Source organism: Cryobacterium arcticum (genome assembly GCF_003185895.1).
GTDB classification, from domain to species: Bacteria; Actinomycetota; Actinomycetes; order Actinomycetales; family Microbacteriaceae; genus Cryobacterium; species Cryobacterium arcticum.
Genome location: NZ_QHLY01000005.1, coordinates 394873 through 843448, shown reverse-complemented (window position 1 = coordinate 843448; position 448576 = coordinate 394873). Strand labels below are relative to the sequence as shown.

General features: G+C 68.5%; 443 protein-coding genes, 4 tRNA genes, 1 pseudogene and 2 riboswitches (2 of these 450 running past the window's edge). Of the genes and pseudogenes, 227 read left to right on the top strand and 221 right to left on the bottom strand.

Translation table 11 applies throughout. The features are described 5' to 3' along the window. The 4 genes from CTB96_RS05630 to CTB96_RS05615 all read right to left on the bottom strand — a co-directional run. Nucleotides 1-1094, bottom strand: the 5' portion of a protein-coding gene (locus tag CTB96_RS05630; protein WP_110125873.1) for an amidohydrolase family protein. It extends 214 nt beyond the left edge of the window; 1094 of the gene's 1308 nt are visible here — the first part of the coding sequence; it begins with the start codon at nucleotides 1092-1094; its stop codon lies off the left edge, out of view. Further along, nucleotides 1094-1840 carry a nucleoside phosphorylase gene (locus CTB96_RS05625; RefSeq protein ID WP_110125872.1) on the bottom strand — a complete coding sequence of 249 codons (747 nt, stop codon included), beginning with the start codon at nucleotides 1838-1840 and terminating at the stop codon, nucleotides 1094-1096. The genes CTB96_RS05630 and CTB96_RS05625 overlap by 1 nt, the downstream gene beginning before the upstream one ends. A gap of 85 nt (nucleotides 1841-1925) precedes the next feature. After that, nucleotides 1926-2999 (bottom strand): alpha/beta hydrolase, encoded by a 1074-nt coding sequence (locus CTB96_RS05620; protein ID WP_248283230.1) that lies wholly within the window; start codon nucleotides 2997-2999, stop codon nucleotides 1926-1928. A 243-nt stretch (nucleotides 3000-3242) separates the two neighbouring features. Further along, complete coding sequence (locus CTB96_RS05615) at nucleotides 3243-3788, bottom strand: YbhB/YbcL family Raf kinase inhibitor-like protein (RefSeq protein WP_110125870.1); 546 nt, start codon at nucleotides 3786-3788, stop codon at nucleotides 3243-3245. Nucleotides 3789-3878: 90 nt separating this feature from the next. Here CTB96_RS05615 and trhO point away from each other — a divergent pair, with 90 nt between their 5' ends. From trhO to CTB96_RS05600, 3 genes are all read left to right on the top strand, one after another. Beyond that, nucleotides 3879-4778, top strand: a complete 900-nt coding sequence (gene trhO, locus CTB96_RS05610; RefSeq protein WP_110125869.1) for an oxygen-dependent tRNA uridine(34) hydroxylase TrhO — start codon at nucleotides 3879-3881, stop codon at nucleotides 4776-4778. Nucleotides 4779-4974: 196 nt separating this feature from the next. Next, nucleotides 4975-6171 (top strand): MFS transporter, encoded by a 1197-nt coding sequence (locus CTB96_RS05605; protein WP_110125868.1) that lies wholly within the window; start codon nucleotides 4975-4977, stop codon nucleotides 6169-6171. Between the two features lie 31 nt (nucleotides 6172-6202). Further along, a complete protein-coding gene (locus CTB96_RS05600; RefSeq protein ID WP_110125867.1) occupies nucleotides 6203-7027 on the top strand; it encodes an aldo/keto reductase in 825 nt (274 codons plus the stop codon). 9 nt (nucleotides 7028-7036) lie between these two features. On the opposite strand, the gene CTB96_RS05595 is transcribed toward CTB96_RS05600, so the two are convergent. Both CTB96_RS05595 and CTB96_RS05590 read right to left on the bottom strand, forming a co-directional pair. Beyond that, entirely contained in the window at nucleotides 7037-7537 is a 501-nt protein-coding gene (locus CTB96_RS05595; protein ID WP_110125866.1) for a hypothetical protein, read from the bottom strand. Further along, nucleotides 7534-8448 (bottom strand): LssY C-terminal domain-containing protein, encoded by a 915-nt coding sequence (locus tag CTB96_RS05590; RefSeq protein ID WP_110125865.1) that lies wholly within the window; start codon nucleotides 8446-8448, stop codon nucleotides 7534-7536. Before CTB96_RS05590 ends, CTB96_RS05595 begins: the two co-directional genes overlap by 4 nt. 67 nt (nucleotides 8449-8515) lie before the next feature. Here CTB96_RS05590 and CTB96_RS05585 point away from each other — a divergent pair, with 67 nt between their 5' ends. The 7 genes from CTB96_RS05585 to CTB96_RS05555 all read left to right on the top strand — a co-directional run bounded on the left by CTB96_RS05585 (nucleotide 8516) and on the right by CTB96_RS05555 (nucleotide 14389). Continuing rightward, nucleotides 8516-9742: a cysteine desulfurase-like protein gene (locus CTB96_RS05585; protein ID WP_110125864.1), complete on the top strand. Its 1227-nt coding sequence runs from the start codon at nucleotides 8516-8518 to the stop codon at nucleotides 9740-9742. Nucleotides 9743-9841: 99 nt separating this feature from the next. Continuing rightward, the gene (locus CTB96_RS05580; RefSeq protein WP_110125863.1) at nucleotides 9842-10744 is read left to right on the top strand and encodes an ATP-binding cassette domain-containing protein; all 903 of its coding nucleotides are present in this window, start codon (nucleotides 9842-9844) and stop codon (nucleotides 10742-10744) included. Continuing rightward, entirely contained in the window at nucleotides 10741-11577 is an 837-nt protein-coding gene (locus CTB96_RS05575; protein WP_110125862.1) for an ABC transporter permease, read from the top strand. Before CTB96_RS05580 ends, CTB96_RS05575 begins: the two co-directional genes overlap by 4 nt. A gap of 81 nt (nucleotides 11578-11658) precedes the next feature. Next, nucleotides 11659-12672 (top strand): MDR family oxidoreductase, encoded by a 1014-nt coding sequence (locus CTB96_RS05570; RefSeq protein WP_110125861.1) that lies wholly within the window; start codon nucleotides 11659-11661, stop codon nucleotides 12670-12672. A 39-nt stretch (nucleotides 12673-12711) separates the two neighbouring features. Further along, nucleotides 12712-13092 (top strand): DUF1304 domain-containing protein, encoded by a 381-nt coding sequence (locus CTB96_RS05565; protein ID WP_110125860.1) that lies wholly within the window; start codon nucleotides 12712-12714, stop codon nucleotides 13090-13092. Between the two features lie 37 nt (nucleotides 13093-13129). After that, nucleotides 13130-13696, top strand: coding sequence for a dienelactone hydrolase family protein (locus CTB96_RS05560; RefSeq protein ID WP_110125859.1), 567 nt, complete (start codon nucleotides 13130-13132; stop codon nucleotides 13694-13696). A 111-nt stretch (nucleotides 13697-13807) separates the two neighbouring features. Continuing rightward, a complete protein-coding gene (locus tag CTB96_RS05555; protein ID WP_181397150.1) occupies nucleotides 13808-14389 on the top strand; it encodes a helix-turn-helix domain-containing protein in 582 nt (193 codons plus the stop codon). A 29-nt stretch (nucleotides 14390-14418) separates the two neighbouring features. Here the strand turns inward: CTB96_RS05555 and CTB96_RS20465 are convergent, their stop codons facing one another. The 4 genes from CTB96_RS20465 to CTB96_RS05535 form a co-directional block, all read right to left on the bottom strand. After that, nucleotides 14419-15198 carry a hypothetical protein gene (locus CTB96_RS20465; RefSeq protein ID WP_181397149.1) on the bottom strand — a complete coding sequence of 260 codons (780 nt, stop codon included), beginning with the start codon at nucleotides 15196-15198 and terminating at the stop codon, nucleotides 14419-14421. A 254-nt stretch (nucleotides 15199-15452) separates the two neighbouring features. Beyond that, nucleotides 15453-16784 carry a glutamate-1-semialdehyde 2,1-aminomutase gene (hemL, locus tag CTB96_RS05545; RefSeq protein ID WP_110125857.1) on the bottom strand — a complete coding sequence of 444 codons (1332 nt, stop codon included), beginning with the start codon at nucleotides 16782-16784 and terminating at the stop codon, nucleotides 15453-15455. Beyond that, entirely contained in the window at nucleotides 16781-17764 is a 984-nt protein-coding gene (gene hemB, locus CTB96_RS05540; protein ID WP_427846464.1) for a porphobilinogen synthase, read from the bottom strand. The genes hemL and hemB overlap by 4 nt, the downstream gene beginning before the upstream one ends. 12 nt (nucleotides 17765-17776) lie before the next feature. After that, nucleotides 17777-19396, bottom strand: coding sequence for an MFS transporter (locus tag CTB96_RS05535; protein ID WP_181397148.1), 1620 nt, complete (start codon nucleotides 19394-19396; stop codon nucleotides 17777-17779). 70 nt (nucleotides 19397-19466) lie between these two features. On the opposite strand from CTB96_RS05535, the gene CTB96_RS05530 reads away from it, so the two are divergent. Continuing rightward, a complete protein-coding gene (locus tag CTB96_RS05530) occupies nucleotides 19467-19979 on the top strand; it encodes a MarR family winged helix-turn-helix transcriptional regulator (RefSeq protein WP_110125854.1) in 513 nt (170 codons plus the stop codon). A 4-nt stretch (nucleotides 19980-19983) separates the two neighbouring features. Here the strand turns inward: CTB96_RS05530 and CTB96_RS05525 are convergent, their stop codons facing one another. The 13 genes from CTB96_RS05525 to hemE form a co-directional block, all read right to left on the bottom strand. Then, complete coding sequence (locus CTB96_RS05525) at nucleotides 19984-20769, bottom strand: uroporphyrinogen-III synthase (RefSeq protein WP_110125853.1); 786 nt, start codon at nucleotides 20767-20769, stop codon at nucleotides 19984-19986. Then, the gene (gene hemC, locus CTB96_RS05520; RefSeq protein WP_110125852.1) at nucleotides 20766-21719 is read right to left on the bottom strand and encodes a hydroxymethylbilane synthase; all 954 of its coding nucleotides are present in this window, start codon (nucleotides 21717-21719) and stop codon (nucleotides 20766-20768) included. Before hemC ends, CTB96_RS05525 begins: the two co-directional genes overlap by 4 nt. After that, nucleotides 21716-22810, bottom strand: a complete 1095-nt coding sequence (locus tag CTB96_RS05515; RefSeq protein ID WP_110125851.1) for a ferrochelatase — start codon at nucleotides 22808-22810, stop codon at nucleotides 21716-21718. The genes hemC and CTB96_RS05515 overlap by 4 nt, the downstream gene beginning before the upstream one ends. Then, nucleotides 22810-23574, bottom strand: coding sequence for a hydrogen peroxide-dependent heme synthase (gene hemQ, locus CTB96_RS05510; protein ID WP_110125850.1), 765 nt, complete (start codon nucleotides 23572-23574; stop codon nucleotides 22810-22812). Before hemQ ends, CTB96_RS05515 begins: the two co-directional genes overlap by 1 nt. Before the next feature lie 90 nt (nucleotides 23575-23664). Next, nucleotides 23665-24927, bottom strand: a complete 1263-nt coding sequence (locus CTB96_RS05505; RefSeq protein ID WP_110125849.1) for a four-carbon acid sugar kinase family protein — start codon at nucleotides 24925-24927, stop codon at nucleotides 23665-23667. Between the two features lie 84 nt (nucleotides 24928-25011). Next, the gene (locus CTB96_RS05500) at nucleotides 25012-26355 is read right to left on the bottom strand and encodes an MFS transporter (RefSeq protein WP_110125848.1); all 1344 of its coding nucleotides are present in this window, start codon (nucleotides 26353-26355) and stop codon (nucleotides 25012-25014) included. Nucleotides 26356-26439: 84 nt separating this feature from the next. After that, the gene (locus CTB96_RS05495) at nucleotides 26440-27183 is read right to left on the bottom strand and encodes a FadR/GntR family transcriptional regulator (protein WP_110125847.1); all 744 of its coding nucleotides are present in this window, start codon (nucleotides 27181-27183) and stop codon (nucleotides 26440-26442) included. 86 nt (nucleotides 27184-27269) lie between these two features. Continuing rightward, on the bottom strand, nucleotides 27270-28640 hold the full coding sequence (locus CTB96_RS05490; RefSeq protein WP_110125846.1) for an NAD(P)H-dependent oxidoreductase: 1371 nt from the start codon (nucleotides 28638-28640) through the stop codon (nucleotides 27270-27272). Between the two features lie 228 nt (nucleotides 28641-28868). After that, a complete protein-coding gene (locus CTB96_RS05485) occupies nucleotides 28869-29165 on the bottom strand; it encodes a DUF3618 domain-containing protein (protein WP_110125845.1) in 297 nt (98 codons plus the stop codon). Beyond that, nucleotides 29155-29571, bottom strand: a complete 417-nt coding sequence (locus CTB96_RS05480; RefSeq protein ID WP_181397147.1) for a phage holin family protein — start codon at nucleotides 29569-29571, stop codon at nucleotides 29155-29157. The genes CTB96_RS05485 and CTB96_RS05480 overlap by 11 nt, the downstream gene beginning before the upstream one ends. 31 nt (nucleotides 29572-29602) lie before the next feature. Beyond that, the gene (locus tag CTB96_RS20460; RefSeq protein WP_181397146.1) at nucleotides 29603-30001 is read right to left on the bottom strand and encodes a hypothetical protein; all 399 of its coding nucleotides are present in this window, start codon (nucleotides 29999-30001) and stop codon (nucleotides 29603-29605) included. An 89-nt stretch (nucleotides 30002-30090) separates the two neighbouring features. Continuing rightward, a complete protein-coding gene (locus tag CTB96_RS05475; protein WP_248283229.1) occupies nucleotides 30091-31599 on the bottom strand; it encodes a protoporphyrinogen/coproporphyrinogen oxidase in 1509 nt (502 codons plus the stop codon). A 45-nt stretch (nucleotides 31600-31644) separates the two neighbouring features. After that, nucleotides 31645-32790, bottom strand: a complete 1146-nt coding sequence (gene hemE, locus CTB96_RS05470; RefSeq protein ID WP_110125842.1) for a uroporphyrinogen decarboxylase — start codon at nucleotides 32788-32790, stop codon at nucleotides 31645-31647. 73 nt (nucleotides 32791-32863) lie between these two features. Here hemE and CTB96_RS05465 point away from each other — a divergent pair, with 73 nt between their 5' ends. Further along, nucleotides 32864-34330, top strand: coding sequence for a glutamyl-tRNA reductase (locus CTB96_RS05465; protein WP_110125841.1), 1467 nt, complete (start codon nucleotides 32864-32866; stop codon nucleotides 34328-34330). 180 nt (nucleotides 34331-34510) lie between these two features. Here CTB96_RS05465 and CTB96_RS05460 read toward each other — a convergent pair whose 3' ends face one another. Next, the gene (locus tag CTB96_RS05460) at nucleotides 34511-35896 is read right to left on the bottom strand and encodes a glycine--tRNA ligase (RefSeq protein WP_110125840.1); all 1386 of its coding nucleotides are present in this window, start codon (nucleotides 35894-35896) and stop codon (nucleotides 34511-34513) included. Nucleotides 35897-36105: 209 nt separating this feature from the next. Between CTB96_RS05460 and CTB96_RS05455 the strand changes: the two genes are divergently transcribed. From CTB96_RS05455 to CTB96_RS05425, 7 genes are all read left to right on the top strand, one after another. Next, nucleotides 36106-37005, top strand: coding sequence for a polysaccharide deacetylase family protein (locus tag CTB96_RS05455; protein WP_219993215.1), 900 nt, complete (start codon nucleotides 36106-36108; stop codon nucleotides 37003-37005). Nucleotides 37006-37133: 128 nt separating this feature from the next. Next, entirely contained in the window at nucleotides 37134-39416 is a 2283-nt protein-coding gene (locus CTB96_RS05450) for a carbon starvation CstA family protein (protein WP_110125838.1), read from the top strand. A gap of 16 nt (nucleotides 39417-39432) precedes the next feature. Further along, on the top strand, nucleotides 39433-39642 hold the full coding sequence (locus tag CTB96_RS05445) for a YbdD/YjiX family protein (RefSeq protein ID WP_110125837.1): 210 nt from the start codon (nucleotides 39433-39435) through the stop codon (nucleotides 39640-39642). Between the two features lie 71 nt (nucleotides 39643-39713). Beyond that, a complete protein-coding gene (locus CTB96_RS05440) occupies nucleotides 39714-40559 on the top strand; it encodes a shikimate 5-dehydrogenase (RefSeq protein ID WP_110125836.1) in 846 nt (281 codons plus the stop codon). Then, on the top strand, nucleotides 40556-40981 hold the full coding sequence (locus tag CTB96_RS05435) for an NUDIX hydrolase (RefSeq protein ID WP_248283228.1): 426 nt from the start codon (nucleotides 40556-40558) through the stop codon (nucleotides 40979-40981). Before CTB96_RS05440 ends, CTB96_RS05435 begins: the two co-directional genes overlap by 4 nt. A 46-nt stretch (nucleotides 40982-41027) precedes the next feature. Further along, nucleotides 41028-41609, top strand: coding sequence for a DUF5655 domain-containing protein (locus tag CTB96_RS05430; RefSeq protein WP_110125835.1), 582 nt, complete (start codon nucleotides 41028-41030; stop codon nucleotides 41607-41609). Between the two features lie 115 nt (nucleotides 41610-41724). Beyond that, on the top strand, nucleotides 41725-42069 hold the full coding sequence (locus CTB96_RS05425) for a hypothetical protein (RefSeq protein ID WP_110125834.1): 345 nt from the start codon (nucleotides 41725-41727) through the stop codon (nucleotides 42067-42069). A 10-nt stretch (nucleotides 42070-42079) separates the two neighbouring features. On the opposite strand, the gene CTB96_RS21060 is transcribed toward CTB96_RS05425, so the two are convergent. The 7 genes from CTB96_RS21060 to CTB96_RS05390 all read right to left on the bottom strand — a co-directional run bounded on the left by CTB96_RS21060 (nucleotide 42080) and on the right by CTB96_RS05390 (nucleotide 49550). After that, the gene (locus CTB96_RS21060; protein WP_486601451.1) at nucleotides 42080-42373 is read right to left on the bottom strand and encodes a DUF7882 family protein; all 294 of its coding nucleotides are present in this window, start codon (nucleotides 42371-42373) and stop codon (nucleotides 42080-42082) included. A gap of 119 nt (nucleotides 42374-42492) precedes the next feature. Beyond that, nucleotides 42493-43422 (bottom strand): PfkB family carbohydrate kinase, encoded by a 930-nt coding sequence (locus CTB96_RS05415; RefSeq protein ID WP_219993214.1) that lies wholly within the window; start codon nucleotides 43420-43422, stop codon nucleotides 42493-42495. 7 nt (nucleotides 43423-43429) lie between these two features. Next, nucleotides 43430-44446, bottom strand: a complete 1017-nt coding sequence (locus CTB96_RS05410) for an ADP-ribosylglycohydrolase family protein (protein ID WP_248283227.1) — start codon at nucleotides 44444-44446, stop codon at nucleotides 43430-43432. After that, nucleotides 44443-45003 carry a cysteine hydrolase family protein gene (locus CTB96_RS05405; protein ID WP_110125832.1) on the bottom strand — a complete coding sequence of 187 codons (561 nt, stop codon included), beginning with the start codon at nucleotides 45001-45003 and terminating at the stop codon, nucleotides 44443-44445. The genes CTB96_RS05410 and CTB96_RS05405 overlap by 4 nt, the downstream gene beginning before the upstream one ends. Further along, a complete protein-coding gene (locus CTB96_RS05400; RefSeq protein ID WP_110125831.1) occupies nucleotides 45000-46493 on the bottom strand; it encodes a purine-cytosine permease family protein in 1494 nt (497 codons plus the stop codon). Before CTB96_RS05400 ends, CTB96_RS05405 begins: the two co-directional genes overlap by 4 nt. 102 nt (nucleotides 46494-46595) lie before the next feature. Further along, the gene (locus CTB96_RS05395) at nucleotides 46596-47504 is read right to left on the bottom strand and encodes a serine hydrolase (RefSeq protein ID WP_110125830.1); all 909 of its coding nucleotides are present in this window, start codon (nucleotides 47502-47504) and stop codon (nucleotides 46596-46598) included. A gap of 81 nt (nucleotides 47505-47585) precedes the next feature. After that, complete coding sequence (locus CTB96_RS05390; protein ID WP_110125829.1) at nucleotides 47586-49550, bottom strand: M13 family metallopeptidase; 1965 nt, start codon at nucleotides 49548-49550, stop codon at nucleotides 47586-47588. Between the two features lie 145 nt (nucleotides 49551-49695). On the opposite strand from CTB96_RS05390, the gene CTB96_RS05385 reads away from it, so the two are divergent. The 5 genes from CTB96_RS05385 (at nucleotide 49696) to CTB96_RS05365 (ending at nucleotide 54950) form a co-directional block, all read left to right on the top strand. Further along, nucleotides 49696-50625, top strand: a complete 930-nt coding sequence (locus CTB96_RS05385) for an NADP-dependent oxidoreductase (RefSeq protein ID WP_110125828.1) — start codon at nucleotides 49696-49698, stop codon at nucleotides 50623-50625. A 97-nt stretch (nucleotides 50626-50722) separates the two neighbouring features. After that, nucleotides 50723-52066, top strand: coding sequence for an MATE family efflux transporter (locus CTB96_RS05380; RefSeq protein ID WP_282433113.1), 1344 nt, complete (start codon nucleotides 50723-50725; stop codon nucleotides 52064-52066). A 16-nt stretch (nucleotides 52067-52082) separates the two neighbouring features. Continuing rightward, nucleotides 52083-53327 carry an MFS transporter gene (locus tag CTB96_RS05375; protein ID WP_110125826.1) on the top strand — a complete coding sequence of 415 codons (1245 nt, stop codon included), beginning with the start codon at nucleotides 52083-52085 and terminating at the stop codon, nucleotides 53325-53327. Between the two features lie 9 nt (nucleotides 53328-53336). Continuing rightward, nucleotides 53337-54032 carry an endonuclease NucS gene (nucS, locus tag CTB96_RS05370; protein WP_110125825.1) on the top strand — a complete coding sequence of 232 codons (696 nt, stop codon included), beginning with the start codon at nucleotides 53337-53339 and terminating at the stop codon, nucleotides 54030-54032. Nucleotides 54033-54281: 249 nt separating this feature from the next. After that, a complete protein-coding gene (locus CTB96_RS05365) occupies nucleotides 54282-54950 on the top strand; it encodes an HAD hydrolase-like protein (protein ID WP_248283225.1) in 669 nt (222 codons plus the stop codon). Nucleotides 54951-55062: 112 nt separating this feature from the next. Here CTB96_RS05365 and hxlA read toward each other — a convergent pair whose 3' ends face one another. Further along, the gene (hxlA, locus tag CTB96_RS05360) at nucleotides 55063-55686 is read right to left on the bottom strand and encodes a 3-hexulose-6-phosphate synthase (protein ID WP_110125824.1); all 624 of its coding nucleotides are present in this window, start codon (nucleotides 55684-55686) and stop codon (nucleotides 55063-55065) included. Between the two features lie 38 nt (nucleotides 55687-55724). After that, nucleotides 55725-56360, bottom strand: a complete 636-nt coding sequence (hxlB, locus tag CTB96_RS05355) for a 6-phospho-3-hexuloisomerase (protein ID WP_110125823.1) — start codon at nucleotides 56358-56360, stop codon at nucleotides 55725-55727. A 114-nt stretch (nucleotides 56361-56474) separates the two neighbouring features. Here hxlB and CTB96_RS20900 point away from each other — a divergent pair, with 114 nt between their 5' ends. Next, nucleotides 56475-57746, top strand: coding sequence for a LuxR C-terminal-related transcriptional regulator (locus CTB96_RS20900; RefSeq protein WP_110125822.1), 1272 nt, complete (start codon nucleotides 56475-56477; stop codon nucleotides 57744-57746). A 2-nt stretch (nucleotides 57747-57748) separates the two neighbouring features. Here the strand turns inward: CTB96_RS20900 and CTB96_RS05345 are convergent, their stop codons facing one another. Further along, nucleotides 57749-59470 carry a SulP family inorganic anion transporter gene (locus CTB96_RS05345; RefSeq protein WP_110125821.1) on the bottom strand — a complete coding sequence of 574 codons (1722 nt, stop codon included), beginning with the start codon at nucleotides 59468-59470 and terminating at the stop codon, nucleotides 57749-57751. Then, nucleotides 59467-59889, bottom strand: coding sequence for an ArsR/SmtB family transcription factor (locus CTB96_RS05340; RefSeq protein ID WP_110125820.1), 423 nt, complete (start codon nucleotides 59887-59889; stop codon nucleotides 59467-59469). Before CTB96_RS05340 ends, CTB96_RS05345 begins: the two co-directional genes overlap by 4 nt. 176 nt (nucleotides 59890-60065) lie before the next feature. Between CTB96_RS05340 and CTB96_RS05335 the strand changes: the two genes are divergently transcribed. Both CTB96_RS05335 and CTB96_RS05330 read left to right on the top strand, forming a co-directional pair. Then, the gene (locus CTB96_RS05335; RefSeq protein ID WP_181397145.1) at nucleotides 60066-61529 is read left to right on the top strand and encodes an MFS transporter; all 1464 of its coding nucleotides are present in this window, start codon (nucleotides 60066-60068) and stop codon (nucleotides 61527-61529) included. Between the two features lie 83 nt (nucleotides 61530-61612). After that, on the top strand, nucleotides 61613-62407 hold the full coding sequence (locus tag CTB96_RS05330; protein ID WP_110125818.1) for a GntR family transcriptional regulator: 795 nt from the start codon (nucleotides 61613-61615) through the stop codon (nucleotides 62405-62407). Between the two features lie 4 nt (nucleotides 62408-62411). On the opposite strand, the gene CTB96_RS20455 is transcribed toward CTB96_RS05330, so the two are convergent. After that, on the bottom strand, nucleotides 62412-62570 hold the full coding sequence (locus CTB96_RS20455) for a hypothetical protein (RefSeq protein WP_181397144.1): 159 nt from the start codon (nucleotides 62568-62570) through the stop codon (nucleotides 62412-62414). A gap of 322 nt (nucleotides 62571-62892) precedes the next feature. Between CTB96_RS20455 and CTB96_RS05325 the strand changes: the two genes are divergently transcribed. From CTB96_RS05325 to CTB96_RS05315, 3 genes are all read left to right on the top strand, one after another. Next, on the top strand, nucleotides 62893-63864 hold the full coding sequence (locus tag CTB96_RS05325) for an FKBP-type peptidyl-prolyl cis-trans isomerase (RefSeq protein WP_110125817.1): 972 nt from the start codon (nucleotides 62893-62895) through the stop codon (nucleotides 63862-63864). 129 nt (nucleotides 63865-63993) lie between these two features. Continuing rightward, a riboswitch (guanidine-III (ykkC-III) riboswitch) is annotated at nucleotides 63994-64058 on the top strand. Nucleotides 64059-64069: 11 nt separating this feature from the next. Further along, nucleotides 64070-64393 carry a DMT family transporter gene (locus CTB96_RS05320; RefSeq protein ID WP_110125816.1) on the top strand — a complete coding sequence of 108 codons (324 nt, stop codon included), beginning with the start codon at nucleotides 64070-64072 and terminating at the stop codon, nucleotides 64391-64393. 23 nt (nucleotides 64394-64416) lie between these two features. Further along, complete coding sequence (locus tag CTB96_RS05315; protein ID WP_110125815.1) at nucleotides 64417-64662, top strand: hypothetical protein; 246 nt, start codon at nucleotides 64417-64419, stop codon at nucleotides 64660-64662. A 19-nt stretch (nucleotides 64663-64681) separates the two neighbouring features. Here the strand turns inward: CTB96_RS05315 and CTB96_RS05310 are convergent, their stop codons facing one another. The 3 genes from CTB96_RS05310 to panD form a co-directional block, all read right to left on the bottom strand. Then, nucleotides 64682-66424: an HNH endonuclease signature motif containing protein gene (locus CTB96_RS05310; RefSeq protein WP_110125814.1), complete on the bottom strand. Its 1743-nt coding sequence runs from the start codon at nucleotides 66422-66424 to the stop codon at nucleotides 64682-64684. 282 nt (nucleotides 66425-66706) lie between these two features. Further along, nucleotides 66707-66994: a DUF1905 domain-containing protein gene (locus tag CTB96_RS05305; protein WP_110125813.1), complete on the bottom strand. Its 288-nt coding sequence runs from the start codon at nucleotides 66992-66994 to the stop codon at nucleotides 66707-66709. A gap of 43 nt (nucleotides 66995-67037) precedes the next feature. Continuing rightward, nucleotides 67038-67448, bottom strand: coding sequence for an aspartate 1-decarboxylase (gene panD / locus CTB96_RS05300; RefSeq protein WP_110125812.1), 411 nt, complete (start codon nucleotides 67446-67448; stop codon nucleotides 67038-67040). A gap of 109 nt (nucleotides 67449-67557) precedes the next feature. Here panD and CTB96_RS05295 point away from each other — a divergent pair, with 109 nt between their 5' ends. From CTB96_RS05295 to CTB96_RS05285, 3 genes are all read left to right on the top strand, one after another. Further along, nucleotides 67558-70116 carry an excinuclease ABC subunit UvrA gene (locus tag CTB96_RS05295; RefSeq protein ID WP_110125811.1) on the top strand — a complete coding sequence of 853 codons (2559 nt, stop codon included), beginning with the start codon at nucleotides 67558-67560 and terminating at the stop codon, nucleotides 70114-70116. Between the two features lie 82 nt (nucleotides 70117-70198). Beyond that, entirely contained in the window at nucleotides 70199-71428 is a 1230-nt protein-coding gene (locus CTB96_RS05290) for an aminotransferase class V-fold PLP-dependent enzyme (RefSeq protein WP_110125810.1), read from the top strand. Further along, a complete protein-coding gene (locus CTB96_RS05285; protein ID WP_110125809.1) occupies nucleotides 71429-72487 on the top strand; it encodes a DsbA family protein in 1059 nt (352 codons plus the stop codon). It begins immediately after the preceding gene. A 171-nt stretch (nucleotides 72488-72658) separates the two neighbouring features. Here the strand turns inward: CTB96_RS05285 and CTB96_RS05280 are convergent, their stop codons facing one another. After that, complete coding sequence (locus CTB96_RS05280; RefSeq protein WP_181397143.1) at nucleotides 72659-73405, bottom strand: FadR/GntR family transcriptional regulator; 747 nt, start codon at nucleotides 73403-73405, stop codon at nucleotides 72659-72661. 236 nt (nucleotides 73406-73641) lie between these two features. On the opposite strand from CTB96_RS05280, the gene CTB96_RS05275 reads away from it, so the two are divergent. Both CTB96_RS05275 and CTB96_RS05270 read left to right on the top strand, forming a co-directional pair. Further along, nucleotides 73642-75036 (top strand): GntP family permease, encoded by a 1395-nt coding sequence (locus CTB96_RS05275; RefSeq protein ID WP_110125807.1) that lies wholly within the window; start codon nucleotides 73642-73644, stop codon nucleotides 75034-75036. Further along, entirely contained in the window at nucleotides 75036-75614 is a 579-nt protein-coding gene (locus CTB96_RS05270) for a gluconokinase (RefSeq protein ID WP_110125806.1), read from the top strand. Before CTB96_RS05275 ends, CTB96_RS05270 begins: the two co-directional genes overlap by 1 nt. 125 nt (nucleotides 75615-75739) lie before the next feature. Here CTB96_RS05270 and CTB96_RS05265 read toward each other — a convergent pair whose 3' ends face one another. Together CTB96_RS05265 and CTB96_RS05260 are read right to left on the bottom strand one after the other, a co-directional pair. Further along, the gene (locus CTB96_RS05265) at nucleotides 75740-76369 is read right to left on the bottom strand and encodes a hypothetical protein (protein WP_110125805.1); all 630 of its coding nucleotides are present in this window, start codon (nucleotides 76367-76369) and stop codon (nucleotides 75740-75742) included. Nucleotides 76370-76685: 316 nt separating this feature from the next. Further along, nucleotides 76686-77201 (bottom strand): mycothiol transferase, encoded by a 516-nt coding sequence (locus CTB96_RS05260; protein ID WP_110125804.1) that lies wholly within the window; start codon nucleotides 77199-77201, stop codon nucleotides 76686-76688. A gap of 259 nt (nucleotides 77202-77460) precedes the next feature. On the opposite strand from CTB96_RS05260, the gene hutH reads away from it, so the two are divergent. The 5 genes from hutH to hutI are packed head-to-tail and all read left to right on the top strand — an operon-like array spanning nucleotide 77461 to nucleotide 84688. After that, nucleotides 77461-79107 (top strand): histidine ammonia-lyase, encoded by a 1647-nt coding sequence (hutH, locus tag CTB96_RS05255; RefSeq protein WP_110125803.1) that lies wholly within the window; start codon nucleotides 77461-77463, stop codon nucleotides 79105-79107. Nucleotides 79108-79148: 41 nt separating this feature from the next. After that, nucleotides 79149-80915 carry a urocanate hydratase gene (gene hutU / locus CTB96_RS05250; protein WP_110125802.1) on the top strand — a complete coding sequence of 589 codons (1767 nt, stop codon included), beginning with the start codon at nucleotides 79149-79151 and terminating at the stop codon, nucleotides 80913-80915. Next, nucleotides 80908-82116 (top strand): allantoate amidohydrolase, encoded by a 1209-nt coding sequence (locus CTB96_RS05245; RefSeq protein WP_110125958.1) that lies wholly within the window; start codon nucleotides 80908-80910, stop codon nucleotides 82114-82116. Before hutU ends, CTB96_RS05245 begins: the two co-directional genes overlap by 8 nt. After that, on the top strand, nucleotides 82113-83501 hold the full coding sequence (locus CTB96_RS05240) for a formimidoylglutamate deiminase (protein ID WP_248283224.1): 1389 nt from the start codon (nucleotides 82113-82115) through the stop codon (nucleotides 83499-83501). Before CTB96_RS05245 ends, CTB96_RS05240 begins: the two co-directional genes overlap by 4 nt. Then, a complete protein-coding gene (gene hutI / locus CTB96_RS05235) occupies nucleotides 83498-84688 on the top strand; it encodes an imidazolonepropionase (RefSeq protein WP_110125801.1) in 1191 nt (396 codons plus the stop codon). The genes CTB96_RS05240 and hutI overlap by 4 nt, the downstream gene beginning before the upstream one ends. A gap of 12 nt (nucleotides 84689-84700) precedes the next feature. Here the strand turns inward: hutI and CTB96_RS05230 are convergent, their stop codons facing one another. The 9 genes from CTB96_RS05230 to CTB96_RS05190 all read right to left on the bottom strand — a co-directional run bounded on the left by CTB96_RS05230 (nucleotide 84701) and on the right by CTB96_RS05190 (nucleotide 95532). Continuing rightward, complete coding sequence (locus CTB96_RS05230; RefSeq protein ID WP_110125800.1) at nucleotides 84701-86272, bottom strand: Mur ligase family protein; 1572 nt, start codon at nucleotides 86270-86272, stop codon at nucleotides 84701-84703. Between the two features lie 154 nt (nucleotides 86273-86426). Then, nucleotides 86427-87269: an ABC transporter permease gene (locus CTB96_RS05225; RefSeq protein ID WP_110125956.1), complete on the bottom strand. Its 843-nt coding sequence runs from the start codon at nucleotides 87267-87269 to the stop codon at nucleotides 86427-86429. Nucleotides 87270-87348: 79 nt separating this feature from the next. Further along, entirely contained in the window at nucleotides 87349-88407 is a 1059-nt protein-coding gene (locus CTB96_RS05220; protein WP_248283223.1) for an ABC transporter ATP-binding protein, read from the bottom strand. Beyond that, nucleotides 88404-89462 (bottom strand): LolA family protein, encoded by a 1059-nt coding sequence (locus tag CTB96_RS05215; RefSeq protein WP_181397142.1) that lies wholly within the window; start codon nucleotides 89460-89462, stop codon nucleotides 88404-88406. Before CTB96_RS05215 ends, CTB96_RS05220 begins: the two co-directional genes overlap by 4 nt. 94 nt (nucleotides 89463-89556) lie before the next feature. Further along, nucleotides 89557-90243: a histidine phosphatase family protein gene (locus CTB96_RS05210; RefSeq protein WP_110125799.1), complete on the bottom strand. Its 687-nt coding sequence runs from the start codon at nucleotides 90241-90243 to the stop codon at nucleotides 89557-89559. Between the two features lie 72 nt (nucleotides 90244-90315). Further along, nucleotides 90316-91146, bottom strand: coding sequence for a PRD domain-containing protein (locus tag CTB96_RS05205; RefSeq protein ID WP_110125798.1), 831 nt, complete (start codon nucleotides 91144-91146; stop codon nucleotides 90316-90318). 41 nt (nucleotides 91147-91187) lie between these two features. Then, nucleotides 91188-92639, bottom strand: a complete 1452-nt coding sequence (locus CTB96_RS05200) for a family 1 glycosylhydrolase (protein WP_110125797.1) — start codon at nucleotides 92637-92639, stop codon at nucleotides 91188-91190. Next, nucleotides 92626-94509, bottom strand: coding sequence for a beta-glucoside-specific PTS transporter subunit IIABC (locus CTB96_RS05195; protein ID WP_110125796.1), 1884 nt, complete (start codon nucleotides 94507-94509; stop codon nucleotides 92626-92628). Before CTB96_RS05195 ends, CTB96_RS05200 begins: the two co-directional genes overlap by 14 nt. 207 nt (nucleotides 94510-94716) lie before the next feature. After that, on the bottom strand, nucleotides 94717-95532 hold the full coding sequence (locus CTB96_RS05190) for an aminoglycoside phosphotransferase family protein (protein WP_110125795.1): 816 nt from the start codon (nucleotides 95530-95532) through the stop codon (nucleotides 94717-94719). Between the two features lie 529 nt (nucleotides 95533-96061). Between CTB96_RS05190 and CTB96_RS05185 the strand changes: the two genes are divergently transcribed. Further along, a complete protein-coding gene (locus tag CTB96_RS05185) occupies nucleotides 96062-96688 on the top strand; it encodes a CueP family metal-binding protein (protein WP_110125794.1) in 627 nt (208 codons plus the stop codon). A gap of 37 nt (nucleotides 96689-96725) precedes the next feature. Here CTB96_RS05185 and CTB96_RS05180 read toward each other — a convergent pair whose 3' ends face one another. Next, nucleotides 96726-97658: a LysR family transcriptional regulator gene (locus CTB96_RS05180; RefSeq protein WP_248283222.1), complete on the bottom strand. Its 933-nt coding sequence runs from the start codon at nucleotides 97656-97658 to the stop codon at nucleotides 96726-96728. Nucleotides 97659-97814: 156 nt separating this feature from the next. On the opposite strand from CTB96_RS05180, the gene CTB96_RS05175 reads away from it, so the two are divergent. The 5 genes from CTB96_RS05175 (at nucleotide 97815) to CTB96_RS05155 (ending at nucleotide 102602) form a co-directional block, all read left to right on the top strand. Then, on the top strand, nucleotides 97815-99203 hold the full coding sequence (locus tag CTB96_RS05175; RefSeq protein WP_110125792.1) for an MFS transporter: 1389 nt from the start codon (nucleotides 97815-97817) through the stop codon (nucleotides 99201-99203). Then, entirely contained in the window at nucleotides 99203-99949 is a 747-nt protein-coding gene (locus tag CTB96_RS05170; protein WP_181397141.1) for a 3-hydroxybutyrate dehydrogenase, read from the top strand. The genes CTB96_RS05175 and CTB96_RS05170 overlap by 1 nt, the downstream gene beginning before the upstream one ends. A gap of 72 nt (nucleotides 99950-100021) precedes the next feature. Next, nucleotides 100022-100762 (top strand): CoA transferase subunit A, encoded by a 741-nt coding sequence (locus CTB96_RS05165; RefSeq protein WP_110125791.1) that lies wholly within the window; start codon nucleotides 100022-100024, stop codon nucleotides 100760-100762. Then, the gene (locus tag CTB96_RS05160) at nucleotides 100759-101412 is read left to right on the top strand and encodes a CoA transferase subunit B (protein WP_110125790.1); all 654 of its coding nucleotides are present in this window, start codon (nucleotides 100759-100761) and stop codon (nucleotides 101410-101412) included. Before CTB96_RS05165 ends, CTB96_RS05160 begins: the two co-directional genes overlap by 4 nt. Next, entirely contained in the window at nucleotides 101409-102602 is a 1194-nt protein-coding gene (locus tag CTB96_RS05155) for an acetyl-CoA acetyltransferase (RefSeq protein ID WP_110125789.1), read from the top strand. Before CTB96_RS05160 ends, CTB96_RS05155 begins: the two co-directional genes overlap by 4 nt. Before the next feature lie 105 nt (nucleotides 102603-102707). Here CTB96_RS05155 and CTB96_RS05150 read toward each other — a convergent pair whose 3' ends face one another. From CTB96_RS05150 to pnuC, 12 genes are all read right to left on the bottom strand, one after another. After that, a complete protein-coding gene (locus tag CTB96_RS05150) occupies nucleotides 102708-103565 on the bottom strand; it encodes a Cof-type HAD-IIB family hydrolase (RefSeq protein ID WP_110125788.1) in 858 nt (285 codons plus the stop codon). A gap of 81 nt (nucleotides 103566-103646) precedes the next feature. Further along, the gene (locus tag CTB96_RS05145) at nucleotides 103647-105068 is read right to left on the bottom strand and encodes a glycoside hydrolase family 1 protein (protein ID WP_110125787.1); all 1422 of its coding nucleotides are present in this window, start codon (nucleotides 105066-105068) and stop codon (nucleotides 103647-103649) included. A 95-nt stretch (nucleotides 105069-105163) separates the two neighbouring features. Continuing rightward, the gene (locus tag CTB96_RS05140) at nucleotides 105164-107020 is read right to left on the bottom strand and encodes a beta-glucoside-specific PTS transporter subunit IIABC (protein ID WP_110125786.1); all 1857 of its coding nucleotides are present in this window, start codon (nucleotides 107018-107020) and stop codon (nucleotides 105164-105166) included. Nucleotides 107021-107220: 200 nt separating this feature from the next. Next, on the bottom strand, nucleotides 107221-108090 hold the full coding sequence (locus CTB96_RS05135) for a PRD domain-containing protein (protein WP_248283221.1): 870 nt from the start codon (nucleotides 108088-108090) through the stop codon (nucleotides 107221-107223). Nucleotides 108091-108254: 164 nt separating this feature from the next. Then, a complete protein-coding gene (locus CTB96_RS05130) occupies nucleotides 108255-108773 on the bottom strand; it encodes a DinB family protein (RefSeq protein ID WP_110125784.1) in 519 nt (172 codons plus the stop codon). A gap of 101 nt (nucleotides 108774-108874) precedes the next feature. Further along, on the bottom strand, nucleotides 108875-110272 hold the full coding sequence (locus CTB96_RS05125) for an AMP-binding protein (protein WP_110125783.1): 1398 nt from the start codon (nucleotides 110270-110272) through the stop codon (nucleotides 108875-108877). Beyond that, nucleotides 110265-111176: a hypothetical protein gene (locus tag CTB96_RS05120; protein WP_110125782.1), complete on the bottom strand. Its 912-nt coding sequence runs from the start codon at nucleotides 111174-111176 to the stop codon at nucleotides 110265-110267. The genes CTB96_RS05125 and CTB96_RS05120 overlap by 8 nt, the downstream gene beginning before the upstream one ends. Beyond that, a complete protein-coding gene (locus CTB96_RS05115; RefSeq protein WP_181397140.1) occupies nucleotides 111169-113169 on the bottom strand; it encodes a DUF58 domain-containing protein in 2001 nt (666 codons plus the stop codon). The genes CTB96_RS05120 and CTB96_RS05115 overlap by 8 nt, the downstream gene beginning before the upstream one ends. Next, nucleotides 113166-113939, bottom strand: coding sequence for a hypothetical protein (locus CTB96_RS05110; protein ID WP_110125781.1), 774 nt, complete (start codon nucleotides 113937-113939; stop codon nucleotides 113166-113168). The genes CTB96_RS05115 and CTB96_RS05110 overlap by 4 nt, the downstream gene beginning before the upstream one ends. After that, nucleotides 113936-115513: an AAA family ATPase gene (locus CTB96_RS05105; RefSeq protein WP_110125780.1), complete on the bottom strand. Its 1578-nt coding sequence runs from the start codon at nucleotides 115511-115513 to the stop codon at nucleotides 113936-113938. The genes CTB96_RS05110 and CTB96_RS05105 overlap by 4 nt, the downstream gene beginning before the upstream one ends. A 10-nt stretch (nucleotides 115514-115523) precedes the next feature. Next, nucleotides 115524-116597 (bottom strand): AAA family ATPase, encoded by a 1074-nt coding sequence (locus tag CTB96_RS05100; RefSeq protein ID WP_219993213.1) that lies wholly within the window; start codon nucleotides 116595-116597, stop codon nucleotides 115524-115526. Further along, a complete protein-coding gene (pnuC, locus tag CTB96_RS05095) occupies nucleotides 116590-117246 on the bottom strand; it encodes a nicotinamide riboside transporter PnuC (protein ID WP_110125779.1) in 657 nt (218 codons plus the stop codon). The genes CTB96_RS05100 and pnuC overlap by 8 nt, the downstream gene beginning before the upstream one ends. 180 nt (nucleotides 117247-117426) lie before the next feature. Here pnuC and CTB96_RS05090 point away from each other — a divergent pair, with 180 nt between their 5' ends. Next, a complete protein-coding gene (locus CTB96_RS05090) occupies nucleotides 117427-118920 on the top strand; it encodes an MDR family MFS transporter (protein ID WP_110125778.1) in 1494 nt (497 codons plus the stop codon). A gap of 28 nt (nucleotides 118921-118948) precedes the next feature. Here the strand turns inward: CTB96_RS05090 and CTB96_RS05085 are convergent, their stop codons facing one another. The 5 genes from CTB96_RS05085 to CTB96_RS05065 form a co-directional block, all read right to left on the bottom strand. Further along, on the bottom strand, nucleotides 118949-119764 hold the full coding sequence (locus tag CTB96_RS05085; protein ID WP_219993212.1) for an ABC transporter ATP-binding protein: 816 nt from the start codon (nucleotides 119762-119764) through the stop codon (nucleotides 118949-118951). Nucleotides 119765-119787: 23 nt separating this feature from the next. Further along, entirely contained in the window at nucleotides 119788-120885 is a 1098-nt protein-coding gene (locus tag CTB96_RS05080; RefSeq protein WP_248283220.1) for a FecCD family ABC transporter permease, read from the bottom strand. Continuing rightward, nucleotides 120882-121937, bottom strand: a complete 1056-nt coding sequence (locus CTB96_RS05075; protein WP_248283219.1) for a FecCD family ABC transporter permease — start codon at nucleotides 121935-121937, stop codon at nucleotides 120882-120884. Before CTB96_RS05075 ends, CTB96_RS05080 begins: the two co-directional genes overlap by 4 nt. 20 nt (nucleotides 121938-121957) lie before the next feature. Then, on the bottom strand, nucleotides 121958-122947 hold the full coding sequence (locus CTB96_RS05070) for an ABC transporter substrate-binding protein (RefSeq protein ID WP_110125776.1): 990 nt from the start codon (nucleotides 122945-122947) through the stop codon (nucleotides 121958-121960). Nucleotides 122948-123057: 110 nt separating this feature from the next. Then, the gene (locus CTB96_RS05065; RefSeq protein WP_110125775.1) at nucleotides 123058-123924 is read right to left on the bottom strand and encodes an AraC family transcriptional regulator; all 867 of its coding nucleotides are present in this window, start codon (nucleotides 123922-123924) and stop codon (nucleotides 123058-123060) included. A 333-nt stretch (nucleotides 123925-124257) separates the two neighbouring features. Here CTB96_RS05065 and CTB96_RS05060 point away from each other — a divergent pair, with 333 nt between their 5' ends. From CTB96_RS05060 to CTB96_RS05045, 4 genes are all read left to right on the top strand, one after another. After that, nucleotides 124258-125004 carry an HAD family hydrolase gene (locus CTB96_RS05060; RefSeq protein ID WP_248283218.1) on the top strand — a complete coding sequence of 249 codons (747 nt, stop codon included), beginning with the start codon at nucleotides 124258-124260 and terminating at the stop codon, nucleotides 125002-125004. Then, the gene (locus CTB96_RS05055) at nucleotides 125001-127517 is read left to right on the top strand and encodes a glycoside hydrolase family 65 protein (RefSeq protein ID WP_110125774.1); all 2517 of its coding nucleotides are present in this window, start codon (nucleotides 125001-125003) and stop codon (nucleotides 127515-127517) included. The genes CTB96_RS05060 and CTB96_RS05055 overlap by 4 nt, the downstream gene beginning before the upstream one ends. Nucleotides 127518-127663: 146 nt before the next feature. Next, the gene (locus tag CTB96_RS05050) at nucleotides 127664-128218 is read left to right on the top strand and encodes a DUF5655 domain-containing protein (protein ID WP_110125773.1); all 555 of its coding nucleotides are present in this window, start codon (nucleotides 127664-127666) and stop codon (nucleotides 128216-128218) included. Between the two features lie 199 nt (nucleotides 128219-128417). Beyond that, a complete protein-coding gene (locus CTB96_RS05045; protein ID WP_248283217.1) occupies nucleotides 128418-129572 on the top strand; it encodes an alcohol dehydrogenase catalytic domain-containing protein in 1155 nt (384 codons plus the stop codon). A 35-nt stretch (nucleotides 129573-129607) separates the two neighbouring features. Here the strand turns inward: CTB96_RS05045 and CTB96_RS05040 are convergent, their stop codons facing one another. Next, nucleotides 129608-130591 carry a 2-hydroxyacid dehydrogenase gene (locus CTB96_RS05040; protein WP_248283216.1) on the bottom strand — a complete coding sequence of 328 codons (984 nt, stop codon included), beginning with the start codon at nucleotides 130589-130591 and terminating at the stop codon, nucleotides 129608-129610. A 406-nt stretch (nucleotides 130592-130997) separates the two neighbouring features. On the opposite strand from CTB96_RS05040, the gene CTB96_RS05035 reads away from it, so the two are divergent. Genes CTB96_RS05035 through CTB96_RS05010 form a run of 6 tightly spaced genes read left to right on the top strand, consistent with a single transcriptional unit; the run spans nucleotide 130998 to nucleotide 137264 of the window. Continuing rightward, nucleotides 130998-132494 (top strand): ABC transporter substrate-binding protein, encoded by a 1497-nt coding sequence (locus CTB96_RS05035; protein ID WP_181397139.1) that lies wholly within the window; start codon nucleotides 130998-131000, stop codon nucleotides 132492-132494. A 36-nt stretch (nucleotides 132495-132530) separates the two neighbouring features. Continuing rightward, on the top strand, nucleotides 132531-133520 hold the full coding sequence (locus tag CTB96_RS05030; protein WP_110125771.1) for an ABC transporter permease: 990 nt from the start codon (nucleotides 132531-132533) through the stop codon (nucleotides 133518-133520). Next, on the top strand, nucleotides 133501-134511 hold the full coding sequence (locus CTB96_RS05025; RefSeq protein WP_110125770.1) for an ABC transporter permease: 1011 nt from the start codon (nucleotides 133501-133503) through the stop codon (nucleotides 134509-134511). Before CTB96_RS05030 ends, CTB96_RS05025 begins: the two co-directional genes overlap by 20 nt. Further along, on the top strand, nucleotides 134511-135536 hold the full coding sequence (locus tag CTB96_RS05020; protein WP_110125769.1) for an ABC transporter ATP-binding protein: 1026 nt from the start codon (nucleotides 134511-134513) through the stop codon (nucleotides 135534-135536). Before CTB96_RS05025 ends, CTB96_RS05020 begins: the two co-directional genes overlap by 1 nt. After that, nucleotides 135529-136548: an ABC transporter ATP-binding protein gene (locus CTB96_RS05015; RefSeq protein ID WP_110125768.1), complete on the top strand. Its 1020-nt coding sequence runs from the start codon at nucleotides 135529-135531 to the stop codon at nucleotides 136546-136548. The genes CTB96_RS05020 and CTB96_RS05015 overlap by 8 nt, the downstream gene beginning before the upstream one ends. After that, complete coding sequence (locus tag CTB96_RS05010) at nucleotides 136545-137264, top strand: sulfite exporter TauE/SafE family protein (protein WP_110125767.1); 720 nt, start codon at nucleotides 136545-136547, stop codon at nucleotides 137262-137264. The genes CTB96_RS05015 and CTB96_RS05010 overlap by 4 nt, the downstream gene beginning before the upstream one ends. Nucleotides 137265-137291: 27 nt before the next feature. On the opposite strand, the gene CTB96_RS05005 is transcribed toward CTB96_RS05010, so the two are convergent. Genes CTB96_RS05005 through CTB96_RS04990 form a run of 4 tightly spaced genes read right to left on the bottom strand, consistent with a single transcriptional unit; the run spans nucleotide 137292 to nucleotide 141417 of the window. Then, complete coding sequence (locus CTB96_RS05005) at nucleotides 137292-138287, bottom strand: 2-hydroxyacid dehydrogenase (protein WP_248283215.1); 996 nt, start codon at nucleotides 138285-138287, stop codon at nucleotides 137292-137294. Next, nucleotides 138284-139555: a glucarate dehydratase family protein gene (locus CTB96_RS05000; RefSeq protein ID WP_110125766.1), complete on the bottom strand. Its 1272-nt coding sequence runs from the start codon at nucleotides 139553-139555 to the stop codon at nucleotides 138284-138286. The genes CTB96_RS05005 and CTB96_RS05000 overlap by 4 nt, the downstream gene beginning before the upstream one ends. Before the next feature lie 38 nt (nucleotides 139556-139593). Then, a complete protein-coding gene (locus CTB96_RS04995; RefSeq protein WP_110125765.1) occupies nucleotides 139594-140394 on the bottom strand; it encodes an IclR family transcriptional regulator in 801 nt (266 codons plus the stop codon). A gap of 39 nt (nucleotides 140395-140433) precedes the next feature. After that, nucleotides 140434-141417 carry a 5-dehydro-4-deoxyglucarate dehydratase gene (locus tag CTB96_RS04990; RefSeq protein ID WP_110125764.1) on the bottom strand — a complete coding sequence of 328 codons (984 nt, stop codon included), beginning with the start codon at nucleotides 141415-141417 and terminating at the stop codon, nucleotides 140434-140436. Nucleotides 141418-141537: 120 nt separating this feature from the next. Between CTB96_RS04990 and CTB96_RS04985 the strand changes: the two genes are divergently transcribed. The 3 genes from CTB96_RS04985 (at nucleotide 141538) to CTB96_RS04975 (ending at nucleotide 145536) form a co-directional block, all read left to right on the top strand. Further along, nucleotides 141538-142446 carry a LysR family transcriptional regulator gene (locus CTB96_RS04985; RefSeq protein WP_110125763.1) on the top strand — a complete coding sequence of 303 codons (909 nt, stop codon included), beginning with the start codon at nucleotides 141538-141540 and terminating at the stop codon, nucleotides 142444-142446. 112 nt (nucleotides 142447-142558) lie between these two features. Then, nucleotides 142559-144205, top strand: coding sequence for an aldehyde dehydrogenase (NADP(+)) (locus CTB96_RS04980; RefSeq protein ID WP_110125762.1), 1647 nt, complete (start codon nucleotides 142559-142561; stop codon nucleotides 144203-144205). Further along, nucleotides 144202-145536, top strand: coding sequence for an enolase C-terminal domain-like protein (locus tag CTB96_RS04975; protein ID WP_110125761.1), 1335 nt, complete (start codon nucleotides 144202-144204; stop codon nucleotides 145534-145536). The genes CTB96_RS04980 and CTB96_RS04975 overlap by 4 nt, the downstream gene beginning before the upstream one ends. A gap of 41 nt (nucleotides 145537-145577) precedes the next feature. Here CTB96_RS04975 and mtnN read toward each other — a convergent pair whose 3' ends face one another. Further along, nucleotides 145578-146309 (bottom strand): 5'-methylthioadenosine/S-adenosylhomocysteine nucleosidase, encoded by a 732-nt coding sequence (gene mtnN / locus CTB96_RS04970; RefSeq protein WP_110125760.1) that lies wholly within the window; start codon nucleotides 146307-146309, stop codon nucleotides 145578-145580. Continuing rightward, nucleotides 146306-146758 carry an S-ribosylhomocysteine lyase gene (locus CTB96_RS04965; RefSeq protein ID WP_110125759.1) on the bottom strand — a complete coding sequence of 151 codons (453 nt, stop codon included), beginning with the start codon at nucleotides 146756-146758 and terminating at the stop codon, nucleotides 146306-146308. The genes mtnN and CTB96_RS04965 overlap by 4 nt, the downstream gene beginning before the upstream one ends. Before the next feature lie 155 nt (nucleotides 146759-146913). Between CTB96_RS04965 and CTB96_RS20450 the strand changes: the two genes are divergently transcribed. Then, complete coding sequence (locus tag CTB96_RS20450; RefSeq protein ID WP_181397138.1) at nucleotides 146914-147072, top strand: hypothetical protein; 159 nt, start codon at nucleotides 146914-146916, stop codon at nucleotides 147070-147072. Between the two features lie 26 nt (nucleotides 147073-147098). Here the strand turns inward: CTB96_RS20450 and CTB96_RS04960 are convergent, their stop codons facing one another. The 4 genes from CTB96_RS04960 to CTB96_RS04945 form a co-directional block, all read right to left on the bottom strand. After that, on the bottom strand, nucleotides 147099-148028 hold the full coding sequence (locus CTB96_RS04960) for an aldo/keto reductase (RefSeq protein WP_110125758.1): 930 nt from the start codon (nucleotides 148026-148028) through the stop codon (nucleotides 147099-147101). 127 nt (nucleotides 148029-148155) lie between these two features. Then, a complete protein-coding gene (gene pgl, locus CTB96_RS04955) occupies nucleotides 148156-148881 on the bottom strand; it encodes a 6-phosphogluconolactonase (RefSeq protein WP_181397137.1) in 726 nt (241 codons plus the stop codon). Between the two features lie 95 nt (nucleotides 148882-148976). Beyond that, complete coding sequence (pdxY, locus tag CTB96_RS04950) at nucleotides 148977-149828, bottom strand: pyridoxal kinase PdxY (protein WP_110125756.1); 852 nt, start codon at nucleotides 149826-149828, stop codon at nucleotides 148977-148979. 132 nt (nucleotides 149829-149960) lie between these two features. Continuing rightward, nucleotides 149961-150044, bottom strand: a tRNA-Leu gene (locus CTB96_RS04945). 217 nt (nucleotides 150045-150261) lie between these two features. Between CTB96_RS04945 and CTB96_RS04940 the strand changes: the two genes are divergently transcribed. The 7 genes from CTB96_RS04940 to pknB all read left to right on the top strand — a co-directional run bounded on the left by CTB96_RS04940 (nucleotide 150262) and on the right by pknB (nucleotide 159218). Beyond that, complete coding sequence (locus tag CTB96_RS04940; protein WP_110125755.1) at nucleotides 150262-151005, top strand: FHA domain-containing protein; 744 nt, start codon at nucleotides 150262-150264, stop codon at nucleotides 151003-151005. After that, nucleotides 151002-151601: an FHA domain-containing protein FhaB/FipA gene (locus tag CTB96_RS04935; protein ID WP_110125754.1), complete on the top strand. Its 600-nt coding sequence runs from the start codon at nucleotides 151002-151004 to the stop codon at nucleotides 151599-151601. The genes CTB96_RS04940 and CTB96_RS04935 overlap by 4 nt, the downstream gene beginning before the upstream one ends. A gap of 3 nt (nucleotides 151602-151604) precedes the next feature. Then, the gene (locus CTB96_RS04930; protein WP_110125753.1) at nucleotides 151605-152837 is read left to right on the top strand and encodes a PP2C family protein-serine/threonine phosphatase; all 1233 of its coding nucleotides are present in this window, start codon (nucleotides 151605-151607) and stop codon (nucleotides 152835-152837) included. Beyond that, on the top strand, nucleotides 152821-154221 hold the full coding sequence (locus CTB96_RS04925; protein ID WP_110125752.1) for an FtsW/RodA/SpoVE family cell cycle protein: 1401 nt from the start codon (nucleotides 152821-152823) through the stop codon (nucleotides 154219-154221). The genes CTB96_RS04930 and CTB96_RS04925 overlap by 17 nt, the downstream gene beginning before the upstream one ends. Then, the gene (locus CTB96_RS04920) at nucleotides 154222-155673 is read left to right on the top strand and encodes a peptidoglycan D,D-transpeptidase FtsI family protein (protein ID WP_110125751.1); all 1452 of its coding nucleotides are present in this window, start codon (nucleotides 154222-154224) and stop codon (nucleotides 155671-155673) included. Further along, nucleotides 155670-157430 carry a protein kinase domain-containing protein gene (locus tag CTB96_RS04915; protein WP_110125750.1) on the top strand — a complete coding sequence of 587 codons (1761 nt, stop codon included), beginning with the start codon at nucleotides 155670-155672 and terminating at the stop codon, nucleotides 157428-157430. Before CTB96_RS04920 ends, CTB96_RS04915 begins: the two co-directional genes overlap by 4 nt. Before the next feature lie 90 nt (nucleotides 157431-157520). Next, nucleotides 157521-159218, top strand: coding sequence for a Stk1 family PASTA domain-containing Ser/Thr kinase (gene pknB / locus CTB96_RS04910; RefSeq protein WP_110125749.1), 1698 nt, complete (start codon nucleotides 157521-157523; stop codon nucleotides 159216-159218). Between the two features lie 176 nt (nucleotides 159219-159394). Here the strand turns inward: pknB and CTB96_RS04905 are convergent, their stop codons facing one another. Genes CTB96_RS04905 through CTB96_RS04900 form a run of 3 tightly spaced genes read right to left on the bottom strand, consistent with a single transcriptional unit; the run spans nucleotide 159395 to nucleotide 161039 of the window. Further along, nucleotides 159395-160033, bottom strand: a complete 639-nt coding sequence (locus CTB96_RS04905) for an anthranilate synthase component II (protein WP_110125748.1) — start codon at nucleotides 160031-160033, stop codon at nucleotides 159395-159397. Beyond that, nucleotides 160030-160191: a hypothetical protein gene (locus CTB96_RS20445; protein WP_181397136.1), complete on the bottom strand. Its 162-nt coding sequence runs from the start codon at nucleotides 160189-160191 to the stop codon at nucleotides 160030-160032. Before CTB96_RS20445 ends, CTB96_RS04905 begins: the two co-directional genes overlap by 4 nt. A 50-nt stretch (nucleotides 160192-160241) precedes the next feature. Continuing rightward, complete coding sequence (locus CTB96_RS04900; protein ID WP_248283213.1) at nucleotides 160242-161039, bottom strand: class E sortase; 798 nt, start codon at nucleotides 161037-161039, stop codon at nucleotides 160242-160244. Between the two features lie 97 nt (nucleotides 161040-161136). Here CTB96_RS04900 and CTB96_RS04895 point away from each other — a divergent pair, with 97 nt between their 5' ends. Beyond that, nucleotides 161137-161379 (top strand): cell division protein CrgA, encoded by a 243-nt coding sequence (locus CTB96_RS04895; protein WP_110125747.1) that lies wholly within the window; start codon nucleotides 161137-161139, stop codon nucleotides 161377-161379. A 148-nt stretch (nucleotides 161380-161527) separates the two neighbouring features. Here CTB96_RS04895 and CTB96_RS04890 read toward each other — a convergent pair whose 3' ends face one another. After that, on the bottom strand, nucleotides 161528-162376 hold the full coding sequence (locus CTB96_RS04890) for a rhomboid family intramembrane serine protease (protein ID WP_110125746.1): 849 nt from the start codon (nucleotides 162374-162376) through the stop codon (nucleotides 161528-161530). An 11-nt stretch (nucleotides 162377-162387) separates the two neighbouring features. Beyond that, nucleotides 162388-162927 (bottom strand): peptidylprolyl isomerase, encoded by a 540-nt coding sequence (locus tag CTB96_RS04885; protein ID WP_110125745.1) that lies wholly within the window; start codon nucleotides 162925-162927, stop codon nucleotides 162388-162390. Between the two features lie 122 nt (nucleotides 162928-163049). Between CTB96_RS04885 and CTB96_RS04880 the strand changes: the two genes are divergently transcribed. Next, complete coding sequence (locus CTB96_RS04880) at nucleotides 163050-163586, top strand: hypothetical protein (protein WP_110125744.1); 537 nt, start codon at nucleotides 163050-163052, stop codon at nucleotides 163584-163586. A 280-nt stretch (nucleotides 163587-163866) separates the two neighbouring features. On the opposite strand, the gene CTB96_RS04875 is transcribed toward CTB96_RS04880, so the two are convergent. The 10 genes from CTB96_RS04875 to dnaA all read right to left on the bottom strand — a co-directional run bounded on the left by CTB96_RS04875 (nucleotide 163867) and on the right by dnaA (nucleotide 174816). After that, nucleotides 163867-163939: transfer RNA gene (locus tag CTB96_RS04875), tRNA-Ala, on the bottom strand. Between the two features lie 56 nt (nucleotides 163940-163995). Then, nucleotides 163996-164069 (bottom strand) — tRNA-Ile (locus CTB96_RS04870). Between the two features lie 84 nt (nucleotides 164070-164153). Continuing rightward, nucleotides 164154-164561, bottom strand: coding sequence for a DUF3566 domain-containing protein (locus CTB96_RS04865; protein ID WP_110125743.1), 408 nt, complete (start codon nucleotides 164559-164561; stop codon nucleotides 164154-164156). Beyond that, entirely contained in the window at nucleotides 164554-167082 is a 2529-nt protein-coding gene (gene gyrA, locus CTB96_RS04860) for a DNA gyrase subunit A (RefSeq protein WP_248283236.1), read from the bottom strand. The genes CTB96_RS04865 and gyrA overlap by 8 nt, the downstream gene beginning before the upstream one ends. A 43-nt stretch (nucleotides 167083-167125) precedes the next feature. After that, nucleotides 167126-169105: a DNA topoisomerase (ATP-hydrolyzing) subunit B gene (gyrB, locus tag CTB96_RS04855; RefSeq protein ID WP_110125742.1), complete on the bottom strand. Its 1980-nt coding sequence runs from the start codon at nucleotides 169103-169105 to the stop codon at nucleotides 167126-167128. A 121-nt stretch (nucleotides 169106-169226) separates the two neighbouring features. After that, entirely contained in the window at nucleotides 169227-169730 is a 504-nt protein-coding gene (locus tag CTB96_RS04850; protein WP_110125943.1) for a DciA family protein, read from the bottom strand. Then, nucleotides 169723-170943, bottom strand: a complete 1221-nt coding sequence (gene recF, locus CTB96_RS04845; protein WP_110125741.1) for a DNA replication/repair protein RecF — start codon at nucleotides 170941-170943, stop codon at nucleotides 169723-169725. Before recF ends, CTB96_RS04850 begins: the two co-directional genes overlap by 8 nt. A 6-nt stretch (nucleotides 170944-170949) precedes the next feature. Continuing rightward, nucleotides 170950-171837, bottom strand: coding sequence for a phosphogluconate dehydrogenase (NAD(+)-dependent, decarboxylating) (gene gnd / locus CTB96_RS04840; protein ID WP_110125740.1), 888 nt, complete (start codon nucleotides 171835-171837; stop codon nucleotides 170950-170952). 43 nt (nucleotides 171838-171880) lie between these two features. After that, a complete protein-coding gene (dnaN, locus tag CTB96_RS04835) occupies nucleotides 171881-173029 on the bottom strand; it encodes a DNA polymerase III subunit beta (RefSeq protein WP_104163736.1) in 1149 nt (382 codons plus the stop codon). A 365-nt stretch (nucleotides 173030-173394) separates the two neighbouring features. After that, nucleotides 173395-174816: a chromosomal replication initiator protein DnaA gene (gene dnaA / locus CTB96_RS04830; protein WP_110125739.1), complete on the bottom strand. Its 1422-nt coding sequence runs from the start codon at nucleotides 174814-174816 to the stop codon at nucleotides 173395-173397. A 394-nt stretch (nucleotides 174817-175210) separates the two neighbouring features. Here dnaA and rpmH point away from each other — a divergent pair, with 394 nt between their 5' ends. The 9 genes from rpmH (at nucleotide 175211) to CTB96_RS04785 (ending at nucleotide 180810) form a co-directional block, all read left to right on the top strand. Continuing rightward, nucleotides 175211-175348 carry a 50S ribosomal protein L34 gene (rpmH, locus tag CTB96_RS04825; RefSeq protein WP_010204566.1) on the top strand — a complete coding sequence of 46 codons (138 nt, stop codon included), beginning with the start codon at nucleotides 175211-175213 and terminating at the stop codon, nucleotides 175346-175348. An 8-nt stretch (nucleotides 175349-175356) separates the two neighbouring features. Continuing rightward, the gene (rnpA, locus tag CTB96_RS04820; protein WP_110125738.1) at nucleotides 175357-175698 is read left to right on the top strand and encodes a ribonuclease P protein component; all 342 of its coding nucleotides are present in this window, start codon (nucleotides 175357-175359) and stop codon (nucleotides 175696-175698) included. Next, complete coding sequence (gene yidD, locus CTB96_RS04815) at nucleotides 175695-176027, top strand: membrane protein insertion efficiency factor YidD (RefSeq protein ID WP_110125737.1); 333 nt, start codon at nucleotides 175695-175697, stop codon at nucleotides 176025-176027. The genes rnpA and yidD overlap by 4 nt, the downstream gene beginning before the upstream one ends. Next, nucleotides 176015-176989, top strand: a complete 975-nt coding sequence (yidC, locus tag CTB96_RS04810) for a membrane protein insertase YidC (RefSeq protein WP_110125736.1) — start codon at nucleotides 176015-176017, stop codon at nucleotides 176987-176989. Before yidD ends, yidC begins: the two co-directional genes overlap by 13 nt. Nucleotides 176990-177006: 17 nt before the next feature. Beyond that, nucleotides 177007-177519, top strand: coding sequence for a Jag family protein (locus tag CTB96_RS04805; RefSeq protein WP_248283212.1), 513 nt, complete (start codon nucleotides 177007-177009; stop codon nucleotides 177517-177519). A gap of 13 nt (nucleotides 177520-177532) precedes the next feature. Continuing rightward, the gene (gene rsmG / locus CTB96_RS04800) at nucleotides 177533-178162 is read left to right on the top strand and encodes a 16S rRNA (guanine(527)-N(7))-methyltransferase RsmG (protein ID WP_110125734.1); all 630 of its coding nucleotides are present in this window, start codon (nucleotides 177533-177535) and stop codon (nucleotides 178160-178162) included. A gap of 87 nt (nucleotides 178163-178249) precedes the next feature. Beyond that, entirely contained in the window at nucleotides 178250-179182 is a 933-nt protein-coding gene (locus CTB96_RS04795; RefSeq protein WP_110125733.1) for a ParA family protein, read from the top strand. After that, entirely contained in the window at nucleotides 179182-180225 is a 1044-nt protein-coding gene (locus CTB96_RS04790; RefSeq protein ID WP_110125732.1) for a ParB/RepB/Spo0J family partition protein, read from the top strand. The genes CTB96_RS04795 and CTB96_RS04790 overlap by 1 nt, the downstream gene beginning before the upstream one ends. A gap of 330 nt (nucleotides 180226-180555) precedes the next feature. After that, nucleotides 180556-180810 (top strand): hypothetical protein, encoded by a 255-nt coding sequence (locus tag CTB96_RS04785; RefSeq protein ID WP_110125731.1) that lies wholly within the window; start codon nucleotides 180556-180558, stop codon nucleotides 180808-180810. Between the two features lie 1111 nt (nucleotides 180811-181921). Here the strand turns inward: CTB96_RS04785 and CTB96_RS04780 are convergent. The 6 genes from CTB96_RS04780 to CTB96_RS04755 form a co-directional block, all read right to left on the bottom strand. Then, entirely contained in the window at nucleotides 181922-182881 is a 960-nt protein-coding gene (locus tag CTB96_RS04780; RefSeq protein ID WP_110125730.1) for a D-alanine--D-alanine ligase family protein, read from the bottom strand. A gap of 39 nt (nucleotides 182882-182920) precedes the next feature. Next, nucleotides 182921-184240, bottom strand: a complete 1320-nt coding sequence (locus CTB96_RS04775; protein ID WP_110125729.1) for an aminotransferase-like domain-containing protein — start codon at nucleotides 184238-184240, stop codon at nucleotides 182921-182923. A 133-nt stretch (nucleotides 184241-184373) separates the two neighbouring features. Then, nucleotides 184374-184697 (bottom strand): thioredoxin, encoded by a 324-nt coding sequence (gene trxA, locus CTB96_RS04770; RefSeq protein ID WP_066598673.1) that lies wholly within the window; start codon nucleotides 184695-184697, stop codon nucleotides 184374-184376. A 12-nt stretch (nucleotides 184698-184709) separates the two neighbouring features. Continuing rightward, nucleotides 184710-185684, bottom strand: a complete 975-nt coding sequence (gene trxB / locus CTB96_RS04765; RefSeq protein WP_110125728.1) for a thioredoxin-disulfide reductase — start codon at nucleotides 185682-185684, stop codon at nucleotides 184710-184712. A gap of 142 nt (nucleotides 185685-185826) precedes the next feature. Next, a complete protein-coding gene (gene murJ / locus CTB96_RS04760; protein WP_248283211.1) occupies nucleotides 185827-187428 on the bottom strand; it encodes a murein biosynthesis integral membrane protein MurJ in 1602 nt (533 codons plus the stop codon). 10 nt (nucleotides 187429-187438) lie between these two features. After that, complete coding sequence (locus CTB96_RS04755) at nucleotides 187439-189781, bottom strand: DUF6049 family protein (protein WP_110125726.1); 2343 nt, start codon at nucleotides 189779-189781, stop codon at nucleotides 187439-187441. 90 nt (nucleotides 189782-189871) lie between these two features. Here CTB96_RS04755 and CTB96_RS04750 point away from each other — a divergent pair, with 90 nt between their 5' ends. From CTB96_RS04750 to dnaB, 6 genes and pseudogenes are all read left to right on the top strand, one after another. Further along, nucleotides 189872-191302, top strand: coding sequence for a CCA tRNA nucleotidyltransferase (locus CTB96_RS04750; RefSeq protein WP_110125725.1), 1431 nt, complete (start codon nucleotides 189872-189874; stop codon nucleotides 191300-191302). 1620 nt (nucleotides 191303-192922) lie between these two features. Beyond that, nucleotides 192923-193285: pseudogene (rpsF, locus tag CTB96_RS04745) on the top strand (30S ribosomal protein S6); the annotation flags it as partial. Nucleotides 193286-193432: 147 nt separating this feature from the next. After that, nucleotides 193433-193939, top strand: coding sequence for a single-stranded DNA-binding protein (locus CTB96_RS04740; protein ID WP_110125723.1), 507 nt, complete (start codon nucleotides 193433-193435; stop codon nucleotides 193937-193939). Between the two features lie 54 nt (nucleotides 193940-193993). After that, the gene (gene rpsR, locus CTB96_RS04735) at nucleotides 193994-194257 is read left to right on the top strand and encodes a 30S ribosomal protein S18 (RefSeq protein ID WP_035835236.1); all 264 of its coding nucleotides are present in this window, start codon (nucleotides 193994-193996) and stop codon (nucleotides 194255-194257) included. An 11-nt stretch (nucleotides 194258-194268) separates the two neighbouring features. Then, nucleotides 194269-194718: a 50S ribosomal protein L9 gene (rplI, locus tag CTB96_RS04730; RefSeq protein WP_110125722.1), complete on the top strand. Its 450-nt coding sequence runs from the start codon at nucleotides 194269-194271 to the stop codon at nucleotides 194716-194718. 445 nt (nucleotides 194719-195163) lie between these two features. After that, nucleotides 195164-196549 (top strand): replicative DNA helicase, encoded by a 1386-nt coding sequence (gene dnaB / locus CTB96_RS04725; protein ID WP_110125721.1) that lies wholly within the window; start codon nucleotides 195164-195166, stop codon nucleotides 196547-196549. A gap of 31 nt (nucleotides 196550-196580) precedes the next feature. Here dnaB and hrpB read toward each other — a convergent pair whose 3' ends face one another. Then, the gene (gene hrpB, locus CTB96_RS04720) at nucleotides 196581-199139 is read right to left on the bottom strand and encodes an ATP-dependent helicase HrpB (RefSeq protein WP_110125720.1); all 2559 of its coding nucleotides are present in this window, start codon (nucleotides 199137-199139) and stop codon (nucleotides 196581-196583) included. Between the two features lie 278 nt (nucleotides 199140-199417). Between hrpB and CTB96_RS04715 the strand changes: the two genes are divergently transcribed. From CTB96_RS04715 to CTB96_RS04705, 3 genes are read left to right on the top strand one after another with little or no spacing between them, the layout of a single operon-like run. Then, entirely contained in the window at nucleotides 199418-200563 is a 1146-nt protein-coding gene (locus CTB96_RS04715) for a Re/Si-specific NAD(P)(+) transhydrogenase subunit alpha (RefSeq protein WP_110125942.1), read from the top strand. Further along, nucleotides 200563-200868, top strand: coding sequence for an NAD(P) transhydrogenase subunit alpha part 2 (locus CTB96_RS04710; protein ID WP_110125719.1), 306 nt, complete (start codon nucleotides 200563-200565; stop codon nucleotides 200866-200868). Before CTB96_RS04715 ends, CTB96_RS04710 begins: the two co-directional genes overlap by 1 nt. After that, on the top strand, nucleotides 200865-202238 hold the full coding sequence (locus tag CTB96_RS04705; protein ID WP_110125718.1) for an NAD(P)(+) transhydrogenase (Re/Si-specific) subunit beta: 1374 nt from the start codon (nucleotides 200865-200867) through the stop codon (nucleotides 202236-202238). Before CTB96_RS04710 ends, CTB96_RS04705 begins: the two co-directional genes overlap by 4 nt. Here CTB96_RS04705 and CTB96_RS04700 read toward each other — a convergent pair. After that, complete coding sequence (locus CTB96_RS04700) at nucleotides 202235-203023, bottom strand: HEAT repeat domain-containing protein (protein WP_219993211.1); 789 nt, start codon at nucleotides 203021-203023, stop codon at nucleotides 202235-202237. The genes CTB96_RS04705 and CTB96_RS04700 overlap by 4 nt on opposite strands. A gap of 155 nt (nucleotides 203024-203178) precedes the next feature. Between CTB96_RS04700 and CTB96_RS04695 the strand changes: the two genes are divergently transcribed. Then, nucleotides 203179-203778 carry a DUF308 domain-containing protein gene (locus CTB96_RS04695; protein WP_110125717.1) on the top strand — a complete coding sequence of 200 codons (600 nt, stop codon included), beginning with the start codon at nucleotides 203179-203181 and terminating at the stop codon, nucleotides 203776-203778. Next, nucleotides 203775-204074 (top strand): hypothetical protein, encoded by a 300-nt coding sequence (locus CTB96_RS04690; RefSeq protein WP_248283210.1) that lies wholly within the window; start codon nucleotides 203775-203777, stop codon nucleotides 204072-204074. Before CTB96_RS04695 ends, CTB96_RS04690 begins: the two co-directional genes overlap by 4 nt. 46 nt (nucleotides 204075-204120) lie before the next feature. Here CTB96_RS04690 and purB read toward each other — a convergent pair whose 3' ends face one another. Together purB and CTB96_RS04680 are read right to left on the bottom strand one after the other, a co-directional pair. Next, nucleotides 204121-205503: an adenylosuccinate lyase gene (gene purB, locus CTB96_RS04685; protein ID WP_110125716.1), complete on the bottom strand. Its 1383-nt coding sequence runs from the start codon at nucleotides 205501-205503 to the stop codon at nucleotides 204121-204123. Beyond that, nucleotides 205500-206027 (bottom strand): low molecular weight protein-tyrosine-phosphatase, encoded by a 528-nt coding sequence (locus tag CTB96_RS04680; RefSeq protein ID WP_110125715.1) that lies wholly within the window; start codon nucleotides 206025-206027, stop codon nucleotides 205500-205502. The genes purB and CTB96_RS04680 overlap by 4 nt, the downstream gene beginning before the upstream one ends. A 125-nt stretch (nucleotides 206028-206152) precedes the next feature. Between CTB96_RS04680 and CTB96_RS04675 the strand changes: the two genes are divergently transcribed. Together CTB96_RS04675 and CTB96_RS20310 are read left to right on the top strand one after the other, a co-directional pair. Continuing rightward, nucleotides 206153-206446, top strand: coding sequence for a hypothetical protein (locus tag CTB96_RS04675; protein WP_110125714.1), 294 nt, complete (start codon nucleotides 206153-206155; stop codon nucleotides 206444-206446). A gap of 41 nt (nucleotides 206447-206487) precedes the next feature. Next, complete coding sequence (locus tag CTB96_RS20310) at nucleotides 206488-208074, top strand: hypothetical protein (RefSeq protein WP_146215753.1); 1587 nt, start codon at nucleotides 206488-206490, stop codon at nucleotides 208072-208074. 24 nt (nucleotides 208075-208098) lie between these two features. On the opposite strand, the gene CTB96_RS04665 is transcribed toward CTB96_RS20310, so the two are convergent. Further along, nucleotides 208099-208494 carry a phage holin family protein gene (locus CTB96_RS04665; protein ID WP_110125713.1) on the bottom strand — a complete coding sequence of 132 codons (396 nt, stop codon included), beginning with the start codon at nucleotides 208492-208494 and terminating at the stop codon, nucleotides 208099-208101. Between the two features lie 114 nt (nucleotides 208495-208608). Between CTB96_RS04665 and CTB96_RS04660 the strand changes: the two genes are divergently transcribed. Genes CTB96_RS04660 through CTB96_RS04645 form a run of 4 tightly spaced genes read left to right on the top strand, consistent with a single transcriptional unit; the run spans nucleotide 208609 to nucleotide 213368 of the window. Then, the gene (locus tag CTB96_RS04660; RefSeq protein ID WP_110125712.1) at nucleotides 208609-209715 is read left to right on the top strand and encodes a histidinol-phosphate transaminase; all 1107 of its coding nucleotides are present in this window, start codon (nucleotides 208609-208611) and stop codon (nucleotides 209713-209715) included. A gap of 4 nt (nucleotides 209716-209719) precedes the next feature. Next, nucleotides 209720-210868, top strand: a complete 1149-nt coding sequence (locus tag CTB96_RS04655) for a thiamine pyrophosphate-dependent dehydrogenase E1 component subunit alpha (RefSeq protein ID WP_248283209.1) — start codon at nucleotides 209720-209722, stop codon at nucleotides 210866-210868. Then, nucleotides 210868-211875, top strand: a complete 1008-nt coding sequence (locus tag CTB96_RS04650) for an alpha-ketoacid dehydrogenase subunit beta (RefSeq protein ID WP_110125711.1) — start codon at nucleotides 210868-210870, stop codon at nucleotides 211873-211875. The genes CTB96_RS04655 and CTB96_RS04650 overlap by 1 nt, the downstream gene beginning before the upstream one ends. Before the next feature lie 26 nt (nucleotides 211876-211901). Next, the gene (locus CTB96_RS04645) at nucleotides 211902-213368 is read left to right on the top strand and encodes a dihydrolipoamide acetyltransferase family protein (RefSeq protein ID WP_110125710.1); all 1467 of its coding nucleotides are present in this window, start codon (nucleotides 211902-211904) and stop codon (nucleotides 213366-213368) included. Here the strand turns inward: CTB96_RS04645 and CTB96_RS04640 are convergent. Further along, nucleotides 213337-214122, bottom strand: a complete 786-nt coding sequence (locus CTB96_RS04640) for a CPBP family intramembrane glutamic endopeptidase (RefSeq protein ID WP_181397133.1) — start codon at nucleotides 214120-214122, stop codon at nucleotides 213337-213339. The two genes, CTB96_RS04645 and CTB96_RS04640, sit on opposite strands and share 32 nt — an antisense overlap. A 123-nt stretch (nucleotides 214123-214245) precedes the next feature. Between CTB96_RS04640 and CTB96_RS04635 the strand changes: the two genes are divergently transcribed. Beyond that, nucleotides 214246-214833, top strand: a complete 588-nt coding sequence (locus tag CTB96_RS04635) for a TetR/AcrR family transcriptional regulator (RefSeq protein WP_181397132.1) — start codon at nucleotides 214246-214248, stop codon at nucleotides 214831-214833. Nucleotides 214834-214959: 126 nt separating this feature from the next. Here CTB96_RS04635 and CTB96_RS04630 read toward each other — a convergent pair whose 3' ends face one another. Together CTB96_RS04630 and CTB96_RS04625 are read right to left on the bottom strand one after the other, a co-directional pair. Beyond that, on the bottom strand, nucleotides 214960-215745 hold the full coding sequence (locus CTB96_RS04630; protein ID WP_248283208.1) for a putative protein N(5)-glutamine methyltransferase: 786 nt from the start codon (nucleotides 215743-215745) through the stop codon (nucleotides 214960-214962). Between the two features lie 10 nt (nucleotides 215746-215755). Further along, on the bottom strand, nucleotides 215756-216385 hold the full coding sequence (locus CTB96_RS04625; RefSeq protein WP_248283207.1) for a GNAT family N-acetyltransferase: 630 nt from the start codon (nucleotides 216383-216385) through the stop codon (nucleotides 215756-215758). Nucleotides 216386-216515: 130 nt separating this feature from the next. Here CTB96_RS04625 and CTB96_RS04620 point away from each other — a divergent pair, with 130 nt between their 5' ends. The 11 genes from CTB96_RS04620 to CTB96_RS04570 all read left to right on the top strand — a co-directional run bounded on the left by CTB96_RS04620 (nucleotide 216516) and on the right by CTB96_RS04570 (nucleotide 224865). Beyond that, on the top strand, nucleotides 216516-217235 hold the full coding sequence (locus CTB96_RS04620) for an AAA family ATPase (RefSeq protein ID WP_110125706.1): 720 nt from the start codon (nucleotides 216516-216518) through the stop codon (nucleotides 217233-217235). Nucleotides 217236-217298: 63 nt separating this feature from the next. Then, nucleotides 217299-218324, top strand: a complete 1026-nt coding sequence (locus CTB96_RS04615; RefSeq protein ID WP_248283206.1) for a metal ABC transporter substrate-binding protein — start codon at nucleotides 217299-217301, stop codon at nucleotides 218322-218324. A 7-nt stretch (nucleotides 218325-218331) separates the two neighbouring features. Next, entirely contained in the window at nucleotides 218332-219123 is a 792-nt protein-coding gene (locus CTB96_RS04610) for a metal ABC transporter ATP-binding protein (protein ID WP_146215751.1), read from the top strand. Continuing rightward, nucleotides 219124-220032 carry a metal ABC transporter permease gene (locus CTB96_RS04605; protein ID WP_110125703.1) on the top strand — a complete coding sequence of 303 codons (909 nt, stop codon included), beginning with the start codon at nucleotides 219124-219126 and terminating at the stop codon, nucleotides 220030-220032. Continuing rightward, entirely contained in the window at nucleotides 220032-220868 is an 837-nt protein-coding gene (locus CTB96_RS04600) for a metal ABC transporter permease (RefSeq protein WP_110125702.1), read from the top strand. The genes CTB96_RS04605 and CTB96_RS04600 overlap by 1 nt, the downstream gene beginning before the upstream one ends. Continuing rightward, nucleotides 220862-221272, top strand: a complete 411-nt coding sequence (locus CTB96_RS04595) for a Fur family transcriptional regulator (RefSeq protein ID WP_110125937.1) — start codon at nucleotides 220862-220864, stop codon at nucleotides 221270-221272. Before CTB96_RS04600 ends, CTB96_RS04595 begins: the two co-directional genes overlap by 7 nt. Before the next feature lie 176 nt (nucleotides 221273-221448). Next, nucleotides 221449-221685 carry a 50S ribosomal protein L28 gene (gene rpmB / locus CTB96_RS04590; protein ID WP_066598603.1) on the top strand — a complete coding sequence of 79 codons (237 nt, stop codon included), beginning with the start codon at nucleotides 221449-221451 and terminating at the stop codon, nucleotides 221683-221685. Continuing rightward, nucleotides 221685-221852, top strand: a complete 168-nt coding sequence (gene rpmG / locus CTB96_RS04585) for a 50S ribosomal protein L33 (protein WP_066598602.1) — start codon at nucleotides 221685-221687, stop codon at nucleotides 221850-221852. Before rpmB ends, rpmG begins: the two co-directional genes overlap by 1 nt. A 2-nt stretch (nucleotides 221853-221854) precedes the next feature. Continuing rightward, nucleotides 221855-222160, top strand: coding sequence for a 30S ribosomal protein S14 (rpsN, locus tag CTB96_RS04580; protein WP_104164519.1), 306 nt, complete (start codon nucleotides 221855-221857; stop codon nucleotides 222158-222160). Nucleotides 222161-222471: 311 nt separating this feature from the next. Next, nucleotides 222472-222759, top strand: coding sequence for an HU family DNA-binding protein (locus CTB96_RS04575; RefSeq protein WP_066598601.1), 288 nt, complete (start codon nucleotides 222472-222474; stop codon nucleotides 222757-222759). Nucleotides 222760-222888: 129 nt separating this feature from the next. Further along, nucleotides 222889-224865: a bifunctional copper resistance protein CopD/cytochrome c oxidase assembly protein gene (locus tag CTB96_RS04570; protein WP_181397130.1), complete on the top strand. Its 1977-nt coding sequence runs from the start codon at nucleotides 222889-222891 to the stop codon at nucleotides 224863-224865. A 127-nt stretch (nucleotides 224866-224992) separates the two neighbouring features. Here CTB96_RS04570 and CTB96_RS04565 read toward each other — a convergent pair whose 3' ends face one another. Further along, nucleotides 224993-226057, bottom strand: a complete 1065-nt coding sequence (locus CTB96_RS04565) for a hypothetical protein (RefSeq protein ID WP_110125701.1) — start codon at nucleotides 226055-226057, stop codon at nucleotides 224993-224995. Between the two features lie 120 nt (nucleotides 226058-226177). On the opposite strand from CTB96_RS04565, the gene CTB96_RS04560 reads away from it, so the two are divergent. The 3 genes from CTB96_RS04560 to CTB96_RS04550 all read left to right on the top strand — a co-directional run bounded on the left by CTB96_RS04560 (nucleotide 226178) and on the right by CTB96_RS04550 (nucleotide 229941). Continuing rightward, nucleotides 226178-226969, top strand: coding sequence for a Gmad2 immunoglobulin-like domain-containing protein (locus tag CTB96_RS04560; protein ID WP_110125700.1), 792 nt, complete (start codon nucleotides 226178-226180; stop codon nucleotides 226967-226969). A gap of 145 nt (nucleotides 226970-227114) precedes the next feature. Then, nucleotides 227115-228407 (top strand): ATP-dependent DNA helicase, encoded by a 1293-nt coding sequence (locus CTB96_RS04555; RefSeq protein WP_110125935.1) that lies wholly within the window; start codon nucleotides 227115-227117, stop codon nucleotides 228405-228407. Between the two features lie 271 nt (nucleotides 228408-228678). After that, entirely contained in the window at nucleotides 228679-229941 is a 1263-nt protein-coding gene (locus CTB96_RS04550; protein ID WP_110125699.1) for a serine hydrolase domain-containing protein, read from the top strand. 11 nt (nucleotides 229942-229952) lie between these two features. On the opposite strand, the gene CTB96_RS04545 is transcribed toward CTB96_RS04550, so the two are convergent. The 3 genes from CTB96_RS04545 to CTB96_RS04535 are packed head-to-tail and all read right to left on the bottom strand — an operon-like array spanning nucleotide 229953 to nucleotide 231016. After that, complete coding sequence (locus CTB96_RS04545) at nucleotides 229953-230126, bottom strand: CsbD family protein (protein ID WP_110125698.1); 174 nt, start codon at nucleotides 230124-230126, stop codon at nucleotides 229953-229955. A gap of 60 nt (nucleotides 230127-230186) precedes the next feature. Further along, nucleotides 230187-230489, bottom strand: coding sequence for a hypothetical protein (locus CTB96_RS04540; RefSeq protein ID WP_110125697.1), 303 nt, complete (start codon nucleotides 230487-230489; stop codon nucleotides 230187-230189). A 50-nt stretch (nucleotides 230490-230539) separates the two neighbouring features. Further along, entirely contained in the window at nucleotides 230540-231016 is a 477-nt protein-coding gene (locus CTB96_RS04535) for an Asp23/Gls24 family envelope stress response protein (protein WP_110125696.1), read from the bottom strand. Nucleotides 231017-231221: 205 nt separating this feature from the next. Here CTB96_RS04535 and CTB96_RS04530 point away from each other — a divergent pair, with 205 nt between their 5' ends. Together CTB96_RS04530 and CTB96_RS04525 are read left to right on the top strand one after the other, a co-directional pair. Then, nucleotides 231222-231791, top strand: coding sequence for an RNA polymerase sigma factor (locus tag CTB96_RS04530; RefSeq protein ID WP_110125695.1), 570 nt, complete (start codon nucleotides 231222-231224; stop codon nucleotides 231789-231791). Beyond that, the gene (locus CTB96_RS04525; RefSeq protein WP_110125694.1) at nucleotides 231788-232375 is read left to right on the top strand and encodes an Asp23/Gls24 family envelope stress response protein; all 588 of its coding nucleotides are present in this window, start codon (nucleotides 231788-231790) and stop codon (nucleotides 232373-232375) included. Before CTB96_RS04530 ends, CTB96_RS04525 begins: the two co-directional genes overlap by 4 nt. A 15-nt stretch (nucleotides 232376-232390) precedes the next feature. On the opposite strand, the gene CTB96_RS04520 is transcribed toward CTB96_RS04525, so the two are convergent. Then, nucleotides 232391-233824: a GH1 family beta-glucosidase gene (locus tag CTB96_RS04520; protein ID WP_110125693.1), complete on the bottom strand. Its 1434-nt coding sequence runs from the start codon at nucleotides 233822-233824 to the stop codon at nucleotides 232391-232393. A gap of 142 nt (nucleotides 233825-233966) precedes the next feature. Here CTB96_RS04520 and CTB96_RS04515 point away from each other — a divergent pair, with 142 nt between their 5' ends. Then, complete coding sequence (locus CTB96_RS04515) at nucleotides 233967-235982, top strand: beta-galactosidase (RefSeq protein ID WP_110125692.1); 2016 nt, start codon at nucleotides 233967-233969, stop codon at nucleotides 235980-235982. A gap of 57 nt (nucleotides 235983-236039) precedes the next feature. Next, on the top strand, nucleotides 236040-236780 hold the full coding sequence (locus tag CTB96_RS04510) for a hypothetical protein (protein WP_110125691.1): 741 nt from the start codon (nucleotides 236040-236042) through the stop codon (nucleotides 236778-236780). Between the two features lie 13 nt (nucleotides 236781-236793). On the opposite strand, the gene CTB96_RS04505 is transcribed toward CTB96_RS04510, so the two are convergent. Continuing rightward, on the bottom strand, nucleotides 236794-237669 hold the full coding sequence (locus tag CTB96_RS04505) for a LacI family DNA-binding transcriptional regulator (protein WP_181397129.1): 876 nt from the start codon (nucleotides 237667-237669) through the stop codon (nucleotides 236794-236796). A 119-nt stretch (nucleotides 237670-237788) separates the two neighbouring features. Between CTB96_RS04505 and CTB96_RS04500 the strand changes: the two genes are divergently transcribed. The 3 genes from CTB96_RS04500 (at nucleotide 237789) to CTB96_RS04490 (ending at nucleotide 240633) form a co-directional block, all read left to right on the top strand. Beyond that, a complete protein-coding gene (locus tag CTB96_RS04500; protein ID WP_181397128.1) occupies nucleotides 237789-238994 on the top strand; it encodes an ROK family transcriptional regulator in 1206 nt (401 codons plus the stop codon). Nucleotides 238995-239171: 177 nt separating this feature from the next. Next, complete coding sequence (locus tag CTB96_RS04495) at nucleotides 239172-240182, top strand: arsenic resistance protein (protein WP_248283205.1); 1011 nt, start codon at nucleotides 239172-239174, stop codon at nucleotides 240180-240182. 94 nt (nucleotides 240183-240276) lie between these two features. Continuing rightward, nucleotides 240277-240633: a hypothetical protein gene (locus tag CTB96_RS04490; RefSeq protein WP_110125687.1), complete on the top strand. Its 357-nt coding sequence runs from the start codon at nucleotides 240277-240279 to the stop codon at nucleotides 240631-240633. A gap of 84 nt (nucleotides 240634-240717) precedes the next feature. On the opposite strand, the gene CTB96_RS04485 is transcribed toward CTB96_RS04490, so the two are convergent. Beyond that, entirely contained in the window at nucleotides 240718-241140 is a 423-nt protein-coding gene (locus CTB96_RS04485; RefSeq protein ID WP_110125686.1) for a four-helix bundle copper-binding protein, read from the bottom strand. Between the two features lie 159 nt (nucleotides 241141-241299). Here CTB96_RS04485 and CTB96_RS04480 point away from each other — a divergent pair, with 159 nt between their 5' ends. Then, nucleotides 241300-241872 carry a YdeI/OmpD-associated family protein gene (locus tag CTB96_RS04480; protein ID WP_110125685.1) on the top strand — a complete coding sequence of 191 codons (573 nt, stop codon included), beginning with the start codon at nucleotides 241300-241302 and terminating at the stop codon, nucleotides 241870-241872. Nucleotides 241873-241954: 82 nt separating this feature from the next. Here the strand turns inward: CTB96_RS04480 and CTB96_RS04475 are convergent, their stop codons facing one another. Together CTB96_RS04475 and CTB96_RS04470 are read right to left on the bottom strand one after the other, a co-directional pair. Continuing rightward, a complete protein-coding gene (locus CTB96_RS04475; RefSeq protein WP_110125684.1) occupies nucleotides 241955-242623 on the bottom strand; it encodes a response regulator transcription factor in 669 nt (222 codons plus the stop codon). After that, nucleotides 242620-243996: a sensor histidine kinase gene (locus CTB96_RS04470; RefSeq protein WP_110125683.1), complete on the bottom strand. Its 1377-nt coding sequence runs from the start codon at nucleotides 243994-243996 to the stop codon at nucleotides 242620-242622. The genes CTB96_RS04475 and CTB96_RS04470 overlap by 4 nt, the downstream gene beginning before the upstream one ends. Nucleotides 243997-244289: 293 nt before the next feature. Here CTB96_RS04470 and CTB96_RS04465 point away from each other — a divergent pair, with 293 nt between their 5' ends. The 3 genes from CTB96_RS04465 (at nucleotide 244290) to CTB96_RS04455 (ending at nucleotide 247336) form a co-directional block, all read left to right on the top strand. After that, nucleotides 244290-245030, top strand: coding sequence for an ABC transporter ATP-binding protein (locus tag CTB96_RS04465; protein WP_110125682.1), 741 nt, complete (start codon nucleotides 244290-244292; stop codon nucleotides 245028-245030). After that, nucleotides 245027-246328: an ABC transporter permease gene (locus CTB96_RS04460; RefSeq protein WP_110125681.1), complete on the top strand. Its 1302-nt coding sequence runs from the start codon at nucleotides 245027-245029 to the stop codon at nucleotides 246326-246328. The genes CTB96_RS04465 and CTB96_RS04460 overlap by 4 nt, the downstream gene beginning before the upstream one ends. A 99-nt stretch (nucleotides 246329-246427) precedes the next feature. Further along, the gene (locus CTB96_RS04455) at nucleotides 246428-247336 is read left to right on the top strand and encodes an aminoglycoside phosphotransferase family protein (RefSeq protein WP_110125680.1); all 909 of its coding nucleotides are present in this window, start codon (nucleotides 246428-246430) and stop codon (nucleotides 247334-247336) included. A 154-nt stretch (nucleotides 247337-247490) separates the two neighbouring features. On the opposite strand, the gene CTB96_RS04450 is transcribed toward CTB96_RS04455, so the two are convergent. Next, entirely contained in the window at nucleotides 247491-248615 is a 1125-nt protein-coding gene (locus tag CTB96_RS04450) for an NAD-dependent epimerase/dehydratase family protein (protein ID WP_110125679.1), read from the bottom strand. Nucleotides 248616-248866: 251 nt separating this feature from the next. Between CTB96_RS04450 and CTB96_RS04445 the strand changes: the two genes are divergently transcribed. Continuing rightward, nucleotides 248867-249217, top strand: coding sequence for a VOC family protein (locus CTB96_RS04445; protein WP_110125678.1), 351 nt, complete (start codon nucleotides 248867-248869; stop codon nucleotides 249215-249217). A 15-nt stretch (nucleotides 249218-249232) separates the two neighbouring features. Here CTB96_RS04445 and CTB96_RS04440 read toward each other — a convergent pair whose 3' ends face one another. From CTB96_RS04440 to CTB96_RS04405, 8 genes are all read right to left on the bottom strand, one after another. Next, entirely contained in the window at nucleotides 249233-250144 is a 912-nt protein-coding gene (locus CTB96_RS04440; protein ID WP_110125677.1) for a D-hexose-6-phosphate mutarotase, read from the bottom strand. Nucleotides 250145-250351: 207 nt separating this feature from the next. After that, a complete protein-coding gene (locus CTB96_RS04435; RefSeq protein ID WP_110125676.1) occupies nucleotides 250352-251068 on the bottom strand; it encodes an AroM family protein in 717 nt (238 codons plus the stop codon). After that, nucleotides 251065-252780, bottom strand: a complete 1716-nt coding sequence (locus CTB96_RS04430) for an ABC transporter ATP-binding protein (RefSeq protein ID WP_110125675.1) — start codon at nucleotides 252778-252780, stop codon at nucleotides 251065-251067. Before CTB96_RS04430 ends, CTB96_RS04435 begins: the two co-directional genes overlap by 4 nt. Before the next feature lie 9 nt (nucleotides 252781-252789). After that, nucleotides 252790-253740, bottom strand: a complete 951-nt coding sequence (locus CTB96_RS04425; protein ID WP_110125674.1) for a DUF1177 domain-containing protein — start codon at nucleotides 253738-253740, stop codon at nucleotides 252790-252792. A 43-nt stretch (nucleotides 253741-253783) separates the two neighbouring features. Beyond that, nucleotides 253784-255079 (bottom strand): M20 family metallopeptidase, encoded by a 1296-nt coding sequence (locus tag CTB96_RS04420; protein ID WP_110125673.1) that lies wholly within the window; start codon nucleotides 255077-255079, stop codon nucleotides 253784-253786. Nucleotides 255080-255155: 76 nt separating this feature from the next. Further along, nucleotides 255156-256727, bottom strand: coding sequence for an ABC transporter substrate-binding protein (locus CTB96_RS04415; protein WP_110125672.1), 1572 nt, complete (start codon nucleotides 256725-256727; stop codon nucleotides 255156-255158). A 46-nt stretch (nucleotides 256728-256773) separates the two neighbouring features. Further along, on the bottom strand, nucleotides 256774-257673 hold the full coding sequence (locus CTB96_RS04410) for an ABC transporter permease (protein WP_110125671.1): 900 nt from the start codon (nucleotides 257671-257673) through the stop codon (nucleotides 256774-256776). Further along, entirely contained in the window at nucleotides 257666-258673 is a 1008-nt protein-coding gene (locus CTB96_RS04405) for an ABC transporter permease (protein ID WP_110125670.1), read from the bottom strand. The genes CTB96_RS04410 and CTB96_RS04405 overlap by 8 nt, the downstream gene beginning before the upstream one ends. Before the next feature lie 165 nt (nucleotides 258674-258838). On the opposite strand from CTB96_RS04405, the gene CTB96_RS04400 reads away from it, so the two are divergent. Continuing rightward, a complete protein-coding gene (locus tag CTB96_RS04400) occupies nucleotides 258839-259675 on the top strand; it encodes an IclR family transcriptional regulator (RefSeq protein ID WP_110125669.1) in 837 nt (278 codons plus the stop codon). A gap of 45 nt (nucleotides 259676-259720) precedes the next feature. Next, nucleotides 259721-260485 carry a dipeptidase PepE gene (gene pepE / locus CTB96_RS04395; RefSeq protein WP_110125668.1) on the top strand — a complete coding sequence of 255 codons (765 nt, stop codon included), beginning with the start codon at nucleotides 259721-259723 and terminating at the stop codon, nucleotides 260483-260485. Between the two features lie 95 nt (nucleotides 260486-260580). Here the strand turns inward: pepE and CTB96_RS04390 are convergent, their stop codons facing one another. Together CTB96_RS04390 and CTB96_RS04385 are read right to left on the bottom strand one after the other, a co-directional pair. Further along, the gene (locus tag CTB96_RS04390; RefSeq protein WP_181397127.1) at nucleotides 260581-261828 is read right to left on the bottom strand and encodes a sensor domain-containing phosphodiesterase; all 1248 of its coding nucleotides are present in this window, start codon (nucleotides 261826-261828) and stop codon (nucleotides 260581-260583) included. Nucleotides 261829-262028: 200 nt separating this feature from the next. Continuing rightward, nucleotides 262029-262532, bottom strand: coding sequence for a MarR family winged helix-turn-helix transcriptional regulator (locus tag CTB96_RS04385; protein WP_181397126.1), 504 nt, complete (start codon nucleotides 262530-262532; stop codon nucleotides 262029-262031). A gap of 148 nt (nucleotides 262533-262680) precedes the next feature. Between CTB96_RS04385 and CTB96_RS04380 the strand changes: the two genes are divergently transcribed. Beyond that, nucleotides 262681-264150: an MFS transporter gene (locus tag CTB96_RS04380; RefSeq protein WP_110125665.1), complete on the top strand. Its 1470-nt coding sequence runs from the start codon at nucleotides 262681-262683 to the stop codon at nucleotides 264148-264150. 133 nt (nucleotides 264151-264283) lie between these two features. Here the strand turns inward: CTB96_RS04380 and CTB96_RS04375 are convergent, their stop codons facing one another. The 5 genes from CTB96_RS04375 to CTB96_RS04355 form a co-directional block, all read right to left on the bottom strand. Continuing rightward, nucleotides 264284-264979, bottom strand: a complete 696-nt coding sequence (locus CTB96_RS04375; RefSeq protein ID WP_110125664.1) for a response regulator — start codon at nucleotides 264977-264979, stop codon at nucleotides 264284-264286. Beyond that, nucleotides 264976-267528 carry a DUF4118 domain-containing protein gene (locus tag CTB96_RS04370; protein ID WP_110125663.1) on the bottom strand — a complete coding sequence of 851 codons (2553 nt, stop codon included), beginning with the start codon at nucleotides 267526-267528 and terminating at the stop codon, nucleotides 264976-264978. Before CTB96_RS04370 ends, CTB96_RS04375 begins: the two co-directional genes overlap by 4 nt. Nucleotides 267529-267903: 375 nt before the next feature. Further along, nucleotides 267904-268413 carry a septum formation family protein gene (locus CTB96_RS04365; protein WP_110125662.1) on the bottom strand — a complete coding sequence of 170 codons (510 nt, stop codon included), beginning with the start codon at nucleotides 268411-268413 and terminating at the stop codon, nucleotides 267904-267906. Nucleotides 268414-268631: 218 nt separating this feature from the next. Continuing rightward, entirely contained in the window at nucleotides 268632-269294 is a 663-nt protein-coding gene (locus CTB96_RS04360) for an HAD family hydrolase (RefSeq protein WP_110125661.1), read from the bottom strand. Further along, nucleotides 269291-270280, bottom strand: coding sequence for a TIGR03557 family F420-dependent LLM class oxidoreductase (locus CTB96_RS04355; RefSeq protein ID WP_110125660.1), 990 nt, complete (start codon nucleotides 270278-270280; stop codon nucleotides 269291-269293). The genes CTB96_RS04360 and CTB96_RS04355 overlap by 4 nt, the downstream gene beginning before the upstream one ends. Nucleotides 270281-270400: 120 nt before the next feature. Here CTB96_RS04355 and CTB96_RS04350 point away from each other — a divergent pair, with 120 nt between their 5' ends. Together CTB96_RS04350 and CTB96_RS04345 are read left to right on the top strand one after the other, a co-directional pair. Further along, nucleotides 270401-270748, top strand: coding sequence for a VOC family protein (locus tag CTB96_RS04350; protein ID WP_110125659.1), 348 nt, complete (start codon nucleotides 270401-270403; stop codon nucleotides 270746-270748). An 89-nt stretch (nucleotides 270749-270837) separates the two neighbouring features. Next, on the top strand, nucleotides 270838-271149 hold the full coding sequence (locus CTB96_RS04345) for a DUF7882 family protein (protein WP_110125658.1): 312 nt from the start codon (nucleotides 270838-270840) through the stop codon (nucleotides 271147-271149). Nucleotides 271150-271172: 23 nt separating this feature from the next. Here CTB96_RS04345 and CTB96_RS04340 read toward each other — a convergent pair whose 3' ends face one another. The 3 genes from CTB96_RS04340 to CTB96_RS04330 all read right to left on the bottom strand — a co-directional run bounded on the left by CTB96_RS04340 (nucleotide 271173) and on the right by CTB96_RS04330 (nucleotide 272876). Next, nucleotides 271173-271370, bottom strand: a complete 198-nt coding sequence (locus CTB96_RS04340; RefSeq protein WP_110125657.1) for an ANTAR domain-containing protein — start codon at nucleotides 271368-271370, stop codon at nucleotides 271173-271175. A 91-nt stretch (nucleotides 271371-271461) separates the two neighbouring features. Then, nucleotides 271462-272175 (bottom strand): GAF and ANTAR domain-containing protein, encoded by a 714-nt coding sequence (locus tag CTB96_RS04335; RefSeq protein ID WP_345788771.1) that lies wholly within the window; start codon nucleotides 272173-272175, stop codon nucleotides 271462-271464. Continuing rightward, nucleotides 272172-272876, bottom strand: a complete 705-nt coding sequence (locus tag CTB96_RS04330) for a GAF and ANTAR domain-containing protein (protein ID WP_181397125.1) — start codon at nucleotides 272874-272876, stop codon at nucleotides 272172-272174. The genes CTB96_RS04335 and CTB96_RS04330 overlap by 4 nt, the downstream gene beginning before the upstream one ends. 156 nt (nucleotides 272877-273032) lie before the next feature. On the opposite strand from CTB96_RS04330, the gene CTB96_RS04325 reads away from it, so the two are divergent. Further along, nucleotides 273033-273527, top strand: a complete 495-nt coding sequence (locus CTB96_RS04325; protein ID WP_110125655.1) for a Dps family protein — start codon at nucleotides 273033-273035, stop codon at nucleotides 273525-273527. A 175-nt stretch (nucleotides 273528-273702) separates the two neighbouring features. After that, a complete protein-coding gene (locus CTB96_RS04320) occupies nucleotides 273703-274158 on the top strand; it encodes an SRPBCC family protein (RefSeq protein ID WP_110125654.1) in 456 nt (151 codons plus the stop codon). Between the two features lie 12 nt (nucleotides 274159-274170). On the opposite strand, the gene CTB96_RS04315 is transcribed toward CTB96_RS04320, so the two are convergent. Both CTB96_RS04315 and kduI read right to left on the bottom strand, forming a co-directional pair. Continuing rightward, nucleotides 274171-274704 (bottom strand): NUDIX domain-containing protein, encoded by a 534-nt coding sequence (locus tag CTB96_RS04315; RefSeq protein ID WP_181397124.1) that lies wholly within the window; start codon nucleotides 274702-274704, stop codon nucleotides 274171-274173. Between the two features lie 31 nt (nucleotides 274705-274735). Further along, entirely contained in the window at nucleotides 274736-275566 is an 831-nt protein-coding gene (gene kduI, locus CTB96_RS04310) for a 5-dehydro-4-deoxy-D-glucuronate isomerase (RefSeq protein ID WP_110125653.1), read from the bottom strand. Nucleotides 275567-275994: 428 nt separating this feature from the next. Between kduI and CTB96_RS04305 the strand changes: the two genes are divergently transcribed. The 5 genes from CTB96_RS04305 (at nucleotide 275995) to CTB96_RS04285 (ending at nucleotide 280516) form a co-directional block, all read left to right on the top strand. After that, nucleotides 275995-277455, top strand: a complete 1461-nt coding sequence (locus CTB96_RS04305) for a glycoside-pentoside-hexuronide (GPH):cation symporter (RefSeq protein WP_110125652.1) — start codon at nucleotides 275995-275997, stop codon at nucleotides 277453-277455. Nucleotides 277456-277549: 94 nt separating this feature from the next. Continuing rightward, nucleotides 277550-278281 carry a fumarylacetoacetate hydrolase family protein gene (locus tag CTB96_RS04300; protein WP_110125651.1) on the top strand — a complete coding sequence of 244 codons (732 nt, stop codon included), beginning with the start codon at nucleotides 277550-277552 and terminating at the stop codon, nucleotides 278279-278281. A gap of 55 nt (nucleotides 278282-278336) precedes the next feature. Further along, nucleotides 278337-278570, top strand: a complete 234-nt coding sequence (locus tag CTB96_RS04295; protein ID WP_110125650.1) for a tautomerase family protein — start codon at nucleotides 278337-278339, stop codon at nucleotides 278568-278570. A 156-nt stretch (nucleotides 278571-278726) separates the two neighbouring features. After that, nucleotides 278727-279947: an LCP family protein gene (locus CTB96_RS04290; protein WP_248283204.1), complete on the top strand. Its 1221-nt coding sequence runs from the start codon at nucleotides 278727-278729 to the stop codon at nucleotides 279945-279947. A gap of 98 nt (nucleotides 279948-280045) precedes the next feature. Then, nucleotides 280046-280516: a hypothetical protein gene (locus CTB96_RS04285; protein WP_110125648.1), complete on the top strand. Its 471-nt coding sequence runs from the start codon at nucleotides 280046-280048 to the stop codon at nucleotides 280514-280516. Between the two features lie 19 nt (nucleotides 280517-280535). Here the strand turns inward: CTB96_RS04285 and CTB96_RS04280 are convergent, their stop codons facing one another. Both CTB96_RS04280 and CTB96_RS04275 read right to left on the bottom strand, forming a co-directional pair. After that, nucleotides 280536-280916 (bottom strand): DUF5655 domain-containing protein, encoded by a 381-nt coding sequence (locus tag CTB96_RS04280; RefSeq protein ID WP_110125647.1) that lies wholly within the window; start codon nucleotides 280914-280916, stop codon nucleotides 280536-280538. A gap of 82 nt (nucleotides 280917-280998) precedes the next feature. Beyond that, nucleotides 280999-281604: a cysteine hydrolase family protein gene (locus CTB96_RS04275; protein WP_110125646.1), complete on the bottom strand. Its 606-nt coding sequence runs from the start codon at nucleotides 281602-281604 to the stop codon at nucleotides 280999-281001. A gap of 140 nt (nucleotides 281605-281744) precedes the next feature. On the opposite strand from CTB96_RS04275, the gene CTB96_RS04270 reads away from it, so the two are divergent. The 5 genes from CTB96_RS04270 (at nucleotide 281745) to CTB96_RS04250 (ending at nucleotide 286447) form a co-directional block, all read left to right on the top strand. After that, on the top strand, nucleotides 281745-282185 hold the full coding sequence (locus tag CTB96_RS04270; protein WP_110125645.1) for a MarR family winged helix-turn-helix transcriptional regulator: 441 nt from the start codon (nucleotides 281745-281747) through the stop codon (nucleotides 282183-282185). Continuing rightward, nucleotides 282182-283165, top strand: coding sequence for a zinc-binding dehydrogenase (locus CTB96_RS04265; RefSeq protein ID WP_110125644.1), 984 nt, complete (start codon nucleotides 282182-282184; stop codon nucleotides 283163-283165). The genes CTB96_RS04270 and CTB96_RS04265 overlap by 4 nt, the downstream gene beginning before the upstream one ends. A gap of 148 nt (nucleotides 283166-283313) precedes the next feature. Beyond that, nucleotides 283314-284225, top strand: coding sequence for a VOC family protein (locus tag CTB96_RS04260; RefSeq protein WP_110125643.1), 912 nt, complete (start codon nucleotides 283314-283316; stop codon nucleotides 284223-284225). After that, nucleotides 284222-284899: an alpha/beta hydrolase gene (locus CTB96_RS04255; protein WP_181397123.1), complete on the top strand. Its 678-nt coding sequence runs from the start codon at nucleotides 284222-284224 to the stop codon at nucleotides 284897-284899. The genes CTB96_RS04260 and CTB96_RS04255 overlap by 4 nt, the downstream gene beginning before the upstream one ends. A 228-nt stretch (nucleotides 284900-285127) precedes the next feature. Continuing rightward, nucleotides 285128-286447, top strand: coding sequence for an MFS transporter (locus CTB96_RS04250; RefSeq protein ID WP_110125641.1), 1320 nt, complete (start codon nucleotides 285128-285130; stop codon nucleotides 286445-286447). Between the two features lie 112 nt (nucleotides 286448-286559). Here CTB96_RS04250 and CTB96_RS04245 read toward each other — a convergent pair whose 3' ends face one another. Continuing rightward, a complete protein-coding gene (locus tag CTB96_RS04245) occupies nucleotides 286560-287321 on the bottom strand; it encodes a DeoR/GlpR family DNA-binding transcription regulator (RefSeq protein ID WP_110125640.1) in 762 nt (253 codons plus the stop codon). Nucleotides 287322-287378: 57 nt separating this feature from the next. Between CTB96_RS04245 and CTB96_RS04240 the strand changes: the two genes are divergently transcribed. Beyond that, entirely contained in the window at nucleotides 287379-287762 is a 384-nt protein-coding gene (locus CTB96_RS04240) for a DUF4406 domain-containing protein (RefSeq protein ID WP_248283203.1), read from the top strand. After that, the gene (locus tag CTB96_RS04235; RefSeq protein WP_110125638.1) at nucleotides 287759-288421 is read left to right on the top strand and encodes an NUDIX domain-containing protein; all 663 of its coding nucleotides are present in this window, start codon (nucleotides 287759-287761) and stop codon (nucleotides 288419-288421) included. Before CTB96_RS04240 ends, CTB96_RS04235 begins: the two co-directional genes overlap by 4 nt. A 12-nt stretch (nucleotides 288422-288433) precedes the next feature. Here the strand turns inward: CTB96_RS04235 and CTB96_RS04230 are convergent, their stop codons facing one another. Then, nucleotides 288434-288919 (bottom strand): SRPBCC family protein, encoded by a 486-nt coding sequence (locus CTB96_RS04230; RefSeq protein ID WP_110125637.1) that lies wholly within the window; start codon nucleotides 288917-288919, stop codon nucleotides 288434-288436. Between the two features lie 43 nt (nucleotides 288920-288962). Next, nucleotides 288963-289451 (bottom strand): SRPBCC family protein, encoded by a 489-nt coding sequence (locus CTB96_RS04225; RefSeq protein ID WP_181397122.1) that lies wholly within the window; start codon nucleotides 289449-289451, stop codon nucleotides 288963-288965. 388 nt (nucleotides 289452-289839) lie between these two features. Here CTB96_RS04225 and CTB96_RS04220 point away from each other — a divergent pair, with 388 nt between their 5' ends. Then, nucleotides 289840-290751, top strand: coding sequence for a hypothetical protein (locus CTB96_RS04220; protein ID WP_110125635.1), 912 nt, complete (start codon nucleotides 289840-289842; stop codon nucleotides 290749-290751). Nucleotides 290752-290842: 91 nt separating this feature from the next. Here CTB96_RS04220 and CTB96_RS04215 read toward each other — a convergent pair whose 3' ends face one another. Further along, entirely contained in the window at nucleotides 290843-291658 is an 816-nt protein-coding gene (locus tag CTB96_RS04215) for an MBL fold metallo-hydrolase (RefSeq protein WP_110125634.1), read from the bottom strand. 152 nt (nucleotides 291659-291810) lie between these two features. Further along, a complete protein-coding gene (locus CTB96_RS04210; RefSeq protein ID WP_248283202.1) occupies nucleotides 291811-292368 on the bottom strand; it encodes a TetR/AcrR family transcriptional regulator in 558 nt (185 codons plus the stop codon). A 48-nt stretch (nucleotides 292369-292416) separates the two neighbouring features. Here CTB96_RS04210 and CTB96_RS04205 point away from each other — a divergent pair, with 48 nt between their 5' ends. Continuing rightward, nucleotides 292417-294111 (top strand): FAD-binding protein, encoded by a 1695-nt coding sequence (locus tag CTB96_RS04205; RefSeq protein ID WP_110125632.1) that lies wholly within the window; start codon nucleotides 292417-292419, stop codon nucleotides 294109-294111. Further along, nucleotides 294108-295187 carry an SDR family NAD(P)-dependent oxidoreductase gene (locus tag CTB96_RS04200; RefSeq protein WP_110125631.1) on the top strand — a complete coding sequence of 360 codons (1080 nt, stop codon included), beginning with the start codon at nucleotides 294108-294110 and terminating at the stop codon, nucleotides 295185-295187. Before CTB96_RS04205 ends, CTB96_RS04200 begins: the two co-directional genes overlap by 4 nt. Nucleotides 295188-295285: 98 nt before the next feature. Here CTB96_RS04200 and CTB96_RS04195 read toward each other — a convergent pair whose 3' ends face one another. Continuing rightward, a complete protein-coding gene (locus CTB96_RS04195; protein WP_110125630.1) occupies nucleotides 295286-296221 on the bottom strand; it encodes an SDR family NAD(P)-dependent oxidoreductase in 936 nt (311 codons plus the stop codon). A 164-nt stretch (nucleotides 296222-296385) separates the two neighbouring features. On the opposite strand from CTB96_RS04195, the gene CTB96_RS04190 reads away from it, so the two are divergent. Further along, on the top strand, nucleotides 296386-296991 hold the full coding sequence (locus CTB96_RS04190; protein ID WP_110125629.1) for a TetR/AcrR family transcriptional regulator: 606 nt from the start codon (nucleotides 296386-296388) through the stop codon (nucleotides 296989-296991). A gap of 19 nt (nucleotides 296992-297010) precedes the next feature. Here CTB96_RS04190 and CTB96_RS04185 read toward each other — a convergent pair whose 3' ends face one another. The 4 genes from CTB96_RS04185 to CTB96_RS04170 all read right to left on the bottom strand — a co-directional run bounded on the left by CTB96_RS04185 (nucleotide 297011) and on the right by CTB96_RS04170 (nucleotide 300578). Then, nucleotides 297011-298111: an acyltransferase family protein gene (locus CTB96_RS04185; protein ID WP_110125628.1), complete on the bottom strand. Its 1101-nt coding sequence runs from the start codon at nucleotides 298109-298111 to the stop codon at nucleotides 297011-297013. 166 nt (nucleotides 298112-298277) lie between these two features. Then, entirely contained in the window at nucleotides 298278-298682 is a 405-nt protein-coding gene (locus tag CTB96_RS04180) for a hypothetical protein (protein ID WP_110125627.1), read from the bottom strand. A 76-nt stretch (nucleotides 298683-298758) separates the two neighbouring features. Next, nucleotides 298759-299769: an LLM class flavin-dependent oxidoreductase gene (locus CTB96_RS04175; protein ID WP_110125626.1), complete on the bottom strand. Its 1011-nt coding sequence runs from the start codon at nucleotides 299767-299769 to the stop codon at nucleotides 298759-298761. Between the two features lie 8 nt (nucleotides 299770-299777). Continuing rightward, complete coding sequence (locus CTB96_RS04170; protein WP_110125625.1) at nucleotides 299778-300578, bottom strand: alpha/beta fold hydrolase; 801 nt, start codon at nucleotides 300576-300578, stop codon at nucleotides 299778-299780. 333 nt (nucleotides 300579-300911) lie between these two features. On the opposite strand from CTB96_RS04170, the gene CTB96_RS04165 reads away from it, so the two are divergent. Next, nucleotides 300912-301802: a hypothetical protein gene (locus CTB96_RS04165; RefSeq protein WP_110125624.1), complete on the top strand. Its 891-nt coding sequence runs from the start codon at nucleotides 300912-300914 to the stop codon at nucleotides 301800-301802. An 11-nt stretch (nucleotides 301803-301813) separates the two neighbouring features. Here CTB96_RS04165 and CTB96_RS04160 read toward each other — a convergent pair whose 3' ends face one another. Continuing rightward, complete coding sequence (locus CTB96_RS04160) at nucleotides 301814-302821, bottom strand: LacI family DNA-binding transcriptional regulator (protein ID WP_110125623.1); 1008 nt, start codon at nucleotides 302819-302821, stop codon at nucleotides 301814-301816. A gap of 292 nt (nucleotides 302822-303113) precedes the next feature. Between CTB96_RS04160 and CTB96_RS04155 the strand changes: the two genes are divergently transcribed. The 8 genes from CTB96_RS04155 to CTB96_RS04120 all read left to right on the top strand — a co-directional run bounded on the left by CTB96_RS04155 (nucleotide 303114) and on the right by CTB96_RS04120 (nucleotide 313139). Then, nucleotides 303114-304394, top strand: a complete 1281-nt coding sequence (locus CTB96_RS04155; protein WP_248283201.1) for an ABC transporter substrate-binding protein — start codon at nucleotides 303114-303116, stop codon at nucleotides 304392-304394. 90 nt (nucleotides 304395-304484) lie between these two features. Beyond that, the gene (locus tag CTB96_RS04150) at nucleotides 304485-305369 is read left to right on the top strand and encodes a carbohydrate ABC transporter permease (RefSeq protein ID WP_110125622.1); all 885 of its coding nucleotides are present in this window, start codon (nucleotides 304485-304487) and stop codon (nucleotides 305367-305369) included. 3 nt (nucleotides 305370-305372) lie between these two features. Continuing rightward, the gene (locus CTB96_RS04145) at nucleotides 305373-306284 is read left to right on the top strand and encodes a carbohydrate ABC transporter permease (RefSeq protein ID WP_110125621.1); all 912 of its coding nucleotides are present in this window, start codon (nucleotides 305373-305375) and stop codon (nucleotides 306282-306284) included. Between the two features lie 4 nt (nucleotides 306285-306288). Further along, nucleotides 306289-308949, top strand: a complete 2661-nt coding sequence (locus CTB96_RS04140) for a glycoside hydrolase family 78 protein (RefSeq protein ID WP_110125620.1) — start codon at nucleotides 306289-306291, stop codon at nucleotides 308947-308949. A gap of 80 nt (nucleotides 308950-309029) precedes the next feature. Continuing rightward, on the top strand, nucleotides 309030-310070 hold the full coding sequence (locus tag CTB96_RS04135; protein WP_110125619.1) for a family 43 glycosylhydrolase: 1041 nt from the start codon (nucleotides 309030-309032) through the stop codon (nucleotides 310068-310070). Nucleotides 310071-310096: 26 nt separating this feature from the next. Continuing rightward, a riboswitch (TPP riboswitch) is annotated at nucleotides 310097-310192 on the top strand. Further along, nucleotides 310187-310993, top strand: coding sequence for a hydroxyethylthiazole kinase (thiM, locus tag CTB96_RS04130; RefSeq protein WP_110125618.1), 807 nt, complete (start codon nucleotides 310187-310189; stop codon nucleotides 310991-310993). It overlaps the preceding riboswitch by 6 nt. Beyond that, nucleotides 310990-311643 (top strand): thiamine phosphate synthase, encoded by a 654-nt coding sequence (gene thiE, locus CTB96_RS04125; RefSeq protein WP_110125617.1) that lies wholly within the window; start codon nucleotides 310990-310992, stop codon nucleotides 311641-311643. Before thiM ends, thiE begins: the two co-directional genes overlap by 4 nt. Next, on the top strand, nucleotides 311640-313139 hold the full coding sequence (locus CTB96_RS04120) for a bifunctional hydroxymethylpyrimidine kinase/phosphomethylpyrimidine kinase (RefSeq protein WP_110125616.1): 1500 nt from the start codon (nucleotides 311640-311642) through the stop codon (nucleotides 313137-313139). Before thiE ends, CTB96_RS04120 begins: the two co-directional genes overlap by 4 nt. On the opposite strand, the gene CTB96_RS04115 is transcribed toward CTB96_RS04120, so the two are convergent. Next, entirely contained in the window at nucleotides 313140-313685 is a 546-nt protein-coding gene (locus tag CTB96_RS04115) for a DUF1697 domain-containing protein (protein WP_110125931.1), read from the bottom strand. It abuts the gene before it with no gap. 44 nt (nucleotides 313686-313729) lie between these two features. Beyond that, nucleotides 313730-313975, bottom strand: coding sequence for a hypothetical protein (locus CTB96_RS04110; RefSeq protein WP_248283200.1), 246 nt, complete (start codon nucleotides 313973-313975; stop codon nucleotides 313730-313732). A 146-nt stretch (nucleotides 313976-314121) separates the two neighbouring features. On the opposite strand from CTB96_RS04110, the gene CTB96_RS04105 reads away from it, so the two are divergent. The 4 genes from CTB96_RS04105 to CTB96_RS04090 all read left to right on the top strand — a co-directional run bounded on the left by CTB96_RS04105 (nucleotide 314122) and on the right by CTB96_RS04090 (nucleotide 317574). Continuing rightward, nucleotides 314122-314796 (top strand): TetR/AcrR family transcriptional regulator, encoded by a 675-nt coding sequence (locus tag CTB96_RS04105; RefSeq protein ID WP_110125615.1) that lies wholly within the window; start codon nucleotides 314122-314124, stop codon nucleotides 314794-314796. Then, on the top strand, nucleotides 314793-316004 hold the full coding sequence (locus CTB96_RS04100) for a DUF6544 family protein (RefSeq protein ID WP_110125614.1): 1212 nt from the start codon (nucleotides 314793-314795) through the stop codon (nucleotides 316002-316004). Before CTB96_RS04105 ends, CTB96_RS04100 begins: the two co-directional genes overlap by 4 nt. A 106-nt stretch (nucleotides 316005-316110) precedes the next feature. Further along, nucleotides 316111-316968 (top strand): endonuclease/exonuclease/phosphatase family protein, encoded by an 858-nt coding sequence (locus CTB96_RS04095; protein WP_110125613.1) that lies wholly within the window; start codon nucleotides 316111-316113, stop codon nucleotides 316966-316968. Nucleotides 316969-316977: 9 nt separating this feature from the next. Beyond that, entirely contained in the window at nucleotides 316978-317574 is a 597-nt protein-coding gene (locus CTB96_RS04090) for a DUF2238 domain-containing protein (protein ID WP_110125612.1), read from the top strand. 14 nt (nucleotides 317575-317588) lie between these two features. Here CTB96_RS04090 and CTB96_RS04085 read toward each other — a convergent pair whose 3' ends face one another. Next, the gene (locus CTB96_RS04085; protein ID WP_110125611.1) at nucleotides 317589-318497 is read right to left on the bottom strand and encodes an HAD family hydrolase; all 909 of its coding nucleotides are present in this window, start codon (nucleotides 318495-318497) and stop codon (nucleotides 317589-317591) included. Between the two features lie 237 nt (nucleotides 318498-318734). On the opposite strand from CTB96_RS04085, the gene CTB96_RS04080 reads away from it, so the two are divergent. From CTB96_RS04080 to CTB96_RS04060, 5 genes are all read left to right on the top strand, one after another. Beyond that, the gene (locus CTB96_RS04080) at nucleotides 318735-320228 is read left to right on the top strand and encodes a glycoside hydrolase family 32 protein (protein ID WP_110125610.1); all 1494 of its coding nucleotides are present in this window, start codon (nucleotides 318735-318737) and stop codon (nucleotides 320226-320228) included. A 41-nt stretch (nucleotides 320229-320269) separates the two neighbouring features. Next, nucleotides 320270-321625: an ABC transporter substrate-binding protein gene (locus CTB96_RS04075; RefSeq protein WP_110125609.1), complete on the top strand. Its 1356-nt coding sequence runs from the start codon at nucleotides 320270-320272 to the stop codon at nucleotides 321623-321625. A 61-nt stretch (nucleotides 321626-321686) separates the two neighbouring features. Then, nucleotides 321687-322568: a carbohydrate ABC transporter permease gene (locus CTB96_RS04070; protein WP_110125608.1), complete on the top strand. Its 882-nt coding sequence runs from the start codon at nucleotides 321687-321689 to the stop codon at nucleotides 322566-322568. Next, nucleotides 322565-323464, top strand: coding sequence for a carbohydrate ABC transporter permease (locus tag CTB96_RS04065; protein WP_110125607.1), 900 nt, complete (start codon nucleotides 322565-322567; stop codon nucleotides 323462-323464). Before CTB96_RS04070 ends, CTB96_RS04065 begins: the two co-directional genes overlap by 4 nt. A 29-nt stretch (nucleotides 323465-323493) precedes the next feature. Continuing rightward, nucleotides 323494-324543 (top strand): LacI family DNA-binding transcriptional regulator, encoded by a 1050-nt coding sequence (locus CTB96_RS04060; RefSeq protein WP_110125930.1) that lies wholly within the window; start codon nucleotides 323494-323496, stop codon nucleotides 324541-324543. A 94-nt stretch (nucleotides 324544-324637) separates the two neighbouring features. Here CTB96_RS04060 and CTB96_RS04055 read toward each other — a convergent pair whose 3' ends face one another. Then, entirely contained in the window at nucleotides 324638-326929 is a 2292-nt protein-coding gene (locus CTB96_RS04055) for an LLM class flavin-dependent oxidoreductase (RefSeq protein ID WP_110125606.1), read from the bottom strand. A gap of 167 nt (nucleotides 326930-327096) precedes the next feature. Continuing rightward, complete coding sequence (locus tag CTB96_RS04050) at nucleotides 327097-327801, bottom strand: NADPH-dependent F420 reductase (RefSeq protein WP_282433103.1); 705 nt, start codon at nucleotides 327799-327801, stop codon at nucleotides 327097-327099. Nucleotides 327802-327858: 57 nt separating this feature from the next. On the opposite strand from CTB96_RS04050, the gene CTB96_RS04045 reads away from it, so the two are divergent. Then, nucleotides 327859-328203: a winged helix-turn-helix transcriptional regulator gene (locus CTB96_RS04045; RefSeq protein ID WP_110125604.1), complete on the top strand. Its 345-nt coding sequence runs from the start codon at nucleotides 327859-327861 to the stop codon at nucleotides 328201-328203. Nucleotides 328204-328343: 140 nt separating this feature from the next. Here CTB96_RS04045 and CTB96_RS04040 read toward each other — a convergent pair whose 3' ends face one another. The 3 genes from CTB96_RS04040 to CTB96_RS04030 all read right to left on the bottom strand — a co-directional run bounded on the left by CTB96_RS04040 (nucleotide 328344) and on the right by CTB96_RS04030 (nucleotide 330178). Further along, a complete protein-coding gene (locus CTB96_RS04040) occupies nucleotides 328344-328748 on the bottom strand; it encodes a DoxX family protein (RefSeq protein WP_110125603.1) in 405 nt (134 codons plus the stop codon). A gap of 112 nt (nucleotides 328749-328860) precedes the next feature. Next, the gene (locus CTB96_RS04035; RefSeq protein ID WP_146215749.1) at nucleotides 328861-329619 is read right to left on the bottom strand and encodes a hypothetical protein; all 759 of its coding nucleotides are present in this window, start codon (nucleotides 329617-329619) and stop codon (nucleotides 328861-328863) included. Between the two features lie 100 nt (nucleotides 329620-329719). Continuing rightward, on the bottom strand, nucleotides 329720-330178 hold the full coding sequence (locus CTB96_RS04030; protein WP_110125601.1) for a MarR family winged helix-turn-helix transcriptional regulator: 459 nt from the start codon (nucleotides 330176-330178) through the stop codon (nucleotides 329720-329722). Between the two features lie 156 nt (nucleotides 330179-330334). On the opposite strand from CTB96_RS04030, the gene CTB96_RS04025 reads away from it, so the two are divergent. Then, a complete protein-coding gene (locus tag CTB96_RS04025) occupies nucleotides 330335-331150 on the top strand; it encodes a bacteriorhodopsin-like (RefSeq protein ID WP_181397121.1) in 816 nt (271 codons plus the stop codon). Between the two features lie 167 nt (nucleotides 331151-331317). On the opposite strand, the gene CTB96_RS04020 is transcribed toward CTB96_RS04025, so the two are convergent. The 9 genes from CTB96_RS04020 to CTB96_RS20305 form a co-directional block, all read right to left on the bottom strand. Next, nucleotides 331318-332106, bottom strand: a complete 789-nt coding sequence (locus CTB96_RS04020) for a carbonic anhydrase (RefSeq protein WP_110125600.1) — start codon at nucleotides 332104-332106, stop codon at nucleotides 331318-331320. A 410-nt stretch (nucleotides 332107-332516) separates the two neighbouring features. Then, a complete protein-coding gene (locus CTB96_RS04015; RefSeq protein WP_248283199.1) occupies nucleotides 332517-333455 on the bottom strand; it encodes a carbohydrate kinase family protein in 939 nt (312 codons plus the stop codon). Next, nucleotides 333452-334450 (bottom strand): glycoside hydrolase family protein, encoded by a 999-nt coding sequence (locus tag CTB96_RS04010; protein WP_110125599.1) that lies wholly within the window; start codon nucleotides 334448-334450, stop codon nucleotides 333452-333454. The genes CTB96_RS04015 and CTB96_RS04010 overlap by 4 nt, the downstream gene beginning before the upstream one ends. A gap of 8 nt (nucleotides 334451-334458) precedes the next feature. Further along, nucleotides 334459-335250 carry a carbohydrate ABC transporter permease gene (locus CTB96_RS04005; protein ID WP_427846463.1) on the bottom strand — a complete coding sequence of 264 codons (792 nt, stop codon included), beginning with the start codon at nucleotides 335248-335250 and terminating at the stop codon, nucleotides 334459-334461. Nucleotides 335251-335411: 161 nt separating this feature from the next. Further along, complete coding sequence (locus tag CTB96_RS04000; protein WP_110125597.1) at nucleotides 335412-336365, bottom strand: carbohydrate ABC transporter permease; 954 nt, start codon at nucleotides 336363-336365, stop codon at nucleotides 335412-335414. Between the two features lie 70 nt (nucleotides 336366-336435). Further along, nucleotides 336436-337731 carry a sugar ABC transporter substrate-binding protein gene (locus CTB96_RS03995; protein ID WP_345788770.1) on the bottom strand — a complete coding sequence of 432 codons (1296 nt, stop codon included), beginning with the start codon at nucleotides 337729-337731 and terminating at the stop codon, nucleotides 336436-336438. A 104-nt stretch (nucleotides 337732-337835) separates the two neighbouring features. Next, a complete protein-coding gene (locus CTB96_RS03990) occupies nucleotides 337836-338855 on the bottom strand; it encodes a LacI family DNA-binding transcriptional regulator (protein ID WP_110125595.1) in 1020 nt (339 codons plus the stop codon). A gap of 129 nt (nucleotides 338856-338984) precedes the next feature. Beyond that, nucleotides 338985-340127, bottom strand: a complete 1143-nt coding sequence (locus CTB96_RS03985) for a reverse transcriptase family protein (protein WP_146215748.1) — start codon at nucleotides 340125-340127, stop codon at nucleotides 338985-338987. Between the two features lie 185 nt (nucleotides 340128-340312). Continuing rightward, on the bottom strand, nucleotides 340313-341521 hold the full coding sequence (locus CTB96_RS20305; protein ID WP_146215747.1) for a phosphoribosyltransferase-like protein: 1209 nt from the start codon (nucleotides 341519-341521) through the stop codon (nucleotides 340313-340315). Between the two features lie 327 nt (nucleotides 341522-341848). Here CTB96_RS20305 and CTB96_RS03975 point away from each other — a divergent pair, with 327 nt between their 5' ends. Continuing rightward, nucleotides 341849-343984: an AAA family ATPase gene (locus CTB96_RS03975; RefSeq protein ID WP_110125592.1), complete on the top strand. Its 2136-nt coding sequence runs from the start codon at nucleotides 341849-341851 to the stop codon at nucleotides 343982-343984. A 150-nt stretch (nucleotides 343985-344134) separates the two neighbouring features. Here CTB96_RS03975 and CTB96_RS03970 read toward each other — a convergent pair whose 3' ends face one another. Beyond that, nucleotides 344135-345001, bottom strand: a complete 867-nt coding sequence (locus CTB96_RS03970) for an AraC family transcriptional regulator (protein WP_110125591.1) — start codon at nucleotides 344999-345001, stop codon at nucleotides 344135-344137. 90 nt (nucleotides 345002-345091) lie between these two features. Here CTB96_RS03970 and CTB96_RS03965 point away from each other — a divergent pair, with 90 nt between their 5' ends. From CTB96_RS03965 to CTB96_RS03940, 6 genes are all read left to right on the top strand, one after another. Further along, nucleotides 345092-348496, top strand: coding sequence for a DUF5107 domain-containing protein (locus tag CTB96_RS03965; protein ID WP_110125590.1), 3405 nt, complete (start codon nucleotides 345092-345094; stop codon nucleotides 348494-348496). Between the two features lie 35 nt (nucleotides 348497-348531). After that, nucleotides 348532-349575 (top strand): substrate-binding domain-containing protein, encoded by a 1044-nt coding sequence (locus CTB96_RS03960; RefSeq protein WP_219993208.1) that lies wholly within the window; start codon nucleotides 348532-348534, stop codon nucleotides 349573-349575. A gap of 137 nt (nucleotides 349576-349712) precedes the next feature. After that, entirely contained in the window at nucleotides 349713-351284 is a 1572-nt protein-coding gene (locus CTB96_RS03955) for a sugar ABC transporter ATP-binding protein (protein WP_110125589.1), read from the top strand. 26 nt (nucleotides 351285-351310) lie between these two features. Then, complete coding sequence (locus tag CTB96_RS03950) at nucleotides 351311-352348, top strand: ABC transporter permease (protein ID WP_219993207.1); 1038 nt, start codon at nucleotides 351311-351313, stop codon at nucleotides 352346-352348. Beyond that, a complete protein-coding gene (locus CTB96_RS03945) occupies nucleotides 352348-353166 on the top strand; it encodes an aldose epimerase family protein (protein ID WP_110125587.1) in 819 nt (272 codons plus the stop codon). Before CTB96_RS03950 ends, CTB96_RS03945 begins: the two co-directional genes overlap by 1 nt. A 12-nt stretch (nucleotides 353167-353178) precedes the next feature. Beyond that, nucleotides 353179-355503: a beta-galactosidase gene (locus tag CTB96_RS03940; RefSeq protein ID WP_110125586.1), complete on the top strand. Its 2325-nt coding sequence runs from the start codon at nucleotides 353179-353181 to the stop codon at nucleotides 355501-355503. Between the two features lie 27 nt (nucleotides 355504-355530). Here the strand turns inward: CTB96_RS03940 and CTB96_RS03935 are convergent, their stop codons facing one another. Then, the gene (locus tag CTB96_RS03935) at nucleotides 355531-356469 is read right to left on the bottom strand and encodes an aldo/keto reductase (protein ID WP_110125585.1); all 939 of its coding nucleotides are present in this window, start codon (nucleotides 356467-356469) and stop codon (nucleotides 355531-355533) included. A gap of 77 nt (nucleotides 356470-356546) precedes the next feature. Between CTB96_RS03935 and CTB96_RS03930 the strand changes: the two genes are divergently transcribed. Continuing rightward, the gene (locus CTB96_RS03930; RefSeq protein WP_110125584.1) at nucleotides 356547-357176 is read left to right on the top strand and encodes a TetR family transcriptional regulator; all 630 of its coding nucleotides are present in this window, start codon (nucleotides 356547-356549) and stop codon (nucleotides 357174-357176) included. 55 nt (nucleotides 357177-357231) lie between these two features. On the opposite strand, the gene CTB96_RS03925 is transcribed toward CTB96_RS03930, so the two are convergent. The 5 genes from CTB96_RS03925 to CTB96_RS03905 are packed head-to-tail and all read right to left on the bottom strand — an operon-like array spanning nucleotide 357232 to nucleotide 361955. Continuing rightward, a complete protein-coding gene (locus CTB96_RS03925; protein WP_110125583.1) occupies nucleotides 357232-358050 on the bottom strand; it encodes an ABC transporter permease in 819 nt (272 codons plus the stop codon). Beyond that, entirely contained in the window at nucleotides 358047-358817 is a 771-nt protein-coding gene (locus tag CTB96_RS03920) for an ABC transporter ATP-binding protein (RefSeq protein WP_219993206.1), read from the bottom strand. The genes CTB96_RS03925 and CTB96_RS03920 overlap by 4 nt, the downstream gene beginning before the upstream one ends. Then, nucleotides 358814-360196 carry an amidohydrolase family protein gene (locus CTB96_RS03915; RefSeq protein WP_146215746.1) on the bottom strand — a complete coding sequence of 461 codons (1383 nt, stop codon included), beginning with the start codon at nucleotides 360194-360196 and terminating at the stop codon, nucleotides 358814-358816. The genes CTB96_RS03920 and CTB96_RS03915 overlap by 4 nt, the downstream gene beginning before the upstream one ends. An 8-nt stretch (nucleotides 360197-360204) precedes the next feature. Further along, nucleotides 360205-361344, bottom strand: coding sequence for an ABC transporter substrate-binding protein (locus tag CTB96_RS03910; protein ID WP_110125581.1), 1140 nt, complete (start codon nucleotides 361342-361344; stop codon nucleotides 360205-360207). A gap of 29 nt (nucleotides 361345-361373) precedes the next feature. Next, complete coding sequence (locus CTB96_RS03905; RefSeq protein WP_110125580.1) at nucleotides 361374-361955, bottom strand: helix-turn-helix domain-containing protein; 582 nt, start codon at nucleotides 361953-361955, stop codon at nucleotides 361374-361376. A gap of 147 nt (nucleotides 361956-362102) precedes the next feature. Here CTB96_RS03905 and CTB96_RS03900 point away from each other — a divergent pair, with 147 nt between their 5' ends. Together CTB96_RS03900 and CTB96_RS03895 are read left to right on the top strand one after the other, a co-directional pair. Further along, nucleotides 362103-362636 carry an NUDIX domain-containing protein gene (locus tag CTB96_RS03900; RefSeq protein WP_110125579.1) on the top strand — a complete coding sequence of 178 codons (534 nt, stop codon included), beginning with the start codon at nucleotides 362103-362105 and terminating at the stop codon, nucleotides 362634-362636. A gap of 3 nt (nucleotides 362637-362639) precedes the next feature. Further along, nucleotides 362640-363752: a hypothetical protein gene (locus tag CTB96_RS03895; RefSeq protein ID WP_110125578.1), complete on the top strand. Its 1113-nt coding sequence runs from the start codon at nucleotides 362640-362642 to the stop codon at nucleotides 363750-363752. Here the strand turns inward: CTB96_RS03895 and CTB96_RS03890 are convergent. Then, the gene (locus tag CTB96_RS03890; RefSeq protein WP_110125577.1) at nucleotides 363735-364259 is read right to left on the bottom strand and encodes a MarR family winged helix-turn-helix transcriptional regulator; all 525 of its coding nucleotides are present in this window, start codon (nucleotides 364257-364259) and stop codon (nucleotides 363735-363737) included. The genes CTB96_RS03895 and CTB96_RS03890 overlap by 18 nt on opposite strands. A 103-nt stretch (nucleotides 364260-364362) precedes the next feature. On the opposite strand from CTB96_RS03890, the gene CTB96_RS03885 reads away from it, so the two are divergent. Further along, complete coding sequence (locus tag CTB96_RS03885) at nucleotides 364363-365154, top strand: SDR family NAD(P)-dependent oxidoreductase (RefSeq protein ID WP_110125925.1); 792 nt, start codon at nucleotides 364363-364365, stop codon at nucleotides 365152-365154. Between the two features lie 22 nt (nucleotides 365155-365176). Here CTB96_RS03885 and CTB96_RS03880 read toward each other — a convergent pair whose 3' ends face one another. Then, on the bottom strand, nucleotides 365177-366460 hold the full coding sequence (locus tag CTB96_RS03880; protein WP_427846462.1) for a GNAT family N-acetyltransferase: 1284 nt from the start codon (nucleotides 366458-366460) through the stop codon (nucleotides 365177-365179). A gap of 131 nt (nucleotides 366461-366591) precedes the next feature. Between CTB96_RS03880 and CTB96_RS03875 the strand changes: the two genes are divergently transcribed. Together CTB96_RS03875 and CTB96_RS03870 are read left to right on the top strand one after the other, a co-directional pair. Then, on the top strand, nucleotides 366592-367149 hold the full coding sequence (locus CTB96_RS03875; RefSeq protein ID WP_110125575.1) for a dihydrofolate reductase family protein: 558 nt from the start codon (nucleotides 366592-366594) through the stop codon (nucleotides 367147-367149). A 192-nt stretch (nucleotides 367150-367341) separates the two neighbouring features. Continuing rightward, nucleotides 367342-368037, top strand: coding sequence for a hypothetical protein (locus tag CTB96_RS03870; protein ID WP_110125574.1), 696 nt, complete (start codon nucleotides 367342-367344; stop codon nucleotides 368035-368037). On the opposite strand, the gene CTB96_RS03865 is transcribed toward CTB96_RS03870, so the two are convergent. Beyond that, nucleotides 367992-368852 carry a helix-turn-helix transcriptional regulator gene (locus CTB96_RS03865; protein ID WP_110125573.1) on the bottom strand — a complete coding sequence of 287 codons (861 nt, stop codon included), beginning with the start codon at nucleotides 368850-368852 and terminating at the stop codon, nucleotides 367992-367994. The two genes, CTB96_RS03870 and CTB96_RS03865, sit on opposite strands and share 46 nt — an antisense overlap. Before the next feature lie 251 nt (nucleotides 368853-369103). Between CTB96_RS03865 and CTB96_RS03860 the strand changes: the two genes are divergently transcribed. The 3 genes from CTB96_RS03860 (at nucleotide 369104) to CTB96_RS03850 (ending at nucleotide 374340) form a co-directional block, all read left to right on the top strand. Further along, nucleotides 369104-372052, top strand: a complete 2949-nt coding sequence (locus CTB96_RS03860; RefSeq protein ID WP_110125924.1) for an esterase-like activity of phytase family protein — start codon at nucleotides 369104-369106, stop codon at nucleotides 372050-372052. Nucleotides 372053-372167: 115 nt separating this feature from the next. Further along, nucleotides 372168-373091, top strand: coding sequence for an ABC transporter ATP-binding protein (locus tag CTB96_RS03855; RefSeq protein WP_248283198.1), 924 nt, complete (start codon nucleotides 372168-372170; stop codon nucleotides 373089-373091). A gap of 1 nt (nucleotide 373092) precedes the next feature. Next, a complete protein-coding gene (locus CTB96_RS03850; RefSeq protein WP_110125571.1) occupies nucleotides 373093-374340 on the top strand; it encodes an ABC transporter permease in 1248 nt (415 codons plus the stop codon). A gap of 13 nt (nucleotides 374341-374353) precedes the next feature. Here the strand turns inward: CTB96_RS03850 and CTB96_RS03845 are convergent, their stop codons facing one another. Continuing rightward, on the bottom strand, nucleotides 374354-375274 hold the full coding sequence (locus tag CTB96_RS03845; RefSeq protein ID WP_110125570.1) for a 5'-3' exonuclease: 921 nt from the start codon (nucleotides 375272-375274) through the stop codon (nucleotides 374354-374356). A 182-nt stretch (nucleotides 375275-375456) separates the two neighbouring features. Between CTB96_RS03845 and CTB96_RS03840 the strand changes: the two genes are divergently transcribed. The 3 genes from CTB96_RS03840 to CTB96_RS03830 all read left to right on the top strand — a co-directional run bounded on the left by CTB96_RS03840 (nucleotide 375457) and on the right by CTB96_RS03830 (nucleotide 377666). After that, nucleotides 375457-375879: a hypothetical protein gene (locus CTB96_RS03840; RefSeq protein WP_110125569.1), complete on the top strand. Its 423-nt coding sequence runs from the start codon at nucleotides 375457-375459 to the stop codon at nucleotides 375877-375879. 78 nt (nucleotides 375880-375957) lie between these two features. Then, the gene (locus tag CTB96_RS03835; RefSeq protein WP_110125568.1) at nucleotides 375958-376320 is read left to right on the top strand and encodes a PadR family transcriptional regulator; all 363 of its coding nucleotides are present in this window, start codon (nucleotides 375958-375960) and stop codon (nucleotides 376318-376320) included. Next, a complete protein-coding gene (locus CTB96_RS03830; RefSeq protein WP_110125923.1) occupies nucleotides 376320-377666 on the top strand; it encodes a permease prefix domain 1-containing protein in 1347 nt (448 codons plus the stop codon). Before CTB96_RS03835 ends, CTB96_RS03830 begins: the two co-directional genes overlap by 1 nt. A gap of 22 nt (nucleotides 377667-377688) precedes the next feature. Here CTB96_RS03830 and CTB96_RS03825 read toward each other — a convergent pair whose 3' ends face one another. The 3 genes from CTB96_RS03825 to CTB96_RS03815 form a co-directional block, all read right to left on the bottom strand. Beyond that, entirely contained in the window at nucleotides 377689-378444 is a 756-nt protein-coding gene (locus tag CTB96_RS03825) for a GAF and ANTAR domain-containing protein (RefSeq protein WP_110125567.1), read from the bottom strand. 6 nt (nucleotides 378445-378450) lie between these two features. Then, the gene (locus CTB96_RS03820; RefSeq protein WP_181397119.1) at nucleotides 378451-379050 is read right to left on the bottom strand and encodes an ANTAR domain-containing protein; all 600 of its coding nucleotides are present in this window, start codon (nucleotides 379048-379050) and stop codon (nucleotides 378451-378453) included. Nucleotides 379051-379266: 216 nt separating this feature from the next. Beyond that, entirely contained in the window at nucleotides 379267-380430 is a 1164-nt protein-coding gene (locus CTB96_RS03815) for a pyridoxal phosphate-dependent aminotransferase (RefSeq protein ID WP_110125565.1), read from the bottom strand. Nucleotides 380431-380536: 106 nt separating this feature from the next. Here CTB96_RS03815 and CTB96_RS03810 point away from each other — a divergent pair, with 106 nt between their 5' ends. The 3 genes from CTB96_RS03810 (at nucleotide 380537) to CTB96_RS03800 (ending at nucleotide 383363) form a co-directional block, all read left to right on the top strand. Beyond that, nucleotides 380537-381040 (top strand): DUF6328 family protein, encoded by a 504-nt coding sequence (locus tag CTB96_RS03810; protein ID WP_110125564.1) that lies wholly within the window; start codon nucleotides 380537-380539, stop codon nucleotides 381038-381040. A 137-nt stretch (nucleotides 381041-381177) separates the two neighbouring features. Further along, the gene (locus CTB96_RS03805) at nucleotides 381178-382347 is read left to right on the top strand and encodes an epoxide hydrolase family protein (protein WP_110125563.1); all 1170 of its coding nucleotides are present in this window, start codon (nucleotides 381178-381180) and stop codon (nucleotides 382345-382347) included. 191 nt (nucleotides 382348-382538) lie between these two features. Further along, on the top strand, nucleotides 382539-383363 hold the full coding sequence (locus CTB96_RS03800; protein ID WP_248283197.1) for a cation-transporting ATPase: 825 nt from the start codon (nucleotides 382539-382541) through the stop codon (nucleotides 383361-383363). Between the two features lie 22 nt (nucleotides 383364-383385). Here the strand turns inward: CTB96_RS03800 and CTB96_RS03795 are convergent, their stop codons facing one another. Next, complete coding sequence (locus CTB96_RS03795) at nucleotides 383386-383766, bottom strand: VOC family protein (protein ID WP_345788769.1); 381 nt, start codon at nucleotides 383764-383766, stop codon at nucleotides 383386-383388. 320 nt (nucleotides 383767-384086) lie between these two features. Here CTB96_RS03795 and CTB96_RS03790 point away from each other — a divergent pair, with 320 nt between their 5' ends. The 4 genes from CTB96_RS03790 to CTB96_RS03775 all read left to right on the top strand — a co-directional run bounded on the left by CTB96_RS03790 (nucleotide 384087) and on the right by CTB96_RS03775 (nucleotide 386884). After that, nucleotides 384087-384311, top strand: coding sequence for a hypothetical protein (locus CTB96_RS03790; protein WP_110125560.1), 225 nt, complete (start codon nucleotides 384087-384089; stop codon nucleotides 384309-384311). 108 nt (nucleotides 384312-384419) lie between these two features. After that, entirely contained in the window at nucleotides 384420-385106 is a 687-nt protein-coding gene (locus CTB96_RS03785; RefSeq protein ID WP_110125559.1) for a response regulator transcription factor, read from the top strand. After that, nucleotides 385103-386215 carry a sensor histidine kinase gene (locus tag CTB96_RS03780; protein ID WP_219993205.1) on the top strand — a complete coding sequence of 371 codons (1113 nt, stop codon included), beginning with the start codon at nucleotides 385103-385105 and terminating at the stop codon, nucleotides 386213-386215. The genes CTB96_RS03785 and CTB96_RS03780 overlap by 4 nt, the downstream gene beginning before the upstream one ends. A gap of 96 nt (nucleotides 386216-386311) precedes the next feature. Further along, nucleotides 386312-386884, top strand: a complete 573-nt coding sequence (locus tag CTB96_RS03775) for a M15 family metallopeptidase (RefSeq protein ID WP_110125558.1) — start codon at nucleotides 386312-386314, stop codon at nucleotides 386882-386884. Between the two features lie 34 nt (nucleotides 386885-386918). On the opposite strand, the gene CTB96_RS03770 is transcribed toward CTB96_RS03775, so the two are convergent. Then, nucleotides 386919-387530, bottom strand: a complete 612-nt coding sequence (locus CTB96_RS03770) for an NADPH-dependent F420 reductase (protein WP_110125557.1) — start codon at nucleotides 387528-387530, stop codon at nucleotides 386919-386921. Between the two features lie 194 nt (nucleotides 387531-387724). Between CTB96_RS03770 and CTB96_RS03765 the strand changes: the two genes are divergently transcribed. Next, nucleotides 387725-388384 (top strand): TetR/AcrR family transcriptional regulator, encoded by a 660-nt coding sequence (locus tag CTB96_RS03765; RefSeq protein ID WP_110125556.1) that lies wholly within the window; start codon nucleotides 387725-387727, stop codon nucleotides 388382-388384. Between the two features lie 93 nt (nucleotides 388385-388477). Here the strand turns inward: CTB96_RS03765 and CTB96_RS03760 are convergent, their stop codons facing one another. From CTB96_RS03760 to CTB96_RS03750, 3 genes are read right to left on the bottom strand one after another with little or no spacing between them, the layout of a single operon-like run. After that, nucleotides 388478-388738: a GlsB/YeaQ/YmgE family stress response membrane protein gene (locus CTB96_RS03760; protein ID WP_110125555.1), complete on the bottom strand. Its 261-nt coding sequence runs from the start codon at nucleotides 388736-388738 to the stop codon at nucleotides 388478-388480. Nucleotides 388739-388798: 60 nt separating this feature from the next. Next, entirely contained in the window at nucleotides 388799-388969 is a 171-nt protein-coding gene (locus CTB96_RS03755) for a CsbD family protein (protein WP_110125554.1), read from the bottom strand. Between the two features lie 43 nt (nucleotides 388970-389012). After that, nucleotides 389013-389339: a hypothetical protein gene (locus CTB96_RS03750; RefSeq protein WP_110125553.1), complete on the bottom strand. Its 327-nt coding sequence runs from the start codon at nucleotides 389337-389339 to the stop codon at nucleotides 389013-389015. Between the two features lie 155 nt (nucleotides 389340-389494). Here CTB96_RS03750 and CTB96_RS03745 point away from each other — a divergent pair, with 155 nt between their 5' ends. The 6 genes from CTB96_RS03745 to CTB96_RS03720 all read left to right on the top strand — a co-directional run bounded on the left by CTB96_RS03745 (nucleotide 389495) and on the right by CTB96_RS03720 (nucleotide 393513). Continuing rightward, nucleotides 389495-390022 (top strand): MarR family winged helix-turn-helix transcriptional regulator, encoded by a 528-nt coding sequence (locus CTB96_RS03745; protein ID WP_110125552.1) that lies wholly within the window; start codon nucleotides 389495-389497, stop codon nucleotides 390020-390022. Beyond that, entirely contained in the window at nucleotides 390019-390516 is a 498-nt protein-coding gene (locus tag CTB96_RS03740) for a MarR family winged helix-turn-helix transcriptional regulator (RefSeq protein WP_110125551.1), read from the top strand. The genes CTB96_RS03745 and CTB96_RS03740 overlap by 4 nt, the downstream gene beginning before the upstream one ends. Further along, a complete protein-coding gene (locus CTB96_RS03735) occupies nucleotides 390516-390896 on the top strand; it encodes a hypothetical protein (RefSeq protein ID WP_110125550.1) in 381 nt (126 codons plus the stop codon). The genes CTB96_RS03740 and CTB96_RS03735 overlap by 1 nt, the downstream gene beginning before the upstream one ends. A 91-nt stretch (nucleotides 390897-390987) precedes the next feature. Further along, complete coding sequence (locus tag CTB96_RS03730) at nucleotides 390988-391314, top strand: YbbN family protein (RefSeq protein ID WP_248283196.1); 327 nt, start codon at nucleotides 390988-390990, stop codon at nucleotides 391312-391314. 73 nt (nucleotides 391315-391387) lie between these two features. Further along, nucleotides 391388-392041: a GPP34 family phosphoprotein gene (locus CTB96_RS03725; protein WP_181397118.1), complete on the top strand. Its 654-nt coding sequence runs from the start codon at nucleotides 391388-391390 to the stop codon at nucleotides 392039-392041. Between the two features lie 104 nt (nucleotides 392042-392145). Beyond that, nucleotides 392146-393513, top strand: a complete 1368-nt coding sequence (locus CTB96_RS03720; RefSeq protein WP_110125548.1) for a glucose-6-phosphate dehydrogenase — start codon at nucleotides 392146-392148, stop codon at nucleotides 393511-393513. A gap of 44 nt (nucleotides 393514-393557) precedes the next feature. Here the strand turns inward: CTB96_RS03720 and CTB96_RS03715 are convergent. Next, a tRNA-Gly gene (locus CTB96_RS03715) sits at nucleotides 393558-393628 on the bottom strand. A gap of 183 nt (nucleotides 393629-393811) precedes the next feature. Between CTB96_RS03715 and CTB96_RS03710 the strand changes: the two genes are divergently transcribed. The 7 genes from CTB96_RS03710 to CTB96_RS03680 all read left to right on the top strand — a co-directional run bounded on the left by CTB96_RS03710 (nucleotide 393812) and on the right by CTB96_RS03680 (nucleotide 400954). Next, nucleotides 393812-394288, top strand: a complete 477-nt coding sequence (locus tag CTB96_RS03710; RefSeq protein ID WP_110125547.1) for a DUF1801 domain-containing protein — start codon at nucleotides 393812-393814, stop codon at nucleotides 394286-394288. A gap of 68 nt (nucleotides 394289-394356) precedes the next feature. Then, the gene (dcd, locus tag CTB96_RS03705; protein WP_110125546.1) at nucleotides 394357-394962 is read left to right on the top strand and encodes a dCTP deaminase; all 606 of its coding nucleotides are present in this window, start codon (nucleotides 394357-394359) and stop codon (nucleotides 394960-394962) included. Between the two features lie 122 nt (nucleotides 394963-395084). Next, the gene (locus CTB96_RS03700; protein WP_110125545.1) at nucleotides 395085-395606 is read left to right on the top strand and encodes a hypothetical protein; all 522 of its coding nucleotides are present in this window, start codon (nucleotides 395085-395087) and stop codon (nucleotides 395604-395606) included. 232 nt (nucleotides 395607-395838) lie between these two features. Beyond that, a complete protein-coding gene (gene nrdD / locus CTB96_RS03695) occupies nucleotides 395839-398103 on the top strand; it encodes an anaerobic ribonucleoside-triphosphate reductase (RefSeq protein WP_248283195.1) in 2265 nt (754 codons plus the stop codon). A gap of 5 nt (nucleotides 398104-398108) precedes the next feature. Next, complete coding sequence (gene nrdG / locus CTB96_RS03690; protein ID WP_110125544.1) at nucleotides 398109-398711, top strand: anaerobic ribonucleoside-triphosphate reductase activating protein; 603 nt, start codon at nucleotides 398109-398111, stop codon at nucleotides 398709-398711. Nucleotides 398712-398906: 195 nt separating this feature from the next. Next, nucleotides 398907-399740, top strand: a complete 834-nt coding sequence (locus tag CTB96_RS03685) for an ATP-grasp fold amidoligase family protein (RefSeq protein ID WP_248283194.1) — start codon at nucleotides 398907-398909, stop codon at nucleotides 399738-399740. A 26-nt stretch (nucleotides 399741-399766) separates the two neighbouring features. Continuing rightward, nucleotides 399767-400954 carry a glycosyltransferase family 4 protein gene (locus CTB96_RS03680; protein WP_146215744.1) on the top strand — a complete coding sequence of 396 codons (1188 nt, stop codon included), beginning with the start codon at nucleotides 399767-399769 and terminating at the stop codon, nucleotides 400952-400954. Between the two features lie 3 nt (nucleotides 400955-400957). Here CTB96_RS03680 and CTB96_RS03675 read toward each other — a convergent pair whose 3' ends face one another. Genes CTB96_RS03675 through CTB96_RS03660 form a run of 4 tightly spaced genes read right to left on the bottom strand, consistent with a single transcriptional unit; the run spans nucleotide 400958 to nucleotide 405073 of the window. Beyond that, nucleotides 400958-401788, bottom strand: a complete 831-nt coding sequence (locus tag CTB96_RS03675) for a glycosyltransferase family 2 protein (RefSeq protein ID WP_110125541.1) — start codon at nucleotides 401786-401788, stop codon at nucleotides 400958-400960. After that, a complete protein-coding gene (locus CTB96_RS03670) occupies nucleotides 401785-402834 on the bottom strand; it encodes a hypothetical protein (protein ID WP_110125540.1) in 1050 nt (349 codons plus the stop codon). Before CTB96_RS03670 ends, CTB96_RS03675 begins: the two co-directional genes overlap by 4 nt. Beyond that, entirely contained in the window at nucleotides 402831-403958 is a 1128-nt protein-coding gene (locus CTB96_RS03665) for a glycosyltransferase (RefSeq protein ID WP_110125539.1), read from the bottom strand. Before CTB96_RS03665 ends, CTB96_RS03670 begins: the two co-directional genes overlap by 4 nt. After that, nucleotides 403955-405073: a glycosyltransferase family protein gene (locus CTB96_RS03660; RefSeq protein WP_110125538.1), complete on the bottom strand. Its 1119-nt coding sequence runs from the start codon at nucleotides 405071-405073 to the stop codon at nucleotides 403955-403957. Before CTB96_RS03660 ends, CTB96_RS03665 begins: the two co-directional genes overlap by 4 nt. A 110-nt stretch (nucleotides 405074-405183) precedes the next feature. On the opposite strand from CTB96_RS03660, the gene CTB96_RS03655 reads away from it, so the two are divergent. Together CTB96_RS03655 and CTB96_RS03650 are read left to right on the top strand one after the other, a co-directional pair. Then, the gene (locus CTB96_RS03655; RefSeq protein WP_248283193.1) at nucleotides 405184-406257 is read left to right on the top strand and encodes a glycosyltransferase family protein; all 1074 of its coding nucleotides are present in this window, start codon (nucleotides 405184-405186) and stop codon (nucleotides 406255-406257) included. Next, nucleotides 406254-407540 (top strand): glycosyltransferase family 2 protein, encoded by a 1287-nt coding sequence (locus CTB96_RS03650; RefSeq protein ID WP_110125918.1) that lies wholly within the window; start codon nucleotides 406254-406256, stop codon nucleotides 407538-407540. The genes CTB96_RS03655 and CTB96_RS03650 overlap by 4 nt, the downstream gene beginning before the upstream one ends. 35 nt (nucleotides 407541-407575) lie before the next feature. Here CTB96_RS03650 and CTB96_RS03645 read toward each other — a convergent pair whose 3' ends face one another. Further along, nucleotides 407576-408517: an SDR family oxidoreductase gene (locus CTB96_RS03645; protein WP_110125537.1), complete on the bottom strand. Its 942-nt coding sequence runs from the start codon at nucleotides 408515-408517 to the stop codon at nucleotides 407576-407578. A gap of 162 nt (nucleotides 408518-408679) precedes the next feature. On the opposite strand from CTB96_RS03645, the gene CTB96_RS03640 reads away from it, so the two are divergent. Then, on the top strand, nucleotides 408680-409519 hold the full coding sequence (locus tag CTB96_RS03640) for a helix-turn-helix transcriptional regulator (RefSeq protein WP_110125536.1): 840 nt from the start codon (nucleotides 408680-408682) through the stop codon (nucleotides 409517-409519). Nucleotides 409520-409544: 25 nt separating this feature from the next. Here the strand turns inward: CTB96_RS03640 and CTB96_RS03635 are convergent, their stop codons facing one another. From CTB96_RS03635 to CTB96_RS03620, 4 genes are all read right to left on the bottom strand, one after another. Then, nucleotides 409545-410009, bottom strand: a complete 465-nt coding sequence (locus tag CTB96_RS03635) for a GNAT family N-acetyltransferase (RefSeq protein ID WP_110125535.1) — start codon at nucleotides 410007-410009, stop codon at nucleotides 409545-409547. Nucleotides 410010-410050: 41 nt separating this feature from the next. Next, nucleotides 410051-410599 carry a YheV family putative zinc ribbon protein gene (locus tag CTB96_RS03630; protein ID WP_110125534.1) on the bottom strand — a complete coding sequence of 183 codons (549 nt, stop codon included), beginning with the start codon at nucleotides 410597-410599 and terminating at the stop codon, nucleotides 410051-410053. Nucleotides 410600-410645: 46 nt separating this feature from the next. Beyond that, nucleotides 410646-411320: a hypothetical protein gene (locus CTB96_RS03625; RefSeq protein ID WP_110125533.1), complete on the bottom strand. Its 675-nt coding sequence runs from the start codon at nucleotides 411318-411320 to the stop codon at nucleotides 410646-410648. A gap of 66 nt (nucleotides 411321-411386) precedes the next feature. Further along, the gene (locus CTB96_RS03620) at nucleotides 411387-412055 is read right to left on the bottom strand and encodes a GntR family transcriptional regulator (RefSeq protein ID WP_248283192.1); all 669 of its coding nucleotides are present in this window, start codon (nucleotides 412053-412055) and stop codon (nucleotides 411387-411389) included. Nucleotides 412056-412355: 300 nt separating this feature from the next. On the opposite strand from CTB96_RS03620, the gene CTB96_RS03615 reads away from it, so the two are divergent. The 5 genes from CTB96_RS03615 (at nucleotide 412356) to CTB96_RS03595 (ending at nucleotide 418126) form a co-directional block, all read left to right on the top strand. Next, on the top strand, nucleotides 412356-413519 hold the full coding sequence (locus CTB96_RS03615) for an NRAMP family divalent metal transporter (protein WP_427846461.1): 1164 nt from the start codon (nucleotides 412356-412358) through the stop codon (nucleotides 413517-413519). Nucleotides 413520-413542: 23 nt separating this feature from the next. Further along, nucleotides 413543-414331 (top strand): LamB/YcsF family protein, encoded by a 789-nt coding sequence (locus CTB96_RS03610; protein ID WP_110125532.1) that lies wholly within the window; start codon nucleotides 413543-413545, stop codon nucleotides 414329-414331. Continuing rightward, nucleotides 414328-415983, top strand: a complete 1656-nt coding sequence (locus CTB96_RS03605) for a 5-oxoprolinase subunit B/C family protein (RefSeq protein ID WP_248283191.1) — start codon at nucleotides 414328-414330, stop codon at nucleotides 415981-415983. Before CTB96_RS03610 ends, CTB96_RS03605 begins: the two co-directional genes overlap by 4 nt. Next, nucleotides 415980-417710, top strand: coding sequence for an acetyl/propionyl/methylcrotonyl-CoA carboxylase subunit alpha (locus CTB96_RS03600; protein ID WP_110125530.1), 1731 nt, complete (start codon nucleotides 415980-415982; stop codon nucleotides 417708-417710). Before CTB96_RS03605 ends, CTB96_RS03600 begins: the two co-directional genes overlap by 4 nt. A 101-nt stretch (nucleotides 417711-417811) precedes the next feature. Further along, nucleotides 417812-418126, top strand: coding sequence for a hypothetical protein (locus tag CTB96_RS03595; protein WP_110125529.1), 315 nt, complete (start codon nucleotides 417812-417814; stop codon nucleotides 418124-418126). 7 nt (nucleotides 418127-418133) lie between these two features. Here CTB96_RS03595 and CTB96_RS03590 read toward each other — a convergent pair whose 3' ends face one another. Continuing rightward, nucleotides 418134-418583, bottom strand: a complete 450-nt coding sequence (locus CTB96_RS03590) for a VOC family protein (RefSeq protein WP_181397117.1) — start codon at nucleotides 418581-418583, stop codon at nucleotides 418134-418136. 112 nt (nucleotides 418584-418695) lie between these two features. Here CTB96_RS03590 and CTB96_RS03585 point away from each other — a divergent pair, with 112 nt between their 5' ends. Next, a complete protein-coding gene (locus CTB96_RS03585) occupies nucleotides 418696-419094 on the top strand; it encodes a VOC family protein (RefSeq protein ID WP_110125528.1) in 399 nt (132 codons plus the stop codon). Here the strand turns inward: CTB96_RS03585 and CTB96_RS03580 are convergent. From CTB96_RS03580 to CTB96_RS03555, 6 genes are all read right to left on the bottom strand, one after another. Next, nucleotides 419091-419423, bottom strand: coding sequence for a nuclear transport factor 2 family protein (locus CTB96_RS03580; protein WP_110125527.1), 333 nt, complete (start codon nucleotides 419421-419423; stop codon nucleotides 419091-419093). The genes CTB96_RS03585 and CTB96_RS03580 overlap by 4 nt on opposite strands. Before the next feature lie 33 nt (nucleotides 419424-419456). Beyond that, a complete protein-coding gene (locus CTB96_RS03575) occupies nucleotides 419457-420257 on the bottom strand; it encodes a MerR family transcriptional regulator (RefSeq protein WP_248283234.1) in 801 nt (266 codons plus the stop codon). 144 nt (nucleotides 420258-420401) lie between these two features. After that, complete coding sequence (locus CTB96_RS03570) at nucleotides 420402-420752, bottom strand: hypothetical protein (RefSeq protein ID WP_110125525.1); 351 nt, start codon at nucleotides 420750-420752, stop codon at nucleotides 420402-420404. 49 nt (nucleotides 420753-420801) lie between these two features. After that, nucleotides 420802-422244: a DHA2 family efflux MFS transporter permease subunit gene (locus CTB96_RS03565; protein WP_110125914.1), complete on the bottom strand. Its 1443-nt coding sequence runs from the start codon at nucleotides 422242-422244 to the stop codon at nucleotides 420802-420804. An 81-nt stretch (nucleotides 422245-422325) separates the two neighbouring features. Beyond that, entirely contained in the window at nucleotides 422326-422889 is a 564-nt protein-coding gene (locus tag CTB96_RS03560) for a TetR/AcrR family transcriptional regulator (RefSeq protein ID WP_110125524.1), read from the bottom strand. Between the two features lie 91 nt (nucleotides 422890-422980). Then, nucleotides 422981-423568: a TetR/AcrR family transcriptional regulator gene (locus CTB96_RS03555; RefSeq protein ID WP_110125523.1), complete on the bottom strand. Its 588-nt coding sequence runs from the start codon at nucleotides 423566-423568 to the stop codon at nucleotides 422981-422983. A 33-nt stretch (nucleotides 423569-423601) separates the two neighbouring features. Here CTB96_RS03555 and CTB96_RS03550 point away from each other — a divergent pair, with 33 nt between their 5' ends. After that, entirely contained in the window at nucleotides 423602-424546 is a 945-nt protein-coding gene (locus CTB96_RS03550; RefSeq protein WP_110125522.1) for a DMT family transporter, read from the top strand. A 12-nt stretch (nucleotides 424547-424558) separates the two neighbouring features. Here the strand turns inward: CTB96_RS03550 and CTB96_RS03545 are convergent, their stop codons facing one another. Further along, the gene (locus CTB96_RS03545) at nucleotides 424559-424939 is read right to left on the bottom strand and encodes a DUF2255 family protein (RefSeq protein WP_110125521.1); all 381 of its coding nucleotides are present in this window, start codon (nucleotides 424937-424939) and stop codon (nucleotides 424559-424561) included. A gap of 203 nt (nucleotides 424940-425142) precedes the next feature. Between CTB96_RS03545 and CTB96_RS03540 the strand changes: the two genes are divergently transcribed. Next, the gene (locus CTB96_RS03540) at nucleotides 425143-426261 is read left to right on the top strand and encodes a DNA alkylation repair protein (protein ID WP_110125520.1); all 1119 of its coding nucleotides are present in this window, start codon (nucleotides 425143-425145) and stop codon (nucleotides 426259-426261) included. Nucleotides 426262-426316: 55 nt separating this feature from the next. On the opposite strand, the gene CTB96_RS03535 is transcribed toward CTB96_RS03540, so the two are convergent. Beyond that, the gene (locus CTB96_RS03535) at nucleotides 426317-428323 is read right to left on the bottom strand and encodes an FAD-dependent oxidoreductase (RefSeq protein WP_219993204.1); all 2007 of its coding nucleotides are present in this window, start codon (nucleotides 428321-428323) and stop codon (nucleotides 426317-426319) included. Between the two features lie 188 nt (nucleotides 428324-428511). Here CTB96_RS03535 and CTB96_RS03530 point away from each other — a divergent pair, with 188 nt between their 5' ends. Then, nucleotides 428512-429774 carry an ROK family protein gene (locus CTB96_RS03530; RefSeq protein WP_110125519.1) on the top strand — a complete coding sequence of 421 codons (1263 nt, stop codon included), beginning with the start codon at nucleotides 428512-428514 and terminating at the stop codon, nucleotides 429772-429774. Nucleotides 429775-429787: 13 nt separating this feature from the next. Here the strand turns inward: CTB96_RS03530 and CTB96_RS03525 are convergent, their stop codons facing one another. The 4 genes from CTB96_RS03525 to CTB96_RS03510 all read right to left on the bottom strand — a co-directional run bounded on the left by CTB96_RS03525 (nucleotide 429788) and on the right by CTB96_RS03510 (nucleotide 432839). Further along, entirely contained in the window at nucleotides 429788-430636 is an 849-nt protein-coding gene (locus CTB96_RS03525) for an alpha/beta fold hydrolase (protein ID WP_110125518.1), read from the bottom strand. A gap of 90 nt (nucleotides 430637-430726) precedes the next feature. Further along, the gene (locus tag CTB96_RS03520; RefSeq protein ID WP_110125517.1) at nucleotides 430727-431527 is read right to left on the bottom strand and encodes an isocitrate lyase/PEP mutase family protein; all 801 of its coding nucleotides are present in this window, start codon (nucleotides 431525-431527) and stop codon (nucleotides 430727-430729) included. A 102-nt stretch (nucleotides 431528-431629) separates the two neighbouring features. After that, nucleotides 431630-432073 carry a hypothetical protein gene (locus tag CTB96_RS03515; RefSeq protein WP_110125516.1) on the bottom strand — a complete coding sequence of 148 codons (444 nt, stop codon included), beginning with the start codon at nucleotides 432071-432073 and terminating at the stop codon, nucleotides 431630-431632. 103 nt (nucleotides 432074-432176) lie between these two features. After that, the gene (locus tag CTB96_RS03510) at nucleotides 432177-432839 is read right to left on the bottom strand and encodes a DNA-3-methyladenine glycosylase (protein ID WP_110125515.1); all 663 of its coding nucleotides are present in this window, start codon (nucleotides 432837-432839) and stop codon (nucleotides 432177-432179) included. A gap of 154 nt (nucleotides 432840-432993) precedes the next feature. On the opposite strand from CTB96_RS03510, the gene CTB96_RS03505 reads away from it, so the two are divergent. The 3 genes from CTB96_RS03505 to CTB96_RS20440 all read left to right on the top strand — a co-directional run bounded on the left by CTB96_RS03505 (nucleotide 432994) and on the right by CTB96_RS20440 (nucleotide 434527). Next, on the top strand, nucleotides 432994-433260 hold the full coding sequence (locus CTB96_RS03505) for a hypothetical protein (RefSeq protein ID WP_110125514.1): 267 nt from the start codon (nucleotides 432994-432996) through the stop codon (nucleotides 433258-433260). A 151-nt stretch (nucleotides 433261-433411) separates the two neighbouring features. Then, nucleotides 433412-433984: a hypothetical protein gene (locus CTB96_RS03500; protein WP_110125513.1), complete on the top strand. Its 573-nt coding sequence runs from the start codon at nucleotides 433412-433414 to the stop codon at nucleotides 433982-433984. Between the two features lie 3 nt (nucleotides 433985-433987). Beyond that, nucleotides 433988-434527, top strand: coding sequence for a hypothetical protein (locus tag CTB96_RS20440; protein WP_181397115.1), 540 nt, complete (start codon nucleotides 433988-433990; stop codon nucleotides 434525-434527). A gap of 40 nt (nucleotides 434528-434567) precedes the next feature. On the opposite strand, the gene CTB96_RS03485 is transcribed toward CTB96_RS20440, so the two are convergent. The 6 genes from CTB96_RS03485 to CTB96_RS03460 all read right to left on the bottom strand — a co-directional run bounded on the left by CTB96_RS03485 (nucleotide 434568) and on the right by CTB96_RS03460 (nucleotide 440087). Then, on the bottom strand, nucleotides 434568-435896 hold the full coding sequence (locus tag CTB96_RS03485; protein WP_110125510.1) for an MFS transporter: 1329 nt from the start codon (nucleotides 435894-435896) through the stop codon (nucleotides 434568-434570). 74 nt (nucleotides 435897-435970) lie between these two features. Continuing rightward, complete coding sequence (locus tag CTB96_RS03480) at nucleotides 435971-436477, bottom strand: GNAT family N-acetyltransferase (protein ID WP_110125509.1); 507 nt, start codon at nucleotides 436475-436477, stop codon at nucleotides 435971-435973. Between the two features lie 314 nt (nucleotides 436478-436791). Next, nucleotides 436792-436983: a hypothetical protein gene (locus CTB96_RS03475; protein ID WP_110125508.1), complete on the bottom strand. Its 192-nt coding sequence runs from the start codon at nucleotides 436981-436983 to the stop codon at nucleotides 436792-436794. A 268-nt stretch (nucleotides 436984-437251) separates the two neighbouring features. Continuing rightward, nucleotides 437252-437743 carry a 2'-5' RNA ligase family protein gene (locus tag CTB96_RS03470; RefSeq protein ID WP_146215743.1) on the bottom strand — a complete coding sequence of 164 codons (492 nt, stop codon included), beginning with the start codon at nucleotides 437741-437743 and terminating at the stop codon, nucleotides 437252-437254. Between the two features lie 56 nt (nucleotides 437744-437799). Next, complete coding sequence (locus tag CTB96_RS03465; RefSeq protein WP_219993203.1) at nucleotides 437800-439350, bottom strand: sensor histidine kinase; 1551 nt, start codon at nucleotides 439348-439350, stop codon at nucleotides 437800-437802. Further along, nucleotides 439347-440087, bottom strand: a complete 741-nt coding sequence (locus CTB96_RS03460) for a response regulator transcription factor (protein ID WP_486601443.1) — start codon at nucleotides 440085-440087, stop codon at nucleotides 439347-439349. Before CTB96_RS03460 ends, CTB96_RS03465 begins: the two co-directional genes overlap by 4 nt. 149 nt (nucleotides 440088-440236) lie before the next feature. Between CTB96_RS03460 and CTB96_RS03455 the strand changes: the two genes are divergently transcribed. The 6 genes from CTB96_RS03455 to CTB96_RS03430 all read left to right on the top strand — a co-directional run bounded on the left by CTB96_RS03455 (nucleotide 440237) and on the right by CTB96_RS03430 (nucleotide 446142). After that, nucleotides 440237-440890: a GNAT family N-acetyltransferase gene (locus CTB96_RS03455; protein ID WP_248283190.1), complete on the top strand. Its 654-nt coding sequence runs from the start codon at nucleotides 440237-440239 to the stop codon at nucleotides 440888-440890. A 212-nt stretch (nucleotides 440891-441102) separates the two neighbouring features. After that, nucleotides 441103-442968, top strand: a complete 1866-nt coding sequence (dnaK, locus tag CTB96_RS03450) for a molecular chaperone DnaK (RefSeq protein ID WP_110125506.1) — start codon at nucleotides 441103-441105, stop codon at nucleotides 442966-442968. Further along, nucleotides 442968-443660: a nucleotide exchange factor GrpE gene (locus CTB96_RS03445; protein ID WP_110125505.1), complete on the top strand. Its 693-nt coding sequence runs from the start codon at nucleotides 442968-442970 to the stop codon at nucleotides 443658-443660. Before dnaK ends, CTB96_RS03445 begins: the two co-directional genes overlap by 1 nt. Further along, the gene (locus CTB96_RS03440; RefSeq protein ID WP_110125504.1) at nucleotides 443653-444657 is read left to right on the top strand and encodes a DnaJ C-terminal domain-containing protein; all 1005 of its coding nucleotides are present in this window, start codon (nucleotides 443653-443655) and stop codon (nucleotides 444655-444657) included. Before CTB96_RS03445 ends, CTB96_RS03440 begins: the two co-directional genes overlap by 8 nt. A 9-nt stretch (nucleotides 444658-444666) precedes the next feature. Next, nucleotides 444667-445080: a heat shock protein transcriptional repressor HspR gene (locus CTB96_RS03435; protein ID WP_110125503.1), complete on the top strand. Its 414-nt coding sequence runs from the start codon at nucleotides 444667-444669 to the stop codon at nucleotides 445078-445080. Nucleotides 445081-445206: 126 nt separating this feature from the next. Beyond that, nucleotides 445207-446142: a LysR family transcriptional regulator gene (locus CTB96_RS03430; RefSeq protein ID WP_110125502.1), complete on the top strand. Its 936-nt coding sequence runs from the start codon at nucleotides 445207-445209 to the stop codon at nucleotides 446140-446142. 4 nt (nucleotides 446143-446146) lie between these two features. Here CTB96_RS03430 and CTB96_RS03425 read toward each other — a convergent pair whose 3' ends face one another. The 4 genes from CTB96_RS03425 to CTB96_RS03410 all read right to left on the bottom strand — a co-directional run. Then, complete coding sequence (locus tag CTB96_RS03425) at nucleotides 446147-446449, bottom strand: putative quinol monooxygenase (protein ID WP_110125501.1); 303 nt, start codon at nucleotides 446447-446449, stop codon at nucleotides 446147-446149. A gap of 94 nt (nucleotides 446450-446543) precedes the next feature. Continuing rightward, nucleotides 446544-447404, bottom strand: a complete 861-nt coding sequence (locus tag CTB96_RS03420; protein ID WP_110125500.1) for an aldo/keto reductase — start codon at nucleotides 447402-447404, stop codon at nucleotides 446544-446546. Between the two features lie 23 nt (nucleotides 447405-447427). Further along, entirely contained in the window at nucleotides 447428-448435 is a 1008-nt protein-coding gene (locus CTB96_RS03415; RefSeq protein ID WP_219993219.1) for an NAD-dependent epimerase/dehydratase family protein, read from the bottom strand. After that, nucleotides 448429-448576, bottom strand: the final stretch of a protein-coding gene (locus CTB96_RS03410) for an aldo/keto reductase (protein WP_110125499.1). It continues 824 nt past the right edge of the window; 148 of the gene's 972 nt are visible here — the last part of the coding sequence; the start codon falls outside the window, past its right edge — the gene reads right to left on this strand; its stop codon occupies nucleotides 448429-448431. Before CTB96_RS03410 ends, CTB96_RS03415 begins: the two co-directional genes overlap by 7 nt.

The following is a 448576-nucleotide window of genomic DNA, read 5'->3' as shown; positions in this document are numbered from 1 at the left end:
TCGATTGTGCCCACATCGGTGAGGCCCAGGGCGCGGGCGCCATCGACGGTGCCGAGCCGCACCGCCCGTTCGGCGCTGACCATCGTGGGGTCGTTGGTGGTGCCCTTGTGCAACAGCGCCGCCATGCGGACTGCTGCGAACATGTCGAGCGCGCCGGCGGATGCGGCCCCGTCGGTGCCGAGACCCACGGCGGCGTTGGCGGCAAGCAGTTCGGGCAGCCGGGCGATGCCGCAGCCGAGCTTGAGATTGGAGACCGGGCAGTGTGCCACGGCGGCGCCGGTGGCTGCGATGCGGTCGATCTCGCCGTCGGTGAGGTGCACGGCATGGGCCAGCACGGTGCGGTCGGTGAGCAGCCCGGCCTGGTCGAGCACCGCGACCGGCCGGTCCCCGTTCACCCGGCCGGCCAGGTCGACCTCGCCGAGGCTCTCGGAGGCGTGGGTGTGCACCCGGGCGCCCACCTCGGCGGCCAGCGCGCGGATCTGCTCGAGCTGGTCGCGGTCGAGCAGGTAGGCGGAGTGCGGCATCACCCAGAGCTCATCGGTCGGGCTCTGCGCCCGGTTGTCGGCCAGGATGGCGCGGGCCTGGGTGAGCATGCCGGCGAAGTCCCGGCCCTCCGGGTCGAGGTTGCCCATGAAAGTGGGTCCGTTCAGCAGCCGGAAGCCCGCCTCGGCGGCGACGGCGCGGGAGGCTTGGGGGAACCAGTACATGTCGAGCGCTGTGGTGGTGCCGCCGGCGAGGCTCTCCGCGATGCCGGCGCGGGTTCCGATGGCGACGGCCTCTGCGCTCAGGGTGCGCATCTCGGCGGCGATCATGCGCTCGAGGAAGACCTCGAGGGTGACGTCGTCGGCGGCGCCGCGGAACAGGTTCATGGCCAGGTGGGTGTGCGTGTTCACCCAGCCCGGCGCGATCACGCAGCCCGGGTTGTCGAGCAGCTCCGCTGCCTCGTACCGGGCCCGCAGGTCGGCAGCCGGCCCGACCGCCACGATCAGCCCGGCCCGGATGGCCACGGCGCCGGCCTCGACGACGGTGCCGGCGTCGTCGACGGTGAGCACGGCATCCGCAGTGAGGATGAGGTCGACGGCTTCTTGTGCCATCAGGCGAGCTCGGGCAGGGCCACGAGGGCGTCGAGGGTGACGGCCATGCCGCGGGCGACGCCATCCGCCACCACTGTGCGATGCGGGTCGTAGCCGGTGGTATCGACGAGGTCGTCGGCGTTGGCGCCGTCGATCACCAGGCCGCCGCCGGCGCGCACGCCGCGGGTGGAGGCGAGGACGAGCAGGGCGGAGAGCTCCATCTCGATGGCGAGCACGCCGAGCTTGACGTAACCGGCCTGGTTGAGATCGATGATGCCGGGGTAGAACGCGGCGCGGGTCCAGACGATGCCGCGGTGGTGCGGCGCATCGTGGGCGAGCGCGGCCGCGGCGAGGGCGAGTACGACCTCGGGGCTGGCGGCGGCCGGGTAGCTCTCGGGCACGAGCTGGTGGGTGACGCCGTCGTCGCGCACGCAGGACTCGGCGATGATGAGATCACCGTCGCCGATGCCGCGCAGCAACGCTCCGGCGGTGCCGAGCCGGATGATGGTGTCGACGCCGGCATCCATCAACTCCTGGAAGAGGCAGATGGCACCGGGCGCACCCACGCCATGCGACGACACGATCACCTCGGTGCCGTTCCACTCCCCCACGAACGAGCGATACTCGCGCTGGTGGGCAACCTGGCGCACGTTGCCGAGCTGAGTGGAGATCTGTTCGGCTCGGAACGGATCGCCGACGACGAGCGCCCGAGTGGGCAAGCCCCGCTTGGGGAGCCCCGTCACCGGAAAGGTATCGACCTGGTTCATGAGCGCTCCTCTGGCTGGCGTGACCCGGAGGGGGCCTGGCACGTTTCCTGCCTTGTCTACCATGCGCAGGATGGGAGCGAGGTGACTACGCCAGGGCGGGCTCCCCGGGAACAGCCTGAGCGAGGGCCTGCTTGGCCTGAGCGGGCAGGGCAGCGACCTTGCGCACGAACGAACCGAGCCGGCGGTAGACCTCTTGCGATTCGGGGTGACGGGCATCCTGCTGCCAGGTGTGCCGAGTGTTCGTGCGGTGCCGGCCGTAGATCACGGTGTCGACGAGCACTGAACGGCGGCGGAGCGCCTCGATGAAGTTGAGGTTGGCGCGATAGAAGTAGTCCCGCTCCGAGGTGGTGATGAAGACCGGGGGGAAGCCCTTGTCGAGCCACTCGATCGGGGAGAGGAAGCGGGCGGCATCGCGCAGTGACGTGCCGCGCTCCCGCTCGGGCAGCAGCATCCTGAGGAAATTGAGGCTGAGCACGAAGTGCCGCTCGAACATCACCGAGAAGTCGGCGATGCTGCAGTGTTGCACGAGGCCGCGCAGATGGCCCGGCTCGATCTGCAGGTCGAGGTTGAAGTGCGCGGCAAGGTCAGCGTCGTTCGCCGCCGCGGTGAGCAGTGCGGCAATATGGCCGCCGGCCGAGTCGCCGCCGATCACGATGCGGGTGGGGTCTCCGCCGTATTCGACGATGTGGCGCTTGACCCAGGTGAGCACGGCGTTGGCGTCATGCAACATGTGGCCGATCTTGAACCGGGTGGCCATGCGGTAGTTGGCGTTGATGACGACCATGCCCTCGGTGGCCTGGCTGGCGGCGTACTTGGTGAGCGGGGCCTTGTCACCGGAGGTCCAGCCACCGCCGTGGAAGTAGATGTAGACCGGCAGCGGCTCGGCGGCTTCGACGGCGTCGTGCGGCACGAGCACGTCGAGCCGGTGGTCACGGATGCCGTCGCCGACGTAGTCGAGGTCGAAGTGGTAGTCGACCGTGTCGATGGGGTCGGCGTTGAACTTGTGCAGCTCGCCCGGGGCGATGCGCGTCATGATCGCCTTCCACAACCACACCGGCACCCTGGACAGTCCGGTCTCGCGATGAGTGAGGTGGGCATCCGCTGCGGGGCCTGCGGCCGGATCGAACGTGACGCTGGAGTGTGGAGGTGTCTGGAACATGGTGCCTTACTGCCGATGTGGCGCTGCCGGACGCGGCTAGGTTCTGCCGATCTGGCGTTGATAGCGCTTGCATCGTTTTACGGCCGCCAGACGACGATAAGCGTCGTACTTTGAGATGACCTGAGAATCACTCACGTATCTGCGCGCCGCAGTTGCGCGGGCTCGGCGCCGGTTCGCGGGTGGCGCGCCACCCGCGAACCGGCGCGCAGCCCGCGAACCTCGGAACTCGGCCGAGCGGGCTGGTCAGGCGGCAGCCTCGGCGCCTCCGGCCACTCCGGTGGCTTCGAGCACGCCACGGGCCAGGGTGTGGAAGTGCACGTTGAAGCCGAGCACAGCCGGGGTGGCCTCGAGGTCGAGGTCGAGGCTGGGGACATCCAGGGCATGCACGACAAACTGGTAGCGGTGGGTGCCCGTTCCGGGAGGCGGGCCGGCACCGATGAACGTGGGCTGGCGGGCCTCGTTGGGCATCACGGCCGAACCGGCCGGCAGCAGCGGTGAGTTCTCCACCCCGGCGCCGGTGGGCAGGCTGTCGACGTGCGCGGGAATGTTGAAGACGGCCCAGTGCCAGTATCCGGACCCCGTGGGGGCATCCGGGTCGTACACGGTGAGCGCAAAGCTCTGGGTCTCGGCCGGGAAGCCGCTCCAGGCCAGGTCGGGCGAGACGTTAGCGCCGCCTGCCCCGATGCCGTACTGGGCCGCAGCGAGCGGGCCACCATGGGTCATCACCGAGCTGGTCAGGCTGAACTGCGGCACCTCGCCGAAACGGGCGAAGGGATCAATTGATGTCATGCACACTCCGTAGAACTAGTGGCGGTCTGGTTGGCCCAGCCTACGTGGACCCACGCGGCCGATGATTTCGCCCCGACCTAAAATGGGGAGGTGGCCATTCCGAAGATCCTGCTGTACTACGTCTTCACCCCGCTGAGCGACCCCGAGGCCATTCGGCTCTGGCAGCGGGACCTCTGCGAATCACTCGACCTGCGCGGTCGCATCCTGATCTCGAAGGACGGCCTGAACGGCACCGTGGGCGGCGACCTGCCCGCCCTCAAGCGCTACGTGCGCAAGACCCGCCAGTACGCACCCTTCAAGGACATCGACTTCAAGTGGAGCGAAGGCACCGGCCTCGACGAGACGGGATCCAGCCTCGACTTTCCCCGCCTGGTGGTGAAGGTGCGCGACGAGATCGTCAGCTTCGGCGCCCCCGACTCCCTCAGTGTGGATGCCGACGGCGTGGTGGGCGGCGGCACCCGCCTCGCCCCGGCTGAACTGCACGCGCTTGTGGCCGAGCGCGGCGATGACGTGGTGTTCTTCGACGGCCGTAACGCCTTCGAGGCCGAGATCGGCCGGTTCCGCGGCGCGGTTGTGCCCGACGTGGCCAACACTCGCGAATTCGCGGCGGAGCTGGATAGCGGCAAATACGACCACCTCAAGAACCAGCCCGTGGTGACCTACTGCACCGGCGGCATCCGCTGTGAGGTGCTCTCGTCACTCATGAAGGACCGCGGCTTCGGCGAGGTCTACCAGCTCGAAGGCGGCATCGTTCGCTACGGCGAAGCGTACGGCGACGACGGCCTGTGGGACGGCTCGCTCTATGTCTTCGACCAGCGGATGTCGGTGGACTTCAGCGACCACGCCGCGGTGCTCGGCCGCTGCCAGGCCTGCGGCGCAGCCACCAGCCACATGCTCAATTGCCGCGACCTGTCGTGCCGCGAACAGCTGGTGGCCTGCGAGAACTGCGTGGCTCTGACCGCACCGGCCTGCGCGGCACACGCGGCCTAGGCCGACCACTCGATCGGCCCCAGTCACGGTCAGGCTGGGCCCCGCCTGACTGCGTCCGCAAGATAGTTGCTTGCGCACTTACCTAGCGTGTGCAATCATTTAGTACGCGCCGGCCTCGACAGGCTCGACCACCGATGCGCGTGGTCGCCGCGAACGCGCCAGCGCAGAACCTCCCCCGAATCGTGAAGGAATCAGCATGCCCATTGGATTGATCGCACTCGCCCTCGGCGGCTTCGGGATCGGCCTGACCGAGTTCGTCATCGCCGGTCTGCTGCCTGAGGTGGCGGCCGACTTCGCCGTGAACGAGGCGGCCGCCGGCTGGCTCATCTCCGGCTACGCCCTGAGCGTGGCGGTCGGCGCCATCCTGCTGACCGCAGCCGTGACCCGGCTGCCACGCAAACACGTGCTGGTGGGCCTGATGGTGCTCTTCATCGCCGGCAACCTGGTCTCGGCCCTCGCCCCGACCTACTCGCTCATGCTGACCGGCCGCATCATCGCCGCCCTCTGCCACGGTGCTTTCTTCGGCATCGGCTCGGTCGTGGCCGCCAGCCTGGTCGAACCGAGCAAGAAGTCCGGCGCGATCGCCATCATGTTCACCGGCCTCACCCTGGCCAACGTGCTCGGCGTGCCGTTCGGTACGTTCATCGGCCAGAGCTTCGGCTGGCGGGCCACCTTCTGGGCCATCACCGTGATCGGTGTCATCGCCCTGGTCGGCATCATGGCCCTCGTGCCCCGCGCCACAGAAGAGACCGCGCACGTGAGCAACCTGCGCGGAGAGCTGCGCGCCTTCCGCTCCGGCCAGGTCTGGCTTTCGCTGGTGGTCACCGTGCTCGGCTTCGGCGGCATGTTCGGCGCATTCACCTACATCGCCTTCACCCTCACCGAGGTGAGCGGCTTCAGCAGCGCGGCCGTGCCGTGGCTGCTCGTGGTCTTCGGCGCCGGTCTGTTCGCCGGCAACATCCTCGGCGGCAAGGCCGCGGACCGACGCCTCGACCCCACCCTGGTGGTGCTCCTGATCGGGCTCACCGTGGTGATGGTGTTCTTCGCCCTCACCGCCGCCAACCCCGTCGCCACCGTGATTGCCCTGGTTCTGATGGGCGGTTTCGGCTTCGGCACCGTGCCCGGTCTGCAGACCCGCATCATGCTCTTCGCCGACACCGCCCCCACGCTGGCCTCGAGCGCGAACATCGCCGCCTTCAACGTGGGTAACGCCCTCGGCGCCTGGATCGGCGGCATCACGATCAGCGTGGGCCTCGGTTACACCTCACCGCTCTGGGCCGGCGCGGCGATCACGGCGGCGGCAGCCGTCGTGATGATCATCGCCGCTACGCGCCGCAGCGCGCTCGCTCCGGCGAGCGCCGCCCCCGTCGCTGTAACCACCACGGTCTCCTGATCCCCTCACCGAAACGCACAAGGACATACTCATGAGCATTCCCACCATCACCCTGAACAACGGCGTCGAGATTCCCCAGCTCGGCTTCGGCGTCTTCCAGGTGCCCGACGACGAGACCACCGCGGCAGTCAGCGCTGCGCTGGCCGCCGGCTACCGCAGCATCGACACCGCCGCCATCTACGGCAACGAGGCGGGCGTGGGCCGCGCCCTGGCCGCATCCGGCATCCCCCGAGGCGACCTGTTCATCACCACCAAGCTGTGGAACAGCGACCAGGGCTTCCAGAGCACCCTCGCCGCCTACGAGGCCAGCCTGGCCGCGCTCGGTCTCGACTACGTCGACCTGTACCTGATCCACTGGCCCGCGCCGGCGAACGACAACTACGCGGAGTCCTGGCGGGCGATGGAAAAGCTGCTGGCCGACGGCCGCGTTCGTGCAATCGGGGTCTCCAACTTCGCCCCGGAGCACCTCGAGCACCTGGCCGAGACCGCGTCTGTCGTACCGGCCGTGAACCAGGTGGAGCTGCACCCGCGCCTCAACCAGGCCGAGGTGCGGGCCGCCAACGAAGCGCAGGGCATCGCGACCGAGGCCTGGAGCCCGCTGGCCCAGGGCGGACTGCTCGCCGACCCCGTGATCACGGATGTCGCCGGCCGCGTCGGCCGCACCCCCGCGCAGGTCATCCTGCGCTGGCACCTGCAGCAGGGCCGCATCGTGATCCCCAAGTCGGTGACACCCGGCCGCATCATCGAGAACCTGGCCGTGTTCGACTTCGACCTGAGCCCCGCCGACCTGTTGCTGATCGACGGCCTGAACACCGACTCCCGGATCGGGCCGGACCCGATGGTGTTCAACGGCTGAGCCGACCAGTCACCGCGCCGCCCGCTCCAGTCGGGCGGCGCGCACGGCCCTGGCGTAGTGCCGCGCGTTGGTGCTCGAGAGGGCCAGCAGGATCAGAATGTCGAGCGTCACGCTCACCAGCGAGGTGCGCAGGGTGATCTGGGCGCCGTTGAGGGAGTAGTCGGCGAATGAGATCAGGATGCTCGCCGACGCGAACGCCATCGCCACCACCCGGGCCCAGTTGCGGCCGGTGAAAACGAGTGCTGCCAGGCCCAGGTAGAGCACCAGGATGAACCCGTAGCTGCCGAGGAGCCAGCCCAGAATGGCCGCGGCGGCCTGCGGATCGACCGGGTCGAGCCGGGCGCCGTTGATCTCGATGGTGCCGACGAACTCTTGCCATCGGGTGAGCACGGTGACGATGACGAAGCCGCCCGACAACGCCCTGGCCACCATGAGCAGCGACCCGCCGACCACCGACGCGGGGCGTCTGGGCCGCGCGACGTCGGCTTCGCCCGAGCGAGCGCCGGTCATGACAGCCCGGTCACTTCGATCACCGAGCCAGGCTGGCCCGGAGCCTGGCCGACTTGCGCTCCCGCGACACCAGGCTGCCCGGGCAGCAGCATCGCGCGCAGGTCGATCACCGGCAGGTCACCATCCGTCTGGATGTTGTCGCCGCCGCCGTTACGGGAGTGGTAGCCGGTGGCGAAGTCGCGCAGGAGCACGATGCGGGTCTCCGGCACCGCCTGCCGGATGCTCGCCACGATGTGGTCGCGTTCGATATCGGTGTGCTCGTCGATCTTGTGGGTGACCTGCAGTGTGAACAGCGAGAGGCCGACGGCCCGGTCGAAGGTGCCGGCGGCCACCCAGTCCACCCGGTGGCCGCCGGGCAGCATCCAGCCGTCCGGGCAGCGCCAGAATCGCACGTGGTGGCGCTTGGCCGGGTTGTCGGCGACCTCCTGCTGGTAGGCGAAGTCCTGCACGCGGTCAAAGAGCAGCAGCGGGCTCACCGGCGCCTGCAGGTAGCTCCGCCGGCGTACCGTGCTGGACACGATTCGCAGGCTCGAGGCGACGGTCACGTCGTCGGCCCTGGTCCAGCCCGCCGCGGCGAGCGCCGCGTGCACCTGCGCCGCGCTGCCGTTCAGCGCCAGGTTCACCGGGTCGCCGAGCAGGCCATCGCTGGTGCGGGTGCGGCCGATGAAGTAGTTGGGCACATACAACCGGGTGAGAATGCGGTGCAGCCGCGGCAACACCAGATAGGCCAACAACGCCCAGAACAACACGGCGAACCAGAGCAACCCCCAGCCCAGCCCGAGGCTCTCGGTGGCCAGCAGCACCGCCAGCCACACCGATGAGAACCCGGCCAGCACGAAGAAGAACGAGTCCAGGGCGGCGCCGACCGAGACGCGCCGTCGGTCAGGCGGTGCCGCTGTCGTGTCTGGCATGCCGCCATGCTAGTTCGCTCGGCGCGTGGCTGGTGGGTGAGCCGGCGATGGATGCTTGGATAACAGGATGACCTACGACGTCGAGACCCTCCGCACCTCCTTTCCAGCCCTCGCCGCGGGCACGGTGCACTTCGACGGCCCCGGCGGAACGCAGACACCGCGCGTGGTGGGTGAGGCGATTGCCGCCACCCTCACCGGGCCGCTGTCGATCCGCGGCCGGCGCAGCGCCTCCGAACGGAACGCCGACGACGCCGTCACCGAGTTCCGGGCGGCGATGGCCGATCTGCTCGGCGCCGACTCGCTCGGCATCGTCTACGGCCGCAGCGCCACCCAGCTCACCTACGACTTCTCCAGGCACCTCTCGCGCGACTGGGTTCCCGGCGACGAGATCGTGGTGTCGCGCCTCGACCATGACGCCAACATCCGCCCGTGGCTGCAGGCCGCCGACCGGGCCGGGGCCACGGTGGTGTGGGTCGACTTCGATCCGGCCACCGGCGAACTGCCCGTGGCCGCGGTGGCCGCTGTGCTCACCGAGCGCACCCGGCTGGTGGCGGTCACGGCCGCGTCCAACCTGATCGGCACCCGGCCCGACATCGCCGGGATCGCCGCCGCGGTGCATGACGCGGGGGCAGCGCTCTTCGTAGACGGCGTGCACTACACCCCGCACGCCTTCGTGGACCTGACCGCGCTCGGCGCCGACTTCTTCGTCTGCTCTCCCTACAAGTTCTTCGGCCCGCACTGCGGCGTGCTCGCGGCCGACCCCGCGGTTCTGGCCGGCATCCACCCCGACAAGCTGCTGCCGTCGACGGATGTGGTGCCCGAACGCTTCGAACTCGGCACCCTGCCCTACGAAACCATGGCCGGAGTGACCGCGGCCGTGGACTTCCTCGCCGGGCTCGGCGACCTGGTCACCGGCGTGACCTCCCGGCCGAGCAGCAGCCGACGGGAACGCCTGCGGGCCTCGCACCGGCTGGTCGAGGCGCACGAAAACAGCCTGCGGGAACGGCTGGAGGCCGGCCTGGCCGACCTGCCCGGTGTCACGGTGTACTCCCGCGCTGCGCACCGCACCCCCACCGTTTTGGTGGGCTTCGCGGGCCGTGCGGCTGAGGCCGCCGCTGAGCGCCTGGCCGCCCGCGGCGTCCTCGCTCCAGCCGGGTCGTTCTATGCCCTGGAGGCCTCCAGACACCTCGGGCTGGGCGAGGCCGGCGGCTTGAGAATCGGCCTGGCGCCCTACAACACCGCCGCCGAGATCGACGCTCTGCTCGCCGTTCTCGGCGAATTCAGCCGTGACTAGCTTTTTTTCTGGCGCGGGATCCGCCGGCCCGGCAAAAAAACCCGGGCGGACCGGCCCGTTCTCCCAATAAGCTGTGCCCTAGCGACAGAGGGGACACGGATGCCAATCGGCGCTGTCATCGAATTCAGCAACATCACGAAGAGGTTCGGCCAGACCACGGCCGTCAACGACCTCTCGTTCACCGTCGAGCCCGGCCGGGTCACCGGTTTCCTCGGCCCCAACGGTGCCGGCAAGACCACCACCCTGCGGATGCTGCTGGGCCTGGTCACACCTACCTCGGGCACCGCCACCTTCGGCGGGCTGCGCTACCGCGACCTGCCCCGTCCGCTCGATACCGTCGGCGCCGCCCTCGAAGCCGCCAGCTTTCACCCCGGCCGCACCGCCAGCAACCACCTCGGCGTGTACACCCTGGCCGCCGGACTCCCCCGCACCCGCGTCGCCGAGGTGCTACAGCTGGTGGGCTTGGCCGAACACGCCGACCAGCGGGTCGGCGGCTACTCGCTGGGAATGCGCCAGCGCCTGGGCTTGGCGTACTCGCTGCTCGGCGATCCCGGTGTGCTCGTGCTCGACGAGCCGATCAACGGCCTGGACCCTGAGGGCATCAAGTGGATTCGCGGGTTCCTCAGCAGCATGGCCGCAGAGGGACGCACCGTTCTGGTGAGCTCGCACCTGCTCAGTGAGGTGCAGCAGAGCGTCGACGACGTCATCATCATCGCCAAGGGCGAACTCGTGCACTCCGGGCCGCTGTCGAGCCTGGACACCAACGTCGCGCCCCAGGTCATCGTGGACTCCCCGACCAGGGAAACACTGATCGCCGCGCTCACCGACGCCGGTCTTGCGTTCACCTCCGGCCGCACCGGCCTGATCGTGGCCGTGCCCGACCCTGGCCAGGTGGGCCACATCGCCTTCGCGGCGGGTGTGGAACTCAGCGTGCTGCACCGGCAGAAGGCCGGCCTCGAGGACTCCTTCCTCGCCCTCGTCGAAGGAGGCGACTCGCTATGAACCTGATCCTGCGCCCCGTGGCCGCCGAATTCGCCAAGATTCTCAGCACCCGCATGTGGTGGATCCTCGCCCTCGTGCTGTTCGGGTACATCGCCCTGCTCGCCGGCGGCCTGTCCGCCCTGTTCGGCGGTGTGGAGAGCGGCGCCATTAGCCCCGACTCCATGAACTCCGGCGGCGGCGCGGGCCTCTCCACCCTGGGCAGCCTGCCCCCGCTGATCTACAGCTTCGCGGCCTCCGTCGGCTACGTCTTCCCGGTCCTGCTCGGGGCGCTGGCCACCACTGGCGAGTTCCGGCACCAGACCCTCACCCCCACCTTCCTGGCCACCCCGCGCCGTGACCGGGTGCTCGGCGCCAAGACCATCGCGCTGTTCGTGGTGGGCGCGGTGCTCGGCCTGGTCGGCCTGGCCGCATCCGTCGGTGTGGGTGCTCTGGTCTTCAACGGCTTCGGCATCGACCCGCTGCTCGCCGACGGCGAGACCTGGGCACTGATCGGACGAACCGTGCTGGCAATGGCGCTCTGGGCCGTGATCGGCGTGGGCCTGGGCGTGCTCGTGCCCAGCCAGGTCGCCTCGATCGTGATCGTGCTCGCGTTCACCCAGTTCATCGAACCGTTGCTGCGCTTTGCGTCGACCTTCACCGAGGTCACAGCCGACATCGGCAAGTTCCTGCCGGGCGCGGCCTCCGACGCCCTGGTGGGCGCGAGCTTCTTCACCCTGGCGAGCCCCGGCGGATCCGTGCTGGAGCCGTGGCAGGGCGGCCTGGTGCTCCTGGCCTACGGCCTGCTGGCCACCGGGTTCGGCTACCTGATCAGTTGGAAACGCGACGTCACCTAGCTGGTGGCGTACGCATCCGCCGGGCAGAAAGGCCCGGCTCGCGGCCGGATTTCGGCCCGGAGCCGGGTCTAGGGTGAAGGCATGGCTGCTACCGAGTTCCGCGCAATCGTCGTCACCCGCACCGAAGACGAGGCGGGCAAACGCACCCAGTCCTCGGCGCTGACCCGCGTCGGCGATGAAGCGCTGATGGATGGCGACGTCACCGTCGCCGTGGAATTCTCCAGCATCAACTACAAAGACGGTCTCGCCCTGATGGGCAAGCCCGGCGTGGCCAGGGTCTGGCCGCTGATCGCCGGCATCGACCTCGTCGGAACCGTCGAGTCCAGCAGCGACCCGCGCTGGGCCGCCGGAGACCGCGTGATCCTGAACGGCGCCGGCATCGGCGAGAGCCACCACGGCGGCCTGGCCGAACGGGCCCGGGTCTCCGGCGCTTCCCTGGTGCGCCTGCCCGAGGGCGTGAGCGCCTCCCGCGCTGCCGCGATCGGCACCGCCGGCTTCACCGCGATGCTGGCCGTGCTCGCCCTCGAACGCGGCGGCGTCACGCCGGAGTCCGGCGACGTACTGGTGACCGGTGCGGCCGGCGGCGTCGGCTCCATCGCCGTCACCCTGCTGCACGCCCGCGGCTACCGGGTGGTCGCCTCCACCGGCCGCGCCGAGGAGCTCGGCGACTACCTGCGTGGCCTCGGCGCCGCGGAGCTGCTCGACCGGAGCACGATCTCGGAGGCGGGCAAGCCGCTGCAGACCCAGCGCTGGGCGGGCGCGATCGACTCCGTCGGCAGCCACACCCTCGCGAACATCCTCGCCCAGACCAACCAGGGCGGCGTGGTGGCCTCCTGCGGTCTCGCCCAGGGTGCCGACCTGCCCACCACGGTGATGCCGTTCATTCTGCGAGCCGTGACCCTGGCCGGCATCAACTCGGTGGAGGCACCGTTGGCGCTCCGCGAGGAGGCGTGGGGCCGCCTCGCCGATGATCTGGACTTCGACCTGCTCGACGGCCTCACCGAGGTCATCTCGCTCGAGGAGTCATTCGGCGCCGCCGAGCGCATCCTGGCCGGCCAGGTGCACGGGCGCACCGTCGTGGACGTACGCCGCTGACACCCTGACGCGCGAGGAACGTGCGGCTAGGCTTCAGGAATGGCCATTGTCGCATCCGTTTTCGTCGCCCTCGCGGCGCTCCTGCACGTCTACATCTTCCTGATGGAGAGCGCCTGGTGGACCCGGCCGAAGATCTGGCAGCGGTTCGGCCTGGCCAATCAGGCGGATGCCGAGACCACCAAGCCGCTGGCCTACAACCAGGGCTTCTACAACCTGTTTCTCGCCGTGGGCGCGATTCTCGGCCTGTTCCTCTACTTCGGCGGGCCCGAGCAGGCCGGTGCGGCACTCATCCTGTTCAGCACCGCGTCGATGTTCCTGGCCGCGATCGTTCTCACCACCACCGGACCCGGCCGCGTGAAGTCTGCACTCACGCAGGGTACGCTGCCGCTGATCGGCTTCATCCTGTTCCTGTTCGCCTAGGCACCGGCCATGGCGGGCTTTTGTCGAAAGGACCGTTGTGACCTCCGTTCTCCTCTTCCACCACGCCCAGGGCCTCACCGACGGGGTGCAGCTGTTCGCCCAGCGCCTGCGAGACGCCGGCCACGACGTCGTCGTTCCCGACCTCTACGAAGGCCGCACCTTCGACGACCTCGACGAGGGAGTGGCCAACGCCGAGTCGATCGGCTTCGAGACCATCATCGAGCGCGGGGTCGCCGCAGCGGATGCCCTGCCAGCGAACACCGTGTACGCCGGCTTCTCCCTGGGCACGCTGCCCGCGCAGAAACTTGCGCAGAGCCGGGCCGGCGCACTCGGGGCGTTGCTGTACCACGGCGGCATCCCGACGGCGTCGTTCGGGTCGGAGTGGCCGGAGCCGGTGCCGCTGCAGGTGCACATCACCGAGGGCGACGAGTGGGTGGAGCTGGATGAGGTGGAGCAGTTGGTCGGCGAGGCCGCCCACGCCGAACTCTTCATCTACCCGGGGTCGGCGCATCTGGTAGCCGACTCCACCCTGCCGTCGTATGACGAGGAGATCGCCGAGCTGATCATCGCCCGCACAATCCAGTTCCTCGACCGGCTGGCCTGACCCGCGCCACGAGCGTCGCTGGTCGAGCGTGTCGCCGGCCGAGCGTATCGCCGGTCGAGCTGGTCGAGACCTGGTGGCAAGTGCGCGTGCCGGTCTGGCACGATGGGGAGCATGACCGACGACGCGCCATCCGTACTGCAGACCGTGGGTGCCCGGCTGCGTGAGCTGCGCCTGCAGAGCGGACGCACCCAGGCGCAGCTGTCGGCGACCACCGGAATCTCGGAGAGCACTCTCTCCCGGCTGGAGTCCGGGCAGCGCAAGCCCACCCTCGAGCTGCTGCTCGCGCTGTCGGCCGCGCACGACGTGACCCTCGACGACCTCGTGCACACGCCGGAGCACGATGACCCGCGGCTGGACCAGCGGCCGTTTGTGCGGCACGGCCGCACCTTCGTGCCGCTCAGCCGCACCCCGGGTGGCCTGCAGGCCTACAAGGTGATCCTGCCCGGGCGCGGCCCCGACGACGTGTTGGAGAAGCGCACCCACGAGGGATTCGACTGGTTCTACGTACTCAGCGGCAAGCTGCGTCTGGCCCTGGGCGAGCACGACCTGCTCCTCGGGGTGGGCGAGGTGGCCGAGTTCGACACCAGGGTGCCGCACGCCTTCGGCAGTGCTGGGCCTGAGCCCACCGAGATTCTCAGCCTCTTCGGCCAGACCGGTGAACGCATCCATGTGCGCGCGAGCACGATCCGCTGAGAGCGTCCCGGGGCCGTGCCGCCGCGAGTCTAAGCCGTGGGCTCAGCGCCGTCGGCCGGCGTCACGGGAGCGGCCGGCGCCGGCTTCCTGGCCGGCTTCGCCGCGACCGGCTTCGGCGGGGTGGCCGGCTTATCTGCCCCGGCTGGATCGCCGGTCTGCGCCGGTTCCTTGGGCTTGACCGTGCGGGCGCGCCTGACCGGCTTGACCGGTTCGGTCGCAGCGGCAGCGACGTCTGCGGTGGCGTCGGACACCACCGGCGCCTTCGTCCTGGTGCGCTTGACCGGAGTGACCTTCGCGGCAGGCGCCTCGTTCACATCGCTCGATTCGGCGGCGGGCTCTGCCACGACAGCGGGCTTGACCGGCCTGGCGCGCTTGACCGGCTTCGCGGCCTTCTCGGCCTTGGCGGCCTTGGCCGTCGCCGCGGCTTCAGCCTCGGCCACAGCAGCTGCCTCCGTACCGGCGGCGTCGAGCTTGAGCGAAGCGATCAGATCCGGGGCGTGGTTGGTCGACAGCACGAGCCGGGCGAACTCGTCACCGACGAGGTCGATCACCACAGCCTGGCGCTTGCGCTTGATCGCGAGAAAGTCCTTGCCGCCGTGGAACTTCCACACGCCGACGGCCACGACGAGCGGCACCAGGGTGCCAGGGGCACGGATGCCGCGCACCCAGATCCACGGATCATCCGTGATCGTGACCGATCGGATGTTTTCCCGCTGCACCACCACGTTCTCCCGGCGAAGCGCCAGCGTCTTCTCCGCGGGCGTCAGGTGAATCTCCAGCCGATCGGGATGTACGCGCAAGGAAGCCATTCCCCCAGTCTGCCGGGTCCGGCTGGAAAACCCCCTGTCGCTTCCTCACAAAGACGTAACGCCGACGCCGTGGAGTGCCGCACCGCCGCCGCACCGCGAGGCACCCACGCACCACCTCCGCAGGCGGCCCAGCCTGCGCAATTGCTCCGAACTGTTGCCCGTGCGGACTGTTGCGCCCGGTGCACCGGACGCAGAAGTCCGCTTCGGCAACAGTTGGCGGCGCTGGGGCGGCGGCCAGTGTGGCCGCGGGTGGGCTAGGCGGCCGGGCGGGCCTCCGCTGCGGCCTTGGCCGCGGCCGGCAGGGCCTCGAGGATGCGGCCGATCGAGTCGCCGTCGTGCGCGGCCGACACGAACCAGGCCTCGAACACCGACGGCGGCAACGAGATTCCCTGGTCGAGCATCGCGTGGAAGAACGGTCCGTACCGGAACGTCTCCTGGCGCTGCACCTCGGCGTAGCTGCGCGGCGGCGTGATCGCGGCGTCCTGGCCGAAGACGAAGCTGAACAGGTTGCCGGCGTGCTGCACGCTGTGCGCGACGCCCTCGGCGAAGAGCGCGCTGGAGACGGCCTCCGAGAGCAGCTCGGCGGTCTCGTCCAGGCGCGCATACACGGCGGCATCGGCCGCGGTGAGGGTGGCGATGCCGGCGGCGACGGCCACCGGGTTGCCCGACAACGTTCCGGCCTGGTAGACCGGTCCGGCCGGGGCCAGGAAGTCCATCACGTCGGCCCGGCCGCCGAGGGCCGCGACCGGCAGTCCGCCACCGATGACCTTGCCGTAGGTGAACAGGTCGGGAGTGTAGTTCTCGCCGTCCTCGGCCTGCAGCGCCCAGAAGCCACCCGGGTTGACCCGGAAGCCGGTGAGGACCTCGTCGACGATGAGCAGCGCACCGAACTCGTGCGCGAGGTCGCAGAGGGCCGCGTTGAAGCCGGCATCCGGGGCGACGACGCCCATGTTGGCGGCGGCGGCTTCGGTGATGACCGCGGCGATCTGGCCGGGGTACGCCTCGAAGGCGGCGCGCACGGCGCCTAGGTCGTTGTACGGCAGCACCAGGGTCTGCGCGGCGGTGGCGGCAGTGACACCGGCCGATCCGGGCAGCGCGAGCGTGGCCAGGCCGCTTCCGGCCTCGGCCAGCAGGCCGTCGGAGTGGCCGTGGTAGTGCCCGGCGAACTTGATCAGCAGGTCACGCTGGGTGAACCCGCGTGCCAGCCGGATGGCGGTCATGGTGGCTTCGGTTCCGGTGGAGACCAACCGGAGCTTCTCGATCGCGCCCACGCGGCCCTTGATCAGCTCGGCCAGTTCGGTCTCGCCGGGAGTCGACGCGCCGAAGGACAGTCCGAGTGCGGCGGCGTCCTGCACGGCGGCGACCACGGCGGGGTGGGCGTGGCCGAGTATCGCGGGGCCCCAGGAGCTGACCAGGTCGACGTAGTCGCGGCCGTCGGAATCGGTGACGTATGCTCCGGCGGCCTTCACGAGGAACAGTGGGGTGCCGCCGACCGAGCGGAACGCGCGCACGGGCGAGTTGACGCCGCCGGGAATGGAGAGCTGGGCCCGGGCGAAGAGCTCGTCGTTGTGGGTGGTGGCGGTCATCGGGCATCCGTTTCGGTGAGCCAGGCGGCGAGTTCGACCGCCCAGTAGGTGAGAATCGCGTCGGCGCCGGCACGGCGGATGCTGAGCACCGACTCCTCGATGGCGCGGCGGCGGTCGATCCAGCCCTGCGCGGCAGCGGCCTCGATCATGGCGTATTCGCCGGAGACCTGGTAGGCCCAGACCGGAACCTCGCTCATCGCGGCGACCTCGGCGAGCACGTCGAGGTAGCTGCCGGCGGGCTTGACCATGACGACGTCGGCGCCCTCGTCGATGTCGATGCGGGCCTCGCGCACGCCCTCGCGGCGGTTGGCCGGGTCGAGCTGGTAGGTGCGGCGGTCGCCGACCAGGGTGGACTGCACGGCCTCGCGGAACGGGCCGTAATAGGCGGAGGCGTACTTGGCCGAGTACGCGAGCACGGCGGTGTCGGCGTAGCCGGCGGTGTCGAGGGTGGCGCGCACGGAGGCGACCTGGCCGTCCATCATGCCGGACAGGCCGAGCAGCGCCGAGCCGGCCTCGGCCTGGGCGAGTGCCATGTCGTTGTAGCGCAGCAGGGTGGCGTCATTGTCGACGGAGCCGTCGGCGGCGAGCACGCCGCAGTGGCCGTGGTCGGTGAATTCGTCGAGGCACAGGTCGGTCTGCACCACCAGCGCGTCGCCCACCTCGGCGACCACGGCGCGGGTGGCGGCGTTCAGGATGCCGTCCGGATCGGTGGCGCCGGTACCGGTGGCGTCCCGCACCGTGGGCACGCCGAAGAGCATCACCCCGCCGATGCCGGCCGCCGCAGCCTCGGCCACCGCGCGGCGGGCGCCGTCGAGGCTGTGCTGCACGACGCCGGGCATCGAGGAGATCGGGGTGGAGTCGTTTCCTTCACGTACGAACAGCGGCAGAACGAGTTCGGCGGGGTGGAGACGGGTTTCGCTGGCCAGGCGGCGGAGTGCGGGGGTGCTGCGCAGTCGTCGCGGGCGGATGACGGGGTTTATCACCCGACCAGCCTAGGCCTCCCGCCTGAGTGCGGGGGCGGTGGGCGCTTCGGCGGAGCCCGGGGCGGCGGGGCGGTCGTGTGGAGCGCGCGTGCCGGCTGGAGCGACCAGGAATGTGATGACGGCCGCGACGGCGAGAACGACGGCGCCCACGAACATCGACGCGCTCAAACCGACGGCGAAGGCCTCCCTGGCCGCGTCGACGAGGGCCTGCCCCTCGGGCCCGAGAGAGCCGGCCAGGCCGATCGCCGCACCGGCACCGGCGTCCACGACCTCGCGCACCGCATTGGGCACATCGGCCAGCACCGGGGCGATATCGGCACGGTAGAAGCTGACCAGGATGCTGGAGAGCACCGCGATGCCGAGCACACCGCCCACCTCACGGGTGATGTCGTTGACGGCGCTGGCGACAGAGCGGCGTTCAGCGGGCAGGCCGTCGATGATCAGTTCGGTTCCCGGTGCGATTCCCATGCCGAAGCCCACCCCGAAGATGAGGACTCCCCCGCCGAGCAGCCAGAGCGAGGGGTCCAGGCCCCCGATGAGTCCCCAGCCGATCAGGGTGAAGCCGAGAGCCATCAGGAGCAGGCCCAGAGCGCCGGGCACCCGGGCGCCGACTCTTTTCGTGAGCGCTGCGGCGGCCCCGATGCCGGCTCCCACGCCGACAGGAACCACGAGAAGGGCGAGCGCGGCACCGAGGGGGCTGTACTCGAGCACAATTTGCAGGTACTGCGGCGACAGGACGAAGAACCCGAGTGAGGCGAAGAACTGCACGGTGACGATCGCGGACCCGGCCGCCAACCCGCGATTGCGGAACAGCCGGACGTCCAGCGACGGCGCCGCCGCTCGCAGCTGGTGCACGACGAACCCGATGAAGCCGACCGCGCCCACCCCGAGGGCAACCAGGGTCACCGCGTCGAGCCACCCGCGCTGCGGACCCTCGACAACACCGAAGACCAGGCCGGCCAGGGCCAGCACCGACCACAGCGCGCCGACCGGGTCCAGCGACAGCGCCGGATTGCGGTTCTGGGCGACCAGGGCCAACACCGGCAGAATGATCATCAGGGCAACGGCACCGAAGAGGATCTGTACGCTGCCCCACCACCAGAACTCCAGGAGCGCCCCGGCCACGATTGTTCCGGCGACGGCGCCGGCTGAGCTCACCCCCGACCAGACGCCGATGGCGAAGGTGCGCCGTTCCGGCGGATACGCGTCGACGAGTGCCGACAACGTCACCGGGAATACCGCCGCCGCGCCGACCCCCGCCAGGGCGCGCAGGGCGATGAACCAGCCGGCGTCGGGCGAGAACGCCGAGGCGAGGTTCGCCGCCCCGAAGATGACCAGGCCGGCGACGAGGATGGTGCGGCGCCCGATGCGGTCCGCGGCGATGCCGGCGGTGAGCAGGAGCGCGGCGAAGGTCAGGGCGTAGGCATCGATGATCCAGGTCAATTCGGACTGGTCGGCTTCGAGGTCTGCGGCGATGTCGGGAAGGGCGATGGCCAGGGCCGAGTTTCCCGCAACTACGAGGGCCAATCCCGCGCAGAGCACGCTCAGCAGGCTGCGGAGTCGACCATCGGACAGGACCTGACCGTGCCGGCCGCCGGGCGCGGACGCTGAGTCGGAGGGATTCTGCATGTCAATTCTCCTATTCATTCGGTATCCGAGTCACTCCGCAACGGAGCTAATTGCGAACTAGAATAGCCCCATGAGCGAGCACAACGCCACCCCCGATCCGGAAGATATCGAGCGTGCTCGGATGTCGGCCGCCGACGTCTCCTGGTCGCTGCGCGCGGTCAATCGAGCGGCCGGCAATCTCGATCACGCCCTCGCCGCCAAGGTGGGCCTGCGCTCGCTCGACTACGAGGCCATGGGTCACATCATGGACAGCGAAACGAGCCCGCTCGGCCCCGCCGAACTCGGGGCGCGCCTGGGCATCAGCACCGGATCCGCCACCGAACTCGCCGACAGGTTGGAGAAGGCTGGGCACGTCACTCGCTCGCGCGACGACCTCGACCGGCGCCGGGTGCACCTGGTGCCGCAGGCGCACGCTGTCGCCCGCATCCTCGGTGAACTGGGTCCGCTCTTCGCCGCCCTCGACACCCTGGCTGAGCAGTTCACGGAGCAGGAGAACGCCGTGATCAGCCGCTATCTGCGGTCAGCGGCCGCCGAACTGGACGCCCATGCAGAGGCGCTGTCGGTCGGCCACCGGCCGAACTGACCTGCTAGAGGTCGCGGGGGGCGAGGCGCACAAGCGCCTCGATGAGGGACTCGGCGCTGGGGGCGTCGGCGACGACGTCGACGTGCAGACCGATGGCCGCCGCATCCTTGGCGGTGCGCGGGCCGATGCAGGCGATCAGCGTGGTGCGCGGGATGGGGCCGAGCTGGTCCTGCACCTGCTGCGCGACACTGCCGCTGGTGACGAGAACGGCGTGCACCCGACCGGCCTTCACGTCGGCGACGACGCGGTCGGCGACGGGCACACCCACCGTGCGGTAGGCGACGACCGACTCCACATCGTGGCCGATCCGGCGCAGGCCCTCGGTGAGCAGCGGCTTGGCGATCTCCGAGCGCAGGGTGAGCACCCGCAGCTGGATGGCGCCGTGCGTGGCCGCCTCCCACTCCGCGAGCAGGCCCTTGGCCGAGTTGTCCTCGGCCGGCACGATGTCCACGTGGTAACCGGCGGCAACGAGCGCCGCGGCCGTGGTCTCGCCGACCGCGGCGATGCGGGTGCCCGGCGCCACGACGGCCCGGTGCGACGACAGAACATCAACGGTGGTGGCGCTGGTCACGGTCATCCAGTCGAAGTCGCCGGCGGCGAGCTTGGCCAGCGCGGTTTCGAGGGCGGCGGCGTCGTCGGTGGGCGCGAAGTTGATCATCGGCGCCACGATCGGCATGGCACCGCGCGAGCGCAGGTTGGCAGCGACCTGGTCGCCCCAGGGCCCGCCGCGGGGCACGAGAACGCGCCAGCCGGCCAGGGGCTTCTCGGGGTTGAACCGCGGGGCGTTCACGAGGTCACCGTGAGCGGGGCGAATTCGGCGGCGCCGCCGGCGAGCAGCTCCCGGGCGGCGCGGTCGGCGACGTCGTGCGCGGCATCGAGCAGGTCGGCCGCGGAGTGCGATTCCGGGGTTGCCGCGTGCGAGGCGGTGATGCGGCGGGTGCCGTCGGGGCTGTAGACGGTGGCGGTAAGGAAGAGCAGACCGTCGTCGAGCACCGCGGTCGCCCCGATCGGGGCAGCGCAACCAGCCTCGAGCCGGGCGAGCACGTGGCGCTCGGCCGTGACCGTGGCCTGGGTGGTGGCGTGGTTGAGCACGGCCAGCGCCTTGGCGAGCAGGCGGTCCGGCTTCACGTCGCGCACCTCGATCGCGAGGGCGCCCTGCCCGGGCGCCGTGGGCCAGTCGGAGAGTTCGAGGAACTCGGTGGCCAGGTTCTCCAGCAGGCCGAGCCGGCTGAGTCCGGCGGCGGCGAGCACCACGGCGTGCAGCTTCTCGTCGGTGACGAGGGCGAGCCGGGTGTCGACGTTGCCGCGGATGTCGACGACGTCGAGGTCCGGGCGCTGCTCTCGCAGCTGTGCGGCGCGACGCGGCGAACCGGTGCCCACCTTGGCGCCCTCCGGCAGAGTGGCGAGGGTGAGTCCGTCACGGGCGACGAGCACGTCGCGCGCATCGGCGCGCTTGGGCGTGGCGCCGATGGTGAGGCCGGGGTAGACGTCGGTGGGCAGGTCCTTGAAGGAGTGCACCACCACGTCGCACTCGTCGTTCAGCAGGGATTCGCGCAGGGCGCTGGCGAACACGCCGGTGCCGCCGAGGCTGGAGAGGGACTCGCGTGAGACGTCACCGTGCGTGGTGATCGGCACGATCTCGATGTCGACGCCGGCAGCGGCTGCGATGCGGTTCGCCACCGCGGTGGTCTGGGCCAGGGCGAGGGCGCTCCCCCTGGTACCCACTCGGATGACGCTCACGGGGCGATACCAGCGACGGCCGGCTTGAAGCCGAGCCGCACGTTCTCGCAACAGCCCGGCCGGCAGATGTCATACCAGGGGCCGAGGTCGGTGAGGGCGGGCCGGTCGGCCGGCTCGGTGTCGGCCAGGCGTTCTTCGACCAGGTCGATCAGGCCGCTGACAAAGACCGGGTCAGCGCCGGGCGTGGGCACGCGCACCGAGAACAGGCCGTGCTCCTTGGCCGATTCGGTGGCCTCGTTGTCGAGGTCCCACATGACCTCCATGTGGTCGCTGACGAAGCCGAGCGGCACGATGACGACGGCGCGGATGCCACGGGCGGGCAGCAACGCGATGGCGTCGTTGATGTCGGGCTCGAGCCACGGCATGCTGGGCGGCCCGCTGCGGGACTGGTAGACCAGCTGCCACGGGGTGTCGAGGCCCTGCATGACCACATCGGCCACGGCCAGGTGCTGGGCGGCATAGGCGCCGCCCTCGCCGAAGCCGCGCTCGGCCGGGCCGCTCTTGGCGGCATCCGTCGACGGGATCGAGTGCGTCGAGAACAGCACCTCGACCTCGGTCGTGAGGTTGATGCCGGGGTTCGCGGCCTCGATCTCGGCCAGGCCGTTGCGCACACCCTCGATGAACGGGGTGACGAAGCCGGGGTGGTCGAAGAACTGGCGGATCTTGTCGATCTGCACGGTTCCGGTCAACCCGGTGGTCTCCAGCGCCTGGGCGAAGTCCTCGCGGTACTGGCGGCAGCCGGAGTACGAGCTGTAGGCGCTGGTTGCGATGGCGAGCAGGCGGTCCTGGCCGGCGGCGTGCGCTTCGGCGATGGTGTCGGGCAGGTACGGTGCCCAGTTGCGGTTGCCCCAGATCACCGGCAGATCGATGCCACGACGGTCGAGCTCGGCCTGCAGGGCGGCACGGAGAACCCGGTTCTGGTGGTTGATCGGGCTGATGCCGCCGAAGTGGCGGTAGTGCACCGCGACCTCTTCGAGGCGTTCTTCCGGGATGCCGCGGCCCCGGGTGACGTTGCGCAGGAACGGGATCACGTCGTCCTGGCCCTCTGGGCCGCCGAAACCGGCGAGCAGCAGGGCGTCGTATTTGGTCATTACTGCAGGACCTCCACGAGCTCCGCGGTGGTGATGCGGCGGCCGGTGTAGAACGGAACCTCTTCGCGCACGTGGCGGCGGGCTTCGGTGGCGCGCAGTTCGCGCATCAGGTCGACCAGCTCGGTGAGCTCGTCGGACTCGATCGGCAGCAGCCACTCGTAGTCGCCGAGGGCGAAGGAGGAGACGGTGTTGGCAATAGCGCCACGGAACGCGGCACCCTTGCGGCCGTGGTCGGCGAGCATCTTGCCGCGCTCGGCTTCGGGCAGCAGGTACCACTCGTAGCTGCGCACGAACGGGTACACGGTGAGCCAGGCCTTGGGCTCGATGCCGCGCAGGAAGCCGGGAACGTGGCTCTTGTTGAATTCGGCGTCGCGGTGCACACCCATCGCGTTCCAGGTGGGCAACAGGCTCTTGAGCAGGCGGCTGCGACGCAACTCGCGGTTGGCCCACTGCAGGCTCTGGGCTTCGTCGGCGTGCGTCCAGATCATCACGTCGGCGTCGGCGCGGAGGCCGGAGACGTCGTAGAACCCGCGGACCGTCACGCCTTCGGCCTCGACGAGGGCAATGATGCCGTCGAGTTCGTCGACGAAACGCGGAACGTCCCGGCCGTCGAGGTCGTCGGGGTTGGCCGGGTCCTTGCGCAGCACAGTGAAGAGGGTGAATCCGGAGGGCGAAGCCTCGGTGGGTTCAGCCTCTGACGAGGTGTGCGAATCGGGGGTGGGCGTGGTTGTGTCTACTGCCTCTCCGGCAGCCGGGTGAGTCATGTGTACTAGTCTCTACCGCTTTGCTCGGAGAGCCAAAAGTAGGCCGCGTGCGAGCGGCATTCCGCTCGCCGCGGCCGCCCTCTGTCATCGCTACGGCGCGACAGGACCCACTCCGAAGCCCAGGGCCTCGAGCACCCGCACGAGCGCGTCGGGCTCGCCGACGTTGCCGGGCACGACCACGTACAGGCGCTCGGCGCCGTCGGCGGCTACCAGGCGCCAGACCGAGACGCCGGGCAGCACCTGGCCGAGCACGGTGGCCCGGGTGGCGCCGAGGCCGATGCGTGCGACGTCGGCCGACGTGATTCCGCCCTTGGAGACCACCACCTCGGCCAGCGGCAGGAGACCGCGCACCGACGAGGTGAGCGCCTCCATGACCATGCGCCCGTGCTCGAGGGTGTTGTGGTCGGCCGAGCGGTCGCGTTCGGTGGTGATTGTGGCCACCCCAATGGCGGTGAGCGCCTGGGCGGCCACGGCTGCCGTCGTGATGCCCGCTCCGCGAGGGTCGTCGAGGGCGGACAGGGTGGGAATCACGATCGCGGGCCCGGCGACGGCCTCGAGAAGCGCCAGTTGCGCGGTGGCACCGGCTGTGTGGGACCCGCACACCACCAGCGTGGGAAAGGGTTCGGGAACGAGCGGCGTGGGCAGCAGTCCGTGGCTTTCGACGCCGGCCAGCGCGGCGGCCAACGGTGAGGCGCTGCGCACGACGATATTGGCGCCGCGGGCCCTGGCGGCTTCCACGCCGCGGGCGATCAGACGGATGTCGTCGTTGGTCACGGCATCCGGCAGCACGACGGAGCCGGCCGGGGCGTCGAGCAGGGCATCGGCAGTCCTGCCGGCGCGCACTCGGTCGAGGGAGACGGTGCTGGCGCTTCGGCCCGATTTCTGCCGTACGTAGTCGACGAGAACCGCGGTCTCAAACGGGAACACCGGATCTGCCGCGAATTCGGTGAGGTGCGCCGGCACCCGCTCCGAGCCCTGCCGCACGTAGTGCACGCCGTTTTCGGTGGTGCGGCCGCCGTCGGGGAACGCGGGAACGAAGAGCACCACTGACGCGTCGTCGGCGAAGACCAGCGTCTCGGTGAAGACATGACCACGCAGGGTGGAATCGCCGCGCAACACCACCTGAACGGGTTCGCCCAACCTCTCCGCGGTGGCCAGCGCGTCGGCCCGGATGGCCCGCATCAGCGCCACCGCTTCGTCTTCGGGGATGGCGCGCGAGTTCGTGAGAACGTAGACGCTGTCGGCGGCGGTGAGCGCTTGCTCGATCAGCTCGGCGCTGCTCTCGAGGAGCACGACAACATCGCTGGCCGATTGGGTGCCGGTGGGATCGTCGTCGAGGACGATGGTTTTCATGGGAGTTCCTCTGCTGGATTCGAACCGCGAGTACCGGGTGGGGCCGGGGCACCGGGGCGTTTCGCCCCGGCACCCCAGCGGTCATTAGCGGGGTTCGCCGGCGATGATGGCGTCGACGGCGGCGCGCTCCTTGCGCCCCCAGGTCTCCTTGGTCACCAGGGCGCCGACGAGGCCGATCAAGCCGCAGCCCATGTAGACCAGGGCGACGCCGCCGAAGCCGAGCGGTACGGCGATGGCCGCGGCGATCAGCGGGATGAAGCCGGAGATCGCGGCCGAGAACTGGTACCCGAGGGATGCGCCGGAGTTGCGGGTGGCGACGGGGAAGAGTTCGGAGAACCAGGCGCCCTGGGTGCCGGCCAGCATGTCGTGGATCACGGTTAGACCGAACACGTAGGCGAACACGATCAGCATGGCGCTGCCGGTGTTGACGAGGCCGAACAGGGGGAAGCCGAACGCGATCAACAACAGGGTGCCGACGATGTACACGGGCTTCCGGCCGATCTTGTCGCCCAGGCGCCCCCACAGGATGGTCGCGACCACGCCGAGCGCCGCGGCGATGACGAGACCGGTCAGGGCCACCGATCGCTCGGCAATGGGCTCGTCTCCGCTGGAGATGTAGGAGATCAGGTAGGTCACGATCACGTAGAACCCGCCGGACTCCGCCAGGCGCAGGGCGATGGCGCGGAGCACGTTGCGCCAGTCGCTCTTGAGCACCGAGAGCACCGGGTTCTTCTCGAGCTCGCCGGCGGCCTTGGCTTCTTCGAACTCCGGCGACTCGGTGACCTTGAGGCGGATGATGAGGCCGGCCACGATCAGCACGGCGCTGAGCAGGAACGGCAGGCGCCAGGCGAGTTCGTTGTCGAGTCCGACCGAGAACAGGAAGACCAGGTTGGCCAGCAGCAGGCCCAGCGGTACGCCGGCCTGCGGGATGGCCGTGTACAGACCGCGTTTCTTCCACGGTGCGTGTTCGAAGGTCATCAGAATCGCCCCACCCCACTCGGCGCCGAAAGCCAGGCCCTGGATGATGCGGATCAGAGTGAGCAGGATCGGAGCGAGCAGGCCCACCTGCGAGTAGGTGGGCAGCACGCCGATGAGCACTGTGGCGAAGCCCATGATGAGCAGGGCACCCACGAGCACGGGCTTCCGCCCGTACTTGTCGCCGAGGTGGCCGCCGATGATGCCGCCCAGGGGCCGCATGGCGAAGCCGATACCGAAGGTGAGGAAGCCCAGCAGCACCCCGACAACGGGGTCTTCGGAGTGGAAGAACGCATCGCCGAAGTAGAGTGCCGCCGCCGTGCCGTATGCCAGGAAGTCGTAGTTCTCGATGGTGGTGCCGACGGCACTGCCGACAGCGGTCTTGAGCTTGTCGGGCGAGCCTTCCCTGGCCCGGATCGAGGCCGGGATGGTTGTGCTGGTGGATGCGGTCATTCGAGATATCTCCTTTGATAGTCGGCGGGTGACCCCGCAGGGGTGGACACCGACGAAGGAGCCCCGGATCTCCCGGGGTCCGGGCTATCCGGGAGGGTAGGTCCCTCCGACGTTGCCAATCTTGTAAAAGTCGTGGATGTGTTCGCTCACCAGCCGGGATGCCGCTGGGGCGTCCCTCCGGATGATGGCGTCGAGGATGGTGCGGTGTTCGCGGCGCACGACCACGGCGGTCGCGCGCCAGTCGTCGAGCCGCTCGTAGGCTTCGATCATCTGGCGGTTGATCGCGGTGCGGAGCGAACCCATCAGGTGGGCGGTCAGGGTGTTCCCGGTGGCCTCGGCGATGCGCACATGGAACGCGGTGTCGAGCCGGTTGAACTCCTTGGCCTCGATGGACAGGTCGTCCATCTGGTCGAGGATGGCGGCCAGATCGCGGTGGTCGTCAGCCGATGACCTGGTTGCCGCCTCCGTGCACGACCAGGTTTCCAGGGCCGTGCGGGTGTCGAGCACGTCGGTCGAGTCGAAGTGTCCGAGCGCGAGTTGCAACTTGAGCAGGTTGACGAAGCCCGGACCGGGGGTGCCGACCAGGACAGCTCCCCCATCCGCTCCGCCGCCGCGGCGGATGTCGACCACGCCGAGGGCTTCGAGCACCCGAAGTGATTCCCGCAGGGACGGCCGGGATACCCCGAGGAGCACCGCCAGGTCCCGTTCGCTGGGCAGGTGGTCGCCGGCCTTCAGCCGGCCGTCGAGGATGCGTTCCTCGATCTGCGACATGACCTGCTCGTACGTGCGAAGCCGTTGGACGGGTTCCCACCCTTTTGCGTTCGTCACGATATCTGCACCCCTGGGCCGAAATGATGCCGAGGCCGGCTGCCTCCACACCGCTCATCCTAGGTTCCCAACGCATGGACTGACCGTCAGACCGCCGACAGCGCGGCGTTCTGTTCGGCCCGGAACTCGGTCTCCAGTTCGCGGCGGAACTGTACGGCGAGCTGGGTCTCGTCGAGTTCGACATCGTTCCACGACACCGTGGTGTCCGCGGGCACGTCGCGGATGAGCTTGGCGCCGTGGGCCAGGCCCAGTGGCAGGGCTTCCCGTTCGAGCGAGAGGTGGGCGGGGGCGAGCTTGCCGAAGACCGTGTAGCCGCCTTCGCCATCCAGGGTGTCGCCGGCACGCAGTGCCTTCTTGGTGGTGGTGACGACGTCGCCGCGGAAGCCGGTGGGTGACCCGGTGGCTTCGTTGCGCAGCACCGCGGCGGCGATCGAGACATTCAGTTCGAGGCCGATCATGTGGTACGGCCGGTAGAGCGACCCGTAGCGGCCGGTCTCGTCGGTGTGCACGCCGTACTCCTTGAAGCACTGGGCGGCGTAGTCGGTGGTGGCTTCGAAGGTGACGTAGACGCCCCAGCGCAGGTTGTCGGGCACCTCGGTGCCGTCGCGGTACATGCTCGAGGCGATCTCGACGGTGCCGCGTCGGGTGAGGCTGCCGCCGGGGAAGGTGTTCTCGCGGAAGACGCCGGGCAGGTCATCCTTGCTCGCCGAGGGGAAGAGCAGGCCCTCCTCCTGCGGAATGAGCCCGGTGCCGTTGGCGACGGCGGCCATTTCGATTGCGGACTTGGTGCCGTCGAGGAAGGAGTTGAACATCTTCGGGTTGTAGTCGCCGGAGGCGATCTGCTCCGGCGTGAAGCCGTAGTAGTCCCAGACGGTGTCGGGGGTGGAGTAGTTGTACTCGGGCAGGTACTTGGTGCCCTTGCCCGCGGCCACGACGTCGAAGCCCACCGTGCGGCACCAGTCGACGAGTTCGCAGATCAGCGCCGGCTGGTCGCCGTAGGCCATGGCGTAGATCACGCCCGCCGCCTGGGCGCGGCGCTGCAGGAGCGGCCCGACCATGCAGTCCGCCTCCACGTTGACCATGATGACGTGCTTGCCGTTGTCGATGGCCTTGACCGCGTGATACGTGCCTATGAGCGGGTTGCCGGTGATTTCGAGGATGACCTCGATCTCGCCGCGCTCGAGCAGGTCGTCGGCGCTGGCGGTGACGAAGGTTCCGCCGGTGCGAATGGCCTCGTCGAAGGAGCCGGCTGCGTACCGCTCGACCGGCCAGCCGGTGCGGGCGAGAGCATCCCTGGCCTTGGGCACGTTGATGTCGGCAACACCGACGACGTGGATGCCGGCCGAGCCGAGCGCCTGGGTGAGGAACATCGAGGCGAACTTGCCGGCGCCGATGACGCCGACCCGGATCGGTCCGGCGGTTTCGGTGCGCTTCTGCAGCAGCGAAAACAGATTCATTTGTCTACTCCCTTGTAGGTTTCTTGACGCCCATGACTGGGGTTGTGGCTGGAACTAAGTTGTGATGGATAGATGGTCTGACCATCTGCATGAGAGAGCTTCGCTTATCCCCGACGCGTCTGTCAAGCGCGAACTCAAAGTATTCGGCGCAACAAAAAGAGGGTGCCGGCCGAAGCCGGACACCCTCTTGAGGCGAGACCGGTAGGTCGCGCGACGCTTAATTGCCGGTCAGCGGCGGTCCAGGACCGTCTTGACACCCCACCAGACCACCGTGCCCACCGTGGCCGCGGCCGCGAAGGCGATACCGGCCAGCGCCGGCGGATTGTCCTCGCCCAACCGGTGCAGGCCGAGGGTGAACCGGCGGGTGTTGATCTTGACCTGCTTGGGCACATTGAGCTTGTACTCGATCGCGTCGAGGGTGCCGGCGAGTGCGGCGCGGGCGCGGTCGGCCTCCGCGCGCAGCTCTGCGGTGCTGTGGTGCTCCGGCTTGGCCTCAGGGGCGTTCCTGGTGTCGTCAGTGGTCATAGTCGCCAACTCCCTTGAATGCGTCCACGTCTTTCTGCAGGTTCGCGGTCACGCCGTCTGGGTCGTGCCGCGTGCCCTTCTTGACCCGGTTGAGCCCGATCAGGGCCAGGATCACCGCGACCAGCAGCAGGCCGACGGCGACGATGAGCGCAGACAGCCATAGCGGCAGCGCGAGGTCGATGGCGATGACGGCCACCGCAATGAAGACCAGCACCGCGAAGTAGGCGAACACCGCGGCGCCGATGAAGAGGCCCAGCCCGATGCCGACATTCTTGGCCTTGCCGGAGATGTCCGCCTTGAAGGCGTCGATCTCGGCCTTGATCAGGGCGGTGATCTGGCCCGGGAGTTCACTGAGGAGGGTGAACAGGGACTGCTTGCTCTTGGGGTTATACCCGCTGTTACTCACTGGCATCCTTCCTGGGCTGTTGTCGGTGAGATTACTGCGCGTTCGTGTCTGCCGCGGCGTCGGTGGCCGACTGGGCCGCGGTGGTCGCCGAGGCGGCCGCTGCCTTCGCCGACTTCGTCGCAGAAGCGGCCGCCTTGCTGGCGGCCGTCGCACTGCCGGCGTCGGCCTTGGCATGGGCGTCCTTGGACTTGTCAGCCTTGTTCTGCACCGCAGAAGCGACCTTCTTGCCCGCTTCGAACAGGGCTCCGGGAACGTCGCCGACGCGCTCGAGGGCGAAGTCCTTGACCTCGTTCACGCGCTTCTGCACGGGCGGTCGGTTCCACAGGTCTGACGCGGCGGACGCGATCTGGTCGTAGCGCTTACGGCCGGCTCGGGCGCCGAGCACGTAGCCGACGAGGCCACCCGTGATGAAAAGAAGCTTTCCCCGCATTGTGACTCCATTCCTTTACGTTCATGTATTGCCAGCGTAACCCCCCGAACCGACGAGGAACATGTGCGCGTGGCGAAGAACATTCCTGATCAGAGGTCTAGCACTGCCCGTCTGGCACGGATACCCGCCGCCAGGGCGTCGGGTATCACCGACGCCAATCCGGTGCCGGAAAGCCAACCACCGGTGGCGTCGAGGCCGGGCGTCTGCTCGATCGCCTCGCGAACCTGGCGGATTCGCTCCGGTGCGCCGATCGTGGCCGGTGAGAGGCCATCGCTCCACAGGGTGCGGGCGAATCCGCGCACCTGGTGCACGGCGAGGTCGACCCCGAGAATGGCGGCGGCGTCGTGCACGGCGAGGTCGGTCAATTCGGCGTCGCTGAGGTCGAGGGTGGGCACCGGCTGCCCGGCCCGGCCGTAGGAGAGCCGCACCACATGCTGGCCGGGCGGGGTGAGCGCGTCGACCCAGGCCCACTTGGCGGTGACATGGGTGAGCGCCTTGGCGGTAACCCCGGGCGTGCCGGCGGCCACGAGCACACCGGTGCCGCGCGGGTGGGCGTCGAGGGCGGGCGCGTCGATCACCAGGGTGGCGAGTTCCACTGCGGCCGGCACGGGCCAGTCGAGGGCTGCGAGGCCGGCGAAGTCGTCGCCGATCGGGGCGAGCAGAGCAAGGGCGGATGCCGCGGGCACGGCGAGGACGATGTGCCTGGCTTCGAGAGTGCGCGGTTCGGCCTCGGCCGGGGAAGCTGCGGCGAGGTCGGCATCCGGGGCGGGGGCGAGGTCGACCAGCCAGGTGCGGCTGCTGGTCACCGTTCCGTCGTCGGCGACGGTCTCGGTGTCGACCGGCCGGAAGCCGGTGACGGTGGTGCCCGGGCTGATCTCGACGTCGTAGAGCCGCAGATCGTCGACCAGGGCATCGACGAGGGTGTGCATGCCGCCGCGGAGTCCCCGCACCGCCGAACCGGCCGGCGCAGCGATGCGCATCGCGGTGACGGCACCGGAAAGCGAACCGGCGACGGTGAGGGCGCGGTTGAGGCCGGGAGCCACGACATCCACCTCGAGGTCGGCGGCCGCGGTGGCGTAGACGCCGCCGGCGACGGGGTTGACCAGGCGGTCGAGCACCTTCTTGCCCATCCGTTTCTCCACCAGCTCGCCCAGGCTGTGCTCGCGGCCGATCTTGAGCACCGGCATCAGCCGGTCGGCGTAGGCGCGCACCGCTCCAGACCAGCCGATGGCCCGGCGCACGTCTTCGGCCAGCGGGGAACCGGGGATACCGAGCACGCCGGCCTTGGGCAGCGGCACCGACACCGGCACGCCGCCGGGGCGGTTCGCCGGCAGGTGCAGCCAGGCGCCGGCCGGATTGGGTTCGAGGATCCGTTCGGTGAGGCCGAGGTTGGCCAGGAACGCCGCGACGGTATTACCACGCACCGCGAAGCTCTCCGCGCCGCTGTCGAGCGTCAGACCGGCAACCTCATGGCCGGCGACGGCCCCGCCGACGGCACTCGCCGCCTCCAGCACACCGACACTGAGCCCGAGGTGGGCGCATTCCCGGGCCGCCACCAGACCGGCGACACCTCCGCCGATAATCAAGACGTCCTTCATGACCATGCTTTCCGTCGGCGGCTTCTCTGCTGCCGGCACTGTGCGCTAGAGCGCGAGGGAGGGGGTGGAACTGGTTTCGTGCACGAACTCGACCAGCCGGGTGAGCACATCCGGGTCGGTCTCCGGCGGCACGCCATGGCCCAGGTTGAGCACGTGCGACGGCGCGGTGCGCCCACGCTCGAGCACGTCGAGAACGTGGGCCTCGAGCACCGGCCAAGGCGCATTCAGCAGGGCCGGGTCGATATTGCCCTGCACGGGCACGACGCCGCCGAGCCGCCGACTGGCCTCGTCGAGCGGCACCCGGTAGTCGACACCGACCACGTCGGCGCCGATGCCGTGCATGGCCTTGAGCAGTTCGCCGGTGCCGACGCCGAAGTGCACGACGGGTACGTTGCGGCGGATCGACTCGGGGTCCGCGGCCTCGTCGCCGACGGACTCAGCGTAGGTGAGGTCGCGCACGTGGGCGATCGCGGCGGCGGAGGCGGGGGCGACGAACCGGGTGTAGTCGTCGAGCGAAAGCGCGCCGGCCCAGGAGTCGAACAGCTGCGCGGCGCTCGCGCCGGCGAGCACCTGGGCGCGCAGGAACCGGCCGGTGACCTCGGCGGTCCAGGCCATCAACGCCGCCCAAGCATCCGGGTCGGAGTGCATGAGGGTGCGGGCGTGGATGTGGTCCTTGGACGGGCCACCCTCCACGATGTACGCGGCCAGGGTGAACGGTGCCCCGGCGAAACCGATCAGCGGGGTGGAGCCCAGCTCGGCGACGGTGAGCGCGACGGCCTCCCGGATGGGCGCCAGAGCGGTGTCGAGCACTGCCGGGTCGAGCGCGGTGAGGCGTTCAACATCCGCGGCGGTGCGCACCGCCTGGGCGAGCACCGGGCCCTTGCCGGCGACGATCTCGACCTCGACGCCCACGAGCTTGAGCGGCACCACGATGTCGCTGAACAGGATGCCAGCGTCGACGCCGTGCCTGCGGATCGGTTGCAGGGTGATCTCGCTGGCCATCGCCGGGTCCAGGCAGGCGTCGAGCATGCGGGTGCCGACCCGCAGTTCGCGGTACTCGGGCAGTGAGCGGCCGGCCTGGCGCATGAACCAGACCGGGGTCACGGCGGGACGGGTGCCCTGGTAGGCCCGCACGAGCCTGGAGTCGGAGGTGAGGCCGGAAGATAGTGGGTGCGCAGTCTCGAGATTCATCGTCTTCGATTGTCCTCTACATCCGCGCCACGCACGATTCGGGTAGCCACGCTGCACAACGTAGAATCAAGCAGTGTTGATTTGTCTGTCCGCGAACCACAAGAATTCCAGCTTCGACGTGCTGGAAAAACTCTCTGTGGGCGCTGATGCCGCAGCGGGCGGGATGCTCAACGGCCACGACGCGCTCAACGGCGCCATCGTCGTGGCCACGTGCAACCGCTTCGAGGCCTACCTCGACCTGGACGAACCGTTCGGGGTCTCCCCGCTTCCCGCCGTCTACGCGGCGATCGAAGCCGTGAGCGCGAGCACCGGCGTGAGCAGCGACCTGCTGCGCGACACCCTCGACCTGGTGCACGGCAACGGCGTGGCCGACCACCTCTTCGCCGTGACCAGCGGACTCGAATCCGTGGTTGTCGGCGAGGGCGAAATCGCCGGTCAGGTACGCCGCTCCCTCGAAGACGCCCGCGCCCAGGGCACCACCAGCCCCGAGCTGGAGCGCCTGTTCCAGCGGGCCTCACAGACCTCCCGCGGGGTGAAGAACCGCACCGGCATCGGCGCGGCCGGACGTTCGCTCGTGCGCCTCGCGCTCGAACTGGCCGAGAGCCGGGTCACCGACTGGGCGCACACCCGGGTGCTGCTCGTCGGCACCGGCCGCTACGCCGGCGCCTCCCTGGCCGCGCTCCGCGACCTGGGCGTGACCGATGTGCGGGTGTACTCGCCGTCGGGCCGCGCGGTGCGGTTCGCCTCCTCGCACCAGATCGAGGCGCTGCCCACGGATGCCGACGCCCTGGCTGCCGAGACCGCGCTGGCCGACCTCATCCTCACCTGCACCACCGCGGACCACCACGTGATCGATGGGGGCATCCTCACCGCCGGCCGCGCCCTGGTGGCCGCCCGGCACAGCAGTGCTGCCGACCCCGCCGACATCTCGGGCGACGCCGCCATGCGCGCCTGCCCGGTGGGCACCGAGCACCAGGCCGGCCGCCAGCTGGTGATCGACCTGGGCCTGCCGCGCAACGTGGACCCGGACGTGAGCGAGGTGGCCGGCGTCGAGCTGCTCGACCTCGAGACCATCCGCATCCACGCTCCGCTCGAAGAGCTCAACGCCACCAGCGAGGCCCGCCGGCTGGTCGACCGGGCCGCGCGCAAGTTCTCCGCCGTCGCCGAGGAACAGAGCCTGGCACCGGCCGTTGTGGCCCTGCGGTCCTACGTCTTCGACATCCTCGACGCCGAGATCGAACGGGCCAAGGCCCGCGGCGACAACAGCGAGCAGACCGAGTCCGCGCTGCGGCACCTCGCCGGCGTTCTGCTGCACACCCCGATGGTGCGCTCCCGCGAACTGGCCAGGGCCGGCGAGCAGGCCGCCTTCCTCGGCGGGCTCGACGCCCTGTTCGGCATCGACGTGGCCGGCCCGTCCGTCACAGCCGCTGGCACCGGAAACGCCGAAGCCGAGGCCCCGATCGACATCTCCCCCGCCGTTCTCCGGCCGCTGCCGCTGTCCGGCGACGCCGCATCCGGAACCGCGGGCGCCGCCTCCTAAGCCACTTCCCGTCTCCCGAGGGTGCTGCGCGTGTGCCGCGTGGTGGCCATTTTGCGGCGCGCGGGCGGCGCGCCGATTCGCGGGTGGCGCGCCGCACGCGAAACGGCGCCCGACCCGCGCTTCGCAAGAAGGCGGGTCGGGCGCCGGATGTCGACGGGCGGGTGAGCCCCTGAGGGGCGGTTACGCTCCGCGCAGGCGCACGGCCAGGTAGGCGTCGAGCTCGGCCAGGGGCACGCGCTCCTGCGCCATGGTGTCGCGGTCACGCACGGTCACGGCCTGGTCCTCGAGTGAGTCGAAGTCCACCGTGATGCAGTACGGGGTGCCGATCTCGTCCTGGCGACGGTAACGGCGGCCGATGGCACCGGCGTCGTCGAAGTCCACGTTCCAGGATTCGCGCAGGCGCGCGGCCAGCGAGCGGGCCATCGGCGAGAGGGCTTCGTTGCGCGAGAGCGGCAGCACGGCGGCCTTGATCGGGGCCAGTCGCGGGTCGAGCTTGAGCACGGTGCGCTTGTCGACGCCGCCCTTCGCGTTGGGCACTTCTTCCTCGTGGTACGCGTCGACGAGGAACGCCATCAGCGAGCGGGTGAGGCCGGCCGCGGGCTCGATCACGTAGGGGATCCAGCGCTCGTTCTTTGTCTGGTCGAAGTAGGAGAGGTCCTTACCGGAGGCCTCTGAGTGCGTCTTGAGGTCGAAGTCGGTGCGGTTGGCCACACCCTCGAGCTCGCCGAACTCGCTGCCGGAGAAGCCGAAGCGGTACTCGATGTCGACGGTGCGCTTGGAGTAGTGCGAGAGCTTCTCGGCGGCGTGTTCGTAGAGGCGCAGGTTCTCGGGGTTGATGCCGAGGCCCATGTACCAGCTCATCCGCTGGTCGATCCAGTACTGGTGCCATTCCTCGTCGGTGCCGGGCTCGACGAAGAATTCCATCTCCATCTGCTCGAACTCGCGGGTGCGGAAGATGAAGTTTCCGGGGGTGATCTCGTTGCGGAAGCTCTTGCCGATCTGGCCGATGCCGAACGGGGGCTTCATGCGCGCGGCCTGCAGCACGTTCGCGAAGTTCACGAAGATGCCCTGCGCGGTCTCGGGGCGCAGGTAGTGCATGCCGGCCTCGTCGTCGACCGGGCCGAGGAAGGTCTTGAGCAGGCCGGAGAACGCGCGCGGCTCGGTCCAGGTGTGCCGGTTGCCGCAGTTGGGGCAGGCGATGCCGTCGATGCCGCCTTCGGGCGGGCGGCCCTTCTTCTCCTCGAATTCCTCCACCAGGTGGTCTTCGCGGAAGCGCTTGTGGCAGCTGGTGCACTCCACCAGCGGGTCGGAGAAGACCTCGACGTGGCCGGAGGCCTCCCAGACCTTGCGCGGCAGGATGACGGAGGAGTCGAGGCCCACGACGTCGTCGCGGCTGGTGACCATGAAGCGCCACCACTGCTTCTTGATGTTCTCCTTCAGCTCCACACCGAGGGGCCCGTAGTCCCAGGCTGACCGGCTACCGCCGTAGATCTCACCGGCCTGGAAGACGAACCCGCGGTGGCGGGCGAGGGCGATGACGGAATCAAGACGGGAAAGTGCGGCCACGGTGGCTCCAATGGTCCAAAAGGATGGTCAAAACACCGGGCTTGAGCCCGGGTACGGATTCGTCCATTTTAGCGATGTGGGCACGGCCCCCGATTACGGGCGTTGCCTGTGCACCCTCAGCACCGCTATCTTCGACTCGTTCGACCCACGCGTCGCTCGTTGCACGCTATTCAGCAGCTCCAACGACCGGCTCCGGGGGGAGGACCGCCGTGCGGCAGGACCAGGCACCACCCGCGGCACGGGCCACCCCAGCGCACCCCCGGCCGCTGACGGCCCGCGCCGTCACCCGTCGTACCCTGCTCGCATCCGCCGGGCTCTCCCTCACCCTGGCCGGATGCGCCGCGATCGCGCCGCGCCGGCGCCTGGTCACCCCGGCACCGGCTCTGTCCGCCACCCCCACCCACCCGCCCCGGCCGTTGCCCGCGACGGCGGCGCCGCCCACTCCGTTCCGCCAGCCCAAGCCCGTGCTCACCCGGGTTCCCGTGCCGGCCGGCACCCTCTCCGAGCTGCCCGGCGACGGCGCCCTGCTCGCCTGGACGGTCGACGACGGGTCCAGTTCCGAGGTACTGGCCCGGTACATCCGCTTCGCCGCCGAAACGGGCACCCGGCTGACCCTGTTCGTCACCGGCTGCTACGACGCCTGGACCGACAATGCCGAGCGGCTGCGCCCGCTCGTGCAGTCCGGTCAGGTGCAGCTGGGCAACCACACCTGGTCGCATCCAGACCTCAGCACCCTCGCCGACGGGGACGTGACCGCCGAACTCAGCCGCAACCACGACTTCATCACCGACACCTTCGGAGTGGATGCCCGGCCGTATTTCCGGCCGCCGTTCGGAGTGCATGACGACAGGGTGGATGCCCTGGCCGCGGACCTCGGCTACTCGGTGCCGACCACCTGGTACGGCTCGCTGTCGGATTCGGGACTCATCACCGAGCCACAGGTGGTGGAGTTCGCGACGACGTGGTTCCTGCCGCAACACATCGTGATCGGGCACCTGAACTTCGAACCGGTCACCAACGTGTTCCCGCAGCTGACCGGCCTGCTGCATGCCCGGGGCCTGACCACGGTCACCCTCAACGATGTCTTCACCAGCGCCGCTCACCCCTGACGTTCCTGGGTCGAGACACGCCCACTGGGGACCAATGGCACCATTGCGGCCCGCGGCGGCTGTTACGGTTGGCGGGTAACCCGGCAATCTGCTGTGAGTTTCAGTGTGTATCTCAAAGGGGAGTACCAATGGGCGCGACGTCCAGCATTCCGCAAGGCGCAACCGACGAACCAGACCTCACCCAGGACCCGGCGCTGCCGCCGGTGGCTCTGGATCCCACCATCCACGAGGCCGAGGAGGCCCGGTGGACCCCGCTGAAGATCGGCATCTGGGTGGCCATCGCGCTGCTCGGTGGCCTCAGCTGGGTGATGTTGGCCGTGGTGCGCGGCGAGACCGTGAACGCGATCTGGTTCGTCTTCGCCGCGATCTGCACCTACCTCATCGGCTACCGGTTCTACTCGAACTACATCCAGAAGCACCTGCTGCGACCGGATGACCGCCGGGCCACGCCCGCCGAGTACAAGGCCGACGGCAAGGACTACGCCGCCACCGACCGCCGGGTGCTCTTCGGCCACCACTTCGCCGCCATCGCCGGCGCCGGCCCCCTGGTAGGCCCGGTGCTCGCCGCGCAGATGGGTTACCTGCCCGGCACGATCTGGATCATCGTGGGCGTCGTCTTCGCCGGCGCCGTGCAGGACTACCTGGTGCTGTTCTTCTCCATGCGCCGCGGCGGCCGTTCACTCGGCCAGATGGCCCGCGACGAGCTCGGCCGGGTCGGCGGTACCGCCGCCCTGATCGCCACGCTCACGATCATGGTCATCATCGTCGCCATCCTCGCCCTCGTCGTGGTGAACGCCCTCGCCGAAAGCGCCTGGGGTGTCTTCTCGGTCGGCATGACCATCCCGATCGCCCTGTTCATGGGCTGCTACCTGCGGTTCTTCCGCCCGGGCAAGGTCACCGAGATCTCGATCATCGGCTTCGTGCTGCTCATCGCCGCCATCGTGGGTGGTGGCGCCATCGCCGGCACCGAGTGGGGAGCGGCGATGTTCCACATCGACAAGCTGCCCCTGGCGATCGGCATCATTGTCTACGGCTTCGTCGCCGCAATCCTGCCGGTCTGGCTGCTGCTGGCCCCCCGGGACTACCTCTCCACCTTCATGAAGATCGGCACCATCGGCATGCTCGCCCTGGCGATCGTGATCGTGCGGCCCGAGATCTTCGTGCCGGCGGTCAGCGAATTCGCCACCAGCGGCACCGGACCCGTGGTGAGCGGCCAGCTCTTCCCGTTCCTCTTCGTCACCATCGCGTGCGGCGCCCTCTCCGGCTTCCACGCGCTGATCGCCTCTGGCACCACGCCCAAGCTGATTGAGAAGGAACGCCAGACCCGGTTCATCGGCTACGGCGGCATGCTGATGGAATCGTTCGTGGCGATCATGGCCCTCGTGGCTGCCCTGTCGATCGACCGCGGCATCTACTTCGCCATGAACTCCTCGCCCGCCCTCACCGGCGGCACCGTCGAGGGCGCGGTCACCTTCGTCAACAGCCTGGGCCTGACCGGCGTGAACCTCACCCCGGAGATGCTCACCCAGACCGCGAAGGACGTCGGCGAAGCCTCCATCGTCTCCCGCACCGGCGGCGCCCCCACCCTGTCGGTGGGCCTGGCGCACATCATGCAGCAGGTGGCCGGCGGCAGCGGCATGATGGCGTTCTGGTACCACTTCGCGATCATGTTCGAGGCGCTGTTCATCCTCACCGCAGTGGATGCCGGCACCCGCGTGGCCCGGTTCATGCTGCAGGACAGCCTGGGCAACTTCTTCCCGAAGTTCAAGGACACCTCCTGGCGCACCGGCGCCTGGCTTACCACCGGCGTCATGGTGGCGGCCTGGGGCGCGGTACTCGTGATGGGCGTCACTGACCCGCTCGGCGGCATCAACACGCTGTTCCCGCTGTTCGGCATCGCCAACCAGCTGCTCGCGGCTATCGCCCTGGCGGTGTGCATGGCCATCGTGGCCAAGCGCGGCATGTTCAAGTACCTCTGGATCGTCGCGGTACCCCTGGCCTTCGCGGCAGTGGTCACCATCACGGCATCGATCCTGAAGATCTTCTCGAGCGTGCCGTCAGTGGGCTACTTCGCCCAGAACGCCGCGTTCTCCAAGGCGCTGGCCGCCGGCGAGACGAGCTTCGGCACGGCCACCTCGGTCGAGGCGATGGAGGCCGTGGTTCGCAACACCATGGTGCAGGGCATCCTGTCGATCATCTTCGTCACGCTGGCCGTTATCGTGATCTTCACCGCCCTGCAGGCCACCTGGAACGCCTGGCGCACCCACTCGAACGCCACCAACGAAGACCTGGCCGTGCCGTCGCGCATCTTCGCCCCGTCGGGCCTGGTGGCCACGCCGGCCGAGAAGGCCACGCAGGCCGAGTGGGACAACCGGCCGGCCACCGGCACGCGCAAGGTGCGCGGGCACTGATGACGGAGACCTGCTGATGGGCGTGGTCACCGCGGTGCGCTCGGCGGCCGCCGGGCTGGCCTGGTACGTCAAGGGAGTGCTGGGCGAGGATGCTTACGACAAGTACCGCGCGCACCACGAGTCGGTGCACGGCGCCGACACCGCGGTGCCGTGCATGACCGCGCGAGAATTCTGGCGCGACCAGACCGACCGGCAGGACGTGAACCCGCAGGGCCGCTGCTGCTGAGCGGAATCGCCTCCTGACGACCTACGGCCCGCCCGGGTGACGCATCCGGGCGGGCCGTAGCATGGGAGGCGATGACTGACACAACGAGCCCCCAGCCGACCAAGCCCACCCTGAACAAGGACACCCGGCTCTGCATATCGCTGGCCGCGCGCCCGAGCAACTTCGGCACCCGGTTCCACAACTACCTCTACGAGCAGTTCGGTCTGGACTTCGTCTACAAGGCGTTCACCACTACCAACCTGCCCGGCGCGATGGCCGGAGTGCGAGCGCTCGGCATCCGCGGCTGCTCGGTCTCGATGCCGTTCAAGGAAGACGTGATCGCCCTCGTCGACGAACTCGACGCCTCGGCCACGGCCATCCAATCGGTGAACACCATCGTGAACGACGACGGCTACCTGCGCGCCTACAACACCGACTACATCGCCGCCGCCGACCTGGTGAAGAGCAACCGGCTCGACCCGGCCACCCCGTTCCTGCTGCGCGGCTCCGGCGGTATGGCCAAGGCCGTCGCCGCGGCGCTCCGCGATTCCGGCTTCGCCGACGGCACCATCGTGGCCCGCAACGAGCGGAGCGGCCGCGCCCTGGCCGACGAGCTCGGTTACCGCTGGTTGGCCGAGCCCGGCGACGCGACCGCGCCGTTGCTCGTGAACGTGACCCCGATCGGCATGGCCGGCGCCGCCCAGTCGTCCGAGTCGGCGTTCAGCACCGCGGCGATCGCGGCCTCCGACACCGTCTTCGACGTCGTGGCGTTGCCGGCGGAAACCCCGCTCATCCTGGCCGCGCGGGCCGCCGGCAAGACCGTGATCACCGGTGCGGAGGTCATCGCCCTGCAGGCCGCGGAGCAGTTCGAGCGGTACACCGGCGTTCGGCCAACGGCCGAACAGGTGCAGGCCGCGTCGGCCTTCGCCCGCGCGTGACCGAGCGGCCCGCGACCGGAGCGCTGCCCGACATCCTGGTGGCCGCGATCGCGCTGATCCGCGACCGCCGGGTGCTCATGGTCACCGCCCGCGGCCGCGACGTCTGGTTCATGCCCGGCGGCAAGATAGACGCCGGCGAGACCGAGGCGGATGCCGCCGTGCGCGAAGCGTGGGAAGAAGTGGCCGTGCGGCTGGACCCGGCCACCCTGGTGCCCCTGTTCACGGTGCTGATCCAGGCGCACGGCGAACCAGCGGGTCGGCTCGTGCGGATGAGCGTGTTCGGTGCGGAAACCCCGGATGAGCCCGCGGCGAGCGCCGAGGTGAGCGCCGTGCACTGGGCGACATCGGCCGACGAAAGCCGCTGCCCTCCCGCCGGGGTAGAGGTGCTGCGGCGCCTGCACGCCGCCGACCTGATCGACTGATCCGCCGCCCGGTGCGGCAGCGCGGCACCGGGCGTACCCTGCCTGCATGACCGACGAGCAGCCGCTTCCCTGGGCCGAGATCCGGCTCTGGGAGATCGGTATGCTGCAGCTGGCCACCGGCAGCGGTCTCGAGCACTGGCTCGCTCGCATCCGGGAACTCGGCCCGGTCGACGAACACGCAATGCGGGACTGGCTCACCGCAGAAGGGGTCACCGGCTACCCCCGGTCGCTGCTCGTGCACGAAACATTCGGCTACCCGCACTCCACCGTGCGGGCGGCCGACGAGCTGATCGACGCCCAGTACGCCGACCGGCCGACGCTGCGGCCCATCCTCGACGCCGTGCTGCTCTGCGCCGGTGAACTCGACGACGTCAGCATCCAGACCCGCACGAGCCACGTTGCCCTGACCGGCCCAAAACGCACCTTCGCGGTGGTGCAGCCGACCACCCGGCACCGGGTGGACCTGGGCTTGCGCATCGAGTTGCCCAGCCCGCCCCCGAGCACCCGTCTGCGATCCACCACCGATCTCGGCGCCGATTTTCCCGCCCGCATCGGGCTCGCCTCGCCCGCTCAGGTGGACGCCGAAGTGGCCGCGTGGCTCAAGCACGCTTACGATGCCACGCTTTGATCGAGGCTTCATCAAGCTCGGTCGCGCTCTGCCGCTGCCGGCCCGAAGTATCGGGGTCAGCGCTGGTTTGCACAAGGGGGTGCGGACCAGTCTGTTTTCGCCCTATGGTCGGCGAATGAAGCGAATCACCTACAACGGCGAGCCCCTGGTCACCGGTACTGGCGTCACCGAGGCGCTGGTGCACTACGTGACTCACGTCGCGGGCATGGCCGCCGCGGTTGCGGTCGACATTCCCGTGCTCGAGCGAAACGGAACCGTGCAGGCGCACACCCTCATCCTGAGCAACTCGACCCAGCTGACCGTGAAAGACGTCGACGGACTGACCGAGGACGAGAGCGCGAGGTTCCCGGTGCCAGAGCTACCGCCGGTGGGCGGGCAGGCCTTCGCGATGGCCCCCGAGACCATCCGGCAGGACGCGCCCTTCCTCGACGAGGATCCGCTCGACCTGACGCAACGCTGACCGCGACGGCTCAGCCGGCGGGTGCGGCCGGCTCACTGCTCAACAACAGGCCCTGGCCGCTGTTCGCCGATGCCGTGAGCACCTCGATCCACGCGCGATTGAGGCTCGGGGTCTTGCCGCCGTAGTACTTGAAGTACAGCGGGATGCTGTTGTGCAGCCACACGCTGGAGCGGCCGTCGCCGATCGCCGGCGAGTCGTTCCAGGAGAGGAAGAAACTCTCGCCCCGGCGAAGCTTCGACCCGATGACGATCTGCAGGTGAACGAGCGCACGGTCTTCGAATTCGACTTCGATGCCGTCGTAGATGAGCTTGCCGATGGTGTGCCTCCGTTGTCAGGACGCCCGCCTGTGCGAGCGCGCCCAGCTGTCCATCTCTATGACGTTTCCCGCCCGGGTTTCGTCATGAAATCCGTCGATGGACCAGGTCACGGGTGTGAGGGGCGGAGAAAGCTGAGCGCGGCGCCGTTCGCATACCGGAGAGCCGCCATCGGGTGACGCCCGGCCGAGAGTGCGGCGATCAGTGCGCCGGTGTGAGCATCACCGGCCCCATTCGTCGACGGCACGGTGGCGGGAATCGCGGCAACCCGCACCGGTGGGCGCCCGGTCACCGCGAGGATGCAGCCCTCGGCGCCGACCCGCACGACCGCGTAGCCCGGCCTGGGCGTCTGCCCGCTCCCGCGCACACCGTCAGGGTCGAGGCGCACGGCGAGCGCGGCAGCCGCTTCGACCGCTCTGGTATGCCCGGTGAGCAGGGTGGCCTCGCGGGCGTTGCAGCTGAACCAGTCCGCCCGGGTGAACAATGCCGCGAGGTGCGACGGGTCGAGATCGTGCCCGAGCGGGCCTGGGTCGACGACGAGCGTGGCCGGGCCGGGCAGCTCCGTGAGAGCGGCGAGGATGGCCCGGCGGGTGACCGGATGCACCAGGCCGTAGCCGGAGAGGTAGACCGCATCCGTGGTCCGCAGCGGCACCTGGCCGAGCAGGGCGGGCTCGAACTGCCCCTCAGCACCGGGCAGGGTGACGAAGGTGCGCTCACCGGAGGGTTCGACGAGCACCAGGCAGAGGCCGGTGTCCATGCCCGGCAGCGCGGCCAGTACGGTCTGGATGCCCGCGGCCGCGAGCCGGGCCCTGGCCAGGTCGCCGAACGGCCCGGTGCCGGTGGTGCCGGCGTGCACGGTGGGCAGGCCTTCGCGCCGGGCAGCCGCCATGGCGATGAAGCCGCCGCCGGCCTTGAGGGTGCCGCCGCTGGCGAAGACGTCACCGCCGCGCTCCGGCAGGTTCGACACGAAGGAGAGCACGTCCACGACGACGGTGCCGAAGCTCACCAGGCGGTCGATCGGGCGGGGCGCGTCGGTCATGCCGGGTTCATCCCACCGGGCGGCGAAGCGCCAGCAGCCCGGCCGCGACGGCAGGCAGGTCGAGGTGGTTGACCCGGCTGACCGTCTCGACCGCGCTCGCGGGGAACCCGCCGCCGCCATGCGCGGCGCCGCCGATCGCCCCGGCCATGGCGGCGATGGTGTCGCTGTCGCCGCCGAGGGACGCGGCCGCCAGGCACGCCCGCCACGGGTCATCCGGGTAGAGGGCGAGCACGGCGAACGCGGCGGGCACCGACTCCTGGCTGGCCAGGCTGGTGCCCACGAGTCGGTAGACCAGGTCGAGAGATTCCTGCGGCCGGCTGGTTTCCATCAGGCCGACGGCCCAGCGGATGCGCGGGGCCACCTGCCCGGCCGCGACCCAATAACCACGTTTCGCGCCCAGCCTCGCGGCCTCGATCGCCACCTCCGTGGCCTCGACGATGCCGGCGCCGTCGACGGCGGCGCTCACCGCCGCGGCCACAGCGGCGGCCCCCGCGATGGCGACCCCGGTGTTGTGGGTGGCCAATGCGGTCTCCACCACCCGGTCGACCAGCGCCGGCAGGTCATCGGCGGGCAGCAGGATTCCCACCGGGGCCACCCGCATCGCGGCACCGTTGGTCACCCCGAACCGGCCGGACTCCGCGGTGGACTCCCCCGCCAGCACCCGGGCGAGCGCGCCGCGGGTGGAGGGGCCGAGGAGGTCGAGTGAGCCCTTGGCCCGCATGCCGGCCTCCCAGTCGAGCAGCGTCCTGGCATAGTCCGCGGTGTCGACGTGCCCGGCTCCCGCCAGCAACAGCCCGGCCAGCAGCAGGGCCTGCTCGGTGTCGTCGGTCACCGAACCGGCCGGCATCCCGGCGGCGAGCGGATGGTCGTCTGCGGCCGGTTCGAACCCGGCCAGGCCGCCCGGGCCGAACCGCTGCAGCACCTCAGGACGGGACATCATCTGGCTGGGCATGCCCAGCGCGTCACCGATGGCGAGGCCGGTGAGAGCGCCGACGGCTCGGTCGAGGACACCGGCCGCTGTCACCGGCTGAGCCCGCGCTCGGCCAGGATCTCGGCCATCGAAGTGATCTCGATCAGCGGGGCATAGAGCGTCATCGCGTCGAGGGCGCGCTGGTGGTCGGTATCGCTGAGTCCGGCACAGGCATCCGCGACGACCCGCACCCGCACGCCGTCGTCACTCGCGGCGAGCGCGGTCGACAGCACGCAGCAGTCGGTGGATACGCCGGCCAGCACGATGTCGGTGGTGTCACCGAGGGCGGCGCGGGTGGCCGCATCCCACTTGCCGAAGGTGGGTCGGTCGATGAGCACGGCGTCGCCGGGCGGTAGAGCCGGCACCAGGTCGTAGAGGGCCGCGTTGGCGGGGTCGAGGGCGAACGGCCACTGCTCGTAATAGGGCACCCAGGCGCCCGCCGGGGTCTCCGGCGCGAGGAACCGCGTGAGCGCAGTGCGGCCGGGGAAGAGCTGGCGCAGGCGCACCGCTGAGGCCTCGGCCTCGTCGAAACGCGGCGTGAACCACGGGCTGGCCGGCTCGCCGAAGATACGTTGCAGGTCGATCAGCACGAGCCAGGAGCCGGGGGTCATACCTGTGCCGCCGCATCCTGCGCGTCGGTGAGGTGGTCGCCGGCGGCGAGGGGCAGGGCCTCCTGGCGGCGGATGGCGCCGCGGCCGAACAGCAGGGTGCCGCCGAAACCGATCACGAGCGCCACGAGCACGCCGAGGTTGGCGAAGGCCCAGTCGCCCTCGCGACCGCCGAGCCCGAACGGTTCGAGCAGGTAGCCCTGCCAGGCCAGCCACTCGGCGAAGCCATTGGTGACCATGCCCCAGCCCACCACCGCCCCGAGCGCGATGAGCACGATGGCCAGAACCCTCACGTTGCCGTAGCGGCCGGCGGGGTCGAACAGGTCCCGGGCGGCGTAGCCCTTGCGGCGCAGCAGCACGTCAGCCATGAAGATGCCGCACCAGGCGGCCACCGGCACGCCCAGGGTGATCAGGAAGCCCTGGAACGGGCCGAGGAAATCGGCGGCGAAGAAGACCACATAGACCGAGCCGAGCACCATGATGACGCCGTCGATGCCCGCGGCGACCGGACGCGGCACCTTGATGCCGGTGCTGAGCAGCGCCAGGCCCGAGGAATAGATGTCGAGCACGGCGCCGCCGACCAGGCCGAGCACGGCGGTGAGCGCGAACGGAATGAGGAACCACACCGGCAGGATGGTGGTGAGCGCGCCGATCGGGTCGATCGCGATGGCCGCGCTGAGTTCGGGTGACGACCCGGCCAGGAGCAGCCCGAAGAGCAGCAGGATGAGCGGGGCCAGGGAAGCGCCGAAGGTGGTCCAGCCCACCACGCCGGCGCTCGAGGCCGTGCGGGGCAGGTAGCGGGAGTAGTCGGCGGCCGCGTTCACCCAGCCCAGGCCGAAGCCGGTCATCATGAAGACCAGCGCGCCGATCACCTGCGGGGTCGACCCGGCTGGGATGGCCGCGAGGGCAGCGCCGTCGATCTGGCCGAAGGTGAGCACGATGTAGACCACGGTGAGCACCCCGGTGACGATGGTGATCCACTTCTGCAGTTTCATGATGAAGTCGAAGCCCAGCACGCCGCCGATCACGATCAGCGCGGCCACCACGATCAGCGCGACCACCTTGGTGGTGTCGCCGCCTTCCCAACCGAGTTCGCCGAGCACCGTGGCGGTGGCAAGCACCGCCAGCGAGGCCAGTACCGTTTCCCAGCCCACGGTGAGCAGCCACGACAGCGCGGAGGGCACCCGGTTACCGTTGACGCCGAAGGCGGCGCGGCTGAGGGTCATGGTGGGGGCGTGCCCGCGCTTGCCGGCCAGGGCGATGAAGCCGCAGAACAGGAACGACACCACGATGCCGACCAGGCCCACGATGGTGGCCTGCCAGAACGAGATGCCGAATCCGAGCAGGAACGAGCCGTAACTCACCCCGAGCACCGACACGTTGGCGGCGAACCACGGCCAGAACAGATCGCGCGGATGCCCCCTGTGCTCGCTCTGGTCGATCGAGTTGATCCCGTTCAGCTCCACGCTCAGCGCGGTGGTCGCATCGCTCATGCGACGAGACTACCCGTGGGCGGACTGCCGAGCCCGCGAGCTGTGAGAAAAGCCCCAAAAACTCGAAGTTTTCGGGGCTTAGGTCACGGTTCGCGTAAGGGGTCAGTGCACGTATTCGAGGAGGTCGAGACCGACCGAGCGCATGGCGTCGAGCACCGCGAGGCGGGAGGACAGCGAGTGGTCGTCGAAGAAGATCGAGACGGCGTAGGCGACGCCGGCCCGCGGCCCGCGGAGCACGCCCACCTCGCTGCGCACGCCGTTGTCGGTGCCGGTCTTGTTCACCAGCAGCACGCCGTGCGAGGGCTCCCGGTGTGCGTGCGGGGAGAAACCGAAGGCGCTGGCCACCATCGACAGGTCGGAGCCGAGCGACAGCCAGCCGAGCACCTTTTCGCTGGCCTCGTCGTCGAGGATCTCGCCGCGGGCCAGCGCGGTGAACAGCCAGGTGAGTTCGCGGGCGCTGCCCACCGACAGGTTCGGTGCGTCGTCGGGGCCGCGGGTGTCGCGCACCAGGTCGAGCAGTCCGGTGCCGGCCAGGCCGAGTTCCTCGGTGCGGCGGCGCACCGCCTCCAGGCCCACAGCGCGCAGCAGCACGTTGGTGGCGAGGTTGTCGTTGGTCGCGCCCACCAAGGCTGCGAGGTCGGCCACCGGCAGCGACGGCGCCTGCAGGTGCTGCCAGATCCCGGAGCCCGAAACCGAGTCCCGCACCGTACGGTCGAGGATCGTGTAGGCGCCGAAGTCCGCGTCGCGCAGCCGCGAGGCCACCTCGATCAGTAGCAGCACGGTGCCGACGCCGGCGGTGGGCATCACCACGTGGTCGTCGACCGAGAACAGCACCCGGCCGGTGGCCAGATCGGTGGCCCGAGCCGACACCTGCGCGCCGCCCATGGCGATCTCGCCGAGCGATTGGAAGCCGCGCTCGAAGGTTGACGGAACGGAGGATTCCCGGTGTTTTCCGCGATTCTCGACCGCGTGCCGGGAACGTCGTTCAGATTCCTGCGCTGGCGCGACCACGTGGATTTCGTCCTCTACTTCTGGGTGCCATTGGGCCCTCGGAAACACCATAACCCACCGGGAGGAGAGCGACCCCGAACGCTACCAGATCGTCACGCGCTTCTCAGGAGCGAGCCAGGCGGCATCCGTTTCGGTCACGCCGAAGGCCTCATAGTAGGCGTCGATGTTGCGCACGATCTGGTTGCAGCGGAACTCGTTGGGCGAATGCGGGTCGATCGCGAGCAGGCGGATGGCCTCTTCGTCGCGCAGCTTCATCTGCCAGGCCTGGGCCCAGGAGAGGAAGAAGCGCTGGGCCCCGGTGAGGCCGTCGATCACCGGCGGTTCCGCACCCTCGAGGGAGAGCAGGTAGGCCTTCCAGGCGATGGACAGGCCGCCGAGGTCGCCGATGTTCTCACCGATGGTGAGCGCGCCGTTCACGTGGTGGTCCGGAACCTGCGCCGGGGCGAGGGCGTCGTACTGCTCGATCAGTGACGCGGTGCGCTGCTCGAACGCGGCCCGGTCGGCTTCGGTCCACCAGTCGGTGAGCCGGCCGTCGCCGTCGTACTTGGAGCCCTGGTCGTCGAAGCCGTGCCCGATCTCGTGGCCGATGACGGCACCGATCGCGCCGTAGTTGGCGGCGGCGTCGCGGTTCACGTCGAAGAACGGCACCTGGAGGATCGCGGCCGGGAAGACGATCTCGTTGAAGCCGGGGTTGTAATAGGCGTTGATGGTCTGCGGGGTCATAAACCACTCGTCGCGGTCCAGCGGGCTGCCGATCTTGCCGAGCTCCCGGTGGAACTCGAACTCGCCCGTGGCGCGCACGTTCTTGATCAGGTCGCCCGGTTCGATCTCGAGTGAGGAGTAGTCGCGCCACTTCACCGGGTAGCCGATCTTGGGGGTGAACTTGTCGAGCTTCTCCAGGGCGCGCGCCTGAGTCTCGGCGGTCATCCAGTCCAGGCCGGTGATGCTGGCCCGGTAGGCCTCGACGAGGTAGCCGACGAGCACGTCCATGCTGGTCTTGGCGTCGGGCGAGAAGTGCCGCTCAACGTAGATCCGGCCGACGGCCTCGCCGAGCGAGCCCTCCACCAACGAGACGCCGCGCTTCCAGCGGGCCCGCATCTGCGGCGTACCGGTGAGGGTGCGGCCGTAGAAGTCGAAGTTGGCCTCGACGAAATCGCTCGACAGGTACGAGGCGCTCGAGCGGATGACCTGCCAGCGCAGCCAGTCCCGCCAGCCGTCCAGCCGGTCCTCGGTGAGCATCTCGGCCAGGCCGGTGACGAAGCTGGGCTCGCGCACCACGACCTCCTCGAAGGCCACTGCGGGGGCGTCCAGGCCCTCGAGCCAGAGGTCGAGGTCGGCGCCGGCGGCGAGCGCGGACAGCTGGCCCCAGGTCTTGAGGTTGTAGGTCTTCTCGCTGTCGCGGGTGCGCACGTTGTCCCAGTGGTGGCTCGCCAGCGCGGTTTCGAGCGCGAATACCCGGGCGGCGCGGGCGCCGCCGTCGACGAAACCGGCGAGGGTGAACATCCGCTCGACGAAGGCCAGGTAGGCCTCACGCACGCTGGCGAACTTCTCGTCGCGGTAGTAGGACTCGTCGGGCAGACCCAGGCCGGCCTGCTCCACGAAGACCAGGTAGCGCTCGGGGTTGCCCGGGTCGTTGTCGACGTAGAGCTGGAACACGCCGGCGACACCGGCCCGCTCGAGGCGGCCGAGCGTGGCCAGGAAGACGGGAACAGAGCTGACGCCGTCGACGGTGGCCAGGTCGGCCGCCAGCGGGGTGGCGCCGAGTTGTTCGATGCGCTCTTCGTCCATGAAGCTGGCGTACATGTCGCCGAACTTGCGCTCCTCGCTGCCCTCCGGCGCGGTCTGCGCCTCGAGGATGATCTCCTGCACGGCCTTCTCGGCCTCTTCGGCCAGCAGGTAGAAGGAGCCCCAGCGTGCCTTGTCGCTGGGGATCTCGGTGCGGGCGATCCACTTGCCGTTCACGTGGCGGAAGAGGTCGTCCTGTGGGCGCACGCCCGGGTCGAGTTCGTCGCGGTCGATTCCGGATGCAGTCACCTGATCAGTCATCGCACCAGCCTAACCGCGCCGTGGCGTGGTGGGGGATGTGACGGGGTGGGACTATCGGCCGTGGTGGGCGGATGCGGCGGCGTGCGAGCATGGGCAGCACCAGCGCTCCGAACGGGTCGCTCGTGAACCGACCCAGGAGACTCCCATGCGCGTCATCACACTGCCAGAGTTCGGCTCCGCTCTCGAGCTGAGCGAGATCGACACCCCCCAGCCGGCCGCCGGGGAGGTGCGGGTGCGGGTGCACGCCGCATCCGTGAACGGCTTCGATCTCGCGGTGGCCGCCGGCTACCTCAAGGATGCGCTCGAGCACCGTTTTCCCGTGGTGCTCGGCAAGGACTTCGCCGGCATCGTGGACGCGCTCGGTGAGGGCGTCACCGACTACGCCGTCGGCGACCGGGTCTTCGGCGTGGTCTCCAAGGCGCACCTGGGCGACGGGTCGTTCGGCGAGTTCGTGACCGTGCCCACCGCGTCCGGGCTCGCCACGCTGCCCGTCGAGGTGGACTTCGCCCGCGGCGCCGCCCTCGGCTTGGCCGGCACCGCCGCCCAGGCTGCCGTGGATGCCGCCGAGCTGACCGAGGGAAGCACCGTGCTGGTCGTCGGTGCCACCGGCGGCGTGGGCAACCAGGCCGTGCAGCTGGCCGTCGCCGCCGGCGCGACCGTGATCGCCACCGCCCGCACCGCCCTGGGCGTGGCGCAGGTGCGGCTGCTCGGCGCCACCGAGGTCGTTGACCACACCCAGAACATCTCCGCAGCGGTGCGCGAGCTGCACGCCGACGGCGTCGACGTGGTGCTGCACTTCGCCGGCGACGCCGCCACCGTGCTGCCGGCCCTCCGCTCCGGCGGCCGGTTCGTCTCCACCCTGATCGCCTCCCCGGAGCAGCTCACGGCGGTCGACGCCACCGTGGTGCCGATCTTCGCCGACCCGACCCCCGAGGTGCTGGCCCGCCTGGCCGACAACCTGGCCACCGGCCGCACCACTGTGACAGTTCAGGGCAGCTACGCGCTGGCCGACGTGGCCGAGGCCTTCGAAGCCTTCAGCGACGGTGCCCGCGGCAAGCTGGTCGTGCTGCCCTAACCCCCTCGCACTCTCTCGCGAGCTGTGAGCAAAGCCCCGAAAACCTCCGGTTTTCGGGGCTTTTCTCACGGCTCGCGGGCGTAACTAGAGTGGACGCATCAAACTTCTACGCGCCCAACCCATCGACCGGGAGATCCTCCGGCTGGCCCTGCCCGCCCTCGGGGCCCTCATCGCCGAGCCGCTGTTCCTGCTGGCTGACTCGGCCATGGTCGGCCACCTCGGCGCCGTGCCGCTGGCCGGCCTCGGCCTGGCCAGCGCGGTGCTGCAGACGATCATCGGGCTGATGGTCTTCCTCGCCTACAGCACCACTCCCGCCGTGGCGCGCTGGCTCGGTGCCGGCGACCGCCGCCGCGCGGTGGCCGTGGGCATCGACGGGCTCTGGCTGGCCCTCGGCCTGGGTGTGGTGCTCGCCGCGGCCGGCTGGTTCGCCGCCCCCTCGCTGGTGTCGGTCTTCGGCGCGGAGGCCGATGTGACCCGGGCTGCGGCGGACTACCTCGGCCTGTCGATGCTCGGCGTGCCGGCCATGCTGCTGGTCTTCGCCGCGACCGGGCTGCTCCGCGGCCTGCAGGACACCCGCACGCCGCTGTGGGTCGCCGGCCTCGGGTTCCTGGTGAACATCCTGCTCAACCTGTGGTTCATCTACGGCCTGGGCCTCGGCCTGGTCGGCTCGGCGCTCGGCACGGTGCTGGCCCAGTGGGGCATGGTGGCCGTCTACGTGGTCGTCGTCGTGCGGCACGCCCGCCGCGAGAATGCACCGCTCCGCCCGCACCGCGCCGGGATGCTGCGGGGCGCGTCCAGCGGCGGCTGGCTGTTCCTGCGCACCGCGAGCCTGCGCGCGGCGATGCTGCTCGCCGTCTTCGTGGCCACCAGCCTGGGTTCGCCCGAACTCGCCGCCTTCCAGATCGCGATGACCCTGTTCGCCGCCCTCGCGTTCGCCCTCGACGCCCTCGCCATCGCCGCCCAGGCCCTGGTGGGGCGCGGGCTCGGCGCGGGCGACGTCAGCCAGGTGCACCTGGTGTTGCGACGCTGCCTGGAGTGGGGCATCGGCGGCGGCGTGCTGCTCGGCCTGGTCGTTGTGGCCGCCAGTTGGGTTCTGGGCGGCCTGTTCACCAGCGCGGCCGAGGTCACCGTGCTGCTGCCGCCCACCCTGGTGGTTCTCGGCCTGTCGGTGCCGCTCGGCGGACTGGTCTTCGTGCTCGACGGCGTGCTGATCGGCGCCGGCGACGCCCGCTACCTCGCCCTGACCGGGCTGGCCAACCTGGCCGTCTTCGTGCCGCTGGCCGGCGCCGTGATGCTCTGGGCGCCGCCCGGCGCGGCCGGCCTGGCCTGGCTGATGGCAGCGTTCGTGTTCGGTTTCCTCGGCGCCAGGGCGGTGACCCTCTCCCTGCGCGCCCGCGGCACCAGTTGGGTGCGACTCGGCGCATCCGTCGGCACGCGGTGACGCTAGCGTTGTGAGCATGACCGACGACGACGCCGCCCGCACGAAGCACGAACTGACGCGGTGGCGCAACGCCGTCTTCGTCTTGTTCTTCGTCAGCGGACTCGGCCTGGCGTCGTGGGTGTCGCGCATCCCCACGGTGCGCGACGGTCTGCAGCTGCGCACCGACGAGGTCGGCCTGCTCATCTTCGGGCTGTCCGCCGGCTCGGTGATCGGCCTGGTCGCTGCCACCTGGTTGCTCGCGTTCTTCGGCGCCCGCCGCGCCATGGTGCTCGCCGTCACGATCTCGGCGCTCGGGCTCGTCACCGTCGGCGCCGCCGCGTCGCTCTGGGGCTCGTTCCCGCTCGCCTTCGCCGGCCTGGCGCTGGTGGGCTTCGGCATGGGCTCGCTCGACGTGATGATGAACGTGGAGGGCGCCGCGGTGGAGCGCGAACTCGGCGTGACCCTGATGCCGCTGCTGCACGCCTGTTTCAGCCTGGGCACCGTGGCCGGGGCTCTGCTCGGCGCCACCGCAGCCACGATCGGCCTGGCCGTCGGCTGGCACCTCGGGCTGATCGCCGCCCTCTCGCTGGTGGCTGCGGCCGCCGCCGCGCGCTTCGTTCCTCGGCGCAGTTCGCTTGGCGATACCCCAGAGGGTGCCGCGCAGAACACCGCACCGCGACCGAACTGGCGCGAACGGATGCGCACCAACCTGGCCGTGTGGCGCGACCCGAGCATTCTGCTGATCGGCGTGATCGTGCTGGGCATGACCTTCGCCGAGGGCTCGGCCAGCGACTGGCTCGCCCTGGCGGTGGTCGACGGCCACGGCCAGAGCGACGCCACCGGCGCCCTGGTCTTCGGCGTGTTCGTCTCCGCCATGACCGTGGGCCGGGTGCTCGGCGGACCGGTGCTCGACAGGTTCGGCCGGGTGCCCGTGCTCCGGACCTGCTCGATCCTGGGCGTGGCGGGGCTGCTCCTGGTGATCCTCGCCCCGGCGACCTGGCTGCTCGTGGTCGGCACCGTGCTCTGGGGCCTCGGTGCCTCGCTCGGCTTCCCCGTGGGCATGTCGGCCGCCGCCGACGACACCCGAAACGCGGCCGCCCGGGTGAGCGCCGTCGCCATGATCGGCTATTTCGCCTTCCTGGTCGGGCCGCCGGTGCTGGGCCTGATCGGCGAGCACTGGGGCATCCTGAACGCCCTGTACGTGATCGTGCTGCTGATGGCGCTGGCCGGACTGGCCGCGCCGGCCGCCCGCGAGCGCGCGAAGGCGAACCGGGCCGGTTAAGCTCGTCTGGTGCGCCTCGTAATAGCCCAGTGTTCAGTTGACTACGCCGGACGGCTCAGCGCGCATTTGCCGCTGGCCACCCGCCTGCTCATGCTCAAGTCCGACGGCAGTGTGCTCGTGCACTCCGATGGCGGCTCCTACAAGCCGCTCAACTGGATGAGCCCGCCGTGCAGCCTGGCCATCTCGGCGCCGGACGAGCTGCAGGTGGAGGCAGGCATCACCGAGCTGTGGACGGTGACGCACGCCAAGACTGCCGACCAGCTGATCGTGAGCATCTACGAGGTGCAGCACGACTCCGCGCACGAGCTCGGTATCGACCCCGGCCTGATCAAGGACGGCGTTGAGGCACACCTGCAGAAGCTGCTGGCCGAACACATCCACCTGCTCGGCGACGGCCACACCCTGGTGCGCCGGGAGTACATGACGGCGATCGGCCCGGTCGACATCCTGGCGCGGGATGCCTCCGGCGGCTCGGTGGCCGTTGAGCTCAAGCGCCGCGGCGACATCGACGGGGTGGAACAGCTCACCCGCTACCTCGAGCTGATGAACCGCGACCCGCACCTGGCGCCCGTGGTGGGCGTGTTCGCCGCGCAGCAGATCAAACCGCAGGCGCGGATGCTGGCCGAGGACCGCGGCATCCGCTGCCTGGTGCTCGACTACGACGCCATGCGCGGTCTCGACGACACCGCCTCGAAGCTCTTCTAGCCCCACAACTGTTTCCCGTTCGGACAGGTGCGGCCGGCGCACCGGCACCAATTGTCCGGAGCGGGCACAGCTATGGTGCGCGCCGGGGCTGCCGGTGATCCGGCTGACCAGCGGTCGGTTTTCAGCGGATGCGTGTGCCGCGCGGCCGCCCGGCAGGTCGCGATCCGTCGCCGAATGAGGTGTGTCGCTCATACCCTGATTGGCATCCGAGTGCAAGGGTTTGCCCCCTCCGCCCCTAAGCTATTGCGAGTGAACCCCACCTTGACGCGCACCTGGAGCGCCATCCTCTTCGACCTCGACGGAACCATCACGGACTCCGCCCCGGCGATCACCAACTCGCTGGCCCGCACCTTCGCCCTGCTCGGCCGTCCCGTTCCCACCGACGCCGAACTGATGGCCTACGTCGGCCCGCCACTCCTGGCCGCCTTCGGCGAGTACGCCGGCATGACGCCAGATGAAGCCCTCGAGGCGCTGGCCGTGTACCGCGCCGACTACCAGGGCCCCGCCTCGCTGGACACCGCCGTCTACCCCGGCGTCGCCGGACTGCTCGAGCGCATCCACGAAGCCGGTATCCCGCTCGGCCTGGCCACGAGCAAGCCAGAGCACACCGCGATCGCGATCCTTACGCACTTCGACCTCGCCAAGTACTTCACCATCATGGTCGGTGCCACCGAGAACGAGTCCCGCAGCAGCAAGGCCGACATCGTCGCCGAAGCCCTCGTGCGCTTCGAAGCCGCCGACGTCGACACCTCCGCCGTGGTCATGGTGGGCGACCGCATCTACGACGCAGAGGGTGCCGCCGCGAACGGCGTACCCACGATCCTCGTCGAGTGGGGCTACGGCTCGCCGGCAGAGGCCGCGCTGGCCACCGCGGTCGTGCACTCGACCGACCAGCTGGCCAAACTGCTCCTGGGCTGACCCGCGCGCGGCCGCCTCGGCCGCACCCGAGTACCGCGAACGGCCCCTTCACGCGAAGTGAAGGGGCCGTTGTGCGCGAATCACGGATGGCTCGGCGCGAGCGGGGCGGAAGCTAGCTGATGGCGGCGCGCAGCTCGGCGGCGGCGGCAGCGGGATCTGCCGCACCGTAGATCGCGCCACCGGCGACGGCGACGGATGCGCCGGCCTGCTGCACGGCGGCGATAGTGGCGACCGAGACACCGCCGGCCAGGGAGAACGGCACCTGGGCGGTCGCGCCGGCGCTGAGCAGGGTGTCCAGCGAGAAGCCCGCCTCGGCCTGCTCGTCGAGACCGGCGTGCATCTCCACGAAAACGGCGCCGAGTGTGATGACCTCACGGGCCCGAGTGACCTTGTCGGCGACGCCGATCAGGTCGACGACGATGCCCTTGTTGTGCTTGGCGGCAGCCGCGACGGCGCCCACGATCGTGCTGTCGCCGGCCGTGCCGAGCACGGTCACGAGGTCGGCACCGGCCGTGAACGCGATGTCAGCCTCGAGCTCGCCGGCATCCATGGTCTTGAGGTCGGCGAAGACGATCTTGTCGGGGTGGGCCTCTTTGATCGCGGTGACCGCGCGCAGCCCCTCCGCCTTGATCAGCGGGGTGCCGAGCTCGATGATGTCGACGTACGGGGCCACCTTGCCGGCCAGGGCCAGCGCGTCGGCGGTGGTGAGAACATCCATTGCTACCTGAAGCTTCATGGGGAACTGCTTTCTGTTGAGAGGGGTGGTCGAAAGGGTCATTCGAGGTTGGCGTGCCGCGGCCAGAGCTCGTCGGCGGTGGCACCGGATGCCCGCCACAGGCTGAAGAAGAGGGCGTCGCCGACCAGCACCACCGCCTGTTCGAACAGCGCACCGGCATATTGCGCCGAGACGGAGCCGCCGCGGTCCTGTTTCTGGGCGGCCGGGAGGATCACGCAGACGTCGGCCAGGTCGGCCAGCCGGGAGTCGGCCGCCGTCGTGAGGGCCAGCACGCTCGCGCCCACGCCGTGCGCGGTCTCGGCAGCCCGCACGATCCCGGCGGTGCTGCCGGAGCCACTGGCCACGAGCAGCGCGTCGCCGGCGCGGATCGCGGGTGTGGTGACCTCACCGACCACGTTCACGGCAAGGCCGAGGTGCATGAGCCGCATCGCCGTCATGCCGAGCGCGAGGCCGGAGCGCCCGGCGCCGAGCACGAAGACCCGGTCGGCGGTGCGCAGCCTGTCGGCCACGGCAGCGAGGTTCGCCTCCGCCTCCGGGGGCAGCCGGGTGAAGAGGGCCGCGTTCTCGGCAAGAATCTGCTGCAGCGCACCCAACACTGACGGAACCGTGCTCGCCGGCGGGGCAACGCCGGCCGGATCGTCTGCCGCACTGCGGGGTGAATCGGTGAAGACCATTCCTCCATGCTCGCCGCCGCCGGGCGGACATGCGGCCCGCCGAATGGGCGGCCTGCCTACCCGGACGGGTAGGCCAGCCCGCTCCGCCACGGCACCTTCGGGTAGGCTGACCCGATGAGATCGCTCGGAACCGCCCGTTCAATCGAATTGCTCGATGCCCTGCACGGCGTAGTCGCCAGCTCACTGCTCGACATCGCCGGCGGCTTCTCCGACCTGCTGCAGCCGCTGATCGGGCACAGCGCCCTGGTGATCTTCACGGAGGACTGCACCGGCCGGCCGCAGAAGAAGGCCGGCAACCCGGCGATCATCGACAAGGTCACCCTGGTCGAACTCGACACCGTGCGGCGCTGGCTCAGCACCGAACCGTCCGACCCGTGGGGCCAGCGCGCTGTCATCGGCGGCGTCGACCGACCGATCACCGCCTGGACGGCGTCCACCGGTGCGCTGCTGGTGCTCACCGACCCCGCACTCACCATGACCGGCGCGGCCGATCCGGAGTCGACCCTGGCGGTGGTCGGCCGGCTCTGGCAGCTCGTCGCCACGAGCATCTCCCAGCAGGTGGCCGCGGCTCCCCCCGCCTACCTGCTCGACTCGCGCGCCGCCTCCGCCGACCGGGCCAAGCTCATCGCCGACCTCACGGATGCGCATTCCACCACACTGGAGTCCCTACTGGCGGTGCTCCGCTCCGGCAGTGTGAGCGCCGAGGCGGCGCGCCAGACCGCCACCGAGCTGGCCGCGAGTGCCATGGTGACCCTGCGCGCGGTGAGCGACCGGGACAAGTCGCTGGCCGAGGAACCGGTGGCGCAGGCGTTCGCCCGGTTGCGGGACGACCTGCGACCGCTCGTGCGCTTCGGCGACCTCGATGTGCAGTTCATCGAGCCGCCCGCGAACGGCCGCGCCCTGCCCGGCGAGGTGGCCCAGGCCGGCCGCGCGATCGTGCGCGGCGCGGTGCTGGCCCTGGTGGAGCAGGCCGGGGTGAACCGGGTACGGGTGCAGTGGGACTGCGACGGCAGCAACCTGCTCATCCAGATACGTGACGACGGCGCCGGCACGCTCAGCACCGACTCCCCCGGTGTTGCCCCGCTCACCGCCCGGGTCGCCGCGCTCGGCGGCAGCTTCGACGTGCAGGCCACCGCCGGCTGGGGCTCGGAGCTGACCGTGTCGCTGCCGCTGGACGCCCCGCTGGCTCCGCTCACCCCCGCCTCGGAGTGGGGGCTCAGCCCGCGCGAGCAGGGCGTGCTCGCACTCGTGGCCTCCGGTGCGCGCAACAAGGCCATCGCGGCGGAGCTCGTGATCAGCGAGAACACCGTCAAGTTCCACGTGGCCAACCTGTTGCGCAAGGTGGGCGCATCCACCCGCGCCGAACTGGCGTCGCTCGCCCGCTGAGCCTAGTCCCGGGGCAACCGGATGGTGGAGGTCCAGCCGAACTCGGCCACATCCGTGCTGCCGCCGGCCGCCGCGGCCCGGGTGACGTGGCTGCGGGCGTGCTCGATCGCCTCGTCGAGCTCGGTGAAGAGGTGGTTGCGGTGCCGTAGCGAGGTGATCACGCCGACCCGGGTGACCAGCTTGAGGTGCCGCGGCTGGATGCCCTTGACCAGCACCGTGATGCCGCGCCGTTCGAGCGCCTGGATCATCTCGGTGACCACCCGGGCGCCGGTGGCGTCGAGCACCTGCAGCTGCGACATGCGGATGATGACCACGGTGATGTGGCTGGTCTGATTGACCCGTTCAAGCATGCGCTCGGCCGCGCCGAAGAACAGTGCGCCGTCGAGCCGGAACAGGGCGATGCGCTCGTCGCCGGCGACGGGCGTGCCGGGCAGCTCCTCCCGATGCACCCCGCTGGAGGCCGACACCGACCGCAGCGCGAAGAACGCCGCCACAGCGATGCCGATGCCCACGGCCACGATCAGGTCGACCGACACCGTCACGAGCGCGGTGATGATGAACACCGTGGCGTCGGAGCCGGTGGAGCCGATGATGCTGCGCACGGTGGCGACCGAAATCATGCGCGCCGCGGTCATCATCAGCACCCCGGAGAGAGCCGCGAGCGGGATCTGCGAGACCACCCCGGTAGCCAGGTAGACCACGCCCACCAGCACGATCGAGTGCACGATGGCGGCGAGCCGGGTGCGGCCGCCCGACCGGATGTTCACGGCCGTGCGGGCGATCGCCCCGGTCGCGGGCATGCCGCCGAAGAAGCCGGAGGCGATGGAGGCGAGGCCTTGGCCCACCAGCTCGCGGTCGGCGTCGTAAGGGCCGGTGTCGGAGAGCGACACGGCCACCCGGGCCGACAACAGCGACTCGATCGCGGCGAGCGCCGCGATGGTGAGGGCCGGGCCGATCAACGAGCCGAGCAGGCCGGCATCCAGCTGCGGCAGCATCGGCAACGGCAGCGACGCGGGCAGCTCGCCGATGCGGGCCAGCGGCAGGTTCGCCAGGTTGGCGATGATCGTGACCACGATGATGGCCACGATCGAACCGGGCAGCTTCTTGTGCACCTTGGGCGCCAGCAGCATGATCGCCGCGACCAGCAGCACCATGGCGACGGGCACGATCACGGTCGACCAGTCGACGGTGCCGACGGACTGCACGGCCGCGACGAAGGCGTTGCTGCTCGGCCCGGCTTTCGAGCCGATCGCGGCGGGCACCTGCTGCAGGAAGATGATGACGGCGATGCCGAGGGTGAAGCCCTCGATCACCGGCCAGGGAATGAAGGTGACCGCGCGGCCGAGCTTGAGCGCCCCGGCCAGAATGACGATCAGGCCGGCCATCAGGCTGAGGATGGCGACGACGCCCACCCCGTGCGCCGCGACGACCGGGCCGAGCACCACGACCATGGCGCCGGTGGGACCGGAGACCTGGATGTTCGAACCACCGAACACCGCCGCGATCACGCCGGCCACGATGGCGGTGATGAGTCCGCTCTCGGCGCCGGCGCCGGAGCTGACGCCGAAGGCCAGGGCGAGCGGCAGCGCGATGATGCCCACGGTGAGGCCGGCGACGAGGTCGCCGCGCCAGGTGCGCTTCACGTCGCGGTAGTCCTGCCAGCTGGGCAGCAGCGCGCGCAGGTAGTGCCCGGTGCGGGTGGCGGCCGTACCGACCACGCTCACCGGGTCACCGCGGCGCGCGACGCGGCATCCGTCGAAACGAGCGGGCGCAGGCCCACGGTGTTGATCAGGTTCTGCTGGGTGGTCTCGAGAACCTCCACGAGCAGCTGCCGGGCGACCGCGAGCAGGTCGGCGACCTGCGGGTAGGCCAGCCGGTAGAAGACCAGGCTGCCCCGCCGCTCGGCCAGCACCAGGTTGTGCCGGCGCAGCACCGAGAGGTGCTGGGACAGGTGCGAGGCCTCCAGGCCGGTGTCGGTGAGCAGGTCGGACACCGACAGGTCGGTCTCGGCATGGGCGAGCACCTCGAGCACCCGCACGCGCACCGGATGCGCGAGCCCCTTGAACAGGTTGGCCTTGACCTCGTAGAGCGGGCGATTCGCATCCGTGAACGGGTCGGGCAGTTCCTGACTGAGTGATTCCATAAATTCATCATATCGCCGAGCCAGCTGCGAGGACGGGGACGAAGGTCCCGATCAGGCCCGCAACGACCCCGCGCACGGATGGCGCAATACGGCTGACACACTCCACCGGCCTGCAGCCACCCGGCGCAATCCGGCGGCAACATCGGGCTGGCAAGCTCGAAGAAACCAGGAGAACCGTGACCGCATTGAAGCCGCACCGCCCCGAGCCGTATCCCCCCAGAGCCCACCTCGTGTCGCTCCGTCCGCTCGTGGTGCCGCTCAGCGGCCTCCTCATCGCCCAGTTCGTGGCCGGGCTGAGCGCGACCATCGTCGCCACCTCGATCCCGTCGATCCTGCAGAATCTGGAGGGGCCGCCGTCGCACTCCACCTGGATCGTGGCGGCCACGATCCTCGGCAACACTGCCACCGTGCCCATCTGGGGCAAGCTCGGCGATCGGTTCAATCCCAAGGGCATCCTGCAGGCCGCGCTGCTGTTCTTCGCGGCCGGCTCGCTGGTGGCGGGGCTCGCACCCAACACCACCCAGCTGATCGTGGGGCGCGCGCTGCAGGGCATCGGCCTGGGCGGCGTGATCGCACTCATCGTGATCGTGACCGCCGCGCTGGTGGAACCCCGTCAGCGCGGCCGGGTGAACGCCTGGCTCACCAGCATGCAGACCACCGCCACCCTGAGCGGCCCGATCATCGGCGGGCTGATCGTGCAGACCTCCGGTCTGGGCTGGCAGTGGTGCTTCCTGCTCAGCGTGCCGGCCGCCACGGTGTCGATCCTGGTGATCGCCTCGACCCTGCACATCGTGCGCCAGCCCCGCACTCGGATGCCGGCGGACTTCGCCGGCGCCGGCCTGATCGCCGTGGGAGTGACGTCGTTGCTGATCTGCGTCTCCGTGCTGCCCACCGTGGCCGACGCCGTGCCGCTGGCCGTGATCAGCGGCGGAGTGGGCATCCTCACCCTGGTGGCCGTCTGGTTCGTCGAGTTGCGCGCCGCCGACCCGATCCTGCCGCTCCGCCTGCTCGCGGCGCGCACCCCGTTGCTCTGCATCATCGCGGCGTTCTTCGCCGGCACCACCCTGTTCGGCGGCTCGGTGTTCATCACCCAGTACCTGCAGCTCGGGGTGGGCCTGATGCCGGTGACCGCCGGCCTGCTACTCACCCCGATGGCGCTGGGCACCGTCGGCAGCGCGTTCGCGGCGGGGCGGTTCATCAGCCGCACCGGGCGGGTGCGCCCGGTGATGCTGGTGGGCGCGATCTCGCTCTTCGCCGGCAATGTGGTGCTCTTCCTGATGGACTTCTCCCCCATCGTGATGGCCGTCACCGGAACGGTGCTGCTGGCCTGCGGGCTCGGCGCGGTGCTGCAGAACCTCACCATCACCGCGCAGACCACCGTGCCCTTCCACACCGTCGGCTCGATGAGCGCGTCGATCGGCTTCTTCCTCGCCCTCGGCGGCACGATCGGTTTTGTCGTGCTCGGCTCGGTGCTCACCTACCGGGTGGAGACACTGCAAGCCGGCGGCGCCAGTCTGGCCGGTGCCTACTTTGAGGGGATGCCGCTGCTGTTCGGCTTGTCGGCGCTGCTCGTGCTGCCCGCCATCACGGCGATCGCCGCTCTGCCGCCCATCCACCTGCGCGCGGTGACGGTGGTCTGAACCGCCTCGCCCACGGCTCTCCTTTATCGTTGAATGGATGCCGGTTCACCGGCCGCCAGCCCCCACAAGGAGGGACACGCAGAATGGAAGACCGCCGGGACGAAGAACGCGCGGCCTTTCGGCGTGCTGCCGCCCTGCGCATCCTGGGCGAGCCGAAGCAGAACGAGGTGCGCCGGGTCTACGCGCTGATGCGCACCGCCATCCGCACCCAGGTGGTGCAGAACGGCGAGATGCTCGTTGAGGCGACCGTGATGCGGCAATTCAACACCACCCGCCAGGCGGTGCGCGGCGCGCTGTCTCAGCTGGCCGACGACGGGTTGGTGGAGCGACTGCCCCGGATCGGCACCAAGGTTCGGGACAGTTTCGACGGCGTGGAAATCGGGCTGCCGCTGGATGCCAGCGAGCGCTACGACGTGGGGCTGCCCGATGGCGCCCTGGACCGCTACGACATCGCCCCGATCTATGCGGAGGTGGTGCCGGGTTCGCCGGTGATCCGCGCCCAGCTCGAGCTCGGCCCGGAGTCCGACGTGTCGATGGCCGAGTACCTGATCTCGTCGGCCGGCGTGCCGTTCTGCGTCGAGACCTGTTACTGGGCGCCTGACGTCACACCGAGGGTCCCCTTCGTGGCCGAACCCGGGGATGACCTGCCGAAATCGTTCGAGCGGCACTTCGGCCTACCACTGTTGCGGAGTACGACCTCGGTGGAGGCGCTGCAGGGAGATCCGAACACCTGCGCGGCGCTCGGCCTGGCGCCGGCGTCCCCGTTGTTGATCAGCGAGCGGGTGCTCTACGACACCAATGACGTGCCGCGGGAACTGCAGTACATCTACTACGCCGCGAGCCGCACCTATTTTCGGGCGAACACGAGCTACCGCTAGAGGACTACTCGGCGTTCGGGTCGGCGACTGTGGCCGCGGCAGAAGCCTTCGGCAGCGATCCGACCGGGGCGGTGCGGTTGGTGCGCATGAAATACGCGCGCTTCAGGCTCTCCCACCGGGCGGTGGTGACGGCATTTGCTGAGGTCGACTTGGTGTCGGACACGTGGGCTCTTTCTCTTGACTTGCTTTCACGCGTTCGAGCGGCGTTCGACTGCATGAGGCAGGGCGTCAATCAAACGAAAACGTTGCCGTGATGAACGTGGCGCCACTGTCGGTGGGTTCGGTCACCATCGACCAGCTCGGCTTCCAAATTCAGGAAGTCCGTGCATCCAGCTTAGAACTCGGCACCCACCCAGTTCGGGGGATTTATGGGGTCGAAGGTCCCAATTCCCGGGCTCGTGGAGCCTCTCCGGGCGGCGGACTCAGCGCACGCATAGGTAGAGGGGTCAGACTGTCCGAGGCCCAATCTGACTGGAGACACCTGCGTGCGCACTCTTCCTAGCATTCTCACCCTTACGGCGTTAGCCGCCGTCGCCCTCACCGGATGCGCGTCGTCGCCTGATGCGACGTCGACGCCGACTGCCTCGGCGGCCGCGATCGAGTGCACCGACTCCGGCACCACGTCGGACGCGGTCACCGTTGCCGGCGACCCGGGCGCTGAGCCCACCGTGACGTTCACGAGCCCGCTGGCGGCAAAGACGACCGAGCGCAGCGTGCTCACCGAAGGCACCGGCGAGGCCGTGAAAGAGGGCGACTCCGTCGCCATCGCTTACGCCGCGTACAACGCCACCACCGGAGCCAAGCTCACCGCCGGTGGCTTCGGCGACGACGCCGGCTTGACGGTCAACGTGAGCACCACCCAGACCGCGATCAAGGGCATCCTCAAGGGTGTCGCCTGCTCCAACGTGGGCGACCGCGTTGCCGTGGTCATCACGCCCGACGACGGCTTCGGCGACACCGGCAACACCGACCTGGGTGTGGCCGCCACCGACCAGATGCTCTTCGTGATCGACATCAAGGAGAAGCTGCCCACCCGTGCCACGGGTGAGGACCAGGAGCCCACCGACGGTTTCCCCACCGTGAAGCTCGCCGATGACGGCGCGCCCACCGTGACCATGCCCAAGAGCGACCCGCCCACCGAACTCGCGGTCGAGGTGCTCAAGAAGGGCGACGGCGCGGCCATCACCGACACGTCCACGGTGACCGTGCAGTACAGCGGCCTGATCTGGGATTCCGGCAAGGAGTTCGACACCAGTTGGGACGTCGGACCCACCTCGTTCCCGATCTCGGGCCTGATCACCGGCTTCAGCCAGGGCCTGGTCGGCCAGACCGTGGGTTCGCAGGTCGTCATCGTGATTCCGCCGGGAGAGCTCGGCTATGAGGGCGGCAACGACACGGCCGGCATCAGCGCCACCGACACCCTCGTCTTCGTCGTCGACATCATCGACGCCGCGTAGGCGACGCCCCGCACAATCCCGGCCCCGCCGGCCGAGACCCCGACTGCTTCGAGGACTCGGCCGGCGGGGCTTTTTCTCGGTCGTGCGCGAGCTTGCCCAGCGCCTGCACAGAGTGCCCGGCTATTCTGCTGTGAACCGCTTCCTGCGGTTCCGGACGACGGATCAGTACCCGGACAGCGACAAGACTGGCCACGGGAGTTCTGTCATGTCGTGGATCATTTTGATCGTGTCCGGTGTTCTCGAAGCCGTGTGGGCGACAGCCCTCGGCAAGTCGATGGGCTTCACCAAGCTCTGGCCCACCGTGGTTTTCGCCGGTGCATTGCTACTCAGCATGGCGGGCCTGGCGATGGCGATGCGCACCATCCCCGTCGGAACCGCCTACGCGGTCTGGGTGGGAATCGGTGCGTCGCTCACGGTGCTCTACGCCATGATCTTCGGTGGCGAACCCGCCTCGCTGCTGAAGGTCCTGCTGATCCTGGGCCTGGTCGGCTGCGTCATCGGCCTCAAGCTCGTCGACGGCGGCCACTGACCCGCCGCCCGACGCCCGCTTCGGTGGTCGACCCCGCGACGCCCCCGCTGGTCGAGCCCGTCGAGGACCCGCACGACCCGCTGGTCGAACCCGTCAAAGTCCCGCACGCTCCGCTGGTCGAACCCGTCAAAGTCCCGCACGACCCGCTGGTCGAACCCGTCAAAGTCCCGCACGACCCGCTGATCGAGACCGTCAAGACCCCGCACGACCCGCTGGTCGAGCTTGTCGAGACCCCGCAGAATTCGCTGCTCGAGCTTGTCGAGACCTAGTGCGCCGCCGATGCCAACTTCAGTGCGTGCCGTGCTCGTGCTGCTCGAGCGCGGCGGGGCTTTTGCTGTGTAGTTCGATCAGGCTTTGGCCGGGGTCGACGGTGGCGGGTGGCCTGAGCCAGTAGCGGCCGTGGTGTTCGAGGATTTGCCAGCCTTGGTTGTGCAGTAGTCGGTGGTGGGGGTTGCAGAGCAGGATGCCGAGGCGGATGTCGGTGCGGCCGTCGTCGCGTTTCCAGTGGTCGATGTGGTGGGCTTCGGTTTGGGAGGGTGGTTTGGTGCAGTCTCCCCACATGCAGCCGCCGTCGCGGGCGGCCAGGGCGATGCGTTGCGCCGGGGTGAACAGGCGTTCGTCCCGGCCGACGTCGAGCGGTTGACCGCGGGAGTCGAAGGTGATGTCGACGGTGCCGGAGTCGCAAATCAACCGGTCGAGGGTTTCCTGCGAGACCGGGGCGGGGTTCCCTTCGATGTAGCCGTGCCCGGTGCCATCGGGTAGCGGTACGAGGACGTCGTCCGGGTTCCGCAGCAACTGCAGCGGCGGCCCCAGCGGTGGCACGGGTGACGAGTCGGCCGTCGGCCGGATGGACTGCTGGGTCTCCGGCCGGCCGGTCAGTGGGGCGGCCAGTGGGCTGGTGGGCTGTTCGGTAGCTGACGGGCCGGGCTGCTGGGCGGTGGGCTGCTGGGTTTTGAGGATGCGGACAGCGGGGGTACGCCCGCCGAGCATCCGGTTCGGGTTGACGGTGCTGCCGGCCTTGATCAGGTCGATGAAGCCGTCGGCGGTCACCTGGTCGGTGCTGCGCGGGTCGTCCTGCACGGCTTGCGCCCACGCGGCCCGGTCGGGATCGACGAAGTGCACACCGCCCCGGCGGGGCCCGGTGAGGCTGTCGGCGACGGCGGTGATGTACGCGCCCTGTTCAGGCGGGAAGAGCCCGTTGATGCGCACCTGGCCGGTTTCCAGGGTCCAGATTCGCAGGTACCGGTCTTCCCAGGCTTTCTGTTCCCGCTTGCTGATGCCGGCTTCGTCGAGGCGGTCCCGCATCCGCCGTGCCCGGCGGATCAACTCGTCGATGGTGAGGTTTCGGGCGTCCTCGAGCAGAGTCGTCAGGTTCTCGGCGAGGACGTCGGCGGTGACGACGGTGTCGATATCGCCCAGCCCGGTGCGGATCGCGTGCGCTTGCGCGGCGGAGAGGGTGCCATCAGTGACGGCGTGGGCGATCGGGGTGTGCCACGGCAACGGCACCACCACCACCGGCGCCACGGGCGGAACCGCATCGGCGCTGTCACCGCTGTCACCTCCGTCGCTGTTGTTGTCGTCGAGCAGCCGGCGGGCGGCTTCCGCGTCGGCGTCGGCCTGGGCGGCCCGGGCGGCGGCTTCGGCGGCGTCACTGTCGGCGAGCATCCGGCCCACGTCGATGAGTTTCCGGGCGTCGGCCCGGCTGGCCCCGGTGAGGTCCTGCATCAAATCACCCGGGGTGAGGAAGCCCTGCTGCTTCGCCAGGCCCTTCTGACCCAGCTCGGGGCGGGAGCGTTCCGCGATGGCTTTGGCGACCCACACCGACCGGGTTGTGGTCAGGGTTTGCAGCCGGGTGATTTCGCGTTGCGCGGCGAGCAGGTCCGCGTCGGGGAGGGCGTCGAAGTCGGCGCTGCAGGTGCCCAGCCGAGCGACGGCGCCGGCCGCGGCCACCAGCGCCTCTGCCGACGAATCGGCAGGCGCGAGCGACACTGGCTGGGTGCCGATGTCGAAGGTGTCTGCGATGGTGGACATACAGTGAGAATAGCTCGATGTCGTAGCTTTGTGTGCTGGTTGTGCGAGTTGTGGATAACTTTTTTTGGCTCGGAAAATGCTTCTGGACTGGGTTTTCTTGTGATCGCGATACTAGGTTCGGGTCACGGGGTCTCGACAGGCTCGACCAGCGGGACGGGCGCGACACACAGCCGGGACGCGGGGTCTCGACAAGCTCGACCAGCGGGACGGGCGCGACACATGGGTCGGGTCGCGGGGTCTCGACAGACTCGAGCGGCACCGGGGGCCGGCGGCGGGAGCGTGCTAGCCGCCGAGTCGCAGGGTCACGGCGACGGTGTCGCCCAGTTCGAGACCCTCGCTCTCGCGGAGTGACTTCTTGAGCGGAACGATATAGCCGCCGTCTTTGGGCCAGAGCGACGTCGTGGTCTCGGAGTGGCCGATTCGCACGAGCACCGGGATCATGCCCCAGCCGTAGCTGACTCCGGGCGCGAGCTCGGCGCTGACGGCGCTCTCGTCGGCCGTCACGGTCACAAAATGAAACGGCGACGGCCCGCGCCAGTACCAGATTTCGCCCCGGAACCTGAATTCCATGGCCCTACGATAGCGGCCGCACGGGCGCGGTGGGAGTGACCGCTCAGACCGCGAACGGCGGCCTCTGCAGGTCGTCGCCTTGCGCCTCTGCGGGGTCGGTTCCGATCGAGACGATCTGGTTCTGCGCATCCACGTGCACGACGGTGGGCACGTATGCCCGCGCCTTCTTGGTGCCCATCTGGGCGTAGGAGATGATGATCACGAGGTCACCCTCGTGCGCCATCCGGGCGGCGGCGCCGTTGACGCCGATCACGCCGCTGCCGCGCTCGCCCGCGATCAGGTAGGTCTCGAACCGCGCGCCGTTGTTCACGTTCACGATGCTGGCCAACTCGCCGGGCAGCAGATCGGCGGCATCGAGCAGGTCGAGGTCGACGGTGAGCGACCCCACGTAGTGCAGGGCGGAGTGCGTCACGGTGGCGCGGTGGATCTTGGACTTGAACATGGTGCGTCGCATGTGCGCGGGGGCCTTTCGAGGATCAACCTGTTCGACGATACGCGCCCGCTGTCGGGAGGGCGAACCGGCACTGGCCGAACTGTCAGTGGGTCGAACTAGAGTCGATCGGATGCCGAACACTCCAGACGCTTCGACCACCGTTACCGTTCTCCCCGACCTTCACCCGGGCGCCGACGGCTTCGTGCGCGTGCGCGGCGCGCGCGAGAACAACCTGCGCGACGTGAACGTAGACGTGCCACGCGACGCCATTGTCGCCTTCACCGGGGTGTCCGGCTCCGGCAAGTCGTCCCTGGCCTTCGGCACTATCTTCGCCGAGGCGCAGCGCCGATTCTTCGAATCGGTGGCGCCGTACGCCCGCCGGCTGATCCAGCAGGGCCACACCCCACACGTGGATCTCATCACCGGGCTGCCCCCGGCCGTGGCCCTGCAGCAGCGCCGCGGCGCGCCCAGTTCGCGCTCCACGGTGGGCACCGTCACCACCCTGTCCAACTCGATGCGGATGCTCTACTCCCGCGCCGGCACGTATCCCGAAGGCTCCGACCTCCGCCTGGATTCCGACTCGTTCTCGCCGAACACGGCCATGGGAGCATGCCCAGAGTGCCACGGGCTGGGCATCTCGCACACGGTCACCGAAGCCCTGCTGGTGCCCGACGCAAGCCTCAGCATCCGCGACGGCGCCATCGCCGCCTGGCCGGGCGCCTGGCAGGGCAAGAACCTGCGCGACATCACGGCCGTGCTCGGCCACGACATCGACCTGCCCTGGTCGCAGCTCAGCCGCGAGGCCCGCGACTGGCTCCTCTATACCGAGGAACAGCCGGTGGTGGAGGTCACCCCGCAGCGCGACCGGGTGGCGAAGCCGTACAAGGGCCGGTTCTGGAGTGCGAAGAGCTTCGTGATGCACACCCTGGCCGACTCCAAGAGCGCCCAGATGCGCAACCGGGTGCTGGAATTCGTGGAGACCGGCCCGTGCCGGCTCTGCGGCGGCAGCGGGCTCAAGGCCGACGCCCTGGCGGTGCTCTTCGCGGGCCGGCCGATCAACGAACTCAACGCCCTGCCGCTGAGCGAACTCGCCGAGGTGCTGCGGCCCACCGCCGAGCTCACCGGGGCTGCCGGGTCGCACCGTTCCGCTCAGTCGGGCGAGATCACCGAGGTGGCCGTCACCCTGGCCGGCGACCTGGTGCGCCGGCTCGCCGTGCTGGTCGACCTGGGCCTGGGTTACCTCAGCCTTAACCGCGCCACCCCCACCCTCTCCCCCGGCGAGATGCAGCGCCTGCGCATCGCCACCCAGCTGCGCGCCGGCCTGTTCGGCGTGATCTACGTGCTCGACGAGCCCTCCGCCGGCCTGCACCCCGCCGACGCCGAACCGCTGCTGGTGGTGCTCGAACAGCTCAAGGCATCCGGCAACTCGGTCTTCGTTGTCGAACACAATATGGATGTGGTGCGCCGCGCCGACTGGCTCGTCGACGTGGGCCCGCGCGCCGGCGACGGCGGCGGCGAGGTGCTCTACAGCGGCCCGGTCGCCGGGCTGGCCGAGGTGCCCACCTCCGTCACCCGCGACTACCTCTTCCCGGTCGCGTCCGGCGTCGTGCCCGCCAAGCGCGAAACCGACCTGTGGCTGGGCCTGGCCGGCGTCACCCGGCACAACCTGGTGAATCTCGACGTGCGGGTGCCGCTGGGCGTGCTGACCGCGGTCACCGGCGTCTCCGGCTCGGGCAAGTCCACTCTGGTAAGCCGGGTGCTGGCGGATGCCGTTGGCCGGGAACTGCGCCAGGGCCCGGCCGACCCCGCGCCGGTCGACGCCGACACCGCCGAAGACGACACCCCAGACGACGACACCGGGGCCACCCTCGTCGACGGCGTCACGGGCGCAGGCGCGATCGACCGGTTGGTGCGGGTGGACCAGAAGCCCATCGGCCGCACCCCGCGCTCCAACCTGGCCACCTACACCGGACTGTTCGACGCCGTGCGCTCCACCTTCGCGGCGACGGATGCGGCCAGGGCCGCCGGCTTCGGCGCCGGCCGGTTCTCCTTCAACGTGGCCGGCGGCCGCTGCGACACCTGCCTGGGCGAGGGCTTCGTGGCCGTGGAGCTGCTCTTCCTGCCGGGCAGCTATGCGCCCTGCCCGGCCTGCGGCGGGTCCCGCTACAACGCCGAGACCCTCGCGGTGCTGTACCGGGGCAAGAACGTGGCCGAGGTGCTCGGCCTTACCGTCGACGCGGCGGCGGAGTTCCTCGCCGACGTGCCCAGCGCATCCCGCAGCCTGGAGACCCTGCGCGAGGTGGGCCTCGGCTACCTGCGACTGGGTCAGCCCGCCACCGAGCTCTCCGGCGGGGAGGCGCAACGGATCAAGCTGGCCACCGAGCTGCAGCGCGCCCGCCGCGGCCACACCCTCTACCTGCTCGACGAACCCACCACCGGCCTGCACCCGGCCGACGTGGAGCTGCTGATGACCCAGCTCGGCCGGCTCGTCGACGCCGGGAACACCGTGGTCGTGGTGGAGCACGACATGGACGTCGTGGCCTCCGCCGATTGGGTGATCGACCTGGGCCCGGCCGGCGGAACCGCAGGCGGGCGGATCGTGGCCGAGGGCACCCCGGCGACGGTCGCGGCGCATCCGCACAGCCGCACGGCGCCCTACCTCCGCGCACGCTTGGAGCTAGCTGTGTAAAGAGCTCTCCCCCGGTCAAAAGGGACTTTGGTCCCCATTCCGGATTCGACCCCGATTCTAAGCTGAGCCGGGAGTTGAGAAAATGAAGCGCAGCACGCTGTTCCGCAAGTCAACCGCGGCACCGCTCGGCACGAGCCGGCAGGACGACTTCGCCTACCTGCAACCCGGCGAGATCTACCTCGACGCCGCCTGCCAGAGCCTGCGCCCACAGCCCGTCGTCGACGCCCTCACCGACTACTACACCAGCTACAACGCCTGTGGTGGCCGGGTGAAATACGCCTGGGGCCAGAAGGTGGATGCCCAGGTGGCCGACACCCGCAAGGCCGTCCTCGGGCTGCTCGGGCTCTCTGCCCGCACCTATGCCACCTCCTTCACCCTCAACACCACCTACGGCCTCAACCTGCTGCTGCAGCAACTGCCGCTGGGTCGTTTCGACCGCGTGGTGACCAGCCACATCGAGCACAACTCGGTGTTCCTGCCCACCATCACCGCCGCCCGCCGGCTGGGGGTGCCACGCCTGGTGCTGGATCGCGCCGCCGACGGCGCCCTGCTCTACGAACCCGCCCAACTCGAGAAGGCCGTGGTGGTGGTCAACGCCGCCTCCAACGTCGACGGCCGCCAGCTCGTGAACCTCACCGACCTCGTGCGCGACACCCACGCCCGCGGCGGCATCGTCATCATCGACGCGGCCCAGGCGATGGGCCACGGCCGCGCGTTGCTGCAGAAGACCGAGGCGGATGCGGTCTGCTTCTCCGCCCACAAGATGTACGGCGCCAGCCTCGGCGTCGTCGTGGCCCGGCACGACCTGCTCGCCTCGCTCGAACTCAGCTTCGTGGGCGGCGGCATGGTGCAGGATGTGCGCGAAGAGGACTTCGACCTCGTGCAGGGCGACCCGGGGGCGCTGCTCGAACCGGGCCTGCAAGCCTGGGGCGAGATCATCGCGCTCGGCCGCGCCATCCAATGGCTCGGTGACACCCGGCCCGGCGGCCTGGCCCCATCCGACCACCTGTCGGCGCTCTCGACCCGGCTCTACGACGGCCTGGCCGAGATTCCCGGGCTCACGCTGCTGAACAACACCCCCAGCCCGGTGATCAGCGCCTACGCCGCCGCGCAGGACGCGCACCGGCTGGCGGTGTTCCTCTCGCACTCCCAGATCATGGTGCGCAGCGGCTACTTCTGCGCCCACCACTACCTCAAGGAACAGCTGGACCTGCCCCCGCTGCTGCGTTTCTCCCTCGGCCTGCACTCGACCGCGTCGGACATCGACTCGGCCACGCAAGCACTCGCCCGGCTGCTGAAAGGCCTCTCCTAAGTGTTCTGTATCGCCGCATTCATCGTCCTGGTCGTCATGGCCGCCTTCTCGGCCCGCTACCGCCGCTACGTCGGCAAGGCCTGGAACTGCGTCTGGCGCCGGGTCACCTTCCGGCCCTGCGACACGACGTTCAAACAAGACGTGAAGGACCACATCCTGGCCCCGATCGCGGCCCGGCGGCCCAGCCTGGTCAAGCCCGCCAGCATCACCCTCGAGGTGCTCGCTGTACTCGTGATCCTCACCACCATCTGGTCGGGCTACACGGTGGTCAAGAGCGCGGTCAACCTCTACGTCTACGGCACCTGCAACAAGCAGGACTCGGCATCCTGCACCCTCGGCGCCGAGGCCTGCTCGATCCCGGATGAGACGCCCGGCTTCATGGAATCACTCGGCGCGTTCGACGTGATCGGCGCCTTCGGCAACGAGTTCGCCAGCCTGGGCGAGACCTTCGCGGCCATCCCGGCCCGGTTCCAGACCTGGACCGCCGACGACTACCTGCCCGCCAACGCCAGCTACCTCACCGAGGATGCCGCCAACCCCACCGCCGTCGAGGTCATCGACCCGGGTTGCACCTTCTGCCGGGCGCTGTTCCAGAACATCGAGGAATCCGGCTTCGAATCCACCCACAACCTCACGTACATCGCCTACCCGATCAAGGGCACCGACGGCTACAAGTTCCCCAACTCCATGCTGGTGACGCAGTACCTCGAGGCACTGCGACTGCACCCGCTGGAGGGTGCTGACACCCCGGTGGACTGGGAGGTCCTCAAGCGCATCTTCACCGAGAAGGCGGAAACCGGGCTGCCCTGGCAGGACACCATCAACTCGATGGATGCCGCCGAAGCCACCGCGACGCTGACCAGCTGGCTGGACGAGTTCGGCCTGTCCGCCGATCAGATCGACGTGGTCGTGGCCGAGGCGGGCTCCGACACCGTCGCCGACATCATCGCCGCCAACAAGGTGATCGTCGAAGACAAGGTCGACACCATCAAAATCCCCACCATCATCTTCGACGGCCGCCGCCACGACGGTCTGGTCTCGGTCGACGGTCTGCAGTAGCCCGCCCGGCGCCGCTGGTCGAGCTTGTCCCTCTGGTCGAGCTGTCCCGCTGGTCGAGCTTGTCGAGACCTGGCAACCCGATCTCAGGAACGAAGCCCGCGTCGGACGCGCGCCTCACGAGGTCTCGACAAGCTCGACCGCCGGTGCATGGCGGTGCGCCCCCTCGGCGACCTAGCTCGGAGTGGGGGCGGTACCGGTCGACTCGGCTACGAACTCGTTCAGGGTCGCCTCGATGGTGGCGTAGGCCCAGCGGTAGGCCGCATCCTCATCGCCCTGCACCAGCGCGAGCGCCAGGTCGTTGTGCCGGTGCGCGGATGCCGGGGTGTAGTCGGTGATCGTGAAGCGCTTCTCCTGCTCGCGGGTGCGAAGCAGGGCGGCCACAGTGCTCGCGAAGTGCCCCATCACGGCGTTGCCCGAGCCCTGCAGAATCAGGGTGTGGAAGTCGACGTCGGCTTCGAGGTAGCGCCGGCCGTCATGCGCCCGGTCGGCGTCGACCATGACCGCGGCAGCCGTGGCCACCGCGGCGCGCTGCTCCGCTGTCATCAGGCGGGCGCTCAACCGGGCCGCCACCGGCTCGATGCCCAGGCGCAGCTCGAGCATCTCGCGCATCTGGGCGAAGTAATCACCGCGGCCACGCCACGAGATGATCTGGGGGCTGAACAGGTCCCAGGAGTGCCGGGCCAGCACCTGGGTGCCCACCCGCTGACGCGGCTCCACCATGCCCAGCGACTGCAGCACCCGTAGGGCTTCGCGCAGCACCGACCGCGAGACGGCGAACTCGTCGGCGAGCCGGTCGAGGTTGAGAATGTCGCCGGGGGCGTACCGGGAATCGACGATCTGCAGGCCGAGGGCATTCACCACGCGGGCGTGCAGGCCCCGGTCACTCCGGGTGTCCTCGCCCATACCCGCCATAGCCATTCCCTCGCTCCATCCGATGCGGTGTGCGCGCATCCGTTCGCGCCCTCCTGCCGCGGTCCCAATCGGATTTCTTGACCCGGTGGCACCACTATGTAACACTTTATAAATCTGATTAATCAGATTAATCAGATCACGTGTTCCTTCCTTCACTATGCCGCATTGCGAGCTGGTAGACAGACGCGTGCTCACCACATGACGATGAGGTCGCAGGGACGCGGCCTCGGAACGGATTCGAGATGAATGTGACCCGTGCGATTCAGGCGGTGGAACCGGTGGTTCCCGCCGGCAGCACCCTGCAACTCATCCTCGCGGCGATTATCGGCGTTGCCGTGATCATCGTGCTCATCACCTGGCTGAAGGTGCACCCGTTCCTGGCTCTGTCCATCGGCGCCGTGGGTGTGGGCATCGGTGCGGGCATGACGCCGAACGACGCCGTCGTGAGTTTCGGGGCCGGCTTCGGTTCCACCATGGCCGGCGTGGGCGTGCTCGTGGGCTTCGGCGCCATGTTCGGCAAGCTGCTGGCCGATTCCGGCGGAGCGGACCGCATCGTCGACGCCCTGGTGAGCCGGTCGAGCGTGCGGACCCTGCCGTGGACCATGGCGCTCATCGGTGGCCTCATCGGCCTGCCGATGTTCTTCGAGGTCGGCCTGGTGCTGCTCATCCCGGTGATCATCCTCGTGGCCCGCCGCAGCGGCCAGTCGCTCATCCGCATCGCCATCCCGGCGTTGGCCGGCCTGTCGGTCATGCACGGCCTGGTGCCGCCGCACCCCGGCCCGCTCGTGGCCGTCACCACCCTGAACGCCAACCTCGGCCTCACCCTGGCGATCGGCGTGCTCATCGCCATCCCCACCGTGATCATCGCCGGCCCGCTGTTCAGCAAGCTGGCCAGCCGCTGGGTCAAGGTTCCCGTTCCCGAGATGTTCATCACCGCCGCCGACCAGGGTCTCGACGAGAACGTCAAGCGCCCGAGCTTCCTCGCCACGGTGTCCGGCATCCTGCTGCCCGTCGTGCTGATGCTGGCGCGCTCGATCGCCGACGCGATCAACCCCAACTCCACCGACCCGCTGAACGCGGCGCTGGACTTCCTCGGTACTCCGATGATCGCGCTGGGCATCGCCGTGATCTACGCCATGATCGTCTTCGGCCGCGGCGGCGGCATGGACCGCGCCGCCGTCTCGAAGTCGCTCTCCGATTCACTGCCGCCCATCGCCGGCATCCTGCTCATTGTCGGCGCCGGCGGTGGCTTCAAGCAGGTGCTCATCGACACCGGCATCGGCACGGTCATCGCCGACGCCGTGAACGGCTCGAGCATCTCGGTGCTGGTGCTGGCCTGGGTCGTCGCCGCGCTCGTGCGCGTCGCCACCGGTTCGGCGACCGTCGCCACCGTCACGGCCGCCGGCATCCTCGCACCGGTCGCGGCCAGCCTGGGCGCGACGGATGTCTCGCTCATGGTTCTGGCCATCGGCGCCGGGTCGCTGTTCCTCTCACACGTCAACGACGCGGGCTTCTGGTTGGTGAAGGAGTACCTCGGCACCGACGTGCCGCAGACGCTGAAGACCTGGACCGTGATGGAATGCCTCATCTCGGTGACCGGCCTGGCCGGCGTGCTGCTCCTGAACGTGGTGATCTGATGATCGCGACGCAGCAACCCGTTCTCGTGATCATGGGGGTGTCCGGCTCGGGCAAGTCCACCGTGGCGGGCATCCTGGCCGGCCAGCTCGGCTGGGACCTCGAAGAGGGCGACGACCTGCACCCGCAGGAGAACATCGACAAGATGTCCTCCGGCGAGGCGCTCAACGACGAGGACCGGGCCCCCTGGCTCGACACCATCTCATCGTGGATAATCGAGCACACCATGGCGGGCGTGCCCGGCATCATCACCTGCTCGGCGCTCAAGCGCCGCTACCGCGACGTGCTGCGCGAGCAGAACGTGATCTTCGTGCACCTCACCGGCACAAAAGACCTGATCGGGCGGCGCTTGGCCACCCGCAGCGACCACTACATGCCGCCGGCGTTGCTGGACTCGCAGGTGGCCACGCTCGAACCGCCGGAGGCCGACGAGAACGCCATCACCATCGACGCCGGCCGGAAGCCCGCCGAGGAGGCCGCCGAGATCGTGCGCCTCCTGGGCCTCACTCCCAGCCCCGGCTCGTCGGCCCTGGGCGCCCCCACCCCCGGCCGGTCCTCGGTCGCCCGCCCCGCGGTCTGACGCAGGGCCCTCGCAGCGCGGCGCCCGCGTCACCTCTGCCGAAACTGTTCCCGATGCGGACAATTGCGCCCGGCACGCCGGCCGCAGAAGTCCGCACCGGGAACAGTTGTCTGCGCGGGTGTCGGTCAGGCGAGGGCGGGGTGACCGGCGGGTAGGGCGTGCCGCTGGCCAGCGGCGTGGAGCTTGATGTTCTTGGCCTCCCAGTCGCCCAGCGCCTGGCGCATCGGGCCGAGCGCTCGGGCCTCGGGGCACTTCGCGGCGGACTTGCCGCATCCGCAGTGCTGCGGGTCGGCCGGCTTCACCCGGTGCAACCGGTCGATCTGCCAGAGCACAGCCATCGCGGCATCCGTGCGGCGCTGGCCCAGCTCGGCCTTGCGCTCGGCGCGCTTGAGCACCTCGGTCTCGAGCAGGCCGCGCAGGCCCGCGTCGGGGCCGCGGTCGAACCGGCCGGCCACGATGCCGGTGAGGTCGGCGACCTGGGCGGCGAGCGCCGCGATCTCGGCGTCGCGCGCAGCGATGGTGGCCGTGGTGCTGATGCTGAGCTCGTGCAGGGTCTGCTGCTGGGCGGCGAACTGGCCGAGCCAGAGCTGGATGTGGTCGGTGTCGCGCTGCTCGGCCTTGTCCGGCCCCAGGTGGCGCAGGCAATGCATGCACACCACCTGGTCGGTCGCCGAGGTGAAGTGGAACGGCTGCAACGACTGGCAGCAGAAGCACTGCGCCAGCACGTTCACATACAGCGGATACGAGTGGGCCACGGGCTCTCCAGTGTCGAGGTGCTGCTCAGAGCCTAGCCGGGCCCTCCCGCCACACCCTTCGCGAGGGCGGACTTATGGTCACCACAGCGCAACGAGGCAGCCACACCCCCGCTCTCGCGGATGCAGCATCTCGCGAAAGCGGGGTTGTGATCACCACAGCGCAGCGAGGTAGCCACAGGGCCGCTCTCGCGAACCAACCCCATCCGCTCGCGGAGCCCCTCACCTCGCGGATTCCCTCAGCTCGCGAAAGCGGAGTTGCGGTCACCACAGCGCAGCGAGGCGGCCACAGGGCCGCTCTCGCGGGTCGTGTGACCGGTCAGTGCAGGCCGGCCCGCTGGGCGAGGCCGCGCACGTAGGAGGCCTGGCCGGCGTGCTGCAGGTCGTCGTTGATCACGCTGATCAGCCGCACGGCCAGGGTCACCGCCGGGGTCCAGCGGGTGTCGACGACGCGGCCGTAGTCAGCTTCGGTGAGGGTGTCGAGGTAGTCGAGGGTGCGCTCGTGCACGGCGTCGAAGTAGCCGAGCAACAGGTCGGCGCCCACCTTCACGGCGGCCACGTCGCCGGCGCTCTGGCCGTAGCCGGTAGCGGATGCGGCGAACGGCAGGTCGAAGCGCTTGTGCCAGCCCGCCGTCGTCCAGAGCTGCGGGCCGTCCATCAAGCCGGCGATGTGGTCGTCCTGCACGCGGGTGAGGTGCCAGACCAGCCAGGCGATGGTGTTGGCCTGCGGGTCGGCCCGGTACTCCAGCAGCTCGGGTCCGGCGCCGAGCAGGCTGGCGTGCACACTGTCGTGCACCCGGCTGAAGGCGTCGCGCATCAGGTCGGTCGAGAGCATCCGGGGTCCTCCTGTGGGTCATGCGACCGGCACGGTCCGGCCTCTCCTCCCACCGTAGCCCGGCGGGGCGGCGCCCCGGGAGCCGCGCGGGTGCGGCGCCGGTTCGCGGGTGGCGCGCCACGGGCGGAGCGGCGCCTGACCCGCGTTTCGCGGATCCGCTGCTGGCCGAGAGGCAGTGGGAGCCAGAGTGTCTCGCATGCGAGACACGAGGTGCCCGAAAGGCACTGCGCGGATGCCCCGACTGGAGTCAGATGGAACCATGCAGCCCCTCGACACCATCCTCCCCGGCACCGGCACTCCCTCCGGCCTCCCCGCCAGCACCGACACCGCCCGCACCGCCAACGTCAGCACCGACGGAGTGACCGCCACCGCACCCGTCACCGTGGGCACCGGGCCGGTCTCGGTCGCCGATGTCGTCAACGTGGCCCGCCACGACGCCCCGGTGGTCATCGGCGACGACGCCCGCGCGGCCGTGTCGGCGAGCCGGGCCACCATCGAGGTGCTCGCCACCGACGCGGCGCCGCACTACGGCATCTCCACCGGCTTCGGCGCCCTGGCCACCACCTTCATCAACGCCGCCGACCGCACCCGGTTGCAGCAGAGCCTGGTGCGCTCGCACGCGGCCGGCTCCGGCGCCGAGGTGGAACGGGAGACGGTGCGCGCCCTGATGCTGCTGCGCCTGTCGACCCTGCTCACCGGCCGCACCGGCATCCGGCTGTCGACGGCCGAGGCCTACGCCGGCCTACTCAACGCCGGCATCACCCCGATCGTGCGCGAATACGGCTCGCTCGGCTGCTCCGGCGACCTGGCCCCGCTGGCCCACTGCGCCCTGGCCCTGCTGGGCGAAGGCACGGTGCGCGACCACACCGGCACCGAGATGCCCGCCGCCGACGCCCTCGCCGCGGCCGGCCTCGAACCCGTGCTGCTGGCCGAGAAAGAGGGCCTGGCCCTCATCAACGGCACCGACGGCATGCTCGGCCAGCTCAGCCTGGCCCTGCACGACCTGCACACCCTGCTCGCCAGCGCCGACATCGCCGCGGCAATGAGCATCGAGGCCCTGCTCGGCACGGATGCCGTCTTCGCCGCCGACCTCGCGAGCCTGCGCCCGCAACTCGGCCAGCAGGCCTCCGCCACGAACCTGCGCCACCTGCTCGCCGACTCCTCCATCGTGGCCAGCCACAAGGGGCCGGAGTGCACCCGGGTGCAGGACGCCTACTCGCTGCGCTGCGCCCCACAGGTGCACGGTGCCGCCCGCGACACCGTCGACCACGCCGGCCGCATCGCCGACCGCGAACTGGCCAGCGCCATCGACAACCCCGTCGTCACCATCGACGGCCGGGTCGAGTCCAACGGCAACTTCCACGGCGCCCCGGTTGCCTACGTGCTCGACTTCCTCGCCATCGCCGTGGCCGACGTGGCCAGCATGTCCGAGCGCCGCACCGACCGGATGCTCGACCCGGCCCGCAACAACGGCCTGCCCGCCTTCCTTGCCCACGACGTGGGGGTCGACTCCGGCCTGATGATCGCCCAGTACACCGCCGCCGGCATCGTCTCCGAGCTCAAGCGCCTCGCCGTGCCCGCCTCGGTCGACTCCATCCCCTCCTCGGCCATGCAGGAAGACCACGTGTCGATGGGCTGGCACGCCGCCCGCAAGCTACGCACCGGCATCGACGGGCTCGCCCGGGTGCTCGGCATCGAGGTCATGACCGCGAGCCGCGCCCTCGACCTGCGCGCCCCCCTCCTGCCCGGTCCCGCCACCGGCGCCGTGCTCGCCGAGGTACGCCGCGACGTCGCCGGCCCCGGCCCCGACCGGTTCCTCTCCCCTGAGATCGAGTCGGTCGCTGCCTCCGTGCGGAGCGGCGCCGTGCTCGCCGCCGCCCAGAGCGCCACCGGCGACCTGTACTGAACCGTCACTCCCTTCAGCTCTCGAGAAAGCAGACCCCGCTCATGCCCGACCTGACCGAGACCAGCCCCGCCGACTCCGCGGTGACGGATGCACCCGCCATCGACGCGCATCCGCCCCGCGTCGTGCGCGCCGCCCGCGGCACCACCCTCACCGCCAAGAGCTGGCAGACCGAGGGCCCGCTGCGGATGCTGATGAACAACCTCGACCCTGAGGTGGCCGAGCACCCGGAGAAGCTCGTGGTCTATGGCGGCACCGGCAAGGCCGCCCGCAACTGGGAGGCGTACGACGCGATCGTGCGCACCCTCACCACGCTCGAGAAGGATGAGACCCTGCTCGTGCAGTCCGGCAAGCCCGTCGGTGTGTTCCGCACCCACGAGTGGGCGCCGCGGGTGCTGATCGCCAACTCCAACCTGGTTGGCGACTGGGCCACCTGGCCGGAGTTCCGCAAACTCGAAGCCCTCGGCCTCACAATGTACGGCCAGATGACCGCCGGCTCCTGGATCTACATCGGCACCCAGGGCATCCTGCAGGGCACCTACGAGACCTTCGCCGCCGTGGCCGCGAAGAGGTTCGGCGGCACCCTGGCCGGCACCCTCACCCTCACCGGCGGCGCCGGCGGCATGGGCGGCGCCCAACCGATGGCAGTCACCCTCAACGAGGGTGTTGTGCTGATCGTCGACGTCGACCCGTCCCGGCTGCAGCGCCGGGTGGAGCGCGGTTACCTCGATGAGATGACCGACGACATCGACGACGCGATCGCCCGGGTGCTCGCCGCCAAGGCTGAACGCCGGCCGCTCTCGGTAGGTCTGGTCGGCAACGCCGCCACCGTCTTCCCCGAACTGCGTGCCCGCAACGTGCCAATCGACATCGTCACCGACCAGACCAGCGCCCACGACCCGCTCGCTTACCTGCCCGAGGGCGTCACTGTCGCCGACTGGCACGCCTACGCGGCCGATAAGCCGGAGGAGTTCACCGACCGGGCCCGGGCCGCCATGGCCAAGCAGGTGCAGGCCATGGTCGACTTCCAGGATGCCGGCGCCGAGGTCTTCGACTACGGCAACTCCATCCGCGCCGAGGCACTGCTCGGCGGCTGCGAGCGGGCATTCGACTTCCCCGGTTTCGTGCCCGCCTACATCCGCCCGCTCTTCGCCGAGGGCAAGGGTCCGTTCCGCTGGGCCGCGCTCTCCGGCGACCCGGCCGACATTGCGGCCACCGATAAGGCCATCGTCGAGCTCTTCCCGCACGACGAGCACCTGCGCCGCTGGATCACCGCGGCCGGTGAAAAGGTGCAGTTCGAGGGCCTGCCCGCCCGCATCTGCTGGCTCGGCTACCAGGAACGCCACCTGGCGGGCCTGAAGTTCAATGAAATGGTCGCCTCCGGCGAGCTCACCGCCCCGATCGTGATCGGCCGCGACCACCTCGACTCCGGCTCGGTGGCCTCGCCCTACCGCGAGACCGAGGGCATGAAGGACGGCTCCGACGCCATCGCCGACTGGCCGCTGCTGAACGCGCTGCTGAACACCGCCTCCGGCGCCACCTGGGTCTCGATCCACCACGGCGGCGGGGTCGGCATCGGCCGCAGCATCCACGCCGGCCAGGTGATCGTGGCCGACGGCACGCCGCTGGCGGCCGAGAAGATCGCCCGGGTGCTCACCAACGACCCCGGCACCGGCGTGATGCGGCACGTCGACGCCGGCTACGAACGCGCCGAAGAGGTCGCTCGCGAGCGCGGTCTGCGGGTGCCGATGTGGGAGACGGATGCGCCGGCACCGGCCGCCGCTGCCGCCACGGATGCGCCGGATGCCTGACCTCGTCGCCCACGGCCTGCTCGCGGGCCTGGACGAGATCGCCGGCACCGGCCGCGACCTGCGCGCCGGCGGCTACTCCCGGCACCTCTGGCAGGGCGCCGACCTCGAGCTGCGCGCGTGGTTCACCGAACGTGCCGAACGGCTCGGCCTCGCGGTCGAGGTCGACCGGAACGGCAACACCTGGGCCTGGTGGGGCGCTCCGGGACCGGGCGCCGTTGTCGTCGGCAGCCACCTCGACTCCGTTCCCGGCGGCGGCGCCTACGACGGGCCACTGGGCGTGGTCTCCGCCCTCGACGCCGTCGCCCGGTTGCAGGCGGCCGGCTTCGTGCCTACGCGCCCCTGCGCGGTGCTGGTCTTCGCCGAGGAGGAGGGCTCTCGTTTCGGTGTGGCCTGCCTGGGCTCCCGGCTGCTCTCCGGCGCCATCGACGCAGACGCCGCCCGCCGACTCACCGACCGGGCCGGCATCACCCTCGCCGAGGCCGCCGTCACCGCCGGACTGGACCCGGCACACCTCGGCCGCGACCAGGACGCCATCGACCGCATCGGCATATTCCTGGAACTGCATGTGGAGCAGGGCCGCGGTCTGATCGACCTGGGCGAGCCCCTCGCGGTGGCCTCGTCGATTCTCGCCCACGGCCGCTGGCGGTTGAGCTTCACCGGCCAGGGCAATCACGCCGGCGCCACCCTGATGACCGACCGCCGCGACCCGATGGTCGCCGCCGCGCACGCCATCGTCGCCGTGCAGCAGGCCGCCCTGGCCAGCCCCGGCGCCCGCGCCACGGTCGGACGGATCGAGGCGGTGCCCGGCGGCACCAATGTCATCCCCTCCGCCGTGCACGCCTGGCTCGACGCCCGCGCCGAGACCGACGTCCAGGCCCGCGCCGTCGTGGCCGACATCACCGCCCGGCTGCAAGCCCCGCACGCCGGCTGCTCTGCCACCGTGGTCGAGGAGTCCTGGACCAGCACCGTCGCCTTCGATGCCGAGCTCGCGGCCCGGCTCGCCCTGGTGCTCGGCGGCATCCCCGCGTTGCCCACCGGCGCCGGCCACGATGCCGGGGTGCTCGCCTCCCGCGTGCCCACCGCAATGCTGTTCGTGCGCAACCCCACCGGCATCTCGCACTCGCCCGACGAGTTCGCCACCCTCGAGGACTGCCTCGCCGGCGTCGAGGCGCTGGATACCCTGCTGCGGGAGCTGCTGTGAGCCACGTGACCTACTGGTGCGAGACCCTCCTGGCCGACGGCGCGGCCGTCTCCGGGGTTCGGCTCACGGTCGGCGAGTCCGGCCGGATCGAGCGCCGCGACGACGAGGTAGCGGCCGAGCCCGGCGACATCCGGCTGGGCACCGTGCTGCCCGGCCTGGCGAACGCGCACTCGCACGCGTTCCACCGGGCGCTTCGCGGGCGCACCCACGACGACGGCGGTGACTTCTGGCAGTGGCGCGAGTCGATGTATGCCGCCGCCGGTACCCTCGACCCCGAGCTCTACCGGCAGCTCGCCCGGGCGGTCTTCGCTGAGATGCTGGTCAGCGGCTACACCGCGGTCGGTGAATTCCACTACCTGCACCACCGGGCCGACGGCACACCATATCCGCAGCCACACGCCATGGAACTCGCCCTGGCCGACGCCGCCCGTGAGGTGGGCATCCGCCTGGTGCTGCTCGACACCAGCTATCTGGCCGGCGGCATCCACCGATCGTTGCTGCCGGAGCAGCTGCGCTTCGGCGACGGGTCCGCCGCCGGCTGGCTCGACCGCTGGTCCGCCCTGCGCAGCGTGCTCGAGACGGATGCGCCCGGCGCGCCCCTCGTCACCCTCGGCGCGGCCCTCCATTCGCTGCGGGCCGTTCCGTTGGAAGCCATGCGGGAGATCCTGGCGGGCCTGCCGGCCGAGCTTCCCCTGCACATCCACCTCTCCGAGCAACCGCAGGAGAACGCCGACTGTCTGGCCGCGTATGGCGTGACTCCGACCGCCGTGTTGGCCGGGCTCGGGGCGCTCGACCCGCGGCTGAGCGTGGTGCACGCCACCCACCTCATTGACGACGACCTGGCGCTTCTCGGCCAGGCGGGCGTCACCGTGGTGATGTGCCCCACCACTGAGGCCGACCTCGGCGATGGGATCGGCCCGGCCCGTGCCCTCGCGGACGCGGGAGCACCGATCGCGCTGGGCTCCGACCAGAACGCCGTCGTCGACCCCTTCCTGGAGATGCGCGGCCTGGAGATGGGTGAACGGCTCGCCTCCGGCGGCCGCGGCCGGTTCAGCCCGGCCCAGCTACTGCTCGCGGCGAGCACACACGGATACAGATCGCTCGGTCTCGGCCAGACGCTGCTCACGGCGGGCGACCCGGCCGACCTGGTTGAAGTGGATGCGGCCAGCATCCGCACCCTGGGCGCGCGCCCGGAGCAGCTCGTGCTCGCCGCCACCGCCACCGATGTGCAGCGCGTGATCGTGGCCGGCCGGATCGTGGCCGACCGGGGCCGGCTGGTCGGCAGCATAGCGGCGGCCGGCACCCTCGACGGCTCCCCCGCGCACCTCCTCCGCGACGCCCTCACTGCCCTGGACGCCGCATCCTACGGAAAGGCCATCCGATGACCGCCGAACTGATCACCGGAATCAGCGAACTCACCACCCAGGCCGCCGAGTTCGCTCACGATGACGACAGGCTCACGGATGCCGCGCTCGTGATCGAGAACGGACGCATCAGCTGGATCGGCGCGGCCGCCGACGCCCCCGCCACCGACACCGCCGTGGACGTGGGCGGCCGGGCGGTTCTGCCGGGCTGGGTGGACACACACACCCACCTCGTCTTCGCCGGTGACCGCGCCGCCGAATTCGAAGCGCGCATGGCCGGACAGAAGTATGCCGCTGGCGGCATAGCCACCACCATGGCGGCCACCCGGGCCGCGAGCACGGCCGACCTGATCGGCAACGCCCGCCGGCTGCGACGGGAAGCCGAAGCATCCGGCACCACGTTCCTCGAGACCAAGACCGGCTACGGCCTCGACCTGACCAGTGAACTCCGTTCCGCCCGGGCGGCCGCGGAGGTCGCCGACGTCGTCACCTTCCTCGGTGCGCACGTCGTTCCGCCGGGCCTGGATCGACGCGAGTACCTCGACCTGGTCACCGGACCGATGCTCGCCGCCGTCACCCCGCACGTGGACTTCATCGACGCATTCTGCGAGACCGGGGCGTTCGACGTGGAGGAGAGCCGCGAGGTGCTCCTCGCCGGCCGCGCCGCCGGGTTGGGTCTCCGCCTGCACGGCAACCAGCTGGGCTTCAGCGGCGGGGTGCAGCTGGCGGTGGAGCTCGGCTGCGCCAGCGTCGACCACTGCAACCACCTCCAGCCCGCCGACATCGACGCCCTCGCCGGCTCCGACACCGTCGCCACCCTGCTGCCGGCGTGCGACCTGTCCACTCGCGAGCCGTTCCCGCCTGCCAGAGCCCTGCTCGACGCCGGCGCGCACATCGCTCTGGCCAGCAACTGCAACCCCGGCACCTCCTACACCGGCTCGATGCCGTTCTGCGTGGCCACGGCCGTGCTGCAGATGGGCCTCACCGTGCGGGAGGCGGTGTGGGCGGCCACCCGCGGCGCCGCCCGGGCCGTCGGCCGAGAGCACGGGCCGGATGCGGTGGGCTCACTCACGATCGGGGGTCGCGCCGACCTGCAGGTGCTGGACGCCCCGTCGGTGGCCCACCTGGCCTACCGGCCGGGCGTGCAGCTCTGCCTGGCCACCTGGACCGAAGGGGTGAGGGCCGCCCGCCTCCGCCCGACGTTCTGAGACCCGCCCGAGTCACGCGTCGGCGAGGCTGCTCTGGTCCCAGGCCGGCCAACCGTGCCGGCCCAGTGCCTCCCGGGCCAACGCCCGGGCGGAATACGGCGTGCGTACGCCCCTGATATCCCGGTAGTCCTGATGCCCGGGGCCGGCCCAGAGAATGGCGTCGCCCTCCCGGGCCAGGTCGACGGCGTAGTCGATCGCGGCCTCCGGCGGTGACACCTCCACGATCTGCATGCCGGGGTATGCCTTGCGGGCGGGTTCCACCAGCATCCGCCGGATGCTGGCCGGGTCCTCGAACCGCGGATGGTGGTCGGTGATGACCACGATGTCGGAACCGGCCGCCGCTACCCGCGCCATCTCGGCGCGCTTGTGCGGGTCGCGGTCGCCGTCGGCGCCGAAGAGCATGATCACCCGGCCCTCGGTCACCGCTCTCACGGCGCGAAGGGTCTTCTCGAACGCGTCGGAGCTGTGGCCGAAGTCCACGTACACCCGGGGGCCGTCGGGCCCGGAGACGCACTCGGTGCGGCCGGGGATGTAAACCTCGATGCCGGAGCCGATCGCGGCCTGCACCTGCTCCGCCGGGTAACCGGCGGTGACGATCATCGCGATCGCAAGCCCGGCATCCGCCACGAGGTGCTCACCCAGCAGGGCGACGCTGCTCTCGACCGCTTCACCGGCTCGGTTCGTCACCCGGAATCGGGTGCCAGAAGGGTCCGCCCCCAGGATCTCCAGCCGCCAGTCCGGCTCGGTGTCAGCGTCGGCCGAGATCGACTGCACGGGGATGCGCTGCTCGGCCAGCAGCCGGCCACCCCAGGTCGTCTCCAGGCTGACGACGCCGGCGCGGGCGCGCTCGGGGCTGAACAGGATCTCCTTGGCATCGAAGTAGTTCTCCATCGTGCCGTAGTCGTCGAGGTGGTCGATGCTGAGGTTGGTGAAGCCGACGCAGTCGAAGACGATGCCGTCGACCCGCCCATGAGTGAGTCCCTGGGCGCTGACCTCGAGCACGACCGCCTGCACGTTCTCTTCCCGCATCCGCGCGAGCAGGGCGTGCACATCGGTGGCCTCCGGGGTGGTCAACCGCGAAACGAACACCTCGCCGTTGATGTGGCGTTCCGCTGTGGTCGAGAGTCCGGTGGCCAGGCCCATCTGGCGCAGAACCGCCTCGAGTACGTGGGCTGTGGTGGTCTTGCCGTTGGTGCCGGTGATGCCGAACAGCTTGGGGCTGTGCTCTGCGGTGCCGTAGATGAAGGCGCTGAGGTCGCCGAGCCGCTGCCGCAGCCGGTCGCTGACGATGATCGGTGCGCCGGCGGCTCGCGCGGCGGCCTCGCCGTCCACATCGGTCAGTACGGCCACCGCACCGGCCGCGACAGCCCGGTCGGCGTAGTCAGCACCGTGGCCCCGAGCGCCGGGAAGCGCCACGAACAGGTCCCCCGGCTGCACCGACTGCGTGGACACCGCGATGCCGGTCACGACAACTGAATCAGCATCGCTGCCGGGGCGGGCATCCGCGCGCCGGGCGACCTGCGCCAGGGTCACGGCGGGCGGGTGGTGCGGACGCACTACCGGGGGGATGCTTTCGCTGGTCATGGCTGGATCCTTCATTTGGTGCAGAGCGGGCTGAAGAAACCGTATGCGGCAGATCTATGCAAAATGCCGAGAATGAGCCGCGCGAGGCATCCTCATGTTGAACTCATATGTGGCGGCAATATAGCCGTAACGTCTGCCGCCGACTAGGGCGAGGTCAGCTCAGGATGTCTTTGGTGGCGAACCGGCCGTACGCGAGAGCCCCGAAAATCAGCAGGTAGCCGCCCTGCAGCAGGGCGTTCGCGCCGAACGAACTGGCGTCGATCGGCTGGCGCAACAGGTCGGCGAAATCGAGCCAATAGTGGCTGAACAGCCACGGATGCAGCCAGTCCAGTTGCGGCAGCGAGTCGAGCACCTGTGCCACCACCGAGAGCACGATGGTGGCGGCCATGGCACCGACGGGCACCACCGTGAGGGTGGAGAAGAACAGGCCGATGGCCGAGAGGCCGAGTAGCGACACGGTGACGTAGCCGGCGATGAGCAGGGCGCGCCCGAACGATTCGGCCAGGCTGATCGTGTCGCCGGAGAGCAGGGTGAGCGGGCCTACCGGGAAGAGCGCGAGCCCGGCCAGCACCCCCGCCGTGACGACGGTGACGGTGGCCGCCAGGCAGAACACCGCGGCGCCGACGTACTTCACCACGAGCAGCCAGACCCGGCCGGCCGGGGCCACGAGCAGGTAGCGCAGGGTGCCCAGCCCGGCCTCACCGGCAATGGTGTCGCCGGCGACGACCCCCACGGTGAGCGGCAGGAAGAGCGGGATCGAGACGATCAGTCCGGTCACGGCCACGAAGAGCCCGTTCTGGGTGACCTGGTCGAGGAAGGGCGGCCCGCGGCCGGGTTGCGGGGTGCTGGCGGAGAGCCGTACCGCCACGGCGATGAGCACGGGCACGGCGGCGAGCGCGAGCAGCAGCGCCCAGGTGCGGCGGCGGCGGAACAGCACGGTCAGCTCGGAGACGAGCAGCGCCCAGGCGCCGCCGGGCCGGGCGGCACGTGTCTCGATCTGCGCCGCGGCCGAAAGGTCGGATGATGCGGTTGCCGGCTGTGCGGCACCGGGCCGGCCCGCACCGGATGCCGATGGGTTATCGGACAACGTCGAACCCCTCCCCGGTGAGCGCCACGAACCGGTCTTCGAGGCTGGTGTTCTGCACCTCGAAGCCGCGCACCCGCACCCCGGCCGCCACGAGCGCGGCCACCAGCACCTCGGGTGCGGCGGCGAGCTGCCCCGGCGCGGACGAGTTGCCCGGTTGCGGCGGGGCAACTCGTCCGGAGGAGGGCACCTCGAGGGACGCGCTCACCCAGGGGTCGGTGGAGCGCGCGTCGCCGCGATCGCCCGGCGTGGGCTCCGGCGCGGCCGACAGGCCGGCATCGGCCAGCACGCGGATGGCGGCGGCGGCATCCGGGGTGCGCACCCGCACCCGGGACTCGCCGGCCCGCAGGGCGTCGAGGGTGCCCTGGGCCACGAGCCGGCCCGCGCTCATGATGGCGGCGTGGGTGCACACGTGCTCCACCTCGGCGAGCAGATGGCTGGAGACGAACACCGTGGTGCCCTCGTCGGCGAGTGAGCGCACCAGGGCCCGCACCTCGCGGGTGCCCTGCGGGTCGAGGCCGTTGGTGGGTTCGTCGAGCACGAGCAGGCGGCGCGGCATCAGCAGGGCGTTGGCGATGCCCAGGCGCTGCTTCATGCCGAGCGAGTACGCGGAGACTTTCTTGCCGGCCGCATTCGTGAGCCCCACCCGATCGAGCGCCCGGGCGACCCTGGTGCGGCGGGTTCCACTGGGAGCGGCCCGGTCGGCGCTGTCGAGCCGGCGCAGGTTGGCGGCACCGGAGAGGAAGGGGTAGAACGCCGGGCCCTCGACCAGGGCGCCCACCTGCGGCAGCACCCGGCTCAGCCGGCCCGGCATGGGTTCGCCGAGCAGGCTGACCTCGCCGCTGGTGGCGGCTGCGAGCCCGAGCATCACCCGGATGCTGGTGGTCTTGCCCGACCCGTTCGGGCCGAGGAAGCCGAAGACCGACCCCAGCGGCACGGCGAGATCGATGGCGTCGACCGCGGTCTGCTGACCGAATCGTTTGGTGAGCGCGCGAGTCTCGATGGCCAGGTCGCCGACACCGGCGCCGGCTGTCGTTCCTACCGCGCTCACTCCTGGGCGGCGGCGGCCTGCAGCCGCTCCACCGGAACCGACCCGGCGAAGACCCGGCCGTCGTCGGTGATCAGCACGCTCACCAGGGTGGTGCTGAGGGCCCGGCCACCGTCGACGGCGTCGGTGAGCTGGGTGTACAGCGGCGAGGCGGTGAGCTCGGCGAGCTGGTCGGCGTCTTCGCCGGCGGGTACGGCGAGCACGGCGTCCCAGCCGGAGCCGATCACGGTGGCACCGCTCTGGTCTGTCTCCGCGTGCGCGGCGTCATCCTTGGTCGGCAGGGTCTCCTCCGACACGGTGGCCCCGGCCGGCGGGGCGAAGGAGAACAGGTCGGCGGCAGGGGCCTCGAGGCTGAGCGAGGTGAAAGCCACACTGACCGCCGGCTCATCGGCATCCCGAGCCTCGACCTGCACCCGCAGCGGCAGCCCGGTTTCGGCGTCGACCGCGATCGAGACCGAGCCCACCAGGGTGTCGTCGGTGTTCGGGGTGAGCACGAGTTCGTAGGCGCTGCGGCCGGCCACCTGGGTGTTCTCGGCCAGGCTGACGATGGTGCTCGGGGTCACGTCGGCGAGGAACTTGTCGGCCAGCTCGCCCGGCGTGTAGCTCTCACCGGTGTCGCCGGTCGCGCCGGCGTCTGCGGGCAGGGTCACGTGCGTGGCGGTGTTGTCGGCCGAGTCGTAGACCCACACGTCGGAGCCGTTGCGGATCAGGTTGCGCTCCGACATGGTGTCCTGCACCTGCACCCGGCTCTGGTCGTCGCCGTTCTGGTAGACCCGCACGGTGTGGCTGCCGGTGAGCAGGTCGAGCGCGTCGGCGAATTCAGCGGTGGCGGCATCCCCGGTGCTGGGCACCTCGGGCAGGCCGAGTTCGGAGGACTGCTCGAGAGTGCCGGAGAATGTGTCGACGGTGCTGCCGGCGGCGAGTTCGAGCACGCCCTGGGGCGTCTTCTCGGGCAGGTCGACCGCGGCGCCGGCCTGCAGCGGCACGGCGAGTACCCCCGCCACGATCACGGCGGGCACCGCTACGGCGGGCATCCACTTCAGCCAGGGTCGGGACATGACGAGCAACCTCCGTTGTCACTGTGGCGCGCTTCTACCTCAGACCCTACGCTTCGAGGCTGGAAATTCCACCGGATTGTGGGCGGTCGCTCAGCTACACCAGCGGTGCAGCGCAGGAGGCGTCGACCGTCGCCGCCACCCAGCCGTCGCCCTGGGGGCTGACGCTTACGATCGCGCAGTTCGGGAACCCGGCGGTGGCCCGGTGCCCGGGGATGAGGGCCCGCAGCAGGGTGCCGAGCACGGCGCCATGGGTGACCACGACGATGTCGCCGGCGTCCTGCTGGAGTGCCAGGTTCGCGGCCGCGACGACCGTGGCCAGCGCCACCGTCATGCGAGCGTTCACGGCGGCCGCGTTCTCCGCCCTACCGACCGGGTCAAGGCGGTGGATGGCGTCGAGCACGCTGTCGAACCCGTTCGCGGTCATAGCGCCGAACGCCGCCGATCCGGGCGAGTAAACGGTGCCGTGTTCGGCGAACACCGGATCCCAGAGCGAGGCGTTGGGCTGGCCCTCCCAGCCGCCGAAGTGCCACTCGCGCAGTTCCGTCATCGGAGTGGGCACGAGCTGCGGATGCCCGGCGAGCGCACCGGCCATGGTGGTGCGGGTGCGGGTGAGGTCGCTCATGAACGCCGCGGCCAGCGGTACGTCGCGCATCCACTCGCCGAGCGCGGCCACCTGCGCCTCACCGCGGGCGGTCAGCGGGGAATCGCACCAGCCCTGCAGTTGGCCGTTGACGTTGAAGAGGGTTTCGGCGTGCCGGACGAAGTGGATGCGCCCGCTCATGCGGCATCCGGGTCGGTGGTGTTGGTGGTGAAGCGCTGGGCCATAGGGGGATGGTGCCTTTCGGTGGTCTGATTACTCGGGCGCGGCGCGCGCGATGTGCAGGGCGAGGAAGGCAACCTCCTCGTTGGGCAGCGCCGCGCCGTGCTCGGCCAGCACGAACGCGCGCACGCGTTCGGCCGAGGCCACGGCGCGGGGGTAGCGTTCGCTGAGGCTGGAGAAGAGGAAGTCGTCGGCGCTCTCCAACAGCCGCCCGGCGAAGAAGCGCTCGGAGAAGTACTGCAGGTGGGCGACGAACCGGGCGGAATGCAGGTCGTCGCGGTTCACCTGCACCGGGCTGGTGTGCTGGATGATCGTGGTGATCGCCCGGATCAACTCGACGATCCGCATCGAATCGACCCCGGCCTTGCCGACCTCGGCGTTGGCGAGGTGGAAGGCGACGTTCGCGGCCTCGTCGGCGGGCAGGTCTACGCCGAGACGTTCGCGCAGCGCCACGACGGCGCGCTCGCCCACGGCGTAGTGCGTCGGGTAGACCGTGCGCATCTCCCAGGCCAGCCGGTTGACCACCTGCAGCCCGCGGCGTTGGCGTTCGACCGCGAAGTGCAGGTGATCGGTGAGCGCGAGATAGATGTGCGGATCGAGGTGCAGCCCGTGCGCATCGGCGTCCGCCACGATCGCCCGGGTGAGGTCCACGAACTCCGCCGGGATCTGCGCGAGCAGTTCCACCAGATTGCGCTGGTCGGCATCGGCGAGTGCCACGAACACCTGGTCGACGGCCGAGCCGGGGATCTCGGAACCGGCTTTCGCCCCGAAACCGATTCCCCGGCCCAGCAGCACCCTCTCGACGCCACGCTCGTCGACGACGAGCACAACTGACGAGTTGAGCACTTTCTTGATGGTCTGCATACTTGTCTCCGTCGACGTGGTGAGCAGTGGAACGATGAAGCTCAGCTCAGGTCGGCGCCGTTCGTGGCGATCACTTTCTGGTACCAGAAGAAGGAATCCTTCCGGAATCTATCCATGCTGCCATGTCCGAGGTCGTCCATATCGACGTAGATGAAGCCGTAGCGCTTCGAAATCTGCGAGCTTGACGCGCTGATCAGGTCAATCGGTGCCCAGCTGACATAGCCCATCAGTTCCACGCCCTCATCGACGGCCTGGATCATCTGTTCGAAGTGCGCGCGGAAGTAGTCGATCCGGTATGGGTCGTGGATCTGGCCGTCGTCGGTGAGGTCGTCGCGCATGCCGAGGCCGTTCTCCACGATGAACAGCGGCTTGCCGTACCGGTCGTAGAGGTCGATCAGCGAGATCCGGAGACCTACCGGGTCGATCTGCCAGCCCCACTCGCTGGAGTCCAGGAACGGGTTCTTCACGCCGAGCACGGTGTTGCCGGGGGTGCGCTCGGCATCCGGGCGCACCGATTCGGTCATCGACATGTAGTAGCTGAACGAGATGAAGTCCACCGGATGCTCGGCCAGCAGTTCGGCGTCGCCGTCGACGAACGGGATGCTCACGCCGCGCTGCTCGAGCGCGGTCAACGCCAGCCGCGGGTACGCGCCGCCGGCCTGAACGTCGGTGCAGAGGTAGAGCATCCGGTCCTTGGCCTGGGTGGCCGCGACGTCGTCGGGGTGGCAGGTGTTGGGATAGGTGGTGAGCATGGTGAGCATGCACCCCATCTGCGCGCCCGGCGAGATCTCACGCAGCATCTTCGTCACGGATGCCGACGCCACGAACTGGTGGTGCAGCGCCGTGTAGCAGGCCTGCTCGAGGTTGCCCTCGACGGTCTCTTCGATGATGCCGCCCGAGGTGAACGGGTGGCGGATGATGCCGTCGATCTCGTTGAACGTGAGCCACATGTCCACCAGGTCACCGAACTCGGTGAAGCAGGTGCGGGCGAAGCGCTCGAACAATTCGATCATGCGGCGGTCGACCCAGCCGTTGTGCTTGAGCGCCAGGGCCATCGGCGGGTCGTAGTGCGACAGGGTCACGAGCGGCTCGATGTTCAGCCGCCGCATCTCGGTGAACAGCGCCTTGTAATGGGCGATTCCCTCCGCCAGCGGCTCGAGCTCTTCTCCGGTGGGGTACAACCGGGTCCACGCGATCGAGACGCGCAGGGTGGTGAAACCCATCTCGGCGAAGAGGGCCAGGTCTTCGGGGTAGCGGTGGTAGAAGTCGATGCCACGACGCTTGGGGTAGAACTGCACGTCGTCATCCGCGAGGGCGGCGGTGATGCTGGCGACGGTGTTCTGGTGGTGGAGCGCGTACTCCTTGGGGTCGGCCTTGGGCTTGTAGGTCGACACGTCGGACACCGCGGGTCCGCGGCCTCCCTCGCGCCAGGCGCCCTCGACCTGATTGGCGGCGACGGCGCCGCCCCAGCGGAATCCCTTAGGCAGTACCATTGGCGTTCTCCTTAATTTTTTCGTTGACGTTCAAAAGTGCGTCTCCCGCGGTCACACTGCCGGAGCCGACGATCTCCACGGTGTAGTCGGCCGAGTTGACGACCAACACCGGGGTGATGGTGTCAAAGCCCGCGGCGGTGATCGCGGCCAGGTCGGCCTCGATCAGCAACTGGCCGGCCTCGACGCGGTCGTTGATGGCGACGTGGGTGGTGAAGGGTGCCCCGGCCAGCTGCACGGTGTCGATACCGATGTGCACCAGGACCTCGACGCCGTCGTCACCGCGGATGCCGATGGCGTGCTTCGAGTCGAGCAGGGCCGTGACCACACCATCGATGGGTGCCAGGACGAGTCCGTCGGTGGGCCGGATGGCGACACCTTGGCCGAGGATGCCGGAGGAGAACACCGCGTCGTTCACCTCGGTGAGCGCGACGACCTCACCGGACAGCGGGCTGACCAGGTTGGCGCTCTGAACGGCGGCGGTCTTGAGGTCGCCGAGGGCGCGCACCGAGCCGGAGACGTCGTCCCGCCAGAGGATGAGTGAGAGCGTGAAGGACACGGCCACCGCGATGACGAGGCCGATCACCGCGTTGAGAAGGTTCCACGGGTTCAGGGCGTCGATGTACATCGAGATGCTGGCCAGGCCCGGACCGACGACGGCGAAGGCTGACACCTGGGTGAGACCGAGGTAAGCGCCGGCCGTCATGCTGCCGGTGACGACGGCGATCAGGGCGCGGCGGTTCTGCAGGGTGACGCCGTACAGGGCCGGTTCGGTGATGCCGAAGAGGGCGGAGACACCACCGGAGATGGCGGTGGCGCGCAGCGCAGGGCTTTTGGTGCGGAGGGCCACACCGAAGCTGGAGCCGGCCTCGCTGAGGTTGTGGGCGAGGGAGGCGACCAGGTAGAAAGCTTCCTTGCCCGTGGCGCCCATCGTGGCGATGGTCGGCGGGATGAAGGCCTTGTGCATGCCCACGGAGATGATCAACGGCAGCACGCCGGCAAGCAGCATGATCGCAACCCAGCCGAACGAGCTGTACAGGCCGGTCATGGCACTGGTCAACAGGGTTCCGAGCCAATAGCCGAGGGGGCCGAGCAGGAAGATCGTGGCGGGGGCGACGATGATCAGGCACATCAGCGGCACGAAGAAAACCCGGATGGGCCCCCAGGTGATCTTGGTGAAGAAGCGCTCGACAACCGAGAGCAGCAACACCGCGAGGATGGCTGGGAAGACCTGAGCGTTGTAGGCAACGACGGGCACCGGGATACCGAAGAGGGCGACGCCGCCCTCCTGGGTGGCGAGAGCGGTGAAGGCGGGGAAGACGAGCACGCCGACCAGGCCGAGGGCCAGGGGGCGGTTCACGTTGAGCTTCTTGGCGCTGGTGTACGCCACCAGCAGCGGGAGGAAGCCGAAGACGGCGTCGGGGATGGCCGAGAGCAGCTTGAAGTTGTCGCTGGCCGGGTCCATCCAGCCCATGGCGGAGGCGAGCACGAGCAGCGACTTGAAGATTCCGGCGCCGGCGATAGCGGGGATGATCGGCGTGAAGACGCTGACGACGAAGTCCATGATGGTGCCACCGAAGCGCTTCCAGCTGAACGGGCGCTTCTCGGTAAGGGCGGCGGCCTGGTTTCCGCCACGCAGCTTCTCCACTGCGGCATACATCTCGGCGACGCCGCTGCCCACGATGACCTGGGTCTGGGACGAACCCTTGACGACGCCGATCACGCCGGGCACTGCCTTGAGGGCGGCTTCGTCGGCCTTACTGTCGTCTGCGAGTGAGAAGCGCAGGCGGGTCGAGCAGTGGTGCAGATTCGAGATGTTGCCGGCGCCGCCGACGTGCTCGAGAATCGCTTTCGCACTCTCCTGGGTTGTCATGGGTCCTCCGTTGGAAACCGATGGCATGCGCACACGCTTCAATGCGTTCCCGGCTCGTTCGGGCACAAAAAAAGGACCCAACGTCCCGCTTCAAAAGCGTTTCGTCGGATCCTGCCTGCACGACCAGTCACATGTCCGCCACAAAGATAACACGCGTTCCACGTGAGCCGTGACACCCGGTCAACGCGGTCCCTGGCCACCGACCTCTCAGCCGATGAGCAGGCGCTCGGCGATCGCCCGTGCGGATCGGGTGTGCCAGTTCCGGCCCGTGTCTTCGCGGCTCCAGATCAGGGACAGCCCGCACCAGGCGATCGTCCACTCGCGAAGCACCGACGGAGTGAGTGCCGCCAGCCGGCTGATGGTGCCCAGACGCTCCTCGAGGTGATCGAGCGCGGCCGCCTCTGTGGGGTTGCAGAGGATGTTGGCGAGGTCGAAGGCGCGGTGGCCGATCAGGCCCTTCGGGTCGATGGCCGCCCAGCGGTCGCCGAAGTCGAGCACGTTGCCGTGATGGATGTCGCCGTGCAGCACCGTCACAGCCGCCGGCGCCGTGGTGGTCAGCAGCCGCTCGGCCAGGAGGGCGGCACGCTGCAGGAGCGGATCGGCGGTGTCGGCCACCAGCAGGTCGTGGAACCAGTCCCGGAGGGGCACGAGATCGACCCCGTCGTGCGGTGCCGGCGCCGGGTGGTCATGCAGGGCCAGCGCGGCCTGCACGAGGATTTCAGTGGCGGCCGCGTCCCGCCCGGTCGCGGCCATGACCGCGAGGTCGCGCGGGCCGGTGGCCCGCACCATCAGGATGGCGCGGTCCTCGCGTTGCAGCACCGTCGCGGCGCCCCGGCCGCCCCACCAGTCCAGCAGCGCGCCGCCCCGGACCTCCTCGTCGACCAGAGCGATTTTCAGCATCACCGGGAGGTCCTGCCGAACGCCCGCGATGAGCTCGCTCGACGGCGTGAGCTGAGGCGGGCCGGAGGGCGTCACGCCCCACGCGGCCATCAGCCGGTGCATCTCGGGCGACGACTCCTGCATCCGCTCAGGCTATCCCCCTCCCACCCGCTGATCGAGCCTGCACCGTCGATCGAGCCCCATCCGCTGATTGATCCCCCCACCACTGATCGAGCCTGTCGAGATCCCCCAAGCCGTCCTCCAGGCGCACACCGCCGCTGATCGAGCCTGTCGAGATCCCGCAAGAACGACGACCGTCGCGACCGGAACGACGCCGGGCACGAGATGCAGACCAGGTCACCAGGTCTCGACAAGCTCGACCAACGAGGCGTGAACTTCCGCAGGCTGGGTCACCAGGTCTCGACAAGCTCGACCAGCGGAAAGGGGGCTCGACTGAGGAAAGGGGCCTCGACCGGTGGGAGGCCCCAGGGCTCGGTGTGGGCACGTAGCGCGACCTCACGCCCATCCGCGAACCGTGAGCAAAGCACCCAAAAGTCGAAAATTCTGGGGCTCAGCTCACGGTTCGCGAGCCGGGAACGCCCGAAGCTGGGAGTACCGGGCGTGGGGTCTTTGGTCACTACGACCGCCGAAGTGATGCGGCGACGCTGGAATCATGAACCGTTCACGAACCCTCGTTGGCCTCGGCGCCGCCCTCCTGCTCCTGTCCCTCACCGCCTGCACCGGCGGAGGCGGGTCGGCAGCCGACTCGACCGGCACCGGCGCATCCGCCGGACTGGGTGCGAAGGCCGACGCCATGCTCGCGAGCTACGACATCGAGGCTCCGGCCACCGCGCCCGACCTGATCGAGCAGCTGCAGGCGCAGCCGCTCGCGGACCGCCCCGACGGGCTGATGGCCTCCGTGCGGGTCGGCGAGCTGCTTCTCTCCAGCGGGAACGACGAGATCAGTCTCGCCCTGCCCGAGGACGAGTTCCATCTCTCCATCGCCCCGTACCTCACCGACACCCACGAGTGCTTCTACCACTCGCTCACCACCTGCGTCGGTGAGCTCGGCGACGAGGATTTCCACGTGACCATCACCGATGACGCGAGTGCGAAGGTGCTCTTCGACGACGAGGTCACCACCTACGACAACGGGTTCTTCGACGTGACGCTGCCGGCAGGCCTGGACATCACCGTGCTCATCGACGACGGCGAGAACACGGCTGAGCTGGCCCTGGGCACCCGCGCCGAAGACCCCACCTGCGTCACAACCGCAGAGCTGCACCCCCGCGAGCTGTGACCTGAGCACCTGAAGTTCGGGATTTTCGGGGCTTAGGTCACGGCTCGCGAACTGGGTTCTGGCCGCGGAGGGCCGGCGCCACCGCCAGCATTTGGGCGCGCAGGGCGTCCACCACGGCCGCGATCACCGGCTGGCGTTGGGCCTCGGGCCGCAGCACCATCCAGTAGGGCAGCTCCTCGGCGAACTCGGCCGGTAGCAGCCGCACCAGGTCGTCGTGCCGGTCGGCCATGAAGCAGGGCAGCAGGCCGATGCCGCCGCCCACCCGGGTGGCCTCGATCTGCACGAACACGTTGGTGGAGCTCAGCGACCCGCGCATGGTCGGCACCAGCCGGCGGGGCGCATCCAGGTCGTCCACCTGCAACATCGAGTCCACGAAGTAGACCAGCGGATGCTCGACCAGCTCGGCCACGCTGGCGGGCGTGCCGTTGCGCTCCAGGTACTCCCGCGAGGCGTACATGCCCAGGGTGTACCGGCCCAGCTCGAACGCCTCCGCCCGGTGCGCCTGCGGGCGGCCGACCACCACCTCGATGTCGAGTCCGGAACGGTGCTGCAGCGCCTGCCGGGTCACGGTGACGATCTCCACCCGCAGCAGCGGATGCTTTCGTTGCAACCTCGCCACCGCCGGGGCGGCGATGAACGCGCTGAAGCCATCCGTGGCCGACAGCCGAACGACACCTGACAGTTCCCGGGGCGCATCGGCCGCGCCGCCCAGCAGGTCCAGCGCTGCCTCCACGTTCTCGGCAGCGCGCACCGCCCGGGTGCCCAGGTCGGTGAGTGCCCAGCCACCCGCGCTGCGGGAGAGCACCCGCCCGCCCAGCGCGGTTTCGAGCGCCGAGATGCGGCGGGAGATGGTGGTGTGGTTGAGGCCGAGCGACTCCGCCGCGGTGGTGAAACGGCCGGTGCGCGCGACCGCGAGCAGCACCAGCAGGTCGTCGGGATTGGCGGGCGCGCCGGCGGGCGAATCTGACATATCTGCAATTATGCACATCGGGAGTGGTTAAGTGGTCATTGCCGCAGGATTCTCCGCGAGGAATACTCAGGGGAGCCGTTCACCGTCCGCACATCGCGAGCCGGCCGGCACGCCTTCCCCCATCCAGTGTCAATGCCGATACTCAAGGAGACCCCCATGAGCGCGAATTCGCGTGTCACCACCGCCACCAGCGGCCCATCCCACACCACAGAGACCTCGGGCCTGAAGAAGATCGTGGCCGCCTCGATGGTGGGAACCGTCGTCGAGTGGTACGAATTCTTCCTCTATGCCACGGCCGCGAGCCTGGTCTTCGCCACGGTCTTCTTCCCGAACGCCGGCAGCCAGCTCGACGGCATCATCGCCGCGTTCCTCACCTACGCGGTGGGCTTCATCGCCCGGCCGCTCGGCGGGATCGTCTTCGGCCAGATCGGCGACAAGCTCGGTCGCAAGCACACTCTGCAGGTCACGATCATCCTGGTCGGTGTCGCCACCTTCCTGATGGGTTGCCTGCCCGGCTTCGACACCATCGGCTACTGGGCGCCCGCCCTGCTCGTGGCACTGCGGTTCATCCAGGGCTTCGCCGTCGGCGGCGAGTGGGGCGGCGCCGTGCTGCTCGTGGCCGAGCACAGCCCGAACCAGTCCCGTGGTTTCTGGTCCAGCTGGCCCCAGTCGGCGGTTCCGGTGGGCAACCTGCTCGCCACCCTCGTTCTCCTGACCATGTCGTGGACCCTGCCCGCCGACCAGTTCCTCAGCTGGGGCTGGCGCGTGGCGTTCTGGCTGTCCGCCATCATCGTCGTGGTCGGCTACTACATCCGCACCCACGTCAGCGAGGCGCCGATCTTCCTCGAGGCCCGCGCCCAGGTCGAGGCCGAGAAGGCCATCAGCTACGGCGTGATGGAGGTCGTGCGCAAGTACCCGAAGGGCATCCTCGGTGCCATGGGCCTGCGCTTCGCGGAGAACATCCTGTACTACATCATCGTGAGCTTCTCCATCGTCTACCTGGTCACGGTGTGGGAGTACAACACCAGCAGCCTGCTTCTGGCCCTGCTGATCGCCCACGTCGTGCACTTCCTGGTGATCCCGCAGGTCGGCCGGCTCTCCGACCGCGTCGGCCGCAAGCCCGTCTACTTCGCCGGCGCCGTCCTCGGCTCCACCTGGGCGTTCTTCGCCTTCCCGATGTTCGACACCCAGAACCCGGCACTGATCGTGTTGGCCATCACCATCGGCCTGTGCTTCCACGCCCTGATGTACGCCGGCCAGCCCGCCATCATGGCCGAGATGTTCCCCACACGGATGCGCTACTCCGGCGTGTCCCTCGGCTACCAGGTCACCTCGATCCTGGCCGGATCGCTGGCCCCGATCATCGCCACGGCACTGCTGAAGGAATTCGACTCCTGGATTCCGGTGGCCCTCTACGTGGCCGCCGCCTGCGTCGTCACCCTGGTTGCCGTGGTGACCCTCAAGGAGACCCGCGGCATCTCCCTCCGCGAGATCGACGCGGTGGATGCCCGCAAGCACGGCCTCACCCCCGCCGGAACGCTCTGATGTTGACCGACCTCTCCGGCCAGACGGCCCTCGTGACCGGCGGTGCCGGCGGCATCGGCGCGGCCTGCGCTGCCGCCCTGGCCGCCCAAGGCGCGCACGTGATCGTCGCCGACCGCGACGCCGAAGCCGCCGAACGGGTGGCCGGGGAGGTGCGCGGGGAGGCCTGGGTCGTGGACCTGCTCGACACCGCGCCGCTGGAAAAGCTGGCCCTCTCGGCAGACATCCTGGTGAACAACGCCGGCTACCAGACCATCAGCCCGCTCGAGGCCTTCGACCCGGCCGAGTTCCGCCGCATGCTGACCCTCATGCTCGAGGTGCCGTTCCTCTTGATCCGGGCCGCCCTGCCACACATGTACGCCACCGGGCACGGACGCATCATCAACATCTCCTCGGTGCACGGGCTGCGCGCCTCGCCGTTCAAATCGGCCTATGTGACCGCCAAGCACGGTCTCGAAGGCCTGTCGAAGGTGACCGCGCTCGAGGGCGGCGACCACGGGGTGACCAGCAACTGCGTGAACCCCGGCTACGTGCGCACCCCGCTGCTGGAAAGCCAGATCGCGGCACAGGCCGAGGCGCACGGCATCCCCTCCGACGAGGTCATGCATGGGGTGATCCTGGCGAAGAACGCCATCAAACGACTCGTCGAACCCGACGAGGTCGCCGCCCTGGTGGCCTTCCTCGCCTCCCGCGAAGCGGCCATGGTCACCGGCTCCTCGTACGTGATGGACGGCGGCTGGACCGCCTGACCTGCCGGCCCATCCGTCCCCCGATTCTTGCTCGACCCGCCCCCACCTGTTCCACCAGCGGAGGAGATTCCGATGACCACCCTGCACCTCACTGCCGCCGAAGCCCTGGCCGGCACCCTCACCGATGGCTGCGTGCTCGCGGTCGGCGGCTTCGGCCTCAGCGGCATCCCCGCCGACCTGATCGAGGCCGTGCGTGACTCCGGCGTCACCGGCCTCACCGTGGTGTCGAACAACATGGGCATCGACGGCCTCGGTCTCGGCCTGCTGCTCGAAGCCGGCCAGGTGCGCAAGGTGATCGCCTCCTACGTGGGCGAGAACAAGCTCTTCGCCGAGCAGCTCCTCGATGGCCGCCTGGAGGTGGAGTTCAGCCCCCAGGGCACCCTCGCCGAGCGTCTGCGGGCCGGCGGGTCCGGCATCCCCGCCTTTTATACCAAGACCGGGGTGGGCACCCTGGTTGCTGATGGCAAACCGCACGCCGACTTCGACGGCCAACGCTACGTGCAGGAGCGCGCCATCGTCGCCGATGTTGCCCTGGTGCGCGCGCACACCGCCGACACCGCCGGCAACCTCACCTATCGCTACACCGCCCGCAACTTCAACCCGGTGGTCGCGACCGCCGGGCGGCTCACCATCGCCGAGGCCGAACACATCGTGCTGGCTGGCGAGCTCGACCCCAATCACGTGGTCACCCCCGGCGTATTCGTGCAGAGGCTCGTGCCCGCCACCAGCCGCGAGAAGCCGATCGAGCAGCGCACCGTGCGCCAGCGCGACACCGTCAGCAGCACTTTCAGCACCGAAGGAGCCCTCCGATGAGTTGGACCCGCGACGAGATGGCCGCGATCGCGGCCACCGAACTGGCCGACGGCGACTACGTGAACCTCGGTATCGGCATCCCCACCCTGGTGGCCAACAACCTGCCGGATGGCGTGCAGGTCACCCTGCAGAGCGAGAACGGCCTGCTGGGCATGGGGCCGTTCCCCCTTGACGGCGAGGAGGACGCCGACCTGATCAATGCCGGCAAGCAGACCGTGACGGTGCTGCCCGGCGGGTCGGTGTTCGACTCCGCGCTCTCGTTCGGCATGATCCGCGGCGGGCACGTCAAGGTCGCCATCCTCGGTGCCATGCAGGTCTCCGGGTCGGGCGACCTGGCCAACTGGACCATCCCCGGCAAGATGGTGAAGGGCATGGGCGGCGCCATGGACCTCGTCGCAGGCACGCCGCGGGTCGTGGTGCTCACCGAGCACGTCGCCCGCGACGGCTCGGCCAAGATCGTCGCCGAGTGCACCCTGCCATTGACCGGCGTGGCCGTGGTCGACCGCATAATCTCCGACCTCGCGGTCTTCGACGTCACGGATGCCGGCCTGCTGCTCACCCGACTCGCTCCCGGCGTCACCGTGGAGCAGTTGCGTGACTGCACCGAGGCCGCGTTCACGGTGGCCGCCCCGACCGAGGCCGTCGCATGAGCCTCTCCGAGGAATTCGGCACCGACGTGCTGCTCACCGGCTGGGGGCACAGCCGGTTCGGCAAGCTCACCGACGACACCCTCGAATCCCTGATCGTGCAGGTCACCCGCGAGGCCATCGCCGGCGCCGGCATCGACGCCGCCGAGATCGACGAGGTCTACCTCGGCCAGTTCAACTCGGCGCTGGTGCCACTGGCCTTCCCGGCGTCGCTGGTGCTGCAGGCCGACCCGGTGCTGGCCAACGTGCCGGCCACTCGGGTGGAGAACGCCTGCGCGTCCGGCTCGGCCGCCCTCCAGCAGGGTGTGAAGTCGCTGCTGGCCGGCACCGCCAAGACCGTCCTCGTGATCGGCGCAGAGAAGATGACCCACGCCTCGGCCGACCAGGTCGGCGAGGCGCTGCTCGGCGCGGACTACGACCTGGCCGGCACACCATCCAGTACCGGGTTCGCCGGCCTGTTCGCGGTCGTCGCCGACGCCTATGCCCAGAGGTACGGCGCGATCGGTGACGTGCTCGGCTCTATCGCCGCAAAGAACCACCGCAACGGCGTCGCCAATCCATATGCGCAGCTCCGCCGGGACCTCGGCGAGGAGTTCTGCCAGACCGTCTCGGAGAAGAACCCGATCGTGGCCGGGCAGCTGCGCCGCACCGACTGCTCCCCCGTCTCCGACGGCGCGGCCGCGGTGATCCTCAGCACGGATGCCCGTCGTGGCTCCGGTGCGGCCACCGACCCGGTGCGCCTGGCCGGGTTCGGCCAGGCCAACGACTTCCTCCCGGCAGCCCGGCGCGACCCCACCGCGTTCGCGGCCACCCGGGTGTCGTTCGAGCGGGCGCTGGCGATGGCCGGGGTGGGCCTGGCCGACGTGGACTTCGCCGAGTTGCACGACTGCTTCACCATCGCCGAGCTGGTGCTCTATGAGGCGATGGGCCTCACCGAGCCGGGGCAGGGCCGCCGCGCCATCGAGGAGGGCTGGGTGCAGCCCGGCGGCCGGCTGCCGGTGAACCTGTCGGGCGGGCTGAAAGCCAAGGGGCATCCGGTGGGCGCTACCGGGGTCTCGCAGCATGTGGTCGCGGCCATGCAGCTCACCGGCACGGCCGGCGACATGCAACTGCCCGGAGCCCGGCGCGCGCTGGTGCAGAACATGGGCGGCGTGGGCGTGGCCAACTACGTCAGCATCCTCGAGGCCGTCTAAACCCAAACTGTTCCCGAAACGGACTTTTGCGCCCGGCGTGCCGGACGCAGAAGTCCGCGTGGGCAACAGTTGCGCCGCCGGAGGGCGGGTTGAGGGAACAGCGGGTCAGATCAGGCCGTGGCGGTGGAACGCGTTCCAGACGCCGTCGTCGAGCACCGCGGTGGTGACCTCGTCGGCGTGCGCCTTGACCACATCCGTGGCGTTGCCCATGGCGATGCCGACGCCGCAGACCTGCAACATCTCGATGTCGTTGGTGCTGTCGCCGATGCCGATGGCGGATGCCGCGTCGATGCCGAGCAGATCGAGCAGCTGCAGGATGGTCGTGCCCTTGTTCACCCCGCCGAGTGTGACCTCGCCGCTGCCCCGGCCCATGTGCGGAATCGTGCCGGTGATCACGTGGAAGTCGTCGCTGAGGGCCTCGGACACCCGGTCGTACGCGGTGAGATCACCGGCGAGGAATACCGACTTGGCGATACCGGTGTAGCTGAGCGGGCGCACATTGGCGAACGCCTTCAGCGCGGGGTGTTCGCGACCGTCGGTGACGGAATCCAGATCGGTGCGGGTCTCGCCCCGGCGCTCCTGGTCGTCTTGCAGGTAGCTCGCGAACCGGCCGCGCACGCCTGGGCTGGGGTACAGCTCGGCGAACGCCTGCAGGTAGAAGTCGTAGCCCGACTCCTCGTAGAAGCCGACCATGCGAGCCACGGCCTCTTCGGGCATCGTGCGGGCGATCACCAGGTCGTCGCCGATCTCGGCGAACCCGCCGCCGGCGCTGATGGCGCCGTCGAAGCCGATGTCGCGGATCTTGGGGTAGATCTCCACCGACGCCCGCCCGGTGCTCAGGTACACCAGGTGCCCGTTGGCCCGAGCGGTTTGCACCGCCTCGATGGTGGACGGGGCGATCACCTCGCCCGCATCGATGATGGTGCCGTCGACGTCAAGGAACGCGATGCGCTGGGCGGTCATGTAGTGCTCCAAACGAGGCGGTCTCCGGGACTGGACGACGTCCCGGAGACCACCCAAGGGGTTAATGCGTATACATCGACGCTAGCGGGTGAGGCTGGCACCGTTCGACGAGATGACCTCGGCGTACCAGCCGAAGGACTTCTTCTTGTACCGGTCCAGGGTGCCGGTGCCATCGTCGTTGCGGTCGACGTAGATGAAGCCGTAACGCTTGCTCAGCTGTGCGGTGCTGGCGCTGACCAGGTCGATGCAGCCCCACGGCGTGTATCCCATGACCTCGACGCCGTCGTCGATGGCTTCGCCAACCTGCACGAGGTGGTCGTTGAGGTAGGTGATGCGGTAGTCATCGAGCACGGTCTTCTGGCCGTCGACCTCAACGAGCTTGTCCTTCGCGCCGAGGCCGTTCTCCACAATGAAGAGCGGCTTCTGCCAGCGGTCCCAGAACTGGTTCAGCACCACGCGCAGGCCCACCGGGTCGATCTGCCAGCCCCATTCGGATGCCTGCAGCGTCGGGTTGGAGACTCCGCCCATGATGTTGCCCTCGCCGATGACGCGCTTCGACTCATCAGCGGTCTCGGCGATGCTCATGTAGTAGCTGAACGAGACGAAGTCGACGGTGTACTCCTTGAGCAGCGCCCGGTCCTCGTCGGTGATCGCGAGCTCGACGCCCTGGTCGCGCAGGCTCCTGAGGTAGTACCCCGGGTACTCGCCGCGCACGTGGATGTCGCCGAAGGCGAGGTTGGTGCGCTCGGTGGTGAGCGACGCCATCACATCGTCGGGGTCGGGCGTGAGCGGGTAGGTGGGCATCGCCAGCACCATGCAGCCGACCTGGGCGTTCGGGGCGAGCTCACGCGCAGCCTTGGTGGCGAGGGCGCTGGCGACCAGCTCGTTGTGAATGGCCTGGTAGAGGTCGGTCTTTGAGAGCTGGTCCTTGGGGGTGTTGATGCCGCCGGACATCAGCGGCGCGTGCAGCACCGAGTTGATCTCGTTGAAGGTGAGCCAGTACTTGACCCGGCTGCCGAAACGCGCGAACAGCACGCGGGCGTAGCGCTCGTAGAAACCGATCAGGTCGCGGTTGACCCAGCCGTCGTACGTTTCGGTGAGGTGGAGCGGGGTCTCGTAGTGCGACATCGTGACAAGTGGTTCGATGCCGTACTTCTCGCACTCGTCGATAACGCGGTCGTAGAACGCGAGGCCCTCTTCGTTGGGCTCGGTCTCGTCGCCGAGCGGGAAGATGCGGCTCCAGGCGATGGAGAAGCGGAAGGTCTTGAAGCCCATCTCGGCGAACAGGGCGATGTCTTCGGCGTAACGGTGGTAGAAGTCGATGGCCACCTGCTTGAGGTTGTCATCCGTGGGGCCCTCGGTTCGCGGGGTGGTGATGCCCTTCGGCATGACGTCCTGAATGGAGAGGCCCTTGCCGCCCTCGTTGTAGGCGCCCTCGATCTGGTTGGCGGCGGTGGCGCCGCCCCAGAGGAAGTCGGCGGGGAAGATTGATGAATTCGTCATGCGTGTACTCCTTTATTACGCACCGCGGTTGTGCCGCAGTGCAGAGGGTGGAGGAGCGGGCGTGCCGCCCCTCCACCGGGACTGCTGGGATGTGCTTAGGCGAGGGCCAATTCTTCTTCTTCAGCGATGGCGAGGAAGAGGTTGTCTCCGTGTGCGACCGGGCCCGCTGAGGGCGAGCCGATGGTCGGGTACTTCTTCGGGTTGGTGATGATGACCGGGGTCGTCACGTCGTAGCCGGCCGCGGTGATCGCAGCGATGTCGAACTCCACCAGGAGGTCGCCGGCCTTGACCTGCTGGCCCTTTTCGACCTTCAGCGAGAAGTGCTTGCCGGCGAGCTTGACGGTGTCGATACCGATGTGGATGAGCGCTTCAGCGCCGTCGGCGTGCTTGAGGCCGATGGCGTGACCGGTGGGGAACGCGGCGATCACGGTGGCGTCGAACGGAGCGTAGAGGGCACCGACGCGGGGCACGATCGCCACGCCCTGGCCCAGGGCGCCACCGGCGAAGACCGCGTCGGGAACCTCGGTCAGCGGCACGGCGGTGCCGTCCAGCGGGCTGAGCACCTGCAGGTCGGTGCTGTCGATCGGGGCCGCGGTCTCGGCGACCGGGTCCTTGAAGCCGACGATGACTGTGAGCAGGAACGGCACGATGATGGCGACAGCGAGGCCGAGCCACAGCATGACCATGTTGCCCTGGCTGAGCAGAGCGGGCAGGGCAAGACCAGACGGCAGCACGAAGGCGTTCGCCGCGATGCCGCCGGCGGAGATCAGGCCACCACCGATGACACCACCGATGACGCCGTACACGAACGGGCGCTTCAGCGGCAGGTTCACACCGTAGATGGCGGGTTCGGTGACACCGGCGAGGAAGCCGGACAGTGCGGCGGGGGCGGCGAGGGACTTGAGGTTCTTGTCTTTGGTGCGCACCCAGACGCCGGTGACGGCCGCGGCCTGCGCCAGGACGGCGGCGAACAGCGGTGCGACGAGGTAGATCAGGCCGCCGGTCTGGAGTTCGGCGGTCATCAGCGGCACGAAGCCCCAGTGCAGTCCGAAGATCACGAAGACCTGCCAGAGGCCACCCATGATGGCGCCTCCGAGCCACGGCACAACGTCGAAGATCCAGCCGATGCCGTTGGCGAGGCCGCCGCTGATCAGGTTGGACAGCGGGCCGATGGCCAGGAAGACCAGCGGAACGAGGATGAGCACCAGGAGCATCGGGGTGACGAAGCGACGGATGGCCGAGGGGAGCTTGGCGTAGAGGAACCGCTCAGCGTGGCTCTGCAGCCAGACCACCACGATGATCGGAATGACGCTCGAGACATAGCTGACCATCGTGACCGGGATGCCGAAGAAGGTGATGTCCGGCACACCGTTGAGCGCCACGATCGAGGGGTAGACGAGGGCGCCGGCGATGGCGAGGGAGGTGAACTGCTGCGCGTTGAAGTACTTCGCCGCGGTGATCGCGAGTGCGAGCGGCAGGAAGTTGATGAACGCGTCGGAGAGGGCGTTCAGGATCACGTAGGTAGTGGTCGTGTTGTCGAGCCAGCCGAAGGTGACCGCCGCGGCGAGGAACGCCTTGAGCAGGCCGGTACCGGCCAGTGCCCAGAGCAGCGGGGTGAAGATCGCGGAGATCATCGCGATGAAACGGTTGAGCAGGTTGCCCTTCGGGGCATCCGAGGCCGACTTCTCGTTCGACGCGGGGCCGGCGAGCTTGGAGATCTTGGCGATCTCGGCGAACACCTCTGGCACCTCGTTGCCGATGACGACCTGGTACTGGCCGCCCGCCTCGGCGGTGGCGATGACGCCGGGCGTGGCCTTGACGGCTGCCTTGTTGACCTTGGCGTCATCCTTGATGACGAACCGGAGGCGCGTCGCGCAGTGCACGAGGGACTGAACGTTCTCCTCGCCGCCTACGCCCGTGAGAACCGCAGCAGCGGTCTTGGAGTAATCCATCGGTGGTTCACCTTTCGCCGCGGCATCGCGGCTTCCGTTTCACGAAAAGAAGCGCTGCACGGGTTTTTGGGCAAAAAAAAGACCTGAATCCGTTCACCGCTGTCGGCGGTGGGAATTCAGGTTTTGCCCGCTTGCGCGGTAACAATCCGTGAGTGCTTCGCAGGTCGTCCTCGCCCTGCGTCGATCACGATAGCACACGCTTATGCGGTGCCGCCATCCACAACTTGGTTGGCCAGCCGCTCGACGTGCACGATCACGTAGAGCAGTTCTTCGTCGGTGAGTTCAGACCCCGTGGCGGCATTGACGTAAGACTTGACGTCGGCCGCGATCGCGTAGGAGCGCGGATAGCTCAGTTTGGCGAACTCGAAGAACGACGTGTCGGAGCCGCGCAGCATCGACTTGGCGACCAATCGCTGCAGCAGGAACTGCACATGCAGGATGAACCGGGCGTAGTCCGGGCTGGCCGGATCCAGCTGAACCCCGAGCCCACTTTCCACCGTCGTGACGACGTGCTGCACCCGTCGAAAGAGCAGCGCTGCCGTGCCGTTGGGTTCATCCCGGGTGGCGTTCAACAGATGCATCGTGAGGAATACGGCTTCTTCCTCGGGCAGGGTGGTGTCCAGGCTGCGGCTGACCGACAGGGCCATCGCGGTCGCCGCGGCAAACTCCTGCGGGTGTAGCACCCGAAGCTCGGGCATTGTCGTGGTGGGAATACGGATGCCCTGTTCCATGCGCTCCAGGACATATTGCACGTGGTCGATGACCGCGATGAGGAACCTGCGCCCGAGACTGCGGCCCAGTGCGCGTTCGGCTTCGTCCACGGCGCGGTTGACGGCTTCGATCACCGGGTAAGGCACGGAGGCGAGCAACTGGCGGGCGTGGTCCGCTTCGCTGCCCTGATCCAGGATGAACGTCTTCTCGACCTTGGCCGGGTCGATGGTGTCGGTGGGCTGCAGCTTGAAGCCCAGACCGCGGCCCATGAGCACGCGCTCCTGACCGGACTGATCGATGGAAATGACGACGTTGTTGTTGAGTACCTTGTGCGCAATCACGCCCGCCGCGCGCGCCACATCGCTATCCGTCGCCATAGGGGGCAGTGTACAGGCTCGGGTAGCGCGGTTGCTGGCCGATTTCGCCCGGCCGACCCCGTCCAACTGCGGCCGCTTCGGACTTCTGCGGCCGGTGCGCCGGGCGCACTTGTCCGCACGGGGAACAGGTGCGGGCTCGGGTCGGGTCAGCCGGCCACGTCGTGCAGGTGGTGCACCGGATCGTGGATGAAGTACTGGGCCAGGGTCGTGACGGTGAACCTGGCGCCGTCGCTGCGGCGGCCGGTACGCCCCCGGTCAACCCGCGGCACGGCGGCGAACGCGTCGGCGACGGACACCCCGGCCGCGGCCAACTCAGTCGCCACGGTGGCCGGGTCCTGCTCGTTGTAGCGCTCGGCGGCCGCGGTGGCGTCCTGGTCCCAGTTGGCGAACAGGGGGTCGTCCTCGCGCAGCATCAGGCCCAGCCGGGTGTTGAAGATCCGGAACACGTCTCGTACGTGCGCGCCGTATTCCAGTGCGGACCAGGTGTTCTCATCGGGTCGCACGGAAACATCCGCTCGGGCGAGAACCGGCGCCCAGGCTGCGGCATTCCGTCGGACCAGGTCGGGAACATCGTCGTAGACCACGTCGGCGGAGGAGAAACCGCATTCCGTGCACGGGCGCTCGAGCACCCAGGTCCAGTCTTTGGTGTCGGGTGTGATCGGCATGGCCACAGCCTAGGGAAATCACCCTGCCCGCTGGCGGAATTCGACTGCCATTGTTCGTACACACACTGCCATTCGCATCCGTGCGACATGTTGCCGAAGCGTCAGAGTACGCCCGGCGCGTCCGACCGGTAACGCCGCGGCTTGCCCTCGCCGAGCTCGAGGAGGGTCGCCACCGCTGTCACCGCGACGGGCCGCGAGAGCAGCTGCTCCAGTGCCGCACGGATCTGCCCGGAGTCACCGCCCACCACGGTTGCGGCCACCGCCCCGTCGGCGGCCTGGTGCACGGACCAACCGCGCGCACCGCCGGCCTGCAGATGTTGGGTGAGGTCGACGCAGGGCACCAGGGTGCCGGCGGGCGCCACGAATCGGGTGGCCTCGCGGCCCTCCAGGTCGGCCAGTGCGGGGCGGCCGGCCACGTGCACGAGCCGGCCGAAGTCGCCGGTGCGATACCGCACCAGCGGAAGCAGCGGGTTCTCCCCCGCCGTGACGGTGATCTCGCCGCGCTCCCCCGCCGGCACGGGTGTGCCGGCGTCGTCGAGCACCTCCACGTGCAGCCGGCGATCCAGGATCACGAACGGCCCGCCGTCGACGCTGGCCGCGATCGGGCGGGTTTCGTGCAACCCGTAGACATCGATAACCGGGCAGGCATATGCCTGCTCGAGGTCACGGCGGAGCGGCAGGCTGAGTGCCATCGCGCCGCTGAACAGCGCCAGTGGGCGGAGCCCCGCCACCAGCTCGGGCTGCAACAGCTCGGCCAGGCTGGTGGGATTGCCGGTGATCACCTGCGGCTGCTGCGCCAACAGGAACCCGGTCCGCTGCCCGGCGTGCGGCCACTGGGACGGGTGCAGGTTCAGCCGGGCCATTGTGGCCTGGCCGAAACTGCTAATAGACGAGGTGTAGGTGAAGGCCTGGCGCTGGTGCACGACGTAGGCCAGCGCCATCCGGTCGGGGTCGGGCTGCCAGTCGATTCCCTGCTCGGTCACCAGGCGCACCAAGAGGTGGAAGGTGCGGGCGACCTCCTCGACGTCGTCGGGAATCTGTAGCGCCCGGCCGGTGGTGCCCGAACTCGAGCCCTCGATCAGGCGACCGAGGTCGGCGTCGAGCGGCACGAACGCTGAGATGTCGTCGAGCAGGTCGTCCCGGGTGAGGGTGGGCCAGCTCGCCAGGTCGCGTAGCCGATCCGCTTGGCGGCGGTAGGCCGGCAAGCGTCTGGCCGTGGCGAGGTGCTCGTCCAGCCAACCCGGCAGCGGGAGCGGTTGTTGCACCCGGTGCACGGCGTCGGCGCTCAGGCGGTCGCCGGTTTGGTGCACCCAGGCGGGGGCGAGCGGATGGTGGCGCACCCGGCGCAGTCGTTCGGCGCCGGCCGTGTCGAGGGTGGGCCAGCGTTCGGCATCGGTGAGTGCGACGGCGCCGCCCGGGGCGTATTCGGCCAGCGCGAGCGGGTCATCGGGGTCGGCGACGGCGGGTGCGGTTACGACGTTGTCGGCGCGATCACTCATGGGAGTACCGGGCCGCGGCTTCGCGGGCCCGCGCCGCCTGCAGCCGACGGGTGACCTCGAGGCGGTGTTCGTGATCGGCGAGGGTCTGCGCCAGCGCGGCGTTCTGCAGCAGCGAGTCACGCATCGAGAGCAGCGACCGGGCCGCGGCCTCGTCCTCTCCGGCGGGGAGGTGCCCGGACCAGAACAAAAAGGTCCGCGCGGCTTCGTCACGGTGCACGGCGTCGCTCACCCACTCGGCCGGATCGACCACGGCGGCCAGCCGGAAGGCCATCGCCGCCATCGCACGGTCGCGCAGCACCGGTCGCAGCGGCACCGACAACGGCCCGTGGAGGTCGTCGCTGGCCCAGAGCCAGAGCACAAGCGCGGCGGCGCGGCGGGCGGCGCTGGAACCGGTGGCCCTGGCCTGGTCGACGACGGCCAGGATCTCGCGGGCGTGCCTGTCAGCACTCGTGTCAGGAGCCGCACCGTATTCCGGTTCGAGAATATGCTCGGCGAGCCGCAGCACGGCGACATCGTCGTCGAGGAATGTCTTGGGCACGAGGGAAAGCCTGGTGCCGATTTCGGCAGCGCTGGGCCCCGGCAGGCACTGCCGCCAAGCCACGAGATCGTCTTCGGCGCGGGCGAACCAGAGCTCGAGCAGGGCTTCCCCGCCCGGTCCGGAGGCCAGGCTTTCATCGTCGGCCTGCGCCGGCGGGGCAGCAGAGGTGGCGGCTCGAGGGGAGGGTGCCGGCCGGGCCGCAGCCGGGGCGGGCCCGGCGGCGCTCGGCGGAGGGGATGCGGGCGACGGGGATGGCGGAGTGGGCGGAGCGCCGGGCGTCATCGGGATTCCGCTGCTCAGCTGCCCATCGGTCAGGCCCGCCGCCTCCGCGAGCCGGCGCCAGAACGGCACTTTGGCGTCAGCCATGGAAGCCTCCTCGGGTTCGGGCCCGGCGTGCTGCCGCGGTGGCGGGCCGCGAAGTGGCCAACCGGCGAGCCAGCCGGGCGCATGCTGCCGGGGCGTCGGTCATGTATTGGATGTATTCCACGTCGTAGCCGGCCGCGGCCGCGGGCTCGGCCACCGAATGCCGGGAGTCCTGCAGAATCAACGTGGCCGAATCCAGGGTGCGGCGCACTTGGCCGGCGACATCGGCGAACTGGGGCTGGCCGGCGCCGAACATCGACAGCAGGCCCTCATCGGACAGCACCACAACGTGCCGGCGCACCTCGATGCCGACCGTCGCCGTTGCTGCGGTGACACCGCGGTAGCGTGCGCCGTACAGGTCCAGCGGGAACACGGTGCCGCTACCGAAGTATGTGGTGAGGTCGCGCAGCGCCTCGAGGCGATCGCGGGTGAACCGTTCCCCGCCGGCCACCTGCCCGGCGGCCGAGAACGAGGTGACCCGCACCCGGCCACCGCCGCGCAGCACCGAGAGAATGAGGATGCTGCCGGCCAGCACGGCCGGGGATTCCCGGGCGGGGCTGGTCATGGAGCCGGAGGAGTCGATGTAGAGGTCGAGGTCCACGCTGATCGGCGCGACCGGGGGGATGTCGGGCAGGTACTCTCTCCGACGGGTGGTGACGCCGGGAACGATGGTGGTGCCGCGCGCCATCGAGGCCGCCCAGTCGATGTCGGCGAGGTCGTCGCCCAGCTCCCATGTCTCCAGCGCGCCGGGAATTTCCGAGCCAGACACGGCGGCGGTTCTCGAGCGTTGCAGGAGCGGGCGCACATAGCTCCGCGCCCGGGTCTGGTACCAGGCAGCGATCACGGCGTTCGCGTCGCTGTCGTGATACAGCCGCAGGGTGTTGGCCAGGCCATACCCCTGGCCGGTCGCGCCCTGGGCGCCGGCACTGGCGGCGGCCTTGAGCACCGCTCCGGCGCTGTGCGCGCGTTCGGCGAAGGCACGTGCCTTGACCACAGCCGGATGCTCGGGGGCTTCCTGCAGGCGGGCGTCGCCGAGCACGGCGACTAGGTCACCGGCGGTCGCAGCAGTGGCGCCCGATTCACCGGCGCAGAGGCCCGCGCGCACGATGCCCACCGTGCGGGTGGTCGGCGTCGGCAGGCCCGGCCGCACCAAATACGGGGCCATCAGCATGCCGAACCGGAGCGCCCCGCTCACCGGGTCGTCCCCGAACGCGCGCACGGTCTCGGCCAGCAGAGCGGAATCCAGCTCCGGATTCGTGCGAGCCAGAGCGTCGAACTCGATCTGCACCTCGAGCGAGTCCTGCTGTTCGAGCTCGTCGACGAGCCTCGTATTTCCGGCGGCGACGGCGGCGGCGATGTCGAGCTCCTTCTGCCTGGCGGCACCGCGCCTCGCGGTCTCGCGCCGCTCCGCTTCCACGTGGTCGATTTCCTCGGCGGGCGGGTCGGCCGGGCAGAGCGTGCCGGCCGGCAGCGTCCAGAGCATCTCGTAGGCGCGCAGCACCACCCACCACATCCGGTCGCTGCCGCCGCGCCAGGCCAGGACCTGCCACATCCGCACCATCTCCGGCGCGGCACCGGTCGCGTCGCGGCGGCGTTGCAGTTCGGCCACGCGCACGTTGATCAGCAGGTCCGACCACAGGTTGGAGAGCTGGTGAACCTGGTCTTCCGGCTTGGGGATGCGTTGGGCGTCCGTGGCCGCCAGCGCCCGGGCCAGCTGGTGGGCGATCTTGAGGCCGGTGATGCGGGTCGACGGCGAGAGGGCGTGGTGTCCGATCTCGTGCGCGAAGATGCTTTCCAGAAAGTCACCGACGCCCAGCCGGCTGGCCTCTGGCAGGTCGAACGTGACCTGCGGCGGAAAGGCGAACCAGGCGAACGAGGGCGCCTTCGCGTTCGGGGCCAGCTCCGGATCGTGCAGTTCGACGCCCCAGAGTCGCTGCGCGGCCAGCCAGGCCGTGCGCTGCTCCGGCGAGAGAACCGCGGGCGCGCCACGCCTCACGCTGCGACCTCCGGCAGGCGCAGGTACGCGGTGTACCCGGCGAGCTGCAGCGTCGCCCCGGGGGCGCCGGCCTCGTCCGGACTCGAGCTCGAGAGGCCCGCCTCCGCCCAGCGGGCGGCGAGCGGATGCGAGCCGGTCTCCTCGGGCACCAACCGGGTGAGAGTGTGGCCGAAGACGTCGACCGTGAGCAGCCAGGCGTCGCCGGAGCCGGTGGACTCGTCGGCGCCCGCCGGGGCGGTGCCGGAGCGGCTGGCGGCCGTGCGGATCAGGAACGTGCCCGGCCGGTCGCCGGCCAGCACGGCGACGGCCGGGGTCAGCCAGGGTCCGAACAGGCCGCGGAACCCGCCGACGACAGCGACCAGGCCACCGGCGACAAGGTCCGGCCAGCCGAACCGGCTGCCCCGCTGCAGCTCCGCGAACGCCGCCACGGAGTGCTCGGGCAGGCCGAGGGCCGCGGCGAGGGTGGGGATGCGCACGGTGTCGGTGGCCAGGGCGGCGTCGAGCCGGCGCAGCGCATCCGTGCGGAACGCGACCGCTCCGGCCCGCCAGGCGGCGAGGGTCGCGAGGGTGAGCAGATCGTCCCGGTCGCCGCCGGGCTGCGCGGCGAGGGCGCGGCCGAGGAAGTGCCGGTAGCGCGCCCCGGCCGCCGCGCCGTGCAGCGCCTCGATGCGGGAGAGGGACAGCGCCAGGTCGAGCTCGGGAACCTCGGGCAGGGGCTCGTCGGTGAGCTCCAGGCCGGCGTTGACCACGTGCAGCGGGCGCTGGGTCACCCGCTGAACCCCAGCCAGCTCACGTAATTGGTGTACCGCTGGTGCAGGTATTTGAGGGCCAGCAGGTCGTCGAAGTGCCGGCCGTAGAGCTTGCCCTGCTTGGCGATGCCGCTGATCAGGGATTCGATGCCGGTGAGCCGGGAGGCGGCCTGCGCGGAGGTGACACCGTCCAGGCCCTGGTTGAACAGGTCGAGCGCGTCACTGATGGGGTCGCTGGCGGCCAGGCCGAGGGCGGTGAACTGGCGGCGGGACTCCGCGAAGAGGTCGGCGAGCCAGCTGATCGAATCGGTGGCCAGCTCCCGGTCGGCGCCCACGTCGAACCGGGGGTGCAGCTCGTTGGGCAGCAGCTTGCCGCGCAGGGCGAACGGCAGCACAGCGGCCAGGTCGTCCAGCCCCACCACGGGCCGGCCGCGGAAGTAGGCCATGGCCTTGGCGTAGCGGATGAGGGTTTGCAGCGACCGCACTGAGAGGCTGTTGGTGGTCTGCGAGCCCAGGTCCACCTGCAGGTCGGCGCCGGAGTTGGCCTCGATCGTCTCGGCCACCTCACCGCCGCCGGTGCGCACGGTGTCCTTGGTGCGGTACTCGAACCGGCGGCCGCCCTGCTGCACGAACTCGAAGTGGCTGGCGAAGAATTCGAGCTGGCGGCGAACGGCACCGGGCAGCGGCACCGCGCGGATGGCGGCCTCGAGCAGGCGTTGTTCGTCTGGGCCGAAGACGAGTTCGGCGGGCAGGTGGTCCTCGGGCCGTTCGCCGGCCTCGACCCGGGCGACGAGCTCGTCGAAGAACCGGTTGTTGAAGCCCTGCGCGGCGACGGTGACATCCATCCGGTCACGCAACGCCTGGATCACCGGGAAGGTACCGCCGCCGGCATCGTCGTTGGCGGTGAAGAACCAGCTCTCCACCCCGGACTCCGGTGCGGTGGAGTGCATCTGATCGTGGCTCTCCACGTAACCCTCGGCCACCATGGTGAGCAGCGCCGACTGGGTCTTGGTGGGGATGCGGTTGTACTCGTCGATGATCTTCACCGGCTGGGTGAGCCAGCTCCGCCAGGCGATCTCGATCTCGGCCAGGCTGCCGGCGGTGACGAGGTCGCGCGGCAACGGCATTCCCACCAGGTCGCTCACGGTGATCTGCGGCTGGCCCTGTTGCACGTTGCGGCGCACCTCGCGCGGGCTCGACCCGGCGAGCACGCCCATCAGGATGGCCAGGGTGGTCTTGCCGCGGCCCGGCCCGCCCACCAGCAGGCACCGGCCGCCAACAGCGAAGGTGAGCAGCGGCAGCAGCACGTTCGACGAGTAGGACTGGTCGGTGGGCAGGTTCAGTTCGGCGCCGGCGTCGCCGAGGGCGAACGTGACGGGCGAGCCGGCGGAGAACTCGACGTCGTAGAACGGTGAGATCACGGCGCGGTTGACCAGCCAGAAGTAGGCCTGCCGGAGCTTCTCATCCAGGGCAGTATCGGCCACGGCGGGCGCCTCGGTGAAGAGGTCCTCCGCGGTCAGCTCTTCCGGCAGGGTGGCGCCGTTCGTGCGCGTCGGTGATGCGGATACCTTGTTCCAACGATTCCCCTGCGCCATGGTTGGCAGCCTATCGGGCGGGCTGCGCCGAGCGGGAGAGGGCCGCCTGCTGTTCCAGCGGCAGGGCGAAGCTGAAGCGGCCGGCGAGCATGCGGTCGATGGCGACGGATGCCTGGGCCACCCGGTCGGGCACCGACCCGGTGGTCTCGAGCCAGGGCACCGGCTGGGCGGCGAGGGTGTCGCGGAAGCGCTGCTGCATGGCGTGCCTGATGTGCTCACCGTCGCGCAGGCCGTCCTGCACGAACGGGATCTCGTCGCCGGTGAGCAGGTACAGCGCCGGCGGATGCGCGGCGGCCCGCGCCAGCAGATGCGCCGGGGCCGGCCCCACATAGCGGTCGTGCCAGAGGGTGGTGGCGAGCACGTCGGTGTCGCAGATCAACAGTGGGCGGGGCACCCGGCGCAGCGCGGCGGCCTCCCAGCCGATCTGCCGGTCCACGATGAGGTCGAACTCGTCGCTGCGCCAGGCGGTCTCCAGGCCGCCGGCGCGCGTTTCGCTGTGTTCGCGGCCGTATTCCGGCACCCACTCGGTGCCGTAGTGAGCGGCGAGCGCCTCAGCGAGGGTGGTGGAGCCGGTCGACTCGGCGCCGAGCACAACCACCCGCGGAGTCAACCAGGCACGCACGGCGGGGGCGAGCGCCCACCAGTGCCCGGGCACATCCGCCCGGATCGCGGTGCCGGAGACCGGCGTGTGCCGGCGGCCCGGGTCGACCTGCACCCATTCGGCGCCGAGACGGGCGGCGAGCTCGGCGCCGTAGGCGTCGCTGGAGAACACGGCGTCGACCGGCGCGTCGAGCAGCGCCCGGATCGGCACCATGTGCTCCTCCCAGGCGTCGGCGGAGTCGAAATCGACCGGGGCGTCGTCGATGGCGCTCACGACGCGGGCGGTGGGGTGCTCCTCGCGGAGCCATTCCTCGCGCACGCTCAGCGGAATGGATTCCTGGCTCGCGCCGAGCAGTTGCACGGTGACCCGGTCGGAGCGGCTGAGCGCCGTGCGGATCAGGTTGGAGTGCCCGGCGTGCAGCGGGTAGAACTTGCCCAGCACCAGGCCGTGCCGGAAGTGCCGGTCAGGGGTTGTCTCAGGCACCGGTGGCGGCACCAGAGAGCGAGGCGGGGTGGCCGGCGGCGGCCGAGTCGGCCGCCGGGCCGGCGGTCTGGCCCTGCCGGGCCCGGGCGCGGGCCCAGCCGCGGTAGCCGATCACGCACAGGCCGATGAAGAGCAGGTAGAGCGCCGCGGTGATGTTCAGCCCCTTATAGAGGAACAGCCCTACGTAGGTCACGTCGACCGCGATCCAGACGAACCAGTTCTCCAGCCAGCGCCGGTTGAGCATGTACTGCGCGATCAGGCTGACCGAGGTGGTGGCGGCATCCGCGATCTCGGTGGTGGAGTCGGTGTAGGAGTGCAGGGCGAAGGCGATGATCGCCGTGCCGGCCACGGCGGCCAGGGCCAGCGGCAGGATGGTGCGGCGGGGCATCCGGGTTATCAGGGCGCGGGAGTCCGCGGCCCGGTGCCGGGACCAGCCCAACCACCCCATCACGCCGAGCACCAGGTAGACGATCTGCAGGCCGAGGTCGGCGTAGAGCGCGGCGCCGAAGAACAGCACGATGAACACCAGGTTGTTCGCGATGCCGATCGGGAAGTTCCAGATGTTGCGCCGCGCGGCCAGCCACACACACGCCGCCCCGGTGCCGAAACCCAGAACCTCGGTCCAGTTGTCTACCAGCCATTCCCCCATGCCCCGAGTCTAAGAGGCGCCGACCCGCCCCCTCCGCAGCCAACTGTCGCCGCATCGGACGATTGCGCCCAGTGCGCCGGACGCAATTGTCCGATTCGGGAACAGAACCGGCGCATTCTGGTTGAAACATGGGTACCTCATACTGGGGATCGCACCCGCGCCCGTTCCGTTAGGACCCTGATGACCGACCCCGCCGTCGCCACCACCACCGCCCCCACCGCTGCCGTGCCCAATACGGCACCGGATGCCGCCGGCACCAAGCTCGTCATCTCGCTTCTGCTGGTGTCGGCGTTTGTGGTCATCCTGAACGAGACGATCATGGGTGTGGCCCTGCCGCACCTCATGGTCGACCTGTCGATCACGGCCAGCGCCGCCCAGTGGCTGACCACCGCGTTCATGCTCACCATGGCCGTGGTCATCCCCATCACCGGCTTCCTGCTGCAGCGCTTCAACACCCGCCCGGTCTTCCTGGCGGCAATGACGCTGTTCAGCCTCGGCACCCTGATCGCGGCCATCGCGCCCGGCTTCGAGGTGCTCATCGTGGGCCGGGTGGTGCAGGCCATGGGCACCGCGATCATGATGCCGCTTCTGATGACCACGGTGATGACCCTGGTCGCACCGGCCGCGCGCGGCAAGACCATGGGCAACATCTCCATCGTCATCTCGGTCGCCCCGGCGATCGGTCCCACCATCTCCGGCCTCATCCTCAGCGTGCTCGATTGGCGCTGGATGTTCATCCTGGTGCTGCCCATCGCGCTCGGCTCGCTCGCCCTCGGTGCCGCACGCATCAAGAACGTCACCACACCCACCAAGGTGCCGCTCGACGTCGTCTCGGTGATCCTCTCCGCGTTCGGCTTCGGCGGGCTCGTCTACGGCCTGAGCAACCTCGGCGAATCGGCCACGGGCAGCGCCGCGGCCGGCCTGGTTCCGTTGGGCATCGGCCTTGTGGCGATCGGCCTGTTCGTCTGGCGCCAGCTCGCCCTGCAGCGCAGGGACCGGGCCCTGCTCGACCTGCGCACCTTCGTCTCGCGCACGTTCAGCCTGTCGATCGTGATGCTCGTGGTGAGCATGATGGCGCTGTTCGGCACCCTGATCCTGCTGCCGATCTACATGCAGAACGTGCTGGGCCTGGATGCGCTCACCACCGGTCTGCTGCTGCTGCCCGGCGGTCTCACTATGGGGCTGCTCTCTCCCTTCGTCGGCCGGTTCTACGACAGGTTCGGCCCGACCGTGCTGCTCGTGCCCGGTGCGATCATCGTGAGCGGCGCGTTCTGGTTCATGACCATGCTCACCGCCAGCACCCCGTTCTGGTGGGTGCTCGTGGCGCACGTCGCACTGAGCTTCGGCCTGGCCTTCCTGTTCACGCCGCTGTTCACCTCCGCCCTGGCGTCGCTCCGGCCGGGGCTCTACTCGCACGGCAGCGCCGTCGTCGGCACCGCCCAGCAGCTCGCCGGCGCGGCCGGCACGGCGCTGTTCATCACCGTGATGTCCTCCACCGCGGCCACGCAGATGGCCGCCGGCGCCGGCGAAGTCGCCGCAACGGCCACGGGCATCCAGGCCGCGTTCCTCTACGGCGCGATCATCTCCCTGTTCGCCATCCCGCTGGCCTTCTTCATCCGCAAGCCCGCGGTCTCGGTCACCGACGGGCACGACGCTCCGCTGATGGCGCACTGACCGTTCACCACCGGCCGCGGGCTTTGGCTCAGGGCAGGCTCGCGGTGCCCAGCGGGATGACCAGCGGGCAGCCGGCGACGGGGTCGTCGATCACGCGGCAGCGCAAGCCGAACACCTCCTCGACCAGCTCCTCGGTGACCAGTTCGCGCGGGGTGCCTTCGGCCACGACACGGCCGTCCTTCATCGCGATCAGGTGGGTGGCGTACCGGGCGGCGTGATTCAGGTCGTGCAGCACGGCCACCAGCGTGCGGCCCTGGGAGTGCAGGTGCCGGAACAGCTCGAGCAGCTCGATCTGGTGGGCGATGTCGAGGAACGTGGTGGGCTCATCCAGCAGCAGGATCGGTGTCTCCTGTGCCAGGGCCATCGCCACCCACACGCGTTGCCGCTGGCCGCCCGACAACTCGTCGACCGGACGCACGGACAGGGCGGTGGTGCTCGTGGCGGCGAGTGCGCCCGTGACGGCCCGCTCGTCGGCGAGCGACCACTGCCGGATCAGCTTCTGATGCGGGTAGCGGCCGCGGGCCACGAGGTCGAAAACCGTGATGCCGTCGGGTGCGACTGAGGTCTGCGGCAGCAGCCCCACTTCGCGGGCGAGCTCCTTACCGCCGAAGGTGGTGATCGAGCGGCCGTCCAGCAGCACCTGGCCGGCGCTGGGGCGCAGCAGCCGGGCGAGTCCGCGCAGCAGGGTGGACTTGCCGCAGGCGTTCGGTCCCACGATCACGGTGAATGAGCCATCCGGAATCTGCACCGAGAGGTGCTCGCTGATCGGCCGTTTGTCGTAGCCGATGGTGACGTCGTCGGCACGCAACCGGGAGTCGGGGTGCGCGGGCGGGGTCACGGGCATGCTGCAGGTCCTTTCGGGAACTGTCATTGTCGGCGGCCCTCACGGATGAGCAGCCAGACGAAGTAGGCGCCACCGACGATGACCGTCATCACCCCGACCGGGAGTTGGGTGGGGGCGAAGGCGCGCTGGGCGACGAGGTCGGAAGCGAGCAGCAGCAGCGCACCGGCGACCGCGGCCGGGAGCAGGGCCAGCGTCGCCGTGCCGGTGAGACGCCGGGAGATCTGCGGTGCGACCAGCGCGATGAACGCGATCGGCCCAGCCGCGGCGGTGGCGATCGCCACCAGCACGATGCCCCACATCAGGGAACTCAGACGCACCATCTCGGCCCGCACGCCCAGGGCCCTGGCGGCATCGTCGCCGAGTTCGAGCTGCCGCAGGGCCGGCGCGTGGGCGAGAAGCACCGGCGAGACGACCAGGAGCAAGCCGAGCACGGGCCAGAGCTGGTCATAGCCCAGGCCGTTCAGGGATCCGCTGCCCCAAACCGCGGCCTGCATCGCGTCGACGACGTTCGCCCGGGTGACGAGCCAGCTGTTCACGGATGCGAGAGTGGCGGAGACGCCGATGCCCACGATGATGAGCCGGAAGCCCTGGATGCCACGCCGGTAGGCGAGCGCATAGACAAGCGCCGCAGTGGCCAGGCCACCGCCGACCGCTCCCGCCGCGGTCTGGAGGTACCCGCCGCCGAAGAGCAGGATCACGACGAGTCCGCCGGTGTACGCCCCGGTCGAGAAGCCGATGATGTCCGGGCTGCCGAGCGGGTTGCGGGTGAGGGATTGGAACACCGCGCCGCTCATGCCCAGCGCCGCCCCGATCGCGATGCCCAGCAGCGCCCGCGGCAGCCGCCACTCGCCGACGACCAGCCGGGACTGCGGCGTTCCTCCGCCGGTGAGCGTCTTGATCACGTCGGCCAGCGGAATGTTGTAGTCGCCGACGCTCAGGGCGACCAGGAACACGGCCACGGTGGCGAGGCTCAAGGCCAGGCACACCAGCACCAACCGCACGTCGACGCGCAGCGAGAACCCGGGCAGCGCGCGGCGGAGCGTCGAGCGGTGGTGTGGCGCCTGGAACTCAGGCGAACGCAGAACAAACGACGCGCGCCCGCTGCCGTCGTCGGGCGTCACAGGCCGGTGATCTTTCTGCGCCGGGCCAGGAACACCAGCACGGGCGCGCCGATGAACGCCGTCACGATGCCGACCTGCATCTCCTGCGGTGGCATCACGACCCGGCCGACCACATCCGCTGCCAGCACCAGGATGGGCGCGCAGACCGCCGTGTAGAGCAGGATCCAACGCTGGTCGGGGCCGACGAACCAGCGCACCACGTGCGGCACCATCAGCCCGACGAACCCGATCGGCCCCGCCGCGGCGGTGGCGGCCCCCGCGAGCAGGGTGACCGCCACGATCACGATGATGCGGGTGCGCAGCACGCCAGCCCCCAGCGACCGGGCGAGGTCCTCCCCCAGCGCGATGGCGTTCAGCGGCGCGGCCACCGTGGCGGCGAGCAGGAGGCCGATGAGCACGAAGGGCAGCACGGCCCACAACACGTGCTCGTCGCGGGAGGTGAGGGTGCCGGCGCCCCAGAACCGCATGCCCTCGAACACCGTGGGGTTCAGCAGCGAGATCATGCTCGACACTCCGCCCAGCAGCGCCCCGAGGGCCACGCCCACGAGGGTGAGGCGCACCGGCGTGGCTCCCGCCGGCCCGCCGGCCCCGATCACGAACACGAGCAAGGTCGCGGCGGCAGCTCCCGCGAAGGAGAACCAGACGTACCCCTGGATATCGCCGACACCGAACCAGCCGATGCCGATGGTGACGAGGAACCCGGCCCCGGCGTTGACGCCGAGGATGCCGGGGTCGGCCAGCGGATTGCGGGTGAGCGCCTGGATGAGCGCGCCCGCCACCCCCAACGCCGCTCCGACGACGGCGCCCACGAAGGCTCTCGGCAGGCGGAGCCCCACGATGATCTCGTGCACCTCACCGCCGCCGTGCCCCTCGACGGCGTCGACGAGGGCACGCCACACCTCGGCCGGCGGGATGTAGCGCGCGCCGACGGCCAGGCTGCCGATCATGGACAGCGCGAGGACCACCAGCAGGGCGACCAGCACGGTCGTCCGTACTCCGGTGCCGCGCGCCAGGGGCGTGCGTACCGGAGTACTGCTGATGGTCTCGGTCACCGGCGCGGCTCGGGGGAACCTCAGCTGGCGGACGCGGGGATCAGCACGGTCTCTTCGACAGCACCCAACCACTCCAGCGCGGTGCCGTAGTCGGTCACGCTCGACCAGACGCCGTAGACCTGACCGGACTGGGCGGCGGGAAGGGCGGTGAACAGCGGCGTCTGCAGCGTGCCGGTCAGCGAGTCGGAGAGCTCACCCATCGGGTCTGCACCCGTCACGATGATCTCGGCTCCGCCGAGCACGGTGGTGGTCAGCTCGGGCGAGATGTACATCCAGCCCTTGTCGCCCTCTTCTTCCTCGGGGATGCTCGACGCCGGCGTGGCGCCCAGGTCGTCGAAGAACAGTGCGCCCACGGATCCGCCGGGGTAGAGCACGGAGAAGCCGCCCTCCACGTCGCCGTCGCCGATCGCGGCCCACGGGCGCGCGAGAACATCGGCGTAGTCACCCTGAACCCGGGCGAGCTCGTCGTCATAGCTCTGCTTGGCACTGTCGAAGACATCTGCCTGGCCGACGGCGTCGGCGATACCGGCACCGATGGCCCGCCAGTCGCCGCGGTACTCGCCCTCGAAGATCGCGGTCGGAGCGATCTTGGACAGCTCGGTGAAGGTCGCTTCGTCGATCTCGAGCACGTCGCCCACGATGAGGTCGGGTTCGGCCGCCATGACGGCCTCGATGTTGAGTTCGAAGAATGCGCCGACGGTGTCGGTGTCGGCGATCAGCTCCTGCTGCGAGGCCGTGAACGACTCGGCGTAGGCCGAGTAGTCCTGCATCGCCACGGGAGTGACGCCGACCGCGGCAAGCTGCCACGGGGTGTCGTAGGAGACCGCGACGACGCGCTGCGCGTCGGCGGGAACCTCGACGTCGCCGTAGGCCGTGGCCACGGTGCGGGTGTCGTCGTCCGCGGCGGTGCCGGCGTCGCCGGCGTCAGCGGAGCAGGCGGTCAGGCCGACGAGGAGCGCAGCGAGCGCGAGGGGGGCGGCGAGTCGGAAGCGCGGGGAAGGACGGGTCATGGTTGTCTTTCTCGGAGGCGTGAGTTAGGTAAGGCATACCTACCTAAGAGATCGTAACCACGTCGCCATCCAGGTGGGTGGACAATTCATACTGTTTTGTTGACAGATCGTCACCGGGTGCCGGCGTCGCCCTCGAGTCCGGCCGCGCCGAAGGAACGGAAGTAGGCGGCAGGAGTGTGGCCGGTGGTCTGGCGGAAGAGCTGGATGAAGGTGCTCGCGTTGGTGTAGCCGAGATCCCGGGCGACCGACACCACCGACCGGCCCGCGGCGATGCTGATCAGGGCGCGGCGCATCCGCACCGTGATGCGCCACTGGGTGAGGCTCGACCCGGTTTCGCGTTCGAAGCGGCGGTTGATGGTGCGCCCGCTCACCCCGAGCCGGCTGCCCCAGTCCGCACTCGTGCCGCTGTCGGCCGGGTTGCGCAGGATTTCTTCGGCGACCGCGCGCAGCACCGGGTCGGTGGGCAGGTGCACATCGAGCGACGCCGACCGCACCGGGGCGAGCAGGTCGACGATGAGCTGTTGGATGCGCAGGCGCACGGCGTCGTCGAGCATCGCCGACTTGTTCGTGAGCAGCAGCTCGCGCAGCAGGGTGGTGAGCCCGATGCCGGTCGTACCGGACCAGGGCACCGAGACCCGGTCCCTGGCGAAGTAGGTCACGTAGAAGAGGGTGCCCGGCTCCGCCGTCACGTGGTGGGTCATGCCCGCCGGAATCCAGATGCCGAGCCCCATCGGGGTGACCCAGAGACGCCCGTCGGCCTCGACCGTGAGCACTCCGCTGTCGGAGAAGATGAGTTCGTGTTCGTCATGCACGCCGTCGGCCCAGCGCTCCCCCGAGGTGCTGGTGATGGCCTGGGTGGTGAGCAACCACGGCTCACCGGTCAGGGCGGTCCGCACCTCGTCCAGCGGGCTGTCCGGGTGCTCGCCCAGCACCGAAGTGGCCCACAGCGTCTCGATCATCTGTCCAGTTCCCTGCATGGCGTCTGATCATAGTGGGATTAGTCACGGCGCCGTGCGACTCGTTCTGGGGGCGTCCAGACCGGCGTTCCGGCCGATCGGCAACAGAACGTTAACACGGAGGCATCCCCCAGGACAGGTCCAAGTTCTAGGATCGAGATGCATGATTGCGCCTCCCAGACCTCGAGGCGTGTCCCGGTACGAATTTCGTGATCTGCAGAGCTAGTGACAAGCTCGACTACCCGGTTTTAGCCATCTTCTTTAGCAACTACCAAGCAGGGCTCCATATTGACTTCCCCCCACTCCCCACTGTCCCCCGCTGAGACTCGCGACCGGATTTTGGGCGCGCGCGGCGTGCTCTTCGATCTGGACGGCGTGCTCACCCCCACCGCCGAAGTGCACATGAGCGCCTGGTCGCGCCTGTTCACCCCTTTCCTCGCCGCACAGGACGTGAAACCGTATTCAGACGCCGACTACTTCGGCTACATCGACGGCAAGCCGCGCTACGACGGCGTGCGCTCCCTGCTGGCCTCCCGCGGCCTCTCCCTGCCCGACGGCGACCCGACGGATGGACCGGAGCTCGAAACCGTGTGCGGCCTCGGCAACCGCAAGAACAAGGCATTCAACGAGACCCTCGCCGAAGACGGCGTCAGCCCGTACCCCGGCTCGCTACGCTTCCTCGACGCTGTCGTCGCGGCCGGCCTGCAGGTCGCCGTGGTCACCAGCTCGCTGAACGGTGAGATGGTGCTCACCGCGGCTGGCCTCCGCGACCGGTTCGAGATCGTCGTCGACGGCGTGCGCGCCCGGGCCGAGAAACTCGCCGGCAAGCCCGCCCCGGACACCTACGCCTTCGGCGCGGAGCTGCTGGGTCTCACCGCGGCCGAGTGCGTGGTCGTCGAAGACGCCGAATCCGGCATCCAGTCCGGCCGGGCCGGCAACTTCGGCCTGGTGCTCGGCGTGAACCGTGGCGTGGGCGCCGAGGTGCTCTTCGAGGCCGGCGCCGACACCGTCGTCACCGACCTCGACGAACTGCTGCCCCTGGTCGACGGCACCGACCCGTCCTCCACCGAGAATTCGACCGTGAATGGAGTGCACGCATGACCATCGACGCTGCCATCCAGAACCTTTCCGACCCGCTCGACCGCAGCCGCTTCCCGCTCGACGAGTGGGCGTTGGTGGAGACCGACTTCTCCGGCGACGACATGGGCCGCACCGAGACCCTGTTCGCCGTCGGCAACGGCTACCTCGGCCTCCGCGGCAACGTCGACGAGGGCCGCGACGGCCACGTGCACGGCACCTTCATCAACGGGTTCCACGAGACCTGGCCCATCCGGCACGCCGAGGAGGCCTTCGGGTTCGCCCGGGTCGGCCAGACGATCGTCAACGCGCCGGATGCGAAGATCATCCGCATCTACGTCGACGACGAGCCACTCGTGCTCACCCTCGCCGAACTGCTCAGCTACGAACGCCGGCTCGACTTCGCCGACGGCATCCTGTCGCGGTCGCTGGTCTGGCGCACCCCGTCGGGCAAGCAGGTGCTGATTCGCTCGCGCCGCATGGTGTCGTTCACCGAACGCCACCTCGCCGTGCTCGAATACGAGGTCACCATGCTCGACTCCGACGCGTCGGTCGTCATCTCCAGCCAGACCCTCAACCGGCAGGACGGCATCGGCGAGTACGACCGGCCCAAGTCGGGCTCGACCAACGATTGGGACCCCCGCCGGGCCGAGTCGTTCACCGACCGGGTGCTGCAGCCGCGGTTCAAGCGCGCCTCCAACGGCCGCTACATCCTCGGCTTCCGCTGCACCAACTCCGGCATGACCATAGCCACGGCGTCCGACCACTCGATCGACACGATCAACGAGTTCGACGAGTCCTCGCAGCTCGGTGACGACCTGGCCAAGCACGTCTACAAGGTGAAGGCCAAGATGGGCAACCCCATCCGCATCACCAAGACGCTGAGTTACCACACCTCCGCCGGCGTACCGACGCACGAGCTCGCCGACCGCTGCGACCGCACCCTCGACCGGGCCCGTGAGACCGGCGTCGCGGCCATCATCCAGGAGCAGCGCGACTGGCTCGACGCGTTCTGGGCCCGCACGGACGTCGAACTGCCCGGCCAGCCGGCGCTGCAGCAGGCCACCCGGTGGAACTTCTTCCAGCTGGCCCAGGCGTCGATGCGCGCCGACGGCCAGGGTGTCTCGGCCAAGGGGGTGTCCGGTTCCGGTTACGGCGGGCACTACTTCTGGGACACCGAGGTCTACGTGCTGCCGTTCCTCACCTACACCTCGCCGAACGCGGCGCGGAATGCGCTGCGGTTCCGGCACGGCATGCTCGACCACGCCCGTGCCCGCGCCACCGAGCTCAACCAGCTCGGCGCGCTGTTCCCCTGGCGCACAATCAACGGCCTGGAATCCAGCGCCTATTACGCGGCCGGTACGGCCCAGTACCACATCGACGCCGACATCTCCTATGCGCTCAGTCAGTACGTCGCGGCCACCGGCGATGAGGACTTCCTCGCCCGCGAGGCCATCGACATTCTGGTGGAGACCGCTCGAATGTGGGCTGACCTGGGGTTCTGGCGCGGCAACGGCAACGATGTCTTCCACATCCACGGCGTCACCGGACCCGACGAGTACACCACTGTCGTCAACGACAACCTGTACACGAACATCATGGCGCGCTCGAACCTGCGCGCCGCGGTGAAGAGCGTGCGCCGGCTGCTCTCGGTGGACCGGGCGTCGTTCGACGCCATGGCCTCCCGTCTGAAGCTCGACGAGGCCGAGGTGATGGAGTGGTCCTTCGCCGCCGAGGCGATGCACATCCCGTTCGACCGCAACCTCGGCATCCACCCGCAGGACGCCCAGTTCCTGGAGAAGGAACGCTGGGACCTCGAGCAGACCCCGCCGGAGAACCGGCCGCTGCTGCTGCACTACCACCCGCTGGTGATCTACCGTTTCCAGGTGCTCAAGCAGGCCGACGTGGTGCTGGCGCTGCTCTTGCAGGGCGACCAGTTCACCCCGGAAGAGAAACGGGCCGACTTCGACTACTACGACCCGCTGACCACGGGCGACTCAACGCTCTCGGACGTGGTGCAGTCGATCATCGCCGCCGAGGTGGGCTACCACGAGCTCGCGCTCAAGTACTTCACCTCCGGCCTGTTCGTCGACCTCGCCGACCTGCACCACAACGCGGCCGACGGTGTGCACGTCGCATCCGCCGGTGGCGTGTGGAGCGCGCTGGTCTACGGTTTCGGCGGCCTGCGCGACCACAGCGGTCGCATCACGCTCGACCCACGCCTGCCAGAGGACTGGGACGAACTGGTCTTCCGCGTCACTCTCAAGGGCTCACGCCTGCGGGTGGCGGTGTCGCAGACCAACGTGCACCTCAGCATCGAAGAAGGCACAGAGGCCAGGCTCACCGTGCGTGGCCTGCAGGTCGTCGTGACGGCCGGCATGCCAGAGGTCATTCCGCTCTCGCACCAGGGCGCCCGTGACCCCGGCGCACCCACGACGGCGCTCATCGAGAGCAGCCGGCGCGCGGACGGCACCGTGATCACCTCGTCGATCCCCACGATCGCGCACATCACCGAGCAGATGCCCACGCTCGACTAGCGTTCGCACCGGCCAGGGCCGCGCCTCCCCTCCTGCATCAGCGGCGGGCGGATGCGCGGCCCTCCGTCGTTCCCCGCCGTGCGGCCCTGCTACGGTGAGGCCACCGATTTCATCGTGGCCCCTGGCCACCCGTCGCGAGGAGCCCCATGACCTCCCAGGCCTACCTGGACACGATCAAGGCGAAGACCGGCCTCGGCCCGGAGGACTTCCGGGTGGCCGCTGCGGCGAAGGGCCTGCTCGGGACCGACGTGAAGACCGCCGACATCGTCGCCTGGCTCAAAGCCGACTACGGCCTCGGCACCGGCCACTCGATGGCCTTGGTCTCCGCCCTGGGCCAGGTCGCCGGCCAGCGCCTGCCGGTGGAGGAGAAGATCAACGCCCAGTTCAGCGGCGCCAAGGCGCACTGGCGGGGCACCTATGAACGGCTGCTCGCTGCCGCCCGTGAACTCGGCGAGGTGAATCTCGCGCCCACCAACAGCTACATCAGCCTGCTCAAGGGCACCGGCAAGTTCGCGATCGTGCAGGTCACCGCCGGCCGGCTCGACCTCGGCCTCAAACTGCCCCGGGTGGAGGGGGCAGACGTGCTGGAGGCATCCGGCAGCTGGAACAGCATGGTCACCCACCGGGTGCGCCTGGCCGACCCGGCCGACCTCACCCCGGAGGTGCTCGCCTGGCTGCGCCGCGCCTACGAGATCGCCTGACCCGCCCCGCTCACCCCGCCGGTGCGTGACGCCGGGCCGCCGGTCGAGCCCGTCGAGACCCCGTCACCTCCCCCGCATCCTCAACCGCCAGTCCGCTGGTCCGCTGGTCCGCTGGTCGAGCTTGTCGAGACCCGTGACTTCCCTCGCATCCTCAACCGCCGGCGATAGGGTGAGTACCCCTCACCAAGGAGATCACCCCGTGGATTCCGACACCGTCGTCGCCCCCGTTCCGCCCACCGTCGCCGCTCGCACCATCCGCGGCGCCGTGCTCCGCAGCACCGGTGCCGCCCGCCCCTACGCCACCTCGCGGCCACTCGAAATCCTCGACCTCCACCTCGACGGTCCCGGCGCCGGCGAGATCCTGGTGAGGATCGAGGCCGCCGGGCTCTGCCACTCCGACCTCTCGGTGGTCAACGGCAGCCGGGTGCGTCCCACCCCGATGCTGCTCGGCCATGAGGCCGCCGGCCGGGTGGTGCAACTGGGCGCCGGAGTGACCGACCTCGAGGTGGGCCAGCGGGTCGTGATGGCCTTCCTGCCCCGTTGCGGCGAGTGCGCCGGCTGCCTCACCGGCGGCAAGCTGCCCTGCCTGCCCGGCAGTGCCGCCAATAATGCCGGATCCCTGCTCGGCGGGGCCCGCCGGCTCAGCATCGACGGCGAACCCGTGCACCACCACCTCGGCGTCTCCGCCTTCGCCGATCACGCGGTGGTCAACCGGTTCTCGGTCGTGCCGGTGGACGACGACGTGCCGCCCGACATCGCCGCGGTCCTCGGCTGCGCGGTGCTCACCGGCGGAGGCGCGGTGATCAACGCCGGCAAGCCCGGCCCCACCGACACCGTGGCGATCGTCGGCCTGGGCGGTGTGGGCATGGCCGCCCTGATCACGGCTCTGTCGCTCGATGTGGCCGGAGTGGTCGGCATCGACTCCGTGGCGGCGAAGCTCGAGCAGGCGCTCGAGCTGGGCGCCGATTCGGTCTACACCCCGGACCAGGCCCTGGAGCAGGGGGTGCGGGCGAACGTCGTGATCGAGGCGGTGGGGCATCCGCGTGCCTTCGAGACTGCGGTGCTCGTCACCGCCGCCGGCGGCACGACTGTCACGGTGGGGCTTCCCGCCGCCGACCAGCTCGCTGCGGTGTCCCCGCTCACGATCACCGCCGAGGCGCGCACTATCATCGGCAGTTACCTCGGCTCGGCGGTACCCGCCCGCGACATCCCGTTCTATGCCCAGCTCTGGCGGGAGGGCAAACTGCCGGTGGAGAGCCTCATCTCCAGCCACATCCGCCTCGACGACATCAACGAGGGCATGGACACCCTGGCCGACGGCAACGCGGTGCGTCAGATCATCATCTTCGACTGACCCTGCCTCGCGTCTTCGCGCGGCCTGTCCGCGGCCTAGACCGGGGTGACGAGTGTGCCGTCGGCCTGGAAGCTGCGCATGTTCTCGATCGTGAGGTCGGCCATGGCCCGGCGGGTCTCGTGCGTTCCGCTGGCGATGTGCGGCAGCAGCACCACGTTCTTCAGGCCGAGCAGCGCCGCGGGCACCCGGGGCTCGTCTGCGAAGACGTCCAGCCCGGCACCGGCAATCCGGCCGGCGAGCAGAGCGTCGACCAGGGCCGGTTCGTCGACGACGGAGCCGCGGGCGATGTTCACCAGGTAGCCCCGTGGCCCCAGCGCGGTCAGCACCTCGGCGGTGATGATCCGCTCGGAGTCCGGGCCGCCCGCCGCAGCCACCACCAGGGCGTCGCAGCCGGCGGCGAGCTCGGTGATCGAGGCCGCATAGGCGTAGGGCGACCCCGGCACGGCGTTGCGGTTGTGGTACGAGATCGTGCAGCCGAAGCCTTCCAGCCGGGTCGCAATCGCGCCGCCGATCCGGCCGAGCCCGACGATCCCGATCCGGGTGCCGGAGAACCGGGTCGCGAGGGGGAAGTTACCCGCGCTCCAGCTGCCGGCCCGCAGGAAGTTGTCGGCGACGGTGATGCGGCGGAAGACGTCGAGGAGGAGAGCGAGCGCGGTATCGGCGACGCAGTCGGTGAGCACGTCGGGGGTGTTGCTCACGCCGATCCCCCGGGCCCGAGCCGCGCCGACGTCGGTGGTGTCGTAGCCGACGCCGAAATTGACGATCGCGGCAAGATTGGGCAGCGCGTCGATGAGAGCCGCATCAACGCCCACCTTGCCCGACGTGACGGCGAGCCGGATACCGGCGCCGAACTGAGCGAGGAAGGCGGCGCGGGTGCCATCGTCGGGCAGCCGGCGCGCGGCGAACTCTGCGGTGATCTCCGTCTGCAGGGCCGGCAGAAGCGGTCCCACCTGCAAGACGGCCCCGCTCAGGGGCGGCAGGTGACGGTCGTTGAGGACGGTTGCAGAGGGAGTGGTCACGCTCGAAGGTTAGGCTTCGGGGCGCGGAACCGTCCAAGACGTAATTCGAATTGATCGATACCCTGCCAGCATGAAAAGGGCTCTACACGTCAAGATCCGCATGATTCCGTGGCTGGGGAAGCACCGATTCCGCGCCGCGGGCCGCTCCGGCGGCGCTGGGAAGGCTTCCGGCTCGGCCGAGGCGGAACTCGGTCCTTGACTCGGTCCCCCGCTGCCGCACAAGCTGAACGTGTCTACGAGTCGAGACCTTAGCTTCACTTGTAGACGTGACCCGCCGGGTAGCTTCCCGGCGGCGTCTCACAATAATCCGGAGGAACCAATGTCGTCTTCTTCTTCAACCTCAGCGAACCACAAATTTCGGAGCCCGCGTTCCGGGCTCGTCGGAGCAGCCATCGCTGCCGGCTCCATGCTCATCCTCAGTTCCTGCGCAGTGGCCAACTCAGAGCCGAGCACCGGCACGACCTCAGCCGACCTGGTCCGCATCGTGCTCCCCCAGGAGCCGCCGACCCTGGAACCCTGCGAGGCGAATCTCACCTCGACCGGGGTTGTTGTGCGCTCCAACATCACCGAGCCGCTGGTGGAAAGGAACCCCACGACCGGCGACCTCGACCCGCTGCTTGCCACCGAGTGGGAAGCCACGGGCGATACCGAGTGGACCTTCACTCTGCGCGATGACGTCACCTTCTCGGACGGCACACCCTTCAACGCCGAGGCGGCAGCATTCGCCATCGACCGGGCGGTCAACTCCGACCTGGGCTGCAACGTCGAGGGTTACGTCTTCGGCGACAACGACCTCGTGGTCACCGCCGTCGACGAGACCACGCTGACCGTGAGCACCGTCACGCCAGACCCGATCCTGCCCCTGCGCCTCTCTTTCGTGGAGATCGTGCCGCCGAGCACAGACACCGCCGCCAAGGTGCGGGAGCCCGTTGGCACCGGCCCGTACAAGGTCAAGCAGTGGGATGCCGGCACCAAACTCACCCTGGAGCGCAACGACGATTACTGGGGTGACGCTCCGGCCTACGCCGAGGCCGAATACCAGTGGCGGGCGGAGGGCACCGTGCGTGCGGCCATGATCACCAGCGGTGAAGCCGACCTGGCCATGGGCCTCGGCGCCGACGACGGCGCGGGCGACCTCGGCCTGGACTACCCGAACAACGAGACCGTGGCACTCCGCCTCACCGCAGAGATCGCCCCGCTCAATGACATCCGGGTGCGCCAGGCGATCAACTACGCGATCGACAAGCAGGGCATCACCGACTCCCTGTATCAGGGCGCCCACATCCCGGCTGCCCAGCTCGTGCCGGAGGGCATCGTCGGCCACAACCCAGACCTCAAGCCCTGGGAGTTCGACGTGGCCAAGGCCAGCGCCCTTGTCGCCGAGGCCAAGGCCGACGGCGTGCCCGTTGACGAGAAGATCACCATCGTGGCCCGCAACGCCCAGTTCCCGAAGGTCTCCGAGATGAGCCAGATCCTGCAGGAGCAGCTCACCCAGGCCGGCCTCAATGTCGAACTGAAGATGGTCGACACGTCCGCCCACCTGCAGTACCAGCTGCGTCCGTTCGTCACCAACGAGGGACCGATCGCTCTACTCATCCAGCACGGCAACCAGGCCGGTGACGCCGCGTTCAGTGTCGAGCAGTACATGACGACCACCGGTGCGCAGAGCGTCTACGGCACCCCGGAGTTCGACACTCGGCTCACGGATGCCTCGGTGCTGACCGGCGACGACCGCGAGAGCGCCTACCAGGACATCTTCGAGTACCAGAACGAGGAGATCGTGCAGTTCGCCTTCATCGCCCATCAGACCGGAGTGATCGGCAAGGCCGCCGCGGTGGACTACACGCCGAACTCCTCGTCGGGTGACGAGCTGCGCCTCGCCGAGATCACGCCCGTGAGCTGAGACACCGTTTTTGTAGCCGAAAGGACGTGAACCCCCGTGTGGACCTTCCTCAGACGCCGGATCATCTCCAGCGCCATCCCGCTGATCGTGGTCATCGTCGGTGTCTTCGCCCTGGCCAGGCTGACCGGTAACCCCGCCAGCCTGTACCTGCCGCTGAACGCCACCGAACAGATGCGGGAAGACTTCACCGCCCGCAACGGCTTCGATGACCCGCTCCTGGTGCAGATGGCGAACTACTTCGGTGGCGTCCTCCGGCTGGACTTCGGGGTGTCGCTTCGCACCGGGGAGCCCGCAGGCGAAATGGTCCTGCGGGCCTTCCCGGCCACCCTCCAGCTGGCCGGGGTGACGATGCTGCTGGCCGTCGTGCTGGCCGTCATCGTCGGCAGCTGGGCAGCGCTGAAGCCCAACGGAATCGTCGACCGGATCTCGAGCTTTGCCTCGATGGCCGCCGCGAGCATCCCGGATTTCTGGCTGGCGATCATGGGCATCTGGGTCTTCGCGATCACCCTGGGCTGGGTGCCCACCTCGGGGGTGAGCAGTCCCACCTCCTGGCTGCTGCCGATCGCGGTGCTGCTCATGCGGCCGTTCGGGGTGCTGGTGCAGATCGTGCGCGGCGCCATGGTGACCTCGCTGTCTGAGCCCTACATCAAACTGGCCCGCAGCAAGGGCGCCAGTGAGGTGCGAGTGGTCAGTCGGCACGCCCTGAGGAACGCCGCCGCTCCGGCCCTCACCGTGGCCGGCGACCTCGCCGTCGGCCTGATCAACGGCGCCGTTGTGGTGGAGTCCATCTTCGGCTGGCCCGGTATCGGCAAGCTGATGATCGACTCGATCCTGCAGCGCGACTTCGCCGTGCTGCAGGCGGCCGTGCTGCTCACCGCCATCTCGATCTTCGCCCTGAACATTCTGATCGACCTCGGCTACGCCATGCTCGACGCCCGAGTGCGGCCAACGACCAGGGCGAGGAAGCGCCGGGTCACCCCGGCCGCAGCCCAGGAACGGAAACTCAATGTCCAGCCCACTCGCTAACCCGCAGCTGCCGCCCGGCGGGCGGTCCGTCACCCCGCCGAGCACCGAGGTCATCGCGCTGCCCCGCACTTTGGATACCAGCAAGCCCGGTCTGTTCCACCTGCTGCTGAAAGACCGGTTCGCCACCGCGGCGGCGATCGTGCTGGTGCTCGTCGGGCTCACGGCCCTCGTCGGCCCCACCCTGATGGGCGACCTGGCCACCCAGCAGAACCTGTCGGCCACCAATCGGCCGCCGTTCAGCCTGGCGGAGGGCTGGCAGTTCATCCTGGGCAGCGATTCCCTGGGCCGCAGCATGCTCGCCCGGCTCGTGGTCGCCACCCAGACCACTCTGTCGGTCGCGCTGCCGGCCGTGGGCATCTCCCTGGTGATCGGGTCCCTCTGGGGCGTCTGGGCCGGCTTCCACCGCGGCTGGCGGGAGACGATCTCGATGCGCATTGCCGACGTCATCATGAGCTTCCCGTCGCTGCTGCTGGCCGTCGTCGTGCTGTACGTCTTCTCACCGAGCGCGGCCAACATCGTGCTGATCCTCGCGCTCACCCGCATCCCGATCTATCTGCGCACCGCCCGGGCCGAGTCGGCCGAGCTGCAGAGCCGCACCTTCGTGGATGCCGCGCGCACGTTCGGCACCAAACCGGCCGCGATCATCCGCCGGCACGTCATCCCGGTGGTGCTGCCCACCCTGCTCACCCTCGCCACGCTGGAGTTCTGTTACGTCATGCTCGCCGAGTCGTCGCTGAGCTTCCTCGGCATCGGCATCCAGCCGCCGGACGTGAGCTGGGGACTGATGGTGGCCCAGGGCCGCCAATACCTGCAGACCGCCTGGTGGCTGTCGCTGTTCCCCGGCCTGGCCATCGTGATCACCACCGTCGCGGCCAATGTGCTCGCCGCGTGGCTCCGCATCGCCACCGACCCGGCGCAGCGCTGGCGTCTCACCCTCAAGCACAAGCGCAAGCGTTTCATCGCCCGTATGCCCGTCAAGGAGGTGGCGTGATGAGCACCATCACCCAGACCGTCAGCGAGTCCACCGTACGGGCCGAGAACAAACTGGTCCTGGATGTCGACGGGCTCGTCGTCGAGATCCGCACCCCCAAGGGCACGCTGCGCGCCGTCAACGACGTCAGCTTCCAGGCGTTCTCCGGCCGAACCATCGCCCTGCTGGGCGAATCCGGCTGTGGCAAGTCGATGACCGCCAAGGCCATCGCCGGCCTGCTCGACCCCGTCGCCGACGTGGCCGGCGGTGAGGTGCGCCTGAACGGCACCGACCTCGCCCGGCTGAAGCCCAAGGAGCGCCGCAAGTTTGCCGGCCCTGAGCTCGGCATCGTCTTCCAGGACGCCCTCACCGCGCTCAACCCGGTGTACACCGTCGGCACCCAGCTGGGCGAGGCGTTCCGCATCCACCACGGCCTGTCGGCGAAGGCGGCCAAGGTCAAGGCCGTCGAGCTGATGCGCCGGGTCGGCATCCCCGAACCCGAGTCGCGGGTGGACTCCTACCCGCACCAGTTCTCCGGCGGCATGCGCCAACGGGTACTGATCGCCATGGCCGTCGCCCTCAATCCGCGGCTGCTGATCGCGGACGAGCCGACCACGGCACTGGATGTGACGGTGCAGGCGCAGATCATGGCGCTGCTGCGAGACCTGCGCACCGAAACCCACATGGCAGTGGTACTGATCACGCACGACCTGGCCCTGGTGGCCGAAGAGGCCGACACCGTCGCGGTGATGTACGCCGGCAAGGTCGTGGAGACCGGCCCGGTGCGTGAGGTGTTCGCCCGACCGCACCACCCGTACACCCGGGGACTGCTGGACTCGGTGCCGGCCAACATCGGCCGGGGCGAAGACCTCAAATCCATCGCCGGCTCCCCACCCGAATTGCACAACATCCCCGTGGGCTGTGTCTACCAGTCCCGCTGCCCGCTGGTGCAGGACATCTGCCGCGCGGTGAGCCCACCGCTCGAACCCGCCGGCGACGACCGCGCTGTCGCCTGCCACTTCTCGAAGGAGCTGGACAATGTCTGAAGCACTGCTGGATGTGCGTGAGCTCACGAAGAACTTCCACGTGCCCGGCGCGAAGGGCAACAACACCCTCTGCGCTCTCGACAAGATCAACCTGTATGTAAACCGCGGCGAGACCCTCGGGCTGGTCGGTGAATCGGGCTGCGGAAAATCCACCCTCGCCCGCACGCTCCTGATGCTGGAGACTCCAGACAGCGGCAGCGTGCGCTTCGACGGGGTCGACCCGTTCGGGCTCAAGAGCCGCGAACTGCTCGCCTGGCGCCGCCGGGTGCAGATGGTCTTCCAGGACCCGTTCGCATCGCTGAACGCCCGCATGACCGCGGGCGAGATCGTCTCGGAGCCGTGGGCCACCCACCGGGATCTCTACCCGACGAAGGCGGCACGCCAGGCCCGGCTGAGCGAACTGTTCACCCTGGTGGGCCTGCGCCCCAGCGACGCCGGGAAGTCCCCGCAGGAGTTCTCCGGCGGGCAGCGGCAACGCATCGGCATCGCCAGGGCCCTGGCCCTCAACCCCGACGTCATCGTGCTCGACGAACCGGTCTCCGCGCTGGACCTCTCCGTGCAGGCGCAGGTGCTCAACCTGCTCAACGACCTGCAGCAGCGGCTTGGCGTGGCCTACATCTTCATCTCGCACGATCTCTCCGTGGTGCGCCACGTCGCCGACCGGGTCGCGGTCATGTACCTCGGCCGGATCGTGGAGACCGGCACCGCCGAGGAGGTCTTCGACCGGCCCAGTCACCCGTACACCGCCGCGCTGATGTCGGCCTCGCCGCACCTCGATGTGACCGCGACCGCCCCGCGGCAGCGGATCATCCTCGAGGGCGAGATGCCGTCCCCGCTCGACCCACCGTCCGGCTGCCGGTTCCGCACCCGGTGCTGGAAGGCGCAGGACATCTGCGCCACCCTGGCCCCGGAGCCGCGGGCCGCGCTGGACAACCCGGAACACATCAGTGAGTGCCACTTCCCGATCGAGCCCACCCGCGACGAACCGGAACAGCTGGCTCACGCCTCGTGACCTGGCTGGAGATCAGCATCATCGCGGTGACCCTGATCGCGGCCTCCGCCCTCCAAGCGTCGATCGGGTTCGGCATGGGTATGCTCGCTGCCCCGGTGATCGGGCTGATCGATCCGACCCTGCTGCCCGGTTCCATCATCATGCTCGCCGTCGTGGTGACGGCGATGGTGGCGGTGCGGGAGCGCGCGGCACTGGATGTGAAGGGAGCGGGCTGGGCGTTGGTGGGCCGCATCCCGGGCAGCCTGGCGGGCGCCTGGCTGGTCGCCGTGCTGCCCGCGCAGGGCCTGGCCTGGTTGGTGGCCCTGGTCGTGCTCGGCGGGGTCATCCTGGCCTTCGCCGGCTGGGCACCGGTGCCCAGCCGGCTCTCCCTGATCTCGGCCGGGGCGGCATCCGGCGTGATGGGCACGACCACCTCGATCGGCGGCGCCCCGATGGCCCTCATCTGGCAGCGCTCGCACGGACCGCGACTGCGCGGCACGATGTCGGCGTTCTTCCTGGTCGGCTCGTCGATCTCCCTGGTGGCCCTGGTCGCCGTGGGCGCGGTGACCCGGCAGACGGTGACCCTGGCCCTGTGGATGATTCCGGCGGTACTTCTGGGCTACCTGCTCTCGCGCTACGCCAACCGGCTGCTCGACCACCGGCGGCTTCGGCTGGTGGCGCTCGGCGTCTCCACTCTCGGCGCGGTGCTGCTGATCGGCGCCCAGCTCGTCGGCTGACGACGTGACGCCGCCAGCCTGGCCGGCTCAGGCCAGCGGCGCCCGCACCTGGTTGATCAGCGGCTTCGCCTCGGCGAGGTTGCGCACGTTCGCGGCGATGTCCGCGGCCCGCAGCTCGAAGGTGGTTCGAGCGTGGCCGGAGTGGTGCGGGGTGAGCACCACGTTGTCGAGCGCTGCGAAGCGCCGTGCGGCCGGCGGGGCATCGGCCCCGGTCGGGGCACCCCACCACACGTCGATGCCCGCTCCGGCGATGCTGCCGGCGGACAGCGCCGCGAACAGGGCGTCTTCATCGACCACGGCACCGCGGGCCACGTTCACCAGGATCGCGGTGGGCCGCATCTCGGCCAGTGCCGCGGCATCCACCACCCCGCGGGTGTCGTCGCTGAGCGGGATGGTGACAACGACGATGTCGGAGGTGCTCATCAGCCGGGGCAGCTCGGCCAGGCCGCCCACCCAGGCCAGGTCGAGGTCGGCGGGCACGGCGCCGTGCGGATTGCGCCGGATGGCCTGCACGGTCATGCCGAGCGCGCCGGCGAGCCTGGCCACCTCCTGGCCGATGCCGCCGAGGCCCAGCACGCCGACGGAACGGCCGGCGAGCACGCCGTGGAAGGCCACGTCAGGGTCGGTGGCCACGGTGAGCCAACGGCCGGCCCGCATCTGGGCATCCGCGGCGAGCACGTGCCGGTTGAGCATCAGCGACACCATGATCACGTGCTCGGCGATGGGCCGGCCGTGGTGGAAGGTGTTGGCCACGGCAACGCCCGGGGCGAGGTCGGCCAGAGGGATCTTGTCGAACCCGGCGCCGGTCACCTGCACGAGCCTGAGGTTCCGGCCGGCGGCCGCCATCTCCGGCGTCATGGCCGAACAGACCAGCACATCCGTGTGCGGCAGCTCGGCGAGGATCCGCTCCGGGCTCCGGTGGGCGGCGATCGTCCAGCGGGCCGTGTCGTCGCCACGGGTGAGTTCGGCTTCGAACCGGCTGAGGATGCGGTCGGTGACGAGCACGTTCAGTGGCGTGGTCACCAGCGTGGGCTCACCAGCTCGTAGTCGGGCTGGATGCGTTGCATGTAGCCGGTGTCGTCGCGGTTGCGCAGCCCGCAGGCGAGGTACTGCTCGTGCAGCCGGGCCAGGGCATCCCGGTCGAGTTCCACGCCCAGACCGGGCAGGGTCGGTACCCGCACGGAGCCGTTCTCGAACCCGAGGGCGCCGGGTACGATCACGTCTTCTGCGGCGTCCTTCCAGGGCCAGTGGGTGTCGCAGGCGTAGTCCAGGTTGGGAGTGGCCGAGGCGAGGTGCACCATGGCCGCGAGGCTGATGCCCAGGTGGGAGTTGGAGTGCATCGACAGGCCGAGATCGAAGGTCTCTGTGATGCCGGCCAGCGCCTGGCTGCGGCGCAGGCCGCCCCAGAAGTGGTGGTCGGAGAGGATCACGTCGACGGACCCGGCGGCGACCGCCGGCGCCACATCGTCGAAGCTGACCACGCACATGTTCGTGGCCAGGGGCATGGGCACCTCGCGGCGCACGGCGGCCATTCCGGCCAGCCCCGGGGTGGGGTCCTCGAGGTACTCGAGCACGCCGTCCAGGGCTTGACCCACTCGCACCGAGGTCGGCACTGTCCAGGCGGCGTTCGGGTCCAAGCGCAGCGGGTGGCCAGGGAAGGCCTTCCGGAGGGCCAGGATGGCCTCGACCTCTTCCTCGGGTTCGAACACCCCGCCCTTGAGTTTGAGTGCGGAGAAGCCGAAGTCGGTGACCATCCGCTGCGCCTGCGCCACGATGCCGGCCGGGTCGATCGCGGCACCCCAGGCATCGTCGGCCTGGCCCGGATGCCCGGCCCACTTGTAGAAGAGGTATCCGCTGAACGCGACCTCGCTGCGCACAGCGCCGCCGAGCAGGTCGCTGACCGGCCGGCCGACGACCTTGCCCTGGATGTCGAGGGCGGCGACATCGAACGGCGAGAGCACCCGGTCGGGGGTGCTGGACCCCGTGACCATGCCGCTCATGCCGTGGCCGCCCACCGTGGTGTCCCCGCGCAGCGCCTCGATGATGCGCAGCCGCATCACGCCGATGCTGAACACGTCCACTCCGATCAGGCTGCGCGCGGCCAGCTGCAGCCGGGCGAGGTGCGGGGCATCGCCGTAGGTTTCCCCCACCCCCGTGACGCCGGAATCGGTGACGATCTCCACGATCGCTCGCAGCGCGTAGGTTTCGTGCACGCCCACGGTGTTCAGCAGCGGCAGGTCACGGAACGCGACCGGGGTGATCACGATGTCGGTGATGAGGTGTTGTTCCACGGGTACTGCTCCTTCTTATCGCACCTGCCGGGCAGGTGTCAGGTCCAGGCTGCGTCCTTGAGGGGCCGCACGATGTTTCCGATCTTCTGGCTGGCCAGCCGTAGGCCGGCGATGAGTTCGTGTTCCCTGGTCTCGGTGAGCCGGGACAGCGGGAGGGACACGCTGATCGCGTCCGTGGCGGGTTCGGAGTAGGGCAGGGCGAACGCGAAGCAGCGCAGCCCCGGGGTGTTCTCCTCGTTGTCGACGGCGTAGCCGCGTTCGCGGGTGGCGGCCAGATCAGCGTCGAGGTCGGCCCGCCGCACCAGGGTGCGCGGCGTCAGCGCCGCCGGATCGGGCTGCAGGTGCTCGGCCAGTTTCGCGGCGGGGAGTTCGGCGAGCAGGGCCTTGCCCAGCGACGTGGCGAAGGCGGGCAGGCGACGACCCACCCGGCTGTACGCGCGTAGGTAGCGACTGGATTCCCGGGTGGCGAGGTAGACGACATCGGTGCCGTCGAGCCGGCCGAAGTGGAAGGTCTCGTCGTGCTGGGTGTTGAGGTCGTCGAGGAAGGTCTGCACCACCGGCAGGTACGGGTCGGAGTCGAGATAGCTGGTGCCGGCCAGGAGGGCCCGGATGCCGATCATGTACATCGATCCGGTGCTGTCGCCGCGCACCCAGCCGTGTTTGGCGAGGGTGCGGAGAAGTGCGTGCAGGCTGCTGCGCGGCACCCCCATTTCCTCGCTCAGTTCCCGGATGCTGGTGGGCCGGTTGTGCCGGCTGCTGAGCACCTCCAGCAATTCCACGGTGCGCGCGGCGGATTTCACGTCTCGCACACCAGTTTCCGGGTGCTCTGATGCTGGCATCTCAAACTCCTTCGGTCGGACGCAGATTTGCGGCCGAGCCTATCCGAGCAGCACCTCGGCGTCTACGTAGGAAGATGGCGTCTGCCTCTGTGGCGCATCCGCTGCCCCGGTGTGGGCCGCGAGCACCCGTTGGCCGGCGGAGATGATCTCGGCCAGCTCAGCCCGGTGTTCCGGCGACATGTCCACCAGCGGGGGCCGCACGTGTCCGGCGCGGATGCCGCCGAGTTCGGCTCCGGCCTTCACCAGCGAGACCGCGTAGCCGGGCACCTGATCGCGCAGGTGCACGATCGGGTGGAAGAAGGCGCGGCTGAGGTCGTCCGTCAAGGCCTGGTCGCCGGTCTCGAGCGCCTCGTAGAAGGCCACCGCCAGTTCGGGGGCGAAAGCGAACGAGGCCGAGGAATAGAGCGTCACCCCGATGGCGCGGTAGGCGCTCTGCGAGGCTTCGGCGGTCGGCAGGCCGTTGAAGAAGGTGAAGGCCTTGCCGGCGGCCGCGGTGCTGTCGATCACGGCGCGCACGATGCGCGACATCAGGTCGAGGTCACCGACACCGTCTTTGAACCCCACCACGGTCGGCAGCGCGGCCACTTCCACCGCGCTGGACACGGTGAACCTGGCGTTGCCACGGTGGTAGACGATCACGGGCAGGTCGGTGACGGCGGTGACGGCCTTGACATAGTCGACGAGCCCGGCCTGCGGGCTGCCGACCAGGTACGGCGGCAGTAGCAACAGCCCGTCTGCCCCGGCCTCGGCGGCCGCGACGGCCATCTCCTTGGCGAGGGCCACGGGCCCGCCCGCACCGGCGAAGACCGGCACCCGGCCGGCCGTGGTCGTGACGGCGGTGCGCACCACCGCGCTGAATTCGCGGGGCGACAGCGCGTGGTACTCACCGGTGCCGCAGGCGATGAAGATCCCGCCCGGCGCATAGCCCAGACCGCGTTCGAGGTGCTCTGCGAGCACCTCGTGATTCACCTGATCGTCTGCGCTGAAGGGGGTGAGCGGAAAAAACAGTACGCCGTCGAACACTGAGCACTCCTCTGGTCAGCTGCCGAAACAGCTCGTCGCCTTGCAATAACAAGAACGATAAAGTGCAATCGATTCAGGTCCAAGCTAATATATGCACAGTTTGATTCAAGGAGTAGATCGATGTTTTCACTCGTCCAACTCGAATGCTTCGTGGCCGTGGCCGAGGAGCTGCACTTCGGTGCGGCCGCCGATCGCCTCCGAATCACCCAGCCGCCGCTCAGCCGGCAGATCCAATTGCTGGAACGCGAACTGGGCACGTTGCTGTTCAACCGCACCAGCCGCCGGGTCAATCTCACCGCGGCCGGGCAGTCCCTGCTGCCCAACGCGCGCCGTATCCTCGACCTCGCCGCCAAGTCGGCCGTCGATGTGCGTCGGGTGGGGTCGGGAGCCACCGGCACCCTGACCATCGCCTACACCGCGATGGCGGCCATGAGCGCGCTGCCGCTGTTGCTGCGCCGGGCCGCCGACGAGATGCCCGACGTGAGCCTGGTGCTGCGCGAACTGGTGACCACCGACCAGATGGACGAACTGGTCAAGGGCACCGTGGACCTGGGCTTGTTGCGCCCGCTCGTCGGCCGCCCGGGCATCCTCACCCGCCCGGTCATGACCGAACACCTCGTGGCCGCGGTGCCGATCGGCAGTCACCTCGCCGACAAGCCGGAGCCGCTCTCCCTGCTCGACTTCCACGGCGAGCCGCTCCTGATGTACTCGCCCAGCCAGGCCCGGTATTTCCACGACCTCTTGCTCAACCTGTTCGCCGCGGCCGGCAGCCAGCCGGTGATCATCCAGTACGCCAGCCAGGTGCCGGCCCTGCTCGCCTTCGTGCAGGCCGGCCTCGGCCTCACCCTGGTGCCCGAGTCGGCGCAGCGGTTCGTGCCCGACGGGGTTGTGTTCAAGACGCTGGCCATCCCACCGTCGCTCAGTGAGCGCACGCGGATCGAACTGGATGTGGCCTGGCGGGACGACAACGACAACCCGGCGGTGCAGAAGGTGCTGGAGATCTTTCAATCCGCGGTCGAGAATCCGTGACTTCGATGCATCCAGTGAATCGATGCATGCAGATTTCATGTTGGCGCCGCCGTCGGTCCTTTCTACGCTGAAACGAGCGCAGAAACGCGCCTGAGCCCCGAGGAGTGCGTCGATGACCATCCAGAGCGATCCGATTTCCCTGCCGAAGACCGCCCTCGGGACCGATCTGACCGGCGCCTCCCTGATCGGCGGGCGCCCCGTGCATGGCGGTCACGGCGAGATCGCCGGCACCGACCCGGCCTCCGGCCTCACCCTGGCTCCCAGCTACGGTCTGGTCGGCACCGCGGAGGTCGACGAGGCCGCCGAACTGGCCTGGGCCGCCTTCGGGAGTTACCGGAAGACCACGCCGGCCGCGCGGGCGGCGTTCCTCGAGACCGTGGCCGACAACATCGCCGCCCTCGGCGACGTGCTGACCGACCGGGTGATCGCCGAGACCGGGCTGCCCCGCGGCCGGGTGCAGGGCGAGACGGCCCGCACCACGGGCCAGCTGCGCCTTTTCGCCGGGTTGCTCCGAACCGGCACGTTCCACGATGCCCGGATCGACCCGGCCTTGCCCGACCGCAGTCCCCTGCCCCGCCCCGACATCCGGCTGCGCAAGATCTCCGTCGGGCCGGTGGCCGTCTTCGGCGCCAGCAACTTCCCGCTCGCCTTCTCTGTCGCCGGCGGTGACACCGCCTCCGCGCTGGCGGCCGGCTCTCCCGTCGTGGTGAAGGCGCACAGCTCCCACCCCGGAACATCGGAGCTCGTCGGCCGGGCGATCAGTGCGGCCGTCGCCGAACACGAGCTGCACCCCGGCGTGTTCTCGCTCCTCTTCGGCGGCGGAGCCAGCGTGGGCATCGCCCTGGTCAGCCACCCGCGAATCAAAGCCGTCGGGTTCACCGGGTCGCGCACCGCAGGCATGGCCCTCGTCGACGCGGCGCGCAACCGGCCGGAACCCATCCCGGTGTTCGCCGAGATGAGCAGCGTGAATCCGGTCTTCGTTCTCCCCGGGGCGCTCGACACGGCGGCGGCCGAGCTTGGCGCCGCCTGGGTCGCCTCCGTCAGCACGGGCAACGGCCAGCTCTGCACCAGCCCCGGCCTGGTCTTCGTGCCGCGAGGGGCGCCGGCGGATGCCTTCACCGCGGCCGCCGCCGACGCCGTACGCCAGGTGGCCGGCGCGCCCATGCTCAGCGCGGGCATCCGGGACGCCTTCGACCGGGGCGCCGGCGTGCTCGGAGACCACCCCGACGTCACGAACCTCGCACACGGCGAGGCCGCCCCGGCCGTCGCGGTCTGCGGGGTGCCGCAGCTCTTCGTCACCGACGCACACACCTTCCTGACCGACGAGACCCTGCAGGAGGAGATCTTCGGCCCGGCAAGCCTGGTCGTCACCGTGGACGGCGTCGATCAGATGGCCGAGATCCTCGCCGGCCTTGAGGGCCAGCTCACGGTCACCATCCACTCCGCCGAAGACGAGCCCGGGGCGCAGGCTCTGCTCGACGAGGCCGAGTTGCGGGCAGGCCGGGTGCTGTTCAACGGCTGGCCGACCGGCGTCGAGGTCGGCCACGCCATGGTGCACGGCGGCCCGTTCCCGGCCACGTCGAACGGTCAAACCACTTCGGTCGGCGCGTTGGCGATCGAGCGGTTCCTGCGCCCGGTGAGCTATCAGAACCTGCCGGCCGGTTTGCTTCCGGCCGTGCTGCAGGACGACAATCCGCTCGGAGTCTGGCGGCAACGTGACGGTGAACTCACCCGCGACGGTGAGCAGACCCCGGCATGAGCGCCCCGGAGACACCCGTGATCGAGTCGTTGCGGGTGGTGCCGGTCGCCGGTCACGACAGCATGCTGCTCAACCTCAGCGGCGCGCACGGGCCGTATTTCACCCGCAACATCGTGCTGCTCACCGACAGCAACGGCAATGTCGGCGTCGGCGAGGTGCCGGGCGGTGACGACATCCGCCGCACGCTGGAAGACGCGCGGGAATTCGTCGTGGGAGCCCTGCTCGGCGCCTACCGCAGCACGCTCGGCACCGTGCGCCGGCACTTCGCCGGGCGCGACGCCGCCGGCCGGGGCCTGCAGACCTTCGACCTGCGCACCACCATCCACGTGGTCACGGCGCTGGAATCGGCGCACCTGGACCTGCTCGGCCAGCATCTGGGCGTGCCGGTCGCGGCGCTGCTCGGTGACGGGCAACAGCGGGACGCGGTGGAGATGCTCGGTTATCTGTTCTTCGTCGGCGACGCGGCAGCGACCGACCTGCCCTACCGCGGGGCGGAGTCCGGCGGCGATGCCTGGTCGACCGCCCGGCACCGGCCGGCGCTCGACGCCGCCGGGATCGTGCAGCAGGCCGAGGCCGCGCACGCCCGGTACGGTTTCGCCGACTTCAAGCTCAAGGGCGGAGTGTTGCCCGCCTGGGAGGAGGCGGAGGTCGTCACCGCCCTCGCCGAGCGGTTCCCCACCGCCCGGGTCACTCTCGACCCGAACGGCGGCTGGCTGCTCGAGGAGGCCGTGGCCGTTGGCCGGTCGCTTCGCAACGTGCTCGCTTACGCCGAAGACCCGGTCGGCGCCGAGGGCGTCTACTCCGGCCGGGAGGTGATGGCCGAGTTCAAGCGGGCCACGGGCCTCCGCACAGCCACGAACATGATCGCCACCGACTGGCGGGAGATGGGTCACACCATCCGCTCCAACGCCGTGGACATCCCCCTGGCCGACCCGCACTTCTGGACCATGAGCGGCTCGGTGCGGGTGGCGCAGCTCTGCGACGACTGGGGCCTGCAGTGGGGGTCGCACTCCAACAACCACTTCGACATCTCGTTGGCGATGTTCACTCACGTCGCCGCGGCGGCGCCGGGCACACCGACCGCCATCGATACCCACTGGATCTGGCAGGACGGCCAGGGCCTGACCGAGAATCCGCTCCAGATTCGTGGCGGCCGGGTGCAGGTACCCACCGTTCCCGGCCTGGGCGTGACGGTGGACGAGAACAAGCTGGCCGCCGCGCACGAGCTCTACCAGCGCGAGGGGCTCGGCGCCCGGAACGACGCCATCGCCATGCAGTACCTGGTGAAGGACTGGGCATTCAACCCCAAGCGCCCGGCCCTCGTGCGCTGACCCTCCGCGCCCGCGCCGCTCGCAATTGTTGCGGGCGGACGCTAGAGGCGGCGCAGGGTCTCCAGCACGACCACGGCGGAGCGGTCGGCCGCGTCGTCGACGTGGGTGAGGTGGTCGTCCACCGGTCCGCAGAGGTCGGAGATGCCGCGGATGGCCACAAACGGCACACCGTAGGCGAAACAGGTCTGGGCGGCGCCCTCTGACTCCATGTCGGTGGCGAGCACCCCGGGAAACTGCAGCCGCAGGCTTTCGGCCAGCTCTGGGCCAACGAACTTGTCGTTGGAGACCAGCAGCCCCCGCTGCACGACCACGGCCGACCCGTCGGGCATCCGGCTGGGCGATTCGGCCGCGTCGAGTGCCGAGGCCGCTCCGGCGTAGCGGGCCGGCATACCGGGAACCTGGCCGATGGCGTAGCCGAAGGCCTGGGCATCCGCATCGCTGTTGAGGTATTCGCTGCCGATCACGACCTCGCCCACCCGCACCTGCACGCCGACGCCGCCGGCCGACCCGGCGCTGATCACCAGCGGTGCGGCCGCCGGGTCGAGGGCACGGGCGGTGAGAATAGCGGATGTCGCCGCTCCCGCCGCGTTGACCAGTCCGATGCCGCTGAGCACCAGCAGCACCTCACGTCCGGCCAGGGTCAGTCGCTGCTGCCGGGAACGGCCGAGTCCCACGGGCGGCGCGACGGCGGTCGCGGCCGCCAGGAACGGGGCGGCTTCCTCTTCCATCGCGACCAGCACGATGGCGTCGAACGGGGTGTCTACAACACTCATGCGGTGACGTTCGACCAGCCCGCGCGGCCGGCCAGGAACACCGTCACGGCCTCCTGCGCGGCGCTGAGCGAGTGGTTGGCGCCCCAGCCGCACTGCACCTCATTGGCCGCCGGCACCTCGGTGGCGCCGAGGATGTCGGTCATGGTGGCCTCGATCAGCTCGAGCACCTCGCTGAACTCCGGCTGGCCCTGCAGGATCAGGTAGAAGCCGGTCTGGCAGCCCATCGGCGAGAAGTCGATGACCCGTGTGGAGTGGTTGCGGGAGTGCTCGGCGAAGAGGTGCTCGATCGAGTGCACCGCCGGCATCTCCAGGTGAGCGACGTTGGGCTGGGTGAAGCGCACGTCGTACTTCACGATGATGTCGCCCTGCGGCAGCACCTTGGTGTCGGCCAGGCGCACATAGGGCGCGACCACCGTGCGGTGGTCCAGGTTGAAGGACTCGACGTTCATACGGGGCTGGTTCACGTGATCTCCCTGAAAACTGTGGTGCCAGCCCTGGGCGGGGTGACCAATCGACAGTAACAGGCGGGGCCGGATGAGCCCCAGGTCGGTGTCATCGCAAGACCCACGAGCAGATCGGTGCGCGGCGTGCTTATAGTGGGGCCATGAGCCCTGACAACACGAGCGACCAGAAGACGCCGGACGGTTCCACCGAAACCAGCGAAGCCGACAAGACCACTGCCGAATCGTTGCCGGACGGGTCACAGAGCGACGGCTCGACCGAGAGCGACGACGACACCGCCTCGGGCGGGCCGGCAGACTAGCCGCCCGCCCGCCCGAGCAGCCGGGCTCAGGGCAGCAGGTGCCCGGCGGCGCGGAAGAGTTCGTACCATTCCGGCCGGGTGAGCGGCAGATCCGAGCCCAGCGCGGCCGCAGCCACGCGGTCGGGGCTGGTGGTGCCGAGCACAACCTGCATCTCTGCCGGGTGCCGGGTGATCCACGCTGTCGCGATGGCGATGGCAGGCACGTCGTACGTCGCGGCCAGCCGGTCGATCACGGCGTTCAGCTCGGCGTAGTCCGGCGAGCCCAGGAACACGCCGGTGAAGAAGCCGGCCTGGAACGGGGACCAGGCCTGGATGGTGATGTCGTTCAGCCGGCAATAGTCCACGATGCCGCCACCGTCGAGGGTGATCGACTGTTGCTCGGCGAGCATGTTGGCCGCCACCCCCTGCGCGATGATCGGGGCGTGGGTGATCGAGAGCTGTAGCTGGTTGGCGACGATCGGCTGGCGCACGTACTTCTTCAGCAGGTCGATCTGCCGCGGGGTGTGGTTGGAGACGCCGAAGGCGCGCACCTTGCCGCTGGTCTCCAGCTCGTCGAAGGCGCGGGCGACCTCTTCGGGTTCCACCAGCGCGTCGGGGCGGTGCAGCAGCAGGATGTCGATGCGGTCGGTCTGCAGGGCGGCGAGGGATTCGTCGACCGACTCGAGAATGTGCTCGTAGGAGAAGTCGAAGTACCCCTCCCGAATACCGGTCTTCGTCTGGATCGTGATCTCGTCCCGCTGCGCCGGGGTCAACTGCAGCGCCTCGGCGAAGCGGCGCTCACACCCGTTCCGCTCGTTGCCGTAGATGTCGGCGTGGTCGATGAAGTCGATGCCGGAATCGCGAGCGACGCGGACCAGCTCTTTCACCTCATCGTCGGACTTGTCGGCGATCCGCATCATTCCGAGCACAACGTTCGGGGCAAGGATGTCGGTTCCAGGCATGGTGAAGGTCTTCACAAAAGTGTCCTTTCAAGGGGTGTTTCCAACGTACGGAGGCACCCGACAGAAGTACAACAGCTAGTACCGATGCCATTGAGAGCCGAGATCGGTCAATCGCCGCCAAGAGATCCCGGCAGCAGGCGGGTCAGCTCGCGGCGGCCGCGTCGAAGAGCCAGCGAACATCCGCCCCGGCGGCATCGAGCGCGGCACTCACGCGCGCGATCGGCAGCTTCTTCTCGCTCACTGCCAGGGCCAGGGCGTCCTTCTTACCCGCGCCGGTGGCGAAGATCACCGCGTGACGCGAGTTCGTCAGGGCTTTGACCGTGAGGGTGATGCGGTTCGGCGGCGGCTTGGGCGAGTTGTGGATCGGCACGACCAGCGCTTCGTCGTCTTCGTTGAACTCGGGGTGGCCCGGGAACAGCGAGAGGGTGTGGCCGTCTTCGCCGACCCCCAGCCAGACGAGGTCGAACCGCGGCGCGGTGTCGCCATCCGCCACGAGGGCCTGCAGGTCGTCGTTGTAACGGATGGCCGCGGTCTCGGCACCCAGTTCGGTCACCGGGCGGATGCCCGTGACCGTCGACGTCTGGGGCGTGCCGAAGAGGAGCGGGGTGACCTGGCCCCAGTTGGAGTCGGGGGAATCGACCCCAACGGCACGTTCGTCGCCGATCACCGCGGTGACCTTCGACCAGTCGAGGGCATCGGCGTACTCGGCGACGATGATCTTGTAGGCACTCATCGGAGAGCTGCCCCCGGCCAGAACCCAGCGGGCGTCGCCGAAGGTCTCGATGGCCTGCTGCAGCACGGCGATCGCTGAACGCGCAGCCTCCGCGGCGACGTCGGCACTGGTTTCAAACTTCTCGATTGCTGCCACCGGATGGCTCCATTCCTGTTTCACTCTCACGCTTCACTAGCTGTCGCGCTGTCTGCAAAAACCTACCACCGGAAGTTTTTAGGGAGCCGGCGACCTCAACGCACCCGCTCCGCGGTGAACTGCATTCGCGGATGAGCGTAGAACTCCTGGGCCTGCACCAGCTGCAGCTCGCGCTCCCCCGACCGGTAGGTCAGATCGATCAGGTCGAACACGCTCGACGCCGTCCGTTCCAACGCCACGGCGGCGTCCCCGGTCGCCCGGTAGTGCGCCGCGAACAGGGCCGCGGTCACGTCGCCGGATCCGTTCGGCTTGAACGGCAGCCGAGGAGTGGACACTGCCCACGCCCCGGCGTCGTCGACGGCGAGCATATGGATGGTCTCGGGGTCGCGATCGGGGCGTTCGACGCTGGTCACCAGCACGATCGAAGGTCCCATCGAGCGGGCGAGGTCCACCGATTCGAGGGTGGATTCCATCGTGTCGGGCTCGGTGCCGGTCAGGTACCCCAGCTCGAACTGGTTGGGGGTGATGATGTCAGCCACCGGCACCACGCGTTCGCGCAACAGCTGGGGAATCTCCGGCGCTACGAAACAGCCCGACTTCGCATTGCCCATCACAGGGTCGCAGGCGTAGATCGCCGAGGGGTTCGCCGCCTTGACCCGCTTCACCGCGTCGACGATGACGTCGCCGATGCCGACTCCACCCTGATACCCGGAGAGAACAATATCGATCTGGGGCAGCGCGCCGCGCTCCTCGATCCCGAGGATGACGTCGTGCACCTCGTCCGGCGGGATCAGGGATCCACGCCAGGCGCCGTATCCGGTGTGGTTGGAGAAATTCACCGTGTTGACGGGCCAAACTTCCGCACCGATGCGTTGAAGGGGAAAGACTGCCGCGGAGTTACCCACGTGCCCATAGGCGACGGCCGACTGGATAGAGAGGATCTTCACAGTGTCAATACTCTCGCTTATCCGGTGCGCCCGGTCGCAGCGGGCGCCCGGCACAAACGAAGAAAGGCCCCCGGTTCCCCGGGGGCCTTTCCTGTTCGCGCAGATTTTCATCCGTCGTGCACTTATTTACTGTGCGCGAGGGGGGACTTGAACCCCCACATCCTTTCGAATACTGGCACCTGAAGCCAGCGCGTCTGCCAATTCCGCCACTCGCGCGAACTTGGAAATCCTAGCATTCCCCAGGGCCGGAACGCCATTCGACGGAAACCGCCCCGCCCACGTGCCCAACGGATGCGCCCGATTGCGCCCTGATACCGGCCTGGTCCCGGTACACCCGTAGGATGACTTCCCGTGCCCTGACCCGCCCATTGGGCGAGTTAACACGTGAGGCAAGTAACATGCTGATAGCCAAGCGGACCGGATCGGGAGACCTGTGGGCATACTGGACAGCTTTGAGAAAGGTCTTGAGCGCGCCGTAAATGGCGCATTCGCCAAGACCTTCAAGTCGGGTGTGCAGCCGGTGGAGATCACCTCGGCGTTGCGCCGGGAACTCGATACCAAAGCCGCCGTCGTGGCCCGCGACCGCATCCTGGCACCCAACCGGTTCACCGTGCGCCTGGCCGAAGCCGACTATCGCCGCATGAGTGATCTAGGCCCAGCGCTCCTCGACGAGCTGGTGCAGCTCGTGCAGCAGCACGCCACCTCGCAGGGCTACCAGTTCACCGGTGCCGTCTCGATCACCTTCGCCACCGACCCCAGCCTCAGCGAGGGCATGGTGCAGATCGATTCCACCTCGGTCAAGAGCACCGTCGCCTGGACCCCGGTGGTCGACATCGGCGGCCAGCGCCACCAGCTCGTCAAGTCCCGCACCGTGATCGGCCGCGGGTCGGATGCCGACATCACCATCGACGACACCGGAACCTCCCGCCGCCACGTCGAGATCATCTGGGACGGCGCCCGCGCCCAGGTGCGCGACCTCGGCTCCACCAACGGCTCCCAGTTGAACGGATCCCCCGTCAAACAGGCCATTCTCGAGCCGGACTCCGTCATCACCATCGGCCGCACCCGCATTGTGTTCCGGGTCGTGGCGCAGGCCGGCTCCGAGCACGCCGACACCCGCCGGGATGACTCCACCCAGCGCCACGACATGGGTGGATTCTGGGGGCCGAACACATGAATCCCAGTGAACTGACCCTGCTGGTGCTGCGCCTGGGCTTCCTCCTGGTGCTGTGGCTCTTCATCTTCGGCATCGTCTACGCCCTGCGCAGCGATCTGTTCGGCCAGCGGGTGCGCAAGCTCGCCACGCCCGCTCCGGCGCCTGCCGCGGCGGGCGCGCCGTTCGCCACCCCGCCGCCCGCCCCGGTTCCAGCCGGCGCGTTCGCGCAGGCACCGTCGGCGTCGGCCTCAGCGCCCACCGAACAGTTCTCCCGGCCCCAGTCCGCCCCGCCTGTGTCGAGCGGCCCGGAGAAGGCCACCACCCAGACGGCGACCCGACTGGTCATCACCTCCGGCCCCAAGGCCGGCACCGAATTCCCGCTCGGCAGCGAACCGATCACCATCGGCCGCTCCAGTGACTCCAGCCTCGTCATCCGCGACGATTACACCTCCACCCACCACGCTCGCCTGATGCTCTGGCACGACGACTGGATGGTGCAGGACCTCGACTCCACCAACGGCACCTTCCTCGACGGCAAACGCCTGGCGGTGCCCACCTCGGTGCCGCTGAACACCACCGTCAAAATCGGCGCGACCAGCTTCGAGCTCCGGCGGTAGTGCATGGCATCGGTTAGTCACAGCGCAGCCGCGTCCAACGTTGGCAAGATCCGGGCCAACAACCAGGACTCCGGTTACGCCGGGCACTCCCTGTTCGTCGTCGCCGACGGTATGGGCGGCCACGCAGGCGGCGACGTGGCCTCTGCCATCGCCACCAAACGCATCATGGAGGCCGACACGGCCTACGTGTCGGCGCAGGACGCCGAGTTCGCGCTGCAGGCCGCCCTGATCGCCGCGAACTCGCAGCTGGCCGAAACCGTCTTCGAGCACGCCGAGCTCACCGGCATGGGCACCACGGTCAGTGCCCTCGTGGTGATCGACAACCAGGTCGCCATCGCCCACATCGGCGACTCCCGGATCTACCTGTTCCGCGACAATGAACTGTCGCAGATCACCACAGACCACACCTTCGTGCAGCGCCTGGTCGACAGCGGTCGCATCACCGAAGCCGAAGCCATGGTGCATCCGCGCCGGTCCGTGCTGATGCGGGTGCTCGGCGACGTGGAATCCTCCCCCGAGATCGACACTTCGATCCTCGCCACCCGGGCCGGCGACCGCTGGCTGATCTGCTCCGACGGGCTGAGCGGGGTGGTGTCGAACACCGGCATCGCCAACGCCCTGCGCAGCCGGACCGATGCCCAAGCCGTGGCCGACCGCCTGGTCAAGGAAAGCCTCGACGGCGGAGCACCCGACAACGTCACCATCGTCGTCGTCGACATCGGTGACGGCGGCGAAGAACGCCAGGGTGACCCCGTCGTTGTCGGCTCGGCCTCCGCTCCCCTCGCCTTCGGCGAGGAGCCGGTGCGCACCCGTGCCCCGCGCATCCCGTCGCTGCGGCTGCACCCGGTGCGCGAGACCCACTTCGAACCCGATTCGCAGGATTACCTCTCCGAACTGATCGAGGAAGACGCCCGCCGGGCGCTGCGCCGCAAGGTCACCTGGCTGGCCGGTATCGTCCTGCTGATCGTGGCCATCGTCGGCGGCGCGTTGCTCGGGTACCAGTGGACCCAGAGCCGCTATTACGTGGGCGTGGAGGGCAGCACCGTGGCCATCTACCAGGGCATCCAGCAGGATCTCGGCCCGATCAGCATGTCGAGCGTCTACGAAGACACCGACCTGGAACTGAACCAGCTGCGCGTCTACGACCGCCAGCAGGTCGAGCGCACCATCAGTGCCTCGTCTCTCGAAGACGCCAAACTCATCGTGGAACGGTTGAGCAATGCCCCGGCAGAGTAATCCGTCGTCAGAGACCCGCGACGCCGCTCCCCAGACCGGCAAGATCCGCCGCCTGCACCTGCCGCAGAAGCTGCGTAACCTCGAGCTGTTCCTGCTGATCATCGCCTGCGGCATCAACCTCGGCGCGGTGGTGCTCGTGCAACTCGGTGCCCTCGGCCAGATCGACACCACCCTGGTGCTGCTCGGCGCGAGCCTGTCCGGCCTGGTCTTCGCCATGCACATCGTGCTGCGCTTCGTGGCGCGGGAGGCCGACCCGTTCATCCTGCCGATCGCGACCCTGCTCAACGGCATCGGCATCGCCATGATCTACCGCATCGACATCGCCAACGCCGAGTCCGGTTGGGAGAGCGCCGCGGTGCGCCAGACCGTGTGGAGCGGCCTCGCGATCGCCTGCGCGATCGCCGTGATCCTGATCATCCGCAACCACCGGGTGCTGTTCCGCTACACCTACGTCGCCGGCTTCGTCGGTGTGGTGCTGCTTCTGCTGCCCCTGGTTCCCGGACTCGGCCGCGAGGTCAGCGGCGCCAGGGTCTGGATCGGGTTCGGCAACTTCGCCACCTTCCAGCCCGGCGAGATCGCGAAGATCGCACTGGCCGTGTTCTTCGCCGGCTACCTCGTGCGCAACCGCGACAGCCTGTCGATGGTGGGCAAGAAATTCCTGGGGATGCGATTCCCGCGCCTCCGCGACCTCGGCCCGATTCTCGTGGTCTGGGCCCTGTCGATGTCGGTCATCATCTTCCAGCGCGACCTCGGCACCGCCCTGCTCTACTTCGGCCTGTTCCTGGTCATGCTCTACCTCGCCACTGGCCGGCTCAGCTGGGTACTGCTCGGCCTCTCGCTCTTCCTCGGCGGCGCCCTGATCGCCAGCCAGACCCTCGACTACGTCAACGGCCGGTTCACCAACTGGCTGGATGCGCTCAACCCCAACGTGTACGACGCCGACGGCGGCAGCTACCAGTTGGTGCAGGGCCTGTTCGGCCTGGCCAAGGGCGGGCTGATCGGCACCGGCTGGGGCCAGGGCCGCCCCGAGCTGACCCCGGTTCCCCAGAGCGACTACATCATTGCCAGCCTCGGCGAGGAGATCGGCCTGGCCGGCCTGTTCGCCATCCTGGCCATGTACCTGCTTTTCGTCGCCCGCGGTTTCCGCATCGGCTTCGCCGGGCAGGACGACTTCGGCAAGCTCCTCGGCGTCGGCCTGTCCTTCGTCGTGGCGCTGCAGTGCTTCATCGTCATCGGCGGCGTCACCCGGGTCATCCCGCTCACCGGCCTGACCACCCCGTTCCTGGCCGCCGGTGGCTCGTCCCTGGTCGCCAACTGGATCATCGCGGCCCTGCTGCTGCGATTGAGTGACACCGTGCGCAACCAACCTCGGCTGGTGGTCTAGATGAATCGCGAACTCAAGCGCGTGAGCATCGCCGTGCTGTTCATGTTCGTCGCCCTGTTCTGCTCACTGTCGGTCGTGCAGGTCTTCCAGGCCGACAATCTGGCCGCCGACGACCGCAACACCCGCACGCTGCTCGACAGCTACTCCGTCGAGCGTGGCGCGATCCTCGCCGGCGGTGAACCCATCGCCCAGTCGCTGCCCGTCGACGACAACTACAAGTTCCAGCGCACCTACAGCAACGGACTGCTCTACGCGCCGGTCACCGGCTTCATCCCGGTCAACGGCGCCCCTACCGGGCTCGAGCAGGCGCTGAACGGCGAGCTGAGCGGCACCTCCAACGCCCAATTCTTCGACCAGCTCTCCAGCCTGGTCACCGGGCAGGACCCCAAGGGTGCCGCGGTGGAGACCACCATCGACCCGGTCGCCCAGCAGGCCGCCTGGGATGCCCTCGGCGACTACACCGGCTCCGTCGTCGTCACCGAGCCCAAGACCGGCCGGGTGCTGGCGATGGTCTCCAAGCCCAGCTACGACCCGAACACCCTCGCCGTGCACGACAGCGCCGCGGTGAACGACACCTACGACGCCCTGGTCAACGCCCCGGGCGACCCGCTGATCAACCGGGCCATCAACTCGCTCAACCCGCCCGGGTCGGTCTTCAAGCTCGTCGTCGTGGCCGCCGCCCTGGAATCGGGCCAGTTCACCCCGGACAGCACCTTCCCGAACCCGGGCACGTTCACTCTGCCCGGCTCGAGCTCGGTGGTCATCAACTCCGGCGGCGGCACCTGCGGCTCCGGAGACACCGTCACCATCGCCACGGCGCTGCGACTCTCGTGCAACATCCCGATGGCCGAGCTCGGCCTGCAGCTCGGCGACGACGCGATCCGGGAGATGGCCGAGAAGTTCGGGTTCAACTCCGAGTACTCCATTCCCCTCTCGGTCACCGCGAGCGTGTACCCCGAGGACCCGGACGACGCGCAGACCGCACTGTCGGCGTTCGGCCAGACCAGCGTGCGGGCCACCCCACTGCAGATGGCCCTGGTCTCGGCCACGATCGCCAACGGAGGCATTCAAATGCAACCCAACGTCGTCGACCAGATCCTGGCACCGGACCTCAGCCCGCTGCAGACCTTTGCTCCCGTCGCATCCGAACGCGTGATCAGCGCCGAAACCGCCGCCACGATGACCCAGATGATGGTCAACGGAGTCCAGGACGGTGCCGCGAGCAATGCAAGAATAGACGGAGTCGACGTTGCGGGTAAGACGGGGACTGCGGAGAACGGCGATGACGATCCATACACCCTGTGGTTCACCGGATTCGCCCCCGCGGCAGACCCGCAATATGCGATCACCGTTCTCATCGAAGATGGCGGGGGACTCGGTCAGACGGGGTACGGCAACTTGCTTGCCGCACCGATAGCGAAACAGGTACTAGAGGCGGTGCTGAATAAATGAGACCCACAGCAGGGCTCACCTTCGGGGGACGATACGAGCTGCAGTCGCGCATCGCCATTGGCGGTATGGGCGAGGTGTGGCAGTCCGTCGACCTGGTCATCGGTCGCACGGTCGCGATCAAGATCCTCAAGGACGAATACCTCGGCGACCCCGGGTTCCTTGAGCGCTTCCGCGCTGAGGCCCGGCACGCCGCCCTCGTCAACCACGAAGGCATCGCCAACGTCTTCGATTACGGCGAAGAGGATGGCAGCGCCTTCCTGGTGATGGAACTGGTGCCCGGTGAGGCGCTCTCCACCATCCTCGAACGCGAGCACACCCTTCCCGCCGACAAGGTCCTCGACATCGTCGCGCAGACCGCGGCCGCCCTGCACGCCGCCCACGCGGCCGGTCTCGTGCACCGCGACATCAAGCCGGGAAACCTGCTGATCACGCCCGAGGGCCGGGTCAAGATCACCGACTTCGGCATCGCGCGTATCGCCGACCAGGTTCCGCTCACCGCGACCGGCCAGGTCATGGGCACCGTGCAGTACCTCTCGCCCGAACAGGCCAGCGGACGCTCGGCCTCGCCGACCACCGACATCTACTCCCTCGGCATCGTCGCCTACGAGAGCCTCGCCGGCCGCCGCCCGTTCACGGGCGAGTCGCAGGTGGCCATCGCGATGGCGCAGATCAACGAGCAGCCGCCGCCGCTGCCCGACACCATCTCCGAGCCGGTTCGCAACCTGGTGATCTCCTGCCTGGCCAAGAACCCGGCCGACCGGCCCGCGTCCGCGGCCCACCTCGCGCGCGCCGCAATCGCCCTGCGGCGTGGTGACGTGGCCGCGGCCGCCGCGTCTGTTCCCGCCGTCATGGCCGGGATCACCCCCACCGCAGCCACCATGCTGATGCCCGGTGCCGGAAACGACCAGACCACCCAGTTGATGCCCTCCGCGGGCGCGCAGCCCCAGCCCGGCACCCGTGCCGAAGCCGCGGCCGCCGCCGCGGCGGCAGCACCGAAGAAAAAGAAGAAGCGCAGCCCGTGGACCTGGCCTCTGGTCGCACTGATCTCGATCCTCGGCCTGGTGCTCGTCGGCACCGTCTACACAATCTTCACCGACCAGGCCTCGACGCCCGACCCGGCGCCGACCACGTCGGCACCCGTGGAGACCACGGAACCGGCGCCAACTCCGACCCCAACGCCGACGCCCACCAACGTCGCCCTCAACCAGGCTGACTTCATCGGTTTGACGAGCACCGCGGCCCGCGACAAGCTCAGCGAACTGGAGCTGGGCGCCAACGTGGTCGTTGACAAGGCGGCTCCGAGCTCTGACCTGATCGACACCGTGTACGGGATCAACCCCACCGGTCGTGTGGCCAAGGGCACCTCCATCACGGTCAGCGTGTACGGTGACCTCGCCCTGCCCAGCGCTCCGTCGGGCACGCCGACGATCACGTCGGTGCAGCCGTCGCCGCCCGCCAGTGCCGTCACCATCACGTGGCCGGCGCAGTCCTGCCCAGCGGGCCAGGAACTCTCCGGCTACGAGGTTGTCGCAGACGGTAACGGCGCCACATCGCCCGCCCCCACCGGTGCCGACGTCACCACGGCCAGCATCACGGCCGGCACGGGTGACTTCACGGTCAAGTTCAGGTACTTCTGCGGCGAGGTCGCGTCTGAATACTCGGGCACCACCACCGTCGAGGTCACGACGACGCCGGTCGCCACCGCCACCCCGAAACCCACGGCCACCCCGGCAGCGCCGGTCGAGCCCGCCGACTAACCGGCTGGCGACCGGCCGGGCGCTCTCAGAGTGTCCGGTGCGCATCTTGACTAAAATGACCAACAGTGTCCGCGAGCAGGGAGTTTTGCATTGACTGATGAGGGCCGTCTGCTTGCTGGTCGATACCGCGTCGGCGCGTCGATCGGTCGCGGCGGCATGTCCGACGTGCACATCGGCACCGACTCCCGGCTCGGCCGCACCGTGGCCATCAAGCTGCTCAAATCCTCCCTCGCCGCCGACCCCGCGTTCCGCACCCGGTTCCGGCAGGAAGCGCAGGCGGCCGCCCGCATGGCTCACCCCACGATCGTGCGGGTGTTCGATGCCGGCGAGGAGACCGTCACCGAAGACGACGGCACCGAGTCCCAGATCCCGTTCATCATCATGGAGTTCGTCGACGGACGCCTGCTCAAGGACATCATCCGTGAAGGGCCGATCGCCTCGGACGAGGCCGTTCGCATCATCGACGGGGTTCTGACCGCGCTGGAGTACTCGCACCGCGCCGGCGTCGTGCACCGCGACATCAAGCCCGGCAACATCATGATCACCAAGGCCGGCCAGGTGAAGGTGATGGACTTCGGCATCGCCCGCGCCATCTCCGACTCGGCCACCACCGTCGCCCAGACCACCGCAATCCTCGGCACGGCGTCGTACTTCTCCCCGGAGCAGGCCAAGGGCGAGTCAGTGGATGCCCGCACCGACCTGTACTCCAGCGGTGTTGTGCTCTTCGAGATGCTCACCGGGCGGCCCCCGTTCCGCGGCGACACCCCCGTGGCAGTGGCCTACCAGCACGTCAGTGAAGCCCCGGTCAAGCCCAGCTCGATCAACCCCAAGGTCTCCCCGGCACTCGACACCGTTGTCGTGCACGCCCTCGCCAAAGACCGCTTCGACCGGTACCAGAGCGCCGTCGAGTTCCGCAACGACGTCGAGTCGGCCGGCGCCGGGCATATCCCCGTGCACCGCCCGGCCGACGATATCGCCGGCGGGCTGTTCGGCGCACCACCGGCGGTGGAGTCGTCCTCCGAGCTCGCCCTCAAGCAGCTGGCCGAAGACCAGACCATGGACCGCACCCAGCGGCGCCCACCGGTGATCTGGATCTGGGCCGGTATCGTCAGCGTGATCGTCATCGTGATCGCCGTGATGTTCTGGGCGCTCAGCCTGACGCCCAGCGACGAACTACCCGACTCCTCTCGTCGCGTACCCGCACTGGCGGGCTACACCTACGACGACGCCCAGGATGCCCTGCTCGAACTCGACCTGGCGGCCACCAAGGCCGAGGAGTCCAGTCCGACCGTGGCCAAGGACGAAGTCATCCGCACCGACCCGCCATCCGGCACCATCGCGCCTCCCGCCACCGTGGTGAAGGTGTTCGTGTCTACCGGCGCCGAGCTCGTGGAGATGCCTGACACCACCAATCAGCCGTTCTCTGCGGCGGAGCCGTTCCTCACGGAGCGGGAGTTCGTCTCCGGGTCGGTCACCACCGAGAACTCTCCGGATGTGGCGGAAGGCGTGGTCATCGACACCATTCCTGCCCCGCACAGCCAGGCTCCGGTCGGTTCCACGGTGGACTTCACGGTCTCCAGCGGTCAAGTGACGATGCCGGATGTTGTGGGCCAGGCGCTCACAGCCGCCAACTCGCTCCTGCAGGCCGACGCCGTGCAGCTTGTGCCCGCTCCGACCCCGGATTACACCTGCGACAGCCAGGCCGGCTCGCCGGTCATCAAGCAGTCCCTCGCCCCCGGCGATGTGCCGCAGAAGTCCGAGGTTGAACTCACCTACTGCGCCGGCTGATCGGCCAAACTCGCCGAGGGCAACCGCCCGCTGGTCGAGCTTGTCGAGACCCGCTGGTCGAGCTTGTCGAGACCCGCTGGTCGAGCTTGTCGAGACCCGCTGGTCGAGCTTGTCGAGACCCGCTGGTCGAGCTTGTCGAGACCCGACGTGCCGACCCTCGACAGACGGGCGCGGGCTCAGCTCAGCTTGAGCATCGGGGTGAGGTGCTTCGCGGTCTCCCGCGCCTCCGGCAGCCCCGCCAGCGCCAACCAGTTCGCCACCATCAGGTAGCCGCCCTCGGTCAGAACCGACTCCGGGTGGAACTGCACACCGAGGATCGGTGCCGACACGTGCCGCAGGCCCATGATCACGCCTCCTTGGGTGCGTGAGGTCACGACGAGGTCGCTGGGCACCGTGCCGTTCACCACAGCCAGCGAGTGGTACCGGGTGGCCGTGAAGGGCTGGGGAACCCCGTCGTAGAACTCACTGCCGTCGTGGGTGATCTGCGAGGTCTTGCCGTGCATCAGCTCCTCGGCATTGGTCACCGTGGCGCCGAACGCCTCCGCGATCGCCTGGTGCCCCAGGCAGACCCCGAACAACGGCAGCTCCGCGGTGAGGGCTGCCTCCACCGCTGCGATCGAGACGCCGGCATCCGCGGGCTTACCAGGGCCGGGCGAGACCAGCACGCCGTCGAACTCGGCGATGCGTGCGGCGGTCTCCGAAGCGGGGAAGGCATCGTTGCGCACGACCTCGGTCTCGGCGCCGAGCTCACGCAGGTAGCCGTTCAGGGTGTACACGAAACTGTCGTAGTTGTCGATTACGAGAATGCGGGTCATGGGGCGCCCACCGTCACTTCCTGGTTGTCAACGATCGTATTCACCCAGGGAAACACCCAGGTGGCAAGGGAGTAGAGCACAACGGCCAGCAGCAGCAGCACAAGCAGGAGACGCACCCAGACCGGGCCGGGCAATATCCGCCAGAGTGCTGCGTACATCGTGGTCCTCTTTATCGCTTGTATCGCTGGAATTGAGTGAGTGGATGCGCCTACGCGGCGGGCATCATGGCGGCGAGTTCAGCCGGCGCACCGGCAGAGGTCGGTTGCCAGGACTCGAATACACCGTAGGCGATGATCCGCTCTGCCGTCGAATAGAGCGGGTTGCAGGTGGTGAGGGTGATCAGCCGGTCGACAGCGGTTGCCTCGAGATCGTGGGGAACCGGGGCGATCGCCTCGACCGCGCTCGGCGGCACGTATTCGAAGTCGCGGAACCGGTAGGTGTAGTAGCCGTCGGCGGTCTGCACGTAAATGGCGTCGCCGAGCTGCAGCTCGTTGATCACGTGCATGCCGCCGCCGTTGGCGCTGCGGTGCGACGCGATCGCGAAGTTGCCCACCTCACCGGGCATCTGCGTACCCGGGTAGTGACCGATCCCGGAGTCCGGGCTGTTGAGCACGTTCGTACCTACTCCCTCGGCGATGGTGCGGTGGTAGTCGGCACCGAAGCGGGGAACGTAGAGCACGGCGAAGGCATCCGCGTTGCCGGGTGCCGTGGCCACGATGGGATCACCGTACCCTTCCTCCGCGGGAGCCGGGGCGGGATCGGGGGCGACGTCTTCGGTCCAGCTGCGGCTGATCGATTCCGCTGCCCGGGACTGGGACGCGGCCATCACGGCGTCGTTCCACCACAGCTGCCAGGCCAGGAAGAGGAACACCAGCACCCCGCCGGTGATGAACAACTCGCCGAGCACCCCGAACACGCTCACCCGGCGGCGCACGCGCGGTTTCGGCCCGCGCTTGGACCTCCGCCCGCGCTGGGCCGGAACTGCGGACGTGGCCGGCTCGGTCATGCTGTCGATTCTAATCGGGCGAAGCTGACGCTCCGCCTACCAGTTCACCGGGATCTCCCGGCCGGTCGGCACAGACAGGGACGCTAGAATCTCAGGCATGGCACGCACAAATCCCCGAACCAAGCCCGCCCGCCCCGAGGCCCGCTCGGGCGACGACGCTCCGAACGCCGTCTGGTTCAAGCCGGTGATGTTCGGCTTCATGCTCATCGGCCTGGCCTGGATCATCGTCTTCTACGTGAGCCAGGGCGCCCTGCCCGTCGCGTCGTTCGGGTCGTGGAACATCATGGTCGGCTTCGGGATTGCCTTCATCGGCTTCCTGATGACCACCCGCTGGCGCTGACGCCAACTCTTCACCGGATAGACCGCCGGAATTAACCACCCGTTCGGGTAGTCAATTACAGCCGTGTAATTATCCCCAGTGTGGAAACTCCTGTGGATAACTATCCGTCCGGGTGTGGAAAACCCCGTCGACGAGGGCGGTTCCCGCTCTAGACGAAGAGCTTGGTCAGGCTGAGCGCGACCAGCAACACGGCGAAGCCGCCGAGGAGAACCAGCTGCTGGGTGCGCTTGCTGCGCTGACGGGTCTGCACGAAGATCAGGCCGATCACGGCGCCGCCGATCAGGCCGCCGACATGCGCCTGCCAGGCCACGTTGAGTCCGGGCAGGAACCCGATGACGAGGTTGATGCCCACGAGGATCAACAGCTGGGTGGCATTGCCGCCGAGCTTGCGTTGGATGACCAGGAACGCGCCCATCAGGCCGAAGATCGCTCCGGAGGCGCCGACAACCGGGGTCAGCGGCGATGCCAGGAAGAGCACGCCGAGCGAACCGGCCAGCCCGCTGAGCAGGTACAGCGCCAGGAACCGGCCGCGTCCGAGCATCCGCTCGAGGATCTGGCCGAAGATCCACAGGGTGTACATGTTCAGCAGCACGTGGAAGATGAACCCGGTGGAGTGCACGAACACGCTTGTGAGCATGCGCCACGGTTCGAAGGAGCCCGGGTACGAATAGATGCCCGCATAGAGCAACCGGTCGGTGACTCCGAGCCCGGGGATGAGCTGCAGCACGAAGACGACCAGCGTCAACGCGATGATCGAATAGGTCACGACGGGCTGACCGGGAGCGGTCAGGCGGTTGAAGCTGGTGCGGGCGGCCGACTTGGTGCGGGGCGCGTTCTGGCGCTGCTCCCGCATGCATTCGGGGCAGATGACACCGACGGCGGCCTGGGTCTGGCACTCGGGGCAGATGGTGCGCCCGCAGCGCTGGCAGAGGATGAAACTCTGCCTGCCCGGATGCCGATAACAGAAGTTTGCAGCGGTTCCGGGCAGGCCAGTCATGTGCAGAGGTCCTAGACCTGCTCGACGGTGATGCTCTCGATGACAACATCGGTGAGCGGACGGTCGCGGCCGTCGGTGGGCACAACCGCCAGCTGGTCGACGATCTTGCGGGAGGCCTCGTCTTCGACGGCGCCGAAGATCGAGTGCTTGCCCTGCAGCCAGGTGGTCGGAACGACGGTGATGAAGAACTGCGAGCCGTTCGTGCCGCGGCCACCCTGGATGCCGGCGTTCGCCATGGCGAGCACGTAGGGCTGGGTGAAGTCGAGCTCGGGGCTGATCTCGTCGTCGAACTGGAAGCCGGGTCCACCGGTGCCCTGGCCCAGCGGGTCGCCGGCCTGAATCATGAAGTCCTTGATGATGCGGTGGAAGATGGTGCCGTTGTACAGGGGATCGGTGGAGGTCTGGCCCGTGGCCGGGTGCTTCCACTCGAGTTCGCCGGTGGCGAGGCCGACGAAGTTCTTGACGGTCTTCGGGGCGTGGTTGCCGAAGAGGTTGACCTTGATCGGTCCGAGGGTGGTATTGAGCGTTGCTACCGCAGTGTGCTTAGACATACGGATAATTCTTGCACAGCGGGATTGACCGATTCCGACTCCCGATCAGGCATCCAGAGCGCTCACAGGGTATTCAGTGGCAAGATGGACCTGTTCACCACACGAATCGATGGAGGGTCCAGATGAGCCTGTCACGCAAGCGCCGAAAGGAACTCACACGCCTGCGCAAGAGCGCGGACGAACTGTGGAGTCACCAGCAGGAAGTTCTCGACCGCGCAAACGAGATTGCACGCGAAGCCGGCCGCCAGGCCGGGGTGCTCACTCGTGAAGAAGTAGTACCCCGCGTTCGCCAGGGATACGAGCACTACGTGCTCCCCCGTGTGCACGCCACCCAGGATCTCGCTGGTGGAGTTCGCCACCAGGTCGTTGACAAGGTCATCCCCGGAATCGGCACCGCCCTCGGCACCGTGCTTTCGGTTGGCGACATCGCCAAGGATGCCCGGGAAGCCGCGCTCAACCGGGTGCGTTTCCAGAAGCCGGTCGTCGTGCAGAAGCAGGGACTCGGCGCCGGCACGTATATTGCCATCGGCGTGGGCATCGCAGCCGCTGCCGGTGTGGCGTACGCCATCTGGCAGACGTTCCGCGCCGACGACGAACTGTGGGTTTCCGAAGACGAGTCGCTGCTCGACTCGCCGATCGAGAAGACCACCGAAGCGTAGTTCACCGCGTTCTCAGCAAGGCCCCCGTCTCCGGCGGGGGCCTTGTTCAGTTAACGCTGCCGGTGCCGCGGCCGGATGCCGCGGCCGTGTGCGTCCCTGTGTGCGGGTGTCAGCGGATGGGACCGGTCGGGCGGGCACTGCGCTCCCTGAGCACCGCGAGGGCGTGAGCGGCCCGCTGGAAGCCGCACGGGCCGTGCCGGCCGTGTCCGGGATGGCCGCCGAGACATCCGGGACGCAGAAAACCCCCAACCGGCTGCTGCCGACTGGGGGTTTCTTTCTGTGGAGCCACGGGGAATCGAACCCCGGACCTCCTGCTTGCAAAGCAGGCGCTCTACCAATTGAGCTATGGCCCCGAACCGGCTTCTCACGACGAGACTCTGGTGGAGATGTAAGGCTGTTATGAACTACGTGGGGATACCGGGATTTGAACCTGGGACCTCTTCGTTATCAGCGAAGCGCTCTAACCAACTGAGCTATATCCCCCTATTGGGCAGGTTTGAGACTACCGGATACTGGCGAAAAGTCCCAATCGAGGCCGGCAGGCGACCCCGATCGGGCTTTCGAACGTCAGTTGTTGGTGAATCCGACGAGCAGGCCTCCGGTGACCTTGACGCTCAGGTTGTACAGCACGGCGAAGATCGCGCCGAGGGCGGTGATCACGACGGTGTTGATGACCGCAACGACCACGGCGAAGCCCATCACGTTACCGATCGACAAGATGGTCGTGAGCTCAGAGGCGCTCCCGGCGATGTCCGTGTAGAGGGCGTCGATCTGGGTGAAGATGCCGGTGCCGTTCAGCACCGTGAAGGTGAGGAAGGTCGCGACGATCGTGACGACTGCCAGGCAGACGGCGATCAAAAAGGACAGCTTGACGGCCGACCAGAAGTCAATGTAAACGAGCTTCAGACGTACCTGTTTGGACGACATTGCACCCCGACTCGACTTCTTGGCCAGTTTCTCGGCGACACTACTCATCTGCTGATTCTACTTTCCCCGACTCGCTCTCTGCTGCCGCCTCGATTTCGACGACCAGATTGCGTTCGGTGTTTTTCGCGATGGCGATGATCCTGTCTTCGTCCGCGAACTTTGCAAAGACGACGCCCATGGTGTCCCGGCCCTTGGCCGGCACTTCGGCGACGTCAGAGCGTACCACCTTGCCGCTGGCAAGAACCACAAGGACTTCGTCCTCCTCGTCGACGATCAGGGAGCCGACCAGGTCGCCTCGGTCATCGTTCAACTTGGCCACCTTGATGCCCAGGCCGCCGCGGTTTTGCAGGCGGTACTGGTCGGCGGAGGTGCGCTTGGCGTAGCCGCCCTCGGTCACGACGAAGACGAAACCGTCGTCGGAGACAACCGAGGCGTCCAGCAGCGTGTCCTCGCCGCGGAAGTGCATGCCGATCACGCCGGAGGTGCTGCGGCCCATCGGGCGGAGGGCGTCGTCGGAGGCGGTGAACCGGATCGACATGCCCTTCTTCGACACCAGCAGCAGGTCGGAATCTTCGTCGACGAGCAGCGCGGAGACAAGTTCGTCGCCCTCGCGCAGTTTGATCGCGATGATGCCGCCGGTGCGGTTGGTGTCGTATTCGCTCAGCGCGGTCTTCTTGATCAGGCCCTCGCGGGTGGCCAGGGTGAGGTACTGGGCGACGCCGTAATCCCGGATGTCCAGGATCTGGGCGATCTCCTCGCCCGGCTGCAACGCCAGCAGGTTGGCCACGTGCTGGCCCTTGGCGTCACGGCCGGCTTCGACGGCCTCATAGGCCTTCGCCCGGTAGACCCGGCCGGTGTTGGTGAAGAACAACAGCCAGTGGTGGGTGGTGGTGACGAAGAAGTGCTCGACCACGTCATCGGCGCGCAGCTGCGCACCCTTGACGCCCTTGCCGCCGCGGTGCTGATTGCGGTAGTTGTCGCTGCGGGTGCGCTTGATGTATCCGCCGCGGGTGACGGTGACCACCATCTCCTCTTCGGGGATGAGGTCTTCGACCGACATGTCGCCGTCGAAGCCGAACATGATCTCGGTGCGGCGGTCGTCGCCGAACTTCGCGGTGATCTCGGTCAGCTCTTCGCTGACGATGGTGCGCTGACGCTCGGGGCTGGCCAGGATCGACTTGAACTCCACGATCTGCAGTTCGAGTTCGGCGGCCTGGTCGATGATCTTCTGGCGCTCGAGGGCGGCCAGACGGCGCAGCTGCATGGTCAGGATGGCGTCGGCCTGCAGCTTGTCGACCGTGAGCAGGTCCATCAGGCCTTCGCGGGCGTCTTCTACCGTGGGGGAGCGGCGGATCAGGGCGATGACCTCGTCGAGCGCGTCGAGCGCCTTGAGGTAACCGCGCAGGATGTGCGCATCCGCTTCGGCCTTGTTCAACCGGAACTGGGTGCGACGCACGATGACGTCGATCTGGTGGGCGACCCAGGCGCTGATGAAGCCGTCCAGGGCGAGGGTACGCGGGATGCCGTCGACGATCGCGAGCATGTTCGCGCCGAAGTTCTCCTGCAGTGGGGTGTGCTTGTAGAGGTTGTTCAGCACCACCTTGGCCACGGCGTCGCGCTTGAGCACGATCACCAGGCGCTGGCCGGTGCGGCCGCTGGTCTCGTCGCGGATGTCGGCGATGCCGGTGATCTTGGCGTCCTTAACCAGGTCGGCGATCTTGATCGCCAGGTTGTCGGGGTTCACCTGGTACGGCAGCTCGGTGATGACCAGGCAGGTGCGACCCTGCAGCTCTTCGATGCTCACCACGGCGCGCATCGTGATGGAGCCGCGGCCGGTGCGGTAGGCGTCCTGGATGCCCTTGATGCCCAGGATCTGCGCGCCGGTGGGGAAGTCCGGGCCCTTGATGCGCTGGATCAGCGCTTCGAGCAGCTCTTCGCGGGTGGCGTCGGGGTTCTCCAGGTACCAGAGGGCGCCAGCGGCCACCTCGCGCAGGTTGTGCGGCGGGATGTTGGTGGCCATACCCACGGCGATGCCGACGGAGCCGTTGACCAGCAGGTTGGGGAACCGGCTGGGCAGCACTGTCGGCTCGAGGGTGCGGCCGTCGTAGTTGTCCTGGAAGTCGACGGTGTCCTCGTCGATGTCGCGCACCATCTCGAGGGCCAGCGGGGCCATCTTCGTTTCGGTGTATCGCGGGGCGGCGGCGCCGTCGTTGCCGGGGGAACCGAAGTTGCCCTGGCCGAGGGCCAGCGGGTAACGCAGGCTCCACGGCTGCACCAGACGCACGAGGGCGTCGTAGATCGAGGAGTCACCGTGCGGGTGGAACTGACCCATCACGTCGCCGACAACGCGGGCGCACTTGGAGAACGCCTTGTCGGGGCGGTAGCCGCCGTCGTACATGGCGTAGATCACGCGGCGGTGCACGGGCTTCATGCCGTCCCGCACGTCGGGCAGGGCCCGGCCGACGATGACGCTCATGGCGTAGTCGAGGTAGGAGCGCTGCATTTCCAGCTGCAGGTCGACCTGGTCGATCTTGCCGTGCTGGGTCAGGTGCGCGGCGGCTGCCGCGATGCCGGCCGCGTCGGGGGCATCCGGCGTGGTGCCGGTGGTGTCATCAGATGTCAAGGAAACGCACGTCCTTCGCGTTCTTCTGGATGAAGTTGCGTCGGGACTCGACGTCTTCGCCCATCAGGGTGGAGAAAATTTCATCGGCGGCTGCCGCGTCGTCCAGGGTCACCTGGAGCAGGGTGCGGGACTCGGGGGCCATCGTGGTCTCCCACAGCTCCTTGTAGTCCATCTCGCCCAGACCCTTGTAGCGCTGGATGCCGTTGTCCTTCGGGATCCGCTTGCCGGCGGCGGCGCCGTCGGCGAGCAGGGCGTCCCGCTCCGCGTCGGAGTAGACGTATTCGTGAGCCGAGTTGGCCCACTTGAGCCGGTACAGCGGCGGCTGCGCGAGGTACACGTAGCCGAGGTCGATCAGCGGCCGCATGTAGCGGAACAGCAAGGTGAGCAGCAGGGTGGTGATGTGCTGGCCGTCGACGTCGGCATCGGCCATCAGCACGATCTTGTGGTATCGCACCTTGTCCTGGTTGAAGTCCTCACCGATGCCGGCGCCGAACGCCGTGATCATCGCCTGCACTTCGGCGTTGCCGAGGGCACGGTCCAGGCGCGCCTTCTCCACGTTGAGGATCTTGCCGCGCAGCGGCAGGATCGCCTGGGTCTCTGGATTGCGACCCTGCACGGCGGAACCGCCGGCCGAGTCACCCTCGACGATGAAGATCTCGGATGCCGCGGGGTCCTTGCTCTGGCAGTCCTTGAGCTTGCCGGGCATGCCGCCGCCCTCGAGCAGGCCCTTGCGGCGGGCGGTTTCCCGCGCCTTCCGCGCGGCCATGCGTGCGGTCGCGGCCTGCAGGGACTTGCGGATGATCTCGCGGGCCTGAACCGGGTTGCGGTTGAACCAGTCGGTGAGCTGGTCGCCGACGACGCGCTGCACGAAGGTCTTCGCCTCGGTGTTACCCAGCTTGGTCTTGGTCTGGCCCTCGAACTGCGGTTCGGCGAGCTTGATCGACACGACGGCGGTCAGGCCCTCACGCACGTCGTCGCCGGAGAGGTTGTCGTCCTTCTCCTTGAGGATGCCCTTTTCCCGGGCGTACTTGTTCACCAGCGTGGTGAGCGCGGCGCGGAAGCCCTCTTCGTGGGTGCCACCCTCGTGGGTGTTGATCGTGTTCGCGTAGGTGTGCACGCTCTCGGTGTATGCGGTGGTCCACTGCATGGCCACCTCGAGCGCGATCTTGCGTTCGGTGTCTTCGAATTCGAAGGAGATGATCTCTTCGTTGACGAGTTCGGCCTTCTTGGCCCGGTTGAGGTAGGCCACGTAGTCCATCAGGCCCTGCTCGTACATGAACGAGTTGCTCAGCGGCTTGCCCTCGGCGTCGAGGCTGTCGACGCGCTCGTCGGTGAGGGTGAGGCGCAGCCCCTTGTTGAGGAACGCCATCTGCTGGAAGCGGGCGCGCAACGTCTCGTAGTCGAAGTCGATGGTCTCGAATGTCTCGGCGCTCGGCCAGAACGTGATCGTGGTGCCGGTCTCGTCCGAGACCTCGTCCTTGTGCAGGGACTCGTTCGGCACACCGTTGTGGAAACTCTGCCGCCAGGCGTTGCCCTGCCGGCGTACCTCTACCTCGAGGCGGCTGGAGAGCGCATTGACGACGGAGCTGCCGACGCCGTGCAGGCCACCGGAGACGGCGTATCCGCCGCCGCCGAACTTGCCGCCGGCGTGCAGCACGGTGAGGACCACCTCGACCGTGGATTTGCCTTCGGCCTTGTGGATGTCGACCGGGATGCCTCGACCGTTGTCCTGCACGCGCACGGCGCCGTCGGCCAGGATGCGGATGTCGATGGTGTCGCAGTAGCCCGCGAGGGCCTCATCGACGGAGTTGTCGACGATCTCGTAGACCAGGTGGTGCAAACCGCGTGGACCGGTTGAACCGATGTACATTCCGGGTCGCTTGCGAACAGCTTCAAGGCCTTCGAGAACCTGGATGTCCTCTGCGCCGTAAGCGTGCTGCTCCGGCTCAGTTTTCGGTTCAATTGTCATGTGAAATTGGGCTCCTGACCGTCGCACAGGCGACCCCTCAGCCTACCAAACACGCCACGCCCGAACGGCCAAATCCGCCGTTTGACGCGTTTTATTCGCACGGTTGACCTGATTTGTCTCCCTACCCGTAGGTATCGCGTGGACCCCGCCCTGGAATTGATCTGGGACCCTTTTTCCAGGAGGGCGCGTTAGGCCCCTGAAAACGAATTGCGGCGATCCCGGCATCCGGGAACTTTTGGGCGATGTGCGTCATGATCTCGACCCGCATCATTCGGAGCTGGGTCGCCCACGCGGTCGACTCGCAATGCACCGTCAGAACGCCCTCGTCGATGCCGGCGGGCGTGGAGTGTTTTGCGGTTTCTTCGCCGGCCAGCTCGATCCAGGAGGCGAGCAGCTCCGATTGCGCGAGCGGGGAGTTCCAGCCCAGCTGCATGGTCAGGGAGTTGATGGTGTCGCCGAGCCCGTGCGGGTCGCGGCCGGCGCCGAACGGAACGCTGGAACCGATCTGCGCGCTGGGCTTGCGCCTGGCGCGCAGGCGTTTGGCGTTCGGATCACCGAAAACATCCTTGAACCGCAGGTAGACCTTCGCCGCCTCGCTGTGCTCGGTGCCACGGGGCTCAGCCACGGGCGGCACCGTCTTCCGCCGCCGGGGCGGTATCGGTGGGGCCGCCGTCGACGACGGGGTTCTCGACCACCGCGCCCGCGTGAATGTGGATGGCGTGGGCGGCGAGAACCGCGGGCACGTCCTCGAAGACGGCGGCGGTGATCAGCACCTGTTCGTATCCGGTCACGGCGGCCGCGAGCCGGCGGCGGCGGGACTGGTCGAGTTCGGCGAAGACGTCATCGAGGATCAGCACCGGGTCGCCGCTGGACGAGTCCCGGCGCAGCAGCTCGGCCGACGCCAACTTGAGCGCCAGGGCGAACGACCAGGATTCGCCATGGCTGGCGTAGCCCTTGGCCGGCAGGTTGTTGAGTTCGAAGACCAGGTCGTCACGGTGCGGTCCGGCCAGGGTCATGCCGCGGTCCAGTTCCTTGCGGCGCAGACCCGCCAGGGCGGTGCGGAATGTGTCGGCCGTGCCGGAGCCATCGATCGGGGGAGTGGCCGCGGGGGAGCCGGTCTCGTCGGATTCCTCGTCGGCGCCCAGGATGCTCAGCGATGCGACCAGGTTCGGTCCGTGGTCGGCACCGGCCACCGCCTGATAGGCGTTGTGCAGCGGCGGCAGCAGTTGGGCGACCAGGTCGGCGCGGGCGTCGATGATCTCGGAGCCCAGCGCCACCAGGCGTTCATCCCAGATATCGAGGGTGCCGAGCTGAGTGGTCTTCAGGCCGGATGCCCTGGCGGACTTGAGCAGGGTGTTGCGCTGCTTGAGCACCCGGTCGTAGTCGGTGAGCACCCCGGAGAGCCTGGGGTTGCGCAGCACCAGCAGCTGGTCGAGGAACCGGCGGCGACCGGACGGGTCGCCGCGCACGAGGGCGAGATCTTCGGGGGCGAAGAGCACGCTGGAGAAGTATCGGGGCAGCTCGCGGGTCTTGATCACCGAGCGGTTGATCTGGGCCCGGTTGAGTCCCGAGCGGTTGATCTGCACCTCGGCGAGGATATCCCGGCCGTTGTGCTCGAGCCGGGCCCGGATGATCGCGGCGTCCTGGCCCGATCGCACCATCGCCCCGGTCTGGGAGACCCGGTGGGAGCTGAGGGTGCTGAGGAATCCGAGTGCTTCGACCAGGTTGGTCTTGCCCTGGCCGTTGCGCCCGACGATGAGGTTCGGGCCGGCGCCGAACGGAACCTCGGCTCCCGCGTAATTGCGGAAGTCAGTGAGGGAGAGGTGAGTGACCCGCACGCGGGATCAGTCTGCCTTCTTTATGGCATGGCCACCGAACTGGTTGCGCAGTGCGGCCACGGCCTTCATGGCCGGTGAGTCTTCCTGGCGGGAGGTGAAGCGGGCGAAGATCGAGGCACTGATCGCGGGAACCGGCACGGCGTTGTTGATCGCTTCTTCGATGGTCCAGCGGCCCTCGCCGGAGTCTTCGACGTAGCCTTCGATGTCGCCCAACTGCGGGTCGTCCTTGAGGGCGCGCACCAGCAGTTCGAGCAACCACGACCGCACCACGGTGCCGCGCTGCCAGGCGGTGAAGATACCGGGAACGTCGTGGATCAAGTCGTCACGTTTTTCGAGCAGTTCGTAGCCCTCGGCGTAGGCCTGCATCAGGGCGTATTCGATGCCGTTGTGCACCATCTTGGCGTAGTGGCCGGCGCCGACCTTGCCCGCGTGCACAAAACCTTCTTCGCGGGGCCCCTCCGGGCGCAGCGCGTCGAAGACGGGCATGGCCCGCTCCACGTCTTCGGCGGAGCCACCGACCATCAGGCCGAAACCGTTGGTCAGTCCCCAGATGCCGCCGGAAACACCCGCGTCGACATAGTGGATGCCCTGCTCGGCCAGCAGCGCCTCGTGGGTGAAGTCATCGGTGAACCGTGAGTTTCCACCGTCGATGACCAGGTCACCGGGGGAGAGTTTGGTGGCCAGGTCGGCGATCACGGAGGTGGTGATCGCGCCGGCGGGAACCATCACCCAGACCAGGCGCGGCGCGGGCAGCGCCGCGATCAGTTCTGCGGTGCCGGCGACATCCGTCACCTCGGGGTTGCGGTCGTAGCCGGTGACGGTCAGCCCCGCGGTGCGGAGGCGGTCGCGCATGTTGGCACCCATTTTGCCGAGGCCGACGATTCCGATGTGCATGGCAGTCCTTCGAGGTTCTGGGCGTACGGGTGAGGCTGGCGTTTTAGCGCAGGAGCAGGTTCGGCTGCAGGAGGTAGCGGTAGCTGTCGGCGCCCGGCTGTTCCCGCGACGTCTGGCTCGTGATCAGCACCGGTCCGGGCTTGTTCGGGTTCTCGGTCTTGGTGAACGAGATGCGCACGAATTCCGAGTGCACGGCACCGAGACCGTCGAGTAGGAACTGCGGCTTGAGCGAGACGACGGTGTCGCCGCCGGAGAGGATGGCGTCGATGGTTTCCGATGCCTGGGCCTGCTCGGATCCGATCGCCTCGAGGGTGAGACCGTCGGCGGTGAAGCTGAACCGGAGTGCGGCTTCGCGTTCGAGCACCAGCTGCACCCGGCGGGTGGCTTCGATCAGTTCGGCCGTGTTCATCACGGCGTAGTTGTCGACGTTGTCGGGGAACAACCGGCGCACGGGCGGGTAGTTTCCCTTAATCAGGAGCGACGTGACGGTCTTCTTGTCGGCGGTGAAGGCGATGAGCTCACGGTCGTCGGTGTTGGTGATGGCCACGGAGATCGTTCCGCTGTGACCGAACGTCTTGCCGACTTCCTGCAGGGTGCGGGCCGGCACCAGCGCGGTGATCGGTTCCTGCGCCTGGTTGGCACCCGGGTCCCAGTCGATCTCCCGCACAGCCACGCGGTACCGGTCGGTGGCCACGAGGCTGATGCTGTTCTCGGTGATCTGCAGCTGCACGCCGGTGATCACCGGGGTGACGTCGTCGCGGGACGCAGCGACGGCGACCTGCGAGACAGCCGCCGCGAACTCCTCGGCAGGAACGAGCCCGGATTGGGCGCTGACCTGGGGAATGCTTGGATATTCCTCTACCGGCATAGACAGCAGGGTGAAGTTCGCGGTGCCACAGCTCACGGTGATGCGGGACTCGTTGGTCGAGAACCGAACCGGCGCGTTGGGCATCCGGCTGGCGATCTCGGCCAGCAGCCGACCGGAAACGAGAACCTTGCCGGTCTCTTCGACATCGGCGGCGATCTCTGTCTGCGCTGAGACTTCGTAGTCGAATGACGAGAGGATCAGGCCGGTCTCTGTCGCTTCGATTAAGACGCCACTCAAGATGGGCAGGGTGGTGCGTTGGGGAAGGAGCTTGACAGCGAAAGATACGGCTTCGCTGAAGACATCCCGATTGGCCTGAAATCTCACGAAGTCACTCCTGTCGGTGGGAGACCTGGATACGGCCTCAATGCTAGTCGGGTTTCTTGACCGGCCATTTCTTGCGAGCCGGGCGAGTAAAGGTTGTTGGACCTGGAGCTGAATTAAGTTAAACGTTAATCTTCTTAACCGGTGTGGAAACTGTGGATAACTCTGTGGATGTCAATCAGCGACTGGGAACTACAAACTTGTAACTTGTGGACGCCCTGTGAGCGTTAACCCCAATGAATGACAGGAACTGCTTTCGGTAATTCGGAGTTTTCACAAGCGAGCGAACTGTTTCTACAGGCGGGCCCGAGTTTTCCCGGCAGTTTCCACAGGGTTATCCACAGGTACGAAACACAAAAAATTTTTCTTTACTTGTACCGGTTGTCCTGCTTGATGCGGTTGGTGAGTTCGGTGACCTGGTTGTAGATGGATCGGCGTTCCTTCATCAGTTCGCTGATCTTCTTGTTCGCGTACATCACCGTGGTGTGGTCGCGGTTGCCGAACAGCTGGCCGATCTTCGGCAGGGACAGGTTGGTCAGCTCACGGCACAGGTACATCGCGATCTGCCGGGCGGTGGCCACGGCCTGCGAGCGGGACGATCCGTACAGGTCGTCGACCGTGAGTTTGAAGTAGTCCGCCGTGTTGGTGATGATGTCCACCGGCGCGATCACGTTGTCTTCGTCGAGGGTGATCACGTCCTTGAGCACGGTCTGCACCAGGTTCATGTCGACCGGGGTGCGGTTGAGGCTGGCGAATGCGGTGACCCGGATCAGGGTGCCCTCGAGTTCGCGGATGTTCGAGGAGACCTTGGAGGCCATGAACTCCAGGATGTCGTGTGGGACCTGCAGCTTCTCGCTCTGCGCCTTCTTGCGCAGGATCGCGATGCGGGTCTCGAGGTCGGGCGCCTGCACATCGGTGATCAGGCCCCACTCGAACCGCGAGCGCATGCGGTCTTCGAACCCGGTGAGGGCCTTCGGCGGCAGGTCGCTGGTGATGACCACCTGCTTGTTGTGGTCGTGCAGGGTGTTGAAGGTGTGGAAGAACGCTTCCTGGGTTTCTGCTTTGCCCTGCAGGAACTGGATGTCGTCGATCATCAGGATGTCGATGTTGCGGTACCGGTTCTGGAAGGCAGAGCCCCGGTTGTTGGCGATCGAGTTGATGAAGTCGTTGGTGAATTCTTCCGAGCTGACATACCGAACCCGGATGCCGGGGTACAGGCTCATGGCGTAGTGGCCGATGGCGTGCAGCAGGTGGGTCTTGCCCAGCCCGGATGAGCCGTAGATGAAGAGCGGGTTATAAGCCTTGGCGGGGGCCTCGGCCACGGCGACGGCTGCGGCGTGGGCGAAGCGGTTGGATTGGCCGATGACGAAGTTGTCGAAGCTGTACTTAGAGTTCAACCGGGTGTCGTGCGGCCGTTCCGGCGACGCACTCTCGAAGACCGACTGCGGGGTGGCCGGGGTTTCGATGTCGGGCTGGCGCTCGATCGGTTCCTGCACCGGGCGCAGGGACTCCTGCTCGAGCTCGGGGTTGACCACGACGTAGAAGGTGGTCACGGCGACGGAATCGCTGAGCTGGCCCATCGCGGTGAGCAGCGGCACCCGCATGCGCACGTTGAGCATGCTCGCGGTGAATTCGTTCGGCACTTCGAGGTAGAAGGTGCCGGCCGCGATGCCCTTCGGTTCCACCAGGTTCAGGAAGCCGTACAGCATGGGAGTGACGGTGTCATCGGACTCCAACAGAGTCAGAACCGACCGCCATGTTTCGCTGATGGGCTGTTCCCCGTCTGGCATGGTTCCCCACAATCTTGATCTTTACGCTCAAAGCCGTGAGAGATGCTCCGGTTGTCGACACAAAGTGTCTCACCGCGAGATTCATCCACAAGGTTATCCACCGCCTGTGGGCAAATAACGACTGGATTCTCAGGCTTTACCCACAACCTGTGGATAACTTGTCCTCACGGTAGTCAATGACCGACGGTCAGGCCAAATTAGCTCGAAGTAAACCCGCGTGTCTGTACCAGAAATGGGAATTCAATGGGCAGAATCGTACGTTTGGGCGTCTTCAGTTTGACCGCGGGCGGCCGAAGCCGTAGTTTTAATCAGTTGACCCCAGCCCGTGGGCTACCTCACTCTTTCCCGGCCGCTCGTTTAGGCCTGCGGAGATCCAATACGTGGAGATTGAACAATGAGCAAGAGAACGTTCCAGCCGAACAACCGTCGTCGCGCGAAAGTGCACGGTTTCCGTCTTCGTATGCGCACCCGCGCCGGACGCGCCATCCTCGGTGCCCGTCGTCGCAAGGGTCGCACCGAACTCTCCGCGTAAGTCCTCCTGTGCTCGCTCACGCCAATCGCATTACGAGCGGGAGCGACTACAAAGCTGTCGTTCGACGAGGTGTGCGGGTCGTCGGCCCGCACACTGTGGCGTACCTCCGACAGAACGCTGACCCCACTCCGGTGCGGTTCGGGTTCATCGTCGCCAAGAACGTTGGCGGCGCGGTGGTGCGCAATCGCATCCGTCGTCGAATGAAAGCGGCAAGCTTCGATCTCCTTCCTGGCGTACCTGCCGGGACGGAGATCGTTTTTCGGGCTCTGCCCTCGTCAGTGAACGCCAGCTGGCCGGCCCTTGTGGCCGAGTTGTCGCATGCACTGGTCAAAGGCCAGCGCGGCCGATGAACAAGGCGATCTACACGCTCCTACTGCTCCCCCGAAACCTCGGGGTGCTGGTGCTGCGTGTCTACCGCGCTGTGATCTCACCGCTGTACGGCGATGTTTGCCGGTATTACCCCTCGTGCTCGGCGTACGCCCTCGGCGCCGTTCAAGAATATGGCCTGATCGTCGGCTCTTTTTTCGCCGCTCGCCGGGTTTTGCGTTGTCATCCTTGGGCTGAGGGCGGAATCGATGATGTTCCCCTGAAACGACACCGTCGCCATACCGTGACGTCGTTTGGATTTGTAGTTCCTTTAGCCACGGAAAGGGCTGACCCGCACGCATGGACCTCATAGGTACAATTCTCTGGCCGCTGAAGTGGGCCGTTGAGCTTCTGCTCGTCGCCTTCCACTGGCTCTTCTCCAACTTCGGGATGGGCTACAACGACGGCATCACCTGGGTTCTGTCCATCGTCGGCCTGGTGCTGGTGGTGCGCGCCGCGCTCATCCCCATCTTCGTGCGGCAGATCAAGAGCCAGCGCAAGATGCTCGAGGTCGCGCCTCAGCTCAAGAAGATCCAGGATAAGTACAAGGGTAAGAAGGACCAGTTCTCCCGCGAGGCCATGTCCCGCGAGACGATGGAGCTCTACAAGCGCACCGGTACCAACCCGCTGGCGTCGTGCCTGCCGCTGTTGCTGCAGATGCCGATCTTCTTCGCCCTGTTCTCCGTTCTCAACGACGCCCAGAAGTCCAACGCCGGCGTCGGCCCGCTCAACCAGGATCTCGCGACCAGCTTCGGTAACGCCACCCTGTTCGGCGTGGCCCCGCTGCACGACACCTTCGCCCAGCAGTGGACGCTGTGGACCAGTGGCCAGGAGTTCAACCTCTCGGTCATGATCATCGCCGCCACCATGGTGGTGCTGATGACTGCCTCGCAGTTCATCACGCAGCTGCAGATCGTGTCCAAGAACATGTCGCCGGAGACCAAGGCGAGCCCGATGTTCCGCCAGCAGAAGATCATGTTGTACCTGCTCCCCCTCGTCTTCGCCTTCTCCGGTGTGGCCTTCCCGCTCGGTGTCATGTTCTACTGGCTGACCTCCAACATCTGGACGATGGCACAGCAGTTCCTCGTGATCCGCAACATGCCTACCCCCGGCAGCGAGGCCGCCAAGGCCCGCGAGGAGCGCCTGGCCCGCAAGGGCAAGCTCATTGCGACAGATGGCGACATCATCGTGGTGGAAGAGCCCAAGAAGCCGGCTCAGCGCCAGCAGCCCGTGGGTAAGAACCGTGCCAAGAAGCAGACCGGCCCCAAGAAGTAACAGGGATGGACAACAACGTGACTGAGAACACTGACGTGCTCAACGCCGACGCGGCCGACGCTGCGCCGACTATCGGCCAGTTGGAGCAGGAAGGCGACATTGCCGCGGATTACATCGAGGAATTCCTCGATATCTGCGACCTTGACGGCGACATCGACATCGACGCCCGCAACGGACGCGCGTACCTGTCGGTGAACTCGTCCGATGCCGGCAACCTCCGTCTGCTGTCCAAGCCCGACACCGTGAACGCACTGCAGGAGCTCACCCGGCTCGCTGTGCAGAACAAGACCGGCTCGTTCTCCCGCCTGATCCTCGACATCGGCGGGTCCCGCGAAGCGCGTCAGGCCGAGCTGACCGAATTGGTCGGCCGGGCCATCGAGCGCATCGAAGGCGGCGCAACGGAGGCTTCCCTCCCCCCGATGTCCTCGTACGAACGCAAGCTCGTGCACGACATTGTGTCGGAGCGCGGCTTCGTGTCCGAGTCACTGGGTGAGGGTCGCGACCGTCACACCGTGATCACCGCCGCGTAGTCCCGCGCCGTACATGGTTGACACTCTCGAGGCCGAACCGGCCGTCGCGGCGCAGTTGTTCGGCGACCGTATCGACGTTGCGCGCGAGTTCACCCAGCACCTGGCCGAACAGGGTGAGGAACTCGGCTTGATCGGGCCCCTCGAGCTTCCCCGGCTCTGGAGCCGGCACATCCTGAACTGTGTCGTGGTGGCTCCGCTGCTGCGGCCCGGCCTGGTCGGAGATGTCGGTTCGGGTGCGGGCCTGCCCGGCCTGGTGCTCGCAATCGCCCGTCCCGATGTCTCCTTCGTGCTGATCGAGCCGATGGAGCGTCGCGTCGCCTGGCTGAACAGCCAGATCACCGCGCTTGGTCTGACCAACGCCTCGGTGCTGCGCGCCCGGGCCGAAGACATCCGTCTGAACGCGCCCCTCGACCAGGTCACGGCCCGTGCCGTGAGTGCACTCAAGACCCTCATCCCGCTTACCGCGCCGCTCCTCCGGCCCGGCGGAGAACTCGTGGTGATGAAGGGCGCGGGGGCCGCCGGCGAGATCAGCAATGCCGCCAAGGCCATCGCCCGGTTCAAGCTGCGCAATGTGGAAGTCGTTACCCTCGGTGCGGGCGTGCTGCAGGACGTTACCCGGGTCATTAGGGCTACAGTGGACTAGTCCCCGGCCACGTCGATTCAGCCCGAGTCGGCAGCACCGAGGCGCACTTTCGGGTGGCTCATCAATCGTCGAACGCAAAGGTTTCACGTGAAACATCCTGGCGAAGACCAGCAGGCCGGCTCCCCCGGTGCAGGTATCGACACTCCGCTGGCCCGGGAGATCTCAGACCTGACCCGACGCCGTCAGTTGATTGCGGCCGAGCGCCTGCCGAAGCCGGAGAGCACCAGGGTCATCACCATCTCCAACCAGAAGGGCGGAGTGGGCAAGACCACAACGGCAGTGAACCTGGCTGCCGCTCTTGCCCGACAGGGCGCGCGTGTGCTTGTGATCGACCTGGACCCGCAGGGCAATGCGTCCACCGCCCTGGGTGTCGAACACCGCGCCGAGACGCCGAGTGTGTACGACGTGATCATCAACGACCTGCCCATGGTGGATGTCGTGCAGAAGAGCCCCGAGTTCGGAGCCCTCTACTGCGTGCCCGCGACCATTCATCTGGCCGGTGCCGAGATCGAACTCGTCTCACTGGTCGCCAGGGAGCAGCGTTTGCGTCGGGCGCTTGACCTGCACGTCAAGGAGATGACCGACCCCTACGATTACGTCTTCATCGACTGCCCACCATCGTTGGGGCTACTCACCATCAACGCGTTCGTGGCGGCGCGCGAGGTGCTCATTCCCATCCAGTGCGAGTACTACGCGCTGGAAGGACTGAGTCAGCTGCTCAAGAACATCGAGCTGATCGAGAAACACCTCAACCCCCAGCTCTATGTGTCGACCATCCTGCTCACGATGTACGACAGCCGCACCAACCTGGCCAATCAGGTGGCCCAGGATGTGCGGGATCACTTCCCCAAGCAGGTGCTGGAGACGCTGATTCCGCGCTCCGTGCGGGTTTCTGAGGCCCCGAGTTACGGCCAGAGCGTCGTGAGCTATGACCTCAACTCCGTAGGATCGCTCTCCTACCTCGAAGCAGCGGCAGAAATCGCCCGTCGGGGCGTTCCACGAACAGGAGATGGGCAGTAATGGCGAAACGCACAGGGCTGGGCCGCGGTATTGGGTCGCTGATTCCGGTCCAGGACAACCCATCGCAGGCCCGGCCGGTCGACGTGTTCTTCCCGTACAACGAGGTGCCGCACGCTGAGGGCACCGCCGGCGCGTCGACCCTGGCCGCGTCGGTCGATGCAGGTTCGTCTGCGTCTGCAGTGATCGACGGCTCCCCCGAATCCGCTGAAACTGCTGGCGTTGAACTGCTTCCCGTGCCCGGCGCCCGCCTCGCTCATCTCAACCCAGCCGATATCGTGCCCAATGCGGCGCAGCCTCGCAGCGTCTTCGACGAAGACGACCTCGCCGAATTGGTGCACAGCATCCGTGAAGTGGGAGTTCTGCAGCCCATCGTGGTGCGTCCGATCACCGAGCAGCCGGGCAAGTACGAACTGGTCATGGGTGAGCGCCGTTTGCGCGCCACCAAAGAGGTCGGCCTCGACACCATTCCTGCCATCGTGCGGGACACGGCGGATGTGGACATGCTGCGCGATGCGCTGCTGGAGAACCTGCACCGCGCCCAGCTGAACCCGCTGGAAGAGGCGTCGGCCTACCAGCAGCTGCTGTCTGACTTCGGCATCACCCAAGATGAACTTGCCAACCGAATTGGCCGGTCACGGCCACAAATCACCAATACCCTGCGGCTCTTGAAGCTGCCGGAATCGGTGCAGCTGCGGGTTGCGGCGGGTGTACTTTCGGCCGGCCACGCCCGCGCCGTGCTCTCCGTAGGCACACTCGACGGCATGCTGCGGTTGGCCGACAAAATCGTGAACGAGGACCTGTCGGTGCGCGCGGCTGAGGCTGCTGCCGCGGCGGGCCCCAAACCCGTTGTTGTGAAGCCGGCCGCCGGCAAGCGCCAGGGGCACCTCAACGAGATCGCTGAACACCTTGGTGACCGGCTGGACACGCGGGTCAAGATCAGTCTCGGCGCACGAAAAGGCCAGATCACGGTTGATTTCGCTACAATCGGCGACCTCAACCGCATCCTCGGCGTGCTCGGCGAACCAGGCTTCGGCGCGAGCTGATCCATGGCCATGTTTCACGTGAAACATGGCACTGAAGCTGCTCTCGACCTGACCTGAGCATCGGGCGTACTGCACCGATCTCTGCAGTGGCGGCCGAGGTAGGTAATCAACGAGACCCGAAATTCGCGCCCACGTCGTTGAGCGAGCGCGACGGCTTCTCCTGTTGGAGCGCGTGTTTCATGTGAAACATATAGCGAGGCCAAAGGTCCCGCCGATCAGGCCAGTCAAGATTCGTCTTCTCGCTGGTCGAACCTGTAGAGACCCGTTCGGCGGACTGAGCCGATCGAGGCCCGCCTACCGCCGGTCGAACAGGTCGAGGCCCGCCTATCCGTGGTCGGGCTGGTCGAGGCCCGCCTGCCGGTGGTCGGGCTGGTCGAGGCCCGCCTGCCGGTGGTCGGGCTGGTCGGGACCAAGGTGCCGCTGGTCGGGCTGGTCGGGATCCAGGTGCCGCTGGCGGAAATCTTTGCCGCACGCTCTGGCCACCAGATGCGCATCGACTTGTTTCACGTGAAACATCAGCCAGTGGCCAGTGTGTGCCTGCCCTGCGCAATCGGTGAAGGCCATTTCCCGGGACGTTTCACGTGAAACCCGCCGTGTCCAAATCGACGGCGACGGCCGTGTTCTCAGCGCACGTCGCGCGCACACGGCAAGTCGCGCGTTAAATGGACCGAAATGAGTTGTTAGAGCGGCCATTCTCCGGTGAGAGTCCGGCATCTGACCATCACGCACGTCGGCTGCAGGCGCTTAGGATCGCTCTCAGAGACGCGAAAATCGCCAATTTCGGAGCAAATTTGGCCCGAAGAACGACAACAGGTCGACGCGCGAAGGGCCCAGGGAGCGCAACTGCGACAGATACAGCCGCGGAAATATTCTGCGCGGCTAGTCTCGGGCTGCATCAAGGATCACGGGGTCTGCCCGGTGACTCTCCGCGGGCAGATCAGTCTGCGCGGGACAGTGTTTCACGTGAAACATTGCGCGGAGAACATCTGTGGTTGGTCGGTGGTGAACGCGGTCCACGAGTCCGGCCGTCCAGGAAGAGATGGCGCGGCGTGCACGACGGGGTCAAGCGCACGAGTCCCGCGGGCTCCACGCATCCTGGTGGGTATCGTGTCATGTTGGTGCCCAGATGCGCGGTGGAGGAGCGAATGAGGTCGCTTCGCCGCGACGGCTTTGCTCGACAGTCCCTGTTCGGTTCGGGAGGGGCGTACCGAGACTCGGTTGGGCCCAATGTGGACCGCGGTGGACGCGCATCCCGTGCGGGTTCACGAGCAGCGGTACCAGAGGTGTACCGGGTGCGACAGCTCGAGTTCTTTACGCCCGGCCCCGGTTAGTGGAAGCATACGGCGCTCGGTATGGAAAGTCAGCGATTATGTGCCTGCCCCTGAGCAACCACACCTGCTATTTGCGCTGGTCCACCTCGCCGAGCGCCGGCAAAGGTGGCTCACAGTTAGTGACGATTTCGGTCAGGAGAGCTCGGGCAACGATGTCGTGCTGTCCAGCAAATGAGCTGATCAGCTCGTCATTAATTCTTCCTCCCGGGTTGGGATACTGAGTACGTCGCACGATCTTGGGAGTCGTGCGCGCGCATCCGTACTACTCGAACGACGCTGGGCCGAAGGGTGCGGCGAGAGGCTGGGGGAGTGTTGTCCTTAATGCAGATCGCGGTCATGTTTCACGTGAAACATGACCATTTCGACTACTGGAGGCTAATCGACGCGGCGCGCGCTAGGGCTGCGTACACGGACCCGAGGGTTTGCCCGGATGCCTCGATGGACTGCGGGGCGAGGGACGTTTCGGTGAGTCCTGGGAGCACATTGGCCTCGAGGAACCACGCTGTGCCCTCGGAATCCACCATGAGGTCGATACGCGACAATTGGGCCAAACCCAGGAGACTGTGAATCGCCACAGCCGTTTCAGCAACCCGCTGAGCGATCTCAGGGGCGATGCGGGCGGGGGTGAAGAACAGAGTCTCGCCCGCGTTGTAGCGGGCTTCGAAGCTGTAGGCGCCACTCACCGGTACGATCTCGACGGCCGGAAGGGCTACGGGGCCATCCCCGGTGTCAATAACGGTGACGGCGAGTTCGGTACCCTCGACCTTCGTCTCCACGAGGGCCGTGTCGGCGTAGGTGTAGGCGTCGACCATAGCGCGGGGGAGGCCGGCGGCCGTGTCGACGATGGTGACTCCCTGTGCGGACCCACCCTGGGCTGGCTTGACCACCAGAGGGGTCCCGAGGGCATCGACCAGGTGCTCGAGAACACTGCCGGCACCGAGGTCCCGAAACGTTTCGCGGGACAGGGCGATCCAGGCTGGCGTGGCGTAGCCTTCCCGGCGCACGAGCTCCTTGGCGGTGGGCTTGGACCAGGCCAGGCCGGCGGCGGTGCCGCGTGGGCCCACGTGGGGAATTCCGGTAGTCTCCAGCAGGGACAGCAGCGCGCCGTCCTCGCCGGTGGCGCCGTGCAGGACCGGCCAGATCACATCGGGCTGGCGGTGTGCGAGTTCGGCGAGCAGGCCGGCCTGCGGGTCCAGGATCGTCACGGTATGGCCGAGGTTGGTGAGTTCGTCGGAAACACGGCGTCCGCTGCGCTGGGAGACCTCTCGTTCATGCGAGATGCCGCCCGCGAGCACGACTATGTCAAGAAACTCGGTTTCGCTCATGATCTGGGATTTCCTTAGCTCGTGCCGGAAAGAACGGGGTCAGTTGATGTCGGGCGGCGGTGCGCCGAAACGTCGGCCGTCGTGTGCCGGGGAGAGGGACCCGGTGCCGGCGAACGTGTCGAGTAGCTCGAGTTCGTCCCGGATGACGGTGGCCAGCCGTCGAATGCCCAGGCGGATGTGTTCGGGCGTGGGGTAGCAGAACGACAACCGGATGTTCTGGCGACCCTGGCCATCCGCGAAGAACGCGGTGCCGGGGGTGTAGGCCACCAACTCCTTGACCGCACGGGGAAGCATTGCCTTGGAGTCCAGGGTGTCTGGCAACGAGAGCCAGACGTAGAAACCACCGTTGGGGTTGGTCCAGGTGAGGTCGGGCAAGTACTCGGTGAGCGCGGAGAGCATGGCCTCCTTGCGCTCCCGGTAGACGCCGCGGAAGGTGTTGATCTGGCCCTTCCAATCGGCGGTCGACAGGTACTCCGAGATCACCAGTTGGCTGAACGAACTGGGGGAGAGGATGGCCGCCTCGTTGGCGAGCACGAGCTTTTCGCGGATGGCATGCGGCGCTAGCGCCCACCCCACCCGGAACCCCGGCGCGAGGGTCTTGGAGAAGGTACCGAGGTAGACCACGCCGTCGCGTTCCACCGAACGCATCGCATCCGGCGCCTTCTGATCGAAGTACAGCAGACCGTAGGGGTTGTCCTCGAGCACCAGGATCTGGTTCTGGCGGGCGATCTCGAGAATCTCCAGGCGACGGGCCCAGCTGAGGGTCACTCCAGCGGGATTGTGAAAGCTGGGAATCGTATACAGGAACTTGATTGTGCGTCCGGCGGCTTTCAGTCGGGCGATGTGCTCGCGCAAGGCCTCGGGGATCATGCCGTTCTCGTCCATGGGCACGTGATCGACATCGGCCTGGTACGACTTGAAGATCACCATGGCGGTGACATAGCTCGGACCCTCGGAGAGTACGACGTCGCCGGGATCGAGGAAGAGCTTGCTCACCAACTCCAGCGCATGCTGGGAACCAGTGGTGACTACGACGTCGTCTGCGTTGGCGCGGATGCCTTCCAGCGCCATGACCTCGAGAATTTGCTCGCGGAACGCGGGAACTCCCTGACCAGAGCCATATTGCAGGGCCACCGGGCCCTGTTTGCGCATGACGTTCTCGAGCGCGTTCATGACCAGGTCCTGCGGCAGGGCGGCGACGTAGGGCATTCCGCCGGCCAGAGAGACGACCTCGGGCCGTGAGGCAACGGCGAACAGGGCTCGCACCTCCGAGGCGCGCAAGGCGGCGGCTCGCTCGGCGTAGTGGTGGTACCACGGGTCGAGGTTGTTACCGGCCTGGGAGGCGCCTATCGCTGTCACGTCATATCCGTTCTGGTGAGGCCTTAATCGTATGGGGTGCCATGTGCAGCCGCTGCATCCGCGGCCGGATACACAAAAACACCCGCCCGGCGAGTGCCGGGCGGGTGTGGGGTTCGAGGTGAACCAGCCGCGGCTACTTGAGGTAGGCGGCCAGGTCGGCTTCGAGGGCAGGCTTCGGCTTCGCGCCGATGACGGTCTTGACGACCTCGCCCTTCTGGAAGACCTTCATCGCGGGGATGGAGGTGATCATGTACTTCGCGGCCAGGGCCGGGTGGTCGTCGACATTGAGCTTGACGATGTCGATCTTGTCGGAGTTCTCAGCGGCGATCTGGTCGAGGATCGGGCTGACGGCGCGACACGGACCACACCACTCGGCCCAGAAGTCCACCAGGACGGTCTTCTCGTTGTTGATGACTTCCTGGTCGAAGGTGGCGTCGGTGACGGCGCGTGCTGACATGTGTGATTCTCCTTAGTTGGTAACGCTTGCAAGTGCGGGGTCGCCGGCCTGGGCCAGAAGTTCCTCAGGGAGGGTGGCCAGGTAGTGCTCGGCGTCCAGCGCCGCTACGGTGCCGCTGGCGGCCGCGGTGACGGCCTGGCGGTACGTGGGGTCGATGACGTCTCCGGCGGCGAACACGCCCGTCTGGCTGGTCTTGGAGGACCGGCCGGCGACGGCGATGGTGCCCTCGGGTGTCAGGTCGAGTAGGCCGTGTACGAGGTGGGTGCGGGGATCGTTGCCGATGGCCACGAACAGGCCGCCGACGGGAAGGGTGCTCTCTTCGCCGGTGACGGTGTCGCGCAGGCGCAGCCCCTCAACGGCCTCCTCGCCGTCGATGCCGACGACCTCGGAGTTCCAGACGAACTGGATCTTCTCGTTCGCGAACGCGCGCTCCTGCATGATCTTGGACGCGCGCAGCGTGTCCTTGCGGTGGATGACAATGACCTTGCTGCCGAACCGGGTAAGGAAGGTTGCTTCTTCCATGGCGGAGTCGCCGCCGCCGACGACGGCGATGACCTTCTCCTTGAAGAAGAAACCATCGCAGGTGGCGCACCAGGAGACGCCGCGACCGCTGAGACGCTCTTCGTCGTCCAGGCCGAGCTTGCGGTACGCGGAGCCGGTGGCGAAGATCACGGACAGCGCCTCATGCTTCTCGCCGTTGCCCAGGGTGACGGTTTTGATGGTGTCGCCGAAGTCGAGGTGGGTGACGTCGTCGTAGACGACCTCTGTGCCGAACTTCTCCGCCTGCTCCTGCATCTTGGCCATCAGTTCAGGACCCTGCACGCCGTCGGCAAAGCCGGGGTAGTTCTCCACCTCGGTGGTGTTCATCAGCTCGCCACCGGCTTCAACCGAACTCGCGATCAGGAGCGGCTTGAGGTTTGCCCGAGCAGCGTAGATGGCGGCCGTGAACCCAGCGGGACCCGAGCCGATGATGATGATCTGACGCACGCGTAGACTCCTTGAAATCAGTGGGAGAGACGCCCTTCGGCGCCTCACTTTCGGGTACAACACATCCTAATCGGATGCTATTCCGCGCCGGCCGGCCTGAGGGCCCCGATCACAGCCGGCATACAGCTTGCCGGCAGGGGCGTCAGCGCCGCAGACGCGCTTTGAGCGGGGCGAGGAAGCCGTGCAATTCCTGACTGCGCATGAGCAGCAGGATGCCGAAGTAAAGCCCGGCCATGACCACTCCGATCAGTGCCATGGAGAGGATCGAGGCCACGATTCCGGAAAGGGCGAATCCGCCGTCCACCGTGCCGCCGACAGCGACGAGGATGCCCAACCCTGCGGCGACCGGAACCAGGACCGCCACGAGGTACTTCACCAGACTGCGCAGGATGCGCTTGCCGTCGATACCGCCGAGGCGTTTGCGCAGCAACCAGGCAGCCAGGATGGCCTGGAGAATGCCGGACACCGAGACGACGAGTGCGATGCCGAAGGCGATCCACTCCGGCGCCAGCAGCATGCAGCCGAGCACGCCGATGACGACCAGAACGACCTGGAAGAGCGTGAAGAAGAACGGGGTGCGCGTGTCACCGAGGGCGTAGAAGCTGCGCTGCACGACGAACAGCACGCAGAACCCGACGAGGCCGGCCAGGTAGGCGATGATGACGTTGCCGATGGCCTGCACGTTCTCGAAGCTTGAATTATTGAACACTGCCGCGAAGGGATAGGCGCACACCATGATCACGGCGCTGGCGAGCACGATCAACAGGGTGGTGCCGCGGATCGCCGACGACGCATCCGTTCGCAGCAGCGAATTATCGCCGCGGGATGCGTGCTCGCTCATGCGCGTGAAGTAGGCAGTGGCCACCGACACGGTGATGATCGAGTGCGGCAGCATGAAGATCAGCCAGGCGGTGCTGAGTACCGTGGTGGAGGCGCCCTCGCCGGATGCTGTCGAGACCACCTGCGTTTCCACGATGCCGGCGATCGTGGTGAGCAGCAACATGCCGAAGGTCCAACTGGCCATCTTGCCGGCCGCACCAAGACCGACCCCGCGGAAGCGGAAGTCAGGTCGGTAGCGCAGCCCGATACGCCGCCAGAAGTAGAACAGGACCACGCCCTGCAGCACCACTCCCAGAGTCGCGCTGCCGCCGAGGAGGGCGACCATGCCGGGGGTGAAGTCGGTGACCGGTCGGTCGCCGTGTGCATCCGCCCCAAAGAGAGCCATGAACGCGAGGAGCCCGGCGATCGCAACGACGTTGTTGATCACAGGCACCCAGGTGAACGGCCCAAACGACCTGCGCGCGTTGAGCACCTCGCCCAGCACCGTGTAGAGGCCATAGAAGAAGATCTGCGGCAGGCACCAGTAAGCGAACGCGATGGCGAGAGCGATCTGGTCTTCGGAGTAGCCGGGCCCGATGAATCGGGTGATGAAGGGTGCCAGAAGGCAGGCCACCAGAGTCGTCCCGGCCAGGATGCTCAGAGCGAGGGTCACCAGTTTATTGATGTAGGCGGTGCCGCCGTCGTCGTGCAGGCTGGCCCGCACGATCTGGGGCACGAGTACGGCGGTCAGCACGCCACCGGCCACGATCGTGTAGACCGTGTTCGGCAGCTGGTTCGCCAGCGAGAACGCGTCTGCGCTCTTGCTGATCTGGCCCAGGACCTGGGCGAACACGATGACCTTGAGGAAGCCGAGCAGACGCGAGACGAGCGTGCCAGAGGCCAGGATCGCACTTGCGCGGCCCACTCCGCCCTGGCTAGCCACGGGGAGCCGTCGGCAGTTCGTCGGGGTCGACCGGTGCCGGCGCGGTGGGCGCGGCGGGTGGCACGGTGATGGTGCCGGTGGGCGGGGCATCCGCACCGGATTCCAGGTCGGCATCAGGGTCGGCCTCGGTCTGAGCGGCGAGGGCGCGGTCACGGCGACGGTGCACAATGTTGCGCCAGATGCCGAAGCCGAAGAACAGCACCACCAGGGCAGCGAAGATGCGCGAGCCGATGCCCTCCCAGTCCGCCCGCACGTTCACCGAGATCAGGGACGGCTGGGCGATGGATTCGCCGGCAGGGGTGTACAGGGTGACTCGGAGGGTGACGGCGCCGTTTCCGACCGCGGCGGTCACCGGGATCGACACGGTCTTGGCCGAACTGGCATCGAGGACGGCCTCGACGTCGTTGCCGACAACGAGGCGCCCGTTCGAGGGAACGACCTGCACCCGCACGGTGACGGCCTGCCCGAGCGCATTGTTCAGGGTGACGGGAATGTCGACCTTGCTGCCTACGACGTTGATCGGGCCCTTGGTGCTGACCGTGACCGAGCGCAGCTGATCGTGCGAGGCGGCGAGGTTGTCTCCGACCGCCGTGCGCCACTCGTCCGGCTGCGATTCCCAGGCCGTGGCCAGCAGAGCGAGCAGTGCCAGCCGATTCGGTGCCAGCACAGCGGTGGGATCGGAGAGGGCGCCGGAGAAGCTGGTCAGTTCGGCCTCACGCTGGATCAGGCGGCGGGCGAGATCGACGCTCTCGGCGGGCTCGGCCTGAGCCGCGAAGGTGACGCCGGACGACACCGGGGTGGCCAGCGCCGTGGTGAGTGGGGTGGCGGTGTACCAGGGCAGGGCGGCGAGCGAGTCGATCGTCTGGCTGAGGCGGCTCGATGTCGGCGGCCAACCGCGGTCGAGGGTAGCGAGCAGCGTGCGAGCCCGGTCGGGGTTCTCCACCGCGACGACCGCGATCTGAGACGAGAGTTCAGCCAGGGCGCCTCGCCAGTCCTCGTCGGTCGTCGCCGTGACGGCGGCGCGGAGGGCGGCGGAGATGTCGGTGTCGGAGACCAGGCCGAGCTCGGTCTCGCCCAGTTCGATGGTGGTGTTCGCGATCGGGTCCGCGCTGGTCGTGGAGACGTTGCCGGCCGAGAGAATGGTGGTGGTGAGGCCACTGCCGGCGAAGGCGTCGATGTCGGCCTGTGCCACAGCGTTGTCGGCCGGCCAGGCGATGGTGGTGGAGGTGTAGTCCCAGGCGAGCAGCTGATCGAGGGTGGGAACTGTGCTGGCGTCGCCCGGCTCGGCTGGTGCCTCGGTAGATGTCGGTTCCGGAATATCTGATTCGGCGGGCTCGTCCTGCGGGTCGGGCAGAGCGGTCGGTTCGGTCGGGACGAACAGCTCGGGATCGGTCGCGAAGGCCAGAGACGTGGGTGTGAGCACGCCGGCGGAGCCACCCTGTACGACCAACGACGGATCGGCATCTGCATAGCCGAGTGGGAATATATCGTTCTCGGCGGACGCGAGGCGGTTGAGCCACTCGACCGCCGAGGCCGGGGCGGCCGTTCCGAGCACCCGGATGGAAGCGATGATCATGGGGTCGATGGCAATGGCCACCGGACGGTTGAACACTCCGTCGAGCTGGCGGGTGAGGATGCCGGAGGGCGCCGTGTACGCGGTGAGGTCGTCTGCGGTGATCAACCCGGTACTGGTCACGGGTGTGGTGATCGGCATGGTCACAGTGAGGTTGACCGGAGTGACCGGTGTGATCGGGGTCTCGGCGTTGTCCGGGTACCAGACGAAAGTCGACTGCGCCGATGCGCGCACGGTGTCCTTGGTGCTGAGGGAGGCCGAAATTCCCCGAGGCCCCCAGGGGCTCCACTCGAACAGGCCGAGGGACTCGAAGGGCACCGTGACCGCGACGGTCACGGTGCTGTGCGGCTGCACCGTGGTGTCCAGCGGGGTTGATGTCATCAGGTCACCGGAATCGGTGTCTTCGTCAGGGTCGAGCCAGTCGTCCAAAGCGGTGCGGGTTGTGAGCGCACGCTCGGCCAGGTAGATGTCGACCGAACCGTCGGTCACGGCGTCTGCGGTGTCGTTGGTGACGGTCACCGACAACTGCAAGGGCTGGTCGAGATGCAGAACGGAAGAGCCGCTCGGAGTGATGTCGATGCCGACACTGCCGTCATCCGCCGCAGCGTGTACCGAGCCGGTCACGGTCGCGGCCGCCGTGGCTGGACTCGCCGTGGTGACGGCGGGCCAGAGCAGCAGCGGCGCGCAGAGCAGGGCGGCGACAAACCGGCGCCGGATTCCGGGGAGCGCAGGCCGACGCGCGTAATTCGAATCGGCCACCATATACGGGATTCTACGGCGTAGACAGAGCAGAACCCTCCGCGTGGGCTGGGCGGAGAGCGGCGGCGCCGAGCGAGCAACTACCATGGGGGCATGCAGAGCGTCGCGGCAGCCCTCGCAAGACTGGGCGACCTGGCTGCCTCCCCCACGGTTTCCCGACTGGCGAATTCATTCGCTCAGGCCGGTTTCGAATTGGCCCTCGTCGGCGGCCCGGTGCGGGATGCGTTCCTGGACCGAGTCACGAACGACCTCGACTTCACGACCAATGCCACCCCCGACCAGATCCTCGCAATCGTCAAGCCGATCGCCGAGGCCCACTGGGACATCGGTCGTGCCTTCGGCACCATCGGTGCGCAGATCGCCGGTGAGAAGGTGGAGATCACCACCTATCGCGCCGACAGCTACGACGGCCAGACCCGTCGGCCCGACGTGGTGTTCGGCACCAGCCTGGATGACGACCTGCTCCGGCGCGACTTCACCGTCAATGCGTTGGCCCTGCGGCTGCCCCAGGTCACCCTGGTGGATCCCTCCAACGGTATCGACGACCTCCTCAATGGAGTGCTGCGCACACCCACGTCGCCCGAGATCTCGTTCGGCGATGACCCGCTGCGGATGATGCGGGCCGCGCGCTTCACCGCCCAGCTCGGCTTCACCCTCGAGATCGACACCGCGATTGCCATGGCGGCCATGGCCGGCAGCATCAGCATCATCTCCGCTGAGCGGGTCGGCGATGAACTCGGCAAGCTCCTGCGCGCCCACAATCCGCGGGCCGGCATTGAACTGCTCGTCGACTCCGGTCTGGCCGCCCTGGTGCTGCCGGAGATCCCGGCGTTGCGCCTGGAAATCGACGAACACCACCACCACAAAGACGTCTACCAGCACACCCTCACCGTGCTCGATCAGGCCATCGGCTACGAACGCAGTCGCCAGAATCTGGCGCAGCCCGATCTGATCGTGCGCCTCGCCGCTCTGCTGCACGACATCGGCAAGCCGGCCACCCGCAGGCTCGAGGCCGGCGGGGTCGTCAGTTTCTACCACCACGACGTTGTCGGCTCCAAGCTGGCGAAGAAGCGGCTGCGCGCCCTGCGCTTCGACAACGACACCATCTCGGCTGTCTCCCGGTTGGTAGAACTGCACCTGCGTTTCTTCGGCTACACCGAGGGTGCCTGGACCGACTCCGCCGTGAGGCGTTACGTGCGGGATGCCGGTGACCAGCTGGAACGCCTGCACATCCTCACCCGGGCCGACGTCACCACGCGCAACCGCCGCAAGGCCGATCGTCTGGGCTTCGCCTACGACGACCTCGAGCAGCGCATCAGCGAGCTCGCCGCGCAGGAAGAGATGGAAGCGGTGCGGCCCGACCTCGACGGCGAGGAGATCATGGCGGTTCTCGGGCTCACGCCCGGCCGTGAGGTGGGTGAGGCCTATCGGTACCTGCTTGAACAGAGGCTCGACGATGGCCCGCTCGGCACCGAGGAAGCCACCCGTCGGCTGCAGTCCTGGTGGGCCGCCCGCACTACCTGATCCTCCCGCCGCACCCGATCCTCCCGCGGGGGTGTGCACCCTTCGCCGAGTTGCCCATGTGCGGACGAGTTGCTCCCGCCGGCTGGGGCAGTTGGTCCGGAGCAGGGCAGCTCGCTGCTCCCGCGCGGGGTACCCGGGGGCACTCCTCCTCACCTGTCGGGTCGGGCCGCTCTGTGGAGGTGGGGTTCTCTTGGTCGAGTTGCCCCTATGCGGACGAGTTGCTCCCGCTGGCTGGGGCAGTTGGTCCGTAAGAGGGCAGGTCGCGCGCCACGCGCTGCGGAACAGCACTCCTCCACAGGTGTCGCACGGACCAGGTTGTGCACAGGGCGGCTCCGCCTGGCGGAGGGCGCCGGTTGACGAGCGAGGCTACCCCGCATGGACAACCCCGGATGCCAGCCTTCGGGCTTCAGCTCGCCCACACAGAGCTCGGTCATGACGGCCGTGCCCAGCGGCGCGATCGAGAAGCCGGCCGTCTTGAGCGACTTCGTCGCGGCATCTACCTGCCGAGCAGTATCTGGTCGAGTGCCGACTCGGATGACCGTTATCTCTTGCGTATCCAGGCGGCGGCCATTTCCCGGCGGGAGCAACCGGTGATCAGCCATGTCTCGGCGGCCCGGGTGTGGGGATTGCCGATCCTCGGCCAATGGCCGGCCGCCGTGCATCTGCAAGGCGGGAGCGGGCAGACGCGTACTTCCAAGACCGCGGTCGTGTGGCACCACGACCCACTCCCCGATGCCGACGTCACCGAGATAGCCGGGCTACTGGTCACGACCAGGATCCGCACCCTGGTCGACCTGGCCCGAAGCCAACCCTTCCGCTCGGCGGTGATCAGTCTGGATGCCGGGCTGCAGGAACACTTCGCCGGTCCGGATGGACTGGCTCTACCGGCCGTGCTGCCTGAGGAGGTCATGGATCGAGTGCTCCGGCTGGGCAGTGCCAGAGGCACCCGCCGGGCGCGGCAGGCCGTGGACTTCGCGGACTCGCGGTCCGGCTCTGTTGGAGAGTCGTTGAGTCGTACCGGGATCTGGTTGGCCGGGATGCCGGTGCCCGACCTGCAGATCGTCTATCCGCACGCATTCGGTGAGGACCGGGTGGACTTCCGGTGGAAGCGGAGGTTCCACGTGAAACGAATGCCTCTTCTTGGTGAGTTCGACGGAGAGGTGAAGTACACCCGTGCACAATTTCGCGGCGGGCGCTCCATCGACGAAATCGTCTGGGAAGAGAAACGGCGGGAGGACCGGCTCCGCGCCCCGGGCAGGGCGATGGCCCGGTGGCTCTGGGCGGACGCCCTCAAGCCGGAGCGACTGAGGGCCCTGTTGCTCAACGCGGGGCTGAGGCCCGACCAGTGTGCGTCCACCTCGCGGTGGTCCGCCGCACGAGCTGCCCCGGCGCGGACGAGTTGCCCGGGCGCACCGGAGCAAGTCGTCGGCGCATGGGCAAGTCGGCGCAAATTCTCGGTGCGGAGGGCATCGGGTCGGCACGGTGGCTTATTGGCCGCGGTTCCGGTAGTCTTGGCAGGTTGTCTGCGTGCCGGATCCCGGCCTCCGCCTTCGACACATGCACAACCCTCCTGTTGCAGAAATACTGCAGCCGTTTTAGTCCGAAGGAGGTGGGTTAGTCATGCACCAGTACGAATTGATGGTTATCCTCGATCCCGAGATCGATGAGCGCACCGTAGCTCCCAGCCTTGACAAGTTCCTCAACGTTGTTCGCAACGATGGCGGAACCATTGACAAGGTTGACGTTTGGGGTCGCCGCCGTCTCGCATACGAGATCAACAAGAAGGCCGAGGGCATCTACGCCGTCGTCGACTTCACCGCAAACGCCGCAGCAACTGCCGAGCTCGACCGTCAGCTGAAGCTGTCGGAAGCCGTCATGCGCACCAAGGTTCTGCGCGCAGAAGAGGGCATCGCCCAGGTTGCCGTTGCAAGCAAGCTTGCCGCCGAGAAGGCCGCCCGCAAGGCAGCCAACCCGAAGGCTGCTGTTGCTCCGGTCAAGGCCGACGCTCCTGCCGCCGCTCCCGCTGCCAAGGTTGCCGCATCCGCCAAGCCTGCAGCTGCTCCGGCCGCTCCTGCTGCCGCGGCCGCTCCTGCCGAGGCAGACGCCGACAAGGCAAGCGACAAGTAGCCCATGGCCGGCGAGACCGTAATCACCGTGGTGGGCAACCTCACCAGCGATCCGGAACTGCGTTACACGCAGAACGGGCTGGCGGTAGCCAACTTCACCATTGCCTCCACTCCGCGCAATTTCGATCGCGCAGCTAACGAGTGGAAAGATGGCGAGGCACTGTTCCTGCGCGCGAGCGTTTGGCGTGAATTCGCCGAACACGTGGCCGGTTCACTGACCAAGGGTTCCCGTGTCATCGCTTCCGGGCGTCTCAAGCAGCGTTCGTATGAGACCAAGGAAGGTGAAAAGCGCACGAGCATGGAGCTCGAGATCGACGAAATTGGTCCCTCGCTGCGCTACGCCACCGCCTCTCTCACTCGCGCGCAGTCATCCTCTGCTCCCCGTGGCGGCGCTCCCGTCGCGCAGCAGGGTAACGACGAGCCCTGGGCCCCCAGCGCCCCCGCAGCCAACACCGGCGGCGGAGATGTCTGGAACACCCCGGGTAACTTCAGCGACGAGACCCCCTTCTAAGCCGAACCTCACGGTTGACGGCTGCACACAAACGTTTAAGAAAGTAAGGAAATCATGGCTGGAAAGTCGAGCGGCGACCGCCGCAAGCCGCTCCGCGGTGCTAAGGGTGGCAAGAACGCTGCCCCCGCGAAGTCGATCCGGGTTGGTGTCATCGATTACAAGGATGTCCCCACTCTTCGGAAGTTCATCTCAGAGCGTGGAAAGATCCGCGCCCGCCGCATCACCGGCGTCTCCGTCCAGGAGCAGCGCCTGATCGCGCGTGCCGTCAAGAACGCCCGCGAAATGGCCTTGCTGCCCTACGCCGGCTCAGGCCGGTAAGGAGCCCTCACATGTCGAAACTGATTCTGACCCACGAGGTCTCTGGCCTCGGTACCCCCGGTGACATCGTTGATGTCAAGAACGGGTTCGCTCGCAACTACCTTCTCCCCCAGGGCTTCGCTGTTGCGTGGACCCGCGGTGGCGAAAAGCAGATCGAGCAGATCAAGGCCGCCCGCGTAGCCCGCGAGCACGCCACCCTCGAAGAGGCCCAGGCTCTCAAGGTCACCCTTGAGAACACCAAGGTCAAGCTGGTCGTCAAGGCCGGCGCCGGCGGACGCCTGTTCGGCTCCGTCAAGACCACCGACGTGGCCGAAGCGGTTGCCGCTGCCGGTCTCGGTGCCATCGACAAGCGCAAGATCGAGCTCAGCCCGATCAAGGCGACCGGTGAGCACACTGCGACGGTTCGTCTGCGTGACGAGCTCAGCGCGACCATCACCCTCCAGGTGGTAGCCGCCAAGTAGCGTCTTCTGTACCCGGAGTAGCGGTGTGGCCCAATGGGTCACACCGCTACTCCTCTTTAACGCCTGCACCATCCCCCATTCTTGGCACATTTGACCGCTGTTATGCACCGCTTTGTGCACAGGCGCCCACCTATTTCATCAACATTCAAGCGAGTATTGAAACAAGTTTTTCCACACACCTGTGAGTAAGAGAATATGCCGGTCAGACGGAATATTTGATTTCAACTTCGTGAGTTGTCCACAGGCGAGTGCACAGCTTGTGCACAAGGGCTGCGGCGTTTCGCGCAGATTCCCCACAGTGTTATCCACAGGGCAGTTTGGCTGTGGAGGCACGGATCTCTAGTGTGGGCAATCAGGGCAGGTCGAGGGACCCGCCCGGGCGCTGTTCGTCCCCTGTCGGCGGCTCCTGATACACCTGAACCACACCAACACGAGGAGGCTCGGCGTGTCGATAGCTCACCTGGGTTACGCCGATCAGCGATCCGAATCGCGCAGCTCAGAGCCGCGCCACTCCGAACGCACCCCGCCGCACGACCTGCTGGCGGAACAGAGCGCACTCGGCGGCATGATGCTGAGCAAGGACGCCGTCGCTGACGTCGTCGAGACCGTGCGGGCCACCGACTTCTACGTGCCCAAGCACGAGATCATCTTCGACGCCATCCTCTCGCTCTATGCCCAGGGTGAACCGACCGACGTCATCACCGTCACCGACGAGCTCACCAAGCTTGGCGAGCTTTCCCGCGCCGGCGGCGCCGACTACCTGCACACTCTCACCAGCCTGGTGCCCACCGCCGCGAATGCCGGCTTCTACTCGACCATCGTCGCCGAACGGTCCATGCTGCGAAAGCTGGTCGAAGCCGGCACCCGCATCGCCCAGATGGGCTATGCCGGCGAGGGTGAAGTGCTCGACCTGGTGAACACCGCGCAGGCCGAGATCTACTCGATCACCGGCAGCACCGAGACAGAGGACTACGTTCCGCTCACCGACGCGGTCACGGCGGCCATCGAGGACATCGAAGCAGCCAAGCTCAAGGACGGCCAGTTCACGGGTGTTCCCACCGGATTCGCCGACCTCGACGAACTCACCAACGGCTTCCACGGTGGCCAGCTGATCATCGTGGCTGCCCGCCCCGCGCTGGGTAAGTCCACCCTCGCGCTCGACTTCGCCCGGGCGGCGTCGATCCACCACAACATGCCGAGCATCTTCTTCTCCCTCGAAATGGGCCGCAGCGAGATTGCCATGCGCCTCCTCGCCGCCGAGGCCAGCGTGCCGCTGCAGAGCATGCGCAAGGGAAACGTGGAGGCGCGGGACTGGACCACGATCGCCGCCACCCGCGGCCGTATCAACGACGCGCCGCTCTACATCGATGACAGCCCGAACATGACCCTCGTGGAGATTCGCGCCAAGTGCCGACGGCTCAAGCAGCGTGTGGGTCTCAAGCTCGTTGTGATCGACTACCTGCAGCTGATGACCTCGGGTAAAAAGGTCGAATCGCGCCAGCAGGAGGTCAGTGAGTTCTCCCGGGCGCTCAAGCTCCTCGCCAAGGAGCTGCAGGTGCCCGTGATCGCCCTCTCCCAGCTGAACCGTGGCCCGGAACAGCGCGCCGACAAGATGCCCGCCATCTCCGACCTGCGCGAATCCGGCTCGCTCGAGCAGGACGCCGACATGGTGATCCTGCTGCACCGCGAGAGCGCGTACGAGAAGGACAACCCGCGCGCCGGCGAGGCCGACCTCATCGTGGCCAAGCACCGCAACGGCCCCACCCGCACCGTCACCGTGGCCTTCCACGGCCACTACTCCCGGTTCGCAGACATGGTGCCCGGCGCATAGCCGTCAGCTGACCGCAGGGTGTGTCGCGGCCCTAGCCCAGGGCAGCGCGGCGCGTGGTGTGCCGGGTGGGTACGGCGGACCAGGGGTCCTCCGGCCAGGGGTGCTTCGGGTAGCGTCCGCGCATCTCCGCTCGCACCTGCGAGTACGGACCTGCCCAGAAGGATGCGAGGTCGTCGGTCACGGCAAGGGGATGCCCGGCCGGGGAAAGCAAGTGGAACAACACCGGCACTCGTCCTCTGCAGATTCGTGGGGTCTCTGCCCATCCGAAGCATTCCTGGAGTTTCACAGCCACAACGGGACGAGCCGACGCATCATCGGCGGGTGGGTAGCTGAGACGGACATGCGAGCCGCTGGGAACCCGGAAGCGCTCCGGAACCAGAGCGTCAAGGTCGACCGCGGCCGGCCACGGCAGGATGCGACGGAGCGCTGGGGCAAGGTCGATGCGCGCGGCCGGAGTGCCGGCGGCCAGGTCGCTCAGCTCGGGGCCGAGCCAGGCATCGAGCGCGTCAAGCAAAACGGTGTCTGAGACATCCGGCCAGGGCGATCCGAGCTCGCGATGCAGCAGCGCGAGGCGACGCCGCAGAGCGTCCGCGGCGGCTGACCAGATGAACACTCCGAGCCCCTGCTCTGTGACGGCGCGGCGCACGGCCTCCCGTCCGCCGTCGTCCGCCGGCACGCGCACCGGCACCGAGGAGCGAATGATCGCGCCGATCCGACGTTCACGACGGGCGACAACGCGCCCGTCCACGAACCGTGCTTCGACCCGGTCTGTGCAGAGATGGGGCGCCACCTGCTCCGCTTGGTCCTCCGAGAATATGGCGGCAGAACGGATGAGTGCTCCGGTTCCCGCGGCCGCTCGTCCCTGTGCCCGAGTCACGTCCGCCACCGCCAACCAGTCGGCACTCGCGAGCGGACCGGTGATCCCGGCACGGGTGCCGGAGGCGAGAAGAAAGGTTGCACCGTTGGGCGACTGATCGACGCGGCGGGCGATCCACTCGGGAAAGGCGAGCGCGATGATCAGTCCGGTCTGATCAGCGCCACCTCGCGCCGTGTCACTCGCCCCGGCGAAGCGCTCGAGACGGCGGACATCCTGCTCCCATCGGCGGGCATCCGGGCTTCGCCCAGTGCGCAGCGCGTTGAGAGTGGCCTGGGCGTCTCCGTCGCGAACGCGGAGATCACCTGTGAGCAGCGCGACGACCTCGGCCGCTGCGCGCCCGCCGACCAGGTCACTCCCGGCGCGCAGTGCGCGGGCGAGGCGCGGAGCTGTCGGGACGCGGGCGAGCGCTCTCCCTTCGTCGGTGGCGCGGCCATCGGCATCGATCGCGCCGAGCCCACGCAGCGCGGCGAGGGCCTCGTCCAGGCTGCCAGACGGGAGCGGATCGACCAGCCGCAGGCCCACGCCACTCGGGGCGCCCCAGCAGGCGAGGAGCAAGGCTGCATCGGTGAGATCTGCCGCCTGGATCTCGGGGGCAGCGTGCGACGGCGCCGTGGCGAAGGTGCGCTCGTCGACGCAGCGGACCACGACGCCAGGCCCCTGCCGGGTGGCGCGCCCCGAGCGCTGGATGGCGGAGGCCTTGGGCGTTGGGCCGGTGACGAGACCGCTCATGCCGCGCGCAGCATCCCGCTGCGGAGCACGAGACAGGCAGGTGTCGACGACCAGGCGTACGCCGGGCACGGTCAGAGAGGATTCGGCCAGTGACGTCGTGACGATGATCCGTGCCGCAGCATCGGGGCTCCGCCCACTGATCACCGTATCCTGCTCTGCGGCGGGGATCTGGCCGTGCAGTTCCCGCACGTCGAACTCCGCGGCGAGACCACGGATGCGTCCGGCGATCTCGGAGACCTCACGCGCACCCGGCGCGAAGACGAGAGCATCGGCGGCCGGATCGGTGCGCACGAGGGTGCGGTGTGCGGCAACCGCGGTGCTCGCGACGTGGTCGAGGAAAGCCCAGGTGACCCCCCGCTCATCCAGCCGAGGTGTGGGTGACGGCGCCCAGCGCACCTCGAGCGGATGGGCCGGTGCGCTCTGGGTCACGATCGGCGCCGGGCACGCATCCGTACCGAGAATGGTCGCGAACCTCTCGGCGTCGAGGGTCGCGGACATCGCGATGAGGACGAGGTCGTCGCGCAGCTCGCGGACCTCGCCGAGTAGCCCGATCAGCAGGTCCGTCTCCAAAGCCCGTTCGTGCACTTCGTCGATGATGACCGCATCGATCCCGTCGAGACCGGGGTCATCGAGCAGTCGGCGCAGAAGCACGCCGGCAGTAACGAACTCGATCAGGGTGGATGGACTCACCTGACGTTCGCCACGGACGGTGTATCCGACGCGAGAGCCGAGAGAGGATCCGTCCAACTGCGCGAGTCGTCGGGCGGCAGCGCGGGCAGCGACCCGGCGTGGCTGAGTGACGATCACACGACCCGGAACCCGATCGGCGAGGATGGGCGGCACGAGTGTGGTCTTGCCCGTGCCCGGCGGCGCGCTGACGACCACGGTACGGCTCCGATCAAGCGCAGCACTCAGGTCGTCGATCGCCGAGGCGAAGGCGAGCCCGCGACCGAGTCTCGACGGATCGAACGAAAGACGGGTCACGACCTCAGTCTGTCGCGTTTCGGGTGTGTGTGCTCACGCGGCAGTGCGGGAAGATCGTTCGATTCGTGAAGGGGCCGGCGCCGACAGGCGGCACGGGCAACCCTCCACCTGGAAGGTCGGGGCCACCGTTGGCCAACCGAGCAGGGTCTTTGGGCCCTGAAAACCGCCTCGGACCGCCAGAGGCCGACGGTACGCTACGAAGTGAGATCGCCCTGGGACGCGCGAACGACCCCGTTTACGCTCGTCCGGTGGCAGATGCGTCAAAGGAGTGGTTGCTCGTGAAGGTTGGCATTGGGCGTGAACGCCGAGACGGCGAAAAACGTGTCGCAGCAACACCGGAGACGGTGACCCAGCTCATCGGACTCGGGGTCGACGTCACCGTCGAGTCCGGCGCCGGACTGGCATCCGGATACTCCGATGCCGCCTACGAGAAGGCGGGCGCGCATCTCGCCACGGCCTTCGATGCGACCGCGTTCGATGTGCTGTGTCACGTGCGCCCACTCACCCCGGAGCTGGCCGCCACCCTGCGGGCCGGCACGATCACCGTCGGACTAGCCTCACCGGCCTCGGAACTGCCCACCGTCGCCGCCCTGGCGGCCGCCCAGATCACCTCGTTCGCACTCGAACTGGTTCCACGGATCTCCCGCGCCCAGTCGATGGACGCGCTCACCTCCCAGGCGCTCGTTGCCGGGTACCGTGCCGTGCTCGAGGCCACCATCCGCTTCCCCCGGTTCTTCCCGCTCTACATGACCGCGGCCGGCACCATCCCTCCGGCCCGGGTGCTCGTGCTCGGCGCCGGTGTCGCCGGATTGCAGGCCATCGGAACGGCCAAGCGCCTCGGCGCCCGGGTCTCCGCCTACGACGTGCGACCCGCGTCGGCCGACGAGGTCACCTCGATGGGCGGCACCTTCATCACCCTCGACCTGGACGCCGTCGAGGGCACCGGTGGTTACGCCACCGAGCTCGCCGAAGACCGGGCCACCCGGCAGCGTGAGCTGCTCGCCCCGCACGTGGCCAAGGCGGATGTGCTCATCACCACCGCCGCGATCCCCGGTCGTCCCGCCCCGCTTCTGGTGACCCGCGACATGGTCGCCGCGATGCCGGCCGGTTCCGTGGTCATCGACCTCGCCGCCGAAACCGGCGGCAACGTCGAGGGCGTGATCGCCGGCGCCGACCAGCTCGTACCCACTACCGCCGGTGACGGTGCCGTCACCCTGGTCGGCATGCAGGACGCGGCCTCCGCGATGGCGTTCGACGCCTCCCGCCTGTACGCCAAGAACGTCGCCAACCTGCTCGCGCTGATGACCCACGACGGTGAGGTCGTTCCCGACTACGCCGACGAGGTCATCGCGGGCGCCTGTCTCACCGCCGGCGGCGAGGTGCGCCACGCACCCACCGCAGCCGCGCTGGAAGGAAAGAACTGATGGATCCAATCACCCTCCTGACGGTGATCGTCTTGACCGTCTTCGTCGGCTTCGAAGTGGTCTCCAAGGTGTCGAGCACCCTGCATACCCCACTGATGAGCGGCGCGAACGCCATCCACGGCATCATCCTGATCGGCGCGATCATCGTCGCCGGCCAGCTGGATGATCCCTGGTTGCTGGTCGTGGCACTGCTCGCCGTGGCGCTGGCCACCGCCAACCTCGTCGGCGGATTCGTCGTCACCGACCGCATGCTGGGCATGTTCCGCGGCCGCAAGCCCGCCACCGAGAAAGACAGCACCAAATGAACATCCTGAACGCCGAGTGGACCGCACTGCTCTATCTGGTCGCGGCCGTCTGCTTCATCCTCGCCTTGAAGGGACTCAGCTCTCCCCGCACCGCCCGCCGCGGCAACCTGATCGGCGCAGGCGGGGCGACCCTCGCCGTGATCACCGTGTTCCTCTCGGCCAAGCTCGACAACATCCCCTACATCCTCCTGGCCATCGTGGTGGGCTCCGCAATCGCGGCGCCGATCTCCCGCCGGGTGCAGATGACCCAGATGCCCCAACTGGTGGCGCTGTTCAACGGTGTCGGTGGTGGCGCGGCCGCGCTGGTGGCCATGCTCGAACTCGGCCACAGCGAGGGCCCCTGGGTTCTCGTGGCCGTCGTCTTCACGATGCTCGTCGGTGCCGTCTCCTTCGCCGGCTCCGCGATCACCGTGGCCAAGCTGCAGGAACTGATCACCACCCGCCCGGTCGTCTTCCCCGGCATGAAGTGGGTCATGTCCCTCGCCGTGCTCGCCGCCCTGGTCATCGCCGGCGTGGTTGTGGCGACCGGCTCAGCCGGGTGGGCGTTGCTGCTGCTCGTGCTCGGCCTGGCCGTCGGCCTGCTGCTGGTGCTGCCCGTCGGCGGCGCTGACGTGCCCATCGTCATCTCCCTGCTCAACGCCTTCACCGGCCTGGCCGTCGCGGCCTCCGGTGTGGTGCTCGACAATGTGCTGCTGGTCGTCGCCGGAACCCTCGTGGGCGCCAGCGGTACCATCCTCACCCGCGCCATGGCCTCGGCCATGGGCCGCGGAGTGAGCGGCATCATGTTCGGCGCGTTCCGCGGCGGCTCCACCGCCGGTTCGACCGAGCAGAGCAACCGGCCGGTGCGCTCGTCCAGCCCCGAAGACGTCGCCGTGATGCTCGCCTACGCCCAGCGCGTTGTGATCGTGCCCGGGTACGGCCTGGCCGTGGCCCAGGGCCAGCACACCATCGCCGAACTCGCGACGACCCTCGAGGCCCGCGGCGTCGACGTGGCGTTCGCCATCCACCCCGTTGCCGGGCGCATGCCGGGGCACATGAACGTGCTCCTGGCCGAGGCGAACGTGCCGTACGAGTCGCTCAAGGAAATGGCCGAGGTCAATCCCGAGTTCAAGAACACCGATGTGGTGCTCGTGGTCGGCGCCAACGACGTGGTCAACCCGGCCGCGAAGACCTCGCCCGGCTCGCCGATCTACGGGATGCCGATCCTCGAGGTCGAGGAAGGCCGCCAGATCGTCTTCCTCAAGCGGTCGATGCGCCCCGGCTTCGCCGGCATCGAGAACGAGCTGCTCTTCGACCCGAAGACGACGCTGTTGTTCGGTGACGCCAAGGACTCGCTCACCAAGGTGCTCGGCGCGGTCAACGCGCTCTAGCCGAACAGGCCCCAGAGGTTGCGCTCGGAGACAACCGAGCGCAACCTCTTTTTGGTGAGGTTACTGCGCACGATCCAGCGCGCATCCGGTTCGTCACGCGCGGCGAGGGCGCGGAAGGCCGCCAGGCCCGCCTCCGGGCTCGCTGCGATCGCGACACTCCAGGTGTAACCCAACGCCACTCGCAGCACCCGGTGTGCCTCCCGTTCGGCGGCGGGGGCCTGAGCCGGAAGCGGGGCACCCAGCAGCAGGGCGGTTGCGCGATCGCAGGCGTGCAGGGCCAGTTCCTGCGCGGGTGGCTCGTGCAGCAGCCGCGGTTCGCAGATCGCGGCCACCGCTGCCCGAGCCAACCACGGGTCCGCTGCGCTCGCCCACTCGTCGATCACCGGGTAGAGCAGGTCAGGGTCGGCGTCACCGAGGAGCTGCAGCGCCCGAGCCGCACCTTCCCGCACCCGCCAGCGTGGGTCGGCCGCCGCCCGGCGCAGCTCGACCAGCGCGCCGGTTCGCTCGGCCGGACTGAGGCAGAGCCGGCCGAGCGCTTCGGTGGCGCAGAAGGCGAGGAACTCGTCGGCCGAACCCACGAGCTGTCGAACCAGATCGGCGGGGGCGACGGCCGCGAAGGCATCGGCGAGGGCCAGGTTGGCCCGCGGGCCCGGCAAGCCGGAGTGCGCGGTCAGGTAGCCGGCCATCGTCTCGGGTGTCGCGTCTGCCAGGTCGGCCAACTCCGCCTCGTACCCGGCGGGCCCTGCACCGATCGTGGTCTCGTGTCGTTCTCCGGCCCTGGCCATCAGATTCTCCCGTCCGGGGGTGACGGTAGTCGCGCCGGGCCGGGGCTGCAACGCCCCGATCGGGGTGGGCCGCTACGGGCCGGTCCTGTGGCCAGAATCCGGTCAGACGCGCCGCGTAGACTGGACGCATTCCCTGCGACGAAAGAGGTGCCCGCGTGGCGCATGCCCCGGCAGCAGCCGTCACCGGCACCCGGTACTGGACCGTTCCCCTGGCGCGCGCGCTCGTGGCGTTCGTACCCGCCGCGGTGATCACGTTCAACGCCGACCACTCCGCCCAGTTCGGCCTGTACGTCTTCGGCGTGTTCGCCCTGGTCAACGGCGTGGTCACTGCGCTGACCAGCTGGCGCACCATCACGGATGCCCGGGACCGCACGCTCTTCACCGTGCAAGGTGTCGTCGGCGTCGTCGCGGGCGTGCTCGCCCTGGTGCTGCATGCCGGCGGGCTGGGCTTCTTCCTCTACCTGGTCACCGTGTGGGCCGCCGTCACCGGCGTGCTCGAGCTCTACAGCGGCCTGCGGCTGCGCGGCCGCGGTGACGTCACCCGGGACTGGCTGATCGTCGGCGTGCTCACCGCGGTGCTCTCCCTCGCCTTCTTGCTCCTGCCGCCGCACGCCGTCGTCTCGGTCGGCCTGCTCGGCGCCTACCTCGTCATCATCGGCGTCTACCTCGTCATCGCCGGATTCTCCCTGCTGTGGGCGCAGAAGGATGCGAAGCGCGCACTGGCCTCTTCCACCACAGAATCGGACACCCCGTGACCCAGAACAACCCGCACAAACCCACCAGGAGCGAGATTCTCAAGCCCGTCGAACTGGTTGGCATCTCCGCCGCGATGGCGCTCTTCGTGGGCCTGACGATCCTGCTAGCCACCCGCAACCTGCCGCTGTCGTCGATCGCGCTGGGCATCACGTTCATCGTGGCCCTGGTGGTCATCGCGATGCTCGCGTTGGGCATGAAGCCCACCGCCGCCGAGAAGGACGACCTCGACGAGCAGAACAGCACCGGCCGGGCCGGCACGCCGACCGAACCAGGCGACAGCCCCTCCGGCCACTAGCGCCAGCCGGGGCCCGCCGGGGTGGGTACCCCAGCGAGCCGGGCGATCAGCCCAGGTAGTCGACCAGCGGGTCGGCCAGTCCGACGTAGCCGGCCGGAGTGAGTTCGAGCAGACGGGCCTTGGCCGCGTCGCCGATCTCCAGGTCCTGCACGAAGGCCACCAGGTCGGCGCGGTTGATGCGCTTGCCACGGGTGAGTTCCTTGAGCAACGCATACGGGTCGGCGATCGTGGACCGGCCGGAACTGACCTCGGCCCGGATCACGGTCTGGATCGCCTCGCCGAGAATCTCCCAGTTGGTGTCCAGATCGTGGGCCAGCAGGCCACGGTCGAGGTCGATCTCGCCGAGGCCGCGCAACAGGTTGTCGAGCGCGAGGAGCGAGTGCCCGAAGCCGACGCCGATGTTGCGCTGCGTGGTGGAATCGGTGAGGTCGCGCTGCAGTCGCGAGGTGACCAGGGTGGCGGCGAGTGAATCCAGGACCGCGCTGGAGAGCTCGAGGTTGGCCTCGGCGTTCTCGAACCGGATCGGGTTGATCTTGTGCGGCATGGTCGACGACCCGGTGGCGCCGGCCTGGGGCACCTGGCGGAAGTAGCCGATAGAGATGTAGGTCCAGACATCCGTTGCGAGGTTGTGCAGCACCCGGTTGGCGTGTGACACCTTGCCGTAGAGCTCGGCCTGCCAGTCGTGCGACTCGATCTGCGTGGTCAACGGGTTCCAGCCCAGGCCCAGGCCCTCGACGAACTCGCGGGACACGGCAGGCCAGTCCACGCTCGGGTCTGCGGCGACGTGGGCAGCGAAAGTACCGGTCGCGCCGCTGAACTTGCCGAGGTACTCGTTGGCTTCGATCTGCTTCTGGATGCGCTCGAGCCGGTAGACGAACACCGCCAGCTCCTTGCCCATGGTGGTGGGCGTTGCGGGCTGGCCATGCGTGCGCGCGAGCATGGCATCGGCGCGATAGTCGGCAGCCAGGGCGCGGAGCGCGGCGACGAGGGCGCGCAGCTTGGGCAGCCAGACAGTGCGCACGGCGTCGGATACGGTGAGCGCGTAGGCGAGGTTGTTGATATCTTCGCTGGTTGCGGCGAAGTGGGTGAGCTCGCTGATCGAGGCCAGGCCCAACGGTTCCAGGCGGCGGCGCACGAGGTATTCGACGGCCTTGACGTCGTGCCGGGTGACGGCCTCGAGGGCAGCGAGTTCGTCGATCTCGGCCTGGCCGAAGTCCGTGACGAGGGCGCGCAGGCCGCTCTTCTGCTCGGTGCTGAGCGGTGCGGAGCCGAACAGGCTGCGGTCGGTGAGGGTGATCAGCCACTCCACCTCGACCTTGACCCGTGCCCGGTTGAGTCCGGCCTCAGACAGGTACTCGCCCAGTTCGGTGACGGCGGCCTGGTAGCGGCCGTCGAGTGGACTGAGGACCTGTGGGGGTAGAGGACTCATCGGACTCCCTGTCTGATTGCGGGTGCGAGCTGCGCGAAGAGCGCAATATTGGCTCTCTCAATCATGCCTAAAACGGAGTCAAAGAGTGCATCGTCGGAATAGTACGGGTCGGGAACGTCACGCAGGGCGGCCTGGTCGCGGTCGAAGCTGAGCAGCAGGCGCACCTTGTTACGGTCGCGTTCGGTGGTCGCCCAGTTGCGCAGGATGCGTTCCTGCGACCGGTCGAGCACCACCACGAGGTCGAGGTCGTCGAACCAGCCCGCGTCGAACTGACGGGCCCGGTGGTGGCTGCCGTCGTAGCCGCGCTTGGCCAGGGCGGCGATCGTGCGGGTGTCAGCCTGCTCGCCGACGTGCCAGTCGCCGGTGCCGGCGGAGCTCGTGGCGATCAGCCGACCCAGCCCGGAGCGCGTGACCAGGTCGCGCAACATCACTTCGGCCATGGGCGACCGACAGATATTGCCGGTGCAGACGAAAATGATCCGGAATGGCGTCGACTCATCTGGACTGAGCGCCGCGAAATTCATGTGTCCATTGTGTTCCACATTCCCCTCCTCCACATCCGATCCTTGGGCCGACTTCTCCCGGCCGTTTCGGCCCGCACCGCACCGCCACCCAGGCTGGCACAGTCTGGGCCGGAGGAGGAGAGGGAATGGGAACTGAAAGCTGGTGGACGGTTCCGGATGCGGGCACCGCGACCACGGAGGCGCTGGCCCGGCTCCGCGAGCAGCGCCGCCTGCTCGGCCTCGTCTGCGACGAGGTCGAAATCGCCGGCCGCCGTCTCGCTGCGGAGAGTGTGGACGAGTGGTGGCGGTCCCCGGCGCAGCGGTCGTATGGGCACCGGCGGGAGGAGCTCTCCGGCGAGTTGCAGGGCGCCTGGCGGTCACTGGTGGGGGCGCTGGCCGCTGTGGACGAGGCGATCGTGCAGCAGAAGGCCCGACTGTGAGGAGTAGCGCGGGGGATCCGCGAGATGCGGGTGGCGATGAGGTGGCCCCGGCCGGCTCACAGCTACTGATCTCCGGTGGTGGCGGCACCCAGGTCGCCACCGATGCGGTCTTCGCCGAGATGGCCACCATGCGCCGTCTGCAGGGCGAGGCCGAGCTCTGGCAGGACAGGGTGGCGCGTGTTCGGGAGCTCGGGGTGGGTGCCTCGGTGACCTGGGCGCCGGACGACCTCGGCGCCTGCCTTCTCGGCGCGAGCGTGGCCATTACCGCGGTCGCCGATGGCAGCCGGGAGCTGGCCGACGGCCTCGCGGACGCCGCCGAGAACTATGACCGACTTGAGACCGGCCTCGATACGGCGCTGCGGGTGGCTGGTGCCGGTCTCGCGTATCAGGTGGGCCTGGTCACCCGGCTGCTCGGTCCGCTGCTGCTGGTGGCGGCGGCCGCACCGGCGCTCGGCGCGGCCAGCGCGATGATTCTGGCGAACCTCGCTCAGGGCCGCCCCGTGTTCGCACCGCCGCCGTGGCTCGCGGAGGCATTCCGGGATCCGCGCCTGTTGACCAACCCGGTGACGGTGGCCGTGGTGCGGGCGCTGGTGACCTCGGCCGACGACGCCGGGGTGGGGGCGGCCGTCCTGCCGTTTCCGTTCGCGGCGGCGCTGGGCGACGACGGGGCCGGCCTACTCGGCGCGCAGTCCTCAGCGGTGGGGGTGCTGGTGGCGGCTCGGGCGGCTGGAATGCTGCGGGAGACGGCGGTGCGGGTGCGACAGGTGGGGGCGTCGGCCGGGCCGCTGGCCGGTGCGGCACCGGCGGCCACTCCAGTGGCACGGCACGCCGCCGGTGCGGTGCACCAATCACCGGGCCGCGCGACCTCGGCCACCCGACCAGCCGGCGGCACCCAGAAGAGCACCATCGGCGTTCCGGGCCCGACTGCGGTGGCCGGGCTGGACCGGCCCACCCCGCCGACCGGGTTCGCCGATCTGGCCGACCGCATCCCCACCGCGGCCGACGGCGGCCAGGTGCGGATCGAACGCTACGGCGACGCCGGGCATCCGACCTGGCTGGTCTATATCGGCGGCACCGTGGAATGGAGCCCGACCGGCTCGACCGAACCCTGGGACATGGCCTCCAACGTGGCGGCGGTGGCCGACCAGGATGCCGGTTCCTACCGGGCGGTGCTGCAGGCGCTCGAGCAGGCCGGGGTCCGACCGGGCGACCCGGTGCTGCCGGTCGCGCATTCGCAGGGCGGGGTGATCGCCAACGAACTGGTCGCGCGCGGCGCCATCACCGCCGTGGGGGTGGTCACCTTCGGGGCCCCAGAGACCACGCTGACCCTGCCGGAGAATGTGCCGGCGATCGCGGTGGAACACTCGGACGACCTGATTCCGGCGCTGGGCGGCCATCCGGGTTCCGACGACACGCACCTGTATGTGCGACGCGAACTGTTCGCCGGCCGGGAGATCCCGCCGGACGCCGCGTTGCCCGCGCACCAGCTGGTGGGCTACCGCGACACCGCCCGCCTGCTCGACGGGTCGGCCGAGCCTCGTCTGCTTGCGTTCCGGGAACAGCTCGGCGGGCTCGTCGGAACCACCGCAGGTGAGCAGGCTGTCTGGCGCGGCGAGCGGGTCGAGTGAGCCGCCAAGCGGCTGGAGTTGTGCCTAGCTGCTGGAGTTGTTCAGCGGCCGTACCAGCACACCGAGGATCCAGCTGATGATGCCCAGCACGAACGCGCCGAGCACACCCCACCAGAACCCGTCGATCACCAGGCCGAAGCCGATGGCATCCGAGATCACGCCGACGAGCAGCAGGAGCAGCCCGTTCACGATGAACGACAACAGGCCGAGGGTGAGCACGTACAGCGGGAAGGCGACGATGCGCACGAACCCGCCGATGAAGCCGTTGACGAACCCGAAGATCAGCGAGATCAGCAGATAGGTCAGGAGCACGGCCACGGTATCCGGGGCGTACGGCTCGACGCGCACACCCGCCACGAGGAGGGTCGTCACCCAGAGGGCGACGGCGTTGACGATGAGCTTGACCAGGAATCTACCCATGCCCCCACTATGACAGCCGCCGGCCCGGATTCACCATTCCGACGGCCGGAATACGCTCGCGTACCCGCCGAGAGCATGCGGCGACGCGAATATGTCGCGGCGTAGACTCGCGGAGTGAGCCCTTCTGACCAGCCATCAGTCCGCCTGCGCCCTGAGATCGTTGCGCTGCCGGCGTACCGGCAGGGCAAGGCGGCCGACGCAGCCGCCTTCAAACTGTCAAGCAACGAGAACCCCTTCGACCCGCTGCCCGGCGTGGTCGAGGCGGTCAACGCGGTCTCGACCTTCAACCGCTACCCGGATGCCTCCGCCCTCGCCCTACGCGAACGCCTCGCAGCCCGGTTCGGCCTCACCGCCGACGAGGTACACATCGGGGCCGGCTCGGTGGCGCTCCTCGCCCAGCTGATCCAGGCTGCGGCCGGTCCCGGCGACGAGGTGCTGTACTCCTGGCGGTCGTTCGAGGCCTACCCGAGCCTGGTCACCGTCTCCGGCGCCACCAGCGTTCGCGTGCCCAACCGCGCCGACCACGGCCACGACCTGCCCGCGATGGCCGCGAAGATCACCGATCAGACCCGCGTCGTGATCGTGTGCAGCCCCAACAACCCCACCGGCGTGATCGTCACCGCCGACGAATTCGCGGCGTTCATGGCGCAGGTGCCCGCCGACCTGCTCGTCATTCTCGATGAGGCATACGCCGAGTTCGTTACCGACCCGGCAGCCGTGAACGGGCCCAGCCTGCTCGGCCGCTACCCCAACCTCGTCGTGCTGCGTACCTTCTCCAAGGCCTACGGCCTGGCCGGCCTCCGGGTCGGCTACGGCCTCGGCCCGGTCGGCATCCTCAACGCCGCGCGATCCACCGCGATCCCGTTGTCCGTCACCGGGCAGGGCTCGGCGGCCGCGCTCGCGTCGATCGACGCCGAACCCGAGCTGCTCGCCCGGGTCGGCGTGATCGCCGCCCGGCGCGACAGCATCCGTGCCGCCCTGGTCGATGCCGGCCTGGCGGTCCCGCCGTCGCAGGCCAACTTCATCTGGCTGCCGCTGGGCGAGGAGACCGCCGCGGCGGCCGACACATTCACCGCGGCCGGACTTGTCGTCCGGCCCTTCCACCCGGAAGGCATCCGGGTCTCAATTGGCGAGGAGGAATCTGTGGAGACGCTCCTACGGATTACGGCTGAGATTGTTCAGGATCTACCAACAGGGCATCCAGCCCGGCGGCTAGGTTAGTACGGTGTCAGTCACCTCGAACGGCGCAACTGTGCGCACCGATGCCTCGCCCACCGTGCAGTTGTTGTCAGCGGACGGCACTTTCGCCCCGTCCGACGCGGCCGCTGAGTTCCTGCCGTACTTCGACCGGCTCACCGAGGCGGACTACCGCACCTTCTACCGCGACATGGTCGTGGTGCGGAAGTTCGACACCGAGGCCGCGAACCTGCAGCGCCAGGGCCAGCTGGCCCTCTGGGTGCCCAGCCACGGCCAGGAGGCGGCCCAGGTCGGCTCCGCCCACGCCACCCGCGCGCAGGACCACATCTTCCCCTCTTACCGGGAGCACGTCGTCGGCATGATCCGCGGCCTCGACATGGTCGACATCCTGCGGATGCTGCGCGGCGTCACCCTCGGCGGCTGGACCCCGGAGGAGCACGGCAACTTCCACCTCTATACCCTGGTGCTCGCCTCGCAGACCCTGCACGCCACCGGCTACGCCATGGGCATGCAGCTCGACGGCTCCACGGCGACCGGCAACCCCGAGACCGACCAGGCCGTGATCGTCTACTACGGCGACGGTGCCTCCTCGCAGGGCGACGCCAACGAGGCCCTGGTCTTCGCGGCCAGCTACCAGACCCCGCAGGTGTTCTTCATGCAGAACAACCACTGGGCCATCTCAGTGCCGGTGTCGCGCCAGTCGCGCAGTCCGCTCTATTTGCGCGCCGGCGGCTTCGGCATGCCCGGGATCCAGGTCGACGGCAACGACGTGCTGGCCAGCTACGCCGTCACCGCCAAGGCGATGGACGACGCCCGCGCCGGTCACGGCCCGTCGCTGATCGAGGCACTCACCTATCGCGTCGGCGCCCACACCACGGCCGACGACCCCACCAAGTACCGCGACCCGGCCGAACTGGCCTACTGGGTGGCCCGGGACCCGATCGTGCGCTTCCGCAGCTACCTCGAGGGCCTGGGCATCGAGCAGGAATTCCTCGACTCCGTCGACGAGGAGGCGGCCGACCACGCCGCTGATGTGCGTCGCCGAGCCCTGGAGATCACCTCCCCGGAGCGGTCGGTCATCTTCGACAACGTCTACGCCGAACCGCATCCGCTGGTGGTGGAGCAGAAGGCCTGGCTCGACGCCTACGAAACCTCGTTCGACGGGAGTGAGTCTTGATGACCAGCAGAGACACCATCGCCGCGCCGACCACGGCGAACCTGCCGATGGCCAAGGCACTCACCGCGGGCCTTCGCCAGGCGATGCTCGATGACCCCAAGGTGCTCATGATGGGCGAGGACATCGGCCCGCTCGGCGGCGTCTTCCGGGTCACAGAGGGCCTGCATGCCGAATTCGGCGAGAAGCGGGTGCTCGACACTCCGCTGGCCGAATCGGGCATCATCGGCACCGCGATCGGCCTGGCCATGCGCGGCTTCCGCCCGGTCTGCGAGATCCAGTTCGACGGCTTCGTGTTCCCCGGCTTCGACCAGATCACCAGCCAGCTGGCCCGCATGCGCAACCGGCACGAGGGCGGCGTCATCATGCCCGTCGTGGTGCGCATCCCCTACGGCGGCCACATCGGCTCGATCGAGCACCACCAGGAAAGCCCGGAGGCGTACTTCGCGCACACCCCCGGCCTCCGCGTGGTGAGCCCGTCGAACCCGCACGACGCCTACTGGATGATGCAGGAAGCGATCACCTCGAACGACCCGGTGATCTTCTTCGAGCCCAAGAGCCGCTACTGGCCCAAGGGCGTCGTGGACTTCACCGCCGCCGGCACACCGCTGCACGCCAGCAAGGTGGTGCGCACCGGCACGAGCGTCACCGTCGTGGGTCACGGCGCCATGGTGAGTGTGCTGCTGCAGGCCGCCGAGTTGGCCGCGGCCGAGAGCATCAGCCTCGAGGTCATCGACCTGCGCTCGATCTCCCCGATCGACTACGGACCGATCCTCGAGTCCGTGCACAAGACCGGCCACCTGGTGGTGGCGCAGGAAGCCGCCGGCTTCGTCAGTGTCGGCTCCGAAATCGCCGCCACCGTCACCGAGCGGGCGTTCTACTCCCTCGAGGCACCCGTGCTGCGGGTGTCCGGCTTCGACACCCCGTTCCCGCCCGCCGCGGTGGAAACGCACTTCCTGCCCAGCCCCGACCGGGTGCTCGAAGCCATCGACCGCTCCCTCGCCTACTAACCGATCCTCCTGCTGAAAGGCACCTCATGAGCGTCTCCCGATTCACCCTGCCCGATGTGGGCGAGGGCCTGACCGAGGCCGAAATCGTCGAGTGGAAGGTCGCCCCCGGCGACACCATCTCGATCAACCAGGTGCTGGTCGAGATCGAAACGGCCAAGTCGCTCGTTGAGCTGCCCTCGCCCTACGTGGGCGTCGTCGGCGAGATCCTGGTCGAATCCGGCACCACCGTCGACGTGGGCACCGTCATCATCACCATCCTCTCCGAGGCCGGCGCCACCGACGACGGGGCCGCACCCGCGCAGCTCGCAGCCCCGGCCGACGACGAACTCACTGCCGCCGCGCAGGACGCCGGCGCCACCATCTCGCAGGAGCCGGCCGAGGAATCCCCGGCGGTGCTCGTGGGTCGCGGTGCCGCGGCGTCGATGCCCACCCGCCGCCGCCGGCACGTGGTGCCGCCCGCCGCGCACGAGGCCATCGCACCCGCGCCGACGGCCCCGCCGCAGGGCGGCCCGGCCGCCTCCGGTCCCCGCACCAACTCGGCCAGCACCGGCCCCGCCCGCACGGCCCCGCCGACCCGGCCCAGTGCTGCGACCCCGCCGCCCGCCGCCAAGCCCGCGATCGCCCGGCCCGCCGGCCCGGTGATCACCAAGCCGCCGATCCGCAAGCTGGCCAAGGACCTCGGCGTCGACCTCAACCTGGTCGAACCGACCGGCCGGTTCGGCGATGTCACCCGTGAAGACGTGCTGCGCGAGGCCACCCAGGCCAGCGTGTTCCGCAACATCCAGACCCCGGAGTGGCCCACCGACCGCGAGGAGCACATCCCGGTCAAGGGCGTGCGCAAGGTCATCGCCCAGACCATGGTGAAGAGCGCTTTCACCGCACCGCACGTGAGCCTGTTCGTCGACGTAGACGCCACCCGCACCATGGAGTTCGTCAAGCGGCTCAAGGTCTCCACCGACTTCGCCGGCGTCAAGGTGTCCCCGCTGCTCATCATGGCCAAGGCCATGATCTGGGCGGTGCGCCGCAACCCCACCGTCAACTCGGTCTTCACCGACGAAGAGATCGTGATCAAGCACTACGTGAACCTCGGCATCGCCGCGGCCACCCCGCGCGGCCTGATCGTGCCCAACATCAAGGAAGCGCAGGACATGAGCCTGCTCGAACTGGCCAGCGCGCTCGAGAAGCTCACCCTCACCGCTCGGGACGGCAAGACCAGTCCGGCCGAAATGGCGGGCGGCACCATCACGATCACCAACATCGGCGTGTTCGGCATGGACACCGGCACCCCGATCCTCAACGCCGGCGAGGCCGGCATCGTGGCCCTGGGCACGATCAAGCAGAAGCCCTGGGTCGTGGACGGCGAGGTGCGCCCGCGCTTCGTCACCACCATCGGCGCCAGCTTCGACCACCGCGTGGTCGACGGCGACGTCGCCAGCCGGTTCCTCGCCGACGTGGCCAGCATCATCGAGGAGCCGGCGCTACTCCTGGAGTAGGCGCGGTGACTTGCGGGAATTGCCGCTGACCGCTCTGCCGGATGCCCGCCCACAGCCAAGCCGCGCCGGCCAGCAGGATGACGGTCATCACGGCATCCATCAGGGACGGGGTTTGGCTCACACTGCTGAGTTGCGCCAGGTCGAACAGCGCATGGAAGACTACCAGGGCCCAAATGCTGCCGGTGCGAAGGAACGCGCAGGCCGCGAAGAGCCCGTATGCGGCGGCGAAGCCGATCTGTCCGAGAGTGCTGAGCAGGTCCTGGCCGCCGAGCAGGTTCACGGCGTGCGCCAGGGCGAACGCGGCGGTCGAGACGAGCACTGCCGTGCGGGGACCTGTCGGGGCGAGCAGCCCGAGGAACACCGACCGGAACAGGGTTTCTTCTACGAAACCCACGAGGGCCACGAAACCGATCAGACCGAGCCAGTCCCCTCCGCTCTGTTCGGCCGCGCCGCCGGTGGTCGCCAGCACCAGCAGGAATACAGCCAGCAGCGGAAGGAGCACCAGTCGCCAGGCAGCCCGGTTGCCGTGCACCCGAGGACGGCCGAAGCCGAGTATCCCCCACCGCCGGGTCACACTCGCCCAGATCCCCAGGCCAACGGCGATCGGCGCAAATACCAGCGGCACCGGCGAATCCAGCGGCAGTCCGGTCAGGTAGATCACCGTGCCGCCCAGCCCGAGCAGCAGGATGAGCAGGGCGGTGGTCAGGATCACCGTCATGACGGGATGTGGGCTGGTGATCGGGCGGCTGGGCACGGGGTCCTCCTGGTGTTCGGGCATCCGCGTGGCGGATGCACACGCGAATACGCTTGTATTCAGAGAATACGACTGTATTCTGGGTTTGTCGAGCACCACGATCACCCACAAAGGGAGGGCAGCATGGACCGCACCGACGAACTCGCCGCCGCCGCGCTGCGCCTGGTCACCGTCGGAGGGCTGTCGGCCGTGACCTTCCGCTCGGTCGCCGCGGAGTCGGGCTGGTCGCTCGGTGCCGTGCAGAAGACCTTTCCCACCAAGGAGGCGCTCGTGCGCGCCACGCTGGCCTACGCGCAGTCGTCCATCGCCGTGCGGCTCAGTGCCGACCCCGGCCGGCCGACCCTGCGCGCCTGGCTGGTGGAACTCGTGTTGGCCACCTTGCCGCTCGACGACGCCCGGCGCAGCGCCTGTCTGATCGGTGTGGCGGTGTCGGACCGGGCGCCGTTCGATCCAGAGCTCGCGGCCTCCCTGGCGGCCTGGGACGCCGACCTGCGCGGCAAGCTGCAGCTACTGGCGGGGCGTGCGCGGTCTGAGGGCGAACTCCACCCCGACGTCGACGGTGACGTGCTGGCCCGGGCGGTGCTCGCCTTCGCCGCCGGCGTGGCCGGCCAGCTGCTCTACGAACCGCGCGACGAGGCCCACGTGCGCCCGCTCGTGCAGGCCACCGTGGCGGCGCTCACCCCGGCGCCGACCGCGCCGCCCTTGGAGTAGTCACCGCCTCTACGTCTGCCGGTTGTGGCTGAAAATTGCAGGAGTTGCGCACCCTGGGGCGCCGCGGCGCGCTGCGCTGGAGGGGGCGCATCCGTCAGTCGGGAGTTGGGGCCGAAGGCTGACTGCTCAGGACGGCTTGGTGCCGATGACGACGGTCGCGGCCAGCTCCTTGGAGCGCACGATGCGTGGCGTGAGCCCGCTCCGCACGAAGATCGCCGCGGTGTCGTCGGCCTGGCCGGCGCTTGTCTCCACGAGCAGGTGGCCGTCTGGAGCGAGCCAGGCCGGGGCATCCGCCACCAGCCGGCGCTGCACCTCCAGACCGTCGACGCCGCCATCGAGGGCGATCCGGGCCTCGTGCACCCGCGCCTCCGGCGGCATCCGGGGGATCTCTTCGGTGGGCACGTAGGGGGCGTTCGCGACGATCAGATCGACCCGTCCCCGTAGTTCGCCCGGCAGTGGCTGGAACAGGTCGCCTGTGAGCACCTGCCCGCCGCGCGGTTCGATGTTGTCGCGGGCGCAGGCCGTGGCGACCGGGTCGATGTCCACGGCGTGGAGCCGCAGCGACGGGTCGGCGGCGAGCAGCGCCGCGCCGACGGCGCCTGAGCCGCAGCAGAGATCGAGCACCACCGCCCCGGGGGCGGCGAGCCGGCTGGCACGGCGCACGAGCAGCTCGGTGCGCCGGCGCGGCACGAACACCCCAGGCCTCAGCCGGATGCGCAGCCCACCGAACTCCGCCCAGCCGAGCACCTGCTCCAAAGGCAGGCCGGCGACGCGGCGGCCGAGCAACTCCTCCAGTTCCTCCGGCGTGCGTGCGGCAGCGACGAGCAAGCGCGCCTCGTCCTCCGCGAACACACACCCGGCCGCTCGCAACCGCACCACAACCTCGGAGGGCCCAGCGGCGCGTGGAGTCACGGTGTCGTACCTAGAAGGTGACCGTGGGCAGCAGGCGGATGGGCGGCGGCGCATCCGTGCGGAGCCGGGCGTGGGTCTCCACGTCGAACCGCTCGGTGCCGTACTTCAGCTTCTGCCGTTCCACCCCCTCGGCCGCGAACCCCGCCTTGGTCGCCACGCGGCAGGACTGCGGGTTGTTGGTGCGGTGGCCGAGTTCGAGCCGGTAGAGGCCCTGTTCGGTGAATGCCCAATCGGTGATCGAGGCGAGGGCGAGAGTGGCCAATCCCTGGCCGCGAGCCTCCGCCGAGAGCCAGTAGTAGACCCAGCCGGTGCCGTGCCGGTGTTCCATGCTGCCGATGCCCACGTTGCCGACGGCCACGCCGTCCAGGCTGATCGCGAAGTTCTGGCGTGACACCGTGCCGGTGGCGAGGTTGTCGGTGATGAACGCTTCAGACCGGGCCAGGGTGGTGAGCTCGATCGCGCCGAGCTGCACGGCCAGATCGCCGCTCACGGTGAACGCCCGCTGCAGGCTGCCGGCATCCTCGATGCGCCACGGCCGGAGCATCGCCGACGATGCCGGCACGCCCACCGTGCGCGTCGCCCGGGCGGGTCGTGGCGTCTTCCCGGCCGGTGCGTCGGCCCTGCGGGAGCGAACTCTCATCGCACCACAGTAGACGCCGAACCCTGCACCCCGCGATCCCAACGCTGAGGCCGGCCGGGCAATGTCGGGACCGGGCACGTCCTGGCTCGCGGCGGATGGTACAGGTCGGGGGTGCGCGAGAGGATGGGGCATGGCCTTTGAGAGCTATCCCCTCCGCCGTGTCGAGGAAGACGGCGGCCACCCGCTGGATCGGGCCGCGTGGCCGGCCACCCTCGCGCCGGTGGCGCAGCTGCTCGACGACGGCCTCGACCTCGGGCCGGCCACGGTGTTCGTCGGCGAGAACGGGGCCGGTAAGTCGACGCTCGTCGAAGCGATCGCCCTGGCCTGGGGGCTGTCTGCCGAGGGCGGTTCGACGGGAGCACGTAACTCCACCCGGGTGAGCGAATCCGCTCTGCACGACCACCTGCGCCTGGTGCGGAGTGGCGGCAGTACCCGCCGCGGCTACTTCCTGCGCGCTGAGACCATGCACGGCTTCTTCACCTACCTCGAGGAGAACCCGGGCACCCGGCCGGAGCCACGATTCCACGAGATCTCGCATGGCGAGTCGTTCCTCGAGCTGGCCGTCGACCGGTTCCGCGGCCGCGGCCTCTGGGTGCTCGACGAACCCGAGTCGGCGCTCTCGTTCTCGGGCTGCCTGGCGCTGCTCGGCCACCTCAAGGACCTGCTGGCGGCGGGTGGCTCCCAGGTGATCTTGTCGACTCACTCTCCTCTGCTGGCGGCGCTGCCAGGCGCCCGCATCCTGGAGGTCGGTGAATGGGGGTTGCGCGAACAGGCCTGGCGGGATCTCGACCTCGTCACCAACTGGGCGAGCTTCCTCGACGCCCCGGAGCGCTACCTGCGCCACCTTTGACCCCGCCCACTCACCGGCCTAATGGTTTTGACAATCATTATCATTAGGCGTAGCGTTCTGATCGTGAACACCCCCAAACTTCTCCTCCCCGCCCTGGCCGTCTCTGCTGCCCTCGTGCTGGCCGGCTGCTCCGCGTCCGGCTCCGCCGCATCCGAGAACAGCGACACCGACCTCAAGGTCGTGGCGACCACCACCCAGATCGCGGACCTCACCCGCAACATCGTGGGCGAGACCGCCGGCGTCGAGGTCACCCAGCTCATCCAGCCCAACCAGAGCGCGCACAGCTACGATCCGTCGGTCGCCGATCTCACCGCGCTCGGCGCCGCAGATGTGCTCGTGATCAACGGCGTCGGCCTGGAGGAATGGCTCGACGACGCCATCGAGGCCTCCGGCTTCGACGGCGTCACCATCGACTCCGATGAGGGCATCACCATCCTGGACGGAGAGGCCGGTCACGAGGACGAAGCCGAGCACGCCGATGACGAAGCTGCCGACGAAGCCGAGCACGACCACGACGGCGGCAACCCGCACATCTGGACCGCCGTGGCCAACGCCGAGACCATGGTCGGCACCATCGCCGCCAGACTCGCCGGCGCCAGCAGCACCCACGCTGCGGACTTCGAGGCCAATCAAACCGCCTACACCGCCCAGCTCGCCGAACTCGACGGCTGGATCCACGAGAACATCGACGCCGTGCCCGCCGCCGAGCGCCTGCTGGTGAGCAACCACGACGCCTTCGGCTACTTCACCGACGCCTACGGCATCACCTATGTCGGCAGCGTCATCCCGAGCTTCGACGACAACGCCGAGCCGAGCGCCGCCGAGATCGACGACCTGGTCGCCGCCATCAGCGCCACCGGCGTGAAAGCCGTCTTCTCCGAGGCCTCGATCAACCCCAAGGCCGCCGACACCATTGCCTCCGAGGCCGGGGTGGCGGTCTACTCCGGCGACGACGCCCTCTACGGCGACTCCCTCGGCCCGGCCGGCAGCGATGGCGCCACCTACATCGCCTCCCAGCTGCACAACGTGCGCCTGATCCTCCAGTCCTGGGGCGTGACACCCAGCGCCGTGCCCGCCGACCTGCAATAGTTGACTCGTGAACGAGAACCCTTCTCAGCAGCGGATGCCCGCGCCGCTCGCCCTCAGCGTCACCGGGGCCTCGTTCGCCTACGCGCAGACCCCCGCCCTCACCGGCATCGACTTCGACCTCGTGGCCGGTGAGGCCATCGCCCTGATCGGGCCGAACGGGTCGGGCAAGTCCACCCTGCTCAAGGGCATCCTGGGCCTGATCCACCGCACCGCCGGCACCGTTCGGGTGCTGGGCCACGACACCGCGCCGGCCGGCAGCGTCGGCTACGTGCCGCAGACCGACGAACTCGACCCCGAGTTCCCGGTCAGCCTGGAGCAGGTCGTGATGATGGGCCGGTACCGCCAGTTGGGCTGGCTGCGCCTGCCCGGCGCGAAGGACCGCCGGGCCGTGGCCGCGGCGCTCGACACTGTAGGCCTGGCCCACCGGGCCAAGACCCGGTTCGGGGAACTCTCCGGCGGCCAGCAGCAACGGGGCCTGCTCGCCCGCGCCGTCGCGGCGGGCCCGCGGCTGTTGCTCCTCGACGAACCGTTCAACGGCCTGGACCAGTCCAACCGGGAGGCGCTGGTCGGCACCGTCGAACGACTCAAGGCCGACGGGGTGGCCGTGCTCGTCTCCACCCACGACCTGGAACTGGCCCGCGCAGTGTGCGAGAGCGTGCTGCTTCTCAACGGCCACCAGGTCGCCTTCGGGCCTCGCGACGAAGTGCTCACGCTCGAGAACGTGCAGCGCACCTTCCATGAGGTCGGCGTCGAACTCGACCAGCACACCCTCGTTGTGCCCGGGCACGAAGGCCACTGAATGACCGACCTGCTCGGCCCGCTCTTCACCGCGTTCACGCTGCCGTTCATGGCCCGCGCGCTCCTGGTGCTGCTCGCCCTCAGCCTGGTCGCCGGGGTGGTGGGGGTGCTGGTCAACCTGCGCAGCCTGGAGTTCATCAGCGACGGCCTCACCCACTCGGTCTTCCCCGGCATCGCCATCGGCTTCGTCTGGGGCGGCCGCGAAGGTCTCTTCGTGGGCGCCATGGTCGCCGCGCTCCTGGCCGCCGTGGTGCTCACCGTGATCACCCGCCGGGCGGTGTCGGGCGATGCCGCCATCGCGATCGTGTTCACGGCCATGTTCAGCGTCGGCATCCTGGTGGTCTCCCGGCAGTCCAACTACGCCGGTCAGCTCGAGCAGCTCCTGTTCGGCCGACTCCTCACCGTGACCGCCACCGAGGTGGTGCAGACCCTGGTCATCTGCGCAATCGCCCTCCTGCTGGTGGGCGTCACCCTCAAGCAGCAGGTGTACCGCGCCTTCGATCGCACCGCGGTCGCCGCGGCCGGCTACCGGCCGCTCCTGCTCGACCTGGTGCTCAACATCGCCATCGCCCTCGTGGTGGTGGCCGCCTCCAGCGCCGTCGGCAACCTCCTCGTGCTCGCGGTCTTGATCGTGCCCGGCGCCGTCGCCCGGCTGATCACCGTGCGGCTCTGGCTGCTGTTCCCCCTGGCGGCCGGCTTCGCGGCGCTGTGTGCCTGGCTGGGGCTCGCGCTCGGTTTCGAAGCATCCGTTCGCGCCGGCATCGACCTGCCCAGCGGTGCCACCGTGGTGCTGGTGCTCGTGGCCGGCTACCTGCTCGTGCTGCTGGTGCGCGTGCTGGTCGACCGGATGCGCCGCCGCCCGCCCGCCGCGCCGGCCGCCGAACCGCAGCCGACGGCGGTGACCGCCTGATGGGCTACTTCGAGAAGGCCCTGCTCGCGGCCGTGGTGATCGGCGCCCTGAGCGGCCTCGTCGGCACCCTGGTGCTGCTGCGCCGGCGCACCTTCTTCGCTCAGGCGCTCACTCATGCCACCTTCCCCGGTGCCGTCGCCGCCGCGCTGCTCGGCGTCAGCATCCCGCTGGGCGCCGCCCTGGCCAGCGCCGTGATCGTGGCCATCATGACCCTGCTCGGCCGGGTGCGCCGGCAAGGCAGCCAGGTGGCGTCCGGCATCATGCTCACCGCCGGCTTCGCGCTCGGCGTGCTGTTGCAGGCGCTCAACCCGTCGCTGCCGGTGCACGTGGATTCCTACCTGGTCGGCTCGATCCTCACCGTCACCGACGGTGACGTGGTCCTGGCCGCCGGGGTGCTCGTCGTGGCCGTGCTCGTCGCCGTATTCTGGGGCAAGGAGATCCTCTTCTCCACCTTCGACCGCACCGGATTCCGGGCCGCCGGTTACCGGGAATGGCCGATCGAGCTGCTCACCCTGGTGCTGATCACCGCCACCGTGGTCACCGCGATGCCCGCGGTCGGTGCGATCCTGGCGATCGCGCTGATCGCCGCGCCCGCCGCCGCGGCCCGGCTGCTTGTGCGCACGGCCGGCCGGATCGCCCTGCTCGCTCCCGTGATCGGCGCCGGGTCCGGCGTCATCGGGGTGCTGCTCTCCCGCGCCCTGGATGTGGCCGCCGGCCCCGCGATCGCGCTCACCGCGGCGGCCTGCTTCGTGCTCGCCCTGGGCATCCGTTCGCTCCGGGCGCGTGTTCAGGGGGTTCACGACCCCGCTCGGGCCGGACTACGGTTGGAATCATGAAGCGAAACACCTGGCAGCGAGAGGCCGTGCGCACCGAGCTCAGCCGCGCCGAGGGGTTCGTCAGCGCCCAAGGGCTGCACTCGGCCCTGCACACCAGCGGCTCCCCGATCGGCCTGGCCACGGTGTACCGCGCGCTCGCAGATCTCGCCCTCGAGGGTGACGCCGACTCGCTGCAGTCGCCGGACGGCGAGAGTCTCTACCGGGCCTGCAGCACCACCGAACACCACCACCACCTGATCTGCCGCAACTGCGGGCTCACGGTGGAGATCGAGGTTGCCGCGATCGAGAACTGGGCCACAGAGGAAGCCGCCAAGCACGGCTTCACCGAAGCCGCTCATGTCATCGACATCTTCGGCCTCTGCGCGGCCTGCACCGCGCTTGCGTCAGCCCGCACAACCCCGTAGGCTGGGCAGCTGCTGCGCATATCTGTGCGTGCATTGCTTGTTCGTGTCTTTTCCTCCCACCGAATCAGCCGCCGAAAGTTCTCTTTCGGCAGGCCGTTTCCGGGTGGAATCCAACGCGAGCCGGCCGACAAGAGATCTTGGGAAGGGCAATCGCCCTTCGGTATTGGAGGAAAACCATGGCAGCAACCTGCCAGGTGACCGGAGCCGTTCCCGGCTTTGGACACAACATTTCGCACTCGCACCGGCGCACCAAGCGTCGCTTCGACCCGAACGTGCAGACCAAGAAGTACTTCGTGCCGTCGCTTCGCCGCAACGTCACGTTGACCCTCTCGGCAAAGGGCATCAAGGTTATTGATGCTCGCGGTATCGAGTCGGTCGTCAAGGACCTGCTCGCACGTGGGGAGAAAATCTAATGGCTAAGGCTCAGGACGTACGTCCGATCATCAAGCTGCGTTCGACGGCAGGAACCGGTTACACCTACGTGACCAAGAAGAACCGTCGCAACAACCCCGACCGACTCGTACTCAAGAAGTACGACCCCGTAGTGCGCAAGCACGTTGACTTCCGTGAGGAGCGCTAAAAATGGCGAAGAAGAGCATGATTGCCAAGAACAACCAGCGCAAGGTCATCGTCGAGCGTTACGCCGTCAAGCGCCTGGAGCTGAAGAAGGCTCTTGTCGACCCGGCCGGCACCGACGAGTCCCGTGAAGAGGCTCGCAAGGGCCTCCAGAAGCTGCCCCGCAACGCCTCGCCGGTTCGCCTGCGCAACCGCGACGCGGTTGACGGTCGTCCCCGTGGCCACCTCTCCAAGTTCGGCATCTCGCGCGTTCGTTTCCGCGACATGGCGCACCGTGGCGAGCTGCCCGGCATCACCAAGTCCAGCTGGTAACCAGCTACTGATCGTCTGACGACGAACAGCAGGGCATCCACAGGGGATGTCGACTTCGGTCGGCATCCCCTGTGTTGTACCCACCCGGCCTTTCGGCATCCGACCCGGATAGGGGTCGTGGAGTTCGCGCACAGCGAAAACCCACCCAATCTCCCCGGCAAAGCGGCCCGAAACGCCGTAAATCCGCGGATTTCCGCGGATCAATGCTAGATTCAACGCGGTCGAACCGACCAACGGAGGCGCTGTTCACAGCGCGCCCGCTTCACGTGAATACCTGTTTTTTACAGACGAAGGTCCGAGGAGGACACTCAATGGCTGACAAGTCGCTGAACAAGACCGAGCTCGTTGCCAAGGTTGCCGCAGACTCTGGCCAGAGCCAGGCTGCCGTCGACGGCGTTCTGAACGCTTTCTTTGCAACCCTCGCCGACACCGTTGCTAACGACGGCAAGGTCACCATCCCGGGATGGCTCGGCGTCGAGCGCACCGCAACCGCTGCTCGCACCGGCCGCAACCCGCAGACCGGCGAAGAGATCGCCATCGCAGCCGGCCACCGCGTCAAGCTGACCGCTGGTAGCAAGCTCAAGGCCGCTGCCAAGTAGGTTGCAGGTCTCGTAGTTTCGGTGGGCGTCGACTTTCAGTCGGCGCCCACTACTCGTTAACCCGCCCCCGCGCTCCGTCGCCCCGGCCGGCTGCCAGAAACGCCGTCCGCCGCCGGTTAAGCTGGAGACGTGCCCCGTTACCTCCGCATCATCGGGCCGGCAGTCCTGCTGCTGGTGGCGATTGCGGCAACCCTGGCGGGCCTGGCCTACGGCGGTGGGGCGGATGCCCAACTCCTCGCTGATCCCGGCGCAGTGGTGCGCTGGGGCCTTCCGGTGGCCAAGCTGCTGGTCAACCTCGGCGCGGCCGGTACCATCGGGGCGCTGGTGCTCACCTGCTTCGCCCTCAGCCCCCAGGAACGCGAATTCGGCACGGCCATCGACCTCGCCGCCGCGTCCGCCGCCTTCCTCACTGTCGCGTCCGCGGCCACCGGCTTTCTCACCTTCCTGCAGGTGACCAACGCCACCATCAGCCTCACCGACCAGTTCAGCGCAACCGTCGGCCAATTCTTCAGCCAGATCGAGCTCGGGCAGGCCTGGCTCACCACCACCCTGATCGCCGCCGCTGTCACCGTGCTCTGCTTCGCGGTGCGCAACCAGACCGCCCTGGTCTTCGTCACCGTGCTGGCGCTGCTGGCGCTGCTGCCGATGGCCCAGCAGGGCCATTCCGCCGGCGCAGAGGGCCACGACGCCGCCATCACCGCGCTCGGCCTGCACCTGGTCTTCGCCGCCGTGTGGTTGGGCGGACTGCTCACGGTCATCCTGCTGCACAAGCAACTCTCGCCGACCCGGCTGCGTGAGGTCATCGGCCGGTACTCCAGCCTGGCCCTGGTGAGCTTCGTCGTCGTGGCCGCCTCCGGCTACGTCAGCGCCGAGTTGCGCATCGGCAGCTGGGACAACCTGCTCACCGGCTACGGCATCCTGGTGCTCGTCAAGGTCGCCGTGCTGCTCGTGCTCGGCGGCTTCGGCGTGCTGCAACGCCGCTACCTGATCGGCCGGATGCGCACCGCGAAGGGCGCCGTCGACCCGTGGTTCTGGTGGTTGGTCGTGGGCGAGATCGCGTTCATGGGCCTGGCCAGCGGTGTTGCCGCGGCGCTGGCCCGCACCGCCACCCCGGTGGCGCAGGTGGTCACGACGGCCATTCCCACGTCGACGCCGGCCCAGATCCTCACCGGCGAGGTGTTGCCGCCTGAGCTCACCTTCGCCCGCTACTTCACCGAGTGGAACTTCGACCTGGCCTGGGTCCTGTTCTGCGCCTTCGGCATCTTCTTCTACCTCGCCGGTGTGGTGCGGTTGCGCCGACGCGGCGACACCTGGCCGCTGCACCGCACCATCCTCTGGGTGGTGGGAATGATCACCCTCTTCTACATCACCAACGGCGGCGTGAACGTCTACGAGAAGTACCTCTTCTCCACCCACATGCTCGCGCACATGGCCTTGACCATGCTCGTGCCGGTGCTGCTCGTTCCCGGGGCGCCGGTCACCCTGGCCGCCCGGGCCATCCGGATGCGCCGGGACGGCAGCCGCGGTCCGCGTGAGTGGATCCTGCTGGCGGTGCACTCGAAGTTCGCCGGCGTGATCTCCAACCCGATCGTGGCCGCGGTGCTGTTCGCCGGGTCGCTCTGGGTGTTCTACTACACCTCCCTGTTCAGCTGGGCGACGACCGACCACATCGGCCACCAGTGGATGATCGTGCACTTCCTGATCACCGGCTACCTGTTCGTGCAGTCCTTGATCGGCATCGACCCGGTGCCGTACCGGTTGCCGTACACCTTCCGGCTGTTGTTGCTGCTGGGCACCATGGCCTTCCACGCGTTCTTCGGCCTGGCGCTGATGACGGGCACCGGGCTGCTGCTGGCGGACTGGTACGGCGCCATGGGCCGCGACTGGGGGATCAGTGCGATCGCAGACCAGCAGGCCGGCGGCGGCATCGCCTGGAGCGTGGGCGAGATCCCGACGATCGCGCTGGCGATCATCGTGGCGATCCAGTGGGGTCGCAGTGACGACAAGGAAACCAAGCGCCGGGACCGCAACGCCGACCGCACCGGTGAGGCGGAACTGAACGAGTACAACGAGCGCCTGGCGCGGTTGGCGGCGCACGACCGGTAACGCGCGTTCCGGGATCGGCTCGCGGGATCTCGACAAGCTCGATCAGCGGCGGGTGGACTCGATCCCGCGGTGGGTGGACTCGATCCCGCGGTGGGTGAGCTCGATCAGCGGTGGGTCGGGCTGAGCGTTAGCGCAGCTGGATGGCCAGGGAGCCGTCGGACTGGATCGTCACACTGAGACCCACCGAGAACGGCACATCTTCGTCGCGGGTGTCGCGGTCGCCGTCGTAGAGCGACTGCACTTCGACCACGATGTGAGCCTGTCCGGGGGTGTCCGGCATGTCGAAGGAGTTCTCGCCGCCGGTGAGCGCCACTTCCGGGTACTGCGCGATCGACCAGACCGGGGCAGAAGTGACCCGGTCGTCGATTTCGATGCCGAACGGGCAGTTCGACGGCTGCAACACCTCCTGGGTGGCGCAGGCGTCGAGGAACTCGTTGAGTTTGGCCTGCACCTGGCCGGTGAAGGTGTCGTTGGGCATCGCATCCACCGTGAGGTCGGTGGCGCCGGAGGCCACGACAGGCAGGCTCTGCACGGGGGCGGTCAGCAGCGTCGAATCGTGCGACACGTCATAGACGACGGGCGCGAACGCCAGATACGCGGCCTGATTCGAGAACGTGATGGGGGCATCGGCCGCAGCGTGCGCCCGGGTATCGAGGGTGAGGCCGTTTACGGTGAAGTCGGCCTCATGCAATACCGTCACCTGCAGCACCGCCAGCGGGCTGGTCGCGAAGCCCCAGGTGGAGAAGATACCGGCGACGGTTCCGAGGCGCTCCACCGTGAATTCCATCGTGGTGGGCTTTCCGTCCAGCTCGAACCCGTAGACAACGGTGTGCTGGCTTTTCTGGCCGACCTCGGCCTGGTCGGAACTGGCCACATCGCTGACCAACTCGAGATCGCTGATCGAACCGAGCACCGACGGGCGCAGCAGGGTATCGGGCAGGGCCTGGGGCAGTCCGGCCGCCTCGAGGTCGGCATCGGTGGGTTCGGCACCCGGCATGGCCAGGGCGGTGTGGGTGTCGTGGGCAGCCAGGGCCTCGAGGTATTGGCGCACGAAACCCCCGGCGCTGAAGACGTCACGGTTGAGCGACCCGATCGCGGCGACGAGCGCGGCAATCAGCAGCACGGTCACCACGACCACTGCCACCAGCCCACGGAGGTAGCGCCCCCGTCGCACTCCCACCCCGTAGCTCACCCCAGTATTCTACGGCGGCATCCTGCAGTGGCCCCTGCGACCGAGGTGATGCCCCAGAGCCCTGCCCGCCACGGCTGATGGGCGTTACAATCCCAGCGTCGGCAGAAGAGGAGCACCATCATGTCAGCCACCCGGTCGCCGCGACCGGCCCATCTCGTCGCCCTGCTGCTGGTCACCGCCCTCGCCGCGTGCGCTCCGGGACCGGCCCCCACCCCCACCCCTACCCCGAGTGCATCCAGCAGCGCCACCGCATCCGGTACGGCCACATCCACTGCCACGCCCCCGGCAACGTCCGGACCGGTCATTCAGATCGACAGCCCGATGGCGGATGCGCGGGTGACGGTGCCCGTCACCGCCAGCGGCACCGCGAACACCTTCGAAGCGGCCCTCACCCTGCAATTGCTCACCGAGGCCGGTGACACCCTCTGTGTGCGCCAAATCATGGCCACCTCCGGGTCGGGAACTGAGGGCACCTGGCAGACCGACCTGGCCTTCGTGCCGCCCGACTCCGACCAGCCGACGGTTCTGCGGGCCTACGAACTCAGCGCTGAAGACGGCAGCCCGATCAACGTCGTCGAGGTGCCGGTCGTGGTCACGCCGGAGCGTCCGCCGATCATCATCGTCACCCCGGTCTGCGGTGACACCGTGGCTCCCGGCGGGCAGATCGCCGTGACCGGCCGCGCCCAGGTCTTCGAGGCGCAATTCACCCTGGAGCTGCGGGACGCTGCCGGCACCGCGGTGCTCAGTCAGGAGGTCACGGCGGAGAGCGGCACGGAAGAATCCAACTTCAGCGCTCTGCTCACAATGCCGGCGGATCTGCCCGGCGGCTTCTACGACCTGGTCGGGTACAACACCAGCGCCAAGGATGGCAGCGTGCAATACGAATTCCCAGTGCAGATCCTGGTGCAGTAGCGCCCCGCTCCAGTTATCCACCACCGGGGGGATCGAGTGGGCGCGCCCCGGCCGGACGGTTACAGTGGAAGAGCCTCCCGAGCAATCTCGGGCCGCCCCTTCCGCATCCCACTGAAAGCACCCCGTGACAGCGATCCCCAACGAGATGCAGCTCTCGCGTGAGCAGGCCGAGGTCTTCGCCGCCATCGAGGGAACCAAGCAGAACGTCTTCGTGACCGGTCGCGCCGGAACGGGTAAGTCCACCCTGCTCAACCACCTGTCCTGGAATACCAGCAAGCAGATCGTCATCGCCGCGCCCACCGGGGTCGCCGCCCTGAACGTAGGCGGTCAGACCCTGCACTCGCTGTTCCGGCTGCCGATCGGCGTGATCGCCGACCACGCCATCGACCAGAACGACCAGCTGCGGAAACTCCTGAACACCATCGACACCGTCGTGATCGACGAGGTCTCGATGGTCAACGCCGACCTGATGGACGCCATCGACCGGAGCCTGCGGCAGGCCCGCCAACGCCCGCACGACAGCTTCGGCGGCGTGCAGATAGTGCTGTTCGGTGACCCGTACCAGCTGGCCCCGGTGCCGGGCGACCCCGAGGAACGCGCGTACTTCAACGACACCTACCGGTCGATGTGGTTCTTCGACGCGAAGGTCTGGCAGACCGCGGAGCTGAAGATCTTCGAGCTCACCGAGATCCACCGGCAGCACGATGCGGGCTTCAAGACCATGCTCAACGCCGTGCGCTACGGCCAGGTGACCCCGGAGATCGGTGGCGCGCTGAACGGTGCCGGCGCGCGCACACCGCCCACGGAGGGCGTGATCACCCTGGCCACCCGCAACGACGCGGTCAACCGCATCAACGCGGCCGCCCTCAAACGGCTCTCCGGCAAGTCGCTCTCGGCCAAGGCCGAGGTCACCGGCGACTTCGGCGGGCGCACCTATCCCGCCGACGAGGTCCTCGAACTCAAGGTGGGCGCGCAGGTGATGTTCCTGCGCAACGACAACCCGCTCGACGGCGGTCCGCGCTGGGTCAACGGCAGCATCGGCACCGTCACGCGGGTGGATTCAACGGTCTACGTCGACATCGACGGCACCACCCACGAGGTGGAGCCAACGGTGTGGGAGAAATACAAGTACACCTACAACGCGGCCACCAAGAAGCTCAGCAAGGATGTGGTAGCCGAGTTCACCCAGTTCCCGCTGCGCCTGGCCTGGGCGGTCACGATTCACAAGTCGCAGGGCGCCACCTACGAGAAGGCGATCGTGGACCTCGGCACCCGGGTGTTCAGCCCCGGCCAGACCTATGTGGCGCTGAGCCGGCTGACCAGCCTGAACGGCCTCTACCTCACCCGGCCGTTGCGCCCGAGCGACATCATCGTGGACGAGAACGTGCTCCGCTTCATGGAGGGCCTGCGCGTGACCACCCCCATCGAACGCGGCTGACCCGCCGCACGGGCGCAGCCGAGCCGGAGGTGGTGGTGCGCCACCGGTCTGGGTATCATCCCCGGCAATGGGCCCCTTCCGGCTTTCCCGCACGGGTGGAAGGCACGGGGCGCGGAATGGGCATCGGGTTGCCATGGGTGATGAGGCACGGGGGCGGGTGTGTCCGGGGGATGCCCTGGCAGACGGGCTGGATCGCTCACGCGGTCGGAGCGGCGGGCATCGGCGCCATCGACGCGGCTGGAGCGCTGCGGCCCTGGTCCTGGTCGGGGGGATGGTGTTCCCGCTCGGCGGATGCGCCGACCCGCGGGTCGCCCTCCCGGTAGGGCCAGAGCAGGCCACCGGCTCCCTCCCCGCAGACACCGTCACCGCCCTGGACGCCGCCCTGGAAGAGGGACGCACCCTGGCGGGCGCATCCGGAGCCCTCGCCGGGGTCTGGGCGCCCTGGGCCGGGCAGTGGCTGGCCAGCCCGGGCAGCCGGGGAACAACCCTCGATGCCGCAACGGGCCGACCCGTCGGCGGCGGAACGCTCACGACCGACATGCGCTTTCGCATCGGCACCCTGACGAGCTCGATGACCTGCACGGTGCTGCTCCGGCTGGCCGAAGACGACCAGGTGGGGCTGGATGACCCGGTGTCGGACTACCTCACCCGGCTGCCCGGAATCGACGGGATCACGCTGCGCCAGCTCTGCCAGAACACGTCGGGCCTGGGCCAGCCGCGGCTCGACCAGCAGTTCGTGAACAACCCCACCCGGAACTGGCCGACGCTCGAGCTGGTCTCCGGCGCGATCGGCGCGTCGCGGGTGGGCGCTCCCGGCCGCGTCTGGAGCCGCTCGGACGCGGGCATCCAACTGCTCGGGATGGCGCTCCGGGCGGCGACCGGTGATGACTGGGCCACCCTCTACGACACTTACGTCTTCGGCCCGCTGGCCCTCGATGACACCGAGTACCCGGGCGAAGACGATCTCGAGGTGACCGGGCCGCATCCCCGCGGCTGGGCCGCCGCTCTCGGCGCCGACGGCCGGCCCGACTGCACCCGCCCGCAGGACGTGACGCGGCTCTCCACCACAATGACCGGCGTGGCCGGCGGTGCGGTGTCGACCCTGGCCGACCTGAAGACCTGGTCGCAGGCGCTGGCGACCGGGCAGCTTCTCTCGGCCGAATCCGTCGAGCAGCAGTGGCGCACGGTGGCCGAGGGCGGTGCGCCACAGTGGCGCCGCGCTGGGCTCGGCGCTGAGCAGTTCGGCCCGATGCGGGGCGGCGCGGGGGCGATCCCCGGTTACCTGTCGGCCACTCTCACCGACCCGGGCACCGGGTTGACCGTGGTCGTGGCGCTGAACGACTCCACGGCGGGCGACCGGCTGGCGCTCGCCCTCGCCCAGCAGTTGGCCGCCATTGCGTCCCAGGCGCCGGCGGCGCCGGACCGGCAAGCGGCGGTCGTGGAGCTGCCCTGGACCGCAGAGGATGCGGCGGCCGCGATGCGGGCCACCGCGGTCTGCCCGGCCGTCGCCGCCGTGGCGGCGCCGGCCGGGTGACCTCGAGCGGGCTAGTCCTTGAAGACGTCCTTGACGTTCTCGCCGGCCTTCTTCACGCTGGCGCTGGCCTGGTCGGCCTTGCCCTCGGCGACCTTGGAGTCGTCGTTGGTGGCCTTACCGGCGGCTTCCTTGGCCTTGCCCTTGAGGTCTTCAGCGGCGTTCTTGATCTTGTCGGATGCACTCATCGTGTTCTCTCTTTCTCTTGGGGGTGGTTCTGGATCGCCGGATAGGTCTGGGGTGGCCTCTTAGGGGGTTCGGCCGGGCAGGTGGATGCGTGCCTGCGTGAGACGTACGGTGACGCGGCCGATCTCGGAGCCGCTGAGTTCGGCCACGCGGGAACGAATCTGCCGCTGGGCCGGCTCGGTGCGGGCCGGATCGTTGGGCTCGTCGCCCGCATCGGCGGCGGCGGCCCATTCGGGCGGCAGCACCCGGAGCGGTACCCGCACCGTGAGGTCCAGGCGGCCCTCGGCGTCGGCGAGGTTGACGGACACCTGGCGCGGCCGCACCCCGAGGGCAGCAGCCGCAACGGCCGAGACCAGCTGCGTCATGGCGCGGCTCGTGATGTGGGTGCGACCCCGTTGTGCCGCGGCGAGAGCTGTCACTGGACCCTGGCCTCCGCGGTGTCGGCGGTGTCGGCGGTGTCGTCGGTCTCGTCGGCGGGCAGGTGCACGTCGTTGATGGTGACGTTCACCTCGGTGACCTCCATGCCCACGAGGGACTCGATGGCTGCGATCACCGCGGTACGGGCGTCGTCGGCGACCTGCTGCAGCGGTACCGGGTATTCGGCGACGAGGGAGAGGTCGACGGCGACCTGGCTTTCGCCCACCTCCACGCTGATGCCCTGGCTGTGGTCGGTGTTGCTGATTGCCTCGCGGATGGCGCCGAGTGCGCGTGCGGCGCCGCCGCCGAGGGCGTATATCCCGGGCACGTCGCGCAGGGCGAGGCCGGCGATCTTGGCTACCACCCCCGTGTTGATCACGGTTTTTCCGCGGGAGGCTGCGGTGGGCGAGGTCGTGCCGTCCGGGCCGTCACTGCCGATACTGCTGGGGGTCATTGCGGGGGTGATGCTGGACATAAGCCGGGCTCCTGTGCTGGTCGGCCGCTGCAATGCGGTTCGGGACGGCGAAATAGCCACTATGCCCCAAAAGTCAAGGACGCGGAGAGATTTTTTCTCACCGAAACTCATTGATACTGTTCAGACGCATCTCATGGATTGTTCGTCACGGAATCAGACGAATATTGCGGGGATGCACGGTCGAATTAGAGAGAGGTTTGCCGTGATGGCCACGGGGTCCGATGAGCGTTCGCATCTCAGCGACGCCACCGACGCGATTCTCGCCGCGCGCGCGGCCGACGGCGATGAGCGCGCGTTCGAGGTGATCGTGCGCCGGCACGGGCCCCTGATGCGCGCCTACGCCACCCGGATCCTCGGTTCCACCAGCGATTCCGACGATGTGGTGCAGGAAACTTTCATCACCGCGTGGGAGCGCCTGCCCGAGCTGCAGGATCCGGCGGCCACCAAGGCCTGGCTGATGCGGATCACCAGCCGGAAGGCGATTGACCGTATCCGCGCCCGCCGTCAGGACCAGCCGCTGGCCGACTGGGATCTGCCCGCGCCGGAATCTGAATCGCCGCACCGGTTGGCCGAAGCCGCCTCCCAGCGCGAGCGGCTCACACGTGCACTCGGTACTCTGAGCGAATCACAGCGTCAGTGTTGGACGTTGCGGGAAATCGGCGGGCACAGTTACGCGGAAATCGCCGATGAGCTCGACCTTCCCGCATCGACCGTGCGCGGGCTGCTCGCCCGGGCACGGCAGAAGCTCATGCAAGAGATGGAGGAATGGCGATGACTCTCTCTCCCGACGACCCGAACGAAGACCTCATCGCCTCGCTCAGCGATTACGTCGACCGCGGCGAGACCCCGCCGGCCGAGCTGCTCAATTCCGCGCCGGAGGTGCGGATCGCCTACGACGCGCTCACCCGGTTCCGCACGCTCGCCCAGGACATCCTCGAAGCCGACGTGACGGCCGAACCGGCCCGCGACGACAGCTGGGTGACCGGGATCCTCAGCAATATCCACCGCGAGGCGCGCGCCGGTCGGTCGATCCCGGTGGCGCATCCGTCGCCGAAGGCCACGCTCAGCCTCACCGAGGGCGCCGTGCGTGGCCTGGTGCGCTCGGCCGGAGACGGGGTGGCCGGTACGTTCATCGGCTCCTGCCGGCTCGAGGGTGACGTCACCACGCCGGGCAGCCCGGTCACGGTGAACGTCACGGCCAGCGTTTTCTGGGGAGAACGGATTCCCCAGACCGCGCAACGCCTGCGCGACGCGATCACGACATCGTTGCTGCACCACACCGAGCTGAACATCGTGGCGGTGAACGTGACCGTCACCGATGTGCACCTGCGGCGGAACCCGGAACCGCCCGCCGAGTGAGCCGGCGCCGGACCGCTACGGGATCTGCCGGCTGCTGATCAGTTCGCGGTACCAGAGCGCACTGTCTTTGAGGGTGCGTTCCTGGGTGTCGTAGTCGACCCGCACGATGCCGAATCGCTTGGAGAAGCCATAGGCCCACTCGAAGTTGTCCATCAGCGACCAGACGAAGTACGCCCGCAGGTCGATGCCGGCCTGCAGCGCGCGGTGGGCGGCGGTGAAGTGCCGGCGCAGGTAATCCACCCGGTTGTCGTCGTGCACGCGCGTGGTGCCGGCCTCGTCGACGGTGACGACGTCGTTGAAGGCCACCCCGCTCTCGGTGATCATCAGCGGCAGACCGGGGAACTCCTCGTGCAACGCGGTGAGCAGCTGCAGCAGCCCGGACGGCTCGATGTTCCAGTCCATCTCGGTAAACGGGCCCGGCTGGTCGAGCCGGGGGATGTCGTCGGTGCCGGGGAACGCGCTCGCCCGCGACGCCGCGCCCGCGGCCGAGTCCGCCGCATCCGCTGATCCGGTGGGCGGGCCGACCAGGGTGGTGTTGTAGTAGTTGATGCCCAGCACGTCGATCGGCTGGTGGATGAGCTCCAGGTCGCCGGGCCGCACGAACGACCAGTCGGTGATCTCCCGGGTGTCGTGCAGCAGGTCGGCGGGGTATTCGCCGTGCAGCATGGGGCCGGTGAAAATGCGATTTCCCACGGCCTCGATGCGCCGCACCCCTTCGGCGTCGCCGCGGATCACGTGCAGGTTGTGGGTGACCGAGATCTGAGCCGTGGCACTGACGACGCCGCGCAAGGCGCTCACGCCGAGCCCATGGGCGAGGTTGAGGTGGTGCGCCGCGGTGAGGGCCTCGGTGTTGTCCTGCCGGCCCGGCGCGTGCTCGCCGGACCCGTGGCCGAGGAACGCTGAGCACCACGGCTCGTTGAGCGTGGTCCAGATCTGCACCCGGTCGCCGAGGGCCTCGCCCATGATGCGGGCATAGTCGGCGAAGGCGTACGCGGTCTCCCGGTTGCGCCAGCCGCCCTGGTCCTCGAGCGCCTGAGGCAGGTCCCAGTGGTAAAGGGTGGCCACCGGTGTCACGCCGCGCTCGAGAAGCCCGTAGACGAGGCGCTCGTAGAAGGCCAGACCGGCCGGGTTCGCCTCTCCCCGACCGGTCGGCTGAATGCGCGGCCAGGCGATGGAGAACCGGTACGCGTTCAACCCGAGCGCGGCGATGAGGTCCAGATCGCTCTCGAGCCGGTGGTAGTGGTCGTCGGCGGTGTCGCCGGTGTCGCCGTTCTCCACCGCGCCAGGGGTGTGCGAGAAGGTGTCCCAGATCGAGGGGCCGCGGCCGTCTTCGTCGACAGCACCCTCGATCTGGTACGCGGCGGTGGCCGACCCGAAGACGAAGCTGTCGGGGAATCGCAAACCGCTCTCGCGATAGTCGAGGGAGTCGTCGGTCATGGGGGAGGCCATCCATTTCTGCTTCGGTGCACTGGCGCTCGAAAACGAGGCTGACTAGACTTTATCAAGTTACCAAAATAAGTCGCAACAGCTCGCCGGATGTCATCGGCGGGCGTGCCCCGCCACTCTGGCCACCGTTGATCAGGAGAATGCCATGCGCCCCGAAGCCCGACCCGCCGCGGACAGCTGGCCCACCCCGGCCCTCTCCTTCGGCGGCGACTACAGCCCAGAGCAGTGGCCGCACGAGATTGTGCTCGAGGACCTCGCCCTGATGCGCGAGATCGGCGTGAACCTGGTGACGCTCGGGGTCTTCTCCTGGGTCAAGCACGAGCCGCGCGAGGGCCAGTTCGACTTCTCCTGGATCGACGAGATGCTCGACCTGTTGCACGAGAGCGGCATCCGGGTCGACCTGGCCACACCCACCGCCGCTGTGCCGATGTGGCTGCATCGGCTGCACTCCGAGATTCTGCCGCAGGATGAGTTCGGGCATCCGCTCGCCCCGGGCGGCCGCAATGGGTTCTGCCCCTCGTCGCCGGTCTACCGCGAGTACTCGCTGCGCCTCGTGGAGGCGCTCGCCGGGCACGTGGCCGGGCATCCGGCGATCGCGATGTGGCACGTGGGCAACGAGCTCGGCGGTGGCAACGCCCGCTGTCACTGTCCGGTGTCGAACGACCACTTCCGGCACTGGGTGGCGCAGCGCTATGGCACGGTCGCCGCGCTGAACGAGGCCTGGGGCATGAGCTTCTGGGGCAACAGTTACTCCTCGTTCGAGGAGATCACCACGCCGAGCACCCAGACCGCGCACAACCCCGGTCAGTTGCTGGACTACGAGCGCTTCTCGTCCGACGCGCTGCTTGACCAGTACCTCGCCGAGAAGGCGGTGCTCAACCGGCACACTCCGGGCGTGCCGGTCACAACCAACTTCATGGTGGGTCTCGGACCCGACGTGGTGGACTACGCCCGCTGGGCCCCGCACATGGACATCGTGGCCAACGATCACTACACCTACGGCCCCGACCCACTGCGGCACCAGGAGCTCGCCTTCGCCGGTGACCGGATGCGCGGCATCTCCGCTGGTGGCCCGTGGATGCTGATGGAGCACGCCGCCGGCGCGGCCAGCTGGCACGCCATCAACCAGGCCAAGAAGCCGGGGGAGCTCATCCGGCACGCCCTGGCGCACGTGGCCCGCGGCTCCGATAGCGTGATGTATTTCCAGTGGCGGGCGTCGACGTCCGGCACCGAACAGTTCCACTCGGCGATGCTGCCGCACGCCGGCCGGCGCTCCCGAATCTTCGGTGACATCACCACACTCGGCGGCCACCTCGCCAACCTGGCCGAGGTGAAAGACAGCACCGTAACGGGCGCCCAGGTGGCCCTGTTGCACGACAACGAGGCCGGCTGGGCGCTGAAGAGCGGCCTCAAGCCCACCAACCGCCCCGTCTACGCCGACACCGCCCGGGCCATCCACAGTTCGCTGTTCGAGCGGGCGGTCACGGTCGACGTGCTGCCGGCATGGCACGCCCTGGCCGGCTACAAGGTCGTGGTCGTGCCCGGCCTCTTCCTGGTCTCGGCCGAAAACGCCCGGGCCGTGGCGGAATTCGCCGAGAACGGCGGCACCGTGGTGGTGACCTGGTTCTCCGGCATCGTCGACGAGCGCAACACCGTGATTCCCGGTGGCTTCCCGGGCGCGTTCCGCGATCTGCTCGGCGCCTGGAGTGAGGAGTTCTACCCGCTCACGCCGGAGGAGTCTGTCGACCTGGACAACGGCTGGCGCGGCATCCGGTCGAGCGAACTCGTGCACGCCGAGGGCGCCGAGGTGATCGCCAGCTACGGCTCGGGTGACGTGGCCGGCTACCCCGCGGTGACCCGACGCTCGTTCGCCGGCGGCGGCACGGCCTGGTACCTCTCCACCGACCTGGATACGGCGAGCCTCGGCGAGTTCCTCGACCGGGTGCTCACCGAGGCCGGCGTCACCCCGGCCGCCACGGTCTCGGCCGGGGTCGAAGCGGTGCGGCGCCGGTCGCCGGCCGGGTCCTACCTGTTCCTGCTCAACCACGCCACGACGGAGGGATGGGCCGAGGCGACCGGCACGGACCTGCTCACGGGCGCCCGGCACGCCGTGCGGGTGCCGCTTCCGGCCGGCGGCGTCGCGGTGATCCGGGAGGACTAGGCGGCGCGGCAGAGCGGGACCCTTGGTGCGTCCACGGCCCCTGTGTGACCATGGGGTATGACGCCGTTGGACGAGCGACCGCAAGTCGGAACCATCTCCGTCGACCCCGGCTGCCTCGAGCAACGTGGTGAGGATCTCGACGTTCTGCTCGCCGACCTCGCCGTGCAGGACGCCGAGCGACCGCCGGGCACGCCCAGCGTGGGATGGCGGGTGCTCGACACCCACGACGGTCACAGCACGACCATCGGTGCTCCGGTGGACGACGACGGGCAGTGGTGGCGGGTCGGCCAGATCCAGCGGGGCTCGGGCGAACCGGTCGCGGCCACCGTGTGGCTGCATCCGTCGTCGCAGCGCCGCCGGCCCAGCCGCCGGGACCGGGCTGCCGGGCTGGTCATGCGCTGGCCGGAGGTCACCCGGTCGGCGCCGGATCTTGACCTGCTGGCGATCGACATCGTCAACGCCGGCACGGCGCGCTGGCACCCGCAGGGGGACTCGTTCATGGTCTTCGCGGAGCTTCGTCGACCTGGCGGCCCGGCCGCCGGCGTGTATTTCGGCTACGTCTCCGGCCAGAGCCCGGCGATGCCGCTCGACCCCGGTGAGTACGCGCGAGTGCGGGTTGTCATCGACGCAGGTCAATGGGATGCGGCGCTGCCCGGACCCATCGAGGTGCACGCCATCCTGCTCGACCTGGGCCTGCATGCCGACGATCCACTCACGGTGACGGTGACCGAGCAAGCCATTCAGGACCACCTGCCCAAGCGGCGCCCGCCGGCCCCGCCGGCCCCTCCGGCCCCGTGACCTGACGCAGGCGTCAGCCGGCCGGTGGCGCGGTCGTGCCGCGGGCGACGACCTGCGGGGACGGCGCAGGAATCGACCCGGGCGCGCGGCCGGCCAGAAGCTCCTGCACCATCTCGGCCGCGGCGGAGCCGAGCCAGTGCACGTCCCGGCGCATGACCGACAGCGGCGGAGTCGACAACCGGCACAGGCTGGAGTCGTCCCAGGCGAGCAGCGACAGCTCGCCGGGCACCGCGATGCCGGCTTCTTGGGCATAGGTGAGTCCGCCGAGGGCCATCAGGTCGTTGTCGAACAGGATCATGGTGGGCCTCTGCGCCCCGCCAAGCAACTGGCGGGTGCCGTCGAAGCCGCTCTGTTCGGAGTAGTCGCCGGTGACGGTGCGGGCGATCGCGCGGTTGGCGGTGATGGCCTCGGTGAACGACCGGGTGCGTACCACGGTGTGCACGAGGTGGCCGGGGCCCGAGACTCGGCCGATCACGCGGTGACCGAGGCCAACGGCGAACTCGACAGCCAGCGCCACCGCTTCGAAGTTGTCGACCTGCAGCGTCGCGACACCGGACTCCGGGGTGTGCAGTGGGTCGCCGAGGACGAGGGCCGGTAGGCCGAGGTCGTGCAGGATGCCCACCCGCACGTCGTTCTCGGTGAGGTCGTGCACCACGATGGCCGAGACGTGTCCGGAGGCGGCCCAGCGCCGGTAGCTGGCGATCTCCTCCTCGAGGCTGTCGGCGATGTGCACCAGCACCGAGCCGTTGTTCATTCTGAGGGTGTCTTCGAGGCCTGCGATGAATTCGGAGTAGAACGGCTCGACGCCGCGGAACCGGGGCGAGCTGCGCAGCACGGTGCCGATGGTGATGGGGTCGTACTGGATGGACGGATCGAAGAGGGCAGGCACACTGTTATTGTGCCCCACCACCGGCACTTCTCGGCCGAAAACAGACATCCTCATCGGCTTTCTTTGGGCACTTTATTAAGCGAGTCAACTCTAGAATGGGAGGAACGAGGAGGCTGAACATGACGCGCGCCGGAGCCAACTTGACCCTGACGACGAGTCGCGCCCTCGTGCTCGACTTCGTGCGCTCGGCCGGCCCGATCAGCCGGGTCGAGCTGGCCACCCTCACCGGGCTCACCCCGGCCACAATGACCAACGTCATGCGGCAACTGCTCACCGATGGCCTGGTCGTCGAGGTCGGCCGCGACCTCTCGACCGGCGGCAAGCCCCGGGTGCTGCTTGACATCAACCCGACCGCCCGGTTCGCCGTGGGAATTCAGCTCGGCGCGGACTCGCTGACCTACGTCGTCACCAACCTCGGCGGCGCCATCGTGGGTCGGCTGCGCACCCGGGGGGCGGAGGATTCGCCGCCCGTCGCGGTGATCAGCCGCATGGCCGGGCGGGCCAAACAGCTCATCGAAGACCTCGGCATCGACGGCCAGGCTGTCATCGGCGTCGGGCTGGCCGCTCCGGGGTCGATGGACCTCGACAAGGGCGTGCTCCTCGCGCCGCCCACCCTCGGCCAGTGGTCCGAGTACCCGCTGCGTGACGAGCTCGAGGCGGCGATCGGGCTGCCGGTGCTGCTCGACAACGACGGCACCACCTCCGCCGTCGGCGAGTTCTGGGGCGGCGATGTGCCGGATGCCTCCACCATGTGCGCGGTGTATCTGGGCGCGGGTATCGGCGCCGGCATCCTGATCGGTGGCACGGTCTTTCGCGGGGCGAGCTCCAATGTGGGGGAGCTGGGCCAGATGTGGATGACCGCGCCGCACAGCGGTGCCGCGCCCGACACCCTCGAACGTGTCGCCGGGCCTGCCGGGGTGGCGGCCGCGGTGCGCCGCGCCCTCGACGCCGGAGCGGAGTCGTCGCTCGAGCTGGGCGGCACCGACCCCATCGCCGACTTCACCCTGATCGCCACCGCCGCCCTGCTCGGCGACCCGGTGGCGGTGGCCGCGATCACCCACTCCGCCCAGGACCTGGCCGAGGCCGTGCTCATTGCCGCGAACCTCTTCGACCTCGACTTCGTCGTGCTCGCCGGTCCGTCGGTGGCGATCGCCGGCTCGATGTATGTGGAGATCGTGCAGAAACGGCTCGACGAGGGGTTCTTTGCCAAGCGTCGGCACGGCATCGAGGTGCGGCTCTCCACCCACGCCACGGATGCCGCTGCCGTCGGTGCCGCCGCCCTGGTGCTGCAGCACCAGCTCGCGCCCCGCTCCTTCGGCAGCTGACCTGCCGGCGAGTTCCGCTGGTTGAGCTTGTCGAAAGCTGGTGACCGGGTTTCGAGGTCGGCTTGCGGGGTCTCGACAGGCTCGACCGGCGGACGGGGCTCGACCGGCGGACGGGGCTCGACCGGCGCACGAGCGCAGTCGACCGGCGGCGCATCCGCTCGACCGTAGGGTGGGAACATGACGGGACTCGGGCAGCGGATGGAGCGCCGGCAGGTGCCGCTGTACCTGGCCGCGATTACCGTCGGCGCGCTGGTGGGTTGGCTGGTGCCGGCCGTGGCACCGGCGCTCGCCGTGACCATCACCCCGGTGCTCGGCCTGCTGCTGTTCGCGACGTTCCTGGGCATACCGCTTGGCGACCTCGGCCGGTCCGTTCGTGACCTGCGCTTTCTCGGCACCGTGCTCGTCGTCAACTTCGTGATCGTTCCCGTAGTCGTGTTCGCGCTCAGTCGGTTCGTCGCCGGTGACCGCGCCCTGCTGCTCGGGGTGCTGCTGGTGTTGCTCACCCCGTGTGTGGATTATGTGATCGTGTTCACGGGCCTGGCCGGCGGCGCCCGCGAGCGGCTGTTGGCGGCGACCCCGCTGCTGATGCTGTTGCAGATCGTGCTGCTGCCGCTCTACCTGCTGCTCTTCGCCGGGCCCGGCGCTGTTGCGTTGATCGAGGTCGGCCCGTTCCTCGAGGCGTTCCTCCTGCTGATCGTGTTGCCGCTGGCCGTCGCTGCCGCGGTGCAGACGCTGGCGCGGCGGGCCTCCGCCGGACCGGACGACCGTGGCGCCCGGGCCGCCCGCGCAGTCCACACCACGATGCAGGCCCTGATGGTGCCGCTGATGATGCTCACCCTGGCCGTAGTGGTGGGCTCGCAGATTGCGGCGGTCGGCGCGCAGGCCGTGGACCTCGTCGCCCTGATCCCGATCTACGTCGTCTTCCTGATCGTGATGGTCGCGGTGGGCATCGGCGCCGCCCGGCTGGCCCGACTGGACGCGCCCGCCGCCCGCGCCCTGGTCTTCAGCGGAGTCACCCGCAACTCGCTCGTGGTGCTGCCGCTGGCCCTCGCCCTGCCGGTTTCGCTCGCCCTGGCCCCGCTCGCGGTGGTGACCCAGACCCTGGTCGAACTCGTCGGCATGGTGATCCTGGTTCGCGTGCTGCCGAAGCTGCTGCCCGAGACACAACGGGCCTCCCGCCGGTCGTAGAGTATTTCGTTCTGTGACGGAGCCCAGTGACAGCGCAAAATCACGAACCTACACTCGATGAAACGGCCACAGACCGCTCGCGAAGGAGGCTCACATGATCACGCAACCGCTGCACACCCAGCAGTGCAACCACACCGGTAGTGACGTGTGCGCCAACCGCGGACCGGGGCACGCCCTCCAGCCCATCCAGGCGCGCGTCGCTTCCGCCACCCCGAGCAAGTGGGTGGACGGCATCGTCGCCAGCGTGTCGACCGACGGCTGGATCGGCATCCGGCTGCTGGAGCCGCAGGGCGCGACCGGCCTCGATGTGCCCGACGACGGCGAGACCGTGTGGGTGTGGAACCACAACGACCTCACCGAGCACCTCGGCGCGGGGCAGCCGGTGGCGGTGCACGCGCTCTACAACGTGCTGGCGAGCGGCCGCAGCCGCATCAGCGTCATCCGGCTCTAGACCTCTACACCTCAAGCCGTCCGGCGGTGATTCATCGACCGGCCGCGTGAGTAGCCGGCGGTACGCGAAGAAACGGTCCGAGACTCAGGTCGCGGGCATCATTCCCTTCATCATGTCCATCATCTTCTGGCACGCCATCGCGCACTGACGGCACGCTTCGGCGCACATCCGGGCGTCCTCGCTCATCTCGGCGTGCTTCATGCACTCCTCGGCGCAGGCCGTGGCCATGGTCATGCAGGCCATGTGCATCGCCATCATGCTCTCGGAGTGCATTCCGTTCGGGCGCATCATCGCCCGCATCATGGTGCCCGCCATGTCGGCCGTGGTGGCGCACATGCTGCGTGCCATCGACATGCCTTCAGCCATCATCGAATCGGCGCACATAGTGCAGGCCTGCTCGCACGCTGAACAGGCCTCGATACATTCCTGCATCACGGTCATGTCCATGCCCTGCATGGGCATGTCCTTCATGTGCATTTCCATCATCTGCATGGTCATGTTCATCATGGGTAACCAGCCTTCTGCGGGAGACCGGGCACAGACCCCTGCCAACGCCGACAACGGCCCCCGCCACGGCCGATGCTACGCCGGGCCCGGCCCGAAGTCAGTAGTTCGGCGAGCCAACGCACGGAACCTGCGTGGGTGGCATCTGTCTACAATTGGCGCATGGTGGGAATGAAGGATCGGCCCGTCTACGACTTCACGATCGAGCAGTGGGAGGCGTACCTGGCCGACAGCCCGGACGACGGCGGTGTGCGCCTGAAGCTGCGCAAGAAAAACTCGTCGGCGCCGGGCATGACCTGGTCGGAGGCCCTGGACGTGGCACTCTGCTACGGCTGGATCGATGGCCAGTCCAACCGGTTCGACGAGGACTACACCCTCCAGGGCTTCTCGCCGAGGCGCAAGAACAGCCCCTGGTCGCAGATCAACCGGGAACACGTGGCCCGCCTGATCGAGGAGGGCCGGATGCGCCCGGCCGGCGTCGCGGAGATCGAGCGCGCCCAGGCGGACGGTCGCTGGGACGCCGCTTACCGGATGCGGGATGCCGTGGCTCCGCCCGACCTGCAGGTGGCGTTGGACGCGAACCCGGACGCCGCCGCGTTCCTGGAGTCGTTGACCCGCGGGGCGCGGTTCATGATCTATTTCCGGCTGACCAACATCAAGACGCCGGCGGTGCGCGCCGCGCGCATCCGTGATGTGGTGGACAAGGCCGCCCGCGGAGAACTGCACTACCGCTGAGTCGCCGAGTTGCCCCGGTGTGGACGAACTGCCCCGGTGGGGCGGGGCAACTCGTCCGCAGACGAGCAAGTCGGCCTGTGGGTCAGGCGCCGCCGGGCACGAGCAGGCCCGACTCGTAGGCGATGATCACCAGTTGGGCCCGGTCGTGGGCGCCGAGCTTGGTCATCATGCGGTTCACGTGGGTCTTGGCGGTGTGCGGTGAGATCACCAGTTCATCGGCGATCGCGGTGTTGGCGTGGCCGCGCCCCACCAGCAGCAGAATCTCCAGTTCCCGTTCGGTGAGCAGGGCGAGCGCTGCCGGCGCCGTCAGCTCCGCCCGCTCGGCGGGTGCCGTGTACCGGTCGATGAGTGCCCGGGTGGCGCGCGGCGAGAGCAGCGCGTCGCCGCCGTGCACGGTGCGGATGGCGTTCATCAGGTCACCGGCCTCCGTGCCCTTGCCGACGAAACCGCTCGCACCGGCGCGCAGGGCCTGCAGCACGTACTCGTCTTCCTCAAAGGTGGTCAGCACGATGATGCGGGTGCCCGCCAGCTCGGGGTCGGCGCAGATCGCCGCGGTGGCCTGGATGCCGTCCATCACCGGCATCCGGATGTCCATCAGCACGATGTCGGGCCGGGTGCGCCGCACCAGCTCAACGGCCTCACGCCCGTTGCCGGCCTGCCCGGCCACGCTGAAACCCTCCTCGTGCGAGACCAGCTCGGCCACGGCCGTGCGGATCAGGGCCTGGTCATCGGCGAGAACCACGGAGATCATGAAACACCATTCGGTCGGGAGTCTTCGGCGGCCGGGGGGAGCGGGCCACCCGGGTCGGGCCCAGGGCTGCCGGCGCGGATGCCGGTATCGGAGTTGGCTCCGGCCGACGTGGTCGGGGATGTCGGCAGCCAGGCGGTGAACCTGAACACCGGCCCCGGCCCCCTGGTCGCGGTGAGCCGGCCGGCCACCGAGCCCACCCGCTCCCTGGCGCCGAGCAGGCCGTGCCCGGGGTTGGCGGCGGCGCTCACCCCGGCGGCGGAGCCGGGCCGGGGCGGCGCATCCACCGTGTTGGTCACTGTGATCTCCAACCCGTCGTCCTGGTAGTCCAGGTGCAGCAGGGCGGACCGGTCGGCGCCGTGTTTATGCGCGTTGGTCAGGGCTTCCTGGATCAGCCGGAACGCGACGATGTCCACGGCGCCGGACAGGGGACGGGGCGTGCCGGCCAGCCGGTGGTCCACCCGCAGGCCGCCGCGATCGAAGTCGATCAGCAGCGGTTCGAGGTCGTCGAGCCCGGCGACAGGAGCGGTGGTCAGCCCGGTGGCACCGGCATCCGTCGAGCGCAGCACGTTGAGCAGGCTGCCGATCTCGCCGAGCACGGTGCGGGCCGCCTCGCGGATGGTCGCCAATGACTTCTCGGCGTCGGCCGGCCGGTCGGGCAGCGCCTGCGAGGCGACGCTGGAATGCAGGTTGATGACGGCGATCTGGTGGGCGAGCAGGTCGTGCAGGTCGCGGGCGATGCGCAGCCGCTCCTCGGCGACCCGGCGCAGCGCCTCGGACTCCTTGGTCTCCTCTGCATTCCGCGCCCGTTCGGTGATGCCGCGGATGTAAGCGGAGTGCGACCGGTTGGCATCGCCCGCGGCGGTGGCGAAGCCCACGAACGCCGCCAGCTGCAGCATGGCCCGCACATCGTTCCATGGCGTGTCGAGGAAGGCGACGGTCGCCGCGGCGAGCAGCAGCACGGTCGCGCCGGAGAAGAGCAGCGAGGTGCGCCGCGGCATCCGCCGGGCCACCGAGAACACCCCGATCAGCACGGCCAGGAGGTAGGCGATGATGGGGCCGTCGACGGCCAGGCCCAGCACGCAGGCGACCACGGCGATGGATGCGCCCGCCAGCGGTGCCCGCCAGCGCAACAGCACCGACACGACCGAGGTCAGCACCAACACCGCCGCGGCCGGGTTGGACAGGGCATTGCCGCTGAAGTCGGTGTGCGCGAAACTCGGGCCGAGTACGAACAGCACGATGATCACGTCGCGCAGCCAGAACGGCAGTTTGGAGAGCGGGGAGAAGCTGCGTTCGGCCGGGTCGGCCCGGTACCGAAGCTCGTGCGGAGCCGGCGATGTGTGCGGCGGCGTCGGGGTGCTCTGGCGCGGCATGCCGTCCTCCCGCCCGTGATTGAGTCGCCCGCGAATTCAGGCTCTTGCCCCATTCTGTCAACCCAACCGGGCCGCGTCTGCCTGCGGGCGTGGGTGCTCGGTCTACTGCGCTCGTAGTACGCCGGCGTGCGCACGCGGCCGAAACGGCGCCCTGCGTAGTACGGCGGAGTTGCTGCGACGGGAGGACGCCGCGTTCTCGACGCTCGGCAAGACTGAAGTCGTGCCACCGAGGCCGGTTCATCGTGAGCCGGTCCGGCAGGCACGCCAACCCGTATCCCAGGAGATCACCACCCATGACCGTGCCCATTCTCGCCGCCCGCGACATACACAAGTCGTATGGCCGCGGCGCCACCCGGTTCGACGCCCTCAAGGGCGTCTCCCTCGACATCCAGCAGGGCGAATCCGTCGCCATCGTCGGCAAGAGCGGCTCGGGCAAGTCCACCCTGATGCACCTGCTCGCCCTGCTCGACAACCCCAGCAGCGGCGCCGTCGAGCTCAGCGGCCGCGACGCGATCAACCTCAGCGGCCGGGTCGTCAACCAGACCCGCAACGAGACCTTCGGGTTCGTCTTCCAGCAGTTCTTCCTCACCCCGGGCACCAGCGTGCTCGACAACGTGACGTTGCCGCTGCAGATCGCCGGCATCCGCGGCGCAGAACGCAAGCGCCGCGGAATGGCCGCGCTCGAGCAGCTGGAACTGGCCGACAAGGCCCACAACAAGGCCACCGACCTCTCCGGCGGGCAGAAGCAGCGCGTGGTGATCGCCCGGGCGCTGGTGAACAACCCCAGCGTCATCTTCGCCGACGAACCCACCGGCAACCTCGACTCCGCCACCGGCAAGGTGGTGGAGGACATCCTCTTCTCGCTGCAGAAGGAGAAGGGCATCACCCTGATCATCGTCACCCACGACGAGGAGCTCGCCGCCCGCTGCGACCGCCGCGTGTACATTCGCGACGGCCTGATCACCGACTCACTGCACTCGACGCCTCCCGCAACCCCGGATGCCGCCCCGACCGCCACGGAGGTGCGCGCATGAACGTCTTCGACCTGATTCGCACGGCCGTCAAGAACAGCCTGCGCAGCAAGACGCGCACCACTCTCACCGTGCTCGCCATCTTCATCGGCGCGTTCACCCTCACGCTCACCAGCGGGGTCGGCACCGGCATCAACCAGTACATCGACACCACGGTCGCCTCGATCGGCGCCGACGACGTGATCACCGTCACCAAGGCGGCCGAAGACACCGGCGATGGCCCGGTGGAGTACAACCCGGATGCCGTGGCGGTCGATTCCCCCAACGCTCCTCCCGGCGCACCGGGCTCCAGCCTGGTGGCCCTCACGTCCACCGACCTCAGCACGATCGGTGACGTCGACGGCGTGCTCTCCGTGCAGCCGCAGCTGAGCGTGAGCCCCGACTACGTCACGGTAGACGGCGGTACCGCCTACGAGGCCAACGTGGGCAGCTTCATTCCCGGTATGGCCCTGGACCTCGCGGCGGGCGCCGAGCCCGACGCGGCAAGCAGCGACTACCAGGTCGCCATCCCGGTCTCTTTCGTCAAGCCGCTCGGGTTCGCGGATGACGCTGACGCTGTCGGTGCCACGCTCACCCTCGGCATCACCGACGTTGCGGGCACCCAGTCCGAGGTCTCGGCCACCATTGTCGGCGTCTCGGAGGAGGGGCTCGTGGGCTCGACGGCGTTCACGGCCAACGAAGTTCTCACCCAGGCGCTCTATGACGCCCAGAGCGTGGGGCTGTCAGAAACCAGCAAGGACAGCTACGCGCAGGCCGTCGTTCGGTTCGACCCGACGGCCGGAGAGTCGACCGATGCCACCGCGATCAAGGGCGACTTGGCCGACCTGGGCTACACGGGCACCACGGTCGAAGACCAGATCGGCTCGTTCAAGGCCGTCATCGACGGCATCGTGCTCGTGCTCAACGCCTTCGCCGTGATCGCCCTGCTGGCGGCGGGCTTCGGCATCGTGAACACGCTGCTGATGAGCGTGCAGGAACGCACCAGGGAGATCGGCCTGATGAAGGCGATGGGTCTGGGCGGCGGCAAGATCTTCGGTCTGTTCAGCCTGGAGGCCGTGTTCATCGGCCTGATGGGCAGCGCGCTCGGCGTTGCAGTGGGCATGCTGGCCGGCTTCGGCGCCAACTCGCTCCTGGCCGATACCCTGCTGGCCGACCTGCCCGGGCTCACCCTGGTGGCGTTCGACCCGGCGGCACTTGCCACGATCGTGCTCACCGTGATGGGCCTGGCCTTCCTGGCCGGCACCATCCCGGCGCTGCGCGCCGCCCGGCAGGACCCGATCGAGTCGCTCCGCTACGAGTAACCGACGCCCGCCGCACGTCCCGTCGGACCTTCTCCCGAGGTCCGGCGGGATTCGCGCGTGCCGGGGCCGAATCATCCGGTGAGCGGGCACACTGGGCAGATGCCCGATGCGCAGTACGGCCCGGCCCTCGCGGCTCGGATCGTGCGCGGCCGGGGCCGGGAACCGGTCGCGGTGTCACCGCTCGGCGGTGTAGTGAACGAGGTCTACCGGGTGCAGGGTGCGGGCTTCGACTGGGTGGTCCGGTTCTCGGCAGACCCGCTCCTCCCCAATGAGTTCCCGGTCGAGGAGTGGGCCATGCACGCGGCCCGGCAGGCGGGAATCCCGGTACCCGATGTGGTCGGTTCCGGCCGGCTCGACGACCGGCCCTATCTGATTCTGCGGTACTGCGAACCCGCGGCCGACGGTCTGGCGGACCCATGGACCTGGCTCGGCCGCTACTGCCGGGCGATAGGCCGACTTCCGCTGGCCGGCGCCCCTGGGGCGGTGTTCTCCCGGTTCGGCCGTGACCTGCCGACGGCCTGGCGGGCGCACCTGGTCTACAACCTCGATGCGCTCGGCCCCGACGACCCCCTGCTACGGGACGGGGCCTACCGTGCCGAGCACTTGCCCGGCCTGCGGGCGGTGCTGCGGGAGCTCCAGGCGGAATCGTTCGACTTCGGCCTGGCACACGGTGATCTGGCGCCGCGGAACCTCATCGCCCCGGTGAGCGCGGCGGCACCGGTGCTGCTCGACTGGGGTGCGGCCAGCACGGGACCGGCGCCCTGGACCGACCTGCAGCAGGTCTACCAGTGGGCGGTGCTCGACCGCACGATCACACCGGCCGCGCTGGCTGCTTTCGCGGCCGCCGCGGGCATTCCGATGACCGAGGCGACCGAACGGATGCTGCGGCGGCTCACGGTGCTCCGCTTCCTCGACCTGGCTCGGTGGGCCCGTGAGCGCCGACCCGAGCTCTACGCCGGCTACCTCGCCGCCTGCGCGGCCGGCATCCGTTTTACACTGCGGCCCTGACTCCGCGAGCGGATGCCGGGGGTTGCGCCGGGCTGCGCGGGCGGGGCGCCGATTCGCTGGTGGCGCGCCACGCGCGAAACGGCGCCTGGCCCGCGTGCCGTCTCCCGACGCGACGCGGTGCGGTGCGGTGCGGCCAGCCGAGCGCGGGCGGGGGCTACGGGATGAGGCGCTCGGCGCGGTAGCGGTCGAACAGGGCGAGGAACGCCTGCTCGGTGTCGCGGTAGCCGGTGAAACCGGCGGCCCGGCTGCGGCCCATGTCGGCGAAGACCTCCATGGTGCGGCCGAGGTCGGCGTCGGTGTGCCACCAGGAGGCCAGCCGGGTGAGGTCGGCCTCGACCAGGTCGTGCTTGGCCATGATGCGGTCCCAGACCGGCTGGGCATCCACCATTTGGAGCTCGAGCGGGCGAGGTGCGTCGACGAAGCCCTCCCACTCCAGCCCGAAGTGCGCGGCCAGCCGCGGCCAGAGCCAGCGCCAGCGGAAGGTGTCGCCGTTCACGATGTTGAATGCCGTGTCGGCGGCGGCCGGGGTGGTGGCCGCCCAGACCATCTGATCTGCGAGCAGGCCGGCCTCGGTCATGTCGGTGACGCCGTTCCACTGGGTCTCCGAGCCGGGGAACACGAACGGCCGGCCGAGTTCGGCGCAGATGGCGGCGTAGACGGCCAGGGTGGAGCCCATGTTCATGGCGTTGCCGACCGCGTGGCCGATCACGGTGTGGGCGCGGTGCACCGACCAGGTGAAGCCGCGGGCTCGGGCGGCGGCCCAGAGTTCGTCTTCCTGGGCGTAGTAGAAGTTGTCCACCGACAGCCGCGGTTCGTCCTCGTGGAACGGGGTGTCGGGCACCTCGCCCTGGCCGTAGGCCTCGAACGGGCCGAGGTACTGCTTGAGTCCGGTCATCAGGGCGACGTGTTCGACCGGTGCGTCAGCCAGGGCGGTGAGCAGGTCGCGCACCATTGCGGAGTTCACCGCGATGTTCTCGGTCTCGGTGTCTTGGCGCAGCCAGGCGGTGAAGAACACGTGGCTGGGGGCGTGGCCGGCCAGGGCGGTGCGCAGCGACTCGACCGAGCGGAGGTCGGCGCTCACTGGGATCACGCCGGGACGGGCTGCCACGGGCGTGCGCGACAGGGCGAGAACGCTCCAGCCCTGCGCGGTGAGGAGGTCGACGAGTGCGGAACCGGCGATGCCGCTGGCGCCGGCGACGAGGGCCGTGCGCTGGGTTGAGCCGGCGGTGTTGCCGGGGAGGGAGTCTGGGGCGGGCGGGAACTGAGCGGAAATAGGCATTGTGAGGGACAACCATCGTCGTGCCCGGTGCATTCCGTGGGTGCCGGACGCCGCGCGAGTGCATCCCGGCAGGTCGTGTCGGAGCTGCGCGGGCAGGGCGCCGTTTCGCTGGTGGCGTGCCACCCGCGGAGCGGCTCCTGACCCGCGTCGCGCGTCGTGGGCCTCGACCATGCGCGGCGAACGCGCCCGCCTCGTGCGTGCGCCCAGCCCCGCCACTTGCGCGCCGGGCTCACACCCGGTGGAATGGGGCCATGAAGGTGACGAGTGTGACCGTGGGCCTGCCGGTGCGGAACCTGCGACGGGCCGAGGACTGGTACCGCAAGGTGTTCGAGCTGACCGGGGCCGCGGTCGAACCGGCGCCGGGGCTGCTGGAGCTGACGCTGGGACCGATCGACCTGCAGCTGATCGAGGATGCGGATGCGCAACCCGGCGCCCAGAACGGGGTGCGCGTCGGAGTCGACGATGCGGCCGCCGAGCACGCGCGGCTCACCACGCTCGGCCTCGAGCTCGAACCGGTGGAACACGTGCCCGGCGCCGTGGACTACTTCGACTTCACCGACCCGGACGGCAACACCCTGGGCGTGTACTCGCTGGCGATCTGAAGCGGCTCCGACGGCTTACGACACCGAGTAGCGCACGCTCAGCTCGTGACTGGCGCCGGGCGCCAGGGTGATCGCGTCGTCGCGGATGTTGCAGGTCTCCACGCACACCATGCCGGTGTACTCGTCGTCGCCGAAGTCGGCCATGGCGGCGGCCTTGTCGATCCAGGGGTTCCAGACGACGGTGCTGGCCGATCCCTGCTTGCTCACGGTGACGGTGCGGCCGGTAGCGGCATCCGTCACCGTGGTGGTGGCGGTGGACCCCTGGTAGATGCGGTCGGTTTCGGCGTCGAAGTGCACCGGTTCGGTCTCGGCCGACTGCGGGCCGGTGAGCCGGTCGGTGAACGGGGCGCCCTCGAGGCCACCCACCTGGGTCTGCCGGATGTCGGCGACCGCGAGATACGTGTGCAGGGCCTCCTCGAAGCTGACCGGGTCGCTGTCGCGGTTGGTGACCACGAGGGAGAGCTGCAGCTCGGCACCGACGGTGACCGTGTAGCGGGCCTCGAACCGGTGCGGCCAGGCGGAGGCGCGGGTGGCCTCGGTGTCGGTGAGCACGAACACGAGCACAACGTCGTCGCCGGCCTCGCGGGCCTCGACCAGCTGCCAGTCGGCCAGACGGGCGAACCCGTGCGACGGCGCCGACACATCCGTGGGGTGTCCGGCGAACCAGGGGAAGCAGATCGGCACACCGCCGCGCAGCGGAACGCCCGGGGCGTACTCGCTCTGCTCGCTCATCCAGAGCACAGGGGAACCGCCGGCGGGCGTCCAGGCGCTCACGTGCGCGCCCCGCAGGTACACCTCGGCCGTGCCGGCCGGTGCGAACACCCGTGCCACGGTCAGCCCGCCCGGCCCCTGGCCGAGTTCGACGGAGGACGGAAGCTCGAGCGTGCTGGGAACGGCGGACATGGTTCCTCCAGAGTCGATGGACATGCTCCCATCCTAGGAAGCCCCGCTCCCCGGATGTTCCGGGCACCCTCAGTTGCGGGCTGGCGTCGTGACCGATCGCGGGTCAGGCGCCGCTGCGCAGGTGGCGCGCCACCCGCGCACCGGCGTGGTGCCCGCGCACGGGCATCCGCCCCACGGGAGCGCCGGACGGCGCAGGTGACCGGGGGATGAGCGGGAGGGCCGCACAGGGGGTCAGGCTGCGTCGATCAGGGTGAGGGCGCGGCGGGCAGCCTCGGTGCGGGTGAGTAGCACGGCGCAGCCGGTGGCCTCAGCCACGGCGTGGGCCTGCGCGGCGGTGTACCCGAAGCAGTCCAGCACGATCCACGCCAGCGCCCGGCCCTCGGCGGCGGATGCGGCGACCAACGCCACCGCGGCGCTCGCCACCTCGGCGGGGGCGGACGTGTACGGGTTGCAGGGCGCCACGTCGACCGGGCGGCCCACCAGCGTGGCCCACCGGCCACGGCTTTCTTCGACCTGCGCGGCCACGGGGGTGAGCACCCCGAACGCGGTGTCGCCGACCTGCTCCACCACGCTCGCCTGGGCCAGGGACTCGGCGTCGTAGACCGGCACCCGGGCGGGCACCGGTTCGAAGTGGCCCGTGCACATCAGCAGCACGGCGTCGGCGCCGTCGGCCGCGCACCGTTCGATCGCGGCCTCCAGCCGGGGCAGCAGGGCCCGGTGGCCGATCTGCACCGACGCGCCGTTGCGCAACCGCGAGACCAGCGGGGTTTCGTCGCTCTCGGGGGCGACCACGGCGAACGCCTCGCTGTCGTACTCGTCCAGGTCGTCGAGCGCGCCGTGCTCCACGAAGGCGCGGCCGATCAGCAGCGGTGCGATGTCGGCGAGCACATCGGTGCGCGGTGACTGGCCGATGGTCACCAGGCCGAGCAGGCCGCCCGTGCCGCTCATGCGCCCGGAACCTCCGCCGTCGGCTGCACGGCCAGGCCGGCATCCACGAGCTTTCGCCGTTCGGCCCGGTCGGCGCGGGCGCTCGGGTCAGCCTGCGGCACCGCGGCGAGCAACGCCCGGGTGTACGGATGCTGCGGGTCGGCATACAGCTCGGCCGCCGGCGCATGCTCCACCACGACACCCCGGCTCATCACGATGATGTCGTCGGCCATCTCCTGCACCACCGAGAGGTCGTGCGAGATGAACACGTAGGTGAGGCCGAGCTCCTGCTGCAGGTCTTTCATCAGGTCGAGCACCTGTGCCTGCACCGACACGTCGAGCGCAGAGACGGGTTCGTCGCAGACCACGAGCGAGGGGTTGAGCATCAGCGCCCGGGCGATGCCGATGCGCTGGCGCTGGCCGCCCGAGAACTCGTGCGGAAACCGGTCAGCGTGGCCGGCTTCGAGGCCGACCAGCTCGAGCACCTCGGTGACCCGGTTGGCCCGGTCGCCCTTCGACAGCGCGGTGTGGGTGACCAGGGGTTCGCCGAGCGACCGGCCGATCTGCCAGCGCGGGTCGAGCGACGCATACGTGTCTTGGAAGATGATCTGCATGTCGCTACGCAGCGCCCGCATCTGCTCGGGGGTCTGGGCGAGCACGTCGCGGCCGTCGAAGCGCACCGAGCCGCTGGTCGGTTCCACCAGGCGCAGCAGGGCCCGGCCGGTGGTGGACTTGCCCGACCCGGACTCGCCGACGATCGCCAGCGTGGTGCCGCGCTCCACGTTGAAGCTCACATCCTGCACGGCCTTCACCGGCTCCGGCGCGCGCTCGAACAGGCTGCGCCGGCGGCTCTCGAAGTGCACCGAGAGGTTCGACACCTCCAGCAGCGGCGGTGACCCGGCCGGCGCTACGCTCGCGGGCCGTTCCCGCGGCGCGGTGGCCACCGCGGCCGAGGGCAGGAAGCTGAGCAGCCGCTTGGTGTAGTCGTGCTGGGGACGCTCGAACAGGTCCTCCACCTCGGCGGTCTCCACGATCTGGCCGCCGTACATCACCGCCACCCGCTGGCAGGTCTGGGCGATCACGCCCAGGTCGTGGGTGATCAGCAGAATCGCGGTGCCGTGCTCCTGCTGCAGGCCGAGCATCAGGTCGAGGATCTGCATCTGCGTGGTCACGTCCAGCGCCGTGGTGGGCTCGTCGGCGATGAGCAGCTTGGGTTCGCACGACATCGCCATGGCGATCATCACCCGCTGCCGCATGCCGCCGGAGAGCTGGAACGGGTGGTCGGCCATGACCCGGCGCGGGTCGCGGATGCCCACCATGTCGAGCATCTCCAGGCCGCGGGCGTGCGCGGCACGCCGGTTCAGGCCGAGGTGCTTGCGCACCGGCTCGGTGAGCTGGTCGCCGATCGAGAGCACCGGGTTCAGCGCGGTCATCGGCTCCTGGAAGATGGTGCCGACGGTGCCGCCGCGGATGCCGCGCAGCGTGCGCTCGGGCATCGTGACGAGATCGTGCCCGTCGAGGGTGATGCTGCCGGCGGCGATGCGGGCCGACTGGGCCGGCAGCATCCGCAGCACCGACATGGCGGTCATGCTCTTGCCGCTGCCGGACTCGCCGACGAGGCCCAGCATCTCGCCGGGCGCGATCGACAGGCTCACGTCACGCACCGGCGTGACGAGACCCCGGTTGGTGTCGATCTCGACCCGCAGGTCCTTGATTTCCAGGAGCGGCTTCATCGGTCTACCTCACGCGGTCGGCGCGAGCACTCCGCCCAGGGTCTGGTACCGGGTGCCGTCGCCGTAGAGGCCCACGATCCGGTCGAATTCGTCGGTTTCGTGGAACTGCACGATGCCGGCACCGAAGCCCTTGGCGACCTCGACCGAGAACCGGGCGGCGGCGGCGATGTCGGTCTCGTGGCTGGCGCCGGTGGCGCAGCCGGCGACGGCGGTGACGGTCGTCAGCGCCACGCCAACGACCGGGGCGACGGAGGCCGCGGCCGGCTGCAGGATCGAGTTGAGGTGGTGCAGGCCGTTGCCGTAGGGGGTGATGTCCTGCTGGCTGAGCGGCAGCACCCGGGCCGGCTCGCCGGTGACGGACTCGAGCACGCTGAGCAGGTCTTCGCTGGTGCGCAGGATGTAACCCTGGCGCACGGTGGGGGAGATCGCGATGCCGCGGTGGTTGAGGATGCGGTTGCCCTTGGTGGTGTCGATCGAGAGGATCGCCTCCATCTCGGCGGTGACCTCGTGCTCGTTCATCGCGGCGATGTCCACCGGCGACGACATGAACGGCACCGGGTCGTGCGGTTCGGTGGGCGCCCAGGCGCAGACGTGGGTGGAGACGATGACGTCGCCCGGCAGGCGGTCGCCGATCGAGGCCATGTGCAGCAGCTTCGCGGCCGAGGCGATCGCGGCGGTGGCGCCGTCGCCGTCGGAGACATAACCGATCAGTTCGGGGCGGGCGCCTACGCCGCCGAGGCGGCCGATGATGCCCAGGGTGGGGGCGGTGCCGCCGGAGCGACGGCCGTTGGTGCCGGGGATGACGACGGTGACGAAGTCGGTCTCGCCCTTGTCGCCGGCGACGGTCTTCACGGTGATGTCGGCATCCGGGCTGATGTTTGCCAGGTGAGTGGCGACCACGGCACCGGTGGCCTGGGGGGAGTCGAGGAGTTCGAGGACGGAGAGGACTTCGCGCAGCATGGGTCTACTTTTCTTCGGAAGGGAACAGGGTCAGAACGCAGGGTCAGGAAGGGGAGTCGGTGAGGCCGAGGTAGCGCAGTGCCGTGATCGCGTACACCTTGGCGGCCAGGATGACGTCGGCCGCGGGGGCCTTCTCGTCGAAGCCGTGGATGGTGGCGAGCACGGCGGGGCCGTACTGCAGCACCGGGATGCCGTGGCTGCGGAAGGTGCGGGCATCCGACGATGCCCACTGCAGCACGCCCTTGGCCTCCGGGTCGGAGAGCGAGCGGATGGCGCCGACCAGGTCGGTGACGATGGGTTCGTCGGGGTGAGTCCAGTTCGGCTCGCTGCAGAAGCCCATCGGTTCGATGGTCGCCTCGATGCCTTCTTCGGCGAGGATCTCGCGCACCCGGGTGTTGACCTGGTCACGGCTGAGGCCGATCGGCACCCGGGTGTCGATCTCCACCACGGCGCGGTCGGCGACGACGTTGCTCGAGGTGCCGCCGGCGATGGTGCCGATGTTGATGGTGACGTGTTCGAAGACCTCGCCGATGCCGGGGCCGTAGCCCTCCCGCTCTTCGGCGTAGTCCTTCGACAGCTGGATGAGCTCGCGCACGTCGGCCGGCGCATCCGGCACCATGTCCCACAGTTTCTGCAGGGCCACGATGGCGCGGGCGGCGAGCAGGTTGGCGTTCACGCCGTGCAGCGGCTGCAGGCTGCCGTGGCCGGGCTTGCCGTCGATGGTGAGCCGGAACCAGTTGCTGCCCTTCTGCCCGATGGTGGGGTGGGAGCGTTCGGCGGGTTCGGCGATGATGCCGGCGGTGACGCCGTCGAGGTGGCCCTCGTCGAGCACCCAGTCCGCGCCGCGTGGGCCGCCCATCTCCTCGTCGGCGACACCGAGGAAGGTGACCGGGCCGGCCAGTGGCACGGCGAGTTTGGTGAGGATCTCGTGCACGAGCAGCGCGCCGGCGAGTCCGGCCTTCATGTCGCTGGCGCCGCGGCCGCGGAGGAAGCCGTCGACGACGTCGCCGGCGAACGGCGGGAAGCTCCACCGGCTGACGTCGCCGACCGGCACGACGTCGTAGTGGCCGGTGAGCACGAGGTGGCGGGCGGCATCCGCCCGGCCGTCGTGGCGGGAGAGCACGTTGATGCGGCCCTCGCCGGCGTCGAGCACGGTAGAGGGCAGGCTGTGGCTGGTGAGCCAGGTGTCGACGTAAGCGGCGACGGCGGTGCAGTCCCCGGAGGGGTTCTCGCTCGGAATGCGGATCAGGTCGCCGGCCAGTTCGAGCAGTTCGTCGCTGCGGGCGTCGATCTCGTCGAGAACGAGGCGTTCCCAGTCGAGGGGAGTGGTGACAGTCATGATGTCCTTCCGGGCGGTGCAGTGACGCAAGTAGGGGGTGCGGGGCCGGCGTGGCCGGCCCCGCGGGTGGTGCTGGTTAGTTCACGCTCAGCTGTGCGTAACGCACGATGCCGTCGGGGTAGGAGGTGTAACCCTCAGTGCCCTCCTGCAGGCCGACCACGATGTTGTACTCGTAGAGGTAGGCCCAGGGCGATTCCTCGTTGATGATTTCCTGCGCCTCGCCGTAGAGCTCGTTGCGCTTCTCCTGGTCGGGCTCGGTGGATGCCTCGGTCCAGAGCGAGTCGACATCGGCGTTGTTGTAGTTGGCATAGTTGCTGGTGCCGGTGGAGGTGAGCAGCAGGCCGAGGTGGTAGCCGGGGTCGTTCACGAACGAGGTCCAGCGGGAGATGTAGGACTGCACCTGGTTGGTGGCGATGGCCTCGAGGAACTGCGCGCGGGCCATGTTGGTGATGTTCATGGTCACGCCCACCTTGGCCAGTTCGGCCTGGATGAGCACGGCGTCGTCGTTCCAGTCCTGGAAACCGCTGCCCAGGGTGAAGTCGAAGGTGAAGCCATCCGGGTAGCCGGCCTGGGTGAGCAGGTCCTTGGCCTTGTCGAGGTCGTACTCCGCGTTGTTGCCGTCGGCGGTGAAGCCGGGGGTGGAGCTGGCGACGGAGGAGGTCATCGGGCTGGCCTGCCCCTGCATGACATCGGTGAGCAGCTTGTCGTAGGGGATCGCGTAGGTGATGGCCTGGCGCACGAGCTCATTGTCGAACGGCGCGATGTTGTTGTTCATCGCGAAGTAGAGGATCTTGTTGCTCGGGCGGGAGTCGATGACGACACCGTCGGTGTCTTCGAGGGCCGCGACGTCCTTCGCCGGGATCTCGAGGGCGAGCTGTACTTCACCCTTGCTCAGCAGCTGCACGCGGTTGGAGGCCTCGGTGATGAACTTGATGTTCACGGTCTCGAGCGCGGGAGCATCGCCCCAGTAGTCGTCGTTGCGGCTGAGCACGGCCTCGGTGGAGGGGTCCCAGGAGTCGACGACGAACGGGCCGGAGCCGGCGGTGTTGGTGGCGAGCCACTCGGCGCCGCCGTTCTCCTCGATCAGCTTGGTGTCCATGATCGAGAACGAGTACATCGGCAGGATCTGCAGGAACAGGTGGTTCGGCGCGGTGAGGGTGATCGTCACTGTGCTGTCGTCCACGGCGGTGACGGTGCTGATGCCGGCCATGCCGTAGAGGAAGCTCGCGCTGCTGGAGTCGGCGATGAGCTGGAACGAGCCCACGACATCCGCGGAGGTGAGCGGGTTGCCGCTCTGGAAGGCGATGTCGTCGCGCAGGGTGAAGGTGTAAGCGGTGTCGTCGTCGGAGACCTCCCACGAGGAGGCGATCATCGGCACGATCTCGGCGGTGTTGGCGACCTGCTTGCCGTCGACCTCTTCGGTGGCGTAGGTCACCAGCTGGTCGTAGGCGGCGAGCACAAAGGTGTCGCTGGTCACGTCGTTGGCCTCGGTGGGGTTCAGCGTGGTGCCGCCCTCGGAGTACGCCGCGGTGATGGTGGTGGCGCCGGTGCTTTCGGTGCTGTTGGCGTTGGTGTTCGCGTTGGCGCTGCATCCGGTGACCAACAAAACGGATGCCGCAATGGCGACCGCTTTCGCTGTGACTCTCATGGTTCTCCTCAGGGTGGGGTGGTGCGGGGGACGGGGTGGGTGGGGCTTACGCCGTGGTGCGCAAGCGGGGGTCGAGCACGTCGCGCAGGGCGTCGCCGAGCAGGTTGAAGCCCAGGATCGAGGTGGCGATCGCCAAGCCGGGGAAGAAGGTGAGCCACCATTCGCCGCTGATGATGTAGCCGCGGCCGTCGGAGATCATGACGCCCCATTCGGCGGTGGGTGGCTGGGCGCCCAGGCCGATGAAGCTGAGCGCGGCGGCGGTGAGGATGGCGTAGCCCATGCCCAGGGTGGCGCGCACCACGATCGGCGCCAGCGCGTTGGGCACGATGTGGCGGGTGAGGATGGTGGCGGAGCTGAGGCCGAGCGCCCGGCCGGCCTCGACGAACTCGCGCTGCTTGAGCGAGATGGTCTGGCCGTAGGTGATGCGGGCGAACTCCGGGATGCCGACGATGCCGACGGCGATCATGGCACTGCTGGTGCCCGGGCCGAGGGCCGCGGCGACCGCCATGGCCAGCACCAGCGACGGGAAGGCGAGGAGCACATCCATCACCCGCATGATGACCGACCCGAGCGCGCCGCCGGCGTACCCGGCGATGCCGCCGAGCGGAACGCCGATGGCCATCGAGATACCCACCGCGATCAGGCCGGTCCAGAGTGAGAGCTGCCCGCCGGCGAACACGCGGGTGAGCAGGTCGCGGCCGAAGTTGTCGGTGCCGAACAGGTGGTCGAGGCTGGGCGGGGCGAGCAGGGCGCCGGCCGCGGTCTCGCTGGCGCCGTAGGGGCTGAGCACGCCGATGAAGATGCTGCCGAGGGTCCAGAAGGCGATCACGCCCAGGCCCACCATGCCCAGCTTGTTGCGCAGCAGCAGCCGGCCGAAACCCACGGTGGTGGAGCGGGTGCCGGCGGGAGCGGCGGTAGCGGTGGAACGGGTGCGGGACTTAGGCATTTCTCACCCTCGGGTCGATGGCGGCGTTGGTGAGGTCGACCAGCAGGTTGACGACGAGGAAGATGACGGCGGCGAGCAGCGAGAACGCCTGCACCGGGGCGTAGTCGGTGGCCATGATCGACTGGGTGACATAGGAACCGACGCCGGGCCAGCTGAAGATGGTCTCGGTGATCACGGCGCCGCCGAGCAGCTGGCCGAATTCCAGGCCGACCACGGTCACGACGGAGGGGGAGGCGTTGCGGAAGGCGTGCTTGCCCACGACGATGCCGGGGTTCAGGCCCTTCGACACGGCGGTGCGCACGTAGTCCTGGCCGAGGACTTCGAGCATGGCCGAGCGGGTCATCCGGGAGATCATGGCGATGCTGCCGGTGCTGAGCACCAGGGCGGGCCAGATGATGCTCTTCAGCGACGAGGTGAACGCCACCATGTCGCCGGAGAGCAGGCTGTCGACCAGGTAGAAACCGGTCACCGTGGTGGGCGGGTTCACGCCGGTCTCGATGCGACCGATCGGGGCGGGCGCCCAGCCGAGCATGAAGTAGAACAGGTAGATGGCGAGCAGGCCCAGCCAGAACAGCGGCATGGATGCGCCGACGAGCGAGATCACCCGGCCGATGTGGTCGATGGCCCGGTCGCGGTAGACCGCGCTGAGCACACCGAGCGGGATGGCGACGATCAGCGCGATCAGGATCGACACGATCGCGAGCTCGGCGGTGGCCGGCAGGCGGGTGGCGAGGTCGGCGGTCACGGTGTGGCCGGTGTGCCAGGCGAAGCCGAGGTCGCCGCGCAGCAGATCGCCGAGGTAGCCGAAGAACTGGCTGAGCATGGGCTGGTCGAGCCCCATGTCCACGCGCAGCTTCTCCACCGTCGCGGCGTCGGCCTGCTCGCCGGCCAGCGTGCGGGCCGGGTCGCCGGGCAGGATGCGGGTGAGAAGAAAGATGCAGATGACGACGCCGATCAGGGCGGGAATCATTGCGAGCAGGCGACGGATGACGTAGCTCATCGAGTGCCCTCCCTGGGTGTCTGGTGCCGGTTCAGCATGAACAGATCATGCCGGGGAGGAAGAAACCAACCCAATACATTCTCACTATTTGAAAGTTACAATCATATTTCGAGACGCTGGCTACGATACTGAGCACACCTCTCACGATCGAAAGCGACCCAGCGTATGAGTGCTCTTCCGGATCAAGCCGCGTCATCCCCCCTGCAGACCGTCGACCGGGCGCTGCAGATCCTGCTCTCGTTCAGCGACGGCCGCCCCGACTGGGGTGTGCTGGAACTCGCCGAGGAGTTCGGGATCAACAAGTCCACCAGCCAGCGACTGCTCGCCGCCCTGGCCACGCGGGGTTTTCTCAAGGCCGACCCGTACACCCGGCGGTACAGCCTGGGGCCGGCGATGTGGCACATGGCGAACGTGTGGGAGCGCGGCGGTGGGTTGGCCCGGCTGGCCGATCAGGTGCTGTCGTCGCTCGCGGCCGAGACCGAGCGCACCGCCCTGTTCACCATCCCCGACGGGGTGCACCTGCGTTGCATCGCGGCCGTGGACGGCGCATCCGGGCCGGTGCGCAGCCATCCGCTGGTCGGCGACCTGTACCCCGCCCATGCCGGCGCCACCTCGCGGGCCTACTTCGCTTTTCTCGAGCCGCACGTGCGCCGGGCGTTGCTCAACGACCGGCCGCGGGCCCGGTTCACCGAACTCACCGAGGTCGACGAGAAGGCGTTCGAGGCGCTGCTCGACGAGACCTTCCAGGCCGGCTGGGCCTACTCCGCAGGCGAGTACGACTCCAGCACCCGAGCCATCGCGGCCCCGGTGCGGCTGGGCAAGACCCCGATCGGCTCGCTCTCGGTGCTCGAACCCAGCACTCGCGCAGACTCGGACCTCCGCGATATGGTGCCCGCATTGCTCCGGGCAGCGGATGACCTGTCGTCGCTGCTGTCCAACCGCCCGCCGGCCAACCCCCAGCGGGACTGGCGCCGGGGCCTCTCCCGCGCCGCCAAGCTCTAGCCCGCACCACGTTCCGCCCCGTACCTCTGCTCGAAGGACCCACCCATGCACCTGCTGCTCCTGTCCAACTCCACCAACCACGGCCGCGGCTACCTCGAACACGCCCTGCCCGAGGTGCTCGCCTTTCTGCACGGGGTGACCGAGCTCACCTTCGTGCCCTTCGCCGGCGCCGACCACGACGCCTACACGGCCACGGTGCGCGCCGCATTCGAGCCGCACGGCATCGCGGTGCGGGGACTCCACGAGGCGGCCGACCCGGTTGCCGTGGTGGCCTCCGCGCAGGCGATCTTCGTCGGGGGCGGCAATACCTTCCGGTTGCTGGCCACCCTGCAGCGGCTCGGCCTGATACCGGTCATCCGTGCCCGGGTGCAGGGCGGCCTGCCCTACCTGGGCGCCAGTGCCGGCACCAACATCACCGCGCCGAGCATCCGCACCACCAATGACATGCCGATCATGCAGCCGGAATCGTTCGAGGCACTCGGACTGGTGCCGTTCCAGATCAACCCGCACTACCTCGACGCCGACCCGACCAGTGTGCACAACGGCGAGTCCCGGGCGACCCGGCTCACCGAGTTCCTCGACGAGAACGACGTGCTGGTGCTGGGCCTGCGGGAGGGTGCGCACCTCAGCGTCACTTCCAGCGACGCCTGCGCGCTCGCGATGATCGGTGGCGCCTCGGCGAACCCGCTCTCGGATCAGCCGGCGATCCTGTTCGAGCGCGGCCAGGCACCCCGAGACGTGGCCGGGGATGTCAGTGCGCTCCTGGCGATCGCCCCGCGCTACGACCACCCCGCGGTGACGGCGAGCTGACTTCTCGCGAAGCGTGGGTGCCGCGCCGATTCGCGGGTGGCGCGCCACGGGCGCACCGGCGCCTGACCCGCGCGGCCGCATCCGGCGCGAGCGAGTCAGCTGGCGGCGGGAAGGCGGTTGATCAGGGTGAGCGCGGCAGCGGTGGCGAGGTCGCGGTCGTGGGTGAGCACGAACTCGTATGAGCCCTGCGCGTGCTGGGTCGGGTCGAGTTCGCGGGCGGCGAGTACAGCGGCGAAATCCGCGGTTAGCACCACAATGTCCCACTCGGCCAGCAGTGGATCGGCCGGGTCGATCTGGCCCACCCGGATGCGGCTGGCCGCCGCGAGCTGCGGGTCGCCGGCGAGGTGCACCGCCACCAGTCCCGCGTCGGCGCCGAGCGCTTCGTAGCGCGCTCGGGTGGCCGGGGTGAAGTTCGTGTGCTGCTGAAACGTGGAGAGCACCACGGCGGAGTCGCCGCTGGCGCGGGCGCGCGACTCCAGGAAGATGCTCATCTGCACCAGCAACTCGCGGTCGGACGGCCGCGGAGTGCGCACCGGCGCCACGACCTCGAACGGGGTGCGGGCGGCCTGCTGCGGCGCCGCAGGCTCGGCCGAGAAACGGATGCCGGCCAGCGTGGCGGGCTTCGCCGGCTCGGGCACGGGCCGGCCGAAGAGCCAGCCCTGGCCGTAGGTGGCACCGAGGGCGAGCGCGGTCACCCGGTGTTCCTCGGTCTCGATACCCTCGGCGAGCACCACCGCCCCGGTGCGCTCGGCGTGCGCGGCCACGGCGCTCATCACCCGGGCGGCATCCTGGTCGGGCCGCTCGCGGATGAGTGCCATGTCGAGCTTGATCACATCCGGCTGCAGCAGCGGCAGCAGGGCCAGCGAGGCCGGGTCGGCGCCGAGGTCGTCGAGCGCGATGCGGTAGCCCAACGCGCGCGCCCGGCCGATGGCGTAGAACAGGCCGGCGGGGTCGTTCATCAACGCCCGTTCGGTCACCTCGAGCACCGCGGGTGCCGGCGGATGCGGGGCGTCGCCGAGGTCGGCGCGGTGCAGCGACCCGGGTTCCACGTTGACGAAGAGCGAGTGCGGCGCGGTGAAGCCCTGCTCGGTGGCGGTGCGCACGCTGGAGACCCAGCAAGCCAGGTCGAGGTCCGTAACACGACCTAACGCGTGGGCCCGGTCGAAGAGCGCGGCGGGGTTGTGGAAAACGGTGTCGGCGGGGCCGCGGCTGAGCGCCTCGTAGGCGACCACGGTGCCGCTATCGAGCTCGACGATCGACTGGAACCGGGTGCTGATCAGCCTCTCCGCTAGAATCTGCTGGAACAGCGCCTCGGAACCGTGCTCGGTAAGGCTGGTGCTCACGGTCATCCCCCATCCGCGGCTGAGCGCGATCTCCCTCGGAGTCTAACGATTGGCCCCGGCCGCCCCGCCGTGCATAACTCCTGCAATTCTCGCGAAACGACCCCAAAATGGGGTCGATTTGCCCCCGTTCGGCGGAAACTGCAGGNAGGGGGGGGGGGGGGGGGGGGCAGGGGGTGTCGGCCGCCCGGGGCGGACCCGACTCAGGCCATGGCGCCGTCGTAGGCGGCGATGACCTTGTCGAGGAACGCGCTCGCCGCCGCGCGCTCGTCGTCGTCCATGGAGGCGACCACGGCTTCGAGCCCATTGATCAGGGGCAGCACGTGGCTGTACGCCAGCCGCACCGAGTCATCCGTGGCGGCCACGATCAGGCGCCGCCCGTCCGACGGATGCCGCTGGCGGGTGATGTGGCCGGCCGACTCCAGGCGCTGCAACACCAGGCTCATCGCCGCGGTGGAGATGTCGATCTCGTGGGCCAGCTCGGTGGGGCTGGACGAGCCCCGGGACATGAGGTGGTCCATCACCTCCAGGCCCATCTCGTCGACGGCGATCTGGTCGGCCAGGAATCGCCGGAACGCCTGCTCTTTCAGGCCCAGCCGCTGGATCCGGGCGCGCACGTCCTTCTCCGGCATGGCCTTGCCGTCCCGCCGCGCAGCCGCGCGGCTGGCGTTGTACTCGGTGCCGAAGAGTTCAGGTTTGACATCCATGATCTCCATGGTAATACTCAATATTGCCAATCACATGGATTACCTCCGGGAAGCGACCTCCCGGTACCCCTCGCGCCTCGCGGTGCCAGCATCCTGGTCCGTTTCCGCCTCCCCGGCCCGTTCTCCCCTCTCTGCACTGGAGCCCTCCATGCCCTCCGCACCGTCTGCGTCCGTTTCCCCAACTACTGTCGACCCCTACCGCTTCAAGTGGTTGATCCTGGCCGTGATGCTCACGGCCGAGATCCTCGACCTCATCGACGCCACCATTGTCAATGTCGCCGGGCCGTCCCTCGAGGCGAGCCTGGGTGCCGGCTCCACCGGACTGCAGTGGGTGATCGGCGGCTACGCCCTCACCCTGGGCGCCGGCCTCATCCTCGGCGGCCGCCTGGGAGACCGGTTCGGCCGCCGGAACATGTTCCTCACCGGCCTGATCTCCTTCACCCTCATGTCCCTGCTCTGCGCCATGGCGCCCTCGATCGGCACGCTGATCGTCTTCCGCCTCATTCAGGGCTTCTCGGCCGCGATCCTGCTTCCCCAGGGCCTCGGCCTGCTGCGAGCGGCGTTCCCGCCGCGAGAAATCGGCAAGGCCTTCGCCGTCTTCGGCCCGGTCTTCGGCTTGGCCGGCATCGCCGGACCCATCATCGGCGGCGCCATCATCCAGGCCGACCTGTTCGGATCCGGCTGGCGGGCGGTGTTCCTGGTGAACCTGCCGGTGGGCATCGCGGCCATCGTGATCGCCTGGATCGTCGTACCGCGCACGGCCGGAGACCGCACCATCACCATCGACCTGGTCGGATCAGCCATCATGGTGCTCTCCAGCGGCCTGCTCGTGCTGCCGCTGGTGCAGGGCGAGAACGCCGGCTGGCCGGCCTGGACCTGGCTATGCATCGCGGCATCCCTGGTCGGGTTCTACCTGTTCACCCGCCGGCAGAAGTCCCGGCTCGACGCCGGCAAGACCCCGCTGGTGACCCCGGGGATCTTCCGCAAACCCGCCTACCTGGTGGGCCTGGGCGGCATCGGCCTGTTCTTCTGCGGAACCGTGGGCGCGCAGCTGGTCTTCACCCTGTTCCTGCAGCTCGGCGAGCAGTTCAGCGCCGGAGAGGCGGGCCTCAGCAGCCTGCCGCTGGCGATCGGCACCCTGATCGGCGGCGCCGTCAGCGGCGCCCTGCTCGCCGACAAGCTCGGCCGGGCGGTGCTGCAGATCGGCGGTCTGTTCCAGATCGCGGGCGTGGCCTGGCTGTTCATCGCTCTCGGCGACATCTCCGACTTCAGCATCTGGCAGCTGGCTCCCGGCCTGCTGCTCACCGGCATCGGCAGCGGGTTCGTGGTCGCCAGCCTGTTCAACGTCATCCTCGGCACGGTCGACGACGACGAGGTGGGGTCGGCCTCCGGCGTGCTCACGGCAGTGCAGTCGATCTTCTCCGCGGTCGGCGTGGCCGTGCTCGGGTCGGTGTTCTTCGCCGGCCTCAACCAGGGCGACCCGGGCCAGGGTTTCCGCACCGCCCTGCTCGTGCAGGGTGGCCTGATCGTGGTGTTCCTGCTGCTCAGCCCGCTCTTCCCCGTGCGCGCCCGGGCCGACGAGCCGGTGCCCGCCGAGGAACCCGCCCTAGTCGAGTAACCCGAGAGGGAGGCCGCTCGGCCGAGGCCCGGCGGGCGAGGCACGGGACGGTTACGCGGGTGCGGCGCCGGTTCGCGTGTGGCGCGCCACCCGCGAATCGGCGCTCGGCCCGCGCAACGCGCATCCGGCCGGATCAGGCGTCGGGGTCGGGCGCGAAGCGGTATCCCATGCCGGCCTCGGTGAGCAGGTAACGCGGGTGGGCCGGGTCGGCCTCGAGCTTCTTGCGCAGTTGGGCCAGGTAGAGCCGCAGGTAGCCGGTGTCGGTCATCTTGTGTTGCCCCCAGACCTCGGCGTAGAGGGCCTGCCGGCTCACCAGCTTGCCCGGCGTGCGCAGCAGCAGCTCCAGGACCTGCCACTCGGTGGGGGTGAGCCGCACGTGCTCCGGCCCCTCGGGGCCGGCGCGCACGATGTTCTTCGCCGGCAGGTCCACCGTGATGGCGCCGAACGTGACGACGGGTTCGTCACCGCTGGTGGGCATCCGCCGGGTGAGGGCGCGGATGCGGGCCAGCAGTTCGTCGATCGAGAACGGCTTGGTGACGTAGTCGTCTGCACCCCGGTCCAGGGCCTCCACCTTGTCGGCGGCTCCGCTCCGGCCGCTCACCACCAGGATCGGCACACTGTTCCAGGCGCGTACGGAGTCGATCACGGCGAGGCCGTCGAGGTTGGGCATGCCGAGGTCGAGCATGACCAGGTCGGGGTGGTACTCCACGATCGCCGCGAGCGCGCTGGTGCCGTCGTGCGCGGTGACGATCTCGTAGCCGCGGGCGCCGAGGGTGATGCGCAGCGCTCGGAGGATCTGCGGGTCGTCGTCGGCGATCAGGATTCTCATGGGGTGGCTCCGTCGGTGGTCGTGGCGGTGCCGAGATGGGCCGGGTCGTCGGGTTCGTCGGCCGCGAGTCCCACGGCCGGCAGCGTGATCACCATGGTGAGCCCGCCGCCGGGGGTGTCGTCGGCCTCGAGGGTGCCGCCCATGCCCTCCACGAATCCCTTCGACAGCGCGAGGCCGAGGCCCAGGCCGGTGCTGTTGTCGGTGTCGCCGAGCCGCTGGAACGGCACGAACACGTCATCGCGCCGGTCGGCCGGAATGCCGGGACCCCGGTCCATGATGCGCAGCTGCACGGTGTCGGCGAACCGGCTGGCCGAGACCCGGGCCGGTGTGCCCGCGGGGGAGAAGCGCAGCGCGTTGCTGAGCAGGTTCACCACCGCGCGTTGCAGCAGCCCGGGGTCGGCGAGCACCGGGGCGACATCGCCGGGCAGGTCGAGTTCCACGCTGTCGGGGCCCAGCCCGAGCTCGTCGAGTGCGGGCAGCACCACATCGGCCAGGTCGACCGGTCCGAGCGACACGGCCAGCGCGCCGGCCTGCAGGCGACTGACATCGAGCAGGTTGGTCACGAGGGAGGCCAGGGTGTCGAGGCTCTCACCGGCGGTGGCCAGCAGTTCGGTGCGGTCGGCCTCCGGCAGGGTGATGTCGGTTGCACGCAGGCCACTGATCGCGGTGGTCGCGGCGGCGAGCGGCCGGCGCAGGTCGTGCCCGACGGCGGCGAGCAGGGCGCTGCGCATGCGGTCGGCCTCGGCCAGCGGGCCGATCTCGCTCGCGGTCCGGGCGAGGGCGCTGTGCTCCAGGGCGGCGTCGATCTGGCTCACGATCACGCCGAGCAACCGGCGTTCGGATGCCGCCAGGTCGGGTCCGTAGAGCTCCAGGGTGGCCCGGGTGCCGACGGGCACGACGGTGCCGCGTGCGCTTGGGTTGGCCGAATCGGCTTCGCCGGCCTCGACCAGCACCACGCCCCCGGCGATGAGCAGTACCCGCTGCAGCCCGAACGCCTCGCGGGTGCGGGTGACCAGGGCCTGCACGGCGTCCTCGCCGCGCAGCACGCTGCCGGCCACGGTGGCGAGCAGCTCCGATTCGGCCGCCGCCCGCCGGGCCGCGCGACTGCGCCGGGCGGCTTGGTCGACGACATAGCTCACCAGCATGGCGTTGACCAGGTACAGCGAGAGCGCGAACAGGTGCAGCGGCTCGGCCACGGTGATCGTGTAGAGCGGCTGCACCAGGAAGTAGTCCAGGGTGAGCCCGGAGAGCAGCGCGGCGAACAGGGCCGGCCAGAGCCCGCCGACGAGGGCAACGACCACGACCAGCAGCTGGTAGCTGAGCACGTCGCTGGTGATCGACTCGTCGCTCCGGAAGGTGACGAGCAGCCAGGTGAGCAGTGGCCCGCCGGCGAGGGCCAGCGCGAAACCGGCCAGCCGCCGTCTCGCGGTGAGTGAGCCGCCCAGCCGGGGCAGAGCGAAGGTGCCGCCGGCGGCGGAGTGGGTGACGATGTGCACGTCGATGTCGCCGGACTCGCGGGTGATGGTGGCGCCGATGCCCGGGCCGGAGAGCGCCGCGGCGAGCCGCGGGCGCCGGCTGACGCCGATCACCAGCTGGGTGGCGTTGGCGGCGCGGGCGAACTCCACCAGCGCGCGGGGGATGTCGTCGCCGACGACCTGGTGGTAGCTGCCGCCGAGTTCCTCCACCAGCGCACGCTGCGCGGCCAGGGCGCCCGGATGCGGCGTGGCCAGGCCGTCCTGGCTGATCACGTGGGCAGCGATGAGTTCGCCGCCGGCCGAGCGGGCCGCGATGCGAGCGCCACGGCGAATGAGGGTCTCGCCCTCCGGCCCGCCGGTGAGGGCCACGACCACCCGCTCGCGGGCCTCCCACTTGTTGGAGATGCCGTGCTGCGCCCGGTAGCTCTGCAACGCGGTGTCGACCTCGTCGGCCAGCCAGAGCAGGGCGAGTTCCCGCAGAGCAGTGAGGTTGCCCAGCCGAAAATAGTTCGACAGTGCCGCGTCGATGCGGGCCGCCGGGTAGACGTTGCCCTCGGCGAGCCGGTCGCGCAGCGCCTGCGGGGCAAGGTCGACGACCTCCACCTGATCGGCGCCGCGCAGCACAGCATCCGGCAGCGTCTCGCGCTGGGGAACCCCGGTGATCTGCTGCACCACGTCATTGAGCGACTCGATGTGCTGGATGTTGACAGTGGAGATCACATCGATGCCCGCCGCGAGCAGGTCCTCGACGTCTTGGTAGCGCTTGGCGTGTAGCGATCCGGGGGCATTGGTGTGGGCGAGTTCGTCGACCAGCGCCACATCGGGGTGCCGGGCCAGCACCCCGGCCAGGTCGAGTTCGGTCAGTTCGATGCCGCGGTGCGCCACTACCGAACGGGGCAGCACCTCGAGGCCCTCGATCATGCGGGCAGTGGCCGCGCGCTCGTGGGTTTCTACGATCGCCACGACCACGTCCCGGCCCTCGCCCTGCAGGCGGCGGCCCTCGTCGAGCATGCTGTAGGTCTTGCCCACACCGGGGGCGGCGCCGAGCAGCACGCGCAGACGACCGCGTTTCATGGGTTAGCCCTTTCCCTGCTCCGACTCGAGCTGTGCGAGTGCGATGTTCAAGTTGAGCACATTCACGGTCGCAGAAATTGCAGGAGTTGTGTGCACCGGGGCGTGTGCCGCCGAAAAGGCATGAAAAAGCCCCGGTGCCGCTCACGCTTTGGGGGAAAGGGAGCTGGCACCGGGGCCAATCGTTGGAGTGGGGGAACTCCATGTGCAACCGTACGCCGTGCGGCCTGCATGTGCGCTGCACGTAGCCTAATAATCGGCTGTGTCGCGACGAATTCACGCCGCAATCACGGTGATTTCGCGCCTGCGCCCACGAGATTACGCCGCGGGCGCAATCGGCGGATGCCTGCCGGCGACGGCAGGCGGAGTGTCGCGAGGTTAGAGAGCCACCCCGGCCAGCGAACCCGTTGTCTTGTCCGGGCCGATGATGATGCAGAGAATCTCGTGGTCGCCGTTCTCCCAGCTGCCCTCGGTGGGGGAGAGGTAGTTGAAGTCCAGCGTCGACTCCTCGTAGGAGAGCCCGACGAAATTGGGGAATTCGGCCAAGCAGCCGTCCTCGGCTGCCTGGGAGATGACGTCGTCGCCGGGGAAGGCCTCGTCGGCGCTCACATCGAACGCGAAGTAAGCCTCGTAGTCGTGCGCTTCGCCGCACGGGATGGCGTCGACGCTGTCGATCTCCTCGGCCTCGGCGTCGTTGAAGCAATCGCCCACGCTGAGGCTGAACACGTCGGCCTCGCCGGCCTCGCTGATCTCCTGGGTCTCGGCGTCGCGAGCGGCCTCCTTGGGGAACAGGTCGGTGATGGCGCTGCAGCCGGAGAGGGTGAGCGCGCCGGCCGCGAGGACGGCGGCGACGAGAGTGACGCGCAGGCGCGGAGAAGTGCGGGACATGGTGGTGCCTTTCGAGACGGAATGAGCAGGCTGAAGGGCACGCGGAGAAGCCGTGCCACGGCGAAACGGAAGGACGCCACCGGCGCTCGAACCCCAAGAAATTGGCGCTGGCGGCGGCTTCTATACTGGCCGAATTTGAAACAAAAGCGCAAGGCGCGCGCCCAAATCCGTCCCCCGGCCGGGGGTGGCGGTCCCTATCCGGCCGGGGGTGGCGGTCCCTATCCGACCGCGGTCAGGCTGCCGCGCCGCCCCAGAAGATCGGCGGGATCCGTGAACACCAGTGCGGCGCCCGCCTCGGTCAGGAGGCGTTCTGCGATGCCGCCGCACCGGAGCCCGAACGGGGTGACCCCGGCACGTGTGGCCGCCGCCATGTCCCATCGCGAGTCACCGACGAAAACCGCCTCACCGGCGCTGACCCCGGCCCGGTCGAGAGCGACCTGCACGATGTCGGGTTCGGGCTTGGCCACATCCACGTCGTCGGCATTCGTGGTGGCGTGGATGGCGTCCGCCACGTTCAGCACCTCGAGCAGCAGGTGGAGCTCGTCTGCGGGCGCAGAGGTGGCCAGCACCACCGCGATTCCTTCGCCGGCCAGGGTGGTGAGCAGCTCCCGCGCCTGCGGAAACGCCCGCAACCGCGGCGCGAGCTCCTGATAGTGGCGGGCATGCAGGCTCTTCGCCTCGTCGAGCCAGTCCGCGGGTCTCTCGCCCACCAGGGAGGTGAGAAGCTGCCCGGCATCCTGGCCGATGGACGCGTGGATGCGCCACGCCTCGACGTCGGTGTGCAGCGTCTGGAACGCCCGCTGCCAGGCGTCGACGTGCAGGTAGTTCGAGTCGACCAGGGTGCCATCGATGTCGAACAACGCCGCTCGCGGCGCGCTCACGGTGCCCGCCGTGCGGTCGGAGCCGGCGTGCTCTGCGCGAGCAACCGCGGCCGGAGCTCGCTCTCGAAGAAGTCGAAGAACCCGTCGGGGTCGTCGCCGGCGTTCATGAGGGCGATGTGGTCGAAACCGGCGTCGGTGAACTGGCCGATCACCTCGAGGTGGCGCTCCACGTCGGGACCGCAGGCGTACTGCTGCCGAATGTCGTCCTCCCGCACGGTGCCGGCCGCGGCTTCGAAGTTCACCGGGTTGGGCAGTTCGGCCATCACCTTCCAGCCGGTCACCGACCACGCGTTCGTCGAGTGCGCCGCCCTGACCGCGGCCTCCTCGGTGGGCGCCCAGGCCAGCGGAGCTTCGCAGTAGAGCGGCCCCGTGCCGCCGGCGTCGCGGTAGCCGGTGACCAGGTCGGGGTCGGGTTCGACCGCGAAGAGACCGTCGCCGTGCTTGGCGGCGAGGGCTATGGAATCCGGGCCGCTGACGGCGATGGCCAGGGGCAGGGCCGCTGCGGGCAGGTCGAAGATGCGGGCATCTTCCAGCTTGAGGTAGGCGCCGTCGTAGTTCTGATAACCGCCCTCGAAGAGCAGGCGGATGATCTCGAGCGCCTCGTTGAACATGCGGTGCCGCTCATGCACGCCGGGAAAGCCGCGCCCGACGATGTGCTCATTGAGCCGCTCGCCCGAGCCGAGGCCCAGGGTGAACCGGCCGTCGGAGATCAGCGCGAGTGTGGCGGCAGCCTGGGCGATGATGGCGGGGTGATAGCGCACACTCGGGCAGGTGACCCCGGTGGCGAGGCCCAGAGTGGTGGTCTTCGCGGCGATCGCCCCGAGCACCGACCAGACGAACGGGGAGTGCCCTTGCGCCTCGACCCAGGGATGGAAGTGGTCACTCATTTCCACGAAGTCGAAGCCGGCCTGTTCGGCGCGCACGGCCTGGCGAATGAGTTCTTGCGGGCCGAATGCCTCGGCCACGAGCTTGTATCCGATTTTCATCCTCCGACGCTACGGATGACGCGGCAGACAAGATAGCGGTTGCGCCCGACCGGTGAACGGGCCAAAATAGGCCGCTCGTTCCAGCCCCGTTCGATCCGGCAGCAGAGTACTGTGTGGCGCATGTCATTGATGTGGGAAGAAGTCGTCATCGATTGCCTCGAGCCTCGGTCGCTCGGCCTGTGGTGGCGGGACGCGCTGGGCTGGGTCGTCGTCGGCCAGAGCGATGATGAAGTGGAGATCGCGCCGGCAGAGGGTGCGCATCCGACCATGCTGTTCGCCGGGGTGACCGAGGTCAAGAAGGTGAAGAATCGCCTTCACCTCGACTTCGTACCCGACGACCAGGCTGCCGAGGTCGAGCGCCTGCTGGGGATGGGCGCCACCCGCGCCGACATCGGCCAACACGACACTCCCTGGGTGGTGCTCGCCGACCCGGAGGGCAACGAATTCTGCGTGCTCTCGGCTCGCTGACCCGCCGGTCTAGAGGGTGTTCCGCGTCAGGTATAGGGTGCCGATAGTCAAGAAAGCGGCGCTGGGCGACAGAGAAATGACGCAGTGAAATGGGACGGTTAACGTATAACTCGACTCTCGATGCGTATTTCGATGATCGAACGCTTGCCCATCTCCAGGCGGTCATCAGCGTCAAGCTGCGTCACCTCGAGTCCTTTGCGCTCTCGTGGCGCGACGCGAATGGAGTCGGTGCGGGAAGAAACGTCATCTGGCTGCACCCGAACGTATCCCTCGTCTACAAATTCACCAGCAGTCGGGTGCAGGACCTCAACCCGATCTGGCTCGGAATGCTGTTAGACGCGGCGAATTCGGCGGACGGACTCTCGATCATGCCCGAACCTGATGCCGAACCATTGATCTAGGGGTGTCGCACAGTCACGGTCGATTAGGTGAGCTTGATGCGGTCGGCGAGGATATCGTCCGCCACCTGATCCACCGAAGCTCCACTTGAGTCGGCGTATCTCAGGATTCGATCCAGCGCTTCGTCGGCGCTGCAGGACGTTTGCGCGATGATCGTTCCGGTGGCCTGGTGAACCTCCCAGCCGACGGCCTTCCTGGTGCGTGTAGCGTCTTCGACACTCATTGCTCCACTCTTTCCGCTTCGTGCTCAGCGAAGCCCAAATTCCATTGTCTGACTGGCCCGGGATCTGGTCAAGGGCGGGATGAAGACCGGCTCAGAAGCGAAGGTCGCGGGTGACGAGTTGTTGGGCCACCAGCCTCAGAGCGGTCTGGTTGGAGCGGGCGTGCTCGCGGATGAGCGCGAAGGCCGCTTCGATCGACACGTTGGCGGTCTCAGCGACCACGCCCTTGGCCTGCTCGATGATGATCCGGCTCGAGAGTGCGTGCTGTAACTGGTCGCGCAGGGTCGAGGCGTCCCGGACGGTGCGCTCTTGCAAGATCCCGATGGTCGCGACGTCGGCCAGGGCCTGTGCGGCCCGGATGTCGCGCTGATTGAGCTCCCCCCGGTCGTTCCGCATCAGGTTGAGGGTGCCGATCGTCGTTTCTCGAAGCCTAAGCGGAATGGCGTAGACCGAGTGGATGCCCTGCGCCAGGGCGGTGGCGCAGAAGTCGGGCCAGCGGGATGGGTCAACATCGATGTCGGGCACGGACACGATGGCGCGGGTGTGGAAGCACTCCAGGCACGGGCCGGCGTCGGCGTCGAGCTGCATCATTTCGACCAGGGTGTTCGCTTCGCTCGTGGAGGCGACCACCTCCAGCCTGCCGGCGGCATTCTCCAGCAGGATTCCGGCGGAGTCGACATCGAGGAGGTCGCGGCAGTTCTCAACCAGTAGTTGGAGCAGATCGAGCACGTCATATCCGGCCACAAGAGTGTCCGCGAGTGTGGCGAACGCGTCGAAGAGCTGTTCCAGCCGCATGGTCTCGTTCACGAGGTACCCTCCCCAGATTCTGGAAGCGCGGTGAACCGGATCCGCCGTTCGATGATGTCTTGCGCGACGTCAAGCATCGAACGGTTCTCGGCATAGGCCCTGGCCCGGATGATCAGGTGCGCGTCCTCTGGAGTCGTGCCGAGTTGGGCGAGGACCATACCCGTCGCCTGGTGGATCAGCCGCCGGGAGAATGTCGTCGTCTCACCGGGAGTGTCGTCATTGGTAATGGCGTTGCGCAGAAGAATCCGGCTGACAATGGCGGAGAGAGCCAGTGTTTGCCGCTGCTGCTCGACGGAGAGCGAAACGGGTGCGACCGAATACAGGTCGACCGCTCCGATCTCGAGGGGCCCGAACAACAGCGGAAACGCGAAGATCGCTCCGATTCCCTCGTGCTGGATCGCCTCCAGGAACGCCGGCCACGACGCGCTGATTCCGGCGGACAGGTCGGGTTCGAGAACCGGCCGCCGATTCAGCACGGCGTCCCAACACGGACCTTCGCCGAGGTCGAACTGCAACTCGTCCACCCGCCCGGCCCGAGCGTCCGTGGCGGAGATCGTCTCGGCCCCGAGGAAAGATCCGAACGTCGAGATCGAGGCTCCCGAGACGGGAAGAAAGCGCACGAAAGGTCGGGCGAGGTCGGAGATCTGCCCGGCGCTGTGCGTCAGGGCGTCAGACGCCACCTGAAACGGATCGTTGGACATTTCTGTCATCTCCTCTCGCTTTCTGGGCAGAATACGCGGCCACGAGGCCCTGTGCCAACCGCTTGACAGGCGCTGCTAGGGTTCTGTCAGAAACAGGCGGGACGCCGGCTGACCATTCGGCCGCATCCGTTCCCGCTGGCGACGAAGGGAATCCCCATGAAGGCATCCGCAGAGCTCGGCAGCAACCTGCAGTCGGTCCTGGTCGACCTGATCGAGCTGCATATCCAGGGCAAGCAGGCGCACTGGAGCGTCGTTGGCAAGAACTTTCGCGACCTGCACCTGCAGCTCGACGAGATCATCGACGATGCGCGAGCTTTCTCCGACGACCTGGCCGAGCGGATGCGCGCGCTCGACGCCCTGCCCGACGGCCGCAGCGAGACGGTGAGCGCCTCGACCCACCTGCCCAAGTTCCCAGAGGGCGAGGTCGACACCGCCGAGACCGTGACCCTGATCACGGTGCTGCTGAACACCACCGTCGACAACATCCGTGCGGTGCACGACGACGTGGACGAGGAAGACCCGACGACCGCCGATCTCCTGCACGCGTTCATCGAGAAGCTCGAGCAGTACGCCTGGATGGTCAGCGCCGAGAACCGCAAGCCGCGCAAGCCCACGGCGAAGGCATCCACCCGCCCAGTCGGCAAGGCGTAACCCCGGCCGCACGCCGCACCGTCGCCCGCACGCCGGGCATCCGAACAGATCGGGTGCCCGGCGTGACGAATGTCGTGCCCGATACGTCTGAACGGTAGGACCACCTTGCACTATCGACCGCGCGGACTTCCCGCACGCGACGACCACGTTCGCCAGACAGGACAGAGGAAACACGATGACGCAGGTAATTGAGACAATCGACGTGGATGTTCCCGTGCGCACGGCGTACGACCAGTGGACCCAGTTTGAGTCCTTCCCGCACTTCCTCGACTTCGTCGAGAGCATCACGCAGCTCGATGACACCCACACGCACTGGAAGGTGAAGATCGGCGGAGCCGAGCGCGAGTTCGATGCCGAGATCACCGAGCAGCACCCCGACGAGCGCGTGGCCTGGAAGAGCACCTCCGGCGACGAGCAGCACGCCGGGGTCGTCACGTTCCACCGGCTCAGCGACACCACCTCCCGGGTCACCGTGCAGCTGGACTGGGCCGCCGAGGGGTTCCTCGAGAAGGTGGGCGCCGTCTTCGGTGTCGACGACCACGTGATCAAGAAAGACCTCAAGCAGTACAAGACTTTCGTGGAGAACCCGGCCAACCAGAACGGCGGCTGGCGCGGAGACGTGACGATCTAGCTCGGCGAGCTTTCAGAGGCCGCGGTCCAGCACGACGAAGGTGTATGCGGCGATAGTCGCGGCATCCACGATCTCGCCGTGCTGGATCATGCGCAGAAAATCCGCCTCGCTGAACCAGGCGTGCACCATGTCTTGCTCGGTGTCCTCGCGCTCCGGTTGCCCGGCCGTGAGCCCGGTGGCCAGGTAAAGGTCGCAGCCCTGGCTGCTCAGCCCGTAGGCACCGTAGAAGTGGCCGAGCTGGCGCACATCCGCTGCCCGTAGCCCGGTCTCTTCGCGCAACTCGGCCCGGGCCAGTTCGGTCTGGCTGCCGCCGGCGTGCGCCGGCCAGGAGCCCTGCGGGAACTCCCACGCCCGCCGCCGCACCGGGTAGCGATACTGCTCCACCAGCCAGAAACCCGCGTCGGCGGCCGGCACGATCAGCGCAAAATCGGGCTTGTCAATCACCCCGTATAGCCCCGCGGACCCGTCCGGGCGCCGGATGGCGTCTTCCCGCACGGCCATCCACGGGTTGCGGTACACCTCGCGCGACGACACTGTTTCGATCATCCCGCCAGACTACGGCGCGCGAGGCGGGGAGTCAGCGCAGTTCGGTCGCCTGCACGTGGTCCATGTCGTCGAAGGCCTTGTTCTCGCCGGCCATCGCCCACACGAACGAGTAACTGCCGGTGCCGAAGCCGCTGTGCAGCGACCAGCTCGGGGAGATGATGGCCTCGTTGTTGGCCACGACCAGGTGGCGGCTCTCGGTCGGCTCGCCCATCAGGTGGATGACGCGGTGCTCGGGTGCCAGGTTGAAGTAGAGGTAGCACTCGGTGCGGCGGTCGTGGGTGTGCGCCGGCATGGTGTTCCACATGCTGCCCGTGCTCAGCACGGTGACGCCCATGACAACCTGGCAGCTCTGCACGCCGTTGGCGTGGATGTACTGGTTGATGGTGCGCTCGTTCGAGGTTGTCGAGTCACCGAGGTTGCGCACGGTGCCCTGTCCCTGTGCGACCAGCGTGGTCGGGTACGCGGTGTGCGCGGTGGCGGAGAACACGTAGAACGCGGCCGGTGCGGTCGAGTCGGTGCTGGTGAAGACCACATCGGTCACACCCCGGCCGATGTAGAGGCACGAACCCGGCTCGAGGTCATAGTCGGTGCCGTCGACCGAGATCGTGCCGGCGCCGCCGACGTTGACGATGCCCGCCTCGCGGTTCTCGAAGAACGTGTCGGTGCGCAGCAGGTCGAAGGTGCCGAGCCGGATCGGGCCGGACACGGGGCGGGCGCCGCCGAGCACGATGCGGTCTTCGTGGGTATAAGTGGCGCGGAATTCGTCGTCGGCGAAGAGGTCGTCGACGAGGTAGTTCTCACGCAGGGCCTTGGTATCGAAACTGCGAATCTGGGCGGGATTTGTGGAATGACGCAACTGCATTGTTTTTCTCATTTCCTGTGGAGGACGCGGTCATATGACGGCGGATGCGACGGTCTACGCGAACGTTCCGTCTAGCGGAACAATATACCAGAAAATATCCGCTTCGCGGAACTTGTCACCCAAAATTAGGACCTAGGTCCCGGTCGTATTGCGCCAAGCGCATCTACTCTAAGTCTGTACCACGGCCATCCATTCCATCTGACGGAATTTACTGGCACTGAAGCTCAACGAGGAGGAACCAGTGATCTCGCACGCATCCCGGCCCTTCTCTCCGGCCAGCAGTGCCCGTTCCAGCTCCGGCTGACCCCACTCCGCCGCGCGACCCCGGTTCAGCCGGAGCCCGCACCTGGAACCCTTCCGGCCTGCCGATCACGGCAACGTCGCCCCGCACGAACCCACGACCGCAATCGAAAAGAGTGACCAAGCCCATGACTATCCAAGACAACATAGATGTCGTCCCGGAACCAGCGCCCGTCGTCGCAGCCGATGAGCCTGAAGGCACCCTGACCGGGAAAGAGAAAGTAGCCTACGGCTTCGGGGACCTCGGCAACGGCTTCATGTTCGACCTCGGCCAGGCCTACCTGACCAAGTTCTGGATCGACACCGCGGGCATCGGCCCGGCAGTCGTGGCACTGATCTTCGTTTTGGTCAAGCTGTTCGATGCCGTGATGGACACCGTCGCTGCGCTCTTCATCGACGGTCGCAAGGTCGGCAAGCGTGGCAAGTTCCGCCCGGTGATGATGGTCTCCGCCTTCATCCTCGCGGTGATGACCGTGGTCACCTTCACCATGCCCGACGTGGAAATGGGCTGGAAGATCGCCTTCGCCGCCGGTACCTACGCCATCTGGGGCGGTGTCTACTCCTTCGTCAACGGCCCGTACGGTTCGCTCGCCTCGGTGATGACCCGCAACATCAAGGAGCGCGCGCAGCTCGCCACCTCCCGCCAGGCCGGTTCGCTCGGCGCCCAGTGGATCTGCGGCATCGCATTCATCCCGCTCATGATGATGCTCGGTGGCATGACCGCCAGCAACTACATGTGGGCCGCCCTGGTCATGGCCCTGCTCGGCATGGTCTCGTTCGCGCTCTGCTACCGCGGCACCAAGGAACACGTCAAGGTGAACCGGGAAGCCAACAAGGAAAAGACGAGCCTCAAGGACTACGGCCGTGCCGTGCTCACCAACCGCCCGCTGCTCGGCCTGGTGCTGATGAGCCTGTTCACTATCTCCTCGATGAACGTCAACAACATGATGATGATCTTCTTCGCCCAGTTCAACCTCGGCAACATCGCCCTGATGGCCGTGCTCAACTTCGTGATGATCGGTGCCTCCATCGTGGGCATCATGTTCATCCCGAGGCTGGTCGTGCGCTTCGGTAAGAAGCGCACCGTCATGGTCAGCTTCGCTGTCGCGGTTGTGGCCAACGGCTTGAACTTCATCATCCCGACCAACCTGTGGACGTTCATGATCCTCGTCACCATCGGCTACGTCGCGCTGTCGATCCCGAACGGCATCACTTGGGCGTTCGTCTCCGACACCATCGACTACGGCGAATGGCACACCGGCGTGCGTCGTGAGGGCATGACCTACGCGGCCTTCAGCTTCTCGCGCAAGGTCTCGCAGTCCCTCGCCGCGCTGGTGGGTGCCGGCATGCTCGCTGTGTCCGGCTATGTGGCCCAGGCCACCACGCAGTCGGAGGGGACGCTGCTCGGCATCAAGGCCGTGATGACGCTCTACCCGGCTATCGCGCTCACCATCGCCGCCATCATCATCTACTTCATCTACAACATGAGCGACGACAAGTACCGTCGCATCGCCAAGGACCTGAACGAGGGTCGTTGGGAACACGGCATCATCGGCGAGAGCACCCGCGCCTCGCTGGCCATGAAGTAACCCAGAAACACGCAGTAGTCCAGAAATGCAGTACCGCAGGGGGCGCCGGACGGCGCCCCCTGCTTTGTCCCCGGCAACGTCAGGAAAGTAGCTCATGCGCATCGCTCGACTCGAAACTCCGACCGGCCCCCGCCACGCTGTCGCCTCCGGCGACCAGTGGAACATCGTCACCGACCCGTTCGCGGCCCCCCTCGTCTACACCGGCGAGTCCATCCCGGCGACCGACGCCGTACTGCTCGCCGCGATCGACCCGCGCCTGGTCGTAGGGATCGGCCACAACAAGCCGGGCAACCCGCTGCCCATGCAGGCCTGGCACAAGTCGGTGCACACCGTCGCCGGCTCCGGCGACGCCATCTACGCCGTGCGCGGCCTGGGTACCGTCAACATCGAGGGCGAGCTCGCCGTAGTGATCGGCAGTTCGGCCACGAACCTCACTCTCGAGAATGCCTTCGACGCCGTGCTCGGTTACACGGTGGCCAACGACGTCACCAACGTGGACCAGTGCGCGATCGACCAGCGCAACTTCCAGGGCAAGAGCGGAAAGAACTACACCCCTCTGGGCCCGTGGATCGAAACCGAGATCGCCGACCCTGAGAACGTTGCTACCGAGGTCGTCATCAACGGCGATGTGATCGTCAACTCGGGCTCCTTCAACCTCCCTTCCAGCGTCGCCGCCACGCTCGTCTACGTGACCAGCTGGCTCACCCTCGAGCCTGGCGACGTGGTGCTGACCGGCGCTCCCGGCACCGATATCGCCGTGCAACCGGGTGACGTCGTCGACATCACCCTCGCCGGCATCGGCACCCTGAGCAACACCATCGCCTGAGACCAGAGACCAGCCTGCTCGCCGACGCAGCGGGCGAACACACCGAGGAGCACACATGCCCAATATCACCGTTCAACTACTCGCGGGCCGCGACATCAACCAGCGCCGAGCCTTCGTCAAGGACGTCACCGACAGTGCCGTTCTGACTCTGGGTGCCCGCCGCGGCGACGTCCGGATAGTTTTCGAGGAGATCACGCCGGACACCGTCGCGAACGGGGGAGTCCTCGCCAGCGAAGACGACAGCCGTGCAGAGGTCGTCAGCCGGTTCGTCCCCCAGGCCAGCTCCTAACAACCTCCGCCGGGGCTGGACTCGACCGCGTTGGCAGGGAAGAGGTTTTTCCCGAGCCGCCTAGCTGCCCAGCCCGGCGCTCATCCAGCCCGGCGCTCATCCAGCGAGGACTGCTAAGTTCCGATACTCAAGCAGGATGAGGGGTGGGCTTTGCCGGTGAGTGAACGACGTGCGCAGATCAAGGGGATCGCCCGGCACGGGCGGTTGCAGCGGAACGGTACGGTGCGCGGCGTTTTCACGGTGCTCGCAGCCAGCCTCGCCGTTCTCCTGGTCAGCACTGTCGCGGTCGGCGGCATCGCCGTCTGGCAGCTCAGCGACAAGATCTCCAGCAACGCCATCGACATCGGCGGCAGCGACGAAGCCGCACCACCGCCCAACCTCGGCGCCTTCGAGAACGGCTTCAACATCCTCATCGTCGGCGTCGACAACGACGCCGATCAGGGACTGTCCTATGGCGAGCGGGATGCGACGCTGAACGACGTCAACATCCTCGTGCACGTGTCGGCGGACCACAGCAACGCCGTGGTGGTGAGCATTCCCCGGGACCTGATCGTGCCGCATCCGGAGTGCACCAATGCCGACACCGGCGAGGAATTCAGCGCCATGTCCGGCGCCCCGATGAACGAGGCGATGGCGCGCGGCGGCCTGCCCTGTGTGGTCGACACGGTCGAGCAGCTCACGGGGCTCGACATTCCCTATGCCGGGCTCACCTCGTTCAGCGGCGTGGTGCAGATGAGCGACGCCGTGGGCGGCGTGCCGATCTGCCTCACCGAGGCGATCGACGACCCGCTGGCCAATCTCAGCCTGCCCGCCGGCACCAGCGTGGTGTCGGGCGAGACCGCGCTGGGCTTCCTGCGCAGCCGGCACGGCGTTGGCGACGGCAGCGACCTCTCCCGCATCTCCTCGCAGCAGATCTACCTGGCCTCGCTGATGCGCACGGTGCAGGGCGACGGCACCCTGACCGACCTGTCCAAGCTGTATGCGCTCGCTACCGCCGCGTCGCAGAACATCAAGCTGTCCACAGAGCTGGCCCGCACCGACACCATGGTGTCGATGGCACTGGCGATCAAAGACCTCGACCTGGAGCGGCTGGTGTTCGTGCAGTACCCGGGGACCACCGGGGACCCGGACTATCCCGGCAAGGTGATGCCCACGCAGGACCTGGCCGACTCCATGTTCGCCAAGATCGCCGCGGATGAGCCGTTCAGCCTGGCGCCCACGGAGCCGATTGAGGAGCCTGTGGTGGTCGATCCTCCCGTCGAGGCCCCGGAGGGAACCGTGCCGCCCGAAACCGTGGAGGCAACGCCAGAGGTGATCGAGGGCATCCCCGGCCGTACCGCCGGCGACGAGTCGTGCGCCCAGGCCGCTATCGGCTGAGCCGATCCGCGGTCGCCCACGAACGCGGGTGGGCGCGAGGCGGCTCGCGCATGCTAGGTTTCGGCCAGAACCGATGGCGGGGATGAGCGGGGGCTCGGATGACGATCAGAACGACAGCCGGTAAGACGGGGTTGGCCGTGCTGCTGGCTACCGGTGTGGCATACGGTCTCGCCGGTTGCGCGCTGTCGGACGAGTCGACGCTGGTGCGGCAGGCCCTGTCGGCCGAGCAACAGGATTCCGACGTTATCCCACCAACGAACGACCTGGAAAGCGTCGTGCTGGAGTCCAGCCGGTTTCTGGGAGCGGAAGGGAACATCGCGTATTACCTGGCCGAGGGGAATTCGGATGCGCAGCGGTCAGACGAGATCTGCATCGTCATGTTCAACACCGTCACCAACGCATCGATGGCGGGCTGTTCGGCGGAGGGCAGCAGCCAGACTCTCTGGGGAGCGGGCTTCGGTGGCGCACGTTTTCCGGCATACGGATCCGACGCTGCGGATGACGACTGGACGGAGCTGAGGGACATCCTGCTCGTGAACCCGTCCGCTCGATCAGCGGACCGGGAGTGACGGGCTCGATCGTGTGCGCTCAGGCCGCCTTCGACCAGGCCTCACGCAGGCAGTCGAGCACGCCGGCGTCGATGTCAGAGGCGTCGCGCACTTCGAGGTGATGCATGAAGTTGTTGAGCGTGGGCTCCACCACTTCCTTCCAACGAACCGAGGTGTCGAACCTGTCGAGGTTGATCGTGAGCACGAGGGGAGCCACGACACCGTTGAGGTAGCGGCCGGGAAGCCAGGTCCAGGCGAACGAGCGCTGCCGGCGGAAAGCGATTTGGCTGGTGGTCACGCGCATATCCGCCGGCCCGATGCTGTCGACGCTGGAGCGAACCGTGTCGAAGAGGGAGCGCGCGGCCGGGTCGCTGCCGGTGAAGAACTCGTCGAGCGGAATGGTGTCCCGGTGTGTGTCCATGCCCTGGAGGGTAGACCCGTCCGCCAACCGGCGTCGGAGTGCACCAGTGCGCCCGGCCCTGTGCATCCACCACGCCGTGCGATCAGCCGCGCAGGCGGGCGACTGCCGTGGCGGTGTCGATGGCTGCGGCGATGTTGGTGAGGGCGAAGTTGACCGCGGCGTGCTGCCAGTCGGCGCTGAGGCTCGAGGTGGCGTCGGTCACGATAGTGACGTTGTAGCCGTGGTCGGCGGCGTCACGGATGGTGTGTTCGACCGCCATGTTCGTCCATGCGCCCACCACGAGCAGTTCGGTGACGCCGAGGTTACGGAGCATGTTGTCGATGCCCGTGCCATTGAAGACACTCATGCGGGTGCGGTCGAGAACCATCTCGTTCGCCCGCGGGCTGAGGTCATCGACGATCTGCGCGCCCCAGCTGCCGGCCGTGAATGTGTCGGGAGCGAGCATCCGGAAGATCGGCGCATTGTCGCCGCCGAGCCCGGGCTGCGGGTAGACGATGATTCGGCTGTAGAAGACGGGAGCCGCGCCGCCTCGGGCCGCCTGCAGGATCGAACTGACGTTGGCGATGACGTTCTGCTCGGCGGCATGAGCGGCGGCGCCGGTGGCGGCGTAGGCGCCGTCGGCGTGCACGGTGTCGTTCTGCATGTCGATCACGAGGACGGCGGTGGTTGAGGAGGTCGGGGAGGTCACGAGTGGTGCCTTTCGGGGGTTTCTGTTTCTTGGCCTGGCGTGGTGCAGATCCACTATGGTCAACTAGCTTCCGATGCAGTATATTCCTAGGAATATACATTGCGTCCGCCTGATGGTGCGGCGCAAGGAAGTGAGAAGCGATGGTTCGGTATACCGACGTATTCACGCAGCTGGTGCGCGTGGAGATTGAACTGTGGAACGGACTCGACGCCCACCTGGAGGCCACGACGGGGGTGTCGCTTGCCACCTTCCAGGCGATGTCGGCGATCCGCAGCAGCAGAGGGGCCGCCCGAGTGCAGGACATCTCCGCCGAGCTGGCGATCACGGTCGGTGCGACCAGCAAGCTCGTCGACCGACTCGAGCGGGATGGCCTCGCGACTCGGTCGGCGCATCCGAACGATCGCCGGTCCTCCATCGTGGCGCTCAGTGATCGGGGAGCGACCGCCCTGGCCGCTGCCGACGGCGCCGCCGAGGCGCACCTGCGCGCGGTTCTCGGCAATGCGCTGGCCGACGACCGGGCCGAGGACCTGCTCGCCGAACTCACCGCACTCCGCGCCGGCGCCCGGGAGCTCTCGGCATGATCGGCAGCATGCGCGCCGTTGTCATCGACCGCCCGGGCGGGCCGGAGGTGCTCCAGGTTCGGGACGTGCCCATTCCCACGCCGCGAGCGGGTTGGGTGCTGATTCGGGTGGAGGCGTTCGGGTTGAACCGCTCCGAGCTGCACTTCCGGTCAGGGGTCGCGTCCACCGGCTCGTTCCCCAGAGTTCCCGGCATCGAGGCAGTCGGTGTGGTGGCGGATGCGCCCGGCGGCGAGTTCGCCGTCGGCACCACGGTTGCGGCCATGATGGGCGGCATGGGTCGCACGTTCGACGGGGGCTATGCCGAATACGCATCCGTTCCCGTTCAGAATGTCGTGCCCTTCGTCAGCTCCCTGGGCTGGGACGTGCTCGGTGCCGTGCCGGAAATGCTGCAGACCGCGGCCGGATCCCTGCGCGTCGGCCTCGAAGCCGTTGACGGGCAGAGCCTGCTCATTCGCGGCGGCACCTCCTCGATCGGACTCGCCCTGGCCACGCTGGGGTCGCTCCGGGGGATGACGGTCTTCGCCACCACCCGCAACCCGGCCCGCCGGGCCCTCCTGGAAGCCGCCGGTGTGCAGCACGTCATCATCGACGACGGCCAGGTGGCCGCGCGGGTGCGGGAGATCGCCCCGAATGGCGTCGACGGCGCGGTCGAACTGGTCGGAGTCGACGTGATGCGGGATACCCTGCGGGCGGTGCGCACCGGCGGCACGGTGTGCTTCACCGGCATGCTCTCCGACCACTGGACGATCAACGAGTTCTATCCGATGGACTGGCTGCCGAACGGAGTGCGCCTCACGGCCTACTCCGGCGAAGCCGCCGACCTGAGGCCGGCCGAACTCCAGGGCTTCCTCGATGCCGTGGCCGCCGGGCGTGCCCGGGTTCCCCTCGGCCGGGTCTACCGTCTCGACGAGATCGCCCAGGCCCATCGCGACATGGAGAGCGGCATCGCCGGCGGCAAGCTCGTGGTCCTGCCCCGGTAGTCGGCGGCGCCAGGCTGGGTGATTCCGGCACAATGGTTGTACCTACAAGCAATTGCTGTATGGTGGGGGATGCACGCAACCTGGCAGGTTGCACCGGCATCCGCTCTTCGGATGCGCGCGCCTGCCGCACGAACACCGGGAGCCAGTCATGACCGCCACGAACGAGCAGATCCTCAACGCCGACACCTCGATGGGCGCTGTGACCCTGCGGGTCGGCGACCTCGACACCATGTCGGACTACTACTCCCAGGCGTTCGCGATGGAGCCGCTCGAGGAGCGCAGCCGGGAGCGCGAGGTGCACCGGGTGCTCGGCCGTGGCACGACGCCGCTGGTGCGCCTGATCCACATGCCGGACCTGCCCGCTGTCGACCCGCGCCAGGCCGGCCTGTTCCACACGGCGTTCCTCTTCGAGACCCCCGCGAGCCTCGCGGCCACGGTCTACCGCGCCGCGCAGGACCCGCGCAGCCGATTCGTCGGCTCGAGCGACCACCTGGTGAGCGAGGCGTTCTACTTCACCGACCCGGAAGGCAACGGTGTTGAGCTGTACACCGACCGGGGCCGGGACACCTGGATTCACGACGGCGAGCAGATCCGCATGGCCACCGAGTACCTCGACCCGAACGCCTACCTGCAGGGCCACCTCTCCCAGGAGGTGCTGGATGCCGCCCCCACGCTGGCCGGCGTCGTCGGCCACGTGCACCTGCAGGTCGGCGACGTCGCCGCGGCCCGCGCCTTCTACGTCGATGCCCTCGGGTTTGAGGCGACCGCCACCAACTACCCTGGCGCGGTTTTCGCTTCCGCCGGCGGCTACCACCACCACATCGCCATGAACACCTGGAACAGCCGCGGCTCCGGCCCGCGCGCGGCCGGCCTCGGCCTCGGCGACGTGGCCATCACCGTGCCCGGCGTTGCCGACCTGGAGTTGCTCACCGCGCGGCTGCGGTCCCGGTCGATCCCCTTCGCCGGCGACGGCCGCTCGGTGTCGGTGAACGACCCATGGGGAACGCAGGTCACCGTGGCGCTGCCCGACCTCTCCACCGACGAGCTGATCGCCCGATGAGCGGGCTGCTGCGCGACGTGCGTTCAGCGGACTGGCCGGTCGAGACCGGTGCGGCACCGTTTGTCGCCCTGCTGCTGCACGGCTACGGCTCGAACGAGAACGACCTCACCGGTCTGATGCCCCCGCTCGGCCTCGCCCTGCCCTGGGCGTCGCTGCGGGCACCGATCGAACTCGGCAACGGCGGTGCCGCCTGGTTCACGATCACCACGCCCGGCAACCCCGACGCGGCTCCGGTCGCCGCGGCCACCGACCTGATCTGGGCCTGGGTCGACGAGAACCTGACCGCCGACACTCGCGTCATCCCGATCGGCTTCTCCCAGGGCGGCCTCATGGCCAGCCAGTTGCTGCGCACCCGGCCCGACCGGGTGCTCGCCCCGGTCGTGCTCGGCGGGTTCGTGCTGGGCGCGGAACAGCCCGGCGACGCCGACCTCGCCGCGAACCGCCCACCGGTCTTCTGGGGCCGCGGCGCCGAGGATCGTGTGATCGCCGCATCCGCCATCACCCGCACCAGTGCCTACCTGCCACAGCACTCTGCTCTGGTGGAGCGGGTCTACCCGGGCCTGGCGCACGGCATCGATGCGGCCGAGCTCGCCGACGTGCGCGAGTTCCTCGCCGTGCACGCCGGCGTGGGTGCCGCCCCGGTCGCCGGAGCGGGTGCCCCGACCTCTCCGTGAGTGCCGCCCGGCGGATGCGCGGCATCCGCTAATTGTCGTCCGGTGGGGCAACGGTTGTCGCCCAGTAGCCGCCCCCGTCCGCTGGTCGAGACCCGGTGACGCGCTTGTGGGTCGCCCCGTCCGCTGGTCGAGCTTGTCGAGACCCGGTGAGGCGTCTGCGGTCAGTAGCCACTCGGCTGTGAGGTCTCGACAGGCTCGACCAGCGGGTAGGCATGGTTGACTCGACGCATGGCTGACCCCGGACGCACCCCGCTGGAGCGCGCCCGCACCCCCGGCCCGTTCGCGTCGGCGCCGTTCCGCTGGCTGCTCACCGCCCGCACCATCGCCACGCTCGGCAACGCCGCCGCCCCCATTGCGCTGGCCTTCGCCGTGCTCGACCTCACCGGCTCCGCTGTCGACCTCGGCCTGGTGGTGGCCAGCCGGTCGATCGCCAATGTGGCGGTGCTGCTCTTCGGCGGAGTGATCGCCGACCGACTGCCCAAGCACCTGCTGCTCGTGGGCACCTCTCTCGCCGCCGCCGCGACCCAGGCCGCGGTTGCCGCGCTCGTGCTCTCCGGCTCGGCCACGATTCCGCTGCTGATGCTGCTCAGCATCCTCAACGGTGCCGTCGCCGCGGTCAGCTTTCCAGCCTCGGCGGCGGTCGTGCCGCAGACGGTGCCGGTGTCGCAACTGCGGCCGGCCAACGCGCTGCTGCGGCTGAGCCTGAACGGCGGCGCCATCCTGGGCGCCAGCCTCGGCGCGGTGCTCATCGCCGCGGTCGGCCCCGGCTGGGGCCTGGCGCTCAACGCCGCATCCTTCGCCCTGGCCGGCATTTTCTTTGCATTCGTGCGCACGCCGTTCGCCGTGCCGGCCGACCTGGCGGATGGCGCCGCCCCGTCCCGCAGCGTGCTGCGGGAGCTGCGCGAGGGCTGGCGGGAGTTCTCCAGCCGCACCTGGGTATGGGTGGTGGTGGCCCAGTTCGCCCTGGTGAACGCGGCCTTCGTGGGAGCGATCGCGGTGCTCGGCCCGCTCGTGGCCGACGACAGCTTCGGTCGTGCCAGTTGGGGCCTGATCATCGCCGCCGAGACCGTCGGCCTGGCACTTGGCGGGCTGCTAGCGCTGCGCTGGCGCCCGCGGCATGCGCTCGGCATCGGGGTGGGCCTGGTGATCGTCACCGCCCTGCCCATCGTGGGTCTCGCCCTGGTGCCGCTGGTACCGCTGCTGGTGGTCGCGTTCCTCATCGGCGGCCTGGCGATCGAACAGTTCGGCGTGGCCTGGGACCAGTCGCTGCAGCAGAACATCCCGCAAGACAAGCTCGCCCGGGTGTATTCCTACGACGCCGTCGGCTCGTTCATCGCCATCCCGGTGGGGGAGATCCTGGTCGGCCCGCTCGCGCATTCTTTCGGCACGACTCCGGTGCTGCTCGGCTGTGCCGCCGTGATCGTGCTCGCCAGCCTCGCCGCGCTCAGCACCCGCAGCGTGCGCAGACTCACCGTGGGCGTGCCCGGGCCGGACGCGGCGCATCCGCCGACCCCGACCGACCCCACCCCGCCCTACCCCGCCCCCTAACTGTTGCCGAAGCGGACTTTTGCGTCCGGCGCACCGGCCGCAGAAGTCCGCACGGGGAACAGTTGGCGGGGACAGTGCGCGGGCGGACGCGGGCGGAGAACGCGCGGCGCGGCTAGCCCTGGGCCTGCAGGATGCTGACGCCCGCGTCGCGGAGGCCCAGCACCGTGGGGTCGTCGTCCGGGGCGTCGGTGACGATGCCGGCGATCTCGGCCAGCGGGAGCACCCGGTACGGCGAGGCCACGCCGATCTTCTCCAGGCTGGCCAGCACGTAGGTGTCGGCCGCCCGACCGGCCAGGGCGCGCTTCATGGCGGCCTCCTCCACGTCGCCGGTGGTGAGTCCGTGTGTGCCGTGCACCCCGGTGACGCCGAGGAGGAACAGGTCGGCCGAGACGGCCTGGGCGGCCTCGACCGCGGCCGCTCCGCAGGTGACGGCGGAATGCTTGAACAGTCGCCCACCCAGCAGGAAGACCTCGACGCGGTCATTCGGTACCAGGGCGGCGGCGATGGTGGGACTGTGCGTGATCACGGTGCAGGCCAGGTCGGCGGGCAGCGCGGCCACCACGGCGAGGGTGGTCGTGCCGCCATCGAGGATCACGGTGCTGCCCGGCAGGATCAGCTGCGCAGCGCGCGCGGCCACCCGGTCCTTGCTCGCTGGCTGCACCCGGGCGCGGTCCGCGTACTGCACCAGCGCGGGCGAGACCGGCAGCGCGCCACCGTAGACCCGTTGGCAGAGGCCCGCCGCGGCCAGTTCGCGTAGGTCCCGGCGCACACTGTCGTCGGAGAGTCCGAGTTCGAGGGCGATCTCCTTGGCGATGATCTTGCCGTCGCGGGCGAGGCGGTCCAGCAGCACGGCGTGACGTTCGGCGGCGAGCATTCTCACGTTCCTTCCGAGTTGTGCATGTTTCTGCACGTTTAAGCTACTCTAGCTCACATGAGCCCCTCCCTGATGATCCTGATCGCCGGTCCCTACCGTTCCGGCACCGGCGACGACCCGATCCTGCTGCGCCAGAACCTCGATCGGCTCGAGGCCGCGGCCTGGCCGCTCTTCCGGGCCGGCCACCTGCCGATGATCGGCGAATGGGTGGCGCTGCCGGTGCTGGCCAGTGCGGGCGTGACGGATGTGGCGCATCCGTTGGCCGCCGACGTGATGTACCCCACGGCCGAGCGTCTGCTCGCCCGGTGTGATGCCGTGCTGCGGCTGCCCGGGGACTCCCGCGGCGCCGACCAGGATGTGGCCATCGCCCGCGAGCGCGGCCTGCCGGTGTACACCAGCCTGGCCGAGGTGCCCGGCGTGACCGTGGCTGCTCCGGTATGACCGCGCACTCCGGCCGCGGCGCCGACCGACCCGACAGCCGCGGCCGCACCGGCCTCCATCGCGCGGGCCTAGACCTGACCGGCAACCCCGATGTGCGCGTCGAGCGGGTCGAGGTGACCAGCGACGGCTGGCACGTGCTGCGTCGCACCACCTTCGCCTACCGCCGCCGCGATGGCCGCGTCGACACCCAGCAGCGCGAGACCTACGACCGCGGCAACGGCGCCACCATCCTGCTCTACGACCCGACCCGGCGCACGGTGCTGCTCACCCGCCAGTTCCGCTATCCCGCCTACGTCAACGGTCACCCCGACGGGCTGCTCATCGAGACCGCCGCGGGCCTGCTCGACAACGATGCCCCTGACGTGGCGATCCGCCGCGAGGCCAGCGAGGAACTCGGCGTGACCGTGGGCGAACTTCGGCACGTGTTCGACCTCTATATGAGCCCGGGCTCGGTGACCGAGCGGCTGCACTTCTACGTAGCCGCGTACGGCCCGGCCGACCGGGTGGATGCCGGCGGCGGCCTGGCCGAAGAGGGCGAAGACATCGAAGTGCTCGAGCTGTCGCTCGCCGACGCGCTCGCCGCGGTGGCCGACGGCCGGATCGTCGACGCCAAGACCGTCATCCTGCTGCAGTGGGCGGCGCTGACCGGCCTCATCTGACGCGGGGCCGGATCAGAGCGCCGGATGCTTGCCGCGGGTGCCGGCCTCGGCCTCGGCGAGGGCGGTGAGCCGGTCGAGCGCCTTCGGCCACATCTCCTCGAACATGTCTTCATCCTGCTCATCGGTATCAAGGTCGACCGTGACGGTCGTGACGCCGTCGGCTTCGCTGAAGGTGTAGTTCTCGTGCGCGCCCTTGAGCATCCGGGCATACTCGCTCTCGGTGTCGACGTCACCGTGGAGAATCACACCGGTGTACTCGATCGACACGAACTCGTGCGGCCGGTGCTCGGCGATCACACCGACCATGCCGCCGATCCCGTGGTCACCCTCACCGTCGCCGAGAAAGAGGATCTCGCTGCCCGGCAACCAGGAGCCTTCGAAGTAGGAGCCGGCGCCGAACACGCTGGCCCACTGCCGGTAGGTGGCGTCGTCGAGCATCGTCTCCCACACGAGCTCGGCGGGGGCATCAATCTTCCTTGAAAAATGCAGAGTCTTCATGCGGAGAGCGTAGCGCCGCCCGAAAGTCGTCGACAGGGGATGCTCAGGGCTGATCGGGTTGGCGCCGGGCGACCGCGGCTTCGGCGAGTTCCTTGAGTTTGGCCAGGCCTTTCGGCCAGAGCTCGCTGAGTATCTGATCGTAGTTGTCGGCGGTGTCCACATCGATGGTCACGGTGGTGGAGCCGTCGTTCTGCACGAAGGTGTACGACTCGCGCGCCCCGATCAACTGCTGGGCCTCCGGGCTGGAGATGTCGTCGGCATCGTTGACGATTTGCCCCTGGTATTCGATCGCCACGAACTCATACGGCCGGTGGTCCGTGATCACTCCGAAGACGCCCGTCATGCCCGACCCGGCTCCCTCCGGACTGCTGCCGAGAAATCGGATCTCGGTGCCCGGTTGCCAGGTGCCTTCGAAGTACGAATCCGGGGTGAACACGCTCGTCCACTGCCGGTAGGTGGACTCGTCGAACATCGTCGACCAGACGACGGCCGCCGGCGCCGCTACCTCGATCGAGAATTGCCGCCTCTCCATCCCGTGAGTGTAGCTCCGGGCAGATCGCGCACCTAGGGCACGACCCCTCTGCGGGGAAAGATTCGAATTAACATCCATTCACAGGCCTGTGGATAACCCTGTGCACAGGGTGTGGAAACCTGCGCGATCACCGGCCACAGGCTGTGGAATACGCTGTGGAGAACCTGGGGAGAACGGTGTGCACTTCGCCGTCCGGCCCTCGGCGCGGCGGTGTGCGGCCGGTACCGACTCGTGCTAACACTCTCGAATACGACTACGTGCCAGCGGTGCCCGCCGGCCGCAGCGGGGCGGCAGGTTCCCGCCGGCTGCCCGCACGGTCTAGCCTGATCCTCAGCGGTATCAACGGCCGCGGAGAGCGCGCACCGGAGCGGGCCTCAGAAAGCAGCCCATGAGCGCGACGGATGCAACGCGAACGGCGGAATTCGACGCCTTCGGCCCCTGGGTCGACGAGGTGCACGACCCCACCGAGCTGCCCGCGCTCTACCGGAATCACCCGGTGGACTTCGCCGCCAGTCAGCTCGTGCTCAAGGTGCCACGCAACATCAGCCGCCGCGACGCCCTGCCCGGCATGCACCTCTACGACCACCTGATTGTGGTGGCGCCGGATGCCTTCACCGTGCTCAGCCGCACCGGCGATAGCTACACCGAGAGCAGCATCGGCTACGGCGACATCGCCGTGATCGAGGACTCGGTCGACCTGGTCGACGGTCGCCTGTGCATCCACACCCGCGCGCGAACGACCCTCACCGTGCCCTACAACGGCTCGTCCCAGCAGGTGATCACGCGCCTCACCGACGTGCTCCGCCAACTCGCCTCCGCCGCGGCCGGATCCGGCCCGACCCTTGCCCTGTCGCAACCGGATGCGCCGCCCGCCGCGCTCGATCTGCTCGACCTGGGCAAGCACGACGTGGGTCTCGTCACCTCGTACTTCGACCTGCTGCGGCACGAGCCCGACGCCGACCTGCTCGCCGCGCACGGCCGGGTCGCCCTGATTCCCCGGGGCGGCGTGTGCAGCCGGCTGGTGCATGCGGTGCATCCGATGACGCTGCACGGTGCGGTGTTCTGCCGCACCGAGCGGGAGCTGCAGATCGTGGGCCGGCGGCACTGGCTGGTGCGCGGCAAGGCGCCGGAGTTGTCGCGCTCGCTCACCACCATTCCGTTGGCCGCGATTGACGCGATCACCCTCCACCCGCATCCGAAGTACCTGGATGCGTCGGTGGTCACCGTCGCGCTGGGCGACCTGCGCTACGAGGCCGTGCTGCCCGCCGGTTCGGCGGCCGAGCGGCTGCTGGCGGGGTAGTAACCCGCCGCCGCCGCGAGTTGCCCTGCTGCGGACGAACTGCTCCCGTGCGCGGGGGCAACTCGTCCGCGCGGGGGCAACTCGGCGCGGCTCAGGTGAGGTGGTCGAAGTCGCCGCGCGCCCAGGCCGCGTGCCGGTCGGCCGAGCGCCGCACGATGGCGCGCGCATCCGCCTGGATCACGTTGTCGAAGCTGCCGTACAGCCGGTCGAAGTCGAACGCCTCGAGTGCGCCGGCGAGACGCTCCGCCACCGACCCCGACAGCGGCAGCCGGTTGGGGAAGCTGCGCATGAAGCTCACCGAGCCGCGGTCGGGGTTGGCGTAGACGGTATCGCCGGAGAGCAGCACGCCGCGACCCTCGGCGCCGGCCTGCCAGTGCAGCACCGCACTGCCGGGAAAGTGCCCGCCCACCTGGGCCAGGGTGACGCCGCGGGCGAGGCAGACCTCGCCGGCCCATGGCTGGATCACCGGGTCCGGCCGGGCGAGCCAGCCCAGGTCGGCCTCGGCGACCAGCACCGGCGCCCCGCCCAGCGCCCGGCTCCACTCCACCTGCACCCCGAACATGTGCGGATGGCTGGCCACGATCGCGCGCACCGGGCCGGCGGCGAGCACCCGGCCGGCGATCTCGTCGTCGACGAACCCGATCGGGTCCCAGAGCACGTTGCCCTGCGGGGTGCAGAGGAGCTTCGCCTGCTGGCCGATGCCCACCGCGGGTGTGCTCTGAATGCCGAAGAGGTCGGGCTCCAGGGCGGTGAGCTCGGCGCGGGTGCCGGTGTCGTACAGCCCGGCGAGGGTGGTCCAGTGCTGCCCGGTCGCGGGCACCCACTGCCGTTCGTCGGCGCAGATGGCGCAGGTACCGGTGTTCACGGTGTGCTCCACCCCGCAGGTGGCGCAGATCCAGACGCTCATGATGGCTCTCCCGACTCGCGTGTGCCGCCAGTATGCCGCGCCGCGGCGGGCGGCAGGCGGCACGGCCGCCCGGTCGAGTTGCCCGCCTGCGGACGACCTGCCCTGTTGTGCCGGGGCAGCTCGTCCGTGCGAGGGCAACTCGCGCAGAAGGCTCAGCGCGGGGTGAAGGCCGCGTGGAAGAGTCCCCAGGCGCGGCGGGCCACTTCGGGCCGGTCGGATGCGTCGCTACGGGCGAGCATCCCGGCCAGCATCGAGACGGCCAGGATCACATCCGCTGTGCTCACGTGCTCGCCGATGCGCCCGGCCGCCTGCTCGCGGGCGAGCAACCGCGCCACGATGACGTCGAGCCGTTCGGAGAGGTGCGCGGCGCGAGGGTCGTGCAGGTCGGCGGTGACCAGGTCGATCAGGGCGGTGGAGGCCAGGGCCTGTTCGATCACCCGGTCGAGCAGGTCGTCGAGGGTCGTCTCCGGGCGCTCGACGAAGACCTGCAGCGCCGTGATGTTCTCGTCGAAGATCTCGACCGCCAGTGCCATCCGGTCGGGAAAATGCCGGTACAGGCTGCCCTGGCCCACTCCGGCGCGGCGGGCGACCGCGCTCAGCGGTGCGGAGAACCCCTCGGCCGCGAAGACTTCCCGGGCCGCCGCGAGGATCGCGCGCCGGTTCTCGGGCCCGGCACTGGGTCCGCGATTTTTTTTGGATTTTGTCTCCACCGGGGTAGCGTACATCCGGACAGTGTTGTCCGGATCGAGGAGGAGCTTATGGCCGCCCAATGGGATCGCGAAGTAGATGTACTCGTGGCAGGTTCGGGGGCCGCGGGATTGACCGCCGCCATCACCGCCGCAGATGCGGGCCTCACCGCCCTCATCGTGGAAAGCACCGGCCGCTGGGGCGGCACCACCATGCTCAGCGGCGGCGGCCTGTGGATGCCGAACAATCCGCTAATGCGCAAGCTCGGCATCCAGGACTCCCGCGCCGATGCCCTCACCTACATGGAGGCGGCGATCGGGGATGCCGGCCCGGCCAGCTCTATCGCGCGCCGGGAGGCCTTCGTCGACTCGGTGCCCCGGGTGTTCTCACTGCTCGCCCGGCTCGGTGTGCGCTGGTGCGCGGCCAAGGACTACCCCGACTACTACCCCGACCGGCCCGGCGGCCGGGTGGGCCGCGGCATCGAGGTGGAGTCGTTTGACGCCAAGCGGCTGGGCGAATACGTCAAGCTCTCCCGCGCCGACGAGGGCCTGCCGGCGCCGCTGAAGACCGACGACGTCTGGCTGCTCTCCCGCGCCTGGTCCACCCCGACCGGTTTTGTGCGCGGCGCCCGCTTCGTCTTCCGCACCGTGGGCGGCCTGGCCAGCGGCAAGAAGCTCTATGGCCTGGGCGCGGCCCTGGTGATGACCCTGATGGAGATCGTCCAGCGGCAGGGCACCGAAGTGCTGCTGAACTCCCCGGTGAGCGAACTGGTACTCGAAGACGGCCGGGTGGTCGGCGCGATCGTCACCACCGAAAACGGACCGGTGCGCATCCGCGCCCGCGCCGGGGTCATCCTGGGCGCCGGCGGGTTCGCCCAGAACAAGGAATTGCGCCAGAAGTACCACGGCATGCCCGGCAACAGCTCGGCCGCGGCCGGCGACCAGGGCACCGCCATCAACGTGGGTGCGGCGGCCGGCGGCGCGCTCGCCCTGATGGACGACGCCTGGTGGGGCTCTGCGGTGCCGATGGCCGATGGCACCGCCTCATTCATGCTCTCCGAACGGTCGATGCCGTACGGCATCATCGTCGATCAGGCGGGAAACCGGTATCTCAACGAGTCGGAGAGCTACATCGACTTCGGCCACGAGATGATCGAGCACCACCGGCAGACGCCGACGATTCCATCCTGGTTGATCCTCGACATCCGGCACCGCCGCCGCTACCTGTCCTCCTCGCTGCTGGCCGGCGGCAAGAGCCTGCGCGCCAACGGCACCGTCGTCTCGGCGAACACCATCGAGGAGCTCGCCGCCCGGCTGCACATCGACCCGGCCGCGCTGCGCGCCACCGTGGACAGGTTCAACGGCTTCGCCAAGAGTGGCGTCGACGAGGACTTCGGCCGTGGCCGCACGGTTTACGACAACTACTACGGCGACCCGAGCGTGAAGCCCAACCCCAACCTCGGCGCGCTGGAGAAGGGACCGTTCACCGCGGTCAAGGTGGTGCCCGGCGACCTCGGTACCAAGGGCGGGCTGCTCACCGACGAGCACGCCCGGGTACTCGACGAAGGCGGCACCCCGATCGCCGGGCTGTATGCGGCCGGCAACACCACCGCATCCGTGATGGGCCGCACCTACCCCGGCCCCGGCTCGACCATCGCCCCCGCGGTGGTATTCGGCTACCTCGCCGCGCTGCACGCGGCCAGCTACTCCGCCCCAGTGACCCCATCGGAGGCGGATCTCCAGAAAGAAAAGGAACCTCTCGCATGACACAGACACTCTCGGCCGACTCCTCCGTCGGCGCCTGGCTCGACGACCCCACCGGCGGACCGATTCTGCGCGACCTGCTCGCGCAGGCCGGCCAGAGCGCCGACGTGCTACGCCCGGTGCGCAAGCTGGCGATCAAGCGCCTGGTCAAGCTCAGCAAGGGCCAGTTCCCGCCCGAGCTGATCGACGAGCTGGTGCGCCGTGTCGCGGCCGGCGAGGTGCCCGTCGCCACCGGTGCGGCGGATGCGACGGCTGCCGCGGCGGCCGAAACGACCGCCGAACCTGTCGCCACCCGGCCCGACGCCGTCGAGCGCCCGGAGTGGGTGGAACGGGTGAGCACCGGCCGGTTCACCGGCAAGACCGTGATCGTCACCGGAGCGGGTTCCGGCATCGGCCGGGCCACCGCCTCCCGGGTTGCACGGGAGGGCGGCCGGGTGATCGCGGTCGACATCTCCCAGGAACGGCTCGACGAGTTCGCGGCCGAGCACGCCGGCGCCGACATCGTGCCGGTGGTGGCGAACATCACCGACGACGACGCCATCGCCGGCATCCTCGCGGCGGCGGGCGATCAGATCGATGCCCTCGCCAACGTGGCCGGCATCATGGACGACATGACCCCGGTGCACGAGGTGAGCGACGCCGTGTGGAAGCGGGTCTTCGCGATCAATGTGGACGGCACCATGAAACTCATGCGCGCCGTGGTGCCCGGCATGCTCGCCCGGCAGTACGGGGCGATCGTGAACGTGGCCTCCGAGGCGGCGCTCCGCGGCTCGGCGGCCGGGGTGGCCTACACCGCGTCGAAGCACGCGGTGGTGGGGCTGACCAAGAGCAGCGCCTACATGTACGGGCCCAGCGGCATCCGGGTGAACGCGGTGGCGCCGGGCCCCACGATCACCAACATCGAGGCGACCTTTGCCTCACCGCTCGGAGCCGAGCGGGTGCGCGCCGGCATGGCGCTGCTGCCCGACGCCGTCGAGGCGGATGCGCTCGCCGCGTCGATCACCTTCCTGCTCAGCGACGACGGTGTGAACGTGAACGGGCAGGTGCTCGCCAGCGACGGCGGCTGGTCGGTCGCCTAAGCGGAGCGTTCATTTTCGGACTTCGCACAGTTCTGAGCCCTCGGGACTGTGCGAAGTCCGCAAACGAGGGCAGACGGGCGCCGCGAGTGCGGCGGCGGTCAGGCCGTCGCGATCACGTCGGCGGAGACGTCCCAGAGCCGGCGTGCTGCGGCCGGGTCGAGCGCATGCGGGAGCACTCCGTAGATCCCATCGACGATTTCCGGCACCATTCTGGCCGGGTGGCAATCCTCGTAGTACCCCGGCGTGCCGACACCGAGCGCGGCCCGGGTGGCCACGAAGACCGAGGTTGCCGCTCCCTGCGCGGGGCTCTTCCCCGGGTAGCGGCGCTTCATCCCGGCCAACACCTCAGGGTCCCAGTGTCGCTGCAGGTTGGTCCAGATTCCACCCGGCATCAGGGCGGCGGCGGTGATGCCGTCGTCCGCCCACCGGCGGGTGGCCTCGAGCGCAAACAGCACGTTCGCCGTTTTCGACTGCCCGTAGGCGAGCCCGGAATCGTAGGCATCCCGTTCGAAGAACAGGTCGTCGAACCGGATGCCGCTTGAGCCGTGCCCGCTCGAGCTCACCGCCACGATGCGAGCCCCGCCGGCGGCGGCCAGCGCGGGATGCAGCGCGGTCGCGAGCGCGAAGTGCCCCAGGTGATTGACGGCGAACTGCATCTCCCAGCCCGCCGGGGTGCGCAATTCCGGGGTGTGCATGATGCCGGCATTGTTGACCAGGATGTGGAGCGGTCCCGTCCACGACGCGGCCAGTGCTCGCACCGTGGCCAGGTCGGCCAGGTTGAGGTGGGCCACCCGCACTGTGCCGGCGTCGGTGCTAGAGCGGATGTCCTCGGCTGTTCGCTCGCCGGCCGCCAGATCCCGAACGGCGAGCGTGACACGCGCGCCGGCCGCGGCCAGCGCGCGGGCGGTCTCCACTCCGATTCCGGAGCTTGCGCCGGTGACGAGGGCGGATCGTCCGGCCAGGTCGAGGCCGTCGACCACCTCGAGCGCGGTGGACTCCGCCCCGAACGGCGCTGCCGCGGTCGTCTCGAGCATCAGCCGACCCGGTCGTCGAGGATGCCGCTGACGACAGCGCGCACGTCGGTGCGGCCGGCGACACGGGGCTCGGGGAACATGGACCGCGTTTCATCAGTAGGGGACTTCACGGTCCATTCGTATCACAGTCTGGACCCTGTGGTCCACTACGATACGATCGAGGGATGGAGGAGACGAAAATCACCGCCCGCGGTCGGGCCACCCGGCAGCGGATCATCGAGGCCACCGGAGAGCAGATCCTCGCCGCCGGCATCGGCGGCACGACCCTCGACACCGTGCGTGCGGCCACGCTTACCAGCAAGAGCCAGCTCTTCCACTACTTTCCGGGCGGCAAATCCGAACTCGTGCGCGAAGTCGCCACCTGGGAGGGGCAACAGCTCCTCGCGGCCCAGGAACCTTTCATCCACGACCTCAGCACCTGGGATTCCTGGATCCAGTGGCGTGCAGCTCTAGTGGAGTACTACTTGGGTTTGGGCCGGTGGGCCTGCCCGATCGGTTCGCTGGCAACGCAGGCCGCCCTGACCGACCCCGACCTCGAAGCATTCTTCAACGCGAGCATGGCGACGTGGAGGGACACACTGGCCGAGGGCGTCACGAAGATGCAGGCCGGCGGCCACATCGACCGCACGGCGGACCCGCAGCGCATCGCCGTCGTCATCCTCGCCGCGATCCAAGGCGGGCTTGTGCTCAGTCAGCCGATGCGGTCGGCCTGGCCGCTCGAAGCGGCGCTCGACTCGGCCCTGGAACCGCTCCATCAGGCAGCCGCCTGACGCGCTCGGTCGCCGGCCCCTACGGCCCGGAACGGGCGTCGACGGGCGCGGCACGGCGGGGCCGGTAGCGACCGGAGACCACCCCGATCAGCCACTCGAGCGGGCCCTTGCCCACGAACCGCCACCACAGGATGCCCACGAGCGGCACCCCGAGCACCAACACGAGCCACGCCACCGGATCGGTGGTGCCGAACCGGATGCCGTTCTCGCTCATCAGTCCCACCACCGCCACCTGGAAGACGTAGAGCGACAGCGACACCGAGCCGATCGCCCGGAACGGCAGGAACACGGCGTGCACCACCGCTGACGACCGCCGGCCGCGGAGCGACGCCAACAGCATGATGATCCCGAGCGCCAAGAGCACCAGCCCGGCGTCGTGCAGGGTGTCGAGATAGCTGCCCGACGCGCTGAATTGCTCGCCGGTGGCGCCGCGCCAGAGCGGGCCGAGCCACCAGGCCGGCACCGCGATCGCCACGAGCACCAGGCCGGTGCGGCGACCGCCGAAGTGGATGCGGAACAGCAGCGCCCCGAGCAGGAACCAGGGCAGCAGATTGGTCACGCGGTAGTGCGGGCTGAGGAAGATCCACTCGAGCAAAAAGCTGGCCGGGGTGCGCTCGCCGGCGGTGATCAAGGGACCGGTGGCCACCAGCACGGCGTCGTTCAACGGCGCACCCACCACGAGCACCACGGCCAGCACGGCCACGAGCGCGCGGGTGCCCAGCAGCACCAGTGGGGTGCCAACCGCGAGCACGATACCCAGGAACGACAGCACGATCGCGATCCAACTGCCCCAGGTCTCCAGGAGCAGCCCGAGCGCCACCAGGATCGCGCCGCGAATGAGGTTCTGCAGAATCACCGAGCGCACGGCGCCGGGCCCACGGCCGGCCTTGGCCAGCACGATCGCGGCCGCCGCGCCCATCGTGAGGGCGAACAGCGGCGAAGCGAGGTCGTTCAGCTGGCTCTGCAGAAACAGGGTGGCGGCCGGTTGCTCGGCCATGATCGGGCCGGCATGGGCCACCAGCATCGCCAGGATGGCCAGTCCACGCGCCACATCCGGCACCACGTAGCGGTCTCGCTGCAGGCGCGGCGCGACCGGGGTGACAACGGCGGACCCGGTCATGCGGTCACCTCTCGTTGGGTGAGGGGAGCGAGGGGACGAACAGTATTGCTTCGACCATCGTGCCATGCGCGTTCGCCGAGATGCGATAGGTTCCGCGAGAGCGGCCGAATGGCTGCCTCGGACCCCCGGAAACAACCATTCGGCCGCTCTCGTGGCCCGCGTCGGGTCAGCTCAGCGCGACGATCACGGTCAGCACCATCAGCACAGCGCTGAGCGGCGCCATGGTCAACCGCTCGGGTTTCGACCTCGACACCGCGTTCAGCACGATGCCGAGCGCGAAGTAGCCGGCCAGCACCCAGGTGGCCACGACGACGACCCCCGGCCAGGGCAGCACGTTCGCCAGGCCGGCACGCTGCAACACGAGCACCGCGAAGATCAGGTAGAGCCCGATCGAGATGGCGCTGCCGAGCCGCTTCTGCACCGGCAGCACGCGGTCCTGTCCGCCCCAGGCGAGATGCCCGAGCGGTGCGCCCGCGATCAGCGCCGCCTGGAAGACGATCAAACCCGCCATGAGCACGGTGAACAGGATGGCGGCCGCCGGCGCCAGTTCTGCGATGATGATGGCCAGCATGGCCTCCCGCCTATCTGGTCCAAGAACTACCAGTGCGCGGGAGGTCGCGCAAGCGACATGCGAGGCAGTCGGCCGATCAGCGGCCGAACACCTCGATCAGACGGCGGTAGTTCGCGTTCGCCGCATCCGGGTCGAGGTTGAACCCGCCGCCGAACGAGACCCAGTCGACCAAGCCCTCGTAGCGACCGAGCTTCTCGAGCACCTCGTCGGGGCTGCCGGCCAGCGCGATCTCGTCGACCATCCGGTCGCTGACCGCCGCGATCTGGGCGGCCTTGTCGCCCTCCCGCAGCGCCTTCTCGCCCGCGGCCAGTTCGGCCTCGAACCCGAAGGGTTCGATCAGGGTGCGGAAGTACGGGATGGCGAAGTAGAACGCCAGCTGCGCCCGGCAGAGGTCGTAGGCGGTGGCGCGATCCTCGTGGATGCCAACGAACCGACCGATGCCGCGGTCGATGGGCTGCCCGGCCAGCGGGCCGCGGGCCCGACCGGCGGCCAGGTAGTCGGTGGCGTTCTTCTCGATCCACTCGATCGGGTGGATCGAGTTGAGCATCACCCCGTCGCAGAGCTCGCCCGAGAGCTCGGTCATGTGCCGCTGCGACACCCCGAGTACCAGGGGAACCGGCTCGGCCAGTTCGATATCCCAGTTGGCGAAGCCGTGGCTGGGGAAGAACTCGCCGTCGACATCCGTGGGGGCGTCGGCGGAAGCATCGAGGCAGGCCCGCACCGCGGTCAGGTACTCCCGCATGCGCGGGATCACCGGGTCGAACTCCAGGCCGTGCCAGCCGGTCACCCAGGCCTTGGGGGTGGGGCCGATGCCCAGGCTGAACCGGCCGCCGCTGAGGTTGGCGACCGTGGCGGCGGCGTGCGCCATCGTGGCCGGGGTGCGCGTCCAGCCGGCGATGCTCGTGATCAGTTGCACGCGTTCGGTGCTCACCGCCAGCGCTCCCATCAACGCGAACGACTCGGAGCCGCTATCGCCGCCGGTCACCAGGTCGAAGCCGTGCTCCTCGGCCTGCCGGGCGAGGTCGATCATGGTGCGGAAGTCGCCGCCGACGCTGCCGAGGGAGAGTCCGATTTTCAGGTCAGTCATGGTGAGCCTCAGTTCGTGCTCGTGGTGAAGAAGTCGTGCATCAGGGCGGTGAGTTCGTCGGGGGCCACATCGAAGGCGTCGATCCCGAGGTCACGGATGTCGGCGAGGGTGGCGTTGGGGAACACCTCGATACTCGCGACGGTCTCGTCGTGCAGCATCTCGTTGGAGCCGCACATCGCGAGCACCGGGTTGGTCACCGCGCTCACCAGGGCGACGGTGTCTTCCCGGCCCACGGCACGGTGGCCGTCGGGCCGGTGCAGGTCGGAGAGCAGCACTTCGGCGATGTTGCGCGGCACCACGTGTGGCGCGGTGCTGGCGTCGCATAGTCCCCACCAGGTGGTCCAGGATGCGGCGAGTGCCGTGGCGTAGTCGGCGGTGAAGTCTGGTGCGGCTTCGGTAGCCAGCTCCACCGAGAGGTCGCCTTCGATCAGCGGCACGCCCCACAGCGCCAGGGCTCCCACCCGATCGGGCAGTGCGCGGGCCAGGGCCAGGGCAACGCCGGCGCCGGTGTGGTGGCCGATCACGTGGGTGGCGGGGATGTCGAGCTGGTCGAGCACAGCGGTCACGAGCGCGGCGTAGTCGTCGAGGCTGGGCAGGTCGCCGATCGGGTCGCTCATGCCGTAGCCGGGCAGGTCGAGCGCGGTGGCCCGGTATCCCAGGGCGGCCAGCGGCGCCATGATCGCCTCGAACATCGCGCCGGAGCTGGGCACCTGGTGCAGCAGCAGCACGGGCACGCCGTCGACGGGCCCGGTGCTACGCAGGTGCACCTGGGCATCCCCGACGGCGAGATAGCTTCGTTGAACGGTCATGGGAACTCCAGTCACTTGCCCGGGATTCGGCCCGTCCGCGGGCCGACACTCTCATTAGAAGGGCGGCTTATTTCGCCCCCATGACCCCCGCGGTAACGCTCCATTACGCCGCCCCGCGCCTCGGTCGAGCTGCCCCCGTCCGCTGGTCGAGCTTGTCGAGATCGGCCTGCGGGGCTTCGAGGTCGGTGGTGTGGCGCTGGCGCTGGGTGTGACCGCGGTGTTCGTGGTGCTGCCCAAGCCCCCGCGTGCTGAGTGCAGGGTGGTCGGGGTTGCTGTGCGCCCGGCCACATTCGCGGCTTCTAGACTGGCCGTCAACCACGGGGGAACAGACATATGACAGCTACGCCAGAACGCACGAGCTCACCACTCGCCGCCCGCCGTGAGGCCACCGCCCGTTTCCTCCGAAACCAGCTCCGGACCACCGCGCTCGTGCTCCTCATCGGCTCGGCGTCGCTCTACACGCTCATCGTCGCGGGCGTGGCGACGGATGCGCCCGTCGCCGCCTGGCTGATGACCCGGGTGCTGGTGCCGACCGGCGGGGGCGGCTGGGGAGGAATGACCATCGCGGTCGCACTGGCAGTGTTGCTCGGTGCGCTCTTCCTGCTCGGGGCCTGGCTACTCGTCGTGCTCGACATCGTGCGGCGCCAGCTGAGCCGCCGTGCCCCGGTCGATACCGCCAAGTCCATCTTCACGAACGTGCTGCGTTACCGGGTGCGCCCGCTCGGCGCGCAGGTGCACACCCTCTGGGCCGCCGGGTTCGCGGCCCTGTATTACCTCAGCTACCCGTTTCAACTCTCCCGCGGGCTGCTCACGCCCGAGGTGCTCGCCCGGGTGCAGAACCCGATCGAGCTGCAGATGCTGGTGCTGATGCCGGGTCTCACCATGGCGGCCGCCGCAGCAGCAACCCTGGTCTCGCTGATCAAAAAGCTCAGCTACCCCGGCCAGCTCCGCCGGCATCCGCTCACCCGTGCGAAGGCGGCCCCCAGCCTGATCCGCACGCTACTGTTCGCCCAGCGTGCCGATCTGACTCTCGGTGCCATCGGCGGCGTGGTCCTGGGCTTTGCGGCCATGCCGCTGAGCACCGGCGATCTCGAGGTCGCCGGGCTGCTCGCGGTGTTCGGGGCAGCGCTGATCGGCGCGGCGGTCATCCTCGCCCTGCAGTTCTGGCGCACCGGCGAGAGGCTTTACCTCGCGGGAAATAGCGGGGCAACGTCGCGCATATAACCAGTGGCTGGTCAGTCGCGGCGCCAGTCGTCGCCCAGCGTGCTGCGCCGCGGAACCAAATCCGGCTTGATGACCACGGTTCTCTTCAGGGTCAATGGGCCGCCATGGATTTCGTTGATCAGGAGTTGCGCGGCCGCTCTGCCCATCTCCTCGCCGTGTTGACTGATCGTGGACACCGGGATGGCGCTCTCCGACGCGAAGTGATTGTCGTCATAGCCGATGAAGGCCAGATCTGTTGGCACCTCGTACCCCGCGTTCTCGTCCAGCACCTGGATGGCGCCAACGGCAAGCAAGTCCGACGCCGCGACGGCGCCGTCGAATGTTCCGGCCGGCCGGGTCAGGATCTCCTGACCGGCTTGGCGCCCGTGAGCCATGTTGAGGCCACGGGTCTCGATGTGTTCCAGCGTCACGCCCGGGCTCTCGGCCACCGCTGCTCGTGCACCGGCGAGACGTTGGGCAACCGCCATGAGCATCAGTGGCCCGCCGAGGAACACCAGCCGAGTCCGGCCGAGGCCGATGAGGTGCCGGGCAGCCTCATAGCCGCCATGCACTTCGTCGGCGACCACGCCGGAATAGGTACCCGATTCGGATGCATAGTTCACCAGCACCAGGGGAGTCGTGCTGAGAACGGAGTTCGTGCGCGCAAACGCGGTGTCGAGCGGGGCGAGCAACACGCCCGCGACCCTGGATTGTTCAAAGAGGCTGATGTTCAGCGATTGCTTGGTGAGATCCACATCGGAATTCGCGATGAGAAGATTCATGCCGTGCTGTCGCACCGTGGCCTCGGCCCCGCGGGCGATGTCGACGAAGAGCGAATTGCTGAGGTCGGCCAACACGATGCCAATCGTGTTGCTGGTTCCCGCGGCGAGAGAGCGGGCGGCATCGTTGCGCACGAAGCCGAGTTCGGCGATCGACGCCATGACCTTGCGGCGGGTGAGTTCCTTCACCTTCTCTGGCTTGTTGAGCACGTTGGAGACGGTGCCGAGCGCTACACCGGCATGCAGGGCCACATCAGCCATGCTCGGTGCCGACTTTCCGGCCTCTCTCCGCGGCTGTGCCAAAGGATTTTCCGTTCCCACTGTGTGTAGCGACGGCGCCGTCGCTGATCGAATGTTCCCACATCATGCCCGCACTCGCGCGGGTCGCCGCGCGACAGCCGTACGAGAAATGAAGCGTTCCAAAATAGTAACCCAACAAGGGTTGACAGATCTGCGACCGCACGGATACCTTCTGTGAAACGCTTCAATTGTGAGGCTTCGCATTCAAGGAGGAATTGTGATCACAGCAGTGAAATCACGACGGAGGCGTTTTGTGCCCCTCGTGGCCGTTTTCGGAGCGGGAGCGCTTCTGCTCACCGCCTGCGGCCCAGCCGGAGGTGGCAGCGGCGCCGCCAGCGGCACATTCACCTATCTCGGCCAGACCGAGAACACCACCATCATCGGCACGCTCAACGCGCTGGCCAAAGATCAGTGCGCGGCCGAAGAGAAGGCGGCACCCCTCACCGCGGACAAGTCGGCGGGACCACAGTTCGATCAGAAGCTCCAGCTTCTGGCCGGCCAGGACGCCTTGTCGAACATGTCGATGGCCGCAGGAACGCCGTCGCTGATGCAGCAGTTCATCGATGCCGACCAGGTGGTCGACCTCTCGGCGGAACTCGACAAGCTCGGGGTCGCCGACAAGATCCTGCCCGCGGCGGAATCCACGATCAAGGCGCTCTACGGCGAAGACACGCTGTATTCGCTGCCGACCGAGTTCAACATCGAGGGGTTCTGGTACAACAAGGCGATCCTGGCCGACAACGGCATCGAGGCGCCCGCAACCTGGGATGACCTCGTCGAAGCCGCCGCGACGCTGGACGGAGCCGGCGTGCAACCCTTCTCCGCGGCCGGCAAGGATGGCTGGCCCATCACGCGACTCGTCGGCGACTACATCGCCCGCGACCTCGGACCGGACGCCCTCAGGGCCGTCGCCGACGGCGACGCCAAACTGACCGACCCCGAGTACGTGAAGGCAGCGGATGCTGTCGCTGCCCTCGGCGAGGCCGGCTACTTCGGCGAGGCCATCGGCTCGATTGACTACAACGCCGCCATCAACGAGTTCCTCACCGGCAAGTCCGCCTTCTTCTACATGGGCAGCTGGGCGCTGGCCAACTTCAACGACGAGGCGCAGAACACCATCGGTGCCGACAACATCGGCTTCGCGCCATTCCCCGACGTCGAGGGCGGCAAGGGATCGATCGACCAGGTGCCGGCAAACGTCGGTGTGCCCGTCATGTTCGCGCAGAAGGACTTCGGCGACGACCAGGCGGCCTGGCTGAAGTGCATCGTCTCCAACTACGGCGATGCCGTACTCAACGAGAGCGGCGTCGTGTCGGGGTTCGCGCTCGACAACCCGCCCGCCGACCTGCCCGAAACGACGCAGATCGTGCAGCAGCAGATCCAGGATGCCCCGTCGAGCATCCTGTGGTTCGAGGCGCTGTTCACCTCCAAGGGCACCAGCGTCAGCCAGACCAATGGCGGTGGCCTCGCCAGCGGCAGCATCAGCGGAGCTGACTTCATGAAGCTCGTGCAGGCAGCCAACGACGAGGGGTAACTCCTCGCCCCAGTAGTACGGGGGCGTGGCGCACGCGCTGCGCCCCCGCTCATCACCCGCTGCTCCGGCAGCCCATAGACGGAAAGAACCATGGAAAGAGTCCTCGGCGACAAGCGCGCCATCCTGATCCTTCTCGGGCCGGCCCTCCTGGTCTACTCGCTCATCATGCTCGTGCCGATCATCTGGTCCCTCGGCTATACGGTCCTCGACGGCAACCCGATCGTCGGGTTCACCTTCAACGGCTTCGACAACTTCATCAAGTTCTTCCAGGATCCGGCGGCCTGGAGCGCCATCTGGTTCACCGTGCGATTCGCGGTCGTGATGACCGTGCTCCAGGTCGGGGCCGGCTTCGGGCTGTCTCTGCTCTACGTCTTCTGGCTGAAGAGGTCGTCGTCGGCGATCCGCACCATCATCTTCTTCCCGATCGTGCTTCCGACCGTGGCCGTCGCGCTGCTGTTCCAGCGTCTGTTCGAGGCGGCGCCCACGACCGGCCCGGTCAACTCATTCCTCAACCTGCTCGGCATCGACTCGGTCGACTGGTTCGGCACGCCGGCCGCGTCGTTCTGGATCCTGCTGCTGATGGGGCTCTGGCAGTCGATGGGCTTCTATGGCGTTCTGCTGTACGCCGGCCTGCTCGACATCCCCGAAGAAATGCTCGAGTCCGCACGGCTCGACGGAGCAGGCGGCTGGAAACTCATCCGCACGATCGTGCTTCCGCTCTCCCTTCCGGTGCTGCTGTCGTCACTCATCTTCAGCATCAACGGCACCCTCAAGGTCTTCGACAGCGTCGTCGCCCTGACCAACGGGGGCCCGGGAAACGCCACGACCCCGCTGACGGTGTACATGTTCCAGACCTCGTTCACCTACGGACAGTACGGATACGGCAGCACGATCGCCCTCATGTTGACGATCCTCTGTCTGATCTTCACCATCTTCATCTTCCGGTCCACCCGCCGCGACGTCACGAAAAGCTGACCAATGACCACTCAGACCACCACCATCCCCCGCGTCACCCCGCGACAGAACCCTCGGAGTGCCGTGCCGCGCAAGCGGAAAGTCACCGCACGGCAGTTCTTCTCGCGCCTGCCGATTCGGGTATTCCTGGCAGTGCTTCTCGTCATCGTGATTTATCCGATGCTCTGGATGTTCCTGGGCTCGTTCAAGACGCAGAGCGAGTTCCTCAACGAGCCGTTCTGGGCCCTCCCGCAGAGCTGGTCGCTCGACAACTACGTGTCCGTTTTCGACAGCGGCTTCGGCACCTACATCGTGAACAGCATCATCGTGGTCTTCCCCTCGCTCGCGGTCATCCTGATCGTGGGTGTTGCCGCGGGCTTTGCGCTCGAGGTCATGGTCTGGAAGGGCCGCGGAACCGTTCTGCTGCTCTTCCTGGCCGGCATCATGGTGCCCACCCAGATGATCATCCTGCCGCTGTTCACGATCTACTTCCGCACCGGCCTCACCGGTAGCTACTGGCCGATGATCCTCACCTACATCGCCACCGGGCTGCCGCTGACCGTCTTCATGATGGCGACCTTCTTCCGGTCGGTGCCCCGCGAGATCTTCGAGGCCTCCACCCTGGACGGCGCCAGCATCCTGCGCTCATTCTGGGCGGTGGGGCTGCCCTTGGTGAAGAACGCCATCTTCACCGTGGGCCTGGTGCAGTTCTTCTTCCTCTGGAACGACCTGCTCATCGCCCTCACCTTCACCAACAGTGATGCGCTGCGCACCATCCAAGTCGGCCTGCTGAACTTCACCGGCCAATACGGCGCCGTGCAGTACGGGCCGACTTTTGCCGCGATCGCCGTCAACGTTCTCGGAACACTGTTCATCTACCTCTTCCTGAACCAACAGGTCATGAAGGGCCTCACCGCCGGATCGGTCAAGGGATAGCGACATGAGTACCACCACCACCGCACAGGTCGCCGCAATCGCCGACATCTGGCTGGAGAATCGCCGGGGTGGCTCGACCCTCGGAATCGCCGAGCGTCGCCCGCGCATCTCCTGGACCACCGCAGCCGAAGTGTCGATCGAATCACTCGACCTGGAACTCCTTCGTGGCGATGGAAGCGTTCAGCGGCACACCGAAGCGGGCGCCCAGAGCCGGCTCATCGCCTGGCCGTTTCCCCCGCTCAGCTCGCGTGAATCAGTCATTCTGCGCGTGCGTCCGGGAGGGGACTCCGTGCCACCGGATGCGGAGTGGAGCGCTCCCCTGCAGGTCGAAGCGGGGCTACTCGAGCGCAGCGACTGGGCAGTACCGTTTGTCGCCGCCTCAGTCTCGGAACCACAGGGGACCCTCCGCCCGGGCTACCTGCTCCGAGCCGAGTGGGACAGCACCGCCCTCGGCCTTGAGCCCGGCACCGTGCAGCGAGCGCGGATCTACTCGAGTGCCCACGGGATCTACGAACTCGAGCTCAATGGCCGGCCGGTCTCCGACGACCTGCTCTCACCCGGTTGGACCAGCTACAGCCACCGCCTGCGCTATCAGACGTACGACGTGACCGAAGCCGTGCGATCCGGCCGCAACGCCGTCGGGGTCTGGGTTGCCGACGGCTGGTACCGCGGGCGCATCGGATTCGAGGGCGGGCTGTGGGACGTCTACGGGCAGGATGCGTCGGTGCTGGTGCAGTTGGAGCTGACCCGTTCGGACGGGACCGTCGTGCTGGTTCCCCTGACCGACGCCTGGCGATGGAGCGAGTCACCCGTCACGGAGGCCGGTCTCTACGAGGGTGAAAGTTACGACGCCCGGCTGTTGCCGGCCGGTTGGAGCGAGGTCGGGTTCGATGCGACCGGGTGGAAGACCCCCACCCAGCTCGACCTGGCCTCGTTCCCCGCCGAGCTGGAACCGCCGACCGGTCCGGCCGTGCGAGTGACCGAGGTTCTGCCACCGGTCAGTGTCGAACTGGTCGCGGGCAATCGCATCCGGCTGGACTTCGGCCAGAACATCGCCGGCAAGCTGCGCATCCGTGTCGCCGGCCCCGCCGGGCACGTTGTGACCCTGCATCACGCCGAGGTCATCGAGGACGGCCTGCTCGGGGTGCGGCCGCTCCGCTCCGCGGTGTCGGTCGACCGGTACACCCTGGCCGGTGCGGGGATCGAGGAATGGACCCCGCGGTTCACGCTGCACGGCTTCCGCTACGCCGAGCTGGAAAACTGGCCCGGCGGCATCGAAACGGTAGACGTCGAAGCCCTGGTCGTGCACACCGACATGGAGCGGACCGGCTGGTTCGACAGCTCCCACCCGGGCCTCAACCGCCTGCACGAGAACGTCGTCTGGAGCATGCGCGACAACTTCGTCGACCTGCCCACCGACTGCCCTCAGCGCGACGAACGCCTCGGCTGGACGGGCGACATCCAGGTCTTCGCGCCCACGGCCGTGCGGCTGTTCGGCGTGCACGGGACCCTTAGCGGCTGGCTTCGGGATGTCGCCTACGAGCAGGCCGACCAGGGCCACGTACCCAATTTCGTGCCCTGGATCGAATGCGGATTCCCCAATCACCCCACCGCAGCCTGGGGCGATGCCGCGGTCATCGTGCCGTGGGAGATGTACCGGCACGACGGCGACACCCGCGTCCTCGCCGACCAGTACGCCAGCATGCGCGCCTGGGTGGATCTTGTCGACAACCTGACCGGCAACACCGGCCTGTGGAACACGGGCTTCCAGCTCGGCGACTGGCTCGACCCGACCGCGCCGCCCGAGAGCCCCGGCGACTCCCGCACCGACAAGTACCTCGTGGCCACCGCCTACCACGTGCGCACCGCGCGTCTTCTGGCCGAGACCGCGACGATCCTCGGAAAGGACGCCGACGCGGCGCACTATCGCACGGTCGCCGAACGCGCCACGACGGCCTTCCAGGCCGAGTACATTGCGCCCAACGGGCGGGTGGTCAGTGACACCGTCACGGCGATCGCCGTTGCCATTGTGTTCGAACTGTTCGCCACCGAGGAGCAGGTGGCCCGGGCGGGGCAGCGACTGCTGCACCTCGTTGCGGCCAGTGACTTTCACATCAGCACGGGGTTCGTGGGCACGCCGATCATTTGTGACGCCCTGGTGCGAGCCGGCGGGCTCGACGCCGCCTACCACCTGCTTCTGCAGGACGAGTTGCCCTCGTGGCTGTACCCCGTGACCATGGGGGCCACCACCATCTGGGAGCGCTGGGACAGCATGCTCCCCGACGGCTCCGTGAACCCGGGCGACATGACCTCGTTCAACCACTACGCCCTGGGTGCGGTCGCCGACTTCATGCACCGCGTTGTCGCGGGCCTCGACTCCGCAGAGCCGGGATTCGCCCGCCTGCGGATCGCGCCGCAACCTGGTGGCGGGCTGACGCACGCGTCGGCCAGTCACCTCACTCCATTCGGCCTGGCATCGTCCCGATGGCGCCGGGACGGCGGACGCTTCTTCCTGGACGTCGAAGTGCCACCGGGTACCACGGCCACGGTTGTACTTCCCAACGAGGGCGGGGTACACGAGGTGGGTGCCGGTGCGCACTCGTTCACCAGCGGGTTCCGCGACCCGTCCGACGACCCGGCCAAGCCGCCGTTCAGCCGGTGGTAGCGGCGGGGACGCCGCAGCCGGCGCCCGCGTCGCACCCGGCTTTCGACTCCCGAACTCGTTCATCCGTGAAAGGAACAGCAATGCAGCAGTCCATCCTCCCCGGCCAGCCCTGGCTCGACACGACAGGTGAGCGGATCCAGGCCCACGGCGGATCTATCCTCTTCGTCGACGGTGTCTTCTACTGGTACGGCGAGAACAAGGAGCGCACTGCTCCCGGTAACGGCATCTGGCACTGGGGCGTGCGCTGCTACGCGTCGACCGACCTGTACAACTGGGAAGACAAGGGGCTGATCATCCCACCCGTGCTCGACGACCCAGAGAACCCCATGCACCCGGCGCAGCTCGCCGACCGTCCGCACATCATCTATAACGCCCGCACCCGCAAATACGTGTGCTGGGTCAAGGTGATGCAACGCAACAACGACCAGATGTCGAGCGTCTTCACGGCCGACGACATCCTCGGCCCGTACGAGCTCGTGCGCACGGGCCTCCGGCCCCTCGGCATGAACGCCGGCGACTTCGACCTCGTCGTCGACCCGTCGGACGGCAAGGCCTACTACTACTTCGAGCGCGTGCACAGCGAGCTGATCTGCGCCGACCTCACCGACGACTACACGGATGTCACCGGCAACTACTCCACCCATTTCCCCCTCAAGCAGCCCCCATTCGTGCGCGAGGCACCGGCGTACTTCCTCCGCGACCGCCGCCATTACCTGATCACCTCCGGCACCACCGGGTACTTCCCGAACCAGTCAGAGGCTGCCGTCGCCGACAGCTACCACGGCCCCTGGACCGTGATCGGTGACCCGCACCCCGGTGACCACACTCGCACTTCGTACCGATCACAACTGTCGTCGATCTTCAAGCATCCGCTCAAGAAAGACCTGTACATCGCCCTCGGCGACCGCTGGGTCGTGAACCCGCCGGCTGACCTGCCCGACATCCCCGCCCTGTTCGAAAAAGTCTTCGCCCCCGGCACGGATCAGAGCCAGTGGGGCGCCGTGACCTTGCCCGACCCCGACACCTCCATCGCCGACTACGTCTGGCTGCCCATCCGCTTCGACGGCGAAAACGTGCTCATCGACTGGCACGACGAATGGCGGATCGAGGACTACGACTGACCCGGCTGCACTACGCTGCAACAAAGCCATGTGACACGGGGTGCTCCCAACTGGGAGCTGAGATAACACCCGTTGAACCTGATCTAGTTAGTACTAGCGAAGGGATGTCGCGCTCAATGCGCACGCCAAAAGACCTGATTTCATTCACCTGTTCAGCGCTCGACGAGGTGCGATCCCAGTCGCCCCTGGTGCAGTGCATCACCAATAGCGTCGTGGTGAACTTCACCGCGAACGTGCTCCTCGCGCTCGGGGCGGCCCCCGCGATGGTCGACATTCCGGGGGAGGCCGGTCCGTTCGGCCGGGTCGCCTCCGGCCTGCTCGTCAACCTCGGCACCCCGACGGCCGAGCAACGGGACGCCATGCTCGAGGCGGTCGTCGCCGCGAACGACGCGGCCACCCCGTGGGTGCTCGACCCCGTCGCGATCGGGTTCCTGCCGGTGCGCACCCCGCTCGCCTTCGCTCTCCGTGACCTGCGGCCCAGCGTGGTTCGCGGCAACGCGTCGGAGATCATCGCCCTCGCGGGCGGCGGATCCGGCGGCCGGGGTGTCGATTCTGCCGACCAGGTGGATGCCGCGCTCGAGGCGGCGTCGGCGCTCGCCGGGAAGACCGGCGGCGTGATCGCCGTCTCCGGCCCGGTCGACCTCCTCACCGACGGTCGCGAGCTGGTGCGGATCGCCAACGGGCATCCGCTGCTCACCCGGGTCACCGGCGGTGGCTGCGCCCTCGGCGCGGTGATGGCCGCCTTCGCCGCGGTCGACGGCGACAGCTTCGCCACCACCGTGGCCGCCGCCACGGTCTACACGATCGCGGCCGAGATCGCCGCGGAGAACGCCACCGGCCCGGGCAGCTTCGCCGTCGCTTTCCTGGACGCGTTGGCCGGCGTCACCGCCGACGATGTGGCTCGGTTGGCGGTGCTCCGATGAGCCTGGACCTGTCGCTGTATCTCGTGACCGACTCGGCGCAGGCCACCGCGGCCGGGCACAGCCTTGTCGATGTGGTGCGCCGCGCGGTCGCTGGGGGAGTGAGCGCCGTGCAGGTGCGGGAGAAGGACGCAGCCGGGCGCCACTTCCTCGACACCGTGCTGCGCCTAGCTGACGAGCTGCCCGAGACGGTCGCGCTGATCGTGAACGACCGGGTCGACGTGTTCCTCGCCGCCAGCGCGGCCGGCCGCCGGGTGACCGGCGTGCACGTGGGCCAGTCCGACCTGCCCGTCGGTGCGGTGCGCGAACTCATCGGCGAGGATGCCGTGCTCGGGCTTAGCGCCTCCACCGTCGAACAACTGCGGATCGCCGCCGCCGACCCCGCCCGGGTGGACTACGTCGGCATCGGCGCCCTGCACGCCACCCGCACCAAACGCGACGCCCCACCGGCCCTGGGCCTGGCCGAATTCGCCCGGCTGGTCGGGCTGAGCGCGCTGCCGGCGGTGGCGATCGGCGGGGTCGGCGTGGCCGACCTGGCCGCGTTGCGGAGGTGCGGCGCGGCTGGCGCGGCCGTGGTGTCGGCGATCTGCGCGGCACCAGACCCGGAGCACGCCGCCCGCGAGCTGCGCGCGGCCTGGGGAGTGGGCGCATGAGCGTCGCAGCCACCGGCATCGCCCGGGTGCTGAGCATCGCCGGCACCGACCCGACCGGCGGCGCGGGCATCCAGGCCGACCTCAAAAGCATCGCCGCGACCGGCGGCTACGGCATGGCCGTGGTGACCGCGCTCGTCGCGCAGAACACCCACGGGGTGCGGTCGGTGCACGTGCCACCGGTGGCGTTCCTGGCCGAACAACTGCACGCCGTGAGCGACGACGTGCGGATCGACGCGGTGAAGATCGGCATGCTCGCCGACGTGCACGTCACCCGGACGGTGCGCGACTGGCTCACCCAGGTGAACCCGCCGATCGTCGTGCTCGACCCGGTGATGGTCGCCACCAGCGGTGACCGGCTGCTAACCCAGGATGCCGAGCAGGCGCTGCGCGAGCTGCTCCAGCAGGTGCACCTGGTCACGCCCAACGTGCCGGAGCTCGCCATCCTCGCCGGCGCCCCGGTCGCGACGACCTGGGCCGAGGTGCTGCGTCAGGCGCAGCAGGTCGCCGGGGAGCACGGCGTGCTCGTGCTGGCCAAGGGCGGGCATCTGGCCGGCAGCCTGGTGCCCGACGCCCTGGTCGACGCGTACACCGTGCGGGAATTCCCCGGGATGCGCATCGACACCCCGAACACGCACGGCACCGGCTGCTCCTTCTCCTCCGCCGTGGCCACCCGGGTGGCCGCCCGCACGTCCACGGGCGCGCCGAGCCTTGCGGACTGGGCCGACGCGATCGCCGAGGCCAAACTGTGGCTGACCGAGAGCATCACCCACGCCGACGACCTCGCAGTCGGATCGGGCCACGGCCCGATCCACCACTTCGCCGGCCTGTGGCAGCGGGGCGGCGTCAGCACCCGGCCCACTCCAGCCCGGGTGGCCGAGCGGTGGTGGGAGGAGATCCGCGACATCCGCACCGCGACCGACGACCTGCCGTTCGTGCGCGGCTTAGGCGACGGCTCGCTGCCGCGGGAGGCCTTCGTCTGGTACCTCGCCCAGGATGCGCTCTACCTCAGTGAGTACTCCCGCATGCTGGCCCTGGCCAGCCGGCTTGCCCCCTCCGCCGCGGAACAGACCTTCTGGGCGGCGAGTGCGCAGGGCGCGATCGACACCGAACTCGAGCTGCACACGAGCTGGATCGCCGACGGAGTCCTGGCCGGGGTGCTCCCGAGCGGCACCACCACGGCCTACCTCAACCACCTGGTCGCCGCCGGGGCCGGCGGTGACTACCCGGTGCTCATCGCCGCGCTGCTGCCGTGCTTCTGGATGTATCAGGACGTCGGCACCCGGCTGCATCCGCTCTCGCACGACGCGCATCCATACCGTAGCTGGCTGGACACCTACGCGGATGAGGCGTTTGCCGCCGCGACCGATCGGGCGATCAAGATCGTCACCACGGTCGCCGCCGCGGCGGACGAACCGACTCGCGACCGGATGGCGCGGGCCTTCCGGGCGTCGGCCGGGCACGAGCGGGAGTTCTTCGCCGCACCGCTGCGGGGTTGATCAGCCGGCGTCGAGGGCCTCGAGCAACCGGGTGACGGTGCGCCAGCTGCGCACCGTCACCCGTTGGAACACCGGCAGGCTCATGAACCTGGTGATCCGGGTCTTCGTGGCCCGCGCCGCCACCCGTGAGAAGTAGATCGCGTCGGGCCCCGGCGCCACCGCGTCCACCCCCTCCCGCAGTTCCGGGAGTTGCGCCCACGCCTCGTCGACGGTGAGCGGATGCTTGAGGAAGAACACCTCGCTGCGCAGCTCGGCCGAGCCATGGTCGGCCGGTGCCGCGGCGATGGTGGCGGCCAGCTCATCGCGGGAGCGCACCACGACCACGAGCGGAAGACCGAATCGAGCTTCCAGCATCCGCTCGAGGGCGCCTTCCAACTCCGGCTGCGATGGGGCTGCTGCGTTGAACAGCACGTTGCCGCTCTGCACGACGGAACGGGCGTCAGGGTAGCCGCCGTCGTGGAAGCAGGCGACGAGATCCGGCATGGCGATCAGGTTCTTGCCGCCCACGTTGATTCCGCGGAGCAGAGCCACAAATGCCGTTGTCATCATGGTCACCTCGCGGTCTTCGGCGGCGTGGTCGGGATCACCGTTCAGTCTGGTGGCTCGACGTTCTCACCGAACGGCGGCAGGTTGATGTCTTCGTCGTTCACGGCGACCTCACCGGAGTCGTCCGGGCCGCCGGTTCCCGGCGCCACCTTGACCTTCTCCTCGGCCTCCGGCTCGATCGCCGCCGGCGCGTCACCGGCCTGCTTGGCCGCGGTTTCGGCTTCGCTGGCCGGACTGTAGCTGGTGTCTTTGCGGGTTTGATCGGTGTCGTTCAGGTCCTTGCTGGGCATTGTCATCTCCTCCTGAAAGCGATGAGTTCAGAGCACACATTGTGCCCCCACTTGGGCAATTCGTCGCCCGTACCCTCATCAATGTGCCCGAATGCGCTGCCATCTCTGCTATAACGTTCCTAGGCGTAACGTATTGGAGATCTGAGATGTCAACCGACAGAGTGGCTACACGAAGGCCCGATGGACATGGTCAGGAGCGCGGCCGTCCGCGGCATCCCGACGTGGACGCCGCCATTCTCGCCGCGACCCTCGAGCTGCTCGGCGACGTCGGCTACCCGGCTTTCACCATCGCCGAGGTGGCCCGCCGTGCCGGGGTGGGCAAGCCCACGGTATACCGGCGCTGGGCGCAGAAGTCTCAGCTTGTGGTCGAGGCGATGAGCACCCAGATGCCCGGGCAGACCGGCGTGCGCATCGGCAGCGTCGCCGGGCAGCTGCTCGACTACGCCACCCGGCTGTCGGTCACGCTCACCCGCACTCCGCTTGGCCGGGTGCTGCCCGGCCTGGTCGCCGAGATGGCCACCGACCCGCAGCTGGCCGCCAGTTACCGCACTTTGATCATCGAGCCCACTCGACAGCTCTGGCGGGAGGCCGTGGAGCGAGGCATCGCATCCGGCGAGCTGATCGCCGACACCGACGTTGAATTCGTGCTCGACGCCCTCGCCGGCCCGCTCTATCTGCGGGTGCTGATCACCGGTGCGCCCGCCGACCCCGAGGCGCCGAGGTTGGCGGTGCAACTCGTGCTCGCGCGCTACGGCGTGGCGCCGGTCCAGGGCGATCCGCGGCATCCGTTCCGCACTCAGGATGCGCCGGCGGAACCATGAGCGCGACCCTCGATGCCGCCGGCGGGGCGATCTCCGCGCGAGCCTCGCGCATTCGGCGGCGCCGCATCGATCACACCATGGCCGTGCTTGGCGCTGTGGTCGTGATCGGCCATGGCTCGATCCACCTGATGGGGGTTGCGCTGTTCTGGCGGCTCGGCGAGACCGCCGAACTGCGATTCGCGGATGCCCGTCCCGCGGCGGGTACCGGCTGGGGGTTCGTGGTCGGCGCGGTCTGGCTGCTCGTGACCGTGCTCTTCCTGGTCGCCGCCGTGCTGTTGCTGCGCCCCTCGGTGATGTGGCGGCCCGTGGGCGCTCTGGCGGCGTTGGTCTCGGCGGCCGTACTGCTGCCCATGGCCGCCGCCACCGGCGCGGGACTGGGTGTGGACGTAGCCCTGCTCGGTATCGTGTTGTTCGGCTTCTGCACGGCGAGAGCCGAAAAGACCGACCCGGTTCGGGTGCCGAGAGAAGCGCGACGGGTGCGCGCGGCCTGGCGCACGCTTGCCACCCGCCCCGCCCCGACCGAGGTCTTCAGCGCTGAACTGGTGGCGGCGCTGCCCGAGCCCGCCAGGCGCTGGCTCACCCACGCCATCCCCGCCGGCACGCCGCTCTGGAACTCGGCGCGGGTCACCATGCACGGTCAGATCAAGCTCGGTTCCTGGCGCCGGTTCACCGCGCACCAGGTCGTCGCACCCAGCGCCGGCTACATCTGGGCTGCCACGGCCTGGCTGGGCGCGCTGCCCGTGCGCGGCTTCGACCGGTTCAGCTCCGGCACCGGCGAAATGCAGTGGCGGATGCTCGGCCTGATCCCGGTAGTCACCGCCGTGGGTGCCGACGTGAGCCGCAGCGCGGCCGGCCGGCTGGTGAGCGAGATCGTGCTCGCCCCCGCCGGCTTCCGGGCCGCAACCTGGGCCCCGGGCCGGTCGGCCGATCACGTGGTGGGCACCTGGCTGCTCGATGGCCAGGAAGAGAGCGTCGAGCTGCAGATCGGGCCGGCCGGAGAGGTACGGTCGGTGTTGGTGTCCCGCTGGGGCAATCCGGGCGGCGAGCCATTCGGCCGGTACCCGTTCGGGTGCACGATGCACAGCGAGGCCGCTTTCAACGGGGTCATCATCCCCGCCGCGGTGAGCGCGGGCTGGTGGTGGGGCACTGACCGGTGGGCCGAGGGCGAGTTCTTCCGGGCCACCATTACCGAGGTCTCCCACGCCTGACGGATCGTCGCACCGGGTTTCGACAAACTCAACCAGCGAGAGCTGGTCGAGACCCGCCGAGCCCATGTTGGCCGGTTCAACCGGGGCGCCCGCGTACGCTGAGCGCATGACGGATGTGCCGCTGATCGGCCCGGTGACTGAACCCGACCTGCACGTGATGACCTTCAACATCCGCCGCCGGTTTCTGCATCTGCGTCCCGACAGCCCCGACCGGTGGGAGACCCGCCGGCCGCTGGTGCGCCGCATTCTCGCGGCCGAACAGCCCACCCTGCTGGGCGTGCAGGAGGCCCTCGCCGATCAGGCCGAGGTGGTGGCGAGCGGCCTCGGGCCGCACTACCGCTCGGTGGGCTACGGCCGCAATCCCGGCGGCGAGGGCGAGCGCTGCCCGATCTACTACGACACGCGGCGGCTGCACCTCACCGACTGGCGGCAGCGCGCACTGTCGTCGACCCCGGATGTTCCGGGGTCGCGGTCCTGGGGCAATGTGGTGCGCCGGGTGGTGGTGTCGGCGGAGTTCACCGACCGCGCCACCGGCGGCCGGTTGGTGGCGTTCAACACCCACTTCGACCATCTTTCCCGCCGGTCACGGCTGGAGTCGGCGGCGTACATCCTCACTCTGGTGCAGGCCGTGACGGCCGCCGACCCCACCGCGCTCACGGTGGTCACCGGTGATTTCAACACCGGGGTGGGCTCGGCCGCATATCGCCGGCTCACGGCCGGCGGCACGCTGCGCGACACCTGGGACGCCGCTGCCGTACAGCTGACGCCGCAGTGGGGCACCTTCTCCAACTACCGGCGCCGCCGGCCGGGCGGCAAACGCATCGATCTGATTCTGGTCGGCGCCGCAACGGATGTGGTCTCAACCGGAATCAACGCGGTGCGGTTCACCGGCCGGGCCGCCTCCGATCACGAACCCGTGCAGGCGGTGCTGCGCAGCCACTCGGGCGGGGAGCAACCCGGCTAGGGTGCTGCCATGATGCACACACTCGTGCGGGCGCCTGCGGGGCCGGCGGAGTTGGCCGCCGATGCGCTGCGGGTGCTGGCCCTGCTCGGCATCGTGATCGCGTCGATCGGCTGGGGCGCGGTGGCGGGCTGGAGCCTCGCCCTCGTGGCCGGCGGCATGGTCGTGCCGCGGCTGCTCGGCGTGCGGCCGAGTGTCGACATCGCCTTCGGTGTGGTGGTGCTGGTCGCGGTGTGGAGCAGCGTGCTGGACATCTACGTCAGCACCCGCTGGTGGGACCTGCCGGTGCACTTCCTCGCCAACGGACTGTGCGCGGCCGTGGCCTATATTCTGCTGGTGCGGCTGGCGGTCGTGGCCGACGCGGCGACGTTGCCACGGCCGGTGCTGTCGACCGTGGTCGTGACGACGGCGGTCGGGCTGACCCTGGGGGTGCTGTGGGAGATCTTCGAGTGGATCGGGCATACCTTCATCGACGAGGGCATCTTCGTGGGTTACACCGACACGATCGGCGACCTGGTCTGGGGCGGTCTCGGCGCCCTGCTCGCGGGGTGCGGCATGCGGTATCTGGCCGGGCATCCGTCGCCGCACGAGGGTGTCGCCGCCCGGTGACCGGCGAGGGCGCGTCAGCGCACCCGCTCGACCGTACCGAAGACCGTGTTCCAGTCGTTCCGCATACTCACGACGGTCCAGTCGAGCGCGGCCGCCCGGGCCACGGCGCGTTCGGCGCCGGTTGAATAGGCGAACTCGCGCTGGCCGTCGTCATGGTTGAGCAGGAGCGCGAACCGGGCCGATTCGAGCATCTCGATATCGACATCCGCATTGCCGCCGGCGAACACCGGCAGCCGGCCGGTTTGCGCGAAGATGTGTTCCGGTTTGCCGGGGCCGATGTCGAGACCGCCGAGGCCACTCTCGGTGCGCACGATCTGGCCGTCGACGTACCGGTAGTCGGCCGCGGAACCGATCACATTCTCCTTATAGATGCCCCAGGTCTCCTCGGCGAAGGTGCGCATGAAGTCGCGGCCGCCGCCGGAGCAGACGAACACCCGAAAGTCATTGGCCTTCAAATATTCGATCAGTTCCAGCATGGGCCGGTAAACCAGGTCGATGTATGGCACGTCGAATTTCGGCTGCTTCACCGTCTCCAGCCAGACCCGCACCTCGGCGTCGAAGTCCTGCGGCGTCGTGCCCGCCCACGACCGGCCGAAGGCCTCCAGCAGCGGCGTGATCGTCTCCGGATCTTGCGCCGCGACCCGGGCGAAAAACGACATGTCCTTCTCTGCCAGGGCTTTGTAGGGCTGGATGCTCGCCAGCAACGGGTCGGCCGCTACCTCCTTGCCCCAGCGCCGAAAGACGAAGTCGAACTGCGGCGGCAGCGGCTGCTCCGACCAAAGCGTGCCGTCGTTGTCGAACGCGGCGATGCGGTCGGCGACGTCGATGAAGCCGGCCCCTGGCGTGGTCGCCGTGGCCACGAAATCCAGTACGGCCCGTTTCGCTGGCCCAGCGTTCCAGCTCGGTAGTTCGCTGGCAGTCATCGCGCGTCTCCTCCCGGCGACCCGCGAGGTGTGGCTCGCCCGGTTGAGACGATCCCCCCGAATCGGTGCCTCCGCCTCGTCCCCTTCGGGTGATGATCCCCGCAGCCCCGGGCGGGTTGGTGCACCCACGCTGCATCAGAAAGAGACAGTTCGATCCAATTTTGATTAACCGCTTGATCTTTCATTTGTTAACCACTTATGGTTCTGATTAAGCGATTAACCAAAGGATCAGCGCCGATGCCACAGCACGTATTCTTCCAGCCACCACACGCGTGGGTGGGAGACATCATCCCCTTCGTAGCGAACGATGAGTTCCAGCTCTTCTATCTGCACGAGGAGCGCAGCTCGCCCAAGCCCGGCACTCCGTGGCACCTCGTCACGACCTCGAATCTTGTGGACTTCGAAGACCAGGGCTTGGCGTTCGAGCACGGATCGCCCACGGCCGCGGACTTCAACGTCTACACCGGCAGCATCGTCGACGACGGCGCTGGAACGCACCACCTGTTCTACACGGGCCAGAATCCCACGATCCTGGGTCAGGACGGCCTGCCGCTCCAGCTCGTCATGCACGCCACCAGCACCGATGGTCTGGCGAGCTGGCAGCGGTTCCCCGAGCACACCTTCGGGGCGTCGGCCGGATACGAGACCGGCGACTGGCGCGACCCCTTCGTCTTCCGCGACGACGAGGCCGGTCTGTGGCGGATGCTCATCGCCGCCCGCCACACCGACGGGCCCCAGCGCCGCCGGGGAACCATCGCCCAGTGCGTCTCCACCGACCTCGTGCACTGGGAGCCCGCCGAACCCTTCTGGGATCCGCGCCGCTACGTGGCCCACGAGTGCCCCGACGTCTTCCGCTGGGGTGACTGGTGGTACCTCGTCTACTCCGAGTTCTCGGAGAACTTCACCACCCGGTACCGCATGGCCCGAAGCCTCGCCGGCCCCTGGCTGGTACCCGAACACGACAGCATCGACGGACGCGCCTTCTACGCGGCCAAGACCGCCGAGCTGCACGGTCGCCGGTTCTTCTTCGGTTGGATCGCCAGCCGGGAAGGCGACCGCGATGACGGAGCCTGGCAGTGGGCCGGAACGATGTCCGTTCTCGAGGCGACCCAGAACGACGACGGCACGCTCGCCTTCGCCTTCGCACCCGAGACCCTGGCGAGCTTCACCGACGACGTGCCGCTCGGATTCACCGACACCGCGAACGCCGACGCTGCGTTGCGGCTCGATGCGCCGGACGGCTACTCCGTGCGGCTCTCCGACACCGAGACCCCGCGCCGGTTTCGCCTCTCCGTGACCCTCGACATCGCGGCCGGCACGACCGAATGCGGGGTACTCCTGCGGGCGAGCGACGACGGAGACTCCGCCTACATCCTCCGCCTCGAACCCAAACGGGGGCGGATGGTGTTCGACCGCTGGCCGCGCCGACGCACGGGAGACGGCCAGTGGGAGATCTCCGGCGATTCGCCCTATGTGATCGAGCTCGAACGCCCCTGCGACCTCTCGCCCGGCGAACACACGCTCGAGGTGATTGTGGACGGCGACCTCTGCGTCGCCAACCTCGACGGCCGCACCACGCTCAGCACCCGCATCTACGACCGCCCGGTCGGCCGGGTGGGCGTCTTCGTCGGAGAGGGCAGCCTCGTCGTGGGCGACCTGCGCTTGAGCACCGTGGGCACCACCACGGAAACCACCCAGACCCTGCCCGACCGGCAGCACGCACTCACCTGAACAACCCCATAATTCACATTCGATCAACGGAGATGGAAACAATGAAAACAACCCGATCACGGCTCGCCGTCGCCGCTGCCGCCACCGCTCTGGCCCTGGGGCTCACGGCGTGTGGCGGTAGCGGAGGGGCCGTCGGCAACGCCGACTCCACCAACGTCGACCCGGCCGGCGAGATCACGCCCCGCGAGATCTCCTGGCTGCTCTCCCGGCCGGCCGACGGTGGTGTCATCACCGCCATGGAACAGATCGCCAAGGAGTACGCGACGGATCACCCCGGTTTCGCGCTCAACCTGATCACCACGCCCGACCGCCCCTCGTACATCCAGAAGTACCAGACCCTCGCGGCGGCGAACAAGCTGCCCGAACTCTTCGACACCGACGCCACCCCCTATGCGCAGAAACTCGCCAAGCAGGGTCGGATGATGGATGCCGAGGCGCTGCTTAAGAGCCTGGACCTGTACGACGACTACCGCCCGGCCGCGCTGAACTACCAGCGCTTCGACGACGGGTCGCTCTACATGGTGCCGTTCGAGTTCCAGCTCGAATTCTTCTGGTACAACAAGGCCCTGTTCGAGCAGGCCGGAGTGCAGATCCCGGCGACGCTCGATGACATCCCGGCGATGTGCACGCAGCTCCGCGAGGCGGGCATCACCCCGATCGCCCTGGACGGTCAGGATCAGTGGCCCCTGGAGCGGTACATGGCTTACCACCCGTTCCGCACGGCAGGTCCCAGCTTCGTGCAGGACCTCAAGAAGGGCGACGCGAAGCTCAGCGACGCCGACGGGGCGGCGGCCGTCGACTGGATGAGCCAGCTCGGTTCGTCCGGCTGCTTCCAGGAGGGCTTCTCGTCGACCGGCTACTCGGATGCGCAGAACCTGTTCACCTCGGGTAAGGCCGCGGTGTACAACATCGGCACCTGGGAACTCGGCAGCCTCGCCACCGACGCCCTTGATGCCGGTGTGCGCGACGACGTCGACTACTTCACCCTGCCCGTCACATCCGGCTCGGCCACGGCGGCCAACGAGTACGTCTCACCGTCCGGCATCGGAATGGCGGTCAACACCAAGACCTTCGACCCGCTGGTGCGCGACTTCCTCGCCTTCGCCCTGAAGCGATACCCCGAGGTCTACGCGGCCACCGGTGCCCTCTCACCCACCACGAACGTCGAAACCACCATCCCCGCCAACGCCACCCCCCTCTATGAGCGGGCCGTGCAGCAGGCGAACGACGTCGGCGAGACCACCGCCATGCCGTGGGACACCCAGCTTGACCCCACCTCGAACACCCGGCTGCAGCAGGAGCTGACGCTGCTCGTGCAGGGCGAGGTCACGCCAGACGAATTCATCTCGACGATGGATGGCGTCATCGCCCAAAACGGCCCCGCCGCGTTCAAATAACCCGCTTCTTTTCACACATCCGCACGTGGGGGCCCGAGGGCCCCCACGGGAAGGCGCACTGATGCTCCCCAACCGGTCACGACTCTCGGTCTTGATCTTCCTCGTGCCGCCGCTGCTGCTCTACGCGGTGGCCGTGCTGCTCCCCATCCTGCAGTCCCTGTTCCTCAGCTTCTTCCAGTGGGACGGTGTCACGGACATGCAGTTCGTGGGCCTGGGCAACTACATCTACATGCTCACCGGCGACACGGTCTTCTGGACGGCATTCCTCAACACGCTCGGTTACCTCGTGATCTGCCTGATCCTGCAGTTGGGCGGCGCACTGCTCGTGGCGAGCCTGCTGACCATGCTGCGCCGCGGCCGGGAGCTCGTGAAGACGCTCTACCTGCTGCCGGCGGTCATCTCCACGGTCGCGATTGCGTTCCTGTTCCAGCGCATCTACTCGTTGGAGCCGGCGGGCCTGCTCAACCGGGGGCTCGAACTGATCGGTCTGGGAGGCCTGCAGACCGCCTGGCTCTCCGATGTGGGCACCGTGCTCGCGGCCGTGTCAGTGCCTGAGGGGTGGCGGTTCACCGGGCTCTACATGCTCATCATCTACGCCGCGCTCCTGGCCGTGCCGCAGGAACTCGAGGAAGCGGCCAAGCTCGACGGCGCCTCGTGGTGGCAGACGTTCTGGCGGATCAAGTTTCCGCACATCCGCCCGGTCTGGATCACCACGACCATCATCGCCACGACCTATGCGCTGCGCGGGTTCGACATCCCGTACCTGCTGACCAACGGCGGGCCGGGCCAGGCCTCCGAGCTGCTGACCACCTACATGTACAAGACGGCCTTCACGAGCACTGATTACGGATACGCGAGCACCATCGCCGTCTTCGTGGTCATCGAGTGCCTCGTGGCAGTGGGCCTCATTCTTCTCCTCCTCCGACGGAAGGCCGACGCATGACCACCACTATGGCGCCCCGGCGTTCGGCCCCACGCCTGTCGCCGCAGCCCCCGCTGCGCCAGCACCGCCGGCTGAACGTGCACCGCACCCTCACCAGCATCGTCGTCGCGCTCATCGTCGTGGTGCAGGTGTACCCGCTGGCCTGGCTCTTCCTCACCAGCGTGCGCACCGAGCAGGACTTCGCCAACGGCGACCCGTTCGGTCTGCCTACCGGATTCACGCTGGAGAACTACTCCCGCGCGTTCTCCACCGGCAACCTGGCCCTCAACATCCTGAACAGCTTCATCGTCACGTCGGGCGCGATCGTGCTCATCGTCGTCCTGGGCATGATGGCGGCGTATGCGCTCCAGGTGTTGGGCTTCCGCGGCAGCAAGTTCGTGCGCGGGCTGTTCCTCATCGGCATCGTCGTACCGGTGCAGATCGCCTTGGTGCCACTCTTCATCGACTACGCGGCCGTGAACCTGCTCGACACCTACCAGTCGATCATCATCCCGCTGGCCGGCTTCTCGCTGCCGATGTCGATCTTCCTGTTTTCGTCGTTCTACGAGTACATCCCGCGAGAGACTTATGAGGCTGCATCGCTTGATGGCGCGGGCCCCTACCGGATCTTCGCCCAGATCACTTTTCCACTGTCGCTCAACACGATCGTGACCGTGGTCATGGTGAACAGCATCTTCATTTGGAACGACTTCATCTTCGCCAACACGTTCGTGCTGTCGGATGGCCTGAAGACGATCCCGCTGGGGCTGCAGAATTACATCGGCGCCATGGGCAAGGTCGACTGGACCGCGACATTCGCGGCCGTCTGTGTGAGCATCACCCCTCTGCTGCTCGCATTCCTGGTACTGAACAAGGCCATGATCTACGGCCTCTCGAGCGGGGGATCGAAGGGATGACGTATGACGAGTCCGTGCAGGAGGGCACCATGACGACGAAGCGAAAGCGTGCTGGATCCGCCGACGGGGCCGAGTCCGGTCACTCCGGGCATCCGGTGACGATGCGCGATGTCGCGGAGGCGGCCGGGGTGTCGGTCGCGACGGTGTCGAACGTGGTCAACGACAAGAAGAGCGCAAGGATCGGGGCGGATGCGCGCCAACGCGTGCACGACGCCGTGAGCGATCTGGGCTACCGGCCGAACGCGCTCGCGAAGACGCTGTCCAGCGGCAGCTCGAAGTTCATCGGGCTGGTCGCCGACGCCATCGCCACGACCCCCTTCGCCGGCCAGATCATTCACGGCGCCCAGGACGAAGCCTGGAAACACGGTTTCGTGCTGCTGGTGGCCAACACCGAGGGGGACCCGGCCGCTGAAGAAGCGGCCATCGCGATGATGCTGGAGCACAAGGTGCGTGGTGTTCTCTACTCCACCTGGTTCCACCGGGCAGTGGTGCCACCAGAAGCCCTGCGGGAAACCGACTTTGTGCTGGTGGACTGTTTCGAAGCCAACTCTGTGGCCCCGGCTGTGGTGCCAGACGAGGTGCAGGGCGGCTACACGGCAACCAAGCTCCTCCTGGATGCCGGGCATCGTCGAATCGCCTTCATCAACACCACGTCGTCGTCTCCCGCCCAGACCGGCCGGCTGGAGGGCTATCACCGGGCCCTGGTCGAAGCCGGTATCGAGTTCGACCCGGCATTGGTATTGGAGGCGCATCCCGACCAGGAGGGTGGGTACGCCGTGACCGCGCAGTTGCTCCAGTTGAACGTCGCGGGCGTGTTCTGCCACAACGACCGGGTTGCGATGGGGCTCTACGACGGCCTGCGAGAACACGGACTCACGATTCCGCGGGACATCGCGATCGCCGGGTTCGACAACCAAGAGGTCATTGCCGCCCACCTTCGCCCGCCGTTGTCCACCGTCGCCCTTCCGCACTACGAGCTGGGTGCCGCGGGGGTACGGGTGCTCCTCGGCATCGACAGTGCCCCCACTGCGGGTCCGCTGCTCGTGGCCTGCCCCCCGGTTCCGCGGGCGTCCATCTGACCCGCGCGCCGAGTAAGGACGGGCATCCGTTTCGCGGGTTACACGCCGTTTCGCGGGTGGCGCGCCACCCGCGAAACGGCGCCGTACCCGCGCGTCACGCGGCGCCGGGCTCGATCTGCGGGTGCCCGGGCTGGATGTTGAAGTTGTCGCGGAACAGGTTGTCGGGGTCGTAGCGCCGCTTCAGCTCCCGCAACCGAGCCAGGGTGCGCGGCGGGAACGCATCCGTGATGCGCTCGGAGTGCAGCTCGGTCTCGAAGCTGAGGTACAGCCCGCTCAGGTGCGGGCGCAGCAGGGCGTCCCAGGTTTCGCTGGTCTGGTGCCGGGCCGAGCCGAACGCCACCACCGAGAAGTTCGCCGACCGGTTGGCGTACGCCGTCGCATCCGGGTCGATGTCGTGCACGGCGCCGCCGACCGCGCGGATCTGGAAGAAGTAGGTGGAGCCGCTGCCGATGAACTCCGCGGCCGCGGCCGCGAACTCGGGCGTGATGTGCTCGACCAGGCCGGAGCGGGCCAACGGTTCGCCCTGTCCGTCGTGGCTGCCGTCTTGCGCATTGGCCATCACGCTCGCGTAGGGCATGATGCTCACGTTCTGCGCCACCAGCGGGGCGATCTCGGCGAGCGGCTGCAGCTGGGCGATGATCGTGTCGGGGTCGTCGGAGTCGACCGCCGCCATCACCTGGGCGATGGGCGGCTGCCCGGGCCGGGATTGCCCGATGATCACGAAGCTGGTGAGATCCCGGGGTGCGGCCTCCACCGCAGCGCCCCACCGCTGCAGGAACCCGGCGGTGTCGGTGGCGTCGAAGCTGAGCTGGGCGAAGCCGATGCTGCCCACCTCGTCGACCTCGAATTCGAAGGCGGTGACGATGCCGAAGTTGCCGCCCGCCCCGCGCACGGCCCAGAACAGGTCGGCGTTCTCGGTGGCGTCGGCGCGCACCACCGTGCCGTCGGCGAGCACCATCTCCACCGCGCGCACGTGGTCGATGGTGAGGCCGTGCTTGCGGTTCAGCCAGCCGATGCCGCCGGCCGTGGCCAGCCCACCCACGCCGACTCCGCCGTAGTCGCCCGAGCTGAGCGCCCAGCCGAAGGGCGCGAGGGCGTCGGCCACGTCGGTCCAACGGGCGCCCGGTTCGATGCGCACCCGCCGGGTGGCCTCGTCAAGCACTTCGATGCGGTTCATGGCCGAGAGGTCGAGGATGATGCCGCCGTCGTTGGTGGACCGGCCCGAAATGCCGTGCCCGCCGCTGCGCACACCGAACGGCGTGCCGGGGTGGGCGCGCACGAAGCCGAGGGCGTCTTCCACCTCGGCGACCGTGTGCGCCTTGAGCACCAGCCCGGGCGCACCGCGGCGCATATAGGTGGAACGCACCCGGGCGTAGCCGGCATCGCCGGGCTCGACCGCGGCGGCGACCAGCGACGCGGGCACCGCGTCGTAGTCGATGCCGGCGCGTCGTTTGGCCAGGGTGATGCTGTTGCGGGTGACGGCCGGCGCCCCGTCGAGCGCCGGGTGTTCATGCTCCACGGCCTCGCGCAGGGCCGGCATGACCTCGGCGGCAAACCGCTCGAGCGTGCCGGGGTCGTCGCCCACCACGATGAAGGTGCCCACGCCGTCGTTGAGCACGTAGGGCAGCAGGTCGTCGACCCACTGCGCGCTCGGCCCGGTGAGGAACCCGCCGCCGGCCGCGGTGAAGCGCCCGCCGATGTTCACCACCCGGCGGATCTCCCGGGGGTCGCGGCCGGCGTCGACGGCGGCGTCGTCGATGATGACACTGGCCCGCTGGAAGTCGCCCGGCTCCATGTAGGCCAGCGACGGCAGCCAACCGTCAGCCTTGCGGCCGGTGAGGCGCAGCATCCGCGGTTTGTAGGCGCCGAGCAGAATCGGGATGTTGTGCGCCGGAGCGGGGCCGCGCTTGGCACCGTGCAGCGAGTAGTAGTCGCCGTCGAGGCGCAGTGGCGAGCGTTCGCTGACGTCCCAGATGGCGCGGATGACGTCGATCGCCTCGCTGAGCGCGTCGACACCCTGCCCGGCGGTGAGTTTGCGGCCGCCCATCGCACCGATCGCATCCCAGAATCCGCCGGCGCCCAGGCCGAGCTGGAACCGGCCGCCGGAGAGCAGGTCGAGGCTCGCGGCGGCACGCGCGAGCACCGCGGGCGGGCGCAACGGCAGGTTGAGCACATTGCCCGACACCTGGATGCGGTCGGTGCGGGCGGCCACCCAGCTCAGCAGCGTCCAGGTGTCGAGGAAGCCGGGCTGGTAGGGGTGGTCCTGGAAGGTGACCAGGTCGTAACCGAGTTCTTCGCTCAGCTGGGCCAGCCGCACCGGGGTCTGCGGGTTGGTGTTGGCCGGCGTGATGAAGGTGCCGAACTGCAGCGGGTGACCGTGGTACATGGGAGTCCATTCCTGGTCGTGCGGGGTGTGGCGTGGGGTGGAGCCGGGGTGTGGAGCCGTGGCGTGGGTGGAGCCAGGGTGTCGCGAGTGCGACCGGCGGCGGAACTGTTCCCGAAACGGACATGTGCGTCCGGCGCACCGGCCGCAAATGTCCGCACGGGAAACAGTTAGGCGGCTTCGGCCAGCCCGAGCTCGGTCACCAGCTCGGCGGCGGTGTGCCGGCCGCCGAAGATGGGGGAGCCGGGCTCGAAGTCGGCGCCGGCCTCGAGCGGCCCGGCGTAGACCGGGTCGAAGCCGAACCGGTTGATCACCTCGGCCACCACGGCGGCACTCTCGGCGTCGCCGGCGAGGGCCAGGCCGTGCCGCCCGGGGTCGCCCGCGGGCCGAGCATCGGTTTCGAGGTCGTGGTAGCCGATGTGGTTGAGCGTCTTCACCAGTCGGGCGCCCACGAAGAAGTCGCCAACGACCTCGCTGCTGCTGCGGGCATCCGCGGTGAATTCGTGCTGGTCACCGTCGATCGGCTGCCAGTAGTTCATGGTGTCGATCACGATCTTGCCCGCCAGGGTGGCCGGTTCCACGGTGCGGTACTTGTGCAGGGGCACGGCCAGAATCACCAGGTCGGCGGATGCGGCCACCTCTGCGGCCGCCATCGCCACGGCGCCCGGCGTGACGATATCGACGATCAGCTGGATGCCCGCGGCCGGTCCGGAGCCGGAGATGTGCACGGCGTAGCCCGCCTTGAGGGCGGTGCGGGCGATGGCGGAGCCCACGCGGCCCGCTCCGAGGATGCCGATCGTTCTGACCATGAGGTCCCTTCTGCAGTCATGCCGACGGCGCCCGAGTGCGGCCCGCCGAGTCTCTACTATGCACACTTCGACACAAATGTGCCACCACGAGGTAAGCTGCTAATAAATAGTTAGTGAGGTGTCATGAGTGATCTCGAGTTTGCCCACATCGACGAGGAAGAGTGCCGACGGTTCCAGGGCTCGGTGGAGCTGGCCGGCCGCAAGTGGAGCGCCGCGATCCTGATGGCCGGGGCGCGCGGCGCTCGCCGGTTCTCGGAGTACCGCACCCTGGTGGAGGGCATCTCCGACCGGGTGCTCGCCGCCCGGCTCAAAGAGCTCGAGGAGGAGGGCCTGATCGAGCGGGACGTGCAGCCCACGACTCCGGTGTCGATCAGCTACCAGCTCACGCCGTCGGGTCGCGAGCTGATCTCGCTGCTGCACCCCCTGGTCACCTGGAGCCACGCCCACCAGGCCGCCAAAAGCCGCTAGCCCCCGTCCGCTGGTCGACCTTGTCGAGGCCCGCCCACCCTGTCCGTTGGTCGAGCTTGTCGAGACCCCGTGACATGCCTACGTGCCGAGGTCGGCTCACCGGATCTCGACAAGCTCGATCAGCGGGGTATAAAGCTCGATCAGCGTCCGCTCTTGCCCCGCACCAACGCGCCCGTGCTCCACAGCGCCCATGCCACCAGCACCGGCTGCCCGAACAACCGCCCGATGCGCTTTTCGTCGGTATCCAACCCGAACGCATCCCGGTGGTGCACCGCCTGCGCGATGTTGCCCGGGAAGATTGCGGTGAAGAACGTGCCGGCGACCCACCCGACCGTGCCGCGCAATCCCTTCGGCGCGAACAACAGCGCACTGCCCAGCGAGATCTCCGCGATGCCCGACAGCAGCACCGTCGTGTCTTCCTTCAGCGGCACGAACTCCGGCACCTGGGCGCGAAAATCATCCCGCGCGAAGGTGAGGTGACTCGTGCCCGCCAGTACGAGGATCGCGCCGAGCGCGATCCGGCCGGCCGTGCGCAGTTTCGACATGGGCAGATGCCTCTCTGGGTCAGGAATGCTCCGTGGACGATCTAGCGTAACTCCCGATCAACGCTCCATCCCGAACAAAGCGCTCGGCAGCGGCATCCGCCCGGGGTGGGAATTAGCGCAGGCCCGCGATGCGCTCGAGGCCCGCGCGGAGGATCAGTTCTTCCGGGTCGGCGAGCAGGTGGTGGTTGAGGTAGAGCCCCTCCAGCCATTCGAGCACCTCGGCTTCGGGCAGGCCCACGGCATCCCAGTTCACGAAGGGGCGGGCCAGCACGGCGGGCTGGCCGCTGGCCGGATCGGTCCAGGCGGTGGCCAGCTGTTCGTTGGGCTCGTCGTGCTGCGGGTTCCAGAGCAGCGCGATCGGGTGGTTCGGCCCGTCGATGTGGTCGTGGCCCACGTGGCCGGCGCCCAACCAGGGCAGCATCAGCTGTTCGCCCTCGAGTTCGAGGTCCACAACCTCCAGCTGCACCGGTTCGGCCGGGCTGGTGGCGTAGACGGTGAGGCCCAGGGCACTCCATTCGGCGGCCTCCGCGGCATCCATGGTGAGCTCTTCGAGGATCTCGGCGACGTGCTTGACGAACGGCACGGCCCAGGCCAACAGGCCCGCGGTGTCGGCGGCCGGCCATGGGCTGTTGTCGCTGTCGGTGCCGTCGGGGTCGTGATAGTGGTGCTGAATGTTGGTGGGGGAGACGTCGAAGTGCAGCTCGCCGCCCTCGAAACCGATGTAGATCGCGGCGCCCTCGTCCATCCACTGGGCGTCCAGAACGGGCTGGGCGAACTGCGGGGGCAGCGGCGGGGCCTCCAGCGGCAGCAGGCCGAGGTTGAGAACGGCGCAGAACTGCGTATTGGGCAGGCGAAGGCTGGGGTCTGACACCGGTCTCATCTCCGTGGATCGTGGCGGGCGGATGCCCATGCATCCAAGTATGGAGCAGCCGACCGACCCCACGAATGCCGGCGGCTCGCACCGCGTCTGGTCAGGCTCGGGCCAGCCTGGTGCGCACCTCGGCGGCGACCGAGGTCAGTGCGTCGGTGAACGCGGCAAGTTGTTCGGCATCCAGGCTGGTGGTGGAGGCGGCGAGCATCTCGGAGAAGTCGTGGTGGATGCCGCCCATCACGTCGTGCCCGTGCGGGGTCAGCTCCAGGTAGAGACTGCGGCGGTCGCCGGGGTGGTCCACCCGGTGCAGCAGGTCGGCCCCCACCAGCCGGCGGGCGATGGCCGTGACCGCACCGGTGGTCAGGCCCAGATAGTCCGCCAGTTCCTTGGGCATGATGCTCACCGACCTGGCCACCCGGAAGAGCGCGCGTAGTTCGGTGGCGCTCACGCCGGCATCCTCGGCAATGCGCTGTCGATTGGCGTCGAGGGCACTCACGAAGGCCGTAGCTGCGGCCGGAAAACCGGTAAGAGTGTGCGCGAGCGGTGCGGGTTCGGTCATGGCTTCTCCGGCCGGGGCGGAGTGGGGTGAGCCACTCGCAATGGATGCAAATAATTCTAGCGAATTCCTCCCAAACTAGCTGAGAATGTAGTTTACTGATTCAGTAACTTACCAACTAAGTTAAATCAGGCACCGTCAACCCCGATGGAGTAGCTCATGATTCCCGACATCCTGTCGCACGGTCAGTACGACACTGTTTACAATTCCCTCTCACTGGTCATCGCCGCGCAACTGTTCACGGCGGTCTTTCTGCTCATCGCGCTGCCGCGCATCCTGCCGCGGTACCGGCAGGCAATCACCGTGGCGATCGTGGTGTGCGGTATCGCCGCGTACCACTACTTCCGCATCTTCGACTCGTTCAGGGAAGCCTTTGTGACCGATGCCGTCGGCGGCCGAGGTGACTACGCGCAGGCGGCGGGGGCCGGGTTCAACGAGGGCTACCGCTACGTCGATTGGCTGCTCACCGTGCCGCTGCTGCTCGTGGAGCTCATCGCGGTGCTCGCTCTGGCCCGGTCGGTGCAGCGTGGCCTGCTGGTGCGACTCGTTCCCGCGGCGGCGCTCATGATCCTCCTCGGCTACCCCGGTGAGATCAGCGGCGACAACGGCATCCGTGGGCTGTTCGGGCTGCTCTCCACCATCCCGTTCGCGTACATCCTCTACGTTCTGTTCGTGCAGCTGACCAAGTCGCTGAACAAGCAGCCCGTGGGCGTGCGCAAAATCCTCAGCCAGCTGCGATGGTTGCTGCTGCTCAGCTGGGGTGTGTACCCGATTGCCTACCTGCTGCCGCTGCTGAACATCGAAGGTGCGGATGCCTGGGTCGCCAAGCAGGTCGGCTACTCGATCGCCGACATTCTGGCCAAGGCCGTCTACGCGTTGATCATCTTCAGGGTTGCCCGCATCAAGTCCTTCGACGACGACCCCGCGTTCGCCGAGATCGAGGGCTCCGTCGACGAAAAGCCGGTTCGAGTCTGAGTCATCGCTGGCAGCGGTGGGTACGCGAGGTTCCTCGGTTCGTGGTCGGGTCTTCCGAGACCCGCCGCGACCGCACCCCCCCCAACGGTTGGCCGCACCCCGTACAGCTGGCCGCGCCCGCTATAGCGGGCGCGGCCAGCTACAGGGGGTGCGCTCAAGCGGGTTCGCTATCCCAGCTCCCCGGTCCCGCCCACAACCACCCGATCCCCGAGCGGCTGCGTCGGCCGGGCATTGTGGCTGTGTGCTCCTTCCAACGTGCCGATCTGCTCCGCCGACATCGTGATCGGCGTGCTCAGCACCACCCACTGCACGTCCTCGGTGCACGGCGGCGTGGTCAGGCTCCCCGAGTACTCGTAGTTCTCCAGTGATGCCGGCAGCACAGCCGAGACATCCAGCGTCACGTCTTCTTCGTCGGTCACATGTGTGGCCTCCTCGATGAACGGTGCCATCGCCTCGGATGCTTCGCCCTCCGCAACCAGGATGCCGACTACCAGCAGCTTGCCGTCGGCATCCGCGTTCACCAGGTGCAGCTCGGCGGCGGCCGGCTGGCCGTTCACGGTGTGCTCCGACGGCACGTGCGCGTGCATCTGCTGCAGGCTGTACTCGTCATCGCCGAAGGTGAGGGTCTCACCCTCCCCGTCGGACTCGAACTCCACCGCGTGCCCGGTGTCGAACACGTCACCCTCCGCGTCCTCCGCGCTCAACTGGATGCCGGTGCTCGGCGCGCGCACGGTGGCCGGCAAGTCGATCGGGGACTGGTCGGTTCCCGCGGCGCAGGTCTCGAAGCTGGCGTCCACGTCGCCCCACGACGCCGGCCCGGTGTCGCCGTCGTACGACCAGTGCGCCGGCTCCGCCGCCGGGGTCGCGCTCGGCTCGGGGGCGGCCTGTGCGCAGCCGACAAGGGTGACGGCGGCCACCGTGAGAGCTGAGGTGATGAGCCAGGTACGTGCGGACATGGGAACTCCTAGAACTGCCTAGACGACGCCGCACCGAACATGCGGCGTGACCACCCTCCAACGAGGGCCGCCTTCCCGAATCATCCTCTGGGCGCGATGCGCCTACCGCCGCTGGAGTAGGACCTTCGGTCCGGCCGCGGCCACTGTGCGCGACCGCGGATGCGCGCTGTCGCGTGGCGAGTGGCCAGTTGAGGCCCGCTCCCGGGGCCGTGCTGGGCACCAACTGACTTCTCGCGATGGCGCCCAACCGCGAGAGGACAATTCGGGGCAGTTGGGTCGCTCGCAACTGGCCTCAACTGGCTTCTCGGTGATCTAAAGCCGCTTCCTGCCTCGTCACCGCACCCCGTGCGGTCGAATGAGCCCGCTATAGCGGGCTCATTCGGCCATACGAGGTGCGGCGAGTGCGTGTTCTAGGCGGCGGCGGCAGCCGCGGCGAGCTCGGCTCGCGTGGGCGGGTCGGCGCCTGGGCGGGAGACCGTGATCGCCGCCGCGTCGGCGCTTCGGCGCATGATGCGCTCGAGCACACCGAGGGGCAACTCGCGCAAGGCCGCTCGGCGATCGGCACCGACGACATCCGCGTCGATCAGCCCGTCGATCAGCGCACCCATGAAGGTGTCGCCGGCGCCGACGGTGTCGACCACGGTCACCAGCGGGGCCAGGATCGAGACCCGGCCCGCAGCCGTGAGCGCGAACGCGCCCTCCCCGCCGAGGGTGACCACCACTGCGGCCGGGCCCAGTGCCAACCAGTCGGCCGCGGCCTCGCTCAGGCTCTGGTCGGGCCGCACCCAGCGCAGATCTTCATCGCTCACCTTCACCACATCGGCGAGGCCCACCAGCTGCTCCACCCGGGCCCGAGCGGCGCCGGCATCGTCGATCAGGGCGGGGCGGATGTTGGGGTCGAAGGTGATGGTGGCGTTGTCGCGTCGCTCTTCGACCAGGCGAAGCACGGCCGATGCCCCTGGCTCGATGACCGCGGCGATCGACCCGACGTGCAGCACATCGGCCGGGCCGGCCAGCGTTACGTCCACCTCCCAGGCCAGGTCGAACTCGTAAGTGGCGGCGCCGGTCGCATCGAGCACCGCCATGGCCGTGGAGGTGCGGTCAGCACCCACGCCGGTGACGCGCACGCCCGACCCCTCCAGCCAACCGAGCACCGCACGGCCGCGGTCGTCGTCGCCCAGGCTGGTGAGCAGCTGCGGATGCCGGCCCAGCCGCCCCAGCGTCAGCGCCACGTTGGCCGGGCTGCCGCCGGGCGCCTCGTGCCGGGAGCCGTCGGCCCGCTGCACGAGGTCAACCAGGGCTTCGCCCACTACGAGCACCTGGCGCGCGGCCCGGTCGACCCCGGTCACAGCGCCGCTGCGGCGAAAGCGTCGTCGGCCGCCACCCCGGAGGCACCCACCCGGTGCACCAGCCCCCGCACCGGATCGGCCGTGACCGGGATCGGGTCGCTCAGCGTGCCGACGAACTCGCCGTCGACGATGTTGATGAACCCGAGCAGCACCCAGCCGCCGTCCGCATCCCGCAACAACCGGGAGGCGTAGAGGTCGGTGCGGTCGAACAGCACCGCACCGGTGAAGTCCACCTGCTCAAGCCGCGCATCCACCGGCACGCTGTACACGCCGCCCGCCTCGCCGGCCGCCTTGCGTTCGGGGGAGAGCTCGGAGACGCCGCAGCAGAACAACAACACCGGCACGCCGTCCACGATCTCGAACTGGAAGACCTCGAGCTGGCCGAAGCCCTGGCCGGGTTGGCTGAGCGGCGGTTGCACGGTCCACTCACGCAGGTTGTCGCTGGTGGCGTGGCCGAGCACGCCGCGCACGAGCGGGTCGCCGGTGGCAGCGCGGGCCGTGATCAGCATGTGCCAGGTGCTCTCGCCGGGGAACCGGAACACCCACGGGTCGCGCCAGGCCTCGTCGTGCCAGATCGACAGGTCGAGCTTCTCGTAGTACGCGGGGTCAGCCTCCACGAGCGGCTCGGTCGACACCTTGGTCCAGGTGAGCAGGTCGGCCGAGGTGGCCGCGCCCACCCGCTGCACCATCGTGTTCTCGGCGCGGGAGGTGCCGGTGTAGAACATCCACCAGAGGCCGTCGTCGTCCCGCACCACCGAGCCGGTCCAGGTGGTGCCGTCATCGAAGGCGGGCGCATCCGAGATGATGATCGCGTCTTGCACGACCGTCCACGACACCAGGTCGGTGCTGACGGCGTGGCCCACGATGGGATGCCGGTGCCGACGGTCGGGGTCACCCAGGGCCTTGCTGGCGTGCAGGTAGAAGGCGTGTGTGACGCCGTCGACCTGCACGTACCAGGAGTCCCAGATCCACTTATCGGGCAGTTGGAGCGACATAACCGGGCCTAACCTTTCACACCGCTGGACGCGATGCTGTTGACGAATGAGCGTTGGAACGCGATGAACAGGGCCACCACGGGCAGGGTGATCAGCGTGGAGTACGCCATCACCTCGCCCCAGGAGACGTTGAGCTGGAAGAAGTACTGCACGCCCACCATCACCGGGCGCAGCTCCTCGGTTTGCACCACCATGAGTGGCCAGAGGTAGGAGTTCCAGGCGGGCAGGAAGGTGAGGATGGCGACGGTGGCGATGGCGGGGCCGGAGAGCGGCATCACCACCTGCCGGTAGATGCGGAACCAGCCGGCGCCGTCCATGCGGGCGGCCTCGTCGAGTTCCTTGGGGATCGACTCGAAGTACTGGTGGAACAGGTAGATCGAGAAGGCGTTGGCCACGAACGGGATGATTTGCACCTGGTAGGTGTCGATCCAGCCCTTGGTGAACATGAAGCCGAACTCGGTCAGCTCGAACGAGGGCAGCTGGTTCACCCACCACACCAGGGGCAGCGCGAGGGTCTCGAACGGCACGATCAGGGTGGCGATGATCAGGGTGAGGATGATGGTCTTGCCGCGCACCCGCATCCGGCTGAGCGCGAACGCGGCCAGGCTGTTCACCAGGATGCCGGCGGCCACGGTGATCGCCGAGATGCCGATCGAGTTGACCAGGAACCGGGCGGCGGGCACCCGGTCGAACACGGCAGCGTAGTTGTCCATCGAGATGTTGCCGATGGGCAGGAACGCCGCGATCGACGACAGGTCACCGAAGATCTGCTGGTCGGGCTTGAGCGACGACACGAACATGAACAGGATCGGGAAGAGGAACAGCACGGTCAGGCCGATGCGGAGGATCCAGCCGCCGACGCCGATCACGCGCTTCTTCTTGGCCGTCTTGCGGCCCAGCACCACGTGCGGGGCGGATGCCGGGGCCACTTCGGCGATGGCCACATTGGAGATCGCCATGATCAGGCCTTCTCTCTGCTGAGGAAGCGCTGCACGACCGAGATCAGCAGCACGATGACGAAGAACACGAGGGAGATCGCCGAGGCGTAGCCGGTCTCCTGCTGGGCGAAGCCGGACTCGACGGCTTCGTAGACCACCGTGGTGGTGGAGTTGAGCGGACCGCCCTGGGTCATCACGCTGATCTGGGTGAACAGGCTGAGCGCCTGGATGGTGATGGTCACCAGGATCAGGCTGCGCGTGGCCGAGAGGCCCGGCCAGGTGATGTAGCGGAACCGCTGCCAGGCAGTGACGCCGTCGAGGTCGGCCGCTTCGTAGAGGTCGGCGGGAATCGTCTGCAGCCCGGAGAGCCAGATGATCATGTGGAAGCCCACGCCCTGCCAGACCGACATCAGGATGATCGCCGGCATCGAGGTGGCGGTGTCGTTGAGCCAGTCCGGCCCGGTGACCAGGCCGAAGGTGACCCGGTCGATGATGACGTTGATCAAGCCGTCCTGCCGGTACATGAACAGCCAGAGCAGCGAGACGACCACCATGGAGGTGACGACCGGCAGGAAGTAGACGGTGCGGAAGAACGTGGTGCCGCGCACCTTCTTGTTCACCAGGATGGCCATCACCAGGGCGAGGCCGGCCTGCAGCGGCACAACGACCACGGCGAAGTAGGCGACGTTGAGCAGTGCGCGGAAGAACGCGGCATCCGCGAACAGCCGCACGAAGTTGTCGAGGCCCACGAACACCGCCGGGTAGGGCGAGATGAGCCGGGCGTTGGTGAAGGCGAGCCCGAACGCGAGGATCGCCGGGACGAAGATGAACAGGGCCAGCAGCAGCACGGCGGGCGTGAGCATGGCCAGCCCGGCCAGGTTTTCGGTCTTGCTGGTGCGGTCCCGTTTGCGGCGGATGGGCCGGGCCGGGCCGCCGGCGGCAGGAACCGCCGGGGGTCGTTCGATCGTGGTGGTCATGAGAGTCTCCCTGAGCGAGGGCGGGGGTGCGGCTGTCAATTGAGGCATTGAGCCGCACCCCCGCGGTCGACTACTTCTGCGTGTAACCGCCGTTGGACTTGATGTTCGCGTCGATGGCCGCGACCGCCGCGTCGAGGGTGTCTTGCGGGTCGCCGCCGTTGATGATGTCCTGCGTGGCCTTGGTGAACTCCGTCGCGATGAACGGGTACGCCGGGGTCTCGGGGCGCAGCACCGCGCTGTTGGCGGAGAACTCGCGGAAGATGGCGAGGTTGCCGCCCTCTTCGAAGCCGGGCACCAGGGCGGCGGCGGCATCCGTGGCGGGGATGGTGGCGGTGGCCACCGCGACCGCGGCGATGTTCTCGGGGGAGAGCGAGTAGGAGAGGTAGTCCATGGCCGCCTCGGGGTTGGCGCAGCCGGTGGTCACGCCCCACTGCCAGGAGCCGCCGCCGATCTTGGTGCCTTCGCCGAGGTCGACGGAGGGCATCACGGCCAGGTCGTCGCCGAGCGCGGCGGCGTTGTTGGCCGCGGCCCAGCTGCCGCCGTACTGGATGGCGGTGACGTTGTTCTGGAAGTCGAGGGCGGAGTCGGCGCCGCTCTTGGTGGCGATGTATCCCTCGGTGGCGAGGGACTGCATCCACTCGGCCCACTCGAGCGCTTCGGGCCCGTTGAGCACGCCGTCGGCCGACTGGAAGTCGTCGCGGTTGATCAGGTCCCCGCCGAAGGACTGCAGCAGCGGGGAGTACGCGTAGGGGTACCACTCGCCCACGTCGCCGGTGCCGATGTCGAGTGGGTTCTTCCAGGTGCCGTCGGCCTTGAGGGCTTTCAGCGCGTCGCCGAACTCCTCCTGGGTCCAGGGCTCGTCGATCGTGGCCACACGGATGCCGTGCTCGGCCAGCACCGACTTGCGGGCGAACATCGCCAGCGCCACGTCGTAGTAACCCACCGAGTAAGTCTCGCCGTTCCAGATGCCCAGCGTGCTGGGCAGGTTCTCGTCCAGGTCCACGCTGAGGTCGAGCGGGGTGAGGTACTTGGCCCAGGCCCAGTTGGGCACGTTCGGGCCGTCGATGTCGACGATGCAAGGCAGCTTGCCGGATGCGGCGGCCGCGATCACCGAGTCGTTGTAGGAGGCCTGTGGAAAAGCCTGCAGCTTCACCGTGGTCTCGCTCTGGCTCTTGTTGTAGCCGTCCACGATGGCCTGCACGGCGGCCAGCTCTTCGGTGTTGCCGCCGTTGTGGGTCCAAATGGTCAGTTCGCCGTTCTTGCCGTCGGAGCCGCTGGCACCGCCGCTCGCGCAGCCGGCCATGGTGGCAACGAGACTCGTGGCAAGTAAACTCGCAACGATCAGGCGCTTCTTTGCGTGTCTCATCTTCATTCCTTCTTTATCGGTTGGGTGGGGTGTCTCGGCGAGTGGCGCCGATCGTCGCGACCGTTCCAGCGGTCGCGAAGTGTGGAGGTTGGCTCGTCGCCGCGTTAGCGCGGAGGCGGGCCAACTGACTGCCGCAGCACGAGCGGGCAGGGCATCTGAATCTGTTGCGGCGCCGAATCGGCCTCACCGGCCAGTTCAGCGGCGAGCCGCTCGATAGCCCAGCGGCCCATCTCGTAGTGCGGCAAGGCGATCGAGGTGAGCCCGGGCAGCAGCGCGTCGGCCAGCACCTCGAAGTTGTCGATGCTCACGATGCTCAGGTCGCGGGGGATCTCCAGGCCGGCCAGGTGCGCGGCCTGGTAGGCGCCCATGGCCATCCGGTCGTTGAAGCAGAACAGCGCCGTGGGCCGGTCGGCCAGGGCGAGCACCCGGCTGGCCGCGTCACGGCCCGGCGCGGTCATGGACTCGCCCACGGTGACGAGGGACTCGTCGAACGGAATGCCGTGTGCGGCCAGAGCCGCACGGTACCCGGCCAGGCGGCCGCGGGTGGCGGGGATCTCGTCGATGTTGCCCAGATAGCCGATGCGGCGGTGGCCGGCGGCGAGCAGGTGCTCCATCGCGGTGAGGGCGGCACCCTCTTCGTCGGGCACCACCGAGGAGAGGTCGGTGCGGTCGCTGGAGGCGTCAAGCAGAACCGTGGGAACGCCACTCAGCGCGGCGGGCAGTTTAACGGCCTGGTGGTACATGCGGGCGTAGATGATGCCGTCGACGCTGTGCTGCAGCAGCGCATCGATGCCGCGGTCTTCGATGCGGGAGTTGCGGTTGGAGTTGACGACCATGAGCACCTGGTCGTTCGCGGCGGCGGCCTCCTGTGCGCCGAGCAGCACGTTGCCGGCGTAGGGCGTGGTGGAGATCTCGTCGCTGACGAAGCCGATGATCTGCGAGCGCTTGCTGCGGAGTCCGCTGGCGAGCCGGTTGGGTGCGTAGTTGAGGCCTTCGGCCACCGACCGCACCCGTTCCCGGGTAGCGTCGCTGATCTGTCCGCCGCCGCTGAGTGAGTGCGACACGGTCGTCACGGAGACGCCGGCCGCGGCCGCGACCTCTCGAATACCCACACGCTTGCTCATCGTTGAACCCAATCCCAAAAACGTTTTTGTTGATGTGGGTGAGAGCTTACATAAACGTTTTTGTGGATGTCAAGCAAGCGGGCGAATTCTGGTGGGGCGCTAGACATTTGGGGAGACTTGGATTCCGGCTCAGCCGAGCGAGCTCACTTCAATCAGGTGTTTGCGGAGCGCGTCGTTCCAGGATCTGCTTCGTCCCGCCGTCCACAATGCGTCGATGTGGGAGAGATAGGCAAGCCAGCCCTCAACGTGATTGATGAATGAAAAAACAGAATCAAAGCCTCTTCGTGCCGCATAGTCGACTGGTCCGTATGTGGAAACAGCGTGAACGTAGAGGTCGATCGTGCGGCGTTGTTCCGGGAGGATTCCAACTCCGCCCGGCGTGATCAGCATGCCTAGGACTATCTTGCGAGCGCCGGGAGGTATTACTTTCGTTTTCTGTGAGTGCAAAGCAAGACCGGAGGCGGTGACAATCTTGCGGATCTGGACTACAAACTCACTCGCGACGGTCCGGCTAAATGCACTTGGGCTGGAGAAAGTCATGTCGTCCGAGTACCTCGTGTAGATCAGATGGTTCGCGATCGCAAAATCTGAAAGCGCGTCATCGAGTCGCCTTGTCGCCGCATTGGCCAGCGCTCCACTAGTCGGGGCGCCCTGCGGCAAGAACCCAAGTGGAGCTGGCGGATACGGCAGTGAGCGCACGCTCCCATGGCTTCGCGGCACTGCTCCGGTTGGTGCCAAGCGCCCAAGCTTGTTCCAGGTGCAAAGCCGGGCCAATTCGAACGAGAGGAGCCTTGAATAGCCAAGCCCTTGAAACACCTCGTAGACCAATTTCTCCGAAATTGATGGAAAGTACTGATGGAGATCAGTCTTGATCATCCAGGTCGCGCCAGCGTGTCGAATGGCGCATTCCCGCGCCGTCACATCTCGAAAATACGCGAAGTTGTTGATGTGCCGAGGGACCGTATCGAGAATTTCGTGGAGAATCCAGCGTTGAACGTGTTTCAGAGAGTCTGTCGGCGAAAGAAGATCCCGATAGCCACCCGTATTCTTTGGGATCCTGATTGCTTTGTACGCAGGCGCGTTGCGCTGAATCACATGACGCAAGTACCCGTATTCCACCCCTGTAGTGAGCGCCAGGTGTTTCAGGGAGTACAGGACCGGGGCCCCTGTGCGGCGAAGAGTTTCGGATTGCCTCATCATCGCGTCTGCCAGCGCGGGCCGCTCGCCTGACATCGAGGTTATTGCCCAACTGAGGTGTGCTTCGTTACGCACCTACTTTGAACCTCCCCCGGAGGGGGACGGTGAGGGTTTTCTCATCGAGACTTCGGGGAGGAAAGCCTCACCGTCGCCTCCGAATCGCTGGCTTGGCCGGCGACCGCAGAGTGCTGCAACCTGACATGCTTCCATGCCCGAGCCTGTCGCATGGACAGGCTTCATCCCTAGGTATTGCACGAATCTCACCTCAGTTGGGTTGGTTCGTACCATACAGGAGGGTGGGGTACGTGGTCGTACCGTGGTCTCGTGACGCCACGGTGAAAGACTTGTTGCAGCTCACTCAGGCCTCGCTTGGTGAGTTCGCTGTCGAGCGTGAGGCACCCCATGGCAATGAGTGTGCTCTTCAGCTTCCGCGCCTCCGCTGCATCCATCCCTAGCATCGCATTCACCTCGGATTCGGACATGCCGTACTTGAGTAGATGAAGGGAAGCCAGAGCGCGCAGCCCTTTCACTGGTCTTGTCTTGTCTTGAATTGCCTCGGCAAGATCTTCAGCACCCAGATTGCGAAGTGTCCTTTCGAGCGACGGGGGCGGCCGATATGTGTGGAGCTCGAGGACGAAGTCGCGAGGAACCAGCCGCCCGGGAAAGAGTCCAGGGTGAGTGCCTCCTGCCCGGATCAGTATCTGTGGAAGGTTGTTCGGCACCCGCATGTTTGTCATATACAGGCCGAAGCTGTTTCCGTATCCCAGTGCTGGAGTGGGGTCGGCGTCGTGGGCGTAATCGATGCACAGTTTCTCGACGAGGGCTCGATCTGAATCGCTCCAGTCGGCTGACCTAGCTGATTTTGCGGACTCGGCAGCCGAGAAGCTAGTGTTCTGCAACGCCCTGAATCGATTGGACGCCGCCAGGCTTGCGGCATACGTCACGACCTGAAGCTTGATTAGTCCGTAAGAAATCCAGCTTGCGATCGTTCGGTTAGCGCGAAAAGCCTCGGTGAATTTCAAAGCTTGTTTGCCGCTTCCGCTGTAATCGGTAGCTAGGCAAATGGTCCTCGGTTTCAACTCTCGCAATCTGTTGAGAGGAGTCTCTGGTGAAATGAATATTTTGGGCGCTGCGTCGATCAGGCCGCGGAACATGGAGCCAACTTCGGCCTCGCTCCCGGGGAGGGCAGGTAGGGGGGACCCCGGATCAAACGTCTCGTATGCAACGTGCTGCGTCTGCCCTGCCGGCAGACTCGGCAGGTCCTCTCCGGATCGAATTGGAATCAGGAGAATTGGCGCTTCCGAGGTCCCATTTTCGGCCAGTGCACGTATTTGCTGACCAATTGATGCCATGACTTCGACGTGATCATGGATCTCAAGGCTGTCGAGCAAGAGCACCGCGATCCTTCTGTCCGACTCCGCAAAGCCACGGACCCAAACTCTGCCGGCCGAGGTCTCTGAGGGCTTCATAGTCGAGCCGCCTTCCCATAGTGCTCAAGATCACCATAGGGGTCACGGGGCGGACGGCAGTTCTCGGGTAATTTCGATATGCGAATTCGGACTTGAAGAGGCAACGCTGTAGCCAGCGTTATCCCTTGATGCCAGGTTGTATCTTTCGCACCACGGTTTGTTCCCCCTCGCCCCGCCCATGCAACTCAGGTGTGGGGCTTTGGTGCGATGGACTGAGCAGATTGGCCCCTCACCGCCAATTGGCCGCCTCGCTGACTCCCGAAGAGGGGCTGACTGGACAGTCTCGTTGTCGAGATGATGGTTGTGTTCAACAATTGGGGAAGTTAATTGAAATTTGAAGCTCTACATATCCAGAATTTTCGCGCCCACTTCGATACTGAAATTCCGCTCTCAGATTTTGGCTGCCTGATCGGTGAGAACAATGCAGGGAAGTCCTCGGTGCTTCACGCTCTGCATTTTGCTCTCAAGGGAACTCCACCAAGCAAGCTGGAATCCGCGGATTTTAGCGACATAGCGAAACCGATCCGCGTCGAGGTGACGCTCAAAGAAATCGGACAGGATGACCTCGAGCGCATTGCCGACGAGGGCAACCGCGCGAGTGTTTCAAACGTGCTGATAAGCGGGCGCTTGACTCTAGTCAGGACAGCGGTGTTGGGGAGCAAGTCGATACTGCAGATAATGCAGCAAGTTCCGAAAGCCCCGGGATGGTCGTTGGCTGACCTGAATGATGCAATGAAAGGGAAGTCCGGTGCCGCTCTGCGTATGGCGGCGGTCTCACTGATTCCCGAGCTGGATAAAGTTCTCGCGGACAGGCCGACTCAAATTTCGATCCGCGACGAGCGCGAAAAACTCGTCGGTGCCTTGCCCGAGGAAGCACTGGAGCTCCGGGATGGGCCACCACCGACTGGTATCGAGGCCGCCATGCGATCTCTCTTGCCAGAGGTTATTTACATCGAGGCAGTCAAGGACTCCGCGAGCGAAATGAAGACTTCGGATTCAGCGACTTTCGGAAAACTTCTCAAGATCCTGCTCGATGAGGTCACGGATCAGTTCGGCGATATCGAGCAGGCATTTGCCGAAGTGCAGCGCAAACTGAGCAGGTTTCAGGCGCCGGACGGTGAGACGAAAGACCTCAGGCTGGAAGAGGTCAAGTTGATCGAGTCGACTATTGAGCGGTTCGTTCAAGAAAGCTTTCCGGGCGTAAAACTCCGGATGGATGTGCCTGCCCCTGAGCTGCGCACCATTCTTGGAGGAGCGGAGCTGATGATTGACGATGGCCATATGGGGCCCATCGGGAGCAAAGGCGACGGGCTCAAGAGAACTGTTGCTTTCGCGATTTTAAGGGCGTACACGTCGCTTCGCGAGGGCGGATTGGCCACAGGGAGCCAGTCAAGCAAGTCGCGTCAAAGCTACCTGCTGCTCTTCGAAGAGCCAGAACTGTATCTCCACCCTCGTGCACAACGACAGCTTTTTGACGCTCTTTCCATTTTTGCTCTCGAGCACCCTGTGATGGTGACTACCCACTCGCCGGTCTTCTTCAGCGCCGAGTCCACCTCGACGTTCATTAAGCTGGTCAAGTCGCCAAAGTCAGCAACCTGTCCGTCAAGCGTTCGACCCTTTCCAGTCGACTTCCGGGGCCAGCTCTCTGCCAGAGACGCATTTCAGCTCGTGTGCCATGAGAACAATGAAGCGGCACTATTCGCTCGCACGGTTGTCCTAGTGGAGGGCGATAGCGACGTTGTAGTCTTCCCTCATCTCGCCAAGCTGCTGAATTCCAATTGGGACAGTGTCGAGCAGAACATCGTGTTCATTCGGACAGGTGGTAAGACCAGCATCGGCCGTTACAGAGACTTCTTCGCACACTTTGACATTTCAGTGCATGCAATTGCTGATCTGGATTCCCTCGTCGACGGCTTCAGGAATCTCACTGAGGATGGGATTCTTACTTCCAAACGGGATGCTCTAATGGCCGAAGTCGACCGGCACATAGTTTCTGCCACCTCGGAGAGCGTCCCGGGTCGGAAGATTCGAGATGCAGTTAGTCGAGGCGATGTGCGAGGCCTCTGGCAGGGGGCGCAAGACTCGTTCACAGAATGGCGTGCGTGCCCCACCGCTGACATGGCAGCCGTCGTCGAGGAGAAAATGACTCGGTTGTTCGACTGGCCGCGAGGGGGTGAAAAGCTCATCGTTCTGCAGAGTGGCGACGCTGGCGTCGATGCTCACTTGGACAGTGTCCTGAGAGGCCTCCATGAAGAGAGAGTCCATGTCTTGCGTCGGGGAGATCTCGAGTCGTATTACGGAGGAGAACACCGAGTCGGGGACAAGGTTCGAGGTGCGGTGGCGTTCTGCTCGGAAACACCTTCCCTTATTGCGTACCGCGAGCGGCACGGGTCGGACGCCGATGATGTCGAAACAGAACTCAGGGATCTCCTAGAGCCAATTTACAGAGAGATTACCGTCTGAGCAGGTTGCGTACGATTGGAGACTGGCCCTCGCAGCAATGACCCACGGAGGCTTTCACCTCTCGATACTCCCGTCGTGGATCCAGAACCAGCAACCATTCATCCTGAACGTGCCGTGCAAATGAGGATGATCGGATTAGCGTAGGGTCGCTCACCCTTTCCGCTGCCCCCGGTACCCGAACGGCGTCACGCCGTGCACCTTCTTGAACTGGCGGGCGAAGTAGAAGCTGTCGGGGTAGCCGGTGGCGGCAGCGACCGCGGCTATGGGCTGGTCGGTGGTGTCTAGGAGTTCGCGGGCCCGGGCCATCCGGAGCTGGGTTTGGTATTGCAGGGCGGGGTAGCCGATGCGGCTCTTGAAGAGGGCGGCGAAGTGGGAGCCGCTCAGCCGCGACATGGCGGCGAGCTCGGCCACGCTCACGTGGTCGTCGATGTGGGTGCGCAGGTATTCGGCGGCGCGGTCGATGGCGGCGTAGCGGCCGTCGCCGGTGGAGCGGTCCGAGGCGAGCAGGGCCATCAGGTGCCAGGCGGCGCCGGCGGCAGCGAGCAGGCTCGCGGTGGTGGTGTCGCGCTCCATCGACTGCAACACCTCGGCGATCAGCGCCACTACCCGGTACACGTCTGACGGGGTGCGGATCGGGGCGTCAGGGGTCATGCCGGCCGCGGTGAGAAACTCGGGCAGGTCGCGGCCGGTCACGTGCAGCCACCACAGCGTCCACGGGGTGTCTTCGTTCGAGCCGTACGAGTGCGGATGCCCCGGCGGCAGGATGATCACCTGGCCGGCGGTGACCGGGAACCGGCCGGCCGGAGTTTCGCACCAGCCGCCTCCCTTGGCGCAGACGATGATCACCGCCTGCGAGATCGGGGTGGTGCGCACCCGGCCGTGCGAGTGCGCCTCGGGGAAGTAGCCGCAGTCGGTCACCACCAGGTGCGAGGTGCCGGGCTGCTGCAGCGCCTCCCGTACCCGGGGGCGGGGGAGCACGAGCATGCGCTGGCCTGGGAAACCGTCGGCGATCGTCATCCGCCCAGTGTGACGGTAAATCAGCGTTTCGTCCAGAAAGCCCGGAGAAATCTCCTACGCATCCGCGAAAGCTCCTCATAATCTTGCAACATGCTCAACGCCGAGAACGACTTCCCCGCAACGCCTGACCGCGTGATTCCGCCGATCGACGGCGAGACCACGGTCACCGATGGGGAGTCGACGATTGAGCTTCCGCCCATTCCGGCCGAGTTCGCCGGCGACAGAGTCGCGGCCTGGTCCGAGCCCCTGATCATCGATACCTACCTCCCGGTGGAGCCGGAGGACTACCCGGCCTTCCTGGAGAACCGCGTCTACCAGGGCTCCTCCGGCAAGGTCTACCCGCTGCCGTTCCACGAACGCATCGAGCAGGAGAAGCGCCCCTATGCCTGGGACGCCATCCACCTCGAGAACGAGTGGGTGCGCCTGGTGATCCTGCCGCAGCTCGGCGGCCGCATCCACATCGGCTACGACAAGGTGGCCGACTACGACTTCTTCTACCGCAACAACGTGATCAAGCCCGCCCTGGTGGGCCTGGCCGGCCCGTGGATCTCGGGCGGCGTCGAGTTCAACTGGCCGCAGCACCACCGGCCCGGCACGTTCCTGCCCACCGACTGGGAGATCGAACGCGAAGCCGATGGTGCCATCACCGTGTGGTGCAGCGACCACGACCCGATGAACCGGATGAAGGGCATGCACGGCATCCGCCTGCGCCCCGACAGCTCGGTGGTTGAGGCCCGCGTGCGGCTCTACAACCGCACCGACGCCACCCAGACCTTCCTCTGGTGGGCCAACGTGGCCGCCGCCGTGAACGACGACTATCAGTCGTTCTTTCCCACCGACGTAGAGTTCGTCGCCGACCACGCCAAGCGCGCCGTCGCCACCTTCCCCGCCGTCGACGGCCACTACTACGGTGTCGACTACCCCGCCCAGGTGACCGCCGACCGCCCCGACGGCGACCGGCTCGACTGGTACCGCAACATCCCGGTGCCCACCTCCTATATGGTCGTCGCCACCCAGGACGACTTCTTCGGCGGCTACGACCACGGCCTCGAAGCCGGCTTCGTCTACTGGGCCGACCACACGGTGGCGCCGGGCAAGAAGCAGTGGACCTGGGGCAACGCCGAATTCGGCTGGGCCTGGGACCGCAACCTCACCGACGGCGACGGCCCCTATGTGGAGCTGATGGCCGGCGCGTTCACCGACAACCAGCCCGACTTCAGCTTCATCGCCCCCGGCGAGACCAAGACCTTCAGCCAGTTCTGGTACCCGATCACCCGCATCGGCGCCGCCCACCAGGCCTCCCGGGACGCGGCCGTGCGCCTCGACGTCATCGCCGCCGACGACACAACGACCACCGTGGTGATCGGCGTGGCCGCCACCCGGGTCGTCGCCGGCGCCACCATCGAGTTGACGGATGCCGGCGGCCGCGTCGTCTTCACCGCCACCGCCGATCTCGCCCCCAGCCAGGCCTACCGGCACGAGCTGCCCCTCGACGGCGGTTACCGGCCCAGCGAACTGACCCTCATCGTGCGCGACGGCGACACCGTGCTCGTCACCTGGACCCCGCGCGACCCCGCCGAGGACGCCGTGGCCCCCGCCCCGGCCACCGAACCGGCCGACCCGGCCAGCATCGCGTCGATCGACGAACTCTTCTACACCGGGCAGTACCTCGACCAGTACCGGCACGCCACCCGCGCGCCCGAGCCGTACTGGGAGGAGGCCCTGCGCCGCGACCCCGGCGACGTGCGCTGCAACGTGGCCCTGGCCGCCCGGCGGGAACGCGCCGGCCGGCACACCGACGCCGAGGCGCACCTGCGCACCGCCATCGACCGGCTGCTCGCCCGGGTGCCCAACCCCGCCGACGGCGAGGCGCACTACCGGCTGGGCATCTCGCTCGTGCACCAGGGGCGTGACGCCGAGGCGAAGGACTACCTGGCCAAGGCCACCTGGAACGACGCCTGGCGGGTGCCCGCCGGCCACGCCCTGGCCCGGCTGCACGCCCGCGCCGGCGACCTCACCGCCAGCCGCGACGCACTGCTCGAACTGCTGCGCCACAACCCCGAACACCTGCAGGCCAACGCGCTACTCGCGCTCACCCTGCGTGGCAGCGGTGCCGTCGCCGACGCCAACAGGGTGCTCGCCGACCAGCTGGCCCGCGACCCGCTCGACCAGTGGACCCGGCACCTCGCCGGCCTCGAGCTCTCCACCGACGCCCCGACCCTGCTCGATGTGGCGCTCGAATACGCCGAGACCGGGCACACCAACACCGCCCTCGAGCTGCTCACCGCCGCCGCGACCGCCTCCACCGACACCGCACTCGGCCAGGTACAGGTAGCCCCGCTCGCGCACTACCACCGCGCCCGGCTGCTCGACGCGGCCGGCCGCACCGCCGAGGCCGCCGCCGCCCGGCAGGACGCCCGGGCCGCCGACGCCCGGCACTGCCTGCCCTCCCGGCTCGCCGACGTCGCCGCGCTCGAGGCGGCCCTCACCGCCGACGGCACCGACGCCCGCGCCGCCGCGCTGCTCGGCTCCTGGTACTACGACAAGAAGCGCTACACCGACGCCATCACGGTGTGGCAGGCCGCCGCCGAGCATGCCCCGGATGCCGCGACCGCCGCGCTCGTGCACCGCAACCTGGGGATCGCCGCCTACAACGTGCAGCGCGACCCGGCCGCCGCCCTCGACCACTTCCACACCGCCGTGGTCCACGCGCCGCACGACGCCAAGCTGCTCTACGAATACGACCAGTTGCTCGCCCGCACCGGCGCCACCCCCGCCGACCGGCTCGACCGGCTCGAGGCGCACCGGCAGCTCGCCGGCCGCCGCGACGACCTCACCGTGGTGCACGCCGGCCTGCTCACCGCGGTCGACCGGCCCGGCGAGGCCCGCGAGCTCATGCTCGGCCGGGTGTTCCAGCCCTGGGAGGGCGGCGAAGGCCAGGTGCTCCTGGCCTGGCAGAACGCCTGCACCGCCCTGGCCGAGCAGGCCCTCGCCGACGGCGACCCGGCCGGTGCGCTGGAGCACGTGCACGCGGCGATCACGCCGCCGCAGTCCCTCGGCGAGGCCCGGCATCCGCTCGCCAACTCGGCCGACCTGCACTGGCTGCTCGGCGAAGCGCTGCTGGCGACCGGCGACGAAGACGGCGCTCGCACCGCCTGGACCGCCGCCGCGCACGCCACCGGCGACTTCATCGACATGAGCACCCGCCGGTTCAGCGAACAGACCCTGTTCTCGATCCGCGCCCTCGAACGGCTCGGCGACCACTCCGCGGCGGTTACGCTCGTTGACGAATTCGACGCCTACCTCACCGAACTCGCGGCCACACCCGCCCGCGTCGACTACTTCGCGACATCGCTGCCAGCGATGCTGCTCTTCCACGACGACCCCCAGAGCGTGCACGACACCTATGTGCACACCCTGCGCACCAAATTGGGCGAACTCACCGCGAGTTCGGCCGCTTCGGCCGCTTCGGCGGCCACCCCTCACCGGCAGTGACGCTCGTGAGTAACCCTGGGAAGAAGGAACACAGCATGAATGTAATCAGTAGGAGCTCAAACCGGCAGCGACGCCGCATGGGCGCTCTCGCCGTCGCCGTGATCGCAATCGTGGGCCTCAGCGCCTGTTCGTCGGGCATGGAGACCGCCGAGGGCCCGGCCGCAGCCGGGCCCAAGAGCGGCAAGCTCACCATCGCGTACCTGCAGAAGCAGGGCGACCAGCAGTACTTCGTGGACCAGGCCGACGGCGCCAAGGCCGCCGCCGCCGAACTCGGCGACGTGGACATCAAGGTGGTGAACCTCGGCACCGACTCGAACAAGGCCATCAGCGAGCTCGACTCCGTGATCGCCCAGAAGGTGGACGGCATCATCATCGTGGTGCCCGACCAGCAGATCGGCCCGCAGGTGATCGACGCCGCGAAAGCCGCCGGCATCCCGCTGATGGCGTCGGACGACGCGATCGAGGATGCCAGCGGTGCCGAAGCGGCGTTCGCCGGCTTCGACGGCACCTCGATGGGTGAACTCGTCGGTGGCGAGGCCGCCCGCCTCTACGCCGAGGCCGGCTGGACCGCCGCCGACACCCGCATCATCTCTGCCTACAAGCAGGACCTCACCGCGTGCACCCAGCGCGTCGAAGGCGCCGCGGCGTCGTTCGGTGAGACCGTGCCCGAGGTGCCCGCTATCGTCGACATCGGCACCGACAACTCCGCCACGGATGCCCAGAACAAGGCCGGCGCCATCATCACGGCCAACGCCGGAGTGAAGCACTGGGTGGTCTGGGGTTGCAACGACGAGAGTGAAACCGGCGTCGTGACGGCGCTGCAGAACTCCGGCGTCGCCCCGGCCGACATCATCGGCGTGGGCCTGGGCGCGTACCTCACCTGCAAGGACTGGTCCGCGGGCCAGGAGACCGGCAACAAGGCGTCGCTGTTCATCTCCGGCGCTGAGGTCGGCAAGGCCGCGGTCACCTCCATGGTGGGCCTGCTCCGCGACGGCACCGAACTGCCGCCCGTCTCGATCGCCAACACCGAGATCGTGAACGCCGACAACTGGGAAGAAAAGGGCGTGGTCTGCACCTGATCCTGTCTGGATCGCTCCACCGGGGCGGGGCACGGCGCCGTCGTTCACGACACCCGTCGCACCCCGCCCCACCACCCGAATCCGCCCAGCACAACCCGCACCTCCAGCCACCCGGCTACGGAAAGGCACACCCAGCCATGGTCAAGACACCAGAGCAGGCAGCATCCGCTCGAGAACAGGCGCCGCCCGGCACCGTTCTGCTTCGCGCCACCGGCATCGAGAAGAGCTTCGGCCCGGTGCGCGCCCTGCAGGGCGTGCAGCTCGAACTGCGCGCCGGCGAGGTCACAGCCCTGATGGGCGAGAACGGCGCCGGCAAGTCCACCCTGCTCAAGATCCTCACCGGTGACCTGCAGCCGGATGCCGGCACCCTCGCCCTGGCCGGCACCGAGGTCACCTTCACCGATCCGCGGCAGTCCCGGTTGGCCGGCCTCCGCGTGATCGCCCAGGAACCCGAAGTTCTCCTGCACGTGTCGGTGGCCGAGAACATCTACGTGGGCGCGCTCGGCCGGCAGGGCCTGTTCTTCAACCGGGCCGCCCTGTTCGCCCGCGCCGAGGCCGACCTGCGCCAGTACGGGTTCGAGAAGGTCATCCGCCCCGAAACCCTGGGCAGCGAACTCTCACCCGCACAACGCCAGATCGTGGAGATCATGCGCGCCCTGGTGGACTCACCGTCGGTGATCTGCTTCGACGAACCCACCTCCTCGCTCGGCGACGAAGAAGTCGTCATCCTCTTCCGCCTCATCCGCCGGCTGCGCGACGAAGGCATCGCCATCGGCTACGTCTCGCACCGCATGCACGAGATTTTCGAACTCTCCGACAACATCACCGTGCTGCGCGACGGCAAATTCGTGGGCACCAAGACCACCGCAGAGACCAACCACGTCGAACTGGTGCGGATGATGGTGGGCCGCGATCTCTCCCAGTTCTTCCACCGCGACCCGGTCGTGCCCGGCGAGACGGTGCTCGAACTGCGCGGGGTGAGCAACGCCCACGTCAGCGACATCCACCTCGAGGTCAAGGCCGGCGAAGTGGTCGGCGTGAGCGGTCTGGTCGGCGCCGGCCGCAGCGAACTGATGAAGACCATCGTCGGCGACCTGAGAATCGACTCCGGGCAGCTGCTGATGGGCGGCGTCACCGCCAACTTCCGCACCCCGGCCGACGCGATCGCCGCCGGCATCGGCTTCGCCCCCGAGGAACGCAAGGCCGAAGCCCTGCTGCTACAGCGCTCCGTGCGCGACAACGTGGCCCTGGCCCGGCTGCGCAACCTGAGCCGGTGGATCTTCGTGCGCAGCAGCGACGAGAAGGCGCTCGCCGCCGAGTACATCGCCCGGCTGGGCATCCGCACCCCGTCGAGCGACCAACTCGTGGGTAACCTCTCCGGCGGCAACCAGCAGAAGGTGGTGCTGGCCCGGTGGCTCGCCACGCATCCGCGGTTGCTGGTGCTCGACGAGCCCACCCGCGGCGTCGACGTGGGCGCGAAGGCGGAGATCTACGCCATCATCGACGAACTCGCGCAAGCCGGCGTGGCCGTGCTCGTGGTCTCCAGCGAGCTCCCCGAAGTGATCGGGCTCTCCGACCGCATCTACGTCATGGCCGGCGGCCGCATCACCGGCGAACTCGCCCGCGACCACGTCACCGAAGAACAGATCCTGGCCCTGGCCATGGATGAAGCTGCCGCTGACTCCGATCTCAGCACTTCCCACTCATGAGCGTCCGTCTCGAAAGGAGCACTCCGGTGCCCACAACCCAGTCCACCGCGACACTGCAGTCGCAGCCGCCCCTCGACAGTGGCCTCCGCCCGGGCGTGTTCCGCCGGGTCCTGGGCATCGTCGGCGTGCAGAACATCTCCCTGCTGATGGCCATCGCCCTCGTCGTCGCCGTGATCGGCAGCCAGAACCCGCTGTTCTTCACCGTCGGCAACCTGCGGGTGATCGGCACCGCCATCGCCATCTCCGGCCTCCTCGCCGTGGTGCAGACCATCGTGATCATCATGGGCGCCCTCGACATCTCGGTCGGCTCCATCGCCGGGCTCACCTCGGTGTCGTCGGCGATGATCTTCACCGCCACCGGGCCGTTCATCGGCGTGGTCGGTGCCATCGGCATCGGCATGCTCTGCGGGTTGCTCAACGGCTGCATCATCGTGTTCGGCCGGGTCAACCCGGTGATCGCGACCCTGGCCACCCTCGCCGCCTACAAGGGTGTGGCGCAACTCATCTCCGACGGCCGCGCCCAGGGTTACACCGGCGCCGACGGCTTCTTCGTCTTCCTCGCCCGCGGCACCCTCCTCGGCGTGCCCACCCTGATCTGGGTGCTCGTCATCATCGCCGTGCTCGCCCACGTGCTGCTGCGCTACACCAGCGTGGGCCGCAACATCTACGCCGTCGGCGGCAACGACATCGCCTCCCGCCTGGCCGGCATCAACATCAACCGCTACATCATCGGCGTCTACGTGGCCACCGGCGCCATCGCCGCGATCGCCGGTGTGCTGATCACCGCCCGCACCGGCTCCGGCCAACCGGTCTCCGGCTCCGAGGGCCTCGAGCTCGAGGCCATCACCGCCGCGGCGCTGGGTGGCGCCGCGCTCAAGGGCGGCAAGGGCACCATCGCCGGCACCATCCTGGCGGTGATCCTGCTCGGCATCCTCACCAACGGCATGACTCTGCTCGGCGTCAACTCGTTCTGGCAGAACGTGGCCAAGGGCGCCCTGCTCATCGTGGCCGTGGTCATCCAGCAATTGCGTTCGGGCGAACGCCGCATCGGCCTGCCGGGCTGATGCCCGGCATCTCCGGCGGCGGCATCACCGTTCAGGTCGACGTCGCCGACGGCGCCCGCATCACCAGCCTCACCTCCGGCGGCCGGGAGTGGCTCGCTCCCAGCGGCCCCCGGTCGCCGGGGGTGTTCGTGCAGCCCGGCAGCGGCGGCTGGGACGAGGCGATTCCCACAGTGTCGGCGTGCACCCTGGCCGACGGCTCGGCATCCACCGGCACAGTGCTGGCCGATCATGGTGACGCCTGGCAGACCCCGTGGGCGCTGGACTCCGCGGATGCCGCCCACATTCAGACCAGCGTGCGGCTCCTCAGCCTGCCGATCAACCTCATCCGGCGGGTCGAGGCCACCGACACCGGCATCCGGCTGGTGTACACAGCGAGCACGGATGCCGCGTCGCCGGTGCCACTGGCCTGGTGCGCGCATCCGCTCTTCGCCGCCGACGCCGGCACCAACATCGTCATGGCCGAGCCCCGGCTCACGCTCGTCGAGGAGTATCCCCGCACCGGCGCGGCACCCGACTGGCCGGCCGCGGTCGGGACTGCGGCGCTCAAGGCCTTCACCGCCGAGCCGCACTCCAGCGCCGCCGTCGTGCACGCCAACGGTGACACCCTCACCCTGAGCTGGGACCGAGACCTGCTGCCCTATCTCGGCCTCTACTGGGACGGCGGCGAATTCACCGACACCCCCGTTGTGGCGATCGAACCGTCGACCGCGTTCGGGGACTCGGCGGCCCGCGCCGTGGCCGAGGGGCGCATCCGCCTGCTCGAACCCGGGCGACCATTCACCTGGTGGCTGCACCTCGCGGCGACCAGCCACGATTAGGATTCAGCTGCCATGACGATCTTCTCCCTGTCGGTTCCGCCAGCGCCTCCCGCGGTGCGCCCCGCCGTGGACATGGGCGACCCGGCCGGTACTCCCAACGCGGTCGAGCTCACGAATCGCTACGTGACGCGCGCCGGCACGCCCTGGTTTCCCGTGATGGGTGAATACCACTACAGCCGCGACGACGCCGCGAGGTGGGAGACCGAGCTCCGCAAGATCAAAGCCGGCGGGATCGACGTGCTCGCGACCTACGTGTTCTGGATTCTGCACGAGGAGATCGAAGGCACCGTGCGCTGGGACGGCAACCGTGATCTCCGCCGGTTCCTGCAGATCGCGCACCGGGTCGGCCTGTGCGTCGTCATCCGGATCGGGCCATGGGCTCACGGTGAGGCCCGCAACGGCGGGTTTCCTGACTGGGTGCAGGCGCGCCCGATCGAGCACCGCACCAACGACCCGCGCTACCTCACCCTGGTGCGCCATTGGTACACCGCGGTCGAGCGCCAACTGCGCGGCCTGTTCCACTCTGCGGCGAACCCCGACGGGCCGATCATCGCCGTGCAGGTCGACAACGAGCTGTACGACCAGCCCGACCACATCGACACCCTGCGCTCGATCGCCGAAGACCTCGGCATGCACGCGTCACTCTGGGTCGCCACCGGGTGGGGCGGCGCCCAACTGCCCGCCGACCGGGTGATGCCGGTCTACGCCGGGTACTCCGACGGGTTCTGGGAATCGTCCCAGGTGGACTGGCCCGAGTTCGGCCCCATGCACTTCACCTTCTCAACCGTGCGGGATGACCTGTCGGTGGGCGCCGATGTGCGGGGCACGGATGCCGTGGCCGCCGACCGCGACTACCGCTACCCGTTCGTCACCTGCGAACTCGGTGGCGGCATGCACGTCGCCTATCACCGGCGCCCCTGCGTCGACTCGATCGATGTCGCGGCCCTGGGGCTGGTGAAGATCGGCAGCGGTTCCGCCTGGCAGGGCTACTACCTCTACCACGGTGTGCAGCAGGTGATGGGTGAGCTCACCTCCACCCAGGAGTCGCAGGAGACCGGCTATCCCAACGACGTGCCGCTGCTCGACTACGACTTCTACGCACCGCTCGGGGCACTCGGCCAGGTGCGGGAGCACTACCACCTGCTTCGCCAGCAGCACCTGCTCCTGCAGTCGTTCGGTGCGGAGATCGCCACCTACCCGGCGGTGATCCCTCCCACGGAGCCGGGCGCACCACGGTGGTCCGTTCGGGGTGACGGACAGCGGGGCTACCTCTTTGTCAACAACCACCAACCCGCTGGCCAGCCGCTGCCGGCCATCGCCGGCGTGCAGTTCGCCGTCGAACTCGGCCCCAACACGGTGACCCTCCCGACGGCCCCGATCGAACTCGCCTCCGGCAGCTACTTCGCCTGGCCGTTGCGCCAACCGTTCGGCAGCATCCCCGCGGTCAGCGCGACCCTGCAGCCGATCACCGCCATCGGTTCCCTGGTGGTCTTCGCGGCCACCGCGGGAGTCGATCCGGAACTGCTCGTGGAGGGAGTGGATGCGGCCACCATCAGCGGCGCCACCGTCGAGACGCTCGGCGACGGCACGCTCCTTCTGCGGCCAACCGCTCAGCCGGGAATCGACACCGTCGTGACCATCGGGTCGACCCGGCTGCTCATTCTCGATCCGTACACGGCGGCGCGGGTCTGGCGCGGTGAAATCCAGGGCACCGACTCGCTCGTGGTCTGGGACGGCGCCCTCGCCTTCGGTGACGATTTCACCCTCTTTCCGACCTCGGCCGACAACGAGTGCCTGGTGCTCCCGCCGCTTGCCGACGGTTCGCTTCCCCCAGGAGTCGCACCTGCCGGGGCCCGCGGCGTGTTCAGCCGGTACTTGGTCACCGGTCCCGACGCCGTGCCGGAGGCGGCGGTCGTGGTCGAACAGCGCGCCACCGGCGTGGCGGAGCATCGCCGGGGTGGAAGTGCCAACCGTGCGTCGGCTCCACTGGAGTCCGACTTCGAGCGGGCGGCACGGCTGCGGATCGTGCTCCCCGACCTCTCCCACCTCGACGAGAGCGACAGCGTGTACCTCTCGCTCGAGTGGGTGGGCGACGCCGCCCGCGCCTACATCGGCGACGAATTCGTGTCTGACCAGTTCTGGTCCGGACGCCGCTGGGACATCGACCTCACGCCGCACCGGTCGGTCGCCGATCTCGGCATCCGGCTGGAGGCGCTGCCCTGGGACCCGACGGCAGACGTGTTCGTCGACCCGCGGGTGCGACCAGCACCGACCGACTCGCCGCTGCAGTTCACGGCGGCCGAGCTCGTCGTCACCCGACGGGTTCGCTTCGCCTGAAGCGGCCGGTCGGGCCGGGGGAGTCGGTCACATGCCGCGGTCGCCGATCGCGCCCGTCGGAACGATTTCCTGAATACGAGCAAGGTCGTCGTCCGTGAGAACCACGTCTGCCGCCGCGATGTTCTCCGCCACCCGCGTCGCGTTCCGCGATCCGGGGATGGGCACGATGTCGTCTTTGAGGGCGAGGAGCCACGCCAGCGCCAGGCCGGCCAGGGTCGTGTTCTTGCCGGTGGCAAGGTCGGTGAGCCGGGTGACCATGGTCATGTTGGTGGCGAAGTTCTCCGGTGCCCACCAACCGACGCCCTGACGGAAGTCGCCGACGTCGTAGTGGTCACGAGGTTTCACGCCCCCGGTCAGGAATCCCCTGGCTAGCGGGGAGTATGCGACCAACCCGATTCCCAACTCGGTGAGGGTGGGGAGCAGTGCTTCCGAGTCGCGGGAGAAGATCGAGTACTCGCTCTGCATGACCGAAATGGGGTGCACGACGTGAGCGCGCCGGATGCTGTCCGGATCGGTGTTCGACAGGCCGAGGTAGGACACCTTGCCTGCGGCGACGAGTTCGGCCATGACGCCGACCACGTCTTCGATGGGAACGGCCGGATCGGGGGCGTGCTGGTACAGCACGTCGATGTGGTCCGTGCCCAGGTTCCGCAGGCTCGTGTCGACCACGGCACGGATGTGGTCCGGCGCTGAATTGCGGGCGAAAGTCGGGGTGAAGCCGAACTTGGTCGCGATGGTCACCTCGTCGCGGATGGGTGCGAGTGCCGTGCCGAGTAGCTTTTCGCCCGTGCCCCAGCCATACATTTCGGCGGTGTCGAAGTGCGTCACGCCGAGGTCGTGGGCGTGACGGATGGCGGTGATCGATGCGGTGTCGTCGCTCGGGCCGTAACCGATCGCCGTGCCCATCGCTCCGTAGGCGATGGCCGAGGAACTGAAACCTTGCTGGCCTAGAGATCTTTTCTGCATGTGCTGTCTTTCTGTCGGCGGAGCTAGCACTCTACGCCTAAAGTGGCAGTCTCTGCCACACGCGATAGGCTGAGCCCATGACGTCTTCCCCCGCCGCCCGCAACGTGCTGCGCGCTATCACGCGCGAGTCCGTTCGAGCGCATGTCGCCGAGGTCGCCATCGAGCTCTACGCTCACCGAGGCTTCGACAACGTGACGGTGGAAGAGGTCGCCGCCGCGGCGGGCATCTCCACCCGAAGCTTCCACCGGTACTTTCCCGCCAAAGAAGACACCGTGATCGGCGACCCAGGGCCGTGGGGCGAATTCGTGCGAGATGAGTTCGCGGCCAGGCCCGCGGAGGAGCCGCTCTGGCGCTCCCTGCACGCATCGTTCGACGCACTGCTGAGAGCCGGGGGCAAGCAGGGGGAGCGTCAGAAGCGAGGTCTCAGGGTGCTCACCAGCACCGCATCGCTGCGCTCTCGACACATCGAGAAGCACCTGCTCTGGGAAGGCATGCTCACGCCCCTCGTCGAGGCTCGCCTTCCCGGTCTCGACGCTGCCCTGCGAGCACGCGTGATCGTTCAAGCGAGCATCGTCTGCTTCGATGTGGCCCTGGCCGCGTGGGCCGTGGCCGGCGAGAAGCGCAGCCCCCGCGAACTGCTCGCCGCCACGTTCGACCAGTTCGACATCCCGGCGACAGCGGGAGCGCCGGTCCGCGACGAACGCTGAGCCGCAGCGCAGCGCAGTCCCGTCACGCCGCCCCGGCCAGGTGAAGGTCAGCGCCTCAGGCCCAGAACACCACCTTACGGCGGGCCATGCGCACGATGGTGTTCAGCACAATCCCCAGCGCCGAGAGTATTATCAGCAGCGCGAACACCGCCGCCGTCTGCATGCCGCCCTGCGCCTGCAGAATCAGCACGCCCAGCCCGTGTTGGGCGCCAACGAACTCGGCCACGATGGCACCGATCATGGAGTTGGCCACCGCCAGTTCCAGGCCGCTGAAGATGCTCGGCAGGGCGGCGGGCAGCAGCAGCTTCATGCGGATCTGGCCCGGGCTCGCCCCGTTGGCCTCGAACAGCTCGATCTGGTCGCGGTCCACCTCGCGGATGCCGTGGATGGTGTTCACCAGCACGGGGAAGAACGCGAGCAGCACCACGACGACGATCTTCGATGGCAGGTCGAAGCCGAACCAGATGATGAACAGTGGCGCCACGGCCACCTTGGGGATCGACTCGATAGCCACGATGTAGGGGAAGACGACGTCGTAGACGGTGCGGAACTGGGCCAGGGCGATACCGCCGACGAGACCGATCACCACCCCGATACCGAGGCCCACCAGCACTTCGGTGAGGGTGGTGCCCGCGTTCGAGACGTAGCGCGGCAGCGCAGTGGGGTCGGTGAGCGCCGTGAGCACGTCCGAGAGTGGTGGCACGACGTAGCTGGGCGTTCCGGTCCAGCCGGGAACGAACTGCCAGGCCGCCAGGAGCACGACGCCGAGCAGCACGCTGCCGGCCACCGACTTGAGCCGGCGGGGTGAGGGGCGACGCGATCTCCGCGGCCGCGGCGCGGTTGCGGAGGGCGTCGTGATCGTCTGGGTGGTCATGCGGTCACCTCGAAGTAGCTGCGGATGCGGGCGTTCAGATCGGCGAACTCGGGCGAGCCGAGCAAGTCGAGGGTGCGGGTCGGCCCGAAGGGCACATCGATCACGTCGACGATGCGGCCGGGCCGGGGGCTCATCACGATCACCCGCTGGGCGAGGAACACCGCTTCGGGAATGCTGTGCGTGATGAGTACGGCGGTCTTGGCGGTTTCCCGCCAGATGCGGTTCACCTCCACGTTCAGGGCGTCCCGGGTCATGGCGTCCAGCGCCCCGAACGGTTCGTCCATCAGCAGCACGGCCGGGTCGTGCACCAGCGCCCGGCAGATCGCCGCGCGCTGCTGCATGCCTCCGGAGAGCTCCTTGGGATACTTCGACACGAAGTCGCCCAGTCCCACCATGTCGAGCAGGTTCTGTGCGGCGGCCTTCTCGGCGCGCCCCACCTTGCGGTGCAGTTCCAGCGGCAGCAGCACGTTCTGCCCGATGGTGCGCCACGGCAGCAGCACCGGCTTCTGGAACACCATGCCCACATCGCCGCGCGGCTTGGCGATCGGGGCGCCGGCGATGGTGGCGGTGCCGCCGGTGTGGGACTCCAGACCGGCGAGGATCTTCAGCAGCGTGGTCTTGCCGCATCCGCTGGGCCCCACGATGGCCACGAACTCGCCGTCGGCGATGGAGAGGTTCACGTCGGAGAGGGCATGGATGTCGCCGCTGGAGGTCGGATAGACCTTCTCCAGGTGCTCGATGCTGATCAGCGGCTGCACGGCGCTCACCGGTCGAACCCGTAGACGTCGCGCAGGTTCTGGTGCATCACGCGTTCGGCGAGCCAGGCGGCCTGCCGGGCGCTCCAGAGTCCGGATGCCCGGCCGCTGCCGAGCGCCGCGTCCAGCGCCACCCGGCCGCGGCGGGTGCCCGACACGTGGAACTCGGGCGACCCGGTGTCGGTGCCGAACATCACCTTGTTGGCCGGCAGTAGTTCGAGCCACTCCTCGAGCATTCGGTGCAGGGTGTGCTCTTGCAGGTAGGTCATCCAGGAGAAGTCGACGAACACATTGCCCCGCGCCTGGCTCATTGCCGCCAGGTACGAGCCGTAGGGGTAGCCGCCGTGGATGAGGATGACCCGCAGTCGATTGAGCGCCGGGGTGTCGAGGAACTGCTCGAGCAGGATCGGGTTCGCCCCGGCCAGCTTGAGCCCGGGTTCGGAGTGGCCCATGCCGGTGTGGATCTGCAGCGGCAGGTCGAGCTCCACCGCGTGCTCGGCGATGGCGTAGACGAGGTGGTCGGCGAGGGCCTTGTGCTGGGCCGGCAGGAGGGCCGAACCGGCCTGCGCCGCCGCCTGCAGGGCGGTGTACGCAATGCGGGCGTCTTGGAGCGGGGTGCGCACGAATTCGAGCGAGCGCACGTAGGCCGAGGCGATCTTGAGGCCCACGTAACCCTCCTGCCGGCGGCGGGTGATCGAAGCGCGCACCACGTCGAGATACTCGTCGAGGGTGGCCGGCGGTTCCTCGAGCCCGGCCAGGCGCAGCTGGTCGGTCAGGATCGAGCCGAAGATACGACGGAACCGCGGCGCATCCGCCCCGCGCTCAGTGAACACCGGGTGCCCGAACGGGTAGAGGTAGGGGTCGATGCGGGCGATCGGCTTGTAACGACTGTGCGGCCAGATCGACGCGTCGATGGCCGGGAGGTCGGTGATGACCGATTCGGTGTCGGAGAGCACCAGGGCCTTGTCGTAGAGGCCGAGGAAGTCGGTGCGACGGCCGTCGGCGCTGGCCACGGCGAGGTCGGCCGGGCTGCGGTCGCCGAACAGGGCCACGGTTCCTTCGGCCAGCGCTGCGGCGTGCACGGTGGTGGACTGGAAGAGCACGCTCTGGTCGATCAGCTTGGCGATGTTCCATTCCGTTTCCAGCCGGCCGAGCGCCGCGGCATCGTGTTCGAACACCGCGCGGGTGTACTCGCCGTAGACCGCGTGGGGCAGATTGGCTTCGACGTGGCCCATGGCGTTTTCGCGCTCGTAGCCGTCGTAGCCGTGGATGTGCTCGCCGGGGCGCACATAGCCCGCGTGGGAGTGGTGGTCGATGGCCGGCACGCCGTCTGACCAGGTGAGCGGCACATGCGCGGCACGTCGGGCGAGCGAGGGGGTCGGGGTCAACACGGGGGCGCTCACTCTGCGGCCGTCCAGTCCTCGGCGGCGGTCACGACGGCGTCGGTGTCGAAGTCGTTGTAGTCGGCCACGAGGTCGTCGGTGTACAGGGTGTCGGCATCCACCGGCTCGGTGATGATGCCGGCCGAGGTCGCGAAGTCGACCCACGCTGTGGCCGCGGATGCCTCGTAGGAGCCGAAGTCCTTGTTGGCGACCGGGTCACCGGCGGTGAGCAGCACGATCCGGCGTTCGAGGGCGACGAGGTCGGTGGCGAGCTGTTCGTCTGGGGAGGTGCCGGCGATCAGGGTCTCGGGGTAGTCCTCGTACATCATCGTCAGCGCTGCGGTGGGGTTCGTGGCCGCGAACAGGGTGGCCTTGGCCATCGCCCGACCGAAGCCGGCGGCCGTGTCCCGGTCATCTTCGAGGAACGTGGTGGTGGTGAAGTAGCTGGTGGAGAACAGCTTCTCCACCTCGGGAATGGTGAAGTAGCGCAGCTTGACGCCGGTGGCTTCCATCGCCGCGTATTCGGTGTCCCAGAGCGAGAGGCCGTCGACCTGCCCGGATTCGAGGGCCTGCCGGGCAGCGGCACCGGTTCCCACCGCGAGGTTGGAGAAGTCGGTGTCGGCCTCGAGGCCGGCGGTGTGCAGGATGCCGTTGGAGAGCAGCATGTTGCTGGTGCCCAGGCTGGCCTGGCCGATGGTGGCGCCTGCGAAATCGTCGAGGGACTCGATCGGGCTGTCGTCGAGCACCGCGATCGACCCGGTCTGCTGCCGGATGTAGTTGTACATCAGCACGAGGTCGTCACCGTTGCCGTTGGCCTTGGCCTGCAGGATGGGTTCGGGCGGCGTGCTGCCGATGTCGAGCGACCCGCTGTCCACCCCCGAGATGATCGACGCCGAGTCCTTGGTGATCACGATCTTCACGTCCAGGCCCTCATCGGCGAAGTAGCCGAGGTGCTGGGCGACGGCCATGGGGGAATTGTTGGCGCCCATCTGCGTGGGCAGCCCGAATTCGATGGTGGTGAGCGCGGTGCCGTCGGAGCTCTGCGCGGGAGCGCTGCATCCGGTGAGCACAATGCCGGCCGCGGCCAGCATCGCCAACGGGGCAATGCGTCGGCGGAGGCTGTTTTTGGGCGCAGTGAAGGAGGGGAGGGTGTTCATGGGGGAGTCCTGTTCGAGGTGGGTCTGGGTCAGGCAGGAGAATCGGTCGTGGGATGACCGGAGGGAGGGGTGACGACCCAGAGGGCCTCACCCACGGTGTTGCCGATGTTGGTGATCATGTGGGGCGTGGAGGTGCGGTAGTCGAGGCTGTCGCCTTCGTGCAATTCGAACTCCTGGTCGAGGAGGCGGAACAGGAAGGTGCCCGTGAGGATCACGACGATCTCGTGAGAGTCGCCGTGGGTGTAGTTCTCGTCGCCAACGGCCATGCCGGGTTCGTACTCGGACACGAGTACTTCCACGTCGGTGACCGGTGGCTTGGTGATGCCGAAGTGCCGAACGGTGGTGGTGGCCGAGAGCTTGGGCCGATCTGCTTTGCGCAAGATCTCGCCGTGCCGCGGCTTGGCTTCGAAAAGCTCGATCCACTGCACGCCGAAAGCATCGGCGATGGCGCGCACGGTCTGCAGACTCGCGTTCGCCTTGCCGGTCTCGATCTGGCTGATATACCCGGCACTGACTCCGGCGCGACCGGCGAGATCGCGCGTGGAGATCTTGCGCAGGGTGCGTAGTTCTTTCACTCTGCGGCCGAGCGTGATGCCATCACTGTCGTTCATTTTCACCTTCCGACCCGAGTAAGCATGTTGCTTACTGCGGATATACAAAATGTATAGCTATTGGTGCCGCGAAATGAGTCGGCTTTATTACGGGTGTGTAAATGAAGGTGCGGGGCCACCGCGAGAGCGCTGCGGGAGAATGGGCAAATGATTGAATCCGTCTCGACCCGTGAGGTGTACCGCAACGCCTGGATGACCGTGCGGGAAGACGTGGTGCGCCGCGAGGACGGGGCGACGGGCCTCTACGGGGTGGTGGACCAGCCCGACTCCGCCATCATCGTGCCGTTTGCCGACGGTGGTTTTTGGCTCGTCGAGCAGTTCCGGTACCCCGCCGGGCGGAGGGCCTGGGAGTTTCCGCAGGGCTCCTGGCCCGGTGAGAACAACGGCACTCAGGAAGACCTGGCCCGTGCTGAACTGCAGGAGGAGACCGGACTGCGCGCCGCGGACATCCGCCACCTGGCGCACTTCTACACCGCCTACGGCCACAGCAGCCAGGGCTGCGACCTCTACCTGGCCACGAACCTGACTCCCGGGCCGCCGGCACGCGAGGTCACCGAACAGGACATGGTGCACCGCTGGTTCAGCGAAGACGACTTTCGGCACATGATCCGCGTCGGCGAGATCGTGGATGCGGCGACGCTCGCCGCGTACGCCCACTTGCTGCTCGACCGACAAGCCTGACCCATGAGCCTGAGCGCCGATCTGCTCGCCGGGCCCCGGGGGCGCCGGCTCTGCCTGGAGATGATGCTCGCACTCCGCGGAGACGACACCGACGCCACGGAGACACTGGGTACGGCCGTCTTCTACGCCGCCTACGACCTCGACCCCGGTCGGGGAACCTCGGTGGTGCTCTTCGGGCCGGGGGAGGACGAGCGCACAGGCCCGCCGCCCGCGCCGACACCGCGGGAGGTCGCGCGGCTCATCGACGCCGCGCCTCTTCCGCAGATCGACGAGAGCACCCTGCTGCTCGCTCTCGCAACCGTCGTGGACTCTGCCCGATATTGGCAGGAGCCGGACGGGGCGGATGTGCTCGCCGCCACGCCGGAGGTGCGCTCGGCGCTTGCTCGAGTGGCCGACGCCATCGCCTCGGCACCGGGTGGCACTCGGTGGGCTGAACCGATGGACCCGCGCGAGCAATGGGCGGTCACCTTCGCCGACCTGCCGGATGTCACCCCGGCACCGACGCGCACCGCGGGTGACATTCTCGACCGATGGCAGGCGCTCCACCTGGAGGACGAGGCCGCGGCCCAACGCGATCGCCCCGCCGACCCGGCCGCGATGTTCAGCGGCCCTTGGTGGTCACGACCGGCCCTGGGCCTGCTGAGCAGCACGCGGGCGCTACCGGGCCACGCGCCGATGGGCCTTCGGTTCGTGGAAGACGGGCTGGGGTGGGAGTCGGCCACAGTGGAACAGCTTCGGGTGCCGCGCGATGCGCGGGTCTTCGAGATCGACGGACCGGATGCGTGGGCGGAGTTGGCGCGACGCTACCCCGTGCAGGCCACGGCATCCCGCCGCCACGACTGGTACCGCACTACCGGCCGGGCCGGAGCATGGGTGATCCCCGACTGGTCGTTGGTGCGGCACGACTTCGATGCCGTGCACCTGACGACGGCCGGCTATCTCACCACGGCGGGAGCGGACATCCCCATCGACAGTGAGCGGGCGACCGTGCTCGCCGGGTGGGACCCCGACGCTACGTATTGGCTGCGGGACCTCGATCGCGAGGCGGGCACCCTCGCGCACTGGCAGCTCGACCCCGCAGACGATACCTGGAAGCCGTCAGCTGACGCCGTCTGACCGGCGATCTGCCGGCGCCCACGGTGCGGTCGAATCGATCGCCAGCGCTATTCGTGCGCTGATCTCCGCGAACTGCCTTGCTTGAGCCGCGGTGAGGGAGTCGAAGACGAGCTCTTCGACCAGCGTGTGGTGGGCGGGGGTCGCCGCGGCCACGAGGGCGCGCCCGTCGTCGGTGAGGACGGCCAGGGTGAAACGGCCGTCGGTCGGGTCGATCTCACGCAACACCCAGCCCTTTTTCTCCAGGCGTGATATCGCCCGGGAGAGCCGGGAGAGCGTGCTGTTGGCGTAGCCGGCGAGCACGCTCAGGCGCAGCGTGTGGAGTGGAGCGCTGTCCAACGCGAATAGCAGGCCGTGCTCGTAGTGTGTCAAGCCGCTATCGCGCTGCAATTGGGCATCAAGTGCCGCGGGGAGTCGCTCGAGCAGCGTGGCGATTGCGGCCCACGCCGCGAGCCGGTTGCCTCCGAGCTCGGGCTGGTCGGGCCCGGGCTGGTCGAGGGAAGGCGTCATGGCTCGAGTCTAGCCAACTTGCTCAGGCAAGTAAAAAGGCATAGCCTCACTTGCTCAGGCAAGTAACAAGACCGCGCGGATGCTTCCGCCGAACGGAGACAAGATGGAACTTCAGCTGCACGGCAAGACGGCGTTTGTCAGCGGGTCGACGCACGGGATCGGCTTCGCCGTGGCCTCGACGCTCGCCGAGGAAGGCGCGCGCGTGATCGTGAACGGACGCCACAAGGAGGGGGTTGATACGGCCGTGGCCGAACTTCGGCGGGCCCATCCCGGAGCGGCTCACGCCGGCCTGGTCGCCGACTTCGCCGACCCCACGACGGTCGAGCGGCTGCTCGCTGAACTCGGCGAGGTCGATATTCTCGTCAACAACGTCGGCCTCTTCGGCCTCGCGGAGTTCGAGTCCATCACCGACGACGAGTGGCTGCGCTACCTCGAGGTCAACCTGATGAGCGGCGTTCGCCTGTCCAGGCACGCGTTGCCCGGCATGCTGGGCCGTGGCTGGGGGCGCATCCTGTTCGTAAGCAGCGAGTCCGGCGTCAACATTCCCGCCGACATGATCCACTACGGAGTCACCAAAGCCGCGATGATCGCCCTGAGCAACGGCCTCGCGAAGCTCACCCGCGGCACCGCCGTCACGGTCAACACGATCCTCGGCGGCCCGACCTTCTCACACGGTGTCGCCAGCACGATTGAATCCATCGCCACCGCTCAAGCCGCTCCGGTCGACGCGGTGAGGGCCTCGATCATCGGACAGAATCGCACCACACTGCTCGAGCGGTTCATCCAGCCGGAGGAGATCGCCTCGCTGGTGGCGTACCTGGCGAGCCCGCTCGCGTCGGCGACGAACGGCGCGGCAGTGCGGGTAGACGGCGGGGTGCTCACGGGGATGCTCTAGAGCGCACCCGGGGCGCCGCCGGCTAGAAGTGCGTCAGGCAGTGCGCAGGCCGCTCCACGGCGAAGAGCCTCGCCGCCAGGAATGCCGCACCGGAGGTGTGCTCGCGCACCGTGCCCGCCGCGACCAGTGTCACGGGGTTCACGGCGCCCAGGTAGATGGAGGAGAGCGCGGCGATGTCCAGTTCCAGGTCGGGCGCAGCGGCGGATGCGATCACCCGCGCCGTGCCGCCCTGCACCTCGAGCGCGAAGGTGCCGGCCGTGAGGCCCAGGCCGTCGGTGACCCGAAGCACCACGGTGCCGTCGGTGGCGAACTGGCGGGCTTCGAGCGCCCGGCGCACATCGAGGATGCGCAACCAGAGCAGGTCCCGGGGGTTCGACGCCTTCACGCACCGCGCATCCGTCAGCGCCCAAGTCAGCGGGTTGTCCACCGGCGCCTCGTTCCAGGTGACGCGCTCCACCAGGTCGATGGCCGCCAGGTACTGCCAGAGTTCCAGGTAGGCCGCGGGCGTCGCGGCCACCAGGTCCACGATCTCCATCGTCACGGGCGTCTTGTCCCAGCCGCCGAACCGGTAGGAGACGTAACCATCGACCGTGCCGTCGGCCGCATAGTGCAGCGCCGCCTTCACCTTGGCGTCGGGACCGCCCTCGCGGCTCGCCGTTCCGGCGGCCAACTGGCGGTAGAACTCCTGCCGTCCGACGGAGCCCGGCTGTTCGCCGTGCAACCGGGCGAAGACCTGCGGGGCCAGCTCTAGCAGCACCGAGGGGTCGGCAACCTCCACGGTTCCCACCGGTACATGGTCGAGCCGGAACTTGGCACCGGTGTCCACCGTGATGCTCTGCTCCGCCGTGGCCATGCCGAACCCGAATCGGCCGTAGATCGATGCCTCTGATGCGGTGAGGGCAGCGATCGCCATGCCGTTGCCCTGAGCCAGGGCGAGGTCCTCCGTCATCATGCGGCGCAGCAGCCCGCGGCGCCGGTGCGAGGTGCGCACGGTCACGCCGGTGATCAGGTGCGCATCCAGCAATCGGCCGAAACCGATGTTGAGCGTGCTCGGCTGGGTGCCGAACGTGGCTACCGGCACCTCGCTGCCCAGTGAGTGCGGGGCAGAGGGTCCGGTTTGGTAGGCGCGGGTGTAGACGGCGCGGTCCAACCGGCTCCGGGCGATGGACTCCTGCATCCGCTCGTCAGTGCTGCGTTCCTCATGAAAGCCAAACGAGACCGCTGTGTCCCAGGCCACCGCTTCGGGGTAGCCGGGCTCGCCGGGCGCTGCCGGTTCAAACCGACGGATCTCGTATTCTGCGTTCATCGGGGACATGCATCCGAGTGTACGGAACCGTCCGCGGGGAACCGGTGTTTACCGGTGCTCGTGCTTGTGGCCGGCTCCGGTTCGGTGCGACAGTGAACCACTCGACATCCGCCAGTTTGGAGATCCCCGATATGCGCAAGCTTTCCGCAGGACTGTTCTACTCCGTCGACGGCGTGGTGGAGTCGCCCAACCTCTGGCAGTTCGACAGCTTCGACGATGAGATGAGCGAGGAGATGGGCGCGATGATGAGTCGCGTCGACACCGTGCTGCTCGGCCGGGTGGGCTACCAGGAGTGGTCCGGCTATTGGCCGACCACGGCGCCCGACGACCCGTTCGGCGGTTTCATCAACCCGGTGCCCAAGTTCGTCGCCTCCCGCACGCTCACCGGCGACCTGGACTGGCAGAATTCGAGCCTGATGGACGCCTCGCTGGAAGACTTCGTGACGGCGCTCAAGCAGACCGACGGCGGGGAGATCAGCGTAATGTGCTCCATCTCGCTGGTGCGGCAGCTGCTGTTCGCCGGGCTGCTGGACTCACTGACGCTGATGATGCATCCCGTGGTCGCGGGGGAGGGCCGACACCTCTTCGAACCCGGTGACCCCGTCACCAGACTCACCCTGCAGAGCTCCCGGGTGACGAGCAAGGGCAACACCATTCTTCAGTACGGCCTGCGACCCGACGAGAGCTAGCCCAGCGAGGATTTGCGAAGGGGGAGGGTAGCGGCTGGGCCGCACCAGGGGGCGAGTCGTGAGTCACCTGACTAACACCTGGCCCGTCTTCTGGCCTGTGTGCTGCCGAGGTAGAAGAGTCACTCCCGTTCCCGGGAAGCGACGAACCAGTTCCGGGGAGCGCACCGCACCTCGAATTGGTTAGGACACGTCATGCACACCGACACGAACACGATGACACCGACGCACACCCCAACGAAGGGCCGCCGCCGCCTCGCCGCCGCCGCGGGCATCGCCGGGCTGGTGCTGGCCGGCGCCCTGGTTCCGGCCACCGCGGCCTCGGCCGACGACCGATTCGGCCCCGACAACCTCAACCGCGTCTGCAACGGCGACGCCGGCATGTACACCGGCGGGATCACCGGCGACTGCACCTTCGAGGTGCAGAGCGAATCCGCAGAGCGCGTCGACTGGCTGCGCTACGGCGAACCGGTCAGCAACTGCAACGAGGGAACCACCACCGCGATCAGCTCACAGGTCGGCGATGTGCGTTCCTTCGCCGAGACGTGGAAGTCCGGCGGGGGCGTGAGCCTGGAGATCAAGAACGTGCTCACCATCGAGGGCGGCGCGGAGTACTCGCAGACCCGCACCACCACCAGCGAACGCCGCGACACCGTGACCGCCAATCCGGGCCGGAAGACCGCCGTCACGCTCGGCACTGGGTTCGCCGAGCAGACCGGGCGCATCCGGGTGGATGTCGACGTGTGGGACAACGGCGCCCGCTGGGGACCGCGGTGGGTGGGCACGGAGGCGCACTACATCGACGACGTGCACCGCACGGTGCCCACCGGGTACACCGAGAAGGGTCAGGACGAGGTCGGCTGCGACAGCGACTTCCGGGTGCCAGCCTGATCCGACGCCGGTAGAACCCGGGGTGCTCGTGGCGCTGATCTGGCCACGAGCACCCCTTTCACGAATGCCAGCGCCACCAGGGCCGTGCGGTTGGGCGTCTTCCACGCCCGCATGATGCGGGACAGATGCCAGCCCACGGCCTGACGGCTGTAGCTGGTGGCTCGGGCGATGTGGTCGTTGGAGTGCCCGTAGGCGGCAAGGGTCAGCATGCGCGCTTCGGCGTCGCTGAGGTCAGGGTCGGCTGCGACCAGTTCGATCGAGCCGCCGTCGAGAGCCGTGACGGATGTGCGCGGCGGGCCGGTGACGGATGCCGCCGGTGGCGGTGCTGGTGCCGGCCCAGGCACAAGGTGTCCCTTGGCCGCCCGCGCGTCGCTCCACGCCTCCACCCAGCAGCTGCCCAGTTCGTGGGCCACCCGGGTGGCCCTGGCCATGGCAAGCACGGTCTGCCGGGGGTCGGCCGGTGCGGTCTCGTGCATGAAGGCGGCGAACACGCGCAGCGCCGGCAACGCCCCGCGGAGGATCACCGACAGCTGCACATCCGTGTCGCTGGCCGAACCCGCCGCCACCGCGCGCAGAGCGCGGAGACACTCGGCCGGAAGCGGCTGACCGGATTCGACGGCGTTGAGAGCTGCGGGCAGCACCAGCGGCACGATCTGCGCGTAACACCGCTGCAGCCAGGCCTGCCCGTCGTTGCGCACGTCGCTGAACGACGGGTCGTGCAGCAACCTGGCGAAGTAGTCGACCCGATCGGGAAGGCCAAGACCGAGGTGCTCAGGCGCGGCAGCGACAGCCGAAGCACTCGTATTGGTGGTCATCGTGCGTCCTCCCCCGGCAGGAACCGCACACCTGCCGTGTAGTGAACCCTAGGCCACCGGCGTGAGCGCACCGGCTGAATTCCCGCGTAACTGGGAGCGCCGAGATGCCCGCCACGCCGACCCGTTTGCCTCTCGTACATCTTCCCGTCGCCTCGAGGACCTCCACGGGTCACCTCCATTTTCCCGACCGCCGTCACGCTCGATGGGTGCGTGTGAAGACGTACAGACTCCGTTCGTGACCCGAGGGAACCATGCCACTTTCCAGACCCGCCCGCCGCGCCACCCTGATCGTGGGGGCCGCTCTGATGGCCAGCTGCGTGGTCGTCGCTCCGGCGCTCGCCGCGACGCCGACCCCCACCTCGTCGGCGTTCCACCGCACCGCCACCTACCCCGTGTACCTCAACGCTCCCGCCGGCGTCGACCCGGCCGACACCACCGCAGCCGAGATCTCCGGCGTCACCGACGACGGCAACACCGTGATCTACACGGATGCCCCCGGCAAGCGCATCGGCTTCCTCGACATCACCGACGTGAACAACCCCGTCGGCACCGGCAGCATCTCCCTGGCCGACCTGGGCCACGCCGACGACCAGCCCACCTCCGTGGCCGTGTACGGCGACTACGTGCTCGTGGTGATCGACGAGAGCGGCGGCGACTTCGTCTCGCCCTCTGGACGGCTCGACGTCATCCGCATCAGCGACCGCAGCGTGGTCACCAGCATCGACCTGGGCGGCCAGCCCGACTCCATCGCCATCAGCGCCGACCACGGCTATGCGGCCATCGCGATCGAGAACCAGCGCGACGAAGAATTCACCCCGGACGGCGGCGAAGAGGGCGACCTGCCCCAGCTGCCCGCCGGCTTCGTACAGGTCATCGACCTGAACGACGACCCCACCAGCTGGGTCACCACCCCGGTGCCGTTCGTGGCCGAAGACGGCAGCGCGCTCGAGTCGTTCACGGCCGCCGGCCTCGACTCGCCCACCGACCCCGAACCCGAATACGTGACCATCAACAGCGCCAACCAGCTGGCGGTCACCCTGCAGGAGAACAACGGCATCGTGCTCGTCGACCTGCCCAGCCGGGAGATCACCAAGGTGTTCAGCGCCGGCACCGCCACCGTCACCGGCATCGACACCGAGAAAGACAAGGAGATCGACCTCACCGGCTCGATCACCGACGTTCCCCGCGAACCCGACTCGATCGCCTGGGTCGACGACACCCACCTGGCCACCGCCAACGAAGGCGACTGGAAGGGCGGCACCCGCGGTTGGACCATCTTCGACGCCACCACCGGCGACGTCGCCTGGGACGCCGGCAACACCATCGAGCACCTCGCCGCCGCCAACGGCGTCTACGCCGACAGCCGCGCCGACAAGAAGGGCAGCGAGCCCGAGGGCCTGATGGTCTCCACCATCGACGGCACCCGGTACGGCTTCGTCGCCTCCGAGCGCAGCAACTTCGTGGCCGTGTACGACCTCACCGACCCGGTCAACCCGGTCTTCCGGCAGCTGGTGTTCGCCACCAACGGACCCGAGGGCCTGCTCGCCGTGCCCAGCCGCAACCTGCTCGTCACCTCGAGCGAGACCGACGACGCCAGCGTGGGCGTGCGCGCATCCGTCGCCCTGTTCCAGCTCGGCGACGGCGCGCTCACGGCAGGGCAGCCGAGCATCGTCTCCGATGACGTCGACGGCCTGCCGATCGGCTGGCTCGCGCTCGGCGCGCTCAGCGCCAAGCCCGGTGACACCGAGCACATCTACACCGCGAGCGACTCCGCCCTCTCGCCGAGCACGATCTTCACCGTCGACGTGACCGGCGAGCCCGCCCGCATCGACGACAGCCTGGTCATCACCGAGAACGGCGAACCCGCCGTGTTCGACATCGAAGGCCTGCACGCCCGCGAACAGGGCGGCTTCTGGCTCGCCGCCGAGGGCGCCACCGGCGCGGAGAACATGCTGTACCGCACGGATGCCGCCGGTGCCGTGCAGGAGACCGTGTCACTGCCCACCGAGGTGTCCGACCACATCGCCAAGTGGGGCTTCGAGGGCGTCACCGCGATCACCGACCCGGCCGGCAACGAACAGCTCTACGTGGCCGTGCAGCGCCCGCTCTGGGCCGACCCGGCCGACCCCACCACCACCGTCGACGGTGAGGGCGTCACCCGCATCGGCCGTTACGACGTGACCGCGAAGAGCTGGACCTGGTTCGGCTACCAGCTGGAGGCCGACGCCGGCAACGGCGACTGGATGGGCCTCTCTGAGATCGTCGCGGTGGACGACACCACCCTCGCCGTGATCGAACGCGACAAGCTCAACGGGCCCGCCGCCGCCGTGAAGCGCGTGTACACGGTGACGATTCCCGACACCGACCCGGCCGCGGGCACGCTGCCGATCCTGCCCAAGACGCTCGCCTACGACGTGCTGCCCGACCTTCAGGCCACCAACGGCTGGACCCAGGAGAAGCTCGAGGGCCTCACCATCGGCGCCGACAGCAACGTCTACGCCGTCACCGACAACGACGGGCTGAAGGACGCCACCGGCGAGACGGTATTCCTGAACCTCGGCTCCGCCGCGGATGTCTTCGGCCTCGTAACCCCGACGCCCGAGCCGAGCGAGACCCCGGTTCCGACCGAGACGCCGGTTCCGACCGAGACTCCGGTTCCGACCGAGACCCCGGTCCCGTCGGAGACCCCGGTCCCGACCGCGACCCCGGTTCCCACCGAGACCCCGGTTCCGACGCCGACGCCGACCGCGACCCCGGTGCCCACGCCCACCGCAACGCCGACCCTGGCACCCTCCGGCCCTGGCACGCCATCCGTCGCCCTGGCCGACGCCGACCTGCGCGTCACCGCGGGCAGCGCCGTCACGATCTCCGGTCGTGACTTCGCCGCGAACGCCGAGCTCACGATCACGCTGCACTCAACACCGGTACGGCTCGGCACTGTGACGACGGATGCGGCGGGCGCCTTCAGCACCCCGGTCACCATCCCGGTGGGCACCGAAGCGGGCCAGCACCGCCTCGTGGTCACTGCTGCGAACGGTGACTCCGCCGAGATCGCGTTCACCGTGGTCGCGGCCGACGCCGGCACCGCGGCCCTGGCCAACACCGGAGTCAGCACGGTGGCCCCGATGCTCGGCGGTGCCCTCGCGCTGCTGGCCGCCGGAGCCGGCGCGCTGCTTCTCCGCCGCCGCCAGCGCGCCTAACCCGCAGCGCTCACCGCACAACCTGGAACGAGGTGCCCCGACCGGTCGGGGCACCTCGTTTCGGCGTGCTCGGTGCGCACCTACGCCCGTGAGGCCGCAGCACTAGGGTGTGGGCATGACGCCTGATGAAGAGCCTCTTGTTCATATCGAGCATTTTCGGATGGACTTCGCCAGCACCACTGTGATCGAAGACCTCTCCTTCGATGTGCGGCGTGGCGAGACCTTCGGCTTTCTCGGCTCCAACGGGTCGGGAAAGACCACCACCCTGCGTGCCCTGCTCGGCATCTATCTCCCCAGTGCGGGGGTGCTGCACATCAACGGCCGCCCGTTCACCCCGGAGGCCGGGAGCCGGCTGGGCTACCTGCCCGAAGAACGCGGGCTCTATAAGAAGGAATCCGTGATCGCCGTGATGGCGTACTTCGGGGCGCTCCGAGGGTTGAGCAAGAAGGCAGCAACGGCATGGTCACTCAGCTACCTCGAGCGGGTCGGCCTGGCCGACAAGGCGAAGACCCGGGTCGACAAGCTTTCGGGCGGGCAGCAGCAGAAGGTGCAGCTGGGCGTCACCATCATGAACGACCCCGAGCTGCTGATCCTCGACGAACCCACCAAGGGCTTCGACCCGGTCAACCGGCGCCTGCTGATGGACATCATCGACGAGCAGAAGCGCAACGGCGCCACGGTGCTCATGGTCACCCATCAGATGGAGGAGGTGGAGCGCCTGTGCGACCGGGTGATCCTGCTCAAGAACGGACGGGCCGAGGCTTACGGCACGATCCCCGAGGTGCAGAACCAGTACGGCGGCACCATGATCCGGCTTGGCTACTCCGGCGACATTCCCCTCTCGCCGCATTATGAGGTCAGCACCCATGAGCGCAACTATGCCGAGCTCACCCTCACCGACACCACTGATGAAGCACTCATCCTGCGCGACCTGGTCGACGCCGGCGTGCTCGTGCGGAGCTTCGAGACCAGCAAACTCTCGCTCGACGAAATCTTCGTGAGCGTCTACGGCGAACAGAACGAAATGGCGGCGAACTGAGATGGCCCGGCACAACCTCCGCACGGTCATCGGCTTCGAAGTCGGTCGCACCCTCAGCAAGCGCCGGTTCTGGATCACCACCCTGCTGGTGCCGATCGGCATCGGCGTCGTCATGGCCCTCGTGATCCTGGGCAACCTTTCGGCCGCGAGCACCAGTGACGCCCAGTCCGACGCGGCCATCACCTTCACGTACAGCGACGCATCCGGCTACGTCGATCCGGCCGTGGCCACGAGCATGGGCGGCACCCTGGTCACGGATGATGCGGCGGCGATCGCCGACGTGAAGTCCGGTGCCGAGAAGGCCCACTTCGTCTACCCGGCCGACCCGAGCGCCGCCGCCGTGCAGGTGTACGGGGTCGACAAGGGCCTGTTCGGCAACGGCGAGTACGACGGCGTGGCCACTCAGCTGCTGATCGTGAGTGCAGAGGACCAGATCGGGGATCCCGCCCTGGCGGCGTTGGCACGCGGCGACATCACCGTGACCGCCACCACCTACGCCGACGGCGAGAAAGCTGCCGGCTTCATGGGGGTTATCCCGCCGCTGATCTACGTCGCGGGGTTCTTCCTGGTGTTCACCCTGTTGTCGAACCAGATGCTCACGAGCACGCTGGAGGAGAAGGAGAACCGGGTCACCGAGATGATCCTCACCACCCTCAACCCCACCACCCTGATCACGGGCAAGATCATCTCGCTATTCATCGTGGGGTTCACCCAGGTGCTCGTCTTCCTGGCTCCAGTGCTGATCGCCTACATCTTCTTCCGCGACTCGCTGAACATTCCGGAGTTCGACCTGTCGGCGCTCACCTTCGACCCGGCGCAGATGATCGTGGGCGCCCTGCTGGCCATCGGCGGGTTCGCGCTGTTCACCGGAACGCTGGTGGCCATCGGGGCGGTCATGCCCACTGCGAAAGATGCGGGCAGTCTGTCGGCCGTGCTGATCATCCTGCTGGTGATGCCGCTCTACGCGCTCTCCTCGATCGTCTCGACCCCGCACAGCTTCGTGGTGCAGGTGTTCACCTATTTTCCGTATTCAGCGCCGCTCACCGCGATGCTGCGCAATGCATTCGGCACCCTGAACGGCTGGGAAGCGGCGGTGGTCATCGTCGAACTCTTCCTGCTCAGCGCCGTTGTGCTACAGCTGGCCGTGCGCCTCTTCCGCTACGGGTCGATTCAGTACACCAGTCGGGTGTCGCTCAAGACGGTCTTCGCCCGCTCGCGGGTGGATGTGGACGTGGCGCCGAGCCGGTAGGCCGCCCGCCGCGTCAGGCCAGAGCCGCCAGCGCCTCGCGAGCCCGCTTCATCGACGAGCTGAGCCCCCACTTCTCGGTCAGCCGGTCGAGTTCGGCCACCTGCTCGGGCGTGCTCTGGCGGATGCGGGCGTCGAACGCGGGCAGGTCGAGGTCGCGCACCACGTTGACCACCTTCGGTGCCACCAGGAGGTAATCCGCCGCCGCGAGGATCTTCGCGCGCACCGACGCCGACAGTTTCACGTCGGGGTCCGCCGCCGCGGCGACGATGCCGTCCAGGTCGCCGAACTCGGCCAGCAGGGTGGCCGCGGTCTTCTCGCCCACCCCGGCCACGCCCGGCAAGCCGTCGGAGGCGTCGCCGCGCATCGCCGCGAAGTCGGCGTACTGGGCCGGTGTCACGCCGGTCTTGGTTTCCAGTGCCGCGTCGGTCAGAATCTCCAGCCGGGCCATGCCGCGGCCGGTATAGATCACCCGAACATCCCGGCTGTCGTCCACCAGCTGGAACAAATCCCGGTCGCCGGTGATCACGTCCACCGGGATCTCGGCGGTCGAGGCGAGGGTGCCGATCACATCATCGGCCTCGTGCTCGGCGGCACCCACGATGGGAATGCCGAGCGCGGTGAGCACCTCGCGGATGATCGGCACCTGCGGGCTGAGCAGGTCGGGCACGATCTCGATCGCGGGGTCGGCATCCGTGGGCGCCTCGGCGGCCACCCGGTGGGTCTTGTAGGTCGGAATCAGGTCGACCCGCCATTGCGGCCGCCAGTCGTCGTCCCAGCAGGCCACGATCTCGGTCGGCTGGAACTCGGTGCTGAGCCGGGCGATCATGTCGAGCAGCCCTCGCACGGCGTTGATCGGCATGCCGTTTGGCGCCTGCACAGTGTCGGGCACGCCGTGGAACGCGCGGAAATACATGGCGGCGGTGTCGAGCAGCATCCGGCGTTCAGGTTGAGTGGTCACGGCGGCATCCTGCCACAGTGCACACGGGCGTGGCCAGCCTTTGCGGTCGACCCATTAGTTTTCGTGTGTGATCGGGGTATCGTGCGCGCCAGGCACACACAGTGTGTTCCGCGCTTGGCCTCACGCCACTTCCGGTTTCACCGAGATAAGGAGTCCCCATGACCAGCACCGTGTCCACCGCCCGCCCCGCCACCGTCACCGCGTCGTTCTATCTCTGGCTGATCACCGTCTTGTTCGGTCTGATCGGCGCAGTTCTGCTGTTCACTCTGTCGGGCTCCGCGGAGGTCGCAGGTGCGACCCAGGTGCCCGAGGGTACCGGCACGGCGGTGTTCGTCACCGCCGCGGTGATTGCGATCGTCGTGGCGGTGGTGCAGCTCATCATCGTGTTCCAGATGAACGCGGGCAAGAACTGGGCGCGCATCGTGCTGCTGGTGCTGGCCCTCCTGCAGGTGGTCGGGGTGGTCACGGGTGGCGGAACGGCGAGCTGGGCATCCTGGCTCAGCCTGGCGGCCACGGTCGTTGCCACCGTGCTGATGTTCCTGCCGTCCTCGAACCCGTACTTCGGCCGCACCACCGCCTGACCGAGGGCATCCGCTCGCCTCTCTATACCTAGAGCTGCTATGGTTCATGCATTGCAGCTCTAGGTATAGGAGGCGCCCGTGCGCATCGAGAAAGATCTGGTCGCCGCAGCGGCCACCCCGCTGGTGCTGGGCATCCTGATGGACGGCGACCTCTACGGTTACGCCATCCTCAAGCGGGTGGGGGAGCTCTCCGGCGGCAGCCTGCAGTGGACCGACGGCATGCTCTACCCGCTGCTGCACCGGCTCGAACGGCTCGGCTACGTCACCTCGCTCTGGGGCACCTCAGAGGTTGGCCGACGCCGCAAGCACTACGCCATCACCGACCTGGGCCGTGAACAGCTGGCCGAGCGGCAGGAGCAGTGGATGGTCGTGGCCGACGCCCTGCGCCAGATCTGGCAGGCCGCGCCCCGACCGGTCACCCCGACGGAGGGGTGGGCCTGATGAAACTCGACGCCGACCTCGAAGCCCAGATCGACCGCTGGCGCGGTTACGTGCAACGCCGGCAGGCGATCGCCGCCGCCGACGTGGACGAACTGGAGGACCACCTGCGCGGGCAGATCGACGACCTGCTCGGCACCGGGCTCGACCACGACGAGGCGTTCCTGGTGGCGATCAAACGGCTCGGCAACCTCGACGCCGTCTCACGCGAGTTCGCCCGCGAGCACTCCGACCGGCTGTGGAAACAGCTGGTGCTCGTGCCCGACGACGCCGACACCCGTGCCCCGGCCTGGCGCGAACTCGCCGTGGTGCTCGGCTTCGCCGTGGGCACCGGCATCGCGGTCAAGGTCGGGCTCAGCTGGTCCAACGGCGAGGCAGGCCTCGCCCGCAACATCGGCCTGCTCGTGTTCCCGTTCCTGGCCGGCTACTTCGCCTGGAAGCGCCGGCTCACCGTGCCGGTGCTCGCCACCCTGCTGATCTCGTTCGCCGCGCTCGCCGTGCTGCTCAACGTGTACCCGTTCGCCAGCTTCGGCTCCACCGAAGTGCTTGCCGCCCTGCACGCCCCGATCCTGCTCTGGATGCTGGTGGGCGTCGCCTACGTCGGCGGCCGCTGGCGCTCCGACGCCCGGCGGATGGACTTCGTGCGGTTCACCGGCGAACTCGCCATCTACTACACCCTGCTCGCCCTCGGCGGAGGTGTACTGATCGGGCTCACCGTCGCGGTGCTCCAGGCGGTCGGGGTGGACCCCGGCCCGGTGCTGGCGGAGTGGATCCTGCCATTCGCGGTGCCGGGCGCGCTTGTCGTGGCGGCCTGGCTGGTCGAGGCCAAGCAGAACGTGGTGGAGAACATCGCCCCGGTGCTCACCCGGGTCTTCACCCCGCTGACGATCCTGATGCTGCTGGCCGTACTCGCGGTGCTCGCCACCGCCGGTGGACTCGGCACCGTCGACCGGGAGCTGCTCATCCTGATGAACGCCATCCTCGTGCTGGTGCTCAGCCTGCTGCTCTACTCCATCTCGGCGCGTGACTCGCTCGCCCGGCCCGGCTTCTTCGACGCCCTGCAACTGGTGCTCGTGGTCGTGGCCATCGCCGTGGACGCGGTCATGCTCACCGCGATGCTCACCCGCATCACCGAGTTCGGCTTTAGCCCCAACAAGATCGCCGCGCTCGGCCTCAACCTGTTGCTGTTGGTGCACCTGCTGCGCTCGGCCTGGCTCACCGTCGGGTTCCTCCGCGGCCGGCATCCGTTTGCGGCACTGGAACGCTGGCAGACCCGGTACCTGCCGGTGTACGGCGGTTGGGCCCTGATCGTGGTCGCAGTCTTCCCGCTGGTCTTCGGCTTCGCCTGACGGCCGTGCGCGGGCGGGCCCGCTAGCTGGCCTGGGTCACCAGCGCCTCCGCTGGGATGGTGCGGTTCACCACTCCTTCGGCGGCGGCGCGCAGGGTCGTGTCATGCCCACGGGCGTAGTCACGCAGCGCGGTGAACGCCTCGGTCATGGTGCACGAACGCACCTGTGCCAGCACGCCCTTGGCCTGTTCCACCAGGATCCTGGTGTCCAACGCGAGGTGCAGTTGCGCGGTCACCGCCTCGGGCTGGCGAAAGCTGCGCTCGTGCAGGATGCCGACGGTCGCGACATCCGCCAAGGCCTGGGCGAGCTGGGCGTCGCGGGCGCTGAGGGCGCCAGTCACAGTGCTGAGCAGGTTCATCGCCCCGATGACCTCGCCGTGCAGGCGGAGGGGGGTGGCGTGGGTTGCTCGGAAGCCTTGCTCGAGGGCCGTGCGCCGAAACCGTGGCCAGGCGTCGGCGTCCGCCGCGATGTCCTGCACGCTGACCGTGGCACCGGTGCGATAGCAGTCGATACACGGGCCGGCGCCCGCGGCCACGATCATGATTTCCACGATCTCGGCCTCCTCGCTGGTGGAGGCGACCAGCTCGAGGTCACCAGTGCTGTCGGCGAGGAGGATGCCGCCGGCCTGAACGCCGAGGAGCCGGGTGCAGGTGTTGACGAGCGTGGACAGCAGATCGACGACGTCGTAGCTCTCCACCAAGGTGCCGGCCACCCGCACGAAGGCGTCGTTGATGTTTTCTTCCCGGGTACGGTCGCCCGCGTGGTCGCTGTCGTTCATGTCTACCTACTCCGGAAGCTCTGCGAAATTGAGGCGACGGCTGACGACGTCGTGTGCAATCTCCTGAACGGTGTATCCGCTGGAAAAAGCGTAGGCCCGCAATCGGGATAAAGCATCCGTTGCGCTGATTTCAAGCTGACTGAGAACCATGCCGGTCGCCTGATGGATCTCCCGCCGAGACTCGATCGGCGCCTCTTGGTCGGGAGATTCGTGCTCGGCCAGAATGATCGCCCGCCGGAACGCGGGCCCGGCGATCGCCCGGCAGAGGGATGCGCCCAGGGCGGCGGTCTGGTCATCCAGGGAGCCGGCGCTGGTGCGGTAACAGGTGACCGTGCCGGTGCAAGCGGCACCCAGCATCAGGGGAAACGCGAACAGAGCGCCAACGGTCAGCCCGGCTGTGCCGTGCAGGAAAGCGGGCCACCGATCGCTTACGGCAAGGTCGGGCACAGAGACGAGAGCCGCCGTGGTGGCGGCCTCGATCGACGGGCCTTCGCCCAGATCGAACTGCATCTCGTCGATCCGGAGCGCCGTAGCGTCGGTGGCATGCACGAGCGAGGCCCGCCGGTTCTGGTCGAAAACCGAGATGGCCACCCCGGTGATGGGCATCAGCGCCAGAAGCGGGGCGGTCAGCGATCCGCCCGTCGGGCGAGGTACTCCCGAGATGTCATTCATCAGCGTCACCAGCCGTGTTCGTCGTCACCGCCATGGCGGGCCCGTGTCTTCGGCCCGACTCCATAGTATTTCGTTGCCCAGCGATCCCCCAGGGTAATGGCATGACTCCCCACACGCCGATGCGAACGCCGACGTAGAACGAACCGGCGCTTAGACCGAGGTGGACTCCTGCGCGGGCACGGCCGGTAGCCGGGACAGCGCCGTGAGCAGCGGTTGGCGTTTGCCGGCCGCGCAGAGCCGGATCCAGCCCTCGCCCGCGGCGCCGAACGCCGAACCGGGCGCCACGGCCACCCGCTGGGTCAGCAAGAAGTCCTCCGCCCAGTGCGCAACGTTCCCATTGGAGCAGTAGGAGACGTTAACCCAGAGGTAGAACGCGCCGTCGGGACGGTAGTACTCGATGCCCCGGGCGTCGAGGGCGGCGCCGGCAGCGGCGAGGTTGCCGCGGTAGTGCTCGCGCGCTTCGGCGATCGCAGACTGGTCGCCCTCGATGGCCGCGACGGCGGCGAGCTGCGCGGGCGTGTTCACACAGCTGACGATGGCCTCCTGCGCCGCCCGGAAGGTGATGGCCACGCCGGGCGGGGTGACGAGGTAGCCGATCCGGCCACCGGTGAGACCATAGGTCTTCGACAGCGAGTAGACACTGAACACCCGGTCACTGGTGTCCAGACTCGACACGCTCGTGTAGCCGCCCTCGAAGGTGAAGTACTCGTAGACCTCGTCGCTGATCACCCAGAGGTCGTGCCGGGTGGCGAAATCGAGCAGCTCGCGCAGCACCCCCGGCCCATAGACCACGCCGAGCGGGTTGGACGGGCTGTTGATCAGCAGCACCCGGGTGCGCGGGCTGATCAGCCGCTCGAGGTCGTCGATCGCCGGGATGAAGGCACGATCGGCCGACAGCCGGTAGGGCACCGGCACGGCGCCGACGAGCCGCGACGCCATCGCGAAGGTGGCATAACCGGGGTCGGGAATCAGAACCTCGTCGCCGGCATCCAGCGTGAGGAGCATTGCCATGTGCAGGGCTTGCGCACCGCCGGCGGTGATGTGCACCTGGTCTTCGTCGACCGCATAGTTGTTGAACTCGGCGAGCTTGGTCACGATCGCGAAGCGCAGCAGCAGCAGGCCGCTGTTGGGCGTGTAGTTGGTGGCGTCGTTCTGCCACGCCTTCGCGCCCGCCTCGAGAATATGCGGCGCCACCCGGGCCTCCGGCTCGCCCACGCTGAGCTGGATCACATCCGGCAGGGCGGCGGCGAGCTCGAAGATACGACGGATGCCCGACCCCGGGATGGACCGCGCCGTGGACGATATCTGGGGCATGACGACTCCAAGCTCTGGCCGGGGCAACTGGGGTGGCGGAACGCATCCGCGAGGGCCACTGTTATTGTCTCAAAGTCGACAAGCGCCGCTCACGAAAGGTCCAGCGATGTCCCACTCTGAATCCCGCCCTCCGGAGGAGCCCGACGCGGCGCACGACGGCCGGGACGAAACCGTCACCGAACGGCTGGACCGCAACTGGAACGAGCTGCTGCAGGAGGTGCGCGTGATCCAGACCGGCACGCAGATCCTCACTGGCTTCCTGCTCGCCGCGGTGTTCCAGTCCCGGTTCGACGAACTCGACGCCTTCCAGGTCGACACCTACCTCGTGCTCGTCGTCACGTCCATCGTCACCACCCTGGTCGGGCTCGCGCCGGTGAGCCTGCATCGGGTGCTGTTTCGCAAACGGGCCAAAGAGACCATCGTGCGCTACACCGACTACTTCGTGCAGGCCACCCTCGCCGGAGTGGCTCTCACCGTCGCCGGTATCGGCCTGCTGATCTTCGACCTGGTGCTCGGCCGGGTCTGGGGCATCGCCTTCGCCGTGTTCATCTTCCTGGTGGTGGTGGTGATCTGGATCGTGGTGCCGCGGCGCATCCGCCACACCATCTAGATCACCGCCGGCCGACGCGTGGGTGACGCCGACTTGCCCCGATGCGGACGAGTTGCCCCGGTGTGAAGGGGCAACTCGTCCGCAGGAGGGCAACTCGCGGCCGGGCCGCGTGCACCGCCCGCAGTATGGTGGCACGCATGCCGAACGCTGAGCTTCACCCCGAACCGTTCACCGCGAAGACCGACCCGGCGGCGCTGGCGGACCTGCGCGCCCGTCTGCGCGCCACCCGGTGGCCGGATGCGCCGGACGACGCCGGTTGGACCCTCGGCACCGACCTTGACTACCTGCGGCAACTCGTCGAGTACTGGGCCGAAGAGTTCGACTGGCCCGCCCAGGAGGCCCGGCTGAACGAGCTGCCCCGGTTTCGCGCCCAGGTCGGAGGCCGCGGCATCCACTTCGTCCACGCCCGCGCGGTTACACCGACCGGTCCCGTGCTGCCGCTGGTGCTCAGCCACGGTTGGCCGGACTCGTTCTGGCGGTACGCCAAGGTGATCGGGTTGCTCACCGACCCCGGCGCGCACGGCGCCGACCCGGCGGACGCGTTCGACGTGGTCGTGCCCGACCTGCCGGGGTTCGGCGACTCCGAGATTCCCACCGGGCCGGCGCCGAACTCGATCGAGGTCGCCGGACTCTGGGCCGAGCTGATGGACGGGCTCGGCTATGCCCGGTACGGCGCCGCGGGCGGAGACATCGGCAGTCACGTGAGCCGCTACCTCGCCCTCGACCACCCCGACCGGGTGGCGGCCGTGCACCGCACCGATGCCGGCCTGGCCGTGTTCAACGGCAACCCGGCCGACCTCACCCCGGAGGAGCGCGACTGGTTGCAGGGCGGCGCGGCCTGGGGCGCGGCCGAGGGAGCATACGCGGCCATGCATCGCACCAAGCCGCAGACCGCCGCCTTCGGCCTCACCGATTCCCCGGCCGGCCTCGCCGCGTGGATCGTGGAGAAGCTCCGGGTCTGGAGCGACTGCGCCGGCGACCTCGAGAGCGTGTTCAGCCGAGACGAGATCCTCACCAACCTCACCATCTACTGGCTCACCGGCACCATCGGGTCGTCGATGCGGATGTACAACGCCAACGCTGCCATCCCGCCCGCGCAGCTCGCCCGCCGGGTGGAGGTGCCGTCGGGGTTCGCAATCTTCCCCGGCGACCTGGTGCGCCCGCCGCGCGCCTGGCTGGAACGCACCGCCAATGTGGTGCGGGCCACTGAGCCCGCGCGCGGCGGGCACTTCGCGGCGTTCGAGCAGCCGGAGCTGTATGCCCACGAGCTGCGCGAGTTCTTCCGCCCGTACCGGGGCGCGCGCTGATGCATCCTGGCCCCGTGCCGAGTTGCCCGGGTGCGGACGAGTTGCCCCGGTGCGACGGGGCAACTCGTCCGCAGTAGGGCAAGTCGCCGGCGGAGCGGGCTCGGAGGGTTTGCACAGGTGGAGTCCGGAAAACTGGGGACTCGTCAACTTTTGAGGGGCCTCCTGTGAGCAACTTCCAGCGCATTCTGAACATGGCATCAAAAGCCCTCGGCACCTCGGGGCAGTCGGCAAACGGCTCCGGCAATGCGGACTGGCGCGAGGTCGTGCGGGCCGCCGCCGACAAGGTCACCGGCGACTCCCGGCCAACCGGCGCCCCTGCACCCACGGCCGCCGCGACCCGGCCGGCCGCCGCGGCCCGTCAGCCGGCCGCTGACCGTCCGGCCGCCGCGCGCCCCGCCAACCCCGACGACGCCGCTGCGATCGCCCGGTATGACTACCTGCTCAAGACCGCGCAGCCGGAACAGCTGGAACAGGTGCACCGCGACGCCTTCGCCCGGCTGACCCCGGCGCAGCGTGAGCAGGTCAATGCCCAGCTGCGCGCGGAACTGCCGCCCACCGAGTACCCGGCGTCCGCCGAGCCCGCCGACCTCGCCCGCGCCGCCGCCCGCGGTGAGGCGCAGAAGCCCGGCTTCCTGCGCGGTCTGTTCGCCAAGTCCGGCGGCCGCGGTGGTGCCGGTGTGCTCGCCGGTGCCGGCGTGGGTGCGGCCGGCGGGCTGCTCGCCGCGGTGGCCGGCGGAGCCGTGCTCAGCAGTGTGGCCGCACCGATCCTCGAGCAGGCTGCCGGGCTCGGCGTGGACTTCGAGAGCCTCGCCGGCGACCTCACCGCCGGCGCGGAGGACTACGCCGGCGGCCTGGGCGACCTGGCCACGGGCGCCGAGGACTACGTCGGCGGAGTCGGCGACCAGGTCACCGAACTGGGTTCCTCCTTCGACACCTCGGGGCTCGCCGATGCCGCCGCCAACTTCGAGATCCCGGGCCTGTCCGACCTCGGCCGGTTCTTCGGCCGCGAGAACTAGGCCGAACGAGAGCGCTGCCGGCCTAGAAATACGGTCGGGTGATCAACTCCAGCCCGTGCCCGGCGGGGTCCTTGAAATAGACCCCGCGCCCGCCGTGCTCGGTGTTGGTCTCGCCGGTGCGCGTCATCTGCGGATCGGCCCAGTGCTCGACGTCGTGCTGGACCAGCCAGGCGTAGGCGCGATCGAAGTGGGCGTCGTCCACCAGAAAGGCGTAGTGCTGCATCTGGATCTGCACGGGCGGGGCAGCGAACTGCAGCATCACTCCTCCGGCGAGGCTGATGTTGGTGAACGGACCCCAGCTCGGCGCCGGGCTGGCTTCGAGCAGCTCGGTGTAGAACCGGGCGGAGTCGGCCCCGTCGAGCGAGGCGATAATGGTGTGGTTGAACGTGGCGGGCATAGCCATCCTCTGTTTCCTTCGTGATCGTGGTTGTGGTGGGTGAATATCACGATCGAAGGGAGGGCCGCGGGCGTGCCGGCGGGTCAGTCGGCGGCCGGGTAGCCGATCCGTGCGTGGCCAAGGGCCGATCCGGTCTTCATAGGCCGATCCTATGTGGCGCCGCGCACCGACGACAAGGTTGCCCGGGCACGAATCCGGCTCGGTAACAGCCGCCCGCCTCGGCCCACAAGTCGTCTCTTCCGCCGACTAGCCACGCTCGCGAATTGCCCGCAGGGTTAGAGCGTCGCCGCTACAGCGCAGATGCGACCGAAATTCGAGGTACTCCGATGGTGATTGAACGCAAATTCCTGGTCGCGAACGTGGCCCTGTCCGTCTCGGCACTGGCCCTGCTCGTCGCGACCGGTCTTCTGGTCACCAGCCTGGTGATCGGCGCGGGCACGACGGCCGGCGAGCGACTGTCACAGACCGGAACCGGACTGACCATCGCGTTCGTGGTGATCGTGGCCGTCCTGACCACGTGGACCATCCGTCTGCGCCGCATCGCCGACTAGACCAGACCGGCGAGGCTCGAGCCGTTGCCCTGACCCGGGCGACCCGGCGGCTGTCATCGTGACCTGCGGCATACGCCCACGATAACCACGCCTGCCTACGATGGGGACATGCGCGTACTCATCGTCGAAGACGAGCTCTACCTGGCCGAAGCCATCCGGGACGGCCTGCGGCTCGAGGCCATCGCGGCGGACATCGCCGGCGACGGTGACACCGCGCTCGAGAGCCTGGCCGTGAACGAGTACGACGCGGTGATCCTCGACCGGGACATCCCCGGCACCCACGGCGACGACGTCGCCCGGTGGATCATCGCCGCGGGCCTGCCCTGCCGCATCCTCATGCTCACCGCCGCCGACCTGCTCGACGAAAAAGTGCGCGGGTTCGAGATCGGCGCTGACGACTACGTCACCAAACCGTTCGAACTCCGCGAACTCGTCGTGCGGCTGCGCGCTCTCGGCCGGCGCCCCGCCGAGGGCGCCCCGCCGGTGCTGGAGCACGCCGGCCTCAGGCTCGACCCGTTTAGGCGGGAGGTGTACCGCGAGGGGCGGTACGTCGCCCTCACCCGCAAACAGTTCGCCGTGCTCGAGGTGCTACTCACGGCCCGCGGCGGCGTGGTCAGCGCCGAGACCCTGCTCGAGCGGGCCTGGGACGAGAACGCCGACCCGTTCACCAACGCCGTGCGCATCACCATCTCGTCGCTGCGCAAACGGCTCGGCGACCCCTGGGTCATCCACACCGTCGCCGGGGTGGGCTACCGGCTGGATGTGGCGGCCGACGCTGCCGCGAGCCGCGCGTGAGCGCCCGGCTCCGGCTCACCCTGAGCTACGCGGGCTTCCTGCTCGTGGCGGGCGTCGCGCTGATGGCGCTGGTCTTCTACATTCTTCGCTTCGTGCCGGAGGGCAACATCAGCGGCGACGGGCCTTTCCTGCCCGATCGCAGCGATCTGCTCGACGCTCTCTGGCCGCGCACCTGGCAAGTGTTGCTGGTGCTCGCGGTGATCGGATTCGGCGGCGGCTGGGTGCTGGCGGGCCGGATGCTCCGCCCGTTGCGAAAGATCAACGGGGTCGCCCGCCGCGTCGCGGCCGGGTCACTCGACGAGCGCGTGCGCCTCGCCGGCCCGCACGACGAATTCCGCGAACTCGCCGACACCTTCGACACGATGCTCGACCGGCTGCAGGGCTCGTTCGACGAACAGCGCCGATTTGCTGCGAATGCCGCGCATGAACTCCGCACTCCCTACGCGATCGAACGCTCCATGCTCGACGTGGCGCTGGCCGATCCCGCGGCCCAGGACATCGACCGTCTGCTGCGCCGGCTGGATGAAACCAACCGACGGGGCATCGAGGTGGTGGAGGCGCTCCTCGCCCTGGCCACGATCGACGCCGGGCACGTGATCGAGCGCACCCCGCTGGACGTGGCCGAAACCGTGGCCGAGGTGCTCCGCGACCTCCGCCCCCTGGCTGACGAGGCCGGAGTCGCGATCAGCAGCGTTCTGGGGGAGGGCGACATCGACGCCAGCGGCACCCTGGTGCGCCAAATGGTGGCCAACCTGCTGCTCAACGGCATCCGCCATAACACCGTCCCGGCCGGCTGGGTCACCGTGCACACCGAGACGGTGGCGCACGGCGCGGTGCAGCTCACGGTCGCCAATTCCGGACCGGTCGTCTCCGCCGAGCTGCTCGCCCGGCTCACCGAGCCCTTCGTTCGCGGTGTCGGCCGGGTCGGCACCCGCTCGGGCGGGCCGGGCGGTGCGCCGGTGGGCAGCGGCCTCGGCCTCGCCCTCGTCGCCCGGGTCGCCGACGTGCACGGCGCGGCGCTCAGCATCGCGGCGCGTCCGTCCGGCGGCCTCATCGTCACGGTGCGCTTTCCCGCCCCCGGCACAGTGGCTCCCGCCGCCGGGCGGTGACGCCGAGGTATCGGGAGCGTATGCGTTTTTCTCAACGCTCCGGCAACGGCGTCCTTGCTGAACTGGACTCTTCCACTCAGTAAGAAGGAGACGCCCATGTCGAAGAAGAGAACTGCCGTGATCCTCGGCATCGTGCTGGTCGGCGTTGTGGCGGCGGGAGCGACAACCCCGGCCGCACTACCGCGCGAGAACGCCGTCGCCGGCGGGCTGTGGACCGCCGACGACACCCTCGGCGAGGCCGATGGCCTCATCGAGGAGGGGGAGGCGGTCTCGCCATTCGCCGACGACCTGCCCGCCATCGCCAATCTCGACCCCGAGCTGCGGTCGGCCATGCAGAACGCCGCCCGCGCCGCCATCGACGACGGCATTGAGTTCGTGGTGACCAGCGGCTGGCGCAGCGCCGCCTACCAGCAATCGCTGCTCGACGCCGCCGTGATCGAATACGGCAGCGCGGAGGCGGCCGGCGAGTTTGTGCTCTCGCCGGAGGAGTCGGAGCACGTCACCGGAGACGCCGTCGATATCGGCCGCACGGATGCCGACAGCTGGCTCAGTCAGCACGGCGCCGCCTATGGGCTCTGCCAGATCTACGCCAACGAGATGTGGCACTTCGAACTCGCCACTTCTCCGGGCGGCGACTGCCCGGCTCAGCTCAGCCATGCCGGCGGCTGACCGCCGACCGCCGACCACATGGCCGCTCGAATGGTTACTTGGCTCCCAGCGCGGCGCCGAAGCCAGCGCCGTTGCGGGCCAGGCCCATGAGGAGAATGCCGGCCCATTCCAGCGCGTGTGTCGACTCCAGCCCGCCGGTGTCCAGGGGCCGCATGTCCAAGGTCTCCAAGAACTTCGCGACCTGCGTTCGAGCTGCGGGATCGCCTCCGGCGAAGAACACGTCCAACGGCTGGTCGACGACCAGCACGTTGCGGAACACAGTGTTGAATGCCTTCATGACCTGGGTGCTCTCGGGGGCGACGGCAGCGATCTGCTGCGTGATCGAGTTGCCTGGCGTGGTGACGACTCCACTCGCATCCTCGTTGAACGGATTGGTGGTCTCGATGAGGATCTTGCCCGCCAGGGCATCGCCGTAGTGCGTGACGATGTCGACTGCTCCGGCGGACAACACGGCGAGAAAGACGATGTCACCGACCGGCTTCGCCCCGTACTCGCCGACCGTGGCGGCTGCGCCGATTTGATCCGCAGCGGCCCGCGCCTTGCTGGAGTCGCGGCTCATGATTTCGACCGAGTGGCCGTGTGCGGCTGCCCGGGCCCCGATGGCTGTGGCCATGTTGCCGGCGCCGATGATGCTGATGCTTGTCATGATGTGTGTGCCTCGTTAGGTGGATGAGCGGAGTCGGAGCCGTAATATGAGGCACCCCTCCGATGAGGATGACAACCTGAGGGGCACCTCCTCTTATTCCCGGTGCAGTGAAAAAATCTTCAATCTGGGTCTCACGCAACGGGGCGGTGTTATCGAAACGGAGGCGGTCCTCACTTTTGGGATATACTGGCCGAGTGACCAGTGACACCGAGCGCTCGCGAGTGCCCAAACGCCGAGACTCCATCGAGAGCCACGCTCGGCTCATCGCTGCGGCTCAGCGGGAGTTCGCGGTTCACGGCGTGAACGCTTCATTGGAGGCGATCGCGCGTGATGCCGGAGTGGCCATCGGAACCCTGTACCGTCACTTCCCCACCCGGATGGACCTGCTCATTGCGGCCTTCGAACCGCGTTTCCAGGAGTTCCTCGACGGGGCTAGTTCGGCATTGGAGATTGAGGACCCGTGGGCCAGGTTGGTCGCCTACCTCGAGAATCTCTTCCGCGTGCAGGCGGGAGATCGGGGCTTCAACGACTTCCTCTCGCGTCGTTTCCCGAGCAATGCGGAGACCGAACGTATCCACGACCAGATGTGTGAGCAGATCGACACCGTGCTCGCCCAGGCGCAACAATCAGGCCAGGCGCGCCCAGATATTGCCCTGGCCGATATCGTCAACCTCATCTGGTCCAACGGCCGAATGATGGACGCGACAGGTACCACCGCGCCCAACGAGTGGCGACGCCACCTGTACCTCATGCTCGATGCCTACCGCGCAGAGCGGGCGCATCCCATTCCGGAACCTCCGATGACGCAGGAGCAGCTCTACAACGCCATGGTGCATCTCGGCAAAGCGTACTGACGGCCGCGGACTGAACCGGCCCCGGGCACAGAAAAAGGCACCGACCCCCGCGGGGGTCGGTGCCTTATTGGTGCGGCTGGTATCTGCCGGTGCCTAGCGGCGGCGGCCGGTGACCGCGCCGTAGATCACGAGCACGATGAGCGAGCCACCAATGGCCAGGGCCCAGGTGGAGAGCGAGAAGAAGTCGTTGATGCCGACGTTGAAGATCAGCCCGCCGAGGAAACCACCGACGACGGCGCCGACGACACCGAGGAGCAGGGTGATCAGCCAGCCGCCGCCGTTCTTGCCGGGGAGGATCAGCTTGGCGATGGCGCCGGCGAGGAGGCCGAGGAGGAGGAATCCGAAGAAGCCCATGTGTGTGTCTGCTTTCTGCTGGTGGTACGGGTGAAGGGGTGGTGCGGGGGTGCGGATGGACTACTTGAAGATGTCCTTGATGTTCTCGCCGGCCTTCTTCGCCGACGCCTTGTCCTGGTCGTTCTGGCCTTCGGCCTTCTTGTCTTCGTCGCCGGTCAGGTTGCCCACGGCTTCCTTGGCCTTACCGGCCAGGTCTTCGGCGGCGTTCTTGATCTTGTCTGATGCGCTCATGCGGTGCTCCTTAGCTATGGGTGGGGAGGAACGATCGGGTGGGTCAGGCGGCGAGGCTGCCGCGCAGGTAGGTGGGGCGTGGCGCCCGGCCGAGGAAGGCGCGGGTCGCGGCGAGGTTGAACGTGGCACGCGTGACCGAGAGGGGCGAGGCCAGGTGCTGCGCCAGCGCGGCCTGCGCGGCCGGGATGCTGGTGCATTCCGCGATCGCGGTGCCGGTGCTGCTGCGCACGCTGAAGTGCCCGGCGACGAACTCGACCATGCCGGCGTAGTCGCCGTTCTCGGTGGCGACCCAGAGGTTGGTGGCGGGGCTGGTCCAGTCGATTTCGGTCGCCCGAATATCCCTGTCCGTGCGGGAGCCGAAAACCGTCATCACTTTCCCCTTTAGCTAGTTGGTCTATTAGTTCGTCTGTCTAGTAATAAACGTACATGAATCAAAACGGAATGCACAAATCCCCGGGATTCCGCAGGCTGGGAGGGTCCTTAGTTCTCTTCGCAACGTCTTGTTAGAGGAACTAGTATTTGTGGATGGCATATTCGGTGCAGAACGCGGACACGCATTACTGGTACTCCGACGACGCCCAGCGCGAGCGCAGCGTCGCCGTTCTCGAGGCGATGCGCACCTACGGGGCGGCGGAATCCGCCATGCGCAGCCGCACCCAGAGGTCGATGGGCCTCGGGGAAAACGACCTTCTCGCCCTGCGTTACCTGCTCACCGCCAAGCAGGATGGCCGCAGCATCGGCCCCAAGGAATTGACCGCATATCTGGGCATCTCCAGTGCGTCGACGACCGTGCTGATCGACCGTCTGGAGCGGTCTGGCCAGGTGCGACGTGAGCACAGCCCGTTCGACCGGCGCGCGCTGATCCTGGTGCCGACCGCCACCACCGACGAGGAGATCCAGGCCGCGCTGGGCGATGTACCGGCTCGCATGGTGGAGGTTGCGAACCGTCTGGATCCCGCCCAGGCCAAGGTCGTTGTCGAGTTTCTGCAGAACATGCGCGCCGCCGTCGACGAGATCGACGCGCACGTGCCTGCCTCGACGCCGACTCGATGACGACAGACGGAGCACCCGAGCTGATCCTGTCGTCGACTGCCGACCAGGTCATCGCAACCCTGTTGGAGTACCGGCTCGCCGAGGAGGCCATGCGCAGGCGCACGCGTGACTCGATGCGGATGGGCACGACCGACCTGCAGGCGCTTCGGTTTCTCATCAAGGCCCAGGGCGAGAACCGGATCGTCTCCGGCCGCGACGTGGCCGACCATTTGGGCATGACCTCGGCATCCGTCACTGCCTTGCTCGACCGACTGACCAAGAGCGGGCACGTGAAGCGCACGCCGCATCCCACCAATCGGCGCAGCAACATGGTCACCGCCACCCCGGGCTCCGACGACGAGGTGCGGCAGACCCTCGGCGCGATGCACGCGCGCATGATCGAAACGACCCGGGCGCTCAGCCCCGTTGATGCCGACGTCATCCGGCACTTCCTGGAATCGATGACCGCCGCCGTCGACAGCATCGATGCGGCTCCCGCCAGCGACGCGCGCTGATGCTGCCCGCCGACTGGATCGAACACCGTCGGGACGACCGTGAGCCGCTGGGCTGGATCGTGCCGGAGGGCGAGGGTTTTCGCCCGGTCGACCGCCTCGGCCGGTGGGTGACCACCGCCCCGGTGGACTGGCTGGAGGCTGAGGAGATCCTCGAGGCTCTGGGGATCGGTTTTCTGGCCGATCGGTATCTGCTGCGCCTGCCCGACGGCACCGAGCGACCGGTGCGCATCAGCGAGGCGAGCCCCGACGGAGTGACCGTGGTCGCCGATGAGTACGGCGCGGCCTCCGCGGTCGGCGCCAACAGTGACCGTTACCGCCTGCCTTTTCCGGCGCCGGCCGACCTGCGCGCCGAGACCCGCACCGATCGCTTGCCGTACTGAAGGGTGCCCGCCGGATAGGGAATAGATCCGAGGCGGCTGCGTTGCATTGAATACTGCGTGTCGACCGTTCGACAGCGGAACGGAGCTGAAGATGCACGCCGATCCGAGCACCACTGCGGATGGCTCGGCCGTGCACTTCGAACTGTTCTCGTCGTCATTCTGCGGCGCCTGCCGTCAGACCCGGATGGCCCTCAACCGGGTTCTGCAGTTGGTGCCCGGGTCGACGCTGACGGAGTTCGACGTGGCCGGCGATCCGCGCCGGGCCGAATCACTGAACATCGAGCACACGCCGACCACGATCATCCGTGACGCGCGCGGCCGCGAGGTGTCCCGCGCCACCGGTGTGCCGTCATTGCCGCAGATCCTGGTTGCCACCGCTCGCGCCCGTGAGGCCGAACCGTCGGCCGCCGCCAGCTGACCTCATACCGCACCGCCCGCACCGACTCCTGATCGATGGCGCTCAGACCCCGAACCGAACGAAGGAGCAGCCCGTGACCGATACCGCCGTGGCCACGACCGCCGATGCGGCCTACGCATCCGACCTGCTCAGCCTGCCCGAAGAACTACAGCTGGCGTTGCCGGCCATCACCGGGCACCTGCGCTTCGGCTCGATGGATATCGCCGTCGCCGCGCTCATCGACCTCGCCCTGCGCGGCCGGATCGTGGCCACCAAATCCCGGTTCGGCCAGCCGTCGAGCGCCAAGCTCACCCTGGTGGACGCCACCCCGATCGGCAACGCGCCACTCGACGCTGTGATCCAAGCATTCACTGCCCGCGGCAAGCCCTGGAAGGCGTACTCCGCCGTGACCGACCTGTGGGCCACGGTCTCGGAGGCGACCACCGCGAGCCTCGTCGCCCGGGGAGCGCTCGCCGCCCACGGCACCATGCGTGACCGTGACGGCCGGCTCGAGCCGCTCGATCAAGCCCTGCGCGACGACACCATGCGCCGCGTCGACCGGGCGCCCGCTGTGGACGACCCGCGCGCCACCGTGTTGCTGGACATCCGGCAGCACTCCGCCTGGGGCTGGACCCCCAAGCCCGGCCAGACCAGGCCGCCGGTGCTTGCCGACTACCCCGAGAATGCGGCCATCACCGCGCGCGGCGCCCTGAGCGCGCTGTACATCGCGACCGGCTCCGCGATCTGACGCGACCCCGCTGCATCCGCACGTTAAGGCCGCCGAAGCTGCAGCTTGCTGAAGATGCGCACGGCGTTCACGTTCTGGCGCCGCCGTTCGACTAGGTTCGGACAATGGCAGCACACCGTAAAACTTTGGTCATTTTCGGCGCCGGGGGAGACCTGAGCACTCGCTTGCTCCTCCCCGGGCTCGGTCAGCTTCTCGCAGCTGACCGCGACATCGAGCTCGAGCTCATCGGGGCCAGCAACGCGGAGATAACTCCGGAAGCGTGGCAGGAGATGCTCCGCACCGCCTTCGCGAAGGGCGGGGCCGACCCGGACTCCACAGAACCGGTCGTGGCCCGGAGCCGCTACTTCACCGCCGACGCCACCGACGCGGGCGATCTGCGCCGCATCCTCGACGAGTGCGCGACCCCGCCCGCCCTGTACTTCGCGCTTCCGCCGGCCGTGACCGAGGCCAGTTGCCGGGCGCTCGACACCCTCGAGCTGCCCGACGGCACCTCGCTCGCCCTGGAGAAGCCGTTCGGCACCGACCTGGCCAGCGCGGTGGCGCTCAACCGCCTCGTCTCGCGCCTCGTGCCCGAGTCCAGGGTTCACCGGGTCGACCACTTCCTGGGCAAGTCCACCGTGCTGAACCTGCTCGGCCTGCGGTTCGCGAACCGCATCTTCGAGCAGAACTGGAACGCGGACAACGTCGAGAAGATCGAGATCCACTACGACGAAAGACTCGGCCTGGAGAGTCGCGCCGGGTACTACGACAAGGCGGGCGCCCTGGTCGACATGATCCAGAGCCACCTGCTGCTGGTGCTCGCACTCGCCACTATGGAACCGCCGTCGACCCTCGACTCCGACGACCTGCGCGGCGCGATGGCACAGGCGTTGCGCGCGACCCACCTCTGGCCCGGCGAGCTTCACCAGGTCGCGCGCCGCGCGCGCTACACCGCCGGCACGATCGACGGACGCGACCTGCCCTCTTACGCCGACGAGAAGGGCGTCGACCCGGCGCTCGGCACCGAGACGCTCGCGGAGATCACCCTCGCTGTCGACAACTGGCGGTGGGCCGGGGTGCCGTTCGTGTTGCGCTCGGGGAAGGCCCTGGATGACGTGCGCAAAGACATCGTGGTCACCTTCAAACCCGTACCTCACCTTCCCGTCGGCCTCACCGGCCCCACCGCACCCACGCGGCTGCACATCGCGCTCGACCCCAACGGGGTGAAGCTCGACATCAACGTCAACGGCGAGGGTGATCCGTTCACCCTCGAAACCGTCTCCCTCGAGGCGGATCTCGGTGCCGGGCAGTTGGATGCCTACGGCGAGGTGCTAGCGGGCATCCTCACCAGCGACCCGTCGATTTCGGTGCGCGGGGATGTCGCCGAGGAATGCTGGCGAATCATCACCCCGATACTCGAGGCGTGGAAGAACGACGTCGTGCCGCTCGATGAGTACCCGGCCGGCAGCGCGGGTCCGTCCGCCTGGCACTGACGTACTGTCCGAAGGTATTCGAAGCGACCGGGAGCAAAATAGAGAGCGGATGACGGGAATCGAACCCGCGCTATCAGCTTGGGAAGCTGAAGTTCTACCATTGAACTACATCCGCGCGTCCAGGCCGCCGAAGCTGCACTGGAACCGTGCCATCCTATCAAGCCTCCGCAGGGCGGGAGGCACCACCACTCGCGGGCCTGCCGTCGAGGTGATCAGAAATCGAGAAGCGCGGCGCACGCGCCCGCCGGTAGCGTGAACGCAAGACACTTCAGAGAACCGACGGAAGGGCCGCAGCGACATGAGCACCACGAAAACCAGCGCAAACGACAACGAGGCACAGTCTGCCGGGGGATTCTCCGCCGAGGAGCGCGCCGCGATGAAGGCCCGTGCGGCGGAGCTCAAAGCCGACGCGAAGCGCGGTAAAGCCGAAGACAAGGCGGCCGTCGACAAGGCGACCATGATGGCGAAGATCGCCGAGACGCCGGAGCCCGATCGTGGCATGGCCGAGCGGCTGCACGAGATCGTCACGGCGGCTGCGCCCGAGTTGCTGCCGAAGCTCTACTACGGTCAGCCGGGCTGGGCCAAGGCCGGCAAGGTTGTGGTCTTCTTCCGCAGCGGCCTGACCGACAAGGCGCGGTACTCCACCCTTGGTTTCAGTGGCGACGCGACCCTCGACGATGACGGCGGCATGTGGCCCACCTCCTACGCGCTGCGCGACCTCAGCGACGCCAGTGCCGCGGTGATCACCGAGCTGGTGAAGAAGGCCACCTCCTGAGCCAGACCCGGGGCGACGGATGCCCAGGCCACGCCCTGCGGGCAACACCGCGCCGATAGGCTGGCACCGTGCTTCTCTCGGATCGTGACATCAAAGCCCAGATCGACGCTGAGCGCATCGCGCTCGCCCCCTACGACCCGGAGATGATCCAGCCGTCGAGCATCGACGTGCGGCTCGACCGGTTCTTCCGGCTGTTCGACAACCACAAGTACCCCTTCATCGACCCGGCCGAAGATCAGCCCGAACTCACCCGGCTGATCGAGGCCAAGGGCGACGAGCCGTTCATCCTGCACCCGGGCGAGTTCGTGCTCGGTGCCACCTTCGAGTCCGTCACCCTGCCCGACGACGTGGCCGCCCGGCTCGAAGGCAAGAGTTCGCTGGGCCGACTGGGGCTGCTCACCCACTCCACCGCCGGGTTCATCGACCCCGGCTTCACCGGGCACGTCACCCTCGAGCTCAGCAACGTCGCCACCCTGCCGATCAAGCTGTGGCCGGGCATGAAGATCGGCCAGCTCTGCTTCTTCCAGCTCAGCTCACCGGCCGAGAAGCCTTACGGCAGCGCCTCATATCTCTCCCGGTACCAGGGCCAGCGCGGCCCCACCGCATCCCGCTCGCACCTCAACTTTCACCGCACCGACACCACCGCAACGGATGCCGGGTCGCTCGGCGCCTAGTCAGCTCGCGAGCTGAGAGAAAAGCCCCTTCCGGGGGTGTTTTTCGGGGCTTATGTCACAGTTCGCGGGAGGTGGAACATGGAGTTCACGCGCGCGTCACGTGGTCCCGGTAAAATCGGGGCATGACCACCTCAGAGTCCCGTTTTGCCGAGGCGCTGATCGCTGACGGCCCGACCCCGGAGTACCCCGGGCGCATGCGCCGTTTCGGGCAGCTCGTTGGCACGTGGGCCGCGCACGGCAGCCGGCTCGACGAGGCCACCGGAGAGTGGAACGAACGCGAGTTCACCTGGATCGTGCAGTTCATCCTCGACGGTCGGGCGGTGCAAGACGTGGAGGTCGTGGCCAGCACGACGCATCCGTCTGGTTTCGAAACCGTGGCCACCGCCGTGCGGGTCTACGACCAGCTGGCCGGCGCCTGGCGCGTGAGCTACTTCGCACCCACCCAGGGCGAGTACTGCCACCTCATCGCCACACCGTACCGAAACGGCCTGCGCCAGGATGGCACCGGCACCGACGGCCGCCCGGTGCGCTGGAACTTCACCTCGATCACCGAGGACAGCTACACCTGGGAGGGCTGGGTGAGCGACGACGAGGGCTCCACCTGGCACCTCGTGGAGCACAACGAAGCCGTGCGGGTGCACTGACCGAAGCCCGGATTCCGACGGCCGGGAGGCCTGCTGTCAGGGCCGTTCCGCGTGCCGGCACGCAACACGCCGACACGCTTCGACTGCACAGATGTGCACCGACAAAAGCGCCGGATTCGGGTCGCGTGATCACGGCCAACTCGGCCGCCCGACCACTACATGTTGCGACCATAGGGTCCAATGGCCCCAAATGTAGTGCTTTTCGGCGTTTGCCGGTCCCTATGCTGAGAGCGTGAATCCACCTACCAGCGCCCCGGCCCCTACGCTCGACTCTCTCGACACTGCCGTCGAAGAAACTGCCGTCGAAGAACCCACGGCCACGCCGACCCTGCACACCATCAAGGTGGTGAAGCGCGACGGCCGCCGGGTGGCTTTCGACAACTCCAAGGTGCACGACGCCCTGGTCAAGGCTGCCGGTGAGATCCACCCGGAAATGACCCCGCTGGTGTACCGGGCGATCGTGGATGTCGTCGCCGACGTGGACCGCGAGATCGCCGGCCGCTTCAGCACCGACATCAAGATCTACGAGATCCAGAACATCGTTGAGCACGCCCTGCTCGACAACCGCGAGTACGCCTTGGCCGAGAAGTACATCGGCTACCGCACCCAGCGCGACTTCGCCCGCAGCAAGGCCACCGACATCAACCACTCCATCATCAACCTGATGGGCAAAGACCAGGCCGTGGTCAACGAGAACGCCAACAAAGACAGCGACGTCTTCAACACCCAGCGCGACCTCACCGCCGGCGCCGTGGGCAAGGCCATCGGCCTGAAGATGCTGCCGCCGCACGTGGCGAACGCCCACCAGAAGGGCGACATCCACTATCACGACCTGGATTACAGCCCCTATGCGCCCATGACCAACTGTTGCCTGATCGACTTCAAAGGCATGCTCAGCCGGGGTTTCCGCATCGGCAACGCCGACGTGGAACCGCCCAAGTCCATCCAGACCGCCACCGCGCAGATCTCCCAGATCATCGCGAACGTGGCGTCGAGCCAGTACGGCGGATGCTCGGCCAACCGGGTCGACGAACTGCTCGCCCCGTACGCGGCGGAGAACTTCGCCAAGCACCTGCGCGACGCCGAGCGCTGGATCAGCGACGAGTCCCAGCGCCGCCCGTTTGCGGAGGAGAAGACCCGCAAAGACATCTACGACGCCATGCAGAGCCTCGAATACGAGATCAACACCCTGTTCACCTCGAACGGGCAGACCCCGTTCGTGTCGCTCGGCTTCGGCCTGGGCACCAACTGGTTCGAGCGGGAGATCCAGCGCGCCATCCTGCAGATCCGCATCGACGGCCTAGGAAGCGAAAAGCGCACTGCCATCTTCCCCAAGCTGATCTTCACGCTCAAGCGCGACCTCAACCTGGCCGAGGGCGACCCGAACTACGACATCAAGACCCTCGCGCTGGAGTGCTCCACCAAGCGCATGTACCCCGACGTGCTCAGCTACGACAAGATCGTCGAGATCACCGGCAGCTTCAAGGTGCCGATGGGCTGCCGGTCGTTCCTCCAGGGCTGGACCGACGCCGCCGGCAACGACGTCTCCGAAGGCCGGATGAACCTCGGCGTGGTCACCCTGAACCTGCCGCGCATCGCGCTGGAGGCCGCCGGCAACCGCGAGAAGTTCTGGCGCATCCTCGAGGACCGCCTGGCCATCACCCGCGACGCCCTGGTGTACCGCATCGAACGGTGCAAGCAGGCGACCCCCGCCAACGCGCCCATCCTCTACGTCTACGGCGCCTTCGGCCAGGAGCTCAGCCGCACCGACTCGGTCGACGCCCTGTTCAAGGACGGCCGCTCCACGGTGTCGCTCGGCTACATCGGCCTTTACGAGGTGGCGGCATCCTTCTTCGGCGGCGCCTGGGAAGGCAACCCGGACGCGAAGGCGTTCACCCTGGAGATCCTCACCGCGCTGTCGGAGCACACCAAGGCCTGGACTGCCGAATACGGCTACCAGTTCAGCGTCTACTCCACCCCGAGCGAGAGCCTGACCGACCGGTTCTCCCGCCTCGACAAGGCCAAGTTCGGCTCGGTGGAGAACATCACAGACAAGGATTACTACACCAACAGCTTCCACTACGACGTGCGCAAGAACCCGACCCCGTTCGAGAAGCTCGACTTCGAGAAGGACTACCCGGTGCTCTCCTCCGGTGGTTTCATCCACTACTGCGAATACCCGGTGCTGCAGCAGAACCCCAAGGCGCTCGAAGCGGTCTGGGACTACGCCTACGACAGAGTGGGCTACCTCGGTACCAACACCCCGATCGACCGCTGCTACAAGTGTGACTTCTCCGGCGACTTCACCCCCACCGACCGCGGCTTCGAGTGCCCGGACTGCGGCAACCACGACCCGGCCAGCTGCGACGTGGTCAAGCGCACCTGCGGTTACCTCGGCAACCCGCAGGCCCGCCCGATGGTGCACGGCCGGCACCAGGAGATCGTCTCCCGGGTCAAGCACATGGCCGGCTCCACCGGCACGAGCGGCTCGCTCTAACTCCCATGCGCAATCCGAAACCCGGCGAGTGGCGCTCCGACAAGCTCACCCAACGGTACGTCGGCGACTACAAGCCGTTCATGTTCGTCGACGGTGAGGGTGTGCGCTGCAGCCTCTATGTGAGCGGATGCCTGTTCGCCTGCGAGGGCTGCTTCAACCAGGCCACCTGGAACTTCCGGTACGGCAACCCCTACACCGTGGCGCTCGAGGAGAGGATTCTCGCCGACCTGCTCCAGCCTTACGTGCAGGGACTCACCCTGCTCGGCGGGGAGCCGTTCCTCAACACCGGAGTGTGCCTCGAGCTCACCCGGCGGGTGAGGGCTGAGTTCGGCGCGACCAAGGACATCTGGTCGTGGACCGGTTACACCTATGAGGAGCTGCTGCTCGAAACCGACGACAAGCTCGAGCTGCTCGGCCACATCGACGTGCTCGTCGACGGCCGGTTCGACGAAGCGTTGAGGGACTTCAAGCTGCAGTTCCGCGGCAGCAGCAACCAACGCATCATCGACGTGAAGAAGTCCCGCGCCGCCGGCCACGCCGTGCTCTGGGCCAACCGGGTGGACGCCACCGAGAGCTACGAGCAGCTGGAGAAGCAGGCCCTGATCTAAGGGGTGCGCCTCACCTGATCATTTGCCGGCTCACGGTATCGTGGCTCGCAGCTAGATGTCGCAGGGGAGGGATGACGCGTGTCGTCGAGGGTGAATGCACCGCCGCCACCGCACTCGCCGGCCGCGAAAGAAACCCTCGGCCAAAGGCCCCCATGGTGGGAACGGAGCCGCCTGGTACGCGGGTGGCGGCTCTGGGTGGCGCGGCGGCCGCGCACCTTCACCGAGAAGGTGCGCTACAAGATGCTTCGTGACCGCAGGCCGCTTTTGGCCTGCTTCGCCGACAAGGCCGCGGTGCGGGAGTATGTGGCTGCGAGCATCGGTGCGCAGTTCCTCCCTGTCGCCTATGCCGTCACCGCCGACCCGCGGGATCTGCTGACCCTGGACCTGCCCGAAGCGTACGTCGTCAAGCCCACCCACGGGAGCGGTGCTGCCGTGGTCGTGTCGGAGGCGGCTTCGGCAGACACCACGCTGCCGACCGACCCTGGAAGTTGGGAGTACCGTCATGTGCGGCCGGAGGCGCTGGACCGTCGACACCTGGCCTGGCTTGCCGAGGGCTGGACCCTGCAGCTCTATGGTCAGGGGCCCAACCGTGAGTGGGCCTACGGCCAGGTGCCGCGGCAGATCATCGTTGAAGAGCTGCTCACCGGCCCGGACGGAGACATCCCCGACGACCTGAAATTCTTCGTCTTCCACGGCACCTGCCATTACATCCAGCTCGACTCGGGCCGGTTCGGCCGGCGCACCCAGGACTTCTTCGGCGCGGACTGGAGTCACCTGCCGCTCAGCGGAGGACCCCCCTGGGCCGTTCCTCGACCACCTCGCCCTGCCAAGCTGGAGACGATGATCGCGCTGGCCGAGCGTCTCGGTTCAGACACCGACTTCGTGCGAGTGGACCTCTACGACCTCGGCGACAGGATCGTGTTCGGGGAACTCACCAGTTACCCGGCGGGCGGCCACAGCCCGTTCGACCCGATCCGGTTCGATGCCGAGTTCGGCGCCCACTGGCGCGTCCCGAAGCGGTACCGGTGACGGCGCCCCGCGAGGAACGGTGGCTGGTGGCTGTCACCGAGTACGCCGGTCTGACCGAGTACACCGGGGGTATCGGCCGACACTACGCGGCGTTGCTGCCGGCGCTCGTGCACTTGGGCATCACGGTCGACCTGGTGGTGTTTTCTCCCGACCCGCCAAGCCGGACGGGCCGTCCTGAGCCGGCGGAGCTCGGGGGCGTCACCCTGATCGGCTATCACCGCACCGGCACGCATCCCCGGGTCGTGGAACTGGTCACACGCGCCCTACGGGTTCGGCGTGCCTTCCGGTCCGGTCGCTATGACCGGGTGTTTCTGCCGGAGTGGGCCGCGCTCGGTTCGGCCCTGCCGCGAACCGCGCCCCTTCTGACCAATCTCGCCACCAGCATGGCGCTGGCCAACGAGGTCGCCGGGTTGACCATGAGCCAGTTCCCGCTGTCAAGCCGCCTTGTTGTCGCCGTGCAGACCTACCTTGAGCGGCGCCAGATCACCCGCTCCGCCGGTCTCATCCCGATCTCCCGCGCGATGCTGCACTATACGGTGGCATCGTTCGCAGGTTTGCCGCCCGCACGGATCGTGCGGAACTGCGTGGATGTGGAGACGGTGTCGGCCTTGTCCCGCACCGCTCCGCTCCCGGACGAGTGGCCGGCGGGGGAGGACCCGGTGCTTTTGTTCCTGGGCCGGCTGGAGCGGCGGAAGGGCGTTGTCGATGCCCTGAAGGCGTTCGCCCTCGTGAACCTCACGCATCCGCGCGCCCGGCTGGTGCTCGCCGGTGCTTCGGGTGACCATAGGTTCGAACCCGACCGTGCAGAGCTTCTCTCGTACCTGCCGGAGTCCGCTCGCGCTCAGGTCATCTGGCTCGGGCACGTGCCGGGCGACTGCCTGTACAGCGCCATCCGGGCTGCCACTGTCACGATGTGCCCCTCCCGCTGGGAGGGTTTCGGCAACGTCGCGCTCGAGGCGAAGGCCATCGGCGCGGCACTGGTCTGCACCACCGGGAGCGGCTTCGACGATTTCTGTGTCGACAACACCGATGCCCTCATGGTGCCGCCGGCAGACCCGCAAGGCTTGGCGGCGGCGATCAGCCGACTGGTAGAGCATCCCGAGCTGGCTGCAAGGCTCGGGCGCACCGCGGCAGCCAGCGTGGCGCAGTTCGCCCCTGGGCCGGTCGCAACCGATCTGGCGCGAGCCGCCGACGACCTGCTCGGGTCGCGGTAGGTCTTACCCGGCCGGGTCGATCGGGGCGGGTGAGGTGCGCACCCAGTCGTCGCCGTCCCGGCGCACCGCGCCGTCGCGTTCGAAGGCCTCCAACCAGCCGGTCATCGGCCACCGGCCCCACCGGTCGGCGAACCGGCGGCCGTTCCGCAGGATGTCGTCGAGGTGCTGCCAAGGCGGCGACGAGGTGGGATGGTGCTGGTGGTAGGCGTGAGCTCCGCCCACCCAGGCCAGCGGGGTGCCAGCATCGCGCAGGGCGAACGCGAAGTCGGTGTCCTCTCCGCCGTAGCCCTCATATCCTTCGTCGAAACGGGGAAGCCCGGCCCAGGTGCGTGCGGTCAGCGCGAACGACAGCGACCAGAACAGGGTGTACTGCGCGGGGGATGCCGCGACAACCTGACCGGGTTCTGGTGCCGGGCGTGCGGGGTGGGGGTTGGTGGCCGACATCAGCTGCGCGGCATCGGATACGTCAACGCCCGGCGCGAGGTAGGTGACCGGACCGCAGAGCACGGTGTCGTCGTAGTCGGCTGCCGCCTGGGTGTACCGGTCGACCAGGTCGGGGCCGGGAACACAATCGGCGTCCAGAAAGATCACCAGCTCGGCGCCGGCTTGCACGGCCCGGTCGGCGCCGGCGTTGCGCGCCGCGGCAAGACGAAGGCCGTTGGGGCCTGGAGGAACGTGCAGCGTGTGGTCGACGTTCAGGGCCGGCGGGGCATCCTCCCCGACCCAGACCAGCACGATGTCCACCTCGCCGCGTTCCCTCACGGCGTTCACCTGGTTCTGCAGGTGGCCGAGCCGGGGCATCGACGAGATGGTGACGACGGTGGCGCGGGTCATCGCCGGGCACCCCCGGCCGTGGCGTCGATCTCGGCGGCGGCGCGTTGCGCCGCCCCCGCCGAGCGCCACTTAGACCATTCGGGCTGCAGCGATCGAGCGCGCGCAAGCACGCCCGGCCAGTCTTCGGCGGCCGGCCACGACGGTTCAACCACCGCCAGGCCGGAACCGGCGAGAGCCTGAGAGGTCTGCACCTGTTCGTCGAAGGGACGCGCCTGGGGGATCACCACGGCGCGAACATTCGCGGCGGCCAGGTCTGCGATCGAGTTCTGGCCGGCCCACGCCACAACGATCTCTGCACCGCGAAGCTGTTCCCACGGGTCGTCACACCACCCTGAACTGCCCGGTCCGGGCATGCCGAGCGAGCTCCAGTCATACTCTGGTGTTGCCGCCGCCGCGGCCTCGACTGCTGCCGCAGTGACAGCGGTGCCGCCGGCGCCGCCCAAGACGAGAACCTTGGGCCTGGCGGCGGGGGAGTGCGCGCCACGCTCGTTCTGACGCTCGACCGGCCGGCCGTCGAATCTGCTGATTCCGCCCACATACACGACATCCGGCAGGTCGGCCAGGTGCGCGGGCCGGAGGAGTTCGCCCGGCCAGGGGGCGATGACTCTGTGCGCGGCCTGGAACGCCAAGGCATGCGGAACGTCGTCACGGGTGCCCGGCTGGGTAATCAGAATTGTGGGGATGCCGAGAAGCCTGACGAAGAGGGTGACCTCGGCCGACACATCCACCACGAAGGCGGTGACGGGCCGGCTCTCGAGAGCGGCGGCAATGGCGCTCAGTCGTCGCCGGTGACCGTTGTGAAGCGCGGGCGCCCAGTGCAGCAGCCCGCCCGCATCGACATCCCTGGCCCGCAGCGGACCTCCCGTTTCAGGTTCTTCGGCGTCGTCGCGGTCCAGGACCACCCACGAGCAGTTCGCGGGCAGGCCGGCAGGCTCTGCGAGCGAGCTGAAACAGACGATGTCGCTGGTGACGTGGGCGGCGACCGCGAGCAGCCGGGCAAGGTGACCGCGTCCGTGATGGTGCACGTACCAGCCGATGCGTGTCATGCCGACAGCTCCCAGACCGAGGAAGGTTCATCGATGAGGCGCAGAAAAACCACCTCGAGGTCCCGCGTACGGGCCTCCAGCGAGAATCGCGCCACGGCGCCGGCCCGGGTGGCGGCACGGAACTCAGGGTCGTGTTCGGACCGCTCGATCAGGACGTTCGCCGCCTCCGCGAGCCCGGCCACGTCACCGCGCTCGGCGGTGACCATGCCACGGCTTCCGTCGGCTATCTCAGACACCCCACCCACCGCGAAGCTCGCCACCGGGGTGCCGCACATGAGCGCCTCGGGGGCGACGAGACCGAACGGTTCCTCCCACGCCGGAGTGCCGATCGAGCAGGCACTCCGGCCCACCAGCTCGGCCAGTTCCTCCGGCGCCAGGTGCCCGACGTACCGGATCGAGTCGCTCAGACGCGGGAACACGAATTGACCGGCGTACTTCTCGTCGCCGACCCGGCCGGCGATCACCAGCGCACGACCCAACCGTTCGGCCACATCGATGGCCAGGTGCGGCGCCTTCTCCGGCACGAGACGGCCGAACCAGACCAGCTCGCTGCCGCCCGGCCCGAGCGGCCAGGCCGAGGGGTCGACGGCATTGCCGAGCACGGATGACTCGATGCCCGCCGCCGCCCACTCACTGCGGGTGTGCTCGCTGACAGACAGGAAATGGCTGCGCTGTCCGGTGGCGGCCAGGTGGGCATCCACCATGCTCTGGTCCACGGGGGTGTGCAGGGTCGACACCATGGGAACGCCGAGCTCGCCGGCGCGGAGCAGGGGAAGCGGATGCAGACAGTGATTGGAGATGACATCGAACCTGTCGGGCTGGGCCTTGATCAGATCGAGCGCCTGGTCCAGGGCGGGAACGGAGACGCGCTCATAGTCCGGAGGGTAGGTGTCGTCGGTCGGGCGGGCGCCGGCGGGCCAGGTCAGGCGCGGAATGGCGAATCCGCTCGTCGGGTCGGTTCCGTCCGATCCTGTCACTGCGATCATCGTGACCTCGTGGCCCCGCGCTCTGAGCTGATCGGCCTCATTCCAGACCGCGGATTCCAGCCCGCCGGCGTGCGGACGACGAATCGGGAATCGGAGGGGAGCGATGATGACAATTCGAAGGCGAGTGGCGGCCCTCACGAGCGAAGCTCTGGAACCGTGCGGTGCGTCTCAACGAGCTCGCTGTACAGCGTCAGATGAGCCTTGGCCAGGGTTTCGAGTTCCGACCCGCGCAACCCCCGGCGTCGACTCACCTCCCGAACCCTGTCGGTCGACCCCGGTCGGGTGGATAACGGCGAGTCGATCGCCGCGCGGAGCGCCGCCGCCAGAGCCGGGCCGAGGTCTTCGGTCTCGAAGGAGACGACGGTGCCATCGGCATGCTGCTCGGCATAGAAACCAACCCGGGGTGCCACCACAGCGGTGCCGAGATCCCAGCACATTTCGAGCCAGCCGGAGTGAGTGCCGTGCTGGTAGGGCAGCACACAGACGTCCAGACCCGCCACCGCTCGGTACAGCTCCTTGTCGTCCAACCGCTCATGCTCCACCAACGCGACGCGCTCGTCGCGGCCGGCCAATTCCCGAATGGTCTCGCGGGCGCCGTCATCACGCACCGTTCGATGCAGTCGCAGCTCCGCCGACACGTCGATGCCGTCGGCGGCGAGCCGGTCGATCGCGTCGCAGAGCCCGCTCACCAGGGCGACGGCATCGATGTTCGAACGCAAGTCTTTGAGGTGCATCCCGACGCGAATCACGGATGTGACGGCGGATTCTGTCGACGCCACCGCTTCTGGCAGCACGGCGTCTGGCACGACCGCAGGATGCGGCACGACCAGAGCGGTGCGTCCCCAGCGGCTCCGAATTTCCGCCGCGGCACCCTCAGTGAGCGTGAGGAGCGCATCCGCGCCGGGAATGAGGACGTCGAGCTGAGCGTGATAACCGGCCTGGTCGTTCAACTGTGGGTGCTCGAGGTCGTGCACCGTGAAAACCACGGGCCAACCCACCTCGCGGGCGGCCGAGAGGCACTCAGCGAGGTGCTCGGCAGTGAACGACTCGGTGCCGAAATGGATGTGCAGCAGATCGGCGGTCGACGCGTGCGCCCGGATCCACTGCGGATCGAGTGCGACCGGGGGCCACCACACTCCGTCGGGGGCGCCCAGCGGACGCGGATCGGGCAGGACGGTGATCCCGGCCGCCGCCGTGACGCTCGTGACATACGGGTGCTGCGCCGGTATCGAAACCACTCTGATGCCGGGCACTACTCCTCCAAAGGGTGCATGCGCGAGAGCCTAAGCGCCTAGGTAATATACCTGTCCGGCATGCCCGCAGAGGGGGCATTGACAATCATGCGTGCGCATAGTAACCATGCATGATGTCGTCTTCCGGAATCCCCGAGCTTCTTCTCGTGGGCCCCCCTCAGCACGGTGTTACGGCCTACGCCAGAGACCTGGCCGAGGCGCTCACACACGCTGGATTCTCCGTGTCGATGCCCGTGGTGCCGCACGCCGAGGCTGCGGTGGCCCGGGCGGCGGGGTCCGACCGGGTGCACGTGCACTTCACCGACCGGATCTTCGGCGGCACCCCGGAGGACGCCGCCGATCTCGTGGAGAGGATGGCCGCGGTGACCCGGCTCAGCGTCACGCTCCACGACCTGCCACAGCCCTCGGACGGTACCGGGTTCGAGCGGAGAGCTCGCGCCTATCGCCGGGTTCTGGACACCGTGCGGGGCGCGGTCGTGAGCAGCGAGCATGAGGCGAACCTGGTCAACACCCACCTCGCCCCGCCGGCCCGCCTGGCGACAGTGATCCCGATCGGCACTCGCACTCCCTCTTCTCCCCGGATAGGCGATCAGGCGTCGCGCGATTCGGCCGCGGATGCGCCCGCCGCCCCCGGCCCACTCCGGGTGCTCATCGCCGGGTTCATCTACCCGGGCAAAGGGCATGCGGAAGCGATCGACGCCGTGGCCGCCGTTCGGCACAAGCTGCGCGCAACGGGCGAACCCCTGGAAGAAGCCACGGTGCTGGCGATCGGATCCGCCTCGCCCGGTCACGAGGCCGATGTCGAGCTCCTCCAGCGACACGCGGCGGCCTCTGGGGTGACCCTGAGGGTCACCGGGTATCTCGACGACATCGCATACCGTGCCGCGGTGTCGGCGCACGGCATCCCCCTTGCCGCGCACCAACATCTCTCTGCCTCGCGATCCATGATCGACTGGGTCGAACAGGGCAGGTCGCCGCTCGTCGCCGATTCGCCGTATGCCCGCGAAATGGCACGGCTGCGGCCGAACACCCTGCGCCTGTACCAGCCGCTTCAGCTCGCCGAGCAGCTCGAGGAGGGCTGGCGCCGACCGGACTCCACGCGGCTGGCACCAAGCACGCCCCTGCACCCGACACTGACCGATGGTGCGCTCGCGTACCACGACTGGTGGGCGGACCTGCGGTGACGGAAGGCACCCGGACCGGCCGGGCGGTGCCGGGTAACCGCTGGGATCTGCTCGACGGAGTCCGTCCCGACGTGGCACCGACGGTGTCGGTCATCGTCGCGCACTACCGTCAACCCGAGCAGCTGGCTCGCCTGCTGCACGCGCTCGGCCGTCAGGACTTTCCGGCCGACAGAGTCGAGATCATCGTGGTTGACGACGGTTCGCCGGAGCCGCCGGTGGTTCCGCGCGGCGTGCGGCTTCTCGTGCAGGCCGACGCGGGGTTCCGTCTCGCCGCCGCACGAAATCTCGGCGCCGCCGCCGCGCGAAACGAGATCCTCGTCTTCCTGGACGCCGACACCACGCCCGAGCCGGAGTATCTGCGACAGATCACCCGACTACCCGCGCTCGCCTTCGACAGCGTCACGGTCGGACGGCGCAAACACGCTGACCTCGCCTTGGTGCCGACCACGTCGCCGATCGAGATCGCCGGCCCGCGGCACGAGCTCGAAGATCCGTCCTGGTTGGTGGACGCCTACCGGGAGTCCCGCAATCTCCTCGACCTGAACTGCCGCAGCTACCGGTATCTGATCGGGGCGGTCCTGGCGTGTTCTCGCCGTTTCTTCCTCGAAACCGGCGGGTTCGACGACTCGTTCGACCAGTACGGCGGCGAGGATTGGGAATGGGGTTATCGGGCATGGTTGCTCGGTGCCGTGATTGCTCATGTGCCGGAAGCCGTCGCCTGGCACGATGGGGCCGACCGGGCCGGGCGGGAACCCGGTGCGCTGTCGTCGAAGAACGCGGAAACGCTGCGCCTGATCGACCTGATTCCCGTTCCCGGTTCTCGGGGACGGGGACTGCCGGCCAATCGAGTGGACATCCTCGTGAGTGGCCCCAAGGCAGATGCCACCGAGGCACAGGCCTTCGTGAGCGTCGATTCCGCCCTGGCGGCTCTGCCGAGGCATAGCGCCACGATCGCGACCGTGGGTGCGGCGCCGCTGATCCCGCCGGATCCAGAACGGTTTGATCGCGTGCGACTGGAGTTCGTGCTGGAGCGACCGGTCCGCATCCATCCCGGCGCGCTGGCGACCGTGCTCACCGCGGTGGAGAGCGGGGACTACCAGGAGGTGCTGGTGAGGGACGCGAACGGCACGCTCCTGCTCAGGGCGCGCTCGCGCCGGGAGGCCGCCCGCCAGCGCCGCTGGGGCCCGGACGCCGTGCTGCCCACTCTGGAACTCGGGGACCTGCCCGGCATCACCGAACTGGTGGCCGAAGTGGACCTGGAGGCGTACCTCGGCGGGTGGTGACGCCCGAGCAGCCAAGGGGCGACGGCGCCTCGCCCTCAGACGGTGGGAAAGGCGGCTCCGGTGAGTTCTTCGGACACCTGCCAGATGCGGCGGGCGTTTTCTTCGTCGCGAAGGCGGGAGAAGAGTTTCTGCTCGGCCGGAGCGCCGCTGGTGTGCCCGGGGCCCTTCGGGCCGTAGAACCGCCCGGCAGCATTGGGGGTGGTGGCCGCAGTGAGGGCGGGGAGCGCGGCGGTCTCGGGGGTTCCGGCGAGAATTCCGCGGGCAGATAACCAGCGGATGATGCGCACGCTCCGTGTGTCCCCGTCGCGACCGAGCTCCGGACGGGCAGAAAGCAGGTTAGTGGGGGCGACTCCCGGGTGGGACAGATTGCTGCTGATGCCCCAGCCGTGCGTGGTGCTTCGCCGTTGCAGCTCGAGACCGAAGAGGCCGAAGGCGATCTTCGACTGGCTGTAGGCGTGCATGCCGTGGTAACTGCGCTCCCAGTTGAGGTCATCCCAGTTGATGGCGCCCTGGTTGGCCGCCACGCTCACCTGAGAGGTCACCCGGGCGCGGCCGGCCCGAAGCGGCGGCAGAAGGCCCGCGACGAGGGCGAAATGGCCCAGGTGGTTGGTGCCGAACTGTGACTCGTATCCGTCGACCGTGGTCTGCCGGGTCGGCGGGGTCATCACCCCGGCGTTGTTGATCAAGAGATGGATCGGGTCACCCTCCGTGCGGAGGGTGTCGGCCAGGGTCGCCACCGATTCCAGGGAGGACAGATCCAGTTTGCGAAGCGTCACGGACGCAGACGGTGCCTCCTGGCGGATGGCGGCGATCGCAGCCTCGCCCTTGCGGGAGTTGCGCACCGGCAGCACCACCTCGGCACCGGCCTGGGCCAGGCGGGTGGCGATGCGCAGCCCGATGCCATCGCTTCCGCCCGTGAGAACGGCTCGTTTGCCGGTGAGGTCGGGAAGGACGATGTCGATCGGTGTGCGTGGCATGGAGAGGCTCCTCAGATTGGGTCGGTCCTTCGACTGTGACGGCGCTGCTCGGCGCTATCCAGGACTCGTCGAGTCACTGATACCGAGGGGTGGATCATCAATCAGTGGATGTGGCCGCGTGGGTGAGCTACAAAGAAGACCTAGCCGAAAGTGAGACCCACCGTGATCGACAGAACCGGTCTGGCCGAGTTCCTGCTGCGACGGCGGGAAGCGCTGCAGCCCGAAGACGTGGGCCTCACGCGTGGTCAACGTCGCCGTACCACCGGCCTCCGCCGCGAAGAAGTGGCCGTGCTCTGCCACATGTCCACCGACTACTACGCCCGGATCGAGCGCGGCACCGGGCCGCAACCGTCGGAGCAGATGATCGCCTCGATCGCGCAAGGCCTGCACTTGTCGGTCGAGGAGCGTGACCACCTGTTCCGTCTCGCCGGCCACCAGCCGCCGGCCCGCGGCGCCTCGAGCGACCACATCAGCCCCGGGTTGCTGCGGATCCTCGACCGGTTGCAGGACACCCCGGCCGAGATCGTGACCGAGCTTGGTGAGACGCTGCGGCAAACCCCGCTCGGCATCGCGTTGACCGGCGACACCACCCACTTCGTCGGTGCGGCCCGCAGCCTGGGATACCGGTGGTTCGCCGACCCGACGAGCCGGGCGCTCTACGCGCCGCACGAGCATCCGTTTCTCGCCCGGCTGTGGGTCTCCGGGCTGCGCGAGGTGTCGACGCGGCGAGGACCGGCCTCGCGGGCGGCCCAGCTCGCCGAGGCGCTGCTCGAGGAGAGCGCGGAGTTTCGTGCGCTCTGGGAGCTGCACGAGATCGGCGTGCGCCCCCAGGAGACCAAGCACTTCGTGCACAGCGAACTGGGCGATCTCGAACTCGCCTGCCAGACCCTGATCGATCCCACCCAGTCGCACTTCCTGCTGGTCTACACGGCATCACCCGGAACCGAGAGTTACGAGAAGCTGCAGCTGCTCTCGGTCATCGGCAGTCAGGCCCTCCGCTGACGGATGCTGAGCAGGCCGCAACTGGTCACACGACGGGTTCGTCCTGGTGCGGCCGGGCCGATGGGGCGGGAGCGGGCGCCGGGAAGCGGCCCGGACGAACCATCGCGGTCTGGTTGGGCACCGAGAAGCCGTTGTGCTCGTAGAGCCCATGGGCGCCCGCGGTGAACAGCGTCCACCGGAAGTGCGCGCCGGGGCCGCCGTCGACCATGCGGTTCACCAACGCCTTGCCGAGGCCGTGCCCGCGGTGCTCCTCGAGCACATAGACATCCGCCAGATAGGCATCGCACACGCCGTCGGAAACGGCGCGGGCGAAACCCACCTGGGCTCCGCTGGCCTCCTCGTACACGCCGACGACCCGCCAGGCCGATTCGACCTGCTGGCGCACCTGGTCGCGGGAGCGCCACCGGTGCCACGGCGCCGTGGTGGAGAGGAAGGACCACACGGCCTCAAAATCGATGCGCTCGGCGCTGTCGTCGAGGATGTAATTCATCCGCCAATTCTGGCAGAGCGCGCCGATCTCGCGGCGGTGGTTCAGAGGTGGTGGTGCACGTAGGCCCAGCGGCCGCCGAGGGCCGCGGTGAGTTCGGCTCGTAACGCCCGGGCGACGTCGGCCGGGTCGAAAACGCCGCCGAGGCCGGGGAGCGACTGCGGATCGAGCACGATCGCGAGCGCGCCGACGGCGACCGATCCCTCGAGGTTCCAGTCGCCGAGCAGCACCTCGTGCCCGCAGTTTGTGCAACGTTCAAGGGGTTCCACGCCCTGGTCGTCCCACTGCTCGATCTGCTCCCACGTTCCACTGGGTTCGCCGCAGCTCGGGCAGACGGGCACATCGGTGCCATCGCCCGCCACCCAGTGCGACCCGCGGGCGATCACAAACGTCGACCCGCCGAACCCGAGCCACCGGGGCAGGAGCCCGAGGTTCTCGCGCAGGGCCGGCTCATCGGGGTACAACCAGTCGCTGCCGTCGAACGGTGCCGCCCATCCCGCGGCCAGCAGCCATTCACGCACAGCCGCGATGCGGCTCTCCGCGTCGGCGGGCGGCGTGCTGATGTCGACGATCTGCTCGCGGTGGTCTCCCATGCCGCCAACGATAGCGACTGACCTGCCCGGCGACCCGTGGGTGGCCTCAGTTCGGTAGCGGCAATCCTTCGATCAGTAGGTCCTCATTCGTGAGCGGACCGGTGTCGAGCACGGCCTGCACGAGGCCGGCGGCGACCTCGTCGACGCTCGTGCCGGCGGCAATCGCAGGCCCGTCACCGAAGACGGTGGCCAGGTCGAGGGCCTTGAGCACCAGCGGATGCAGCCCCCAGGTGAGCGCGCAGGTCACGGTGGCCGCCGCAACCGGCCCGTGGGCCGCCAGTAGCAGCTCGTCGAACCGTTCGCGCTCCACCAGCTCGAGCGGCCCGGCGTCGAGGGCGGCCAGCGGTCGCAGCTCCCCACCGTGCAGCACACCCCAGAACTCCGGGTCGCCCGAGCGGGTGACCTCGAGGTAGAGCCGGTAGACGGCGCCCTGGTTGAGCTGCGCCCAGTACCGCAGCGGCTGGTCGGCGGGTTCGGCCGGCGGCAGCGTGAAGGCCGGAATCACGGCATCCGGAAACCGGGCCTGCGCGGCGGTGGGAGTGAGGCGGTGATAGCTGCGATCGGCGGCCTCCCACAGGGCGCCGCATACTCGGCAGCGTTGCAACATGATCCACGGTGCGGCGCTCGGCAGGTGGTCGTAGGCATTCTGGGCGTAGCCCGGCCCTCGGCACGGGTAGCCGTGGAAGCTCCGCGGCGCGGCGGTCGCTTGTGCAGCGGTCATGCTTCGACACTAGAGGCCCGGGCGCCCGAGCTGCACGCAACGCTAGCGGCGGAGGACCGTGGGCGATCAGGCGGGCAGCTGCCGCGCGTAGGCGGCCACGATGGTGCGTTCGGACTGCAGCAGGTAGTCCTCCAGGAGGGCGGCGGCGGCGGCGGAGTCGCCGGCGAGGTAGAGCTCCAACACGGCCACGTTCCGCTCCACGAACGGCCGGTGCAGGTACTCCGGGTCGTCGAGCAGGCCGAAAGCCAGCCGCAGCTCCGCGGAGATGTTGGCGTAGAGCCGGTCGAGGTGGTCGCTGTCGGCCAGCGCCACGATGGCGGAGTGGAACTCCATGTTGGCCGTGCCCACGGCGAGCCAGTCGTCGGCATCACGGCTGGCCATCGCGGCCTCGACGGCCGCGCGCATGCGCCGGCTGGCCGGATGCCGGGCCTCGGCCGACCGGAGGGCCTGGCCCTCGATCATGCGGCGAACCCGGTAGATGTCGATGATCGACGCCAGCGACGGCACGGCCACGACCACCCCGGCGTGCGGCTTGTGCACCAGAAGACGCTCGTGGGTGAGCATGCGGAACGCCTCGCGCAGCGTGTTCCGGGAGACGCCGAGGCGCGCGCTGATGGCTGATTCCGACAGGCGTTGCCCGGGCACGAGGTCGCCGGTAATGAGCAGGCGGCGCAGCATTTCGGCGGCCTGATCGGCACGCGAATTGCTGTCTTCGGCTTCGTCGAGTTGCGCCACGACGCCACTCTACCGAAACCGACGAGAGCCACCGCCGACCTTCGTTCACCGAAACATGCTCGAAACGAACTGTTCACGCGATTGATTGTTCAACAATCGGTCAGCTATCGTTCACGCACCTAGGCTCGATGAGTGGGGCTCAACTCTTTCGAGTTCCCGACGATTCTTCTCCTCGACGAAATGGATGTGCCCGTGACCGACCCAGCCAACACCGCCACATCCGCTGAATCCGACGAACGACTCGACCTCCGCAGTATCGCCAAGAGCCGCCGTACCGCACTGATCGGCGCGCTCTTCCTGATGGCCACCTCGGCCATCGGGCCGGGCTTCATCACCCAGACCGCCACCTTCACCGCGCAGATGGGCGCGGCGTTCGCGTTCGGCATCCTGGCGTCGATCCTGATCGACTTCGCCGTGCAGCTCAACATCTGGCGCATGATCACCGTCAGCGGCAAGCGCGCGCCCGAGCTCGCGAACCTCGCCATCCCGGGCAGCGGGTTCGTGCTCGGCTTCCTCGTCATCCTGGGCGGCCTGGTCTTCAACATCGGCAACATCGCCGGCGCCGGCCTCGGCCTCAACGTGCTGACCGGCATGGACGCGAAAATCGGCGGTCTGCTCAGTGCCGTGTTCGCCATCGCGATCTTCCTGGCCAAGCGGGCGGGCGCGGTGGTCGACCGGGTCGTGGTGATCGCCGGGCTCATCATGATTGTGCTCACGGTCGTCGTCGCATTCATCTCCCAGCCGCCGATCGGGGATGCGCTGCGCCAGACCGTGTTCCCCGACGAGATCAACTTCGCCACCATCACGACAATCGTCGGCGGCACCGTCGGCGGGTACATCACCTATGCCGGCGCCCATCGCCTGCTCGCCAGTGGCACCGCCGGGGTGGAGCACGTCAAGCAGGTCAACCGCGCGGCGTTCAATGGCATCCTGGTCACCGGAATCATGCGCTACGTCTTGTTCCTGGCGATCCTCGGCGTGGTTGCGAGCGGCGTAGTCATCGACACGACGGGCGCCGCGGCTAACCCCGCCGCCCAGGCCTTCCAGGCCGCGGCCGGCGAATTCGGCCTGCGCGTCTTCGGGGCGATCTTCTGGATCGCCGCGATCACCAGCATCATCGGTGCCGCCTACACGTCGGTGTCCTTTCTTCCGGTGTTCTCGGCGAAGATCGTGGGGCGTCGCGCCGATTTCGCCACGATCGTCTTCATCGTGGTGTCGCTGATCGTCTACCTGCTCATCGGAACCGCGCCCGCCACCCTGATGGTCTTCGTGGGCGGCTTCAACGGCCTGATCCTGCCGATCGGCCTCAGCATCTTCATGTACATCGGCTGGTTCCGCGGCGACCTGATGAACGGCTACCGCTACCCCAAGTGGCTGTTGGTGATCGGTACTCTGGCAACAGCGCTCACCTGGTACATGGCCGTCATGGCGGTCGGGCCGATCTTCTCGTTGCTGGCCACCTAACGCATATTTATAAGGACGCTCTCATGACCTTCATCGACCTGAACAGCGATTTGGGCGAAGGCTTCGGCCGTTGGACCCTCGGTGACGATGCGGAGATGCTCGGCATCGTCACCAGCGCGAACATCGCCTGCGGCTTCCACGCCGGCGACCCGCTGGTGATCCGCCAGACGGTGCTCGGTGCGCGGGATGCCGGCGTGGCCATCGGCGCGCACGTGGGTTACCGCGACCTGGCCGGTTTCGGCCGTCGCAATATGGATGTCTCCAGCGCTGAACTCGTGGCCGACGTGATCTACCAGATCGGCGCGCTGCAGGGTGTGGCCAGGGCGGCCGGAACCAGCGTCACCTACGTGAAGCCGCACGGCGCGCTGTACAACACGATCGTGCACGACGAGCGCCAGGCCCGGGATGTGGTCACCGCGATCACCGAGATCGACCCGACGCTGGCGGTGCTGGGCCTGCCCGGCTCCGCGGTGCTGCGCCTGGCGGATGCCGCGGGCCTTCGCGCGGTGACCGAGGCCTTCGCCGACCGCGCGTACACCCCGGCGGGCACCCTGGTGTCGCGTCGCGAAGCCGGATCGGTGCTGCATGACCCCGAGCTGGTGGCTGACCGCATGGTGCAGCTGGCCACCGAGGGCACCCTGACCGCGATCGACGGCAGCCTCATCAGCGTAGACGCGGACTCGATCTGTGTGCACGGCGACAGCCCCGGGGCCACCGGGATGGCCCGGCACGTGCGCTCGGCACTGACCCGCGCGGGCATCGACGTCTCCGCCTTCGCCCCGCGGCCGGGCGAGATTCACGCCGGCCAGTGAGCACGAGCATGCGGTTCCTGCCGGTGCGGGACGATGCCCTCCTGATCGAACTCGCCGACCTGCCGACCACCCTCGCCCTGTTCGACTCGCTCAGCAGCGACCCCATCGGCGGCACCGGTGAGATGATTCCCGGCGCCCGCACCCTGCTGGTGTTCTACCGGCCGAGCGCGGTGACGCCGGGCGAGATCGCACGGGCCGCGCGCTCCCGTGACCTGGGCGGCCGGGTGGCCGGCGAGGGCACCCTGATCGAGATTCCGGTGACCTACGACGGCGAAGACCTCGACGAGGTCGCCGGCTTGCTCGGGCTCACCGCCGCTGAGGTGGTGCTACTGCACACCGGCCACGACTATGCGGTCGGGTTCACCGGCTTCGCGCCCGGTTTCGCCTACCTTTCCGGCGGCCACCCCGACCTGGACGTGCCGCGCCGCAGCTCGCCGCGCACCCGCATCCCGGCCGGTTCGGTAGCCCTGGCCGGCACGTTCAGCGGTGTCTACCCGCGGGAGAGCCCCGGCGGCTGGCAGCTGATCGGCACCACCGCGGCCCGGATGTGGGACCTGTCCCGCGAGCGCCCCGCCTTGCTGTTGCCCGGCGACCGGGTGCGCTTCGTCGACGTGTGCGGCGGCGCCCGCTCCACGGTGTCGGTCGCGGCCGGTTCGGCCGGCCCGACTGCTCCTGCGGGGCCGCCCGCGGTCACAGCCGCTGCTGCCGATCCGGTCACGGTTGGGCTGGAGATCCTCGACGCCGGCATGCTCACCCTGCTGCAAGACCTCGGCCGCCTCGGTTACGCCAGCATGGGTGTGTCCAGCTCCGGCGCCCTCGACCCGGTGGCGCTGCGGTGCGCCAACCGGCTGGTCGGCAATCCGAGTGGCGCGGCCGGGCTGGAGGTGACGTTCGGCGGGCTGCGGCTCACCGCCCGCGGGGAGCAGGTGCTCGCCGTCACCGGCGCCCCGGTTCCGCTCACCATCCGCACCCCGGCCGCGGCGCCCGATGGCGCCCGCACCCGCACCGTCGACGTCGGCCGCCCGTTCGCCCTCGGGGCCGGCGAAGAACTGCAGCTCGGCCGGCCCACTGCCGGTCTGCGCAGCTACCTCGCCGTGCGCGGCGGATTCGACCTGGAGCCGGTGCTCGGCAGCCTGTCCACCGACGTATTGGCCGGCCTCGGGCCGGCCCCCGTCACCGCCGGCACCGTGCTGCCGGTCGGCCTGCCCGCTCGGGGCATCCCCGCGGTCGCCTCGCCGGGCGCGGCCGTCGACCTCGACACTGCCGAGGTGGTGCTCGACGTGGTGCTCGGCCCGCGTACCGACTGGTTCTCCGCCGACGCCGTCGAGGTGCTCATTGGCCAGAGCTGGCTCGTGAGCGCGCGCTCCAACCGGGTGGGGCTGCGCCTGGAGGGCGAATCGCTCACCCGCGTCGTCGACGCGGAACTACCCAGCGAGGGCACGGTCGCCGGCGCGATCCAGATCCCGCCGAACGGCCAGCCCGTGCTCTTCCTCGCCGACCATCCGCTCACCGGCGGGTACCCGGTGATCGGCGCTGTTGCCACCCACCACCTGCCGCTGGCCGGCCAGCTTCCGCCGGGTGCGCGCATCCGTTTTCGTCCGCTCGGCCCGTTCGCCGACGTCTCTTCCGAATCATCCGAGGTGCAGCCATGAAAAAAGTCCTGATCGCCAACCGCGGCGAGATCGCTGTGCGCATCCTCCGCGCCTGCGCCGACCAGGGCCTGGCCACGGTGGCGGTGTACGCCGACAGCGACGCCGATGCGCTGCACGTGCGGATGGCCGGGGAGGCCTGGGGCCTCGATGGAGACACCCCGGCAACCACGTACCTGGATGCCGAGAAGCTCCTGGCCATTGCGGTGCAGAGCGGTGCCGATGCGGTGCACCCCGGCTACGGCTTCCTCTCTGAGAGCGCAGATTTCGCGCGCCGGGTGATCAAGGCGGGCCTGACCTGGATCGGCCCGAGCCCGGCGAGCATCGACTTGCTCGGCGACAAGATCGCGGCCCGCCAGCTGGCCGCCCGCGTGGGCGCGCCCCTCGTGGCCGGCACCGCCGACCCGGTCAGCTCGGCCGCCGAGGCCGTCGCCTTCGTCGAGGAACACGGCCTGCCGATCGTGATCAAGGCGGCGTTCGGCGGCGGCGGCCGCGGCATGCGGGTGGCCCACAGCCTCGACGAGGTAGCCGAACAGTTCGACGCCGCCGTGCGCGAGGCGGTGACCGCGTTCGGTCGTGGGGAGTGTTTCGTCGAACAGTTCCTCGATGCGCCCCGGCACGTGGAGGTGCAGGTGCTCGCCGACAGCCACGGCACCGTCGTGGTGCTCGGCACCCGGGACTGTTCGCTGCAGCGCCGCAACCAGAAGCTCGTGGAGGAGGCGCCGGCGCCGTTCCTCACCGACGAGCAGCGCGAGCGGCTGCACCGGTCCGCGGCCGACATCTGTGCCGCCGCGAACTACCAGGGCGCCGCGACCGTCGAGTACCTGCTGAGCGTGGACGGCACCATCTCCTTCCTCGAGGTGAACACCCGGCTGCAGGTGGAGCATCCCGTCACCGAAGAGACCACCGGTGTCGACATCGTCGCCGAACAGCTGCGCATTGCCGAAGGTTTGCCACTCTCGGTGCGGTCCACCCCGGCGCCGACCGGGCACTCGTTTGAGTTCCGGATCAACGCCGAGGACGCCGCGCGCGGGTTCCTGCCCACGCCCGGGCTGATCACCCGGTTCGCGCCGCCGACCGGCCCGGGCATCCGGGTCGACTCCGGCGTCGAGACCGGCACGGTGGTCTCCGGCCGGTTCGACTCCATGCTGGCCAAGCTGATCGTCACCGGCCCCACCCGCGAGATAGCGCTTCGCCGCGCCCGTCGGGCCCTCGCCGAGTTCGGGCTCGACGGCATCGCCTCGGTGCTGCCGTTCCACCGGGCGGTGCTGCAAGACGACGACTTCGTCGGTGGCGAATCGCTCAGAGTGCACACCCAGTGGATCGAGACCTCGTTCGCCGAGCGGATCCCGGCCGAGGCGCTGCGGCCCGAACCCGAGGAGCCGGGTGTCACGACCAGCTGGGTCGAGATTGACGGGCGCCGGCACACCCTACGGATGCCGGCCGGGGCCGGGCTCGCCGCCCTGCCCGTCGCCGCGGCCGGGAGCCCCGCCGCGAGCACGGAGCCGGGTGCCGCCGAGGGTCTGGTCGCACCCATGGCGGGCACCCTGATCGCCTGGCTGGTCGACGACGGCAGCGAGGTCGCCGAGGGCGACCCCGTCGTGGTGATGGAGGCGATGAAGATGGAGACCACGATCGAGGCGCCCGCTTCGGGCATCCTGCGGCACAGCAGCGCGCCCGGCGACGTTCTCGATGCGGGGGAGCCGCTCGGCACGCTCGACCGCGCGTGAGCGCAGTTGCTCGCGACGGCCGCTTCGTCGTGGCGCGCACTCCCAGCTGACACGCATCCCGCGTTTACTTGCTGCTTACCTTGAGGGCGGAGGATCACCACATGATCGCCATGACAGCTACCGTTCGTCCGGTCGAGTCGCTCAACGATTTCCCGTCGCTGGGCCAGAACCTTCGCCGGCATTTCGAGCACACCCTGCTCTACACCGACCAGATGTTCGTGATCTTCCCGGGAATCGGGGCGGTTCTCGTGACCGAACGGCTGCGCAAGTATCGCTTCGATATCGTCGGCGCCGATCAGGCCGCCCTGGATCGGCGGGTCATCCGGCTCGAGGCAGCCGTACGCCGGGAAACCGGCGGGCCGGCGGTGCGGTTCGAGTGGGTGCGCGCTTCCCACGTTCCGGTCCCGTTCCGGTAGAGCGCACTCACCCGGCCGGATGCCCCGCCTGAGCGGCAGCGGCGTCTGGCGTGGCGTCGGCCAGCACCTGCAGGTAGTGCGGGTTGGTCATCACGCCGAGCACATTGCCGAACGGGTCCACCACCGCGGCGGTGGTGAACCCCTCGCCCCGCTCGCGGATGTCTTCGCGCAGGGTGGCGCCGAGCTCGAGCAGTCGGTCGAGGGCAACGCGGATGTCGTCGACGTGCCAGTTCAGCACCGCGCCACCCGGCACATCCGCTAACGGCTGCGGCGCGTAACGGGCGTCGATGAGACCGAGCTCGTGGCCGTAGTCACCGACCCGCCACTCGGCGTAGCCAGGCATCTGGAAGTAGGGTTCCATGCCGAGGAGCTCGGTGTACCACGCGGTGGCGGCATCGTGATCGGCCGCCCAGTAGCTCACGTTGCTCATGCCGCGCAGCGGACTCGTGGTCGTCATTGATCCAATCCTCTCGTCAGTGTTCTCGTCAGCGTTCTCGTCGTGGCGACAATGCTCGCTGACACGTTACGAAGGGTCGTGCGTGGGTGCAATGGCTGGTTAAACTCGGGGCATGGAACGGGTGACCGGGATCGGCGGCGTGTTCTTCGCCGCGCACGATCCGCAATTGCTGGCCGATTGGTACGCCACCATGCTCGGGGTCGACCCGCCGCCGACCAGCTATGACTCCGCCCCGTGGAAGCAGGCCGCCGGGTACACGGTGTTCGCCGCGATGGAAGAGGGCGCTCCGCATTTCGGGGCCGGCAAGAACTGGGCGATCAACTTTCGGGTGAACGACCTCGACGCCATGGTCGCCCAGCTGCGCGAGCGCGGCGTGCAGGTGGACATCGACCCGGAGACCTACCCGAACGGCCGGTTCGCGAGCCTGGTCGACCCAGAGGGCAACGGCATCCAGCTCTGGCAGGACGACGAGCCCGCCGGCCGACCCGACGGGCCGTCGGAGGCCGGTTAGGGCGCGATCTCCAGGGATCCGATCAGTGCGCCCTGCAGCGTGAAGACGTTGCGCAGGTTCACGGTGCCGCCGGGGAAATTGCCGTCGAGACGGATGCTGACGGTGACGGTGTCGCCCGCCGTTTCGGCGCCGAGGCGGGTGGTGGTGACGGTGTATTCGCTGGCGGCGGTGCTGAGCCAGCCGAGAATCTCGTCGCGGCCGGCGTAGGTCCGACCGTCGTCGGCTACCCGCGCATCCGCGGTGAACACGTCGATGGTGGCGCGCTTGTCGGCGCCAGCCATCAGCGTGAAGTAGTCGGTGACGGCGGTGGGCAGGGTCAGTCTGGTCATGACTTCAGGGTGGGGCTTCCCCCGAGGGGAAGGTCAAGCCCGACGGATCGGCCAGCCGATTTCGGTCGTGCCGCTGCCGTCGATGGCGTCATCGAGGTAGACCTCGCGCAGTGGACCGTCGACGCCCAACTCATGCCGGGTCACGTATTCGCCCAGCGCCCCGTAAACCTGGGCGATCGTGTCGTCGTTGCCGCGGTGGGTGGCCACGGCCAGGTCCACCGCCGGCAGCAGCTCTAGCCGGGCACGGCCCAGCGACTCGGCGGGTGCGTCGAGCGACTCCACCGGAACGAAGAGTGCGGCCGTGCCATGTTCATCCAGGAACAGCTCGTTCTCCCAGATGCCGCCGCGCGGTCCCGTGGCGCGGAGGGGAGAGGACCGCAGCAGGTGCTCGAGCTCGGCGGTCGCCGCGGTGTACCAGGTGCCGAGGTCGGCCAGGTCGATGATCTCGCGGATGACGAGCACCGGCATCGCGGGCACGCTGCGATGCGTCACGGTCAACGGGGTGTTTGGCTCTGCGAGCAGGCCCTGCAACCCGGCGACGGCCGCCCGGGTCTGCTCCAGTTGCGCCTGCACCCGGGTGAGGTGCGCGGCGATCAGAGCGTTCCGTTCGGTGCGATCGGGCGCGGCGAGAACATCCCGGATCAGCTGCACCGGCATGTCGAGGGAGCGAAAATGACGGATGACCTGCGCGTCGGCGATCTGCTCCGCGCTGTAGACCCGGTAGCCGTTACCGGGGTCGATGCGGGCCGGCTCGAGCAGCCCGACCTGGTGGTAGAACCGCAGGGTCTTCGCGCTCAGCCGGGTGGCGCGGGAGAAATCACCGATGGTCATCATGTTGCTCACCCCACCATCCTCGCCCTTCCCGTCAGGGGAAGGTCCAGATTGCCGTTTCGCGGTCCGTCGGACATTTCGGGTCACTTGGGCCGGCGACGGCATTGAAGCCGTCGTGAACCAGAGGCCGACGATCAGCCCGCCACTTCAGCGTTTACGACGCGTGTAGATCTTGATGAGGAAGGCGGCGGCGACAGCGACGATGAGCGCTCCCAGAACCGGGTTCATGTCCTTCGAGAGGCTTTGTGCCCCATCCGCTCGGAGTAGCCAGATGACCAACGGCGTGGCGTAGGCCACGGCGACCAACCCCGCCCACCAGCGCAACGGTTTGACGCGAGAGTCGGCAAGGGTGCCGATTACCAGCGTGGCGACGGGGACGATGGCGAGCATGGCGAACTCGCCGAGTACCAGGGCGGGGATGGCCCAGGCTGCGATGTGGATATAGATCGGTGTGCGGCGGGCGGCACGCTGGGGGCGAGCGGTGAGTGTGGTGGACATTGAGTTTCTCCTATGAGTTGGGGTGGTGGATGAGGGGGAGGAGGGTCGTTCAGCTGCTGCGGGGCTCGGTCGCCCCGACCGCCGCGATTCCGGCGGCGAGGAGCGCGAAGGCGGCGGCGCCGAGGAAGAGCCAGGAGAATCCGGACGTGAGCGCTTCCGCGCCTGGCACGTGGGCCGCTTCGAGGGTGCCGGTTCGTGCAGCTGAGAGGGACGCCAGGATCGCGAGGCCGAGCGCACCGCCGATCTGCTGGCTCGTGTTCACGAGCCCCCCGGCAAGGCCGGCTTCGCCTCCGTCGACGCCGTCCACAGAGAGCTGCGTTCCGGTGACGAACGCACCGCCGAGACCCACGCCAATGAGGATGCTCGGTCCCAGGATGTTCACGACGAAGCTCGCGTCGCTCGGTGAGGCAGCCAGCCACACGAGCCCCGCAGCGAGGACGACGAGCGATCCGACCAGGGCGCGCTTGGCGCCGACGGCGCCCACGATGACCGGTGCAATCGCAGCGACGACGACGAGCGCTCCGGCGAGTGGCAGCTGGGTGAGCCCGGCGGTCAGCGCGTCGTATCCGAGCACGGCCTGCATGTAGACGGAGAGGGCGAAGAAGAGGCCGACCATCGCCGCGCCGACGAGAAGCATGACGAGGTTGCCCGCACTGAGATTGCGGTTGTGGAAGACCGATAGCGGGACGAGGGGTTCCGCCGTGCGACGCTCGATAATCACGAAGGCGACGGCCAGGGTCAGAGCGGCCGTGGTCAGTGCGATGGTGAGGGGATGGATGAAGCCGACCTGCGAGACCGCGCTGAGCGCGCCGACGGCCGAGACGAGGGCGCCGGTGATGGTGATCGCGCCCGGGTAGTCGAGACGGCTCGGCGCGCTGGACGGGTCGCGGGTGATGAGTGTGGGGATCATGATGACGACGAGCACGCCGATCGGCACGTTGACATAGAAGACCGCCTGCCAGCCGATGGCCGCAGTAAGCACACCCCCCAGCAGAACGCCGGCGGCGGAGCCAATCCCCGCCACCGCGCCCCAGATCCCGAGGGCTTTGGTGCGGTCTTTTGCCAACGGGAAGAGCTGGGTTACCAGCGCGAGGGCTGCAGGGGCGAGTAGGGCGGCGGATGCGCCCTGCAGTGCCCGTGCTCCGAGCAGCATCCCGCTGCTGGTTGACAGGCCGGCCAGAGCCGAGGCGAGGACGAAGCCGAGGGTGCCGACCAGAAAGAGCTTGCGGTGGCCGTACCGGTCTGCCAGGCGGCCGCCCAGAAGCAGGAGACCACCAAACGGAAGGACGTAGGCCGTAATCACCCAGGCGAGGGCGACGGTGTCCATTCCGAGCTGATCGCCCAGAACCGGAAGAGCGATGTTGACGATGGACGCGTCCAGAACGACGAGGAATTGGGCGAGGGCGAGCACCGTAAGGGCGAGCCAACGCCGAGTGCTGCGGGTGTCGGGCGCGATTCGTGCGGCCGAAGTAGATGCGGTGATGGTGGTCATGGTCATGCTCCTTTCGTTAGGCGAGTGATCAATCACTCACTCTTGTGGTCATAAAAAATTGGGTGGTGCAGGCGGGGTGGTTCAGGCCGGGTGGCGAATGCCTGCCGAGAGGAGCAGGGCCCACGATTCCGGGATCTCTTCGATGCGAGCCGTGACTATGAGGTGACACAACTGCCCGTACGCAATGAACCGTTGCACTGCCTCATCGCTTGCACCCGATCGCTCTTTGGTGAAGTTCGTAACCTGGGCGAGTCCCGCACGGAGCGCGTCGCCGACCTCTTCGATCTCGGCTACGGACTGGGCGTGCACCTGAAGCAGCAGAAGGGTTCGATCGCTAATCAACCGTGCATATGCATCGCCCATCGCGAAAAGCACCGCCTCGGGCGACTGGTCCTCGGCTCCATCGGCACCGTTTGAGAGTGAGGCGAGGATCTGTGTGAAACATTCGTCTAGGGCGGCTACGAAGAGTCGTTCCTTGCTCGGGAAGAGCTTGAAGACATACGCAGGGGAGATCTTCGCGTCCCGCGCGACGTCTGCGATGGTCGTGCCATGGAAGCCGCCGCGGGCAAATTCCCGCACCGCGCTGGCCGCGACGACCGGCTTGCGGACCTCGGCTGTGGATAGGATCGAACTTCTCTCTGGCATGAGAGTGACTATACACTCACTCTTTCCACCAGCGCAATAGCGTGCACGCAACCGAGACCCTCCGGGGCAGCCGGGCCGCGCAGTTGCACCTCTAGGCGGACAGGATCGCGGCTGCCGCAGCGCGCGCCGCCGAGAACGGCTGGTCGAAGGTGTGCATCCCTGTGGTCACCAGGGCGCCTTCGTAGAGCAGCATCATCGTGTTGGCCACTCGGTCGGCGTCGGCGATGGCCGCGTCGCGGCAGAGCTGCTCGAACACGTCGCGCATCCACTTCTTCTGCCGGGTCGCCTCCGCGGCCACCGGATGCGCCGGGTCGTCCATCTCGGCGCGCGCATTGATCGCACTGCACCCCTTGTCGCCGGTGTCGACCGCCCAGCGACCGGAAATCTCGAACACCGCCAGGATCCGGTCTGCGCTCCCGGCAGGCACCCCGGCGAGCTCCCGCTCCAGGTGCTCGCGCCACCGCGCATCCCGGCCGCGCAGATACGCCACTGCCAGGGCCTCTTTCGACCCGAACCGGTCGTACAGGGTCTTCTTGGTCACCCCGGCGGCCGCAGCGATGGTGTCAACGCCGACGGCGTGGATGCCTTCCCGGTAGAAGAGCTCCGAAGCCGCGTCGAGGAGTCGTTGGGCGCCGGGTGTGTACGACGGAATCGCCTCGGGAGTATTCGCAACGGTCATACGGCAAGTATACCGTTCTGTATACTCGGGCAGATGAGTAAACAGATCGGTATACCCGGACGGCTCCTCCTGGTCGCAGCGTCGGCGGCCTTCGTGCTGAGTTGGAGCTCCGGCTTCATCATCGCGAAGATCGGCACCGACGCGGCTCCGGCCCTGACCGTTCTTGTGTGGCGGTTCCTGGTGATGGGCGGCATCCTCCTGGCCGTGGCCGCCGGGATGCGCCTCAGCGGCCGAGCCCTGCGGATGCCGGCCTGGCGGGACATCCGCCCGCACCTCACCATCGGGCTGTTCGCCCAGTTCGGTTACATCCTCCCGATCTATCTGGCCGTCGGCGCGGGCGTCTCCGCGGGCACCACGGCGCTGACGGATGCCGTGCAGCCGTTGGTCGTGGCGACCCTGGTCGGGCCGCTTCTGGGCTTGCGGGTGCGGGCGTTGCAGTGGGTCGGGCTCGTGCTGGGTGCGCTCGGCGTGGTGCTCATCGTGGCGGCGGATGCCTCGGCGCAACTGTCCCTGACGCCGGCTTACGTGCTGCCGCTGGTGGCGCTGGCCAGCCTCGTCACCGCCACCTTCCTCGATCGGCGTACCTCCTCCCGGCTGAGTGTGTTCGCCACCCTCGCCACCCATGCCGCCATCACCCTGCTGGCCGTGACGGTGCTCGCGGCGTTCACCGGCACCCTCGCCCCGCCCGCCTCGGTCACCTTCTGGGTCTCGACGGCACTGACCGCGGTGCTGCCGGGCCTGATCGCCTACGCGCTCTATTGGTACCTGCTCCGCCGCGTCGGCATCACGGCCCTGAACGCCCTGCTCTACCTGGTGGCCCCCACCACGGCGGTCGTCGGCTCCGCCCTCTTCGGTGACCCGTTCACACCGGCCACCCTCGCGGGGCTCCTGCTCGGTGCGGTCGCGATCGCCCTCGTGATCGCGCCCGAGCGCAGGCCCGCCGCCCGCCGGCTGGCCGTGCGGGAGCGCGGTCAGTAAAGGCGGAGACGTTCAGCCGGCGCGCGGCACCAGCCGGAAAGTCGTGGCCTCGGCATCCGGGCCGGTGACGGTGCCTACGATCTTCGGCCCGTAGCGGTCGTACTTGGCGTGATAGGCGGCGTCGATCGCGGCGTGCGCAGCCGGATCGGCGCTGGCGAAGGTCACATCCTCCTCCACCCCGCCGGCGCGGATGCGGCCGGTGCCGCTTTTCGTGGCGCGCACGAACCACGGGTTGTTCGAGCCGTACGCGGAGCGGATGTAAATGTCGTCGCCGGCGCGCACCACCCAGATGGTCACATAGGGGCGCAGAGTGCCGTCGGCACGGGTGGAAGACACCTGGAGTTCCTCGGCAGCGCCGATACGGGTGAGTTCGTCAGCGGTCCAGTCGCTCATGCGGGACAACTCCATTCAGGTGGGGGATTCGAGTGTGGGGGATTCAGGTGCGGGAGAGGGCGCGCGGCCGGCAGTGCTCGCATACCGTCGACGCTACCCAGAGCGTCGACTCCGCAACAGGCACTATCAGTACCGGTCCTAGCCCTCTGGCCGGTCTCGTGTGCCACGCTGGAGACCCCCCGCGTATCCACACCAGGAGTCCCATGCCCTTCGCCGACGAACTCATCGGGGTTCCCACCGCACGCGCGCTCGCCGCCGCCATCCAGGCCGCCGCCCCGCAGTCGCGGCTCACCGCGCTGCTCGCTGCCGCGGATGCGCTCGGCCCGCTCTCGTTGCGGGAGCGCAGCGACCTGCTGCGCGACGCCCTGCTCACCGACCTGCCCGGCGACTACGCCAGCTTCGCCGCCACCATCCGCACCGCGCAGGCCGGAACCGCCCCGTTCGGCGGCTGGCTGATCTGGCCGGTCACCAGCGCCATCGCGGTCAAGGCCGTTGCCGACGGCACCGACGCGGCGTTCGACGACGGCATGGCCATGCTCGCCGCACTCACTCCACGGCTCACCTCGGAGTTCGCCATTCGCACATTGCTCGCGCACGACTTCGCCCGCGCCATGCCCATCGTGCTCGGCTGGACCACGTCTGCCGACGCGAACGTGCGCCGACTGGCGTCGGAGGGCACCCGGCCCTTCCTGCCCTGGGCGATCCGGGTGCCGGCCATCCTCGCCGACCCGGCCGCCACCCTGCCGGTGCCGCACGCGCTCTACCGCGACGACGACGAGGTGGTTCGCCGCTCGGTGGCCAACCACCTCAACGACCTCAGCCGCCAGCAACCCGACCTGGTGGTCGCCGCCACCGCCGCCTGGCTGGCCGCGCCCGACGCCAACACGCCCCAGCTCGTGCGGCACGCGCTGCGCACCCTGATCAAGAAGGGCAATCCGCAGGCCCTGGCCCAGCTCGGCTTCCACCCCGCCGAGGTGGATGTGGTCGGCCCGGTGCTCGATGCGGCCAGTGTGCCGTTCGGTGGAACGATCGGCTTCACCGTGGGCATCCGCAACCCCGGTACCGAGCCCACCCGGCTGGCGGTGGACTACGTGATGCACCACCAGAAAGCCAACGGCACCCTCACCGGCAAGACCTTCAAGCTCACCACCGTGACCCTGGCGCCGGGAGAGCGGGTCGAACTCAGGCGCACCCACTCGTTCCGGGCGATCACCACCCGGCGCTACCACCCGGGTGCGCACGCCCTCGAGGTGCAGGTGAACGGCGTCGCCTCCGGCCGCGCCGACTTCACGCTGCTGCCGGATGCCGGCGGGCCCGGCTAGAGGTTCGCGATCGGCTTGCGGGCGGAGGCGCCACGGCGCTGGGAGTCGCCCTCGATCACATGTTCTTGGTGACCTCGTAGGCGTTCCACACGGCGTACATGATGCTCGACACCTGTTCGGCGTCGCCGATGAGGTGCAGCTCGGGTACCGAGAACTGGATCTCCTCGTAGAGTGAGCGCTCCGAGACATAGCCCACCGCGAGCACCGCGGAGTCCGCCACGATCACCGTCTCTTCGCCCGTGGCACGCTCGCGCACCACGTAGCCGCCGTCGCGGGCGCCGGTCACCATGCTGTTCAGCCGCAGGTCGATGTCTTTGAACGCCACCAGGTCGCGCACCATGTCCGAGTTCGCGGTGCATAGCGGCCCGCCCGCGGTGAGAATGTCGCTCTGGTACTCCACGAGAGTGGTGGTGATGCCGCGCCCCTCCAGCCAGAGGGCCAGCTCGCTGCCCACCAGGCCGCCCCCGATGATCACGGTTGATGCGCCCACGTCTTCGCGGCCGAGCAACACGTCTTCGGCGGTGTACACCCGATTGGCGCCATCCACCGTCATCATCTTGGGCTTGGATCCGGTAGCAACGATTACGGCATCGTATCCGCCGGCCTCCACCATGGCCTTGGTGACGACGGTATCGAAGTGCACGGGCACTGCCAGCTCGGTGAGCTCGTTGGTATACCAGGCCGCGAGGGCCAGATCGTCTTCCTTGAAATCGGGCTGGCCGCCGGCGATCAGGTTGCCGCCGAGCCGGTCGGTTTTCTCGAACACGGTCACGGTATGGCCGCGCAGAGCGAGGGTGCGGGCGGCTTCGCATCCGGCCACGCCGCCCCCGACGACCATGACGTTCTTCTTGAGCAGGGTGGGCGAGAGGCCGTAGGTCTTCTCCCGGCCGGCGGCGGGGTTGACCGCGCAGGAAATGGAGGTGAAATGCTGCAGACGGCCCATGCAGGCTTCCTGGCATGACAGGCACGGGCGCACGGTGTTGTACTTGCCGGCACGGATTTTGTTAGGAATGTCGGGGTCTGCCAGCAGCGGCCTCGCCATGCCGATGAAGTCGGTCTGCAGGTTGCGAATGGCGTCGGATGCCCGGTCCGGGTCCTCCATGCGGCCGGCGGTGATCACCGGGATCTTCACGACGCTCTTGAGGATCTGGTTGTACGGCAGGTACAGGCCCTTCGCCTGGTACATCGGCGGGTGTGTCCAGTACCAGGAGTCGTAGCTACCGACATCCGCGTTGAGGCAGTCGTAGCCGGCCTTCTCGAGCAGGATCGCCACGGCGATGCCCTCGTCGATGTCGCGGCCTTTCTCCTCGAATTCTTCGCCGGGGAGGCCGCCGACCTTCCAGTCCTTGATCATGGACTTCATGCCGTAGCGCAGTGAGACCGGGAAGTCGGCGCCGCAGGTGCGCTTGATTTCCTGCAGGATCTCCACCGCGAAGCGCAGGCGGTTCTCCAGCGATCCGCCGTATTCATCGGTGCGCTGGTTGAAGAAGGAGATCGCGAACTGGTCGAGGAGGTAGCCCTCGTGGACGGCGTGCACCTCCACGCCGTCGAAGCCGGCCTTCTTGCAGACGGCCGCGGCCTCGCCGAACTTCTTCACGATGTAGTGAATTTCCTCCACCGTCATTTCGCGGCAGGTGACGCCGTCGATCCAGCGGTGCGGGATGGGTGATGGCGCGATGGCGGTCTGGCCGAGGATGGAGGGGATTGAGACCCGGCCGAACCCGGCGGCGAGCTGGCAGAAGATCTTCGAACCGTAGGCGTGGATGCGCTCGGTCATGGGCTTGGCCGTCGACACGAAGTAGTTGGGGTTGAGCGTCGCGCACGGCAGTGAGGGCAGCGAGCAGACCTCCACCTCGTTCTCCACCTTGGTGGTGCCGGTGATGATCAGACCAGCCCCGCCCTTGGCGCGTTCCACGTAATAGTCGGCGGCTCGTTCCGTGTAGGCGCCCTGCTCGTCGCAGAAACCGCCTGGGCCCATGGGCTCCATGACGAATCGGTTCTTCATCTCAACGGTGCCGATTTTCATCGGCTCGAAAAGTACTCGGTATTTCTCGTCCAGCATGTGCCGCTCCTCATCATCTGTGCGCTCGCCGCCCGTGATGGTGCCGCGGCTGCGACAGTGTGACCGGATGCGCTTGACCAAATCGTACAACCGTTGAACTAACTCATTTCAGGGGCTTTGGTCCCGCCGCGTCCCCGGCAGGCCGGTGGGTGAGCCGGTGGTCGGCAGGGGTGTGGGATTATCCGTAGATGACGAATTCAGTTCCCGCACGGCTGGTGAGCAGCGATGTGCGAGAACACAACCTGGGAGTGGTGCTCACCCACCTCGATCAGGTCGGCACCGCCGGCCGGGCGGAGATCGCCGAAGGGACCGGGCTGGTGCGTGGCTCGGTCACCACACTGGTGTCCGACTTGCTCGAACTCGGCTTGGTGCGGGCCGCCGACACGGATACGGCCGCCGACGAGCTTTCGCCAGCTCGGATCGGCCGGCCCCGGGCGCGGCTCGAAGTAGCCGGCACCGGGCTGGCGGTGCTCGGCATCCAGTTCGCCGTGGACGAGGTCCTCGTGTTCGCCACGGACCTCGCCGGCCGCATACTCGCCCGCGACGAACACCACGTGCGCACACCGATCGGGGATCCCGACGCACTCGTTGACGTCCTGGCCGAATACGTCAATCGCGCTGTCCGCGATTTGCAAGCCACCGGATGCACGGTCGTGGCGCTCGAGGTGGTGTTGCCGGGCCGCATTCCCACCGGTACCAGCCTGGTCACCTCGTCGATCGAGTTCGGTTGGTTCGGGGTTGACATCGGCCGGCTGCTCGCGGTGCGGGTGCCGACGTTCGCCTACGGAATCGCCGTGTCGAACGACGCCAACATGGCCGCCTATGCCGAATTCGACTCACTGCAGCGTGATCCGTCCACCGGCCGGGTCACTGACATGATCTACGTGAAGTCAGACACCGGCATCGGCGGAGGCGCCATTGTCGACGGCCGCATTCTGCATGGCGCGCGCGGCGCCGCGTTCGAGCCCGGCCACATGATCGTGCAGCCGCACGGACCACGCTGTGAGTGCGGAAAAGACGGCTGTCTGGTTGTCGTCGCCGGACCCACCGCCGTGTTGCACGCCGCCGGCCTGGATGGTTTCCGCCGAGAGCACGGGCTGCCGGAAGCCTTGGACGAGCTGGTGCGCCGTGCGGCCGCGGGGGAGAGCGCAGCCATGGCCGCGCTGGCCGACGCGGCCCAGTGGTTCCGAATCGCACTATCCAACCTCATCGTGACGCTCGAGCCGCAGTTCGTTGTGCTCGGCGGCTATTTGGCGGCATTCGCCGACCAACTCACCCCACGGGTCGAGAGCACATTGGCGATCCTGGGCACCGATCGCGTGGCCGGGGCCCTCGCCATCCGCGCCAGCGTCAATGGCCGACTGGCCGCTGTGCAGACGGCGGTGGCAGAGCGGCGGCGGGTATTCCTGGCCGATCCGACGTTGTTGCGGCCGGTGTTGCTGGCGCAGTAAGCGGACGCGTCCCTCAGCGGTCGCTACCCAGGTAGAACGCAGCCGTGACCAGAGCGAACGCGGCCGGTTGCTCCACCCACGGGTAGTGTCCGGCATCCTTGATGGTCACCGCTCGGCCGTCACCGAAAAGGTCGGCCACGGCCAGCACGGGCCGCAGTCCGGTCAGCCCGTCTTGCTCGCCCGCCACCACCAGCACCGGGCAGTCCACGTGCGCGATCCCGGCCGCGATGCCAGCGGGGTCGGCGCCGCTGAAGAAGCGGTCCTGCGCCTCCGGATGCCAGGCGCCCGTGGCCTCGTGCCGGCGGGCTTCCGGCGACCAGGAGGCCCAGGCGATCGGGGCGATGAAGGGGAACCACCGGTTGGACTCATCGGCGCTCTGCGCAGCCAGCGCGGCAGGTCGATGGTCGAGATAGTCCGGGAACCACGGTTCGCCTCTGTGCGCGCCTACGATCGCCGCACTGTCGTCTGGCTCCGCAACGATCCACTGGGCGGGTGGGGTGACGAGGCAGAGGCTGGCCAGGCGACTCGGGTAGCGGGACGCATAGGACAGGGCGATTCGGGTGCCGGCCGAATGGCCCAGCAGGTCGATGGTGGCCAGCCCGAGGTGCAGCCGAAGTGCTTCGACATCCTCTGCCAACTCCGGCCAGGCGCCCGCGTGCGCGGTCGGTGACACCGCCGACTCGCCCACGCCTCGCTGGTGCAGCACGAAGAGCGTGCGCACACTCGTGAGCCCGGCCAAATCGCCCAGATACGACGGATGGCGCGCGGGGCCGCCGGCCAGCACGACCAGCGGCGGGTGTTCATCCGTGCCCAGGACGTCGTAGTGCAAGACGGTGCTGTCGTGGGAGGTGAAGGTGGGCATGCTCAACCGTAGCCACGCGGGGGATCAACAGCCGCACAGCCACCGCCCGGGCGCGGGTCCCGGGGCGGTGGCTGTGCTCGCCCTATCGGGCTAGAGCTCGAACTTGAAGCCGAGGTCCTCGGGGTAGTCGCCCAGCTCGGTGAGCTGGGTGGCGGCGCGCTGCAGCGCGGCGAGGGCCAGGCCGAGGGTGCCGGGGCCGAAGCTCACCCGGGAGATGCCGAGTTCGGCGAGGCGCTTGAGCGGCACCAGGCCGGGTGCGCCGATCACCGAGATGCGGCCGTGCACCTCGTCGAGGGCCCGCTTCACCTTGTCTTCGTCGCTGAGGCCGAGGAAGAAGATCACATCGGCGCCGGCATCGAGGTAGGCGTTGGCGCGCTCAACGGCCTCGCCCCATTCCCCGCCACCGGCGAGGGTGTCGACCCGGGCGTTGATCACCAGCGGCACGCCCGCCGCTTCGGCGCCGGACCGGGCGGCAGCGACCCGGGCTGCGGCGGTCTTGATGTCGAACTGCGGGGCCTTCGGGGCGCCCACGGAGTCCTCGAGGTTGATGCCGGCGGCACCGGCCTCCTCGATGAGGCGGCGTACGTTCTCGGCCACACCCGTCGCATCCGCCGCGTAGCCCTTCTCGAAGTCGATCGAGACCGGCAGGTCGGTGGCGCCGGTGATGATGCGCGCGGCGATGATGGCCTCGTCGACGCTGAGGCCTTCGCCGTCCTGGATGCCGCGCACGTTGGAGACAGAGTGCGACGCGCTGGCCAGGGCTTTCACGCCCGGAGTCTCGGAGACGATCTTGGCCGTGATCGCATCCCACACGTTCGTGACGATGAGCGGTGTACCCGGCACGTGCAGGGAGTTGAGGAGTTCAGCTTTCTGGATGAGTGAGCTAGTCATGGCTCCAGTGTGCCCGCGGCGGCGAGGATTGTGCCGGTGGATTTCGGACAATGACGCCATGCCCAGCGGAAACCCAGCCGGCGTACAGGGTTGCCGCGCGCCTCAGTCGACCTGCACCGGGCCGTAGTGGAACGGGCCGGGGCACCGTTTCGACCAGACCGGGGCATCGGAAGTTGCTTCGATGCCGAACCGGTTGGCGGCCACGGTGTCGCCGTCGACTCGCACCTCCACGTAGATCCCTGTCGTTCCCACATCGAGCACCTGGCCGATGGCGAGGTACGGGGCCACCTGCGGCACCAGGAACTCGCCGTCGGCATCGGCATCGACCGGGCTCGGCACGCACTCGAGGTCGAAGCAGGCGGCCACCTCGGCGTCCGGGCCGGCGCCGTCGGGCAGCAGTAGCCGGATCGGACTCGGGTCGAGGTAGCCCATGGCATCGCAAGACACTGGCGCTGCTGCCCACAGAGCCACGACAGCCGCGGTGACAGCCGCGCCGCTGACCACCCCCAGCGCGAACCAGCCGCCTCCGCCGATGCGTCCTGCCATGACGTTCCTCCTGACCGTCACCGTATTCGAGCGCGCCGGGGTTGCGCACGGCCGGGCCCGCACCGAGACCCAACCGAGACCCAGGGGAGGCCCGTGCGGACGGCTACCGGGCGGGGCGCAGCTTTCGTGTGGCTGCGGGCTTGTAGGCCGAGACGCTGGGCTCGCCTGGCAGCCAGAACCGCCAGGGAAAGGCGCGGCCGTCACCGCTCGGACCGCTCAGGCCCACCCTGGGGCCGGTTTCGTGCGGCAGCACACGGTGGTCATCGGGCAACCAGAGGGTCCATTCGCCGCCGATCAGGTCGTCGCCGTCGTTCACCCGGGTGGCGGCCAGGCTCTGCGCCACGCAGGCCGGCCCGCGGGCGAGTTCCCAGTCGCGCAGCAGGCTCGCCCGGGGCTTCGCCTCCCGGCGGGCGCGGGCCAGGTCGGCGCCCACCACCACCTCCCCGGCGCGCACCAGGCAACCGTAGGGTTGACCGACCTGACCGGTGATCAGGTTGACCGCGTGGTGCATGCCGTAGGTGAAATAGCAGTACACGTGCCCGGCCTCACCGAACATGCTGGCTGTGCGGGCGGTGCGGCCGCGGAACGCGTGCGCACCCGGGTCGCGCTCGCCGCCGTACGCCTCCACCTCGGTGAGACGGATGCCCACGGTGCCGTCGGCATCCGTGCGGGCGAGTACCGTGCCGAGCAGTTCGGGCCCCACCACGAGTGAATCCCGGGCGAAGAACTGCCGGGTGGCCGGGTGGAAGCCGGTGAGGTCACGCATCGCACCACCGTACCGGGCGCGGGCGCCGGCTGCTCGGGCCCCGACTCTGTCTGTGCGCCGGCGATCTCCGGTATCGCCTCGCTACTGCCGCTGTCAACCTGTATACACACCGTTCCGCTTGCCCCTACCCTGAGGTATCAGCCGAGGAGACGTTATGCAGGCGCACACCCTCACTGTCGGGGACCGGCAATACCGGTTGCGAACGCAGTGCGACGTCGCCGCGCTTTCCGACCTCCTCACCGAGGCGGTACGGCTCGGCGGTGGAATGGTGCGGTTGCCCGTCGCGGGGGAGACCCACGTTTCGGTGCTGGTGTCGCCCGGAACGCTGATCGTGCTCGAGACCCATGAGGTCGCAGCCGCGCTAGCCGAGGGCCCTGCAGCTCCGGTGCATTGGCCGGCGATAGACGACCTGGATTTCTAGGCGAATGCATGCAATCGAGGTGGGCCGAGCGGAGGCATCCGCTCGCTGAATCGCGCACCCCGCCGGGCTCGAATCGGGCGGTGTGACGGCAGATTCGACACGCCCGGGCTCGATCGGCCCTGTAGTTGCGGCCCGATGTGCGATTGACTCAATGATGGGGAACACACAGAAGACCTATCTCAAGACATCTTTCACGACCGCTCGAACCATCGCCGGGGCACTGGGCGGAACCGTTCTGGTGGTCGCATTGGCCGCCTGCTCCACGAGCACGCCGGAGGCCGCCGAGAGCGGCGCTCCCACCGCGAGCGCCACCGCCACACCAACCCAATCCGCCACACCCGAACCCACCTGGGACCCGGCCGGAACAGCGGCCTGGGCCGCCGAGGTCGTACCCACCGGTGGGTCAGACGGTTTCATCAGGGCCCAGAACGGCCATATCGACGCCGGTTCTCCCGGCGCGTTCACGCTGCAGGACAACTCCCTGCCCGCGGGCAGCTATTCGCTCTACTTCGCCTGCCGCGGCGATGCCGACACCACCGTCACGCTGGCGGTGGCCGGCGATGCGGCGGCCACCATGTCGGGCGGATGCACCGGAGAGGCGGCCGGGATGGATATCACCACGGCCACCGAGGGTGCCACCTTCACGGTGACCGGTGACCCGGGCGGCGAAGCCGTGGACTGGGCGCTGGCCATCACCGACCTGCTGCCCCGAGCGGACGGTTAAGCCGTGACAGCCACCCGCAGCTTCTCCCGGCTGGTGGTCGGCACGCTGGGGTCAGTGAGCCTCGTGGCCGGCCTCGCCGCCTGCAGCGGCGGGGCGACGGATGCGGCCGGCACAGCCTCGCCCACAGCCAGCGCGAGCGCCACCCCTACCCCGACGCCCACCCCGACTCCCACCGAGTGGGACGCGGACGCCTCGGCGGACTGGGCGGCGCGCGTCTTCCCGATCACCGGCACCGACCAGTACGTGCTGTACCAAGACGGCCAGCTCGCCGCCGCCGAAGAGAGCGGCTCGAGCGTGGCCGCCGACACCCCGCCGGGCACGTACGAGCTGCAGCTGTCTTGTCAGGGCGGTGCGGAGAGTGCGATCACGATCACCGTGACAGCCGCCGGGGCTGCCACGACCCGGCTCAGCGCACCCTGCGACGAGGGCGTCCAGACCGCCCCGGTCACTCTGGTGAACACGGGGGTGACGGTGGCGGTCAGCGGCGAAGGCGACCAGCACGTCGTCTGGGCGGCCGTACTCGCCACCGAACCGCTGGCCTAGTCGGCTCGCGCTGCGGCCAGGGCTCGCGGCAGTGCCCCGGTCAGCCCATCTGGTTCTGCTTGGCCTTCACCGGCAGCAGGAGCAGCAGCCCGATGAACAGCACCAGCATGATGCCCAGAATGCCCCAGTAGGTGGCGCCGAAGATCGTTACCATCAGCGCGAACGCGGTGGGGGCGAGGAAGCTGGCGGCGCGGCCGGTGGTGGCGTAGAGGCCGAACACCTCACCCTCGCGCCCCGCCGGGATGATGCGGGCCAAAAAGGTGCGGCTGGCGGACTGGGCCGGCCCGACGAACAGGCAGAGCGCCAGGCCCGCGGTCCAGAACACGATCTGGCCGCCGTCGTGCAGCAGGAACACCAGGCTGCCGCTGACGATCAGGCCGATCAGGGCGGTGACGATCACCGGCTTGGCCCCGAGCCGGTCGTCGAGCACGCCCACGGTGATGGTGGCGATGCCGGCCACGACGTTCGCGGCGATGGCGAAGATGATCACCTCACCCGGGGAGAAGCCGAACGCGGAGGAGGCGAGCACCCCGCCGAAGGTGAAGACCCCGGCCAGGCCGTCGCGGAAGATGGCGCTGGCGAGCAGGAAGTAGACCACCTGGCGGTTGGTCTTCCAGAGCCGCGCCACGTCATGCCCGAGGTCGACGTATGACCGGAGGAAGCCCACCTTGGCCCGCTTCGCGGCATCCGGCGCCCGGTACTCTGGCACTCGCAGCAGCACCGGCAGGGCGAAGAGGCCGAACCAGGCGGCGGAGATGAGCATGGTCACCCGAACGGCCAGGCCGTTCTCGCTGGTGACGCCGAACAAGCCCACCTCGGGGTTGATGAAACCGAAGTAGACGATGAGCAGCAGCACGATGCCGCCGATGTAGCCCATGCCCCAGCCGAATCCGCTCACCTTGCCGATGGTGCGCGGGGTGGAGACCTGGGCGAGCATGGCGTTGTAGCTCACCCCGGCGAGCTCGAAGAAGACGTTGCCGGCTGCCACCAGGAACAGGCCGAGCAGCAGGTAGTCGGGGGAGGCCTGCACGAAGAACATGGCAAAGGTGAGCCCCACCACGATGAAGGTGTTCACGCCCAGCCAGAACTTGCGTCGGCCCGACGAGTCCGAGCGGGCGCCGGTGACCGGGGCGAGCACGGCGATGAGGAACCCGGCGATCGACAGTGCCCAGCCCAGCTGGGCGGCCACGGTGTCTTCGTTGCCGAACGCGTCACCGGTGAGGTAGACCGTGAAGACGAAGGTGGTGACCACGGCGTTGAACGCCGCAGACCCCCAGTCCCACAGGCTCCAGGCGAACACGGCTGCGCGGGTAGGGGTCGGAGCCGCGGGGGCGGGCGCGGCGCCGCTGCCGCCGAGTGTCTCGGTCATGAGGAAAGACTAAGGCTGCCCGGTGAACATTGGGCGACGGAGGCGGCCGCGTCGGTGATCGCGTCCCGCCGGCTTCACTGCGCTGGGGCCTCGGGTTCCAGCGACTGGTACATCACGTGCAGGCCGACGAACCCGTGCACGGGGTGCCGGAAGGCGGCCGGTACGGTGGCGAGGATGCGGAACCCCAGCGACTGCCACAGGCTCACGGCGTTGTGGTTGGTCTCCACCACGGCATTGAACTGCATGGCCCGGTAGCCCGCGTAGCCGGCCTGCGCGATCACGTGCTCCGCCAGGGCACGGCCGATGCCGCGGCCGGCGGCGTGCGCGGCCACCATGAACCCGGCATTGCAGACGTGCCCGCCGGCGGCTGGCTGGTTGGGATGCAGTTCGGCGGTACCGAGCACCCGGCCATCGTCATCCGCAACGAACACCCGCCCGCCCGGCTTGCCTGTCCACCAGGCCCTGGCGTCGGCTTCGGAGGTGTCCCGGGGCCAGCAGTAGGTTTCGCCGGCGGCCACCACATCCCGCAAGAACGGCCAGATCTGCGCCCAGTCGCTCTCACGTGCTTCCCGAATTTCCATCCCCCTAAATTACCGGGTGAGCGAGGGCAATTCCCGCAGCGGATGAGGCGTCGGGGCGGCGGATAGCCCCCTGCGAGTCGGCGTGTAGCCGGCCAAGGCACCTCGACGGTGTCATCGGGGATGAGGCAACGATTCGCGGGCCACGCAACGATTCGCGGGCCACGCGCCGATTCGCGCGTGGCGCGCCACCGGCGCAGCGGCGCCCGACCCGCGCGTCGCATCCCCGCGGCATCCCCCGGCATCGCCCGGCATCGCCGTGCTGCGCCGACACCCTCATTCGCCCGCCGCTCAGGCGCTGCGCTCCTCCGCCCGGGTCAGCGCTTGCGGGGTCTGCGACGAGTCGCGCTCCGTGCCGACCGGGACGAGCTGGAACGGGCCCGGCGGGAGTTCGCCGCTCGCAGTCGGTCGGGGTCACCGTTGCCGCCGCCCATCCACTCGATCACGAGCTGGGCGATCTCGCCGAAGAAGGCAGTCGCGCGGTGGGTGAATCGCAGGAGCAGGTTCATGCGTTCACCGTAGGAGGGTCACCTGCGTCGCCCCTGTGTGCGGGACGTGCGGCCCTTACGGCGTTCACAGCGTGCGGGGGTGCGAGGGCGTCCGCCACGGGCGCGGGTGCGGGTGCGGGTGCGCGGGGTGCGAGGGCGTCCGCCACGAGCGCCCATCGAGGTGCGCGGGATCCGCGCCGATTCGCGCGTGGCGCGCCACCCGCGCAGCGGCGCCTCGCCCGCGAAGCTCAGGTAGCGGGCGCTCACCATAGGCGCCGGACCCCGACCGTCAGCGGTCCCGGCGGGAGACGAGGGGGGAGGCGGCCAGCACGGTGCGGCCCGCGGCATGGATGCGGGGCAGCATGTCGACCAGGGCGATCTGGCTGAGCTGTAGAACATCGCCGGGGTGCACCCGGGCGGGCGGTTTCACGGTCACGTGCGCCCGAAAGTCGTCGCCGGTGAACGCAGGTTCGTCGGGCTCGGCGGCGAACGGGCGGATAACCGCCACCAGGGCGTGGTGCAGCCGGGTGAGGTCGTCGTCGGGCTCGATCAGCGTGACCGGCACGTTGTGCCGGCGGCCGAACAGCGCGTCCTCCCCGGCCCGCACCGTGAGGGGTGGTTGGGCGCGCACGGCGGTCTCGATGGCCGTCGCGATGTCGGCCGGGGCGGCATCCGTGAGGAAGGGCGGCAGCACGGTGATGTGCAGCGGCCAGTCGGCCACGGCGAAACTGGAGCCCACCGTGAGCGGCGTCAGCGGGAGAACCACAACGAGCCGGGGCATGCCCACAGGTTACGCGAGCTGAGAGAAAAGCCCGAAAAACCGGGAGTTTTTGGGGCTTAGCTCACGGTTCGCGGGCCGCGCGCGGTGGGCGCGCCGGGCAGGGTCACCGTGAAGGTGGTGCCGGCGGGCGAGGACTGCACACCGATGGTGCCGGTGTGCGCCTCGGCTATGGAGAGGGCGATGGCCAGGCCCAGGCCGGTGCTGCGGGTGCCGGGGGTGCCCTGCGCGCGGGACGCGTCGCCGCGGGCGAACCGTTCGAAGATCACCGGACGCAGCTCCTCGTCGATACCGGGCCCGTCATCCTGCACGGTGAGCTGCACCGGCATGCCGGGCCCGCCTGTGCGCAGCCGAGCGGTCACGGTGCTTCCCGCCGGGGTGTGCACCCGGGCGTTGGAGAGCAGGTTCGCCACCAGCTGGTGCAGCCGTTCCTGGTCGCCGGGCACGAGCACCGTCGACTCCGGCACCTCCGCGATCCAGGTGTGGTCCGGCGCCGACGCGCGGGCGTCGTTCACGGCGTTCAACAGCAGGTCGGCCAGGTCCACGTCTTCCACCTGCAGGTCCTGGCCCTCGTCGAGGCGGGCGAGCAGCAGCAGGTCGCTCACCAGCGAACTCATCCGGCGGGCCTCGGATTCGATGCGCGCGAGCGAGTACTCGGTGATCTCCGGCAACTCCGCGCTGTCCTGCCTGGTCAACTCGGCGTAACCCTGGATCGCGGCCAGCGGGGTGCGCAGCTCGTGGCTGGCATCCGTGACGAAGCGGCGCATGCGCCGGTCGGTCGCCGCCCGCACGGTGAGGGCGGTGTCGACGTGTTCGAGCAGCTGGTTGAGCGCCTCGCCCACCTTGCCGATCTCGGTGCCGGGGTCGGTGTCGGCGGCCGCGACCCGGGTGGAGATGCCGTGGTCACCCACGTCGAGCGGCAGCGAGGTAACGGCGACGGCGGTATCGACCACGCGGGCCAGCGGGCGCAGGGCCAGGCGCACCACCACGATGGTGCCGGCCACGGTCACCAGCAGCGCGAGCACGGTGAGGATGCCGATGGCCAGGCCCTGTCGGGTAAGCGCCATCTCGGCGGCCCCCAGCGGCACCCCGGCCACGAGCACCTCGCCGTCGTTCACCTCGGTCTCGATGCGGTAGCTGCCCAGCTCGCCCAGGTCGAGGGTGCGGTTCTCGCCGGCGGTCTCGGGATCGGCCACGGCCGCCTCGATCGCCGCGAGCGCGTCGTCGGCGGGCACCACCGCGCCGGTGTCGGAGAACAGGGCGGAGTCGATCACCGCTCCGTCGGCGACGATGGCGATCACCGTGCCGCGCCCGTGCCCCACGAAATCGACCAGAGGTTTGTCGTGGCCGCTGCTGCCGCGGCCGCTGGAGTCGGCATCCGGAGCCCCGCCGAACTTGTCGACCGACCGGCTGAGCGCCGACATCGACGCGGTCAGCTGGGTGTCGGCCACGGTGTTCGTGGAGGCGCTGAGGGTGACGATGCTCAGGATGCCCATGAACAGCAGCACCGCGGCGACAACACCCGCGATGCCCACCACGAGTCGGCGTCGCAGTGTCCACGGGGCACCGCCGCGCCGGCTTTCAGCCGACGCCACTGGCACGGCGCTCACTCGGCCGGCCGCAGCATGTAGCCGACGCCGCGCACGGTGTGCAGCATCGGGGGCCGGTCGGCGTCGATCTTCTTACGCAAGTACGACACGTACAGGTCCACGATGCTGGCCTTGCCGGCGAAATCGTAGTTCCAGACCTCGTCGAGAATCTGGGCCCGGCTGAGCACCCGCAGCGGGTTGCGCATGAAATAACGCAGCAGGTCGAACTCGGTGGTGGTGAGCATGACGTCGTCGTCTCCGCGACGCACCTGGTAACTGGTCTCGTCCATCACCAGGTTGCCCACAACGAGCGCCGCCTTCTCCTCCGACACCGCCTGCACCGTGCGGCGCAGCAGCCCCCGCAGCCGGGCCACGAGCTCCTCCAGGCTGAACGGTTTGGTCATGTAGTCGTCGCCGCCGGCGGTCAGGCCCACGATGCGGTCGTCCACCGAGTCCCTGGCGGTGAGGAACAGCGTAGGGGTGCTCGACCCGTTGGCGCGCAGGTTGCGCAGCACACTCAGCCCGTCGGTGTCGGGCAGCATGATATCGAGAATGATCACGTCCGGCCGGTTGTCGCGGTAGGCCCGCAGGGCGTCCTGCCCGTTGTGGGCCACGTCGACCACCCAGCCCTCGTAGCTCAGCGCCAGGCTCACCAGGTTGGTCAGGGTGTCCTCGTCGTCCACCAGCAGAACCCGAATCGCCGTTCCGTCCAAACGGTGGATGCGCGGCAGCTTCGCCAGCACCGCCCGGCGGCGCACGGAATCCGCGATCGGGTCGGGGGTCAGGGAGGGTGGCACACGTTATTGTCCCAGCGCTGTCAACCCCGGCAGCGGCGGTCGAGTCGATTCATAGACGATTCAAATTTTTGCAGGCCACACCCATTGGGGGGCCGATTACTCTCGCGTCCATGACGCACATCGAACGACTCGTTATCCCCCGGGAGACGCTCCGGGGCACCGAGTTCGGCCTGGGCGCGCTCCTGCGCCGGGTCGCCCACGCTGTGCCCGGACTGCACCGGCCCCGCCTGCTGCGCGGCGCCCGGCTGCCGAGTCCGGTGGATGCGCCCCGCATCGACACCGACCGGCTCACCCTGCGCCCGCACCGGCTGAACGACGCCGCCGAATGGTTCGCCCTGCAGTCCGACCCGCGCACCGTCAAGTACATCGACTGGGAGCTGCGCAACCGCGACGAGTCGCTCAAGCACCTGCGCGACCGCACCCGCAAGACCCGCCTCTGGCAGGCCGACGACTTCCTGGCGCTCGCCGTCGAGCACGACGGCGCCCTGATCGGCGACGTCTCGCTGCACCTGCGCACCGTCGAGGCTGAGCAGCGCAGCGCCGAGGTGGGCTGGGTGTTGAACCCCGAGCACAGCGGCAACGGCTACGCCACCGAGGCCGCCGCCGCCATGGTGCGGTTCGCCCTCGACGACCTCGCCGCCACCACGGTGACGGCCGTCATCGACCGCCGCAACGAACGCTCGGTCGCCCTCGCCCGGCGGTTGGGCTTCACCCACTACTCCTCCACGCCCACGCACGTCACGCTGGCGATCTCGCGCTCGTAGCCCGCGCATCCGCAACGCCTGACCTGCGCCCCCGCCGATTCGGCGGCGGGCGCGGGTCTTTTTTGTGAGAATGCTGAGAGTTGAGCGTGTTCGACTCAACTTTGGCGACCCCAGCTTGACTTAGGATTTCGGGCGGTGCCACACTTGAGTCAGCAACACTCAAGTCTTAGAAATACGCCTTGAACCCCATCTTTTGAAGGAGATACTCTCACATGGCTCGTGCAGTCGGCATTGACCTCGGAACCACCAACTCGGTGGTGGCCGTTCTCGAGGGTGGAGAACCCACCGTCATCGCAAACGCTGAAGGCTTCCGCACCACGCCTTCCGTCGTGGCATTCACCAAGGACGGCGAAGTACTCGTCGGCGAGACCGCCAAGCGTCAGGCCGTCACCAACGTGGACCGCACCATCTCGTCGGTCAAGCGCCACGTCGGCACCGACTGGACAGTCGCCATCGACGACAAGAAGTACACCCCGCAGGAGATCTCCGCCCGCATCCTGGCCAAGCTCAAGCGCGACGCCGAGCAGTACCTGGGCGACAAGGTGACGGATGCCGTCATCACCGTTCCCGCGTACTTCAACGACGCCGAGCGCCAGGCCACCAAGGAAGCCGGCGAGATCGCCGGCCTCAACGTGCTGCGCATCATCAACGAGCCCACCGCGGCCGCCCTCGCCTACGGCCTCGACCGTGGCAAGGAAGACGAGCTCATCCTGGTCTTCGACCTCGGTGGCGGAACCTTCGACGTGTCCCTGCTCGAAGTGGGCAAGGACGACGACTTCTCCACCATCCAGGTACGCTCCACCGCCGGCGACAACCGCCTCGGCGGCGACGACTGGGACCAGCGCATCGTTGATCACCTGATCAAGCGGTTCAAGGACTCCACCGGCGTCGACGTCTCCAAGGACAAGATCGCCAAGCAGCGCCTCAAGGAAGCCGCGGAGCAGGCCAAGAAGGAACTCTCTTCGAGCATGTCCACCAGCATCCAGCTGCCGTACCTCTCCCTCACGGAGAACGGCCCGGCCAACCTCGACGAGACGCTCACCCGCGCCCAGTTCGAGAAGATGACCGAGGACCTGCTCGACCGCACGAAGAAGCCGTTCCAGGACGTCATCCGTGAAGCCGGCGTCAAGGTCGAAGACATCGCGCACGTTGTGCTCGTCGGTGGCTCCACCCGTATGCCCGCCGTGTACGAGCTCGTCAAGGCCGAGACCGGTGGCAAGGACCCGAACAAGGGTGTCAACCCCGACGAGGTCGTCGCCGTGGGCGCCGCGCTGCAGGCCGGCGTGCTGAAGGGCGAGCGCAAGGACGTTCTGCTCATCGACGTCACCCCGCTGAGCCTCGGCATCGAGACCAAGGGCGGCATCATGACGCGCCTCATCGAGCGCAACACCGCCATTCCCACCAAGCGCAGCGAGACCTTCACCACGGCCGACGACAACCAGCCGTCCGTGGCCATCCAGGTCTTCCAGGGCGAGCGTGAGTTCACCCGCGACAACAAGAACCTCGGCACCTTCGAGCTCACCGGCATTGCGCCGGCTCCGCGCGGCATCCCGCAGGTTGAGGTCACCTTCGACCTCGACGCCAACGGCATCGTGCACGTGTCCGCCAAGGACAAGGGCACCGGCAAGGAGCAGTCGATGACCATCACCGGCGGCACCGCGCTGGGCAAGGAAGACATCGAGCGCATGGTTCGCGAGGGCGAAGAGCACGCCGCTGAAGACAAGCGTCGCCGCGAAGCCGCCGAGACCCGCAACACGGCCGAGCAGCTCGCCTACTCGATCGAGAAGCTGATCAAGGAGAACGACGAGAAGCTGCCCGAGGACGTCAAGTCCGAGGTGCAGGGTGATGTCGACGCTCTGAAGTCCGCTCTCGCCGGCGACGACGACGACGCGGTCAAGACCGCGTTCGACAAGCTGAACGAGAGCCAGGGCAAGCTCGGCGAGGCCATCTACGCCTCCAGCCAGGCGGATGCCGCGGCCGGCGAGCCCGAGACCACCGCACCGGCCGACGACACCAAGTCGGATGAAGACGTTGTCGACGCCGAGGTTGTCGACGACGAGGACGAAGCGAAGAAGTAATGAGCGACTCCAACCGTCCGGGCGATTTCCGTCCTGAAGACGAGTTCGCTGCTGCGGGAGCGCCCGAATCGGGCGCCCCCGCGGCGGGCGGGCCCGGCTCCGGGACCGACGCCGAGGCCGAACTGGCCGCGGCGGTCGATGCGACCGAGGCTTCAGAGGTGCGCCAGGGCGAGACGCCCGACACCGACGACGCCGCATCCGCTGAGGGCATCGAAGAAGACGAGCTGACCGTGCAGGACATCCTGGACGCGGCCAACCTCGAAGCCAACGACCCCTCGAGCGAGCACCTCGCCGACCTCAAGCGGGTCACCGCCGAGTACGCGAACTACCGCAAGCGCACCGAGGCCAACCGGGAGATCGAGCGCGAGCGCGTCACCGGCGAGGTCGTCAAGGTGCTGCTGCCGGTACTCGACGACCTGTACCGGGCCGAGAAGCACGGTGACCTCGAGGGCGACTCAGCCTTCGCGACCATCGCGGCGAAGCTGCGCGCCAGCACCGAGCGCATCGGCCTCAAGCCGTACGGCTCGGTGGGCGACGTGTTCGACCCCACCGTGCACGAGGCCATCTTCCAGCTGCCCACTCCTGATGTCGACGTGGAAACCGTCGGCGACGTCGTCGAGACCGGCTACTACCTCGGATCCTCGCTGCTGCGGGTAGCCAAGGTCGTCGTGCAGGTACCGAGCGATGGCTAGCCAGGACTGGTTCGACAAGGACTTCTACAAGGTTCTCGGGGTCTCGAAGGACGTCTCCGCCGCCGACCTGAAGAAGGCGTATCGCAAGCTGGCTCGCAAGTACCACCCCGACTCCAACCCGGGTAACCCCGCAGCGGAGGCGAAGTTCAAGGAGATCAGCGAGGCCCACTCGGTGATCGGCGACCCTGAACAGCGCAAGGAGTACGACGCCGTGCGCGCCATGGGCGGAGGGGCACGCTTCACCGCCCCCGGCCAGGGTGGCCAGCAGGGTGGCTTCGACGACGTCTTCGGCGGCATGTTCGGTGGGGGAGCCCGGCAACAAGGCTACTCCTACGAGCAGGCCGGCTTCGACGACATCCTCGGCGGAATGTTCGGCCGTGGTGCGCAGGGTGGCGGTGGCCGGTTCGGCACCTCCACCGGCGGCTTCCGCGGCGCCGGCGGGCCGACCCGGGGGCGCGACGTGATCGCGTCGACCACGGTCGACTTCATCACGGCCACGCAGGGCGACCAGATCACCCTGCAGACCCAGGAGGGCCGGCCGATCAAGGTGAAGATCCCCGCGGGGGTCGCCGACGGCCAGAAGATCAAGCTGCGCGGGCAGGGGCAACCCAGCCCGGACGGCGGCGAGAACGGCGACATCGTGCTCACCGTCACCGTGCGCAAGCATCCGGTGTTCGAACGCGACGGGCTCAACCTGCGTGTGAACGTGCCGGTGACCTTCGTCGAGGCCACCCTCGGCGCCACCATCGAGGTGCCCACCCTGGGTGGGCCCCCGGTGAAGCTGCGGGTCACGCCCGGCACGCCCAGCGGCCGGGTACTGCGGGTCAAGGGTCGCGGCGTGGTCACCCCCAAGGGCACCGGCGACCTGCTCGCCGAGGTTCAGGTGGCGGTGCCGTCGCACCTGTCCAAGGACGCCGAGGAGAAGCTGCTCGCTTTTGCCGAGGCGCTGCCCAACGAGAACCCGCGCGACGAACTGTTGCAGCGGGCCAAGGGATAGCCACAGCGCATGGATGAGAACACCCGGGTCTTCGTGATCAGTACCGCCGCAGAGCTTGCCGGGATGCACCCGCAAACCTTGCGGCAGTACGACCGGCTCGGGCTCGTCAGCCCCGGCCGCACGCCGGGCCGCTCGCGTCGCTACTCGATGCGCGACGTGGCCCGGCTGCGGGAGATCGCCGACCTGGGTGCAGAGGGCGTCAACCTGGAAGGCATCCGGCGCATCCTCGCGTTGGAAGACACCGTACGCGCGCTGGAAAGTCGCGTCGGTGACCTGGAATCGGCGCTGGCCGACGAACTGCTCAACCGTCCGGGCCGCCGCGTCTTCGCGGCCGGCCTGGCCGGTGACGTCATCTCGATGCGCGCCGGCACCCGCACTCGCCGCTCCAACCAAATGGTCATCTGGCGCCCCCTCGACAAGTAGCCCCGCCCCAAGCCCCCGCGAACTGTGACTTAAGCACCTCCCCGGCGCGTTTTTCGGTGCTTAAGTCACAGCTCGCGGAGCTGGGGTGGTTCTGAGCGGGAGGCGACTGAGTTGTAGGGTTGCTGAATGGAACTGCGTCAGCTTGAGCACTTCGTGACGGTCGCCGACGAACGTCACTTCACCCGGGCAGCCGAGTTGCTGCACATCTCCCAGTCGGGTCTCTCCGCCTCCATCCGGGCCCTCGAGATCGAACTCGGCACCTCACTCTTCATCCGCAGCACCCGCCGGGTCGAGCTCACCGCCGCCGGCCAGGCCCTGCTGGCGGATGCGCTGCGCACGTTGGCCAGCGCCGCCGCGGCCCAGAACGCGGTCGCCGCCGTGCGCGGCCTGATGCGCGGACGCCTCACCGTCGGCGCCGAACCGTGCCTGGGCTCGGTCGACCTGCCCGCCGAGCTCGCCCGCTTCCGCACCGCGAACCAGGGTGTCGAGGTGCGGCTGCGCCAGGTGGGATCCGTGGAGCTGATCGAGGGCGTGGCCAGCGGCACGACCGATGTGGCCCTGGTCGTGGTGACCGGCGACACCCCGCCCGGGGTGCGCCTGCACCCGCTGAGCAGCCAGAAGATGGTGGTGCTCTGCCACCCCGACCACCCCGTGGCCGGGCTGGCCGAGGTGGACCTCGAAACGCTCCGAGCCGAACCGCTGATCGGCTTCCAAGCCGGCTGGGGCGCGCACATGCTCGCCCGGCGGGCGTTCGCCGCCGCCGGCTTCGAGTACCGGGCGGCGATGGAGGTCAACGACGTGCATCCGCTGCTCGAACTGGTCGGCTACAACCTGGGAGTGGCGATCGTGCCCACCAGCTTCGCGCTCAAGCGCCCCGACGACCTGGTGGCCGTGCCGCTTCCGGCCTCGGTGCCCGAATGGACGGTGGCCGTGGCGGTCGCCGACGAGCCCAGCCCGGCCGCGTCGGCGTTCCTCGAGCAGCTGCTCGAGGACGTCGCCGCCGCGCAGGCTGCCTCGGTGCCGGCGGCGGCGCCGGCCGTCAGCGTGTCCTCGGCCGCCTGAACGCCTAGAGCGCCAGCGGGATCCGCTCGGAGAAGACTGTCTTCACGGGCGGGGCCGCGAGCACTTCACCCAGACGGCTGGCGCCCTCCGGCGTGGTGCGCCAGGCGGCGTAGGCGTCGTGGTCCGCCGCGCTGGCCCACGTCTCGACCACGATCACGTGCGCGGGATCGGCGTCGTCCACGATCACCTCGAGTCCTTCGTTGCCCGGCCAGGCGCGGGTGGCGGTGAGGACCTCGGTGAACAGGGCCGGCACGATGTCGAGCTTGGTCGGGTCGAGCTGCAGGGCAAGGTGAACGATTGCGGTCATTGGTGCTCCAAATTCAGGTGAGTACTGCATCCAGGTGAGTACTGGGCATAAGCGCGGCAGTCGCACAGGAATTCCCGGCCACCACCGCTCTCGGTCAGGCCGCGTCGAGCGTGGCCAGTTCCTCGGCCGACAGGGTCAGTTCAGCCGCCCCGGCCGAATCCCGGATGCTCTCCGGCCGGCTCGCACCCGGAATCGGGATCACCCACGGAGACGCCGCCAGGTGCCAGGCCAGCGTGACAACCTGCGGGCTCACCCCGTGCGCATCCGCCACCCGCTGGAACGGGGCGAAGCGGGTGCCGAGGTCCGCGGCCGACTTGATGCCGCCGAGCGGGCTCCAGGACAGGAACGCGATGCCGAGCTCGGCGCACAGGTCGAGTTCGGGCTGGCTGCTGCGGAACGCCGGCGAGTACTGGTTCTGCACGCTGGCGAGCCGGCCACCGAGGATGTCATACGCCTCACGGATCTGCGCCGGGTTGGCATTGGAGATGCCGGCCAGGCGGATGGTGCCCGCGTCGAGCAGGTCGCGGATGGCGCCGATCGAGTCGGCGTAGGGTACCGCCGGGTCGGGCCGGTGGTAGTGGTACAGGTCGATCGCGTCGCCGCCGAGCCGCTTCAGCGACGCCTCGGCGGCCTGCTTGAGGTACTCGGGCCGGCCGTCCACGTACCAGGTGCCGTCGCCGGGTCGCAGGTGCCCACCCTTGGTGGCCACCACCACCGCCGACGTGTCCCCACCCCAGGAGCGCAGCGCCGTGGCGATCAGCGTCTCGTTGTGGCCGACGTCGTCGGCGTGCAGGTGGTACGCATCCGCCGTGTCGATCAGGGTGACGCCCGCGTCGAGGGCGGCGTGGATGGTGGCGATGGAGCGGGCCGCATCGGGCCGCCCCTCGATCGACATGGGCATGCCGCCCAGTCCGATGGCGCTGACGGTGCGGTCGCCGAGCTGGCGGGTCTTCATAGGGGCTCCGTTCGAGGGGGTGGTCAGAGGGTGGAGTGTGCGGCGACGAGCCGGTCGAGGGTGGCGTTCACGGCCTCATCCACCACCTGCTGCTCCGGATGCGCATCGAACCAGTCGATCACCTCGCGGAAGCCGAGGGCGACCGGGGTGGTGCAGACGAAGTCGGGCACCAGCGCGGCGACCTTGCTGTTGTCGAAGATCACCGAGTGCGAGCGGTCGCCGAGCAGCGGACCGCTCCAGTCCGGGTTCTCCGCGGCCATGGCGTCGCTGGCCACGTGCACTATCTGCGGTGCGGGAGCGCCGGCCGCGCGGGCGAACTCGGCGTAGATCGCATCCCAGGGCAGGTACTCGTTCGAGGTGATCGTGAAGCTGTCGCCCACCGCCTGCGACCGGCCGAACAGGCCGACCAGGGCCTTGGCGAAGTCAGTGCTGTGCGTGAGGGTCCAGAGCGAAGTGCCGTCACCGTGCACCACCACCGGCTGCCCGGTGCGCATCCGGTGGATGTCAGTCCAGCCGCCGAGTAACGCGATCTGGGTGCGGTCGTAGGTGTGCGACGGGCGGATGATCGTGACCGGGAAGCCCTGCTCACGGTAGGCCTCGAGCAGCACGTCTTCGCAGGCGATCTTGTCGCGGGAGTACTGCCAGAACGGGTTCCGCAGCGGGGTGGAGTCGCGTACCGGCAGCGCGGCGGGCGGCTTCTGATAGGCCGAGGCGGAGCTGATGAAAACGTACTGGCCGGTGCGGCCGGCGAACTGCGCGATGTCGGCGCGCACGTGCTCCGGGGTGAACGCAACAAAGTCCACGACTACGTCGAAGGTGCGGTCGCCGAGGGCGGCGCGCACCGCGGCCGGGTCGCGCACGTCCACGGTGAGCACTTCGGCGGCGGCGGGCACGGCACGCAGGGTGGACTGGCCACGGTTGAGCACCGTGAGGGTGTGGCCGCGGGCAACGGCCAGCTCGGCGGCCGCGGCGCTGATCACGCCGCTGCCACCGATGAAGAGCAGGGTCAGACCGGGTGCGGGCGTCACCAGGCGTAGTCTTCCGGCGCGGTCTTGTAACCGGGGAAGATCTCGTCGAGCCGCGCCAGCGCCGCCTGATCCAGCTTCACGGTGACGGCACGCAGGCCCGCCTCCAGCTGCTCCATGGTGCGCGGGCCGATGATCGGCGCGGTC

Coding starts and splice junctions, on each gene's coding strand:
- CTB96_RS05625 (WP_110125872.1), bottom strand. CDS start 1,840: ATGAACCAGGTCGATACCTTTCCGGTGACGGGGCTCCCCAAGCGGGGC.
- CTB96_RS05620 (WP_248283230.1), bottom strand. CDS start 2,999: ATGTTCCAGACACCTCCACACTCCAGCGTCACGTTCGATCCGGCCGCA.
- CTB96_RS05615 (WP_110125870.1), bottom strand. CDS start 3,788: ATGACATCAATTGATCCCTTCGCCCGTTTCGGCGAGGTGCCGCAGTTC.
- CTB96_RS05605 (WP_110125868.1), top strand. CDS start 4,975: ATGCCCATTGGATTGATCGCACTCGCCCTCGGCGGCTTCGGGATCGGC.
- CTB96_RS05600 (WP_110125867.1), top strand. CDS start 6,203: ATGAGCATTCCCACCATCACCCTGAACAACGGCGTCGAGATTCCCCAG.
- CTB96_RS05595 (WP_110125866.1), bottom strand. CDS start 7,537: ATGACCGGCGCTCGCTCGGGCGAAGCCGACGTCGCGCGGCCCAGACGC.
- CTB96_RS05590 (WP_110125865.1), bottom strand. CDS start 8,448: ATGCCAGACACGACAGCGGCACCGCCTGACCGACGGCGCGTCTCGGTC.
- CTB96_RS05585 (WP_110125864.1), top strand. CDS start 8,516: ATGACCTACGACGTCGAGACCCTCCGCACCTCCTTTCCAGCCCTCGCC.
- CTB96_RS05580 (WP_110125863.1), top strand. CDS start 9,842: ATGCCAATCGGCGCTGTCATCGAATTCAGCAACATCACGAAGAGGTTC.
- CTB96_RS05575 (WP_110125862.1), top strand. CDS start 10,741: ATGAACCTGATCCTGCGCCCCGTGGCCGCCGAATTCGCCAAGATTCTC.
- CTB96_RS05570 (WP_110125861.1), top strand. CDS start 11,659: ATGGCTGCTACCGAGTTCCGCGCAATCGTCGTCACCCGCACCGAAGAC.
- CTB96_RS05565 (WP_110125860.1), top strand. CDS start 12,712: ATGGCCATTGTCGCATCCGTTTTCGTCGCCCTCGCGGCGCTCCTGCAC.
- CTB96_RS05555 (WP_181397150.1), top strand. CDS start 13,808: ATGACCGACGACGCGCCATCCGTACTGCAGACCGTGGGTGCCCGGCTG.
- CTB96_RS20465 (WP_181397149.1), bottom strand. CDS start 15,198: ATGGCTTCCTTGCGCGTACATCCCGATCGGCTGGAGATTCACCTGACG.
- hemL (WP_110125857.1), bottom strand. CDS start 16,784: ATGACCGCCACCACCCACAACGACGAGCTCTTCGCCCGGGCCCAGCTC.
- CTB96_RS05535 (WP_181397148.1), bottom strand. CDS start 19,396: ATGCAGAATCCCTCCGACTCAGCGTCCGCGCCCGGCGGCCGGCACGGT.
- CTB96_RS05530 (WP_110125854.1), top strand. CDS start 19,467: ATGAGCGAGCACAACGCCACCCCCGATCCGGAAGATATCGAGCGTGCT.
- CTB96_RS05515 (WP_110125851.1), bottom strand. CDS start 22,810: ATGACCAAATACGACGCCCTGCTGCTCGCCGGTTTCGGCGGCCCAGAG.
- hemQ (WP_110125850.1), bottom strand. CDS start 23,574: ATGACTCACCCGGCTGCCGGAGAGGCAGTAGACACAACCACGCCCACC.
- CTB96_RS05505 (WP_110125849.1), bottom strand. CDS start 24,927: ATGAAAACCATCGTCCTCGACGACGATCCCACCGGCACCCAATCGGCC.
- CTB96_RS05500 (WP_110125848.1), bottom strand. CDS start 26,355: ATGACCGCATCCACCAGCACAACCATCCCGGCCTCGATCCGGGCCAGG.
- CTB96_RS05490 (WP_110125846.1), bottom strand. CDS start 28,640: ATGAATCTGTTTTCGCTGCTGCAGAAGCGCACCGAAACCGCCGGACCG.
- CTB96_RS05485 (WP_110125845.1), bottom strand. CDS start 29,165: ATGACCACTGACGACACCAGGAACGCCCCTGAGGCCAAGCCGGAGCAC.
- CTB96_RS20460 (WP_181397146.1), bottom strand. CDS start 30,001: ATGCGGGGAAAGCTTCTTTTCATCACGGGTGGCCTCGTCGGCTACGTG.
- CTB96_RS05475 (WP_248283229.1), bottom strand. CDS start 31,599: ATGAAGGACGTCTTGATTATCGGCGGAGGTGTCGCCGGTCTGGTGGCG.
- hemE (WP_110125842.1), bottom strand. CDS start 32,790: ATGAATCTCGAGACTGCGCACCCACTATCTTCCGGCCTCACCTCCGAC.
- CTB96_RS05450 (WP_110125838.1), top strand. CDS start 37,134: ATGGGCGCGACGTCCAGCATTCCGCAAGGCGCAACCGACGAACCAGAC.
- CTB96_RS05445 (WP_110125837.1), top strand. CDS start 39,433: ATGGGCGTGGTCACCGCGGTGCGCTCGGCGGCCGCCGGGCTGGCCTGG.
- CTB96_RS05440 (WP_110125836.1), top strand. CDS start 39,714: ATGACTGACACAACGAGCCCCCAGCCGACCAAGCCCACCCTGAACAAG.
- CTB96_RS05430 (WP_110125835.1), top strand. CDS start 41,028: ATGACCGACGAGCAGCCGCTTCCCTGGGCCGAGATCCGGCTCTGGGAG.
- CTB96_RS05425 (WP_110125834.1), top strand. CDS start 41,725: ATGAAGCGAATCACCTACAACGGCGAGCCCCTGGTCACCGGTACTGGC.
- CTB96_RS05415 (WP_219993214.1), bottom strand. CDS start 43,422: ATGACCGACGCGCCCCGCCCGATCGACCGCCTGGTGAGCTTCGGCACC.
- CTB96_RS05405 (WP_110125832.1), bottom strand. CDS start 45,003: ATGACCCCCGGCTCCTGGCTCGTGCTGATCGACCTGCAACGTATCTTC.
- CTB96_RS05400 (WP_110125831.1), bottom strand. CDS start 46,493: ATGAGCGATGCGACCACCGCGCTGAGCGTGGAGCTGAACGGGATCAAC.
- CTB96_RS05390 (WP_110125829.1), bottom strand. CDS start 49,550: ATGACTGATCAGGTGACTGCATCCGGAATCGACCGCGACGAACTCGAC.
- CTB96_RS05385 (WP_110125828.1), top strand. CDS start 49,696: ATGCGCGTCATCACACTGCCAGAGTTCGGCTCCGCTCTCGAGCTGAGC.
- CTB96_RS05375 (WP_110125826.1), top strand. CDS start 52,083: ATGACCGACGACGACGCCGCCCGCACGAAGCACGAACTGACGCGGTGG.
- hxlA (WP_110125824.1), bottom strand. CDS start 55,686: ATGAAGCTTCAGGTAGCAATGGATGTTCTCACCACCGCCGACGCGCTG.
- hxlB (WP_110125823.1), bottom strand. CDS start 56,360: ATGGTCTTCACCGATTCACCCCGCAGTGCGGCAGACGATCCGGCCGGC.
- CTB96_RS20900 (WP_110125822.1), top strand. CDS start 56,475: ATGAGATCGCTCGGAACCGCCCGTTCAATCGAATTGCTCGATGCCCTG.
- CTB96_RS05340 (WP_110125820.1), bottom strand. CDS start 59,889: ATGGAATCACTCAGTCAGGAACTGCCCGACCCGTTCACGGATGCGAAT.
- CTB96_RS05330 (WP_110125818.1), top strand. CDS start 61,613: ATGGAAGACCGCCGGGACGAAGAACGCGCGGCCTTTCGGCGTGCTGCC.
- CTB96_RS05320 (WP_110125816.1), top strand. CDS start 64,070: ATGTCGTGGATCATTTTGATCGTGTCCGGTGTTCTCGAAGCCGTGTGG.
- CTB96_RS05310 (WP_110125814.1), bottom strand. CDS start 66,424: ATGTCCACCATCGCAGACACCTTCGACATCGGCACCCAGCCAGTGTCG.
- CTB96_RS05305 (WP_110125813.1), bottom strand. CDS start 66,994: ATGGAATTCAGGTTCCGGGGCGAAATCTGGTACTGGCGCGGGCCGTCG.
- panD (WP_110125812.1), bottom strand. CDS start 67,448: ATGCGACGCACCATGTTCAAGTCCAAGATCCACCGCGCCACCGTGACG.
- CTB96_RS05295 (WP_110125811.1), top strand. CDS start 67,558: ATGCCGAACACTCCAGACGCTTCGACCACCGTTACCGTTCTCCCCGAC.
- CTB96_RS05290 (WP_110125810.1), top strand. CDS start 70,199: ATGAAGCGCAGCACGCTGTTCCGCAAGTCAACCGCGGCACCGCTCGGC.
- CTB96_RS05280 (WP_181397143.1), bottom strand. CDS start 73,405: ATGGCTATGGCGGGTATGGGCGAGGACACCCGGAGTGACCGGGGCCTG.
- CTB96_RS05275 (WP_110125807.1), top strand. CDS start 73,642: ATGAATGTGACCCGTGCGATTCAGGCGGTGGAACCGGTGGTTCCCGCC.
- CTB96_RS05270 (WP_110125806.1), top strand. CDS start 75,036: ATGATCGCGACGCAGCAACCCGTTCTCGTGATCATGGGGGTGTCCGGC.
- CTB96_RS05260 (WP_110125804.1), bottom strand. CDS start 77,201: ATGCTCTCGACCGACCTGATGCGCGACGCCTTCAGCCGGGTGCACGAC.
- hutH (WP_110125803.1), top strand. CDS start 77,461: ATGCAGCCCCTCGACACCATCCTCCCCGGCACCGGCACTCCCTCCGGC.
- hutU (WP_110125802.1), top strand. CDS start 79,149: ATGCCCGACCTGACCGAGACCAGCCCCGCCGACTCCGCGGTGACGGAT.
- CTB96_RS05245 (WP_110125958.1), top strand. CDS start 80,908: ATGCCTGACCTCGTCGCCCACGGCCTGCTCGCGGGCCTGGACGAGATC.
- hutI (WP_110125801.1), top strand. CDS start 83,498: ATGACCGCCGAACTGATCACCGGAATCAGCGAACTCACCACCCAGGCC.
- CTB96_RS05230 (WP_110125800.1), bottom strand. CDS start 86,272: ATGACCAGCGAAAGCATCCCCCCGGTAGTGCGTCCGCACCACCCGCCC.
- CTB96_RS05215 (WP_181397142.1), bottom strand. CDS start 89,462: ATGTCCCGACCCTGGCTGAAGTGGATGCCCGCCGTAGCGGTGCCCGCC.
- CTB96_RS05210 (WP_110125799.1), bottom strand. CDS start 90,243: ATGAGCGGGCGCATCCACTTCGTCCGGCACGCCGAAACCCTCTTCAAC.
- CTB96_RS05205 (WP_110125798.1), bottom strand. CDS start 91,146: ATGCAGACCATCAAGAAAGTGCTCAACTCGTCAGTTGTGCTCGTCGTC.
- CTB96_RS05200 (WP_110125797.1), bottom strand. CDS start 92,639: ATGGTACTGCCTAAGGGATTCCGCTGGGGCGGCGCCGTCGCCGCCAAT.
- CTB96_RS05195 (WP_110125796.1), bottom strand. CDS start 94,509: ATGACAACCCAGGAGAGTGCGAAAGCGATTCTCGAGCACGTCGGCGGC.
- CTB96_RS05190 (WP_110125795.1), bottom strand. CDS start 95,532: ATGCAGGAGTCGTCGCCCGAGATGCACCGGCTGATGGCCGCGTGGGGC.
- CTB96_RS05185 (WP_110125794.1), top strand. CDS start 96,062: ATGAACCGTTCACGAACCCTCGTTGGCCTCGGCGCCGCCCTCCTGCTC.
- CTB96_RS05180 (WP_248283222.1), bottom strand. CDS start 97,658: ATGTCAGATTCGCCCGCCGGCGCGCCCGCCAATCCCGACGACCTGCTG.
- CTB96_RS05175 (WP_110125792.1), top strand. CDS start 97,815: ATGAGCGCGAATTCGCGTGTCACCACCGCCACCAGCGGCCCATCCCAC.
- CTB96_RS05170 (WP_181397141.1), top strand. CDS start 99,203: ATGTTGACCGACCTCTCCGGCCAGACGGCCCTCGTGACCGGCGGTGCC.
- CTB96_RS05165 (WP_110125791.1), top strand. CDS start 100,022: ATGACCACCCTGCACCTCACTGCCGCCGAAGCCCTGGCCGGCACCCTC.
- CTB96_RS05160 (WP_110125790.1), top strand. CDS start 100,759: ATGAGTTGGACCCGCGACGAGATGGCCGCGATCGCGGCCACCGAACTG.
- CTB96_RS05155 (WP_110125789.1), top strand. CDS start 101,409: ATGAGCCTCTCCGAGGAATTCGGCACCGACGTGCTGCTCACCGGCTGG.
- CTB96_RS05150 (WP_110125788.1), bottom strand. CDS start 103,565: ATGACCGCCCAGCGCATCGCGTTCCTTGACGTCGACGGCACCATCATC.
- CTB96_RS05145 (WP_110125787.1), bottom strand. CDS start 105,068: ATGACGAATTCATCAATCTTCCCCGCCGACTTCCTCTGGGGCGGCGCC.
- CTB96_RS05140 (WP_110125786.1), bottom strand. CDS start 107,020: ATGGATTACTCCAAGACCGCTGCTGCGGTTCTCACGGGCGTAGGCGGC.
- CTB96_RS05130 (WP_110125784.1), bottom strand. CDS start 108,773: ATGCCGATCACACCCGACACCAAAGACTGGACCTGGGTGCTCGAGCGC.
- CTB96_RS05125 (WP_110125783.1), bottom strand. CDS start 110,272: ATGAGTGATCGCGCCGACAACGTCGTAACCGCACCCGCCGTCGCCGAC.
- CTB96_RS05120 (WP_110125782.1), bottom strand. CDS start 111,176: ATGGCTGACGCCAAAGTGCCGTTCTGGCGCCGGCTCGCGGAGGCGGCG.
- CTB96_RS05105 (WP_110125780.1), bottom strand. CDS start 115,513: ATGGCGCAGGGGAATCGTTGGAACAAGGTATCCGCATCACCGACGCGC.
- pnuC (WP_110125779.1), bottom strand. CDS start 117,246: ATGGGGGAATGGCTGGTAGACAACTGGACCGAGGTTCTGGGTTTCGGC.
- CTB96_RS05090 (WP_110125778.1), top strand. CDS start 117,427: ATGACCGACCCCGCCGTCGCCACCACCACCGCCCCCACCGCTGCCGTG.
- CTB96_RS05085 (WP_219993212.1), bottom strand. CDS start 119,764: ATGCCCGTGACCCCGCCCGCGCACCCCGACTCCCGGTTGCGTGCCGAC.
- CTB96_RS05070 (WP_110125776.1), bottom strand. CDS start 122,947: ATGACCCGTCCTTCCCCGCGCTTCCGACTCGCCGCCCCCCTCGCGCTC.
- CTB96_RS05065 (WP_110125775.1), bottom strand. CDS start 123,924: ATGCAGGGAACTGGACAGATGATCGAGACGCTGTGGGCCACTTCGGTG.
- CTB96_RS05055 (WP_110125774.1), top strand. CDS start 125,001: ATGACCATCGACGCTGCCATCCAGAACCTTTCCGACCCGCTCGACCGC.
- CTB96_RS05050 (WP_110125773.1), top strand. CDS start 127,664: ATGACCTCCCAGGCCTACCTGGACACGATCAAGGCGAAGACCGGCCTC.
- CTB96_RS05035 (WP_181397139.1), top strand. CDS start 130,998: ATGCTCATCCTCAGTTCCTGCGCAGTGGCCAACTCAGAGCCGAGCACC.
- CTB96_RS05025 (WP_110125770.1), top strand. CDS start 133,501: ATGTCCAGCCCACTCGCTAACCCGCAGCTGCCGCCCGGCGGGCGGTCC.
- CTB96_RS05020 (WP_110125769.1), top strand. CDS start 134,511: ATGAGCACCATCACCCAGACCGTCAGCGAGTCCACCGTACGGGCCGAG.
- CTB96_RS05015 (WP_110125768.1), top strand. CDS start 135,529: ATGTCTGAAGCACTGCTGGATGTGCGTGAGCTCACGAAGAACTTCCAC.
- CTB96_RS04995 (WP_110125765.1), bottom strand. CDS start 140,394: ATGCCAGCATCAGAGCACCCGGAAACTGGTGTGCGAGACGTGAAATCC.
- CTB96_RS04985 (WP_110125763.1), top strand. CDS start 141,538: ATGTTTTCACTCGTCCAACTCGAATGCTTCGTGGCCGTGGCCGAGGAG.
- CTB96_RS04980 (WP_110125762.1), top strand. CDS start 142,559: ATGACCATCCAGAGCGATCCGATTTCCCTGCCGAAGACCGCCCTCGGG.
- CTB96_RS04975 (WP_110125761.1), top strand. CDS start 144,202: ATGAGCGCCCCGGAGACACCCGTGATCGAGTCGTTGCGGGTGGTGCCG.
- mtnN (WP_110125760.1), bottom strand. CDS start 146,309: ATGAGTGTTGTAGACACCCCGTTCGACGCCATCGTGCTGGTCGCGATG.
- CTB96_RS04965 (WP_110125759.1), bottom strand. CDS start 146,758: ATGAACGTCGAGTCCTTCAACCTGGACCACCGCACGGTGGTCGCGCCC.
- CTB96_RS20450 (WP_181397138.1), top strand. CDS start 146,914: ATGAGCCCTGACAACACGAGCGACCAGAAGACGCCGGACGGTTCCACC.
- CTB96_RS04935 (WP_110125754.1), top strand. CDS start 151,002: ATGAATCCCAGTGAACTGACCCTGCTGGTGCTGCGCCTGGGCTTCCTC.
- CTB96_RS04930 (WP_110125753.1), top strand. CDS start 151,605: ATGGCATCGGTTAGTCACAGCGCAGCCGCGTCCAACGTTGGCAAGATC.
- CTB96_RS04925 (WP_110125752.1), top strand. CDS start 152,821: ATGCCCCGGCAGAGTAATCCGTCGTCAGAGACCCGCGACGCCGCTCCC.
- CTB96_RS04920 (WP_110125751.1), top strand. CDS start 154,222: ATGAATCGCGAACTCAAGCGCGTGAGCATCGCCGTGCTGTTCATGTTC.
- CTB96_RS04915 (WP_110125750.1), top strand. CDS start 155,670: ATGAGACCCACAGCAGGGCTCACCTTCGGGGGACGATACGAGCTGCAG.
- CTB96_RS04905 (WP_110125748.1), bottom strand. CDS start 160,033: ATGACCCGCATTCTCGTAATCGACAACTACGACAGTTTCGTGTACACC.
- CTB96_RS20445 (WP_181397136.1), bottom strand. CDS start 160,191: ATGTACGCAGCACTCTGGCGGATATTGCCCGGCCCGGTCTGGGTGCGT.
- CTB96_RS04900 (WP_248283213.1), bottom strand. CDS start 161,039: ATGACCGAGCCGGCCACGTCCGCAGTTCCGGCCCAGCGCGGGCGGAGG.
- CTB96_RS04895 (WP_110125747.1), top strand. CDS start 161,137: ATGGCACGCACAAATCCCCGAACCAAGCCCGCCCGCCCCGAGGCCCGC.
- CTB96_RS04890 (WP_110125746.1), bottom strand. CDS start 162,376: ATGACTGGCCTGCCCGGAACCGCTGCAAACTTCTGTTATCGGCATCCG.
- CTB96_RS04885 (WP_110125745.1), bottom strand. CDS start 162,927: ATGTCTAAGCACACTGCGGTAGCAACGCTCAATACCACCCTCGGACCG.
- CTB96_RS04880 (WP_110125744.1), top strand. CDS start 163,050: ATGAGCCTGTCACGCAAGCGCCGAAAGGAACTCACACGCCTGCGCAAG.
- CTB96_RS04865 (WP_110125743.1), bottom strand. CDS start 164,561: ATGAGTAGTGTCGCCGAGAAACTGGCCAAGAAGTCGAGTCGGGGTGCA.
- gyrB (WP_110125742.1), bottom strand. CDS start 169,105: ATGACAATTGAACCGAAAACTGAGCCGGAGCAGCACGCTTACGGCGCA.
- gnd (WP_110125740.1), bottom strand. CDS start 171,837: ATGCACATCGGAATCGTCGGCCTCGGCAAAATGGGTGCCAACATGCGC.
- dnaA (WP_110125739.1), bottom strand. CDS start 174,816: ATGCCAGACGGGGAACAGCCCATCAGCGAAACATGGCGGTCGGTTCTG.
- rpmH (WP_010204566.1), top strand. CDS start 175,211: ATGAGCAAGAGAACGTTCCAGCCGAACAACCGTCGTCGCGCGAAAGTG.
- yidD (WP_110125737.1), top strand. CDS start 175,695: ATGAACAAGGCGATCTACACGCTCCTACTGCTCCCCCGAAACCTCGGG.
- yidC (WP_110125736.1), top strand. CDS start 176,015: ATGGACCTCATAGGTACAATTCTCTGGCCGCTGAAGTGGGCCGTTGAG.
- rsmG (WP_110125734.1), top strand. CDS start 177,533: ATGGTTGACACTCTCGAGGCCGAACCGGCCGTCGCGGCGCAGTTGTTC.
- CTB96_RS04790 (WP_110125732.1), top strand. CDS start 179,182: ATGGCGAAACGCACAGGGCTGGGCCGCGGTATTGGGTCGCTGATTCCG.
- CTB96_RS04780 (WP_110125730.1), bottom strand. CDS start 182,881: ATGAGCGAAACCGAGTTTCTTGACATAGTCGTGCTCGCGGGCGGCATC.
- trxA (WP_066598673.1), bottom strand. CDS start 184,697: ATGTCAGCACGCGCCGTCACCGACGCCACCTTCGACCAGGAAGTCATC.
- CTB96_RS04755 (WP_110125726.1), bottom strand. CDS start 189,781: ATGGTGGCCGATTCGAATTACGCGCGTCGGCCTGCGCTCCCCGGAATC.
- CTB96_RS04750 (WP_110125725.1), top strand. CDS start 189,872: ATGCAGAGCGTCGCGGCAGCCCTCGCAAGACTGGGCGACCTGGCTGCC.
- CTB96_RS04740 (WP_110125723.1), top strand. CDS start 193,433: ATGGCCGGCGAGACCGTAATCACCGTGGTGGGCAACCTCACCAGCGAT.
- rpsR (WP_035835236.1), top strand. CDS start 193,994: ATGGCTGGAAAGTCGAGCGGCGACCGCCGCAAGCCGCTCCGCGGTGCT.
- rplI (WP_110125722.1), top strand. CDS start 194,269: ATGTCGAAACTGATTCTGACCCACGAGGTCTCTGGCCTCGGTACCCCC.
- CTB96_RS04710 (WP_110125719.1), top strand. CDS start 200,563: ATGGATCCAATCACCCTCCTGACGGTGATCGTCTTGACCGTCTTCGTC.
- CTB96_RS04705 (WP_110125718.1), top strand. CDS start 200,865: ATGAACATCCTGAACGCCGAGTGGACCGCACTGCTCTATCTGGTCGCG.
- CTB96_RS04700 (WP_219993211.1), bottom strand. CDS start 203,023: ATGGCCAGGGCCGGAGAACGACACGAGACCACGATCGGTGCAGGGCCC.
- purB (WP_110125716.1), bottom strand. CDS start 205,503: ATGAGTCCTCTACCCCCACAGGTCCTCAGTCCACTCGACGGCCGCTAC.
- CTB96_RS04680 (WP_110125715.1), bottom strand. CDS start 206,027: ATGAATTTCGCGGCGCTCAGTCCAGATGAGTCGACGCCATTCCGGATC.
- CTB96_RS04675 (WP_110125714.1), top strand. CDS start 206,153: ATGGGAACTGAAAGCTGGTGGACGGTTCCGGATGCGGGCACCGCGACC.
- CTB96_RS04665 (WP_110125713.1), bottom strand. CDS start 208,494: ATGGGTAGATTCCTGGTCAAGCTCATCGTCAACGCCGTCGCCCTCTGG.
- CTB96_RS04650 (WP_110125711.1), top strand. CDS start 210,868: ATGACCAGCAGAGACACCATCGCCGCGCCGACCACGGCGAACCTGCCG.
- CTB96_RS04645 (WP_110125710.1), top strand. CDS start 211,902: ATGAGCGTCTCCCGATTCACCCTGCCCGATGTGGGCGAGGGCCTGACC.
- CTB96_RS04635 (WP_181397132.1), top strand. CDS start 214,246: ATGGACCGCACCGACGAACTCGCCGCCGCCGCGCTGCGCCTGGTCACC.
- CTB96_RS04625 (WP_248283207.1), bottom strand. CDS start 216,385: ATGAGAGTTCGCTCCCGCAGGGCCGACGCACCGGCCGGGAAGACGCCA.
- CTB96_RS04620 (WP_110125706.1), top strand. CDS start 216,516: ATGGCCTTTGAGAGCTATCCCCTCCGCCGTGTCGAGGAAGACGGCGGC.
- CTB96_RS04605 (WP_110125703.1), top strand. CDS start 219,124: ATGACCGACCTGCTCGGCCCGCTCTTCACCGCGTTCACGCTGCCGTTC.
- CTB96_RS04600 (WP_110125702.1), top strand. CDS start 220,032: ATGGGCTACTTCGAGAAGGCCCTGCTCGCGGCCGTGGTGATCGGCGCC.
- rpmB (WP_066598603.1), top strand. CDS start 221,449: ATGGCAGCAACCTGCCAGGTGACCGGAGCCGTTCCCGGCTTTGGACAC.
- rpmG (WP_066598602.1), top strand. CDS start 221,685: ATGGCTAAGGCTCAGGACGTACGTCCGATCATCAAGCTGCGTTCGACG.
- rpsN (WP_104164519.1), top strand. CDS start 221,855: ATGGCGAAGAAGAGCATGATTGCCAAGAACAACCAGCGCAAGGTCATC.
- CTB96_RS04575 (WP_066598601.1), top strand. CDS start 222,472: ATGGCTGACAAGTCGCTGAACAAGACCGAGCTCGTTGCCAAGGTTGCC.
- CTB96_RS04560 (WP_110125700.1), top strand. CDS start 226,178: ATGTCAGCCACCCGGTCGCCGCGACCGGCCCATCTCGTCGCCCTGCTG.
- CTB96_RS04555 (WP_110125935.1), top strand. CDS start 227,115: ATGCAGCTCTCGCGTGAGCAGGCCGAGGTCTTCGCCGCCATCGAGGGA.
- CTB96_RS04550 (WP_110125699.1), top strand. CDS start 228,679: ATGGTGTTCCCGCTCGGCGGATGCGCCGACCCGCGGGTCGCCCTCCCG.
- CTB96_RS04545 (WP_110125698.1), bottom strand. CDS start 230,126: ATGAGTGCATCCGACAAGATCAAGAACGCCGCTGAAGACCTCAAGGGC.
- CTB96_RS04540 (WP_110125697.1), bottom strand. CDS start 230,489: ATGACGCAGCTGGTCTCGGCCGTTGCGGCTGCTGCCCTCGGGGTGCGG.
- CTB96_RS04535 (WP_110125696.1), bottom strand. CDS start 231,016: ATGTCCAGCATCACCCCCGCAATGACCCCCAGCAGTATCGGCAGTGAC.
- CTB96_RS04530 (WP_110125695.1), top strand. CDS start 231,222: ATGGCCACGGGGTCCGATGAGCGTTCGCATCTCAGCGACGCCACCGAC.
- CTB96_RS04525 (WP_110125694.1), top strand. CDS start 231,788: ATGACTCTCTCTCCCGACGACCCGAACGAAGACCTCATCGCCTCGCTC.
- CTB96_RS04520 (WP_110125693.1), bottom strand. CDS start 233,824: ATGGCCTCCCCCATGACCGACGACTCCCTCGACTATCGCGAGAGCGGT.
- CTB96_RS04515 (WP_110125692.1), top strand. CDS start 233,967: ATGCGCCCCGAAGCCCGACCCGCCGCGGACAGCTGGCCCACCCCGGCC.
- CTB96_RS04510 (WP_110125691.1), top strand. CDS start 236,040: ATGACGCCGTTGGACGAGCGACCGCAAGTCGGAACCATCTCCGTCGAC.
- CTB96_RS04500 (WP_181397128.1), top strand. CDS start 237,789: ATGACGCGCGCCGGAGCCAACTTGACCCTGACGACGAGTCGCGCCCTC.
- CTB96_RS04495 (WP_248283205.1), top strand. CDS start 239,172: ATGACGGGACTCGGGCAGCGGATGGAGCGCCGGCAGGTGCCGCTGTAC.
- CTB96_RS04490 (WP_110125687.1), top strand. CDS start 240,277: ATGATCACGCAACCGCTGCACACCCAGCAGTGCAACCACACCGGTAGT.
- CTB96_RS04485 (WP_110125686.1), bottom strand. CDS start 241,140: ATGATGAACATGACCATGCAGATGATGGAAATGCACATGAAGGACATG.
- CTB96_RS04480 (WP_110125685.1), top strand. CDS start 241,300: ATGGTGGGAATGAAGGATCGGCCCGTCTACGACTTCACGATCGAGCAG.
- CTB96_RS04475 (WP_110125684.1), bottom strand. CDS start 242,623: ATGATCTCCGTGGTTCTCGCCGATGACCAGGCCCTGATCCGCACGGCC.
- CTB96_RS04470 (WP_110125683.1), bottom strand. CDS start 243,996: ATGCCGCGCCAGAGCACCCCGACGCCGCCGCACACATCGCCGGCTCCG.
- CTB96_RS04465 (WP_110125682.1), top strand. CDS start 244,290: ATGACCGTGCCCATTCTCGCCGCCCGCGACATACACAAGTCGTATGGC.
- CTB96_RS04460 (WP_110125681.1), top strand. CDS start 245,027: ATGAACGTCTTCGACCTGATTCGCACGGCCGTCAAGAACAGCCTGCGC.
- CTB96_RS04455 (WP_110125680.1), top strand. CDS start 246,428: ATGCCCGATGCGCAGTACGGCCCGGCCCTCGCGGCTCGGATCGTGCGC.
- CTB96_RS04450 (WP_110125679.1), bottom strand. CDS start 248,615: ATGCCTATTTCCGCTCAGTTCCCGCCCGCCCCAGACTCCCTCCCCGGC.
- CTB96_RS04445 (WP_110125678.1), top strand. CDS start 248,867: ATGAAGGTGACGAGTGTGACCGTGGGCCTGCCGGTGCGGAACCTGCGA.
- CTB96_RS04440 (WP_110125677.1), bottom strand. CDS start 250,144: ATGTCCATCGACTCTGGAGGAACCATGTCCGCCGTTCCCAGCACGCTC.
- CTB96_RS04435 (WP_110125676.1), bottom strand. CDS start 251,068: ATGAGCGGCACGGGCGGCCTGCTCGGCCTGGTGACCATCGGCCAGTCA.
- CTB96_RS04430 (WP_110125675.1), bottom strand. CDS start 252,780: ATGAAGCCGCTCCTGGAAATCAAGGACCTGCGGGTCGAGATCGACACC.
- CTB96_RS04425 (WP_110125674.1), bottom strand. CDS start 253,740: ATGCTGCGCGAAGTCCTCTCCGTCCTCGAACTCCTCGACTCCCCCCAG.
- CTB96_RS04420 (WP_110125673.1), bottom strand. CDS start 255,079: ATGACTGTCACCACTCCCCTCGACTGGGAACGCCTCGTTCTCGACGAG.
- CTB96_RS04415 (WP_110125672.1), bottom strand. CDS start 256,727: ATGAGAGTCACAGCGAAAGCGGTCGCCATTGCGGCATCCGTTTTGTTG.
- CTB96_RS04410 (WP_110125671.1), bottom strand. CDS start 257,673: ATGCCTAAGTCCCGCACCCGTTCCACCGCTACCGCCGCTCCCGCCGGC.
- CTB96_RS04405 (WP_110125670.1), bottom strand. CDS start 258,673: ATGAGCTACGTCATCCGTCGCCTGCTCGCAATGATTCCCGCCCTGATC.
- CTB96_RS04400 (WP_110125669.1), top strand. CDS start 258,839: ATGAGTGCTCTTCCGGATCAAGCCGCGTCATCCCCCCTGCAGACCGTC.
- pepE (WP_110125668.1), top strand. CDS start 259,721: ATGCACCTGCTGCTCCTGTCCAACTCCACCAACCACGGCCGCGGCTAC.
- CTB96_RS04385 (WP_181397126.1), bottom strand. CDS start 262,532: ATGGATGTCAAACCTGAACTCTTCGGCACCGAGTACAACGCCAGCCGC.
- CTB96_RS04380 (WP_110125665.1), top strand. CDS start 262,681: ATGCCCTCCGCACCGTCTGCGTCCGTTTCCCCAACTACTGTCGACCCC.
- CTB96_RS04375 (WP_110125664.1), bottom strand. CDS start 264,979: ATGAGAATCCTGATCGCCGACGACGACCCGCAGATCCTCCGAGCGCTG.
- CTB96_RS04370 (WP_110125663.1), bottom strand. CDS start 267,528: ATGAAACGCGGTCGTCTGCGCGTGCTGCTCGGCGCCGCCCCCGGTGTG.
- CTB96_RS04365 (WP_110125662.1), bottom strand. CDS start 268,413: ATGTCCCGCACTTCTCCGCGCCTGCGCGTCACTCTCGTCGCCGCCGTC.
- CTB96_RS04355 (WP_110125660.1), bottom strand. CDS start 270,280: ATGAAAATCGGATACAAGCTCGTGGCCGAGGCATTCGGCCCGCAAGAA.
- CTB96_RS04350 (WP_110125659.1), top strand. CDS start 270,401: ATGTCATTGATGTGGGAAGAAGTCGTCATCGATTGCCTCGAGCCTCGG.
- CTB96_RS04345 (WP_110125658.1), top strand. CDS start 270,838: ATGGGACGGTTAACGTATAACTCGACTCTCGATGCGTATTTCGATGAT.
- CTB96_RS04340 (WP_110125657.1), bottom strand. CDS start 271,370: ATGAGTGTCGAAGACGCTACACGCACCAGGAAGGCCGTCGGCTGGGAG.
- CTB96_RS04330 (WP_181397125.1), bottom strand. CDS start 272,876: ATGTCCAACGATCCGTTTCAGGTGGCGTCTGACGCCCTGACGCACAGC.
- CTB96_RS04325 (WP_110125655.1), top strand. CDS start 273,033: ATGAAGGCATCCGCAGAGCTCGGCAGCAACCTGCAGTCGGTCCTGGTC.
- CTB96_RS04320 (WP_110125654.1), top strand. CDS start 273,703: ATGACGCAGGTAATTGAGACAATCGACGTGGATGTTCCCGTGCGCACG.
- CTB96_RS04315 (WP_181397124.1), bottom strand. CDS start 274,704: ATGATCGAAACAGTGTCGTCGCGCGAGGTGTACCGCAACCCGTGGATG.
- kduI (WP_110125653.1), bottom strand. CDS start 275,566: ATGCAGTTGCGTCATTCCACAAATCCCGCCCAGATTCGCAGTTTCGAT.
- CTB96_RS04305 (WP_110125652.1), top strand. CDS start 275,995: ATGACTATCCAAGACAACATAGATGTCGTCCCGGAACCAGCGCCCGTC.
- CTB96_RS04300 (WP_110125651.1), top strand. CDS start 277,550: ATGCGCATCGCTCGACTCGAAACTCCGACCGGCCCCCGCCACGCTGTC.
- CTB96_RS04295 (WP_110125650.1), top strand. CDS start 278,337: ATGCCCAATATCACCGTTCAACTACTCGCGGGCCGCGACATCAACCAG.
- CTB96_RS04285 (WP_110125648.1), top strand. CDS start 280,046: ATGACGATCAGAACGACAGCCGGTAAGACGGGGTTGGCCGTGCTGCTG.
- CTB96_RS04280 (WP_110125647.1), bottom strand. CDS start 280,916: ATGGACACACACCGGGACACCATTCCGCTCGACGAGTTCTTCACCGGC.
- CTB96_RS04270 (WP_110125645.1), top strand. CDS start 281,745: ATGGTTCGGTATACCGACGTATTCACGCAGCTGGTGCGCGTGGAGATT.
- CTB96_RS04265 (WP_110125644.1), top strand. CDS start 282,182: ATGATCGGCAGCATGCGCGCCGTTGTCATCGACCGCCCGGGCGGGCCG.
- CTB96_RS04260 (WP_110125643.1), top strand. CDS start 283,314: ATGACCGCCACGAACGAGCAGATCCTCAACGCCGACACCTCGATGGGC.
- CTB96_RS04255 (WP_181397123.1), top strand. CDS start 284,222: ATGAGCGGGCTGCTGCGCGACGTGCGTTCAGCGGACTGGCCGGTCGAG.
- CTB96_RS04250 (WP_110125641.1), top strand. CDS start 285,128: ATGGCTGACCCCGGACGCACCCCGCTGGAGCGCGCCCGCACCCCCGGC.
- CTB96_RS04245 (WP_110125640.1), bottom strand. CDS start 287,321: ATGCTCGCCGCCGAACGTCACGCCGTGCTGCTGGACCGCCTCGCCCGC.
- CTB96_RS04240 (WP_248283203.1), top strand. CDS start 287,379: ATGAGCCCCTCCCTGATGATCCTGATCGCCGGTCCCTACCGTTCCGGC.
- CTB96_RS04235 (WP_110125638.1), top strand. CDS start 287,759: ATGACCGCGCACTCCGGCCGCGGCGCCGACCGACCCGACAGCCGCGGC.
- CTB96_RS04230 (WP_110125637.1), bottom strand. CDS start 288,919: ATGAAGACTCTGCATTTTTCAAGGAAGATTGATGCCCCCGCCGAGCTC.
- CTB96_RS04225 (WP_181397122.1), bottom strand. CDS start 289,451: ATGGAGAGGCGGCAATTCTCGATCGAGGTAGCGGCGCCGGCGGCCGTC.
- CTB96_RS04220 (WP_110125635.1), top strand. CDS start 289,840: ATGAGCGCGACGGATGCAACGCGAACGGCGGAATTCGACGCCTTCGGC.
- CTB96_RS04215 (WP_110125634.1), bottom strand. CDS start 291,658: ATGAGCGTCTGGATCTGCGCCACCTGCGGGGTGGAGCACACCGTGAAC.
- CTB96_RS04205 (WP_110125632.1), top strand. CDS start 292,417: ATGGCCGCCCAATGGGATCGCGAAGTAGATGTACTCGTGGCAGGTTCG.
- CTB96_RS04200 (WP_110125631.1), top strand. CDS start 294,108: ATGACACAGACACTCTCGGCCGACTCCTCCGTCGGCGCCTGGCTCGAC.
- CTB96_RS04195 (WP_110125630.1), bottom strand. CDS start 296,221: ATGCTCGAGACGACCGCGGCAGCGCCGTTCGGGGCGGAGTCCACCGCG.
- CTB96_RS04190 (WP_110125629.1), top strand. CDS start 296,386: ATGGAGGAGACGAAAATCACCGCCCGCGGTCGGGCCACCCGGCAGCGG.
- CTB96_RS04185 (WP_110125628.1), bottom strand. CDS start 298,111: ATGACCGGGTCCGCCGTTGTCACCCCGGTCGCGCCGCGCCTGCAGCGA.
- CTB96_RS04180 (WP_110125627.1), bottom strand. CDS start 298,682: ATGCTGGCCATCATCATCGCAGAACTGGCGCCGGCGGCCGCCATCCTG.
- CTB96_RS04175 (WP_110125626.1), bottom strand. CDS start 299,769: ATGACTGACCTGAAAATCGGACTCTCCCTCGGCAGCGTCGGCGGCGAC.
- CTB96_RS04170 (WP_110125625.1), bottom strand. CDS start 300,578: ATGACCGTTCAACGAAGCTATCTCGCCGTCGGGGATGCCCAGGTGCAC.
- CTB96_RS04165 (WP_110125624.1), top strand. CDS start 300,912: ATGACAGCTACGCCAGAACGCACGAGCTCACCACTCGCCGCCCGCCGT.
- CTB96_RS04160 (WP_110125623.1), bottom strand. CDS start 302,821: ATGGCTGATGTGGCCCTGCATGCCGGTGTAGCGCTCGGCACCGTCTCC.
- CTB96_RS04150 (WP_110125622.1), top strand. CDS start 304,485: ATGGAAAGAGTCCTCGGCGACAAGCGCGCCATCCTGATCCTTCTCGGG.
- CTB96_RS04145 (WP_110125621.1), top strand. CDS start 305,373: ATGACCACTCAGACCACCACCATCCCCCGCGTCACCCCGCGACAGAAC.
- CTB96_RS04140 (WP_110125620.1), top strand. CDS start 306,289: ATGAGTACCACCACCACCGCACAGGTCGCCGCAATCGCCGACATCTGG.
- CTB96_RS04135 (WP_110125619.1), top strand. CDS start 309,030: ATGCAGCAGTCCATCCTCCCCGGCCAGCCCTGGCTCGACACGACAGGT.
- thiM (WP_110125618.1), top strand. CDS start 310,187: ATGCGCACGCCAAAAGACCTGATTTCATTCACCTGTTCAGCGCTCGAC.
- thiE (WP_110125617.1), top strand. CDS start 310,990: ATGAGCCTGGACCTGTCGCTGTATCTCGTGACCGACTCGGCGCAGGCC.
- CTB96_RS04120 (WP_110125616.1), top strand. CDS start 311,640: ATGAGCGTCGCAGCCACCGGCATCGCCCGGGTGCTGAGCATCGCCGGC.
- CTB96_RS04115 (WP_110125931.1), bottom strand. CDS start 313,685: ATGACAACGGCATTTGTGGCTCTGCTCCGCGGAATCAACGTGGGCGGC.
- CTB96_RS04110 (WP_248283200.1), bottom strand. CDS start 313,975: ATGCCCAGCAAGGACCTGAACGACACCGATCAAACCCGCAAAGACACC.
- CTB96_RS04105 (WP_110125615.1), top strand. CDS start 314,122: ATGTCAACCGACAGAGTGGCTACACGAAGGCCCGATGGACATGGTCAG.
- CTB96_RS04100 (WP_110125614.1), top strand. CDS start 314,793: ATGAGCGCGACCCTCGATGCCGCCGGCGGGGCGATCTCCGCGCGAGCC.
- CTB96_RS04095 (WP_110125613.1), top strand. CDS start 316,111: ATGACGGATGTGCCGCTGATCGGCCCGGTGACTGAACCCGACCTGCAC.
- CTB96_RS04090 (WP_110125612.1), top strand. CDS start 316,978: ATGATGCACACACTCGTGCGGGCGCCTGCGGGGCCGGCGGAGTTGGCC.
- CTB96_RS04085 (WP_110125611.1), bottom strand. CDS start 318,497: ATGACTGCCAGCGAACTACCGAGCTGGAACGCTGGGCCAGCGAAACGG.
- CTB96_RS04080 (WP_110125610.1), top strand. CDS start 318,735: ATGCCACAGCACGTATTCTTCCAGCCACCACACGCGTGGGTGGGAGAC.
- CTB96_RS04075 (WP_110125609.1), top strand. CDS start 320,270: ATGAAAACAACCCGATCACGGCTCGCCGTCGCCGCTGCCGCCACCGCT.
- CTB96_RS04070 (WP_110125608.1), top strand. CDS start 321,687: ATGCTCCCCAACCGGTCACGACTCTCGGTCTTGATCTTCCTCGTGCCG.
- CTB96_RS04065 (WP_110125607.1), top strand. CDS start 322,565: ATGACCACCACTATGGCGCCCCGGCGTTCGGCCCCACGCCTGTCGCCG.
- CTB96_RS04060 (WP_110125930.1), top strand. CDS start 323,494: ATGACGACGAAGCGAAAGCGTGCTGGATCCGCCGACGGGGCCGAGTCC.
- CTB96_RS04055 (WP_110125606.1), bottom strand. CDS start 326,929: ATGTACCACGGTCACCCGCTGCAGTTCGGCACCTTCATCACGCCGGCC.
- CTB96_RS04045 (WP_110125604.1), top strand. CDS start 327,859: ATGAGTGATCTCGAGTTTGCCCACATCGACGAGGAAGAGTGCCGACGG.
- CTB96_RS04040 (WP_110125603.1), bottom strand. CDS start 328,748: ATGTCGAAACTGCGCACGGCCGGCCGGATCGCGCTCGGCGCGATCCTC.
- CTB96_RS04030 (WP_110125601.1), bottom strand. CDS start 330,178: ATGACCGAACCCGCACCGCTCGCGCACACTCTTACCGGTTTTCCGGCC.
- CTB96_RS04025 (WP_181397121.1), top strand. CDS start 330,335: ATGATTCCCGACATCCTGTCGCACGGTCAGTACGACACTGTTTACAAT.
- CTB96_RS04020 (WP_110125600.1), bottom strand. CDS start 332,106: ATGTCCGCACGTACCTGGCTCATCACCTCAGCTCTCACGGTGGCCGCC.
- CTB96_RS04010 (WP_110125599.1), bottom strand. CDS start 334,450: ATGTCGCTCCAACTGCCCGATAAGTGGATCTGGGACTCCTGGTACGTG.
- CTB96_RS04005 (WP_427846463.1), bottom strand. CDS start 335,250: ATGTTCGTGTCGTCGCTCAAGCCCGACCAGCAGATCTTCGGTGACCTG.
- CTB96_RS04000 (WP_110125597.1), bottom strand. CDS start 336,365: ATGACCACCACGATCGAACGACCCCCGGCGGTTCCTGCCGCCGGCGGC.
- CTB96_RS03995 (WP_345788770.1), bottom strand. CDS start 337,731: ATGAGACACGCAAAGAAGCGCCTGATCGTTGCGAGTTTACTTGCCACG.
- CTB96_RS03990 (WP_110125595.1), bottom strand. CDS start 338,855: ATGAGCAAGCGTGTGGGTATTCGAGAGGTCGCGGCCGCGGCCGGCGTC.
- CTB96_RS20305 (WP_146215747.1), bottom strand. CDS start 341,521: ATGAAGCCCTCAGAGACCTCGGCCGGCAGAGTTTGGGTCCGTGGCTTT.
- CTB96_RS03970 (WP_110125591.1), bottom strand. CDS start 345,001: ATGACGATCGCCGACGGTTTCCCAGGCCAGCGCATGCTCGTGCTCCCC.
- CTB96_RS03965 (WP_110125590.1), top strand. CDS start 345,092: ATGCTCAACGCCGAGAACGACTTCCCCGCAACGCCTGACCGCGTGATT.
- CTB96_RS03960 (WP_219993208.1), top strand. CDS start 348,532: ATGAATGTAATCAGTAGGAGCTCAAACCGGCAGCGACGCCGCATGGGC.
- CTB96_RS03955 (WP_110125589.1), top strand. CDS start 349,713: ATGGTCAAGACACCAGAGCAGGCAGCATCCGCTCGAGAACAGGCGCCG.
- CTB96_RS03945 (WP_110125587.1), top strand. CDS start 352,348: ATGCCCGGCATCTCCGGCGGCGGCATCACCGTTCAGGTCGACGTCGCC.
- CTB96_RS03940 (WP_110125586.1), top strand. CDS start 353,179: ATGACGATCTTCTCCCTGTCGGTTCCGCCAGCGCCTCCCGCGGTGCGC.
- CTB96_RS03935 (WP_110125585.1), bottom strand. CDS start 356,469: ATGCAGAAAAGATCTCTAGGCCAGCAAGGTTTCAGTTCCTCGGCCATC.
- CTB96_RS03930 (WP_110125584.1), top strand. CDS start 356,547: ATGACGTCTTCCCCCGCCGCCCGCAACGTGCTGCGCGCTATCACGCGC.
- CTB96_RS03925 (WP_110125583.1), bottom strand. CDS start 358,050: ATGACCACCCAGACGATCACGACGCCCTCCGCAACCGCGCCGCGGCCG.
- CTB96_RS03910 (WP_110125581.1), bottom strand. CDS start 361,344: ATGAACACCCTCCCCTCCTTCACTGCGCCCAAAAACAGCCTCCGCCGA.
- CTB96_RS03905 (WP_110125580.1), bottom strand. CDS start 361,955: ATGAACGACAGTGATGGCATCACGCTCGGCCGCAGAGTGAAAGAACTA.
- CTB96_RS03900 (WP_110125579.1), top strand. CDS start 362,103: ATGATTGAATCCGTCTCGACCCGTGAGGTGTACCGCAACGCCTGGATG.
- CTB96_RS03895 (WP_110125578.1), top strand. CDS start 362,640: ATGAGCCTGAGCGCCGATCTGCTCGCCGGGCCCCGGGGGCGCCGGCTC.
- CTB96_RS03890 (WP_110125577.1), bottom strand. CDS start 364,259: ATGACGCCTTCCCTCGACCAGCCCGGGCCCGACCAGCCCGAGCTCGGA.
- CTB96_RS03885 (WP_110125925.1), top strand. CDS start 364,363: ATGGAACTTCAGCTGCACGGCAAGACGGCGTTTGTCAGCGGGTCGACG.
- CTB96_RS03880 (WP_427846462.1), bottom strand. CDS start 366,460: ATGAACGCAGAATACGAGATCCGTCGGTTTGAACCGGCAGCGCCCGGC.
- CTB96_RS03875 (WP_110125575.1), top strand. CDS start 366,592: ATGCGCAAGCTTTCCGCAGGACTGTTCTACTCCGTCGACGGCGTGGTG.
- CTB96_RS03870 (WP_110125574.1), top strand. CDS start 367,342: ATGCACACCGACACGAACACGATGACACCGACGCACACCCCAACGAAG.
- CTB96_RS03865 (WP_110125573.1), bottom strand. CDS start 368,852: ATGACCACCAATACGAGTGCTTCGGCTGTCGCTGCCGCGCCTGAGCAC.
- CTB96_RS03860 (WP_110125924.1), top strand. CDS start 369,104: ATGCCACTTTCCAGACCCGCCCGCCGCGCCACCCTGATCGTGGGGGCC.
- CTB96_RS03855 (WP_248283198.1), top strand. CDS start 372,168: ATGACGCCTGATGAAGAGCCTCTTGTTCATATCGAGCATTTTCGGATG.
- CTB96_RS03850 (WP_110125571.1), top strand. CDS start 373,093: ATGGCCCGGCACAACCTCCGCACGGTCATCGGCTTCGAAGTCGGTCGC.
- CTB96_RS03845 (WP_110125570.1), bottom strand. CDS start 375,274: ATGCTGCTCGACACCGCCGCCATGTATTTCCGCGCGTTCCACGGCGTG.
- CTB96_RS03840 (WP_110125569.1), top strand. CDS start 375,457: ATGACCAGCACCGTGTCCACCGCCCGCCCCGCCACCGTCACCGCGTCG.
- CTB96_RS03830 (WP_110125923.1), top strand. CDS start 376,320: ATGAAACTCGACGCCGACCTCGAAGCCCAGATCGACCGCTGGCGCGGT.
- CTB96_RS03825 (WP_110125567.1), bottom strand. CDS start 378,444: ATGAACGACAGCGACCACGCGGGCGACCGTACCCGGGAAGAAAACATC.
- CTB96_RS03820 (WP_181397119.1), bottom strand. CDS start 379,050: ATGCCCATCACCGGGGTGGCCATCTCGGTTTTCGACCAGAACCGGCGG.
- CTB96_RS03815 (WP_110125565.1), bottom strand. CDS start 380,430: ATGCCCCAGATATCGTCCACGGCGCGGTCCATCCCGGGGTCGGGCATC.
- CTB96_RS03810 (WP_110125564.1), top strand. CDS start 380,537: ATGTCCCACTCTGAATCCCGCCCTCCGGAGGAGCCCGACGCGGCGCAC.
- CTB96_RS03805 (WP_110125563.1), top strand. CDS start 381,178: ATGCCGAACGCTGAGCTTCACCCCGAACCGTTCACCGCGAAGACCGAC.
- CTB96_RS03800 (WP_248283197.1), top strand. CDS start 382,539: ATGGCATCAAAAGCCCTCGGCACCTCGGGGCAGTCGGCAAACGGCTCC.
- CTB96_RS03795 (WP_345788769.1), bottom strand. CDS start 383,766: ATGGCTATGCCCGCCACGTTCAACCACACCATTATCGCCTCGCTCGAC.
- CTB96_RS03790 (WP_110125560.1), top strand. CDS start 384,087: ATGGTGATTGAACGCAAATTCCTGGTCGCGAACGTGGCCCTGTCCGTC.
- CTB96_RS03785 (WP_110125559.1), top strand. CDS start 384,420: ATGCGCGTACTCATCGTCGAAGACGAGCTCTACCTGGCCGAAGCCATC.
- CTB96_RS03775 (WP_110125558.1), top strand. CDS start 386,312: ATGTCGAAGAAGAGAACTGCCGTGATCCTCGGCATCGTGCTGGTCGGC.
- CTB96_RS03770 (WP_110125557.1), bottom strand. CDS start 387,530: ATGACAAGCATCAGCATCATCGGCGCCGGCAACATGGCCACAGCCATC.
- CTB96_RS03760 (WP_110125555.1), bottom strand. CDS start 388,738: ATGGGCTTCTTCGGATTCCTCCTCCTCGGCCTCCTCGCCGGCGCCATC.
- CTB96_RS03755 (WP_110125554.1), bottom strand. CDS start 388,969: ATGAGCGCATCAGACAAGATCAAGAACGCCGCCGAAGACCTGGCCGGT.
- CTB96_RS03750 (WP_110125553.1), bottom strand. CDS start 389,339: ATGACGGTTTTCGGCTCCCGCACGGACAGGGATATTCGGGCGACCGAA.
- CTB96_RS03745 (WP_110125552.1), top strand. CDS start 389,495: ATGGCATATTCGGTGCAGAACGCGGACACGCATTACTGGTACTCCGAC.
- CTB96_RS03740 (WP_110125551.1), top strand. CDS start 390,019: ATGACGACAGACGGAGCACCCGAGCTGATCCTGTCGTCGACTGCCGAC.
- CTB96_RS03735 (WP_110125550.1), top strand. CDS start 390,516: ATGCTGCCCGCCGACTGGATCGAACACCGTCGGGACGACCGTGAGCCG.
- CTB96_RS03730 (WP_248283196.1), top strand. CDS start 390,988: ATGCACGCCGATCCGAGCACCACTGCGGATGGCTCGGCCGTGCACTTC.
- CTB96_RS03720 (WP_110125548.1), top strand. CDS start 392,146: ATGGCAGCACACCGTAAAACTTTGGTCATTTTCGGCGCCGGGGGAGAC.
- CTB96_RS03710 (WP_110125547.1), top strand. CDS start 393,812: ATGAGCACCACGAAAACCAGCGCAAACGACAACGAGGCACAGTCTGCC.
- CTB96_RS03700 (WP_110125545.1), top strand. CDS start 395,085: ATGACCACCTCAGAGTCCCGTTTTGCCGAGGCGCTGATCGCTGACGGC.
- nrdG (WP_110125544.1), top strand. CDS start 398,109: ATGCGCAATCCGAAACCCGGCGAGTGGCGCTCCGACAAGCTCACCCAA.
- CTB96_RS03675 (WP_110125541.1), bottom strand. CDS start 401,788: ATGACCCGCGCCACCGTCGTCACCATCTCGTCGATGCCCCGGCTCGGC.
- CTB96_RS03670 (WP_110125540.1), bottom strand. CDS start 402,834: ATGACACGCATCGGCTGGTACGTGCACCATCACGGACGCGGTCACCTT.
- CTB96_RS03655 (WP_248283193.1), top strand. CDS start 405,184: ATGATGTCGTCTTCCGGAATCCCCGAGCTTCTTCTCGTGGGCCCCCCT.
- CTB96_RS03645 (WP_110125537.1), bottom strand. CDS start 408,517: ATGCCACGCACACCGATCGACATCGTCCTTCCCGACCTCACCGGCAAA.
- CTB96_RS03635 (WP_110125535.1), bottom strand. CDS start 410,009: ATGAATTACATCCTCGACGACAGCGCCGAGCGCATCGATTTTGAGGCC.
- CTB96_RS03630 (WP_110125534.1), bottom strand. CDS start 410,599: ATGGGAGACCACCGCGAGCAGATCGTCGACATCAGCACGCCGCCCGCC.
- CTB96_RS03625 (WP_110125533.1), bottom strand. CDS start 411,320: ATGACCGCTGCACAAGCGACCGCCGCGCCGCGGAGCTTCCACGGCTAC.
- CTB96_RS03615 (WP_427846461.1), top strand. CDS start 412,356: ATGGCCACCTCGGCCATCGGGCCGGGCTTCATCACCCAGACCGCCACC.
- CTB96_RS03610 (WP_110125532.1), top strand. CDS start 413,543: ATGACCTTCATCGACCTGAACAGCGATTTGGGCGAAGGCTTCGGCCGT.
- CTB96_RS03600 (WP_110125530.1), top strand. CDS start 415,980: ATGAAAAAAGTCCTGATCGCCAACCGCGGCGAGATCGCTGTGCGCATC.
- CTB96_RS03595 (WP_110125529.1), top strand. CDS start 417,812: ATGATCGCCATGACAGCTACCGTTCGTCCGGTCGAGTCGCTCAACGAT.
- CTB96_RS03590 (WP_181397117.1), bottom strand. CDS start 418,583: ATGACGACCACGAGTCCGCTGCGCGGCATGAGCAACGTGAGCTACTGG.
- CTB96_RS03585 (WP_110125528.1), top strand. CDS start 418,696: ATGGAACGGGTGACCGGGATCGGCGGCGTGTTCTTCGCCGCGCACGAT.
- CTB96_RS03580 (WP_110125527.1), bottom strand. CDS start 419,423: ATGACCAGACTGACCCTGCCCACCGCCGTCACCGACTACTTCACGCTG.
- CTB96_RS03575 (WP_248283234.1), bottom strand. CDS start 420,257: ATGATGACCATCGGTGATTTCTCCCGCGCCACCCGGCTGAGCGCGAAG.
- CTB96_RS03570 (WP_110125525.1), bottom strand. CDS start 420,752: ATGTCCACCACACTCACCGCTCGCCCCCAGCGTGCCGCCCGCCGCACA.
- CTB96_RS03565 (WP_110125914.1), bottom strand. CDS start 422,244: ATGACCACCATCACCGCATCTACTTCGGCCGCACGAATCGCGCCCGAC.
- CTB96_RS03560 (WP_110125524.1), bottom strand. CDS start 422,889: ATGCCAGAGAGAAGTTCGATCCTATCCACAGCCGAGGTCCGCAAGCCG.
- CTB96_RS03555 (WP_110125523.1), bottom strand. CDS start 423,568: ATGACCGTTGCGAATACTCCCGAGGCGATTCCGTCGTACACACCCGGC.
- CTB96_RS03550 (WP_110125522.1), top strand. CDS start 423,602: ATGAGTAAACAGATCGGTATACCCGGACGGCTCCTCCTGGTCGCAGCG.
- CTB96_RS03545 (WP_110125521.1), bottom strand. CDS start 424,939: ATGAGCGACTGGACCGCTGACGAACTCACCCGTATCGGCGCTGCCGAG.
- CTB96_RS03540 (WP_110125520.1), top strand. CDS start 425,143: ATGCCCTTCGCCGACGAACTCATCGGGGTTCCCACCGCACGCGCGCTC.
- CTB96_RS03535 (WP_219993204.1), bottom strand. CDS start 428,323: ATGCTGGACGAGAAATACCGAGTACTTTTCGAGCCGATGAAAATCGGC.
- CTB96_RS03530 (WP_110125519.1), top strand. CDS start 428,512: ATGACGAATTCAGTTCCCGCACGGCTGGTGAGCAGCGATGTGCGAGAA.
- CTB96_RS03525 (WP_110125518.1), bottom strand. CDS start 430,636: ATGCCCACCTTCACCTCCCACGACAGCACCGTCTTGCACTACGACGTC.
- CTB96_RS03520 (WP_110125517.1), bottom strand. CDS start 431,527: ATGACTAGCTCACTCATCCAGAAAGCTGAACTCCTCAACTCCCTGCAC.
- CTB96_RS03515 (WP_110125516.1), bottom strand. CDS start 432,073: ATGGCAGGACGCATCGGCGGAGGCGGCTGGTTCGCGCTGGGGGTGGTC.
- CTB96_RS03510 (WP_110125515.1), bottom strand. CDS start 432,839: ATGCGTGACCTCACCGGCTTCCACCCGGCCACCCGGCAGTTCTTCGCC.
- CTB96_RS03505 (WP_110125514.1), top strand. CDS start 432,994: ATGCAGGCGCACACCCTCACTGTCGGGGACCGGCAATACCGGTTGCGA.
- CTB96_RS03500 (WP_110125513.1), top strand. CDS start 433,412: ATGATGGGGAACACACAGAAGACCTATCTCAAGACATCTTTCACGACC.
- CTB96_RS03485 (WP_110125510.1), bottom strand. CDS start 435,896: ATGACCGAGACACTCGGCGGCAGCGGCGCCGCGCCCGCCCCCGCGGCT.
- CTB96_RS03480 (WP_110125509.1), bottom strand. CDS start 436,477: ATGGAAATTCGGGAAGCACGTGAGAGCGACTGGGCGCAGATCTGGCCG.
- CTB96_RS03475 (WP_110125508.1), bottom strand. CDS start 436,983: ATGAACCTGCTCCTGCGATTCACCCACCGCGCGACTGCCTTCTTCGGC.
- CTB96_RS03470 (WP_146215743.1), bottom strand. CDS start 437,743: ATGCCCCGGCTCGTTGTGGTTCTCCCGCTGACGCCGCTCACGGTGGGC.
- CTB96_RS03455 (WP_248283190.1), top strand. CDS start 440,237: ATGACGCACATCGAACGACTCGTTATCCCCCGGGAGACGCTCCGGGGC.
- dnaK (WP_110125506.1), top strand. CDS start 441,103: ATGGCTCGTGCAGTCGGCATTGACCTCGGAACCACCAACTCGGTGGTG.
- CTB96_RS03445 (WP_110125505.1), top strand. CDS start 442,968: ATGAGCGACTCCAACCGTCCGGGCGATTTCCGTCCTGAAGACGAGTTC.
- CTB96_RS03440 (WP_110125504.1), top strand. CDS start 443,653: ATGGCTAGCCAGGACTGGTTCGACAAGGACTTCTACAAGGTTCTCGGG.
- CTB96_RS03435 (WP_110125503.1), top strand. CDS start 444,667: ATGGATGAGAACACCCGGGTCTTCGTGATCAGTACCGCCGCAGAGCTT.
- CTB96_RS03430 (WP_110125502.1), top strand. CDS start 445,207: ATGGAACTGCGTCAGCTTGAGCACTTCGTGACGGTCGCCGACGAACGT.
- CTB96_RS03425 (WP_110125501.1), bottom strand. CDS start 446,449: ATGACCGCAATCGTTCACCTTGCCCTGCAGCTCGACCCGACCAAGCTC.
- CTB96_RS03420 (WP_110125500.1), bottom strand. CDS start 447,404: ATGAAGACCCGCCAGCTCGGCGACCGCACCGTCAGCGCCATCGGACTG.